This window comes from Cellvibrionales bacterium (assembly GCA_016713115.1).
Classification (GTDB): Bacteria; Pseudomonadota; Gammaproteobacteria; order Pseudomonadales; family UBA7239; genus UBA7239.
This window is the reverse complement of sequence record JADJPU010000001.1, coordinates 401,447-862,819: the sequence shown is the minus strand read 5'-3', so window position 1 is coordinate 862,819 and position 461,373 is coordinate 401,447. Positions and strand designations below refer to the sequence as shown.

The window sequence follows — 461,373 nt, the reverse complement described above, 5'->3', positions numbered from 1 at the left end:
GGTTTGGCGAGCAGCGGTTCCAGAGCCTGCCCAGAGTTCACACCATTCGCCATGATCTCCGGTCGGCGTGCCAACACAGCCGGCACATGTTCAGGTCGCGTGGCGGCGCTAACTAAGCCCGCGCCGCAGCGCGCAGCCGCTTCAGTGGCCAAGAGCACCGCGCCGCCCATGCCGCTGTCACCGCCTATCACCATCACATGCCCGAACAGACCTTTGTGTGCCGTGCGTTGGCGCGGCGGCAGTGCGTCTAGCAAGGTGCTGAGTTCCAGTCGCTCGCAGTCGTGATCGTCGGGCGCGTCTAGCTCCTCCGCACCCAAACCAGCGTATTCAATGAGGCCGGTGAAATCTGGTGCGTCGGCGGTCAATAAACCGCGTTTCAGTGCGACAAAAGTGATGGTGACATCCGCGGCCACCGCCACGCCTTCGGCACAGCCGGTGTCGGCGTCGATGCCAGAGGGCAAGTCCAGCGCCAGCACTGGCAGGCCGCTGTGGTTGATAGCATCAATCGCGGCGGCGTAAGCGTGGCGTGGTGCGCCGTAGCTGCCGGTGCCGAGTAGAGCATCAACCACGATGCCTTTGCTGGGTAAATCCATAGTGTTCTGCCACGGTGAAATCGTCACGCCGTTTTGCGTGGCGTAGGCGTGCGCTTGTAAAGTATCTGGCGTAAATTTTTCAGCCGCGCCGACCGCAATAATGTGTGCAGAAATATTTTTTTCTTGCGCGAGGGCTGCGAGCAAATAACCGTCGCCACCGTTGTTGCCGCTGCCGCAAAAAATGGTGATGCACGCAGGATTGGGCCAGTGTGCTAAGAGTGTTTCCAATGCTGCGCGCGCGGCTTTTTTCATTAGCACGATGCTGCTGATGCCGTTAGCAATGAGCGTCGCATCCAGTGCGCGCGTTTCTTCAGCGGTGTGCAAAGTGTCAGGGAGCATTTTATTTTTTCAGCCAAGGTAGAGGGTTGATCGGATTGCCGTTTTTGCGAATTTCAAAATACAAGGCGGATTCTTTTTCGCCGCCGCTGTTGCCGGCGCGTGCAATGATATCGCCTGGTTGCACCCATTCGCCGGCTTCACGCAACAGAGCATCATTGTGTGCGTACAAACTCATATAACCATCGCCGTGATCCAGCACGATTAACAAGCCTTGGCCGCGTAAAGTGTCGGCGTACATCACGCGCCCGCCGTGAATGGCGTGCACGGGCGTTCCGTTATCCGCTTGAATGCGTAAACCATCCCAAGTCACGCTGCCTTGGCGATTATCGCCAAATTGATGCAGCAGTTTTCCCTGCGTCGGCCACAGCATTTTTCCTTTGCGTTGTGTAAAAGATTGCTGGCGCAGGCGTTCGAGATCGGCAGCGCTATAGGTGGATGATGCATCATCTGTCGATGGTTCGGTTGCGGTTTTTGTTGCGAAAGTTTTCTCTTCCTGTTGCTGTATATTTTTCTGCTCCTCGCGCAAACGCTGTTCTTCCTTGGCTTTAGCAAGGGCGCGTTGCTGTTCGATGCGTGCGATTAATGTTTGTAATGCGGCGCGATCTTGGTTGAGCTTTTCCAATTCGCCGTCCTTGTTTTTTAGGTCTTGTTCGGCGTTGGTAATTAAGGTTTTTCTGGCATCGCGTTCGGCTTGCAGTTGCGTATTTTCAGTGATGAGAGTTTGTTGCAGCACTTGCAGTTCTTGAATGCTGTTAGCGAGTTCTTTTTCTATGACAACGATGCGTTGAATAGCATCGAGATACGCCTGCATTTTTTGCTGGCGAGCAGCAACCAAGTAATTATTGTATTGGAAGTTGCGGGTGAGGGTGCTGGCGTCGTCCTGTTCCAGCAGCAAGCGCAGTTGCGACTGCGCGCCTGCTGTGTACAGAGCGCGCAATTGCTGGCCGATCTGTTCCCGCTGATCGGCGATTGAACTGCTTACTGCTTTTTTTCTGCCGCTTGTGCGTTAGCAGCTTTTTGTTTCTCTGCGATTTTGGTGTTGATCTCTTCGATTTTTTTCATTTGCGCCGCAACATCTTTGTCGGACTGGTCCAGCTTGGCCTGCAATTCATTGCGTGTGGTCTGGATGGTTTGAATATCCGCTTTTAATTTGTCGATGGATTGCTGCATCTCGGCAATTTTTTGTTCAAGATTTTCTGTTGTTGCTGGTTCGGCAGCGGGTGCTTGCGCGGTGGCGGCTTCGGCAGGTGCTGCCGGTGCTGCGTCGTTAGCAAAAGCACTGCCAGCCAATGTGCCGATGAGGATAGCAGCCAATAGCGATTGATGAATTTTCATGTGTGCCTCTCCGTGCGTAGTGATAAAAAGTTTTATTTGTTGTGAATGGTGATGAGGTTGCGCCCTTGCATTTCTGCCGGTTGCGGCAAGTTCAGCAGCGCCAGCATGCTTGGGGCAACATCAGCCAGTGTACCACCATCATTGATAGTGACTGTGCGCTGACCGATATACAAAAACGGAACTTGTTCACAAGTGTGCTGTGTGTGTACTTGCTGCGCTTCGTAATCCTGCATTTGTTCGCAATTGCCGTGATCGGCGGTGATCAAACATTCACCACCGGCTGCCAATACCGCGTCGCGCACACGGCCTACACAAATATCTAGAGCCTCCACCGCTTTTACTGCGGCGCTGAAAATGCCGGTGTGCCCCACCATATCGCCGTTGGCGTAATTGCAAATAATCACATCGAACTGTTGGCTGCTTATCGCCTCCACCAATTTATCAGTGACTTCAAACGCGCTCATCTCCGGCTGCAAATCGTAAGTGGCAACCTTGGGTGAATCGACAAGAATGCGTGTTTCGCCTTCGTACAAGGCTTCGCGCCCGCCGCTGAAAAAGAAAGTGACATGCGCGTATTTTTCGGTTTCCGCAATGCGCAATTGCGTTTTGCCTAAACTGGCTAAATATTCGCCCAATGAGTTTTTCAGAGTGGATGGTGGATAGGCGCACAGCGCAGGAATATCGTCGGCGTATTCACTGGTCATCACAAAGGTGCCGAGTGTTGGAGTGCGTGCGCGCACAAAACCGTCAAACGCAGGATTGGTAAAGGCGCGCGTGATTTGCCGTGCGCGATCGGCGCGGAAATTCATAAACAACACCGCGTCGCCATCGTGTAATTGCACGGGTGCGCCGATCACGGTGGGTTTTACAAATTCGTCGTTTTCATCGCGCGCGTAAGCGTCGTGCAAACCTTCAAGAGCGGTGGCGGCGTGAAACTCGGCGCGACCATCAGTGAGTAAGTTGTAAGCTTTTTCGACGCGATCCCAGCGTTTATCGCGATCCATCGCGTAATAGCGACCGCACAGTGTGGCGATGCGGCCGGTGCCGAGTGCCTCCAGCGTGTCTTGTGTGATGCGCAGTGAATCTTCTGCACTGCGCGGCGGTGTGTCGCGCCCATCTAAAAACGCGTGCAAATAAACCTGCTCGGCACCGCGCTGCACAGCGAGTTGCAGGGCGGCGAGGATGTGATTTTCGTGGCTGTGTACGCCGCCATCGGAGAGCAAGCCCCAGATGTGTACGGCTTTGTTATTGGCGATGGCTTTATCGATGGCTGCGCAATAGGCAGGGTTTTCAAAGAAGGTGCCGTCGGCGATGTCTTTGTCGATGCGCGTCAACTGCTGCCACACCACGCGCCCTGCGCCCAGTGTCATGTGGCCGACTTCGCTGTTGCCGAACTGCCCTTCGGGCAAGCCCACATCTAAACCGGAGCCGGACACCAAGCTGCGCGGGTTGTCGCACCACAGCTGATCCCACACTGGCGTGTGCGCAGCGGCAATGGCGTTGTCTTTGGTCTCCTCGCGGTAGCCGAAGCCGTCGAGTATCAAGAGTACAAGAGGTTTGGGGGGAGTCGTCATAAAAACACAACCAGCAGAAAACAGAGCAGCTATCTTACGGAAGCTATGAGTTTTTTAGAACCTGCATCCCTGTTGTATCAATCGTCATCGCCCCACATATGCCCTAGCCAGAGCCCCATAGCAAATGGGAACATCCAATTGGCTTCTTTCTTGCGTGCGATTTTTGGTGGCGGTGGTGAAGGCATGTAATCCGTAGATGTCGTTTTATCTATGGGTAGTTGCGGCGGTGGTGCATAAGGGACTTTATCGCGAAGTCGCCACCAAATTTCTAATAAGGTGCTCGCGGTAGCCAAAAGCACTGATATTGCAACAGGGATTACATGCAGGCGCGTGATTCCGAAAATATAAAAAATCAGCAGCATCCACAGTGTGCTGCCGATAGTTAACGCAAGACTGTCGTTTGTTCCTGTTGACAGCATAATGAGTATTAAGCAGACCCACACCGTAAGAAATAGCATGACACACCAAAATGCCATGTGATCTACTAAGCGCATAGAGTAAAAGTCCTCCATTGGCATGCGCAATATTTTCTCTTGTTCGGCACGACTTTCCGCTTTTTGCCGTTGTGCGGCATCGTTTTTTTGGCGCATAGCTTCGTAGTCAACGGTTTTATTTTGTTGCTGACGAACGACAGTGCGTTTAGAAAAAAGAAAGGCGAGCCAATACACCGAGAGAATGGCGGCACCCACAATGCCTATGCCTATTGCGGTGTTGGCGCTGTCGTTAGGGAGAAATAACGCGCCGGTTACACAAAACGCGCCAAACGCTGCGCCGCTGCCAATGAATATCCCTAATAGATGAGAAACAAAGAGGTTTCCTCCTTGTTTGTTGCAGTGATCTACAACCACGAGCCACGCTAGCGCCCATGTCACGATCGTGCCGAATAACGATAAAGCAATGGCTATGTCTTCATTCATGGCGATGGCTCAATGTGGCGCAGAGTAGAGCCATGGTACAAGCAGAAAGGCTCACTGGGTGAGCCTGCCTTAAATGGCGATTTAAAAACCGAAGCCGGTTCCTGCGCCTAGCAAGGTCATCACGCCCAGCACGGCAAACACGCCAGCGGCGATGGAGTGCACCAGCTTCATCGGGATTTTGTTGGCCAACTTGTCGCCGACAAACACCGCTGGCACATCGGCAATCAACATGCCCAGCGTGGTGCCTATCACCACCAGCAGCGGTGCGGCGTAGTGCGCGGCCATGGCGATAGTGGCGACCTGCGTTTTGTCGCCCATTTCCGCCAGAAAAAAAGTCACCAAGGTGGCGCCGAACACGCCGAGTTTTTGCGCTATCAGCGATTCTTCTTCTTCAATTTTGTCGGGAATCAGCGTCCAGACTGCCATGCCGATAAAAGACAAGCCCAACACCCAGCGCAGCACTTCCGGGCTGACATTGGTGGTGATCCACGCGCCCAGCGCACCGGCCAATCCGTGGTTGACCAGAGTGGCCAGCAGAATGCCGAGAATGATGGGCAGCGGCTTTTTGAAACGCGCAGCGAGTAGGAAGGCGAGCAACTGGGTTTTGTCGCCGATTTCAGCGAGGGCGACCACGCCGGTGGACACGAGTAAAGATTCCATGCGGATACCTCCAACAGGGGGCGCGCATTGTAGTTTAAGTTGCAAAAAACTTGTCTAGACTCAATGCTTGATGCAATGAGTGTGGTAGTGTCTTCGGTATAAAGGAGAACGATATGAGTTACTTTCTCGACCGCTTGCAATTTTTTCGCCGTGTCTCAGAACCTTTTGCCAATGGGCATGGTGAGGCACGCACGGAGAACCGCGATTGGGAAGACAGCTATCGCGCGCGCTGGCAGTACGACAAGGTCGTGCGCTCAACGCACGGCGTGAATTGCACTGGCTCGTGCAGTTGGAAGATTTATGTGAAGAACGGTCTGGTGACTTGGGAAACGCAGCAGACCGACTACCCTCGCACCCGCCCCGACCTCCCCAATCACGAGCCGCGCGGCTGCCCGCGCGGGGCGAGCTACTCGTGGTATTTGTACAGTGCCAACCGTTTGAAATACCCCTTAGTACGCGGCGTGCTGTTGCGCTTGTGGCGCGAGGCGCGCAAAACGCTGAGCCCTGTGGAGGCGTGGGCGAGTATTGTTGAAGACGCAGAGCGCGCTAAATCCTACAAAAGCAAACGCGGCATGGGTGGTTTTGCGCGGGTGCAGTGGGAGGAGGCGAACGAAATGATTGCCGCCTCCAATTTGTATACTGTAAAAAAATATGGACCGGATCGCGTTATTGGTTTTTCTCCTATTCCCGCGATGTCGATGGTGTCTTATGCCGCCGGTGCGCGCTATTTATCATTATTGGGCGGCGCGTGTTTATCGTTTTACGACTGGTATTGCGATCTGCCGCCTTCCAGCCCACAGGTGTGGGGAGAGCAAACCGATGTGCCGGAATCTGCCGATTGGTACAACAGTCGCTACATCATCGCGTGGGGTTCTAATGTGCCGCAGACGCGCACACCCGACGCACATTTTTTTACCGAAGCGCGTTACAACGGCACAAAAACAGTGGCGATTACGCCCGATTATTCTGAAGTTGCCAAGCTCACCGATCACTGGCTGCACCCCAAGCAGGGCACGGATGCAGCGCTCGCGTTTGCGTTTGGTCATGTGATTTTGAAAGAGTTTCATGTCGACAAAACGGTGGATTATTTTTCCGATTACTGTCGCCAGTACACGGATATGCCGCTCTTGGTGCGTTTGGAGCAGCGCGCCGATGGGCGTTTGGTGCCAGAGCGTTTTTTACGCGCCAGTGATTTATCCGGTTTGGATGAAAGTAATAATCCTGAGTGGAAAACTTTAGCGTTTGATGAACGCAGCGATCAGCTCACGGTGCCGCGCGGTGCTATTGGATTTCGTTGGGGCGAAAAAGGCAAATGGAATATTGAAGAAAAAAACAGCGCAGGGATAGAAACGAAACTGCGTTTATCGCTGCAAGATTTTAACGATGGCGTGGCGGCGGTCAGCTATCCGTATTTTGGCGGCGTTGAACACGCACATTTTACGGCAGCAAAATTTCCTGACATTTTGGAACGCAATATTCCCGTTAAACAGCTCACGCTGGCCGATGGAAAAACTTGGGCAGTGGCAACAGTTTACGATTTGCTGCTCGCACAATACGGCGTAGATCGCGGTTTTGGCGGCGGAAATGTTGCCAAAAATTATGACGAAGATGTGCCGGGCACGCCGGCGTGGCAGGAAAAAATCACCGGTGTGCCACGCGCGGCTGTGATTGGCGTTGCGCGTGAGTTTGCAGAAACCGCCGCCAAAACACGCGGGCGTAGCATGATTATTGTTGGCGCTGGCATGAACCATTGGTTCCACAACGACATGAACTATCGCGGCTTAATCAATATGCTGGTGATGTGTGGCTGTGTAGGGCAAACCGGTGGCGGTTGGTCGCACTATGTTGGGCAGGAGAAATTGCGCCCGCAAACCGGTTGGCTGCCCTTGGCGTTTGGTTTGGATTGGAGCAAACCGCCGCGCCAAATGAATGGCACTTCGTTTTTCTATTTCAATTCCGATCAGTGGCGTTACGAAAAATTAGCGGTTGAAGAAATGTTGTCGCCACTCGCCGATGCCAGAAAATTTAGTGGTAGTCAGGCGGATTTGAATTTACAAGCGATTCGCATGGGTTGGTTGCCGAGTGCGCCACAGTTGAATCGCAATCCACTGCATATTGCGCAAGCGGCAGAAAAGGCTGGCGTATCGCCAGCTGATTTTGTTGTGCAGCAGATGAAAACAGGTGAGTTAGATTTTGCGTTTTCGGACCCAGACGCGCCGGAAAACTTTCCGCGCGCCATGTTTATTTGGCGCTCTAATTTGCTCGGTTCATCTGGCAAAGGGCACGAATACATGCTGCGCCATTTGCTCGGCACGCGTCACGGTTTGCAGGGCAAAGATTTGGGTGAGCGTGGCGCGGTGAAGCCGGAAGAAGTGCGCTGGCGCGATGAAGCACCAGAAGGAAAATTGGATTTATTGGTGACGCTGGATTTCCGCATGTGCACCACGGCCTTGTATTCCGACATCGTGTTGCCGACAGCTACTTGGTATGAAAAAGACGATCTCAATACCTCAGACATGCACCCATTTATTCATCCACTGTCAAAAGCGGTGGACCCTGCGTGGGAGTCGCGCAGTGATTGGGATATTTTCAAAGGTGTCGCAAAAACTGTCAGCGAAATGGCGGACGGTGTGTTGGGTGTAGAAAAGGATGTGGTATTAGTGCCGATATTGCACGACACGCCCAATGAATTGGCTATGCCATTTGGTGTTAGCGATTGGAAAAAAGGCGAGTGCGAACCGATACCGGGAAAAACTATGCCGACTATCGTGACCGTTGAGCGCGATTATCCCAATCTGTATAAAAAATTTACCGCGCTTGGGCCGTTGTTAGACAAACAAGGCAATGGCGGCAAAGGCATGAGCTGGAATACGCAGGATGAGGTGAAATTTTTAGGCGAACTCAATCATCGTGTGTTGGATGAAGGTGTGAGTTGCGGTCGTCCCGCTATTAACAGTGCGATTGACGCGGCAGAAGTCATTTTGCATCTCGCGCCGGAAACCAATGGCCATGTGGCGGTGAAAGCGTGGGAATCTTTGGGTGAATTTACTGGCCGCGATCACACGCATTTGGCGGTAGGTAAAGCGCATGAAGCGATTCGCTTTCGCGATATTCAAGCGCAGCCGCGCAAAATTATTTCTTCGCCGATTTGGTCTGGTTTGGAAGATGAACATGTCAGCTACAACGCCTGTTACACCAATGTGCACGAATTGATTCCGTGGCGCACACTCACCGGCAGGCAGCAGTTTTATCAAGATCACGCGTGGATGATTGCTTTTGGCGAAGGCTTTATGCAGTACCGCCCACCCGTGGATACCAAAACCATTGCGCCGCTGCTCAATAAGCGCGGCAACGGCAATAAAGAAATGGTGTTGAATTGGATTACGCCACACCAAAAATGGGGCATACACAGCACCTACAGCGATAATTTGTTGATGCAAACGCTGTCGCGCGGTGGGCCGATTGTGTGGCTCAGCGAAGATGATGCGCGCAGTGCGAATATCGAAGATAACGATTGGATTGAATTATTTAATGTCAACGGCGCGATTGCTGCGCGTGCGGTGGTGAGTCAGCGTGTGATGCCAGGCATGGCGATGATGTATCACGCACAGGAGCGCATTCTGAATACGCCAGGTTCCGAAATCACCGGCACGCGCGGCGGCATACACAATTCAGTGACGCGCATCGTGCAAAAGCCGACGCACATGATTGGCGGTTACGCGCAACTGTCTTACGGCTTTAATTACTACGGCACTTGCGGTACCAACCGTGATGAATTTGTCATCGTGCGCAAAATGAGCAAGGTGGATTGGTTGGAACAGGAGACAACACAACAGGAGGCAGCTCAATGAAAGTGCGCGCACAAATTGCCATGGTGTTGAATCTCGATAAATGTATCGGCTGCCACACCTGCTCTGTTACTTGCAAAAATGTGTGGACTAGCCGTGAAGGCGTGGAATACGCGTGGTTTAACAATGTGGAAACCAAACCAGGGATTGGTTATCCAAAAGAATGGGAAAACCAAGACAAATGGAATGGCGGATGGGTGCGTACAGCCAAAGGCAAACTGATGCCGCGCACGGGTGGACGCTGGCGTTTGTTGTCCAAGATTTTTGCCAATCCTGATTTGCCGCAGATAGACGACTACTACGAACCGTTCACTTTTGATTATCAGCATTTACATACCGCGCCAGACAGCGCGCATCAACCTACCGCGCGTCCGCGCTCACTGATTAGTGGCGAGCGTATGCAAAAAATTGAGTGGGGACCAAACTGGGAAGAGATTCTTGGTGGAGAGTTCGCCAAGCGCAGCCAAGATAAAAACTTTGACAATGTGCAAAAAGATATTTATGGACAGTTTGAAAAAACTTTCATGATGTATTTGCCGCGCTTGTGTGAGCACTGCCTCAACCCTGCCTGCGTGTCAGCCTGCCCATCGGGTGCGATTTACAAACGCGAAGAAGACGGCATTGTGTTGATCGACCAAGACAAATGTCGCGGTTGGCGTATGTGTGTGTCGGCTTGCCCGTACAAAAAAATTTATTACAACTGGAAGAGTGGCAAATCTGAAAAATGTATTTTCTGCTATCCGCGTATTGAAATGGGCGAGCCGACCGTGTGTTCGGAAACTTGCGTGGGGCGCATACGCTATTTAGGTGTGATGCTGTATGACGCCGATCGCATTGAGCAGGCGGCAGCCGTGCCGGCAGAAAAAGATTTGTATCAAGCGCATTTGGATATTTTTCTCGATCCGCATGGCCCGCAAGTGCAAGCCGCTGCGCGTGCAGAAGGTGTTCCTGAAAGCTGGTTAGAGGCGGCAAAAATATCGCCGGTTTATAAAATGGCGATTGATTGGAAATTGGCGCTGCCGCTGCATCCTGAATACCGCACGCTGCCGATGGTGTGGTATGTGCCGCCGCTATCACCGATTCAAGCCGCCGCAGAAAACGGGCAAATCGCCATGAACGGCAAATTGCCGGATGTGCATTCGCTGCGCATACCTGTGCGCTATTTAGCGAATTTATTAACAGCGGGTGATGAAGCGCCGGTGGTGCGCGCATTGGAGCGTATTTTGGCGATGCGCGCTTGGCGGCGTGCATTGAATGTGGACGGTGTGGAAGACCATGCGGCGTTGCAGCAAGTGGGTTTAACCGCCGCCCAAGCAGAAGATATGTACCGCTATTTGGCGATTGCTAATTACGAAGACCGTTTTGTGATTCCAACGGGGCATCGCGAATACGCCAACGATGCGTTTGGTGAGCGTGGCGGCTGCGGTTTTTCTTTCGGCAATGGTTGTCACGGCGATAGCGCGGCAGATTTATTTGGTCAGCGCAAAACCACCGGCTTTGTGGTGCAAGAGTATCGCCCTGCGTCACAGGAGGCGGCGCCATGAGTGTGTTAAAGCTGATCGGTGTGTTGTTGGATTATCCGCAAGACGAATTGTGGCAACACGGTGAAGAATTGTTGCTAGCCGTTGACGATGCCGGTTTGCCTACCGCGCGGCAAAAAGCCTTGACGCAATTTGTGCGTGATTTATTGACGCAGGACGCGTTGGATGCGCAGGACAATTGGTTGTCTTTGTTCGATCGCGGGCGCGCCATGAGTTTGTTGTTGTTTGAACACATACACGGTGAATCGCGCGATCGCGGACAGGCGATGGTCAATTTGCTGGAAGCCTACCGCAAGAATGGTTTTGAATTGGCAACACGCGAACTGCCCGATTATTTGCCCTTGGTGTTGGAATATCTCAGCCATCGCCCAATAGCAGAAGTAAAAGATTGGTTGCAAAACTTGCAGCGCATCATTGCGTTACTGGCAGCGCGTGCAGCGGAGCGCGAGAGTCCGTATGCCTTGTTGCTAACACTGTTAGTGGAGATGGCCGAAGGTCGTGTGAATCTTTCAGCTTTGCGGCAACAAGTGCAGCAAGAAGTGCGCGACGACACGCCGGAAGTGATGGATCGTCTGTGGGAAGAAGAAGTGGTGCGCTTCGGTGTTGACACGCCCGCGTGCGACAGCAGTACACAGACGCATCGTGCTGACGAAATAAAACCTCTCCGATTCACCAACGCGCAGCAGGTGCAACCGTGAACGCATGGAACCAATTTGCTTTTCAGATTTATCCCTATATCACTATGGCCGTTTTTTTTATCGGCAGTTGGGTGCGCTATGACAAAGCCATGTACACCTGGCGCACTGGCTCCAGCCAGATGTTGTCGGACAAAGGTATGCGCCTGGGCAGTAATTTATTTCATATCGGTGTGTTGATGGTGTTAGGCGGGCATTTAGTGGGATTGCTTACGCCGCATGCGGTGTATGAGCATGTGATTTCTACGCCGCATAAACAATTATTGGCGATGGTGGTCGGCGGCGTGTTTGGTGCGATGTGTTTGGTTGGTCTGTGCATTTTGTTATGGCGGCGTTTAACCAATCCGCGCATTCGTGCAACGGGTTCTTTTGCCGATACGCTGGTGTTGCTCTTGCTGCTTGCTCAGTTACTGCTGGGCTTATCCAGTATTTTTATTTCTGCGCAACATTTGGATGGCAGTGAAATGTTGTTGATGGCGGAATGGGCGCAACACATTGTCACATTGCGCTGGGGTGCAGCCGATTATATTTTAGGTGTGCATTGGATTTACAAAGCACACATTGTGTTGGGTATGACGCTATTTTTAGTCGCGCCCTTCACGCGTTTGGTGCATGTGTGGAGTATTCCTGTCGGCTATTTGTGGCGGCCTTATCAAGTGGTGCGTCGTCGTCAGGCATCTATTGTTAATCAACCGCCGCGCGTGTGAGATGAACACTATGTCCTCATCATCGCAGCGCATTGACGCTGTGCAAATTGAAGAAGCGCTGCAAGAAGAAAAACGCAGTTTTGGTCAACCTGCACCGTGTTTGTTGTTTGTGGGTGAAACAGCTATCAGCGAGGCGGATGTTGCGCGCGAAATGCAGTTTCATCCAGCAACAAAGCCGGAACAGTCGCGCACGGAAGCGGCGCGTGCTTTGCTAGTGCGCGAGTTACTGCGCTTGGAATGTGAACGCTTAAATCTTGCGGTAGACACTGTTTTGCAAGAAAACGAATCGCAAGAAGAGGCGTGTATTCGTGTGTTGCTGGAGCGTGAAATAAAAGCGCAAGCGCCTACGCAGGATGATTGCTTGCGTTATTTCGAGCAGAACCGCGAACGCTTTCGCATGCCGGATCAAATGCGCGTTCATCACATTCTGTTAAGTGCCGCGCCAGACGATGCCGAAAATCGTATCCGCGCCCGCACGCAAGCCGAGCAGTTGCTTGCGGAATTGCAGCAGCATCCAGAGCGCTTTACGGATTTTGCATTGCGTTACTCCGCGTGCCCGTCAAAAGAACAGGGCGGTGATTTGGGCAGCTTGCAGCGCGGGCAGACCACACCGGAGTTTGATCGCCAGTTATTTCGTTTGTCGGAAGGTTTGGCCTCTTTTCCCTTGGAATCGCGCTGGGGTTATCACATCGTGCAGGTGAACGCGGTGAGCAGGGGCGAGTCTTTGTCTTTTGAAATGGCGCAGCCACAGATTGCCGAATACTTGGAACTGCAAGGGCAGCAAATGGAAATCCAGCACTATTTGAGCGAATTGCAAACACGCTACGGCGTACGAGGATGGGAACACTACGATGCTTGATGCAACGCCGATTTCGCCCGCGCAGCGCCAGCGCGCCCTGTGGCTCGCCATTTACGCCCTGACAGTGTGTGTTGCTACTTGGGTGATTTTTGCCATTGTGGGATTAAAGCTACAAGGTGAGCTTGCACTGACTAACACGCAGTACGGTCTGCTGGTAGCCGTGCCAATTCTGACCGGCTCACTCAGCCGTTTGCCCTTGGGTATCGTGGCTGAAATCTACGGCGCCCGCCGCGTGATGGCGGTATTGATGCTGGTGGTAGCAGGGTTCGCTTTCGTGCTGCCTGTGGCGAAATCCTACGCCGTGTTGTTGTTGCTCGGTCTGGGGTTGGGCTTGGCAGGCGGTGCATTTGCCGTGGGCGTGGTGTATGTCTCGGCGTGGTTTCCACCGGAGAAGCAGGGCACAGCGCTGGGCTTGTTCGGCATGGGCAATGTCGGCACGGCGGTCACCAGTTTGGCTGCACCTTGGTTGCTGGCATCGATGGACTGGCAATCGGTGGTTGGCGTGTACGCCAAGGTGATGTTGGCTTCGGCGGTGCTGTTTTATCTGTGTACGCAGCCGGAGCCATCACCCAAAAAAACAGCGCACACGAACTGGGCGGGGCATTTGGAACCACTGCGCAGTTTTCAGGTGTGGAGCTTTTCCGTGTACTACTTCTTGGTGTTCGGTGGTTTTGTTGCCTTGGCATCGTGGCTGCCGCGTTTTTATATTGGGGTGTATGAGGTGGACATTCGCACCGCTGGTTTGTTGGCGGCGAGCTTCCTGATTCCCGCCACCTTGTTTCGCTCCGTGGGCGGTTATTTGTCCGACCGTTACGGCGCGCGTCGCATGATGTATATCTCGTTTTCTACTTGCGCGGTGGGTCTGTTCTTTTTGTCCTACCCCAACACGCATTATGTGGTGGAAGGCATCAACGGCCCTATCCCGTTCAGCATCGTGCCGCCTATGGGCGTGCGTGCCGCCGTGCTCGCCGTGATGGGTATGACCATGTCGCTCGGCATGGCGGCGGTGTTCAAACACATCCCCGAGTATTACCCCAAGCATGTCGGTGCCGTGGGTGGTGTGGTGAGTATGATCGGCAGCTTAGGTGGTTTTGTGTTGCCGATTGCCTTTGGTGTGATGAACGATTGGGTGGGTATCTGGACCAGCTGCTTCATGCTGATGTTTTTTGTCGCCGCCACCAATTTGCTGTGGATGCACTTCTCGATTCTGTACATGAACCGTCAACGCTTCCCAGAAATTCGCAAAGACAAAGATTTGCCAGAGCTGATGCGTGCTGCATTGCGGCGTGCGAAAGCTGAGTCTGACGCGGCGGAACTCTAGAACGCCGCGTGCCGATAACGACCAGCAGCGGTGCGATGCAGCAGGGTATGGGCTGTTGGCAGCACGCAGTGTGGCGTTTATGCTGACCGGATGAAATTACACACTGAAAACCTCACCGTTCTGTTTGTCGATATTGTCGGCTACACCGCAGCAACCAGCCGCCATTCGCGCACGGAAAATGCGGATTTGCTCAAGTCGTTCAATGAAACCTTGGTGCCTATCGTGCACCACTTTCGCGGCAAAAAAATCAAAAGCATCGGCGATGCCATGTTGCTTACTTTCCGCTCGCCCACCGACGCCATGTTGTGCAGCATGGCGATGCAGGATGCAATGCATCAACGCAATTTGCAGGCGCCGGGCAGCGATCCGATTCACATCCGCGTAGCGGCGAACCTCGGCGAAGTGCGCGTTACGCGCAACGATATTTTTGGCGAGCCGGTGAACATTGCCTCGCGTATTGAGGGTGTGGCACCGGCCGACGAAATCTACCTCAGTGAAGCCGTGTACATGGCGATGAACAAAGCCGAAGTGCCGGCGGCCGAGGTGGGGCAATTTGCGCTGAAGGGCATGGAACAGCCGGTGAAGCTGTACAACATTCCGCGCTTTGCCACGCACCGTTTGGTGCCACAAAACGCGCATCCCGCTGAAAGCGGCAGCGAATTGCTGTTCCCTTACGGCGGCATGCACTTGGGCAGTAACGATACTCCTGCCGCTACCCGCACGGCGTTGTTTGCCGGCGCTGCTGTGCTCGCGGCCGTGATGTTGGGGACGGGTGCTTGGTGGTGGTTGCGCCCAGCGCCTGCTGCTGTGGCCGTCAGTGCGCCAGCGGTTCCCGCAGCGGTGCCTGCGCCCGCCACACCGACTCCCGCTGAACAACCGCCAGCAGCCACCACTCCAGCAGCAACCACAACAGCAGCCGCCACTCCAGAACCACAGCCTGCTGAAAAAGCAGCGCAAGAAACGCCGGAAAAAGAACCGGAAACAACAGTGGCCAAACCAGCCGCTAAACCGGCGGCAAAACCAGCCAAGCCGCGGTCTGCGCCCATGCCTAGCAATATTGCGGCGGCCAAGCGCGCCTACCGCGACCGACGCATCAGCCGAGAACAGTATCGCGCCGTCGTCAACCGGCTGGAAAGCGATTACGACCAGCGCGTGCGTGCACTGAAGGTTGAGTACCGCGCCCGCCGCATGAGTCGTGAGCAATACGGCCTGCGGGTTGATGCGTTGAAGCGACAGTATTACGGGGAGTGAGAGATGGTATTTTGTGTCGATGTTTTTAGTTTTTATCGACACATCTCGTTGACATGTCGATATCATCTAAATAAGCTTAGGATATGTAGATAAAAGAAAACAATTTAAACATGACACCGGCGCTCGCATGGAAGCCCGATCAACCTTGGAATAACTTGCCTCCGCTGCCACCCATAGGCGAGCTGGAGACAAAAATCGTTTTAAAACAGTGTGTTATAGCAAGGACGGCATTGGCAGAGTTGAAGCAAGCTGCCGAACTGATTCCCAATCAAACAATGTTGATTAACATCATCCCCCTGTTGGAAGCGCAGGACAGCTCTGAAATTGAAAACATTGTGACCACGACGGATCACCTGTTTCAGTTTGCTCAAGCCGACCAGCACGCAGATGCCAGTACCAAAGAAGCGCTTAGGTACAGAACGGCGCTGTACAACGGTTATCAGTCGTTACGCCACCGCCCGCTCTGTACAGCGACAGCCGTCGAGGTGTGCCGTACGATCAAAGCGAGCGATATTGATATTCGCAAAATACCCGGTACGGCGTTAGCGAACGACAAAGATGGCCGCGTCATTTATACCCCGCCCGAAGGAGAGGCGGCACTGAGGGATTTACTCGCCAACTGGGAACGATTTTTACACAACGAGCGCGACCTTGATCCGCTGGTGCGTATGGCGGTCGGCCATTATCAGTTTGAGGCTATCCACCCCTTCAGTGATGGCAATGGTCGCACAGGGCGCATACTCAATATTCTGTTTCTGATTCAAGAAGAACTGCTCTCGTTGCCGATTCTTTACCTGAGTCGCTACATCATTGGCAATAAAACGGATTACTACCGTTTGTTGCTAGAAGTCACCAGTCAAGCTGCTTGGGAGCCGTGGTTGCTCTATATGCTGAAAGCGGTAGCAGAAACCGCGCGTTGGACAGTCAATAAAATTGCAGCTATTCGCGCACTAGCTGACCATACCAGTGAATATGTGCGCGAAAAATTGCCTAAAATTTACAGTCGTGAGTTGGTGGATATTATTTTCGAGCAACCGTACTGCCGCATTGGTAATTTGGTTGAGCGCGACATTGTTCAGCGGCAATCCGCTTCGCGTTATTTGAAAGAATTGGTTGCCATTGGCGTGCTGACTGAAATGAGCGCCGGCAAAGAAAAACTATTTGTTCATCCTAAATTAATGCAGTTGTTGACTCGCGATGGCAATGATTTTGCTCGATATCCTGTCAATCTACACTGACATTACTAGACATCATGAATCGCCCTGAGCTATTACGATTTCTCAAAATGCACTTCGCCCTTGACTGGCGTGGCGTTCACGGTGCACCACATTGGGCTCGGGTTCGGCACAACGGCCTCAGGCTTGCCGCTAGCACGGGCGCGAACCTGCGGGTGGTCGAGGCCTTTGCCTTCTTGCACGATAGCTGCCGACAGGACGACTACAGCGACCCAGATCACGGCTTCCGCGCTGCAGAGCTTGCAACGAAGATCAACGATACTTTTCTTTATCTCGATGAAACGGAGCTGAGTTTGTTGGTCTATGCCTGCGAGGGTCACAGCACTGGGCGGCTTGAAGGTGATGTCACCGTACAGACCTGTTGGGATGCGGATCGCTTAGATCTTGGCCGTGTCGGAATTCGTCCTGTCGCTGCGAAGCTTTGCACGGCAGCTGCACGAGATCCATCTTTTATCGCTTGGGCCTACGCGCGGAGCTTCGCAAATGAGCCTTAGCTGCTTGTGGTGCGCAGCCAGAATCCTTGTTTCAGTCGCGCTGCCGGTTGGCCCACTCAGCGAAGGAGATTCGTTCTCGCGGCTTGGGCGGTGGTATTGGTTCTCGCGGCAACAGAAAACCTGCAGCAACCAATTTTTCTCGGTTGGCTTCGCTGGCTTCTCGCTCTAGTGCTTTCTTGTGCATCAAGCCGAGAATATTGCTGCAGCCTTCCAGCCACGCAGGCGGTTCACGGCAAATGCCAGATTCTGGCTTGTTCAATTTACGATGCGCCATAGCAAACGCCTCTGCCTGTGTTCCAGCTCATCGTCACACAGTCTGGGCTCACTAGGTGAGCTCATGTCATGTGCCTCCATTTATGCCCCCTGATGGTGATAGATGCCCCCAATTCCGGCAGGCATATATGGGCAGTAATAAACAAAAAACCCAGCATTTACGCTGGGTTTTAGGTGAATTGGTGGAGCCGAGGGGAGTTGAACCCCTGTCCGTCAGTCCGCTACTGCGAGATCTACATGCTTAGTTCCGTCGATTGATTTAACTGCTCACAGCCCGGCGGGCAGGACGTGAACAGCGAGCCTGTAAGTTTTAGGGGATTGGCGCCAGGCGCACCGCTCCACGATTCTGTTCTATATGACAGTCAGTAGCGCGGTACAGACACCTTGCTAGCAACCGCTAGCTGCGATTAAGCAGCTAGAGCGTAGTTGTCGTCGTTGGCAACTAATAGTTTGCAACTTTGATTTACGAGATTGGTTGCCATCTCGGCATGCCCCCGAAGCTTTGTAACCGGCGTCGAATCCAAATCGGCCCCAATTCTTCTGCTTGAAGAGTGTTCCCAGTATATGGGGATGCTTCACGAAATCACAACATCAAAACATCTATCGTCATCATCAGAAAAATAACTTTTACAAACAATGGATTTGGGTTCACTCTGCCACAGCAGTCACTCATCACAGCATAGGAAGGGAAAAGCCATGAAAAATGACGACAGTAAAAAATGCCCCGTTACCCATCTCACTACTAATTTTGGCGCGCCGGTGCCGAATAATCGCGACAGCCTCAACGCCGGTGCGCGCGGTCCACTGCTGGCGCAAGATGTGTGGTTGAACGAAAAACTCGCCAATTTTGTGCGCGAAGTGATACCTGAGCGCCGCATGCACGCCAAAGGCTCAGGTGCGTTTGGCACCTTTACGGTGACCAAAGACATCACAAAATACACGCGCGCCAAATTGTTTGAAAAAATTGGCAAAAAAACGGAAATGTTTGCTCGCTTTACCACGGTGGCTGGCGAGCGCGGCGCGGCCGATGCCGAGCGCGATATTCGTGGTTTTGCACTCAAGTTTTATACCGAAGAAGGCAATTGGGACATGGTGGGTAACAACACGCCCGTATTTTTTATTCGCGATCCGCGCCAGTTTCCCGATTTGAACAAAGCAGTGAAGCGCGACCCGAAAACCAATCTGCGCAGCGCCACCCACAACTGGGATTACTGGACGCTGCTGCCGGAAGCCCTACATCAAATTACGATTGTGATGAGTGATCGCGGCATTCCCGCTAGCTATCGTCACATGCACGGTTTTGGTTCACACACTTACAGTTTCTGGAATGCAAAAAACGAACGGTTCTGGGTGAAATTTCATTTTAAAACGCAGCAGGGCATCAAAAACCTGAACGATGCGGAATCCGAAGCCATGATCGGCAAAGACCGTGAAAGTCATCAACGCGATTTGTATGAGGCGATTGCGCGCGGTAATTTTCCAAAGTGGACAATGTTCGTGCAGGTGATGCCAGAACAGGATGCGGAAAAAGTGCCTTATCACCCCTTCGATTTAACAAAAGTTTGGCCGCACGGTGATTACCCGCTGATCGAAGTGGGTGAGTTTGAACTGAATAAAAATCCAGAAAACTTTTTTGCCGATGTGGAGCAGAGCGCTTTCGCGCCGAGCAATTTAGTGCCGGGAATTGGTGTGAGCCCCGATCGCATGTTGCAGGCGCGTTTGTTTAATTATGCCGATGCACAGCGCTACCGCTTAGGCGTGAATCACCAACAGATTCCGGTGAATGCTGCGCGTTGCCCCGTGCATAGCAATCATCGCGATGGTACTGGGCGTGCCGATGGCAACTACGGCGGCACGCTGCACTACGAGCCGAACAGTTTTGGTCAGTGGCAGGCGCAAGCCGAGTTTGCCGAGCCGCCCTTAAAAATTAACGGCGATGCGCAGCACTGGAGTTTCCATAATGACGACAGCAATTATTTTGAGCAGCCGCGCAAACTGTTTCAGTTGATGAGCGCCGCACAAAAAGAAGTGTTGTTTGGCAACACCGCACGCGGCATGGGTGATGCAGCGGAGTTCGTGAAGTTTCGCCACATCCGCAACTGCCATGCTGCGGACCCTGCTTACGCGGCGGGCGTGGCGAAAGCCTTGGGTGTGGATTTACAAAAGCACTGGCTTCGCAAAAAGACGATCCGATGTATGGCAATCCTTTGGTCGCACTGCCGGTTTGAACAAAACCGGCGGGCAACTGCCGTACAATGACGAACCGTTTTTTTGAGCGCAAGTCATGAGTGGGCAACGAGAAAAATATCAACAACTGATTCGCCTGTGCCAGCGTTTGGAACCGCTGGCCACAGCGGTGGCGCATCCCTGTGATGAAGTCTCGCTGCAAAGCGTGGTGGAGGCAGCCAAGCTGGGACTGATTGCTCCATTTTTGGTGGGTCCGCGCGCCAAAATTACAGCAGCAGCGCAAGCGGCGCAGTTGGATATCAGTGCGTTTGAGTTGATCGACGCGCCGCACAGCCATGCCTCTGCCGAGTGTGCAGTGAGTTTGGTGCGCGCAGGCAAGGCGCAAATGTTGATGAAGGGCAGTCTGCACACTGATGAATTGATGAGCGCGGTGGTGGATAAAGAAAAAGGTTTGCGCACCGATCGCCGCGTGAGTCACGCTTTTGTGATGGATGTGCCGAGTTTGGATCATCCGATTATCGTCACCGACGGCGCGATCAATATTTTTCCCACGCTAAAAGACAAAATGCATATTTTGCAAAACGCGATTGATCTCGCGCATTCGCTGGGCATCAAAGAACCGAAAGCGGCAATTTTGTCGGCGATGGAAACAGTGAATCCCGATGTGCCCTCCACCATCGAAGCGGCGGCGCTGTGCAAAATGGCGGAGCGCGGACAAATCACCGGCGCGTTATTGGATGGCCCCTTGGCTTTAGATAACGCGATTGATTTGCAAGCAGCACAAATCAAAAAAATTCATTCGCCTGTGGCGGGCAAGGCCGATATTTTGTTAGTGCCAGATTTAGAAGCGGGCAATATGTTGGCAAAAAGTTTGACCTTTATGGCGGATGCGGAAGCGGCGGGCATTGTGCTCGGCGCGCGCGTGCCCATTGTGTTGACCAGCCGTGCGGATTCGCTCACCTCGCGTCTCGCTTCTTGTGCGGTAGCGACTTTGATGGTGGCAGAGAAAAGGAAAGCATTGCAGGCGGAACACGCCGCGTGAGTGATGCCATTCTGGTTTTGAATGCTGGATCTTCCAGCATTAAATTTTCACTGTTTGCTTTTTCTGGCGCGGTAGAGTCGCTGAGTTTTTTGTTGGGCGGGCAGGTGCAGGGTTTGCAGTCCACGCCGCAGTTCAAAGCCAAAGATGCCGCTGGAAAAATTCTTGCGGAAAAACAGTGGTCGGAAAGTGAGCCATTAGGTCACGACGGTGCCATCGCATATTTGAATGCTTTTTTGCGCGAGCATGCGGCGCAGTATTCCATTAAAGCGGTGGGGCATCGCATCGTGCACGGTGGCGCAGAATTTTTTGCGCCCATTAAAATGAGCCACGCGGTGTTGGATAAATTGGATGATTTGATCCCTTTAGCGCCGCTGCATCAACCGCACAATCTCAAGTTGGTGGAATTGTTGTTGGAAAGCCAGCCAAATTTGCCGCAAGTGGCGTGTTTTGATACCGCGTTCCATCACACGCAAACGGCTGTGGCGCGCGCCTACGCACTGCCGCCAGCTATCACTGAAAAAGGCGTGTATCGCTACGGTTTTCACGGTCTGTCTTACGAATACATTGCTTCAGTGTTGCCGCAGCTTGCACCAGAGATCGCCGAAAAAAAAGTGATCGTGCTGCACATGGGCAACGGCGTGAGTTTATGTGCGCTGCAGGCGGGAAAAAGTGTCGCTACCACCATGGGTTTTTCCGCGCTGGACGGCGTGCCGATGAGTTCGCGCTGCGGCAGTTTGGATCCGGGCGTGGTGCTGTATTTGCTAGATGAATTGAAACTGTCAGCGAAAGAGCTGGCCGATTTGTTGTACAAGAAATCGGGCTTTCTCGGTGTGTCGGGTGTGTCTAGCGATATGCGTGAGTTGTTGGAATCCGATTTGCCCGCTGCGCAATTTGCAGTGGATTTGTTCGTGTACCGCGTGGCGCGTGAAATTGGTTCGCTGGCGGCGGCGCTGGGCGGCTTGGACGCGCTGGTATTTACGGCTGGCATTGGTGAACACTCTGCAATTATTCGTGAAAAAATTTGCGCCGCGTGTGCGTGGTTGGGCGTGGAGATAAATGCAGCGGCCAATGCGGAACACGCCTTGTGTATCAGTAAAGTACAGAGTCGCGCTTCGGCATGGGTCATTCCTACGAATGAAGAATTGATGATCGCGCAGCACACTGTGCAATGTTGTCTGAATGAAATGTAAGGGAAAGTTGTGGATTTATTGTTGCTGATAAAAGCAGTCGTAATGGGTTTGGTGGAAGGGCTGACGGAATTCTTACCCGTCTCCAGCACCGGTCATTTAATTCTTGCCGGCGAAGCGCTGCATTTTCTTGATCACGATCGGCGTGCAGTCTTTGAAATTGTGATTCAACTTGGTGCGATTCTGGCGGTGTGTTGGGTGTATCGTGAACGCTTGTTGTCGGTGGTGCGCGCTTGGCGCTCGACATCATCGCAAAAGTTTGCAGTTAACCTTGTATTGGCTTTTTTGCCGGCGGCTGTTTTGGGCGTGTTGTTTATCGAGGTAATCAAACAATATTTGTTTAACGCGCAGGCGGTGGCTTGTGCGTTGCTAGTAGGTGGTGTTTTGATTTTGTGGGTGGAGAAACGCAAACACATTGTGCGCGTGCAGTCGGTTGAAGAAATGTCATGGCGCGATGCGCTGAAAATAGGGGCCGCACAGGCGTTGTCTTTGATGCCGGGGATGTCGCGATCGGGAGCAACTATTATCGGCGGCTTGTTTTTTGGGTTGTCGCGCCAAGCCGCGACGGAGTTTTCTTTTTTTCTGGCGATTCCTGTAATGTTTTTGGCAACGCTGTACGAGGTTTTAAAAAATCGAGCGCTGTTGACCGTGGACGATACAGGGATATTCGTGGTTGGCTTTGTTAGCTCTTTTGTTTTTGCGCTGCTCGCTGTGCACGGTTTGTTGCGCTTTATCCAGCAGCATACTTTTACGGTCTTTGCTTGGTACCGCATCGTGTTTGGCGTGCTGATTTTGACAGGTAGCCATTTGGGATGGCTACATTGGGGAGGCTGAAGGATATGTCGCTACCGTTTATTGTTGAAGCGGAAGAGCTGCAAAAACACTTGGCAGATAAGTCTCTGCTGCTGGTGGATTTATGCAGTGCAGAGAAATACCGCGAAGGTCATATCGCCGGTGCTGTGCATCTGGATGTGGCGCTGTTGATGGGTGGAGAAAAACCGGCAGTAGGTTTGTTGCCGACGGTTGAAAAATTATCGACAGTGTTTGCCAGTATTGGCTTAACACCAGACAAGCAAGTGGTGTGTTATGACGAAGGCGATGGCGTCAGCGCAGGGCGTTTGATCTGGACGCTGGATGTGATTGGTCACACACAAGCTTCGTTTCTCAATGGCGGAAAAACCGCGTGGCTGGCAGAAGGTTTTTCTCTGGAATTGCAGGAAAATATTCCGCTGCCTGCGACATTGCGTGCGCTCACGGTGGATGCGCGCTATTTAGCAACTGCACAGGATATTCTCACGCATCAATTTGATGCCGATTTTTTGGTGTGGGATGCGCGCTCACACGATGAATATACGGGCGCGAAGATGGTGTCGGCGCGCGGTGGACATATTCCAGGCGCGATACACTGCGAGGGTAAAGATGTTCTTGATGCGGGGAATGGTAGTCGTTTGCGTAAAGACCTTGCCGATTTTCTGCAAAGCAAAGGCATCACGCCAGACAAAAATATTGTCATGCACTGCCAAACTCATCGCCGCTCTGCACTGGCCTATGTGGCAGCAAAAAGCTTGGGCTATCCGCGCATTGCTGCTTACGCCGGCTCGTGGTCCGAGTGGGGTAATAGTGAAAACATGCCTATTCATACAGGAGAAAATCCCTAATGTCTTTGTTTCAGTTTTCTGAAGATGCCAGTTTTTCCAATAAAGTGTTTGTGGTGTTGCAATACTTGTTGCCGCAACATCTGTTGTCGCGTGCCGTTGGGTGGCTGGCAGAAAATGAAACGCCATGGTTGAAGAATTTTTTGATAGAAAAATTCATTCGTCAGTTTGGCGTAAATATGAATGAAGCAGCGGAGCCGGATTACAAGCGCTACCGCAGCTTCAATCAATTTTTTACGCGTGCACTGGCTGATGGTGCGCGCCAAATTTGTGATGACGATGTTTGCTGCCCGGCAGACGGACAAGTCAGCCAAGCGGGAATCATTGAGCACGGTCGTATTTTTCAAGCGAAAGGACACAGCTTTACTGTGCAGGAATTGTTGGGCGGCGATGAGCAATTGGCGGCTTTGTTTGACGGCGGTTTGTTCGCCACAGTCTATCTCTCGCCGCGCGATTATCACCGTGTGCACATGCCGGTGGCGGGGCGTTTGCTGCGCAGTATTTATATCCCCGGCGATTTGTTTTCCGTCAACACCACCACTGCAGAAAATGTGCCGAATTTGTTTGCGCGCAACGAAAGGTTGGTGGCGATTTTTGATACCGAGTACGGCGAAATGGCCGTGGTGTTGGTTGGCGCCATGATTGTGGCTGGCATCGAAACGGTGTGGGCAGGGCAGGTCGCGCCGCGCTTGCGCAAAATCGAAACGCAAGATTTTGTAAACGCACCTGCCCCCGTCCACCTTAAGAAAGGCGAAGAAATGGGGCGCTTTAAATTGGGATCTACGGCAATCGTTTTATTTCGTAAATCCAGCGATTTGGAATGGGAAGTAAAAGCGGGCGATGCCGTAAAAATGGGGCAGGAGTTTGCGGATTGATTGTTATAAAGATGTGGTGGGGATGCGCGGCGTGACTGGGTGTTCCGCCACCCATTGATCGGGGTCGAAGCGACCAGGACGCATGCGTTTTAGATAGCCGGAATTATCTTGATGTGTGGCGAGTGTGATTGGGTGTCGCCACTCCATATCAAAATCTTTCCAGTATTTTTTTCCGACTGTGTTGCACTCTTGAATATAAGCGCGGTTAATTTCATTCTGTGTCCATTGCTTACCCATAAATAATGATGCGCTGAAATGTGGGCGTTGTTGATCCAACACTTCTTCAAAATCATCTCCGAGTTCGATGGGCTGAAAAAAAACTTTGATGCCTTTGGGGAATAGGGATAGCAGGCGGTCGGTGTCGGTAATGCCTGGAATCCAAGGAGCCATTAGCACGCAAGCATTGATGCCCGCTGCGTGGAGTTGGTGCAGTGCTTTCATTCTTAATTCAGGAGAGGGGGCTTGCGGCTCTACTTTATTAGCAAGCTCGGTTGTCGATGCAGTAAAAGAGAGGATAATTTTGCAGCGCTCAGGTGACATGCGTTTGAAAAGATCGATATCGCGTGTAATCAGCGGGCTTTTTGTCGTGATTGAAATGCGGCGATCGCGACGGGTGAGTTCGTCAATAACCCATCGGGTGTAGCCCCACTTTTCTTCAATATCGTTGTAGGAATCCGTTGCTAGGCTGACGCCGAATAAAAAACGGTCATCAGGGAAATCCTGCAATTCGGCTAAGAATCGTTGCTGAAACTTCTCCAGATCAGGCTCAATAGGCTGTGTTTGGCCTTGGCTATCCGTGATGCAATAAAAACAGCGAAAGCCACATTTTAGGTACGGCTCTACACCGACGATCGTCAAGTTGTCGGCATAGCGTCGTTCGTGCTTGATGATCTTGTACTGCTCGCCTGTGCGATCAAGAACTTTCATGGGAAAAGTCGGTGTGTTAGAAGTCGTCTTCAATATGCCCCATCAACAGCGTTTTGCCTAGCTTTTACATGGACACCCATCCCCCCCTTCCCGTACAATACGCCCTCAGGTAGCAACCTGAAGACGAGAGGCCGCAGTGGCGCAATAACAGTTTGCAAAGAAACGGGATGAGCGAGAGTTCAGCCCGTTTTTTTTAAGCCGCTCTCCAGTTATCTTCAATAATTTCAATGAGTTACCTTGCGTGAGGGGTGGCTCGTTGCGCCTGAGAAACCGAAAGGGGAATGTGTGTGATAGGTCTCAAGAGAAAACCCGCTCTGCTGGCACTGGCTGACGGCAGCATTTTTCGCGGCACCAGTATTGGTGCGGAAGGCGTTTCCACCGGCGAGGTGGTGTTTAACACAGCGCTGACCGGCTATCAGGAAATCCTGACCGACCCCTCCTACTGCGAACAGATCGTTACCCTGACCTACCCGCACATCGGCAATGTTGGCTGTAATCCGGAAGATGAAGAGTCGGATCGTGTGTGGTGCCGCGGCCTGATCATCCGCGATCTGCCCCTGCTCGCCAGCAATTTCCGCAGCGCAGAAGATTTATCCTGCTACTTGCAGCGCCACAATGTTGTTGGCTTGGCCGACATCGACACTCGCCGCCTCACGCGCGTACTGCGTGAAAAAGGCGCGCAAAACGGCTGTTTAATGGCGGGCGACAACATCGACGAAGCCAAGGCACTGGAATTGGCGCGCGCTTGGCCCGGCATCAAGGGCATGGATTTGGCGAAAGTGGTCAGCACCAAAACCCGCTATTCGTTCAACGAAGGCGCTTGGCAGTTGGGCGCAGGCTTCAACACAACCACTGAACGCAAGTACAAAGTGGTGGCCTACGATTTCGGCGTGAAGCGCAATATTTTGCGCCTGTTGGCAGAGCGCGGCTGTGATGTGACGGTAGTGCCGGCGCAGACACCGGCCGGCGAGGTGTTGGCAATGAAGCCGGACGGCATTTTTTTATCCAACGGCCCCGGCGATCCAGAGCCTTGCGATTACGCCATCACCGCGATTCAGGCATTTTTAGCAGCTAAAACCCCAATCTTTGGCATCTGCCTTGGTCACCAACTGCTCGCGCTCGCCTCAGGTGCCAAAACACTAAAGATGAAGTTCGGTCACCACGGTGCCAACCATCCCGTGCAAGATTTGGATTCAGGGCAGGTGTTGATTACCAGCCAGAACCACGGCTTTGCCGCCGATGAGGCGACTTTGCCCGCCAACTTGCGCACCACGCACAAATCGCTGTTCGACGGCAGTTTGCAGGGTATAGAGCGCACCGATACCCCCGCGTTTAGCTTCCAAGGTCACCCAGAGGCCAGTCCAGGGCCGCACGAGGCGGCCGATTTGTTTGATCGATTCATTGCGATGATGGCGGAGAGCCGTAGCGCAGGAGAAAAAAATGCCTAAGCGTACCGATATCCAATCCATCCTGATTCTCGGCTCGGGTCCCATTATCATCGGCCAAGCCTGCGAGTTTGATTACTCCGGCGCGCAGGCGTGCAAGGCGCTGCGTGAAGAGGGCTATCGCGTCATCCTCGTCAATTCGAACCCCGCGACGATCATGACCGACCCCGCCATGGCCGATGCCACTTACATCGAGCCGGTGGAATGGCGCACGGTGGCAAAAATTATCGAGCAGGAAAAACCAGATGCCCTGCTGCCCACCATGGGCGGTCAAACCGCGCTCAATTGCGCATTGGATTTAGCGCGCGAAGGCGTGCTGAAACAATTTAATGTCGAAATGATTGGTGCGACAGCCGATGCCATCGACAAAGCGGAAGACCGCGATCGTTTTGATAAGGCGATGAAAGCGATTGGTTTGGATACTGCGCGCTCTGGCATTGCACATTCTTTAGAAGAAGCGCTACAAATTCTCGACCGTTTTGGTTTTCCGGTGGTGATTCGTCCGTCATTTACCATGGGCGGCTCCGGCGGTGGTATTGCGTACAACCGTGAAGAGTTTGTCGAAATTTGCGAGCGCGGTTTGGATCTTTCACCCACCAGCGAATTGTTGATCGACGAATCGCTGCTCGGTTGGAAAGAATACGAAATGGAAGTGGTGCGCGATAAAAAAGACAACTGCATTATCGTGTGCTCCATCGAAAACTTTGATGCGATGGGCGTACATACCGGCGACTCCATTACTGTTGCGCCCGCGCAAACCCTGACCGATCGCGAATACCAAATCATGCGCAATGCCTCGCTGGCGGTGTTGCGTGAAATTGGCGTAGAAACCGGCGGCTCCAATGTGCAGTTTGCGGTAAACCCCGATACCGGTCGCATGATTGTTATCGAAATGAATCCGCGCGTGTCGCGTTCCTCTGCGCTGGCTTCGAAAGCAACAGGATTTCCGATTGCCAAAGTGGCTGCAAAATTGGCGATTGGTTTTACACTCGATGAACTGAAAAACGAAATCACTGGCGGCAAAACACCAGCATCTTTTGAGCCATCGATTGATTATGTGGTTACGAAAATACCTCGTTTTACTTTTGAAAAATTTCCTACCGCCGATGCGCGTTTAACTACGCAGATGAAATCGGTGGGCGAAGTAATGGCGATAGGCTGCAACTTTCAAGAGTCGCTGCAAAAAGCCATGCGCGGTTTGGAAGTGGGTTCAGCGGGTTTTGAATCGCGTTTGCCACAGTTGGAAGAGGGCGAAGAAGATGCGCTGGATGTCGTGCGCCGCGAATTGAAAGTCGTTGGCGCTGAACGCCTGTGGTACATCGCCGATGCGTTTCGTCTCGGCATGAGTGTAGACGATGTGTTTGCTGCCACCAGTATCGACCGCTGGTTCTTGGTGCAAATTGAAGAATTGGTGCGTTATGAACAAGCGGTGCAGGAAGCGTCGATCGAAGATATGAACGCGGAATATTTGCGCCTGCTAAAGCGCAAAGGGTTTTCCGATGCGCGCCTCGCTACATTGTTAAATGAAAAAGAAGCGACAATTCGTGAGCTGCGCCATTCCTTAAATGTGCGTCCGGTATACAAACGCGTCGATACTTGCGCGGCAGAGTTTGCGACCGACACCGCGTACATGTATTCCACTTATCAAGAAGAGTGCGAAGCGAACCCAAGTACACGCGACAAAATCATGGTGTTGGGTGGTGGCCCCAATCGCATTGGGCAGGGCATTGAGTTTGATTACTGCTGTGTGCACGCGGCATTGGCAATGCGCGAAGATGGTTATGAAACCATCATGGTCAACTGCAACCCAGAAACCGTTTCTACCGATTACGACACTTCCGATCGCCTGTATTTCGAACCGGTGACGCTGGAAGATGTGTTGGAAATTGTGGCGAAAGAAAATCCTAAAGGCGTGATCGTGCAATTCGGTGGACAAACGCCGCTGAAATTGGCGCGCGCATTGGCGGCAGCGGGTGTGCCTATCGTTGGCACCACGCCGGAAGCGATTGATCGCGCGGAAGATCGCGAATTGTTTCAACAGATGATCGAAAAATTAAAATTGACGCAGCCGCGCAATGCCACCGTGCGTTCGGCGGAAGAAGCGGTACAGAAAGCCACAGAAATTGGTTATCCGTTGGTGGTGCGCCCTTCGTATGTGCTCGGTGGTCGCGCGATGGAAATCGTGTACAAAGAATCCGAATTGCGCACCTATATGCGCGATGCGGTACAAGTATCAAACGATGCGCCGGTATTGTTGGATAGATTTTTGAATGCGGCGATCGAAGTGGATATCGACGCAGTGTCCGATGGCAAGGAAGTGGTGATCGGCGCCATCATGCAGCACATTGAACAAGCTGGCGTGCATTCAGGTGATTCTGCCTGTTCGCTGCCGCCGTATTCGTTGCCGGCAGCCGTGCAAGACGAGATGCGTGAAATCGTCAAAAAAATGGCGCGCGAATTAAATGTTGTCGGCTTGATGAATGTGCAGTTGGCGTATCAAGATGACACAATTTATGTGATCGAAGTGAATCCACGCGCTTCGCGCACCGTGCCCTTTGTGTCGAAGTGTATCGGTGTGTCGCTAGCGAAAGTCGCGGCGCGCTGCATGGTGGGTAAATCTCTTGCAGAGCAGAAATTTACTAAAGAAATCGTGCCGACTTATTTCAGCGTGAAAGAGGCGGTATTCCCATTTAATAAGTTTCCTTCAGTTGACCCAATTCTCGGCCCTGAAATGAAATCCACCGGCGAAGTGATGGGCACGGGCATCACTTTTGCTGAAGCCTACGGTAAAGCACAGTTGGGCGCGGGCGAAAAATTGCCGCGCAACGGTGGCAATGCGTTTATCAGTGTGCGTGAAGTGGATAAAGCGGGCATTGTTTCTGTAGCAAAACGCTTGCATGAAAACGGATTTCGCTTAATTGCCACACGCGGCACGGCAAAAGAATTGCAAGCGGCGGGCTTGGAAGTGGAAATTATCAACAAAGTGACGGAAGGTCGTCCGCATATTGTCGATATGATTAAAAACGGCAAAATTCAGTTAATTATTAATACAACGGAAGGCAGACAGGCGATTGCAGATTCTTCAACAATTCGTCGTTCCGCACTGCAACACAAGGTGTACTACAACACCACGCTGGCGGGTGGCGAAGCGTCTTCTATGGCGCTTGCCATGCAAGCAGATACTGTGGTGCGGCGTTTACAGTCACTGCACGCAAACGCGCAATGATTTTTATCGTCGAATGAGGCGAGGTGTGAAATGACAAAATTTCCGATGACCGTGGAAGGCGCAGAAGCATTGCGCGCCGAACTGGATAGATTGAAAAAAGAAAAACCGTTGGTGTCGCAAGCTATTGCCGAAGCGCGCGAACACGGCGATTTGAAAGAAAATGCGGAGTACCACGCCGCGCGCGAGCAGATGGGTTTTCTCGAAGGTCGCATTCAGGATCTCGAAGGCCGTTTAGCGAATGCGCAAATTATCGATATTCGTAGTATTCCATTAAGTGTGCGAGTAATTTTTGGCGTAACGGTTACGATCATCCATTGTGAAACTGAAACAAGTGTCACCTATAAGATTGTGGGTGAGTACGAGGCAGATGTGAGTATTGGTTTGATCTCACTGACATCACCAATCGCGCGCCTTGATAGGTAAAGAGGTGGGTGATGTGGTGCTGGTAAAAACACCGGCTGGTGAAGTGGAGTACGAAATTGACAATGTGCAGCATCTCTAACAGCTAGAACGCATTGCGATGAAACCTTCGGTATGGGATCGCAGAAGGATTTTCACAGCCGTTTTTTTTGCGCTGCTGTCTTTGTTTGCACTGACGCGTCTCGAACCATTTTATCGTCAGGCCTTTAGTGGTTTTGCTTGGGATTTTGCCATCAACCGCACGGCGGCGCATGGGTTGCTGGCGGAGGTTTCGCCGTATGATCGCGCTGCATTGCATCAGCTGGCCATCGCGCAAATCCCTGATCAAAATAGTGAAAAACTGTTTAACGGGCGTTTTACCTCGTTTGTCGGCTTGCCGAGTACCGCAATGTTCCATCTGCCGTTTACGGCAATGTCTTTTGACAGCAGTGTGCTCTGGTATCGCGTCAGCGCATTGCTGGCCATGCTGCTGAGTGTTTTTTTGGTGGGATGTGCAGTGCACAAAACACAGCGCGCCGCCGCGTGGCTAACTGGCTTGTTGTGTTTGTTGTTGTGGCATGCGGTTTCTTTTTCGCTGCGCCTTGGGCAGGTGGACGCTTGGGTGCTATTGAGTTTGGCAACAACAATTTTTGCACTCAGCCGCAAACAGTGGGCGTGGGCTGGCGTGGCACTCAGTTTCGCGGTGATACTGAAAATTAGTCCCGTGTGGTTGTTGTTGTATTGCGTCCTAAAAAAACAGTGGCGGGTGCTGGGAGGATTTAGTATCGCCGCTGCACTGTTCTTGGCGCTAATTCTGCCGACTCACCGCAGCGATTTTTATCAGTTTTTTGCTACCGTGCTGCCATCCTTGGGCGATAGCCCTATCCATCCCCAAAATCAATCACTCGCCGCCGCTTTGGCGCGCTTGTCGTCTGCGGATAGCAATCTGTTGTCATTTGCTGTTGGCGTGGGCTGGTGGAAATTTGTAGGTGTAGTCTTTGCGGCTGTATTGTTGTTGCTGCGCTGTGTGTGTGAGCGCGGTAATCAGTCAATAACATTAGCGGGCAGCGGCGTGACCGTGCTCTGCGCGCTGATTGCAGGGCCACTAACATGGGATCACTATCTTGTTTGGTCAATAATTCCGGTGATGTTATTGGCCGCGCGCATACAGAGTTGGCAATATGTATTCTTGCTGCTGATATTGCTGCCACTGTATTTTGCAGTGCCGTATCCCAAGCCGGATGAAGTGGCAGCACACGCGGTGTGGCGCGTGTTGACGATGGCTCAGGTGATGTCGATAACAGGGGTGGCTGTGTGGCTGACAGCATTGTCGAGAGTAGATACTGTAATAACAGAAATAACTGAATAAATTTCAAATAAGGATATTGCATGCAAGACAGCAAAACCTCAGCAGACAATTGGCATGCCTATTGGCTGATTGTGATTCTCGCCTTGGCTGCCAGTGTGCGGTTTTATGCGTTGGGAGATAACAATCTCAGCGCAGAAGGGCTGTTTAATGCCTCCTTCTGTAACATAGAGGGCTGGTTTGCGATGACGGAACAATACACCGGAGAAACGGGCCTGCCATTTTTGTATCCCACCCTGTTGTGTCAGTTTTCTGATTTCACAGCGGCAGTTGATTTTTTTATCCGCGCCTTGTCAGTAGTGTTGGGTATTGGCGTGGTGTTCATGGTGTATTTATTTGGCGCGCGTTTTTTTTCGCCGATCACCGGCTTGCTGGCCGCTTTGCTAATGGCAGTTGATTCTCAAAGTATTTTGATTGATCGCTCGGTAACCCCATACAGCTTATTTGCCTTGCTGTGTTTAGCGCATCTGTATGTGTATTGCTGCTTGCTTTGGGATGCGGCGCGCAGGCCGGCGCCATTGGACATAGGTGCAGATCACCAGATGTTTCAGTGGAAATTGCGCTGGGCGCCGAATTGCCCCTGTCATGCCGGCGTACTACTGCTGTTTTGGTTGAGTGGTTTTCTGGTGTGCTACACCAACCCAACGGCACTCATTGTTTTTGTGGTCGAGGCAATAGGGATTGTATTCTTTGTCGATAAAGAAAATAGAAAATTAATGTTGGGTTGGTTGTTGTTGCCGATTTTAGTTTGTGCAGCGCCTTATTTGCTGACACTGACAGATAGAGTTGGCTGGGCGCTAAAGAATGACTTATTTGGATTTTTTTCTTTAAACAAAAATAGCTTTTTCAAGTTGCCATTGCTAGCGTCGTTTAGTCTTGTAGGTTTGTTTGTTTCTTTGTCGGTTGTTTCTGCACTGCTGTTCTTGAAGCGATACAGCGCAATCAGCGCACGGGTATTGGTATTGATAGCTATGTTGGTCATGGCTTCTATTTTTTCATTGTTGTTTATCAAGCTACTAGATCCGCGCTCCTTTTTGTTTTGCGCGGCATTATTATCACTGGTGATAGTGGAAGGATTTTCTAGGGGTATTGTTGCTATAAAACAGAGCGCTATAAAAAAATTCGTATTTGCGGTTATTGTCATCGTGTTGGCGGTGTTTCAGATTCAGGCCAATACACAAGGCAGTATATATAGACGCAGTGTTGATATGGGGTTTGAATGGGCCGCACAGATTATTGCCAACGATGGTGTGACGAAAGTTGATAGCGGGAAAAGAATGGTGTTGATGAATAGTAGGCTGTTTCAGTTGTATTTTGATCGCTACGGCATTACGCAAAAAAACACAGTTCGACTAAAAGAAAAGGATTATGTGTCCGGTATGTCGCCGACAAGCACAGATTTTTATTATGTAGAGTATGTGCCGAATGACGCAGGATTTACGGCGGGATACCCTGTGTATGAAGATTTTTCTAGAAGGTACAAGAAACTGTGTCAGGCCAACAAAAAGCGGTTTCGTATTACGCGCTTCTCCGTAGCATCAGGTCCTGTCGTAGTGCCGGTAGCGAATTGCAGTGACTATCTAAAAGTAGAAGGGGAAGTGCTGTGAGTGCTGCGGTTGGAAAGGAGATGTATAGACAGTGGTGGTTTTTCATTGCCGCACTGCTGTTCATCGTGGCCGTAGTTGAGCGTGTGTACGGCATTGATCGTCAGAGTTTGTGGAGTGATGAGCTGTACGCGGTCATTGCAAGTTATAAACCGTTCGCAGGCGCTTGGAAGATGATGGTGGATGATTCGCACCCGCCTGGCTATCTCAGTTTTATGTACGCAACACTGCCTATAACCGGCTATTCCGATTTCGGCGTGCGATTGCATGCGTTGTTGTTTGGTTTGCTGTGGACGCCATTGGTATTTTGGTTGACGCGTCGTTGGTTTTCTATGCAAGCAGCTCTGTTGGCGTCAGCGGTTATTGCCAGCGCGTATAACGCGGTTTATTACAGTCAGGAAGCACGCGCCTACAGCATGCTGATGGTTTTCAATATCCTGAACATTTTTTGTTTCTTGGAGATTTTATTCTCTGAGAAAGCCTGTAAATGGCATAGGGTAGGCTTTATTCTCTCTGCCGCAGCGATGCTGTATCTGCATTATTCTGGTTTTGTGTTTATTGCGGCAGAAATGCTGTTGTGCGGTTTGATGTGGCTTGCGCGCTTCCGCTTAAACATAAAAGAGCTGTGTGTTATTTTTTCTGTGCCGCTGTTGTTGTATTCGCCGTGGTTGGGCGTGATGTACAACAACTTAGTGGATGCACCGCGCAATTGGGCGACATCTGCTGTGCCGACGGCGCAAGAGACCTACTATGTTTTACAGCGGCTATTGGCGCCTGATGATGGGCATATGAAGTTTCATTGCTGTGCGTTGGCAGCGATTGTGCTGTGTGCGGCGTGGCAACATTGGCGGCAAGGCTTGTCGCAACAGTTGCGTATCGTTTATTGCTTGATTTTTTTGATGATTGTGCCGGTGCTGGCATTTTATGTGGAGTCACTCGTTGCCACGCCGCTGTTTGAAAAGCGCTATTTCTTGGTGTCAATAATGATCGAAGCAGTGTTGGTCGGTTGGGTTGGCATGCGCTTCTTCATGCTGTGCAGTGAAGCATTGGCAAACTTACTGACCATAGCGGCCGTCTTTATCTACACCGTATGGACAATCAACGCCAATGTGGCCTTTGGTTTATACAGCAATTTAGATAAAGACCCTGTGCGTGAAGCTGTGGCTATTATTAAAAATGATTTGCGCGCTAGTGCTAAGCGGCAACCGTATTCTGTAATTATGACGCACGATTGGTTTGAACATTATCTCAGACAGGATGGCATTGAATTTGATAAAGACTGGCCAGCTCGGAGTTATTATGTGGCGCAAAACTTTTGGGGTGTGTCGCAGTATTTTGAGCAACACAAAGACAAAGAAATTTTGTATTACCTTGCCTTGCGTGAGCCAAATGCGGAAACAGCACTGGTGCCTTTGAAAATGAAGTATCGATTGTTATCAAAAGCTGCAGCGAGTATTGAGGCTGGCTCGCTCGATGTTTACAAGTTTGCTTTGCATGAGAGACCCGATGCTGAGCAGTTGCAAGCGGTGGGCAGCAATCGCAGCAACGATCTTGTGCGCAGCGTGGCTGACGATATCGGCGCAAAAGATCCTACTACTTATCACATTCTGACAACGCACAACATGATTCGTCCGTACTTGGACTATAACAACATTGTTGTGCCGCAAAATTGGGATGGCAGTTATGTCATCAATGCACAGGCGGATAGCGTCTATCGCTATGTGCAACAGCATCCCAGCATAGACACACTGTATTACTTTGCGCTGCAAGAACCCAACGCAGAGGGCGCGGAGTTGATGTTGCAAATGCGTTATCGATTGCTGAGTGAAGCCTCGGTAGAGACAGCTGTGGGCAAGTTATCTGTACTGAAATACAGTGTTAAAGAACCGCCGGTTATTGATGATAGTGCCAAGCAGCGCGCACAAGCGGGGCCGACGCACCAAGCCGTCGAGTGGCTGCAGCAGGATATTGGTCAAGCGGCTGCGGGCACGGTTGCTGTCGCAACGGCCAATGATTGGGTGGAAACTTATCTCAAATTAGGCGGTATTCCGATAGACGAAGCGTGGGTGGGGCGGCGCTATACGGCAGAGAATGAAAAGTCGCGTGTCTTGGATTACATACTGCAGCATCCTGCGGTGAGCGATCTTTATTATGTGGCTCTGCGCCAACCGACCACTGAGCAGGCCGCCGCTGCATTACAAAAAACTTACGCGTTGAAGACGCAGGCAGTTATCACCGTGCCGGTGGGTGAAATTGTGATCTACAAATTCAGTACCAAAGAGAAGCCGATGGTTGAGTCGGCAGCGAGCGGCACCTGATGTCGTTATACTCGCAAGATAATGATGAATAACGCACTGGGAGTGCCGATGCCCGTATACAAGCCATACTTGTTGACCGTTCTTGCGTGCCCGCGCTGTGGGGATGGCTGCATCAAATCTGTTACCAATGAAGAATTGCAGTGCCAATCGTGCAATGAAAAATATACGGTTGTAGATGGCATTCCTCAATTGTTAAAAGATCCTTCAGCGTTTACTTTTTTGGAGGCAATAGATTACGACGATCACCACAATATTGATGATGTGCGTCGCGAAAAAGTGGCGCGTGATTGGAGGCAAGTCTTTGATCAAACGAAGCCGGTGTATGGCGATGTATTGGAGATTGGTTCCGGCACAGGGCAGTTAACTTGGGGCTTGGCGCATCGTTTTCCCTTTATGTCGGTAAGTGCCTGCGATATTTCTACCAAGTTTTTGCAAAAAGCCGCTGGCGTGGTGGGCGAGAGTAAAGTGCCTGTGCGCTATCACGCTTGCGATGCCAATTTTTTACCTTTCCGTGATGGGAGCTTTGATTTGGTGGTGGGGCATAGCGTACTCCATCATTTCATCGACTATAAAAAAATCATTCATCGATTGAGTAAATTACTTCGCCCTGGTGGGCAGGCTATTTTTTATGAGCCTGTGCTGCAGGGGAAAATGATTATTGCTTTTGTGGGTGACTTAATGCGGCGCATTGAGCGCAGAACAGAATGGGGTGTTCTGAGTGAGGCGGATGATAAGCGCATCAATCACATGACGCGCCACATTATGAAAGCCAAATGGATAGGCGGTGATCGTGAACGATTAGAGAAAATTGAAGATAAATATATTTTTGATATCCATGAAATGCGTGAGCTGGCAAGAGAGGCTGGTTTTTCAGGCATGGAACATTGCAATGTTGAAATGACAGAGAAGGGGTATCGCCACTATGTCAATCAGCATTTATTGATGGAAGGGCTCGCGCCAGAAACCATTCAGCAGTTCGCATTTATTGCCAACTCTTACATGAGTACGATAGGTGAAATGACGCCGAAAGATATGATTACCCCAATGGGTTATTTTATTTTTAAAAAATAACAAACAAAAAATATAGAGAGTTTTAAACATGAGTATCGATAAAATTAACGACCTTTCATTGCACAACAGCGCTATTGCAGAAGGTTTGCATAAGGCAGCAGCTCGCGTGATTGACAGCGGCTGGTATGCCATGGGGCCAGAAGTGGCTGCTTTTGAAAAGGCGTTTGCGGCGTACTGCGGCGTAACGGATGCTATCGGCGTGGCTAACGGCACAGAAGCTATTGAATTAGCCTTGCGCGCGCTGGATATCAATGTAGGCGATGAAGTGATCACTGTTGCCAATGCAGGTTTTTATTCCAGCACGGCGATTCGCGCTATCGGCGCTGTGCCGGTGTATGTCGATATTCAAGAAAGTAATTTGCTGATGGATGTTGCGTGTGCGGAAAAAGCCATCACGCCAAAAACCAAAGCGATCATCATTACGCATTTGTTTGGTCAGTTAGCAGATATGCAGCCTTTATGTGCCTTGGCAAAAAAACACGGTATTGCGCTGGTGGAAGATTGCGCGCAGTCACATGGCGCTACAGCCAATGGCAAACGCGCGGGAAGTTTTGGCGATATTGCAGCCTTTAGTTTTTTTCCGACTAAAAATCTCGGCGCGCTCGGCGATGGTGGCGCAGTGGCGACATCTGATGCGGCTTTGGCGGCGCGTGTGCGCAGTTTGCGTCAATACGGCTGGACAACGAAATACACGGTGGCGGATGGCGGTGCGCGCAACAGCCGTTTGGATGAAATGCAGGCAGCGCTGTTGTCAGTGAAATTGCCATTGTTGGATGGCTGGAATGAAAAACGCCGTCAAATTGCCAAGCATTATGCTGAAAAAATTACAAATTCTGCCGTGCGTGTACCCAATATTACAGGCGCAGATCATGTGGCGCATTTGTATGTCATTCGTTGCACCCAGCGCGATGCGCTGAAAAAACATTTGCACGCTCATGGCATCGCCAGTGATATTCACTACCCTGTTTTGGATACGCAGCAACCGGTCACTGGCGGCCAATACGCTGCACTTGCGCTGCCCGTGAGTGAAAAAGTGCGCGGTGAAATTCTCACCTTGCCTTGTTACCCAGAGTTGACGCTGGATGAAGTGGATGTGGTAGCAAACTGCATTAACAATTGGGTGGCTTGATGTATTCGCTCATCATTCCAGTTTACAAAAATGAAGAGTCGCTGCCCGATTTATTGGCAGTGCTGGCGGATATGAATGAGAAGCTGTCCGGCAAATTGGAAGTGGTGATTGTGGTGGACGGCAGCCCTGACAATTCCTACAGCATTTTGCGTCAGCGTTTACCGGAAATGCCTTTTGCTTCACAGCTGCTGCTGCACTCACGCAATTATGGTTCCTTTGCTGCGATTCGCGCCGGAATGCAAGTGGCGAGCGGCTCTTTTTTTGCGGTGATGGCGGCCGATTTGCAGGAACCGCCGGAGTTGGCGTTGGAGTTCTTTCGGTTGCTAGAGGCTGATGAAGCCGATGTGGTGGTTGGCACGCGCGATGCACGCAATGATCCATGGCGCAGCCGTTGGTCCTCAGAAATTTTCTGGTGGGTGTATCGCAAATTTATTATTAAAGAGGTGCCGGCGGGCGGTGTGGATATGTTTGGCTGCAACCGCCAATTTCGTAATGAATTGCTGTCGCTGGATGAATCGCACAGTTCCTTGATTGGCTTATTGTTTTGGTTGGGCTTTCGTCGCAAAACCGTGGCCTATCAGCGCCGCGAGCGACAACATGGCGTGAGTGCGTGGACGCTGAAAAAGAAAATCAATTATCTGATGGACAGTATCTTTTCATTTTCCGATCTGCCATTGAAGTTGCTGATTTCTTTTGGCGGCATTGGCGTTCTGTTTTCTATTTTATTTGGCTTGATGGTGCTGGTATTTAAGGTGACGGGTTGGGTGGAAGTGCCTGGCTATGCGGCCACTATTTTGACGGTGTTGTTTTTTGGTGCATTGAATACGGCGGGCATTGGTCTATTGGGTGCCTATGTGTGGCGAGCCTATGCCAACACGCAAGGCCGACCTGTTTCTGTGGTAATGCGCGCAGAATCATTCCTTGGAAAAACTGAAAATAAAAACCCTTAAGAGTAAAGAGAGATGGATTATTTCGTTCATGCACAAGGCATTTGTGATAGTAAAAACATAGGCAAAAATTCGCGCATTTGGGCATTTGCGCATGTGTTGCCTGGTGCCGTACTCGGCAGCGACTGCAATATTTGCGATCATGTTTTTATTGAGAACGATGTGGTGCTGGGTGATCGTGTGACGGTGAAGTGCGGCGTGCAATTGTGGGATGGCATTACCGTGGAAGATGATGTATTCATCGGCCCCAATGCCACTTTTACCAACGATCCTTTTCCGCGCAGTAAACAGTACCCAGAAAAATTTCCGCGCACGGTGATTGGGCGCGGTGCGTCCATCGGCGCTAATGCCACAATTCTCCCAGGGCTTACTATCGGCTAGCAGGCTATGATTGGTGCGGGTGCCGTGGTTACGCGTTCCGTGCCGGCCAATGCGATTGTGGTGGGCAACCCAGCGCGCATTGTCGGTTATGCCGATGAAGACAATAAGCAAAATAAAGTGAGTGTCGGTTCTGCGTTTGTAGATACCGATAAGCCTGGCGTGCGCGCTACGAATGTTAAGGGTGTCACTCTGCACACCATGCCTTTAGTGACAGATTTGCGCGGTAATTTAACCGTAGGAGAGTTTGAGCAGCATATTCCTTTCCCTGTGCGCCGTTACTTCATGGTGTTTGATGTGCCGAGTGCGGAAACGCGCGGTGAGCATGCGCATAAAGTCTGCCATCAGTTTCTGATTTGTGCGAAAGGCAGTGTCAGTGTGGTGGCAGATGATGGCAAAACGCGACAAGAGTTTTTGTTGCAACAGCCCAATCAAGGTGTTTTCTTGCCGGCCGGCACTTGGGGCATTCAGTATAAATATTCAGCGGATGCGGTGTTGTTGGTGTTTGCCTCGGAGCATTACAGCGCAGAAGACTATATTCGCAATTACGATGATTTTTTGGCGTATATACAACAGCGAAGCTAATGGCTGTGCCAGAAAAAAGAATGGAGCTAAGACATGTCTGATTTACGCACAACCATGCGTCAACTCGATCAAGATTGGTGGCGAGTCATTGGCTTGGAAAAGCTACAGCAAGTATTGAATAAGAATAGAGCGCTGCTGATCTACTTGTTGGTAGTCGGCGTGTTGGCTTTTGGTGTCGATATTTTTAGTTTTTCATTAAATATCGACTCTGAAAATCACGCGTACTATTTTGGTGCTCAAGGCGGTTGGGTGGCACAGGGGCGCTGGGGTATGTATGTACTCAGCCTGCTGTTGTTGCCAGATGTGGTGATGCCTTGGGTGCCGATACTGATTGCGGTTGTGGGAGCGGTTATCGGCGCAGCTTTTCTTGTACACACCTTATCGCCTGTGCGCAGTGCAGCTGATTATATTGCCGCGCCGATTGCAATTGCTTGCCCAGTTATTTATTTCGCTTTTTATTTCACTACACTCGGATACGGCGTCGGTGTGGCTTTTGCCGTCACAGGTTTGGGTATTTATTGCTTGTCGCGCGGTAAATGGTTGACGGCCATGGTGGCTGCACTGTGTTTTTGTTTTGGTATTGCAGTGTATCAAGCGGTACTGCCAATGATCGCTGTGTTATTTGGTTTGTATGTTGTGTCGTATGTTATCGAGCGTCCAGATTTTACATTTGCACATGTGTTGAAGCACATGGCGCTGTTTGTCGTTTCGCTATTGCTAGCGTACGCCCTGTATACGACGATCAGTAAATTGCTGCTGCATTACATGGAGATCACCTTCGACTCTGGCTACATGTCTAACTTCATGTCTTATCAACTGACGACAGATTATTTTTGGCAAACCATGAAAAAAACATGGCCGATTGCCGTGAATTATTACATGGGCGGCAAAGACTATTACCTTTATAATCTCCTCAGCCTGCGCTTGCTGTTTGCGTTCGCTTTGGCAGTTACCCTGTTTCGCATTGCGTGTGCGCCCGCTAGCGGTTGGGTGCGAGTAGTAGCGGTATTGCTGTTGCTGGCGGTATTGATAGCGCCCATGGTGATGCACTTATTGAATAGCGGCTATATGCCGCCGCGCACTGTGATGGGTGTGCCGCAAGTGCTGGCGGGTTTGGTGTTTTTTGCGATGGGTAGTCGCAGTAAGATCGTGCAGTCCATCACGGCTGTTTTGGCGATTGCGTGCCTATATAACTTCTGCGTGGCTAACAATCGGTATGCTTTTTCAAACTACATGGTATGGCAGGCGGATCGTGAGTTGTCAGTAAAAATTCAGGATCGCATCGGAGCCGTACTGCCAAAAATTGCTCCAGTGAGTAATCCTCATGAGGTGTACCCCATGGAGATTGTGGGTTGGATTGAATACCCAGAAACATCAATCTTTACACAGCGCGAAGTCATCGGCGCGTCATTTTATAAATGGGCAGCGGGTGATGTAGAGCGTGTTGAGCGTTTGTTTAGAACCATGGGAGTTTCGCGCTACCGCGCCGCCACGCGTGAAGAAAGATTGTCTGTGATTGAGAAAGCGCAAGCGATGCCCGCGTGGCCATATGAAGGTTCGGTGGATGTTATCAACGGCATCATTGTGATCAAATTCCGTGAATACAATCCAAATCAGTTGATGGTGATTTGTCAGCCGCCATTGGATGTGACGGAAACTTGTAAAAAATATGCACCACAGTAGCCATGGTAACTGCTTGGATAAAGCACTGGTGATTCTATGAAAACACTGTTTGATATTTCGCCGCAATGCTGTGATGCAGGTAGTTATATGCAGTACGGCTCTGAGTGCGCGAAGGATATTACTGCGTGCTACGGCGATTTGCGCCCTATTGGGGATTATTTGTGGTTTAGTATTCCAGAGCGTTTAGGTTTGGCGCCAGAAAATATTGTGGTGGTGAATTGCATAACGGCTTTGCTTGGCGCATTGTTTTGGGCATTTGTATTGAAAAGAATTCTCTCTGTTTGGGGAGGGGTATTTGTAAATAAAGTAGTTTTTTCACTATTGCTTTTTATTAGCCTTGCTGCCCATGCATTTTTTCTGCGCCCGACTATTTTTAATTCATTATCCGACCCCCCTGCTACAGCAATGTTATTGTTGGGCGTTGGTTGCCTAGTACTATCTAGTATTCATGGAGGTAAACCCATTGTTAAGGCGGCGCAGATTTTTTTTGCAGGTATTTTTCTCGGTTCTGCAGCATGGTTGAGGGCTTTCTATCTTTATCCTGCGTTGGCTTGTGTTTTCGTCTACTTGCTGCTTTGGGTTGCTGGAAGTAATAGGCAGTGGAAGGAGCTCTTGGTTTTAGCTGCCTTGTTGCCAATAGGAATACAATTTTCAGTGATGTATCGTGCGTATGGCACTATTGGTTATCTGCAGCAGGATATGCAGAGTTCTTGGACGCAAACGCATCTCAATGCCCCGTTCACTGGATTTGATACTGTGATGCCTCGCAATGGCCATTTTTGGTCTCCGCAGCACTGTGAGGCTAGCGTCGGCATACTGAATGGGCTCGCCCAACAAGATTACAAAAGCGTAGCGTGTGTTGTTATTGAGCGATTGCGTTTTTATTTTGGCACGTATGAAATCGAAAACTATATTTTTTCTGATGCCAAGAATTACTTGGTTAGACAAAATGCAGAGAATATTGGTGATATTAATGCAGAATGGTTCTCTCAAAATCTTAGATGGGAAAAAGACGTTGCTGCTGCACCGAGTGGACAGAAGACAGCGGACCGATTGACTGTAGTCGCTCCTGCAGTTGGAGGCACTGGTGATACGGTGCAGTGGGTAGAGTTGCCAGCAGAGACAGCGTTTACGTTTAGCGTGTGGCTGTGGTCACCGAAACCCAAGACCATTAACCTGTTGTTTGGTTCGCATAGTGATAGCACTATTGCTGCAAGACGCCAATTCACTCTGGCGGCTTTTCCCGTGCGCTATTCAATTACCGGTGAGACGCGCAAGGCAGGGCTATACGATGTAGGTATCGGCCGATTGTCCTCCTTGGATGATCCCATCTCTTTTGGCACGGAGGAAGGCGATGCGCTTTACGTTTGGGGAGCGCAATTAGAAAAAGGCAATGTGGCAACGGCGTATGACGGTGCTGTTAAAATCAGTCCGGAAAGTATAAGAGTATGGCGTCAGCCATTATTAATGCTCAATGTTTTGGCGCTGTTGCTGTTTTTTATCGCGATATACCAACAGAGGGCGTTGTGGGTAAAAAGTAGAACTGGCATAGCGATTATTTCGTTATTTACTGTTGTGTTAGCGGAATGTGTTGCCATCATTCCTGAGCAACGCTTTGCTATTGGTTTGATGGTGATTATTTGGACTATTGCCTTAGCGGGCTTGGCGGGCTTTTTCTGGCGTAAGCCAATTGGGTTGCCGCAGGTTGTTGGTTAATCTTTTGTTTTGAGTGTTGTTGATAGAAAAAGCAGTGTGGCAAGAGAAACTGCAAAATACAGGTGCAAACTTTTTCCCGCGCCAACCGCGCCGCCTTGCAGAACAACGCAAACAAGAATGACTGCCTGCACGGTAACCAGCAATAATAAATAAAGGCATTTTTCGCTGAATGTGCCGCTTCGATGGTGATTGATAACTAGTAGTGCAAAAGCGGCTAGAGTTATAACGAGTGGCAGTGAGACTAGTGCGCTGTTGGGTAGTTGTTGTAGAGGGCTATTGATCGTGCGTTGGTAGTGGCTCGCAGGCTCGTTGCGGCCGCGCTCCACTTGCCCGTACATATCAAACACCCAGTTTTTTTGCTGTAACAAGGCGTTGGATGCCATGCGTGCCAGCAGTGCAGGGTGCTTGATTAGAGCATACGCTGCCGTTGAAGTGTTTAATGTGTCTACTTCAGGGCAGGCGTGCGTTTTTTGTAGGACTGCATCATAGCCATTGCGCCCTGCTAGTACGTTACAAGATGCAGGCAACCCTAGATCCGCCAATACTTTTTCTGGGGCGTGGGAAATGCCCAGCATGGATCCCGCGAGGTTGATGTTGTCGGCGCGGATCATGGATTCATTGCGCGGCACATACCATCCTCCAAGTTGCAAAATAAACGGCAGAGCTGCACAGAACAGCATTGCTGGTACTGTTCCCCATTGTTTTTTAGTGACGATGTAAATTGAAAGCAGTGTTGCAATACAGAAGGCGAGTGGCGCGTGTTGTGGTTTGGAAAAGCTTAAGCCCACCAAGCCGATTAGCAATACCCAAGAAGATATCAATCGCCAATGGTTTTTTGCCAACACCACCACACCTATCAAGGTAAGGTATAAAAAATACACCGCAGAAAATTCAGTGTAGAAGGTGTTCATATACAGCGTGACACCTGGATCAGATAACACCAGCAGCGAGACCAGTGCATTGGCTAGTAGTGCGGAATACATCGCACGGCGATAGAAAAAAAGGCTCGCCAATAAAATAGTTATCACAAGAAAGAGCGCTTTGACTGCGCCAATCGTTTTTATTGAAATCAATTCCTCGCCGGTCACTTTGTTTTTTAATTTTCCTAATTCAATGCCGATAGTGGTGAACAATAGTTCAGAGCTGGGGAAGCAGGGCGTATCGACATGTTTTTCTAGCGTGTAGCGGCGTAACGGTGCGGTAGGCGTGCCGGTGGTGATATTGACGAACCTATCTGCCGGCCAAATTTGATGGCAGGCTTGCAGGCGAATCATGTCGTAGTTGTTGGCGTAGCCGAGTACGGGGCTGTGGGTGACTAGGCTGAATATGCGACCAATACCCATAAACAGAAACAAACACGCAATCAGTGTGAGGCAGCGTTGCGTAGTGGTGAGCGCTTTAGGCGTGTTCATTCGGTGTCCTTGCCGTGATAAGTGTAGTCGTCAAAGTCGGCGCCTTTTCCTGTTGCCCACGGGTCGCCAGTCTGCTGCATTTCTTGTAGCAAGCGCTGCTTTAACGAGGCTTTTATGGCATCAAATTCAGGATTGTTTGCAAGATTTTTGAGTTGATAAGGATCGCGGTCGATGGCGTACAGTTCTTCTGCTGGGCGTTTGTCGGCGGCTAACTTCCAAAACTTTTCAAAATGTTCTCGGTCGGCAATCGTCATTTTACTTGGCGAGCCGTCATCAATATCCGCGAGATTGGGCGGGCGACCTGCAGGCCAGCGGTCTGGTGCCAAGTTTGCGATATAAAGATATTTGTCGGCATGAATAGCGCGCGAGGGTAGCCGCGATTTTCTAAGCGTGCGCCGCCGATGTGGCGCTCAAAGCCGGAAAAAACACTGTCGCGGTTTTTGTCGATGCGTCCAGATTGTTCGGCAAATAATTGTTGGCGAAAGCTGTGCCCTGTCATGGCGGCAGGTGGTGTGATGCCTGCCAGTTCCAGAAATGTTGGTGCAATATCTGTCAGGCTGATAAAGTCAGTAATATCACGGTGTTCGCTAATCGCGTTGCCCCAGCGCACAGCAAAGGGTAGGTGGGTTCCATATTCGTAGTTGGTGCTTTTGGCGCGTGGAAACGCCATGCCATTGTCAGATGTGTAGACAATGACTGTGTTGTCCAATTCGCCGCGCGCTTCCAGTAGCTGCAAAATATCGCCCAGTTGTTTATCAAAATATTGAATTTCGTACAGATAGTCGGCGATATCATTGCGCACCGTAGGAACATCGGGCAAAAAAGGCGGCACGATAATTTTGTTGGCATCAATAGCGCCACTCGTTACACCAATATTGGTTTGAAATGCACGATGCGGTTCGGTAGGTGAAACCCAGAATGAAAAAGGTTGATTGGGTTTTTTCTCATCCAGAAATTGTTGGAAATTAGCCAACATATCAAACTGCGTGTATTCAGGAGGGGCGTTACTTTTGATCTGGTTGTAGGCAGGGCCAGCGGGGTTGCCCAATAAAGCTTTGCCTGGTCCCCAGCCTTTGCCGGTGTAACCAATTTTGTAACCATTTTTTTCTAAAATCTGCTGATAGGTGGTGAGTGAGTTGGGGAACTCTCCCCACAGCTGACCGGCAGAACCCAAGCGCCAGAAATGTTGCCCCGTCAAAATAGCGGAGCGCGATGCCGTGCAGGTAGGCGCGCTGGTATAGGCGTTGCGAAAATAGACACCTTCGCTGGCGAGGCGATCAAAGTTGGGTGTTTTAACGGCGGGATAGCCAGCAAAGGATGTGTGTTTCCAAGACTGATCGTCAGTAATCACCAATAAAAAATTGGGGCGTTCAATCGGTTTGGGTGGCGGTGTTTTACTAAAAAGCACATTGCCAGTAAGCAAACCTAGTACAGCAGTGGCAAGCAGCAAGAACCTGAATCGTGTTTGCGTGGACAAAATGCTTCTCCCTTTATACGAACGCAAGGTATTAAAAGATGCAGCAGTGTAACCACTCGCATGCGCAGCGTCAGTAGCTTCCTGTTTTGCGGTGACGAGCTGCTAGAATCGTCCCATCTTCCAAGGGAATCTTGTAATGCATCTTCATTTTTTAGGTATTTGCGGCACCTTCATGGGGAGTCTCGCGATGCTGGCGCGCGAGTTGGGCCACACCGTCACCGGTTCGGATGCCAATGTCTATCCACCGATGAGCACGCAGCTGCAGCAGCAGGGCATTGTGATCACCGAGGGTTACGATCCGGCACAGCTACAACCGGCACCGGATTTGGTGATTGTCGGCAACGCCATGAGCCGCGGCAACCCTGCGGTGGAATACCTGCTGGATGCCGGACTGCCCTACACCTCCGGCCCGCAGTGGCTGTGTGAGCATGTGCTGCAGGGGCGCTGGGTGTTGGCGGTGGCCGGCACGCACGGCAAGACCACCACTTCGAGCATGCTGGCGTGGATACTGGATTACGCAGGCATGGCGCCTGGATTTCTGATCGGCGGTGTGCCGCAATGTTTTCCAGTGTCGGCGCGTTTGGGCGGTAGCGATTTTTTTGTGATCGAAGCGGATGAATACGACTGCGCTTTTTTTGACAAACGCAGCAAGTTTGTGCATTACCGCCCGCGCACCGCAATTCTGAACAATTTGGAATTTGATCACGCGGATATTTTTGACGATCTCGCCGCGATACAAAAACAATTTCACCATTTGGTGCGTACGATTCCGCAAAACGGTTTAGTGATTTCGCCCGCCGATTGCGCGGCGCTGGATGAAGTGTTGGCGATGGGTTGTTGGACGCCTACACAAAAGATAGGCGCTGATGGCGCATGGGCTGCGCAAAAAATTACAGCAGACGGCTCGCATTTTTCTGTGCAGTTTGAGGCAGAGAAAGCTGGTGAAGTGCGGTGGGCGCACAGCGGTGATCACAATGTTAACAACGCACTAGCGGCAATAGCAGCAGCGCGCCATGTCGGTGTTGCGCCAGATATTGCTTGTGCTGCCCTGAGTGCTTTTTCTGGTGTGAAAAGACGCTTGGAATTGTTGTGCGATGTGAATGGCGTGCGCGTCTATGACGATTTTGCGCATCATCCCACCGCGATAGCCACTACCGTGAGTGGATTGCGCAAACGCATCGGCGGCGAAAAACTGATTGCGGTGCTGGAGCCGCGCTCGAACACCATGCGCATGGGTGTGTTTCGCGAACAAATTGCTCCCGCCTTGGTAGAGGCTGACGAAGTGATTTTTTATCAACCAGCGAATGTGGATTGGGCGTTGACGGATGTCGCAGCGCAATGTCGTGTGTCAGCGCGCGTGGTCAATGATATTGATCAGTTGGTGAGGGAATTGTCTACCAGCACGGGCAATACGCATATTTTAATTATGAGCAATGGCGGTTTTGGTGGGTTGCATCAGAAATTAGTGGCAGAACTGAATGCAGGGTGATGCGGCTTCTCGTATGAGATGCATTTTGCCGCAATTGTTTTTTGTGGGTGTCGTACTGTGGTTGGCGTTAGCGGGGATATACAGAGCCTGCTTTATCTGGCTGACACCCATGCGCGAAGAAGTCAGTCTTCTACATTACATTGCGTGGCTAATTGACCAAAAAAACTACATCCCGTATCAAGATATATTTGAAACGGCGTTCCCAGGTACATTTATTTTTCATCAGTTTATCGGCCGCTTCTTAGGGTATGGCGATATCGCCTTCCATGTATTTGATTGGTTGTGGTTATCAGGATTGTTGTTTGTTACTTGGCACATACTTAAAGTCTTTTCTAGACGCGTAGCATGGGTGGGGGCGACGGCTTTTTTTGCGTTGTATTTTGCGCAAGGTTCAGCCATGACATTGCAGCGCGATTATGTTGGTGTAATGCCCGTAGCCCTCTCATTATTGCTAACGATGCAGAAAGAGATTTCTTTGTATTGGCGTAGTGCAGCTGTTGGTTTTTTTATGGCAACAGCTGTCTGGATGAAGCCGCATGTATTGATTGCTGCGCCGGTGATGGCTCTGATGTTGTTGCGGTCAGATGGATCTATGCGTGCGCAAGTTGTCCGTAACAATATCGCAGTTGTTTTTGTCGGCATTGTTGGAGCGTGCGTCTGTAGTGCGTTTGTTTTTTTGTGGTTGTATAGCACAGGAGGGCTTGAGCCATTTTGGCAGATGCTGTCGAAATACTTACCTGTGTATATGGGTGATGAAGGTATACGCAGTGCCACATGGATGTACATGAGAATGATAGAGTCAATGGCTGCTTGGGTTTATCAATATATTCCCGCTGATTTGGGTGGAAAACGCCAGATCAGTGGCGGGATATATTGGCAACTGGTTAATGTAGCGGGACATTTACTGGAAAATTTTTTCGCATGGATTTTGTTGGTGTTGACTGGTGTGTGGCGTGGCTTTTCTCAGACGCAGCCGCGCACACCGCAACGCCAATTGGTGGTGGCTTTATTGGCCTTATGCTTTCTGTTTTTGCTGTATCCAGTTTTTGCTAACAAATACTGGAACTACCACTGGATGCCGTATCGTTATTTTGCATTGATGTGCGGTAGTTTATTGTTCCTACCATCAAGAAATAATAGTGCTGTATCAAATGTATTCACGGCAATTTCCTGTGTGTGGTTTGTTTGGCTTTTTTCAGGAAAGCTACCACCACCAAATGGGGAGACTATTCAGCAAACACTAACCATGTGGCGAGAGCAGGGTTTCAAGCCGCAGCGCTACCCTGAGGAGGATTTAGCTGCATATCTAATATCGCATTTGCATGAAGAAGATACAGTGCAGATCATTGATGAAGGAGGGTTTGCGCCGCGCGCACTGTTGTTAGCACAAGCACTGCCAGCAACACGGTATCTCACCTATAGGCAGTTGTTAGTGAACGCTGATCAGCCGGTGGTGCAGCAAATGCGAGAAGATTTTATTCGCGATCTGCAGTCTGCTCCCCCTCGTTTTATTGTGGATACGCATTCGGCGCCGCCTGCAACATTTTTAGGAATCCCATATCAATTTTATGAGATGGATGGTTTACTAAAACAGCGCTATCACAAGGTGATAGACCAATGTAATGAAAATCGCTGTTTTCTGACAGTATGGGAGCGCGCAGCGCTTTGAGCGTGTTTTGAAAAGTGAGTAATGTATGAAATCTATTGCATTAACTGAACGCATTCGCAACAACAGCAAACAAATGCGAAAATCCGAAGGGAAAGTGGCGGATTATGTGTTGGCGCATTTGAGTGCGGTAATCAATATGCGTATTGTCGACTTGGCAGCGCGAGCGGATGTGAGTGAGCCAACTGTGGTGCGTTTTTGTCGCGCGGTTGGCTGTGACGGTTTTCAGGAATTCAAATTGGCATTGGCACAAGAGTTGGCTGTCAGTCAGGGTTTTGGCCGTGTGGCAGTTACGGATTCTGACTCTGTGGCAGATTTTAGCCGCAAAATTTTTGATGCGACGATTGATACTTTGCTGAAAGTGCGTGACGGTTTGAATGCTACGCATTTACACAAAGCGATTGCGGCTTTAACACAAGCAAATCGGGTTGAGTTTTATGGTCACGGCGCATCAGCGGCGGTGGCAGCGGATGCACAACACCGTTTTTTTCGCTTGCAATTGGCGTCAGCAGCGTATGCGGATACGCATATCCAAACCATGTCTGCGCTGTCTTTGCAAAAAGGTGATGTGGTGGTGGCAATTTCACAAAGCGGCCGCACGCGTTCGTTGTTGGATGTCATCGAATTGGTGAAAGATGTGGGCGGCATCGTAATCGGCATGGCGCCATCGGGTACCCCGGTGGCAGAGGCGGCAACGATTCCTTTGTGTATTGATGTTGATGAAGAGTTTGAAATTTATACGCCGCTATCATCGCGCATTGCGCACTTGGCAGTGATCGATGTGTTGGCTGTGGGTGTGGCGCAGCGCAAAGGTTCGCTCTTGCAAGGTCATTTGTATCGCTTGCGTTCTGGTATGCAGTCGTTGCGCGTGCCAGATGTGGAGTAATGTGACGAAATGAAAACAGCGGATGTCATCATTCCTGTGTATAACGAGCGTGAAAATCTTCCGCTGTTATTGCGGCGTTTGCAAACATTGCCGATCTTCAAAAATCTCAATTTAATTTTTGTCGACAATGCATCCACCGATGGTAGCGTGGAATATCTTGCAGCGCTGCCAGAAGTTTTACTGATCAAACACGAGAGTAATTTTGGCTATGGCGCTTCCCTGCGCAGTGGTTTGCAGGCAGCACAGTGCGATCGTGTAATCATCATTGATGCGGACTGCGAATATCCGCCGGAATGTATTCCAGAATTGTTGCAAGCGTTGCAACAGCAGCCTGTTGTTTATGCTAGTCGTCTGCTCGAAAAAACCTTTGCAACAGCGGGTATGCCGCTGTTGAAATGGATTGGCAATACAATTATTTCCTCGCTCTATAATTTTTTGTTCCAACAGCGTGTCTCTGATCTGTATACGGGTTGTAAAGCCCTGCGGCGAGAATGTTTACGCGATGTGGTATTACAGCGCGAAGGTTTTGAGCAAGTGTTGGAATTGGCGGTTGCATTGGCGCAGTGCGGTATCAAAATTGCGGAAATCCCCATCGTATTTTCGCCTAGGCAACATGGCGCATCCAAAATGTCACATATCACAGAAACAGCAAAATATTTTTTCTGGTTGCTGCGTTATCGTTTGTGGCTGCCAAAATCCAGTTCATGCAGGGATAGTCGTCATGAGTGAAGTGCAGCAAGTTTTATGGGGCTTGATTCCTGCTGCAGGCAAGGGATCGCGCGCGGTTCCCTATACAGAGAACCAACACAAAGCCTTGTTAAATATCAACGGTGTGCCCAATATTGAACGGATCATTACCATCATGCGTGATGATTTGGCGATCACGGATATTGTGATTGTAATCGGCCATCTCGGCGAACAAATTCAGCGACAGTTGGGTGATGGCGAGAGGCTGCGCGTGCGTCTGCACTATGTTGTCAACGATGCGCTGGAGAAAGGTTGGGCGTGGTCAGTGTTACTGGCAAAAAAATATATCAGCACTTACTTTTGTGTGATGCTGTGCGATGAAAGTTACCTAAGCTCTAATCATGCGGGACTATTGCGTGTGCCGTGGTAGGATGCGCTGTTTATTTGTGTAGGGCTTAAAGTGGATGATGAAAATTTAATTAAGAGAAATTATGCCATCACAGAAAAAGATGGTTATTTGCAGTCGTTGATAGAAAAGCCCAATACTATTGTTAACGATATTATGGGCAGCGGCACTTTTCTTTGCTCGCCGAAAATTTTTGCTTTTATTGAGCTGGCATTCGAGCGACATAAGGCGGCGATTGATTTTGTCAGTCTACTCAATGATTTGTTGCAGGCGGGTGAGCGCGGGCGTTTTTTTCAACTTGCTGGTACCTATGTCAACATCAACGACCGTGATTCGCTGGCCTTGGCGCGCTATCACGATCGCGATCTGCATTTTGCAAACAACAGGAAGGCACTGTTGATTTATGCAGAGGGTGATGAAGAAAGTATCGCCTTCACCCTAGAGCGTTATCGTGAAACGGCGTTGTTTGATGAGATTTTTGTGGTGTTGCCAGACAGTAGCGTCATCCAGCGGCGCGCTAGTGATGCCGGTGCGCAGTTGATTGTTTGTCCGGCGGGTTGTGTGCTGTACGGCGAAAAATTGCGATACGCTTTGCAAAGGATTCAAGCAGACATCGTGGTGCTAACTGAAGCGGACTATTCATTTTCCGCGCGCGATGTCGCCAAGCTGTTTGCCTATCTGCGCGACGCCGATATGGTGATAGGTACGCGCACCACGCGCCAATTGATCGAACAAGGTTCTACTATGCGCGGCGCAGTGCGTATCGCACATACTGCATTGGGAAAGTTGGTGGAAATGTTGTGGTGGGATCGCGAAGCACGCTTTACAGATACTGGCTGTACCTTGCGCGCGTTTTGGCGCAGCACATGGGATGCTATTGCACCTGACCTCAATGCCAAGGGCCCCGCATTTTCTGTTGAAATGATGATTGCCTGTTTGGATACACGCTTGCGGGTACTGGAAATCCCTGTGAATTATTTCAATCGCAGTACTTCGCAAATTCGCGCCTATCGCAATCCCAAAGCGTTTTGGGAGTTTCTGCTATTGATTTTTAAAAAGCGGTTTAAGGCGTTCGACAGATAGTGCTTTGAGTTTCAGTGTGTCGGCGGTTGTATCTGCGTCAATATATCTTTGATGAAATCACCCAAAATTGGCACAAACTGAATTTGTGACAACAGATAGATAATCAACGACAACACAATCCCTGCGCCAGCCACGCTGCCCAAGCCAAATGCGGCACCTTTGAGAAATTGCAGCAACAATTCGCGCGCCGTGGTGGGCGGTTTGACGATGAGCGGGTGGCTGCTGATTTTTTGTAACTGCTGCTCGATAGCGCGAACGCTTTGTATGATTTCGCGCTCAGGTTCGGTTGGCGTGTTGTTGGGCTGGCTCATCGAAACTCCTTGTACGGTGCGGCTCTCGTTGAAGGTTACGAGAGTCTGACCTTGCGGTAAACTGTGCCGCCTTCCAGCCACGGTCATAGGCGATGAACGCGAATACTCCTCTTGTCGGTGTCATCATGGGTTCCAGTAGCGACTGGGATACGCTGCAACACACGGCAGAAACGCTCAAAGAGCTAGGCATTCCCCACGAAGTGGAAGTGGTGTCGGCGCATCGCACGCCAGACAAATTATTCAGCTACGCCGCTTCAGCCGCCGAGCGCGGTTTGGCTGTCATCATTGCCGGTGCGGGCGGTGCCGCGCATCTGCCCGGTATGGCCGCCTCAAAAACCGCGCTGCCGGTGCTGGGCGTGCCGGTGCAATCCAAAACGCTGAATGGTGTGGACTCACTGCTGTCTATCGTGCAAATGCCGGCGGGCGTGCCAGTCGGCACCATGGCCATCGGCAAAGCCGGTGCAGTGAACGCTGCGCTACTCGCCTGCGCCATGTTGGGCAATCACTATCCTGAATATCGCGCTGCTTACGAGCGCTACCGCCAACAGCAAACCGACAAAGTGTTGAGCCATCCAGATCCACGGAACCCCGCATGAAAATAGGTGTGTTGGGCGGCGGTCAGCTTGGCCGCATGTTGGGTGTGGCTGGCTTGCCCTTGGCTTTGGAGCCGGTGTTCTGGGAGCCAGAGCGCAGTGCTTGTGCAAATATCGTCGGCGAACATGTGTGTGCGCCGTACGACGATGAAACGGCGTTGGCGCAGTTTGTTAACACCGTCGATGTCTGTACATATGAATTTGAAAATGTACCCAGCGCCGCCTTGAAAAAATTGGCGGCACAGGTGCCGGTATATCCGCCACTGCGCGCCTTGGAAGTTAGCCAAGATCGCTTGATTGAAAAACAATATCTTGCTGATTTAGGTATACGCACCGCGCCGTATGCGGCGGTGGATTCTGAGCAAGATTTGCGCGCTGCAGTCACACAACTTGGCTTGCCCGCGATTTTGAAAACGCGCCGCTTTGGTTACGACGGCAAAGGGCAGTTTGTATTGCGCAGTGAAGAAGATGTTGCGACAGCGTGGAAAGCTTTGGGTGGCAGTGCGTTAATTTTGGAAGGTTTCGTGCCGTTTCAGCGCGAAGTGTCCATCATCGCTGCACGCGGGCGTGATGGCGAAGCTGTTTTTTATCCGCTGTCAGAAAATGTGCATCGTGATGGCATTTTGTTTACTTCGCGCGCTTTGCTAGATGATGAGTTGCAAAAGCCTGCCGAGGTGATAGTGAAGCGTCTGCTCGATGCTTTAGATTATGTCGGCGTGTTGTGTTTGGAGTTGTTTGATGTCAACGGCGAGTTGGTGGCGAATGAGTTTGCACCGCGCGTACACAACTCCGGTCATTGGACGATTGAAGGCTCAGAAACTTCCCAGTTTGAAAACCATTTGCGCGCCGTGGCGGGTTTGCCTTTGGGGAGTACCGCATGCGTTGGTTTTCCGGCGATGGTGAATATTGTGGGCGTACACCCTGATTTGCCATCACTGCTGAAACTGCCACAAGTGCATGTGCATTATTACGCCAAAACAGAAAAACCAGCGAGAAAATTAGGGCATATCACGGTGCGCGCCAACAGCGCCGCGCTGCGTGAAGAAAAAATTGCACAAGTGCTGCATGTGCTAGGAGAATGAACTCGTGAAACTGTTGCCAAATCTGTTTGAAAATAACCGCCAGTGGGCAGAGTCGATTAAAAAAATCCACCCCGATTTTTTTCGTGAGCTGTCAGAGCAACAGTCACCAGAATATTTGTGGATAGGCTGTTCCGATTCGCGCGTGCCGGCTAATGAAATTGTCGGTTTGATGCCTGGGGAAGTGTTTGTGCATCGCAATGTTGCCAATGTGGTGGTGCACACGGATTTGAATTGCTTATCTGTTTTGCAATACGCAGTGGAAGTGCTCAAGGTTAAACATGTGATGGTGGTGGGGCATTACGGTTGCGGCGGCGTGCGTGCGGCGATGAGCAATCAAAAATACGGTTTGATTGATAACTGGCTGCGCAATATCAAAGATATTTATCGTCAACATCATGAAAAATTGGAAGCGATTGCCGATGAAGAGCAGCGCGTGAATTTGCTGTGTGAATTGAATGTGGTGGAGCAGGTGAATAATGTGTGCTCCACCACTATCGTGCAGGATGCTTGGGATCGTGGACAGGAATTGGCGGTGCACGGCTGGATTTACTCCCTGCGCAACGGTTGGCTGAAAGACTTGAATGTGTGCATCACGGGAAAAGAACAGTTGGATGACATCTACCGCGTCGGCTCCGAACTGGGTGGTGAGCAGCCCAGTTGAGCCAGTTTGGTGCGTAAAAAAGGCTTTACATCTAAAGTCAACTGCATACACTGGAGCCACTGAAAACTAGTTACCACCAGAAATACCGATGGCCCTTTAAGTAGTACCGCTTGGTTCTTCCCGAGTAAGTGCTGGATTTTCAGATAAACCGTCCGCTCTGCGGGCAATTTCCATTTATCTGGGTTACACCCGGGAGTTAAGAAAATGTCTAACCAAGCTACTGGCAAGGTCAAATGGTTCAACGAAAGCAAAGGCTTCGGCTTTATCGAGCAAGACAATGGCAAAGATGTATTCGTACATTTCAGCGCCATCCAAGGCTCAGGCTTCAAAACACTCGCTGAAGGTCAGCGCGTTAGCTTTGAAGTGACTCAAGGTCAAAAAGGCCCACAGGCCAGCAACGTACAAGCGATCTAATCGCTCCGCCGTTGTAAAAGAGCCGCCCTCGCAGGCGGCTTTTTTTATGCCTGTATATAATGCAGCACCTGAAAAACTGTATTGGATACCGTTGTTGTGAGCACCGCGAAACCAGATGTCTCCACCTTCCAAGGGCTGATTCTCGCCCTGCAACAATACTGGGCCAGCTGTGGCTGTGTCGTGCTGCAGCCACTGGACATGGAGGTGGGCGCTGGCACTTTTCATCCTGCCACTTTTTTGCGCGCCATCGGCCCGGAAACATGGAATGCCGCGTATGTGCAGCCCTGCCGCCGTCCAGCGGATGGCCGCTACGGCGAAAACCCGAATCGCCTTCAGCACTATTATCAATTTCAAGTGGTGTTAAAGCCGTCGCCGGACAATATCCAACAGCTGTATCTCGACTCCTTAAATATGTTGGGCATCGATACCACAGTGCACGATGTGCGCTTTGTGGAGGACAACTGGGAATCACCTACGCTGGGCGCGTGGGGGCTTGGCTGGGAAGTGTGGTTGAACGGCATGGAAGTCACGCAGTTCACTTATTTTCAACAAGTGGGCGGTTTGGAATGTTTCCCTGTGACTGGCGAAATCACTTACGGCTTGGAACGCATTGCGATGTATCTGCAAGGCGTGGATTCCATTTTTGATTTGGTGTGGACGATAGATCCGCAGGGCAAGCCGGTCACTTACGGTGATGTGTTTCATCAAAATGAAGTGGAAATGTCGCACTTCAATTTTGAACAGGCCAATGTGGATTTTCTGTTTCAGTGTTTTGATGTGTACGAAGCAGAGTCGCAGCGCTTGATGGCGGAAAAACTGCCATTACCGGCGTATGAAATGGTTATGAAAGCCTCGCATGCGTTTAATTTATTGGATGCGCGCCATGCGATTTCGGTGACAGAAAGGCAGCGTTATATTTTGCGTGTGCGCACGCTCGCAAGGGCAGTCGCGCAGGCGTATTTTGATGCGCGTTTGGCGCTGCAATTTCCTTTGGCACCCAGTGCCTTGCGCGACGAAGTGTTGGCGCGCGTTGCCAGCCAGCAAAAAACAGGAGAGCAGTAATGTCCAATCATCCTCCTGTAAATGATTTTTTGGTTGAAATTGGCACGGAAGAATTGCCACCCAAAGCGTTGAAACATTTGTTGAAAAGTTTTTCCAGCACGCTGTATCGCGAGTTAGATGCCGCTGGTTTAGCGCATAACCGAGCAGAGGCGCGCATTTATGCCAGCCCGCGCCGTTTGGCGGTGCTGCTCTCAGATTTAGTGGCTGCACAAGCTGACCGCGCGGTGGAAAAGCAAGGGCCGTTTGTAGCGCAGGCATTTGCTGCGGATGGCACGCCTTCACCCGCTGCACAGGGTTTTGCCAAAAGCAATGGCGTGACGCTAGAACAATTAGAGCGCGCGCCTTCTGAGAAAGGCGAACGCTTGGTATTTCGCGCCACAGAAAAAGGTCGCAGTGCGGTGGAATTGCTGCCGGCGCTGGTAGAAAAAGCGCTGCAAGAATTGCCGATACCGAAACGCATGCGCTGGGGTGCGCGCCGCGCAGAGTTTGTGCGGCCTGTGCATTGGCTGGTGATGTTGTACGGCAGTGAAGTAGTTGATTGTGAAATCCTAGAGCAAAAAGCGGGGCGCAATACGCGCGGTCATCGCTTTCACGCGGCAGGTGAATTGACACTTGCTAAACCATCTGACTATTCCGCCGTGCTGCGCAACCATTTTGTTGAACCCTGTTTCAAAGTACGGCGCGACAAGATTGTTGCGCAAGTCGAAAAACTGGCTGAATCTTTGGGTGGCAAAGCGGTGATTGAGCGCGACTTGCTCGATGAAGTCACCGCTTTAGTGGAATGGCCTGTGGCGCTAGCTGGGAAATTCGAGCAGCGTTTTTTGCAAGTGCCGCAAGAGGCGCTGATCTCCTCCATGAGCGAACACCAAAAATATTTTCATGTGGTGGATGCGAATGGAAAATTGCTGCCGCACTTCATTACGGTGTCGAATATTGAAAGCACGGCGCCAGAAAAAGTGATAGACGGCAACGAGCGTGTGATACGCCCGCGCTTATCTGATGCCGCTTTCTTTTTTAATACCGATTTGAAAACACCGCTGGCAGGTCGCCGCGAAAAACTAAAAACGATCGTGTTTCAGGCGGAACTGGGCACGCTGTTTGATAAAAGCGAGCGCGTTGCCAAACTCGCCGCCTATATTGCGGAAAAAATTGGCGGCAATGAGGTGTGGGCGCAGCGCGCCGGTGCATTGAGCAAATGCGATTTGGTGTCCAACATGGTGCAAGAGTTCGACACCATGCAAGGCATCGCCGGTAGTTATTACGCGCAGCACGATGGCGAACCCGCCGAAGTGGCGGCCGCTATGCAAGAGCAGTATCTGCCCAAGTTTGCCGGTGATGCCGTGCCGCAAACACTGACAGGCTGCGCGCTGGCGCTGGCTGATCGCTTGGATACCTTGGTGGGTATTTTTGGCATCGGACAAATTCCCTCCGGCTCGAAAGACCCGTTTGCGCTGCGCCGCGCCAGTATCGGCGTGTTGCAAATTCTGTTGCAGCGCGGCTTAAATATTGATTTGCGCGATGTGATTGCCGCTGCGCACAGCAACTTTTCTGTGTCGCTAAAAAATGCCGATGTGCAAAATCAAGTGCTGGATTACATCATTGAGCGTATGCGCGCTCTTTGTCTCGATGACAAGATCAGTGCCGAAACTTTTAATGCAGTAGCCGCGAAACAATTATCTGTGCCGCTGGATATTCAGCAGCGCGTACTGGCCGTGCATCACTTCACCCAGTTGCCGGAAGCGGCGAGTTTGGCGGCGGCGAACAAGCGTGTATCGAATATTCTCAATAAGTCTGCAGCCGATGTAGCTGTGTCTTCTACGGTTGATACTGCGTTGTTGCAAGAAGCTGCGGAAAAAACTTTGGCCGCTGCGTTGGCAGAAAAACAGCAGCAAGTCGCCCCCCTGTTTGCGCAGCGCGATTACAGCGGCACGCTGTCCGCCTTGGCGAGTTTGCGCGAGCCAGTGGATGCATTTTTTGATGGCGTGATGGTGATGGCGGATGATGCGGCGCTGCGCAATAATCGCTTGGCTCTGCTCGCACAATTGCGCGCACTGTTTTTACAAGTGGCCGATATTTCTCAGTTGGTGCCGGATAAAAAATGAAACTGGTGATACTCGATCGCGATGGCGTAATCAACGAAGATTCCGATGCCTTTGTCAAAACACTGGATGAGTGGATTCCGATAGACGGCAGCATCGACGCAATAGCGCGCCTGTGTGAGCACGGTTTTACGGTGGCGATTGCGACCAATCAATCCGGCATCGGTCGCGGTTTGATTACAGAAGACGCGCTGGGTGCCATGCACGAGCATTTATTGGGATTGGTGCAGGAAGCGGGCGGCGATATTGCGACGATAGCTTGGTGTCCGCACAAGCCGGAAGATTTGTGCGATTGCCGCAAACCGCAGTCAGGCCTGTTCGATCAAATTGCCAACACACTCGGCTGTGATTTGGACGGTTCATTCGTGGTGGGCGATAGCTTGCGCGATTTACAAGCGGGTATGGCGCGCGGCTGTATTCCGGTGTTGGTGCGCACGGGCAAAGGCGAAAAAACAGAAAAGAAAATGCTCGACGATGACAGCGGTGAATTTGACGGCGTAGAAGTGTTCGACAATCTGAGCGAAGCGGCGAGCTATTTAATTGCGCAAACTCCGCGCGACATCGTGCAGGAGTGGCTCGATGACGAATACTAAAAGTGCAGCTTTTCGTGTGCTCTGCGCGGCGCGTTCGGTATTTTTTTATCTCGGTTACGCCGTGCTCACGCTGTTTTTTGGTATCACTACGCCGCTGTTCGTAAGGTGGTTGGGCTATCGCGCTTGCGTGTTTTATATCAATGTGTGGAATCGCAGCGTGATTGTGTGGCTGCGCCTCACTTGTGGTGTGCGCTATCGCGTGGAAGGGTTGGAAAATATTCCTGCGCGCCCTTATGTGATCGTGGCAAAACACCAAAGCGAATGGGAAACTTTTTTTCTGCAATTGCCGTTTGCGCCGGTGTGCACAATTTTAAAACAAGAGTTGTTGCAAATTCCGCTGTTCGGTTGGGGCTTGGCGACGGTGAAACCCATTGCGATTAATCGCAGCGCGCAGCGCGAAGCGTTGAAATACATTATCGAAGCAGGGCGTTCGCGTTTGGCGGAAGGTATTTGCGTGTTGATTTTCCCTGAAGGTACGCGCACCGCCGTGGGCAAAGTGGGGCGCTATGCGCGCAGCGGTGCCGATCTCGCGCTGAAAGCCGGCGTGCCACTGCTGCCGGTGGCACACAACGCCGGTGAGTGTTGGCCGAGTAAACAATTTATCAAATATCCGGGCTTGATTACCGTGGTGATCGGCGCGCCGCTGCCAGCAGAAAACACAGATAGCAAAACTCTAATGACGCGCGCCGAGCAGTGGATAGAAGCGGAAGTGCAGCGCGTATCGCAGCGCTGAGTCGGCCTTACTGCGTCAATAAACTCTCACACGCAGTTACCAGTGCGCTAAACACGCCTTCCGGCACTTTGCGTTTTGGCCACTGACCGATCAAACGATTATCGACAAAGCCGCGCATGGCAGCGAAGAAAATCTGCCGCGCCGCGGCGCTGCCGGCGTGATCGATCGGAAACTCGGGAAAAATGCTCTGCCATAAAGCGCCCACGCGCGCCGACCAGCGTTTGACATAAGGGTTGGTGTTCAGCGCGAGTTCGGGGTCGCGGTTGAGGTTAAGCAGCAGCTCCATGGTGGCGAGGTAGGCGGGATGGTTGAGCAACTGCCAGGCGCGCTTAGTCAGCAGTTGCAGGCGCTCGTGCACGCTTTTTCCGGCGCCGCTCTGAGCCAGTTGATCTAATTCGGTGATGTAGGCGGCGATGATGCTGTCCAGCACCGCGCGGTAAATGCCGGCGCGATCGCCAAAATGGTACTGAATCACCCCCCAACTCAAACCGGCTTGGCGCGCGATGCGGTTGCTGGTGGCGCGGTGGTAGCCCTCGCTGGCGAGGCAGTGGATGGCGGCGTCGAGCACCGTCTGGCGCGTTTTTTCACTGGTGCGTGAAACGGCTTTATCGGTCATTCCTCGTAGTCCTGTCGGGTGTGTGCTGCGTTGACAATAAAATTATAGCGCGTACTATAATTTTACTTCCACAGGAGAGAGCTATGACTTATTCGCGCGCAGAATTGGAAAAAACCATGGACATCTGGCTGCAAGCCAATGAGAAGGCAGAAGCCACGGGCGATTGGCGCTGCTTGGCGGATTGCTACACCGAAGATTGCTACTACGCTTGGGATATTCCCAGCGGCCTGTACGAAGCGCGCGGTCGTGAAAACATTCGCGCCACTTGCGTGGGCGACGCGATGGATCCTTACGCGGGCTGGACATATCCGTACGAGAAAATTGTCATCGACGAGAAAAAAGGCGAAGCATTTTGCTGGTGGTGGCAAACGCCGCCCAAAGATGGCAGTGGCAAGGCATTAAAAAATGCAGATGGTTCACCGATGCGCGTAATTGGTGCATCGTGGTTCAAATACGGCGGCAACCATCAATGGTGTGAGCAGCGCGATTTTTACGATTTTGGCAAAACCATGGAGTTTATTGATCAATGCGCAGACAAAGGTGCGTTGAGTGATTTGGCAATGGAGCGCAGACAAGAGCGCAACAAAATGATGATAATAATGTTGGAAGCGCGTTTGGCGTATTTGAAAAAAAGCGTTGGTGAAGCGTAATTTTTTGGAGAATGCGCGATGAGTAAACCGATTCCAAGACTCAGTGGTGCGAAACCTGAAACTGGTCACTACGACGAGTACCAAATTAATCAACCCAAATTTTTGATGCGCGTGCGGCAAGAATGCGGCGATGTCGGTGAATACAATTTGATGGGGCAGCCGCATGTGTTGATGAGCGGGCCAGATGCGCAGGAAGCTTGGTGTCGCGCGCCGGATGAAGTGTTGGGGCAATCTGCCGCTTACAAAGGCATGGTGCCGGTATTTGGCAAAGATGTGTTGTTTGATACGCCGCTGGAGCGCTTGAAGCAGCAATTAAAAATTCAAGTGGACGCGTTGCGCTATCAAAACATGAAAGCCTACGCGCAAGTGATTGCCGATGAAGTGCGCGACTTCACGAATAAGTGGGGTGAAAGCGGCGAGTTGGATATGGTGGACGAATTTGTACGCCTCACTTTGTACACCTCTACCAGTTGTTTGCTCGGCGTAGAGTTTCGCCGCGACATGACCGATGAATTCAGCGCGCTGTACCGCGATTTAGAACATGCGGTCATTGCGATTGCGTTTATTGATCCGTATTTGCCGCTGCCGGAGTTTGCCGCGCGCGATAAAGCGCGTGCGCGTTTGGGCGAAATGGTGGAAGAAATTGTCGCCAAGCGCCGCGCATCCGACAAGGAATACACCGATGCGTTACATACTTTTATGACGGCGACTTATACCGACGGCTCAACCATGTCGCCGCATGAAATTACCGGTTTGTTAATCGCCACGATGTTTGCCGGTCACCACACCAGTTCCGGCACGGCAACATGGACATTGGTCGAATTTTTACGGAATCCACAATTTATGGAGGAAGTGAAGCAGGAATTGGCCGCAGTATTTGCGGAGGGCGGCGAAGTGTCGCATCACGCCATGCGCGGCATGCCAAAAATGGAAGCCTTTATTCGCGAAGTGCTGCGCGTGCATCCGCCGCTGTCAACGCTGATTCGCGTGGTGGAGCAGGATTTCGCCTACAAAGATTTTGTGATTCCGAAAGGTTATCGCGTGGTGATGTCGCCGGGTGTGGCGCACAAAATTGCCGAAGTGTTTCCAGAGCCAGAAAAATTCGACATGCATCGCCCAGAACCGGAGCATTTGTTTGCGTGGATGGCGTTTGGTGGCGGGCGACACAAATGTGCGGGCAATGCCTTTGCGATTTTGCAGTTGAAGGCGATTTTCGCCACGCTGTTGCTGGATTTTGATTTTGAATTATCGCATTCCAAAGATTCTTATGTGGATGACCACAGCGGCATGACGGTAAAACCCTTGGCACCGATGACGGTGCGCTATAAAAGAAAAACAAAATAGGCGATTACCATGCGTGTAAAAGTTGATCTCGATTTGTGCCAAGGCCACAGCGTGTGCATGGAAGAATGCCCAGAGGTATTTTCTGTGCGCGATACCGAGAGCGGCTACCCGCAAGTGGTGGTGTTGCAGGAAGAGCCAGATGAATCGCTGCGCACAAAAGTAACGAATGCTGCGCGCGGTTGCCCGAATCGTGTGATTCGCGTAGAAGATTAAAGATAGAGGAGTAAATCATGCGCGTGCTGGTCACAGGCAGTACCGGTTTTGTCGGCTTGCACACGGTGCGCGCACTAAAACACAAAGGACATGAAGTAGTGGCCTTGGTGCGCAGCGCAGAAAAAGCGCAGCGATTATTTGCGCAATACGGCGTGGTGGTTGATCGAATTACTGTAGGTTCTATCACGGATGAAAATGCGGTGCGCGATGCACTGCAAGGCTGTAATGCGGTAGTGCATGCGGCAGCGGTAACGCCTATGCAAGTGGCGAGTGAAAAAGAATTGTTGGCAACCAATGTGGACGGTGTAAAAAATGTGCTCGGTGCCGCCTGCGATCTCGGCGCGCAAAACTGTGTGTATGTGTCCAGCATCACCGCAATTTTTAACACAAACTCCTCACGCATGAATGCAGATGCGCCAATTGCAAAATCAAAACATATTTATGGACAGAGCAAGGCGCAAGCCGAAGCCTATGTGCGCAGCCTGCAAGCACAAGGCAAGGGCGTAAAAACAGTCTACCCCGGCGGCATTATTGGGCCTGATGATCCGGGGCGCTCGGCAACCTTGCAGTCACTACTGTATCGCATGACGCAAGGTTTTCGCATTACCAGCGGCGGCACGCAACAAATTGATGTGCGCGATCTCGCAGCTTTTATGGTGGCGCTGTTAGAAAAAAATGATGGGCAGCCAGCGCGCTATCTCACGGCCGGTCATTACATGGCGTGGGAAACATTTGCCGATTTGCTCGACGACATTAGCGGAAAAAAATTACCGCGCAGTGAAATAGCAGGCTGGAAGCTGCGTTTGTTTGGTCAGATCACGGATATCAAACGCTTATTCAAACCGGATACTTCACCAATTTCTGCCGAGACCATGCGCTACGCTACGCAGTGGCCGCCTGTCAAAAATGCGGATGAAATGCAGCAGCTAGGCATTGTATTGCGCGAACCGCGTGCAACGTTTACCGATACGCTGCGCTGGCTGGGTGAAACAGGATTGTTAGATAAAGCGATATTGCCAAAACTATTTCAGGAAAAATAATCATCTCAGGAGAAAAGCGCATGAAATTTTGGCAGTCGTTAGCGTTTTGTGAATTGGATCAGGTTGTTGAGCTGGCGAAATTCTCAGAAGAACTGGGCTTTTATGGCGTATCTTTTGGCGATCATCTCATCACCACCAAAACACAGGTCGATGAATATCTGTACACGCAAAACGGGCAGGTATTTTGGCATCCAGAAACGCACTGGCCTGATCCATGGGTCATTGCAGCAGCGATAGCACAGCAAACAAAAAATCTGCAATTTTTAACTACGATTTATGTGCTGCCGATGCGTGACAGTTTTAATGCGGCAAAAGCGATTTCTACGGCGGCGTATTTATCCAATAACCGCATCATCATGGGCGTGGGTATCGGTTGGCAGAAAACAGAATTTGATCTGACCGGACACGATTTTCATACACGCGGCAAACGCACGGATGAACAACTGGAAGTGATGGCAAAACTGATGTCGGGCGCGATGGTCGAGCATCACGGTGCATTCCATGATTTCGCGCCGCTGCAAATGTCGCCTGGCACAACAAAACCAGTTCCGGTTTTTATTGGTGGTGATAGCGATGCCGCGTTTCGTCGTGCCGCGCAACATGATGGCTGGCTGGGTTTGCGCTACACCGAAGAGCAATTGCCAGCGGTGTTGCAAAAAGTGCAGGCGGCGCGTGAAGAAGCAGGAACACAGAGCAAGCCATTTGATGTCTGGACGGCGGTATTACAGCCGCAGGATGGAACCTTCAAGCGCGTGGAAGCCATGGGTGTGACCATGACTAACGGTGCTAACTTTATGGTGGATGGCAAGATTGTCCCCAGCGATATCGACTTTAAGAAAAAACGCATCGAGGCATTTGCAAAACAATTTATTCATGTATCCTAAAGGCAGATGTGTCGAGCATCAGATAAAAACAATAAGCATCGAATAACAACAAACATCTGGAGACAGGAATATGCGTAAAACCAAACTCCATTGGTTAGCAGGTTGCGGTTTGTTATTGATGGCATCACACAGTTGGAGTGTGGTCTCACAGGCAGAAGCCGATAAGTTGGGTACTACGCTTACGCCAATGGGCGCAAACCCAGCAGGTAATGCCGAAGGAACCATTCCAAAATGGACAGGGAGCATTCTCGGTGTGCCACGCGGTGTAAATTACAAAGGTACAGGTACGCATTACCCCACGCCGTATCCCGATGAAAAGCAGCCTATGTTTGTTATCACCGGAAAAAATTATACGCAGTATTTAAAAAATTTGACCGATGGCCAGATCGCTTTATTCAAAAAATATCCTGATACATTTCAGATGCCGATTTATCCTTCGCATCGCGATGTGCGTTACAGCGATCGCGTACACGAGAATACCAAGTTAAACGCGTTGTATACCGGCCTGGGCGCAGATGGCAACAGCGCCACCGATGTGTATTTTGGCGTCCCATTTCCAATTCCTAAAAATGCCGCCGAAGTGTTGTGGAATCACATGGCTTCGCCGATGTTGGGTGCAACCGAAGGCACGGTAGATGCCGCTGCTGTATACAATAACGGTGAAGTAAATATGCGGCAGTCCATTGAAAATCGCCATGTGCAGTATTACTCGAAAAATATTACGCGTGAAAAATTTAATGAATCGAATATTGCAGCGATGGTGATGGTGCAATTGATTTCTCCGCCGCGTGAAAAGGGCACAATAGTGTTGGTACACGAATACAAAAATGTGAGTGATACATCGCGCGATGCTTGGGTGTACTTACCCAGTGTGCGTCGTGTACGCCGTTCGCCAAGTATCGCTTACGATTTCCCAGACAGTGCTGGCGGTTTGCGCACCGTGGATGATGCGATGTTGTTCAACGGCGCCAACTCGCGCTACACATGGAAGTTGGAGGGCATGCGTGAAATATTTATCCCGTACAACAACAATGAATTGGACAACCCAGAAGTCACCTACAAGGAATTGTTGACAAAAAATCACCTCAACCCGAAATACATGCGCTACGAGTTGCACCGCGTACATGTGGTTGTGGCTGAGCTGCGCGAAGGCAAACGCCATATTTATGCCAAACGCAGGCTCTACACCGATGAAGATACTTGGGCAGCGGTGTTGGCTGATAACTATGACGGCCAAGGTAATTTGTGGCGCACTAACTTCCGCAGCATGGTCGATCAATACGACTTGCCTGGGATGGGTGCACGGATGGAGGTGTATCACGATCTAGAAAAAGGCGCGTACTTGGCTAATTATTTAGTGAATGAACAGAAAGGTCCGCCGCGCTATGTGGATCCGCCACTGCCAGACAGTTATTTCACACCGATCATGGTGCGGCAGATGGGTAAATAAATACGCTGTGTATTCAACTCGCTGGATCTACATCCAGCGACCAGCGCATTCCACGCGGTAATTTCTGATTCTCAGCCCACGCACAAAATTGCGCCAGTGTTTTTTGCAGTGCACTGCGCCGTGCACTTTTGAGTTGCACATCAAAACGATAAAAATTAGCGCGTTTTTCCATGGCCGCTGGCCAAGGGCCCGCCAGTTGCACGCCGAGTTCACACTGTATTTGTAGCTGTTTCATCCACGCGCGCAGTAGTTGTAATGCCGCATTGGGATCGGTGTGTTCGACGCGCAGCAGTGCTAAATAGGTATAAGGCGGCAGCGCGGCAGCTTGACGCTCCGCCAGCAATAAACGCGCTAAATGTTGATAGCCTTCTTTCAGCAGTGCTTGCAGCAGAGGATGTTGTGCGTAGCGACTTTGTATCATCACATGTCCTGATTTTTCTGCGCGTCCTGCGCGTCCTGCCACTTGTTCTAGCAACTGCCCCATTTTTTCCGGCGCGCGAAAATCAGCAGAAAATAAACCGCTGTCGATATCCAAAATTGCTACCAGCGTGACATGCGGAAAGTGATGTCCTTTGGCTAACATCTGCGTGCCGACCAGTACGCAGGGCTTGCCGTGTTGAATTTTTTCTAAGGTATCGTGCAGTGCGTTTTTGCGCGCCATGCTGTCGCGATCAATGCGCAACACCGGATACTCTGCAAACTGCTCGCAGAGATACTGCTCCGTGCGCTGTGTGCCTACGCCGATAGCATCCAAGCGCGTGCTGGCGCATTGCGGACAACTGTGCGGCAAACGCTCTACAGCATCGCAGTGATGGCAGCGCAGTTGTTGTGTTTTTTTATGCACCGTGAGTTTGGCAGAGCAGTGCGCACAAATCGCTGGCCAGTTGCAATCGGCGCAGAGTAGTGCAGGTGCGTAGCCGCGCCGATTTAAAAACACCAACACCTGATTGCCTTTGTCCAGTGTGTCGCGCATGGCTTGCAATAGCGGCACGCTGATGCCTTCCGTGAGCGTTATGCGTTGCGTATCAATAATTTCTACAGTGGGTGCTTTGGCATTGCCGGCGCGCTGCGTTAAACGCCAGTGTTGATAATTGCCTTGCATGGCGTTGTATAAAGTTTCTAGCGATGGTGTGGCGCTGCCGAGCAATACTGGAATATTTTCGCGCTGCGCGCGCAACACCGCGAGATCGCGTGCGGAGTAGCGAAACCCTTCTTGCTGTTTGAATGAGCTGTCGTGCTCTTCATCCACAATAATGATGCCGAGCTGCATCATGGGTGTGAATAATGCCGAGCGCGTGCCAATCACAATGCCCGCTTCACCGCGCTGCGCGCGCCGCCAAGCGCGATAGCGTTCGCCGTCAGCTAAACCTGAATGCAGCGCGAGTACGGGGCAGTGAAAACGGCGGCGAAACCGCGACACAGTTTGCGGCGTTAAACCAATTTCCGGCACCAACACCAAAGCCTGTTCGCCGCGCGCTAAAACTTTTTCAATCAACTGCAAATACACTTCGGTTTTGCCGCTGCCCGTTACACCTTCTAAAAGCGTGGCGGAAAACTTGCCTGCGCTGACACCCGCTACCGCAACGCGCTGTTCTTCGTTGAGTGACAAATGTTGTTCGGCTAATAAATTTGCTGCATCAAAAACGCTGGGTTCTGCCGTATAGCATTCCAACAAACTGCGCTCGTGCAGTGTTTTGATCTGTGCGCTGGAATAGCCGGCGGCAAAAATATCTTCACGCGCGGCGCTGTCTTGCAACAGCCATTGATACAGTGCAAGTAATTTGCTGTTGGCGCGCAAGGTGTGTGTTGTGGATGGAATAGCGCGCCAGTGTTGCTCGTGTGCGAGTTGATTATTTTTTCCTTCGCGCAGCGTGTGCGGCAACAAACTGTAAAACACTTCACCGAGCGGATATTGATAGTAGCGCGCCGCCCACTGTGCGATTTCAAATAACACGGGTGTTAGAGGTGGCGTATCATCCAAGATTGCTTGCGCGGGCTTTAATTTTTGCAATGGAATGTCGCTATGATCGGCCAGCGCAACCAACACGCCGATTAACTGCTGCCGCCCAAAACTGACACGCACGCGCAGGCCGAGTTGCAGTTGTTCTGCGGCGATGTTTTCTGGTGGTAAGTAATCGAACAGCCGCCGCAATGGAACCGGCAGTGCGATGCGCAAAATTACCAAGTTATTCGCAGGCAATATGTTCGACCACTTCGAGGTCGTAACCGGAGAGGGCGCGATAGCGCAGCGGCTGCCCAAGCACACGCATTTTTCCCACACCTAACTCGCGCAAAATTTGCCCGCCGACACCCACGGTTTTATGAATGTTGGGGCTGGCAGCGGTATTTTGCAGCGGTTTTTTCCCGAGCATAGTGAGTGCGCTATCGTGCAATTCTTCTACGCTTTCGCACTGGTGAATCAACACCAATACGCCTTTGCCTTCGGCGGCAATTTTTTCCATACAGCGCCGAATATTCCAGATTTTTGTATCCGGCGGTTGCGCGCAAAACAAATCGCGCATCGCGGTAGCTAAATGCACGCGCACCAAGGTTGGCTCTGCCGCGCTGATGTCGCCTTTCACCAAGGCGTAGTGATATTCCTTGTCTACTTTGTTAATAAACGAAACCAATTCAAATTCGCCGTAATCAGTTTGTATCGGCGCGCGCTGTGAAATTTCTACCGTGCGCTCGTGTACAAGGCGATGGTGAATCAAATCGGCAATCGTGCCGATTTTTAGTTGGTGTTCTTTGGCGAAAATTTCTAAATCTGGGCGGCGCGACATGGTGCCGTCGTCGTTCATGATTTCGCAAATGACACCGGCGGATTCCAAACCCGCCAAGCGCGCCAAGTCGCAAGCCGCTTCGGTGTGGCCAGTGCGCGCCAACACGCCGCCGGGTTCGGCCATCAATGGAAAAATGTGACCGGGTTGTACAATGTCAGCCGCTTGCGCATTTTTTGCCGCTGCCACTTGCACCGTGCGTGCGCGATCCGCCGCTGAAATGCCGGTGGTGACACCGGTAGCTGCTTCTATCGACAGCGTAAATTTTGTGCCAAACCCCGACGCATTTTTTTGCACCATCAAGGGCAAACCCAAGCGCTCGCAGCGTTCGCGCGACATCGGCATGCAAATCAAACCGCGCGCGTATTTCGCCATGAAGTTGATGTGTTCCGCGCCGCAATGCTCGGCGGCCATGATGATATCGCCTTCGTTTTCGCGGTCTTCGTCATCCATCAAGATAACCATTTTTCCCGCGCGAATATCGGCGATCAATTCTTCAGTGGTATTTAATTGCATGTGCCTGCCTCAGGATTTTTGTCCTAGGATTTTGTGCCGTAGCGCGCCAATTCTGTCGCGAGATCCAAACGCTCTACCGTGCCGCCGTGCTCCCATTCGCCCCAATCGTGGCGTGGAATGGTGAAAGTAATTTCAATTTCATTGCCGTCGGGATCTACACCATACACCGATTTCGTCGCGCCGTGGCTGGAAGCGCCAGTCAGCGCATTGGCTTGTTGTAGCGCATGCAAGGCGGCGGCCAAATCTTCGATCGCCGTTACTTTCCATGCGATGTGATAAAGCCCCGCCGCGCCGCGCGGTGTGCGCGTGGCATGCGTATCGGCTTGAAATAAACCGAGATCGTGGTGCTGATCGCTACTCGGTGCGCGTAGTAGGCAGGCGCCGCGCTCGTCTACAACCTCCTGCAAACCGAGCACGCGCGTATAAAAATCTTTCGATTGTTGTACATCGCGCACCCAATACACGGCGTGGTCGATACGGCTGACGGCAAAGCTCATCGCGCAGCGAGCTAAGGATTAAAACACTTCAAACAAACCGGCTGCGCCTTGTCCGCCGCCGATGCACATGGTGACAACCACATATTTCACGTTGCGGCGTTTGCCTTCCAGCAGCGCGTGGCCAACCATGCGCGCGCCGCTCATGCCGAATGGGTGGCCGATAGCAATCGCGCCGCCATTCACATTCATGATGTCGTTGGAAATGCCCAAAGTGTCGCGGCAGTAAATCACTTGCGAAGCAAAGGCTTCGTTCAATTCCCACAGGCCGATGTCACTCGACCTTGAGTCCGTGGCGTGCGAGCAATTTCGGCACAGCGAACACCGGGCCGATGCCCATTTCATCGGAATTGCAGCCTGCCACTGCCAAACCGCGATACGCGCCCAAAGGCTGCAAACCTTTTTGTGAAGCGAGTTTGCTGTCCATCAACAAACAGGCAGATGCGCCGTCAGATAACTGCGAAGAATTGCCGGCGGTGACGAACTTGCCTTCTTTCACCCACTGGCCGTCTTTCCACACCGGCTCCAATTTTGCTAAACCTTCCAGTGTGGTATCGGCACGGTTGCAATCGTCGCGATCAACTACCGTTTCTTTGAAAGTGGTCTCTTTGGTTTCTTTATTAAATACCGACATCGTGGTTTTCATTGCCACGATTTCATTGTCAAAAATACCATTTTTTTGCGCGGCTGCTGTGCGCATTTGGCTGTGGTAGGAATATTCGTCCTGCGCTTCGCGCGAGATGTTGTAACGCGCGGCGACCACTTCGCCGGTTTCCAGCATAGGAATATACGCGGCGGGATCCAGCGCTTTCACAGCATCGGATTGCGAACGAAAAGTATTTTTGTGTTTGTTTTGTGTCAGAGAAATAGATTCCACACCACCTGCAACCGCGATGTCGATTTCATTGCACATGATGGATTTTGCAGCCGTGGCAATCGTCATCAAGCCGGACGCGCACTGCCGTTCCATCGCCATGCCGGCAACCGTGGGCGGCAGACCACCGGCAATCGCTGCGAGGCGACCCAAGCAATACGCTTGCGTGCCTTGTTGTGCAGCAGCACCAAACAACACATCGTCAACCGAAGCGGGATCAATGCCGGCGCGCTTCACCACTTCGCGCACCACATGGCCGGCCATGGCCGGTGCTTCGGTTTCATTAAAACCGCCGCGAAATGATTTGGCTAAACCGGTGCGAGCGGTGGATACGATGACTGCTTCTCTCATGGCGATTACCTGTTATGCGATGTTCAATGAGTTGATATTAAAAAAAGAAAATTTATTCGGGGAAATAGCGCGAAATGGTGTCCACTACGCACGCGGGTTTATCCGAGCCTTCGATTTCAACCGTGACGCGAATTACCGCTTGCACGCCGCCTTTTTCTTCACTGGCCTCTACCAATTCACCGCTGCCGCGCACGCGAGAACCGACTTTTACCGGCATCGGGAAACGAATTTTTCCGCAACCGACATTCACGCCCATTTTGATGCCTTGCACATCCACAATTTGCGGCAGAAATAAATTCACCAGCGACAGCGTGAGATAGCCGTGCGCAATGCAGGCGCCGAAGGGGCCGTCTTTGGCTTTCACAGGATCGACATGTATCCATTGGTGATCGCCGGTGGCATCGGCAAATAAATTGATGCGATCTTGGTCGATCAACAACCATTCACTGTGACCGAGCTGCGCGCCGACCGATTGCAGTAATTCGTTGGGGTGTTTGAAAATTGTCGTCATAAAAAACCTTAAGCGCGCTGTGCAGACACGGCGAGAATTTCACCGGTCATGTAAGAAGAATAATCGGAAGCCAAGAACATCATCACATTCGCCACTTCCCACACTTCCGCGCCGCGCCCGTAAGCTTCTTTGCCTTCCAATTCTTTTAGCAATTCTTCCGGTGCGGATTTTTTCAACATCGGGTGCACGGCCAGTGACGGCGCTACCGCGTTAATGCGCACACCGATTTCCGCGCCTTCCACGGCGGCGCAGCGCGTGAGTGCCATCACGCCCGCTTTGGCTGCTGCGTAATGCGCTTGCTCTTTTTGTGCGCGCCAGCCGAGCACGGACGCGTTGTTGACGATTACGCCGCCGGTGCCGCGCGCTTTCATCACTTGCATCATGTAGCGTGTCATGCGCATGGTGCCGTTCAGCGTGACATCAATCACTTTGAACCACTCGGCATCTTCCATATCCACCAATTGTTTGGAGGTGCCAAGGCCGGCGTTGTTAATCAAAATATCAATGCCATTCAGTTCTTTTTCCGCGAAGTCAACCAATGCGCGCACTTCATCTTCTACGGCAACATTGCAGGTTTTCCCCCACACGCTTTGCAAACCGGTTTCTTCTTTTAATTTATCGACAGAGGCTTGCAAGCGGCCTTCGTGTATGTCGCTGATGACAATCGCGCGGCAACCTTCTTCCACTGCTTTTTTCGCGGCGGCAAAACCGATACCGACACCAGCCGCCGCCGTCACTAAAACTGACTTGCCTTTTAATAAACCGTGACCGGGAACATATTCGGGGTTGTTAACAAAATCCATGGTGCTGACCTCTGTAATAATCGCTAAAAAATTATCTGCCTTTGGCTTCTTTGGGCATGCCCAAGCCGCGCTCGGCGATGATGTTGCGTTGAATTTGGTTGGTGCCACCGTAAATGGTGTCGGAGCGCGTGAACAAATACATGGATTGCAAACGCGTTAAGTTGTACGGCGCGCTTTCGATCATTTCCGCTTCGGGGCCGAGTATATCCATCGCCAGCACGCCGAGGTTGCGGTGCCAGCTCGCCCAGTGCAATTTGTACACCAGCGAAGATTTATCCAGCGCGCCATCGTCACCAGCCGACAACATGCGCATGGCGTTGTAACGCATCAAACGCAAACCGGTGTGCGCTTCCGCAATGCGCTGGCGCAATATCGGATCTTTTGCCGCGCCGTTTTCTTTAGCGATGCGCACGATTTCATCCAATTCATTTTGGAACAACATTTGTTGGCCGAGTGTGGACACGCCGCGCTCAAAACCGAGCAAGCCCATGGCGACTTTCCAGCCGTCGCCCGGATTGCCGACGATGTCTTCCGCCACTGCGTCATCAAAAAACACTTCGTTGAATTCCGAGGTGCCGGTCAGTTGTTCGATGGGGCGCACGGTGACGCCAGTTTGGTGCATAGGTACGAGGAAAAAGCCCAAGCCTTTGTGCGCGACAGAATCGGGATCGGTGCGCGCAATCACAAAACACCAATCGGATTCGTGCGCCAGCGAGGTCCACACTTTTTGCCCGCTGATAATCCATTTGCCTTTGCTTTCATCAAAACGCGCTTTGGTTTTGACATTCGCCAAATCCGAACCTGCGCCCGGTTCAGAATAACCTTGGCACCACAATTCTGTGCCAGACACGATGCCTGGCAGATATTTTTTCTTTTGTTCTTCTGAGCCAAATGCAATGAGGGTAGGGCCAGCTAGCCCTTCACCGATATGCCCCACGCGGCCAGGTGCGCCTGCGCGCGCGTATTCTTCAAAATAAATTACTTGCTGTTCGATAGTTGCACCGCGACCACCGTGTTCTTTCGGCCAGCCGACGCAAGTCCAACCGCCTTCAGCGAGTTTTTGTTCCCACTGTTTTCGTTCGTGCGGGAACATGTGTTCGTCGCCGGGGCCGCCGCGAAATTTGAGTTGCTCAAAATCACCCACCAGATTGGCTTTTAACCACGCGGCAATTTCTGCGCGAAATTGTTCATCGGCTTTGCTGAAAGTTAATTTCATAATTGGCTACTCTTTATACAACCGCTTCACATCGGCAGACACGCTGTAAATACATCCGTGTACGCTCGATGCCCGTTCCTGCGGGCAACGGTCTGCTTATGTGAAGCTGCTGTAAGTTCATTTCATGCGTCCAGCAACATCTGTGCCACCAACTCGCGTTGGTAGGCGCTGTTGCCTAAAAACAATTCCGTATTTTTGGCGCGTTTGAAATACAAGTGCACATCGTATTCCCAAGTGAAACCCACGCCGCCGTACAACTGAATGGCTGAACCGGCGTTGAAAAAGAAGCTGTCGGAGCAATAGCCTTTTGCCATCGCCGCCGCTTCGTGCAATTCTGCAGCCAGCGTTTTATCTCCATCCACTTGCAGAGCTTCTTGCGCCACACAAGCGGCGTAATACACTGCGGAGCGCGACACCTCGCATTTCAGCATCATGTCGGCTGCTTTGTGTTTGATCGCTTGGAAGCTGGCAATGCTGCGCCCAAATTGCACGCGCTCTTGCATAAACGCAACGGTGCGATCGAGAATTTCTTGCGCGCCGCCCATCTGTTCTGCCGCGACAGCAATTTTTGCCAAGCTGATGATTTTGTGCAGCGACGACCACGCTGTGCCTTCGTTGTTCATCAAGGCAGAAGTTGGCACGCTGACATTATTCAAAATAACATCCGCTTGATGGCGGGTTTGATCCATGGTCGGCGTCCAACGGCACGCAACGCCCGCTGTATTCGCTGGCACGGCAAACAATGCAATGCCGTTTTCACCCTGCGAGTTTTCGGCGCGCGCCGCGATGATTAACAAATCTGCTGTGTGACCGTCGATCACATAGCGCAGCGTGCCGTTTAAAACAAAGTTGTCACCAGATTTATTGTAAGTGGCCGTGACGGCATTTGCGCCCCAATCACCGCCGTGTTTGGCAGCGGCTGCGCCGGTGTAGGCGAGTGTGGCTGTTAATGAACCTTCAACAATTTGCGGCAAGTATTCTGCTTGTTGCGCTTCTGTTCCCGCGATCAACAATGCATTCACACCAAGACAAACAGTGGAATAAAACGGAGCACACAACAACACGCGCCCCATTTGTTCCAGCACCGCCGCGAGTTCGACATAACCCAAACCCATGCCGCCGTGCTGCTCAGGAATGGTGATCGCTTGAAAGCACAATTCCGTGCAAATGCGCTGCCACAGTTCTGTGTCGTAACCCGTATCGGTCGCCATGGCTTTGCGCACGGCTTCGGAAGTGGAGACATCTTGCAAAAAACTTTCCGCCGTTTCGCGGATCATTTTTTGTTCGTCGGTGAATCGAAATTCCATTATTTAGGTTCCGTAAACTTTTTGTGCGGGCACTTCTTTCGCCAGCAATTCTTTCATCGCAGTGCCCACTTCTTTTGGCGCCCAATGCGCGCCTTTGTCTACACCGGCGGTGGTGCGCCAGCCGTCGGCGATGGAAATTTTTCCACCTTCCGCTTCAAACACGCGACCCGTGACTTGCGCCGCTTCTGCGGAAGCCAACCATGCGAGCACGGAGGACACATTTTCTGGCGCCCAGTAATCGAAGCTGCCGTCCGTGGGTGCTGCCATGCGTGTGGCCATAGCTTCCACGGCGGTGGTCATGCCGGTGCGCGCTGCGGGTGCGATGGCATTGGCGGTGATGCCGTAGCGGCCGAGTTCTGCGGCTTGGTTCAAGGTGAGTGCAGCAATGCCGGCTTTGGCCGCCGCGTAATTGGATTGACCGATAGAACCCTGCAAGCCTGCGCCGGAGGTGGTGTTGATGATGCGCGCATCGACTTTTTTTCCGGCTTTTGATTCGTCGCGCCAGTAGTGCACCGCGTGCGAAGCAATGCAGAAGTGGCCTTTCAAATGCACAGACATGATGGCGTCCCACTCCGCTTCGCTCATGGAAGCAAACATGCGATCGCGGTTGATGCCGGCGTTGTTCAATACAATGTGCAAATCACCAAAAGCGGCGATCGCTTCTTTCACAGCGTTTTCGCTGTCGGCGTAGTTGGTGATGTCGGAGGTGTTGACGATGGCTTTGCCGCCCGCTGCTTTAATCTCATCCACGACTTTTTGCGCGGCATCTTTGTTGATGTCGTTCACTACTACCGCACAACCTTCAGCGGCAAACACTTTGGCGTGCGCTGCGCCCAAACCGCCGCCGGCACCGGTGATGATGGCAACGCGATTATCTAAAATACCCATAATCAAATCCTCACAAAATATTTTAAAAAAATTACAGTCTTTCGCTATTTATAGACGCTCAATAATGGTGACATTGGCCTGACCACCGCCTTCGCACATGGTTTGCAAACCGTAGCGGCCGTTGGTGCGTTCCAGTTCGTGCAACAGCGTGGTCATCAGGCGTGTGCCAGTAGCACCCAGCGGATGACCGAGGGCAATCGCGCCGCCGTTGACATTGGTTTTGGCGTGGTCGTAACCGGTTTCTTTTAACCAAGCCATCACCACGGAAGCGAAAGCTTCGTTGATTTCAACCACATCAATATCGGACATTTTCATGCCCGCTTTTTTCAGTGCGTACTGCGTGGCAGAAATCGGCGCGGTCAACATCCAGATCGGGTCTTCCGCCCGCACACTCATGTGGTGGATGCGCGCGCGCGGCTTCAAGTTGTATCGTTTCAGTGCGGTTTCCGAAACAATCAACATCGCGGATGAGGCATCGCAAGTTTGTGATGAAACGGCGGCGGTGACTTTGTCACAACCGAACAAGAAATCCAGCTCCGCCATTTTTTCTAGTGAAGACTGACGCGGTGTTTCGTCATTTTCTACGCCGGCCAGCGGAAGAATTTCGCGTTTAAAACGACCTTCAGCGATGGCTTTTAATGCACGCGTGTGCGACTCGAGAGAAAAAATTTCCAAATCTTTGCGCGACAGATTCCATTTATCCGCAATCATCTGCGCAGATTTGAATTGTGTGGGCGGTTCTGCGCCGTAGCGCGCTACCCAGCCGGTTGAACCGCTGAACGGGTCTTTGAAACCCATCGGCTCGACGGCAGTCATCGCTGAAGAAATCGGAATTTGCGTCATGGTTTGCACGCCGCCCGCGACGATGACATCCATCGTGCCGCTCATCACCGCTTGCGCAGCAAAATGCACAGCTTGTTGCGAAGAACCGCACTGGCGATCAATCGTTGTGCCTGGCACTTCTTGCGACAAACCGGCAGCGAGCCACGCGGTGCGCGCGATGTCGCCAGCCAGCGGGCCGATGGTATCGACGCAACCAAAAATCACATCGTCGTATTCGTTATCGGGAATGCCGTTGCGCTCCACAATGGCTTTCAACACATGCGCGCCAAGATCCGCGCCGTGAATGTGTGCAAGGCCACCTTTGCGGCGGCCGGTAGGTGAACGAACTGCGTCAACAATATAGGCTTCTGGCATTGTCTCATTCCTCTTTAAAACGTATTTCCCGCGCCAATTTTTGCGCCATCTACCAACACAAAATCCGCCACGCGATTTTTATGAAACGCGACATCGCCCCAAGTGTTGTTCAGCGCCCAGGCTTTTTTCATAAAGATGTGCATGTCCACTTCCCAGGTGTAGCCCATCGCGCCGTGCACTTGGATGCCATTTTTTGCGCCGAGCAGTGACGCTTCGCTGGCGGCGAGTTTGGCGTGCGACACATGCAGTGCTGCATCGGGGTGATTGTTGGCAATGGAGTACGCCGCGCGATGCACAACTGCTTTCGCGTATTCCAGCGGCACAGCGACATTCGCCAAGCGATGTTTGACCGCTTGGAAAGAGCCGATGGCTTTGCCGAACTGCGTGCGATCCGTGGTGTATTTCACCGAAATTTCGATCATGCGTTGCGTCAAACCCAAGGCTTGCGCCGCTGCACCGAGTGCGCCGGCGTTTACCGCATCCGCAATCAATTTTTTCGCTTCGTCACCGCGTGCAACACAAGTGGCGGTGGAAGGTTCCCACTGCACGCTGAACAATTTGCGCGAAGGGTCGATGCTTTCATTGTGCGTCAGTTGCACCATGCTTTTGGTGACGGCGTGAATTTCATCGCCGTGTTGCAGTAGCAGTAAATCGGCGATGTGCGCATCCGCCACCAACAAGTTTTGCGCTAAACCCACGGCGACTTTCGCTTCGCCAGAGGCAATGCGCGGCAGCCACGCAAATTTTGCCGCGTCCACACTGAGCGCATTGATGAGCGGCACGGCGACCAACACCGTTTCCACTAATGGCTCAGGCAGCGCGACAAAACCGCAGGCTTCGGCGAGCAGCACAAAATCCACTGCGTTCATGCCCATGCCGCCGAATTCTTCCGGTACGGTCAAACCGGTTAAACCTATGCCCGCCATCGCTTGCCACAAATCATCACTGCGGCCGCTTTCTGTTTCCCACAGGGCGCGAATTTTTTCTGGCGTGACTTCGTTCACCAGAAATTTTTTCACTTCTTCTTGGAACAATAATTGGTCATCGCTAAAGGTAAAGTCCATCGTCGTCGCCTCCCTTAGCGCGGCATACCGAGCATGCGCTCGGCAATGATGTTGCGTTGAATTTCGTTGGTGCCGGCGTAGATAGGGCCGGACTGCGCGAACAGGAAGCCGTCCAACCAAGTGCCCACGCCAGCCGCAGCGGGTGCGTGCGGCAGCAATTCGGCGCGCGCCGACAAAATGCTCATCGCGGTTTCGTGCATGCGCTGATCGAGTTCTGACCAGAAGATTTTGTTGGTGGAGGATTCAGGGCCGATCTTGCCGCCTTTGTTCAAACGGCAGGCCGTTTGGTAGGTGGTCAGGGTGTAGGCTTCGGCGTCCAAGTAGGCGCGGGTCACCGCATCGCGCACGGTGGGGTCGCGGTCGGCCGACTCACGGTTGGCTTTGTACAACTCCATCAAACGGCGCGCAGTGTTCTGGAAGCGGGCGGGCGAGCGCAACATCAGGCCGCGCTCGAAACCGGCGGTAGCCATCGCCACTTGCCAGCCTTCGCCCTCTTTGCCGAGGCGGCGTTCCACCGGCACTTTCACATTGTCGAAGAAGATTTCCGCAAAACCGGGCAGGCCGTCCAACTGCGGGATAGGGCGCACGGTGATGCCAGGGAGATTGAGCGGCACGAGGATGAAGGTCAGGCCGTGGTGGCGGCTGGAGTTGGGGTCGGTGCGAAACATGCCGAAGCATTGGTCGGCCCACACCGCGCGCGTGGACCAGGTTTTTTGCCCGTTGACGATGTAGTGCTGCCCGTCTTCGGTCAGCTCGGCTTTGGAGCGGATGGCCGCCATGTCGGAGCCCGCGCCCGGCTCAGACCAGCCCTGCGCCCACACCTCGGTGCCGGTCGCCATCTTCGGCAGGAAGTCTTCTTCTGCTCGGCCGTGCCGTATTCCATCAGCGTGGGGCCGAGCAGGAAGATGCCGTTCTGGTTCACGCGCAGCGGTGCGCCCGCGCGCCAGTATTCCTCTTCAAAAATCAGCCATTCGATCAAATCGCAACCGCGCCCGCCGAGGGCTTCCGGCCAAGTCACCATGCCCCAGCGACCGCTGTTGAGCTTGGCCTCCCATGCGCGGTGTTGTTTGAAACCTTCAGCGGTATCAAAGGATTGCAGGGGTTCTTGCGGCACATTGGCGGCTAGCCACGCGCGCACTTCAGCGCGAAAGGCTTTTTGTTGGTCGGTGTAGGCTAAATCCATGGGCAATCTCGCAAAAATGGACAGCGGGCATCAGCCAAGATGGGCTGAAAAACGGGCGGCGATGATACCACGGGGCGGGTGGTCTGATACGCGCTCAGCCAGCGGGACGGCAGCGCACCAACATCTTCGGCGTGAGTTCCATCACCAGTTCATCGCGCTGGTTAAACATTAAGTTTTTACAGGTGACGATGCCGTGATCGGGGCGAGATTTCGACGGTCGCGCCTCCAGCACGCGAATCTCCAGCCGCAGCACATCGCCCGCGCAGACAGGCAGCAGCAAGTTCATGTGCTCCACGCCGAGGCCGGCGGAGTAGGCGGGGCAGCGGTCGAGGTTGTTCACCAGCCACGAGCGCGCGCAGATGATGAGCGTGCCAGGGGCGACCAACTGCCCGAACACGGAATCTTTGGCCGCGATGGGGTCGGTGTGGAAAGGCTGCGGATCAAAACGGCGACCGAATTCGAGGATTTCTGCCTCGGTGACGAGATAGCCGCCGGCGCGGGCGACGAAATCGGGTGTCATATCCTCAAAGTAGGCCAGAGGCCCCGGATGAAAGCCGGCAACAGACATAGTGGTTGCATCCACAAAAAGGGCGCTCAGTTTATCCTGAGCCGGTGCCGCCGTTACACTGCACATTTCCGCAACGCTGCCGTATTTCACACAGGAGAATTGTTATGGCTGTTACCCTCGCAAAAGAAGCGCTCGATGTCGGCATCATCACCAACAACGGCGAAAAAATGCTCGCGTTTTATCGCGATGTGTTGGGTTTAGTGCAAGAGCCGTCGATTCCGTTTCCGGGCTTAGGCACCATTCACCGCCTCGTTTGTGGCAACAGCATTTTGCGCATCGTCGCGGCAGATAACGCGATTGAACAAGTGGCAGGCGGCGCGTTTGCCTCGCGCAATGGCATTCGCTATTTGACCATCAACATCAGCAATCTCGATGAAGTGGTTGCGGATTGCAAAGCCTTCGGCAGCCCGATAGCGGTGGATATTCGCGAACTGCGCCCCGGCGTGCGTTGCTGTCAGTTGCAAGATCCCGATGGCAACTATGTTGAATTTATTTGTGCGGGTTGAGAGGAAATAGCATGGAACTTTACGGCAGTTTTACCTCACCCTATGTGCGCCACATTCGTATTGCTTTGTTGGAAAGTGGTTTGCCTTGTGCGTTTGTCGAAACGGATGCTGCCGCCAGCGCCACGCTGTCGCCCACGCAAAAAGTACCGTTTTTGAAATACACGGAAAACGAGCAGGAAAAACATCTGAGCGATTCCAGTGCTATTTTGAAATATATCCGCGAAAAATCCGGCAAAACTTTTTTCGGAGATGCAAAAAATACGCTGGCAGATTTCGATAATTTTTGCATGGCCAATACATTGTTGGATGCGTCGATCAATTTGTTTTATCTGGAAAAAGACGGCGTAACCCCACAGAGCAGTGTGTACATGGCACGCCAGCAGTCGCGCTTGCAAACGGGTTTGGCTGAGTTAAACAAGTTGCACTTTTCTTCGTCGGCACCTTTTAGTGAAGCTGAATTGCGCATCGCCTGTTTTCTCGATTGGGCACTGTACAGAAAACGCTTATCGCTGGAGGGTTTTCCAGCATTGCAGAAGTTATTGGCAGATTTGCGCGGCTATCCGCACTTTGTTGATACAGCGCCGCCTACTGCTTAAATTTTCGCGCGGAAAATTCTGTGTCTACTGCTGTTGAAAAAGCTCTGAGTGCCGCTTGGGCGCGCCGCGCGGCCTGCGCTGCTTTGCAAGATAGCAATGCGCTGCGCGTATTTCACGGCGCGGGCGAGGTATTGCATGACGGTTCCCAAGAGAGTGCTTTATTGAAAAGCCTCTCAGTTGATCGCTTTGGTGAGCACGCTTGGGTGACGCTGTGGGAAGTGCACGACACTGATCGTCAACAATTTGAAAAACTGCTGCAAAAGCCGCTGTGTGATTTTTTTCGCCAGCATTTTGCTTCGGCGGTGTTGCAGATCAGACCACGCAAAGGCACGATTCACGATCCTGTGGTTTTGTTTGGTGAGCCGCCAGCAGCGCATTGCACAGTGCATGAAGGCTCGGCGCAGTATCGCGTGCAGATGCACGGCGTAAAACATCCGGGCTTATTTTTAGATCACGCGCCGCTGCGTGCTTGGTTAATTGGCAACAGTAAAAACCTGCGCGTGCTGAATACTTTTGCCTACACCGGCAGTTTGTCGGTGGCGGCGGCACTGGGTGGTGCGGCGCATGTCACTACGCTGGATTTATCAAAAGCGACAATGCGTTGGGCGCAAGAAAATGGCGAATTAAATGGTTTGTGCGATGACAGAGCGCGCTGGATAGCTGGCGATGTATTCGAGTGGTTGCCGCGTTTGAAACGCGAGATCGCGCAGGGCAAACAGCCGGCATTTGATATGGTGATTGCGGATCCGCCTTCGTTTTCGCGCGGTGAAAAAGGCGTGTTTTCCACAGCCAAAGATTTAACAGCACTACATGTGTTGCTGTTGGGTGTGTTGGCACCGAACGGATTATTGGTGACATCCATTAACTCCGCACAAATTTCGTGGGCGCAGTATGAAAAAGATTTGCTGCAAGCTGCGCAGCAGCGTCAGTGCCATTTGCAGGTCTTACAGCGTTTGGAGCAGCCCTCCAGCTTTCCCAACTGGTTGGACGAGCAGGCCGATGAGCGTTATTTGAAAGGCTTCATTTTGCGTGCAATGAAAGTGTAAGAGTTACTCGGAAATGTATCCCGCTTCACGCTGGTGTCGGATGGAAAGAATCAACACAGCATCTTCGTTTTGTTCGTAGCTATACAGTGCTAGATAGCCGGACTTTCCGCGCGAAATGACGAGTTCTCTGAGTTCTGATTCTGCTGTGCGTCCGATGAGCGGGTGATTCTCCAGTATCTGCACTGCCTCGGTGATAAGGGCAATGGTTTCTGCGGCGGCGACCGGTTCGGCTTGCAGGAGAAAGTCGGTCAATCGGTCGAGATCAGTCAGTGCTCGCTCGGCATAAATCAGACGCGCCAAGATTTGCTCCTTGGTTTCGCGGCGGGTTTGCCTTGCGCGCGCGTTTGCAGGTAAGCATGAACCTCGTCTGCCGTGTATCCCTTGCCGGATTTAATAGCCTCTTTTCTGGATGCGATGGCATCGGCAACAAACTGCGCGCGCTTTTCAGCGTGGGTGGCCGCGGTGCGAATGGCATCTACCATAAACGCATGCGGCGTGATGCCCTGCAGCTTTGCGGCGGCGGTGGCGAGTTGTTTGATGTCTTCGGGTAGCTTGAGAGATGTTGTAGACATAGCGGCTTCACTCCCCGTGAACTGGTGACACCATGGTAACACTGAGCCAGCCGTGTATACTGCCGCTCCCTGAAAAAATGCCCCTCATCGAACCATGACCCAATTTCTTATTTTTCTTGGTCAGCAGTGGATGCTGGTCTCTCTGTTACTGGCACTGCTTGGCTTTTTCATGTGGAACGAAAACCGCCGCGCGGGGAGTAGCCTGTCCGTGCATCAGCTCACGCATCAGGTGAACAACGCCAACGCCCTCGTGGTGGATTTGCGCGAGCCGAAAGAGTTTCGCGAAGGGCATGTGGTGGATGCGCTGAACATTCCCTACGCCAAGCTCGCTGAGCGCATGGCGGATTTGGATAAAACGCGCCCGCTGGTGCTGGTGGATAAAATGGGTCAGCACAGCGCCGCGGCCGGTCGCACTCTGATGCAGGCGGGCTACCAAGTGTCGCGCTTGAACGGCGGCATGAGCGAGTGGACGGCATCCAACTTGCCCGTGGTTAAAGGCGGTTGAACATGGCTGGCGTGACGATTTATTCCTCCGATTACTGCCCTTACTGCCGCCGCGCCAAGGCGCTGCTGGCGAGCAAAGGCGTGGTGTTTGATGAAATCTGCGTCGATGGACACAGCGAGTTGCGCGCCGAGATGGCCGCCCGTGCAGGGCGCAACACCGTGCCGCAGATCTGGATAGGCGAGCGCCATATCGGCGGCTGCGACGATTTACATGCACTGGAGAATGCTGGCGAGCTAGATGGCTTGTTGGCACTCACTCACTGATAAACGCAAGCTGGGATTATTTATGGCAGACGAAGCACAACAACAGTTCGGTATTCAGCGCATCTATGTGAAGGATGTGTCTTTCGAATCACCACAGGGCGTGGCGCTGTTCAATAAACAGATCAAGCCGTCTATCGAACAAGAGCTGTCCACAGCTGTAACCACGGTGGCAGAGGATCACTACGAAGTGGTATTGACCGTCACCGTCACGGCGAAAGAGGCGGAGCAAGTTTTGTTCTTGGTGGAAGTGCAACAGGCCGGTATTTTTGGTGCACGCGGCTTCAGCGAAGAGCAGCTGCGCAAGGTCACGACGGTCAATTGCCCGACCATCCTGTTCCCGTATGCGCGCCAGTTGATCGACAGTTTGTTGCAACAAGCTTCGCTGCCGCCGCTGTTATTGCCGCCGGTCAATTTTGATGTACTGCTGCAGCAATCCGCACAGGACGCTGTCACTACCCACTGAGTTTCCACATCGCGCACGAGGCTATATCAAAAAACTTTGATATAGCTGGAGGCTCTGCTAGTATCGTCGCCCCGATCAATTCTGAACCGGCAAAACGCTACAGCCATGTTGCCTCGCTCCACTCCTCCAACTTCTGATGCCAGCAGCGAAAGCCTGCATCTGGCCAGCTACTTGAAAGCCGCCGCCGACCCGCTGCGGCTGCTGGTGTTGCGCCTGTTGAAGCAGGATTCCTTCGCCGTGCAAGAGTTATGTGCGCTGTTGGCTGTGAAGCAGTCCGGTATGAGTCACCATCTAAAAATTTTGCTGCAATCTGGTTTAGTAGTGACGCGGCGCGAAGGCAACACCATTTTTTATCGCCGCAGCACAGCAGCTGAGTGCGACAGCGCCGCGCACGAACGCGTAGACATGCAGCAGGCGCTGTTTGCCTATGTGGATAACTGGTTGCTGGATGCCGACATCGCACAACGTCTAGTGCAAGTGCAAAAAGAGCGCATCGTCAGCTCGCGACAATTTTTTGCGGAAAACGCCGCGCTGTTTCGCGAACAGCAGGAACAAATTGCAGATTACGAATTGTACGGTTCAGCCGTGGCGGCATTGTTAGATCGCCTACCTCTGCCATCGCGCAAACAGGCCTTGGAAATTGGCCCCGGCAACGGACAATTTTTGCGCGAACTCGCGGCGCGTTTTGATGCAGTGCTCGCGTTGGACAACAACCCACCGATGCTGGCGCAGGCCGCAGAGTATGTGCAGGCGCAGCAGTTAAAAAATGTGGCACTGCGCTGTGGTGAAATTGCAGAGCTGCCAGCAGATTTTCACCCCGATTGCGTGGTGCTGAATATGGTGTTGCACCACACGCCCTCGCCAGCGGAAGTGATTGCGGAAGTCAGTCGCGTATTGCCCGCGCAAGCGGTGTTGTTAGTGTGCGAGCTGTCACACCACCAACAGAGTTGGGTGCGCGAATCTTGCGGTGATATTTGGCTGGGTTTTGAGCCGAGTGAATTAACCACTTGGTTGGCGCAATCCGGTTTTGCTTGCGAGCACAGCCAATATTTGGCGTTGCGCAATGGTTTTCAAATTCAAATTCATGCGGCGCGCAAGTTGCCGGTTTCCATCCACTCCATTTAATTTTTTTGTTTCGTCACAGGAGCGTTGTTTATGTCTGAATATTCCGTTTTTACTTCTGAGTCTGTTTCCGAAGGGCATCCAGACAAAATGGCTGACCAAGTGTCTGACGCGATTCTCGATGCGATTCTCGATCAAGATCAATACGCGCGTGTGGCCTGTGAAACGCTGGTAAAAACCGGTGTGGCGATGGTGGCGGGTGAAATCACCACCACAGCAGTCGTTGATTACGAAAAAATTATTCGCGGCGTGATTAACGACATCGGCTATAACAGTTCGGATGTGTATTTCGATGGCAGCACTTGCGGTGTATTAAATTTACTCGGTCAGCAATCGCCCGATATTGCGCAAGGTGTGGATCGCGCCAAGCCAGAAGATCAAGGCGCGGGCGACCAAGGTTTGATGTTTGGTTACGCGGCGAATGAAACCGATGTGTTAATGCCAGCGCCGATTCAATACGCGCACCGTTTGATGGAGCGCCAAGCCGAAGCGCGCAAATCCGGCTTGCTGCCGTGGTTGCGCCCCGATGCGAAATCGCAAGTCACTTTCCGCTATGAAAATGGCAAACCTGTTGCGGTGGATGCGATTGTGTTGTCTACACAGCACGCAGCCGATGTCAGCGATCGCGATATTCACGACGGCGTGATGGATTTGGTGATCAAACACGTCATCCCTGCGCAGTGGATGTCGAAAGAAACCAAAATCTACATCAACCCTACCGGTCGTTTTGAAATTGGCGGGCCGATGGGCGATTGTGGTTTGACCGGCAGAAAAATTATTGTCGATTCTTACGGCGGCATGGCGCGCCATGGCGGCGGCGCCTTCTCCGGCAAAGACCCATCGAAAGTGGATCGCTCGGCGGCGTATGCCGGCCGTTATGTGGCAAAAAATATTGTCGCCGCTGGTTTGGCAGATCGCTGTGAAATTCAAGTGTCTTACGCGATTGGTGTGGCAGAACCGACATCGGTTTCCATTAACACTTTTGGCACCGGCAAAGTGTCGGATGAAAAAATTGTGCAATTAGTGCGCGAGTTTTTTGATCTGCGCCCTTACGGTTTAACCAAGCAGTTGGATTTGTTGCACCCGATTTATCGTCCTACCGCTTCTTATGGACACTTCGGTCGCGAGTCGGTGGAAATTGTGTACAACGGCAAGCAGCACACCGCGTTCACTTGGGAAAAAACCGACAAGGCGGATGCGTTGCGCGATGCGGCGGGTTTGAAATAAGTCAGTTGTTTCTTGCGGTAGCGCAACAAGACCTGCGAGGCTTCAGATCTTGTTGCGCTGTGCAGCGTGCCGATAGGGGCGAGATTATTTTCCTATCGTCATCGCTTGTGCTCCTGATATAACAGCCATTTTTCCCACATCTCTCACCATTTTGAACGTGGCAGGGTCGCGTTTATCCGCTGGGGGAGATGAGGCAATCATGTCGGCGTAACCATCGCCATCAATGTCACCAATGCTGGCCAGTGCTTGTCCGAAATAATCTTTGGGCGATTGACCGGCAATGACGAACAGTTTTTTTCCGGTTTCATCCAAGCCATAAACAGCGCCGACATCGCGCAGCCATTTGCCCGTCAAGGGATTGATTTTGTCGCGGCGATAGGCGCCAGCAATCAGATCTGCATGGCCGGAGTGATCGAGATCACCGCCCGCGGCAACGCTGTAGCCAAACATATCGCCAGCGGCTTCGCCATTAATTTTGAACAGGCGACTGCCATCAAGACCGGAGTAAGCGTAAACCGCGCCCGCATTTTTCATTTTTTTGTTGGTCAGTGCATTGGCGGGATCGTGGCGATAAGCGCCCACGGCTACGTCGGCTTTTCCATCGCCGTTGAGATCACCAGCGCCGGTGATGGCGGAGCCAAACAGATCGCCTGCCGCTTCTCCTGCCATAGAGAACAATACACTGCCATCAGCGCCGGAGTAGACGGCAGCCGTGCCCGCCGCTTTCATGGATTTGGCGGTGAGCGAATTGGGTGCGCTGTTTCTAGGCGCTCCGACGATGACATCATCGTGTCCATCCGCGTTGGTATCGCCTGCTCCCTGAACGGCGCTGCCGAGTAGGCCGCCTTTCATACTGCCGTTGATGTGAAATAACTCGCTGCCTGTGGCGCCTGAACGCACAACGGCGATGCCCGCGTGGCTGAGCCCATTGGGGCTGGCTTTGGGTGCACCGTAGATCACATCTGTATCGCCATCGGCATCCACATCGCCGGCGTTGGCCACGGCGTAGCCGAGGTTATCGCCTGCTGCTGTGCCGCTAAACGTACGGAGCAGGCTGCCGTCCAAGCCGGAATAAACATAGACAGCGCCTGTGTCTTTCATGCGTTTGTGTGTGGCGCTATCGACTAGATCAATACGGGGGGCGCCTACCACAATGTCGGCGTAACCATCGCCGTTAATATCCGCGCCCGCGACGCTGTAGCCGAACCAGTCACCAGCATTCGTGCCTTTGAAGGTGTACAGCGTGGAGCCGTCTAAACCCGAGTAGACGTACACCTTGCCCACATCTTTTAGCGTTTTTTTCTGTGTGGCTGATTTGACGATGTCCCAGCGATAAGCGCCGATCACAATATCGTCGTACCCGTCATGGTTGACATCACCGGCATTGGCGACAGCAAAGCCGTAAGTGTCGCGCTGCATTTCGCCCCATGCGCTCATGAGAACGCCGGGGGTATTGGGCATGCCGTCGCAGGCATCACCTACGCCATCGCCGTCGCTGTCCATCTGATTGGTATTGGCTACCAGCGGGCAGTTGTCGATGACATCCGGCACGATGTCGCCATCGTCATCGAGGTCACAGGCATCGCCAATGCCGTCATGGTCGGTATCGGTTTGTGATGCATTGGCGATCAGCGGGCAGTTGTCGCTGTTGTTGTCTACACCGTCATTGTCGCTGTCGGTATCGCAGGCATCGCCCGTGCCGTCGCTGTCGGTATCCAGTTGCGCCGAGTTGGCAATCAGCGGGCAGTTGTCGCTGTTATTGCCTACACCGTCGTTGTCGCTGTCTGTATCGCAGGCATCGCCCATGCCATCGCCGTCGGTATCCAGTTGATCGGCATTGCTCACCAATGGGCAGTTGTCGGTGCCGTCATCAATGCCATCGCCATCGCCGTCAGTGTTGGCATCACAGGCGTTGCCGATGCCGTCGCCGTCGGTATCCAGTTGATCGGCATTACTCACCAATGGGCAGTTGTCGGTGCCGTCATCGGTGCCATCGCCATCATCGTCGTTGTCGCAGGCATTGCCGTCGCCGTCATGGTCGGTATCCAGTTGATCGGCATTGGCGACTGCGGGGCAGTTGTCCGAAGCATCTATTACGCCGTCGCCATCGGTATCAGGAAGCAGCGTGCCGCGCAAAAATAGGCCGTGCAGGGCGGAGTCCACTGGGTCGCATTCAATATCGGCACCTTGGTTGGCGTGACCGCCTTCCCAGCAGACTGAGCCCGGCAATAACAGCGCGCCTGTGGTGTAGGCATCAATATCGTAAGCGACGGTGAATTCAATGGTGGCATCGCCGCTGCCAGAAATAACGCCGCTGTTATTTTGATCGACGTTGATCGTACCGTTTGTGCTTAAAGTGCCGGCAGTCGGCAGGGTCAAATTGCCACTGCTCAGTGTTGCGCCGCTCAGTGCAGTGGATACGCTGCCCACGGTAATTTGTGTGGTTTGGCTGGCTTGTGGAATCACTTGCATGGTGCCTTTGCGCAGCAGAGACATATTTAGCGTCCAATTTCCCGCTCCTGTAATTTTCAGTGTGACGGTGTATTTCGGATGGTAGTGCAAATAATTAGATGCCACGGTTAGCAATGCGGATAGCAGTTCTGCGCTGGAGCGCAATTGATTGGCGTAATGCGTTTCAAATTCAGTAGTGGAAAAATTTTGCGTGGTGGAGGATGCCCACTCGTTTCTGCCATTGGGGCGAGATAGCAACAGATTGTCATGGATTGTTACGTCGACGCAGAGCCCAAGAGTTTGACAGTTCAGTAAACCGTTGCTCCAAGTGCCGGCGCTGTTGTCGGTAACCGTGACACTTGTAATGGCTGGCGTTGCAAACACAGAAGCCGTCACAATCATAGAAAGCGACATAAACAGCAAATACGCCAGAAATTTCTTTGTGGATTTTTTTAAAAATGGTTTCATGATTAATCTCCTTTTACACCACTGATAACAATTTTTTAAAAAACGACTGATTTATTTGTTGATAAATATTCCTTATGCGTTTTGAGAGTGGGAATTCCCAGTGCGTAGCACAAACGTATACCTGACTTTTCTGGTTTGCTACTACCCGCCAAGGTGGTTTGTGGTTTTTTCTGTCAAAAAATTAAATTTTTTATAGATGGGAAATCCATTTCCCTTTTGTTTTTTGTAGCTATGCGGTTCGCACAACGGCAATTTCCTTGACCAATCCGAAGTCCATCGACTGCAACATCAAGTTTTTTGCTGCGCTGACAAACTGCTGATCCAGCGCCATGGTGGTGACGAGAATGTCGCCGTCGCGCTCGGTGTTGTGGCGGTGTGAAGCGGCGTATACATCGGTTTGCCGCTTGTTGAGCCAGGCTTCACTTTTGGCGGCAATCACGCGGATGAGTTGTTGAAAACCGTGTTCTTGCGCCAGTTGATGGAGTTGCAACATGAGCAGTGCGGTGGAGAGTGCACCCTCATACGTTCGGCTGCTTTTACCCACCCAACGGCTGCCTTCCACAACATCTGCTGCTTTGGGTAGCGTGAGGTTCTGGGTGAGATAGCCCCACGATGGCTGCTCTAAATCGTAATCTTCTACCGTGGGAATGAGTCGAATCGCGCTGACCAATTGTTTGGGGCGCTTGGGCTGTTTGCTGGTGACTAACACATGCAGTGTTGTGGGGCGCGTATCAAAATGATCCAACTCGGTTTTGTCTTGATGGTTCATCTGAACGTAGGGATCGTCCTGCGCGAAGCAGGCGTAGCGCAAACGGCCGAATTGTTTGAGCAGCGCGGCGGGGATTTGCGTGCCGGTGTAAGTGTCGATAGTAAAAACAGAATGGTTCAACATGGTGGTGCCTCCAAGATAAGGAAACCGTCGGAAGTGACGGCTGGCTTAGTTATGGGCGAGAGGCGTGCAGTTGACAGCTACTTAGGTGGGTAGTATTTCGAAAGGCGAAGGTGCGGAGCGGGTTCCCATTTGGCAGTAACTCGTGGATACTCGATGCAGGGAAGATAACAAGAAGCATTCACAGTGCGAGTGAAGAGGTTTGTATGCTTGAGTTAGAAAATTTTGTGACGAACCTGCCTTTGGTGTGCGAAAAACCGATGGGCGCGACAAATATGTTGCCCTGTATCGCCAAGTTGGAGCGCTCGCTTTACGATGCCGCACGCATCATGGGATTTGAATATGTGCGCTTCACCTGTTGGCACAAAGAAGTGGCCGATCACGGCGAATTTCCTCTGTCATTCAGCATCAATTTTAGTAATTTTCCTAAAGCGTGGGAGATGCTGTACGAAGCAAAGCGCTATTACCTGCATGACCCTGTAGTGAGAGTGATTGAGGAAGCGGATCAAAATAAAGTGGTGTTTGGTACTTGGCAGCAGGCTTGGCGAGAGGTAGCCGCCAGAGAGACGGCTTTTTATTTGGAGCGTATGCAAGCGCTGTCTAAAGATGCCGAGCAGCACGATATTCAAGGTGGTTTTTACATGATGTTGGTGATGGGGCTCAATCGCTTTGTTATCAGCTTGGGAACCAGCAGAAATCCAGAGACAGTAGAAGCGCAAGCCGCCAAAATTTTGCCGCAGCAAGTTTTTTCCTTGGTGGCGCTGTTAAGTCAGGCGATGAATTTGACACACGGCTGCAACAGTTGCGGCAAATCTTTTCGTATACAAGGTGGCGAATCTATCCAGCTCACCAAAAAACAAAATCAAATTTTGACGGTATTTGCAGAGCATGCAAGCGCTTCGAATGTAGACGTGGCGCGCATCAATCATGTCACGGTTGAAACCGTGGCGTTTCACTTAAAAGCGATCCGAAAGAAATTCAATCAGCCCAATGCATCGGGGCACGCTTTATCCAATATCGCCATGATGCATGGCTTGATTTGAAAAAAGCGCCGGCAATTATTGCTGACGATTCGCCACCAAACTCGCCACTACGGATGGATCCGCTAGCGTGGAGGTATCGCCCAAGTTTTCGATGTCGTTTTCAGCAATCTTGCGCAAAATACGGCGCATAATTTTTCCTGAGCGCGTTTTGGGCAGTGCGGGGGCCCACTGTATTTTGTCGGGCTTGGCTATCGCGCCAATTTCTTTCGTGCAGTACTGCGTGAGTTCAGCCGCGAGTGCGGCATCGCTGTTTTCGTCGTGCATTAAAGTCACAAAACAATAAATACCCTGACCTTTGATGTCGTGCGGGTAGCCCACCACGGCCGCTTCCGCGACTTTCGGGTGCAACACCAGTGCCGATTCAATTTCCGCTGTGCCCAAACGGTGACCGGAGACATTCAATACATCGTCCACGCGGCCGGTGATCCAGTAATAGCCATCGGCGTCGCGGCGCGCGCCATCGCCAGTGAAGTAGTAGCCGGCGTACTGCGCAAAATAATTGTCGAGCAGGCGTTGGTGGTTGCCGTACACGGTGCGAATTTGCGCAGGCCATGAGGCTTTGATCGCCAACATGCCTTCACCCGCGCCTGCGATTTCTTTTCCGGCTTGATCGAGCAAGACGGGCTGCACGCCGAACATGGGCAGGGTGGCGGAGCCGGGTTTGGTGGGGATGGCCTGCGGCAGCGGAGTAATCATGTGTACGCCGGTTTCGGTCTGCCACCAGGTATCGACGATCGGGCAGCGCCCACCGCCCACCACGCGCTGATACCACGCCCACGCTTCGGGGTTGATCGGCTCACCCACGGTGCCGAGCAGGCGCAGGCTGGCGCGAGAAGTGCGAGTGACAAACTCGTCGCCCTGCGCCATCAGTGCGCGAATGGCGGTGGGGGCGGTGTAGAGAATATTGACGCGGTGTTTGTCGCACACCTGCCAAAAGCGCGAGGCATCAGGGTAGGTGGGCACACCCTCAAACAGCAGGGTGGTGGCGCCATTGGCGAGCGGACCGTACAGGGTGTAGGAGTGTCCCGTCACCCAACCCACATCGGCCGTGCACCAGAAAATCTCGCCGTCTTGGTAATCAAAGGTGTAGCGAAAAGTCATTGCCGTCATCAACAAATAACCGGCGGTGGTGTGCAACACGCCCTTGGGTTTTCCGGTGGAGCCGGAGGTGTAGAGGATGAACAGCGGGTCTTCCGCGCCCATCCATTCCGGCGCGCAGTCGGTGGCTTGGGCGTTCACTAGCTCGTGATACCAGAAATCGCGCTCGCCCTGCCAAGCAATGTCACCACCAGTGCGTTTGACGGTCAGCACCGTGTGCACGTTCGGGCAGTGTTGCAGGGCGGCATCCACGCTGTTTTTGAGGGGGATGGCTTTGCCGCCGCGCACGCCTTCGTCGGCGGTGATGACCACGCGGCAATCGGCATCGAGGATGCGGTCTTTGAGCGCCTCGGCTGAGAAACCACCGAACACCACCGAATGCACCGCGCCGATACGGGCGCAAGCGAGCATCGCGTAAGCCGCTTCAGGAATCATCGGCAGGTAAATGCACACGCGATCGCCGCGCTGTACGCCGCGTGCTTTGAGCGCATTGGCGAGTTGGCAGACCTGGCGATGCAGTTCGCGGTAGCTGATGTGTTTGGTCGCGTTGGGTTCGTCGCCTTCCCAAATCAACGCGGTTTGATCGCCGCGCGTGGCGAGGTGGCGGTCTATGCAATTCACGCTCACATTCAACTGCGCACCTTCAAACCAGCGCGCCTGTCCTTTGGTCATATCGCAATCGCTCACGCGATCCCACAGGCGCTGAAAATCCAAAAATTCGCGGGCGCGTTCCGCCCAAAAAACATCGGGCTGTTCAAGCGATTGTTTGTACATCGCGTTGTAGCGCGCGCGGTTGATGTGCTGCGCGAACGCGAAAGTGGCGGGAGCGGGGCAGGCGTAGGCGGTGGAGGGCATGAGCAATTCCTTGCAGCGATGTCGTGCTCCTATCCTACCTGCCTCGCGTGCAACTTGAACAGTCAGCGCAAGTTGTGGTGTGATGGTCGAGTACTACACCAACCAGCAACAAGGAGCACCACATGGAACACTTCACGGCAGCGGTTCAGCAATATGTGAACTTTGAAGGGCGCAACACGCGCACGCAGTATTGGATGTTCATACTGTTTTATATGATTTTTTATATGGTGTGCGCCGTGGTCGATGGCGTATTGGGCATGCAACTACTCTCCATTCTTTTTTCACTCGCCCTGTTGTTACCTAGCATTGCAGCGGCAACGCGCCGTTTGCATGACACTGGCCGCAGCGGTTGGTGGCAGTTGATTGTGTTAATTCCTCTGTTGGGTGCGATTGTGTTGATCGTGTTTCTTGCGCAAGACACCACGCCTAGCGATAACCAGTACGGCCCCAACCCCAAAGCGGGGCAGGATGTCGCCAGCGTTTGATGCTGTAGAAAATACAGCAACAGAAAATAAAAAAAGCCGCAGTGTGAGCTGCGGCTTTTTTGTGCGTGCGGGTTGCGTTAAACATTAAAGCGAAAGTGCATCACATCGCCATCTTTCACAACATAGTCTTTGCCTTCCAAGCGCCACTTGCCTGCTTCTTTCGCGCCAGCTTCGCCGTTGTACTGCACAAAATCGTCATAGCCGATGGTTTCTGCGCGAATAAATCCTTTTTCAAAATCGGTGTGGATCACGCCAGCCGCTTGCGGTGCAGTTGCGCCAATTTTAATTGTCCATGCGCGCACTTCTTTCACGCCCGCCGTGAAATAGGTGTGCAAGTTAAGCAGTTGATAACCGGCGCGTATCACGCGGTTCAGTCCTGGCTCTTCCATGCCTAGCGTTTCCAAAAACTCGGCTTTATCGGCTTCATCCAGTTCGGCAATTTCCGCTTCAATTTTATTGCAGATGGGAACCACAACCGCATTTTCTTCTGCCGCGAGTTGTTTAACCGCGTCGAGGTGTGGGTTGTTGTCAAAACCGTCTTCCGCCACATTGGCGATGTACATGGTGGGTTTGGTGGTAATCAAACACAGTGGCTTCAGCAGCGCGAGTTCATCGGTATCCAATTTCACGATGCTGGCGCGTTTTCCTTCCGCTAACACGGGCTGAATTTTATCCAGCACAGCTTTGAGTTGTTGCGCGTCTTTGTCGCCGCTTTTGGCTTGTTTAGCGCAGCGCAATAAAGTTTTTTCTACAGTATCGAGATCGGCCAACGCCAATTCCATGTTGATGATTTCAATGTCGTCGAGCGGATTGATGCGGTTGGCGACATGAATCACATTGTCGTCTTCAAAGCAGCGCACCACATGCGCAATGGCATCGGTTTCGCGAATATTGGCGAGAAATTTATTGCCCAAGCCTTCGCCTTTGGATGCGCCAGCCACGAGGCCGGCGATATCGACAAACTCCATCGTGGTGGGCAGCACGCGCTCCGGTGTAACAATGGCGGCGAGTGCGTCGAGACGCGCATCGGGCATCGGCACAATACCGGTGTTGGGTTCGATGGTGCAGAACGGAAAGTTTTGCGCTTCGATGCCCGCCTTGGTCAGCGCATTGAACAGCGTAGATTTTCCTACATTGGGCAGGCCGACGATGCCGCAATTAAATCCCATGATGGTGTCCTCGAAAAATTAGTTATTGTCTGAATGCAGTTGCAACATGGCTTTATCCATATTGCCGCTCACAACATCGGGCAATACGCGCAGTGCGCGCGCCATGCTGTCTGCCGCTAATTCAAATTCAGTGATGGGTGCGCGTTTTAACACGAAATCCGACACCATTTTGGCGTTGCCAGGATGACCGATGCCGATACGCAGCCGCGCAAAAGTATTTTGATTGCCCAGCGCGGCAATGGTATCGCGCAAGCCGTTGTGACCGCCGTGACCGCCGCCGATTTTCAAACGCGCAACGCCCGGCGCAAGATCAAGTTCGTCGTGCGCAATGAGAATATTTTCCGGTGCAATTTTATAAAAATTGGCGATCGTGCCGACCGCTTGCCCGCTGCGATTCATAAAGGTTTGCGGCAGCAGTAAGCGCACGGTTTGAGCGCCGATCAACACTTGCGTTGTGAGGCTGGAGAATTTTTTTTCTTCCTGCCAGTTCGCACGGTATTCGTCGCCGAGCAGGCTGACAAAATCCGCACCCGCGTTGTGGCGCGTGTGTGCGTATTCGCGCCCGGGATTGCCGAGACCAACAATTAATTGAATTTTTTCGCTCATCTCAATGCTCGCGTACTAAAAAAAAGGCCAGCAACGCGCTGGCCTTTTTCTCTACAGCAGAGGATTACTCCTCGCTGCTGCCGCCTTTGATCGCGTGTACCGCGACAACCGGCAAGTCGTGATCTGCGCCGTGTGACAGTGCTACAGACTCAACGCCTTTCGGTAGTTTCAAATCAGAGATGTGTACGATTTGGTCAACCACAACGGCAGCCAAATCCACTTCGATAAACTCTGGCAAATCGGCTGCCAAGCAGCTCACTTCCAATTCGTTCATGCTGTGGTTGATGGCACCGCCTTGTTGCTTCACGCCTGCGCAAATATCTTCGTTGATGAAGTGCAAAGGTACGCGCATGTGGATTTTTTTGGTGCCTGATACGCGCTGGAAATCCGCGTGCAGAATGCGCGGTGCAGCAGGGTGGCGTTGCAAATCGCGCAGCAGCACTTTTTGCGCTTGACCGTCAACGGTGAGCGTGATGATGCTGCTGTAAAACGCCTCAGACTCTAAGCATTTCGCCAAATCTTTGTGCGGTACGCTGAGCATAGCGGGTGCTTTGTCATCGCCGTACAAAATGGCTGGCACTTCGTTGTTCAGACGACGCAGGCGGCGGCTCGCACCTTTCCCCTTGTCGGCTCGTGTTTGAGCTTGCAGAGTAAAACTGGACATGGTTATTACCTCATTTTGCGGCAGAGCCGCGTGGTTATTCGCTGCATTTGCGACCAATGCAGCGCGTGGGCCGTTGTGCTCGGTTAGTTAAACATTGCACTGACGGATTCTTCATTGTTGACGCGGCGAATTGCCTCCGCCAACAAATGCGCCATGGACAACTGGCGAATTTTGGAGCAATTTTTCATTTCTGCACTGAGAGGAATGGTGTCGGTGACGACCAATTCATCCAAGCTGGAGTTGTTCAAATTGTGCAGTGCATTGCCAGACAACACGGGGTGTGTGCAGTAGGCGATCACTTTGCCTGCGCCATGCTCTTTTAGCGCGTCGGCGGCTTTGCACAGTGTGCCGGCGGTATCGACGATGTCATCCACCAACACGCAAGTGCGGCCTTCTACTTCGCCGATGATGTTCATCACTTCACTGACATTCGCTTTGGGGCGGCGTTTGTCGATGATCGCCAAATCGCAGTGCATTTCTTTTGCCACTGCGCGGGCGCGCACCACACCGCCGATGTCGGGCGATACCACCAGCAAGTCGTCATATTTTTGGGCGCGGATATCGCTCAGCAACACGGGCGAACCGTAGACATTGTCTACTGGCACATCAAAAAAACCTTGAATCTGTTCGGCGTGCAAATCCACCGTCAGTACGCGATCGACACCGGCGCCGGTCATCATGTCGGCACACACTTTGGCGCTGATAGGCACACGGGCGGAGCGCACGCGGCGATCTTGGCGCGCGTAACCGAAATACGGAACAACGGCGGTGATGCGCGCAGCGGAGGCGCGACGCAGGGCGTCGGTGATGAACAACAATTCCATCAAATTGCGATTGGGTGGCGCGCAAGTGGGCTGCACGATGAACACATCACCGCCGCGCACATTTTCATTAATTTCTACGGAAATTTCGCCGTCGGAAAACGATTTGACATCGGCGTCGCCGAGTCGCATGCCGAGTCGTTGTGCAATGCGCTCTGCCAATTCGCGGTTGGCGTTGCCGGAAAAAACCATAAAGTTGGACATGAGCGGCACTCGAAATCTGTCAGCACAAACGGTGGATGAACGGCATCAGTCAAACAAGAAAATGGCAGGGGTAGAAGGATTCGAACCTCCGAGTGGCAGGATCAAAACCTGCTGCCTTACCGCTTGGCGATACCCCTGTAATCTGCCCCTAGATGCGACAACTGGCAGTGCGCAGGAGAAACATCGACTCCCTTTGCCACGAACCCTGATACATCGCTGGGCTTTTGTGCCAATACCGTTTCAGCGGCGGCTTGCGTGGGAAACGCAGCAAACACACTGGCACCGGTACCGGTCATTCTGCTGGGTGCAAAAATGGCAAGCCATGACAGCGCGTTTTTAACGGCTGGATAGGCTTTTTCCACTACATCTTGGCAGTCGTTGCGCGTGGCAACGGGGCTACCCCCCCGCAGAAAGGCGGCTATTGTGATGGCGGCGGTGTTGCGTGTCAATTCGGGCGCGTAGAAGATTTCTGCGGTGCTGACGCTGCAAGCGGGCGTCAATACCACGAACCATTGTGCAGGCAGGGACAGTGGTGTGAGCACATCGCCCACGCCTTCGGCCCAACTGCTGTGGCCGCGCACAAATACAGGTACATCCGCGCCCAGTTGCCCGCCCAGTTGCGCCAAGCGGTCGATATCCAACTGCAACTGCCATAGATGATTGAGGCCGAGCAGGGTGGTGGCGGCGTCCGAGCTACCGCCGCCCAAACCGCCGCCCATCGGCAGGCGCTTGTTGAGTGTGATCTCCGCGCCCAGTGCGCAAGCGCTGTGTTGTTGCAACAAACGCGCGGCGCGCACGATAAGGTTTTGCTCCGCCGGTACACCTTGCAATGTGCCGTGCAGGTGAATTTCGCCATCGTTGCGTGGCACAAATGTCAGTTCGTCGCCGACATCAAGTAATTGAAAAACCGTTTGCAGTTCGTGATAGCCGTCAGCGCGCCGCCCAGTAATGTGTAGGAATAAATTGAGTTTGGCGGGTGCGCAGAGTGTGAAGTGGCCAGTCATCAATCGAGCTGCCAAGTTTTGATGATCAGGGTGATGCGTGTGTCGTCGCGCGTGGCTTCGATGCGACTGGGCAGTGTGATATCCGAGCGCGGTTGCTGCGGCTCGCTGAAATGAATATTCCAACCGTCTTGCGACAGTGCGGCCAACCAGCCTTCCGGTGCGTAGCTTGTGCGCTGCGGCGTGCTGTCGGGCGCAGGCAGACCGCGCAGCCACCAAGTGAGTTTGTCGGCGGGCAGTGGCCATCCTATCAATTGTTGTGACAGTTCTTCGATGGAGTTGGCGTGCAGTGTTTGTTCGCCCTGCTCAAAGCGCACATCGTTGGGTGTGCCGTGTATGCGCGTGGCTTTTAAGCCAGCGGGGCCAGATAAATGAATATCAAAACGCACGCCGTTTTGCTGCCACTGTATGCGCGCGGATTCTGATGCGGCGGTTGAACGCACAGCGAGTTTGCCGTTGATATTCCAGTGCTGTAGTGCGGCCAGTTTTTGCTGCAAAGCAGTATCCGGTTTGCCCTGCGTGGTAACGGGTGCAACCGTGGCGCAACCGACCAGCGCAATGCTGACCAACAACAAACAGAATGCGCGAAAAAAGAAGCGTGATGTCTGTCCTTGCATGAAGGATTTCCGGTGGCGCACAAGGGGTGCTTACCTTACCCTACAATGCAGCGTGGGGTGAACAGTAGAGGGCTCGCGGCGTGAATAAGAAAGATGCAGTGCCGGCAAATTCCAACGGAATGATTGTGGATTGCGCAGGTTATGAAAATGGCAAACGCATTTGCACCTTGGGCATACAAGAAGTACAGGAATGGATGACACGGCCCGATCGTTTTGTTTGGGTGGGTTTGTATGAGCCAGATAATGAACTGCTGAACGAGGTGCAGAAACAATTTGGCTTGCATGATTTGGTGGTGGAAGATGCTGTCAATGCGCACCAGCGTACGAAATTAGAGTTTTACGGGGATTCGGTTTTTCTGGTGCTGCATACCGCGCAGCGAAAAAATGGCGTGATCGAATTTGGCGAAACGCATATTTTTGCCGGGCGTGGTTATGTGGTTGCTGTGCGTCACGGCGCCTCACATTCTTACAAAGAACTGCGTGCGCGCTGTGAGCGCATCCCCGCCATGCTCGCCAAAGGTGCGGATTTTGTGGTGTATTCCCTGGTGGACTTTGTGGTCGACAACTATATGCCCATCATTGATGAAATGGGCGCGGAAGCAGAGGGGATAGAAGAAAAGATTTTAGAGGGGCGCATTGATAAAAAAATGGTACAGCGCGTGCATAATTTGCGCAGGCATTTACGCATTTTACAAAACATGGCTTCGCCGTTAATTGACACTTGTGAGCGGATTTCTTTATTTGAGTCTGGATTTGTTGATGAAGACATGCGGCCGTATTTTCGCGATGTGCGTGACCATTTGATTCGCATTGATAAGCGCATCAGTGCGCTGCGCGATTTGCTCACTTCTGCGCTGGAGGCCAACATCATGCTCGCTTCGGTTGAGCAAAATGAGGTGATGAAAAAACTGGCAGCTTATGCAGCGATGTTGGCAGTGCCGACAGCTATCGCAGAAATTTACGGCATGAATTTTGAGTTTATGCCGGAATTGAAGTGGAAGTACGGCTACGCGTTTGCGCTGGGGATTATGGTGGGCGCTTGCGGTTATTTGTACCGCCGTTTTGTGAAGGCCGGCTGGTTGTAATGCTGTTGGTGGAGCCTCTGTTCGGTAACGCTGTGCATGTGTGGTTGCAGCCTATCCCTGCGGTTTTGTCTTCGCATTTATTTTTATACATCACACCAGAAGAAAAAGATTATTTAGCTGCGATGCGCAACGAGCATCGACAAAAAGAATGGTTGGCTGCACGCGCACTGTTGCGCGCTTGTTTGGCACACTACACAGGGGTTGATGCCTTGATGCTGGCATTTGAGAAAACGCCAGCAGGTAAGCCGGTATTGATCAATCCAAAATCTGCGCTGGCATTTAATGTGAGCCACGGGCCGCGCTGGGTTGCTTGTGCGGTTTCGCTAGCACAAGCCGTAGGCGTGGATGTCGATTGTGAAAGGCGCAAGAATCGTATCGATGAAATTGCTGAGAAATATTTTCACTCGCAAGAAAAGAAAGCGTTAGCGTCGATATCTGATACTGCATTGCGCCGCCGCGAATTTTTTCGCTGCTGGACGCTAAAAGAGGCGTTTATCAAGGCGCAGGGCAACACAATTGCAGGCACGGCGTTGCATGAAATCGCTTTCGCGTCTTCCGCAGCCGGAAAACAAACGGCGCTCTTTTCCTTGCCTTCTGCCGGCTGGCATTTTATGCACGGAAGGTTTGATGATGATCATCATTTGGCGCTGGCTATTGAGCAATCGGACTGCGACACTGATGCCGAGATTATTGAGCCGGCCTATCGTTTTCTGCAGTGGGAGCCTGCTTCAAATGCTTTGCAATCCGTGGCTATGCATGAGTCGTGATGTTTATGTCTGAACAAACGCTAGTGATTACACCGCAGCAAAAAAATCGTTTCGATCTTTTTGGTTATTTGGTGTTTCCGAGCTTGCTGATAGACCGTGTGCAAGAACTGCGCGCTGCGTTTGATGATGTGTTTGCTGAAGCGGCGGCAGAGATTATTCCGTGGGAGCATGTGGTGCACCACAATCGCCCGCGTCAAATCATGCCGGCGATTGTCGACAAGCATCCGCTGCTGCACGCGTTGGCGCATGACAGTGTGGTGTCATCCATTATCGGCAGTTTGCTCGGTGAGCCGTTTCGCCTATTGGGCAGCGACGGCAATATTTATGATTGCGGTACGCGCTGGCATACAGATATTACAGGCTTGCCTTACAACTGCCGCAACGCCAAAGCGATTGTGTATTTTGATGAAATGCACGCGGGTGAAGATGCATTTCGCGCTATCCCTGGCAGCCATCATCACACCGATCGTTTTGCAAAATTATTAAAGAAAAGTATTAAAACGCCAGAAGAAACGGTTGGGCTTTCTATCACAGAAATTCCTTGCGATGAGATACCTACGCGACCGGGTGATCTCATCGTGTTTGATGCGCGCATCTGGCATGCCGTGCCTTACGCGGGTAAGCGCAGGCACATGATGTCGTTTTTATACGTTGATAAAGATTACCAAGAGCAGCAAGCGCCAGTCAGCGATGACTACCGCTGAGCGGTCGTTTTTTGTGCGGCAGTTGCGCGCTGCTCCGTCAGTATTTTTCTATCGTGCTCGTTCAGTGCTTCATACGATTGGCGCGCTTTGAGTATGCCAACCCAGCGCGGTTTGGCAACAAAATCTGCACTAAAAACACTGTCAGCACTGTTGCACTCTTTGTATTGAATAGCGGCCAGCGTACACCAGCCGTTCATAAATAAAGACAAGGATGATGGGCGGTGTACGGTATTTTCCAGTGCTTTCATATCGTGTTGTGCTGCCCAGCGCGGTGCAGGCCACACAATAAAAGGCACATCGTACATGTCGATGGTGGGTTTGCTCATGTCGCGGCCATTAAAGTCACGCACATCAAACACTTCTTCGCCATGATCTGCAAAATACAGCAGAAAACCGTAAGGGTCTTTAGCGCGATAGCTGTCAATCAGTTGGCGCACGACGTTGTCGTTGTAGCGCACGGCGTTGTCATAGTCGTTGTACATCTGGACAGGTTCTTCGCCGGTTGCAAACGACGATAGCGGTTGTTGGTTGCTGAAAATATTGAACACATCTGGGTAGCGGTATTCATAAGCAAAGTGAGTGCCGATGAGGTGAACCACAATCAGTTTGCGCTTTGCGTTATCCGATAATGCATCTGCAAACGGTTTGAGTACCACTTCGTCATAGCTGTTGGCGCTTTGACGGCGGTTGTTGTTCAAAAAAGTGGGTTCGTCGGTCAGTTTGGCAAAAGCCGTCAGCATGGTGTTGCGGTGTGTCAGTGTCTGCTGGTTGGTAATCCAGAAAGTTTTGAAGCCCGCTTTTTTCATCATCGTGATGACATTCATGGCGCGGTAGGCTTCGTTGTATTTTTCTGGTGGCGTAAAAGTGAGTGTGCTGGATAGTGATTCAATGGTGTAGGGAATATTGGCGACGACATCGTTGTAGACCAATAATTCATGGCGAATTTCTTGTAGACGCGGATTGGTGTCGCGCGGATAACCGTACAGTGACAACCGGTTGCGGTTGGTGGATTCGCCAATCACCAACACATACGTTTGCGCGTCTGTGGCATCGGTGCTGTGTATCGTTGCATTTTTGGCAACGGCTTCCATGTTGGATTGCAGGCGATCCGATTCGCGCAAATTTTGTAAATAGCTGATGTAACTTTGTGTTGTAGCCCAAGGTTCAGTGGTGGAAAATTTGTCGCCTAAACGATTGCGCGTGTCTTGATTGAAACCATCGGGAATGAAAGGTTTGATGATGAGGGCGCAAGCCAATGCGATATAGATATATCGCGCGTTGGCACGGATCGGCGCAGTTTTCATGCTGCGGCGATATGCCCACCACGCGGGCGCACAAAACGCGATGCCAGCGGGGATCATCCACCAACGAAAAAATTGCAGCATGAACTCTTTGGATTCTTCCGGCGGGCTTTCTAGAATCGATACAAAGACACTTTGCGACATCTCTTGTTGAAACATCAGGAAGTAGCCCACTTTCATCAATGCACACACGCCCATTGCGATGGCGAGCGCGCCGAACACTATTCCCCAGCTGCGACGCGGCAATAGCGCGGGCAGTAGCAGCCAAGTCAGACTGTGCAGGATGGCGTCGCGCGGTCCTGCCCAACCTGTGGTGCCAGTGGCGAGTAGCAGCAACTGTGGTGCCACAGAAAACCACGCAAAAAATAAGTAAAAAGTGAGAGCGGTGTACATAAAAGACTTCGGATTCAGCATTAAAAAGAGGCGCGCACTCTAGCGGTGCATCTGTAAAAAAAGTGTTAAGGATAATGGCAGTTACGGATGACCTTGGCGCAGCCTTCGCGTGGGGGTGACGCTCACACCCTCGGCCGAGCATTCAATGCGGCTGTCAATGCCGTAAACCGTGCGCAGGTTGTCTTGCGTGAGTACGGTGGCGGGTGAGCCGCTGCAGAAAACGCTGCCGTGAGTGAGCAAATACAGGCGGTCGCAGTAGCGGGCGGCGAGGCTTAAATCGTGTAATACCACTACGCCTGCATTATTGCCATGGGCGTGGGCGCGCAGCAGTTCCATCACATGCAGTTGGTGATAGGGGTCGAGTGCGGCGACGGGCTCATCGGCAAAAATCAGCTGTGGCTGAGTGGCAAAAATGCGCGCCAGCATCACCAGTGTCTGCTCGCCACCCGACAGCGTGGTGGCGATGCGCTGGCGGTAGGCGACCACTTCCGCCATCTGTAGCGCTTGCTCAATAGCGGCTTGGTCAGCGGCGCTGTCTTTATGCCACAGGCTGCGGTGCGGTAAACGCCCCAGCGCCACCACGCGCTCCACCGATACCGGCCACTGCGCACGCGCGCCCTGTGCCAAATAGCCGATATGCCGCGCACGCGCCTCCAGTGACAGCGAGTTGAGCGTGCTGCCCTGCCAGAACACTTCGCCCTGCGTGGCGGATTCGATACCGCACAGCAGGCGCAGCAGGGTGCTTTTGCCTGCGCCGTTGGGGCCGATCAAGCCCACCAATTCGCCGCTGCGCACTTGCAGGTGGATGTCACGCACGATGTCGATGCCGTCGATGGCAAACGCCAATGACTGACCTGCCAGCAGAGGCACGCTGCTCATGACCAATAGCTCCGCGTGCGCAGAATTAAGTAGAGGAAGAAGGGGCCGCCGACCAGCGCCGTGACCACGCCCAGCTTCATCTCGCCGCCGTGGGAGAGCAGTTGTACGGTGATGTCGGCCAGCAGCAGCAAGATGGCGCCGCCCCAGAAGCTCACACCCAGCAGGCGCTTGGGTGAGTAGCCAACCAAAGGCCGCAATACATGCGGCACTACCAAACCGACGAAGCCGATATTGCCACTGACGGAAACAGCTGCACCGATACCTGCCGCCACCCCGCCGACCAAGATCCATCGCAGCCGGCGCACATTGAAACCTAGCGATTGCGCGGTGTCTTCGCCCAAGGTGAGCGCGTCGAGAAAGCTGCCGCAGCGCAGCATCATTAGCCAGCCTGTGGCCATGAAGGGCAGGGCGATGGCCACATCGTGCAGGCTGCGGTTGGTCACCGAGCCGAGCAGCCAGTAGACAATTTCCTGCATGGCGTAGGGGCTGGGGGCAAAGTTGAGCGCGAGGGCGATCAGTGCGCTGCCGATGGCGTTGATGGCGATACCGGCGAGGATCAGCGTCAACACATTGCTGTTATGCGGCACCAGCAACACCAAACACAGCACCGCGACGCAGGCGCCGAGCAGGCCGCCCAGCGGCAGTAAAAACCAGCCGAGGCTGGCAAAACCAAAATAAAACATCACCACTGCGCCCAGTGCGGCGCCGTTAGAGACGCCGATAATGCCGGGCTCTGCCAAGGGGTTGCGCAACATGCCCTGCAGTGCCGCGCCCGCCATGCCCAGTGTGCCGCCGATAAACAGCGCCAGCAGTGCGCGCGGCAGGCGCAATTCCATCACGATCAGCGACTCCATACTGGTCGCATGGTGAAGCGCATCGGCAACGCCTTTGCCCACGGACACATCCGCAGAGCCTGTGCACAGCGACAGCAAAAAACACAGCAGGGTTGCCGAGATCAGCAACAGATTTAATGTGGCGGGTGATGTGTGCAAGAGTTTCATCGGCGATCGGCCAACCAAGCAATTTCTTCTGCCACTTGTGGCCCCGCGCAGTCGCGTAGTTGCGAAGGAACGAACATGCGGTTTTCCAAGGGAATCATCTGACGCACCACCGGATGATTGATGTAACTGTAAGCGAGCGAATTGGGATTGTACGCGTAGTTGTCGATCAGAATTCTGTCCGGCTTGGTGGTAACCAAAGTTTCCAGTGATATTTGTTGAAAATGCTGTACGCCCATCTCGGCGGCGAGATTGCGATAGCCCGCTTTTTGCAAAATATCGTTCTCTACCGTGTTGCTGCCTATGGTGTAACCGTTAGGTGAATAAATAATCGCGCGTGGTGAAGGTTTGTGCTGATTGCGCGCTTGTGCGTCAGTAATTTTTTTATCCATTTCTGCAATTAAAGTTTTGGCTTTTTCTGTTTCTCCAAACCATTGCCCAACGAGCAGCAGCATCTCGCGTATACCTTCTATAGAGGTTGGCAGCGGCATCAGCTCCACGCGATAGCCCAGTTTTTTCAAAATGCGCACGGTATCCGGCGAACCGAAATTGGTGCTGATCACTAAATCAGGATGCAGTGGAATAATTTCTTCGGCGGAGCCGTAGTTGAGTGGGATATTGCCTGCGGCTTTGGCCATGTAAGAGGCAACGGGATCAATCGCTTGATGATTGATGGTTGCGATGCGCGAGGCATCTACCATCATCAATAAAATTTGATCGGTACACAGGCCGAGAGAGGCAATGCGCTGCGGTTTTTTTTCATTCTCTGTATCAGCATCAGCGCTGTGAGCAACGCCGATCATTAGCAGAAAAACAAAAAGTGAGCGCAGAAAAAACATCAGGGTTTGAATACGGCGATGCGTTGAAAGCGCTGGGTATACAGAAACTGCGCTTGCAATTGGCTCATCACCCCGCGCTCGCAGTACAGCAGATAGTGCTGTTGTGGATCCAGTTCGCTGTAGCGTTTGTGCAGCTGATAAAAAGGCAGGGTTTGCACGGTAATGCCAGTGATACACAGCGGTTTTTTCTGCTCTTCATCGGGGTGGCGAATATCTAGCACAATGCTGCCTGCCGGTGCGTCGCGCAGCACGGGGATGTCGTGAGCGATGTTATCTGTCTGCGCGATCTCATCAATATTGGCGGCAACACTGTCGGCAATAGCCTGCTGCAACACTTCAAAATTAAAAAAGTCTTCTTCGCGCGCAATGCGCTCTGCCTTGGCACGCGTGGTGGGTTTTTGCGAAATTACACCGCAGTATTCTGGAATGTTTTTAGCGAACACTTCGGTGCCAATTTTACGCGATAAATCAATGATGTCTGGTTTGTCCATCATCGCCAGTGGACGCAGCACTAGCATATCGGTAGCTTGGTCAATAACCGATAGATTGGGCAGTGTTTGGCTGGAAACTTGCGCCACCGCTTCGCCTGTCACCAGTGCTTGTATGTCCAGTTTTCTGGCAATCTCGCTGGCGGCGCGCAGCATCATGCGTTTCAAAATCACACCCATTTGTGAATGATGGATGCGTTCCTGCATTTCACGCACCACATCGACAAACGGCACGCTGATAAATTTCACGCGGTGCGAAGCGCCGTATTTCATCCACAAATACACGGCAATTTCTTTCACGGCGATTTCATGCGCATCGCCACCGAGATTAAAAAAGCAGAAATGCGTGAGCAAGCCGCGCTTCATGCTGAAATAAGTGGAAATAGTGGAATCAAAACCACCGGAGATGAGCGATAGCACGGAGTCTTGTGAAGCCATCGGGAAACCGCCCAGCCCTGCGTAATCTTGCTCGACCACATAGAAACGCTCGTCGCGAATTTCTACGGATACATCAATGTCAAAATTTTTCAGTTTGACGCCACCGGTGGCGCAGTGTTGGTGCAAGCCGCCGCCGATATAGCGTTCGACATCCGCAGAAATAAAATTGTGTTGACCGTGACGGCGGCAGCTCACGCGAAAAGTTTTCCCAGCCAGCAGCGGTTCATACAGTTGGCGCGTGTGTTGGTAGATGCCATCCCAATCGACCGTGGGCGCAGCGTTCTCATCTGCTGTAGGCAAATACAAAGGAAATTCATGCACGCGCTGAAAGTAGCTGATGCCCGGCGTGCGTTGCAGCAGGTCGACAATCTGCGCCTGCGTGGCAGCGTCGGCTTGGCTGTGAATGCTGAGATGATCCCAGTGGCGCACGATGTCGGCGTTGGGGTCGAGAGGCTTTAGCAGAGTGCGCAGGTTGTCGCGCAGCATGCGCACCAAGCGCTGACGCACCGGCCTGCTTTTGATAGTGATTTCAGCGAACAGCTTGATGGTGTACTGCATGGCAGCTATCCGAGTGGGCGGAGCGGCATTATATAGGGCAGCCGATCAGCCGGCGTTGATGTTTGTGTTGCACTAATGTGGTGCGATTTGCGTGTGGCTGCCCATTTTTGGGGCGATTTAAGAGTGTGGCGCACATTTTTGTGGCAAAACCCAACGCAATCTCGCGCTTTCTTTGTGAGGCGCAAATGGCATATATTTTGCACCCCGTTGTTTGCTTCAAATAATTAGCACCAACCACTCTGTTTTTACACCCCGTCTATCGACGGTCATTCGGAGAAAACCATGTCAGAGAAAACCCTGAAACTGATCAAAGATCATGATGTGAAGTGGATTGATTTCCGTTTCACAGACACCAAAGGCAAAGAACAGCATGTGACTTATCCTGCCAAGGGTGAGGATGCCAGCCTGTTTACCAACGGCAAAATGTTCGACGGCTCTTCTATCGCCGGCTGGAAAGGCATCAACGAATCCGACATGATTTTGATGCCAGACGACAGCACAGCGGTGCTGGACCCTTTCTTTGAAGAGCCTACCGTTATCTTGCGCTGCTCGATTGTTGAGCCAGCCACTATGCAGGGCTACAACCGCGATCCACGCTCGGTCGCGCAACGCGCTGAAGATTATTTGAAGACCATCTATGGTGCGGACTCATTCGCGACGATGGGCCCAGAGCCAGAGTTCTTTGTATTTGACGATGTGAAGTGGAAAGTCGATATGTCCGGCTGCAGCGTCAAAATCGGCTCGGAAGAAGCCGCTTGGTCTTCTGATCACAGCTTCGAAAGCGGCAACATCGGCCACCGCCCAGGTGTGAAAGGCGGTTATTTCCCCGTGCCACCGGTTGATTCTTTGCACGAAGTGCGCGGCGCCATGTGCAACGCCATGGAGCAAATGGGCTTGGTGCTGGAAGTGCATCACCACGAAGTAGCCACTGCCGGTCAGTGCGAAATCGGCGTCGGCGGCAACACGCTGGTGAAAAAAGCGGACGAAGTGCAAATCCTGAAGTACTGCGTACACAATGTGGCGCACGCTTACGGCAAAACAGCCACTTTCATGCCTAAGCCTATCGTGGGCGACAACGGTTCCGGTATGCATGTGCACCAGTCCATCACTGCCAAAGGCAAAAACATCTTTGCTGGCGATGCCTATGCCGGCTTGAGCGAAACGGCACTGTTCTATGTGGGCGGTATCATCAAGCACGCTAAAGCCTTGAATGCGTTCTGTAACCCTGGCACCAACTCGTACAAACGACTGGTTCCCGGCTTTGAAGCGCCAGTTATGTTGGCCTACTCTGCGCGCAACCGTTCTGCTTCTATCCGTATCCCCTGGGTAAACAGCGAAAAAGCGCGCCGTATCGAAACGCGCTTCCCAGACCCAACTGCCAACCCATACCTGTGCTTTGCAGCACTGTTGATGGCGGGCTTGGATGGCATCAAAAACAAAATCCATCCTGGTGATGCGGCGGACAAAGATTTGTACGACTTGGAGCCAGAAGAAGCGGCAGAAATCCCAACCGTGTGCTCTAGCCTCGAAATGGCGTTGGAGTCACTCGATAAGGATCGCGAGTTCTTGACGGCTGGCGGCGTATTCGATAACGACATGATCGACGCGTATATCGCGCTGAAAATGGAAGAAGTCACCAAGCTGCGTATGACCACGCACCCTGTTGAGTTCGAGATGTATTACAGTTGTTAAGAACGGCTGCTAAAAACAACTGCTAATCGCAGTTGGTTCAAGAAAAAAGCCCAGTCAGCGCACTGGGCTTTTTTTTGTCTCACGGATACGAGTAAAGTGTTCTCGCTGTCGCCACATAAAATTCACGGCTGGAGGCTGAAGCCATGTCGCACTCTCTATCGCACTTACTAAATAAAGGGCTGTTGTTTGGTTGCTTGTTGTTGCCGCTTGCGGCGCAAGCGCAAGATCAGCAAGTCGGTGATGCTGCTGCAACGACGGAAGTCGGCGCTGAGCAACCTGCACCACTCCCTGCTGCTGGCACACTGGTTTACAAAAGTGTCGATAAAAACGGCAAAACCGTGTTTACCGATACACCACCTGTGGATAGACCGTCAGATGTGGTGACGGTGAAACCATCGAACCGAATTTCGCTGCCCAGCGGAGAGCGGGGTGAGACGGGGGAAGGAGAAAAGGCCGGCATTAAATACACCGATGTGACCGTTACCAGCCCCCAAGCCGACGAGTATTTTGGGCAAGAGACGATGGCTGTTACTTTGAGTGCGTCGGTGCAGCCAGGTATGCAGGAAGGGCATACGGCACAGCTGTATTACGACGGCAAACTCGTGGGTGATGGCAGTTTTTTTTACACCGTGAATGAGCCTGAGCGCGGTACACATACGGTTGTAGCCAAAGTAGTTGACGAGCGCGGCAAGGTGCTCATTGAATCAAAACCGGTGCAGTTTCATGTGCGCCGTATTTCAGTTCTTGATCCTAACCATCCGAAAAGAGAGGATGTTGACAAGAAAAGAAAGGACAGCATCAGTCCCAGTGGCAATACAGGTGGAGCCAATACAACGGCGGATCCACCGCCGATAAGTGGTTTTAGCAGTTCCAAAGGTTTTGGTAACTCTGGCGGTGCCGGTGGTGGTAAAGCTGCCGGTGGTGCGGGCGGAGCAGGTGGTGCGAGCGGCACTCGCGGAGCAGGTGGCGCAGCACCTCGACCGGGGCGGTGAGTTTGTCTTCCGAGTTATCGCCGGAGTCACCGTTTGCTTCACTGATACTGGATCATCTATCTGGCGCGGTGGTGCTGCTAGACCGTGATTTGATCGTGTTGCACTGTAACCAAGCGGCAGAAGGCTTGCTGGCCGTGAGTCGGCAGCATGCTGTGGGGCAGCGGTTTTCTGATCTGACGCGCGATGCGGATGATCTCGTGACCGCTTTTCAGCAAGCATTGGATACAGCTACCCCGTTTACCCAGCGGCAAACGCACCTCACTTTGCACGCCACGCACCAAAATGTCTCGGTGGACATCACCGCCACGCCCCTGCCCGATCGCTGTTTGCTATTGGAAATACAAACCGTGGATCGCCTGTTGCGCATCAGTCGTGAAGAGGCTGTGGTGTCCTCGCAGCAAACCAGTCGCCACTTGGCGCGCGGTTTGGCGCATGAAATCAAAAATCCTTTGGGTGGCATACGCGGCGCGGCACAATTATTGGCGCGCACCTTGCCGGAGTCGGAAAAGAATACACGCGCATCATCATCGAAGAGGCGGATCGTCTGCGCGATTTGGTCGATCGCATGCTGGGCTCGCAAGAGCCGCCGGTGTTGTCGCCGATCAATGTGCATGAAGTGCTGGAGCGCGCGCTGAGTTTGTTGCGTGTGGAGTGCGGTGAAGTGGTGCGCTTTGAGCGCGATTACGACCCCAGTGTGCCGGATGTATTGGGCGATCGCGATCAGCTGTTACAAGTGGTGTTGAATGTGTTGCGCAATGCTGCGCAAGTATTGCAAGAAAGTGGTACGGATTTTGCTCGGGTTATTTTGCGCACCCGAGTCCAAAGGCAATTCACTATCGGCAAACATCAGCACAAACTGGTGTGTCGTGTGGATGTGATCGACAACGGCCCTGGTATCCCCGCGGATATTCAGGACACGATTTTCTTTCCGATGATTTCCGGGCGCGCAGAGGGGACGGGTTTGGGTTTGGCGATTGCACAATCCATCATGGCGCAACACCGCGGCATGATCGAATGTGACAGTGTGCCAGGCAGCACCCGTTTTTCGCTGTACCTACCGCTGGATGTTTAAAAAGTGACTACCGATGCTGCCGTTTGGCTTGTTGATGATGACCGTTCTATTCGTTGGGTAATTGAAAAAGCGCTGGAACAGGCGAGTATTCCTTGTCGCAGTTTTGAAACTGGCGATGCCGTGCAGCGCGAATTGGCGCGCAAACAACCTGCCGTATTGATTAGCGATATTCGTATGCCAGGCACGGACGGCCTGACGCTACTGCGCGCGATCAATCGCGATTACCCTGCGATGCAAGTCATCATCATGACTGCGCATTCGGATCTCGACAGTGCGGTAGCTTCTTATCAAGGCGGCGCATTTGAATACCTGCCAAAACCGTTTGATGTTGACGATGTGGTGGATGTGGTAAGGCGCGCGCTGTCGCAAGTACAACAAGCTGCGCCAGACGAGAAAATTATTGAACCGTTGCCGACCGAAATCATCGGTGAAGCGCCGGCGATGCAAGAAGTGTTTCGCGCTATCGGTCGTTTGTCTCACTCCAATATCACGGTGCTGATCAACGGCGAATCTGGCACGGGCAAAGAATTGGTGGCGCAGGCACTGCATCGTCACAGTCCGCGCAGTAAAAAACCGTTTATTGCTTTGAATATGGCGGCGGTGCCGAAAGATTTGATGGAATCGGAATTGTTCGGCCATGAAAAAGGCGCATTTACCGGTGCGGTGACGCAGCGGCAGGGGCGTTTTGAACAGGCCGATGGCGGCACTTTATTTTTAGATGAAATTGGCGATATGCCGCATGACACACAAACGCGCTTGTTGCGCGTGTTGGCGGATGGCATGTTTTATCGCGTCGGTGGACACACGCCGGTAAAAGTGGATGTACGCATCATTGCCGCCACGCATCAAGATCTTGCTAAGTTGGTGCAAGAACATCGCTTTCGCGAAGATTTATTTCATCGCTTGAATGTGATTCGCATTCAGTTGCCGCGATTGGCGGAACGCAGCCAAGATATTCCTGCCTTGGCGCGTTTCTTTCTTGATAAAGCAGCGCGTGAACTGGGCGTGGAAGCCAAGCGTTTATTGCCAGAAGCAGAAGCGTTCATCAGTCAATTGGATTGGCCTGGTAATGTGCGGCAATTGGAAAACACTTGCCGCTGGTTGACGGTCATGGCGCCAGGGCGTGATGTGCATACTGCCGATTTTCCACCGGATATCCTGCAGCAAGCTGAGCAGCAACAAGCGGCGGCTCTCGCACAAAGCAATAGTTGGGAACAAGTGCTGCAACAGTGGGCAGAGAAGGCGCTGGCCAGTGGGCGCGAACGCTTGTTGGAAGAGGCCACGCCAGTGTTTGAGCGCATCATGATCGAAGCAGCGTTGAAGCAAACGGCAGGTCGTCGCCGCGAAGCATCCGAGTTGCTGGGCTGGGGGCGCAATACCTTGACGCGAAAAATCAAAGAATTGGGTTTGGTGACAGAAGGCGAAGACGACGAAGAATAGGCGCGCCACTCATCGTGTCTTGCACGCAGTAGAATGGCTCTCCATTTTTGGTTTGAGAAATACTATGGCAGGCAGCAGCCTTCTTGCATTGATTGATGATATCGCCAGCGTGTTGGACGATGTGGCGCTATTAACGAAAGTTGCCGCGAAAAAAACATCCGGCGTATTGGGTGATGATTTGGCATTGAATGCCGAGCAGGTGTCTGGCGTGCGCGCCGAGCGCGAGTTGCCGGTAGTGTGGGCTGTGGCCAAAGGTTCGTTCAAAAACAAATTAATTTTAGTGCCGGCGGCGCTGCTGATCAGTGCGTTTGTACCGTGGTTGGTCACGCCGCTGTTGATGATAGGTGGAGCCTTTCTTTGTTATGAAGGCTTTGAAAAATTGGCGCACAAATTTTTGCACAGTGCTGCAGAAGATGTGGCAGAACATGAGGCAGAACATGAGGCGATCACACAGGCCTTGCTCAATCCCGATGTGGATCTGGTGGCGTTTGAGCAGGAAAAAATTAAAGGCGCGATTCGTACGGATTTTATTTTGTCGGCAGAAATTATTGTGATTTCACTCGGCACGGTGAAAGACGCCGTTTTCGCTATGCAAGTGTCGGTGGTGTGCGGCATCGCGCTGCTAATGACGGTGGGCGTTTACGGTTTGGTGGCAGGTATTGTGAAACTGGATGATGCCGGTTTGTATTTGGTCAAACACGCCGGCACCAAGGTATTGGGAAAAATAAAATATGGTTTGGGTAAGGCTCTGTTGTTGTTTGCGCCGAAGCTGATGAAGTCGCTATCTGTGATTGGCACAGCGGCCATGTTCTTGGTCGGCGGTGGCATTTTGTTGCACGGTATACCGGCGGCGCACGGCATCGTCCACGCCTTGGAGGTAGCCTTGCAAGCCGTGCCGTTGCTGGGCATCTGGCTGGCAGCCTTGGCGCCTACTCTGGCGAATCTCCTGGGTGGTATTGCGGTGGGCGGCTTGGTGTTGGCAGCGGTCAGCGTTGGCACGCGTATTTTTACCGCAGCGACACAGCGCCCGTGATGCCATTGCACTGACGCCGCCAGTCGCTACACTGCCGGCCTTTTCGCGCTAGGGTTCTGCCGTGATCGCCACCAGCAATCTCACCATCCAGTTCGGGGTCAAACCCCTGTTTGAAAATGTGTCCGTTAAGTTCGGCAATGGCAATCGCTATGGCTTGATCGGTGCTAACGGCTGCGGCAAATCGACCTTCATGAAGCTGCTCGGTGGAGATCTGGAGCCTACAGCGGGCAATGTGATGCGCCCCGCCGATGTGCGCTTGGGCAAGTTGCGGCAGGATCAGTTTGCCTACGAGCAATTCACGGTGCTGGACACCGTCATCATGGGGCATGAAGCGTTGTGGCAGGTGAAGGCAGAGCGCGACCGCATTTACAGCCTGCCGGAAATGAGCGAAGACGACGGCATGGCGGTGGCGGAACTGGAAGTGCAGTTCGCCGAATACGACGGCTACACCGCTGAATCGCGTGCCGGCGAGTTGTTGCTCGGTTTGGGTATTCCCATCGAACAACACAACGGACCGATGAGCGAAGTGGCGCCGGGTTGGAAGTTGCGCGTGCTGCTGGCGCAGGCGCTATTTTCAGATCCAGATGTGCTGCTGCTCGACGAACCGACTAACCACCTCGACATCAATACGATTCGTTGGTTGGAAGATGTGCTGAGCGCGCGCACCAGCACCATGATTATCATTTCGCACGATCGCCATTTTTTGAACAGTGTGTGCACGCATATGGCTGATTTAGATTATGGCGCGCTGAAAATATTTCCCGGCAACTACGACGAGTACATGTTAGCGGCCACACAGGCGCGTGAATTGCTGCAAAATGAAAATGCAAAAAAGAAAGCGCAGATTGCGGAATTGCAAAGTTTTGTCAGTCGCTTCTCGGCCAATGCCTCGAAAGCAAAACAGGCAACTTCGCGCGCCAAGCAGATCGAAAAAATTGAGCTGGCTGAAATCAAACCGTCCAGTCGCCAAAATCCGTATATTCGTTTTGAGCAGCAGCAGAAATTGCATCGACAGGCGCTGACTTTAATCAAAGCGACAAAAAGTTTTGATGAATTGCAGTTATTTCGCGATGTGAGCTTGCAAGTGGAGGCCGGCGAACGCATTGCTATTATCGGGCCCAATGGCGCAGGCAAAACCACGCTGTTGCGCTGCTTAATGAACGAGTTGGTATTGGATAGCGGTGAAATTAAATGGGCAGAAATGGCGAACATTGCTTATTTTGCGCAGGACCATGCCGCCGATTTTGCCGAAGATATGACGCTGTTCGATTGGATGAAACAGTGGACAAAAGGCGATGAGCAATTGGTGCGCGCTACGCTGGGGCGTTTGTTGTTTTCGCAAGATGATATTGGCAAATCGGTGAAAGTAATTTCCGGCGGTGAGCAAGGCCGCATGCTGTTCGGGCGTTTGATGTTGCAGAAGGGCAATGTGATGGTGCTGGACGAACCGACCAATCACTTGGATATGTAGTCGATCGAATCCTTGAATCTCGCGTTGGAAAACTACCCTGGCACGCTGCTGTTTGTCAGCCATGATCGCGAGTTTGTGTCTTCGCTGGCGAATCGCATTTTGGAATTTACACCCAAGGGTATTGTCGATTTCAGCGGCAGCTACGACGAGTATCTGCGCAGTCAGCAGTTGAGTCAGTGAAATAATCTAGCGAAAACCCAGTCGTCGTTTAAAAATCAACCACAACATTTTTGTGCCGGTTTTTAGTATCGCCAGCTTGCTGCCGGAGTGTTTCGATACATCGCCGATGCGCGGACGATAAGTGACAGGGATCTCGATAATTTTTCTTTCAGCGCGCAAAACTTCCACCATCATTTCGGGAGAAAAGGCGGGGCCGACAGCGGATAAATTGTCGCGAATAGTGAGATAAGTGTCGCGCCAAATTGCGCGATAAGTGCAGCCGAGATCGGTGAAGCGCGGCTCTTGGCGTATCCATAAAAATTGCAACACTTTTGCTGCCAGCACATTGCCCCAGCGCAAAAACGCATCCATGTTCGCGCCTTGCTCAATCATTTGTTTGGTGGTGCGCGTGCCTATCACCATGTCGGCATCGCGCATATACGCGAGAATTTTTGGTAAATCATCGGCGGTGAAAGAAGCGTCGCCTTCCATCAACACCAAAATATCGCCAGTAGCTGCTTGCAGTGCGCAGCGCAGTGCTTCGCCGTAACCGGCTAGTGGTTTTGAAATCACGGTCGCACCTTTGGCACGGGCGATGTCGGCGGTGCCGTCTGGTGATTGATTGTCGGCGACAATAATTTCGTCCACTTTGTCGCGGAAATCTTCAATCACATCGCCGATGGCAGCGGATTCGTTGTAGGTTGGGATCACCAAACTTACGCGGTACTGTGAAAAATTCAGCTTGCGATATAAGTTCATCGCGCTGATGTAATCTTCGGGATAATTGATGTTGCGGTAGCTGCCTTTTAAAACGGCGGCGCGCACATCAGCACCTTGCTGCGCCCAGCGATCGATCACTTCTGTTAATTCCACGCGTCCTGTTTTTGTTGATGCGGGCGTGTTTTCGATAGCGTCAAAAATAGCGGGTGAAAAAATATAAGTGCCGCAGCCGAGGTAGTGATTTTTAATGACTTCGGGTTTTTCTTCTAGGGAAGTGATGCGATCGCCTTGCAAAGTGACGGCGTAGTTTTTGCGAATTAAAGTGGTATCGCCGGTGGTTTTAATGCCGCACACCACATCGGCAGGCTCGGCGGCGTAGCGCAGCAGCTGTGCGTGGTTGCTGTCGAGGTACAACTCGTCGCCGAGTATCACAGGAAAGTGGCTGTGGATGTGGTCGCGCAATAGCAGCAGTCCGCACGCGAGGCCGGCACTGATGTCGCTGCATGCTAGGTATTCAATCTGCACGCCGAGGTTGGCGCCGTCGCCAATTGCCGCGCGAATGCGCTCGCCTTGGTGACCGATAATCAGGAAGATTTTTTTTACGCCCAGTTGATCGCGCAGAATGGCGATATTGTTCAGCAACAGCGATTGGCCGCCGACTTCCAGCAGTGTTTTGGGGGTGGATTCTGTGTAGGGGTAGAGGCGCAGCCCAGCGCCCGCTACGGGGATGACTCCAATTTCAAACATACGCAGTCTCGTTTACAGCTTTCTTATTCTATAATGTGCGGCTTGTTTTACTGCCCTCTAAACCCTTCTCAGCCTGCGTATTGCGATGAAACAGCCACTGGCGGAATTGATTCAAACAGCCTTGCTCAACTTGCAAACCGAGGGCGTGTTGCCAGCGGATAGCGCGCCGCCTAGCGTACAGATTGACAACACGCGTGACAAATCACACGGCGATCTCGCCAGCAATATTGCGATGGTGTTGGCGAAAAAAGCGGGCAAAGCCCCGCGCGATTTGGCGGCGGCAATCTTGGCGGCGCTGCCAGAAAACAGCTTGATCGCCAAAGCGGAAATTGCCGGCCCCGGCTTTATCAATTTTTTTCTGGCGAGCGATGCGCAAGCGGCCGTGGTGGCGCGCATTTTGGCGGAGCGAGAAAACTTTGGCCGCAGCAACACGGGCGCGGGTCGTAAAGTGCAAGTGGAGTTTGTGTCAGCCAACCCGACTGGGCCGCTGCATGTGGGTCACGGTCGCGGTGCAGCGATTGGTGATTGCCTGTGCCGTTTGCTGGCGGCTACCGGCTGGGATGTGACGCGCGAGTTTTATTACAACGATGCTGGCGCACAGATCAATAATCTTGCGCTGTCGGTGCAAGCGCGCGCCACTGGTTTAACGCCGGATGATGCTGCGTGGCCAGCAGACGGTTATCGCGGCGATTACATCACTGATGTGGCGGAAGCCTACTTGGCCGGTAAAAAAATTGATGCAAAAGACCCGCACAATACCGATGCGATTCGTCAATTCGCGGTAGCGTATTTGCGCCGCGAACAAGATTTGGATTTGCAAGCGTTTGATGTGCGCTTTGATGTGTTTTATCTCGAATCCTCGCTCTACAGTGAAGGCAAAGTAGAAGCTGCGGTACAGCAAATGATTGCGCAGGGGCACACTTACGAAAAAGACGGCGCGTTGTGGTTAAAGACCACGGATTTTGGCGATGACAAAGATCGCGTGATGCGCAAAACGGAAGGCGGTTACACCTATTTTGTGCCGGATGTCGCGTATCACTTGAACAAATGGCAGCGCGGTTTTACGCGTGTGATTAACGAACAGGGCGCCGATCACCATTCCACCATCACGCGTGTGCGCGCCGGTTTGCAGGCTTTGAATGTGGGGATTCCTACCGCTTGGCCTGATTATGTGCTGCACCAGATGGTGACGGTAATGCGCGGCGGCGAAGAAGTAAAAATTTCCAAGCGCGCCGGTTCTTATGTCACCTTGCGCGATTTAATCGAATGGTGTGGACGCGATGCCACGCGTTATTTCTTGGTGTCGCGCGCCGCTACCTCGCAATTGGTGTTTGATGTGGATTTGGCTGTTGCCAAAAGCAACGACAATCCCGTGTATTACATTCAGTACGCCCACGCACGCATTTGCAGCGTGTTGAAGCAAGCACAAGAAAAAAGTTTGCTTTGGGATCCAGAGCAAGGCTTGGCGCATTTGGATTGCCTTGCCGCATCTCATGAGTCCGATTTGCTGAATACCTTGGCGCGCTATCCAGATGTGGTGGCATCCGCAGCACAAGATTTGTCGCCGCACAGCATTGCGCAGTATTTGCGCGAACTGGCCGCTGGCTTGCATACTTGGTACAACGCTGCGCAGTTCTTGGTGGAAGATGCCGCGTTACGCAACGCACGCTTAACGCTGGCCGTGGCCACGCAGCAAGTATTGCGCAATGGTTTACAGCTGTTGGGTGTCAGCGCGCCGGAGTCTATGTAATGGTTTTGTTAAAACACAGTGGAGCAGTGAGCGCGCAATGAGCCACGATTTTGCCAGAAGCCAGCGCATCCGAAAGGAAGCCCCTCGCGCACCCAAACGCAAAAAAAGTAAAGGCATACCCTCTTGGTTGTGGGTATTGGTTGGCACCCTAGTCGGTTGTCTGATCATGTTTTTGGTGTATTTGTCGGGTGTGCGTCCGCCGCTGCCGGCGCCTGTTCTTGCTCCGCAGCATCCAGCCACTAGCAGTGAGACTCCTGCTGCCGAGCAGCCTCCTGCACCACCTAAACGCGTCAGCCCTGTATTTGAGTTCTACACCAAGCTGCCGGAGGGCGGTCAGCCAGTGACGGATATCGCGCCTGCCGAGCAGCCGACTATGCCGCCGCCGACTACGCCAACGACCGACACTGCAGGGCAGCCCGTTGCAGCAACAGCCACAGCGGGTGCTACTCCAGCCCCAGCTACAGTTACAGCTACCGCGCCAACAGCTGCTGTGGCCGCAACTACTACGGTGGAGCCGCCCGTCGCACCCGTGCCAGAAACTAAAACAGCAGCGGTAAAAGTCCAACCGGAAGAAGAGCTGGACCCTATGCAGCAATTGCTGGCGCAAAAAGAGCAAGAGCGGAAATTGAAGGCGCAAGAAAAAGCACCTAAAGAAAAGTCGTCTGTGGTGGCTGCAAAAACTGCAGCATCAGCAAGTACAAGCGGCGCGCGCTACCTGCAAGCCGGCGTGTTCCGCAACAAGGCGGAGGCGGAAAAACTGCGCAGTAAAATGTCGCGCTTGGGTGTTGGTGCTTCTATTCGTGCCGCCAGTGATGCGAATGGTGCGAGCTTGCAGAAGGTTTTAGCTGGACCATTTCATACCAGTGCCGAAGCGGATAACGCGCGCCTCATGCTGAATGGCAATGGTATCAATACCATTCCGATGAAATAGCCCATACCTTGAAACTGCAACCTGCAGCCCATAGATAGCCAGTTCACTCCGCTGTCAGGATATCCCCTTGGAACAGTATCACGGCACCACCATTCTCTCTGTGCGCCGCCACGGGCGCGTTGTTATCGGCGGCGATGGCCAAGTCTCCCTTGGCAACACCATCATGAAGGGCAATGCGCGCAAAGTGCGCCGCCTGTATCACGACAAAGTGCTCGCGGGTTTTGCCGGCGGCACCGCCGATGCCTTTACCTTGTTCGAGCGTTTTGAAGCGAAGTTAGAAAAATATCAAGGTCACTTGGTGCGTGCCGCCGTGGAATTGGCAAAAGATTGGCGCACCGATCGCGCGCTGCGTCGTTTGGAAGCGCTATTAATTGTGGCGGATAAAACCAGCTCGCTGATTATCACCGGCAATGGCGATGTGATTGAGCAAGAAGATGATTTGTTGGCTATCGGCTCCGGCGGCTCGTTTGCACAGGCGGCGGCCATCGCGTTGTTGCACAACTCTGAATTGTCGGCGAGAGATATTGTGGAAAAAAGTTTAGCGATTGCAGCGGATATTTGTATTTACACCAATCACAGCCGCACGATTGAAGAAATGGAGTGCGAGCATGTCTAATATGACACCGCGAGAAACTGTCAGCGAACTCGATAAATACATTATTGGCCAAAACGATGCCAAACGCGCAGTGGCGATTGCTCTGCGCAACCGCTGGCGGCGCATGCAGTTGCCTGAAGATTTGCGCGCAGAAATCACGCCAAAAAATATTTTGATGATCGGGCCTACCGGCGTTGGCAAAACAGAAATTGCGCGCCGTTTAGCAAAACTGGCCGATGCGCCGTTTATCAAAGTGGAAGCGACCAAGTTTACCGAAGTGGGCTATGTTGGGCGCGATGTGGAATCTATCGTGCGCGACCTGCTGGAAATGTCGATCAAATTATTTCGCCAGCGCGCGATGGAGTCTGTGCAGGTGCGCGCACAAGATGCGGCAGAAGATCGCGTGTTGGACGCGCTGTTGCCCGCTGCACGAGGTGTAGATGCGCAAGAAAAAGAAACCGGCACGCGGCAAGTATTTCGCAAAAAACTGCGCGAAGGCGAGCTGGATGATAAAGAGATAGAAATTGAAGTGGCGGCGGCATCCGTGGGTGTGGAAATCATGGCGCCTCCCGGCATGGAAGAAATGACCAGCCAGTTGCAAAACATGTTTTCCAACATGAACAGCGACAGAAAACGGTTGCGCAAAATGACGGTGCGCTCGGCGATGAAGCAGTTGCAAGATGAAGAAGCGGCGCGCCTAGTGAATGATGAGGAAATTAAAACGCAGGCGATCAACGCAGCCGAGCAAAATGGCATTGTGTTTATCGACGAGATCGACAAAGTGTGTCGCCGTGGAGAAACCAGCGGCGCCGATGTGTCGCGTGAAGGCGTACAGCGCGATTTGTTGCCACTCATTGAAGGCTGCACGGTATCGACCAAGTACGGCATGATCCGCACCGACCATATTTTGTTTATTGCCTCTGGCGCGTTTCATTTGGCCAAGCCATCCGATTTAATTCCAGAGCTGCAAGGGCGTTTGCCTATCCGCGTGGAATTGAATGCGCTGACCCCCGATGATTTTGCGCGTATCTTGCAGGAGCCAGATGCCTCGCTCACTGAGCAGTATCAGGCTTTGATGCAGACGGAAGGTTTGAAAATTGTCTTCAGTCCAGACGGCATTCGTCGCTTGGCAGAAATTGCTTGGCAAGTGAATGACCGTACCGAAAATATTGGTGCGCGCCGTTTGCATACCGTGATGGAGCGTCTGTTGGAAAGCGTATCGTTTTCCGCTGGCGATTTAGCGGCGGAAGGTAAAACGGTAACAATTGATGCGGCTTATGTGGATCAATCGTTGGGTGAGTTGTCGCAAGACGAAGATTTGAGTCGGTTCATCCTCTGAGCCGACTCCAGTTTTCCAAAAAATAAAAATTATTTTTTGCTGGCTGCTGCCATGGTGCTGTTGAAATCCCAGTAGGCGCGTAAGTTGGTGACTTTGCCTTCGGCGTTGACATGATAAATAAATACGCCTTTGGCTTCGATTTTCATATCGCCCATGGTGTTGAGGATGGAGCCGACATTGGCGCAGGCAATGTCGCTCACCGGATACGATTCGCGAATGTTGAAATCGACACTGCCGGTGGCGATGCACATATCCCAAAACGCCGCGATGGCCGCCTTGCCGCGATGGCCGTTGCCCGTCGCATCCAGTGGTGATTTCCCCACTGGATCTTCAATACAGGCATCGTCGGCAAAGTTTGCCACCCAAGCTTCTTTGTTTTTAGCGCGCACGGCATCAATAGAGGCGCTGTGCAGCCGCTTGCGCGGCGTTGGTGATGGTGAAATCGCTCATGGTTTTTATCTCCTGATGGTGGTGTTTATGGCTGTTCGGGTAAAGGGAGTGGTGCGCTGGCTTTGCCGCTGACTACGCGCCACCACAATTTTTTTGCTAGTGGCCAACTGAATAAGGTGTTGATGGTCATGGCGCATTCGTAACTGCATTTGCATTTTTCAGCGACGATTTTTTTGCGCAAGGCTTGCGCAGCGCTGCTGGCAACAATATTACGGAAATTGTTGGCGGGCTGGTTGCCAATAATATTGCCGACGGTGTCGGGCAGCATTTCACAGGCATTCACGCGGCCGTCTTCCCAGATCACATAGGTCAAATCGCCGGCGGTGCAGGGCGTAACAAACTCGTTAAAACGCATCACACGGTAGATCAATTCTTTTTGTACGGATTCTTTGGCGCGCACAATCATGCCGCCGAGATAACCAAAAGCGGTTAGAGTTTTGTGCTGGATGTGCCATTCGTAGCGCTCCACCGCTGCTTTATAGGTGTCCAGTAATTGTGCGGCAGCGTGTGGATTTTCTATATCGCGTATCAAATTGATACTGATCTGGTTGGGCTGAAAAGTGTCAGTGATTTCGTCAATAAAATTAGGATACTCATGCGCATTGGCTTCGTTGACCACGGTAATAATGCCCAGCGATAGCCGTGGATACACGCGTTGAATTTCTTTTAATTTCTTCCAGGTTTTGAGCAAGTGCTGCCAAGAATCTTTGCCGCGTATGGCATCGTGTATGGCTTTGGGGCCATCGACAGAGATTTGTACGGTCAGCGCACCGTGTTGCATGGCTTGCAGCATGGCGAGTGTGCTGAGGTAAGTTTTGTCAGTGTACCAGCCGTTGGTGGGAATGCTCACCATCATGGGCTGGCAGTTCTGCATGATGATGCGATGAATATCCGGCAGGTCGCTGCGAATAAACGGCTCGCCGCCACCGAGGGCGTACCACAATACCGAGCCAATTTCCTGCGTGGTTTTTTGTAATTGCCTCAAAGATTGCTCGCCCGGATCTTTGGCATCCAGCGTTTCTTTGTAGAAGCAGTGTTCACAGCGCAAATTGCAGCGCGCAGTGATGAAGTGAATGATGCTGACCGGCATGCCGCGCCGAAACAGCACGCGCTTCGCCAGCTCAAATAGTGTAGGCACTCTGCGCATGGCTTGTGTCAGCACAATATAAACATGCTGCGATTTTGCCAACATCACGCCGGCACAAATCGTCGCGCCCATGAAAGGCCACAGCAGTAGCCCTGTGAGTTTTTCTCGCCATTTGGCCGCGGTAAATACTTCATGCGCTGTGAATAGCGGAGAAAGAAATAGTGCTATCAGTAAGAGCAGTGCTATGGTGTTGGGCAGCGCGTGGGTTGCGGTGAGCAACAACAACAAAATGGGCGAAACGCAGGAGGCGATCAAGCTGACTTTGAAGCGTGTGCTGAGCTGGTTTTCAACGCGACTAAAAATAGCGGGGTGTTGGTGCAGCGTCTCCTGCGCCAAATAAGCTTTGTGTCCGTGATCCAGCATCAAATCATAAAAAGAAAAAATCTTGATGTGGTCGGCTAAAAAATCGGGATAGACGTTGATCTCGGTGCCGGCGTTGATAGCGCGTATACAAATTTCTTTGTCTTCGTGCATGCGCAAATGCGGATTAAAAAAACCAATTTTTTTGTAAATGTCGCGCCGTACGAGTAAGTGCGAAGATTGTCCGTAACGATAGTGGTTGCGTGCAAACTCACTCTCAAAGCGGTGGTGCTGTATGTTGACGATAAAACGGCTGATGCTGTTGTAGTCTGGGCAATCCAGCGTGTACAAACCAAACGCCATGTCGTGTGCATTGGCTGCCATATGGCGTCGCACAAATTGCCTGCCTTCTTCGGCTAGCACCACATCGGCATCCACAAACAACACATAGTCTCCCTGCGCTTGCTGCCAGCCGGCGTTGCGCGCTGCGCCAGGAAAAGCGCGCTGGCTCAAATGCAGTAAACGCACCGCAGAATGTGCCGGTAGAACAGTGGGTTGTGGGCTGGAATCGCACACCAGAATTTCTAGCGGTTCCAGTGGCAGCAATGCTTGCAGCACACGGTCAGCCTGCCACGCGCCGTACACCGGTATCACGATGGATAGTGTGGCGGATGAGGCGATGGTTGTAGTGGAATCCGAGGCGTCTTGCATGGTGTTGTTGTTTATTTGCAGGTGACCATTTAACCATGCGAATGCAGGGGCGTCATCTAGCTGCTTGGCGTAGCATGTCTTCTGTAGAAGAAGTGTTGAGGAAGGCAGAATGGTAATGGATACACAGCAAGCGTGGGCAATCTTCCCTGTTGCAAATGCGTTTTGCGGTATTGCGTGGTGTGAGCGAGGCGTAACGCATTTTTTGTTGCCGGAGACAACGATAGCGCGCATGCAAAAAGAATTGCAGCTTGTGACAGCGCAGCGCGAACCCGCTCAAAAAATGCCGGCATGGATTGCGCGGCTGATTCGACAAATTGCTGTGCATCTCAAAGGTAAATCACAAGATTTTTCTGCGATTCCTGTTTTTATCGAAAAAGCCTCACCGTTTATGCACGCTGTGTATGACGCGGCGCGGCGCATTCCTGCAGGCGAAGTGGTCAGCTATGCCGAGTTGGCGCGGCGCATTAAAAAACCGGGAGCCGTGCGCGCGGTGGGAACGGCGCTGGGGAAAAACCCTGTGCCGCTGATTATTCCCTGCCATCGCATCATTGCTGCATCAGGAAAATTGGGTGGTTTTTCTGCGCAAGGCGGTCTGGATGCCAAGAAAATGTTATTACATTGCGAAGGTGTGAGCGTTGAAAAACCGCAATTGATGGCGAGTGCCGCGCAGTGGCAATCTGGCGTGCGGTTTTTGTTGCAAGACAAACAATTTCGCCAGTTGCACAAACAGGTGGGAGAGTTTGCTTTTCAACCGCAGCACAATGCTGAGCCTTTGGATGTCTTTATTCAGGCAATCGTCAGTCAACAACTTTCCACCAAAGTGGCGACGACGATTTTTGAGCGCGTTAATCAACTGGTGTCTAAACGCGGAAAACCCTGCGCAAAAACATTGTTGTCTTTGCCGGATGCCACGCTGCGCGGTGCAGGTTTGTCTGGCATGAAGGTGGCGTATTTGAAAGATTTGGCACAGCACGCTCTGCGTGGAGAGCTGCCTTCGCTGGCAGAAGCGAAGGCAATGAGCGATGAACAACTGGTGCGCTGTTTTACCGCCATCAAAGGCATAGGGCGCTGGTCCGTGGAAATGTATTTGATTTTTGATTTGGGTCGCGCTGATATTTTTCCTGTCGATGACTACGGTATTCGCAAAGCAGTAGCACAGTTGTATGAATTAGATGGTTTGCCGCTGGCAAAAGCCATGGTGCAGTACGGCGAGGCGTGGCGGCCGTATCGCAGTATTGCGTCCTTGTATCTGTGGCGGCTGTTGGATAACGCTTAGAGTGCGACGATAACCATCAATACCCAGAGTTCGGCGAGCTGCTGTGCGCCGCCCAAACAATCGCCGGTGTAGCCGCCAATGCGTTTGCGGTAATACCACGCTGCCCAATAGCGCAGGGCGAGCAAGCCGAGCAGCAACGGTAGCCACGCGCGCATAGGGAGTAGCAACAGTGCGAGTGCGGCAGTGGCAACGGTAAACCACAGCGAAGTGAGGGTAAATTCAGCGGGAGGGGTTTTGGCTATACCGTCCTCTGTGTCGCGTACATAGGGGAGGTCCAGCAGTAGCGATGTCGCAGCGGTGCGACTGAGAACATGGCCTGCTATCAAGGCGCACAGAGCATTGGTCAGCGGCAAGCTACATAACAGACTGATTTTACTGGATAGCATCAGCCCCAAGCCCAGCGTGCCATAGGTGCCGAGGCGGGAGTCTTTCATGATGCGCAGCACCTGTTCCTTCTCCCAGCCGCCACCAAAGGCATCGCACATATCGGCAAAACCATCCTCGTGGAAGGCGCCGGTGAGCAAAATAGCGAGAGCGGTTGCGAGGATAGCGGCCGGCACCCAAGGCAAGAGGTTGGAGCACAGCCACAGCAGCAGGGCGGCAAGCCCGCCCACCAGCCAGCCCACGGCGGGAAACCAGCGTGCCATGCCGAGCTGAAGCGCCGCGTCGTGCTGCACCCAGCGGGCAATGGGTAGACGCGTGAGAAACATCGTCGCCATGAGAAATTGTTGCCAGTATTGTCGAGGAGTCATTGCGGTCTATCCGGTGGTTTTTTGTAAAATCTGCTGTTGATGCACTGTGCTTGTGCGGGTTTTTGCAGGAAGCACTGTGATGGTGCCTCCTCTAGCAAAATACTGCGATTTTGATCGGTAAATTTACGGAAATTTCGCCAAATAGCGGACACAAAACGCGGGCAGTTTACTGTAGAATGCCGCGCCAACTGCAGTTCTGCTGCCGGGGAGCCCGCGGTGAAATCTACCAATATCCAAGATCCAGAATATTTCCACAAAGTCGTCGATTGTCAGTACGCCTGCCCGTCGCATACGCCTGTGCCTGAGTACATCCGTCTAATCGCGCAAGAGCGCTATGCGGAAGCGTACATGGTCAACTGGGAGTCGAATGTTTTTCCAGGTGTGCTCGGTCGCACCTGTGACCGCCCTTGCGAGCCAGCGTGTCGTCGCGGTCGCGTGGAAGACAAGCCTGTTGCTATTTGCCGCTTGAAGCGCGTTGCCGCCGATAACAAAGGCGATGTGTTGGCGATGATGCCGAAAATCCCGCAGCAGAAAAATGGCAAAAAAATTGCTTTGATCGGCGGCGGTCCTGCTTCTCTGACAGTGGCGCGCGATTTAATGCCGCTGGGTTACGAGATCGATTTGTACGATAACCAATCGTCGGGCGGCGGTTTTATGCGCAGCCAGATTCCATCTTTCCGCTTGCCAGCGGAAGTGTTGGATCAAGAAGTTAATTTCATTACTGACATGGGTGTGGTGACGCACTACAACACGCATGTCGATAGTTTGAACAGCGTGCTGGCAAAAAATTATGACGCGGTGTTTGTCGGCACTGGTGCGCCGCGCGGTCGCGATTTGAAGTTGCCCGGTCGCGAAGAAGCGGATGCCAATATTCAGATTGGTATTAATTTTTTAGCCAGCGTTGCATTCGGTCATACCACTAAAGTTGGCAAGCGTGTATTGGTCATCGGCGGCGGCAACACCGCGATGGATTGCTGTCGTACGGCGCGTCGTCTCGGTGGTGAAGATGTAAGAATTGTGGTGCGCAGCCCCTTTGAAGACATGAAAGCTTCACCGTGGGAAATTGAAGACGCACAACACGAAGGTATTCCATTTTTTAACAATCATGTGCCGAAAGAATATGTCGTTAAAGACGGTAAATTGGCGGGCATGAATTTTGAAAAAGTAGAAGTTTCTCATGATGCCGATGGCAAGCGCGTGATGAAGTCTTCTGGCGAGTTCGTGTTTTTTGAATGCGACGATGTGTTGATGGCGGTCGGCCAAGAAAACGCCTTTCCGTGGATAGAAGCGGAGAGCGGTGTGGCGTTTGATAAATGGGGCATGCCAGTGTTGGATGCGGTTACCTATCAAGCAAGTAACCCGAAAGTGTTTTTCGGTGGTGATGCCGCGTTCGGTCCAAAGAATGTCATCACGGCGGTCGCACAAGGTCATCAGGCGGCGATTTCGATTGATTTGTTCTGCCAAGGCGGCGATGTGCAAAATCGCCCCGCGCCTGGCACGAATTTGATCGGTCAGAAAATGGGTATCCACGAGTGGAGCTACGACAGTGTGGTTTCGCATGAATTGCGCCACGCTGTGCCACATGCGCCGACAGAAAAAGCGCTGTCTGATCGCATGTTGGAAGTGGAGTTGGGCTTTGATCGCGCAGTCGGTTACGAAGAAACACAGCGCTGTTTGAACTGTGATGTACAGACGGTGTTTACATCGAGCAAGTGTATTGAGTGTGATGCCTGCGTCGATATTTGCCCCACGCGCTGCATCACTTTTACTCATCCGCAGGAAAATGAAGAAACCTTGCGCGAACATTTGAGTGCGCCCGCGGTGAATCACGAGCAGGCTTTATATATCGCAGACGGCTTGAGCACTGGGCGTGTGATGGTGAAGGACGAAGATGTTTGTTTGCACTGTGGTTTGTGTGCTGAACGCTGCCCAACCTCAGCATGGGATATGCAGAAATATCTTTACAGTGTCACGAAGGCTGGCCAGCGCGGTTCTGGCGAGTCGTGTGCGGCTTAAGCCGAGGTGTGGTCGTGAAAAAACTTGAAACAATCAATGACTGTGTAATCAAATTTGCCAATGTCAATGGCACGGGTTCTTCCAGTGCCAATGCCTTGTTGGTGAAAGCTGTTTTTCGCATGGGCATTCCTGTTAGCCCGCGCAATATTTTTCCATCCAATATTCAGGGCTTGCCCACTTGGTATGAAGTGCGTGTCTCGGAAAAAGGTTACACCGGTCGTCGCGGTGGTGGTTGTGATGTGATGGTGGCGGTCAATCCGCAGTCGATAGAGCGTGATTTCCACGATGTCACGCCTGGTGGTTATTTTATTTACGACTCCACCAAGCCGCTTGATAAAAAATTGGTGCGCAGTGATATTCATATTCTGCCGATTCCGCTGATGGAATTGTCCATGCGCGAGTACACCGATGCGCGTCAACGGCAGTTGTTCAAAATATTATTTATATTGGTGCATTGGCTGCGTTGCTGGATATTGAATTCAATGTGCTGACCGGTTTGATTGGCGATCAGTTCAAAGGTAAAGAAAAATTGATTGCGCCTAATGTGCGCGCCTTGGAATTGGGTTTTCAGTATGCCAACGAACATTTCACTTGCCCGTTAGGTGTGCGTTTAAAACGCTGTGACAGCGTGGGTGATCGCATCTTGGTTGATGGCAACACGGCTTGCGGTCTCGGTGCAGTTTATGGTGGTGCGACGGTAGTGGCGTGGTATCCGATTACGCCTAGCACTTCCGTTGTGGATGCCTACGAAAAATATGCCAAGCGTTTGCGTGTAGATCCTGATACCGGTGAAAAAAACTTTGCCATTATGCAGGCGGAAGATGAACTGGCCGCGATAGGGATGGTGATCGGCGCTAACTGGAATGGTGCGCGTTCGTTTACGGCAACCTCCGGCCCAGGCGTATCGTTGATGAGCGAATTCCTCGGTTTGGCCTATTTTGCCGAAATTCCGACGGTGTTGATTGATGTGCAGCGTGCAGGGCCGTCTACCGGTATGCCGACACGCACACAGCAGTCTGACATTCTTGCGGCGGCGTATGCGTCACACGGCGATACCAAGCATGTGCTGCTGTTCCCGTCGACGCCGAAAGAGTGTTTTGACATGACGGCTGATGCCTTTGATTTGGCAGAGCAGCTACAAACACCGATCATCATGTTGACCGATCTCGATTTAGGTATGAACGATTACATGTCGCCACCGTTGGTGTGGGACGATGCGCGTACTTATCAGCGCGGCAAAGTGCTCAATGCCGAGCAACTCGATAAAATTGAAAAATTTGGCCGTTATTTGGATGTGGATGGCGATGGTATTTGCTACCGCACCATTCCCGGCACGCATCCATCCAAAGGCGCGTTTTTCACGCGCGGCACTTCGCGCGATACTTACGCTGTCTATACAGAAGACGGCGATAAATATGTAGAAAACATGAATCGCCTGCTGCACAAATTTGAAACGGCAAAACAGTATGTGCCAGCGCCAGAACAGTTTTCGGAGCAAGCAAGCGCGCGTTATGGCGTGATTTTCTTCGGCACCTCTGCCGCGCCGACAATGGAAGCACTGGATTTGTTGGCAGAAGATGGCGTGCAATTGAACGCCCTGCGCATTCGTGCGTTTCCGTTTAATAAGACAGTGGATGATTTTATTGCGCGCCACGACAAAGTATTTGTTGTCGAACAGAATCGCGATGCACAGTTACGCACGCTGCTGATGGCCGAAAACGATGTGTCGCCGCAACAAATGGTTTCTGTGCTCAATTTTGATGGCATGCCTATCACTGCAGAATTTATTCGCAGCAAGATACAGAATTACTTGCAGCTAGCCCCCGTTATTCCACTTCACAAAAGCGTCTAGGTGAATTGCCATGACTTATGTGCGTAGCCGGTTTCAGCACCCATCCGCTAGCCCCAATAGCTTGGGTTACACCTTGCGCGATTACGAAGGTTCTTTGTCGACACTGTGTGCCGGTTGCGGACATGATTCTGTTTCAGCGGCGATTGTGCGCGCGTGCTACGAGTTGTCTATTGAGCCGCACCGCGTAGCAAAATTGTCAGGCATTGGTTGCTCATCGAAAACACCTACTTATTTTCTCGGTCAGTCGCACGGTTTTAACTCGGTGCACGGTCGCATGCCGTCGATTGCTACAGGCGCGAATTTGGCGAACCGCGATTTGCTGTACATCGGCGTGTCTGGCGATGGTGATACCGCATCAATTGGTATGGGGCAGTTTGCGCATGTTACGCGCCGCGCGTTGAACATGGTGTATATCGTCGAAAACAACGGCTGTTACGGTCTGACAAAAGGTCAGGATTCCGCCACAGCGGATGTCGGTTCCATGAATAAAAAAGGCAGCGCTAACCAATATCAACCGATGGATTTGGTGAGTTTGGCGCTGAAATTGGGTGCAACTTTTGTGGCGCGCAGTTTCTCCGGCGACAAAGAGCAATTGGTGCCCCTGCTGAAGGCGGCAATGTCGCACAATGGCTTTGCGTTTATTGATGTTATTTCGCCTTGCGTGACTTTCAATAACCACAAAGGTTCTACCAAAAGTTACGAGTATGTGCGTGAGCATTTGGAAGCCACGGGCGCCGTGGATTTTGTGCCTATGCACGAAGAAATTGTGACCAGCTATTTGGAAGGCACCACACAGGAAGTGACCCTGCATGATGGCTCGGTGGTTCGTTTGCAGAAAACCGGCAGCGACCACGACCCACGCGACCGCAACGCAGCTTTGGCGGCACAGATGAAAGCACTGCACGAGGGTGAAATTCTCACTGGCTTGCTGTACATCGACCCTGAAGCAGAAGAAACCCACGACTTCCTGCACACCAGCACTAGACCACTCAACACCATGGTGGAGAAAGATCTGTGTCCAGGTGGGGCGATGCTGGACCTTATTAACGCTAGCTTTCGTTAAGCGAAAGCCTTGACGGCATAAGGGTTTTCTCTCAAACTTACTCGCGAGTAAGTTTCTTTCGTGTGAGTAAGTTGCATGTTTAATCGTGTCTGGACGCGAAGCCGCCTCTATCGAGTGCTGTTCGGCTTTGAAGAATGGTTCAAAAAGCGAGTATTTGGCTGCCACAGTTGCGGGCAGTGTGTGCTGCGCTCTACTTCGTTGGTCTGCCCGCAAACTTGCCCGAAGCAAATGCGCAACGGCCCTTGTGGCGGTTCGATGTTTGGCAAATGCGAAGTTTTTCCCGATCGCGATTGCGTGTGGACAAAAATTCACGAGCGTGCGGATATGAACGCGATGCAAGTGTTCGATATGAGCGAAAAAATTGTGCGCATTCAGCCAGCCGTGGATTGGTCCTTGGTTGGCACTTCGGCTGTCGGCAGTATTTTGGAAGGGAAAACGGATAGTGATGGCGGCATTTTGTCGCCGCATCCTGTGCCAGACGCACAGCTTGTTTCTCTTGTCGCCAACAGCAAGGCGTAACTCATGACCTCACTCAACGAAACCAGCAATCTGTATAAAAAAATCAAAAACGGTGAGTTTGTGGTGACCGCAGAATTGTCGCCACCCAAAGTGCCGGATTTGTCGCGGTTGGATAAACACCTCGCGCATTATCGTCGTGGTGTGGATGCAATCAATGTGCTCGATATGCCGTCTGCTACTCTGCGCATGTCATCCATCGGCACGGCGATTTATGTGAAGCAACAAGGTTTGGAACCGGTGATGCAAATGACTTGCCGCGACCGTTCCAAATTAGGAATGCAAGCGGATTTAATTTCTGCTTACGCACATGGTATTCGCAATATTTTGTGCTTGACCGGTGATTATGTAACTTTCGGTGATCATCCGATGTCAAAGCCGGTGTATGACATGGATTCCACTAACGCGATCATGATGGTCAATCAATTGCGTAAAGTAGGCAAATCTTACGGCGGCGGTGCGATTGCCGACAGCGCAAAAGAAGATCCGTTCAAAATGCAGTGGTGTATCGGCGGCGCGGCGAATCCTGCGGGTAATAAACCGGAGCATCTCGCGCGCGTTATGGCAAAAAAAGCGGCTGCCGGTGTGGATTTTTTGCAGACACAGCCGGTGTACGATTTAGAGGCTTTTGATAAATGGTGGAAGGCGCTAGAGCGCGAAGGTGTGACAAAAAAAGTTGCTATTCTTCCTGGTATTTTGCCGCCGCGATCACACAAAGGTCTCGCGTTTATGATGCAGCATGTGCCGGGGATCTGGGTGCCGCCGCATGTTGAAAAACGCATCCGTGAGGCAGAAGATCAAAAACAAGAGGCGCTAGATTTTTCATTGGAAACCATGCGCACATTGAAAGAGCGCTATCCCATTGCAGGGTTTCATATTTACCCCTTGGCATGGACAGAAAATGTGCCGTACCTTTTGGGAGAATTGGGCCTGTTGCCGCCAGAAGGCATTGCCGCTTAACAATCAGTCAACTGTACATCACAGTGAGAGTGAGATGAGAACAGCGCGCATTGATGCTATTCAGTATTTACGCGGTATTGCGGCGCTGGCGGTTGTCATTGCTCACATCGCTAGCATGCAACACAGTGTGGCGCCAGAGTTGCCAGCCGTGTTGCCTGAGTTCAACGGTTTCTGGGGTGTGGATATATTTTTTATTATCAGTAGTTTCATCATTGTATACATCACCCGCAGCGCGGCGGCTGGCGGAAAAGAAGCAGTCATTTTCATGTTGAAGCGCATGGTGCGCATCGTTCCAGCGTATTGGTTTTTTACCGTATTGGTGTACTTCGCGGATACGCAGCATTGGTTTAGTGATCAGCAGAATTCAACCAATTTGGCCATGCTGCTAAAAAGTCTGTTATTCATCAAGCCAGGCTTTCCTCTTTTATTTGTTGGCTGGACGCTGACTTTAGAGATGTTTTTCTATGTGATATTTATGGTGGCATTGTGGCGCTGGGATGCGGCTGTGCGTGTGTGGCCTATTGTGGTGGTTTTTGTGTTTTTGGCGTTAGTCCCGGTGTGGTTTGATGTTGAAAATCGGTATGTAAAATTTTACACGCAGGCAATATTGCTAGAGTTTGTAGCAGGTATGTTGATCGCATATTTTTTTGTAGATAAAGAAAGACTGTCTCAAAGTGCGGCTGTTGCGATATTTCTGGTTGGCTGTGGGCTTTTGTTGGGGGTTACATATTATCTAGATGATGAGGTGCTAATACCGCAGAGAGCTTTTTGGTGGGGAGTCCCCGCGTTATTAATTGTTCTCGGGGCGGTTAATATAAAAAACATTGGCAATAATCAATTGCTGCATGCCGCTGGTACGATTTCCTACTCCTTGTATCTATGTCATATGCCCTGTGCTTATGCGGGCGTTGTTTTGGCAAAGTATTTTTTTGCAGGATCGCCGAATTTCTTGGGGTGGTATGTGGTGATCACGCTGATTCTGACATTGTTGGTATCTATCGCTTCTTGGCGATTGCTTGAGTATTGGCCTCAGCTTGCTCTGCGGCGGGCTATAGGGGAGGCGGCGTGAATATGGCAAGTCATTCAGCGGAGGCGCAATGCGTCAATCGCTTAGAAAATTATCGCTACAAACTGGATCGTAACAGCGTGCTCAATTTCATGGGTTACAGCGATCCAGAAAAAGCACGCAAGCCGGTGTTGAAAATTACTGACGAACAAATAGCGCGCGCACACGAATTTGCGGAGCCGTGGGCGGCAGCAATTGAGGTTCCGTTGTGTGGTATCGAAAACGATAAAATTCATCTCAAGTACGGTGTAGAGCAATTGGTGTTGCACAGTGAACAGCTGCCAAAAATTTTGCGTCACGCCGAGTCAGTAGTAATTCTGTTGGCCAGTGCGGGCAATGCCGCCACACTGGAATCCAAACGCTTGATGGATGAAGGTAAGCTGGGGCAGGCGCTGGCCATGGATGCGGTCGGTTCGGCGATGGTGGTGGAAGCCAGGAAAGCCCTCACCGATCAGGTGTCCGCTGAGGCGCAGCAACGCGGTTATGGCACGACGCTGCGTGTTGGTCCTGGCTATACCGGTTGGCATTTCGGCGATCAGGCTATTCTGTTTCGCTTTTTTGAAGGGGTGGAGGGACTGCCCATCACCATGAGCGACGGCATTATGATGCGCCCACAGAAATCTTTGCTCGGTATGGTGGGCTTAAATCCAGGAGCAAAAAATGCGCCTGAAATTGAACCCTGCCGCCTGTGTGATCTCAAGAATTGTTCCATGCGCAAAGCGCCGTTTCGCGGTGCAGATGCCTAAGTTGTATGGATAAGCGGATTGCGCATGTCGCAGCAGTCTGTCTTTGCCTAAAATCAACCCTCGACCTACGGAGAAGTTGTCGATGAACCGACCTAACACTGCCACGTTGTTACTACGCTGCCCCGATCGCAAAGGCTTGAATGCCGCTATTGCTAATTTGTTGCTGCGCAACAACATCAATATTTTGGATGCCAATCAGCACACGGACGAAGAGCACAATATTTTTTTTCACCGTGTGTATTTTGATGTGTCTGGGCTCTCCGTCAGTCGTGATGATTTTAGAGCGCAGCTTGCCGCAGAATGCGCGAAGCATGATATGGATTGGCAGTTGTTTTTTGCGGACAACAAGAAGCGCGTGGCTATTTTTGTATCGAAATACGAGCACTGTATTTACGACTTGTTGTTGCGCCATAAAGTGGGTGAGTTGAATTGTGATATCCCGCTCATTGTTTCCAATCATGAAGACCTGCGTTACTTTGCGGATGTTTTCAAGATTCCTTACTTTGTCTTTCCTATCACCAAAGAAAATAAACGCGAGCAGGAAGACAAAGAAATTGCTCTGTTAAAAGAATACGATATTGATTTGGTGGTGATGGCGCGCTACATGCAGGTGCTGTCTGATGAAATGATTGCGCAATTTCCTAATCGTATTATCAATATTCACCACTCGACATTACCGGCTTTCAAAGGTGCGAAACCCTATCATCAAGCTTTTGAGCGCGGTGTGAAGTTGGTGGGTGCTACGGCGCACTACGCCACCGCCGATTTAGATGAAGGCCCAATCATTGCGCAAGGCGTGGAAGGTAGCTCGCATGAAGATACAATCGACGATTTGGTGCGCAAAGGACGCGATATTGAGCGCGTGACTTTGGCGCAAGCGGTGCGTGCGCATTTGGATGATCGCATCATTGTGTACGGTCGCCGTACGATTGTTTTTTAATGAGCTAAACAAATTTTAATAACCAACGAGAGGTGTTTATGAGTACAAGACTGGATGGAAAAGTAGCGATTGTGACGGGTGCGGCCAGCGGTATTGGTCGCGGCACGGCGGAGTTGTTGTTGCAGCACGGCGCGAAAGTGGTTGTCGCCGATATGAATGAAGAAGGCGGCAAGGCGGTGGTGGCTGAGTTGGGCGCTAACACGCGTTTTTTTAAATGCGATGTCACCAGTGAAGACAGTGTGAAAGCGATGATCGACTTTGCCGTGGCAGAGTTTAGTCAGCTGGATATTTTGCACAACAATGCCGGTGCATTCGGCGCGCGCGGCACAGTGGAAGAAATCTCTACCAAAGATTTTGATTTTACTTTTGCGTTGCTAGTGCGCTCTGTTTTCTTGGGCTGCAAATACGCTGCGATACAAATGCGCAAGCAAGGTCACGGTGGTTCTATCATCAATACAGCGAGTATTTCGGCAACCACGCCAGGTTATGGTCCACATATTTATCAATCAGCAAAAGCGGCGGTGTTGCAGCTGTCAAAAACTTTTGCTTTGGAATTGGCGGAGCAAAATATTCGCGTCAATTGCGTGTCACCCGGTGGTGTTTATACGCCGCTGGTAGGCAATGCCATTGGCTTGGATGCGGAAACCACCAAAAAAGTGGGTGAAGGCATGGGGGCAACACTGCCGATGAACCGTCCAGGTTACCCTTTAGATATTGCGCGCGGCGTGTTGTTTTTTGCTTCGGCAGATTCTGAGTTTGTGATCGGTCAAAACATGATCATCGACGGTGGAGAATCGTTGGGCAAGAAATTCAAAGATCAAGGCATACACTGATCGAATGGCGAGAAATAAAAAAGCAGGCCTCGCGCCTGCTTTTTTGTATACATTGTTTACAGGTTAATAGTCATAACCTTCTTCCCAGTTGTTTTCCTCGGCGACTGAACTAAAAAAATCATCTTCCTCTTTTTCTTCTTCCTCGTCATCGCTCCAAAAGCTGTCTTCTTCGTCTTCCAGTAATCCATCATCAACGGCATTGCCTTCCATGTCTTCAATTTGGAAGCCGTCTGCATTTTCATAGGATTCTTCGGTGTTTTTTTTGCGTTTGGCCATGATGTCACTCCGAGATGGCTTAGGCTGCCCAATTCAACAAGCGTATTGTGGCAGAATAGCCCTTTAATCGTGAAGATCCCGTGTTGCTGTGGAGGCAAAAAATGGCTGAAGTAAAAGTGACTTATTGGCGTGAAATTCCCTGCTCCGTGCAGGTAAAAGAGGGTCGTGGTAATCGGGCGGGTGCAGAGTTGCCTAAAATTTACATGGTGACGGTGGACTCTGTTGCCACTAAGACCGGGGCGGTGAGTGCAGAGGATTATGCAGCCGGTTTTCGTATCGATAAATTTGAGCGCGAAGGCGAACCTAAAGTGTTGGCGCAACAGATAGTGGATGAGTTGGTGGCGCAATACCCGCGTGAATGGTTGTGGGAACAGCGCGATAAAGCCGGTATTGATGCAGCAGGGCAGTCGTCGGTGGAAGCTGAGGCTGGAGAATAGCCATGCACAGCATGACGGCATTTGCGCGCAAAGAGCGTGTAGAGAGTTGGGGGACGCTGGTGTGGGAGATCCGCTCCGTCAATCACCGCTATTTAGAGCCGGGGTTTCGGTTGCCGGATTCCTTTCGTTTTTTAGAGGCAGATTTGCGCGATGGTTTGCGCAAACAATTGCAGCGCGGCAAAGTGGATTGCAGCTTGCAGTTTCAAGCAACGGTCAACCGCGATGCTATTTCAGTGGATGCCGAATTAGTGCAACGCTATGTGCAAGCGGCCGACAGCATTCAAGCGCAGCTGAAGAATCCCGCGCCGATGAGCGCAGTGGATTTTTTATTTCGCCCTGGTGTGTTGTGTGAGAACAGTGTGGAGCGCGAAGTGTTGTCCGAGGTGGCGCTGTCGCTTTTTGCAGAAGCAGTAAAAGAATTGCAAGACGTGCGAGCACGCGAAGGCGCTGCCTTGGTGTTGGTGATTCGCGATCGCTTGCAAAAATTACGCGAACAGGCAGCGGTTGTGCGTATGGCGTTGCCAGAAATTTTGGCAGCACAAAAACAAAAACTACGCGATCGTTTATCTGAACTGACAGGTGAGATTAACCAAGATCGCGTTGAACAAGAGTTGGTGCACTTGGCGCAACGCTGTGATGTGGATGAGGAGCTGGATAGATTGGATACGCATATCAAAGAAGTGGAGCGTATCGTGAGTGGGAAGGAAACAGCTGGCCGCAAATTGGATTTCATGATGCAGGAACTGAATCGTGAAGCGAATACACTGTCATCTAAGTCGATCAGCACAACCACGACGCAAGCGGCGGTTGAAATGAAAGTATTAATCGAACAAATGCGCGAACAGATACAAAACATTGAGTAGCGGATGCGTAATCGTACGGTCGATGTGGCAAAAGGAATTGCTGGTGTTTTTGTGGTGCTCGGCCACACGCTGGCCTTTCGGTATCAAGAAGGCGCTCTGCTGCTCCTGACACATCTCACCACGCCGCTTTATCTTTTTCTTTCTGGTGTTTTTATAAAAGTAGATAGGCCGTGGCGGCAGGCGGTTATGCGTCTGCTGGATGCGCTGTTGAAGCCCTATTTTGTTGTGTTGTTGGCGTGGGGGGCGTGGCATGCTTTCTACGGAAACTTTGATTGGTCTTATTATTTGGCTGGGTTGCTGTACGGTACTGGGTCGACGATTGTGTTAGTGCCATTATGGTTTTTGCCGCATATATTCTTGTGTTGTATCGTTGCTAGAATTTTATTGAAAGATGTTCGCTGTGCGGAAAAGCCAAAAATTTGTGTGTTGCTAGTAATTGCTTTCCTGATGGTGGGTTTGTATACCATCGATTGGGTCTGGCGACAGCCATTGCCTGTGGGTGATGTGTGGCGATATTGGTTTGCAGCTACAACGCACTGGCCTGGGTTGCCGTTTAGTGCGGATGTGTTGCCGATTACGGTGGCGTGTTTGCTGGCTGGTTATGTGTTGTCTGAATGCGTGCAGCATTGCAGATTTTATTTGGTGCCTTGGGCTGTCGCCGTGTTGGTGGTGATAGCAATAATTTATGGCGGTGCTTTTTTTGATATCAATCGTCGTATGGTTAAGCAGCCCGTTGGCGTTGCTGTGTTGATGGCGGCGGGATTGTATGTTGCCATCGTGGGTGCGGCGGGTTTGGCGCGCTGGAAGCTCACAGCAGATTTGTTTTCTTACCTTGGACGGTATTTTTTGTTGGTGCTGTTGTTGCATTTGTTAGTGCTGCGCTGGATATATCGCGTGCTAGAGGCATGGTTGCCCAATAGTGGTGACTGGCAGACAGTGTGTATGTTTGTGATAGGAATGGTCTTTTCACTGGCGTTGGTTGAGGTGGTGCGGCGCAGTCGTATATTGTCGCTGTTGTTGCTGCCTTTGCCGCGCTAAGAAATCTTCATCATGATCCTGCTGTCAGTCATCATTCCTACATACAACGAGCGTGAAAATATTGCGCTGTTGTTGCAGCAGTTAACGCAGACCTTGTCGTTCTTGGCGGGGCGTTATGAAATTCTTGTGGTGGATGATCAGTCTCCAGACGGCACAGTAGAAGTGGTGCAAGACTGCGTGTATCCGGCGGTGCGTGTGTTGCAGCGCAGCGGAGTGCGCGATTTGTCGTGTGCATTGGCCGATGGTTTTGATGCGGCACGCGGTGAGTTTGTGTTGGCTATGGATGCAGATTTGCAGCACGATCCTAGCGCGGTGCCTGCATTGTTGCAGACGGCACAATGCAGTGCGTTGGATGTGGTGGTGGCATCGCGCTATGTAGCGGGCGGTACTGTGCAAGGTTGGAGCAAGTTGCGACTGGTTTTATCGCGGAATGCCACCCGTTATGTGCGACATTATTTGCAATCGAAAACAAGCGATCCTTTGAGTGGATTTTTTCTATTGCGGCGTGCGGTGTGGCAAGAGGTGCGTGTGCGGCTGCAGCCAGCTGGATTTAAGTTATTGCTTGATATTTTGTCTGCCAAGTCTACTTTGCAGTGTGAGGATGTTGGTTACTGTTTTGTGGCGCGTCAGCGCGGCCGCAGCAAATTTGGCATAAAACCTGTTCTTGCATTTTTACACGCACTGTGGCGATTAAGAAGGAATGCAGGATGAGACACTGGCTAGCTGAATATTGGGGAGTTTTTGCAGCGGCTGTGTTTTTATTGTTAGTGCTGCTGCCCTTTCTTGATTACTACGGCTTGTGGTTTGATGAGATCTTTAGCGTGGTGATGTCACGCAGCTTTGACAGCATTGTGCAAATGGTACGCACACAAGAAAACAATATGCTGCTGCACTATCTGTTTTTGTGGTTGTGGCAGCCGTTTGGCGATGGCAGTGAGTTTTATCTGCGCAGCTCGTCGGTGTTATTGGTGTTGCTGTCACTGATTCCTTTGCATGCAGCGGCAAAGCGGCTGACAAACAGTTCTGTTGCCAATGTCGCAGTGCTGTTTTATGTCACACACATGTTGGTGTTGGAACACGCCCGAACTTGTCGAGGCTATTCCTTGGCGTTGCTGATGTCGTGTTTGGTGCTGTGGTGTTGGGCTGTGGCATGGCAGAGTCGGCGGCAGCGCGATTGGTTGGTTGTAGGCGCGGTAGCAGGACTCGGAGTCTGGGCGCACTATTTCTCCCTATTCGTTCCGGCTGTGTTGGTATTCGCGATGTTGTGGCGAGACAGGTTAAATCAGCCATGGCGCTCTTTGAGTTACGCCTTCTTGATGTTTGTGTTTTTTCTTTGCCAATTATTTTGACGCGCCCATCGGACGGCGCAGCTCAAATTAGCTGGGCAAATATTCCATCTTGGCAGACGATTTACAGCACGCTGTGGATGTTGTCAGGATCTAGTGGCTTGAAACAAGAATTAGCTATGCGAGCCATGTTGATTTCTTGCGCGGTAGCTTGTGTGTTGCAGTGGAAAAAAGAATATTTACGGTGGCGCAGTGTGTTTGTCGGCATGGCGGCGGGTTTGGTGCTGGCGGTATTGGCGGTGCTGGCGGAAAGTTTTATCGGACAGCCTCTTTTTGTGTATCGTTTTTTTACGCCGTTAGTGCCAATTTATTGTTTGGTATTGGCTGTGGCCCTGTGTGCTGTATGGTGGTGGTTGCGTATGGTGTTATTGGCTGTGGTGTTGCTGGCGTCTACCTATGAAGCGTGGCGTGTATACGCAGACACTATGCCGATGCGGTTTTGGTGGAAACCTGTTGCGCAGCAATTGGTATGGCAGATGAATACGGATGATTTGATTTTGGTTTATCCCAGTTTTTTGCGTTTGCCAGTAGATTATTACTTAGACAAGATAGATCCATCTAGACAGCTACCGCGCCCGCAAGAATACGCTGCTGGGCCGTATCGTGCGGGTGGTGGCGTGGAGCCCGCGCCCGATTGGTCGCGCCTGCAGATGCTGACGCGCAAAGCGCCGCGTGTGTGGTTGATTCTAGATGAACAAAACAAAGCTTCCGATATTCGTTTGCAGCGCACACAAATACCGGCGATACGAAATTTGTTGTTGCAGCAAGGCGGAGTGCTTGCTTACGACTGGCATTACGGTGATAGAACTTTGCAGCGCTACGATATTAAGCCCGCATCACCGCCCGCTGAGGTGCAGCGGTAAATCATCGCAGGGTTTGGCAAACGGAAAATGCTGCAATTTTGCAGGGAAGTAATTTTTGTGTTGAAAGTTAAAACGGCAGCTGTGTATCAATTCCGCAAAGGTGGTTTTGAATAACAGTTCGGCAAAGTGCATGCCTATACATTTGTGTGCGCCGCCGCCAAACGGCGACCACATAAACGGGTGTTTTTTGTGTTCCGCAATTTGCTCGGAAAAGCGCTCTGGCCAGAATGTTTGCGCGCGCGTCCACCACTCGCTCATTTGTTGGATGTAATGCACAGGCGCAGACACCATGGTGTGCGCAGGAATGCGAACGCCATCGATAGTGCATTCGCGCACGGTGCGGCGAAAAATATTGCTCACCGGCGGATGCAGGCGCAGGGTTTCGCTAAATACCTGATCGAGTAAAGGAGTGCGCTCCATCATGTCGTCGTAGGTCAATGGATAAGGCATTTGCTGTTGTATGCGGTCCTGCAAATGCAGGTCGTTGGCGAGATAGTAGCCGGCCATGGTGATGGCGCTGGTGGTGGTGTCGTGTGCGGCCAACATCAGAAAAATCATGTGTTCGGCAATTTCTGTCTCGGAAAAATATTCGCCGTCTTCATTTTTTTCGCGGCAAAAGTGGCTGAAGATATCGTTGTCATTGCCAGCGCGTTTTTTCTGCACCAGTTTTTTGAAATACGCGGCGAGATAGCGTCTGCCGTTCATGCCGCGTCGATACAACAAGCCGGGCCAATCTTTACGGATCATGCCCATAGAACCTTCCATCAAATCAACAAAAGCTTTGTTGATGTTGTCTTCGTCGCTGTCTTCGGCGTCTACTTTGCAAAACACTTCAAAAGCGATACTGAGCAATAATTTTTTGGTTTCGATGTAGAAGTCAATGTTTTCTTATTGCTGCCAGCGTGCAACAGCCTGCTGCACAATGCGCGTGATGGTTGCGCTGTACTCGCGCATGTTTTCTGATTTGAAAGCGGTTTGCATGATGCGGCGGTGGATGCGGTGCTCTTCAAAGTCGCGCATCAAGAGGCCGCCGGCAAAAAATCGCCCATGAATAAATCCCAGCCTTTTTTGACGGAAAAGTTGCGTTCCGTGTCGAGCAAAATGGTTTGCAGGTATTGCGGGCCGAGCAGTAGCACGACTTTTTGTCCAGTGATCGACACGCGGCTTACAGCGCCGAATTTCAGGTAGTGCTGGTGAAAGGTGTTGATGGGATCGGCAAACATGGCGATAGTTTTGCCGACAAACGGCAGCCCATATTCACCTTGGATGTGATCGAGTTGCTGGTTGGTGGGCGCTTGCGTGTAATCCGTTGCGATAGGTGGTGTGGGCATGGTTTTGCTCTGTGAACGTGGCTCTGTGCTGCATGATAACTGACCGCGTTCGTTGCGCTTTGATGCAGTGCGGGGCAAGGCGCGGAAAGCCCATGTAAAATGCCCCGCCGATCACTTTGCAGAGCGCGCCATGACGGATCCGCAGAACACCACCCACTTCGGCTACCAACAAGTGCCAGTGGCTGAAAAGCAGCACAAAGTGGCTGAGGTTTTTCACTCGGTCGCCTCGCGCTATGACTTGATGAACGATTTGCTGTCGGGCGGCGTGCATCGCCTGTGGAAGCGCTTCACCATCGAAGTGTCCGGCGTGCGTGCAGGCCATAAAGTGCTGGATATTGCCGGCGGCACGGGCGATCTCGCCTACAAGTTTTCGCGCTTGGTCGGCGCGGACGGGCAGGTGGTATTGGCCGACATCAACGCCTCGATGCTGAGTGTGGGGCGCGACCGTTTGATAGATCGCGGTGCGGTGGGCAATGTGCAATTTGCGCAGGCCAATGCCGAGTGTCTGCCGTTTCCTGACAACACTTTTGATTGCATCACGATTGCTTTCGGTTTGCGCAATGTCACCGATAAAGACAAAGCCCTGCGCTCGATGTTGCGCGTGTTGAAACCGGGTGGGCGTTTATTGGTGTTGGAGTTTTCTAAGCCGGGCAATCCGCTGTTGGCAAAAGCCTACGACACTTATTCCTTTCGCGCGATGCCGCTGATTGGAAAATTAGTCACCAACGATGCCGACAGTTATCGTTATCTCGCGGAATCCATACGCATGCATCCCGATCAAGAAACCTTAAAAAGTATGATGCAGGAAGCCGGTTTTGCTGAGTGTGATTTTTACAATATGACCGGCGGCGTGGTGGCATTGCATCGCGGAGTAAAACCCTGATGGCATCTGCGTGGAGTGGCGGTGCAACCGTGAAGGCAGGCGCGTTATTGGCGCTGGAGCGCGCAGTGAATGCCAGTCTCGCTTTAGATCCCGCTACGCAAAAAGCGCTGCAAAGTTTGGATGGCTCGGTGCTGCATATTGTGTGCACGCTGCCTTCGCATTCCGTGTATGTTTTGTTTCTCGATCAGCACATTGAGTTGTGGTCTTTGTTTGAAGGTGCGGCCGATGCCACGCTGTCCGGTTCAGCGAGTGGTTTGTTTGCGCTGTGGCGCGCACGCCATCAAGCCACGGCTTTAGCGCAGAGCGGTGTGGCGTTGACGGGCGACAGCATGTTGTTGCAAAAATTGCAAAACATTGCCGCGCAATTAGAGATTGATTGGGAGGCATTGCTCGCCGAGCGCACGGGCGATGTGGTGGCGCATCAGCTGGGGCGCGCTGCGCGCAAAGCAGGCGTGTGGTTTACCGGCGCACGCCGCGAAGCCGAGCGTTTGATGAGCGAGTTTTTGCAATTTGAAAGTGCCACGGTTCCGAGTCGACATGAAGTGGCGAGTTTTTGTCGCGAGGTGGACGATGTGCAATTGCGCATGGATCGTTTGCAAGCGGGCATCGCTGTGTTGCAACAGCGCAAGCAGCGCGAGGAGTAAACATGGCGGTATTGCGACTGTGGGCTATTTTGCGGGTATTAACTTTTTATCGCTTGGACAGCGATTTACTCGCGCTGCCCTTGCCGCTGTGGTTGCGCGGTTTATTGCGATTTTCGCCGCTGCGTTGTTTGCCGCGCTGTGCAGCAGATTTATCGCGCGGCGCGCGTTTGCGCATGGCGTTAGAGGCTTTAGGCCCCGTGTTTGTGAAGTTTGGTCAGTTGTTGTCTACGCGTCCGGATTTAGTGCCAGACGATATGGTGAGCGAATTGGATCGCTTGCAAGATCGCGTGCCGCCTTTTAACAGTGATGCGTTGGTTGCTATTGTCGAAATGGCTTTTGGTAAAAAAGTTAGCGAAGTTTTTTTCTCATTTGAACGCGAACCTTTAGCTTCAGCCTCCGTAGCGCAAGTGCACAGCGCGGTGCTACCATCGGGTGAAGAAGTGGTGGTGAAGGTGATACGCCCCAGCATCGCTCGTACCATCGAAAAAGATTTGGCACTGATGGATGTGATTGCGAAACAAGTTGAGCGTTTTGTGCCGGACGGTCGCCGTCTGCGCCCCGTGGAAGTGGTGCAAGATTATCGTCACACCATACTCGACGAATTGAACTTACAGCGCGAAGCCGCCAATGCCGCGCAACTGCGCCGTAACTTTGAGCAATCGCCATTGTTGTATTTGCCCAAAGTGTATTGGGATTACTGCCGTCCGCAGGTGATGGTGATGGAGCGCATCCACGGTATCCCCGTCACCGATCTTGCGGCGCTGCAAGCGCAGGGCACAGACATGAAGTTGCTGGCGCATCGCGGCGTGGAAATCTTTTTTACGCAGGTGTTTGATCACAATTTTTTTCATGCCGATATGCATCCTGGCAATATTTTTGTGTCGCGCGAGCACCCGCTGCGCCCTCAGTACATTGCAGTGGATTGCGCAATCGTTGGCTCGCTGTCGCGCGAAGATCAGTATTATCTGGCGCGTAATTTGTTGGCAATTTTTCATCGCGATTATCAACAAGTGGCGCAGTTGCATATCGAGTGCGGCTGGGTGCCAGCGCAAACGCGCGCGGCTGATTTTGAAGCGGCAATCCGCACCGTGTGTGAGCCAATTTTTGAAAAACCGATCAGCGAAATTTCATTCGGGCAGATTTTGGTCAGCTTGTTTCAAACTGCGCGCCGCTTTGATATGACAGTGCAGCCTTCACTGGTGCTGCTGCAAAAAACCCTGCTCAATATTGAAGGTCTGGGGCGACAGCTCTACCCGCAATTGGATTTGTGGCAGACGGCCATGCCTTTTCTCGAACGCTGGATGCAGAACCGCTACCACCCCAAAAATGTGTTGGCGGAATTGCGCCGCCACGGACCGAGTTGGTTGGAAAAAATGCCGGAAGTGCCGGAATTGCTGTTTGATGCGGCCGAGCAAATTCGCCGTTTTGAGCAAGTGGTGCCGGCGATTCAATCCACCGCGCAGCAAATGGTGCAGTTGGAGCAGCGCCAGCTGCAGAGCCGCCGTCGCAACCGTGTGGCTATTGCGGGCTTGTTAGTGGCAGGCTTGCTGTGGCAGCAGAGCGGTGCAGCAGTACCTCTGTGGCAAGCGGCGCTATTGGCGCTCGCTGTGTTGTGGTGGGCAAATTAGCGCCAGCGTGCTGGCACCCAACGCTGGGCTAGTCGCTCTGCCCACCGCTTTGGCCACGGCGTGAAATAGCCGTAAGCCATGGATTGTGTGGCGATCAAAGTGCCGCCAACCACAACATCGGTCATCCAATGCGCGCCAGAGAACATGCGTGGAATAGCAAACAAGAAAAATACCAACAAAAAATACACGCTCCAGCGATTGAAGCGCTGCAATAACAAAAAGCTAGTGACGATCATTAAGACTGCGGAGTGGTCGCCAGGGAAGCTATTGCTGGAGGCATCTTTCGGGTGGAGATAGGGATACATCTCGCTCAAAAAGTATGCGGGTTGTAGGGTGCGTGTTGGGCTATAGGCGCGCCAATTCAGCGCTTCGGTGATTTCTTTGAACACAACGCGTATGACTAACATGCAGACCAGAATCAACGCCAAATGTATGCAGGTGGCCGCGCGCTGTGTGCGTGGGATGAGCACATCGGGCACCAGCAAAAAAGGCAATAGTGCAAATAGCGGTAGCAGATCCATCAGGCGAAAGTTAAGCAGTGCCCAGAACTCGCCCCACAGAGAGGGCGCAGGGTTCAAGCTGCCATTCAGCGCGTAGAAAACTGCTTTGTCGGCGGCATCCCACAAGCCGCGTGTGGCAGGAAACAACCAACTGACGAGTAGGCCGAGACCAAGTAGCTGACAAATAATAAAACCGCGCCAGTGCTGTGCTGTCATGAATCCAATTCCTTGAGAGTTGTATCTGTTAAAACTGCCAGAGGATTTTAGTGAAAACTTTGTGAAATGCTAGGCGTTTTGCGTAAGGGTAGTGAGGCGGTTGTCGTGCTAGTCTGACCGTCATTTTTTGCTAAGGCGAGTTGCGGCTGTTATGAGTAAATCGAAAAAGTGGACCGTGCTGGTTGTGGTATTGCTGGCGGGATTGGTCGCATTCAAGTTGTTGCACAAACCAGCAGAGCTGCCGGTGCCCGTGACAACCGCAGAACAAGGTCTAGTGGAGACTACCGTGGCCAACACGCGCGCGGGCACGGTGAAAGCCTGTCGCCGCTCCGAGTTGTCGATGGCACTCGGCGGTTTGGTGCAAAAACTGAATGTAAAAAAAGGCGACAAAATTACCGCGAACCAAGTGTTGGTTGAGCTGTGGAATGAGGATCGCAAAGCCAATGTGGCGCAAGCCGAGGCGAGTTTGTCGGCAGCTATCCATCAACAAAAACAAGCGTGTATCAGTGCGGATCAAAATGCACGCGACAGTCAGCGCGCGCAGTCTCTGTATGCAAAGCGCTTGATTTCCAGCGCGCAAACCGAAGCGGCTAGCACGCTGTCACGCACTACGCAGCGTGTTTGTGATGCAGCGGAAGAGCAAGTCAAAATGAATCGTGCGAATTTGGATCTGGCTAAATCACATTATGATTTAACTTTTTTACGCGCGCCGTACGATGGTGTGGTGGTGGAGGTAAACAGCGAGCTGGGTGAATATGTCACACCGTCGCCATCGGGTGTGTTGACGAAGCCGGTGATTGAAATGCTGGACAACACTTGTTTGTATGTCACGGCGCCGATAGACGAAGTGGATGCAAAGCCATTGCGTGTTGGGCAACGAGTGCGCATTACGCTGGACGCTTTTCGCGGTCAACAATTTGAAGGGCATCTCACGCGTGTTGCGCCTTATGTAGTGGAGGTAGAGAAGCAGGCGCGCACAGTGGATGTCGATGTGCGTCTCGACAATTTGCCGTCAGATATTTTGCTGCTGATTGGTTACAGTGCTGATGTGGAAATTGTGCTGGATAAAAAAGATAGCGTACTGCGCATTCCTACGGAAGCCATCGTTGATAAAAAAACGGTTTATGTGCTGGCGGAAGGTGTATTGCAAAAACGCGATATCGTGACGGGTTTATCCAACTGGACCATGACCGAAGTGCTGAGTGGTTTGAATGTCGGTGACTCGGTTGTTATGACGCCAGATCGCGCTGGCGTTAAGGATGGTGCGTCTGCGCGCGAAGAAACGGAAGAAGACAGAAAAGCCGCCGCTGCAGCGAAGAAAGCGCCGTGATCAAACTGCAAAATATTGTTCGACATTTCACCTTGGGCGATGAAGAAATTTGCGCACTGGATGGCATTAGTTTGGCAATAGCTGCCGGTGAATATGTGTCAGTAATGGGGCCATCGGGTTCTGGAAAATCTACTTTATTGAATGTGATGGGTTTGCTGGATACACCGGATAGCGGTTCGTATGTCTTGGACGATGTAGAGACTGTTGGCTTACACGAAGAAGCACGCGCTAATGTGCGTCGTGAAAAAATTGGTTTTGTGTTTCAGGCGTACCATCTCATTCCACGCTTAACGGCACGCGAAAATATTGAACTGCCAATGGTGTTGGCGGGTGTTTTGCCCGCCGAACGCCGTGTGCGTGCCGCAGAAGTGTTGCAGCGTTTAGGTTTGGAGGCGCGCGCCGATCACTTGCCGCAACAGCTCTCTGGTGGTCAACGACAGCGCGTGGCGATTGGGCGTGCGGTGGTGATGAAGCCGCAAATTATTTTGGCCGATGAACCGACGGGTAATCTCGACAGCCGCTCCGGTCACGATGTGATGGTTTTGCTAGAAGAATTAAATGCTTCTGGTATTACGCTGTTAATGGTGACGCACGACAATGTGCTGGGTGCGCGCGCACCGCGTCAAATTGTGTTTGGTGATGGTTGCATTGTCAGTGATAACCGTCATGCCGTTGTTGAGCAAAAATAATTAGATGAATACGCAAGGCATCAGTTGGCGCGATAGCATTTTGTTTGCCGGCGCTGTATTGCGGCGTTATCGTTTTCGTACCAGCATGATGTTGTTGGCGATGACATTGGCTGTCGGTTCTGTAGTGGCGTTTACTGCGTTGGGTGAAGGCGCACGCGGTTATGTGCGCAACGAATTTGCATCGATGGGAACGGATTTGTTGGTGGTGATGCCGGGGCGCAAAGAAACCACTGGTGGCGGTGGTCCACCGCCGATAGGCACAGCGACGCGTGATGTCACACTGGCGGATGTCAAAGCGTTGCACACGCGTTTGCACGGCGCGCAGCGTATAGCGCCCTTGATGGCGGGCAAAGTGGAAGTGTCGGCCAATGCGCGCACACGCGATGTGATGGTACTTGGCACCAATGCGGATTATTTTGCCATTCGTGAGTTGATGGTGATGAACGGCAATGTTTTTCCAGAAATAGATAATGATGTCGCGCAACCGGTATGTGTCATTGGCAGCAAAGTGCGCGAGGAGTTGTTTGGCAATCAGCAGGCGGTAGGCGAGTGGGTGAAAATGGGTGATCGCCGCTTCCGTGTGATCGGTGTGTTGTCAGGCAAAGCGGACGGATCTGGTTTTGATCTGAGTGATGGCGCTTTAATTCCGGTGGCGTCGGCACAAATATTATTCAATCGAGAGGGTTTGTTCCGCGTCATTGTGCAACCACGCGCGTATTACGATATCGATAAATTGCAGCAAGAGTTGCTGGCAGCGTTCCGTGAACTGCATCAGGGTGAAGACGATGTCACGGTGGTAAAACCCGATTCGATGATGAAAACCTTTGACAATATTTTTTCGGCTTTGACGCTGGGTGTGGGTGCGATTGCCGGCATCAGTTTGTTGGTAGCTGGTGTGTTAGTGATGAATTTAACGCTGATTAGTGTGTCGCAGCGCACGAAAGAAATTGGTTTGTTGAAAGCGCTAGGTGCATCCGATCATCACATTCGGCGTTTGTTTTTATTGGAATCGCTGTTGTTGTGTTTGGCAGGTGCTTTGTGTGGTGTGTTTGCAGGAGAGTTGTTGGTGCTGCTCGGTAGAATCTTGTGGCCCAGTGTGCCGTTTGCTGCACCATGGTGGGCGGTGATTACTTCAATGGGTATTGCACTCTTTTCCGGACTGGTTTTTGCTTGGCTGCCTGCATCGCGTGCTGCGCGGCAACAGCCGGTGGATGCGCTGGCAGGAAAGCTGACATGAGAACGCTGGACGCAGTGCAGTGGATTACTTGCGCTTTGCGTGCAGGGCGTTTACGCACATTGCTCACTGCAACCGGTATCGGTATCGGCATCGCGGCGGTGATTTTATTGACGGCGGTTGGCGAAGGTTTGCGTTTGTATGTGTTGGACAGCTTTTCACAATTCGGCTCACGCATCGTAAAAGTTTCGCCAGGAAAAAACCAAACCATGGGTATGGCAGGCGTGTTGAGTACGGTGCGTCCGTTGACGATTGCCGATGGCGAAGCGTTGCGAAACATTCGTGATGTGAAATTCGTCGTGCCGATTGTGATGGGCACAGGGCCGGTAGTATTTGCTGCGCGATCACGCGATACCGATATTTTTGGTGTAGGTAGCGATGCCTCCGCCGCGTGGCAAATGCCAGTGGCTGTTGGTAACTTTTTACCAGCAGACGATCCGCACAATGCACGACCGTATGTAGTGCTAGGTAGTAAATTGCGCACAGCCTTGTTTGCTGATGCCAATCCTCTAGGGCAGTTTGTGCGTATCGGTGGCGCGCGCTTTCGTGTGGTCGGTGTGATGGAAAGCAAAGGCAGTTTTTTAGGCACTGATTTGGATGAGATTGCTTACATTCCTGCCGGTCGCGCACTGCAATTGTTCAATCGTGAAAACTTGCAAGAAATGGATGTGGTGTTCACTGAAAATACTACTTCTGAAGTTATATCCGAAAAAATAAAACAACAGATTCGTGAACGGCACGGCGATGATGACATTACGCTGTTTACGCAAGACGATATGTTGTCGAGTTTGGATCGAATTTTGAGTTTGCTGACGATTGCGATTGCTGCGCTGGGTAGCATTTCGCTGTTGGTGGGCGGTGTAGGGGTGTTGACGATCATGAGCACTACTTTGCGCGAGCGCACAGCGGAGATTGGTTTATTGCGCGCCTTGGGTACGACACAACAACAATTGTTGTTATTGTTTTTGGGCGAAGCGGTGTTGTTGTCACTGGCGGGCGGTGTGTTGGGCTTGTCCGTGGTGGCTGCGCTGTTGGGGTTGTTAAAAAGTGTGGCGCCGAGTATGCCAATTGCCATCCAAGCGTTTTATTTTGTGCTGTCTTTTGGCTTGTCAGCGTTGGTTGGGTTGTTTGCCGGCATTGCACCGGCATGGCGCGCTTCGCGCTTAGACCCTATCGAGGCGTTGCGTGCAGAGTAATTAAGCTGCGCCACACTCTTGCACAATAAAATCAGCGGCGCGATGTGCCAGCATCATCGACGGTGCATTCAATGCAGAAACCGGAATAACGGGAATTGCCGAGGCATCGGCAATACGCAGGCCTGCAATGCCTTTGAGTTTTAGTTGAGTATCAACCGGTGCATCGGCTTGTTCACCCATAGAGCAAGTGCCGCAGTAGTGAAAGGTGGTCATGCTGGTGTTGATGATCCATTTTTTTAACACTTCGCGTTTGCTGGAGCGCGTTGGCGGCGCCATCAAACGATTGCCCCAGTTTTTTAATCCTTCATGTGCGCCGATTTTTTTGGCGAGTTCCACGCCGTTAATCATGGTTTCCATGTCGGTCTCATTGCTGAAATAGGCGAGATCAATCACGGCTGGGTCTTTTGCGTTGCGCGAGGCCAAGCGCAGTGTGCCGCGCGAGAGTGGCTTGCCTAAAATAATCACTACGCCGTATAAATTATTGATAAAGCGATTCACCGGTGGCAGCAGCAGTGCAATTTTTAATGCGCAGCGAATCAGACCTTTCAATACAGGGTTAAAAAACTTCTGGCCTTTTAGCAGCGTTGCCGGTGCCATGCGCGTCATGGATTGCTGCATGGTGACGGGCGCAGCGAGCCAAGCAAAACAAGTGTCCGCTTGTTGTGCGGCCAAGTCGAGTTCTGGGTTGCAGCGCGTGAAACCGTACACTTGCGGGTAGCGAAAATCGACCGGTTTTCTGCCTTGGAAAAATAGCGAAACATTGGGGTGATCTTGCAAATTGCTGCCAATGCTTTGCACATCTTTTACTACCGGAATATTGAGAGACTGCAAATGCTCTTTAGGGCCCACGCCAGACAGCATCAATAATTTTGGCGTTTCCAAAGCGCCAGCGCACAACACCACTTCGCGGCGCGCGCTGACGATTTGTGTTTTGCCGTTGATAACAACTTCCACACCCGTGGCGCGCTGCTGATCGTCAAACAGAATTTTTTGCACAAGGCTTTTGGTTTTTACGGTGAGCGCGGTAGACGAGTTTTCCGCCACAAAAGCCACATAAGAACTGCGGCGGTTATCGCCTTCGTAGTTCATGTCGTTGTAGCCCATAAAGCCGTTCAAATGGCCGTCATTCAAACCGTGTTTGCGTTGAAAGCCGGCAGCTTCGGCGGCGCTGAGCGCCAGCTCGGTAAATGCCGTGCCGGCGCGGTGACGCGGGCGCAAGCGTTCTTCCAGTTGGATAAAGGTGGGTTCTACATCTTGCCACTGCCAGCCGGCGGGCCACTGGGCGAAATCCAGTTGGTCGCCGCGTGTGTACACCATGCCGTTGACGCTGCCGCTGCCGCCCATGCCGCGCCCCGAACCGGCGTACAGCGTGCGCTGGCCACAGTGCGCTTGCTCGGCGCTCATGCGATCCAGCATCACCTTGTCATTGGCGAAGGCGTATTTGAAGCCGTCGGCACTCAAGGTTTCTGGATTGGCTTCCGCGCGGTCGGCGCCCTCTAAGAGCAACACCGAGCCGACGCCCGCTTCCGCGAGCCTGCCGGCGACGATACAGCCGGCAGAGCCGCCGCCCACCACAATGTAGTCGTAAGTGTTGCTGTCGTTGTTTTGCGCGTTGCTCATATCAATCGTTCCTTGTGAAAATGTTTTCTACTCTAGCAAGAGTAGGGGGTGAAAAAGTCGATAGTCGGTCGTGGGAAGCCGCAGTGCATCGGCTTGTGCTGTTTGTGTGGGCGCTGGTAGTGTAAGCCACTATTTTTTCGCAAGAAAAGGATTCTGTCATGCACATATTGCCATTGGATAAACCAGCAGACCGTACTCTGGGGCGCATTTTGATGCTACAAGCGCAAGCGATTCCCGATGCGCCCTGTTATCTCGTGGATGATCGCGTGTACAGCTTTACGGAAGTGAATCGCAGCGTGAATCGCTACGCGGCTGGTTTAAAAAAACTGGGTGTACAAAAAGATGATCGCGTGATTATTTTTATGCGCAGTTGTGTGGAGTTCATCATGTTGGCGTTTGCCGCCAATAAGCTCGGTGCGGTGTGGGTGCCGATCAACGGCGATTACAAAGGCGAGTGGTTGAAAGAGGCAATCGAAGAAAGTAAAGGCAAAGTATTGGTCACGGATACAGATAAATATCCACGCATTGCGGAAGCCGTTAGCAGTAAGAGTTATCAATCCTTGGTTGTTAAAGTGAATGAAGGCGGAAAATTACCCGCCGATGCAGTAAACCTTTCATCTTTTGAGCAATTATCCGATGCAGAGCCGGAAGCTGTGGAAGTTTCCTACGGTGATACCTGCGCGATTTTGTGGACATCCGGCACTACGGGAAAATCCAAAGGCGTGATGCAATCGCACAACGTATGGATCAACGCCGCTGAAAGCGCCAAAGAATATTTTGGCGTGCAAGCGGGCGATGTGATTTACAACTGCATGCCGCTGTACAACACCGGCGCGTGGATCACCAGTGTGTTTCGCGCGTTGATTGTGGGGATTCCGGTAGCCTTGGACGAACACTTCTCGGCATCCAATTTCTGGGATCGCATCAAACACTACAAAGCAACGGAAACTACAACATTAGGCGCGATGCACATGTTTTTGTGGAATGCACCAGAGACAGCAGAGGACGCTAAAACCACGCTGCGCTACGCCAATGTCATTCCTCTGCCGCCGCACATGACGAAACCGTTTATGCAGCGCTTTGGTTTAGAAAAAGTGCAAAAAGGTTTTGGTCAGAGTGAAGCGGCATTGATTTTGCGCTGCTTGGAAGACGGCGAAAAACAGTGGAAACCCAATTGCTTAGGCGCAGTGGCTACGGGTATGGATGTCTCTATTCGTGATGATGCAGGCAATGAATGCCCAGCGGGAACGCCAGGAGAGTTTTGTTTGCGTCCGCAGCGTCCCTACGCCATCTTCAATGGTTATTTTGAAAATCCAGCAGCGACAAACAATGTCTATTTTGGTGAGTGGTATCGCACGGGCGATCTCGGTGTGCGCGACGCCGATGGCGATTACTTTTTCGTCGATAGAAAAAGTGATTACATTCGCGACAAAGGCAGAAACATTTCCTCGCTGCAAGTAGAACATGCCGTGATGCAGCATCCTGCGGTGCAAGCAGTGGCGTGTTTTGGTATTCCCTCTGAGCATCTTGAAAGCGAAGCCGAATTAAAAATTGATGTGGTGTTGAAGCCCAATGCTGCGGTGAGTGCAGCGGAGCTGGCGACATTTATCAACGATACTGCACCGTATTTTTTTGTGCCGCGCTACATAGAATTTGTCAGCGAGTTGCCGATGACGCCGACGAGCAAAGTGCAAAAATACAAATTGCGCGAAAAAGGTTTGAGCGGAAATGTGTGGGATCGCAGCAAAACGGATTTCAAACTGAAGAAATAAGCTGCATAAAAGCGGATTGCCAACAGCGCGCGGTGCAATTATTCTTGCGCGCGGAGTTGGCCAGACAATCGCTGCCTCGCAAGAGGTGGAGGAAAGTCCGGGCTCCATAGGGCAGAGTGCCAGGTAACACCTGGGCGGCGCGAGCCGACGGCCAGTGCAACAGAAAGCAAACCGCCGAACGAGCCGCAAGGCTGCGTGGTAAGGGTGAAATGGTGCGGTAAGAGCGCACCGCGAGTCTGGCAACAGACCGGCACGGTAAACCCCACTCGGAGCAAGACCAAATAGGCATCTGTTGGCGCGGCCCGCGTCGGGTGCGGGTAGGTTGCTTGAGGTCTGCGGCGACGCAGATCCCAGATGAATGGTTGTCCACGACAGAACCCGGCTTATCGGCCAACTCCTTTTCTCTTTCGCGAATTCTCTCCCTCAGCGCAAGCAAACTTAAGGTTTTACTTTAGGTTTGTTTTGCATGCGTATGATTTGTATAGATTTTAACCATTAAAAGTTTGCAGCTAACATGCGGGGATCTGCCTGCACCTTGCAGCGAACTGCGTCAAACAGGTGAGTTGCCTGTCTTGACAAGGTTTTTTGCCCCCTATAGTGTGCCTCTGTGGTGAAAAGTGGGTAAAAGTGGCGAATGCAGGATTTGCCGCCCCGCACACTAGGGATAGCCCATGTTTAGAGGCATAGCGGAAATCAATCTAGACCCGAAAGGGCGATTGGCGATTCCAGCCAAGTACCGCGAGGTGCTGGCTGAGCTGTGCCGTGGCCAATTGGTGGCCACTATCGACATCCAAGATGCCTGTCTGCGCATTTATCCGCTGCCGGTGTGGCAAACCTTGGAAGCGCAATTGGAAGCGCTGCCCAGCACCGATCCCAACGTGCGCCGCATTCAGCGTTTACTGCTGGGCTATGCCAGTGAATTGGACATGGACGGCAACGGCCGCATTTTGCTGCCTGCTTCGCTGCGCAAATACGCGCAGTTGGATAAGAAGTTGGTGCTGGTGGGGCAGGGCAAAAAATTTGAACTCTGGAGTGAGAGCAACTGGCAGCAGTGTTTGGATGCTGCGGTGAGTGGGCAGTTTGAGTTGCCATCGGCCATGGCCGATATTTCATTCTAGAGGTGAGTATGAAGGAATCAGCTCACCAAACGGTTTTACTGCAAGAAGCAGTGGAAGCCATCTTCAGCGATAGCGATGGCATTTACATCGATGGCACTTACGGTCGCGGTGGTCACAGTGCGCTGTTGTTGTCGAAGTTGTCCGCACAGGGAAAATTACTGGCGCTGGATCGAGACATCTCAGCTGTCGATCACGCAAAAACTGTAAACAAAGATGATCTTCGTTTTGAAATTGCGCACAGCAATTTTGGCGATATGTTGCAGCAGGTGATTGCGCGCGGTTGGCAGGGAAAAGTGCGCGGCGTGTTGTTGGATATCGGTGTGTCTTCTCCGCAGTTGGATGATGCAGAGCGCGGCTTCAGTTTTATGCAAGACGGCCCGCTGGATATGCGCATGAACACCGCAGCAGGCATCAGTGCCGCTGAATGGATTAATACTGCGCCAGTGGCAGAAATGACGGATGTATTTCGTGAATACGGCGAAGAGCGCTACGCCAAACGCATCGCGCAAGCTATCGAAAAATCACGCAATGAAACGCCATTCGTAACCACTCTGCAGTTAGCAGAAGTGGTGTCGGCAGCCAATCCAGCTTGGGAAAAGCACAAACATCCGGCGACACGCGTTTTTCAAGCCATTCGCATTTTTATCAACAATGAATTGGGCGAATTAGAAACGGTGTTGCGCGATATTCAGGCGGTCTTGTGCAGCGGCGGTCGCATTGCTGTCATTTCTTTTCACTCTTTGGAAGATCGCATCGTCAAACAGTATTTCCGCGAACAGAGTCGCGGAAAAGTGTTGCCGCGCCATATTCCGGTGACCGGTGAGGCAGAAGGCAGAACCTTAAAGCTGGTGGGAAAAGCGATTAAAGCCAGTGAGCAGGAAGTGGCGAGCAATCCGCGCGCGCGCAGTGCGGTGATGCGCGTGGCAGAAAAATTGCCAACGGAGAAGGCGGCATGAACACAGAGCATACTGCGCCAGAAAAAGATTTTGAGATCAGCCTGTTTGGTGTGTTCTGTTTGGTGTTGCTCGTGCTGTGCGTGCTTGGCTCTGCGATGGGGGTGATAGTTTCGGCTTTTGAAAATCGTCGTTACTTGGCTGAAATTGAATCACTGCGCGCAGAGGCGCGCAGTATGCAAGTGTTGTGGGGGCAGTATCTGGTTGAAAAAAATACTTGGGCTGCTTATAGCCGCGTGCATGATATGGCGGAAAAAGAATTGGAGATGCAAGCGCCTCAAACTGACAAAATCATTGTGGTGAAGGTGCGCTAATGGCGACCAAGAAAAACACAGCGACAACAAAACGCAGCAGTGCGGTGGTGCAAGCCATTTTGCAGCGTGGCGATTGGCGTATCCGTGCTGTGTTCGGCTTTCTTGGCGCCCTCGGTCTATTGTTGGTTGTGCGAATAGCAGACCATCAGGTGCTGATGAACCACGCTTTTTTAGCGAAACAGGGCGAAGCGCGTACGGTGCGCACGGAAAAAATTCAGGCGCATCGCGGCATGATTACCGATCGCAATGGTGAGCCGTTAGCTGTCAGCACGCCCGTGGTAACGCTGTGGGCCAATCCCGCAGTGATTGGGCAGGATGTCGACAAGTGGCGCGCGATTGGGCGCGTTATGGCGTGGAGCGAGCAGGAATTGCGCGAGAAAATGGCGCAATACAGCGATAAAGAATTTGTTTATTTGCGTCGTCAAGTGTCGCCTGAAGAGGCGGAAGCTGTGTTGGCGCAAGGCATAGAAGGTGTTTACGGGCAGCGCGAATACAAACGGTTTTATCCAGCTGGCGATGTGGTCGCCAGTTTGGTGGGGTTTACCAATATCGATGATCGAGGTCAGGAAGGTGTCGAGTTGGAATTTAATGAGGCGCTGACAGGTGCAGAAGGAAAGCGTCGTGTTATTAAAGATTTAAAAGGTCGCGTAGTAAAAGATTTAGGTTTGCAGCGCCCTGAACAAAATGGTGTAGATATTGCGCTCAGTATTGATCTGCGTTTGCAGTATTTTGCACATACGATTTTGAAGAAAACCGTAGAAGATTTTAAAGCGCAAGGTGGCTCCGCCGTGGTGGTAGATGTGAAGACAGGCGAGGTGCTTGCTATCGTGAGCTGGCCGTCTTACAACCCCAATAATCGCGTCGGCATCAAGCCGGTGCAAATGCGTAATCGCGCCATCGTGGATTTGTTTGAACCGGGTTCCACCATGAAACCGATCACCATGGCGGCTGCCTTGGAAAGCGGAAAATGGAAGCCGGAAATGGTGATTGATACCAATCCTGGCAGCATTTATGTGCAAGGAAAAAAACTGGAAGATCACCGCAATTACGGTGTGATTGACTTGACGACGGTGATTGCAAAATCCAGTCAGGTGGGCACATCAAAAATTGCGCTGTCTCTGGATCCCAATTTTTTGCGCGGTGTTTTTCATCGTTTTGGTTTGGGACAGGCAACGGGTATTGGTTTTCCCGGAGAAGGTACCGGTGTGCTGCCGAGTTATCAGCGTTGGCGTGATTTGGATCGCGTCACGATGGCGTTTGGTTATGGCGTTTCCGTCACTACTTTGCAATTGGCGCACGCCTACAGCATTTTTGCCAACGAAGGCGTAAAAATGCCGTTGTCGATTCTGCGTCGCGATGCAGAATCTGTCGCTATTTCCGGTGAGCGCGTGTTAGCAGCCAATGTGGCGCGCCAAATTATTCCGATGCTGGAAGCTGTTACGCACCCTGGCGGCACGGCGACGCGCGCGCAAGTGCCAGGTTTTCGTGTGGGCGGCAAAACAGGCACCGTGCACAAGTTGGATGGTCGCGGATACAGCCCTAACCGCTATTCCGCATTATTTGCAGGCATAGCGCCGATGAGTAATCCGCGCTATGCAATGGCGGTCATGATTGATGAGCCTAGTAACGGTCAGTATTTTGGCGGCGAAGCGGCCGCTCCAGTTTTTGGTCGTTTGATGCAGGGTGTATTGCAGTTGACGGGTTCCGTGCCTGATGCGCTGCCGCCAGCGGAAGCAAAACCTAAAACGGCAGAAAAAAATAAAACAGAAACCGCTGCTCCTGTGATTAAAAAAGGTGCTGCTGCATGAGGGGTGTTGAGGCAGTGCAGCCATGGTTTGGCGACACTTTGGCACAGAGTTCTGTGGCAAATTTAAAGTTGGATAGCCGTACTGTGAGTGCCGGCGATGTGTTTTTTGCGTTGGCGAGTGGAAATGTATTGGCGGCACATATTGCGCAAGCACAGGCGCAAGGTGCGGCAGCGATAGTCATCGATCGAGAGAAAGAATTTAGCGTGTCCAGCGCAGTGCCTTTGATCGCTGTAGAAAATCTCACAGCCCATTTGGGTGCCATAGCGCATGCGTTTTATGGTGAGCCATCACAGCAATGTAAAGTGATTGGCGTGACGGGCACGAATGGAAAAACAACCTGTTCACACTGGTTGGCGCAGGCGTGGCAACAGGTGTCTGGTGATGCAGCCATTATCGGCACACTGGGATGCGGCATGATTGCACATGCGTATCGCGATGAAACTGGAATGACAACCCCTGATGTGCTGACAGTCCATCATCTGTTGGCCAATTTTGTGCAGCAGGGCGCGCAGATGGTGGCGATGGAAGTGTCGTCACACGCGTTGAGTCAGCAGCGTGTAGATCGCGTGCAATTTTCTTCCGCAATTTTTACCAATTTGACGCGCGACCATCTCGATTATCACGGCACGATGGAAAATTATGCGGCAGAAAAACAAAAACTGTTTGATATGGCGGCGTTGCAGTTTGCTGTTATCAATGCTGACGATGTGTTTGGTCAACAATTGATTCAACGCATGCATCAAGCAGGTAAAACGGTGTTTAGTTATGCGCTGGAAAGCAAAACAAGTGAACTCGGAGTGGAGCGTTATGAGGTAACTGGGCAGGGAATCGCTGCCAGTATCCGCACGCCCTGGGGGAAGGGTGAGCTACACAGCAGGTTCCCGGGGGGGTATAACCTGTTGAACGCCTTGGCGGTGGTAGCCACCCTGTGTGGTCACGGCATGCGCTTGGACGCTGTGTTGAATGCAGTTGCACAGTTACAAGCCGTGCCGGGGCGTACACACATTGTGAGTGCGCAGAGCGACGATGTTTTGGTGGTGGTGGATTACGCGCACACGCCGGATGCGCTGCAAAAAATACTGCAAGCGCTGCGTCAGCAAACAGTAGAAAAATTGTGGTGTGTATTTGGTTGTGGCGGCAATCGCGATACAGGTAAACGCCCACAAATGGCGCAAATAGCACAAGCATTTGCCGATGAGGTGATTGTCACCACCGACAACCCGCGCAATGAAGCGCCAGAAAACATTATCGCGGATATTGTGGCGGGCTTTTCTGCCAATGCCGATACATTGTCTCATCACGAGGTTGTGAGTGATCGCGCTGAAGCGATTGCCTACGCCATTAGCCATGCAGCGCGTGGTGATGTGGTGTTGTTGGCAGGAAAAGGTCACGAAAATTATCAGGAAGTGTTCGGTATACGCCGTCATTTTTCTGATGTTGAACAAGCGCAGAGTGCATTACAGCAGCGTCGTATTAAAAAAACGGAGATGCAAGCATGATGCGCGCGCAAACGCTATTTGCAGTAGCCGATGCCTGCAGGGTGGCGCGTAGTGCAGTAGATGCGATATTTACGCGCGTGGTGACAGACAGCCGCAAAGTGCAAGCCGGTGATTTGTTTGTGGCTCTCAAAGGTGAAAATTTTGACGCGCATAATTTTTTGCCGGATGTGCAGCGCGCGGGCGCTGCGGCAGCCGTGGTAGAAAAAAATCGCAGCGATAGTTCGCTGCCGCAGTTGTGTGTCAACGATACAGTGCAAGCTTTAGGTAAAATTGCTGAACTGAATCGTGCTGCTTTTCAAGGAAAAGTGATCGGCTTAACTGGCAGTGCAGGAAAAACCACCACCAAAGAAATGATTGCCGCCATTCTGGTGCAGCAGGGCAAACCCTTGGTGACGCAGGGTAATCTCAATAATCATCTTGGTGTGCCAATGACCTTGTTGGCTTTGTCGCCAGAGCATGACTGCGCTGTGATAGAAATGGGCGCGAGTGCGCTGGGTGAAATTCGCTATCTCACGCAGATGGCAAAACCCGATGTGGCCTTGGTAACCAATGTGGGTGCGGCGCATCTGGAGGGTTTTGGCTCTGTTGAAAATATTGCACAAGGAAAATGCGAAATTTTTGAAGGATTGTCGGCAAACGGTATTGCGGTTATCAATTTGGATAATGCGTGGACAGCCACTTGGCTTGATGCACTGCCTGTAAAAGCCATCACTTTTTCCGCTGAAAGTTCTGCCGATGTTTTTGCTACTGATGTCGAGCAATCGGCTAGCGGCGTGCGTTTTACGCTGCACACCAATCAGGAAAGTCGTCACATCGCCCTGCGATTTCTCGGCGTACACAATGTCAGCAATGCCTTGGCTGCGGCGGCCTGTTGTTTGGCGTTGGGGTTGTCGCTGGACATTGTTTGTGCGGGATTGCAGGCGGCACAGCCGTACAAGGGTCGCTTGCAAACGCGCAAAGGAGTGAAGGGCTGCCGAGTAATTGATGACAGTTATAACGCGAATCCTGCATCGGTGCGTGCTGCTATCGATGCGCTGATGTTATGTGGTGGTGAAAAGATTTTAGTGCTCGGCGATATGGCGGAGTTGGGTGCGGATGCACGCGCACTGCACGCTGATATTGGTGCTTATGCTAAAGAAGCTGGCGTAAAAAATTTATTGGTAACAGGTGATTTATCGCGCGCAACGGCGGAAGCGTTTGGTGCAGAGGCGCAATATTTTTCAACTTGGGAATTGCTGGCAGTACAGTGTGCTGCCATCGCAAACGAACAGTGTGTTTTTTTGGTCAAAGGGTCGCGCAGTGCTGGTATGGACAGAGTTGCAGATCAATTGGCTGTTAACGAGGAAGTTCTATGTTGATTTGGCTGGCTGACTATTTGGCGCAGTACTGGAGTGTCTTTAATGTGGTGCAGTACCAAACACTGCGCGCTGTGATGGGTGTGTTAACAGCTTTGGTTTTTTCGTTGCTGATGGGGCCGGCGGTAATTGCTTATTTGCAGCGTTTAAAGATTGGCCAATCCGTACGCACGGATGGTCCGCAATCACATTTAGGAAAATCTGGCACGCCAACGATGGGCGGCGTATTGATTTTGCTGTCTATTTGTTTGAGCACGCTGTTGTGGGCAAAGTTAGATAACCGTTATGTGTGGGTGGTGATGCTGACCACGGTATGTTTTGCCGCCATTGGTTGGGTGGATGATTGGCGCAAAGTCGTAGAAAAAACTCACGCGGCTTACCATCGCGCTGGAAATATTTTTGGCAATCTGTTTTTGGTTTGGCCGCCGCGCTATTTTTATATGAAACAGCAAAAACGCCGGTTGAATTGCAATTGTATGTGCCGTTTTTCAAAAATGTGGCGATCAATCTCGGTTGGTTTTATGTGCCTTTTGTTTATTTTGTGGTGGTTGGATCCAGCAATGCGGTCAATTTAACCGACGGTCTGGATGGCTTGGCGATTATGCCTTCGGTGATGATCGCCGGTGCGCTGGCGGTTTTTGCCTATGCGGTGGGTAATTTTAAATTTGCCGGTTATTTGAACTTGCCCTATATCGAAGGCGCGGGGGAGTTGATTGTATTTTGCGGCGCATTTGTCGGCGCTGGTCTTGGTTTTCTCTGGTTCAACACCTATCCCGCGCAAGTATTTATGGGTGATGTTGGCGCCTTGGCGTTGGGTGCGGCGCTGGGTTTGATTGCGGTCATCGTGCGCCACGAAATTGTGTTTTTTGTGATGAGCGGTGTGTTTGTGATGGAAACGGTGTCGGTGATTTTGCAGGTGGCGTCGTTCAAGTTGACGGGCAAGCAGAATTTTTCGCATGGCGCCGATACACCATCACTTTGAATTAAAAGGTTGGCCGGAGCCGCGTGTCATCGTGCGTTTTTGGATTATCACCGTCATTCTGATTCTTATCGGTTTGGCAACTTTGAAACTGCGTTAATACAAGAGGTCATCGTGAGTCTAGCTGCAACAAAACGCGCAATTATTGGGATGGGCAAAACGGGCCAATCCTGCGCACGTTTTTTGCAAAGTCGCGGCGAGGCGTTTGTGTGGTGTGATACACGCGCAGCGGTTGCCAATGTGGATACCTTGCGTGCGCAATATCCTAGTGTGGATTTTTATTGTGGCGCATTGGATCCTGCTCTGCTGTGTGAAATGAATGAAATTATTGTCAGCCCCGGCGTTTCGGTGCTGGAGCCGGCGCTGCAAGCAGCAGCAGCGGCTGGCGCGAGTTTGTTGGGTGATATTGAGTTGTTTGTGCGTACAACCACAAAGCCCATAATCGCTATCACCGGTTCCAACGCCAAAAGTACCGTAACAACTTTAGTGGGTGAAATGGCGACGGCTTGCGGCCTGCGCGCTGGTGTGGGCGGCAATTTGGGTACGCCGGTGTTGGATATGTTGCAACACGATGCGGAAACAGATTGCTATGTGTTGGAGTTGTCGAGTTTTCAGTTAGAAACCACGCACAGCCTGCAGGCACTTGTGGCAACGGTGTTGAATATCAGTGACGACCACATGGATCGCTATGACAGCGTGGCGGATTACACGCAAGCCAAACACAGAATTTATCAGCGTGCGAAAAATATTGTTTTCAACCGCGCCGATGTATTGACGCAAGCCGATGAGGCGATTTCTGCGGTGCGTTGGTCCTTCGGTGTGGATGATTCTGTAAATACTGAACAGACGGTTTGTGTTCGAGAAATTGATGGCCAAGCGTATTTAGTATTAGGGGAAACCCAAAAGCTGCTGTTGCTATCAGATATTCGTATTGCCGGTATGCACAATGTTGCCAATGTTGCTGCCGCTTTTGCCTTGGCAGCCGCCGCGGGTTGGGATTTGGAAAAATGCGCAACGGCAGTGCGAAAATTTAATGGCTTACCGCATCGTTGTCAGTGGGTGGCAGAAAAAAATTCTGTGCGTTTTTATAACGATTCCAAAGGCACGAATGTCGGTGCAACAATTGCAGCAATTGAAGGTCTCGGCACAGATAAGAATGTGGTACTGATTGCTGGCGGCGAAGGAAAAGGCGCTGATTTTTCTGTGTTGGAGCCTGTGGTCAATCGCCATGTGCGCGCTTTGGTATTAATAGGGCGTGATGCCGACATCATCGCTGCCAGTTGTCCGCGTGTGCCGCATTTTCTGGCGCTGTCTATGGTTGATGCGGTGCAGCAGGCTGCAGGCATTGCACAAAATGGCGATGTGGTTTTGTTGTCACCGGCCTGTGCCAGCTTCGATATGTTTCAAAACTATGAGGATCGCGGCCGACAATTTTGTGCGGCGGTGGGGGCGCTGACATGAAAGAGTTGATGTCAAAAACACGCACAGTGTTGGCTCGTGTAACAGACGGCGATTATCCGGTGCGCAGTAATCATCGCGGCAATTTGGTGTGGGAAATGGATACGCTACTTCTGGTGATTACGCTGGCGTTGTTGTGCATTAGTTGGGTAATGGTGAGCTCGGCATCATTGGACTATGCGACTCAAAAAATGGGTGACACTTTTTATTTTGCAAAACGCCACGGTATTTATGCCTTGATGGCTTTAATGTTGGGTGCTGTGGTATTGCGTATTCCGTTTTCATTCTGGCGAAGAGTCGATAGCTCTTTTCTGGTGATTGCTGTATTGCTGCTGCTGCTAGTTCTGGTGCCACATATCGGCAAACGCGTGAATGGCAGTCAGCGCTGGATCAGTTTGGGCTTCATGACTCTGCAAGTGTCCGAAATTGCAAAGTGTGCTGCCGTTGTTTTTTTTGCTGGTTATTTAGTGCGTCGTCGCGACGAGATGTATGCCAGTTGGTGGGGCTTCGGTAAACCATTTCTGGTGTTGATTGGCTTGGCGTTTTTGTTGTTGGCTGAACCGGATTTTGGTGCAACGGTTGTTATTGGTTTGTCGACACTGTCGCTGCTCTTCCTTGCTGGCGCGCCGCTAAAGCGCTTTTTGCCATTCTTGGTGTTGGCGTTATTCGCTGCAGGTGTGCTGGCAGTGACAGAATCTTATCGTTTCGCGCGATTGATGGCGTTTGTCGATCCATGGGACGAAGCCGTGATGTACAAAAGTGGTTATCAGCTCACGCAATCCTTGATCGCTATTGCTCGTGGTGAATGGTTGGGCGTGGGTTTAGGACATAGCGTGCAAAAACTTTTTTATCTGCCAGAGGCGCACACGGATTTTGTGTTCAGTATTTGGGCAGAGGAATCCGGTTTGGCTGGCTGTGTGGTTGTGATTGGGTTGTTCGCCGCATTGGTGTGGCGCATGTTTCGCATCGCGCGTGTGGCTGCTGATCGCGGTGAAATTTTTGGCGCTTTGGTGGCAATGGGTTTGGCATTAGTGATTGCCTATCAAGCCTTTATCAATATCGGCGTGGCGTCGGGTTTGTTGCCGACAAAAGGATTGACGCTGCCTTTTATTAGCTATGGCGGCAGCAGCTTGATGATCAGTGTGGCGATGGCTGCGATGGTGCTGCGTTTGAGTTTTGAAAATCGATTGGCGATGAAACCGCATGTGGTGAAGGGATGAGCGCGAAGCGAAAAGGCCGTGCATTAATTATGGCTGGCGGTACGGGCGGCCATGTTTTTCCTGCGCTTGCCGTGGCGAAAGTGCTGCGTCAGCGTGGTTGGCAAGTGGAGTGGTTGGGTACACAAAATGGCATTGAAGCGCGCGTAGTACCAGCGGAAAATATTCCACTGCATTGCATTACTGCTGTGGGTTTGCGCGGTAAAAATGTAAAAAAACTATTAGTGGCGCCGTGGCAATTGTTGCGCGCACAGTGGCAGTCATGGCGCGTGTTGCGGCGTTTTCGCCCAGATGTGGTGTTGGGCATGGGCGGCTTCGCTTCTGGCCCCGGCGGTTTGGCGGCGCGTTGGTTGCGCATTCCCTTAGTTGTTCATGAGCAGAATGCGGTTGCCGGCACTACTAATCGTATTTTGTCGCGCCACGCAAAAAAAATATTGTTTGCCTTCCCCAATGTTTTTCCGCAAGGCGAATTGGTTGGCAATCCTGTGCGCGATGACATTGCCGCACTGGCATTTGTACCTAAGAAAATTGCGTTGCCGCCAGTGCGCTTGCGTTTACTGGTGTTGGGTGGCAGTCAAGGCGCGCGCGCCTTGAATACTTTGCTGCCACAGGCTTTGGCGCTGTTACCGGAACATGAAAGACCAGATGTTTTTCATCAAGCCGGACGCGATTTGTTGCAGGAATCAGTGAAAAATTATGCCAAGGCGCAGGTAACAGCGCGTATAGAGCCGTTTATTGAAAATATGACGGAAAGATACCAGTGGGCAGATTTTGCTGTATGTCGCGCAGGCGCGATGACGGTGTACGAATTGGCCTGCGCGCAACTGCCGGCCTTGCTAATTCCTCTGCCTACAGCAATTGATGATCACCAAACCATCAACGCGCGCTGGTTTGAAAAAGTGAAAGCTGCGCGGGTGTTGCCGCAAGCAACCTTGGACGCCAAAACACTGGCGCAGGAAATACAAACGCTAATGAACGATCGTAAAGTGCTGCAGGCGATGTCGCACGAAATGAAAGGTTTGGCGCAACCGGATGCAGCCAGCAAAGTGGCCACCATTTGTGAAGATATTTTTGCGGAGAAAATGTCGCGTGACTGATCCTCAACGCATGAAAGAAACGAATTTTTTTATTCCTGATATGCGTCGCATTCGTCGCATCCATTTTATTGGCATTGGCGGTGCAGGCATGTGCGGCATTGCGGAAGTGCTGCTCAATCAGGGTTACATGATTTCTGGTTCAGATTTGCGTGAAGGAGCCGTGGTGTCTCGTTTGCGTGGTTTAGGCGCAGAAGTGGTCATTGGTCATTCGGCAGACAATGTGGCTGCGGTGGATGTGGTGGTGGTGTCCACGGCGATTGATCCAAAAAATCCTGAATTGGTGTCGGCGCGTGAGCGCCGCATTCCTGTGGTGCGTCGCGCAGAAATGTTGGCAGAAATTATGCGCTATCGTCACGGCATTGCTGTGGCTGGGGCGCATGGAAAAACAACGACGACCAGTTTGATTGCATCCGTTTTGGCTGAGGCGGGGCGCGATCCCACTTATGTGATTGGTGGTTTGCTCAACAGCTCGGGCAGCAATGCGCGCTTGGGTGCCAGTCGCTATTTGGTGGCGGAAGCGGATGAAAGTGATGCTTCGTTTTTGCATTTGCAGCCTATGGTATCGGTAGTGACTAATATCGATGCGGATCACATGGAAACATATGGCGGCGATTTCAAAAAACTGCAACAAACCTATGTGCAGTTTTTACATAATTTACCGTTTTATGGTGTGGCGGTTGTGTGCGTAGACGACAAACCGCTGTGCGAAATCCTGCCGGAAGTTGGCCGCCCCATGTTGACCTATGGCATGAGTGAAGCAGCAGATTTTCGCATTGTGGATGTAGTGCAGGAAAAAATGCAAAGTCGTTTTACCGTGTTGCGCCCTGAGCATCCGCCGATAACAGCTGTGATCAATTTGCCCGGTATACACAATGTGCAAAATGCAGCCGCCGCGATTGCGGTTGCAACCGATGAAGGTATCGCCGACGAGGTGATAGTGCGCGCGCTGGAAAAATTCCAGGGTGTTGGGCGGCGTTTCCAAGTTTACGGTGAGTATCCGGTAAATAACGGCACGGCTATGTTGGTAGATGATTACGGCCATCACCCGCGTGAAGTGGAATCGGTTATTCAAGCGGTGCGCAAAGGTTGGCCGGAGCGTCGCTTGGTGATGGTGTATCAACCGCATCGCTACACGCGCACGCGTGATTTGTATGACGATTTTGTGCAGGTGTTATCCAAAGTCGATGTGTTGTTGTTGTTAGATGTTTACTCAGCAGGTGAAGCATTTATTGCGGGCGCGGATAGCCGCGCACTCGCGCGCAGTATTCGTCAACGCGGACATATTGATCCGGTGTTTGTGGAATCTATTGATGCGGTGCCAGAAATCTTGGCACCACTGCTGCAAGCGGGCGATATTGTAGTGACGCAAGGTGCAGGCAATGTTGGTGCGCTGGCGGGTATTTTGGCGGAGTTTTTTGCAAAAAGCGGTGGCGAACATGAGTAACGCGCAGCAACAAAAATATGGTCATGTTGCCGTGTTGTATGGTGGTTTATCGTCGGAGCGAAAAATTTCACTGAAAAGTGGTCAGGCTGTTGCGGATGCTTTAATGCGCAGTGGTGTGTCAGTTGAATTGATTGATGTTGGCTCGGATTTTTTATCGGTGTTGACGGCACAACAAACAGGAAAGCGCCAGCAGTGGGATCGTGTTTTTATCGCCTTGCACGGCGTGGGCGGTGAAGATGGCACTATGCAAGCTGTATTGGATATGGCGAGCATTCCCTACACTGGCAGCGGTGTGTTGGCTTCCGCGCTGGGGATGGATAAGTGGCGCACGAAAATGGTGTGGCAAGCACAAGAGTTACCTACACCTGCATACGCTTTGTTGCACGAAGCTACCGATTGGGATGCGTGTATGACAGCGCTCGGCGGTTGCGCGATTGTGAAGCCTGCGTGTGAAGGTTCCAGTATCGGCATGCGCCGCGTGACCAATGCGCAAGAATTGAAAGAAGCTTTTGCGTATGCAAAAGCGTTTGCTGGCGCGGTATTGGCTGAAGCGTGGGTGACAGGCGCAGAGTTCACCGTGGCGATTTTGAATGGCAAAGCGCTACCGGCGATTCGCTTAGAAACTGATCATGCGTTTTATGATTTTGATGCGAAATATTTGAGCAACAGCACGCGCTATTTGTGTCCTTGCGGCCTGTCGGTTGAAAAAGAACGCGCACTGCAACAGCTGGCGGAAGCGGCATTTTCTGCCGTGGGCTGTACAGGCTGGGGGCGTGTGGATGTGATGCAAGACGCACAAGAAAATTTCCATTTGTTGGAAGTGAACACTGTGCCTGGCATGACTGATCACAGCTTGGTGCCAATGGCGGCCAAGGCGGCAGGCTTGTCGTTTGAGGCGCTGGTGTTGGCGCTGCTCGATGGCACGCTGTCTGAAAGAAAAATACAAGAAACAAGTGCGCAAGGTGTTGTCGATGGCGGCTGAGCGAACATTGAGCACATCAAACTTTGCACGCACAACAACGGAGTTGGGCGCGACGGCGTTTGAACGAACAAGTTTTGAACGCACAGGCTTTGATCAAACAGGCTTGGATAGGACGCTACCTGGAAAAAGTGTCGCCTACGGCATGGGTTTGCTGCTGATCCAAACAGTTTTTGTCTGTGCTTTGATTGCGGGTGGCTATTTTGCGTTGCCTTGGTTGCAGGCGACATTCAACAAACCTATAGCGCGCGTTGTGGTGCAAGGTGAGTGGCAGGCGCTGGATAAAAAAACGATCAAAAATGCAATCGCTATTTATGAGGCCGATACTTTTTTAAGTATTGATCTCAATAAATTGGTGCACGATTTGGAAGAGCAGCCGTGGATTTCTCGCGCCAGAGCGCGGCGTGAGTGGCCAGATACGGTCGTGGTTGACTTGGTGGAGCAAAAGCCAATCGCCTATTGGGGCAAACATTGGATGGTGAATGCCAAAGGACGAATTTTTGAACACCAAGGGCTGTATCAAAACCAAGCGTTGCCGCAGTTGTGGAGTGAGATTGCCATTCCTGCAGAAACCATGAATTACTACCAAGTTTTTGAGCATCAATTGCAGGTAGTCAATTTGCGCCTGCAGGGAATTAGCCAGAATTTGCAGGGCGATTGGCAGTTGAAGTTGGATAACGGCATGCGCGTGATACTTGGGCGCTCTGACCCTGCCAGCAGTATTCGCTATTTCGTTGGCATCTATCAGCAGGTGGTTTTGCCTTCGCAGCGACAAGCTGAAGTGATTGATATGCGCTATCGCCACGGTGCGGCCATTCGTTGGCAGCAGGTGGCTATTAGCCCAGAAGACACAAACAAAAAAAATGCAGGAGAGAAAACATGAATGGCGATCAAAATCGCGTGGTTGCACTGGATATTGGCACCTCTAAGGTGGTGGCCTTGGTGGGCGAAGTAAACGCCGATGGGCAGCTGGAAATTGTTGGCATCGGTAGCCATAAATCGACCGGTTTGCGCAAAGGTGTAGTGGTGGATATTGAATCCACGGTGCAGTCGATTCAGCGTGCAGTGGAAGAAGCGGAGTTGATGGCGGGTTTTCAGATTCATTCAGTCTACGCAGGCATTGCCGGTAGCCACATTCGCAGTTTGAACTCGCACGGTGTGGTGGGAATTCGTGATCGCGAAGTGCAGCAGGCAGATGTAGAGCGCGTGATTGAGGCGGCGCAAGCGGTGGCAATTCCCGCCGATCAAAAAGTGCTGCACATTCTGCCGCAGGAATACATCATCGATAGCCAAGAAGGTGTGCGCGAGCCGATTGGCATGTCGGGTGTGCGTTTGGAAGCTAAAGTGCACTTGGTAACTTGTGCAGTGAATGCGGCGCAGAATGTGGAGAAGTGTATCCGCCGCTGCGGTTTAGAAGTGGAAGACATCGTACTGGAGCAATTGGCATCCAGTTATTCCGTGCTCACTGAAGATGAAAAGGAATTGGGCGTGTGTTTGGTGGATATCGGTGGTGGCACAACCGATATTGCCGTATTCACGGAGGGATCGATTAAACACACGGCGGTGATTCCCATTGCGGGTGATCAAGTAACGAATGACATCGCGATGGCGTTGCGCACTTCGACGCAATCGGCGGAAGAAATCAAAGTCAAATATGCATGCGCATTGACACAACTGACGCGCGCAAATGAATTGATAAATGTTCCCAGTGTTGGTGAAAGAAATACTCGTGAATTATCGCGTCAAACACTAGCAGAAGTGGTAGAACCACGGTACGATGAACTGTTTACGCTGATTCGCGCAGAACTGTGTCGCAGTGGCTTAGAAGGGTTCATCGGCGCAGGGATAGTATTGACGGGCGGCACTGCAAAAATTGAAGGGGCAGTGGAGTTAGCGGAAGAAATTTTTCACATGCCGGTACGCGTGGGGGCGCCAGCAAATATCAAGGGATTGGATATCGTGAAAAATCCTATCCATGCCACGGGGGTTGGGTTGCTGCTTTACGGAATCAAGCAACTGAAAGAAGGCAAACCGAGCGCGGATGGGGAAATAGAGAGCACGGGGGTGCTCGAAAAAATAAAGCGTTGGATCAATAAAAATTTCTAACCATTTAAGGAAGTTTCACATACAGCTGTTTAACAAAAACAAGGTGGGGGAAAACCATGTTTGAATTAGTCGAAAACCTAGCACAAAACGCAGTCATCAAAGTGATTGGTGTCGGTGGCGGTGGCGGCAACGCCGTTCTTCACATGGTGGAGAATAATGTCAGCGATGTGGAGTTTATTTGTGCCAACACCGATGCACAGGCGCTGAACAAAATGAAAGACAGTACCGTGCTCAAAATTGGTGGCGGTGTGACCAAGGGTTTGGGTGCAGGTGCTAACCCTGATGTCGGTCGCCAAGCGGCGCTGGAAGACAAAGAGCGCATTGCTGAAGTGTTGCGCGGTGCCGATATGGTGTTCATCACCGCCGGTATGGGTGGTGGTACAGGTACAGGTGCCGCGCCGATCGTGGCGCAAGTCGCGCGCGACATGGGCATCTTGACGGTAGCGGTCGTCACTAAACCGTTTCCATTCGAAGGCAAAAAACGCATGGCGGTGGCACAGCAGGGCTTGGCGGAATTGTCCGAGTATGTTGATTCATTAATCACTGTGCCCAATGAAAAATTGCTGCCCGCCCTAGATAAAAACGTCACCATGTTGAGCGCGTTTAAAGCGGCAAACGATGTGTTGTTGGGCGCGGTGCAGGGCATTTCTGAATTGATTTTGAAAGAAGGCTTGATCAATGTTGATTTCGCCGATGTGCGCACCGTAATGTCAGAAATGGGCGTGGCGATGATGGGTACAGGCAAGGCGTCTGGCGAAGGCCGTGCGCGCGCAGCTGCCGAAGCGGCCATCCGCTGTCCGCTGCTGGAAAATGTCGATCTGCAAGGCGCACGCGGTATTTTGGTCAATGTCACCGCTGGCTACGATCTCGGTTTGGCCGAGTTTGAAGAAGTGGGTGCAGCCATTCACGAGTTTGCTTCGGAGAACGCCACCATCGTGGTGGGTACGGTAATCGACCCAGACATGAGCGATGAGTTGCGCGTGACCGTGGTCGCCACCGGTTTGGGTCACAAGCCTGCCGCTGAAAAACCAACGAAAGTCGTGGATAACACAGTGGGCCAGTCTCGCGCAGTGAGTGCGGGTGCAGTGCCTAACTATGACGAGCTGGATCGCCCAGCCGTGATGCGCCGTCAACAGCAGCGCGATAGCTATAGTCCGTCCTACGCAAGTGGTGGTTTGGACAGCGGTTATTCGCCGCGCGCTTCAGCCGCCATGCGCAGCGAGGCGGAGTATGCTTCGCCGGCTGTTTCTGCTGATCAGCAAGAGTATTTCGATGTGCCTGCGTTTATCCGCCGTCAAGCGGATTAATTTGCATCACTTTGTGTAAGGCTTTGAACCCTTTCTGGCACCCCCGCCAGAAAGGGTTTTTTGTGTTTGTTGGGTGGCTCGCAGCCACTGGCTATAATGCTCCGCTCAATGTCAATCCTTAGACCAACTACAACGGGAGTCCTGTTCGTGTCGGCCAATGCCTCTAAATCTCCATCCGTTATCACCATGGCTGAGTTAGATCTCGCCGGTAAGCGCGTATTAATTCGCGAAGATCTCAATGTGCCGGTAAAAAACGGCAAAATCACTTCCGATGCACGCCTCGTCGCGGCGCTGCCGACGATTCGTTTGGCGCTGCAAAAAGGCGCGGCAGTGATGGTGTGTTCACACCTCGGTCGCCCAACAGAAGGTGAGTTTTCTGCGGAAAATTCCATGCGGCCCGTAGCGGACTACCTCAGCAAGGCACTGGATTGCGAAGTAAAATTGCTGAGTAATTATTTGGATGGTGTCGCCATCAATGCCGGTGAAGTGGTGTTGTTTGAAAATGTACGCTTTAACAAAGGTGAAAAGAAAAATAGCGACGAATTGGCACAAAAATACGCAGCCCTGTGTGATGTGTTTGTGATGGATGCGTTTGGCACCGCGCACCGCGCCGAAGGTTCTACGCACGGCGTTGCCAAATTTGCCACGGTTGCCTGTGCGGGTCCTTTGTTGGCCGCTGAGTTAGATGCTTTGGGTAAAGCGTTGGGCAATCCCGCGCGCCCCATGGTGGCCATTGTTGCGGGCTCTAAAGTGTCAACCAAATTGGATGTGTTGAATTCCTTATCTACTATTTGTGATCAGTTGATCGTCGGCGGTGGCATTGCCAATACCTTTTTGGCGGCGGCTGGTTACAAAGTGGGCAAATCATTGTGCGAGCACGATTTAATTGAAACAGCAAAAAATATTGCGGCAAAAGTGAAAGTGCCGCTGCCGGTGGATGTGGTTGTCACCGATGCCTCACAAACGGGTGATGACTTTATGGCGTTCGTCGCCAACAGCAAACCCATGGTAAAAACGGTAGCAGATATTAGCGACAACGACATGATTCTCGATATCGGCCCCCAAACAGCACAGCAATTTGCGGAGATGTTAAGCGCCGCTAAAACCGTGTTGTGGAATGGTCCAGTCGGTGTGTTTGAAGTCGATGCCTACGGCAAAGGCACGGAAGTGATGTCGCGCGCAATTGCTAGCAGCAGCGCATTTTCTATTGCGGGCGGCGGCGATACTTTGGCGGCCATTGATAAATACGGTGTCGCAGAAAACATTTCTTATATTTCTACCGGCGGCGGCGCTTTCCTTGAGTTCGTGGAGGGAAAAGAATTGCCTGCTGTTGCGATTTTGCGCGAACGCGGACAACACTAAATTAACGGAGATTTTTTATGGCCTTGGTAAGTTTGCGTCAATTGCTCGATCACGCTGCGGAATACAACTACGGCGTGCCTGCTTTCAATGTGAATAACTTGGAGCAGATGCGCGCCATCATGGAAGCGGCAGATAAAACCGATTCACCCGTGATCGTGCAGGCCTCGGCCGGTGCGCGCAAATACGCCGGTGCGCCGTTTCTGCGCCATTTAATTTTAGCGGCGGTGGAGGAGTTTCCGCATATTCCTGTGGTGATGCACCAAGATCACGGCGTGAGCCCGGCTGTGTGCCAACGCTCCATCCAACTCGGCTTTTCTTCGGTGATGATGGATGGCTCACTGGGCGAAGACGGCAAAACGCCGATGGATTACGACTACAACGCGCGTGTCACCAAAACTGTGGTGGATTTTGCGCACGCTTGCGGCGTGTCGGTGGAAGGTGAAATCGGCTGCCTCGGTTCTTTAGAAACCGGCATGATGGGCGAAGAAGATGGCCACGGTGCAGAAGGTGTACTCGATCATTCACAGCTGTTAACAGATCCAGAAGAAGCCGCCAATTTTGTGCGCGACACTGGTGTGGATGCGCTGGCGATTGCGATCGGCACTTCGCACGGCGCTTACAAATTTACGCGTCCACCCACGGGCGATATTTTGGCGATAGAACAAGTCAAAGCAATTCATGCGCGCATTCCCAACACGCATTTGGTGATGCACGGTTCTTCATCTGTGCCGCAAGATTGGCTGGCGATCATCAATGAATACGGCGGCGACATCAAAGAAACTTACGGTGTGCCGGTGGAACAAATTGTAGAAGCGATTAAACACGGCGTGCGCAAAGTAAATATCGATACCGATTTGCGCTTGGCGTCCACGGGCGCGATTCGCCGTTTCATGGCGAAAAATCCTGCCGAGTTTGATCCACGCAAATATTTGAAAGAAACCGTGGGCGCAATGCGCGATGTGTGTATTCAACGCTACGAAGCGTTTGGCACCGCCGGTCAGGCGAGCAAAATCAAACCGCTTTCACTGGAAGTGATGACAGATCGCTACGCCAAAGGCGAACTCAGCCAACAGGTGAAGTGATTTTTTCCTGCAATAAAAAAAGGCCGCTGATGATGCGGCCTTTTTTTATGCTTGTTGAAAAAGAAAATTACGCGTTTTCTTTCAGGTAGGCCTCGCGCGCTTTGAGGATTTCCGCCTCGGCCGCTTTGGCATCTTGCCAGCCATCCACTTTCACCCATTTGCCAGGCTCCAGATCTTTGTAGTTCTCAAAAAAGTGTTCGATCTGTTTGATTAACAGTTGTGGCAAATCAGAAATTTCTTTCACATTGTCGTACAGCGCCGACAATTTTTTGTGCGGTACGGCGAGCAGCTTGGCATCTTTGCCCGCTTCATCTGACATGTTCAGTATGCCGATGGGGCGCGCGCGGATAACGGAACCTGGTGTTACAGGGTATGGCGTAACAACCAACACATCCAATGCATCGCCGTCTTCTGACAGTGTGCCTGGGATGTAACCGTAGTTGGTGGGATAAAACATCGGCGTAGCCATGAAGCGATCAACCATCAAGCAATCGCTGTCTTTGTCGATTTCGTATTTGATCGGCGCGTGGTTGGCCGGAATTTCGATAGCCACATAAATATCGTGCGGGAGTTCTTTGCCAGGAGGCAGGTCGTTATAGCTCATGATGTTGTCTCGTGCGGGTGGGTAAAAAAGCGGCGGAATTGTAGCAGTGGCTCACTCGTTTTTCACTTGCACCACGCCAGGGATGCTGTTGCTCACTGGCAGTCGCGACAACTGTGCCGCCATGTTCAGTGCAATCTCGCGGTAGTAGCTTGCCAGCTTGCCAGCTGGCTCTGCCGCTACAGTGGGCGTGCCGCTGCCCGCTTGCTCGCGGATATGGCGATCCAGAGGTAGAGAGCCTAGCAGGGGCACTTGATACTCCTCGGCGATGCGTTCGCCGCCACCGGCACCAAAAATATGCTCGGTGTGACCGCATTGGCTGCAAGTATGCATGCTCATATTTTCAATGATGCCGAGTACGGGCGTGTGAATTTTGCGGAAGGCTTCGATGCCTTTGCGCGCATCCAGCAGAGCAATGTCTTGCGGCGTGGTCACCACCACGGCGGCGGTCAGCGGCGCAGATTGCGACAGCGTCAGCTGAATGTCGCCCGTACCCGGCGGCATGTCGATCAACAAATAATCCAACTCATCCCACAGGGTTTGGTTGAGCAGTTGTTGCAGCGCGCCGCTGGCCATAGGGCCGCGCCACACCATGGGCGTTTGCTCGGTCACTAACACGCCCATCGACATCAGCTGCACGCCGTGCGCCTGCATAGGCACGAAGTATTTTTGATCGCGGGTGTCGGGGCGGGCATCGGGCGCAATACCCATCATCACGGGAATGCTGGGGCCATAGATATCTGCGTCCAATAAACCGACGCGCGCGCCTTCAGCAGTGAGAGCCAAAGCCAAATTGACCGCCGTGGTGGATTTGCCCACGCCGCCTTTACCGGAGGCAACGGCGATTAAATTGCTGACTCTGCGCATGGGCGCCGCTTTGCTGTGGCTTTCGTGATTGGCGACGCGCCAGCGAATATCCAGCGCAATGTGAGACAACTCAGGCAGCGCTTGTTTGATGTGTTGTTGCAAGTCAGTATCAATGTTGTCGCGTTGCTGCGCGGAAATTGGGAAGCCAAACTCTATTTCAATGGAAGCGACATTCTGATCGACTCGGATGCGGCGCAGACAACCGGCTGTGACCAAGTCGGTTTGTAGGTAAGGGGCTGTCCAATGTTGCAAGGCAGTTTCAATTTGGGGGATCAAGGCGGCCATGTGGCTATTGCTCAAAGAGGTTGTTACTATCGACAAAACTTACGAGCTCAATTCTACCATTTGCTCCAACAGGCAGAGAAACAATAATAGTTGGGGGTGGTTGTTCTTGGGTGGGGAGCTAGGCACGGAAGATGCGTAAATGTTGAGTCACTTTACCTACATACGAATGCTGAATTTGCTGCTGGGTGTTTCTCTGGCAGTGACATCGTTTGTGGTGTCTTATAAACACGAACGCCAGCAAATTTTTCAAGAATTCACTTCGCAGGTGGATGCGTTAGCCAGCTCATTGGAATTGGAGCTAGGTAGAAACATTGCGGTTCTGAATTCGTTTCGCAGCTTTCATGAAGCGTTTCCCCAAGTCGAGCAGCGAGGTTTTTCTACATTTAGCCGCAACGCACGCGAATACAACGACGGTGTATTCGGCATGAAGTGGGTGCCGCGCGTATCGAATGAAAATCGCCCCGCATTTGAGGCGGAATTAAAAAAGAAATTTGCTATTCAAGGCATCACAGATGTGGCGGAATCGCAAGAAGGCAGTGGTCACTACTCACTGTCTCCGGTTAGCGATGAATATTACCCCATCATGATGTCGGAGCCGGAAAACAGTAAAGAGTTGCCGGTTGGTTATGATTTGGCATCCACGATTGTAACGCGCACAGCGTTGGAGACGGCGACATCGAATGATCAGGCAATTGCTTCGACACCGTTAAAAATTACGGAGGATGGCAAGCAAAAATATATTTATTTTATTTCGCTACCTTTGTACTCACAAAATGCAGAGAGTGAAGAAGATCGTCAGAAAGCGATCAAAGGTTTTGTTGTTGGTCTTTACGATATTGACACTATTTTCAACGATGTCTTAGAAAATGCGTGGAACTGGAATGAAGCCAACGATATTGCCTTGGATGACAATTCCGGTCAGGTGAGCGGTGCATCCATTCGCGTATCTGAGCATGTTGGTTCAGACCTCATTGATGACGAGCGCTTCGTGTATTCGAAGCAGTTGTCTCCCATCGCAGACTTACAGTGGTTTTTGGTTGGCACGCCATCTAAAACTTATTTCAGTAGTCAGCGCACTTTGTTCCCATATATGTTGGGTGTCGGCATTTTGTTGTTTTCTCTGATGATCGAGGCGTATTTGCGTGTGCTGCGTCGTATGGATAACGAGCTGCAAGATGCGGCGTTGATGGATGGTTTAACACGCATCCCCAACCGCCGCCGTTTCTTTGAGGTTGTGCATAAAGAGTGGCCGCGCGCGCAGCGGTTTTTCCGTCCGCTTACTATCATTTTGTGCGATGTCGACAACTTTAAAAAATACAATGATGTCTATGGTCATGTGCGTGGTGATCGTTGTTTGCATGATGTGGCGCAAGCCTTACAAAAAAGCGTACATCGCCCCGGTGATGTTGTGGCGCGTTATGGTGGTGAAGAGTTCGCTGTTATTTTGCCGGAAACCACTTTGGAGGCCGCGCGTGAAGTGGCAGAAAAATGCAGGCTGTCTGTACAGGAGTTGGGTATCGAGCACGCAGCTAATGCGAACTTTGGTGTGGTGACGATCAGTGTCGGCGTTGCGTGTGTAGTGCCGGAAGATGCACTGCATTACGGTGACTTGATTGAAATGGCTGATCAAGCTTTGTATGAAAGTAAAGAGCGCGGCCGTAACTGCGTGTCTTTGTATCGCACAAAGTCTTCTTTGTTGTAACTCAGTGTAAGGTGCTTACATAGTGTTAGCGACGAAAGGGGAGGTGTCCTCAAAAGCGAAAGCGCCTACGCGTAGTAATACTGAGCGCATAGCTTTCCCACTCTTATATTTGTTAGCTTTTATTGCGATCGTTAGTGTAATTGTAAGAATTTACTTGCGGCACGATAGTTTTGGAATTTGGGATTTCCCATTCATATTTGATTTCGCTAACGAGTTTATAAAAACAGGTGTTTTATACAGTCAGGATCCCTCCCTTTATAAACCTTCTGTCCCTGTTGGATATCCGCATCCGCCGCTGTCACCTTCTCTTTTAGTTTTTGTAATAAAACTTGGATTTTCTAGAGAGGTAATATTTAACTTTTTGTCATTTGCTCATGCCGCATGTTTTCTAGGAGCTGTTTTTTGTTGCTGGCTTGGTGCCTTTGCAAGACATTCTTTGGCCTTTCTTTTTGCTGTTTTTTTTGTCGTAGCTATGATGGTTCCTACGATGGAAAATAATTTGATGCTCCTTTTACTTGAGCCATGTCTTCTATTGATTGTTTGCCTTTCTTTGGCTTGCCTTTCAAGAGGTCGTGATTTTCTGGCTGGTTCCTGTATTGGGTTTGGGGCTATGTTGAAAATCTACCCTGGAGTTTTCCTATGCTATTTTTTGTTAACGCGTAGATGGAAGTCTGTTTGGGGTGCGGTGTGTGCTAGTTTTGTTTGTTTGTTGTTTTCTATTTTTGTTATGGGTGTGAAGGAAAATGTAACATATTTTTTGGTGGCGCTTCCCCAGCAGCTTAAAGAGTTGCCCTATCTGTTTTTTTATGAAAACACATCGCTCCCTAGTTATGCATTGTATTTTGATCTTCTGTCACCCGAGAGTGCAAAGCGCGCCGGCACCATCATTTTTCTCTCGCTGTTGTTTTTGTCGCTCTACCCATCCAGTGTGAGGCCGCTAGTCACTAAGAAAAAAAATATGGTTGCAGCTATTGATTACGCTGTAATTGTTGCATTGCTGGTTTTGTGTATGCCAAATTCGTGGTGGAATTATCAGATACACCTATTGGTTCCTGCTGTTGTTGTCGCTATATTTTTGGCGAAGCAAGACCGGGTGGAATGGGGGCTGCTATCTTTATTCACCTATTCGATAATTTCTTTGTCTATTACGGTAGTCATGTCAATTGATAATGATATTCAGTATTTTATCGACATGGATAGTTCTGTGCGCATGATGTATATAGTGCTGAGAGGGTTGCCTAATGTCATTCTTTTTGGGCTGCCTTTTTTTATTCGGTGGCAGATTTTTCTTGGGAAGCAGTACAACTATTAAGCTGAATTTTCGCTTACTCTGTAGCCGCTAGCGCTTCCACTAGTTTTTTTACGCCGATCACTTCCATGCCCTCAATTTTTTCGCGCGGCGCGTTAGCAGCAGGAACAATGGCTTTGCGAAAACCGTGTTTGGCCGCTTCCTTTATCCGTTCTTGACCGCTGGGTACAGGGCGAATTTCTCCCGATAAACCCACTTCACCAAACACCACGAGATCGCGCGGCAGCGGGCGATTGCGAAAGCTGGAAACCATTGCCAATAACGACGCAAGATCCGCGCTGGTTTCATTCACTTTCACGCCGCCTACCACATTCACAAACACATCTTGATCGCCCAGCATCAATTCGCCGTGGCGGTGTAGAACAGCGAGCAACATTGCCAAACGATTTTGATCCAGCCCGACGGCGACGCGGCGCGGGTTGCCGTAGGCATTGCTGTCGACCAATGCTTGAATTTCTACCAACAGCGGGCGCGTGCCTTCCCACACCACCATCACCACCGAGCCGCTACTGACCTCATCGCTGCGCGATAAAAAAATTGCCGAAGGATTATTCACTTCGCGCAAGCCTTGTTCAGTCATGGCGAACACGCCGAGTTCATTCACCGCGCCAAAACGGTTTTTGTGGCTGCGCAGAGTGCGGTAGCGGGAATCATCGGTGCTATCCAGCATGATAGAGGCGTCGATCATGTGCTCCAGCACTTTGGGGCCGGCGAGGGAGCCGTCTTTGGTGACATGCCCCACCAAAATCAGCACCGTGCCGGTTTGTTTGGCAAAGCGCGTCAGCAGTGCTGCGCATTCACGCACTTGGCTGACAGAGCCGGGCGCGGAGGCCAATTCCGGCCAGTGCATCACTTGGATGGAGTCCACCACCATCACGGCGGGAGACAGCGATTCCGCAGCAGACAGCAGCGACTCAATGCTGGTTTCCGACAGCGTGTGCAATTTATCGACAGGCAGCCCCAAACGCCGCGCGCGCATAGCAACTTGTTGCAGTGATTCTTCACCCGTGACATACAAACAGGTTTGTGTGGCGGCAAGTTGGCACAACAGCTGTAGCAGTAAAGTGCTTTTACCTGCACCTGGGTTGCCGCCTATGAGTACGGCAGAGCCTGCCACCAAGCCGCCGCCGAGCACGCGATCCAACTCGGCACTGCCGGTTTGTAGGCGTGCTTGCTCTTGCAGCGCGATTTGATCCAGTGTTTGTATGCCGCTGCCTGCACTGCCGGCAAAACCGTCGCGGCGCGCAGGAGCACTGTTTTTTTTGCTGCTGCCGAGTCGCACCTCAGACAGCGTATTCCAGCCGCCACAAGCGGTGCATTGCCCAGCCCATTTGTTGTAGTCGGCGCCACAGTCATTGCAAACAAAAGCAGTTTTATTTTTTGTCATGGGAGCGTGTGAAAATGTTGATAGTCAGTGAGGCGCACATGGTACACCGCTGTGTCCACACTGTTTGCAGTACGGCTTTTTCGAGACTGTGTGTCGCGCTTTGTAAGAAATGGCGTACATGAATTGGAGACATTGGCGACTATGCGCACAGAGTGGTTTTGGCAACAATGGCAACACACGGACGACAGCACACACGGAGGTGCTAATCGAACGGACAGCCGGTAAAACGGCGAAAGGTAAAGATCAGTCAAGGAGCATGGAGCATTGGACTGATCTCGAAGGGCGCTCAAGGATGCGACCTGCTAGCGGCAGGTACTTATTTGAGAGCACAAGGAAGACATCTAACAGATGGACCCAGAACCCCGCAACGCTGGACGCGCTGCGGGGTTTATTTTTTCTACATATTCTGTTCGAGTCAATACTGGCAGAGTAGTGTTAGTTCTCTTCTTCAGTTTCATTGTGCAAAAGGCGTTTGTTGACACCCCATTGCGCCAGCGTGCCATTGGCGTGTTTACTGATCGTGCGCACATCATTCATAGCCAAGACTTCTGACAATAGTTTTTTTGCATCGGTCATGTGTAAATTGCGAATGACAGATTTTATTTTCGGCAAATTGTTGGCGTTCATCGACAAAGCATCGTAGCCCATCGCCATCAACAAGACAGCAGCACAGGGATCCCCCGCCATTTCACCGCAGACACTGACGGCTTTTCCTTCGGCGTGCGCTTCGTTGGCGATATGCGCCAGCGCTTGTAGAACAGCAGGATGTAAATGGCTGTAAAGCCCAGCCACGCGCGCATTGTTGCGATCAACTGCCAGCAGATATTGTGTTAAATCATTGGTGCCGACCGAGAGAAAATCCGTGCGCCGTGCCAGTTCGCGTACTTGATAAAGTGCGGCTGGTACTTCGATCATTGCGCCGATTTGTGGTGTATGAATGTCATGCTCTTCTTCAAGTAATTCTTGTCGCGCACGATGAATCAACTGCAAAGCTTGATCTAATTCTGCTGTGCTGGTGATCATTGGCAGCAGGATGCGCAAATTGTTGATGCCTTCGCTAGCTTTCAGCATGGCGCGCACTTGCACTAAGAAAATTTCAGGGTGATCTAGCGATACACGAATGCCGCGCCAACCAAGAAATGGGTTGTCTTCACGAATGGGGAAGTAGGGCAGGGATTTATCGCCACCGATATCTAGCGTGCGCATGGTGACAGGGTTCGGTGCAAAAGCGCTCAATTGCTCACGGTACAAACTGCGTTGTTCCTCTTCGCTGGGGAAGCGGTCGCGCAACAGAAAAGCGACTTCAGTGCGATAGAGACCTACGCCTTCTGCGCCGCGATCTAGCGAACGCACCACATCTGTCATCAAGCCAGTATTTGCCCACAGTGGTAAGTGTTGCCCATCTTGGGTTTCGCAAGGCAGTGGTGTCAGGAGGTGGTAGTCGCGAGACAACTGCTGTTCTTCGCGCCAAATCTCTTCAAATTGGCGGCGCAGTAATTTTGATGGGTTGGTGTATACCTTGCCGCGATAGCCGTCGAGCACAATGTGGCGGCCATTCAGCTGCTGGAAAGGTAGGTTAGTAACCCCGACCACAGTGGGAATACCCATGGCGCGCGCGAGGATGGCTGCATGCGAGGCGCTGGAGCCGCGCACGGAGATCAAGCCCGCCAGTTGACCTTCTGGCACCTCGCCCAACATGGAGGCATTGATTTCTTCAGCAACCAAAATGGTTTGCGCAGGGTATGCGGTGCGCTTCGTGTCTTGATTTTGCAGGTTCATGGCTGCCAATACACGCAAGCCTAAGTCGCGCACATCGGCGGCACGCTCGCGCAAATAAGTATCTTCCATGTCTTCAAAGGTGCGTATGTGTGAGCGGATGACACTAGCCAATGCCGATCGCGCTTGCAGTGCTTCTGTATGAATAAGCGCACTGATTTCGCCGCCCAGGGCGCTGTCGGTCAGCATGCCGAGGTAGACAGCAAACAGGGCATGCTCTTCTTCGCGCAAGCGGGATTGCAGCTGTTCCGACAGTTGCTGCATATCTTGGCGTACGCGTTGCAGCGCGGCGTTGAGCAGTGCTAACTCCGCTTCAATGTCATCCGTTTTTTCAATAGGGATACCATTGAGATCGGCAGGTGGGTACATAACCACCACTTCACCCAGCGCTACACCTTGTACCGCGGATATCCCTTTAAAGTTAGCTTCTGGCGATTTGTAACCGTGCAGGCGACTGGGTGGATCGAGCGAGCGTGTTGCCTCGGCGTGCGCGATGATCGCTGCCAATTGCGCGGAGAGGGTGACGAGGAAAGATTCCTCTGATTCGTCAAAATGGCGCTCTTCGCTTTGTTGTACAACCAACACGCCCGTTACTTTGCCGTGGTGGATGATGGGTGTGCCGAGGAAGGAGCGGTAGCGCTCTTCACCTGTTTCAGGAAAATAGCGGTATTGAGGGTGTGATTCGGCGTCATCGAGGTTGATGGGTTCTTCGCGTTTGGCCACTAAGCCGACCAAGCCTTCGCCAACCGCTAGGCTGACTTTGCCGATAGCGTCTTGGTTCAAGCCCTCGGTGGCCATCAGAATGTAGCGTTGGCTGTCGGTATCGAGCAGATAAATTGAACAGACCTGCGTGGCCATTTCCGTGCGTACGCGGCGCACAATTAGCAACAATGCCTCTTCTAAGTGAGTGGCTGCGTTGACCTCCTGTACCAGTTTTCTCAGGGCATTGAGCATCGGTATCTATCCTTAGGCATGGGATAGACGGTTGGATAGCGTCAAATGATACGGAGCTAGTTCCTTGAGCGCGCTGCGATAAACTTCCCGCTTGAAGGACACCACTTGCGTCAGTGGGTGCCAGTAGCTCACCCAGCGCCACTGGTCAAACTCAGGCGGTTCGTCGCTGTTATCAAAGTGGATGCTGGATTCTTCGCCGAGCATTTGCAGGAAAAACCACTTCTGTTTTTGACCGATGCACAGCGGATTCTGGTGTCTGCGGATCAGGCGGGGTGGGAGACGGTAACGCAGCCAGCCGCGCGTGCAGCCCATGATGCGCACATCGCTGGGCATGAGCCCCACTTCTTCGCGCAACTCGCGAAACAGCGCTGCTTCAGGATCTTCCTGCGCTTGAATGCCGCCCTGCGGAAACTGCCATGCGTCCATACCGCCAACACGGCGAGCCCACAGCAGCTCCCCTTGTGCGTTGGCCAGCATGATGCCGACATTGGGACGAAAACCTTCCGCGTCTACCACAAATACCTCCTATTTCCAGCATTGTTCCACAGAATACGGACGGGACAAAGCAACTTATGCGGTAAAACGAATATTTGTGCGAGTTAGCCGATCAAGTGGGTGAACAGGTAACACTGTGCGTCATATGCGGTAACAAAAAGTGTTACTCCGCAGCAGTTTACACAAGCGAAAACAGGTAATTGATTGATTTTAAAGCATGTAAAAAGTTGGCACGCAGTTTGCGATAACAAAAGCACAAGAACAAAAAATTACAATAAGAAGCGGCAGCGGTAACAAAAACAACGAACGCCACATGCCGATAACAAGAAGAAAAGCTGAAGAACAATAACAATAGAACAACAGCAGTAATAGTACAGAGACACTGCCAAGGATCGGTAACGGGAAGGGCAGATGAAAGTCTGAACACAAAGCCGGAATGAGAAATCGTTCCGGCTTTTTTATTGCGTGCGTTTTGCTTTAGATATTAAAAACAATGTAGCCGAGGACGCCGAGGACGCCCGCGCCTAGCAGTACAGAAACCCAGAGCAGTGAACTGTGATGCGCCTTGCGAACGGGTACTTCGTGGTAGCGGTTGCCGTGCGAAGTGGGTTTGGTGACCCATTCTTTCGGTTGGTATTCTTGCGTTTTTAGCGCTTCAATACTTTGCAAGGTGCTGTGCAGATCGATCACTTTTTTACCGTTGCTGAGCATAGGTGTTTCCACCTCAGCAGAGCCGTTGCTAGCTGGGCCTTGTACGCGAAAACTATAGACATCGAAGCGCAGTCGATCGCCTGGGCGCACCACTTGTTCGCCGTTGATGCGCACTTCGTTGATATAGCTGCCGTTGGAAGAATCCAAATCCATGACGGTGAGATAGTCGCTATGGCGCAAAATCTGTGCGTGTCTGCGTGAAAGATGGTTGCCAGGGATCGTGATATCACAATCTTTGCCGCGTCCCAGCAGGGTAGTGTCGTGCTGCAGTTCGAATACTTTGCCAGAGAGCCAGCTGCTATCGGAGATCAAACGCCAAGTAGCGGCGGTATGCACGGCGGAGCGTGCGGCTGGTGCATTGTTGGGTGTAGATACGCGAGTAGAGGTCAGATCCGTATCTTCGGATTCGACAATTTCAAAATGTACATTGCCAATGCTGATCATGTCGCCGTGGCGCAGGTCTTTGTACTTGACCTTTTTACCGTTGACGAAGCAGCCGCGCTGGCTTTTGTTGTCTTGCAGAAATAGTTTGCCGTCGTGCTGCACAATGCGCGCGTGCGACTCATCCACTGTGCTGGTGTCCAGCACAACAGTATTGCCCTGACCTCTCCCCAATGTGCAAACATTGGCGGTGATGGGAAAGAGCGGGCGGTTGGTATCCTTGAAGCGAAGCTGATACATCGACTGCAGTGGCATCCGTGAGATCAAATAGAACAGTAAAGGCAGTACCTGCCTGAACGGGCGGTCGATTATAACGCCCTAACGGTAAAGCGCGGTAGGCTGGTTGTATCCTGCAGGAGCGTTTTAATGTGAAACAAGTCTCAGAGTGAAACGATGACAGCAAATGTGAAGCCCAATAGGCGCGCCGTGTTGGCGATGCCTTGGCAGGAGATCGATTCGGTGCTGCTGGATATGGACGGCACGCTGCTCGATCTGCACTTCGACAATCATTTTTGGCAGACGCATTTGCCGCGCCGTTATGCCGAGGCGCGCGGCATGAGCGAGGCGGCGGCGCGCACGCGTTTGGCGGCGCGCTTTGCTGAGGAGCACGGCAAGCTGAACTGGTATTGCTTGGATTTTTGGCAGCGCGAATTGCAGTTGGATATTGTTGCGCTAAAGCGCGAAGTGCGTCATTTGGTTGGCTGGCGACCCCATAGCGTGGCATTTTTGGACGCGCTGGTGGCGGCGGGAAAATCGATATGGTTGGTAACCAATGCACACGCAGACAGCATTCAATTAAAAATGGAACAAGTGTCTCTGCATCCTTGGTTGGATCACATTATTAGCTCGCATGATTTAGGTGCCGCGAAAGAGTCGCCCGCGTTTTGGCAGGCGTTGCAACAACGCTATCCTTTTGATGCAACGCGTACTTTGTTTGTGGATGACACGGTGTCTGTGTTGCAAGCAGCGCAAGCATACGGTATCCGTCATTTGCTGTGTATTTTGCAGCCGGACAGCCAGTCGCCACCGCGCGCTGTTACCGGCTTTCCTGCGGTAGTAGACTTCGATCAAGTGTTGCCCGTGCAGTGATTGTTGTAAAACGGAGATTTCCATGAGAAAAATGTTTTTGCTCAGCATGCTGTTGCTTGTTGGAGTGTCTGCACAAGCTGAAGTGTATAAATGGGTGGATGAAAACGGCAAAGTGCATTTTGGTGATCGCGCACCCGCTGAAAAAAAAGTGGAAGCAATAGATGATAAATTAAATAAGGTCAATATCGATCATGGCAGCAGCAATACTGCAGTGTCTTCAGTCGTGGTCAGTACAGAAAAAACACAGGATGAAAAAGACTTAGAGGCCAAGAAAAAGAAAGAGCTAGAAAATGCAATAGGTGAGCGCTGCAAAAAGTGGGAAAAAGATATTGCGGCGATTGCGCGTGGGGATCGCGGAATTTTTCTGGATGAAAACGGTAATGAAGAAATTGTATTGGAAAGGGATCGTGGTAAGAAGTTAGAGGAGTGGCGCAGAGAATATATGCGTTCGAGTTGTCAAACTATCTATCCGTTGGAGATGTAATGAGTCATAACGATAAACAACAAGACGCACGCGTGCGTTTCTTGTTTGAGGATGCACCTGTGCGCGGTGCGTGGGTGTATTTGCAGCACAGCGTGCAGGCAATGCCGGCGTTCATCAGTGCATCACCGGCGGGAAAAATTTTGTTGGGGGAAAGTGTGGCTGCCGCTGCTCTGCTCAGTGCCAATATCAAATTGCAAGGGCGCTTAGCGATTCAAGCGCGAGGTGACGGGGCATTGCGTTTGTTGGTGGCAGAAAGCTCGCAGAACGCCGGTGTGCGCGGTGTGATCGAATTGGATGATCGCGCAGAAAATACATTGGCTCTGCGTGAGTTATTGGGTGACGGCTATCTTGCGGTGACTTTGTTGCCAGATGTGGGTGAAAGTTATCAGGGCATCGTGCCGCTGCAAGGTGCGCGCTTGCAGGATTGTTTAGCCGCTTATTTTCAGCAGTCTGAGCAATTAGAGACAGCGCTGTGGTTGGCATCAGATGGTGAAACGGCGGCGGGTTTATTGCTGCAAGCCATGCCGGGTGCGCAAGATGATCTCAAGGGTTGGCAGCATGTGCATGCCTTGGCTAGCACGATCAGTAATGAGGAATTGTTGTCGCTGTCGTGCGAGCAATTACTGCACCGTTTGTATCACCAAGAAACCGTGCGTGTGTTTGATGCAGAGCCGGTGCAATTCCAGTGTTCATGCAATACTCAGCGCTCGGCTGCTGCGCTGGCTACACTGGGGCGCGAAGATTTATTGCAGTTATTTCAAGAAACGCCCGTGGTAAAAGTTGACTGTCATTTTTGTGGAAAAATTTATCAGTATTCCGAGCGCGATATTGACAAAATCTTAGGGGAAATTTCACCCACATTGCACTGAACTTTATTGAGAGGTAAAGCGTATGTTGATCGAAGCGGGTAGTCGTTTGTTGATGATTGGTGCATCGCTGACCGATTGCGGTCGCGGGCGACCCGTGGGTGAAGCGCATGAGTTGGGCAATGGCTATGTTAGTCATATCAACGCGCTGCTCGGCGCGTTGTATCCGGCGCACGGTATTCGCGTGCTGAATGTGGGTGTGAGCGGCAACACGGTGCGCGATTTGAAAGCGCGCTGGCGGCAAGATGTGTTGGAATTGGAGCCGCACTGGTTGTCTATTTTGATCGGCGTGAATGATGTGTGGCGACAATTTGATTCACCGCTGCGCACGGAATTGCACGTGCCGATTGATGAATACGAACGCGAATTGGATGCTCTGATACGCAGCGTGAAGCCCAACTTGCAGGGCTTGGTTTTGATGACGCCGTTTTTTATTGAACCGAACCGTAACGATGCGATGCGCGAAGCGATGGATGCTTACGGCAGCGTGGTGCGCAAACTGGCGGAAAAACACAGCGCGGTATTTGTGGATACACAAGCGGTCATGGATGGCTTGTTAGAACACATGCACCCGATGACCCTGTGCTGGGATCGCATCCATCCCAGTCAAACGGGCCACATGGCATTGGCACTGGCGTTTATGCGGGCGGTGGGTGCGGCAATTTAATACCTTGTCGCGTTAGTGAGCTGACAAAATTTCCTGCGCATGCGCGCGCGATTGCTTGGTAATTTTTTCGCCGCCGATCATGCGCGCAATTTCATCCACGCGCTGTGCGTCTTTGAGTGTCGATAACGCAGTTTCCATGCGTTTATCTTTTAGTTGTTTGGAAACTTGTAAATGTTGATGCGCTTGTGCGGCGACTTGCGCCTGATGCGTAATGCACAGCACTTGCCCGCGTTCACCGAGTTGCCGCAATAACTGACCAACCACCACCGCTGTGGCACCGCCGATACCGACATCCACTTCATCAAACACCAGTGTGGGCGTGCGCGAAGTGCTGGCGGTGACCACTTGTATCGCCAGCGAGATGCGCGACAACTCACCGCCAGATGCCACGCGTGCTAAACCGCGCGCCGGTGTATCGGGCTGCGTGCTAATTAAAAACTCCACTTGCTCGCTGCCGTGGGCGTGCGGCGTGTTGTCTGCCAATGGCATGAGCGCTACTTCAAACCGGCAATGCGCCATTTTGAGTTGCGCCAGTTGTGTATTGACTTCGCGCGCCAGTTTTTCAGCAGTTTTTTTGCGCTGTTTGCTGAGTGTGCTGGCGTGTTTGTGAAACTCCGTTTCTATGGCGGTTTGCTGTTGTTGTAGGCGAGCAATCGCGCCGTCGCTGTCGCGCAGCAACAGCAGTTCTGCGTGCAGTTGTTCGTGCAGGGCAGGCAGCTCACGCGCTTGCACGCGGTGTTTGCGCGCCAATTCGTACAGCGTGTTTAAGCGCTGTTCTACTTCATGCAAACGCTCAGGGTTGATGCTGACATGATCGCGGTAGCGCGCGAGGTCTTGCGCGGCTTCTTCAATTTGAATCAAGGCGCTGTTTAACATCTCCATCACAGCAGGCAGCGCTGCACTTAATGGTGAGCGCGCTAACAGTTGTTGCGCATGGCTCAGCGATTGCTGCACATTGTGCGCATCACCTTCGCTGCACAGTTGCAACAGTTGCTCGCAGTGCGTGATGAGTTCACCGGCATTGGCCAGTTGTTTTTGCTCGGCTTCCAAGGTGAGCAATTCATCGGGCTGCGGCGCAACGCGATCCAATTCGTCCACTTGATATTCCAGCAGTTGCAAACGCGCGCCGCTGTCTTGGTTGGCGCCTTGCAGTTGTTCAATTTTCTGACGGATTTCACGCCACTGGCGGTGCGTGGCGCGCACGGTGTCCAGCGCAGTTTGGTGCTGACCGAAAGCGTCCAGCAGGCGCAGATGCGTTTCTTTTTTCAGCAGCGATTGGTGTTCGTGTTGGCTGTGGATGTCGATCAACATGTCGCCCAGTTCGCGCAGTTGCGCCAAGGTAGCGGGCTGGCCGTTGATCCACGCGCGCGCGCGCCCTTCGCGCAGCAATACGCGCCGCAACAGGCATTGCTGTTCATGTTGCGGAAAGCCCTGTGCATCCAGCCAATCGCGCGCTTCGGGGATGTGCTGCAAATCAAACAGTGCGGCTATGTCAGCGCGCTCGGCATCGCTGGCAATCGCCTCCGTGTCGGCGCGATCGCCCAGCGCCAGCCCCAAGGCATCCAGCAAAATCGACTTGCCCGCGCCAGTTTCGCCGGTGATCGCCGTCATGCCGGCGCACCACTCGACATCCAGCGCGCGCGCCACGGCGTAATCCTTGATGGTCAGTTGCAGCAGCACGGTGCAGCTTCCGAAATGAGATAGTGGTTATTTATACAGTACTCGTGCCGAACGAGCAAGGCTGGCTTCGGTGTGCTGCAACGCCCGCTGTTATTTCACGCCAATAAACGGCACGGCCGAGCTTGGCACCATGGTGGTGGGCAGCTTGCCGTCCCATTTTTCGGCTTGAATCAGCTGCACCAGCGCCGGGTTGTCGCGCAGCGCGGCGCCCTTGGCATGGATGGCGGCAGCTTCAGCTTGGCCGCGCAGTTCTATGGATTTGGCTTCGGCCGTGGCTTGCGCGAGTCTGGCATCGGCCTCTGCTTGGGCGCGGGTACGGGTGATGTCAGCGGAGACTTTTTCTTTTTCCCAGTTCTGTTTCACTTTTTGTACTTCTACTTCGGCCAGCATGCGTTGCTCAATGCTCTGCTCGTAGGCATTGGAGAAATCAATGTTTTCGATTTGGATTGACTCAATGATCATTTCGTCGCCTACCGCTTTGACGACGGCTTGATAGACATCAGTGCCAAATTTGGCGCGATCTTGGATCACGGATACAGCAGTGAATTGGCCGAAGACTTTTTTGGTGGAGTCGTTGACGCGAGGGCGCAAAATGCGGTCGACCAAGCCTTCCACCGAGCCGTAAGTGGAGTAGATGGACTGCACGCTGGATGGCAGTACATGGAAGTTGACCGACAGACGAATCTCAGCCGGTTGCTGGTCTTTGGAGTAGGAGGCCATCTCTCCAAATTCTACTTTTAGTGTTTGCACAGAAATGGGCACGGCGCGATCGATAACGGGGATTTTGAAATGCAGACCGGGCTCGGCGGTATCAATCGCCGCGCCGTTGCGCAAAATGACCATGCGCTCCCCTTCATCCACGGTGTACCACGATGACATCAAAACACTGAGCGCGATGAGTGCGATAACAGCGCTGAGTGCAGATTTCAGTGCGGGTCTTGGGGTGTCCATGTGCATCTCCTGATGAAAAGTTTTTTTGTAATAGCAGGGCGTGTTTCATGTGGGCAATCCTAATGCGCCTCATCCCAGTTGTCGCCCACGCCGGTATCCACCACCAGCGGTACGCGCAGGTTGGCGGCGCTGGTCATCAGTTCGCCGATTTTTGCGCGCAGGGTTTCCACTTGTTGATCGGCAACTTCAAACACCAATTCGTCGTGTACTTGCATAATCATGCGCGCGTCGATGCGGGCAGTTTGCAGCCAGTCATCGACAGCGATCATCGCGCGTTTGATGATGTCAGCCGCGGTGCCCTGCATGGGCGCGTTGATGGCGGTGCGCTCAGCGGCTTGGCGCAAGCCGGCGTTTTTGGCGTGAATATCGGGTAAATACAAACGGCGACCAAATAAAGTTTCGACAAAACCCTGCTCGGCGGCCTGCTGGCGCGTTTCTTCCATGTAGCGCAATACCCCAGGGTAGCGCGAGAAATACAAATCAATGTATTCCTGCGCTTGATTGCGACCGATGTGCAATTGTTTTGCCAAACCAAATGCGGACATGCCGTAAATCAAACCGAAGTTGATCGCTTTTGCGCTGCGGCGCTGTTCGGTGGTGACTTTGTCCAGTGCGGTATCAAACACTTCCGCAGCGGTGGCGCGGTGGATATCCAAGCCCTGTGCAAACGCGCTGCACAAACCATCATCCGCAGACAAATGCGCCATGATGCGCAATTCAATTTGCGAATAATCGGCGGCGAGAATTTTGTGATTTTTTTGTGCGATAAACGCTTGCCGCACGCGGCGACCTTCTTCGGTGCGTATCGGAATATTTTGCAAGTTGGGATCAGAAGACGATAAACGCCCTGTGGAAGCCACGGCTTGATGGTAAGAGGTGTGCACGCGACCGGTAGTAGCGTCCACCATTTGCGGCAATTTATCGGTGTAGGTGGATTTCAATTTGCTCAGGCCGCGATATTCCATAATCACTTTCGGCAGCGGGTAATCCAGCGCCAATTCTGCTAACACAGGTTCTGCCGTGGAAGGTTGTCCGGTCGGTGTTTTTTTTAGTGCGGGCAATTGCAATTTGCTGTACAAAATTTCACCCAATTGTTTAGGTGAACCGAGATTAAATTCTTGCCCGGCGAGTGCGTAGGCTTCTTGCGTGAGTGCGTGCATGCGCTCACCGAGTTCGACGCTGTGTTGATGCAGGCGTTTGGCATCCACCAGCACGCCATTGCGTTCAATGCGCGACAACACGGGAATCAGTGGCACTTCAATTTGCGCAAAAACCGATTGCAGCGTCGGTGTTGCACTTAACTGCGGCCACAGCGTTTCGTGCAGGCGCAGGGTGATGTCGGCATCTTCCGCGGCATAAAAAGCCGCTTTTTCTAGGTCGATTTGATTGAAGGTGAGTTGGTTGGCACCTTTGCCGGCGATGTCTTCAAACGCCACAGTGTCGTAAGCCAAATATTTTTTGGCGAGATCGTCCATGTTGTGGCGCGTGGCAACTGAATCCAACACATAAGATTCCAACATCGTGTCATACACCACGCCGCGCAAAGCAATGCCGGCGCGCGCAAACACATTCATGTCGTATTTGCCGTGTTGCATTACTTTTTTAATGCCGTCATCTTCCAGTAGTGGTTTGAGTGCGTGTAAAACCACATCGCGCGCGAGCTGTGCGGGTGCGCCGAGATAGTCGTGTGCTACGGGTACATACGCCGCTTGTCCCGCTGCGACAGCAAAAGATACGCCGACAATATTGGCCTGCATGTAATCGAGCGAGTCGGTTTCGGTGTCCAGTGCAAAATACGGCGCAGCTTGCAGGCGTGCTATCCACGCTTGCAGTTGTGAAATTTCGGTGATGGTGTCGTAGTGCGCGGTGATTTTTTCTGTGGTCGGTGTTGCAGTCGTTACCGCAGCAATCACATCGCCGCCATTGTTGATGTCGGCAATCCAACTCTTAAATTCCAGTTCAGTAAACAATTCCAGCAGCGCAGCGCGATCCGGTTCGCTCGCCTGTAAATCCTGCCAGTTCATCGGCAGTTCTACATCGGTTTTGATGGTAGCGAGCAGTTGCGATAGCGGCAAAAATTCGCAGGCGGCGCGCAAGTTTTCGCCAATCTTGCCTCTAATTTTTTCAGCATTGCTCATCACATTTTGCAGCGTGCCGTATTCCTGCAACCATTTCACGGCGGTTTTCGGACCGCATTTATCCACGCCGGGGATGTTGTCTACTTTGTCGCCCATCAACGCGAGGTAATCGACAATTTGTTCCGGCGCGATACCGAATTTTTCAATCACACCCTCGCGATTCAGTACCGTATTGGTCATGGTGTTGACCAGCGTGACATGCTCGCCCACCAACTGCGCCATGTCTTTGTCGCCGGTGGAAATCAGCACGGCTTGTTTTTGCTCGCGCGCTTGTATGGCGAGTGTGCCAATCACATCATCTGCTTCTACACCTTCGACTATCAGCAACGGCAAACCCATGGCGCGAATTACCGCGTGCAGCGGTGCAATTTGTGCGCGCAAATCATCGGGCATCGGCGGGCGATTGGCTTTGTAATCGGCATACAGCGTGTTGCGAAAAGTGTCGCCTTTCGGATCAAACACTACGGCCATCGCGCTGTGCGGATACTGTTTGCGCAAGCTGCGCAGCATGTTCACCACGCCCTTCACCGCACCCGTGGGTTGCCCCTTGCTGGTGGTCAGCGGCGGCAGGGCGTGGAAGGCGCGGTAGAGGTAGGAGGAGCCGTCGATGAGGATGCAGTCTGCGTGATTCATAGTTGGAGCGTTTTATTGACCGAGTGGCAGCATAACACCCACAGAAGCCACGGCTGGCAATGTTATGCTTGCCGGATAAATCATCCACTGTGTTTATTCGATGTCTGTTGATGTACTGCTGCAAGAAGCGCTAACGCAAGGGCGATTTTCCACCGCTGAAGTGAGCGCGGGTGATGAGCGCACCCGCGCCACGCTATTGGCGCGTTTGGTGGGTTTGCAGAATGTGGATTTGCCGCTCGATGAATCGCTGGAGCAAGCAGTGCAGCGTCCGGGTGTGCTGGTGCTGTCACAGCAGGAAGCCAATTTGCTGTATTTCTGCGATCAGGTTTTTGAGCAGGGGCAATCGCAAAACGATTTGGAACCTGAGCTGTTGCAGCCTTTTCTTGCGCTGCGACCACTGGTGGCAGGGTTGCTGTTGCGCGAGCCTGCTGTGTTGCGCGATTTGCAACACCCGCTGTTTCGTTTGTTGGATCAGCTGTGGGATGCCGGTCGCTACTGGAGTGCAGAGCTCGGCAAGCCGGGAGAAAAATATCGCCAGCGTTTGGAAGAAATGTTGCAGCGTTTGCGTCAAGCCGATCCGGCCACTGCGCCGTTTCAAACTTGGTTGGATGAATTGGCTGCGCAATTAGCGAAAGACTTTCAGCGCGCCGACACACTGGTGGATCGTATTCGTCAAACGGCGCTGGGTACGCTGGCGGGTGAAGAAGCTGATTATGCAGTGCGACAACAAATTCGCACGCTGCTGGCGCGCGCGCCGATGCCCGATGTAGTGGAAGAATTACTGAAAGGCCCTCTATTGCACTCCATGAAAGTGGTGTATCTCAGCAAGGGGAAAGCCAGCGATGACTGGAAGCTCATTGTGCGCGTGGGCGAGTTGTTGGTGGATTCTATGCTGGGTGCAGAAGATGAAGCCGGCATGCAGCAGGTGTATCAAACCATTCCCAAAGTGATTCCTCAGCTCGTCAAACAACTGGTGAGTATTTCGGATGCTGCGGAATTAGAAACTTGGGTGACACGCATTGAAAAACTGCACATGCAAATTTTGCTGGGTAATAAAGTAGAAGTGCGCCCTGCGGAGCCATTATCGGAGCTTGGAGCAGCAGCGGGTGTGGCCGCCAATGTTGGCAGTGCGTTGTTGGATCAGGTGAAACAGATCCCCGAAGGACAATGGCTAATTTATGCGCGTGACAATAATGAACGCCTGCGCTGCCGTTTGATTTTGAAATCGACGGATGGCGAACGCTTGCTATTTGCCAATGTGCTCGGCGCAAAATGTATGGAAAAAACGCTAGAGGAGTTTGCGTATTTGTTGACGGGCAGACAAATCATTTTGTTGGATGCCGACAATAATTTTTCACAAGTCTTTCGCGATACGGTCGCGCTATTTTTGCAGTTGTATCAACGGCAAACGCTGTTGCAAGCAGAGTTGGGCGAGCGGCAGCGCGTTGAGCAGGAGCGCCGTCGGCAGGCCAAAGAAAAAGCGCAGCGCGAAGCTGAGCGCATTGCACAAGAGCGTTTAGAAGCGCAGGCGCGCGCCGAAGAAGCTGCACGCAAAGCCGCAGAAGAGCAAGCAAAAATCGCAGAAGCAGCAGCCCGACAAGCTGCTGAAGAAGCGCGCAAAAAAGCTGAAGAAGCCGAGCGCGCTGCGACAGAGGCGGCGCAACATGCCAAAGCCGTAGCAGAAAAAGAAGCTAAAGTTACCGCCGAGCGCAAACGCAAAGAAGAAGAGGCGGAGCGCGATCGACAGTTGCAGGAAGAAAAGCAGGCGCGCATTGACGAATGGGAAACCGCGCAGCAGGCTGTGCGCGCACTCGGCATTGGCGCGTGGGTGGATATTGAAATCGACGGCGAACGCCAGCGCTGCAAATTGGCGGCGGTGATCAATGCTTCGGATAAATTGATTTTTGTGGGGCGCGACGGCAAGAAATTAGCCGAACCGCGTCGCGATGAATTGATCAAAATGCTGTTAGATAACAAAGCGCGCGTGGTGCAGCAGGGCGATCAATTTGAAAACTCATTAGCCAAAGTCATTCAAACACTGCGAAAAGATTAACAGGGAGTCGCTCATGGAAAATCAAGATGTTGCTTGTCAGCGTTCAGAATTGCGCATTGGTCAGGAATTGGTGGTGTTTGTAGAAACCTACTCTTCGCCCACAGGTGAGGCGCGCAAACCCAATGTGGCTGTGTCTAAAACCGTAGATTTATCGGCAAACGGTTTGCAGATTGTGATGGATAAACCCACGCCGCCCGGCAGCATCTTGCAGTTGTGCGTGGAGTTTATCGGCGAGCCGCGCCACTACCACTTAACCGGCGAAGTGAAATGGGTAGCAAAAGTCGGGCGTGAAACCGATTTTTTGGTCGGATTTTTGTTGATGGAATCGGACGGCACGGATATCGAGCCGTGGAAATATCGCATCGCGCAGATGATGGAAGACCCGCGCAATGCGGTTTATTGACAGGGCAAATCTGTCACATTCTGGCAAGGTGGGATATATCAACAATAGTAGGCGTTACTATGTAGCGGCTAACACCACAAGAAACTGGAATGTAGGGAGTTTGTACGGTGCGGTCCACTTTTGAAAAAATATTGGGAAAGTTTGGAGTAGCGATAACAGCGGTGTTGCTCTTTGCCGGAACAATGGCTCCATTTGCGCAAAATGGCGTAGCTGATACGGTAAAAGTAGTCCAGATTGCAGCAGCCCAAAATAACTCTATTGCCCTGAAATCGGATGGCACTGTTATCGCGTGGGGTAATAATATTTCTACATGGGCGAAGCCACCTGAGGGTTTGAGTGATGTGGTTGAAATACACGCCAAGAGCCAGCTTTTTCTAGCGCGCAAATCGAACGGTACGGTCGTTGCATGGGGTGTTAATTATGTGGGAGAGCTGAATATCCCGGCTGGGCTGGGCAAGGTCATCTCTATGGCTAGTGGTGGGATGCATAATTTGGTGGTGGTAGAAAGCCCTAGCACAGGAGGTTTAGGCGGTGTGGTTGCCTGGGGGCTAAATCTTGATGGGCAAGCAAATGTGCCATCTGCCGCACAAAGTTTTGTCTCGAAGGTGGCCGCTGGCAACTACTACTCTATGGCTCTCAAATTTAATGGCACGGTTGTTGACTGGGGCTCAAACGGGGCGGACGCGACACCAATGCCTGCGGGTTTGAGCAATGTTAGGGATATTCAAGGAGGATATTTATTCGCATTAGCATTGAAAAACGACGGCACGATTGCAGCTTGGGGAAGGACTATACCGGCGACGGAATTCTTGATGTGCCGACTGGGCTGCAAGGCCAAACGATGGCTATCTCGGCACAGAACGACTACGCCTTGGCTTTGAAGAATGACGGCACCGTAGTCGGTTGGGGGGGGAATTCCCAAGGAAAAGCGTCACCTCCCGCCGGATTGGCCGATGTTGTTGCCATATCAGCAGGTATCTCGCACTCGTTGGCATTAAAGAGTGACGGCACTGTTGTCAGCTGGGGGGCGCAAACCTCTGTGCCGGGTGATAACGAGTTGAGTGGCTTGACACTGGTGGAGGGCTCACCTTCCCCTGCCTTTTCCTCAGCTATTACCGCATATCAGTATGATATTGCTCCGGAAGCCACCAGTGTCCATATCAATGCCGTTTTGAAAGACCCTACTTATGCGGCGTTGTATATCAATGACCAGCGGCAAGCCAGCGGTTCGACCGTCACCGTGCCGGTTCCTGCGACTGGTGCAGTGATCAAGGTTCGTGTAGAGCCGTACATGAAAGCCCCCAAAACATACATTTTGACGGTATCACGCGATCGCATTGCGCCAGTTATCACCTTTGCCCCGAATGGCAGCGTTACGCCGCTCAGGGCAATCAGTACCCTAGTGACGGCCACGGATGTGACGAGCGGTTTGAACGCCTCCACACTTGAATATGCTTGGACGCAAACAGCCGTCACACCTGTCAGTGGCTGGGGTGGTTTTTCTCTTCTTCCCTATACAGTAGTGGCACCATTTACATACGCTGGGGCAGATGGGAACTGGTATTTGCATATCCGAGCCAAGGATTATGCTGGGAATGCAGCAAACACAACCTCGGCGGCATTCCTGATAGATAACACGCCGCCTGTGTTGAGTCTGTCGATGGAGACACAGGACAGTAACAGTTATGCAAACGATACATGGACGAACCAGAATGTTGTTGTGACGGCTGCGGCAACCGATGCGCTCAGTGGTGTGGCGGCGTTGCGGTATACGCTGGATGGCGGCAAAACATGGGCGAATTATTCAGGTCCGATCACGATATCGGATGAGGGTATCCACTCGATTGCTGTTCAGGCGATAGATGGGATGGGCAATGTGCAAACGGACAGTCGCACCGTCAAGATCAGCCGGGGCGACCTGAAACTGACGATAACCAAGGTCAAGGTGACTGGTGGCGATGATTATGCAAGCGGGGAATGGACAAACAGCAGTGTCCGAGTGTCTGCCACGGCGGAAACAGGTGCGTCACCGATTACTTCTTTTACCTGGTCGATGAACGTGGCAGATCAGGGGATATATACGCCAGGGGACGAGATATTTTTCATCAGCGATGGTATGAATTCCGGTGAGTTCACGGTCACGGATTCGCTGGGAAACAGTTTGTCTGCTCCATACGCGGTCAATATCGACAGAACAACGCCAGCAGTTCTTTTCAGCCCGAACGGCAGTGAATTGCTGGCGCGGAGTACTTCGGTAACGGCGACGATTACCGACAGCGGTGGCAGCGGACTGGTGGAGTCCACACTGGAGTATGCCTGGACACAAGACACAGCCGAGCCGACGGCTGGCTGGCTGGCCTTGAATAATGGCAGTGCGCTGACAAAAGAAGGCGTGGACGGTGACTGGTATTTACATGTTCGAGGGAAGGATACGGCAGACAATGAGGTTCGTGCGGTATCCAACCGTTTTGTACTGGACAATACGCCGCTGGACAGCATCATCAGTCCGGATACAGCCAACTTCGACAAGAAGCCGTCTAAACAGTCCATTGTTTTCACTACGATGACACTGAACGGCAACACACTCGTGGACATTAGTAATGAAGGGCAAATGCTCGTGTTTGGAACGGATTATTGGATCACAGGCAATGATGTAATTATTCAGAAAAGCTATTTGGCGACACAGCCGGAAGGCACCACAAGTCTGACATTCACATTCAGTGGTGGTGCTGCCCGAGTGTTGACTGTCACCGTGAAGCTCGATACGGATGATGATGGTCTTGGTGATGGCACTGACAACTGCCCAACAGCCGCCAATCCTGACCAACGCGACTGGGATGGCAACGGTATCGGCGATGCCTGCGATGATCCGGTACCAGTACCAGATGATATAACCGGCGAAGTGAAGGCCGACAAAACCGGTTCTTCTGTGGCGTTTGCCGGTGACTTCAACGGTGACGGTTATGGCGACTATATAATCGGCACACCAGGCTATGATTTTCCTGCTGATAAGTTATTGAAAATAAAAGTAAATAAAGACATCGGTCGCGCTGCGGTGATCTCTGGTAGAGACGGTACGGAACTGGCTTCCATCAAAGGCACAGCCGCCAAAGATGCGATGGGTTTTGCTGTGGCGGGTGGTGCGGATATTGATGGCGATGGCTGTGACGATGTTGTAGTAGGTGCTCCGAATGCTGGCACAACACGCACTGGCACCGTGACCGTGTTGTATGGGCGAGGCGAGCATTGCGGCAACAAGACGGATGAGGCGCTCAATGGTTCGCAAGCCAAATCACAGTTTGGTGCGGCGCTGGCGCTGGGTGATGTGGATGGCGACAGTGCGCCGGATATTCTGGTGGGCGCACCGAAAGCGACCGGTGATACGGGGTTGAAGCTGGCAGGCAGCGTGACCGTGTATTCCGGCAGCAGCCTCGTTCCACTCGGCACGCCGTTCTATGGCGCAAATGCCAAGGCTTATGCAGGTACTTCCGTTGCAGCGGGCAAACTGAACGATGATGGCATTGCCATCATCATCGGCGCACCAAATGACAGTGTTGATGCCGTAAAAAATAGCGGCAGCGTTAAAGCGTATTTACTGGCAAACCCAGCAGAACCGTTCTTCACAAAAAGCGGAGCGAAGGGTTCGCAGTTTGGTAAAGCAGTTACAGTTGGCGATGTGAGTGGTGACAGTTATGACGATGTGTTTGTTGGTGCGCCGCTGGCCGATGATCTCGACAACAAACGCAAAGACACAGGCAGTGTGACGGTGTTTTCTATCATCGACGACGAGCAACTGACGAAATCATTTGGTACCAACGCCAAAGCTCAACTCGGCTACAGCGTGGCAGCGGGCGATGTGAATGGTGACAGCCAAGCAGACATTATTGCCGGCGCGTGGAAAGACAACGCGCCGACCGCCAATCCGAAAAAATCGATCAAAATGGCGGGTAGTGTTTCTGTGTTCAGCGGCGATGGTTATGCGCAAATCGGTGAAACAAAATACGGCGATGTAGCGAAGGATTATTTTGGTTTTGCAGTGAGTGCTGGTGACATCAACAGTGATGGCAAAGCAGATATTATTATTGGTATTCCGAATTTTGATGATCCGGCAAACAAGAAGCTGAAAGATATTGGTAGCGTAAAAATAATTAACGCTGCGGGGCTATAAGTGCACACAGCCACTCAGTATTGAAATACTGCTCCACGGCATCCGCTAAACGATCAATATCTGCTTCTTGGCGCGCGCGATAATCAAACGCCTCTACCTCGCGCAGCCCAGCCCACGCCAATAAACTCGTCAGCGATTCCTGCTCGTCAAAGATGCCGTGTACATAGGTGCCCAAGCTGTTGCCGTCGGCAGACAGCGCGCGATCGCTGTGGTCGCCAAGATCCAAGGCAGCATTCTCCAGTGCCGAACCGCGACTCACGCCGCAGTGAATTTCATAGCCGCTCACGCGCGCGCCGTTGGCTTGCAGCTTGCCTGTCACGCGCAGCAATTGTTTTTCCGGTTCTAAAACGGTGTCGAAGTCTAAAAAACCGAAACCCTGCGCGCTGCCGGCTTCGCCTTCCAGTGCGTGCGGGTCCGCAATGCTGTTGCCGAGCATTTGAAAGCCGCCGCAAATGCCCATCAATTTTCCGCCGTAGCGCAAATGTTTCTGCAAATACGCTTCCCAGTTGTTGCTGCGTAAAAAAGCGAGATCGCCGCGTACGCTTTTGCTGCCAGGCAGTATCACCAAATCAGCAGGTGGGAGAGCTTCACCGGCACGCACAAAGCTGAGGTCCACTTGCGGGTGCAAGCGCAGAGCGTCGAAGTCCGTGTGGTTGCTGATGCGCGGCATCACCGGCACGATCACGCGCAAGCGCTCGCTGTGATTTTTTTCTGGCTGCTGATAAGCGATGGCGTCTTCTGCTTCTAAATGCAGGCCGTGCAAATAAGGCATCACTGCCAATACCGGTTTGCCAGTGCGCTGTTCCAGCCAGTCGATGCCCGGTTGCAGCAGCGATACATCACCGCGAAATTTATTGATAACAAAACCGACCACGCGCTGTTGTTCAGATGCACTCAATAAATCCAGCGTGCCGCACAAATGCGCAAACACGCCGCCGCGATCAATGTCGGCTACTAAAATCACAGGGCAATCCACGACTTCGGCAAAACCCATATTGGCGACATCGCGGTCGCGCAAATTGATTTCAGCGGGGCTGCCAGCGCCTTCCACAACAACACAGTTGTATTGCGCGGATAAACGCGCAAACGATTGCAACACGAATTGCATCGCTTCGCTTTTGTATTGGTGGTAATGCGCGGCATCCATATTGGCGAGTGCCTTGCCGTGCACAATCACTTGCGCGCCCACATCGGTATTCGGTTTTAACAAAATAGGGTTCATATCGCTGTGCGGTTCAAGAAAACAGGCTTGCGCTTGCACGGCTTGCGCGCGACCAATTTCGCCGCCGTCGATAGTCACGGCGCTGTTCAGCGCCATGTTTTGCGGTTTGAACGGCGCAACTTTTATATCGCGTCGTGCCAGTACGCGACACAAGCCTGCCACTAAAGTGCTTTTGCCTGCATCTGAGGTGCAGCCCTGCACCATCAAGCAGTGTTGTGCGCGAAAATTTTGTTGTGTGAAAAAATCAGATTTCATTTATTGGATACGCCCGCATCGTCAAACGAAGCCATGTCATTCAAAAACAACACGGCGGATTGAATGAGCGGATAAGTAACGGCGACACCGCTGCCTTCGCCCAAGCGCAAGCCCAGCGAAACCAGTGGTGTGACTTGCAGATAATCCAGAATTTTTTTGTGGCCAGACTCGTTCGATAAATGCGAGAAAATACAGTAATCACGCGCTGGTGGTTCCAGTGCAAAGGCAATGGCAGCGGCGCTACTGGCAATAAAACCGTCAATCATCACCACCATTTTTTGCTCGCAGGCGGCGAGTATTGCGCCCACCATCATGGCGATTTCAAAACCGCCGAAAGTGCACAAAATATCAAACGGATTAGGCAACGCGCCGTGTTTTTGCAATGCCGCATTGAGGATTTTGGTTTTGTGCTGCAAGCCCGCATCATCCAAACCCGTGCCGCGCCCGATGCAATCTTCTATGGCTGTGCCAGACAGTGCAGCAAATAAAGCAGTAGCCGATGAAGTGTTGCCGATGCCCATTTCACCAAAACCGATTACATTGCTGCCCGCTTCGGCAGTGGCGCGCACCAACATCGCGCCGCGTGCAATCGCCTGTTCACACTGCGCGGCAGTCATCGCCGCCTCGTGTAAAAAGTTGCGCGTGCCTTCCGCTACTTTGACGTGCTTGATGGGTAGGCCGCGCAGATCGCCGTTGACGCCGGCGTCCACCACGTTAATCGCGATATGGTGTTGGCGGCAAAAAATATTGATGGCCGCGCCGCCGTTGGCGAAATTGTGCACCATTTGCTGCGTCACCACTTGCGGAAAGGGGCTCACGCCTTCGGCGGTAATGCCGTGATCGCCGGCAAACAACAACAAGTGTGGTTTTTTAATGCCGGCGTGAGTGTTTGTTGAATCAGTGCCACTTGCAGCGCGATCGTTTCCAGCGTGCCCAGCGCACCCAGCGGTTTGGTTTTGAAATCAATTTTGTGTTGGATGTCCGCTTGCAGGGTTTTATTGACGGCGCGTACCGCGAAAAGTGCGTGTGGATCAAACATCATCAGTCTCCGTTAATGGGGCTGTGCTGAAATTTCAGGTGGCAATACAAACAATCGCTTGCGATTGGCGAGCGGGCAGAGAAAATTCCATGCTGCTCGCCGTCAATGCCAGCGTGGAAGCGTGTGTAGCTGTGCCATAACGCGCATCGCCCAGTATGGGATGACCTAATTCTGCAAGGTGGCGGCGAATTTGGTGTTTGCGTCCGGTGTCGATGTGCAGTTGTAAGTGTGTGCAAGCGTTGCCCGCATCGTAAGTGGCTTTGTCTATCCAGGTTACGGCGTGTTTACCGTCAATCGGGCTGTCAATTTTTAGCGGCAGTGCTGTGTCAGCGGCGGGTTTCCATTCACCGTGCACGCTGGCGCGATAATGTTTCGCGATGCGATTGTTTTGAAATAAAGCGGAGAGTGCGGCAGCGGCTCTTTCAGTGTGTGCCACCAACATCAAGCCGTTGGCTTCGCGATCCAAACGATGCACCAGAAATGTTTTGCGCTGCGTGAGTTGCTCGGCGATACGCAGCAGCGAACAGTGATCGCCTTGCAGCGTGCCTTGCGCCAGCAAGCCTGCGGGTTTGTACCACACGGAGTAACTGCGCTCGTCGGCAATTTTTGTGGGCATGGGTGCGGTGAGCGCAAGAATATCGACATCAAAATAAATATGCAGCGTGCTGTTGGCGGGCAATTCGCGGGTAGCGCGGCGCATGCGCTCCTGTTTCTTGTTGATTTGCAGCCACACCGCGCCGTTGGCCATCGCTTTTTTGAGTTGCATGCGCGACAGCGGCGTGTTTTCTGCCAGCCAATCAATCGCGCGTTTTCCATTCGCGGTAATGGTGATGCTGTGCTCGAATTTTTTGATGGGAGTGTCTGTCATACAAGATTCGTGAGAATGTGGCGATAACTGGCTAAACGCTCAGGAAAAATTTTTCCGCTTTGTTCGGCGGCGAGTACTGCGCAGTCTGGTTCGTGTTCGTGCTGGCAGTCGCGGAAGCGGCAGCCGTGCGCGTGCTGCTGTAAATCAGAAAAATGCGACAGCAAATCTGGCGCGGGAATGGCAGGCAAAGTTAATTCGCGTATGCCAGGGGAATCAATCAAATCGCCGCCTTCCGGCAAGTGATACAGGCGCGCAGTGGTGGTGGTGTGTTTGCCTTTTTCAACACCGGCTGATAATTCGCCGATGGCAATTTCTGTGTCTGGCAGCAGGGCGTGAATTAGAGACGATTTCCCCACACCAGATTGCCCAACAATCACCGAGGTTTTGCTTTGCAAAAACTGTCGCAGTGCGTGCAGGCTTTTTTCTTGTTGCGTAGACACAGAAAAAACGGAATAGCCAATCTGTTGATAAACATGCAGCATGCGATCAAGCACGGCGCGATTTTCGTCGTTGAGTAAATCGGTTTTGTTGCACACGATGGCAGCGGCAATACCGTAGAGATGCGCCGCGACCAAATAGCGATCCACCAAAAACGGAAACGGTTCCGGTGCGGGCGCAATCGTCACCAGCATCACATCGATATTGGCGGCAATGGGGCGCAGCAAGCCGCGGCTGTCGGGGCGCGAAAGCAGTGAACGGCGCGCGCTGCTGGCCACCACCACGCCCTGCGCAATTTCACTGTCGGGTGTTGGCAACTTGGCAATCACGCGGTCGCCCGTCACCAGCGCTTCCATATTGGTGCGCAAAAAACAGCGCAGGCTGCGCGGTGCATCATCCAAAGTTTCCACATCTACTTGTCTGCCGTAATGCGCGACGATCAACACTTCTTGCTCGCCGCCCAGTTGCGTTTCATCCGGTGCGTCTTCGCTGGCCACGGCACTGCGCCGTCGCGTTTGTTGCAGCGCAATGCGGCGGCGTTGTTGGTCGGTGAGTCGTCTGGCCATTAAGTCGGCTTCACATCGGCGGGCGTAGCGGTAAGAATGGCGCACACCTTACCAAGAGAGCGGCGAGATGCAACCGAAGCCCGTTGTGCACAAAGACCATTTAATTTGGATTGATTTGGAGATGACCGGTTTGAACCCTGATACCGATGTCATCATCGAGATCGCCACCATCGTCACCGACAGCGATCTCAAAGTCTTGGCAGAAGGCCCTGCCTTAGCGATACGCCAAACGCAGGCGACGATGGATGCCATGGACGAGTGGAACACGCGCCAGCACGGCAACAGCGGACTGACGGCGCGCGTGCTGACCAGCGATATAGATGTTGCCGAAGCCGAGCGCCAGACGCTCGCGTTTCTCGCGCAGTGGGTGCCAGCCGGCGCTTCACCGATGTGCGGCAATAGCATCTGTCAGGATCGCCGTTTTTTGTGGCGCGGCATGCCGCAACTGGAAGCGTTTTTTCACTACCGCAATTTGGATGTCAGTACCATCAAAGAATTGGCGAAACGCTGGCGACCAGAAATTACCGAAGGCGTGAAAAAAAATAGCTCACACCTCGCGCTGGATGACATCCGCGATTCGATTGCCGAGTTGCAGCATTACCGCAAATATTTTTTCATCACCTGAGAAATTAATGTTTCAGTGTCTGGCCGATGAATGCAGGGTAATCATGACTGTAGGATCCTTTCAGGTGATCGATGTCCCTGTAAATCACTTCGCCATCCGGTGTGACCGCGCTACACCACTGTGCTGCACACATAAAATCAGCTGGATCCAGAATAATTGCGCCGCTGCGTTGCGCTACATCGCGCAATAGTGGCGTGATAGCTGCGGTTCTCCTGTAGTGCTCGTCCAGTGATATGCCTCCTTCTAGATGAGCAGTAGGGTGAAAACCCAGCAACGAACGCTTTATCAGCTTGTGCGGATCAAATTCTTCTCCGCCGGGGATATTCAGTAATAGATAAACTGTTTTACCTTGATCCGTGAGGTTCTTGATGGTGTTGGTCAGTTGATCCATTGCTTTTTGTAGACCTTCAGGTGTATTCATTGGGTACAACTGATTGCCATCTTGATATTGAAAGCTGAATGTTCCGCGCCATTGCGCACCTAGTACCACAGTGTCGACATCGGGGTTACTGGTGGCCATTAAAAGCGCGCGGGAATTGGTTGGATTGCAATCCAGATCATCTCCTAGATGGCGGAGATTCAAAATGGGTAAACGACAACCCGTAAGCATGGCTTTTCTGGAGCCATTGCTGGCATGGATGAGCGTTTCTATCCCCTGCCAGTATTGATCCATATTACTGTCTCCAATGTACAGTGTGATTTTTTTTCCATTGCCGACGGAACGATATTCCTGATTGTCGATTAAAACGCCTATCGTTTGGGATGTTGGGGATCCGAAAGCTCCATCTTGCGTTGCAGCGGCAATTTTTTGTGCCAATGCATCAGCGTGTCTTGGATGAATAAAGCCAGTGAAAAATAGACTGCCTATGCCAGCGGTTAACAAGGCAGCCAGCAACAGGGCAATACTGGCGATATTGCCTTTATGGCGCAGAGGTTTCTCAACAAATTGGTAAGTCAGAGTGGCGAAGATAATCGCCATAAAGACAGCAATTACTTTTACTTCGGCTGACAGTGTTAGGCCATCTGTAATTTTTGGAAATGACAATAGCGGCCAGTGCCATAAATACAACGGATAACTGATGAGACCGATAAATACGAAGAAACAGTTCCCCAGCAAATATCGATTAATCAGGGTTGTTGGTCCTGCGGCGATGAGTATCACAGTGCCTAGCACCGGAAACAGCGCAGCCCAGCCTGGGAACTTGGTTTTTCCATTCAGCGTGAAAATAGCCACACACAACAATGTGATGCCTATTAATGAGAGTGTTTCAATCAGCGTGCGCTGTAGTCGTGGATACTTACCGGCTATGCCGTTCACTGCGTCAGGTTGGGATGGGATGAATGCCAGTAATCCGCCACATAATAATTCCCATACCCTTGTTAGTGGCATGTAAAAGTTTCCAACCTTTCCGAAAGTTTCTGATACACATAATAAAAAAGATATTGCTGTTATTGCAGCTATCAAGATCCATGGTTTCTTGTATCTAGCAAAAAACAGCAGCGTGATTGGCCACAGGGTATAAAACTGTTCTTCAATACTCAGTGACCATAAATGTAATAAAGGTTTCAGTTCTGAAGCAGTGTCGAAATATCCTGCTTCAGACCACAAAGTGAAATTCAGGACAAAAAAATTGGCACTTAATACATGTTTCCCTAATTGTTTCAATTCGTCGGGGAATAACAATATCCAGCCTGCCAGCAAACAAGTGGCAAGCATCAGTAGCAAGGCTGGAAAGATCCGTCTGATTCGCCTAGAGTAAAAGTCAAGAATGGAGAAGCTGCCAGTCGCTGATGATTTCAGAATGATGGACGAAATCAGAAATCCTGAGATAACGAAGAAAATATCAACGCCAACAAATCCACCGCTGATAAGATTGGGAAATGTGTGGAAGCCGATCACTGAAGTGACTGCGATGGCTCGCAAGCCGTCGATATCGGGGCGGTATTGAAAATCGGGCAAGGGAACCGAAAAATTGATAGGCGTATTTTGGCTGTTATTCATTTGGCATAAGGCCGAGGTTGTTATTATTCTCCGAATTGTACAGGTAAAAGCCCAATGATGCCGGTTCCTTTGTGTGTAGTAATTCCATTGCCGAGTTGCAGCATTACCGCAAGTTTTTCTTTGTTTTGTAAAATAGCTAAGCAATGCTGCGGTTGTCTATCAGTGCGAAGAGGAGAATGAAATGATGGAAAATATGCGTATCAAAAAACCCACGGTTGAACAGACTGAAACAGCGTTAGAGGCGGCAAAAACACTGCGTGTGGGTGAAGATGCCTCCGCGTTAGGGCATGTATTTTTGTACCAATTTAATCGCAATATAAGACTGGAAGAGGTGTACAAGCATATTTCCCACTACTTGCGTTCTGGGCATGACCCTCAGGAGCATGCCAAGTTGTTGAGAGCAATTGAAAGAGCAGAAAAAGAAGAGCACCCAGGCGAGGATGGGATCGCGGTATTTCCCGACTCCTGACTTACGCTTTTTGATGTTGTGTTTCGGTGTTTCAGTCCAAAGTCTGCCGCATTTCCAGCGCCGGTTGCGCGCAATCGCTTTGGCCGATTTGCTTGGCGGGTACGCCCGCCATCAATGCGCAGTCGGGCACATCTTTGAGGATCACGCTGCCTGCCGCAATTTGGGCGCAAGCACCCACTTTGATGTTGCCGAGGATTTTGCTGCCGGGGCCAATCAACACGCCTGCGCCAATTTTCGGGTGGCGGTCGCCCGTTTCTTTGCCGGTGCCGCCGAGGGTCACGTCTTGCAGAATGGACACATTATCGGCCACGGTTGCTGTCTCGCCGATCACAATGCCGGTGGCGTGATCGAGCAATACGCCTCCGCCGATGCGCGCCGCAGGATGAATATCCACCGCAAAAATCACCGAAATGCGATTTTGTAAAAAGTACGCCAGCGGTTTGCGATTTTGCTGCCACAGCCAGTGCGCCACGCGCCACGCCGTGAGCGCGTGAAAGCCTTTGTAAAATAGCAGGGCCTGCAAGGGCGATTGGCACACGGGGTCGCGGGTGGTGATGGCTTCGATGTCCTGCGCTACTACCGCCGTAATCGAGGTATCTGCACAAAAGGCTTCGGCAAACACCTCCATCAGCGTCAACGCGGGTAGAGCTTGGCAGTCCAGTTTGCCAGCGATAAGGAAACCCAGTGCAGAACAGAGGCTTTGATGGCGCAACACCGTGTTGTGTAGGTAACTGGCGAGCACGGGTTCTTGCGCGGCTTCCCGCTCGGCTGTGCTGCGAATGGTTTGCCACAGTGCTTCGATCATGGTGGTCGATCTACAATAAAGAATGGCGTGCAGTATAAGATGCGCGTTGAGAATTGAGGTAAATTCATGTCAGCAGCCAGTACCTCTCTTGCGCCGGATTTGTTTGGTCGCAAGCCATTTTGGGCGAAGCGTTTTGGCGCTGCGCCTGTGTTGCCGATGTCGCGCGCAGAAATGGATGTGTTGGGTTGGGATAGCTGCGACATCATCATCGTCACCGGCGATGCCTATATCGACCACCCCAGTTTCGGCATGGCGGTGATCGGTCGCACACTGGAAGCGCAGGGGTTTCGCGTCGGCATCATCGCGCAGCCGGATTGGCAATCCGCCGAAGCCTTCAAAGCGCTGGGCAAACCGAATTTATTTTTCGGCGTGACAGCCGGCAACATGGATTCGATGATTAACCGCTACACGGCGGATAAAAAAATTCGCTCCGACGATGCTTACTCACCGAATGGCGAAGGCGGCCGTAGACCCGATCGCTCCACACTCACTTATTGCCAGCGCTGCCGTGAAGCGTTCCCTAATGTACCGCTGGTCATCGGCGGCATTGAAGCGAGTTTGCGTCGTCTTGCGCATTTTGATTACTGGTCAGAAAAAGTGCGCCGTTCGATTTTGTTCGACAGCAAAGCCGATATGCTGATTTATGGCAACGCAGAAAGACAAGTGGTGGAACTCGCGCATCGTTTAGCAGCGGGCGAAAACATTCGTGATATTTACGATATTCGTGGCACGGCGTTTATCACGAAAAATGTGCTGGCAGATTTTCAAGAAGTTGATGCCACTGAAATCGAAGGAGCCGAGGTGGTGCGTTTGATGGCACCAGACCACGAAGAAAAATCTTCCGTGCAAAAAAAAGCAGAAGTGGTACGCATGCCTTCGTTTGAAGCAGTGAGTGGCGACACGCTGTTGTACGCCCATGCTTCGCGCGTGTTTCACAAAGAAACCAATCCTGGCAATGCGCGCGCAGTGATACAACAGCACGGCGACAGAGCTGTGTGGATGAATCCACCGCCGCTGCCGCTTTCCACTCAAGAAATGGACAGCGTTTTTGGTTTGCCGTATTCGCGCCAACCGCATCCATCGTATGGTAAAGCCAAATTTCCTGCGTATGAAATGATCCGTTTCTCAGTGAACATCATGCGCGGCTGCTTTGGCGGCTGCACTTTTTGTTCCATCACTGAACACGAAGGACGCATTATTCAGAGCCGCTCGGAAGAATCTATCCTGCAAGAAATTGAAGATATTCGCGACAAAGTGCCGGGATTTACCGGCGTGATTTCTGATCTCGGCGGCCCCACCGCCAATATGTGGCGCTTGAATTGCAAAGACGAAAAAATTGAGCAGAGTTGTCGGCGCTTGTCTTGTGTGTATCCAACGATATGCAGCAATCTCGAAACCAATCAAATGCCGCTGGTGAAGTTGTATCGCAAAGCGCGCGCGCTGCCAGGGGTAAAAAAAATTGATCGCCTCAGGTCTGCGCTATGACTTGGCGGTAGAAACACCGGAGTATGTGAAAGAGTTGGTCACGCATCATGTCGGTGGTTATTTGAAAATTGCGCCCGAGCACACGGAAGAAAGCGTGCTGACCAAGATGATGAAGCCGGGCATTGGCACTTACGACCGCTTCAAAGGCATGTTTGAAAAATATTCGCGCGCAGCGGGCAAAGAGCAGTATCTCATTCCGTATTTTGTAGCGGCTCACCCCGGCACGCGCGACGAAGATATGATGAATCTCGCGCTGTGGTTGAAGAAATACAATTTCCAAGCTGATCAAGTGCAAGCCTTTATTCCCTCGCCAATGGCGATGGCGAGCGCGATGTATCACACAGGAAAAAATCCGCTAAAACGCATTCGTGCCAACAGCGAAACCGTGGCGGTGCCGAAGGGCATCAATCAACGCAAATTGCACAAAGCGTTTTTGCGCTATCACGATCCAGACAACTGGCCGCTGCTGCGCACGGCGTTGCACAAAATGGGGCGCGCGGATTTGATCGGCAACGGCGCGCATCACCTCATTCCTAAAACGCAGCCGGTGAAAATTGACGCGCGTATCAAAAATGCCGATGCCATGTATCGTCGTCGCGCCAATAAATTATTGACGCAGCACACCGGCTTGCCGCCGCGGCGAACGCGGTAAACCACTATGCAGCAGCGCACTGTCATTCGCAGCACAACGATTTTTCTCAGTTTGTTACTGATGTCGTTGCTGCTGTTGTTTGCGGTGAATGAATACGAAAAAAGCCGAGAATTTCAATGGCAAAACATGGTGCAGCCACACTGGGAAGGCGAAGTGCCACAGGCGCCTTTGTTACTGCCATTGGCGACGGAAAAAGCAGATGCGGTTGTGATCGCGTCCGATATTGGCAAAGGTGAGGTGGATTTAGCGCAGCCGCCGCCGCCAGTAAAAGATGTAGAGCCCTCCGTTGAGGAAATCAAAAAGCCTGAAGTAGTGAAAAAACCGGAGCCGGTTAGCAATGCCGCCGTGGCGGTAGTGAAAAACAAATCACAACCGCAAGTGCCAAAAGCAACAACAACACCCAAAAAGCACTGCGTTTGCGAATGAAAGAAGACCTTTACTACGGCCACACTTCGCGATGGGAGGTGAAAAAACAAAAAGAAATCCCAGACTTTTTTGCGAAAAAAATAGATCCAAATGATGTGCGGTTAGGTGGGAACTTGATTATGGAAGGAGACGACAACAGTACGGCCACACGGAATAATCCGGACAAAAAAAATGGCAGCAACAATTACCTTGATGTCATCCAGGGCGCTGAACTCAAAATTTCGATTCCGATGCGTTGAGCGACAGTTTTACTCAACGCTGTTACGAATATTGCTCAAGCCCAATTTCGCTTGTGGATTCTTCTTGTATACCAGCGCAATGTGACCAATTTGTTGCACTAATTCGCATTCGCAGCGGGCGCACATATCCGCAATGATTTGTTGCTTTGCTACGCGATCGCCCACGGCGAATTTCACTTTGATCAGTTCGTGGTCGTGCAGAGCGCGACGCACTTCATCAAGTACGCTGTCGGCCAATCCTTTGCCAGCCACAGTGACCACCGGGTTGAGCGCATGCCCCAATGCTTTCAGTTGTTGGCGAGTGTGACTGTCGAGGCTCATGGCGGCTGTCCGAAGAGGCGAGGGCGGGCGCGCATTGTAGCGGCTTTGCGGCGGTCAACTGGTATGATGGTCACAGCAACAGGAAACCACGCATGACTCCCGACTCCCCGATCAATAAACCTGCAAAAAAAGTGGGTCGCTCGCGCAGCAGCGGGCGCTGGTTGAGGGAGCATTTCGATGATCCGTACGTCAAAGAAGCGCAGAAGCAGGGCTACCGCTCGCGTGCCAGCTTTCAGTTGCTGGAAATTCAGGAGAACGATCGCCTGATTCGCCCCGGCATGACGGTGGTTGATCTCGGTTCCGCCCCTGGCGGCTGGTCGCAAGTGGCGGTGGCGCTGGTGGGGCATCACGGCCGCGTGATCGCCAGTGATATTTTGCCGATGGATACTCTGGCCGGCGTCGATTTTATCCACGGCGATTTCACCGAAGAGACGGTGTTGGCGGAGATATTGGCCGCTCTGGGTGAACGCAAGGCGGACCTTGTGATTTCGGATATGGCCCCCAACATGAGCGGTATGGCAGGTGTGGATCAGCCGCGCGCGATGTACTTGGTGGAGCTGGCGAGCGAGATGGCGGCGCAAGTGTTGAAGCCAGACGGCGCTTTCCTCACCAAAGTATTCCACGGCGAAGGTTTTGATGAACTGCTGAAAGTCTTGAAGGGGCGCTACAAAAAAGTGAGCACCCGCAAGCCGCAGGCCTCGCGCGCGCGATCGCGTGAGGTGTATCTGCTAGCGCAAGGTTTTAAAAATTAACAATGCTGCGTGGCTATGTCACGAGCAAGAAAATGTATTGAAAGTGGTATCGAGAGGGTTTGATTTTGAACGACACAATTAAAACACTGCTGATCTGGGGTGCCATTCTTTTTGTGCTGATGTCGGCGTTCCGAAATCTCGCACCGCAACAACCGGCCAGCGCGCTCGAATACTCTGCTTTTATTCAAGAAGTACAACAGCAGCGCGTGGCCTCGGTGGTGATCGACGGTCAAAAAATCAACGGTGCAATGAAGGATGGCACTGCGTTTCAAACTGTGCGCCCGAATGTATTGGACACACATTTGATGGACGATTTGTTGAGCAACAATGTCAGAGTAGAAGGGCGTGAGCCGGAACAACCCGGCTTGTTGCAGCAATTGTTTTTGCTGTGTTGCCCGTCTTGTTGATTATCGGTGTGTTCATGTTTTCATGCGCCAAATGCAGGGCGGCATGGGCGGCAAAGGCGGGCCGATGAGCTTTGGTAAAAGCAAAGCGCGTTTGTTGTCGGAAGACCAAATCAAAACCACCTTTGCAGATGTGGCCGGTGTAGACGAAGCCAAAGAAGATGTCAGCGAACTGGTGGAGTTTTTGCGCGACCCTTCGCGCTTTCAAAAATTGGGCGGAAAAATTCCGCGCGGCGTGTTGATGTCGGGGCCTCCAGGTACCGGTAAAACTTTATTGGCTAAAGCGATTGCCGGCGAAGCCAAAGTGCCGTTTTTTTCTATCTCCGGTTCCGATTTTGTGGAAATGTTTGTCGGCGTGGGTGCGTCGCGTGTGCGCGATATGTTTGAGCAGGCAAAGAAGCAAGCGCCGTGCATTGTGTTTATCGACGAGATTGATGCCGTGGGCAGACATCGCGGCGGCGGTCATGGCGGCGGCAATGATGAACGCGAGCAAACGCTGAATCAATTGCTCGTCGAAATGGACGGCTTTGAAGGCAGCGAAGGCGTGATTGTCATCGCCGCTACCAACCGCCCCGATGTGCTGGATAAAGCGTTGTTGCGCCCCGGTCGCTTTGATCGCCAAGTGCATGTGGCGCTGCCGGATATTCGCGGCCGTGAACAAATTTTGAAAGTGCATATGCGCAAAGTGCCGCTGGATGAAGCGGTAGATGCGTCCATCATCGCACGCGGTACCCCTGGATTTTCTGGTGCGGATCTCGCTAACTTGGTAAATGAAGCGGCACTGTTTGCCGCGCGCGGCAATCGCCGTTTGGTGACGACAGAAGAATTTGAAAAAGCGCGCGACAAAATCATGATGGGTGCCGAGCGCAAATCCATGGTGATGTCGGAAAAGAAAAAAACCATGACTGCCTACCACGAGGCCGGTCACGCTATCGTCGGCTATCTCATGCCGGAGCATGATCCGATTCACAAAGTCACGATTATTCCGCGTGGTCGTGCGCTGGGCATCACATGGTTTTTGCCAACAGCAGATCGCATTAGCACTAGCAAACGCAAATTGTTGAGTGATATTGCTACGGCGTACGGCGGCCGCATTGCTGAAGAAATGATTTACGGTGCAGACGGTGTTTCCACTGGCGCGTACAGTGATATTCAGATGGCGACCAGCATTGCGCGCGCGATGGTGGTGAATTATGGTTTGTCTGAAAAACTCGGCGCCTTGGATTACGACGCCGCGATGGCGAAGGTTTTCGTGAAAAATATTTCTGCGCACACAGAAGAGCTGATTGATAGTGAAATTAAAACTATTCTGGATGCGAGTTATGCGCGCGCCACAGAAATGCTGCAAGCGAATACCGATATTTTGGAAGCGATGAAAAATGCGTTGATGGAATATGAGACGCTGGACAGCGAGCAAGTGGATGATTTGATGGCGCGTCGCGCTGTGCGTGCGCCGCGCGATTGGCACAACAGCAACACCGGCGGCAATAAGCCGAGTGGCAATACGCCAGAAGCGGCTGAAAACAACACGCCGCCGCCGAATAATGTGACGCCGATTGGTGGGCCAGCGGGCGAACATTGATCGCTCGCTGATCCAGCACGCTCCATGCAATTGCACTGCGCAAACCGTGTGTTGGATTTATCCAGCCCGGCGGTGATGGGTATCCTTAATATCACGCCCGATTCTTTTTCCGATGGCGGCGTGTTTTTTGCGCACAAGCAAGCACAACTCGATCACTGCCTGCGCGCCGCAGAAAAAATGCTGGCCAATGGTGCGCGCGTGTTGGATATAGGCGGTGAATCCACGCGCCCGCATGCGCAGCCGGTTTCTTCTCAGGAAGAAATGGCGCGCGTGTTGCCGGTTGTTGAAGCGGTAGCTGTGCGCTTGGATGTGGTTATTTCTGTTGATACCAGCAACCCGCAAGTGATGCGCGAGGCGGCTGCACTCGGCGCAGGTATGATCAACGATGTGCGCGCGCTGCAACGAGAAGGCGCGCTGCAAACTGCCGAGCAAACGGGCTTGCCGGTGTGTTTGATGCACATGCAGGGTGAGCCGGAAAACATGCAAGACCATCCGCACTATGACGATGTGGTAACGGAGGTGGCTGCGTGGTTGCAACAGCGCGCAGCCACTTGTGTACAGGCTGGTATTGCGCCGCAAAATATCTTGCTCGACCCCGGCTTCGGCTTTGGTAAACGCTAGAACACAATGTAGATTTGCTGCGCCGTTTAGATGTATTGGCGCAGTTGCCGTATCCGCTCTTGGTGGGGCTGTCGCGCAAATCCATAGCCGGTAAACTGACGGGTAAACCTGTCGAGGAACGCTTACCTGCTTCTCTGGCCTTGGCACAAATGGCTTTAGATCGCGGCGCGCGTATTCTTCGTGTGCACGATGTGGCAGAAACTGTCGATATGGTGCGCGTATGGTGCGCCATCAATGAAAAAAATTAAAAAGGATTAATCGTGTGAGTAGAGAATTTTTTGGCACCGATGGCATTCGTGGTCGTGTAGGAGAATATCCCATCACGCCGGATTTTATTTTGCGTTTGGGTTGGGCGGCAGGGAAAGTTTTGCGCGTCACGCCAGCGATGAAAATAAATTGATTTTGATAGGCAAAGACACGCGCATTTCTGGCTACATGTTTGAATCGGCTTTAGAGGCGGGTTTAATCAGTGCCGGTGTGAATGTGGGTTTGTTGGGGCCTATGCCTACACCGGCGATTGCCTATCTCACGCGCACCTTTAACGCACAAGCAGGCATTGTGATCAGCGCCTCGCACAATCCGCATGAAGACAATGGCATCAAGTTTTTTTGTGCGGACGGCAGCAAATTGCCCGATGAAGTGGAGTTGGAAATTGGAAGCGCAGTTAAAGAGCCGATGCAGATAGAAGATCCTACATTACTGGGTAAGGCCAAACGCATTGTTGATGCGGCGGGGCGTTACATTGAATTTTGCAAAAGCACCACGCCATTTAATTTTCATTTGCGCGGCATGCGTATTGTGGTGGATTGTGCTAATGGCGCTACTTATCACATCGCGCCGAATGTATTGCGCGAGCAGGGCGCAGAGGTGATTGAATTGGCGAGCAAGCCGGATGGTTTGAATATCAATCAGAACTGCGGTTCTACCCATCCGAAGTGAATTGCAGCGCGCGGTGTTGGAGCACAAAGCCGATCTCGGTATTGCGTTTGACGGTGACGGCGATCGTGTGCTGTTTGTTGATCACACGGGTGAATTGGTGGATGGCGACGAATTGCTCTTTATCATCGCCTGCGATCAACAGCAGCGCGGCATGTGCAAAGGTGGGTCGGCACACAAATGAGTAACTTGGGTTTTGAATTGGCCTTGCAGCAGCGTGACATTCCTTTTGTGCGCACCAAAGTGGGCGATCGCTATGTGATTGAAGGCATGCAAGAAAACAGTTGGAACCTCGGCGGCGAATCTTCCGGTCATATTATTTGTAATCATTTCACCACCACCGGTGATGGTGTGGTTTCTGCTCTGCAAGTGTTGTTGGCGCTGCGTAACAGCGGCAAAAAACTGGCAGAAGCGCGACGCGGTATGCACAAGTTTCCGCAGGTGATGATTAATGTGCGTGCGTGCAGAAAGTGATCTCAGTGAGCATCCAGTCATTCACCAAGCGGTGCAACAAGCCGAAGAAAAATTGGGTGGACAAGGGCGTGTCTTGTTGCGTCCGTCTGGCACGGAGCCGGTAGTGCGCGTAATGGTGGAAGGGCGCAGACATGGGCTTAGTAAAACCGTTGGCTGCTGAATTGGCAGTTGTGGTTGAAACAGCATTGACTTGAGGTTTTTATGACGCATTCATCACGCAAACCCTTGGTCATCGGCAACTGGAAAATGCACGGCACGCAGGCCAGTAACAGCGCGTTGATGCAAGCTTTGTTGCAAGGCACAAGAAACATTGTGCACCGCAAATGGCGGTGTGCGCGCCGTTTCCATACTTGGCGGCGTGTCGCGAACAATTGCAGGGCACGGCAATTCAGTGGGGCGCACAAAATGTGAGCGATCATGCGCAGGGGTGCGTATACCGGTGAAGTAGCTGCGGCCATGTTGGCGGATTTCGGCTGCCATTATGTGCTGGTGGGGCATTCAGAGCGCCGCACTTTGCTAGGTGAAATGGACGATCAGGTGGTTGCTAAAATTCGTCAGGCATTAGCCTGTGGCATTACACCGGTGCTGTGCGTGGGAGAGACGCTGGCCGAGCGTGAGCGAGATGCAACGAAGTTGGTGGTGGCTCGACAATTACACGCGGCCTTGGATCATTTGGAGCCAGTGCAACTGCAGCAATTGGTGGTGGCGTATGAACCGGTGTGGGCAATAGGCACTGGCAAAACCGCCACGCCCGAGCAGGCGCAGGCTGTGCATGCCTTTATTCGACAGCAATGGGCAGAGCGGCTACCGACTCATGCTGGCGAGTTGCGCGTGCTTTTACGGGGGCAGTGTGAAAGCGGATCATGCCGCCCTTCTTTTGCCCAACCAGATGTCGATGGCGGTTTGGTGGGCGGCGCAGCGCTAGACCCCGAACAGTTTTTGCGCCATCATTAACGCAGCGGAACAAGCATGGAACCACTGATCATTGCACTACACATTTTGGTGAGCATCGCCATCGTCGCCCTCATCCTGCTGCAGCAGGGTAAAGGCGCAAAGTCAGTGCTTCTTTCGGCAGCAGTGGCTCGCAAACGCTGTTTGGCAGCACCGGCAGCGGCAACTTCCTCAGCCACACCACAGCGATTTTGGTGGCAGTTTTTTCGTCACCAGTTTTGGTTTAGCGATGTTGGCTAAAAACAAAGCGGGCGCCGGTCTGAGCGATGAAGGCATTCCTTCCGCCGCCGTCATTGAGCAACACAACAAAGATGCAAAACAGCCTGCTAGTGATGCGGCACCTGCTGTAGAAAAAACAGCGCCAGCTGGCGATGCGCCGACCGCACCGGAAGCGACAACACCGGCAGCAGATGTGCCTGCTGCGCCTGAAACATCGAAAGGAAAATAATTTTTAGCCCGGGTGGTGGAATTGGTAGACACGCTACCTTGAGGTGGTAGTGGCGCAAGCTGTGCCGGTTCGAGTCCGGCCTCGGGTACCATTTTTTAGTTTTAGTAAGTCCCAGAAAGTCCCTCAAGCCCAGCAAATGCTGGGTTTTTTGTGCCTGATAGTCCTAGTGGGTACTAACTGATTCCATTGCAGCCACCAATAAATGTAGTACATTTGTGAGTACATTTTTACTCACACAGGATGCTGGCAGCTATGGCACTCACAGACCCCGCAATAAAAGCGCCAAGCCAAAGGGAAAAGCAATACCGGATGGCAGACGGTGGCGGCCTGTGTGTGCTGGTTCACCCTAACGGCTCAAAATACTGGCAGTTGAGATACCGGCACCCCGCCACGGGAGAGGCTGAGCTAATAGGGCTGGGTGTATACCCCGCGCTGAGCCTGTCAGTAGCTCACCTCAAAGCAAAGGCAGCCAAAGCAGAGTTGGCTGGGGTGCAGACCCTAGCGCGAACCGCAAGAACACCAAGTTAGGCAAAACAGATTGCATCGGCCAACACGTTTGAGGCGGTGGCGGTGGAGTGGCACACCAAAAAGCGGAAAGAGGGCAAATGGAGTGCAAGCCATGCGGAGCGAATCTGGCGAAGGCTGGAATTGAACGTGCTGCCATTGTTAGGGCAGCGCCCAGTGGCAGAGCTGAAAACCGTGGAATTGCTCTATCCCCTGCAAGTGGTAGAAAAAACCGGCTGCCTTACAGTCACAGAAAGGTTACGCCAATACATCACCGGCATCATGCGGCACGCTGTGCAGACAGGCCGAATAGACACTAATCCGGCGCTGGACCTACAGGGTGGAACCGCTACGCCTAAAGAAACCCACAGACCTGCATTGCCACTTGAGCGCCTACCTGAATTACGGCGGCGGTTGAATGAATACAGCGGCAGCTTCACAGGGCGGCACGCTATGCAGTTTGCGCTACTAACCGGCGCTAGGTCTTCAGAGTTTCGTTTTGCGCGTTGGGCTGAGTTTGATCTTGCGAGGGCGGAGTGGACGATACCAGCACAGCGAGAAGTGGTAGAGGGGGTTAAGTATTCAGGCCGTGGCGAAAAAATGGGTACACCACGGTTAATTCCTTTGGCGCGTCAGGCGGTGGAATTGCTGCGCGCTCTACAGGTGCTAACAGGCGATAAAACTTTTGTATTCGAGAGCCAGCAAAGGCGGGGCATGCCCATTAGTGAAAACACGCCGAATGAGGTTTGCGTAAGTTGGGGTATGACACAAAAGCGGAAATTTGTTTGCACGGTTTCCACTGATGGCCTGTAGTTCATTGAACGAATCTGGATTGTGGAACAGGGATGCCATAGAGCGGCACTTGGGGCATCAAGAGCGTGACAACGTAAGGGCTGCCTACCAGCACAAGGCGGAGTACCTGCAAGAGCGCAAGAGAATGTTGCAGTGGTGGGCAGACTATATTGATGCGCAGGCAGAAGGTCTTATACCGGCAACTGAGTTCAGGCAGGATGGCGCAGTGATTTACATGGCAGGCCGAAACAAGGCGGTATAACAGTATTTGCATTAGCCACTGTGCGTATCGCAGAACGCAGGAAGATGATGCAAACTTGGCTGCATTGCCAACCCTAGATTGCACAAGCCTGAATTACACAAGCCTGAATTACACAAGGAAGGCAAATGTCACCGCTCCAAACCCTGCTTTCCACTTTCCGCAATGCCGCCGTTACCGAACGCGAAAAAGGAACTTACTTTGAAAGTTGTGCATTCAATACCTACGCAATGAAGCCACGTATCGGGATTTATACAGCGATGTGTGGACGTATGGCGATTGGGCGCAACTGCAGGGGCTGACCAAAAAGATACCGGCATAGACTTGGTGGCAAAAAACGCACGGCACGGATGAATACCACGCCATCCAGTGCAAGTTTTACGCGGAAGATTACAAGGTGCAGAAGGCGGATATTGATAGCTTTTTCACCGCATCCGGTAAAAAGACGTTTTCGCACCGCATTATCATCACCACCACCAATAACTGGAGTGAAAACGCGGAAGCGTCATTGTCTAACCAGCACCCGCCGGTTGCCAAAATAGATTTGAATGCACTGGAAAGCAGCCAGATAGATTGGGCAAAGTACCAAGCCAAAAAAGCGGCAGTATTGAAAAAGAAAAAACAGTTACGCGACCACCAGAAAAGCGCACTGGCTGCCGTGCAAGTGGGTTTGCAAGATGCAGCACGCGGCAAATTGATTATGGCGTGCGGCACGGGTAAAACTTTCACCAGTTTGAAAATTGCCGAAACGCTGGCAGGCAAAGGCAAGCGCGTATTGTTTCTAGTGCCTAGCCTTTCCCTGTTATCACAAACCCTCACCGAATGGACGCAAGAAAGCGAAACACCCTTGCACAGTTTGCCGTGTGTTCCGATAGTGACGTAGGCAAGAAAAGGCAAAACCGATGATGACGTGGTGCAAACCTTTGCCCATGAATTGCGTTACCCAGCCACCACCGAACCCAGGCGTTTGGCGCTGGAAATGGAAAAACGCCACGATGCCCAGAGTATGAGCGTGGTGTTCAGCACCTACCATTCCATTGATGTCATTAGCAAAGCCCAAAAGATTACAAGCTGGCTGATTTTGATTTGATTGTTTGCGATGAAGCGCACCGCACCACCGGCGCAACCTTTGCCGATGAAGACGAATCCAATTTTGTAAAAGTGCATGATGCCAAGTTTCTACGGGCAGCCAAACGCATATACATGACAGCCACCCCGCGCATTTATGGTGATGGCGCAAAAGCCACGGCAGAAAAAGACAATGTTGCCCTGTGTTCAATGGATGATGAAACGCTGTACGGCAAAGAGCTGTACGTCATCACCTTTTCAGAAGCCGTGAGCCGCAAATTGTTGGTGGATTACAAGGTGCTGGTATTGGCGGTGGATGAAGCGCATATCAGCCAATGTCTGCAAAAATTGTTAGCGGATGAAAACAACCAGCTCAAAGTGGATGATGCCGCCAAAATTGTCGGGTGCTGGAAAGCCCTCAGCAAACAAGGCGCGCAAGATGATTTGCTGGATGACAAAGAAGCCATGCGCCGCGCCGTGGCCTTTTGCCAAGTGATCGAATACCGAAAAACGCCAAAACGCACAAGGTCAGCTCTAAAAATATCGCCTCGATGTTTCAGGCAGTCGTGGAGTGCCAAGCATCAGAAAGCCGAAAACGGCGATGCCCCTCTTTGGTGTGTGAAGCCGCGCACGTTGATGGCAGCATGAATGCCAGCGCCAAAGAAGAAAAGCTGGATTGGTTGAAAGCAGAAACGCCAGACAACACCTGCCGCATTCTCAGCAATGTGCGCTGTTTATCGGAAGGTGTGGATGTGCCAGCGCTGGATGCTGTGCTGTTTTTAACCCCGCGCAATTCACAGGTGGATGTGGTGCGTCCGTTGGCCGCGTGATGCGCAATGCAGCAGGAAAGAACGTGGCTATGTGATTCTGCCCGGTGGTGATTCCTGCCGGTGTAGAGCCGCATGAAGCCTTGAATGACAACAAAACCTACAAGGTGGTGTGGCAGGTATTGCAAGCGTTGCGTTCGCACGATGACCGTTTTGATGCCTTGATAAACAAGCTGGATTTGATCGGGCAAGACCGCAGCAAGATGGAAGTAATGGCCATAACCGACAAAATCAGCAAAAAGCGGATAGCAGCTGGCGCGACAAAAAAAGGAACCGGCAAGGGCGGGCGTAGCATTGGTAAAACCCAAGGTGACTACAAACCAGAACAAGCCGAATTGCAGTTTGAAGTGGGCGAAATTGAACGCGCCATTTATGCCAAGGTGGTGCAGAAGTGTGGCAACCGCCAGCATTGGGAAGATTGGGCAAAGATATTGCCAGCATTGCCAAAACGCATATCGCGCATTACTGCCATTCTGGATCGCCAGCGAATACCAAAGAGATAAAAGCCTTTACTGCGTTTTGCCGCTGAATTGCGTGATGATTTGAATGACAGTATCAGCAATGAAGAAGTGATAGAAATGCTGGCACAGCATTTTAATCACCAAGCCGGTATTTGATGCGCTATTCAGTGATTACAGTTTTGCCCAGCACAACCCCATGAGTCTTGCCATGCAAGCGGTATTGGATGTGTTGCAAGAACACCACCTTGAAAAAGAAGCGGATACGCTGGAAAAATTCTATGCCAGTGTGAAGATGCGGGCAGAGGGTATTGATAACGCGCAAGGCAAGCAAAAAATCATTGTGGAATTGTACGATAAGTTTTTCCGCAATGCTTTCCCGAAAATGACGGAACGCTTGGGCATTGTGTATACGCCAGTGGAAGTGGTGGATTTTATTATCCACAGCGTAAACGATATTTTGAAAAGTGAGTTTGGCCAGACCTTGGGCAGTGAGGGCGTGCATATTATTGACCCGTTCCTGGCACGGGTACGTTTATCACGCGCCTGGCGCAAAGTGGTTTGATTGCACCGGAACAGTTGAAACTAAGTACAAGCGCACTGAGATTCATGCGAATGAGTTGTGTTGCTGGCGTATTACATTACACCTTGATGAACGCATCCGCAGCACCTACGCCGCAAGGTCATCGGCCAACAACAAAAATGCCCTGTATGACAGCTACATTCGCGCCATTCGCTGGGCATCGGATCGCATTGGTAATGCGGGCGTCATTGGTTTTGTGACTAATGCAGGTTTTGTCGAAGCCAATACCGCTGACGGCCTTCGCAAGGCGCTGGTGGAGGAGTTTTCCAGCCTGTACGTTTTCCATCTGCGGGCAACGCACGCCTTCCTGGAGAAACAGCGCCGTAAGGAAAAAGACAACGTTTTTGGCATGAGCAGCCGTGCGCCGATTGCAGATTTCCATACTGGTCAAAATCCGGATGCCAATCAGCATGGGCAGATCTATTTGCATGACATTGGTGACTACCTGAACCGCGAAGAAAAGCTGGAAAAAATCGCCAACTTTACATCAACTTGAAAGGCATCGACCAAGTGGCAAAAAATTAAGCCAGACGATCATGGCGACTGGCTCAAAAGCAGCGTGATGAAAGCTTTGGTAAGTTCATTGTGATCGGGGATAAAAAGGCGATGGCCTCAAGATCTTCGATAACTATTCTGGCGGGGTTCAAACCAACAGAGACGCTTGGGTTTTAACTATTCAAAAACTTCGCTTTCTCAAGTTGCGCTGTTTGATTGAAAAGTATGAGTCTGAGTTGGCAAGATTTAACGAAACTTTCTCGATCACTGAAAGAAATAAAAGAAGTCGCAGCCGCCGTTTCCTTGATAAAGACCCAACTCTTATTAGTTGGTCACGCTCGCTTCGAGCTGACGTTATCAAAAGCAAGCATCTGATCTTTAATGAAGAACGCATTGCAGTTTCAACATATAGACCATTTACAAAACAATGGATGTACTTCGACAGACGCCTTAATGAGATGGTCTTGCAAATGCCGAGGCTATTCCCGAATCCAGATTCTCACAACTTAATCATCACTTTCAAGGAGCGCTGGAGCGGAAGTGGCCAGTTTGCGCTGATAACCAACGTTGTATTGGAGCAACAAACCGATGGGGGAGCACAATGCTTTCCGCTGTATTTGTACGAATCCGCAGAAGACAGCGACAAGATTGATTTTGACGGCACAGGCGATATGTTTGCCGCAAAGCGGGCAAAGCCCGCCGCTGGCAAGGCGGCTACACTCGCAAGGATGCCATCACCGATAGCGGCCTAAAGCACTTTCAAGATGCCTACCCCAAAGAAAAAATCAACAAAGAAGACCTGTTCTATTACGTTTACGGCCTACTGCATTCACCCGACTACCGCGAACGCTACGCCGACAACCTCAGCAAAGAACTGCCGCGCATTCCCGCCGTAAAAACTGCCAAAGATTTCTGGCACTTTTCAAAAGCCGGGCGCGACTTGGCAGAACTGCACTTGAATTACGAAACCGTAAAACCCTACCCGGTGAACATCGAATACGTAGGGGCAAAAATCTTGCCCCTACAGGATCAGATTACCGCGTAGAAAAAATGAAATACGCCAAAAGCGGTAAGGACAAGATTTAACCACCTTGATCTACAACCACCGCATCACCATCACCGGCATTCCACTGGAAGCCTACGACTATGTGGTGAACGGCAAACCCGCGCTGGATTGGGTAGTGGAGCGTCAGTGCGTGAAAACCGACAAAGACAGCGGCATAGTGAATGATGCCAACCTCTGGGCAATTGAAACCGTGGGTGATGCAAAATACCCGCTGGAATTGTTTATGCGCGTGATCACCGTGAGCCTGGAAACGATGAAAATTGTGAATGCTTTGCCGGTGTTGGATATTGGTGGTTAGTGAGGATGATGCAGTGAGTTCGTTATATGACTCAAAAAGCTGTAACGCATTAGAGAAGGTTTTCTATTACCCGATAGAAGTGGCTATTCGTTGGTGTAATTTAGTTGAGCGTGAAGCCGAAATTTTACATTTGATGGATGGCGCGCTTGCACCTAATGCTGGATTGTTTCCGCAATGGCCTTGTCTTCGCTTAAATACTGAGCGTATTTTTGATGCAATTGAGAATAATGATCTTCCGCACGGTAGAGATGGAAAGTTTATTCAGCCCGGTGATCATGTTGCGCCTCCCCGCAGAACAGTCCGTCATGCCGATTTGAAGGAATGGATGCAAGGCGATACCTGATCAAAAACCTATTTTTCTTTTGATGAAATTGAGCGAACAACACACACAGCAATTAACGCAGATTCTTTTCGCGCATTGCAAGTTGATCGTGACGCGCTGAAAGCTGGCATTGATAAACAACTGAGGTTTATAAGGCGTTAAAACTCGACAAGGGATACTATTGCTAGTGAGCGTGATGCGCTTCTGGCTAAAGCTGATAAGCCACTGGCAACGACAGAACGCCAAACCCTGCTAGTGTTAGTGCTGCAATGTGTAGACAGGCCAAACTTGATTGGAATGCCAAGGGTGTATCCGTTGCCATTGAATCGTCAACTGAAGAAATTGGCGCGCCTGTTACCGATGACACCATCCGCAAAATTCTAAAACAGATAGATGAAGCCGTAACATCACGCAGTAGATAAACCGAATTCGGCAAGACCAAGACCGAATTCGGCCAGATTTTTTTACCTTTCCCCAGACTTCCCCCCTGTAAGTTCAATAACGCTCTAGGGGGTACTATTGTGAACAAAACTATCTTGCGGCTCATTGCCGTCCAAACCGAATCCGGCCTTTCACGCTCCACTATTTATTTACGCATTACCCAAAGGGCTTTGGACAAAACCTATATCACTAGGCGGGCGTGCCGTGGGCTGGCCTGCTAGTGAAGTAGCAGCGCTAATGCGGCGCGTATCGCTGGCAAAACGGATGCTGAAATCCGTGTGCTAATTCAAACCTTACAAACTGGCCGCAAGACGGTTTTGTGAGCAAGCGCCACCCGAATCCCAACCTTGCAAAAAATCCACCACAGCTATGAAGTGGGTGAAATCGCCAAACTGTTTGGCATTCACAAAAACACAGTGCGAGCGTGGATACACAAGGATGGTTTTGCCCACCGTTGACATCAGCCGCCCGGCTTTGGTGCTAGGCAGTGTGTTGCGTGCCTTCCTGCAAGCCAAGCGAACCAAAAATAAACAGAAATGTGCGCTGGGTGAACTGTATTGCTGCCGCTGCCGTGTGCCAAAAAAACCGGCGTGCGATATAGCAGATTTTCAACCCATAACAGACCGGCTGGGCAAGCTGACAGCTATCTGCCCGGATTGCGAAACCATCATGCACCAGAACATCGGCACGGCGAAATTGGCACTGCTTATTGAGAAAACCAACATCACGGTTACGAAAGCATTGAAACGATTAGTTGATAGTAACCAACCCATCGTAAACAGTGACTTCAAAGAGGTGCGGTGAACCATGAAAACGAACAGTGCAAAAAACGAGAGAGATCAAACGCCAGTATTTCACTTATTTGAAAAATGCCAAGGGGCAAAGTGAGCAAACTGTAGATGCAGTGGCCAAAGCATTAGCGCGGTTTGGAAACCTACAACAAAATGCGCGAATTCAAAGCATTTCATTACCTGCAAGCGGTGGCTTTCAAGAACCATTTGGCAGAACAGAATGGCCAGCAATCGGGTGAGAAATTGAGCAAGTCCACCCTGTACGCCACGCTTGCCCCTTGCAGCGTTTTTTCATTGGCTGGCAGAACAGCCGGTTTACAAGTCAAAATTTCAGTATTCGGATGCCGACTATTTCAGTTTGTCTGATAAGGATGTGCGGGTGGCCACTGCCAAGCGGGAACAGAAAGCGCCGACTATAGAGCAAGTGAAGCACGTTATTGCCATGATGCCAGCGGATACGGACATTCAAAAACGTAACCGCGCCTTGATAGCGTTCACGCTACTGACCGGCACGCGGGATGGGGCTATGGCTTCCCTGAAGTTGAAACATATCAACCTGCAAGAAGGTTGTGTATTTCAGGATGCCCGTGAGGTGAAGACAAAATTGAGTAAGACGTTCACCACTAACTTTTTCCAGTAGGTGATGATATTCGCGCCATTGTGGAAACGTGGGTGCTGTATTTGCGTGAAGAAAAGCTACGGGGCAATGATGATGCGTTGTTTCCGGCTACATTGCTGGAATATGGCAAGGAATCACGCCAGTTTGAAAGTGGCTGGTTTGAAGCGCGAGGGCTGGAGCAATGCCAGTGCCATCCGCACCATTTTCAAGGAAGCGTTTGAAAATGCTGGCCTGCCGTATTTCAACCCGCACAGCATCCGCAATACCTTGGTTCAACTGGGGCAACAAATTTGTAAAAATCACGAAGCTTCAAAGTGTGGAGTCAGAACCTTGGGCATGACAATGTGCTGACCACGTTTAATAGTTACGGTGAAGTGCAACCGCACCGGCAAGCTGAAATCATGCGCAATTGTGGAAGCCGCAAGTGCAAGCCAGCAATGTAACGGCAGATGAAATTATGGAGGCTGCATTGCGTGGGTTAAGGGAGGGCTGGGCAGCGAGAGTGATTTGTGAGTACATTTGTGAGTATATTTCAGATAATTAAAAATAAATTCCTTTATTTGCAATGCTTTCAAGGCAATAAACGAGTCCGGCCTCGGGTACCATTTAAATAGTCCGATGTAATCGGCAAATAAAAAACCGCTGCGGCGGTTTTTGTGCCTGAAGTGGTCTAGGGGCTTCGTGGTAATTCTGCTGTAATAGGCGCGATAAAACAGATCATGGTGTTTGTTCAAGACTGATCTCGGTGGATCTCGCGAAGGTAAAGTTGTGCTTGTTCAACACCGTGAGATTCAGGATGTGGAGATGGGCGGGCACTACACGGTGAAGGTCCCATAGCGAAAAAATAATTGATAGTGCTGGTTGCTGGGAGCACTCTCGAATAGTTCTAAAACCGAAAACGAATGCGCTCGGATATAAGGACATGATGCTGCAATCTGATCAGACAAACGAGTTAAGGTGCTCGGTGAAGTATGTCACAGGGCTATAACATTCAACAGGGTTGGATTTGGCAGTGGCGTGCCAGTGCATGAAAACTGGCAAAGATATGGTCGCCCCCTTTGACCCTACACTCCTTTTGTTTTGTCGGAGTTTTGATCTGATTTGACAAGGTATATCGATATTGGTACTGTTTTACATGTATTCTATCGATACTGGTGCTTACCATGACTGCGGTTACGGTTTCTCCCAAGTTTCAAGTTGTTATTCCCAAGGATATTCAGGAATCCATGGGGATTTTTCAGGGCAAAAGTTCAGGTTTTGCTTTGCCAAAATCGGATTGAACTTATCCCTCTTAAGCCCATGAAAGACATGAAAGGTTTTTAAAAGGAATAAATACTGACGTGCAAAGAGAAAATGACCGCGTATGAATGTTGTTGATTCTTCAGCGTGGCTTTCCTATTTGCTGGCGACCAAAATGCGGCGGTCTTCGGCAAGGCGATTGAGAATCTAGAGAAATTGCTCGTTCCCAGCATAACCATCACGGAAGTGTTCAAAAATATTATGCGTCAAACGGGCGAAGAGCACGCTTTATCAGCCATTGCGCATATGAAACAGGGGAGAGTGGTGGAGCTGGATGGCAGGCTGGCCGTTGACGCTGGACATTTTAGGTGTCGTTCATAAACTCCCTCTCGCCGACAGCATTATTTTTGCAACTGCGCAAAAATTTAACGCAACCATCTGGACACAAGATAGTGATTTCAAAGGGCTGCCTCGTGTCAAATTATACGAAGGTAAAAGCACATAACAAGCACATACGCGATGTGTTTGTCGGCTTTCAAAAATACCTTTATGTTGCCGGCGGCCAGTAGTCGGCATCAGTTGTTTGACGCGCGCCAAAAATAGCCTGCCCCACACGCACCACGGTCGCGCCCTCCTCGATAGCGATTTCGTAATCGCCTGACGCATGCCATCGACAGTTCACTTAAATCAACGCCATCTGGCGCGTCTTGTCGCAATCGGTCACGCAATTCCGCGCAGCCGTACAAAACACGCGCGCCCGTTCCGCTTCAGCAGAGAACAGCGCTAGCGTCATCAAGCCTCACCACGCAGCGCTGAAAGGCCGACAATTCGCGCAGAAAAGCGGCAGCAGCATCAGGGTATGGAAGGCCGTACTTGCTGGCTTCGCCGGAGGTGTTGATCTGCACGAATACGTCAAGCTGCGCCCTTCAATTTGCAAGCGTTTGTCCAAGGCCGCCGCCACTCGCAGGCTGTCTAGCGCCTGAAATTCGCTGGCACAGCGCGCCACCAGTTGGCTTTGTTGGTTTGCAGATGACCGATCACAGACCAGCGCAGATCGCTGAGATCTGCCATAGCTTCCCATTTGTGGGTGCGCCTCCTGCGGTTTGTTTTCACCGAACATGCGACAACCGGCGGCGTAGGCGGCACGCAAACACGCTTCGGGTTTGGTCTTGCTCCCCGGCAGCAGGCGCACGCTGGAGGGGTCGCGCCCTGCGCGCTGGCGGCGGCAGTAATGCGCCCTGTACCGCTGCGATGTTGTGGCGAAAGTCGTCCACCGAGCTGGCTTGCAGCCACAGCCCGTGCTGATCGTGTTGCGTGGCTGTGTTGGAATCGTTATCAAAATTCATGGCTGTATTTCTTTGGTGAGAGGGTTCAAAACGCAAGGGCGAGTGCGAGCAGAGTGCGCGCAAACATGCTGGCTTCAAACGGGGTATCGCCACAAATAGTAAAGGAATTTTTGTGCGCGACAACGGTGTGCTGATCACAATACTGAATTTCCATGCGCGCCAATTCGCGCCGATGCAGGCATGCACGCCGTGACCAAAAGTGAGGTGTTTTTCCGTTGGTGCGGTTGAGGTCTGAATTCGTCTGGCCGCTCCCAAAAGCGACGTTCGTCGCGATTGCGGATGCCCACGTAAAAACACGCGCTGGTTTTCAGGAATGGTGACGCCGTGCAGCGTGACGGATTTTTGGTGAGGCGAAAATGCCCTTGAAAGCTGATTCCAAACGAAATACTTCTTCCGATGAAATCGTTGATTTTTCAGGCTGCTGCCGCGATTGTTTGTTCGATGTCTGGACGCAGTGCCAACATGCGCAGCGCATTGCCCATGGAGCTGGCAGAGGAATCAGAACCTGCAATCAGCAGTTGAAACAGCGTGGAAATGGCGCTGATCGGTCATTACGCTGTTGGGGTCATTGGCTTCGCGTATCAAAATACCAGTGAAGTTGTCGGGCGGATTTTTCATGCGCAGATAGTGGTGCCACAAATGAGCGCACAAACTGCGCGCTGGAGCAGCCGGTTTTCAGCGATTCTGTGCGCGTAATTACGCCGCTGAGTTGGCGGATATTGTCGCAACCTCAAGCTTTGATTTGTTCGTAATCGCTTTCTGGTAAACCGAGTAAGCGGATGATGAGGAGCGCATCCGCAAAGCGCCACGCAAATTGCTGCACCAATTCACATTCGCCTTGCGGCAAGCGGTTCATCCAACATTTCATCACTAATTTTTGCGCTTCCGGTTCCAGTGCTTTGACAAAATGCGCGTTGAAACCGCTGTGCAATTTGCGCTCGGCGCTGTGTCGGTGGGTCTTGCGCAGCAGCACATCCACCGGCACCACGCCCGCGCCTAAACACTCGGCGAGCGAAGGTGTGTTTTGTCGATAGATTTGGGTTTGCCGCTGACCAAGATTTCCGTGATGCGTGAGGAACAGGCTTCGGTGTCGCGCGCCGAATTCATAATATCTTCGTGGCGCGACACCAGCAAAAACGCGTATTCGGTGAGCGATACAGGAAACTGATCGCGCAACATCTGGTAGTAGGGAAGGGATTGGTGAGGTTGCTTCGTGCTAAGGGCGCAAAATCTTCTGGGCGTTGCGGATGCTCCAAAGGTGTTGTTGTGCGTGATTTTTTTGTGGAGATTGGCGATTCAACCAATACGCAGCCAGCGACAACACCATTTCAAATAGGTGTGAAAGCAACAGGCGGCAGGTGTGGAAAAATAGGATTGCAGGAGTGTGAGCATGGTTGTGCATCGGGTGAGGTAACGCGCTAGAGTATCGCGTGATGGCTGTGCGTGTTTCAAGCAGGCGCGCCCTAAGAAATCAGGAGGTGTGTATGCAATCAACAGAAGCTGCGGTGTCTGCACTAAAACGGTGTTAGCTGTTCACGTGCTCCCGCGCAACACTGGGTGGGTGATGGCTTTCTGTGCGCTCCTTATTTTCTTACAACGCATTTGGCGCCGGAAATTAGTCCGTTTTGTTGTTGGATCGCGCGGGACCTGTGGGTTTTTCACCCACCACGGCGCGACGTGGCGTAGAGGCCACATCCGCATCGCGGTTTGAAACGGTAACGATTGTTTATCAGGGTGAAGTGGCGCACCGCGACTCCACGGGCGAGGGCGGCGTAATTGGTCAGGTGACGTGCAGTGGATGACAGCGGCGGGCGGTATTTTTGCACGAGAGTATCACGGCGAAGCATTTGCGCGCAACGGTGGTATATTCAATATGGTGCAGTTGTGGGTGAACTTGCCGGCGGCGAACGAAATGAAGCCGCCGTGTTATCAAGCCATCACCAAAGAAAATATTCCTGTTGCCAACTTGTCGAATAGTGCAGGGCGGCAGTGCGTGTAATTGCCGGCGCGGCGCGAAAGTTTGCAAGGACCGGCACCGTGTTCGCCTATGCAAGTGTGGGATGTGAATGTACAGGCAGAGCGCCGTGGTGACGCTGCCTGCGCAACAGGGTTGGCATACGCTATTAGTGATTTTGCAAGGCGAGGTGAATGTTGATGGCAAAACCCTGCGCGGTGATGCAGAGTTGGCGGTGTTGGATACGGTTGGCAATGGTGTGAAAATCACCGCAGAAACTGACGCTCAGTTGTTGTGTGGTTGAGCAGCGCGCCGATTCAAAGCCCGTGGTGGGCTATGGGCCCTTTAACGATGAACACGCGAAGAAATTGCGCAGGCGATAGATGATTTTAACAGCGGTCATTTTGGCCAAATCCATCGCTGAATATTGGAATAATTTATGGGAAAGAATCGCTTAGAGGCATTCAGCGACGGCGTGTTGGCCATCATCATTACTATTATGGTGTTGGAATTAAAGTCCCGCACGGTGTTGATTGGAGTGTGTTGCAGTCGGTGATACCGGTCTTTGCCAGCTATGTGTTGAGTTTTGTATACGTTGGTATTTATTGGAATAACCATCACCACTTGTTGCATTCTGCCAGCGCGTGAAGGCAACGGCATCCTGTGGGCAAATTTGCATTTGCTGTTTTGGTTGTCGCTGTTCCCGTTTTCAACAGCATGGATCAGTGAAAATCGATTGCCACATTCCGGTGGTGATGTACGGCTTTCATTTTGCTGATGGCTGCGCTGGCGTACTTCATATTGCAATACACCATTATCAAACATGAAGGGGAACATTCTCCGTTGGCAGAAGCCATTGGTCGCGATGGCAAGGTAAATTGTCGGTAGTATTATATATGTCTGCTATTCCTACGGCGTTTATCGATCCGTGGATTTCAATTGGTTTTTATGTGGCTGTGGCATTGCTTGGCTAGTACCAGATAAAGAATTGAAAGTATGTTTTCTGGTAACTAATGTTTTACTTATGGCTGCTACTAATGGCGTATTTTTCTTGGATTCTGAAAGTTCTTAGCAATATTGCTGCTGTCATCATTGGTTTGGTTATGGCATTGTTGCTTGCGGAGGTGTTGGTGAGAATTTTTCTCCACCTGATTACGGCGGTGGCATTCGCCCAGCTTTACAGCCATTTGTTTGAGTACGATAAGTTGCTGGGCTGGCGTGGGTGAAAAATTTGTCCACGCCGTATTACAGTAAAGATTTTCACGTTACGGTTAGCCACGACGCAGCGGGTTATCGCGATATGTATCCAGCGTATGGGAGGCAAGAAAAATTACCTGCTGCTCGGTGATTCCTACGCTTGGGGCTGGGGTGTGGAGACAATGAAACGGCAGCCGCAGTATTTTCACGAAAAACACGGATAAAAAAATCTCTGCAGTTTGGGTATAGCGGGTTACGGTACCGACCAAAGAATGGCTCCAGTTTGCAGCAGTTTTTGGAGCAGCATCCAACATATCCGGTATCAAAGGCGTCATTCTTGAATTTTATTTCAACGATTTTGATGACAACGCAGCAACCGAAAGATATGCCTATCCCAAACCGGCCTTTGTGGCCTCAGGCGATGGTGCGTTTAACCAATGTTCCCGTTCCTTACAGGGGAGGTGGAGCAGAGCATTCCTGTCACAGAAATCCCAGAGCCCAATGATTGGTCAGTCGCGTACGGGTGTTGAGTTTTATTGCCGCACCACATGCCGGGGTGATCGCTTTTTTATTCAGAGGCGCGGTAAGCCAAGTGCTGCCGACATTGACGCCGGTAATGCATGACAAGGTATTGTTGGCAGCACAACTGTTGTCTGAAATTCGCCAGTATTGTGAAAAACGCGGCATGTTTTTTTCATGCGGTGATTTTGCAAACGCAAGACACGCAAGGAGAAAATCTTGTTTGCTATACGCGCTGGCAGAAGAATTGGACGAACGAGGGGGTGGCGCATTCTCTGTTTAAAAAGCCGCTATCTTCCCAGCACAGATTTGTGGTTGGATGCGCACCTCAATCCGTATGGACAAGCACTATTAGCAGATCACATTGAGGAGGGTTACGGAGTCTGCTGCGCTTCAAAATACTCGTATCCATCAATGATATCTAAATACACGCCGTCAAAACCGGCTTGCAATACTTTGTCGAGATAGGCGTTTTCGCTGCCGTAGATAATGGCCTGCCATTCAAGGTTCCAGTATTCCACTGCATAGTTTCCTGCCCAGCGTTTATTGAGCGTTTTTAACCATACAGGGCGAGTGTCCTTTTTAAGCCAATCTTTGTTCCAGTAATAGCGATAAGACTCTGCTTCGCCAATACTCATGTAGCTAATCACCAAACGCCGTCCACCATTATGTTTGATTTTTAATTGCGCCAAATCGTCTGCAGTGAGCGCGGTGCCGTCATTAATAAAAAACAAATCGATTACCAGCATATCGTAGTCAGTTGCGTTGATGGCGGCTAAAAAATCTGTTTTAGTTTTGAATTTGGCTGGATCGATGAGATAGAAAGTTTTTGCATCGCTCATGGCTGTGATGTCATTGTTATTGACGTTGTAAGGCTGCGCTGGGTATTTCGGAATGCGTGTCAAGCTGACTTTGGTGGCGATAGAAATATGGCCGTGCACATTGTTTTTGTGTAAGAGGCGTCCAGTTTCTTGCCGTTGCAATAATCTGTCACCATCACAGTTTTGCCGTTGGCTTTGAACACATCAGCCAATGCCAGCATGGGTTGTTGCACGGCGATTGGTGTTTTGCGCGCGTGCCTTTGGGGTAGCCGTAAAACAGCGATTCAATGCCCGTGCCGTCAATCGCGTTGGCGTAGTTGGTGGCGACTGACCTTCTGGGTTCGCCGTCGCTAGTAATGGTGGCATGCCATTTTGTGGAATCACAATGAAGTTGGGATGCGCATCGCGCGCGTAATCAAGTACCAATCACAAATTGGCGCATTTCTTCGCGGTAGTTGATGGTTTGTGCCTTGGCAATATTGGTGGCGCCAAACGCAAGGAACAGTGCCAAGATCGACAAAGAGATTTTTGTGTTTCATGGTGGTAGCCGCTCGCTATTGGCTCAAGGTCAGCATAGCAGCGGTCTGAGCCGAAAATTGTGAAAAGCATCAGAAACAAGCGTACTTAGACGCAAAGTTCACATTTTCTTCACGCTGCAAAGCAGATACTGAATCTGTTGTGGTGGTTGATGTTGCAGGTGATCCTGTGGAAAGTGCGCTGCGTTTGGGAAGTGATGTATTGGCGCTGGCGACATCCCCTCGGTGGTGATGGCTGGTGAGGATGGCGCTGAACGGCTGGCGATGGAGCGTTTGTCGCCAGCGAGTTTTTGCAACGTTACGGTGCGTGTGTGAAAACATTTATGCCGTGGCTATTAGGTTTGTATCATCACACTGAGCTTGTCGGTGTGGCGGGGTTGCGCAGCAGGCGATGAGAAATTGTTTATCGAACAATATTTGGATCAGCGCGATTGAAACAGAAATTGCGCAGCATGTCAGCGTGCCGGTGGCGCGCGCAACGGTGTTGAAATCAGCAATCTTGCCGGACAGATCCCTGGCGTAACGCGAACACTGTTTCCCGCTGCTGAGGGAGCTGATTTATCGACACGGTTATGCGTGGGTGTGTGCAACACCACGCCGGCCGTGCGCAACGCTTTGCGGCGGGTGGGAATTCCTTTTCAGGTTATTGCGCGCGCAACACCAGAAGCGTTTGGGTGCGGCGCGTTTGCGTGGGGCAGCTATTACCGCAAGAGACGGTTGTGATTGCTATTTCTCTGCCTGCCGCGCACCTGTCACTATTTGTGCCGACCAACATTGGCTGCTGCTTGCGTACAGGCATTGGCGGGTGTGTATGACAATTTACCGGCAGTGGCTTGAGCAGCGAGGCGCGCAGGCTTCACTGGTAAATGCCTTGCAGGAAGGCAGCGGCGCTGTGGCTTTGTGCGCTGAAAATAGCGCGGCGTGGTTGAGCGCGGATTTTTCCTGTCAAGAAAGTGGGCGCGTTTGTGTGCCGCTGCCACATTTTTTCAACAGGCCATCCCAAAGGTGTGTGTCTGTCGCAGGCTGCTCAGGAGGCGGTGGCAACGTCGATTGCCAGATTACTGTCAGCCGCAGGCGTAAAACGGCATTTATTCGCGCTGCCGCTACCCGTGCTGCTGGAGAATGTGGCTGGTGTGTATGCCGCTGTGATGGCGGGCGTCACTTGTGTCACACCGCCGCTGGCAGCCGTAGATTTGGGGTGGATCAAGCACATGGGATGCGTCCGTATTTTTGCGCTGTGTGAGATGGAGCAGCGGGCGGAGAGCGTTATTCTCCTGCCGCAGATGCTCAAAGCCGTGTTGCCAATTTTAAGTGCGTTTGATGTGAGTGCATTGAAGTTGGTGGCGGTGGGTGGTGCGCGCGTTGCGCTCGGATTACTGCGCGCGGCGTCGGCAAAGAGCTGCCCGTGTACGAAGGCTACGGTTTGTCGGGGTGCGGTTCCGTGGTGTGCGTTAACCATAGCGGCGCGGACAAAGTGGGAACCGTGGGCAAGCCTTTGCCGCATGCTGGCGGTGCGACTCAATGCCGCGAGTGAGCTCGAAGTGGCGGGCAGTCATTTTTTTAGGCTATCTCGATCAAGAAGATAAGCCGCACGATTCGTGGTTGCCGACGGGGATCTCGCCCGTATCGACGATGAAGGTTTTGTTGCGATTATCGGTCGTCGCAAAAACCTGATCGTCAACAGTTTCAGAAATATCAGCCGAATGGGTGGAAAGTGAATTACTGGGACAGGCGGGTGTTTTACAGGCTGCTGTTTTTGGCGAGGCAAAACCGTTCTTGGTGGCCGTGCTGTTTGCGCCCAGTTTGGCGGATACTGCGTTACAACAAGCGGTGAACGCCGCAAATGCCGCATTGCCAGATTATGCGCGGTGCGACACTAGCTGCGTGCGGCCGAACCTTTACCGCAAGCAATGGTTTGGCAACCGCTAATGGGCGCAATAAGCGCGATGACATTGCGCTGCATTTCAAATCGAACATCGACGGTTTTATGCATCCACGGAGGATAGGCATATGAACGCCGCTGGTATTTATCTGCGTTTGCAGCGGAAACGGTGCAGGAAAGAGGTATTTGCTCAGTTCGCCGCTCAATACTGCGGCCTGCAGGGTGAAATTACGCGTGATGAATATGTCGCGTTTCTTGGACAGGCGTATCACCATGTGAAGCACACGCTGCCCTTGTTGATGGCGGTGGGCGCTAGGCTGCCGGAGAACAAGGAGTGGTTGCGCGAAAAATGGCACATTACATCGAAGAAGAAGTGGGGTATCAGGAATGGATATTGAGCGACATTGCACAATGCGGCAGTGATGCTGAAATTGTGCGCCATGCCGTGCCATCGCTGCCCGTAGAGTTGATGATAAGTTTTATTTGGGATTTTGTATCCGGCGCAATCCTGTCGGTTTTGGGGATGGTTTTGTGCTGGAAGGAACCAGCGTGAATGTAGCCACTCAGGCGGCAGATAAAATTCGATTGGCATTGCAACTACCAAAAAAGCATTTAGCTATTTGTATTCTCACGGTTCATTGGATATTGAGCATATTGATTTTTCGAAAGTGTCGTGAATAAAATTGATGACAAGAGAGATCAAGATGACATTATTCATGTGGCAAAAATTATTTTTCGATTGTACGCCGACATGTTTCGCGTCATTAAATAAAGAGAGTGTTTTGTGTGAAACCTTGCAAGGAAAAAAATTTTAGTTACCGGTGCTAGCGGCGGTATTGGCAGTGCTGTTGCTGAAGAGATGGCGCGACAGGGTGCGCTGTTTTTGCTGGTTGGGCGCGATGCGTCAATGCTGGAAAAAGTGCAGGCGCGTATCGCAGCGCATGGCGGTTCTCGCAAGTGCTGGTGGCGGATTTGTTGGTGCCGGATGATAGACGGCGCGTGGTGGAAGTTTGTTTGGCGCTGCCTGGCGGTTTGTACGGCTTGGTCCACAATGCGGGAGTTAATCACTTCGCGTGGTTGGAAGATCAAACAGAAGCGCTGTTGCAATCACAACTGCACCTGAATTTAGTCGTGCCCATTTATTGGTGCGTGCGTTGTTACCGGCGCTGAGAAAAGAAAAGTGTGCGCGTATTTTTAATATTGGGTCTACCTTCGGCAATATTGGTTTACCCTGGGTGTACGGCTTATTGTGCAAGTAAATTTGGTTTGCGCGGTTTTAGTGAAGCGTTGCGGCGTGAGTTGGCGCGGACGGATACGCGTGTTTTGTCATTTTCCACCGCGCGCCACGAATACGACGCTCAACCCTGAACATGTGGTGGCGCTGAATCAAAATTGGGCAATGTTATGGATGCTCGAAACGCTGTTGCCCAGCAAGCGGTGTCTGTTTTTATCAAAGGTGCGCCGTACCAATATGTTGTAGGTTGGCCCGAATCGTTGTTCGCGCGCATCAATGCTGTATTGCCGCGCTTGGTGGATAAAGCGTTGGGTAAACAACTGGCGACGATTAAAACTACACCAAAGTTAATGGCCCGCCCGAAGAAAGTGAAACGAGCGCTAGCAAAGCACATGCTTTGCGCGGGTGAAACGCCACAACTGCGCAGCTATGTGGCTGGAAATCGCGAGGAAGGGACATCGAAGATGGCCCGCCAGAAGGATTCGAACCCCAGACCTCTGCCTCCGGAGAACAGCGCTCTATCCAGCTGAGCTACGGGCGGAAAGGCGGCTATTGTAGGGGTGATGTGTGGGTAATGCTAACGACTGGGTGCGCGTGTAATAAAAAAACGGCTGCCATGACGCACAGTGCCGCTGCAGCATAGTGCCAGCTCATTTTTCTTTCATGTAAAACAGCGCGAAGGAACGAATACGGTGAGTGCGATGGCCTCTTGATAAATTTTAAGTTGGCTCACAGAAAAATGTTGGTAGCCCACGCGATTGGCTGGCACTTGCAATAAATATTCAAATAGCGCGATGAGCCAACTGGCTAAGGCGGCGATCAACCACGGTTTTCACTCATATTTTTAGGTGTGCATACCAAGCAAATGTCATAAAAACATTGCTCAGCACTAACCCGACAAAAAACCACAGTGGGTGAGTTGCATTCATGGGCATTAGCGTATGTGCGCGAGTATGCCGTCCAACTCATCAAAACTATTGTAGCGCAACACCAGTTTGCCGCTGCCTTTGTTGCTGTGCAGCACTTGCACCGCACGCCGATTTTTCCGATAAATCGGTTTTGTAAGCGGCGAATATCCGGGTTGAGGTTCGGGCTCGACGTTTTTGCTCGCTTTATTGGCTTCAGGTTGCTGCTGGATGTTGCGCACCAAAGGCTTCGGTTTGGCGCACAGACAAACCTTTATCCGCCACGCTTTTGCCGCATCGCGCTGCGCATTTTCCGCGAGGCCGAGCAGGGCGCGCGCGTGACCCATTTCCAAATCGCCGCGCTCTAACATGCGGCGCACTTCATCGGTGAGTGACATCAAACGCAATAAATTGGTGACGGTGACGCGCGATTTGCCCACCGCATCCGCCACTTCTTGATGCGTCAACTCAAATTGATCTTTCAAGCGTTGCAGTGCGACTGCTTCTTCGATGGGGTTTAAGTTTTCGCGCTGAATATTTTCAATCAGTGCCATGGCGATAGCGGCATCGTCGCCCACTTCGCGCACCGCCGCAGAATGGTGTCCAGTCCGGCGAGTTGCGTGGCGCGCCAGCGGCGTTCGCCCGCAATAATTTCATAACGCGCGGCAGGCTTTTCGGCGTTGGAGACAGGGCGCACCACAATCGGTTGCATCACACCCTGCGCTTTGATGGAGTTGGCGAGTTCTTGCAGCGCTTCTTGATCGATGTCGCGGCGCGGTTGGTATTTGCCGCGCTGTAACCATTCCACCGGCAGTTTTACCAATTGACCGTCTTTCGGTGTTTTGTCGGCCATGGCAATCGTCGGCGCAGCGGCAATGGCGGCGGCGATGGCTTCTGTGGAGGTGTGTTCTTCAGGTTGTGTTTTTTTCAGCACACTGCCCAGCAGTGCATCCAATCCTTTTGCCTAATTTTTCTTTTTGCGTTCATGGTGATCTTCGTGTTTGTTTAGTGGTTCAGCTGGCGTTGGCAACTTCGGGAACATTGGTGGTTGCGCCGTGGCGACGCAAAATTTCGCCCGTTAATGCCAAGTACGCCAATGCGCCTTTGGATTGACGATCGTAGTGCAGCACGGGCAAACCGTAGCTCGGTGCTTCCGCCAATTTGATATTGCGCGGGATCACGCTGCGATACAGTTTGTCGCCAAAATGTTCAGCGAGTTGGTTGGAAACTTCGGTCGTCAAACTGATGCGCGGGTCATACATGGTGCGCAAAATACCTTCCACTTCCAGTTGCGGATTGACGACGGATTTAATTTGTTCGATTGACGACAACAAATCCGACAAACCTTCCAGTGCGTAGTACTCGCACTGCATGGTAATCAGCACGCTGTCGGCGGTAGCGAGCGCATTCACGGTCAAAATATTCAGCGCGGGTGGGCAGTCGATCAAAATATAATCGTAATTGCTGCGCACTTTTTTGAGCTGATGTTTCAGGCGCTGCTCTTTCATCATCAAGCTGAGCATTTCCACTTTGGCGGCGGTTAAATCGCTGTTGGAAGGCAGTAAATCGCAGCCGGAGGTTTCGCTTTTTTGTATCGCCCGTTGTATGTCAAAACTGTCGTCGGTCAGCACATCGTAGGCGCTGTGTTCCAGCTCGTGTTTGTCGATGCCCAAGCCCATGGTGGCATTGCCCTGCGGGTCGAGATCCACCAGCAGCACGCGGCGTTTGGTGGCGGCCAGTGACGCGGCGAGGTTCACAGAAGTGGTGGTCTTGCCGACCCCGCCTTTCTGATTGGCAATGGCAATGATTTTGCTCACGTTGTGGCTATTCCGTCAGAGAGTTCGCAGCGGATCAGGTGTCTTTCCGCGTCGCAATTCGGCACCTGCAAGCGCAGGCAGACGCTCACCTTAAAGGGTTTTGGCAGGGCGCTCAACTCAGCAGAATCAAGCTGCGCCTTCATCGCCCAGAAGCTGCCACCTGCCGCCAGCAAGTGCTGGCTGGACTGTACAAAATCGGCGAGCGAGGCGTAAGCGCGGGATAGGATGCCATCAAACGGCAGCTCGCTCTGGTACTCCTCCACCCGCGACTGCACCACGCTGAAATTCTGCAAGCCCAGCTCGATGCGCGCCTGATCCATAAAACGCGTCTTTTTGCCGTTGCTGTCCAAGGCCGTGAGCTGGCGCTCTGGCCACAAAATGGCCAGCGGGATAGAGGGAATACCGGCACCGGCACCGACATCCAGCAGCCGCGTGCTGTGGATGTGCTTGGCGACAGCGAGGCTGTCCAGTAAGTGACGACTCACCATCTCGCGCGGCTCGCGCACGGCGGTCAGGTTGTAGGCCTGATTCCACTTGGCGAGCAGTTGCACATAGGCCAGCCATTGCGCGCGCTGCTCGGCGCTGGCGTTGATCTCCAGCGTCGCCAGCCCCTTATCCAGCAAGGCTTGCATCGTCACGCGGGGCAGCAGGGGTGGATTTTTTCTTCAGATTGATGAGCAGCAGCGAAATGGCGGCGGGGGTAACGCCGGGCACGCGCGAGGCCTGCCCGATGGTGGCGGGCTGCGCTTGCGTGAGTTTGTGCGTGACTTCGTGCGACAGGCCTTTGACGGCGCTGTAGTCAAAACCTGCAGGAATGGCGACGGCCTCGGAGCGCTGTAGACGCTCAATGTCCTCCTGCTGGCGGTCGATGTAGCCCGCGTATTTGGCGCTGATTTCCACCTGCTCGGCCACTTGCTCGTCCTGCACGGCCGCGCCTTTTAACGCGGCGATGTCGGCATAGCCAAATTCGGGGCGTTTCAGCAAATCCATCAGGCTGGCCTCGCGTAAAAGCGGGCTGCTGAGGCGGTCAGCCAAGCTGTCAGCGGCGGCTGTGTTGGGGTGGATATAGGTGGTGCGTAAGCGTTCGCTCTCGCTAACAATGCCGTCCTGCTTGGTGCAGAAGCGAGCCCAGCGCGCATCGTCCACCAAGCCCAGCTCACGCCCTTTGGCGGTGAGGCGCAGGTCGGCGTTGTCTTCACGCAGCAGCAGGCGGTACTCGGCGCGGCTGGTGAACATGCGGTAGGGCTCGCGTGTGCCGAGGGTGATCAAGTCGTCGATCATCACGCCGATGTAGGCTTCGTCGCGGCGCGGATACCAGCCCGCTTTGCCCTGTGCTTTCAGACCAGCGTTGATGCCAGCCAGCAAGCCCTGCGCGGCCGCCTCTTCGTAGCCGGTGGTGCCGTTGATCTGACCGGCAAAAAACAGGCCTTGGATGGGCTTGGTTTCCAAGGTGTGCTGCAAATCGCGCGGATCAAAAAAGTCGTATTCGATGGCGTAGCCAGGGCGGGTGATGTGGGCGTTTTCCATGCCGCGTATCGAGCGCACCAGCGCCAGTTGCACATCAAACGGCAGCGAGGTGGAAATGCCGTTGGGGTACAACTCGTGCGTGGTCAGCCCTTCCGGCTCGATAAACACCTGGTGCGACAGTTTGTCGGCAAAGCGGTGAATTTTGTCTTCAATTGACGGGCAGTAGCGCGGGCCTATGCCTTCAATCACGCCGGTGTACATGGGCGAGCGATCCAACGCGCCGCGTATGATTTCGTGCGTGCGTTCGTTGGTGTGGGTGATGTAGCAATTCACCTGCTGCGGGTGTTCGCTCACCGAGCCCATAAACGACATCACCGGCAGCGGCGTATCGCCAGGCTGTGCCTGCATGGCGCTGAAATCGACGGAGCGTGCGTCGATGCGCGGCGGCGTACCGGTTTTCAGGCGATCAACCCGCAGCGGCAGTTCGCGCAAGCGCGCGGCCAGCGCTATTGATGGAGGGTCGCCTGCGCGACCGCCGGCATGGTTATCCAAACCAATATGGATTTTGCCGCCGAGGAAAGTGCCGGTGGTCAGCACCACGCAGGGGGCAAAGAAGCGGATGCCAGTCTGCGTGACCACGCCTTTGACGACATCGCCTTCGACGATCAAATCATCGACGGCCTGCTGAAAAATCTGCAAATTGGGCTGGTTTTCCAGTATCGAGCGAATCGCGGCTTTGTACAGCACGCGATCCGCTTGCGCGCGCGTGGCGCGTACAGCCGATCCTTTGCGCGAGTTGAGAATGCGAAATTGAATGCCAGCCTGATCCGTGGCGCGTGCCATGGCACCGCCGAGTGCATCCACTTCTTTCACTAGATGGCTTTTGCCGATGCCGCCGATGGCGGGGTTGCAAGACATCTGCCCCAGCGTTTCGACATTGTGTGTTACCAGCAGGGTGCGGCAGCCCATGCGCGCTGCCGCCAAACAGGCCTCGGTGCCGGCGTGGCCGCCGCCGATAACAATCACATCAAAGCGTTCGGGAAAATCCATGAGAGTGGCTGCGTGCGTCACTGGGGGCGCGCAGTATAGCGATTGCCTATTTTTCGAGCAATTTTGCCGCTGCTGGGTGAGTCCCATACGGTGCCGCATCAAAATAGGGTGCTTGTATTTTTCTTGCACAAAAAGGATGCGTTTTGACGCAGTTCTATCTTGCTCAGTTGCGAGCTTGCCCTATATACTGCGCGCCGCTTTCGCGGTCGCTGGTAACGGTGCCGCAGCGAGGCGTGTTTCATGGAGGTGTGTGGTGAATAAAGCGCAGCACACCAGTATTTCCAAGCCGCCCGTTTATCGCATTGCTCTGGTTCAAACAGTGGTATTGGCAGTGATGGCCGCGTTGTTGTGGCTGGTTTCGCCCGCTTGGGCTGCTGCGCTGTTTTGGGGTGGAACGATAGAAGTGTTGCCGAGGTTGTATTTCGGTGTTTACGCCTTTCGCTTTACCGGTGCGCGTCAGATGCGAAAGGTAGTGGCCTCGCTTCGGCGCGGCGAGATGGGCAAGTTTGTTTTGGTAGTAGCGATGTTTTCCGGCTTGTTTATGTTGAACAAGTCAATTGCGCCAGCAGCGGTTTTTTTTGGCTATTTTGCCTCGTGGTTGTTGGGGATGGTGTTGAGCGCGCGATGGCTCAGATGATGATTAACGGGTAGATGGTGTTTTATGTCTGAACAAGCAGGAGTAGCAGCAGGACAAGCGGCCGAAGGCGGCCTGACTGTCGTTGGCTACATTCAGCACCACCTGCAAAACCTGTGCTTTGGTCGCTTCCCTGACGGCACATGGGGTCTTGCACACACTAGCCAAGAAGCCAAAGAGATGGGTTTTTGGGCGTTTCACCTTGATTCACTCGGTTGGTCGCTGGCTCTGGGTCTTATTTTTTGCTTGTCGTTTTTTGCGGTGACGCGCAATGTGCAGCGCGGTGTGCCGCGCGGTTGGCAGAGCTTTGTTGAATTGGTTGTTGAGTTTATCGACAGCAATGTAAAGAGCACTTTCCATTTCCACAACCCCGTTATTGCGCCGTTGGCACTCACGGTGTTCATGTGGATTTTCTTGATGAACTTTATGGATTTGTTGCCGATTGATATGTTGCCAAAGGCGGCGGCGTTGGCTGCAGGCAATGATCACTTTTTCTTTAAGGTTGTGCCAAGCACGGATCCTAATATCACGCTGGGTATGAGTTTCTCGATCTTTTTCTTGATGATTTTTTTTGGCATTCAGAAAAAAGGTCTGATTGGCTTTATCAAAGAGTTAACCTTCCATCCCTTTCACCCGTCGTTTCACGGTGTTGGCTTGTTGTTTGCGCCGCTGCTTATTTTGATTAATTTCGCGCTGGAAACAGTGTCTTTGATTTCAAAGCCAATTTCCCTCGGCTTGCGACTGTTTGGAAATATGTATGCTGGCGAAATGATTTTTATCTTAATCGCTACTTTGTTTAGTGCGGGATTGTTTTTTGGTCTGTTTGCCGGCGTATTGCAGTGGGCATGGGCTGTTTTTCATATTCTCATCATCACGCTGCAGGCGTTCGTGTTCATGGTGTTGACCATTGTCTACATGGCAATGGCGCATGAAGTGCCGGATGAACAGCATCCTTGATGAGAATATAGATAGTTTTTTTAACCAGTAATTTTTTAACCAACAAGTCGGTTTTTACCGCAACAAACTGAGGAGATACACCATGGGTATGGCTCTTATTGCCGCTGCGCTGTTGATTGGTTTTGGCGCTTTGGGTACAGCAATTGGCTTCGCAATTTTGGGTGGCAAATTGCTGGAAGGTTCTGCGCGTCAGCCTGAAATTGCGCCAATGCTGCAAGGCAAAATGTTCTTGATCGCAGGTCTGTTGGATGCGGTGCCAATGATCGGCGTCGGTATCGCTATGTACATCCTGTTCGTAGTGTTTCCTGCACTGCAAGACAAAGGCATTGTCTGATTTGCGTTGAGCTGGCTTTGATGTCAGCTCAGTTGTGATTCAGTAGCTATCCACTATCCGAGAGGTGTTGGCGTGAATATCAACGCTACCATGATAGGTCAGATGATCTTCTTCCTGCTGTTCGTGGCTTTCTGCGCGAAATTTGTGTGGCCTGCCATTATTGGCGTGATGGCTGAGCGGGAAAAGCGTATTGCTGACGGTTTAGAAAACGCTGACAAAGCAGGTCGTGATCTGGAGTTGGCGAAGCAGGAAGCTGCAAATAAATTGCGCCAAGCAAAAGATGATGCCGCGGCCATTATTGAGCAAGCCAACAAGCGCGCTACGCAGATGATTGAAGAAGCGAAAGAGCAGGCGCGTGAAGAAGGCGAACGCATGAAGCAGGCTGCACAAGCAGAAATCGATCGCGAGAAAAACCGTGCGCGTGAAGAGCTGCGCAAGCAAGTGGCTGCTTTGGTGCTGACCGGCGCTGAGCGTGTGTTGGAAACTTCTATCGATGCCAATCAGCACGCCAACATGCTCGACAAACTGGCGGCGGAGCTGTAAGCAATGGCTGAGCTCGCAACACTGGCTAGGCCGTACGCAAAAGCGGTATTTGAAGTTGCGTTAGACGGTGGAAATGCGCTGGCTGAATGGCAGCGCATGCTAAATACCGTTGCGGCTGTTGTGAGTACGGGCAAGGTGCAGACATTTCTTGCATCTCCCACCGCAACCGCCGAACAACAAGCTGCGCTGATTAAAGGTGTGTGTGGCGATGAGCTCAACGCAAAGGCGCTCAACATGATTCAAGTGTTGGCGACAAATAAGCGTTTGAGTTTGCTGCCGGAGATTGCTCATCAATTTGGTGAGCTGAAGGCGCGCAGAGAGCGCGTAATCGGCGTCGAAATTGCGTCCGCATTTCCTTTGGAAGCCAAAACAGCGGATGCGTTATCTGCTGCACTATCCAAAAAATGGGAATGCAATGTTGCGTTGCAGACAACTGTTGATGCTTCGTTGTTAGGCGGCGTAGTGATTAAGGCAGAAGATGTCGTGATCGATGCTTCGGTGCGCGGTCGCATGCTGAAGTTGGCTGATGCCTTGATGGCGTAAGCGTTATAAAAGAATTGGTAAAAGCAAAGATTTTAATTGTGACATTGAAAAGAAGTGCAGCCGGCGGCGGCTTCTTACACGAGGACTGGCAAACATGCAGCAACTGAATCCTTCAGAAATCAGTGAAGTCATCAAGAGCAGAATTGAGAAACTTGATGTCTCTACACAAGCGCGCAACGAAGGCACGATTGTTTCGGTGTCCGACGGTATCGTGCGCATTCACGGTCTCGCGGATGTGATGTACGGTGAGATGATCGAATTTGCTGGCGGCGTGTTTGGGATGGCGCTGAACCTTGAGCGCGATTCGGTCGGTGCAGTTGTTCTCGGTGATTATCAGAAGTTGGCTGAAGGTCAGACTTGCCACACCACGGGTCGCATCTTGGAAGTGCCGGTGGGTCCTGAGTTGGAAGGTCGCGTGGTGGATGCCTTGGGTAATCCTATCGACGGCAAAGGTCCAATCAATGCAAAGCAATTGGATCCCATTGAAAAAGTTGCTCCTGGTGTAATCGCGCGTAAATCGGTCGATCAGCCCGTGCAGACTGGCTATAAAGCGGTTGACGCCATGGTGCCAATCGGTCGTGGTCAGCGTGAATTGATCATTGGTGATCGTCAGGTCGGTAAAACAGCGTTTGCGGTGGATGCTATCATCAACCAAAAAGGCACTGGCATTAAATGTATTTATGTGGCTATTGGTCAGAAACAATCGACCGTATCCAATGTGGTAAGAAAACTGGAAGAACACGGCGCGATGGCGCACACCACCGTAGTCGTGGCTGGCGCATCTGATCCAGCGGCTATGTTGTTTTTAGCGCCGTTTGCCGGCTGTTCTATGGGCGAGTACTACCGCGATCGCGGTCAAGATGCGTTGATCATCTATGACGATTTGACCAAACAAGCTTGGGCATACCGTCAAATCTCTCTGTTGTTGCGCCGTCCGCCAGGCCGTGAAGCGTATCCAGGCGATGTGTTTTATTTGCACTCGCGTTTGTTGGAACGCGCTGCGCGTGTTAACGAAGAATATGTTGAAAAATTTACTAACGGTGCAGTAAAAGGCAAAACTGGTTCCTTGACCGCATTGCCTATTATCGAAACACAAGCGGGCGATGTATCAGCCTTCGTTCCTACGAACGTAATTTCGATCACTGACGGTCAGATTTTCTTGGAAAGCTCGCTGTTTAATGCGGGTATTCGTCCTGCCATGAACGCCGGTATTTCGGTGTCGCGTGTAGGTGGTTCCGCTCAAACAAAAGTTATTAGAAAACTGGGTGGCGGCGTGCGTCTGGCGCTGGCTCAGTACCGTGAATTGCAAGCGTTTGCTCAGTTTGCTTCCGATTTGGATGAAGCGACGCGCGACCAGTTGCAACACGGTCAACGCGTAACAGAATTGATGAAGCAGAAGCAGTACGCGCCATTATCTGTGGCAGAAATGGGTGTGTTGCTCTATGCCGTAGACAATAAATTCTTGGACGACGTGGCCGTCAATAAAATTGGCAGCTTCGAAGCTTCGCTGTTGTCGTATCTGCACGCAGAGCACAGCGCGTTGTTGGCAAAAATCAACGAAGCTGGCGATTACAACGCGGATATTGAATCCGGTATTCGTGCGGCGCTGGAAAAATTCAAAGCCACACAAACTTGGTAAGCCCAACACGATATCGCTAAGGTAGAGAAGATATGTCAGGCGCCAAAGAGGTACGCACCAAAATTGCCAGCGTGAAAAGCACGCAAAAAATCACCAAGGCAATGGAAAAGGTGGCGTTTAGTAAAATGCGCAAAGCGCAGGAGCGTATGGCTCATGGTAAGCCGTATGCTGCGCGTATTCGCGGCGTAATTGGCCACATTGCAAACGCAACGCCAGAGTATAAACACCGCTATATGAGCGAGCGTGCTGTAAAGCGCGTGGGTTATATTGTGGTGTCAACGGATCGCGGTTTGTGCGGTGGTTTGAATGCCAACGAATTTAAAATGCTGATCAAATCCATGAAAGCGTGGACGGATCAAGGCGTGGCCGTTGATATCTGCACCGTCGGCAGTAAAGCACAGGCTTTCTTTCGTAGCTTTGGCGGCAATGTGGTTGCCTCAGTGCGCGATTTAGGCGATGAAGCCTCCGTGGTGGACTTGTTGGGTGGCGTCAAAGTGATGCTGGACGCGTTCGACGAAGAAAAATTGACCGCTTGTTTATCGCCTATAACCAGTTCGTCAACACAATGACGCAAGAACCAGTATTGGAGCAGTTGTTGCCGCTGCCCGAAGACGACGAGACCAAACGCATCCACAATTGGGATTACTTGTACGAGCCAGACTCGCAAGTCCTGTTAGATGGTTTGTTGACGCGTTATATCGAGTCACAGGTGTACCAAGGTTTTGTAGAAAACAAAGCATGTGAAATGGCCGCACGAATGGTTGCCATGAAGAATGCTACAGAAAATGCAGGTCAAATGATTAATGATTTGCAGTTGTTGTATAACAAGGCACGACAAGCGGCGATTACGCAGGAATTGTCGGAAATTGTTAGTGGCGCAGCAGCGGTTTAATCATCTCCATATTGCGAATTTGAAGAGGATCCAGAAATGAGTAGCGGTCGCATTGTTCAGATTATCGGTGCTGTTATCGATGTTGAGTTTCCACGCGATTCAGTGCCGCGTGTTTACGATGCATTGAAAGTGGATGGCAAAGGCCTGACGCTGGAAGTGCAGCAGCAGCTGGGTGACGGCGTGGTGCGTGCTATCGCGATGGGTTCATCTGAAGGCATTAGCCGTGGTTTGGCGGTGTCCAATACTGGCGCAGCTGTATCTGTACCGGTGGGCAAAGAAACACTGGGCCGCATCATGGATGTATTGGGCGAGCCTATCGACGAAAAAGGCCCTATCGGTGAACAAGAGCGTTGGGCGATCCACCGCAAAGCGCCGAGCTATGACGAGCAAGCTGCGAGCAATGAATTGCTGGAAACCGGCATCAAAGTTATCGACTTGGTTGCGCCATTTGCGAAAGGTGGCAAGGTTGGTCTGTTCGGTGGTGCCGGCGTAGGTAAAACCGTCAACATGATGGAATTGATTCGTAACATCGCGATTGAACACAGCGGCTACTCCGTGTTCGCGGGTGTTGGCGAGCGTACGCGTGAAGGTAACGACTTCTATCACGAAATGACCGACTCCAATGTAATCGACAAAGTATCCTTGGTGTACGGTCAGATGAACGAGCCACCAGGCAACCGTCTGCGCGTAGCCCTGACTGGCTTGACCATGGCAGAAAAATTCCGTGACGAAGGTCGCGATGTACTGTTCTTCGTGGACAACATCTATCGCTACACGCTGGCGGGTACCGAAGTATCGGCGCTGTTGGGTCGTATGCCTTCTGCGGTAGGTTATCAGCCTACATTGGCGGAAGAGATGGGTGTGTTGCAAGAGCGCATTACTTCAACCAAAACGGGTTCTATCACCTCTATCCAAGCGGTGTATGTACCAGCGGATGACTTGACGGATCCATCACCTGCGACGACTTTCTCGCATTTGGACGCCACCGTAGTATTGAGTCGTGATATCGCCGCTAAGGGTATTTACCCCGCGATTGACCCTCTCGACTCCACCAGCCGTCAGTTGGATCCGTTGGTGATCGGCCAAGAACACTACGATGTCGCGCGCGGTGTGCAAACTATTTTGCAGCGCTACAAAGAACTGAAAGACATCATTGCGATTCTCGGTATGGACGAGCTATCTGAAGAAGACAAACAAGCCGTTAGCCGTGCGCGTAAGATTGAGCGTTTCATGTCGCAGCCGTTCTTCGTGGCGGAAGTGTTCACCGGCTCACCTGGCAAGTATGTGTCGCTGAAAGACACCATTGCCGGTTTCAAAGGCATTTTGTCTGGTGAGTACGATCACCTGCCTGAGCAAGCGTTCTACATGGTGGGATCAATCGACGAGGCCATTGAAAAGGCTAAGACACTCAAGTAATTAGCGCCGGATATCCTCATGGTTATGACAGTACATTGCGATATTGTCAGCGCGGAAAAAGCAGTATTTTCCGGGTTGGTTGAACAGGTGGTTGCTCACGGATCCTTGGGTGATCTCGGTGTGCAGTACGGACACGCGCCGTTGCTGACTGCACTGAGTCCAGGTCCTGTGCGTGTGCGTAAGCAGGGCGGTGAAGAGGAGATTTTTTATGTCTCTGGTGGTTACTTGGAAGTGCAGCCAAATGTAGTGACCGTACTGGCCGATGTTGCAGTGCGCGCCGACGATGTAGATGAAGCTTCCGCGGAATCTGCGCGTCAGCAGGCAGCGCAGGTGTTTACGAACCAATCCAGCGAGTTGGATTATTCGCGCGCGGCTGCACAGTTGGCAGAGGCCGTTGCGCAAATTCGCACCATTCAACAACTGCGAAAAAAACTTGGCAAAGGTTAAGTTTCTATACGGAATGTATAGGAAGATGCGAAAAAAAGAGAGGCGACAGCAGTCGCCTTTTTTTATGGTTTAATGCGACGCAATTACACGGTAGCCACATAGGATATTCGCGCTATGCCCCTTGATATTGTCATCCTTGCCGCCGGTCAAGGTACGCGCATGAACTCGTCGTTGCCCAAAGTATTGCACCCCATCGCAGGCAAGCCGATGCTGCAGCATGTGATTGATGCTGCGCGCGTATTCGATGATGCAAAAATTCATGTAGTGGTGGGGCACGGTGCCGATCAAGTGCGCCAAGCCATCGTTGGTGATATCCATTGGGTAGAGCAAGCGCAACAACTGGGCACAGGGCATGCGGTGTTACAGGCATTACCTAAGTTGCGTAAAGACGCTACGGTGTTGGTGTTGTACGGCGATGTGCCTTTGGTTAACCCCGCAACCTTGAAGCAAATGGTGTTGGCAACATCCAATCGCGGCATGACACTACTCACTGTCGAATTAGAAAACCCATCGGGTTACGGGCGTATCGTGCGCAATGCACGGGATTCTGTGGAAAGTATTGTCGAACAAAAAGATGCCGACGAAGAGCAATTGCGTATTCGCGAAGTGAACACAGGCATCATGGCGGTAGCGGCTGCCGATCTTGCGCGCTGGTTGCCAACATTAAACAATCAAAACGCACAAGCAGAATTTTATTTGACCGATATTATTGCGATGGCCAATCGCGATGGAATAGAAATCAACACGCACACGGCGCAGAGCGAAGCAGAAGTGTTGGGCGTGAATGATCGCCACCAGCAGGCGCGGCTAGAGCGTATTTATCAAGACAAACAGGCGCGCGCTTTGATGGCGCAGGGCGTGACGCTGATGGATCCACAGCGCTTCGATTGTCGCGGGCAAATAACAGTTGGGCGCGATGTGGTGATTGATGTCAATGTGGTTTTTCACGGTGATGTCGAGCTTGGCAGCCATGTTGTTATTGAGCCCAACTGTGTCATTACGAATGCAAAAATTGGCAGTGGTTCGCGTATTAAAGCCAATACCGTGATTGAAAATGCCGTCGTGGGCGAGAGCGTGGATGTGGGGCCTTTTGCGCGCTTGCGTCCGGGAACGGTATTGAGTAACGGTGCGAAAGTTGGCAATTTTGTTGAAACCAAAAATGCAAAATTTGGCGAAGATAGCAAAGCCAATCATTTGGCGTATATCGGCGATGCGGAAATCGGCGCAGGGTGCAATATCGGTGCAGGCACGATTACCTGCAATTACGATGGCGTGAATAAACACAAAACCGTGATGGGCGATAATGTATTTGTCGGCTCCAACAGTACCTTGGTAGCGCCGTTGGCAATAGAGGCTGGCGGTTTTGTCGGTGCCGGTTCCACAGTAACCAAAACCGTGCCAGAAAATACGCTGGCTGTTGCGCGCGGACAGCAGCGCAACATCACGGGCTGGCAGCGTCCTAGTAAGAAAAAATAAACTGAATTTGAGAAGCAAATATGTGCGGAATCGTAGGGGCTATTGCCGAAAGAAATATCACCGATATTTTGGTGGAGGGTTTGACGCGCTTGGAATATCGCGGCTATGACTCCGCGGGTGTTGCGGTGTTGGAAAAAAATGGTGCCATTCGCGCCTGCAAGCGCGTAGGCAAAGTGGTCAATGTCAAACAGAGTTTGAAAGAAGATCCAATTTCCGGTGGTCTCGGTATTGCACATACACGGTGGGCGACGCACGGCAAACCGAGTGAAGCCAATGCGCATCCGCATTTTTCTGGCGATCACGGTATTGCCGTGGTGCATAACGGCATTATCGAAAATCATCAACAGTTGCGTGAGCAGTTGACAGCAAAGGGCTATCAGTTTTGCAGCCAAACCGACACAGAAACCATTGTGCATTTGATTGACGATTGCTGGAAAGCTGGCGGCGATTTGTTGTCAGCAGTGCGTTGCACGATTGCACAATTAGAAGGTGCGTATGCTCTGGCGGTTATTGCCGTGCGCGAGCCGCAAAAAATTGTCGTGGCGCGTGAAGGTAGTCCGTTGGTGGTGGGCATGGGTTACGGCGAAAATTTCGTTGCCTCCGATCCGTTAGCACTGCGCATGATTACGGATCAATTTATTTATCTCGCCGAAGGTGATGTGGCGGTTGTCACGCAGGATGCGGTAGCGGTGTGGGATAAAGAAGGCGTGCAGCAACAGCGCGCGGTGGAGAAAGTTGAAGAGCTGCACGATGTGGCGGATAAAGGCAGTTATCGCCATTTTATGCTGAAAGAAATTTTTGAACAGCCAACAGTTTTTGAGCAAACGCTACAGGGAAGAATTGCCAAAGATCATTTGGTGGAAGAATGTTTTGGTGCAGAGGCGCGCGAAAAATTAGACGCAACGAAAGCGGTGCAAATTGTGGCTTGTGGCACCAGTTATCACGCTGGCATGGTGGCGCGTTATTGGATAGAGCAATTTGCAGGCTTGCCTTGTCAGGTGGAAGTGGCCAGCGAGTTTCGCTATCGCCAGCGCAAGCCGTTGCCAAACACCTTGTTTGTGGCCATCTCGCAGTCGGGTGAAACGGCCGACACCTTGGCGGCGCTGAAAAATTTGGATCGCAGCAGTTATATCGGCAGCTTGGCTGTTTGCAATGTGGCGAATAGCGCGCTGGTGCGTGAGAGCGATTTTTCGTTGATGACTTTAGCTGGCCCGGAAATTGGCGTGGCTTCTACCAAAGCCTTTACCAGTCAGTTGGTGGCTTTGCAGTTGTTGGTACTGGCTTTGGCGCGTCGCAATCAACCGGATGCGCAACGGGAAAAAGCGTGGATAGATTCCTTGCATCAGCTGCCTGCTCTGTGTCGCGAAGTGTTGAAGCTGGATTCTGAAGTCAAAAAAATCGCCAAAGTGTTTGACGAAATTCACAGCACTTTATTTTTAGGGCGCGGCGAACAATTTCCGGTGGCGCTGGAAGGTGCGCTTAAACTGAAAGAAATTTCATATATTCATGCGGAAGCGTATCCGGCAGGTGAATTGAAACACGGCCCTCTGGCGCTGGTGGATAAACATATGCCCGTTGTGGCACTGCTGCCAGAGAACGAGCTGACCGACAAAATGATGTCGAATATTGAAGAGGTGCGTGCGCGCGGTGGGCAGATGATTGTGCTGCGCGAGCAAAATCATGTGCTGGATGAAACGGGAATTTGCTGTATTCGCTTGCCAGAGATGCCCGCCAACCTAGTGCCTATTTTGTATAGCATTCCTCTGCAGCTATTGGCATATCATGTGGCAGTGATGCGCGGCACGGATGTCGACCAGCCGCGTAATTTGGCTAAGAGTGTGACGGTGGAATAGTCGCCACACTCTATCGCGTTTAACGCCTATCGCCAGCGGTGTAATTGATTTTAAGCGCCCGCTCTTCAATGATTCGTCGAACTTCTTCACGGTCCATTGCTACGAGCGAGGGGTGTGAAGCGGCTTCAGGATGCTCGACGAAAAACTTTTCTAGTGCGATGAGGTCGCGGTAGACATCTTCTGGAAAACCTTGGCGATTTTCTCGGCCTTGCTCAACGAGCATTAACGAATCCATGTAGTTGAAGAAGGCGGGAAACCCCCACAGCTTTTTCACTTTTTCATAGATGTGCGGCAGTTTTTTTAGCGCTTCGCAGCTGTCGAGTACAGCGAGGCTGTCGGCGTGAGTCAGGGGTTTTAGTACGGGGATTTCATCAGTCATGTGGAGTCAGCCTTTGGTGGTGCTGTTGCGCAGAGTCTAGCACGCTTGCGAAAAAGTAAGTCATGTACGACATGTCCTAGATTTTCGCCGCGCCGTTCAAATTTGGTTTCAGGACGGTAGTCGGGTCGTGCACTGTATTGTGCGCCTCCTGCCATATTTGTTAATTGTGAATGTGCTGATGCTACTTCGAGCATCACTTCCGCATAAGGCTCCCAGTCCGTTGCCATGTGCAACACGCCATCTGTGCGCAGTTTTTGCACGACGAGATCGACGAAATCGGGCTGCACGATGCGGCGCTTGTGGTGGCGGCTCTTGTGCCACGGGTCTGGGAAGTAGAGCTGCACGCGAGACAAGCTGCCGTCTGCGATACAGTCATGCAACACATCAATCGCATCTGCGCAGAATATACGCAAGTTTTGCAGCTTGCGCTTGCGCGCTTCGCTCATCAAACGGCCGACACCCGGCACATGCACTTCGATACCGATAAAGTTTTGCGCTGGATTTTTTTCAGCCATTTCCAGCAGGGAATCGCCCATACCAAAGCCGATCTCTAACACCAGCTCGTTAGCAGGGCTGGGAAAAGCCTGTGTTAAGGCGGCGCTGCCTTGGTGCAGGTCGAGGCCGAAAACAGCCCAATCTTCCGCGAGCGCTTTTTCTTGCGCGGGCGTGATGCGCCCACTGCGAATGACATAGGAGCGTATGGATTTTTGCTTGAATTGCGGTTGCAGGGTGCGCATAAAAAACAGTGTCAGCGATGGATCAACCCGTCTAGCGGCGATGAGGCACTGGCGTACAGCTTGCGCGGCATGCGACCGGCGAGAAAGGCTTCGCGCCCTGCTTCCACTGCTTTTTTCATGGCGCTGGCCATCAACACCGGATTTTGTGCGTGAGCGATGGCGCTGTTCATCAACACGCCGTCGCAGCCCAATTCCATGGCAATGGCCGCATCGGAGGCCGTGCCAACGCCAGCGTCCACAATGATAGGCACCTTGGCGTTTTCCAAAATCATCATCAAGTTGTAAGGATTGCGGATGCCGAGGCCAGAGCCAATCGGCGCGCCCAGCGGCATCACCGCGCAGCAACCGATTTCTTCGAGGCGTTGGGCGACCAGTGGGTCATCGCTGGTGTACACCATCACATCAAAACCATCTTTCACTAATTCTTCGGCGGCGATCAGAGTTTCGGTGACATTGGGGAATAGCGTTTTTTGATCGCCCAACACTTCGAGCTTCACCAGTTTGTGGCCGTCCAACAGCTCGCGCGCCAGCTTGCAGGTGCGCACCGCTTCGGCGGCGGTGTAGCAGCCGGCGGTGTTGGGTAGGATGGTGTAGCGCGAGGGCGGCACCACATCCAGCAAGTTCGGCTCGTTGGGATTCTGGCCGATGTTGGTGCGGCGCACGGCTACCGTAATCATCTCGGCACCAGAAGCCTCGGTAGCTGCCGCCGTTTCGGTGAGGTCTTTGTATTTGCCGCTGCCGACGATCAGGCGCGAGCGATAGGTTTTACCGGCGATTACCAGTGGTTTGTCTTGCGTGCTCATGTTTAGCCTCCGCCGATGGCATGTACAATTTCCACGCAGTCACCGTTGTGTAAAACGGTGCTGGCGTGCGCGCTGCGTGGCACGATGGTTTGGTTGATTTCGATAGCGATGCGTTTGCCAGTCAAGCCCAATTGTTCGATCAACTGCGTGATAGTGGCTTGATCTGCCACGGCGGTGGTTTCACCGTTCACAACAATCTGCACGCTTACTGCCCTTTGAAATTGGCGTAAGCCAAGCAGCCCCACGCCGCCAGCCACAGCACGCCGCCGATAGGGGTGATGGCGCCCAGCCAGCGGATGCCGCTCAAACTCAGCGCGTAGAGACTGCCGCTAAATAACACAATGCCAGCGGCAAACAGCCAGCCGCTTGCGGTGAGCGCTCGGGTATTGAACCCCTGCGCCATCAAAACGCCCACGCCAAACAGCGCCAGTGTGTGCCAGAACTGGTACTGCACAGCGGTGTGCCAAACGGCGAGCAAATCCGCGGGCAGGCGGTCTTTCAAACCATGCGCGCCAAAGGCGCCGAGGGCGACGGCGAGAAAGCCACTCAGCGCAGCAAGAACCAGGAAGGGTGATGGGGGGAGCATGAAAAATCCGTGCAAATGTCAGCGCTGCGCATTGTAGCAGCTTGAAGCTATTGGACTTTGCTAGGTGCTTTATTAAGGGCGGCGCTATTCTGGTTTACATAACCACCTAAGTGTTGACATTTGTCAACACTTATCCCTATGCTGTACTCACTAGAGCAAGGAATGCGACCGTGAAGAAACATCCCAATAAATATATCAGGGAGGCATTGGAATATGCAGAAGCGAATGGCTGGAATATTGTTGAGGCTGGGAAGTCAGCGCATGCGTTTTGTCGTCTTCGCTGTCAGGCAGGGCACACGGAACACATGATGAGTGTGTGGAGTACGCCGCGTAATCCTGAAAATCACGCAAAGCAAATTTTGCGAAAAATCAATCAATGCAACGGGGAGTGAGAAAATGAACACCTATCATTTCACCATTGTTGTCCGCGACGCACGGGCAGATATGGCAGATTTGGAAGACAAGCTGTTTGAAGCAGGCTGTGATGACGCGTTGGTGTGCAGTTATAACCAGTCGGTGTATCTGGAGTTTGACCGTGAAGCCGACAGCGCGGAAGTAGCCATTAAAACAGCACTGGCAGATATTCGTGCCGCTGGTTTCAGCCAGTTGGTTGTGCAAGAGACTGGTGTGGCAAGTTTGGCGGAGATGGCTGAACGAGCAGGTATTACCCGTGCTGCTCTATCGCTGTATGCAAAAAACAAACGCGGTGATGGCAGTTTCCCGTCGCCGGTGTACGGCTTGTCGTCAGGGTCGGCACTGTACCCTTGGCCGGAAGTGGCAGCATGGCTGTACAAGCAGGGCAAGCTGCCGCAAGCGCAGTATGAAGTGGCTCGCACTACCCTTTAGCGGCGCTTTTTTAGCAATGGGATTGTTTTTTTTCAATCAGCAGGCGGCAATTCCACACCTTCAATATTGTCGATGACCGTTTCAGGTTTGCATGTCAGTGTCGCGGCATGTTTCCCAGCAATTTCGACATTGATGCCGGATGTTATTTCCTGCTCTATTTTGTCCACGGAACTGAATACTTCGTACACCGTGTTTCCGTTGGGAATTTGCACGTTGTAACTCATGTATCTGCCCATGCCGTCCCACTGGTGAGTGGATGCCGCAGCGCGGGGAATGGCCAACACCATTTCAGGCGGCGCCCCTTTTTTTCCGAAGCTGTACTTGATGGTGGAACCCGCATCACACACTTCCACGGTTTTGCCTTTTGTGGTCGTGCAGGAAAAAATGACTTTCGATGCGCAGGTAGATTCTGCAAAAGCTGAACAGGAAAGCACTGCAAACATTGCGCTGATGACTGCGATAGACGAGTTTTTCATGGGTTTTACCTCACCATGCCGTTATAAAACATGCTGGCATTTCCATCTTTTTTAATGGTCAATTTGTTGCCTTCTGCCAACATCAGTAGCGCAGCAACAAAAAATGTGCAGTTTTTTGTCTTCAGTAATAATTTCATATTTCATTTTCCTTTTTTGATTTTTTTATTGTTTTGTTTTCTTTGCTTGTGTGTGTTTCTTTTTCTCCTTTTGTTTAGTGATGTTTTTTTGTGCTATCGGATGCCCCCATTCCCCTCAACCACCACGCCAATTGCGGCGTATCGGCAACAGTGGCGGTGACTTCAAGTCTGCCATCCGGTAATTCTTTTATTACTTGATCTTTACTCAATTTTGATTCGTACAAATGCTCGCCAGCTTCTTTGCTGAAAATCACCTTCAGTTTTTTTATGCTGCCATCACCAAAACCGAGGCCGCCTTTGGTGAGGTAATCATCAAGGTTGAAGTCTTTGGGTTTGCGTGCTTTTTCATCACGCAGCCACGCTTTTTTGAAGCGGTGCATAGCAAATAAACGGATGGCATCGGTAGCCTGGCCGCTGCTTAAACTTTTGCCGACGGCGATGAGGTAAAGCACGGTGCCGCGCTGCACGATGGCGAGTGGATCAAGCTCAAGGTTGAGCGCTTTTTTCTTGGTGCGGCTGTCATACAGCGCGTCGATGCGGCGCTCTTTGAGCACGGCTTCCTGAATGGTTTGCAGGGCTTCAGCATCAACGGTGGGTGGAATGAGCGGCTGCGTGGGCGGGACGATGCGCACTTTGTCTGTCCAGCGGTGCGCTGGTGAAACGCCTTGCTTCATCTGCTGACGGGCGTTATCAAACCACGGGTGCAGTTCTTTCAGCACGCTGGTGGGCATCAACAGCTTCAGGTGTTGCTCCACCATCATAAAAGTGAGCGCTTGGCTGCTGGTCATATGCGGGAGCTGGGTGGCGGGCGCATCGCTTTTCCAGCGCCAACCCTGCGGTGAAAGACCGTTGGATTCCAGTGGGAAGAATTCGGCCATGGCAACGAGATCACGCTGAATGGTGCGCAGGTTCACATCAATGCCTTCCTGCTGCAGCACCTGCTGCAATTCGGCCGTGCCAGCCCAGCGACCACGCGGCAGGTTTTGTAGCATGAGCCATTGGCGATAGGTGGCGGAGATGGTGCTGCTGCCCAAGATGACCTCTGTGTTGGTTTGTTGTTTTTATCTGCGCTCCATTATTACCTGTCAAATCGTGCGCTGACCAGTCCTCCTAGTGTTGCGCGACAGCCTGCGTCGCCCAAAGTATTCCTCGCCGTTCCAGCACAGCAGGCACAGCTATGCTGCAAATGCGGGTGCGTTATTGATGCACTTTTACACAAGAGGGAAATACCATGAGTACATCAGATGAATTACGAAAAGAAAGAGCAAAAGAAAGAGCCAACATGCAAGCCAAAATGGCTGCCTGCCAAAGGCGTGCGCGCTTTATGGCTTGCCTAGCAAACACTAAAGTCCAGTGGGATGAATTATTGGATGAAGAAAAGGCAAATATTTTGGGTGAGCAGGTTGTTATACGAGATGCAGAAGGAAAAACTTCTCACTTTAGTGCAGCAGAGTTGCTGGATGGCTTGAAGAGTTTGGGTATTGATGTGCCGTGGGCGGATGGAGAAAACCGCCTGGAAAAACCTCGTAAAAAGGATGCCGCTGAAGATGAAAACGATGATGAAGAAATGTTGAAGCTGGCGGATGAGGCTGATCTATCAGGATCAATTCAAGAAGAAGTTATCGAAACCGATCTGGAAGAGCTGGAGAAAATCGCAGAGGCAACTGCTGCTGTTTTTGAGGAAACTGATGTTGCTTTGAAGGATGCATCTGCTCGTTTGGAAGCGCTGCTGAAACAAGAGGAACATCAAGATGAGCCATCTGTTTGGCCAAAATGGCTCGGCGTTGCTGCAGGCGTGGCGTGTGCCGGTTTGGCTGTGAACTGGATGCGCAAATAACAGTCATCGACAAAAAAGAGAAATTTCATGCCATTTCCCGGTTCAAGGCCTGTAAAAACCGTGTGTACCCAATGCCACTATTCCGGCATTGCCTGCATGGAGGGTGATGTGTTTTTTACACCGCATTGCCCGCGTTGCGGGGCGGAGATAGGTACCAAACCGCTGGATAATCCTTTATTGCGTTTGCTGGTAAAAAACATCCCTCCGCCTTTGCGGAGACGATTGAATCAGCGGTATTGGTAGCTTTTTCGTATGCAACAAACCTCGCTATTTGGTGATGACGAACACCCTGATCAAACACAGGCCAGTGCAGATGAAGTACTGCACTGGATGGAGCTGATGACCTCAAAAAAAGAATGGGAAGAAAATGACTGGAGAGAGTTTTGTTCTGTGTTTGGTAAATACATTCATATCATAAGAGCCACTCCAGCGGGTGAAGCCAGAATCAGAGAAATTTGTGACAAGCTGCAAAAACGCTTGGAAAGCGAAGATGAGTGTTTTGATAAAAGCTAAGTGTTTATTTATTCATAATTTTTTTGTAGGCAGTCACACTATTGCCTCCTGTATTTCTTCAGCTGCCCATGTGCCAACGGCTGTGGTGAGGGATGTCCAGAACACGGAAGCGGCAGCATCTGCCACTTCATCCTGCTTGCAAATCACGGCCACGACGCAGGTACACAAGCTGGCCATGGCATACCCAGCCCAACTTGCCGATAACAGCGCGTAACGGCTTATTGATGACAAGCGCGACACTGCCTGTCGCCTGAGTGCGGCTTGTCGCAATAGCGCCACCTTCGCTCTGCCTAGGGAGGCATCTGGGTACTGTGATGCTGCCGGAATGGTAGAATGCCCGCCCTTTTCCGTTTCGTTAAAGCCTTCAGAGGAGTCCGTTGTGGATCTCGATTTCAGCGAAGAACAAGTGATGCTGCGCGATACCGCGCGCGGTATTTGTGAAGAATTGTCGCCGTCCGCCGTGGTGCGCGAAATGGAGCGCGATGAGGCGGGCTACTCCGCACCGTTCTGGCAGCAGTTGGCCGAGCTGGGCATCACCAGTTTGGGGATTCCTGAGGCGCACGGCGGCATGGCGTGGGGCGCGCTGGAAATGGCGATTGTGTACGAGGAGTTTGGCCGTTCGCTCGCACCCAGCCCGCATTGGGCGAGCTGTGTGTTGTCTGCCAAGTTGTTGGAGTTGGCCGGCACGGCGCAACAACAGGAAAGCTTTTTGTCTGGCATCGCCAGCGGTGAGGCCATCATCGTGCCTGCGCATTTAGAGCCGAAAAACGGTTTTGGTGCGGAAGGTGTACAGATGCGCGCTGTGAAACAAGGCGATGGCTATGTGTTGAACGGTACAAAAATCATGGTGCCGTTTGCGGCATCCGCTACGCGCTTGCTGGTGTTGGCGCGCGCTGGTGAAGGTGTGCAGGATGTGATCGGTGTGTTGGTGGATCCGAAAGCCTCTGGTGTGACATTGACGCGCGAGCGCAATCACGCTGACGACACGCTGTTTCAAGTCGATTTCAATAATGTTGCCGTCAATGCCGCTGATGTGTTGAACGCGGCAGGTTTCTGGGCTGCGTGGGAAAACGCGATGACGCATTCCATTGTTGCATTGGCAGCGCGCTCGATTGGCGCAGCAGAAGCCATTCACGCAATGACGGTGGATTACGCCAAACAGCGCGTGCAATTTGGCAAACCTATCGGTTCTTTCCAAGCGATTGCGCATTACCTCGCGGATTTAATTGTGAAAATCGAAGGCGCAAAAGTGCTGGTGTATCAGGCAGCGTGGGCGATAGACAACGGCAAGCCGTATGAGAAATTAGCGCTGCAAGCCAAGCTGCAAGCTTGCAATGTGTTGCGCGATGCCTCGGCCACCGGCGTGCAAGTGCACGGCGGTTTTGGTTTTACTTCTGAAGGCGATCCGCAGTTGTTTTTCCGTCGCGCCAAACACTGGCAGTTGACCAACTGGGACAGCGCGTATCTCGAAAAGCGTATTGCCGCATTGATTCTCGATGCGGCGTGATGGAGTCAATGTGATGAAACTTCTCGAAGGTAAAGCGGCAGTTGTCACCGGCAGCGGTCGCGGTGTGGGTCGCGGACATTGCCTGCATTTGGCAAAAAACGGCGCGAAAGTGGTCGTCAATGACATTCTGTTAGAAGAAGCGCAAAAAGTTGCTGATGAAATCAAAGCGGCTGGTGGCGAAGCCATTGCCAGCAATGCGGATATCGGTTCGCGCGCGGGCTGTGAATCGCTCATTCAACAGTGCGTCGATGCATTTGGCAGTATCGATATTGCGATCAACAACGCAGGCATTGTGCGCGATAAAACCATGCTGAAATTGGAAGACGCGGATTTTGATATTGTGTGGCGCATTCATGTCATGGGTACATTTTGGATTGCGCAAGCGGCAGCCAAAAAAATGATTGAGCAGGGTCGCGGCGGCTCCATCATCAACACCACTTCTGGCGCGCATTTTGGCAGCTTCGGTCAAACCAATTATTCCGCCGCCAAAGGTGCGATTGCGTCCATGACTTACACTTGGTCGATGGAATTGGCAAAACACGGCATTCGCGTCAATGCGATCGGTCCTTTGGCGACGACGCATATGTCAGCGACTTTTTCTGATGCGGACAAAATGCCATTTTTCCCGCCAGAAAATAACGGTCCCATTGTGTGCTGGTTGTGCAGCGACGAAGCGAGTTATGTTTCTGGACAAATTTTTGGCACCGGCGGCGATCGCATTTCGCACATGGTGCAACCGCATTACGGCAAAACATTGATTAAACCGGGCGGTTGGGAAATCGACGATATTCGTCAACATTTCAAACAACACATGCCGCCAGAGTTTGGCGCTTTCGGCATGCTCGGCAAACCTTATCCATTTCATGCGGGCGTCAAACCGCCGGTGAAGGAGTGATGCAAATGGCTGGTATTGTTTCTTACGGCGCGTACATTCCGCGCATGCGTTTGCCGCTGTCGGTAATCGCCGGTAAAGCGCCGAAAGACGGCGGGCCTGAAAAAGCCGTGGCGTGGATGGATGAAGACAGCGTGACGATGGCTGTGGCTGCGGCACAAAATTGTTTGCAGGGTTTTGATCGCTCGCGTGTGGATGCTGTGTTGTTTGCCACGACCACTTACGCGTTTGCAGAAAAACAGGGCGCGGCGATTATTGCCAAAGCACTGAACTTGAAAGGTGATGTGCGCACGGCGGATATTTCACACAGCACGCGCGCAGGCACCATCGCACTGCAGTCAGCCATTGATGCGGTAAAAGCAGGCAGCGCGCAGCGCGTGTTGGTAATTGCTGCTGATTGTCGCATGGGCGCGCCCGGTTCTGGTTTTGAAACGAATACTGGCGATGCTGCTGCTGCGTTTTTGATTGGAGCAGAAGGCGCAATCGCCGCGTTGGATTGTGCGTGTGCGCACACCACAGAAATTATTGATATTTGGCGCAAGCAGGGCGATCGCTTTGCGCACAGTTGGGAAGATCGTTTCGTTAATGTGCACGGCTATATCGAAAATACGGTAGCCGCGATCAAAGGTTTATCGGCAAAAAGCGGCGTGGCGTTGAGTGCAATCAACAAAGCCGTGTTGTATGCGCCGGAAGCGCGCTCGCTCGGTGAAATGAGCAAAGCGGCGGGCATTGCGAAAGAGCAGATCCAAGAACCTTTGTTTGGTAAAGTTGGCAATGCAGGCGCTGCGTTTGCACCGCTGTTGTTGATTGCTGCATTGGAACAAGCGAAAGCCGGTGAAAAAATTCTCGTCGCTAATTACGGTGACGGTGCCGAAGCCTTGTTGTTCACAGTCAATGGTGCGCGCGTAAAAGCAGAAGCGTATCGCAGCGTGAATGATTTATTGGTGCGCCGCAAAGTGGTGGATGCTTACGGCAAATACATGAAAGCGCGCGGTTTGACGATCACGGAATATCCAGAAGTGGACGATCAAGGCATTTCTGCCACGGTGCATTTTCGTGAGCGCGATGAAGATTTGTCTTTGGAAGGTCAGCAGTGCACACACTGCGGCACGCATCAATTTCCGAAAGGGCGCGTGTGCGTGCGCTGTCACAGCAAAGATCAGTGGACGCCCGCTTGCTACAGCGATTTAAGCGGCAAAGTGGTGACCTACACTTTGGATGCGTTTTTCCCTCGCCAGAGCCGCCAACGGCTGTCGGTATCGTGGAAGTGGTGAATGCGGATGGCACGGCTGGTCCGCGCATTCACATGCAAATTGGTGAGATTTCTGCCAAAGAAATCGCCGTGGATTTGCCCGTGGAATTTACTTTTCGCTGTATCCATCGCGTGGGTTTGCGCCCGAATTATTTCTGGAAATGTACGCCGGTTGTTTCAGTAAGCGCTGAAGGAGTTGCCGCATGAGTATCAAAGATAAAGTGGCGATAGTCGGCGTCGGTTGCTGCAAGTTCGGTGAGAACTGGGATAAATCCGAAGAAGATATGATTGTCGAAGCGGCGTACGAAGCGTATGCCGATGCGGGTATTACCGAGCCAGCTAAACAAATCGACGCGATTTATTGCGGCTCGCTGTACACCAAAAATGGCCCGGTGGAAGTCAGTGAAGCACTCAAGTTATACAAACCCCTCACGGCGGTTTCCAACTACTGCGCCACCGGCACAGAAGCCTTCCGCGCTGGCGTGATGGCAATTGCAGCCGGCGTGTATGACACCGTGTTGGTAGTGGGTTATGACAAACCGAAGGATCGCGGCGTGTCTGGCCCTAGCGTGAATATCAAAGGCGTGCGCGATTTGCCGGCGACACCCGCGGGTTGGTTTGCCATGTGCGCCGCGCCGTATTTCAAAAAGTTTGGCGCAGGTCGTGAAGACTTAGCGAAAATTGCGGTGAAAAATCACTACAACGGCACGCTGTCACCAAAATCATTTTTGAAAAAAATCATCACCGAAGAAGATGCGCTGAACGGCCGCATGATTTCTTGGCCATTTGGTTTATATGATTGCGCCGCGCAATCCGATGGTGCGGCGGTGGCGGTGATTACTAAAGCATCACTGGCAAAAAATTTCCGCGATGATCCCGTGTATGTAAAAGCGGTGGCGAGTGGCTCGGCGGCGAATCCGCACACGGACCCCGACCACGACTTTTTGCGCTGGAAGCCGACAGAAAATGCCGCGGCGGAAGCGTATAAAATTGCCGGCATCAGTAATCCGTTCAAAGAAATCCACATTGCCCAAGTGCATGATTGCTTTACTTTAACGGAACTGCTCGCCTACGAAGATTTGGGTTTTATTCCCAAAGGTTCAGCGAAAGAACATATCGCCAACGGCACCTTTACCTTGAAAGGCGAATTGCCGGTGAATACTGACGGTGGTTTGAAAACCTTTGGTCATCCCACCGGCGCCACCGGCGTGCGCATGATTGTAGAAAATGTGTTGCAGTTGCAGGGGCGTGCGGATAAACGCCAGTTGTCTCTGCACAACGGCAAGCAACCGACGATGGCCTTGACGCACAATATCGGTGGCTTCCCGACAGGTTGTGCAGTAAGCATTATCGGCATCGACAAATAAACCCAGTGAGGTGTTGCACGATGAACGCAAGGATGTGTAAAAAACTGCTGGCAATATCGCTGATATTGCTGGCAGGTTGTGTGGCGAAAGAAAAACCACAACAGCGCGCCGCACCAGAAAAATTTGTGTTAACGCTGAATGCGCAAGAAATGCAGCACATGTGCACTTCGCCCATTTATTTAAGTGATCTCACCAAAAGTTTTAGTTTGCCTTTGGGAGGCGATGATCGCAGCGTGGCACTGGGCGAATTATTGGATCAAGCTGTGCAAAAAGTGTTTTGGAAAGAAACGCGCCCTGCGGTTGCTGGGTCTGTCCCGCCGGTAGTGACATTGGGATTTGATGGTGGAACTGGCGCGTATCGCGATAGCACACTGTATGTTCGTATCAGTCTGCAATTTCAAGTTTTTAAACCGAACGGGCAATCGTATCTGGATGTTGCTGTCGGTGAAGCCTCGTCATCTTCTGAGAGTGATGCTGTGGTGGTAAATGCGGCACTGCAACAGGCCTTGGGGCGTTTGGCGGGTGTATTGCGCAGCGCGGGTATTTGTCGCGCTATGCGTTAAAAAATAATGTGATGAAAACTAAAACAGGTTTTTGCTATGAAGTTTGAAACAGTGTCATATGAGGTTGCCGATGGCGTTGCCGTAATCACACTAAATCGCCCGCAACAACGCAATGCGGTGAATTCCGTGATGAGTTGCGAGTTGTCGCAAGTGTGGCAACATTTCAATCAAGATAAATCAGCGGTGGTTGCCATCTTGACCGGCGCCGGTGATAAGGCTTTGTGCACAGGTGCGGATTTAGCGGACTTGCCAGAAACCGATGGTGAAGTGGATGAGCAAGGTCGCAAATTTGGCACGCTCGCTTCCATCAAATGGACATCGCTGCAAAATCGCATTTGGAAGCCGGTAATTTGCGCTGTGAATGGCATGGTGGTTGGCGGTGGTTTACATTTTGTTGCAGATTCCGATATTGTGATTGCAGCAGATACTGCAACATTTTTTGATACGCATGTGAAAGTCGGTTTGGTTGCCGGTTTGGAGCCGGTGAGCTTGGTGCGCAAAATGCCGTTTGATGCGGTGATGCGCATGGCTTTGACCGGTGGTAACGAGCGCATGAATGCACAGCGCGCGTATGAGTTGGGCATGATCAGTGAAGTGGTACCCGCTGCAGAATTGATGCAGCGCGCACACGCACTGGCAGATTTAATTAAAACCAATTCTCCTGTTGCTTTAGCGCGCAGCAAAAAAGCGATTTGGGAAGCGAAAGAAATGGGGCTGCACGCGGCATTGGAAAATGCGTGGAGCTACATCATGACGCAAAACACGCACCCTGATATTGCGGAAGGCGGTAAAGCATTTATGGAGCGTAGAAATCCGCAGTGGCTGCCGTATGCAGGCGAATGTGACGATTGATCTGTAATGACAGAGCGCGCGTTGTCTGATGATGCTTTTTGTGTGGTGTTGGCAACAGCCAGCAATCACGAAGAAGCCCAGCGTTTAGCGCGAGCGTTGGTCGAAAGTCGTTTGGCTGCGTGCGTGCAGCTGTCGCCCATCAACAGTGTTTATCGTTGGGAAGGTGAAGTGCAGCAGGCGAGTGAAGTGTTGATGTTGATCAAAACATCACGCGCCCATTTTGCCAGCATGGAGCGCTTGATTACGGCATTGCACAGTTACAGTGTGCCGGAAATTATTCAGTTACCTATTGAGCGGGGCGCTGAGAATTATTTGCAGTGGTTGGCAAGCGAACTGCTTGATAAAGAATCATTAACTTGAGGTAAGAGAAATGTCAGATCCAATCATCATCATCGGCACGGGTTTATCGGGTTACACCTTGGGTAAGGAGTTTCGTCGTCATGATAAAGAAACCCCGTTAATGTTTATTACCGCCGATGACGGTCGCAATTACTCCAAGCCGATGATTTCCACGGGCTTTGCCAAGAAAAAAACTGCGGATGAGTTGGCGGTGGCAGATGCGGGTGCGATGGCAGAGCAGCTGCAGGCATCAATTCGCACTTTTGCGAAAGTGACAGCGATTGATCCGGCTAATCACGAAATCAGTTTGGGTGATGAAAAATTGCGTTACAGCAAATTGGTGATTGCCTGGGGCGCTGAGTGCATTAGCGCACCCTTGCAAGGCGATGGTTTGGATTTGGTGTATTCCGTTAATGACTTGCTGGATTACGCTGCTTTTCAAAAAGCAGTCGCTGGCAAGAAAAAAGTATTGATCATTGGCGCGGGCTTAATCGGCAGTGAATACGCAAATGATTTGGCTGTGGGTGGTTTTGAAGTGGAGGCTGTGGATCCGTTATCTGGTCCACTCGGTGCTTTGATGCCGCCGAAAGCCTCTGCTGCTGTGCAGCGCGCGTTGGAGCGTGAATGCAAAGTGAACTATCACTTTGGTACGGTGGTAGAAACCATCGACAAAAAAGAGGGCGGCATTGTTGCTACGCTGGCAAACGGCAACAAAATAGAAGCAGATGTGGTGTTGTCGGCGGTGGGTATGCGTCCGCGCATTGGTTTGGCGCGTCAGTCCGGCATTGCGGTGAATCGCGGCATCACCGTGAATCGGTATTTGGAAACTTCTGTGCCGGATGTATACGCGATGGGTGATTGCGCAGAGGTGGAAGGTCATGTGCGTTTTTATGTGTTGCCGTTGATGGCTTGCGCGCGCACCTTGGCAAAGACCTTGGCAGGCGAGCGCACCGCCGTGGTGTATGGCCCTATGCCTGTTGGTGTAAAAGTCACGGTCTGCCCGATTCAGTTGTCGCCGCCATTGCACGGTGCTGTGGGTGAATGGCATGAAGAAGTGGATGGCGACAATGTGTGTTCATTGTTCCGCAGTCCTGAGGGTGATTTGTTGGGTTTTGCATTAACTGGAAAATGCACCGAGCAAAAAACGGAATTGGCAAAACAGTTGCCGGCCATACTCGCCTAGCGCGTATTTTCTTGCAGTAAACACAAGGCAGTCTTGTATTCAAGACTGCCTTTTTTATGGCTGTCTGTCGATAATGTAGCCTGTTTTGCAGGGTGGCTACATGAATACAATCGAACAACAAATTGCACAAAAAATTGCTAAAGAATTATTGGTGCGTGCGGAGCAAGTGGTAGCAGCCGTGCAGTTGCTGAATGAAGGTGCAACAGTGCCTTTTATTGCGCGCTATCGCAAAGAAATTACCGGCGCTCTGGATGACACACAGTTGCGCACACTGGAAGAGCGTCTGGTGTATTTGCGTGAACTGGAAGATCGTCGCAAGACCGTGCTTGCCAGTATTGCAGAGCAGGGCAAGCTCACGCCGGAATTGGAAAAAGATATTGTTGCTGCCGATACTAAAAATCGTTTGGAAGATTTGTATTTGCCCTACAAACCCAAACGGCGCACCAAAGCGCAAATGGCGCGTGAAGCGGGCTTGGAACCACTGGCGCTGGTGTTGTTAGAAAACCCAACGCTGAATCCCTCTGCAGAGGCGGAGAAATATATCAACGCTGAACATGCTGTGAATGATGCACAAGCGGCGTTAGATGGCGCTAAACAAATTCTGATGGAGCGTTTCAGCGAAGACGCAAAACTGGTAGGCGATTTGCGTGAATATCTCACTGAACACGGCTTGGTGAAATCGCAAGTGGTGGATGGCAAACAAGCAGAAGGTGAAAAGTTTCGCGATTATTTTGATTTCAGCGAGAAAGTGAGTGTGATGCCATCGCATCGCGCACTGGCGGTATTTCGCGGGCGCAAAGAAGGTGTGTTAACGGCGGCACTGACGCTGCCAGAAGAGCTGACAACGCCTGATCATGTGTGTGAACGCCGTATTGCGGCACACGCCGGTATACGCAATGAAGGTCGCGCTGCTGATACCTGGTTGGCAGAAGTGGTGCGTTGGACTTGGCGCATCAAATTGCTGACGCATTTGGAAACCGATTTGCTTGGTCAGTTGCGCGAGCGCGCTGAGGAAGAGGCTATTCGCGTATTTGCCAGCAATCTCAAAGACTTATTGCTGGCAGCGCCCGCTGGGCAAAAAGTCACCCTAGGTCTGGATCCAGGTTTGCGCACGGGTGTGAAAGTGGCATTGGTGGATAACACCGGCAAAGTGTTGCAGCACGGTGCGATTTTTCCGCATCCACCACAAAATAAAATTGCAGAAGCCGAGAAAATTCTGCTGGCTTTGTGCAAGCAGTACAGCGTGGATTTAATCAGCATAGGCAATGGCACAGCCTCGCGTGAAACAGAAAAATTTGTCGGCGATGTGTTAAAAAAACACGAGGAGCTGACAGCCAAAAAAGTGGTGGTGAGTGAAGCGGGGGCTTCGGTGTACTCCGCTTCAGAATTGGCAGCCAAAGAATTTCCGGATTTGGATGTCACGATTCGTGGTGCGGTGTCGATTGCACGCCGCTTGCAAGACCCACTCGCAGAGTTGGTAAAAATTGATCCTAAGTCCATCGGTGTTGGTCAGTATCAACATGATGTGAACCAAATGCAGTTGGCGCGCACACTGGATGCCGTGGTGGAAGACTGCGTGAATGGTGTGGGTGTGGATGTGAATACCGCATCGGTGGCGCTGCTGAAACGCGTGTCTGGCCTCAACCAAACACTGGCGACAAATATTGTGGAGTTTCGCGACAAAAATGGTGTCTTTCGTAGCCGCGAAGCTTTAAAAGCTGTACCGCGCATGGGCGATAAAACCTTTGAGCAGTCCGCCGGTTTTTTACGCATTAACGATGGTGAAAATCCGCTGGATAAATCGGCGGTGCATCCAGAGTCTTACGCTGTAGTGCAGCGCATCGCAGAGAAAAACAATCGCAGCGTGGGAAGTTTGATCGGTGACAGTGCGTTTTTGCGCGGCTTACAGGCAAAAGATTATAGCTGTGAACATTTTGGTTTGCTGACGGTGCAAGACATTATTCGTGAATTGGATAAGCCGGGTCGCGATCCACGCCCTGAATTTAAAACAGCTAGCTTTCGCGATGGCATCGAAAAAATATCAGATTTACAAACGGGCATGGTGTTGGAAGGTGTGGTCACTAATGTTGCGAATTTTGGTGCGTTTGTGGATGTGGGTGTGCATCAAGACGGTTTAGTGCATATCTCTGCCATCACCAATAAATTTATTAAAGACCCGCGCGAAGTGGTGAAAGCCGGCGATATCGTAAAAGTAAAAGTGTTAGAAGTTGATGCCGCCAGAAAACGCATCGCGCTCACCATGCGCTTGGATGATGAAATTGCTGCCAAAGCCGATGGCGGAAAAACGCCCAAGGTGGATCGCAAAACCAGCGAGCGTTACATGGGGGGCGGTCAGCCCAAACAGGCGACTGCTACCGGTTCCATGGGCGACTTACTGCGCAAAGCCATGGAGCAAAAAAACGCGCGTTAAAAAATATTTTTCTAGCCATCTTGTAGCCCTGCCACACACACTGCTAGTGTAAAGGCGCGTATTCATTGCATGCTCCAGGAGGGCATTATGCGCACACTCATTGGTATGGCACTGGCAGTATTTTTTTTGGCAAGTTGTTCTTTTTACGAAACGGATTATCGGCATGGCCGAGGCTATTCCAGCAATAGTGGCTATGTCGTAGGCGGAAGTTATGGCGGCAATAGTGGCGGCGGCCATTATTCTGCAGGCGGTAGTTATTATTCCAACAGCGGAAACGGCGGTTACTCCGATGGCGGTAGTTACTACGATGGTGGTGGCACAACGGTTTACGCCACCAACAATTACAACTACTACTATCCGTTTGGAAATATGTATTACCCGCGCGATCGTATCTGGGTTATTTACAACTACGGCGGCTGTGATTACTACAGCTATCGCGGTTACTGCTATCGCTACCGCGATGATTACGACCGTGTGATCATTTGGGATCGTCAGCACGGCTACAACGATCATTGGTATAGCAAGCGCCAAGATTGGTGTCGCAGAAATAACTGCTACCACGACGATATTGTGCGCGATGGCAAGGGGCGTCCTATCAAGCCAGAGCATGTCGAACGCGATGGCATGCAGCGTGCGACACCACAAGCAACGCCACGCACCGCCTATCCTGTCTATAACACCAATAGCGATCGTGCGTCGCGCGGCGATCGGTATGACCGAAACAGCGACGGCAGCCGTGATCGCGGTGGTCACAGCCGTGACACCTCGTCCAGTGAGCGTCAGCCCGTAGAGCGTTATGCTCCCGCGCCGGTATACCGCAGTAACGAACGCGACACGCAAAGTAATACCCGCGTTGATCGTTCGCGAAACGAATCGCAGCCGCCGGTGATTCGACAGCAGCAGCGTCCGGTGTTTATGCCGCGCAATGAGAACAGTGGTTGGGGCGGCTCGACAGGTGGTCGAGCCAGTGAAACACCTAGCCGCAGTGGTCAGATGCCGCGCGGCGAGCCGTCCAGCTCACGCAGCGGCGGCTACGAGCAAGCCGTGCCGTCTCGCTCTAGCGGTGGTATTAGAAGCCATGATGGTGGAGGCAGTGAGCGCGCACGCGATGGTGGTGGTCGGCAGCGCCAAGGGAATGCTCGCGGTGGCGTGGTAGAAGAGCGGTAAGCGCTATTGGCACTGTAAAAAAACACAGGTCAAGCTGGAACAGTGCAAGATTCCCCGTAGAATAGCCACCTTCTACGGGGGATCGCATGAGTTCTGCACCATCAAACAACAGCTATAACGCCGATGCTATTGAGGTTTTGACCGGCCTTGATCCGGTGCGCAAACGTCCAGGTATGTACACCGACACCACGCGCCCGAACCACCTCGCGCAAGAAATTATCGATAACTCGGTGGATGAAGCTCTCGCCGGTCACGCCAAGCAAATCGATGTGATTCTGCACAAGGACGGCTCGCTGTCTTGCGCGGATGACGGTCGCGGCATGCCGGTGGATTTGCACCCCGAGCAGAAAAAGCCAGGCGTGGAAGTCATCCTCACTACGCTGCACGCCGGCGGTAAGTTCTCTAACAAAAACTACCAATTTTCTGGCGGCTTACACGGCGTGGGTGTGTCGGTGGTGAACGCGCTATCGACCGACTTGGAAGTGTTGATCAAACGCGACGGCCAGAAATACCGCATGACCTTCAAAGACGGCAACCGCGCCAGCGATTTAGAAGTGCTCGACGCTGTGCCGAAAAAACAAACCGGCACTACAGTGCGCTTTTATCCCGATGCACAGTATTTTGATTCTGTGAACTTTTCTGTGCCGCGCTTGCGCCATGTATTGCGCGCCAAAGCAGTGCTTTGCCCCGGTTTGCGCGTGACGTTTTTGGAAGAAAAAACCGGTGAGCGCGATGAGTGGTTTTATGAAGACGGCCTGAAAGATTATCTCGCCTCCGCTTGTGCGGGTTGGGAATTGCTGCCCGCCGAGCCGTTTGTCGGCAGTTTTACCGGCACCACCGAGGCGGTGGATTGGGCGGTATTGTGGCTGCCGGAAGGCGGTGAATTGTTGGCGGAATCTTATGTCAATTTAATTCCTACGCCGCAGGGCGGTACGCATGTGAACGGCTTGCGCACCGGTTTGCTGGAAGCCTTGCGCGAGTTCTGTGAGTTCCGCAATTTATTGCCGCGTGGCATCAAACTCGCGCCGGAAGATTTGTGGGATCGCTGCGCGTATGTGCTGTCATCGAAGTTGGCGGACCCACAATTTTCTGGTCAAACCAAAGAGCGTTTGTCTTCGCGTGAAGCGGCGGCGTTTGTTTCTGGTGTGGCAAAAGATGCGTTCAGTTTGTGGTTGAATCAACACATAGAAGATGCAGAAAAACTTGCGCAATTTTGTATCAGCAATGCCGGTAAACGCTTACGCGCCGGCAAAAAGATCGAGCGCAAGAAAATCACATCCGGCCCCGCGCTGCCAGGGAAATTGGCGGATTGTTCCGGCAGTGATGTCACACGCGGTGAATTGTTTTTGGTGGAAGGGGATTCAGCCGGCGGCTCGGCTAAACAGGCGCGCGATCGCGAGTATCAGGCCATCATGCCGCTGCGCGGAAAAATTTTGAACGCGTGGGAAGTGGATGTGAATGAAGTGCTGGGCAGTGCGGAAATTCACGATATTTCTGTGGCAGTCGGCGTTGATCCCGGCTCGGAAGATGTGAGCGGTTTGCGCTATCACAAAATTTGTATTTTGGCGGATGCGGATTCCGACGGTGCGCACATCGCCACCTTGCTGTGTGCTTTATTTTTGCGCCATTTTCGTCCGCTGGTGAAAGCGGGGCATGTGTATGTGGCGATGCCGCCGCTGTATCGCATCGACATCGGCAAAGATGTGTATTACGCATTGGATGAAAGTGAAAAGCAGGGCGTGCTGGATCGCATTGCCGCCGAAAACAAACGCGGCAAACCCAATGTGCAGCGCTTCAAAGGTTTGGGCGAAATGAACCCGATGCAGTTGCGCGAAACGGTGATGAACCCCGACACGCGCCGCTTGGTGCAATTAACGATAGAAGCCGCAGATAACGCCGACGAAATGATGGACATGCTGCTCGCCAAAAAGCGCGCCAGCGATCGCAAAGAGTGGCTGGAAAGCAAAGGAAATTTGGCGGAAGTGGGTTAAAGAAGGCGTGCTTTGAAGAAGATGTACCGTGAAAAAATGGATGTATGGTGGTTGAGTGTTGGCTCATTGCGCCTCGGCTGCCATTGTTGCTGTCAAAGGTAAATTCAGTTAGGGAGTTATCGGCATGGCCGACGATCAAAACCGCATCGATGAATTCTTACTTGCCGCGCAGGAGAATCCGCCGTTGGCAGCTGTTCCTAAAAAAACTGTTAGAAAAAAAAGCAACGACCCAACCGGCTGTGCGCGCCAACCCTAACGAAGCCACACAGGTGATTTCCTACCGCCATTCAGACCGGCGCAAGAACAACCCGGAAGTGGGCATGGTCAACGAGAGTACCGACCCCTACCAGCCCAAAACCGAGTGGAAGTACGACCCGCACCTCGACCCTGAATTGCAGTTCGACAGCCAGCGCGCGCACGTCGAGAACCTGATCGACGATGCGCTGGCCAGTGGCGATGAAGCCACAATGCGCGCAGCGCTGGAAGAACTGAAACGCCTGCAGTCGCCCTCCCTGAACTGGGCCGGCAAGGCCGAGCGCACCTCGTTTGAGGTGGATACGGTGTCGCTGCATGTACACGAGCGGATTGATCCGGCCAGCATTCTGGCGGCGGTGCGCAAGGTGATGAAAGAGGAGAAAGGCAAGGCGGCACCGACGGGGCAGATGGGCTTGTTCAATGCCTCGTTTGAAAACCTGCCGCTGCGGGATGCGATTGATTTCTACAAGCATGACAAGGGCTGGAGTAACCGATTGGTGGCGGGTGATTCACTGCTGGTGATGAATTCGCTATTGCAGAAAGAAAGCATGGCCGGGCAGGTGCAGATGATCTATATCGATCCGCCCTATGGCATCAAGTACGGCTCGAACTTCCAGCCGTTTGTGAACAAGCGCGATGTGAAGGACAGAAAGGACGAGGATCTCACGCAAGAGCCGGAGATGATCAAGGCGTTTCGCGATACCTGGGAGCTGGGGATTCACTCTTATCTCACTTATTTGCGTGACCGCCTGCTGCTGGCGCGTGAGTTGTTGCATGAGAGTGGCAGCGTGTTTGTGCAGATTTCTGATGAAAATGTACACCATGTCAGAGAAATTCTAGATGATATTTTCGGGTTGGAAAATTTCTGTGCGGATATTGTATTTGTCAAAACTACCGGGTTGGCTAGCCAAAAACTGGGTGATAGATTTGACTATATTATCTGGTATGGAAAAAATTCTAAAAAAACAAAATATAATCAGTTGTTTTTAGATAAAAATAAAGAAAGCGGCACGGCAGATAATTACTCATGGGTTAAATTTCCAACTGGATTCTATCGTGGTATAAATTCTGCCGAAAAAAGGAATCTCGACCTTATTCCTAATGATGTAAAGATATATCAGCCAGCCGATATATCATCACAAGGCAATCCGCTGTTTACGTTCAATTTTCAAAATGTTAGTTACGCTACAACGTGGAAAACAACAACGGCCGGCCTTGAAAGGCTGGGCAAAGCAGGTAGATTTCATGTTGCGGCGAATAGCCTGCGCTACATCAGATATTTGGATGATTATCCAGCAACCCCAATTACTAAACTTTGGGAAGACACGGCCACCGGAAGTTTTACTGAAGACAAAATTTATGTAGTACAAACAGGTCAGAAAGCGATTGAACGCTGCATACTCATGACTACCGATCCAGGTGACTTGGTTTTCGATCCAACGTGTGGTTCTGGAACCTCTGCCTTTGTTGCGGAAAAATGGGGCAGGCGCTGGATTACCTGTGATACTTCGCGGGTGGCGGTGACGCTGGCGAAGCAGCGGTTGATGACGGCGAGCTACGATTATTTTGAATTGAAGTACCCGCACGAAGGCTTGCGCGGGGGGTTTATCTACAAAACCGTGCCGCATGTCACGCTCAAATCCATCGCCAACAACCCCGAGATCGACACCATTTACGAGGCCATGCATCCAGCCATTGAGTCTGCATTGGCTGATTTGAATAAAGCCGCCAAGCAAAAAATGCAGGAATGGGAAGTGCCGTTCGATTTCCCGGAAGATGCGGAGCCTGCGGCTAGGGAGCCGTTCGAGCGTTTCCATGCCGCGCGGCAAGCTATGCAGAAGAAAATGGATGCCTCCATTGCCGCGCATGCCGATCAGGAAACCTTGTACGATCAGCCTGCTATTTCAAAGAACAAACTGCGCATCACCGGCCCGTTTTCCGTCGAGGCCGTGCCATTCCCCACCGTGCTGTCGCTGGACGAAGCGCAACAGCCGACCGAAGCGGATGTGTCCATCGCCCGCTCCGGTGAATCACAACGCCAGCATTCCTGGCGCGACGAGTTGCTGAAAACTGGTGTGCGCGGTATCAAGCGTAAGGATGAACCTTTGCAATACATCAAGTTTTCATCCTTGGAAACCCTGCCAGGCACCACCTGCCTGCACTGCACCGGCACGGTGGCCGAGACGGGTGAGCGCGTTGTCGTCAGTTTCGGCCCTGAACACGGCGCACTGGAACAGCGGCAGGTGGAACACGCCCTGCGCGAAGCGGGCGAACTGTTCCCGCTGCCGAAGATGATCGTGTTCTGCGCCTTCACCTTCGACCCGGAAGCCGCCAAGGACATCGACAACCTCAAGGGCATCACCGCGCTCAAGGCGCAGATGAACACCGACCTGCTGACCGATGACCTGAAGAAAAACCGCGCCAGCAACCAGAGCTTCTGGCTCATGGGCCAGCCGGATGTGGATGTGCGCCAGCGTAAGGACGGCCTGTTTGAAGTGGAAGTGAACGGTTTCGACTACTTCAACACCAAGACCGGCGAGCTGGAAGGCGGCGGCAAGAGCAAGATCGCCGTGTGGCTGCTGGATACCGACTACGACGAGCGCTCCCTGTTACCCCGCCAGGTGTTCTTCCCGATGGCCGGCAAGGGCGAGGGCTGGGAAAAACTCAAGAAGAACATCCGTGCCGAGCTGGACGAGAGCAAACTGGCGCAATTCCACGGCACCGTTTCCCTGCCGTTCGAAGCTGGCGAGAACCGCAAGATTGCGGTGAAGATTGTCGATGACCGGGGAATTGAGTCCTTGAAAGTTATCGGTTTGCCGCATTGACGCCAGGGAGGCAGCTAACCATAATGGTTACACAGCAGGAAGAAAGGCGGCAGCGAAAGGAGTTCTCTCTGGATCGCATCAGGGAGCTGGCCGCAGCGGGAAAAGTGGATTATTGGTCTCGTGATGTGTCAAAAGATATCGAGAATCTCAGTTACTCGCCGGATGATGTTCATGCTTGTCTGGCAAGTCTTGCTGAGAATCACTACAGGGAGTCTGTTAATTATGGTGACCGTAAGGGTTGGCTCGATGTATACCACATTACCTATCAAAGCCCGACAGGGCACCAAGATGAGCTGTATATCAAATTAAAACTGAATCGCGATTGCGTGACGATTTTACTCATGTCCTTTCATCGAGAAGGTTCTTTATGACGAATGAAAAAATGATGTGTCCAGTTTGTGACGAAGGTGAGCTAGTGGCCGGTACTTACGCCGATGACTTCAAGCACAACAATGGCACAGTTCATGTGGAAGGGCTGGAATACTGCTTGTGCGCTCTCTGTGGTGCGGATCCGGTGTTGTCGGATCAAGTGCGGCGCAACCATCTGAAAGTGGCTGATGCCAAGCGTGCCAAAGAGGGGTTGCTGACAGGCCAAGAGATTCTGGCCATTCGTGAGGCGCTGGGCTTGACGCAGCAGGCCGCTTCAGAATTGTTCGGTGGCGGAGCCAATGCATTTTCAAAATACGAGCGCGGCGATGTTATACAGAGTGCAGCAATGGATAAGCTTCTTAGATTGGTTGCGATGCAGTCAGAAATTCTTGATCTTCTGAAAATTGCTGCTGGCATAGAAGTTCATCATGAAGTGGCGGGTTACAGAACAGCTAGCCCTGTCAAACTCATAGCCTCGGCTCGCAATTATTTTCCAAAAGCGCAGGGGACTAAATTTTTCTATCACAATTGGTCGAGGATGAATGTAGCGGCAGCATGAGCAATGAAAGTGCCCAGTTGATTGCCCATGCAACCAAGAACCTCAAGCTAAGGGATATTGTTCTTGAGAATTGCAAATTCGAAAAACCGAGTGCAATGCCTGAAAATCAGGCTGGCTTGAATATTGTCCAGCAGGATATGCGAGGCGGTGAATTTCTGGTGGGGGAAGCATATGACGAAAAGGGTTCGCCAAAAACCTTGCGCGTAAAAGTTACTCTGGGTGTCAGAATTGCTACAGAAGAAGAAAATCCGAAAGTTTTCGTTGTTATCGAAGCCAGTTATGTTGCTGTTTATGACATAACCGGCGATTTGGATGGCGAACATCTGAAAGCTTTTGCGGAATACAATGTATTCCATAATGTCTGGCCATTCTGGCGTCAGCATGTGTTTGATGTTGCTCAGCGTGGCAAGTTGCCACCCATCGAGATTCCGTTATTTGCCGGAATTTCGTTGTGAGCTCACCCCAATCCCTCATCATTAACTCCCCCTACCAATGCCCGCGCCAGTATTGGGCCGATGACCGTGGCAATCTGGTGCTAACGGAGGGCCGCCGTCCGGCTGGTTACGAAATCTTTGACACACGCAACAACACGCGCCGCACGGTGGAGCTGGAGCAGGTCAACAGTATTCGCGAGCGGGTGGATGCGTGGCGGGCGGCGGAATACCACGGCATTACCAGCGTCACCCGACAGTTGCTAGAGCATTGGCATGATGATTCTGCGCGCCAGTTGTCGTTTTATTTTTGCCAGCTGGAGGCGATTGAAACGTTGATCTGGTGGGTAGAGGCGCCTGCTGAATACAAGCAAGGCATTTTTGTGCAGGGTGATGGCGGCGCATGGGAACGGCTGTGCAACAAGATGGCGACCGGCTCCGGCAAAACCACGGTGATGGCGATGATCATCACCTGGCAGGTGCTGAACGCGCTGATGTACCCGAAACGCCACAAGGATTTTTCCCGTGCAGTGTTTATCGTTGCGCCAGGCCTTACAGTAAAAGAGCGCTTGCAGGTTTTACTGCCGGGGCATCCATCCAATTACTACGATGAATACGGTTTGTGTCCGTCGGAAGCCTTGCGGCAGAAACTGAATCAGGCGGAATTGCTGATCGAGAATTGGCATACGCTGATGCCGCTGAAAGAGCAGGAGCGTTCCGTCGTCAAGAAAGGCAAGGAAAGTGACAAGGCATTCGTGCAGCGTGTGTTGGGTAAATTGTCAGCCTGTAAAGATATTGTGATCATCAATGATGAGGCGCATCACGCTTACCGCATTCCTGCGGAATTCAAAGGCAAGAAGGCTGCCGAAGAATTGGGACTGGATCTGGAAGAAGCCACACGCTGGGTCGAAGGGCTGGATCGCATCCACGGCCAGCTGCGCATCCAGCGCTGCTTTGATTTGTCGGCTACCCCGTTTGCCCCCACCGGCAAGACCAATACCGAGCAAGGACTGTTTGATTGGGTGATTTCGGATTTTGGCCTGAACGATGCGATTGAAGGCGGCTTGGTGAAGACGCCGCGCGTAGTGATTCGAGACGGCGTTGTGCCCGACACACAAACCATGAAGCCAAAGCTGTATCACCTCTATCGCGAGCCCGAAGTGGGCGAAGACCTGAATCGCAAAGGTGCGGAACCGCATGAAAGTTTGCCGCTGCTGGTGCAACAGGCTTACACGTTGCTTGCAGCAGACTGGCGCGAAACACACCGGCAATGGCACGAGGCGGGGCATACCTCGCCGCCCGTTATGCTCACAGTCTGCAACCGCACCGAAACCGCTGCGCGACTGGAGCACTACTTCAACAGCGGTGATGCGCACTGGCCGGAATTGAAGGCGCCTGACAAAACTTTGCGAGTAGATTCGCGAGTGCTGAAATCCGCTGAAGTGGGCGAAACATCCGGCACAGACAAGGATTACGAGAAAAAACTAAAAGCTATTGTGGCTGCTACATCAATACCGGATGAGCAAAAGGAAAAATTATCTGGACTGAAAAAAGAGGAACTGCTGCGCGCGATCATCGACAACGTCGGCAAACGCAATACCGCTGGGCAGGATCTGCAGAATGTCATTTCCGTGGCAATGCTGTCGGAAGGTTGGGACGCCAAGAATGTCACCCACATCATGGGGCTGCGCGCGTTTACTAGTCAGTTATTGTGTGAACAGGTCATCGGGCGTGGTTTGCGCCGCGTGTCGTATGACCGCGACGAAAACGGCTTGTTCAGGCCGGAATATGTCAATATTTTTGGCGTGCCGCTGAGCATCTTTCAGGATGTCGGTGCCGGTGGTGAACCGCCACCGCCACCCAAGCCAAGTACAGCCATTGAATCGCTGGTTGATCGCAACGAGCTCGAAATCCGCTGGCCCAATGTGTTGCGGGTGGATGCCGTTGTACAAACTCGCCTCGCGGTGGATTGGGAGAAAGTTGAACCGTTGAAGATTAATCCCGCCAAGGTGCCGATTGCCGTCGAAATCGCGCCGGCGCTGGGCGGTGCCACCGACTGGAACCAGATCCAGCTGATTGACCTCGAACAGTTGCCCGATGAATTCCGCCTGCAGAAATTGGTATTCAAGGCGGCGCGCAAGGCTTTTGACCAGTTGCAAGGAAAGTTTGAGGGTGGCCGGGATTTGCTGGTGTTCCAGTTGATCCAGCTCGTTGAACAATTCCTGCAATCGGATCGCATCGAGATTCCTTCGCTATTTCATCAGGAACCGCTGCGCAAGCGTATCCTGCTGTCATTGAGTCTGGATCTGGTGGTGCAGCATTTGTTGCGCTATGTGGTGGAGCAGAATCAGGAGCGTTTCGAGCCTGTGTTCGACGAGGATTTTCCAATAGGCTCCACTCGCAACATGCGTACCTGGTACACCACTAAGCCCTGTGTGCCGACGCAGAAATCCCAGATCAGTCACATGGTGTCGGACAGCGCTTGGGAGCAGCACGCCGCCAATGTGCTGGAACGCAGCACTTCGGTGGAAGCTTATGCCAAGAACGATCATCTCGGTTTACAGATTTACTACCTGTGGAACGGTTCGCGGCGGCGCTATGTGCCGGACTTCCTGATCCGGCTCACCAACGGAAAAACGCTGGTGCTGGAAATCAAGGGCGAGGATTCACCGCAGGACAAGGCCAAGCGTTCTGCGCTGGATGCTTGGGTAAAAGCAGTCAATGCCAAAGGCGGGTTTGGCCAGTGGTGTTGGGGTGTGGTGTTTGAGCCGGCACAGATACAGGATGTTATTCGTATGCACGCCCAAGACAAATCTTGATACATTTTTTTCATCACGAGTACAAATTCTAACATCATGACAACCGAACTCAATTTTTTTGGCGATATTGAACAACGCCCACTCGCGCACTTCACCGAGCAGGCGTATTTGAATTATTCCATGTATGTCATTCTTGATCGTGCGCTGCCGCACATCGGTGACGGTTTGAAGCCGGTACAGCGCCGCATTGTGTATGCGATGAGCGAGCTGGGTTTAAAAGCCGGCGCGAAATACAAAAAATCTGCGCGCACTGTGGGTGATGTGATCGGTAAGTTTCACCCGCACGGCGACAGCGCCGCCTATGAAGCGATGGTGTTGATGGCGCAGCCGTTTTCCTTTCGCTATCCGCTGGTGGATGGTCAGGGCAACTGGGGTTCGCCGGATGATCCAAAATCCTTTGCGGCAATGCGTTACACCGAATCCAAACTCACCGCCTTTTCAGATTTGCTGTTGTCGGAATTGGAGCAAGGCACGGTGGATTGGACGCCGAATTTTGACGGTACCTTAGAAGAGCCGACAGTGTTGCCGGCGCGTGTGCCGGCGCTGTTATTGAATGGCACCACGGGCATCGCGGTGGGTATGGCCACCGATATTCCGCCGCATAATTTGCGCGAAGTGATCGCCGCGACGGTGCATTTATTGGATAACCCAACGGCAAGCATTGCCGAGTTGTGCGAACACTTGCCTGCGCCAGATTTTCCGACAGAAGCGGAAATCATCACCTCGCGCAATGATTTGTTGGCAATGTATGCCACGGGTCGCGGCACGCTAAAAATGCGCGCAGTGTGGAAAAAAGAAGACGGCGATATTGTGATCACCGCGCTGCCGCATCAGGTGTCCGGCAACAAAGTGATGGAGCAGATTGCCGCACAGATGCAAGCCAAGAAACTGCCGATGGTGGAGGATTTGCGCGACGAATCCGATCACGAAAATCCCACGCGTATTGTGATTATTCCGCGCTCAAATCGCATTGATGTCGATGCGTTGATGAATCACTTGTTTGCTACCACCGATTTGGAGAAAAACTATCGCGTCAATATGAATGTGATCGGTTTGGACGGCAAGCCGGCGGTGAAAAACTTGCAGCAAGTGTTGAGTGAGTGGTTGGTGTTCCGACAAGAAACCTTGCGTCGCCGTTTGCAATATCGCTTAGATAAAGTAGAGCAGCGCTTGCATTTGTTGGAAGGTTTGTTGATCGCCTTCCTCAATTTGGATGAAGTGATACACATCATCCGCACCGAAGAAGATCCCAAAGCCGTATTGATGGCGCGCTTTGGTTTGAGTGAAGCGCAGACCGATTACATCCTCGACACCAAATTGCGCCAGTTGGCGCGTTTGGAGGAAATGAAGATTCGCGGTGAGCAGGATGCGTTGGCGAAAGAACGCGCGGAGTTGCAAGCACTGTTGGAATCACCGCGCAAATTGAAAAACTTGCTGCGCAAAGAATTGCAGGAAGTGGCGCTGCAACACGGCGATGCGCGCCGCTCACCCTTGGTGGCGCGCGAGGAAGCGCAAGCGTTTTCAGAAGCGGATTTGTTGAGTGTGGATCCAATAACCGTTGTGTTGTCTGAAAAAGGTTGGATACGCCAAGCCAAAGGGCATGAGATTGATCCGGCGACGCTGAGTTACAAATCCGGCGACAGTTTTTTGCAAGCGGCGCGTGGACGCAGCAATCAGCCAGTGTTGTTGTTGGATACAACCGGGCGCAGCTATTCGTTGGCGGCGCACACACTGCCTTCAGCGCGCGGGCAAGGTGAACCACTGACCGGAAAATTGTCGCCGCCGCCTGGTGCAACATTTATTTCCATGTTGATGGGCAATGATGAAGAGCGCGTGTTGTTAGCTACCGATGCTGGTTACGGTTTTGTGGCAAAACTCGCAGATTTGCAGAGTAAAAATCGCACGGGCAAGGCGCTATTGAGCGTGCCAGAAAAAGCCAATGTGCTGCCGCCCTGCGTGGTGCGCGATGCGACCAATGATTTGCTGATTGCCATCAGCAATGAAGGTCGTCTGCTGGTGTTTCCGCTCAGTGAATTGCCGGAATTGGCAAAAGGTAAGGGCAATAAAATCATGAATATTCCTTCGTCGCGTTTGGAAGCGCGTGAAGAGTTTCTGCAATTTGTTGCCGTGGTGAGCAAAGGACAACAGTTGATGGTGTATGCCGGCAAACGCCACACCGTGTTGAAAGGCAGTGACTTCGATGAATACCGCGGGGAGCGCGGCCGTCGTGGTAATAAGCTGCCGCGCGGCTTCCAAAGCGTTGATCGCATTGAAGTGGCAGATCGTTAACTGCGTCACATTTTTGTAGGCGGTTTATGGAAAAACCGCTAGTGTGCGCTGTCGCTTCTATCCGTTATAGTCCACAGGCAATATAAAAAAGTTCTACCAACAATAACTAGGGCTACGATCATGCGACTGTTTTTCTCCCGAATGCTGGGCAGGCGTACTGCTGTCTTGCTGATGCTGGCGGCAACTTCTGTGGGTGCGGCGACGCTCGACGATAATGTCAAAGCGATGCAGGAAACCAATGCCGAAGCCGGTGCGGTGCAGAAAAATATTTCTAACTTGCAATCGCAAACGCAGGCCATGGTTGAGGAATACAAGCGTTTAACCGCCACCGTGGATTATCAAGATCAATACACGCAGGAAATTCAGGATCGCTTAGCCGCGCAGGAAAAAGAATTAGCGAGCTTGCGCGAGCAAGTGGCCAGTCGCCAAACCACGCAGCAGCGCATTGTGCCTTTGATGCGCAGCATGAGTGATGCGCTGGAGCAATTTGTGGCGCTGGATTTGCCGTTTCACCAAGAAGAGCGTTTGGCGCGCACAGTAAAAGTGAAACAGCAGTTGGCGAGTTCTACGCTGGCTTTGCAAGATAAATACCGCGTTTTATTGGAAGCTTTTCAACAGGAATTAGAGTTTGGTCGCGGCATTGAAGCCTGGCGTGGCGATTTGAAGCTGGGTGAAGAAACACTGACGGTTGAGTTTCTGCGTTTGGGACGCACGGCGTTTTATTTTCAATCCATGGATGGGCAGCGCAGCGGCTACTGGGATCGCGCCTACAAACAATGGGTAGAAGTGCCGCGTGAATACAACGAAGACATCAAACACGGCTTGCGTATTGCGCGCAACCAGCTCGCGCCGCAATTGCTGGCGCTGCCGATGAAACGCTGAGGAGCCGTTGAGATGATTAAAGTATTGGTCAGTTTTCTTTTGTCGGTGTTTCTCGTGTCCAGCGTGGGCGCACAAACCACGGGTCAGCAAATTACCGATCTCGATCAGTTGTTGGCGAAAGTGCGCGCGGAGCATGAAAAAGAGCGTGCGTTGAATCGTCAACGCGAAGCGGAATTTTTGCAAGAGCGCAATGCGCAGCAGGCATTGTTGGAAAAAGCGCGTACTGCATATTACTTGGCGCAGGCAAAAAATAATCCTGCAAAAATGCAAATTGAAGCTAACGATGCCGAGATTGCCAAACTGCGCAAGGAATTGCAGCAGAGCGTGACTGATATGGGCGATGTGTTCAGTGTGTATCGCCAGTTTGCCGGAGATTTTTCGGCGACGCTGGATGATTCGCAGGTGAGTGCGCAATTTCCAGAGCGTTCAGCGGAATTAAAAACACTGAACAATCAAGATGCGTTGCCGACCATCGATAATATGGAGCGTCTGTGGTATCTCGTGCAACAAGAGATGACAGAAGCGGGGAAAGTCGCTGCCTATAAAGGCAAAATTGTTGAAGCGAGTGGTGCTGCGCGTGATGCTGATATCGTGCGTGTAGGAACTTTCTCCGCGTTTTCTGCCGGCGATTTTTTGCGCTATGTACCAGAAACCAGTGAATTTGTGGTGCCAGACAAGCAGCCAGAGAAACGCTTTTTGCACATGGCGGAAAAGTTTTCTGTAAGTAGTGGTGAAATTGGTGCCGTTCCTTTGGATCCCACGCGCGGCAGTTTGCTCGGCATGTTGGCGCGCACACCGGATCTGCGTGAGCGTGTGGATCAAGGTGGCATGGTGGGGTATTTGACGATCGTGGTCGGCATTATCGGTTTAATCGTCACGCTGTACCGCACACTGTATTTGCTGTTAATGCGTCGCAGCGTGTTGAACCAAATTGCTGACAGCGAAAATCCATCGCCTAAAAATCCCTTGGGTCGCATCATGTTAAGTGTGAAAAATACCAATGCGGATGATGAAGAAACTATTCAATACAGGTTGGATGAAGCGATTTTGAAAGAAGTGCCACCGATGGAATACGGCCACAACATTATCAAGTTATTTGCAGCCATTGCGCCGATGCTTGGTTTGTTGGGTACGGTAACCGGCATGATCAAAACCTTTGAGGCGATCAGTTTGTTTGGCGGTGGTGATCCTAAATTGATGGCGGCCGGTATTTCGGAAGCCTTGGTGTGTACGGTGCTGGGTTTGTTAGTGGCGGTGCCGCTGTTGTTTGGTCACAACATCGTGACGGTGTTGGCGAAATCATTGATTCAACGCTTGGACGAACAGAGCGCCGGTATTTTGGCGCGCAATATGGAAAAAAGCAGTTTTGCTAGACACAAATAATTCAGGCGCGCACGCTGTATGAGCTGGTACACATTCACCTCCAATATTGCACATATTTTTGCGCTCGGTGGGCCAATGATGTGGGCGCTGTTATTGGTGTGTTTGGTGCTGTGGTTGTTGATGGTAGAGCGTTTTTTGTTTTTGCGTTTTTCTTATCCGGCATTGCGTGAAAGTTTGTTGCAGCGCTGGAATGCTCGCGCTGACCGCGATTCTTGGCGCGCAAAATCCATTCGTCGTGAGACAGTGTGTGAGGTGCAATTGCAGTTGCAGGCGTGGCTATCCACGATTCGCACGCTGATTGCTGTCTGTCCGCTGTTGGGTTTGATGGGAACCGTGACGGGCATGATCGGCGTGTTTGAAATTATTACGCTCACGGGTGGCGACAGTCAGGCGATTGCGGCTGGTGTGTATCGCGCTACGGTGCCAACCATGTCTGGCTTGGTGATCTCACTGAGCGCACAGTATTTCTCGGCGCGCTTGCGTCATTTGGCGGCGCGGGAACAACAAATGTTTGCAGATGCCATGACCAGCGATGAGCAACAGCAAGCAAAAAATAACCAAAAGTTGAAACCCAAAATAAAATAAACGATAGGGCTATTCAGATGCGTACACGCAGACATGATGTAGACGAAGCGGAAGTGTATATCGATATGACGCCGATGCTGGACTTTGTGTTGAATATGCTGATTTTCTTTATCGTCACAACCACCTTTGTGAAAGCGACTGGTGTGACGGTAAACATTCCCAATGCACAGAGTGCCAGCAGTGAACAGAGCGCCAATATTTTTGTAGCCATTACGGCGAAAGGTGAAATCTGGATTGATAAGCGTGAAGTGGACTTGCATTCGGTGCGTGCCATCATGGCGCGTATGCATGCGGAAAATCCTGAAGGTGCCGCCATCGTACAATCAGACAGCGCTGCCAATACCGGCACACTGGTGCGTGTGATGGATCAAATTCGGTTGGCGGGCATTGAAAAAATCGCCGTTGCTGCCAACGCGCCGCAGTAAAAGGTTTGGTGTTCTGCGGTCGTGAAAAATTTCTCACAAAATAAACAACTCCTGCTTGCGGCGACGGCTAGCGTGCTAGTTACCACGGCAATTTTTTTGTTTATGCATCGCTTAATCAGCGGTAATCCGTTAAAAATTGATACGGATAATTTGGTTGTTTCGGTTGATATTTATCAGCCGCCACCTGAAAGCAAGCCGAAGGAAACGCCGCCGGAAGAAGCGCCGCCACCGCCAACCAATCAGCCGGTAGCAGAGCCGACGATGGCACCGCTCGCCGTGAGCGCGCCGGTGGCGACGCCTAAATTGAAAGTGGGTGGACCGCCCATCGCTTCTTTCGCGCCGTCGTTTGATGATGTCACACTGGAAAGTGGCAGCGGTGGTGTATTTGGCAGCGGTTTTGGTGATGGCGATGGCGGCTCTACTTGGTCAGGACCGAGTGGCAACAATCGTGAGTTGGCCAAAAAAATTGCGGAAGCGGATAGAAAAGGCGCTGAAGGATATCGCGAGATTGTGCCTTTCGGCACCCGCCAGCCCAATATTCCAGAATCTGCATGGCGCAACAAAACCGACGGTTGGGTGTTGGTGACTTTCACCGTCAATATGCGTGGAAAGGTTGAAAATGTGCGCGTGTTGGATAGCCAGCCCGCTGGATTGTTTGATGCCAATGTCGTTGCGGCGGTTTCTGACTGGATTTACGACCCCGAAGATCTCAAGGCTAGAAAAGCCAAAGTGCAACTGACACAGCGCATAGAACTGCGCTGGAAAGATTATCCCAATAATAATCAACAGCTACGATGAGCCGCTTTGTTATGCGCGTAATCACTTTACGATTGTCGATTGCTTTTTTTCTACTGATGGGCTGTGGCTCGCTGTGGGCACAAGAACAATATCGCAGTCGTATGTATATCGATCTCGATGTTGCGCCGACAGAAAATGTGTCGATGTCGGTGGGCGAGCTGGAAAAAAATCTTGGAACCTTCCAAGATGCGGCGACGCGCGCCAGTGCAGAAAAATTTTTGGCGCAACATTTTGCTGGCTCCAAGGATTACGACAAGGCAGCGCAGTACATTGAGAAAGCGTTGCAGAATCCGGCGATTACGCCAGAAAACAAACGCGACATGCTAGGGCAGTTGGCGCGTATTTCCCTGCTGCAAAAAAATTACGACAAGGCGGCAATGGCGATACAGAGTTTTTTGGCAGTCAGGCAGCCTACCGGTGGTAGTGCTGACGCGGAAATTTATTTGCTACTGGCGCAAGTGCAGTACAAACGCCGCAACTATGTGGCGAGCGCCGATGCCATGGATAAAGCGCTAGCATTGCAAAAAAATCCCACGCAGGAACAACTAAAAAATGCACTGGCGATTTTCTATAGCACCGGTAGTTTTGATCGTGCAGGGCAGATCATGCAGCGACTGGTGGCGGCAGATTTGAACAATGCTGAACTGTGGCAGCAGTGGGTGTCGCTGTATTTAAAAGCGGGCAAAAACGCGCAGGCCTTGGATGTGATGGCGCTGGCGTGGGAGAAAGGCATACCGTTTCGTGAGCAGGATATTTTGTTGCTGACGGACCTTTACACCATCAACAAAATTCCCGGTCGCGGTGCGCGCGTGTTGGAAGAGGCAATTGCCAGTGGGCGCATTAGCAATAACAGCAAAATCAATGACCGTTTATTCCGTTTGTGGATGCAAGCGGGTGAGCGCGATAAAGCGCAGGTGGCTTTGGCGCAGGCAGCCAGTGGTAGCAATAATGTCGAGTTGCAATTGCATTTGGCGCAAATGGCGATGGAAAAAGAGCAGTGGCCCGCAATGCAGCAGCAAGTGTTGAAAGCTTGTGATGGCAATTTGTCCGATCGCTTGGTGGCGCGCGCCAACTTGCTGTTGGGCATTAGCCAATTGAAGTTGGGTGATACCGAATTGGCGCGGCGTTCTTTTATCAACGCTACCTTGGTGGGCGGTGCAGCAGATGCCGCACAGTGGTTGGCATTCATGAAAGCTGCGCCCGCAACGGATAGCGAAAAAGCAGGCATTGCCGGCCCTTGCTCCACCAGCAGCACGGATTCTATTTTCGCGGCGAGCATGCCGGAAAGTAAATTCAGCTCTGCAACATCACCTGCCACGACGGAAAGCGCAGCGGCGGCACTGGAAACAGGAACTGTCGATGATGCAGTGCTGACTGAAACTGCAGCAGCGGAATCGTCCACTACAACTACAGCTACAACTACAGCGCCAGCAGTACAGACCACCACGGATTATTCGGCATTGGCGAATATCAAAGGTGACCCTGCGGCGGCTCTCGCTGTAAAAGTAACGGAGCCCGTGCGTTTGTATTTGGGGGATTACGCACTGACAGCGGAAGAAATGGCCGAGCAAATTGTGCCGCTGGCTACCAAATTGGGTATCACCATTGTTAAAGAAGGCTCGAAAATTGCGGGGCCGATGTACATGATTTTTCCCGAGATGCCGTCAGCCTCGGGCGGGAAAATCAAAGTGCGTTTTGGTTTTCCAGTGACGGGCAATCCGCGTCCGCAAGGCCGTTATCAATATGTGCGTGACCCTGGTTTCAAATGCGTGTCGCGCGATTACAACGGCGCGCCGGAAGGAGTGGCACAAGCCTTTGCGCAGTTGTATGCCGATGCAGCAGCAAAAGGTCTTAAGTTGAGCGGTGAAAGCCGGCAGCTCGCCAGCAAAGATAATGTGATGGGTGGAAAAACAGTCAAATTAGAGTTGCAGGTTGGTGTGCAATAAGACGGTCGATATTTATTCTGCACGAATCGATTTCACCGGTAGTTGCACGGTGAATGTGCTTTGGTCATCAAACACAAATAGTAGTGGGATGTGCGTGTCTGCACGCAGCGGCATTTTGATATCAAACAACATGATGTGATAACCGCCTGGTACAAAAGCGAGCGTGCCATTGGCGGGAATGGTGAGTGGTGCGCGCACTTGCTGCATGCGCATACCACCACTCTCCGTTTTGATGTGTTCGTGTAGCTCGCAGCGCGCGGCTACCGCAGCGCATTGAATTGCAGAAATACTTTTGCTGGCAGTTCCGCTGTTGTGCAGCGAGAGAAAAGCGGCGGCGTTTTGAACGCCGGGTGGTGTTTCTCGTATCCAGCCATCGCGTAGCGTAATGGTGTTGTCAGTTTTTGCGAAAAGTGGCGTGCTGCTAAAGAGTGTGAGCAAAAATAACGCGAGTAGTTTTCTGTGGTATTTGTTCATGGGCTGTCTGCTCTTGTTTTTTTACCGAATTTTGCTATCGGGTTTTCCCAATAAATAGCCCTGCCCGCCGTTGATGCCCAGCTGACACAGGCAGTCCCATTCCTGCAAAGTTTCTACGCCTTCAGCGAGCACGATGATGTCGTGACAGTGTGCAATTTGCACCAGTGAGCGCACATAAAACTGATTATCTTGATTGAGATGGATGTCGCGGATAAAGCAGCGATCAATTTTGATGTAGTCCAAGGGGAGGCTATTGATGTAGCCAAAAGCGCCGCTGTAGATGCCGAAATGATCCAGTGATAATTTGGCGCCGTGACGATGCAGGACTTCGCACAAATAACGCACATGTTCGTGACCAGAACACATCAAATATTCAGATGTTTCAATGATCAGTTGTTTGGCAAATAGAGAATGCTCGCGCAGATAGTTGTCCAGCCAATCTACAAAGGAGCGTGTGATAACACTGCGTGTGGACAAGTTGATACATAGGGGAACTTTGCAGCTCGCTGCCTCGCTGCTAGTGCGCGCAGCATCGATAATCAGGCGATCAAATGATTCCGCCATATCAAAGCGTTCGGCCATGGGCATAAAAATGCCAGCGTGAATCACGCCTTCACGCACATTGATTCTAGAAAAAATTTCCACCGCCATCAGATCGCGGTTTGCACTCAAAAACATGGGCTGGAAGTGAAAAAAGATGTTGCGGTTTTGCAATACACGATTCAGGGTGGCATACCATTGCTGCGCTTCCTGCACAATTTGTGCGGTTTCTCCGTTTTGATACAGGCTCCAGCCGCTGCGACCTTGTGATTGCGCCTGTCGTAAAGCGGTATCGGCTTTGGAGAGCAATTGTGATTCGGTGCGTAGGCTACTGCAACACGCTATGCCGATATGCACTTGATGTTGGAAAAGTGTAGATAAATTGGCAGTGTTGATGGTTAACTTGTCTGCAATTTCTGTTGCAGCGCCTGCATCCATATTGGGTAGATAAAAGGCAAAGTCTGCGCCGGCGCGGCGGCTGATGATGCTGTCTGGAATATGCTTGGAAATTGCTTGCAGTTGGGTTGCAATGGCGCGTAGGCATTCGTCGCCAGCGTCGTGTCCATGTTGCAAGTTGTACTGTGCAAAATCATTGATTTGTAAAATCATCAAGCAACCGCTGCCATCAACTTCTGCTTCTGTTAGTGATTTTAGGCGTGCATTAAAGCTGCGGCGATTGGATAAGCCTGTGACAAAATCCAGAAAAATTTGCGCGCGTAAATTTTCAATATGCGCCAGTTGTTCGTCAAACATGGTTTTGAGACGGCGGCTCATGCGGTTGATGGCATCAACCACTTGGCGCAATTCTTTGGTCTTGGGTAGCGGTTGCTGTTCAATAAACTGTCGCTCGCAAATGGCAGCGGCTTGTTGTTGCACGCGGCGCAGTGGGCTCAGGAAAAATTGCAGTGACAAATAGCACAGCACTCCCAATGCCAAACTGACGACACCAAACAATACCAATTGTTTGTAGAAAACATGCCATAGCTCAAAATACGAAGCGTCTAAATTGGCGGTTATTTGGATGCTGCCTTGCGGTGAGTTGTTGACTAGTACCGTGGCGTACGCAACAGGCGCGGTGAGCGACATGCCGCTTATGAACCAAGTGGGAATGGATAGTTTGCGCACGGGTTTGTACTGCTCAAACAGCGTATTGCCTTGTGCGCTGCGATACACGATCGCGTCGTAGGGGCCTTGCACAAACGCCGTGCTGAGTAGAGGGCTTGTTGCGGTGAGGGGCGCGTCGGAGCTTGATAGGGTGTAGGCCAGTAGATCGGCAGTTTCTTGCGCGTGTTTGCCTACATGGGTTAGTAAATGTTTGCGTGTGTTGTGCAGGTCGATAGCAACACTCACTGTTAGCAATACGATCATGGTGAGTATCAAGCTGATACAAATTTGCCGATGCAGGCTCATGTTGCGCACCTTTGTTTTTATTCCTTATCTTCTGCTGCGGTGGATAAGGTGTTTTTGAGCAGTTCCTTGTCTTGCAGCAGCGGGTTGTCTTTCAGTTCTGCTTTTTTTGCTTTAATTTTTTGCTTTAATTCTTTGTCTAATTCCCGCGAGTTTCTTCCGGCGGGTTTCTCGCGCAGCTCGGCACGCAGTCGAATGTTTTTGGGGTCGCTCGCGCCAGTAATCATTTCTGCTTGCTGTAAATACTGCCGCGTCTGTTTGTCATTGCCGTTATCGTGTGCTGTGCGCGCAAGGCTGCGAAAGCGATCAGCAGTCTTGCGCAAGCCGCGCAGTGCGTCTTTGTTGCCTGGCTCAACTTTTAATGCCGTGTAGTAGTAGAGCAGAGCGTTGTCGTGTTGCGGCGCGTTCAAGCGGTCTTTGCTGAACGCAAGATCGCCGCGTTCCAGCAAAACAACGAGTTTGTGTTGTTTGCGCATTTCTTTGATGTTGTCTTTGCGCTCGTTGGAGCCCCAAGGCCAAAAGGAAGAAGTGGTGCTTGGGTCGTTATCATCCTGCGGCGTGTTTTGGCAGGCGCAGGCCAGTAAGAGCAGCGTTATTACACTTAGGCTGCGTAGTGTTTTTGCAGAAAAAGAAGTCAACATGTGTTGCGTGTGCGACAGTGGGGAAGTTGTGCGCTAGCCTAGCAGAAATGCTGCAGTATGGCTGGTAGTGGATTGCACTACTGGTACCATAGCGCAATTCAATTTGATGGAACCCCGTTGCAACGGTGTGGTCGTAGACGGCGTTGCTTGGAGTGTTGTATGCAAAGTATTACTGCGTTGCTGAAATCGTTTGTCGTGAGCATGATGTTGTTGCTAACGGGCTTGCCCTTGCATGCGCAACTAAATGGCGAACAGACTTTCGCTGGTTCTGGCGTATCGTCCAGTGCAGAGTTTTTGCCCGTAGAGCAGGCCTATCAACTGGTGGCGAGCATTACTGGGCGGCAGATACAGCTGAATTGGACTGTTGCTCCGCAATACTATTTGTACCGTGAGCGCATGCAGGTAACCGCGCAAGGCTCTGCAGCGATTCCTTTGCAAACCACTTGGAGCAAGGGCGAAAACAAGTACGACGAATTGTACGAACGCGAAACAGAGGTCTACCGCGATTCGGCGCAGGCTACGGTTGTGGTGCCGGATACCCAAACCGACAATTTTGTGTTGAGTGCGGAGTCACAGGGCTGCGCGGATGCTGGGCTGTGTTATCCGCCACAGACGCAGTATTTCAGTGTGGATTTGCAGGCGGGAACCATTACATCAACCACCGCGCCCGCTGCTGTTTCTTTGCCGCAAGCCAGCGTTGCGCCCATCGCGCCCGTTACGGAGCCAACGCCGCTGCTGTCATGGGGGGTGACGGGTGTGCTGCTGATGGCGTTGTTGGGCGGCATCATCCTCAATCTTATGCCTTGCGTGTTTCCGGTGTTGTCGCTGAAGGTATTTGCGATGGCCGCGCAACGCGAACGCGACGATGAAGCGCATTGGCACAGTTGGGTATACACCGCTGGCGTAATCACGACCTTTGTGCTGATGGCTGGCGTGATGCTGCTGTTGCGTGCCGGCGGCGCGGCAGTGGGCTGGGGGTTCCAGCTGCAGGAGCCGCTGTTTGTCAGTCTATTGATCTACCTATTTTTTGTGGTGGCGTTGTCCTTCTCGGGTGTGATCCATATTGGTGGCAGCTTGATGGGCATCGGTCAGCGCTTGGTGGTAGGCAGCCCCGTGCGCTCTACATTCTTCACCGGTGTGTTGGCTGTGGTGGTGGCCAGCCCTTGTTCGGCGCCTTTTATGGGGGTAGCTTTGGGCTATGCCGTCATGCAATCGGCACCGATAGCGCTGTTGATCTTTGCCGCCTTAGGCTTTGGTATGGCGCTGCCGTTCATTGTGTTGGCGTACTGCCCGCAACTGTTGCATCGCTTGCCGGCGCCAGGCCCGTGGATGGATAGATTGCGCCAATTTTTGGCCTTCCCGCTGTATGCCACCGCTGTGTGGCTGTTGTGGGTATTGGGACAGCAGGGCGGTGAGTTGGCCATGGTCACGGTGCTGTGCGGCTTAATTTTGCTGGTCATGGCCGGCTGGTTGTGGCGCGACGCCTCCGTGCGCATCTGGGAAAAAGTCTTGGCGGTACTGGTGTTAGCGATAGCCTTGATCGCGCCGCATTTTTTGGTGGCAGAGTTGTGTCAATTGCCGCAGCAGGAGCAATTTGAAACTGGCGATTCTGAACCATACAGCCCTGCGCGCTTGGAAACCCTGCGCACTGAGGGTAAGCCGGTGTTGATCAATATGACGGCCTCTTGGTGTCTCACCTGTTTAGTAAATGAAAAAATGGTGTTGAGTCGACAAAGTGTCAACCAGCGCTTGCATGAAAAAAATATTGCGTACTTGGTGGGCGATTGGACCAATCGCGATCCAGACATCACACAATTCTTACAGCAGTACGATCGCAGCGGTGTGCCACTGTATGTGTACTTTCCGGCAGGCGCAGATAGCAAGCCGGTCGTGTTGCCGCAAGTGCTCACAGAAAACATTGTGTTGGACGCGCTGCGCTGAATGAAACGCTGTTTGTTGTGGCTGGTTTGTGCACTGTTACCGTTGTGCGCATGGGCTGCTGACACACAACCGAATATTGTTGTTTTTTTGCTGGATGATGTCGGTCAGCGCGATGTTGGCGCGTTTGGTAACAGTGTGGTGCGCACGCCGAATATTGATCAACTGGCACGCGAAGGCACGCGCTTTACAAACGCTTTTCTCACCACCAGCTCTTGTTCACCCAGCCGCGCCAGTTTGTTGACGGGTTTGTATCCTACGGCTACGGGAGCGCCCAAACTGCACGATCCACTTCCTGCCTCCGTAACCAGTTTGCCCCAGCTATTACGCAAGGCAGGTTATTACACAGCCAGCGTAGGTAAGTGGCATTTGGGCGAGCCGTTCAAAACGCATTTTGATCGCGTGGTGGAGCCGCACGAAGAAAGCGGCGCTGCGGATTGGCTGCCAGAATTGGCGCGTCGCCCTAAAAACAAACCGTTCTTTTTTTGGTTGGCGAGTAAAGATGCGCACGCGCCTTACGAGGCTTGGCATCCACCGTTATTGCATCACAATCCACAAACTGTTCCGCTGTCTAAACGCGATGATGACAATGCGTTTATGCGCGAAGAAATGGCCGGTTATTACGATGAGATTGCGCGCGCTGATCGCCATATTGGCTTGGTGATTGCAGCACTGCGCGAAGAGAGCGTGTTGGAAAATACGCTGGTGATTGTGCTATCAGATAACGGATCGCAATTTGGCGGTGCTAAAACCACCCTGTACGACGATGGCATTAAAACGCCTTTGATGATGCGGTTTCCTCGTCTTATTCCTGCGCATATTGCCAATCAACAATTGGTTAGCGCGGTAGATTTAATGCCCACACTTTTGGCACTGGTAGGTTTGCCTGCAGTGCCAAACACGCCTGGTGTTTCTTTACTGCCCACGCTGCATAACTCTGCGGTGCCGGTGCGCGACTATATTTATGCCGAGCGCAATCAACACGGTGCGCCACTGTTTGAGCGCGCGGTGCGCACAAAAAATATGTTGTACAAACACAATTATCAGGGCGCGCGTTTGTGTGACCCTTACTGGGATGCGGTGTGGGATCCGGATGCGCTGCATGGTGGTGTGCATGAAGAGTTTTATGATTTAACAGCCGATCCACAGGCGGAAAAAAACTTGCGGTTGCACGAGCAGTATCAAGTACCGTTGGCTGCCGCCAGAAATATTATGAACAGCATCATGGCGCAAACGCCGCAAACACCTCCGCCGTTGATTTTAGAAGCTTGTCTGCCTAGGCCGTGGTTTGAGCGAGTGCGTTTTGCATGCTCGGAGCAGAGGACGAATAACCAAGCGCATTACTTAGCCGGTTGCTGATACGGGTGTTTCCACACCACTTGCGGTGCGGGCAGTGCATCGCGCGCGGCAGAAAAATTTTCTCCCTGCTTTTTCCACGCGGCAATAAACGCATCTTCGTAAGCGTAATCAAACGGGTCACCTAAATTTTGTGCGGCTTCACTGTCATCAGCGAGTGGATTGTCCCAGTAGTGTTTCACCACGCGCTCTAGTGCTTCTTCAACGGACACCACATCGCGATAACCGAGCTGCGTTTTTATTTTTTCGATGCTGAGCACGCAGTGGTGGCGGTACAGCAGTTGCGGCGGCGTGGCGCGAAAGCCGCTGGGCAGAGCAGAAAACGGTATATCCACTGTGTCGAAACGGTGCTGCATGATTTCGCTCAGTAAAGACACCCACTGCTGATTGAATAACAGTTGTTCATCGCAGATGTTGTAGATTTGTGCGGCGGAAGCTGAGGGATTTTCCAGCGCGAGCATGATTGCGTGCGCAATGTTTTCTGCAAAACCGCGTGAGATCAGCGTGAGGCCATTGGCGGGCAAAATTAGCGTATGGCGTTTGTCGTGCGCGCGGCGTATCAAGCCCCATTCGGCGGGACAAATGTTGTTCGTGCCGTACACCAGCGGATAGCGAAAATGTGTGCAATTGAAATGACCGTCGCGCTGAAATTGCACAATATCGTGTTCCGTTTTGCGCACGGCCATTGAAAAAGGATCAGTTGTTTCGGCACTGGCGAGTGGATGGTCTTCCGTTAAAAACAGCGGCGTTGGCTGCGTGGTTTCCCACGGGTTGGGTGCCATCATCTCGCCCCAGCCTTTGTACACGGGCGCAGCTCCACCTACAGAAATGAGGCGCTCCGTTATGCCGATCAATTGTTGTGCGACGAAACGCAGGCGACCGTAAGTGGCGATCACGGCATCAAAGCGTTTGCCGGTAAGTACTGCACTCAAGCCGTCTTTGGCGTAGGGGTCGGCTTGTATGCGTGCCACGCTATCGGGTGCGGCTGCATGATGCACACCGCGATGCAGGATGCTGACATCGCAGCCGCGTGCCAACAGTTGCCGCACGATAGCGGTACCGGTAACCCCCGCTCCGCCAATGACTAAAACTTTCATTGCTCTCTCCCGTTAGTCTTTTGTCACAGTGCTGGTACCATGAAACTATCTCACCTTGCAGTTGAAGCCGTGTCGAAGGACAACCCTCCAGCGCCAGCCGCTAAGTCGCGTACCCGCCGCAATTTTTTTCGCCAGTTTATGGAACTGTGCGGTCCGTATTGGCGTTGTCAGCATTATGTGCGCGTGCGCAGCTTCACGCTATTGTTTGGTTTGTTGACGCTGGCACAAGTGGGCTTGGCGATTTGGACCAACTATTGGAATCGCGAATTATTTGATTCTTTAGAGCAGCGATCACTGTCGCAATTCGTCTTACAAATTGGCGAGTTTGCCGTCATTTTTTTCTTGACGATGGCAGTGACTGGCGCACATTTGTATGTGAAGCGTTGGCTGCAATTGGATTGGCGCGCGTGGATGTCGTCGCGTTTGCTCGATCGCTGGATGAACAAAGGCCAGCATTACCAATTGCTGTACACCGAAGGCGAGCACGACAATCCTGATGGTCGTATTGCAGAGGACATTCGTGTTGTTACCGAGATGACGATTTCTCTGGGCCACACATTGTTTTATTCCGTTTTGGTTCTATTTAGTTTCATCGATATTTTGTTGGATGTTTCTGGTTCGTTCACCGTGCCAGGCACCAATATTGGTGTGCAGGGCTACATGGTGTGGATGGCCTTTTTTTATGCTGGCGTGGGAGCTGCTGTTGGTTCGCTGTTGGGAAAGCCACTGATCAAATCCACTGACAGCTTGCAAACCACCGAAGCTGATTTTCGGTTTGGGCTGTCGCGTGCGCGAGAGCATGCTGAGGCCATTGTGCTAATGCAAGGTGAACGCGCAGAACGAAAATTATTTTCACAATTGTTTGCCAGCCTCACGCAAAGTTGGAACAAACAAACCATAGCCTACGCATGGATAGTCTCTTATTCCACAGGCTATGGTGCTTTGCTGCCAGTGTTTCCTTTGTTAATCGCTGCGCCGCAATATATTGCGGGCGCAATGACGCTAGGTGTATTGATGCAGGCTGCACAGGCGTTCCAAAAATTAACCTCGGCATTGTCGTGGCCTGTCGATAATTTGGGTGATATTGCACGCTGCCGCGCCTCTGCGGATCGCGTGTTGTCCTTGTACGAAGATTTGCGTGTGTTGGAAGAAAAATCAGCACAGCCGGATGCTTGTCGCATTGAACGCGAGCGCGGTGATACCAATGCGCTGGTGTTTAAATACCTCACCGTGGCCGATCACAGTGGTTTGGTATTGCTAGAAAATTTTAGTGCAACAATAGCTGCCGGTGAACGCGTACTGATCGCTGGTGATCAGGCGGTGACTGACGGTTTATTCAAAGCGGTAGCCGGTTTGTGGCACTGGGGGCAGGGTTTTGTAACTTTGCCGTATCAACATTCCATCGTTTTTATGCCGCAGCGACCGTATTTACCCACTGCCACGCTGCGTGATGTGTTGGCGTATCCTGCACCGGCAGATATTTATGCGGATACTGCTATGCGCGAAGCGTTAAAAGCAGCGGGGCTTGACTGGTTGATTCCGCGGTTACAAGACCGCGATATGTGGGATCGCGTACTCGCTACGCGCGCGCAGCAGCGCTTGAGTTTTGCGCGCGTGTTTTTGCAACGGCCGGATTGGGTAGTGATTCAAGCCGCCACCGATGATTTTGATGAAGCGGGTGAAAGCTTTCTGATGAATGCACTGCGAAATAATTTGCCGGCGGCAGGTGTAGTGACGCTCAGCAAACGCGATAGTTTAGAAAAACACCATCAACGAAAAATCACCTTGAATCGATTGCCAGAAGCAAAATATCTTTTTGGCGCAGACGATGTGTGCCTACTGCCAGCCGTGCGCGAAGCAGCGAAAGAAGACGAAGTGTTGCTGGTGCCCGCTATGCGCCGCAAAACCGATCCGAAACATCTCAAACCGCGGCGGTAGCTGTCCAGTAAAGCCTTTTCCGCGTTGTGGTTGTGGAAGGGGGGGGGCCCCCCCCCCCCCCCCCCCCCCCCCGGGGGTGCGCTTTTCAGTCGCGCCAAGGTGGCGCTCCTACGGGGTTGTGTGTTGATTTGTAGGAGCGGCATTTTGCCGCGATCAGTCGTCCCTACTCGCCATCTCGTGTCACGCGCTCGCCGTTGAAATGGCTGGGTAACCAGCCGTTTTCCACGCTGGCGCGGAAGCTCCACGCGGCGGTGGTTTCGGTTTTGTAATTCCAGAAAAACCAGCCGCGATATTTTTCAAACGCCATTAACTGCGCGGCGGCGTAAGCGCGAAACGCGGTGTGTTCCTGGAAGCCGTCCATGTGTTGTAACGCGTGGTTGTACGGCCCTTCTGCCCACAGCGACACCACTTTCAAATCCAGCCCCAAACTCCATTCGCCGCAAATCGTGGGCAGCTTGAGTTCGCTGTTGATGGCATCGGCTTCGTTTTTCCATTCAATCGCCGCTTTTTGAATATGGCCGTAAATATCCATGTCGATATCTTCGCGCGCAAAACACTGGTAACGGTGAATATCAAAAATAACATTTTGATATTCGGGTGCTTGCATAAAACTTAAGTATTCGCGGAAGTCGCGAAAGCCGTCATGAAACACCACGGCAATTTTTTCTGGGTCGCAATTTTTTCGTATCGCGTGATAGGCCGCTTCGTTGTAACGCTTGAGGTAATCGGTCGGCACATCCCAGCGCGGCTCGTTCAATACTTCAATCGCAATCAAGGCTTTGCGGTTGTGGTAGCGCGCGCCTAAGCGTTCCAGCACGCTGAGGGAATGGTCGAAGTATTCTGGCTTGGTGCGCCATTCGCACACGCCGTGCATACCGCCGTTATCGAAACCGTTTTGACAGCCGGCGGCGGCGTGTAAATCGAGCATGATGTCGATGTTGTGCGCTTCCGCCCAATCAAACGCGCGATCCAGCACATTGATGCCGCCCGTAACAAACGGGTGCAGATAGGGTTCGTATTTGGGGTGGTAGGGATAATCCGCGCCGAAAATCCAGTGACCGAGAGGAATGCGCACGGTGTTGATGCCGCGTGCCGCGAGCCAAGCGAAATCTTGCTCAGTAATCCATGTGTCCCAGTGTGCGCGCAATTTTTCAGTGGCAGCAGAGCCGAGTTCCGCGCACCAAGTGGTTTCATCGGTGGCGGCCATACCTTCAAACAAACTCGGCACCATCCATTTTTCCAATACCAACCAGCTGCCAAGATTTACACCGCGCATTTTTTTGATCGGTCTCATGCTGTGCTCCTTGATGAAAAAGGGATGACTTCGAGCATACACCCGTTGGTGAATACTTACACGGGGTCTAACACCACCACCGGAATGGTACGCGCGGTTTTTTGTTGGTATTCAAGATAGGTGGGGAAGATTTTTGTCATCATGTCCCACAGTTGTGCGCGTTCTGCGCCTTCCGCTACGCGCATTTTTACATCGATTTTTTCCGCTTTGACTTGAATATGCCCTGTACCGCTGGCTGCCAAATTTACAAACCAAGCTGGCGGTGTATTGCTGCCGCCTTTAGAGGCAACGATGACATGGCTCGCGCCGTGTTTGCCGTAGATCACCGCGGCTTGTCTTTTTTCGCCGGATTTTTTTCCCACCGTGGTGAGCACCAAACAGGGAAAACCGTTCATCAAATGCCCGTCTTCGCCATCGGTGGCGAGATAGCGACAAATATGATCTTGCATAAAGCCGAGAATATTTTCTGGGTCATTGGTGCTGTTGTCGTTGCTCATAGCCCGCTCCTGTTTACGGTTCAAAAATAATACGCCCCGATGATAGTGCTTGTTCGTCGAGTGTGTAACTAAATTGCACCTGCCCTTGGCCTAGGTGTTGCAGGGAGAGGGTGACGGTATCGTTGGGCACAATGGGTTCAGAAAATTTTAATTTTTCGATGCCGCGAAATTGTGTGAGTGCATACCAAGTGCAGCATTCGCGTACAGCGATATCAAACTGCACCACACCAGGCAAAATCGGCAATTCAGGAAAGTGGCCGGCGAAGTGCGAAGAATTCGGTGCAAAATGTATTTGCAATACGCGCTGATCGGCACTGTTGCTGAGTATGCGAATGTTTTCGTTTTGTTCAAAAAAAAGAGCTGCCAGTGCCGTGTGTGAAACTTTTCCTTGCGCGTCCGTAGGCAGTTCATCAGTAAAACGCCATTTGCGCGGCAGCAGCACGCGTTCGAAATGCGCGTGTAACTGTTCACGCAATTGCTGCACTACGGCTTGTTTGCCGTGCTGGTTGAGAATTGTTTTTCCCGCGTTGCGCAAACGAATAACCACGCCCAAACGGTTTGGTGTCTGCGGTAAGGCTAATACGCAGGCTTCATCTACCAGTGGCGATGCTTGTAGGCATTGCTCCATCGCGGTTAAGGACAAGCGTTTTTCTTCCAGTTTAATGATGCGGTCAGCGCGGCCGAGCAAATGAAAATGTTGTGTGTCGATCAGCGTGGCGCAATCTCCCATTGCAATCGCATTTTGTTCGCCAGTAAAAGGTGATTGCACCAATAATTGCTGCGAACTATCTATAGAAATGTTCACCTCGGGCAGTGTTTGCCACGGGGTCTCAGTGGTGGTTTGCTGTCGCCATGCCACGCCGCCGGTTTCGGTGCTGCCTAAAACTTCGATTGGCGTTTTTCCTAAACGCTGCTGCCAATCTTGTGCGGCTGTAGTAGGCAAAAGACCGCCAGAAGAAAAAACGGCACACAGTGATTGCTTGAGCGTGAACAAATCAATGGTTGTAGGAAAGCGTTTCAGTTGCGAAGGGCTGGAGATCAATACCGTGCGTGTCTGTTGTTGCAGTTCTGCGACTAACTGTTCGGGGTAACTGTGTGCTGTAGCGGCAAAAGGGCGTTCCGCACACAGCGGCCACAGCAGGCGAAACAGCAGACCGTAAATATGTTGATGCGAAACCGTGGTAAACACTGCAGCATTCTCCAGCGTTTTGCCCCACAACATTTCCAGTGTTTGAATTTCTGCATCCAAACAGCGCAGGGTTTTCGTGATCGCTTTTGCGGTGCCGGTACTGCCGGAAGTGAGTAGCGTGACGGTGAGTGCATCGACATCCAAGGTGATGTTGTGCAGTGTCGTTGCATCGGTGTTCGTTATGTCTGTTGTTGCAAGCGTAGTGAAGTCGGCATCAAAAAAATTGCTGAGTGCAGCCAGCGTGCCGGCTTGCGCATTGGGTGGCAGCACGATGTGCTTGCCGGCTGCGAGTAAAGCAAAAAAATTCACAGCAAAGTGATAACTGTTGTCATTGTGCAATAGCCAGCGTTTTTCGTGGCGCGACAACAGAGCTTGGTGTTTTTGCGCAACCCCGTGCAAAAAATCGGCGCGGGTGTATTGGCAACTGCCCTCCCACGCGACACGCGTATGGTCTGCGGGTGTGGTGAGTAAGTGGGCGAGGCTGTGCAGTGTCATGCAAAAATTATTGCTGTTGTTCGCGCGCTTTTACGCGCAGGCGCACGAGGTATTCGACGGCAAACAGTGCACCCATCAAGACATAGGCGATCAAGCCGTTGTACAGCGCCCAAGTTTTCATTTCGCAAAACAACGCGGTGTACAGCGCGATGCTGCCATTAAAAATAAAAAACACGCACCACACGGCCGTGACCTGTCGTGTGTAACGAATGGCTGTCTCGCTTAAGTGCGGTTCATGTAGGCGCGCAAAGCGTTCAATCATGGAAGGTGGATAGCGCAGCGTGCTGGCAAAGCCAATGCAGCATGCTAAGTTGATAACAACGGGGATGAGTTTCAGCGCGCCTGCGTGGTTGAGTAGAGCAGAAATCAACGCGCAGACGATAGCGAGTAGCAGGGCAGGCAATAGCGAGGTTTGTAATTGCCCCCCTAGTTTTTTGCGCAGTAGCAAAAAACGTAGCACGAGTATAGCCGCCAGAGCCAAGCTCACCCGTTGCGCTGAAAAATGCAGCAGGCCGTAGTAGACCAGCAGTGGGTAAATCAGTGCCAGTACAGCCAGCAGCGCAGTAGGCATGGGTCAGGTTTGTGGTGCGGCCAGCAATTTTTCTACCACATCGAGCACATCATTGACGGTGCGCGCCGCTTTGAATTCATCGGGACCTATTTTTTTGCCGATGAGTTCCTGCACTTGAATCACCAAATCCACAGCATCAATGCTGTCGAGTTCCAATTCGGCATAGAGGTTAGATTCTGGGGTGATTCTTTCTGGTGCAATTTCAAAATTATCAAACAGAATTTGTTGCAGTTTTTGAAACAAGTCGTCGCGCGTCATAAAAAATTCTCTGCGGTTTTTTGTGGTGTTATGGCTGTTGGCTTTCAATCAAGGCTTTGAGTGCATTGACGGAAGCAAAATGTTTGCGCGTATCTTCAGAGTTAGAATCCAGCTTGATGTGATATTTTTTCTGGATATGCAGGCCAAGTTCCAGCGCATCAATAGAGTCTAGACCTAGACCGTCAACAAACAGCGGCGCGTCGCTGTCGATGTCGGCAGGAGTAATGTCTTCCAAATCCAAGCAGTCAATAATGAGTTGTTTGATTTCAAGCGTTAAATCCGACATGCGAATGCTGTTCCGTTAGTGTTGTGGTTTCAGTGTTGTAGTTGCTGTTGAAAAAAGTCGAGCAAAAATCGGTTGAATTGTCGTGTGGCTAAAGCTGGAGAAACCGCTTTATCTGCGTAATCTTGTGTGGTGATCGCTGGAAAAAAAGTGATTGTGAACACGGGGCGACGCGGAGGTATTTTATACCACGGCTCTCCTTTGAGCAGGGTAGGCGGATCTGCAGTGATCAGCGCCGGCAAAACATCTGCATTGCAGCGGATGGCGATATTGGCTGCTCCGCGCTGAAACACGAGCGGCTCCCCAGGTATGCTGCGTGTGCCTTCGGGAAAAACGATCAAAGGGAAACCCGCTGCCAAACTGCGCGAGCTGCGCGCGAGCATCAGATCGCCGTTGCTGTTATCGGTGTAGCCGGTGGCGCGTATCACGCCGCTGACCAAGCTGCGGCGCAAGCTGCCTTTGACGATGCAATCACAGTCTGGCAGCAGCGAAATCAAAATCACCACATCCAGTAGAGACGGGTGATTGGCCACCACCAATTTGCCGCGCGCCTGCGCCAAATGTTCACGACCGCGTATCACCAGTGTCATCAAGCCCAGTGCCTGCATCTGCCAGAGATAAAAACGAAAAGTGTGATGGATGAGACGGCGAGCACGCTCGTCTTTTTCTTCTGGCGTGCGACCGAACCAGCGCGTAACAGGCAGTGCGCTAATCGCCAGCAAAAAACCGCCACCGAATAACAAGGCAAAGCAGTGGCCGGTGGCGAGTACGCGCCAGAGCCAGTCGAGCCGAGCGCTGAGGGTGTGCATCAGGGTTTTTGCCATGTCCACTGCCATGTAAAGCGTTCGCCGCTGGTGTGGAGTTCGCCTGTGCTGGCGACAAGCCAACGCAACCAAGGCAGTGTGTTGTGTTCGACGACTGTGTTGCTCGCCGTAGGCTCCATACTGAGGTGAAGTTGTGGTGCGTGTGCTGTGCCAGAGCGACCGAGCAGCAGCGCCAAACCTAGCGGCACGCAGTCTGTGGCGAAGGTGCGGTAATCCTCCGGCAGCGGCTCTTCGGCGTACACCAGCAGCACGCGCTCGTGATATTGCAGTTGACCCATGGCTTCGATGAGCGCCATGGGCAGGGTGTCTGCGCCCGCAGCAATAGCGGTTGAAGGCGCGGTATTGCCCGTGACAATGGAGTGCAGGCCAGAGGCAGTGTTGTGCACGGATAAACTGAATGCCATCGGCGACAGCGGTTCCTGTCGTGCCAAGTCCTTGAGCAAGCCGACGGTGCGGTGAATTTCGCCGTGACGCGAGGCAAACACGGTAGGCAGATCGCGAGGCTCGTCCACGCAGGCGTGCGCGGCGGCCAAGGCAAAGCGCGACAGCCGCGACAACCGACGGCGCTGCATGGCGGGGATGAAATCGACCGCAGGACTTTCGCCGTAATCGGCGGAGCGCAGTGTCCCCGCTGCCCACGCCTGCCAATCGGCAGCAGATACCACACCTGGCATCCAGCTCGCCCAGTGCAGCAGTGAGCAAGACACAGCGCTGCTCACGCGGCGCTCTCCACGGTTTGCAGCGCAATAATCATTTCACCCGATAACAATTCTTGTTGTTCAGCGTGCAGGACAAAGCGGTACTGCAAGCCTTGTGGCAGCTCGGCCAAACGCTCTGCGCTGATGGTGAGGTCGTCGCTCACTGTGTCCAGTCGTTCAACCTGCCAGCGCACATCGGTCAAGACGGCAATCATGCCGCCGCGCGGTGCAGCCTGTGGGTTCTGTTGGCGCATGAGTAAGCTGCCGTGTGCCGCCACGGCTTGTGCGGCGTATTCGATACCGGCCTGTACCGACAACTGATCCGCGTGACGCAGTGGGTTGTGTGTGGCGCGATGACTGCTGGCGCTGCACACAATGCGCTGCTGATCGTAAGTATCAACAGCATCGAGCAGACACATACTGCCGGCGTGGGGAATCAAGGAGGCGATGTCGATATCATGCAGTGGCACAAAAATTCCTGTTCAGCTTGCAGTGAGTGGGTTGATACAAGACTCGTATTATAATTCAGCGATAACTTTTCTGATGATTTCCGATGTTGTTTCGTATTACTGCCGATCATCCTTCACTCGCCGGACATTTTCCTGGCAACCCTGTTGTGCCGGGGGTGGTGTTGTTGGATCACATTCTTACCAGTGCAAAATCGACACTGCCAACTTTTCGTGTGTGTGGTATTCGTAAATTGAAATGCTTGCAGCCGGTATTGCCAGAGCAAACCTGCGAAGTGCAATGGGCGGCGGTGAAAGAAGCGCAAGCGCGGTTTGTGTGTCTGTGTGATGGGCGGCGCGTTGCGGAAGGCAATGTGTTGTTGGCGGCGCGATGAAAAAACGCGTGCTGGTGGTGGCTTATTCACAGGCGGGGCAGCTTGCCGATGTGGTGCGCGCAGTCACCGCACCTTTGCAAACATCAAACAGTATTGAAGTGGTATTTGAATGGCTACAACCGCAAACGCCGTATCCTTTTCCGTGGCCTTTCCTGCAATTTTTTTAATACTTTTCCTGAAACAGTGCATGAGCGCCCCGCGCCTTTGCATCCACTACAAGTCAGCACAAAAGAAAACTTTGATTTGGTGATTTTGGCGTATTCGGTTTGGTTTTTGTCACCCGCGCAACCGATGATGGCGTTTTTGCAAAGCGAGCAAGCGGCAAATTTATTGCGCGATAAACCGGTTATCACGCTCATTGCCTGTCGCAATATGTGGCTGATGGCGCAAGAAGTGATGAAAGAAAAACTCGCCAACTTGGGCGCGCGTTTGATCGACAATATTGCTTTGGTGGATCGTGCGCATCCAGCCGCGACATTTATTTCTACACCGCTGTGGATGTTGACCGGCAAGCGAGGCCCGTTTCTCGACGGCCGTGTGCCGGCAGCGGGTATTCCTTCGGCTGACATTGCAGCCACCGCGCGTTTTGGCGCAGCGATTGCCGCACAACTGCCTGTGCGAGCCACAGAAGATAATGCGCCTATGCTGAAAGGTTTGGGTGCGGTGACCATCAACGAACGATTAATTGCCTCGGAAAAAATTGCGCGCCGCAGTTTTGTAATTTGGGGAAAATTATTGCGAGCCTTGGGTGATGCAACATCGCCGCTGCGCCAAACCGTTTTGTGCTTGTACATTATTTTTTTGGTGGCGATGATTTTAACCGTAGTGCCTATCTCAGCAGTGATTAAGCGCTTGTTAGCGCCTTTCACGCGCGCACGCATTGCGCAGCAGCGCCAGTATTTTGCGCAGCCGTCTGGTGAGGAGTGGTTGCCATGACGCACACGGCTTACATCACTGCTACTGCTGCTTTTTTGCCGCATGCGCCAGTGGGCAATGACGAGATGGAGCGCCTACTCGGTCAAGTGGGTGCAAAACCTTCGCGCGCGCGGCGCACGATTTTGCGCAGCAATGGCATTGTGAGTCGTCATTACGCCATTGACCCTAATACTTTGCAGTTCACGCACAGCAATGCGCAATTGGCGGCGGAAGCCGTGCGCGCGTTGTCGCTACAGCAAAAAAAGATTGATTGTTTGGCCTGCGGCACTTCAATTGCTGATCAGTTGATGCCAGGGCACGCCAGCATGGTGCAGGGTGAATTGCGTTTGTCGGCCTGTGATGTGGCGAGTACCAGCGGTGTTTGTGTGGCGGGGATGTCGGCGTTGCGCTACGCACTGAATGCTGTGCGCAGTGGTGACAGTGTGTGCGCTGTGGCAACGGGTTCGGAATTGTCGTCAGCGAGTATGCGTGCAGAAAATTTTGCAGCAGAAATAGACAGCCAAGTAGAGGCTTTAGAGAAGCAGCCGGAATTGGCGTTTGAAAAAGATTTTTTGCGCTGGATGTTGTCTGACGGTGCCGGTGCCGTGCTGTTAGAAAATAAGCCAGCCGCGCAAGGGTTTTCGCTGCGTGTGGATTGGTTGGAGGTGCTTTCCTACGCCGGTGACATGGAAACTTGCTGTATGCTGGCGCTGTGAAAATGCCGACGGCACGCTGCAAGGTTGGCAGCACATTTTCTGCCGCGCAGCGCGAGCAAGATTCTGTGATGGCCGTTAAGCAAGATGTGAAGTTGCTAAATGAGCAGGTGATTAACTACACAGTAGAAAAGCCATTGCAAACCTTGATTGCCAAGCACGGTTTGGTAGCAGAAAACATTGACTATTTTCTTGCGCATTACTCGTCGCAATTTTTTCGCGACAAAGTGCAGGCTGGTTTGCAGCGTGTGGGTTTAGATATTCCACAGTCGCGCTGGTTTACCAATCTCAGCACTTGCGGCAATACCGGTTCGGCTTCTATCTACATCATGTTGAATGCCTTATTTCGCAGTGAGCGTTTACAAAAAGGTGAGCGCCTGTTGTGTTATGTGCCGGAGAGCGGGCGTTTTTCCACCGCGTTTATGCATTTGACGGTGGTGTGAGCGTGGATCACTCGCAGGTGCCGCAAGATAACAGCCACACTTACGGTGGTCATCGCAAGTTGCTGTATGCCACTAATGAGAGTGGTGATTATGTGGGTGTGACATCGACGGGCTGGGAAGCGGAAACACTGGCTACTGATTCCGCCTTGGATTTATTGGCGCAGCAACAAGAAGCCGCGTGGCAGCGCGCGCAGTGCGGAGAAACTTCGCCACTGGAGTATTACATGGTGTACCGCCGCATGGATCTCGCGCTGCTTTCGCAAACCAGCGGCGTATTTCGCTGGCGCATTCGTCGCCATTTTCGCCCTGCGATTTATGCGCGGCTGTCAGAAAAGCTATTGCAGCGTTATGCCGAGGCGCTCGGCATCGAAACACGCGTGTTAAAAACGCTGGAGCGACAGCCGTGACCGCGTTTACGCATCAACAGTCGGCCCATTGTGAAAGCGGTGTGATGTCATCCCTGCTTACGCATCACGGCTTACCGATGAGTGAGCCGATGGCCTTCGGTTTGGCGGCAGCAGCGAGTTTTGCGTTGATCCCATTAGTAAAAATTTCCGGCTTGCCCTTGGTGGCGTATCGCATGCCGCCGCGTTCAATTATTCGCGGTGTGCAAAAAAGTACCGGCGCGCGCATGGCATTTTCAACTTTTAGCAGCGCTGAACGCGGTATGGATGCGTTGGATGCTGCGCTGGATGCAGGAAAGATTGTCGGTTTACAAACTTCCGTTTTTTGGTTGCCGTATTTTCCCGAAGGCATGCGTTTTCATTTCAATGCCCACAATATTGTGGTGTACGGTAGAGAAGGTAATGAGTATTTAATCAGCGATCCGGTGTTTGAAACGCCGGTGCGTTGTGATCGCGCCGCGCTGATGAAAGCGCGCTTTGCTAAAGGCGCGCTGGCGGCAAAGGGTTTGCAGTATTTTCCCACGCACTTGCCGTCATCCGTGGATTATGAAAAAGCCATTCCCGCTGCGATTAAACGCAATGTACGGGTGATGACGGGCGCGCCGCTACCGTTTGTCGGTGTGCGCGGTATTCGTTATATGGGTAAGCAATTGCTGAAGTTGGAGTGCGATGCAGAAAAACGCGCGCAATACCTGCCGCTGTATCTCGGTCATATTGTGCGTATGCAGGAAGAGATCGGCACGGGCGGCGCAGGTTTTCGTTTTATTTACGCGGCATTTTTGCGTGAAGCTTCGCGTTTATTAAATAGCCTTTCGTTAAAAGAAGCGGCAACAGCAATGACGGAAGCGGGTGACCACTGGCGTTTGTTTGCGCTGCGCGCCAGCAAGATGTGCAAAGGGCGCGAGCCGATGGATGTGCGTTTGTTAAATGAGTTGCTGAACGGATGCGCCGATCGTGAAGCAGCGGCGTGGAATTTGTTGGCGCAATACAGTCGTTAATTTTTATCTGCAGATTGTTTTGTAAAGCGATGGTGTTGCGCCAGCGGTGAAAACAACAGCGAGCAAACTAAGCCAATGCTAATCACGCTGCCGAAAGAACTGATCGCGGCGGTTTGGCTGAGAGCAAGCAAACCAAAAGATAACAAAGTGGTGGCTGTAGATAGCAGCACAGCCAGCATGGTGGTGTCGCGCTGCGTATCACTTTCGGCGAAGAAAATGCTGTAGTCGATACCAACGCCCAATACCAATAACAGCGCGAGCACATGAAATAAATTCAGCGCCACGCCTGCGTAACCGAGTAAACCCAGCGTGAACCACGCAGCGAGCGCAGGAGCCAGCATTACGCGCCACGCCTGCGCAAAGCGGTAGCGCCAGCACAACAACACAGCGATCACGGCGTAGGCAATCAACATCATCCAGCCAGTTTGTTCGCGGTAGTGATGAAACAATTGCGAGATATCGCTGACAGGATCCATCCAATGCACGCCAGTGTGTTCGGTGGCGTATTGTTTGAGCGCGATGATGTCTGCGCTGTTGTGCACGAAAGCGGTGGCAATCCAACCTCGCTCCGTTTGGGTGAGTTGAAATCGCTCCAGCGTGATGGTGAGCGGAGAGTTTTTGATGTCATCCATGCCAAGCCAGCGTGTGGGTGTTTGCTGAAACAATGCAGCTGCTGGCGTGATGGTGCTCTCGGATAAGCCGAGTGTGTCGCGCCAGTGCGGGGCGAAATTTTTATACAGTTTTTGTTGTGCGGAAAAGTTTTCTTGTTGTGTTTTTTGTGAGGGCAGATACCCCGTCAAACTATCGAGTGTGGCGTTGGGTTGTGCTTGTGTTAACCAAGTCTGCAATTGTTCACTGCGCTGTAGTAGTTGCTCTGGCGTATTGCCTTCGAGTAGAAAAAACTGTGTGCTGGGCTGCAAGCCCGTGAGTGCTTGCACGCGCTTTTCCATGGCAGTGATGTTGGGGTCCGGCGTTTGCAGGAGATGCAAATCGTCATTGGCGCGTATTTGTAAAACGCTAGGAAGCATTGCCAATGCCGCAATGATTAACAAGGCGCGGCGCCAACGACCATCAAATAAATGACGCAAAAAATGATCGGTTTTTTCGCTCCACTGCAAATAGCGCGGATGGCTAAATTGAACAGGCGCTAACAGGCTGGGATAAAAACTCACCACAGTGAGCCACGCCATAAACAAACCCGCACAAGAAAAAACAGCAATTTGTCGCAACACAGGAAACGGCGCAAAACCGATAGCGGCATAGGCGATGACGCTGGTAATCATCGCCATGGTGATGCCGGGGAAAACGCGGCGCAGGCACTGCGTATTGCTGAGTTTGCTGCTGTCTTTGTAGTGTTCGGTGAGGTAGTGCAGGCTGTAATCCATCGCCACACCAATCACGCTGCTGCCAAACACCAAGGTGATGATATGCACTTCACGAAAGCACAGCAGGGTGGCAACGAGTCCTGCAAAAACACCGGCACCCAACGGCAAGAGCGATGCAAAGAGGGCGCGTGTACCGCGAAACACGATCACCATCAGCAAAATAATACCGAGTAGCGAGCCATTGCCAACAATGGCGACTTCGCGCTTGGCGCTATTCGCTCCCCATACGGCGTGTTGCACGGCACCCATCAATAACAATTCCGATTGCGGAAATTGTTGTTGTAGTGATTGTTGCAGTGTGTCGCGCCATGCGCTGAAACGCGGGTGCAGGGCCATATCAAACACATCGGGTTTGATGTCGACAATCATCACACGAAAAATTTTGTTGTCGCCGCGCACTTGCAAATGCCCGTTTACGCTCTGGATGTTGCCCTGTGCGGCGGGCAGGCTGCGCATGAAGTGGTAAAAAGTTAGCAGCGGATCATTGCCGAGGATGGCGGTGTTGATGCCGCTCACGGGGCTGTAAAGCGTTTCTGTTAATTGTTTTTCTAAGGCAGAAAAATTGCCGCTAGTCATCCATTGTTGTTGCTGTGTGCTGAGTAAGCCGGCGCGCCATGGGTAATAAAATTGCCCGATTTGTTTGGCTTGCTCCAGTGGGATGCCCGTCATTGGCGATGAAAAAAAATCTTGCTGTTGAATGCTGGCGATGACTTTTTCTGCTGCCGCTACGGTATTTTTCTCGTCGCTATCGCCTACCAAAATCAACAGTTTTTGGCTGAAAGCGCGATTGCTGCGTTGCAATGCGTCGCGCAAAACGGCGTCATCACGCAAGGAAGGCAGTAACTCCATGATATTGCTGCGCACGGGTATGCCGGGCCAAATATCGCTCACCATGCCAAAAAAAGCGGCGCTACCTAATGCCGTGAGCACGACCAACCACAGGCGCAGCCACCATGATTTCACGCGGTTGTTGATGTTGTGGTTTGTGCGAATCATTGTGAAAGTGTGCGCAAGTGAATTACCGCGCGATCACCGTTGCTTTCTACAATGGTGACAGTGTTGATGGTTTGCTGCGTGCCATCCACCGTCATGGTTTGAATCAGTGTTTGCAATTCGCTGGCGCGCGGTGTGATGTGTAATTGCCACTGTTGTTTATTGCCGGTAGCGGTAATAGTAGCGAGTGTGCTGTCTTCTTTCCACTGGCCGCTGAAAGTGGCGGTCATCGCTTGGGTGAGAGCTGCTGCCAGTGGGTTTTGTCCGGTTTGCAGGGTGCGTTCACCTTGTGCGTCAATTTCGCGAATGCTGGTGGTCGTGAGTACATAGCGCAGTGCAAACGGTTTTTTTATATCCCAAGTCACGGTTTGCTGCTCATCCAGCAACAGCTCGCCTTCGGTAATCAACGGCTTGTCGAGCATCGCCAGTTTTTTTTCTTGCACAAAATGGAAGTGGCGATTTTTCTGTTTAGCTAATGCACTCAGAACCGTGTTGCGCAAGGCGGTGTCATCGGCGTGGGCGGCGTGGGCGGCGTGGGCGGCGTGGTAGGGCGCGACAAGTAAGACTAAAAAAAACGCGCAACCGGCAAGAAAATGTGAGGAGAGCTTCATGCCAGTGTTCCTGATTTGGGTTCTTGGTTGATGGCGTGTTTGGCCTGCTGATAGGCCGCCAGTTTTTCGCACAATATCGGTGGTGAGACAAAACACATTTCCTGCGTTTTCATGTCGACGGCTACTTGTATGCTGTAGGCCTTGCACAGTTTTTCACCGCTAGTGGCATCGGTAATAAGGAAATCAATTTTTAAACGGTTTTCGTATTCTTTGATTTCACTGCGTACACGGATGCGTTGTTTGAAATGCAGGGGCTTGATGTACTTGATGCGCATATCAATCACGGGCCAGGTGTAGCCGGAATCGCGCATCGCAGGGTAGTCGTAATGGATGCAATCCAGCAGTGCGCAGCGGGCAATTTCTAAATAGCGCGGGTAGTTACCGTGCCAGACAATTTCCATCGCATCGATATCTTGAAAAGGAATGTCGATATCGGTGCTGGTGCTGACGGGTAAGAGTGGATCACTCATGGCGCACTCCTCAGGGTAAGTTTTCAATCAGCAAACAGTAGTGGCGTTCGCGGTGGCAGTATTCTGTTTGGGTGGCGCGGTATTCAATGTGGATAATCGTTTCGCCATTGCGTCGCTGCAATTCGCGCTTCCGCACGCCGTTTTTTACGGTATCAATCAGCAGTGCGTCCGGCGACAGTGCGCGTTGCAGCGCGTTGTGCTCGAATGCAGTTAGTTCAAAATCAGCCAGTGCGTAGCGCGCATCGAAAGTGTTGCTATTGATTTGTTGCAGAGAGAACAGCGGCGATTTCCAAACTTCCGTTGTGTTGCCATCAAACTGCAAGCTAAACAAGCGCGTGCCACTGGGCGCTAACCCTGCCAGCACAATGTTTTGCGGTGAGGCTTGCACTTGCATCAACAGCGTGTGTTGCGTTTCTTGTGTAGATGATGAGTCGCGCTGCGGGTTGCGATAGCGCGCGGTAATTTTTTGGGTGGCAGTAAAGTTTTTTTCTGGCAGCGTGAGCTGCAGGGTGATGCCATCTGCAATGGCAATCATGTTGGATGGCAACGGCTCAGGCGCGTGTTGGCAGGCGCTCAGTAACAACATCCATACTGCCGTGAGACATGCGGCAAAACGCCTCATAGCGACACCTGTAAAACATTGAAGCGACCATCGGCATCGCTATCGATATGCAACAAAGTTTGCGCAGGTTTTTGTTGTAAAAACTGGCCTAGCGTGTTGCCGCAATGGCTGTCGTACCACGGCGTGTTGTCTGTTGTGAAAAAATGTTGATGTGCAATGTGCGTTTGCAACCAGTGTGCTGTCTCGGCGTCGGTATGTTGCCCGCAAGCCAGTGCACGTGTTGCTGTTGCGGTGCTGTGTTGTTGTAACCAGTGCGTGAGTGCGTTGCGATCGATGAACGAGGTGATGTGATCTATCTGCGCCAAAGCGGCGTTGGCTTCATTAGTTTGTGCCAACAAAAACCAGTGGCTGCCTTCACCTACGCGTGTGTCGGCGGCGACCCCGATGCGCTGTCGGTGATCAGCGAGTGGTGCCGTGCAAATATCCACCGAGCCGACCAAAGCTGTTTGCACAGCGTGAGTTTGTAAATCCAGCGCGGCGAGTTGTAGTGCGCTTTCCAGCGGTGCGTAGCAGCGCGTGACAAATTGGCTGCGCCCGTGCAGTGCAAATTGTTTGGCAACATAAAAACACGCGGAATTGCTCACGGTGTTGATAAAAGTGAGCGGTTTCGGTGGCAGGCCGTGCTCTATCATTTGTGAGAGCACTTCCAGCGTGGTTTCTAAATCGCCGCGACCGGAAGTGAGATACACCGCGGTATCTGCCGGCGCACTTTGCTGCTGCAAGCAACGACCTGCGCCAATCAACGCGAGCTGAATAAAACGCCCCACGCGCCGCACGGCTTCGCCGGTCGTGTCTTTCACCAGTGTTTTGAGCGGCGGCAGCGCATCGTCGTGAACCGCGGCGCTGTAATGACCGTGGGCAAGGATTTTCATGCGGTCTTGCCTCTCGGTCTGCCGCGCCCCATCACCAAGGCGGTGTTATTGCCGCCGAAGCCGAAGTAGTTGAGCAGGCAAGTATCATTGCTCGGCGTGATGTGGGTTTGATTGAGTGTTAGTCCCAACTCGCTCGCATCGTTGCCGATACCGGGCGTAGCGGGCAGAAAAGGTGTTTCAGCCGCAAGCGCCTGCCACATCAGAATCAACTCGCTCAGACCGCAAGCACCGAGGGTGTGACCGAGAAAAGGCTTGAGCGCGCACACCGGCGGCATCTGCTTAAACACTTGCAGTAAACCAGCAGCCTCAGCTTCGTCATTCAGCAAGCTCGCTGTGCCGTGGACTTTGATGCTGCCGATGTCTGTGGGGGTGATACCCGCTTCGGACAATGCTTGGCGAATCACGGTTGCCACCGTAGAGCCATCGGCATTGGCGGCCGACATACTGTTGGTGTCGCACAAATTCGCGCCTCCCCATAAACGGAAGTCGCTCGCGTCGCCCGCACCCAGTATTAATGCGCTCACGGCTTCGCCGAGCACCAAGCCGTTGCGCGCTCTATCGAAGGGGCGCATAACGGACGGTGTGAGCAATCCCAAACCGTGAAAGCCGAGCGCAGTGACATCATTGATCAATTCCACGCCGATGATCAGTGCATGGCGAATCGTGCCGGTGGCGAGCAAGCGCGAGGCGTACCACAGCGCGTTGGCGCTGCTGGTGCAGGCGGTGTTGAAGCTGAATTCTGGACTGAACAGTCCGTAGCGTTTGCGCACCGTGTCGGCGAGCTTGCCAAACGAAGGCGAACCGTCGAGCGGAATTGCCGCACCGCGCACCAGTCGTGCTTGTTGATAGCAGTGCTCGGACACAGAGATATCGAACGATGATGAACCGACAAACAGCCCCATTTCGCGCCGTTCGCGTGTGCTCAAATTGGCACCGTCCAGCGCTTGTTGTATGGCGAGATCAAGGCTGCGTGAGAGTCGTGTTTCGATGTCTGTCAGCGCCACATCTGCCAATAATTTATAAGGCACTGTTTCTTGCGCGCTGCCCAGTGTGCGCGGCAGTAATTGTGGCGGTGTGGGCGCATTCTGTAAGGCGGCTAGGTTGGCCGTTATGCCGATGCCGAGCGCGCTGACGATGCCGGCGGCGAGAAAACAGGCGGAATCGGTGGCAGCCAGCGACATAAAACAGCGTGTGCTCAGTCGGCTTGATAGTTCAAGATGGTGTCGGCGAGTGCATTGATCGATTGCATCGCGCGCCGCGCCGAGGGGCCGTCTTCAATGCGCACGCCGTACTGTGTTTTAATCGCCATTGCAATTTGCAGTGCGTCGAGAGAATCCAACGCCAAGTCGCCGCCGATCAACACGGCATCATCAGCAATCGTTTCCGGTGCGATGTCTTTGTCGCACTCCACCACAATCAGTTGTTTCAATGCTTTTTTTAGTGTGTCGCGATCAATCATGGCGTTGGTTTTTTCTGTAAGTGCATGGCGAGTGCTATGGTGACACAGCCAAAGAGCAGGAGCGAACCGGCTTCAGGCAATACATCGTAGGCAGAGCCGTTGCGTAAAAAAATATCGAGAAAACCTTCCAAGCCCCACGCCATCGGTGACCAATCGGCGATGCGTTGCATGGTTTCTGGCATCACAAAACGCGGCACCATAATGCCGCCCAAGGCCGCGAGCAAAATATTGCCCACGCCGCCCAGTGTGGTGGCTTGATCGGTAGTGCGCGCCAGCGCCGCAATCAAAATGCCGTAACCGAGTGCAGCGGCGCTGAGTGCAATTGACATCAACAGCAATCCCAATAAAGAGTTGCCCAAAGTGAGCGCATCGGCACCGAATAGCGGCATGGCATACACACCCACCGCCAACATCAACAGCACTTGGATTTGATTGATAAAAAAATACGGTATCAGTTTTCCGATGATGGGCAATGTTGGGGATATTGGCAGTGTGCGCAAGCGGCGCAGCGTGCCTTGCTGTCTTTCTGTTATTAAGGTGTTGGATAGCGGCACCACAGAAAAAAACATCGCAAACACTAACCACGCGGGAACATTTTGTTGCACAGCAGAAGGGCGCACAGTGTTTTGTGCAGTTTGATAGTTGTAGTGCAGCGTGAGCGCATTGTTCGGCGGCGTGTTGTTATCGACAGCAGTTTCCCCACGCAAGGCTTGCTGCATGTTGAGTGTGATCAGCAAAGATTCCATGCGCTGCCGTGACAGCGCTTCGTTGACAGCGGCAGTGAACAACGCTTCGGTTTGCGCATTGGTATCGGGCGCAACCAAGACATCCGCGTGTACACCATCGTCTTGCTGCGTGAGCGTCAATACAAAGGCAGTGTGCTTTTCCGGTGTGGCTTGCCATGCAAAAACGGTTTTTTCTTGCAGCAGGACAGCGACGCGATCAACGGCTGCGCCGGGCGTGGGTTTGTTGAGTTGCACAAGAATTTTTTTGGCGCCGCTGTTAGAGAATTGTTCTTGCAGAGCCAGTGACATGATCAGAATAAATGCCATCGGCATCACAAACAGCAATAGCAAACCGTGGATGTCGCGACCAAGCAACAGTAATTCTTTTTTGATGATAGCGAGTAGGGCTGTCATCTCAATCACGCAGCGCGGTGTGGGTGAGTGACAGATAAAAATCTTCCAGTCGCTGCGCGTTTTTTTTCTCTGTTGTCACAGGGAGTGCTTCTGCGCGTTGCAAGATATTAGCCAGCGTATCCTGTAGCAATAATTTTCCGTGATCGATAATCGCCAACACATCGCAAATGCTTTGAATTTCTTCCATGTAGTGTGAGGTGTAAATAATCGTCATGCCGTCTTGTTGCAGCTGGCGAATGGTGTTGAGGATGAAGTGGCGCGATTGGGCGTCAATGCCGACCGTGGGTTCGTCGAGAAACAAAATCTTTGGCTGGTTCAGTAGGCTGATCGCGAGATTTAAACGGCGGCGCACACCGCCAGAACATTGCGCGGCGCATTTGTGCAAGTGCTCTTCTAGACCACAGGCGTGCACGGCGAAATCGATATGTGTTTGTTTTTGTGCGCCAGTTAAACCGTACAAGCCGGCAAAGCAGGTGAGGTTTTCTTGCAGGGTTAAGCTGGGATAGAAAGCGTAGTCTTGTGGCGTGAGCGCGATGTGATGGCGTGCGGCATCACTGAAAAGAATTTCACCTTGTTGCAACGGTAGGATGCCAGTCAGCAATCCCAGCAAAGTGCTTTTGCCCGCGCCATTTGGCCCGAGTAATCCAAAACAACTGCCGGTGGCCACAGTGATGGAGACATCATGCAACACCGTTTGTGCGGCGTTGGGATAAGTAAAGCCAACTTGCATGGCAGTGATGGCATTCACGCAATTTTTCGCGCCAAGACATGGCGCATGGGTACACCGATTTCATGGCTGACCACTTCAAAGCCGTGTTGTTTGAGTAAGGCGGGAATGTCTTGCTTGTGCCAAGCCAACAAAAAAGGCTCGTGCAGTTTTTTTGCTAGCACATAAAAGTACAAACCGCGCCAGCCGTATTTGCGCAGCAGCGTGAGTGGTTTTTGTTGAATTTGAAGGGGTGATGGTTCACAAAACGCCAACCAACCTTTGGGTTTTAAAATGCGCGCCCATTCCTGCAAACATTGTTCAATGTAGCGCGGTGGAATTTCATGCAGCAAAAAGCAAGCGGTGATGGCATTGAAACGCGCATCAGGAAAGCCGGTATTTTCAGCAATACCGTGTACAAAATTAACCGATGGCCAATCCTGTGCAGCGTGTTTTAACAAATAGGGAGAAGGGTCCAAGCCCCACACTTCGCTTACACCCGCTTGGTGTAATGCGCCGGCCAAGCCGCCACCGCCGCAGCCCGCATCTAACGCGCTACCTGCGCGCACCGCTGAGTCTTGGATGAGTTGTGCGGCAATTTTGGCGTGGCTTTTCCCAATTTCACCGAGCATCACTTTATTAAAGCCGGTGATATAGCCGCGTGTAAAACGGCGTGAATAATTGCCGTTAGGTAAGTTGTGAAACTCTTGCAGAATGTATTTGGGAATTTTTTCTGCAAACGGTAAATCGTGCGGCAGTTGGATGGGCTGGATATTCCAGCCCAGCAAGTTTTGTATAAAACGCCACAGATCACGCGGATGGCGTAGGTTGAGCTTGTCCGGCCATGTGTCCGGCAGCTCTATGTTGCGCCAATCGGGTACGACAGGGTCAGTGGTCATCATGCGCATGCAATGTTGAAAATCGGCTCAAGGGTAGCCAGGTTCGCTGGTATCAATTTGCACTTCGTATACTTGCCAAGAGCGATCGTAGTGCGAGCGATTGGTGAAAATAATGCGTCCCTTACCTTTGTACAGCGAGTATTGGCGCAAAGTATCTGAGCCTTTGAAATTGAACGGAATCCACGCTTTGCCCGTGACATGACCGGTGCTGGATGTAGGTTCACCCGCTAAAGCATAAGCCTCTGCCATGCTCATGCCGATTTTGACGGCGCTGAGTCCTGCGCCGGTGGTGGTCGCGCTGCGACTTTGTGCGGAGGAGGTAGACGCACGGCCACCTGAACTTTTTACCGGAGCAACACTGCCGCGTTTGTATTGCGGCACGCCGCTACTGCTCAAGTTTTCTAACGCTTGGCTGGCGTATTTGCGCAGTTTTTTATTGGCGTTGCTGCTGGCAATCGTGTTCAGTGTGTCGCGATAGCGCGGGTTGCGCGATTTGCCCAAGGCTTTTGCGGCCCATGACAGTGCATCAATATGACCGTTTGGTGCGTTGGCATAGTTTTGCAGCAGCACTTCGGCTAAATGATCAAGTACCGCAGGGTTGTCTTCGCCGGTGTTGAAAATATCTTGTGATGCGGCTTTTACACTGCCCATACTGCCGCTGCTGAGCATCTCAACATAGCGCTGTTCGGATGCATCCAGTGCAAAGGCTGCGCTAGATAGCCCAACGATTATTGTTGCGCATAAAGTTTTCAAAAATTTTCTCATCGTGAAACCTCGTGTCATGTGGTTTTATTTACTGAGGGATAAAGTTGCCCGCACGCAGTATGCCTACCACGCCTACTGCAATCCAGAAAGTGTTCAGCAGTGAATAGGCGGCATCTTTGCGCAATACGGAACACCAAGAAAGAATGGCTGCATCAATGGTGTTGACGACCCACACAAACATAAACGGGCTGGCAGGCCCCATCCAACTCACCAAGCTGAAACTAAAAATACGCATCAGCACACCGAGCATTTCAAAAAAACGAATGTAACGCAGAATAAAGTTGTTCAGGATTTGCATAACAAAAATCAGTTCCAGCGTTTAAAAATCAGGGAAGTGTTGATGCCGCCAAAAGCAAAATTGTTGCTCATGATGTATTCGTTATCCAGCGTGCGGCCGCCACCCGTGATGTAATCCAACTCGCCACAGCGCGGATCCAGATTGTTTAAATTGGCGGTGGGGGCGTACCAGTTGCTGTTGAGCATTTCGATACTGTGCCACGCCTCTAAGGCACCGCAAGCGCCTAGCGTGTGACCGAAGTTGCCTTTCAGCGAGCTGATTGGCAGGCGCGAGCCAAATACGGCGTGCGTGGCCGTGGTTTCGGCAATGTCGCCGTGCTCGGTGGCGGTGCCGTGTGCGTTGACATAGCCAATGGCGGAAGGTGGCAAACCGGCATCGGCCAGCGCCTGTTCCATCACCACTTGCATGGTGGCAGCGGTGGGCTGGGTGATATGCGCGCCGTCGGAGTTGGTGGCGTAACCGACAATTTCCGCGAGGATGGTGGCACCGCGCGCTTGCGCGTGTTCCAAGTCTTCCAAGATTAGGGTGCCGGCTCCTTCGCCGATGACTAGGCCGTCGCGGTCGCGGTCGAATGGGCGCGGTGTTTTGCTCGGTGTGTCATTTTTCAGGCTGGCGGCGAACAGGGTGTCGAATACGGCGGAGTGCGCTGCGCACAATTCTTCCGCGCCACCGGCCACCATTGCATCTTGCATGCCGTAGCGGATGGCTTCATAGGCGTAGCCGATACCTTGGCTGCCGGAAGTGCAAGCGCTGGCGGTGGGAATCACGCGACCTTTCAGCCCAAAGAACAGGCCAATATTGACAGCGCAGGTGTGGCTCATCATTTCAATATAGGTGGTGGCCGTCATCGCGCGCGTGGAGTTTTCTGAGTACAAACGCCCGAAGTCGATGGTGGCGTCGGTGCTGCCATTGCAGGAGCCGTAGGCTACGCCCATGCGTCCATCTTGGATGCTGGCGTCGCCCAGTAAGCCCGCTTGTTCCAATGCGACCTCCGTGCAGCGGGTGGCCATCAACGCTACGCGCCCCATGCCGCGGGTTTGTTTGCGCGAGTAGTGCGCGGGACGGGCGAAATCGGGGACGGGGCCGGCCAGTTGCGTCATCAAGCCATCAATCTTGGCGTAGTCGTCCATGCGCTGAATGCCGGTGCGTCCCGCGCGCAGTGCCGCTTCGATGCTTGCCCAATCCTGCCCCAGCGAGGTGATGCCACTCATGCCAGTGACAACCACGCGGCGCGGCAAAGTATTGGAAGTGTGCGGGGTGCTCATGCGGGTATCCGGTGTCGCATTCGAGATTGGCAAAGGATGCTTATTGTAACCAGTGAAACTCGGTGTAGCAGTTCTACCACAGCGCTGGCAGAAAACGCTTGCTGCGCGTCATGTAATCGCCATAAGCCGCGCCAAAATAGGCGAGATTTTCTTGCTCTTCTTGTCCCGCAGTCAGTGCCAACAACACCGTGGCGGCGAGCGCGAGCGCGATGTTCAACACCGAGAACGGCTGCTTGAACAACAATCCCCAGTTCAGCAACAACAGCGAGCTATACATGGGGTGGCGAATGTGGCGATAAATACCGTGCGTGATGAGTTGCGCCGTTTTTTCAAACGCCAGCAGGGTGGTATCGGTACGCGCTTGTTGATCGGTGCCTGCCTGCTTTAAACCGCGCACAGCCAACACCAGCACGGGAATAGAGGTAAACAACAGCAGCCAAGAAAGGCACTGATACCACGCAAAGCGATCGACAAACCAAAACGGATATTGCCGCAGCAACAGTAGCAACATGCACTCCCACGCAAGCAGGCGATAAAAACCGTGTGAGCGAACCGCATGCAAATTGCGGCGTGAAATAAAAATCAGCAGCGCGCTGCCGAGGATAAACAGCATCAGTTGCATCGCATTAACCTGTCATGCCGCCGTTGACGGAAATCACTTGCCGCGTGATGTAGGCAGCGGCATCCGAAAACAAATACGCCACTAAGCTCGCCACTTCATCGGCGGTTCCCATGCGTGCGGCAGGAATGATTTTCAGTGCGTGCTCTAACACTTGTGCGTCCATCGCCATTTCTGTTTCTATCAAACCAGGCGCAACGCAGTTGACGGTAATTTTTCGCGATGCCAATTCCACTGCTAAGGCTTTACACGCGCCGATCAAGCCGGCTTTGGAGGCGCTGTAATTTACCTGTCCACGATTGCCCATCACGCCAGACACCGACGACATCGCCACAATGCGTCCGCCTTTTTTCGCGCGAATCATTGGCATCACCAGCGGGTTCAAGACATTGTAAAAACCGTCTAGGTTAGTGTGAATCACTGCATCCCAATCTTCACCGCTGATAGCGGGAAAAGCGTTGTCGCGCGTGATGCCGGCGTTGCACACCACGCCGTAGTAAGCGCCGTGTTTTTCGACATCATCTAATAAAACGCTTTGTGTTTGTTCGCGGTTGGCAATGTCAAATTGTAAACAGCGCACTTGGCGACCGAGTGCTGCGATGGCATCGCGCACGGCGTGTAATTCTTCCATGCGCGTGCGGCAGTGCAACACAATGTCAAAACCACTGTGCGCGAGAGCGAGCGCCACAGCGCGACCGATGCCGCGACTGGAGCCGGTGACGAGTACGCTGCGTGTCATGGCGAAATTCCTGTAGGTTGTTGCAGTGAAAAAGGTCGCACAAAATTGCGCGGTTGTTCTGGGCGAAACGCTTTAATTTGCGCGGTGGCAAGAATGTTATCGCCGCGAATCTCACAATCAAATGCGCCTAGACCTGTGTCATCGGTGTAAACGGGTTTAGCGGATAATTGCAGTGTGCTGTTAATTGGGAAAACGGCGCTGTTGCAGCTGTAGCTGCGGCAGCCGAGCAGAAATCCCGCTTGCACGGGTTTGTTGTTGGATAGCTGTTGATGCCCCGCCCAAACGCCGATGGTTTGCGCCATGTATTCCATGCCCACCCAAGTGGGTACGCCGCCGAGCGCGGCATCAAAAAAAGCGGATTGCTCGGTGATGAGTACTTCCGCTTGCGCGAAGTCATCGCTGTAATCCACGGCGCGCGAGAGCAAAATCATCGGTGCGCGATGTGGTAGCAATATTTCCAAATCAAAAGTATTTTCTGTCATGCCTGCCTCGACAAAATAACCGCCGCATTACTGCCACCAAAGGCAAAGGAGTTGCTCAACATGGACAGGTTTTTTGTATGCGGCAGTGCTTGCGTGCTGCGCACAATGGCAATCGGTGGCAGAGAAGCATCTGGCGGTTTTTGATTGCACTGCGCAGGTAAGATTTTTTTTGTATTTAAATCCGAAAGCAAAAGCCAACACAGCGCCGCTTCGGTGGCGCCGGCTGCCCCCAGTGTGTGGCCGGTGAGCGGTTTGGTAGAGCTGCACGGCGTGTTATTGCCAAACACACGCGTCACGGCTGCACTTTCCATCGCATCGTTGAGCGGTGTCGCGGTGCCGTGCAAATTGATGTAGGCAATATCGGCTGACTGCATCTTGGCATCGGCTAACGCAGCGCGCATAGCAGCCTCTGCGCCTATGCCATCTGGATGTGGTGCAGAAATATGGTGCGCATCGGCGGATTCACCAATTCCAGAAAAAATAATGGCGTTGGCGTTATCGGATTTTTTTTGCATTAAAAATAATGCAGCGCCTTCGCCGATGGTGATGCCATCGCGTCCTTCGGCAAACGGTTCGCACACTTGCGGCGAAACGGACTCCAACGCAGAAAAGCCTTGCAAGGTTAATTGGCACAGCGAGTCACTGCCGCCACAAATCACCGCGTCGCATAAATCCATTTCCAATAAACTGCGCGCGCTGCCCAACGCTTTGGCACTGGAGGAGCAGGCGGTAGAAACCGTCATCGCCACGCCAGTGAGATCAAGAAAACGCGCCACAAACTCGGCTGCCGTGCCAATTTCTTGCTGGCGATAATCGAAATCTAGTGACCAAGTCCCGTTGCAGAGTTTTTCAGCCAGCGCCGCTTCACCTTCGGCAATGCCGGAAGTGCTGGAGCCGATCACAACCGCCACGCGCGGCGCGCCGTACTGTGTAATCGCCGTGTCAATTTCTGTTTGTATTTGCGCGAGCGCAGCCAGCAATAAACGGTTGTTGCGGCAGTTAAATTGTGCCAATGCTTCAGGTATGGCAGGCAGTGCTGCCGTAACTTTGCCTGTCCACATCGCTTCATTTTTCTGCATGCCGTTTGCTGTGCCAGATAAAAAATTATCCAGCACAGTTTGTTTGCTGTCGCCTAGGGCGTTGAGTATGCCCAGCGCCGATAAAACCGGCTTCATGTTGTGCGACAAATTTCCGCCAACACATTCATGCGGCGTTCGCTGTCTTTGACATAGGGGTTATTTTCATCCCACGCATAACCGGCAAGCACAGAACTAATCATGGCTTTGATGTCGTCGTTGTGTTTGTCGTGATAAACAACGTCTTGAAAACGGCCGTCGTACCATGCGCTGACAAAGGTGTGAAATGTTTTGACGCCTTTTTTCAGCGGTGTAGCAAAATCAGCTTCCCAATCCACGGTTTCGCCGCGCAACTGCCTATCTAATAATGCAGCTGCCAAGCTGGCTGACTTCATGGCGATGGTAACGCCAGAAGAAAATACAGGATCCAAAAATTCGCCTGCATTTCCGAGCAGGGCGAAGCCCTTGCCGTGTAGTGATTTAACATTGCAGGAGTAGCCGGTGATTTGCATGGCATTTCGTACAATTTCTGAATTTTTCAATAATTCTTTTAGATAAGCGTCTTCATTGAAGATTTGCATCACGCGCTCATCCAGATTTTCTGAGTAAGCAGAGAAAAACTCTTGGCGCGCGATAACGCCCATGGAGCATTGGCCGTTAGAAAACGGAATTGTCCAGTACCATATGTCACGGTGTACAGGGTGTGTGGTAATTAAAATTTTATTGCGATCAAATTTCTCGTCGGTAATGTTGTCGCGTACGGTGGTAAAGCAGGCTTGGCGCACAGGGAAATCGGAGGGATATTCGAGATCAAGCAGGCGCGGCAACACGCGCCCAAAGCCACTGGCATCTAACAAAAACTTTGCCGTGGCTTCGCGCACTTCACCTTCGGGTGTGCGGTAGGTGACGCGCGGTTGTTCGCTGTTGATATCTACAGCAGTAATTTCATGGCGATAGCGCAAGTCAACGCCAAAGCGTTCTGCTTCATCGGCCAGAATTTTGTCAAAGTGAGCGCGCTGTACTTGAAAAGTGGTGCCGTGCCCTGGCGAGAATTTTTTAGTGAAATCAAAGTGCGTGTGCTTGTCATTGTGATAAAACGCAGCACCATTTTTGAATTGAAACCCACCTGCCCGCACGGCGGGCAACATGCCGGCTTCTTCAATAAAAGCCATGCACTGCGGCAGTAAACTTTCGCCGATGGAAAATCGCGGAAATTGTTCGCGTTCCAACATTAAAACGGAATAACCTTTTTGTGCCAACAGCGCAGATGAAATAGCACCGGATGGACCCGCGCCGATCACAATGACATCGAAACTTTCAGGTTGAGACATTATTAGTTGCTCCTTGTTGGTCGGGTTCGTTAGCAAAATAGCGTCCATTCTCGCTGTTGTATGCGTGCAATGGTGTGACGCAGATCAGCTTCTAATGGACGGTCTTCTTCTACAAATGAAAAGTGAGCGAAGATGTTGTCTTGCATGGTGCGCAGGGGTGGCGTGAGTTGCGCAGCGTTCAATTCTCCCTGCTTTTGGCGCAATGCCAGCGCTTGTGCTGCGGCGAGTAGGCTAGCGGCAGCGACTTGTTCGGTGAGTTGCAACACGCGTAAACAATCGCGCGCGGCGATAGTGCCCATGCTCACTTTGTCTTGGTTGTGGCATTCGGTGGAGCGCGAAAAAACAGAAGCCGGCATCGTCAGTTTCAGCGCTTCGGCAGTCCACGCGGAGCAGCCAATTTGCACGGCTTTGAAACCGTGGTTAATCATTGCGCGTTCAGGGCTGGAACCGGAAACATTAGCCGGCAGGCCGTGATTGAATTTGGGATCCATCAGCAGCGCCATTTGTCGATCCAATAAATCAGCAATATTCGCGACTGCGTTTTTCATTGCGTCCATCGCAAACGCGATATGACCGCCGTAAAAATGACCGCCGTGCAACACATGCTCGCCGATGCCGTCGATAATGGGATTGTCATTCGCGCTATTGAGTTCTGTTTCAATAAATTGCCGCAGCCACGGCAGGCTATCCACCAACACACCGATGATGTGCGGTGCGCAGCGTATGGAGTAGCGATCTTGCAAGCGATTGGAGTTGCGCGCTATTTCATTGCTGGGCAAATCACTGCGTATCCATGCAGCGACGCGATTTTGCCCCGGATGCGGTTTTACCGAAAATAATTTTTCATCAAAGTGATTGGCGTTGCCTTGCAGTGCTATCGACATCATCGATGTGATGCGCGCTGCGAGTTGCGCCAAATAATCGGCGCGCACAAAGCGAGACAAGCGAGCGCTGTCATCACCGCCGTGCCATTCATCAGCGCCAAACCTTCTTTAGGGCGCAGTGTGAGTGGGGCGAGTGCCAATTCATTCAAGACATGCAGCGCGGGTCGGCGTTCGCCGCCGTACCACACATCGCGTTCACCCATTAGCGTGGCGGCGATGTAGGACAGTGGTGTGAGATCGCCGCTCGCGCCCACGGAGCCTTCTTGTGGAATCACTGGCACGATGTTGTCGTTAATGAATAACACCAAGCGTTCGAGCAGCGCGGGTGTGACGCCGGAAAAACCTTGCGTTAATGATGCAAGACGCACGGCGAGAATGGCGCGCCCCTGTTCGGCGCTGAACACATCACCCAAACCGCAGCCATGAAAACGCGCCAAATGTAGCGGCAATTCTTCCACGCGATGCGCAGGAACTTGCACGGTGCAGGAGTCGCCGTAGCCTGTGGTCACGCCGTAAATTACACCGTCGTCGCGCAGCAGAGTTTCCAAGAATGCGACACCTTTATCGATGCGTTCACGAAAAGCGCTGTCGTGCGATAAGGCAACGGCTTGCCGCCCTTCGGCAATGGCGACGATATTTTCGATGGTGATGTGAGCCTCACCAAATAGCAGGGAGAAGAGTTAGTCATGGCGCTGCCAGAAATTGAAAAAATTAAACCATTGTAAAGGAGCGAGGCGGCAGTAGTGTTCCAAGCGCTCGGCGTAGCGTGTGATCGCCACCTTTAGCAGTGCGTCGCGTTGGCGGCGCGGAAAAGTGAGCTGGCCGGCAAAAAGGCTCCAGAAAATTTCGTAATGCGTTTTCATGCGCAGGGCGAACAATAAGTACACGGACATTCCATCAACGCGGCGAGAATAAATGGGCCTTGTGGAAAGGCTGCTTCTCCGCCGAGAAATGGTACGCGGGTGGTGCGATGCAAGCTGGTGGGAGATGTGCGATCGGCGGCGATCACAATCAGTTCTCCGCGTTGTATTTTGTCATGCAGCAGCAGCGCTGTTTCGGGGCCGATGTCGCCGACTTGGATAATTTCAAATCCTGACGAAGGATTGGCTTGTTGTAGCAGCTTGTTGATCTGTTCAGAATTTTTTGTAAATAGCAGAACATTCAAGTGTATGTCAGGGGCGCTGTGTACCAGTGCGCGACACATATCGGCATTGCCCAAATGCGAAGTTAAAATCATCGCGCCGCGTTGGCTGGCAATTTGCTGAACGAGCAATTCTCGATTGGGGAAGATCACATCCGTGCGCTGTATATCGCCACTCCACGCGGAAAATTTATCGACCACCGCGCGGCCAAACGCCATGAAGTGCTGAAACACATCCTTGTGTGTAGGGGGATGTGACAGTGCGCGTTGCAAATAGCGGCGTGATTCACGGCGCGCCGTTGTTGCGAAGAGAAAAAACCACGCGATGATAGGGTAGAGCAGTGCGTAAAGGGTGTTTTTCCCCAGTGTGCGATAACTCCACAAACAAAAGCGCATCCCCCATTCACTGCCTCGTTCGCTTTGCTGCGACCAATGACTGCCGTTGCTGTTTTTTGGAAAGAGTTTTAGCCACAGTTGTTGCAGCAATGCGTACAACATTGTGCTGACCAAACGCGTATGCATCCAACTGATTTCAAGATTGTCACGCAGTGGTCTGAAATGAGAAATACCATTTTCCGGATAGATAACACGCGTGGGAAGAAAATGTACTTTTGTGCCTGCGCGATACAAGCGCACCATGATGTCGGTATCAAAAGCCATGCGCGATTCGATAGCTGTACATTGCGCTAATGCCTGTGTGCTGGCTACGGGATAGACACGAAAACCGCACATGGAATCCACAATATCGAATGACAGCGTTTCCACCCACACCCAAAAATGCGTGATGTAGCGCCCGTACAAACGCGCTTTCGGAATGTCGTCGCCGTATTGCGGCGCACCGCTGATTAATGCGTCGGGATTTTTTTCTGCCAAGGCGAGTAGGGCGGGAATGTCGTCGGTGTTGTGTTGGCCGTCCGCATCAATTTGCAGCGCGTGTGTGTAGCTTTGTTTGTGTGCTTCTGCGATGCCGTGCAGTACAGCTGCACCTTTGCCGCTGTTGTGCGGTAAACGCAGCAGCGTGATGAGCGGTTCCGCGCGCGCAAGATTTTCTAGTGTGCTTGCAGTAGCGGCATCACTGCCGTCATCCACCAAAATGCACGGCAGATTAAACGCACGCAGTCGTTGCCAAGTCGCGCCTATCAACGCGCCGTGGTTGTAAACAGGAATTAGCAAACAGGGGTGAAAGTTCTGCATGGGTATTGTTCGTATCCACTCGTGCGAATGATACAAAAAAGGCACCCGCAGGTGCCTTTTCGATTTTATCCGCCGTGACGGTTTACTTGCCGATAATCATGCCGCCCGTCGGCACGCCGACACCGGAAGTGACCACCACATTGTTCACCGCTTTTTTCGGTTGATTCAGCGATTCACCCCGCACCAAGCGCACGCCTTCCACAATGCCGTTCATGCCGTGGATATACGCTTCGCTCAACTGACCGCCGTGGGTGTTGGTCGGCAAACGACCGTCTGGGCGCAGCGCACCAGAGTTGATAAAGTCTGCCGATTTTCCCTGCGCGGCAAAGCCCCAGCTCTCTAACTGCCACATCACGATGGCCGTGAAGGCGTCGTAAATGATCGCGGCGTCGATGTCATCCGGCTTCATGCCCGCTTGCGCGTAAGCCTGCTTCGCAGCCAAATCCATCGCCGGAATTTGTGCAATTTCATCGGCGTAAAAATTGGTCATCGCTTCGGTGTTTTTATCCGCATACGCGCCCACGCCTTTCACGAACACCGGCATTTTATTCAAATGCTTGGCGCGCTCGGGTGTGGTGAGAATCACTGCGCTGCCGCCGTCAGATTCTTGGCAGCAGTCATACAACTTGAACGGCAGTGAAATGGCTTTTGCGTTGTCGTATTCCGCGCGCGTGAGCGGACGGTTGTGAAAAAATGCGTTGGGATTGGTGGTGGCGTATTGGCGCGTGGTGATGGCAATTTCCGCCAGCGCATCGCGTGTGCAACCGAACAAATGTTCGTAGCGTTTGTGATACATAGACACCCACGAAGCGGGTGTGAGCAAGCCGTAAGGAATGTACCAACCGTAGTGAATCATGTCGCCGGTGACGATGTCGCCCGACACGCCGCCGGAGTAGCGGTGACCGGAACGGCCGTTCAGTGCGCGCCAGCACACCACCACTTCCGCCGCGCCCGTGGCAATCGCCATCGCCGCTTGTTGAATGGTGCCGGTGCCCGCGCCGCCGCCGTGTGGCACACGCGAGTAGTACGACAAATCGTTGCAGCCAATCGCGCGCGACTTTCACATCCACAATGCCGCTGGCATCGTCTTTGGCAGCCACTTCACCGGTGAATTTCAACACTTCGCCCGGTTGCACCGGCGCGCCGAGTTTGATGTTGACGCGTTTCAGCGTGCTGTCTGGGCCAGCCCAATCGGTGACAAAACGCCCCACCAAACCGTTGTCGGTGAGAATGTTGGGGAACACATTCGCCAAGCCGGACGCATTGGCCGCGCCTTTGTTGTGATGCACGGGTGTGAAATCGCGCGAAGCGACCGCGCCAGCGACGATAAAGCTCACATTGATGTCGATGTCCATGTTGGGCAATTTGTCGCCCACATTGACGCTGGAAAATTTCAAAGTAGTCATGGTTTCACCTCACACCAAACGGAATTGCGGCAGCACATTGTCTGCATCCACTTGCATCACTTCGCCTTTCACGCGCTTGCCGATTTGCACGGCTTCCGGTTTGCAATCAATGATGTTGGACAGGATGCGCGTGCCTTCATCGAGCGTGATCACCGCGCACATCAGTGGGTAGGTGTAGCCGGGAATTTCTGGGTAGTGCAATTCCACAAAGCTGAAAATTTCGCCGTCGAGTTTGGAGCTGACGAAATCCCATTCGCCACTCTGGCACTGGTTGCAGAACGGGCGCGGCGGATGGCGCAGTGTTGAACACGATTTGCAGCGTTGAATCGCCACCACTTTATTTTTTTCTAATTGCTCCCACCACCACGCGTTGTCGTGACCGCGCACAGACTTCGCACGCGTCGGCGCTTTGTTTTCTTCCTGCGCATTTTCAGCAACGGGTTTCGCGGCTTGTGCGGGTTTGAATTTCAGCACGCGGAACAACATGGTGCCGATCAATTCTTTATTCTGGTCAGTGAATTCGGTGCGCGTCTCGATGAAATAGCCCGTGCCCATGCCGGTGGCTTTTTCTTCCGAAATGGAATGGATTTTGGTGTGCGCGATTACGGTATCGCCCGGTTTCAGATCGCGGAAATATTCCTGATCGCAGTTGGTGCCCAGCACACCGGTAAAGCCGTGGTCTTCCATGTAACGGTGCAACTTGCGCTGGCCGTCCATCGTGGATGGGTCTTGCGACTCCGCAAACGCCATCGGGTAGCCTTCCATGCTCCACGCTTGCAGCATGGTGGGCGGAGCAATCAATCCACCTTTGGCAGTTTTCACGGCGGCCGCTGCATCGGTGTAAACGGGGTTGGTATCGCCCATCACTTCACACCAGTGGCGAATCATCGCTTCGTTGACCAAATCCAGCCCTGGGGTGGGCGGCGCAATTTCTTTACCGACCCAAGTGTAGAGTTCGGCTTCAAAGGCTTTTTTTTGTTCATCGGGCGTCATGGTTCATCACCTCGCAGGCGGGCTGGCCGTGTGGAAAAGAGGCGGAATGATACCGGAAAGGTTTGGGCAGCGGCAGCGCAAAAAGGGCTTGCGCTGCGGTGCAAACTAGGTTTCTCGCTGGGAATTTAACGCCGTTACTTCACCCAGTTTTCCAGCCGCAAACCGGGCACGCGTTTGCAGCCTCTCTGGCTGTGGATGCCTGCCCTCTTGAGCTTTTAATCAAAACTGTCGCGCGTTTGTGCTGTTGTGCCCTGTTCGCGGTCGGTCATGAAATCGTCTGTTGCGCTGGTGCCTTCAAACCAGCTGTCCCACACTTGGTCAGCGGGCGCGCTCGGCGCTCGGCTTTTGGCTGTATTGAGGCGGGTTTTTAGGGAATGCATAACATCATCCTTTGATGCGTACTGTCCGGTGGCTTTTGCCGCATCGCGCGCCGCCAAGCCGCGCGCAATAAATTCCTTTTGTATTTTGCGGCGTTCAATTTGTTCACGCAGCGATGTTTCTACAAAGGCGCTAAGAGTTTCGCCTTCGCGCAACACGCTCTCTGCGTCATGGCGGAACTCGGGTGTGACGCGCAGTGGAGGAATGGTGGTGGTTTTCATTACACTACTCGTTGCATTGCATTGCATTGCATTGCATTGCATGTGCGATGCAGTGTATGGCGGTTGTGGGTGAGCGGCAAGCGAGCTGCCTGCTCAAACCTTACGCACAAACTCCGACTTGAGTTTCATCGCACCGATGCCGTCGATCTTGCAGTCGATGTCGTGATCGCCGTCCACCAAGCGGATGTTTTTCACCTTGGTGCCGACTTTCACCACTAGCGAAGAGCCTTTCACTTTCAGGTCTTTGATGACGGTGATGGTGTCACCATCCGCCAACACATTGCCGTTGGCATCTTTGATGACTCGTTCGCTGTCTGAAGATGTGACTTCCCCCGCTTGCCACTCGTGTGCGCATTCGGGGCAGACCAACAGGCCGCGATCTTCGTAAGTAAAACTGGATTGGCAGTTGGGGCAGGGGGGAAGTGTGCTCATTTTTTACGCCATGTTTTCCAAAATGCGTTTGTAGTTTTGCAACCAGCGTTTAAAGAAGAAATTCATAAAGAAGCGCGACACGGGGATAAATAGCGCGCCGATGCCCGTTACTTGAATGGCAACGGTCCATGTGAGGTGCGTGGTTTGGCCGTTGTTGGACACACGAATGTCGTAGTTCTCTGCAAAAGCCTCAATGCCGGCAATCGTGCCTTCTTCTACATAAAACGCCACTTGTTGGTTGGGCTTCCAGATAAAAAAGTTTTCTTTCACCGCTTGCCCACCAGCGAGGGTAACGGTGCGTTTAGAAAACTGCCCGTGTGGCGCAGGGGTGGTCCACTCCACTTTTTTTAGTGGCGGTGCCCACTGTGTCCACACCACATCACCGGCCAATGTTTCCATTAGGCGCTCTGGTGGGCAATTTGCTTCCATGCTGGCGCTGGCAATTAAGTTGGCGCTACGAAAAAAACTTTCGTCGATGGCTTTCATCGGATGAAAAGTAGTCATCAGTCTCTCCAGAAATAAAAATTAGGCTTCGATATCAAAAGCGATTTTCATCGATTTGATCGCGGGTATGAAGTTGGACACCAAGTAGTGCGGCTCGCTGACCAAGCGCGGATTGCGGATGCGCGGGATCATCTCTTCAAACATCACCAATAATTCTTTGCGCGCTAAATGCGAGCCGATGCAGAAATGCTGCCCCACGCCGAAAGTGCGGTGTTCGTTGCGCAGGTTTGGCATGCGGCGGGCGCGGGTGACATCAAACACTTCAGCGTCTTCACCAAAAATATCGTCTTGATGGTTTGCAGAAGGGTAGTACATGCGCAGAATATCGCCTTTCTTCACATCCATCTCGCCCACTTTGACATCTTGCTTGGCAGTGCGCTGCATAAAATTAAATGAAGGATAGAATCGCAAAATTTCTTCGATGGCATCGGGAATCAGCGTTGGGTCATCGACCAGTTTTTGCAGTTGCTCCGGATGTTTCATCAACAGGCGCATGCCTTGGCTGGTGGCTGTGCGCGTGGTTTCTACACCGCCGGCAATCAAAATTAAGAAGAAAGTGCAGAATTCAAATTCATTCAAACTTTCGCCATCAACGGCACCGTTAAGTAGCGCATCCAGCACCGAGCCGGGCGTGGGGTTGATTTTGTGTTGCACGGCCAGGGTCATCGCAATTTCAAAGAGTTGTGCAGCAGCGGCTTGTCCCATTTCGGGTGTTTGGCCGATTTCTGGATCGTCCATGCCGATCATGATGTCCACCAAATCTGAAAACTTCTGCCTATCTTCTGACGGCATTTCCATCAAAGCGCAGATAACAAACAACGGCATCTCAGCGGCGACTTCACTGACGAATTCGCATTCACCTTTTTTAGCAATTTTGTCGATGATTTCTTTAGCATTTTTGCGCATCATCGGTTCCAGTGCATCCACGGCTTTGGCTGTGAAAGCGTTGCGCACTACGCGGCGGTATTTGATGTGATCCGGTGGATCCATATTGATGATGAGCTGACGCATGATTTCCATCGCTTCTGGATCATCGCCACCCGGCTGAGGGTGGGCGAGATTTTCGCTGGAAGAAAACAGCTCGGGATTTTTGGAAACAAAATCAAGATCGTCGCGCTTGGTCACTGCCCAAAAATTTGCGTTGCGAATCGTGTCTTCTTGCCAAGACACGGGGCATTTTTCGCGCAGGGTTTTGAAATCTTCGAACGGCACGCCTTTCGCCATGCGCTCGGCATTCATCAAATCAAACTGGAAGGGACATTTCTCAGTCATGGTGGCGCTCTCCTTAAATAGTGTTGCCGGTACGCTAAAGGGCGCGTCACCGGCAAACAAGTTAGCTATTGCGCTGACTGACCGGTAGTGACAGCTATTTCACTGCTGTTTTCTGTTGGCAGTGTTTGCAGTAGGTAGTGGCGTGCGGCGCTGCGTGCGGGTGCATCCTCAGCAAACACGCTCTCCAAAAAGCTGTAGGCCGCTAGCGTGGTAAACATGTGTTGCCTGGCGGCTTGCATGGTGCGAGGTGGAATCTCGCCTGTGCAGGGCAGGGTGTGGTCACTGAGGTCGATGCCATCTGCCGCTGCATCCAGCCCGGGCAGGAATTCAATTTCCTTTTCATTGGCTGGTTTGTTTTTCAAACCTTTGATGACTTGTCGGCAGCCGAGCGTATCCGGGTTTGCCATGAAGCGCATGAAGGTAGAGGCCGGTTGTGCAAAACCGGCGTGCGAGGCATTTTTCAGATTGACGAGAATACTTCCCGGGTCTTTTTGCGAAATGGGTGCGGCATTTTTATCGAAGGGAATAATGGCATCGCCGTCACCGGCAATCATCATAAATGGTGTGTTCGTGCTGGTGAAAAAATCGGCGGTAAACATATTGGCCGGCCCTGCAATCGAGATTGCAGCCGTGATGCGTGGGTCGCGCACCTTGCGATGGAACGTGACGAGGGTGGATGTCATGCCGCCGAGCGATACACCGGCCACGGCAATTTTTTTTGCATCAATCGTATTGTGTAAAACATCGTTGGCATCCGCGTTGCGTTGCAACAGCGTGCTGATCAGAAAACTCACATCCCCTGGTTGATTCACCACATCACTGATAAAGGGTTTGCCCGGCGCAAAAAAATTGGTCAGCGGAAAATTGACGGCAACAACGGTGTAACCGTGACTCGCCAAAAAACGCACGAGGTACAAACCTTCCTGATGGAAAGACATAAAACCGTGGCTGTAAACCAACAGTGGCCCTGGATTTTGCAAACCTTGCGGCCGCCAGATTTTCCCTTTCAATACGCGCACATCGCGCCCTGCAAAATCGTTGTTGGCTTGTGTTTTGCGCGTTTCATCCACCGCTTTGAACGCTTCGGTGATGACGGGATATTTTCCTTGCGTAAACCAACGCTGGCTTTCGCTGCCTTGCGGTAAAGCGGTGGCGGGAATAGCTGCGAGCCAATAGATCGCGCCGCTGAGCAGTAGTAAGACCAGTAAAGTGATTTGCCATTTGTTCATTTGTTTTTCCCTGAAGTGTAATTAAAAAGATCGCCTGCGAATCTGCATGCGAAACCGATTGGGCAAGCTGGGCCCCGGATTAAAAATCATCGGGTAGCGTTTATTGGGTTCCACGGCGCCGAATTCATAATCGCGCAGCAGACAGGCAGTGGTGGAGAGAAAAATACTCTCTGCCAAGGCCGCGCCCAAACAAATATGCGGGCCGCGACCGTAAGGTGAAAACGCGTAGCGAGCGCGCTGCTCCATGCGCGGTTCAAGAAAACGGTCGATGTCGAATTGATCCGCGCCGCGAAAATAGCGTTCATCAAAATGCGGCGCGGCGGTGAAAAACATAATCTGCTGACCTTTTTGTACCTGCTTTCCTTGATAGGAAAAATCGCAAGCGGCGTGACGCAGTGTGCCAAAGGCCACGGGGTAGTAGCGCAACACTTCTTGGCACAAACCAAACAGCGCTGGAATGGCGCGCATATTTTCTGGCAGTGGCAATTGTCCGCTGTTGGCGGCGCAGGCGGCATCAATTTCATCGCGCACGCGTTTTAACAAAGTGGGGTTGTTGAGCAGTTCTTGCAACAAAAAAGTGAGTGAGCTGGCGAGAGTGTCAAGGCCGGCGATAAACGGTGTCAGCAAAATCGGCAGCAGTTCGGCTTCGCTGAGCGACGGGTCGGCATCCACGCGCTTGATCGCCATGGAAAATAAGCTGTCCTCATCCAGTTTTGTGCGCGCACGCCAAAATAATTCTGCGCCAAAGGCTTGCACGCGTTTTTCGTGGCGACGAAAAAATGGCAAGCGCAAAACAAAGGCAGGCAGGCTTTTGTTTAGCTTCACCACCAGCAACATTTTTAAGTATTCGCCGATGGAATCTGCTAAATCGGGCGGTAGTTGAAAAATCTCACCGGTAAATAAATAAGACAGTTCGCGTGTAATTAACGAGCGGCAAAATGGGTTGACGGAAACCGAGTTTTCTTGGCTGTGTTCATCCATAAATTGACGAATCACATCAAACAATTTGTCTTGCTCGCCGTGCGCCACCTCGCGGGAAATGTAGCGTTTCCATTGGCGACGCTCTTCGATGTGCGGCTGACCGTCCATGGCGATCAGCATGTGTGGACACTGCCAGTAAGCGCGCAGATCCTTCCACTGCTCCTCAGAGATGATGCAGTCCTTGCCCTCCTCGCTGAGGAAGCGGTTCACATCCACACCGCCCATCACCAATAATTTTTTATGCAAAATCTTGACGAAAAACATGGAGTCGTTTTCTTGCGTCATTACCATGAGAGCTGTCAGAGGGTTGCGCATCAGCTGCAGCAGCGAACCGATCAAGGGCAGGCCTTTGGCGGTAGGGATGGTGTCGCTCACAGCGCGTCTCCGGTGGGATTCAGTTGTTCTTGTTGTGTGAGAGCCTGAACTATACGCGGCGCTATGTTCTGCGTCAGCACTGTCAATATATACTTGCGTTGCAACAAGTCAGGGTTTTAGTAGATGCGATTGAGCCGTTTTTCCGACTATGCCGTGCGCGTGCTGATCTACAGCGCCATGCAGCCTGAGCGTTTGGTCACGCTACAGGAGATGTCGGATTTTTACGGCATTTCACTCGCGCACCTGCGCAAAGTTGTCCACAAGCTCGGCAAACTCGGCTATCTCAAAACCGCGCGCGGCAAGGGAGGCGGTTTGCGTTTGCAGCGTGATGCTAGTGAGATCAACATCGGCGAAGTAGTGGCCGCGTTTGAAGGCAAGGAATCGCTGATTGATTGCGCTGGCCTAGATTGCGTGGTGTTACCGGCCTGCGGCTTGCCGCGAGTGTTGCGGCGCGCACAAGCGGCTTTCTACAGCGAATTGGACAGCCACACCTTGCAGGATGTCATCAAGCAGGACAAGTTTCCTCGCGTGCTGGAGGCGGTAGACAAGCGTAGGCATGCTCATCCAATCATCGCATTCTCCTAAAAAGATAATCCAAATCAATTTCCTAAAAATACTTTCCAGATACATTTTCTCCTGCGTACCCAACCCCGTGGAGAAAGTTATATGTATTGCATCCAATGCGAACAAACCCTCGTTAACGACAAAGTCACCGGCTGCCAGTTCAAGAAAGGTAAATGCGGTAAAGAAGCAGAAACCGCTGACTTACAGGACATCCTGAACTACCTGTTGCAGGGGATCGGTCAGTACGCGCACCGCGCACGGCAACTGGGGGCGATTGATCTGACGGTTGACCGGTTTACTCCTCCGGCATTTTTTTCCACGCTCACCAATGTGAACTTTGACAGCGACCGCTTTATCAAGTTGATCGCCGAAGCCGAGCACATTCGCGATCAAGCGCGTGCCATGTACCTCGCGGCATGCGAGCGCAAAGGCATCCAGCCAGAAACATTGACGGGCCCGGCGGTGTTTCAGCCAGCCAAAACACTAGAGGGTTTGTTGGCGCAAGCGCCGGAAGCCAGCATCAAGCGCGATGATCCAGATGTATTCGGTTTGAACTGCTTGGTGTTGTACGGTTTGAAAGGCTGTGCCGCGTATTGCGATCACGCCATGGTGCTGGGCAAAGAAAGCGAAGAAGTGTTTGGCCTGTTCCACAAATACATGGATTTTCTGGCCAGCAAACCCGATGACATCGGCGTGCTGCTCGACACCAGCCTCAAAATCGGTGAGATGAATCTGAAAGTGATGGAGTTGCTGGATGCTGGGCATCGCGACAATTTTGGCACGCCAGAACCAACCCAAGTGCGCGTCACGCCCGTGAAAGGCAAAGCCATCTTGGTCAGTGGTCACGACATCGTCGACTTGTTCAACCTGCTGAAGCAGACCGAAGGCAAAGGCGTGAATGTTTACACGCACGGTGAAATGTTGCCTGCACACAGCTATCCGCAACTGAAACAGTTCAAACATTTGGCGGGTAATTACGGCACCGCGTGGCAAAATCAACAAACTGAATTTGCGGCGTTTCCTGGCGCGATTTTGATGACTTCCAACTGCTTGATCGACCCGAATGTGAACGGCTACGGCGATCGCATTTTCACGACGGGCCCAGTCGGCTGGCATGGCTTGCCGCACATCGAAGGCGTTATCGGCGGGCAAAAAGATTATTCTCCGGTGATCGAGTGTGCGTTGCAGCAATCTGGCTTTACCGAAGACCAGATTGAACAGTGCATCACCGTGGGCTTTGGTCGCGAAACCATTCTCAGTGTGGCTGATAAAGTGGTGGAAGGCGTGAAGAGCGGCGCCATTGAACACTTCTTCATGATCGGTGGTTGTGACGGCGCCGCGCCCGGCCGCAATTACTACGCTGACTTTGCCACCAATGCACCGGACAGTAGCGTCATCCTGACCTTGGGCTGTGGCAAATACCGTTTCAATCGCAATCATTTTGGCGATATCGGCGGCGTGCCGCGTCTGTTGGATTTGGGGCAGTGCAATGACAGTTACTCGGCAATACAAGTGGCCATCGCATTGTCGAAAGCCTTTGATTGTGGTGTGAATGATTTGCCGCTGACGCTGATCGTATCGTGGTTTGAGAAAAACGCCGCGGCAGTGTTGTTGACGACACTGGCACTAGGCATTCGCAACATTCACCTCGGCCCGACGCTACCACATTTCCTCACGCCCAATTTGTTGAATGTGCTGGTAGAGAAGTTTGCACTGCGGCCCATCGGTGATGCGCGTGAAGACATTGCGCGCATCATGAACAAAGCGGCGTGATGCATCGCACAAAGAAGGGGCAGCGCAAGCTGCCTTTTTTTTGCGTGGACTTTGCAGGCGATAGATTGCGCGACGGAAATGGCTCAGTGACAATGCAAAATTGCCAACTCGCCTAGGAGCAGCATCATGCCCGACACCATTTTTGGAAAAATCATTCGCGGTGAAATTCCTGCTACTAAGCTGTACGAAGATGAGCATTGCATTGCAATCAATGACATTCATCCGCGTGCGCCTGTGCATATTCTCGTCATTCCCAAAAAAGCGATTGCGCGTTTGGTAGATGCCCAACCGGATGACCAAGCCCTGCTCGGCCATTTGATGTTGGTGGCTGGCAAATTGGCCGAGCAGCACGGTGTGGGCAATTCTTTTCGCCTGCTGGTCAATAACGGCGAAGGTGCGGGGCAGACGGTATTTCACTTGCACCTGCACATTCTGGGCAACGATAAATTCAGCGAAGCGGATATGGCGCAGGCTTAATCTATAATTCGCCTCCTTTCGCACACTCAAATGCTTGCCGCCATGACCACTGTTCGCACTCGTATTGCTCCTTCTCCTACCGGTGATCCGCATGTCGGCACCGCCTACATCGCACTGTTTAATTTGTGTTTTGCGCGCCAGCACGGCGGACAATTTATTTTGCGTATTGAAGACACCGATCAAGCGCGCAGCACGCCAGAATCTGAACAGGCGATTTTTGAGGCGTTGCACTGGTTGGGTTTGCATTGGGACGAAGGCCCTGATGTCGGCGGCCCGCACGGCCCGTACCGCCAAAGCGAGCGCATGGCGATTTACAAAGAGTACGCGTTGCAACTGATCGAAAAAGGCCACGCGTTTTATTGTTTCGCCACGCCGGAAGAGTTGGATCAGATGCGCGCCGAGCAGCAAGCGCGCGGTGAAACGCCGAAGTATGACGGTCGCGGGTTACTGTTATCGCAAGAAGAAGTTGCCCAGCGTTTAGCAGCGGGCGAGCCTTATGTGATTCGCATGAAAATTCCGTCGGAAGGCCAATGCGAAATTGACGATTTGCTGCGCGGAAAAATTCTGATTGATTGGCAACAAGTCGACATGCAAGTGTTGATGAAAGCCGATGGCATGCCCACCTATCACTTGGCAAATGTGGTGGATGACCACTTGATGCAAATTACGCATGTGATACGCGGTGAAGAATGGATTAACTCAGCGCCGAAACATTTGCTGCTCTATGAATATTTCGGCTGGCAGGCGCCGGTGTTGTGCCATTTGCCGCTGTTGCGCAACCCCGATAAATCCAAACTCAGCAAACGCAAAAATCCCACCAGCATCAATTATTACCGCCGCATGGGTTATCTGCCGGAAGCGCTGCTGAATTATTTGGCGCGCATGGGTTGGTCTATGCCCAATGAAGCGGAAAAATTTACCTTGGATGAAATGTTGCAGCATTTTGATTTGCAAAACATCACGCTTGGCGGCCCTGTGTTTGATGTGGAAAAATTGAATTGGCTGAACGGTTGTTGGATACGCGAAAACTTGGATGTGGATGCCTTTGCCGAGCGCGTGCAACAGTGGGCGCTGAATCCTGAGTATCTGAAAGCGATGATTCCGTTGATTCAAACCCGCATCGAACATTTCTCACAACTGCCTGATTTATTGAGTTTCTTTTTTTCTGGCGCACCCGCGATCAACAAAACAGATTTTGATGCTTTGAAAATGGATGACGAACAATTGCGCCGCGTGTTGCAGTACAGCAGCTGGATGCTGGATGCACAGCGCAGTTGGCAGCGCGATGATTTGTACGCCGCGCTCAAAGGTTTGGCAGATGCGATGGGTTTGAAGATCAAGTTTTTTTTGCCGCCGCTGTTTATCGCCCTGACCGGCTCTACCTCCGCGCCGCCGTTGTTTGACTCGATGGCGCTGCTGGGAGCGGATCTCGTGCGTGCGCGTCTGCGTGAGGCGCTACAGCTCACCGGTGGTGTGTCCAAGAAAGAGGGCAAGCAGTGGGAGAAAGATTACCGCGCGCTGGGGCTGGTTGAGCGTTGATTGCAAGGCAGTTGCTCAGTAGAATGCCGCCTCCTAGATTTTGGGGGTATAGCTCAGCTGGGAGAGCGCTTGCATGGCATGCAAGAGGTCAGCGGTTCGATCCCGCTTACCCCACCAAAATAAAAAAGCGACCATTAATGGTCGCTTTTTTATTGCCTATCAGTTGCCAATGACTCGATGCGACAATATGTCACATTCCGGCCGTCGTTCCGCTTGCCTAGAATCCGCGCCCGACATTTGCCATCGCGTTGCGCGGATACAAAACACCATGACATGCCGATTGAAAAACTGGGTTCTTGCGGGAATTGCCGCCCTTTGTACAACTGTTACACACGCCGAAAATGGCAAAGAGACGACACAAGACAGCACACAGCTGAACACGGTGGTAGTTACAGCCGAGAAAACCACCGAGCCGCTGACGGTAGTGACCGATCCCAAAGCACCGCGCCAACCGCTGCCAGCGCACGATGGTGCCGATTATCTAAAAGCGATTCCAGGTTTCAGTGTCATTCGTAAGGGGGGTACGGATGGCGATCCGGTATTTCGCGGTATGGCTGGGTCACGGTTGAATATTCTGCTGGATGGAGAAATGTTGTTTGGTGGCTGCGGCTCGCGCATGGATCCGCCAACAGCGTATGTATTTCCCGAGAGCTATGACCGCATCAGCATCATCAAAGGACCGCAGACCGTATTGAGCGGCCCAGGCAATTCAGCCGGCGCTGTGCGGTTTGAACGCGACCACGATCGTTTGCCGAATGCCGATGTCAAAGTACATGCCAGTGCGTTGGTCGGCAGTTTTGATCGCAATGATGCCATGCTCGATGTGTTGGCTGGCACGCCAGATTTTTATGTGCGCGGCACTGCCACCAATGCACACCAAGGCGACTACCGCGATGGCGATGGCAAGAAAGTGCATTCGCAATACCATCGTTGGAGTGCCAATGCTGCCGTAGGTTGGACACCAGACGATGACACCACCATTGAACTGTCCGCCGGTCACAGCGATGGCGAAGCAGCCTACGCTGATCGTGGTGTCGACGGCTCACTGTTCAAACGCGAGAACATGGGCCTGCGTTTGATGAAGGAGAATCTCACCGAGCGCTGGAAAAAACTGGAAGCGCAGGCGTACTACAACTATGTGGATCATGTCATGGATAACTACAGTCTGCGCACACCAACCGGCATGATGGCGACACGCATGGCGATGAATCCGGATCGCGAAACAGTCGGCGCGCGCGTGGCCAATACCGTATTGCTCGGTGAACGCACCGAGCTGGTGATCGGTGCTGACACACAGCAAAACCAGCACAGCAATCGCATGAGCATGAACCAGAACATGATGCGTTTTCAGGACAGGGATCGGGTCGATGACGCGGATTTCGAACAAGTAGGCGTATTCGGTGAAGTGACCCATTCCTACAGCGATAGCCAGCGTCTCATCGGTGGGCTGCGCCATGATCACTGGCATGCAGAAGATGACCGCCAGACGGTGGCGCTGAACATGATGATGCGTGCGCCGAATCCAACAGCCGGTGACGAGCGTGTGGAAGAGCTGACCAGTGGCTTTATGCGCTATGAGCACGACATTGCCGACGGCACGGCTTATGTTGGCTTGGGTCGCAGTGAACGCTTTCCCGATTACTGGGAGCTGATTGCGAAGGAGTCAGCCAATTCGGTCAGCGCATTCGATGCGGATCCAGAAAAAACCACCCAGCTTGATCTCGGCTATTTGTTTACCCGAGGGCAGTGGCAAGGCAGCGTCTCAGCGTTTTATAACCAGATCGACGATTACCTGCTGATCCAGTCCGGTGTCGTGAAACCGATGGGGATGATGGGCTCTCGCACCACCACCATCACGCGCAACATCGAAGCACACAGCTGGGGCGGCGAAGCGGAGCTTAGCTACGCAATCAATAATTACTGGACTGTGGATGCGAGTCTCGCCTATGTGCGTGGCGAGAACGATACCGACAACAAATCCTTGGCACAGCTGCCGCCGCTCGAAACGCGCTTCGGTGTGCGCTATGACGATGGCACTTGGTCCTATGGAGCCTTGTGGCGCGTGGTGGCAGAGCAGACACATGTCAGCGTGAATCAAGGCAACATTGCTGGGCAAGATATCGGCAACAGCAATGGCTTCGGCGTGTTCTCGTTGAACGCAGGCTGGAAGGCCATGCCGGATCTGCAGCTCACAGCCGGCATCGATAACCTATTCGACAAAACCTACGCCGAACACATCAGTCGCAGCGGTGACATGGTCGCGGGTTTTGATCAGTTGGATCGCGTCAATGAGCCGGGTCGCACCGTGTGGTTGAAAGCGCAATTCGCTCTGGATTGAATCGACACAGACAGCATTTGTCTGTGCTGGTCGGTTAGTGGTACAAAAGCAGTTTGTTTTTTGGAGAGTCCACATGCTGCTCAAAGTCGCCAACCGCTGGCAAGCTTTCGGTATTCACATTCTGATCAGCCTGCTGATATTTATTGTGTTGGCTGCGGTGATCTATTTCTGGTGGTATCCCGGTTTTTTGTTTCGTTATGACGGCGGATTGGAAGGTATCAAACTTATTGCTGGTGTGGATTTCATTATCGGCCCCGTGTTGACCTTATGCGTTTATAAACTGGGTAAAAAAAGTTTGCCATTTGATCTTGCTGCAATTGGATTATTGCAGGCCGCCTGTTTGGTTGGCGGGATGTGGACGGTGTGGCAAACAAGGCCGATTGCAGTGGTTTATGCTGCCACGCAGGTGTTGTCGATCCCGTACAGCGTTTATCGTGACTATGATGTCAATCCAGCAAATGTTCCTTTGTTACAGGGAAAGTGGCCGGTGTGGATTGCGGTGGATTTGTCACCCGAAGAAGTTGCGAAAGCGCTACATCCTGTTTACAAACATGTACTGCGTGATCACTCCGTTTTTTTCCAAACAGATCGCTACCGTCCGTTGTCTTCGCGGTTAGATCAGCTATCAAGTGCAGGCATGTCTTTAGAAGAAATTCGTAAATTGCCGGATGTTGTAACCGCTCCCGATGCAACTTACGCACCTTCCGTACATTTCTATGCCGCTGGTCTCGGTTCGGGTTCCGGTTACATGGCAATTGATACGACTAATGGAGAAGTGGTGGATTTTGTAAGCGCAATGCGACGCGAAAAACCACTGTTAGACAGAGTGCGTCAAACTCAAGTAATGCTGATGCAGTTTATCAATAGCTTGATGAAGTGAAGCCAGATCGCCATCGTTGTTAACAATGTCATCTGCTTTAGCATTTCGTTGTTGGCGTGTGGCTTGCGCAGCCATGATGGCTTTAACTTGCTCAATGGAATTATTGTCGCGCGCGGTGGCGCGAGCGAGTTGCGTTTCTTCGGCTGCATCAATGACCAGCACGCGCTGACAAATGGCTTTTTGCCCCGCTTCAATGAGCAGCGGTGATTCCAAAACTGCGTAAGGGCTTTGTGCTAATTGCAACTGCGACCACATTTCTTCAAAAATCAGCGGATGCAGCAGAGCTTCCAGCCATTTGCGTTCGGCTTCATCAGCGAAAATTTTTTGGCGTAATGCAGCGCGATCCAAAGTGCCGTCTGCTTGAATAATTTCAGAACCAAAATGTTCAGCAATGGTTTTGAGTGCGGGCTTATTAGGTTCGACCACAATGCGCGCACACACATCCGCATCGACCACTGTAATGCCCAGTGCGCGAAAGCGTTCAGCGGCGGCCGATTTTCCACTGCCGATGCCGCCAGTGAGCCCGACGATATAGGTCACGGTGCAATGCCGCTGAGCTGTAAATACCAGCGCGTGAGATCATCGCCCCACAGAAGGCTGATCCACCCCGCCGTGGCGAGATAGGGGCCAAACGGGATAGGGATTTGTCGATCGCGGCCGCGAAACAGCATCATCGCAATGCCAAAAGCCGCGCCAGAAACAGCGGATAGCAAAATAATTGCGGCAGCGCCTGCCAGCCTAGCCACGCACCGAGTGCAGCGAGCAATTTGAAATCACCGTAGCCCATGCCCTCTTTGCCGGTGGCAAACTTGAACAGCCAGTACACCGTCCACAGCGATAAATACCCCGCAGCGGCGCCGATGATGGCGGATTCGACAGATACGAACACATTGCCCAACGATAGCAGCAACCCAGCCCATAACAGCGGCAGCGTGATGTCGTCGGGTAGTAGTTGGGTGTCAAAGTCGATGATAGCGAGCGTCAGCAATGCCCAAGTGAATACCAGCGCAGCAGCGCACTGCCAGGTCGCGTCGAAATGCCAAGTCACCACTGCGCTCAACAAGCCGCAAGTCGCTTCAACCACCGGATAGCGCGCAGAAATTTTTACTTGGCAACCAGAACAACGACCTTTCAAGAATAGGTAGCTGATGACGGGGATGTTTTCCCACGCACGAATTACATGCCCGCACTGCGGGCAGCGCGAAGGCGGAAAGGCGAGGTTGAGCGGTTCTTCGTCTGCCGTTGGTGTACCGGCGATTTCCGCACACTGCGCACGCCATTCGCGCTCCATCATGCGCGGCAAACGCAGGCAAACGACATTTAAAAAACTGCCCACCACACAGCCGAGCAGTGCGGCGAGAGCAGTCAGTACAAGCAGATCCTCGGCGGCAAAGTTCGCAGCTTCCACTGCTTAAACAACAGAGCCGAGCTGGAAGATAGGCAGGTACATGGCAATCATTAGACCGCCGACCAGAATACCGAGCACCGACATAATCATCGGCTCCAGCAGCGAGGTGAGGTTGTCTACTTTGTTGTCGACTTCTGCTTCGTAGTGTGTAGCTACTTTTTCCAACATGGTGTCCAGTGCGCCGGATTCCTCACCGATGGCCGTCATCTGAATCAATAACGTGGGAAATACGCCAGCGCTACGAAAAGCAACATTGATCATGGTACCGCCCGTAACCTCGTCGCGAACACGCCGGATAGCATCGCGATAGAGTGCATTGCCTGCTGCGCCAGAGACAGAATCCAATGCTTCTACTAGCGGCACGCCAGCAGAAAACGTAGTAGACAGGGTGCGCGCCATCCGCGCTACAACGGCCTCATTGATAATCATGCCGACAATGGGAATTTTTAGTGAGAAACGATCCACTGCATCAGAAAAAGCAGGGCTAGTTTCTTTGGCTTTGGAGAAAGCCATAAAACCTGCAATGGCTCCAGCCAATATGGGAAACCAGTACTTTTGTGCAAGGTTGGATAAGTTAAGCACAAACAAAGTAAAGGCGGGTAATTCAGCGCCGAAAGAGGAAAAGGTGTTTGCAAATACGGGCACTACTTTTACCAGCAAAATACCGGTAACAATAAAAGCAACGCAGAGTACGGCTATGGGGTACGTCATAGCCTTTTTAATTTTCTTTTTCAGCGCTTCTGTTTTTTCTTTGTAAGTAGCCACGCGGTCGAGCATGGTTTCCAGCGAGCCGGATTGCTCGCCTGACTCAACTAAGCTACAGAACAAGTCATCAAAATATTTGGGATATTTGCGCAGCGCACCGCCAAAACTGCCGCCGCCCGAGACTTCATCGCGCACGCCGAGAACAATTTTTTTCATGTTGGCATTTTCTGGGCCGTCGGCCACCAGCTCGAAAGATTGCACCAGCAGCACACCGGCTTTCATCATGGTTGCCAATTGGCGCGTAAAGACAGCAATATCGGCCGGTTTAATGGCTTTGCCTGAGCCACCAAACAGGGGCGTAGGTTTTTTCTTGATTTTAGGGTTGCTGTAACCCAGTTTGCGTACTTGGGCTTTGGCATCGGTCAGGGTTTGCGCTTTGACTTCACCGCGCACCATCTGTCCCTTCGGATTTTTGAATTCCCAGAGAAAAATATCCGGTTCTTTAACTTTCGGTTTTTTAACAGCGGGCTTGGGTTTGGCTGCTGGTTTTTTGGTTGTCGTTGTAGTGGCCATGTGTTAGTCCTTAAATTAGTCCTTGGTAACACGGTTAATTTCTTCGAGGCTGGTTAGCCCCCAAGCGCATTTGCGCAAGCCGGAGCGGCGCAAGTCAAAAAAACCTTCTTCTTTAGCGGCTTTGGCAATCTGTAAAGAGTTGCCTTCTTCCATAATAATCTGAGAAATTTTCGGTGTGATGCGCACCACTTCATAAATGCCCAGTCGCCCTTTGTAGCCGCCGTTGCACAATTCACAACCCACGGGTTTGAATACAGTGACTTCGCTGCGCTCTAGCCCGCAATCGAATAAACCTTCTTCCTCAAGCACGGATTCGGGTATTTCAGTGGCCGGTTGTTTGCAGGAAGGGCACAAACGCCGCGCCAAACGCTGCGCGATGATCAGGTTAACAGAAGTGGCCAGGTTGAACGACGGCACTCCCATATTGAGCATCCGCGTCAATGTTTCTGGCGCTGAGTTGGTGTGCAACGTAGACATCACCATGTGGCCAGTTTGCGCGGCTTTGATAGCAATATTGGCGGTGTCTAAGTCACGAATCTCACCGACCATGATGATGTCTGGATCTTGTCGCAAGAAAGCGCGCAAAGCCGATGAGAAGTCGAGCCCGATTCTGGCGTTGACGTTAACTTGGTTGATACCTTCGAGGTTAATTTCTACAGGATCTTCCGCCGTAGAAATATTGCGCTCCTCGGTATTCAAAATATTGAGTCCGGTGTACAGCGATACCGTTTTGCCCGAACCGGTGGGACCTGTTACCAAAATCATGCCCTGTGGCTGCATCAGCGCCTTCATGTACATGTCTTTTTGGTAATCCTCGTAACCGAGTGCGTCGATACCCATTTGTGCGCTAGTAGGATCGAGAATACGCATAACCACCTTTTCGCCCCACAGCGTAGGCAGCGTGTTGACGCGGAAATCGATGGCTTTGGTTTTGGATAGCTTCATCTTGATCCGGCCATCCTGCGGGACACGGCGTTCGGAGATATCCATGCGCGACATAACTTTCAGACGTGCCGACAGCTTCGGACCCAGTGCCAGCGGCGGGCGCGCCACTTCATGCAACACGCCATCGGTACGGAAGCGGATACGGTAGGCCTTTTCATACGGCTCAAAGTGCAAATCGGATGAGCCGCCTTTGATGGCATCCAGCAAAATTTTATTCACAAAACGCACAATCGGTGCGTCATCTACGCCAGATTCACCGCTATCACCTTTTGGCGCATCTTCATCGACGGCTTCAACATCGAGATCAAAATCTTCATCCAGTCCTTTGAATGCTTCGTTAGCATCTTCTTCGGTATCGGTGAGAAATTTTTCGATGGCTTTTGCCAGCTGGTCTTGCTGTACCAGTACCGCTTCTGTGGTGAGGCCGGTTTGAAATTTGATGTCATCCAGTGCGCGCAAATCAGCGGGATCTGTCATCCCTAAAAACAGGCGATTGCCGCGTTTGAACAGCGGAAGAACATGGTGTTTGCTGATCAATTCACGCTTTACCACATCCTTGGGCATTTGTGCGGTGTTGTGGCTGCTGATGTCGTATAACGGCACACCAAATTCTTCCATTGCCGCCAGTGCGATGGGGCGCGCGGTAGCCACTTTGTTTTCTACCAGCCATTGCGTCAATGGTATTTTGGCTTTGCGCGATTCCAGCAGCGCGTTTTGCGCCTGCTCCATGTTGATAAGGCCGTCGTTGACGAGGCGTCTGGCAAGACCGTTGACTGAAACTGTATTCATGGGCGCGTTGTGACGGATGGGGAAACGCCCTGAGTCTATCGGCAAAGTATTACCGGCGCAATAATTCAGGTTTTACAATGTGATAGCGGTCGCAGTTGAAGTGAAATCACGCTAGCACTGTAGGAGCGCCGCCTCGGCGCGATGTTTTGTCGCGGCAATAGGTCGCGGCAAGGTGCCGCTCCTACAGGAACAACACCTAAAGCGGCAACAACTGACCATTTTTGTCACCCGTTGGCATACAAGTTTGGGGGTGATGGTGTGCTGTTTATATGTAACTGCTTGAATTTTAATAGAGTTGCCAAAGTTGGCACGGCATTTGTATTCTAGTACGCAGAGGCGATGGCTCCCGCTGGGTAGCTAAAGTTTCTGCCCACTCGGGCAACCAAACTAAACTTTTCGAGGTATACACCATGAAAAAGCAACTACAAAAAGGCTTTACCCTGATCGAACTGATGATCGTCGTAGCGATTATCGGTATTTTGGCTGCCATCGCGCTGCCTGCCTATCAAGACTACACCGTGCGTACCAAAATCTCTGAAGGTTTGATCGCGGGTTCTGCTTGGAAAAATGCTTACTCTGAAGCTTTCCAATCTGGCGGTATCACTGGTTTGGACGCCGCTGCAGCAGCATTAATCGCTACTGCGCAGGTTGAGAAGCAAACCAAGTATGTGAGTAACATTACAGGCGCTGCCGCCTCGCCGTGGAACATTGACATTGTGATCGCGGGTAACGCCAACAACGGTATTCCTACTACTATAAACGGTCAGATCATCAGACTGAGCCCCAATGTACAAGGCGTAGTGCCTACTGCCACTTCTGTGGGTGCTATTGACTGGGCTTGTACTAGTGCTACTGCCACTACTGCCACTGCGCGCGGTTTAGGCAATGCTGTAGTCGGCACACTGCTGGCTAAGTATGCACCTACCGAGTGCAAATAAGCTAAGCTGTTATTTAGCTTAACGGTGTAACACCGGAAACCCCGCCTCATGGCGGGGTTTTTTGTTTCTGTTATGTTTAGTGACCACTGTTTTTTATAACCCGTAGTGATATTCACCATGTACATCACCATTACTGCAATTGCAGCTTTTTTTTCCATGTTATGGGGCTGGCGCGCCGGCCTGTTCCGGATGCTGCTGCGCCTGTTGGCGCTGTGCTTGGCCTACGGTTTGGCGATACGCGGCACACCGCCCACCGCCGAGTTCTTGGTACAAAAGGGCTGGTTGAATGGTGTGCTGGCGATGCCCTTGGTGGCCGTGGCATTGCTGTTGCTGGGGTCTTTGTTGTTTGGTATAGCAGCCAAGCAGATAGCGCTGGCTGCGCCCGAAGAGTGGCGCCAAGGCGGGAAGAAAACCGGTGCGCTGGTGGGCGCTGTGCTGGGTTGTGGTGTAGGGCTGCTATTGGCCTGGGGTGCTGGTACGCTGCAAGAGGCTTGGCAGTGGCGCACTGCGCAGCAGGCGGCAGCGCATGTGGTGCCAGAGCAATCGCCGCTGGATGCCGCATTGCGGCGGGCAGCGGGCAATTTGATGGCGGATGGGGTGGAGGCCGTGTTGGGCAACAGCGCGGCAGCGCCGATTGCCGCGCAATGGGTGCGCGAGCCGTTGTCGGTGGGTTTGGCACTTAAACATATTGCGGAGCTGCCGGGACTGCGCAGCTTGGTTACTGATCCCAAACAATACGCGGTATTGCTACAAGGCGATGCGCGTGCTGTGCAGCGTTTGCCCGGTTTTCAGGCTTTGGCGGCTGATCCACAGGCCATGCAGTTATTGCAAACGCTAGGTTTGCAAGGAAGTTCATCCCAAGAGCAGTCTGCAGCGTTGGCGACCATGCTGTCGAAATACACACAGCGCGCCGAATTACTGCGCTCAACGCCTGAGTTTCAGACGCTGGCGGCGGATCCTGTGCTGGCGCAGCGCGTGCAGAACGGCGAATGGCTGGGTTTGTTGGCAGACCCTCGCGTGCGCCGTTTGGTGGCTGCGGTAAACAATGGCGGTGCTGATCCCGTCGCCGCACTTTCCGCTACACCCTCTGCACCGCATGGGGAGCAGGGCAGCGAACCGGCGAGCACAGCGCAAGCTAAACAGCCGTCCGCCCAAGACCCGTTAAAGCTTTTGTACCGCTGGAAAGATGAAAAAGGTCGCCTGCATATCACAGAAGAAAAACCGCCCGCAGGGATAAAAGCCGATGTCATCCAAGCAGAATGATTTTTTGCATAGGCGCGGTCCTTGGCGGCAGCTTGATACCACCACGGTGTACGACAACCCGTGGATTACGGTAACGCACGAGAATGTGCTCACGCCTGCCGGTACACAAGGTATTTACGGCGTGGTGCATTTCAAAAGTCGCGCCGTGGGCGTGGTGCCGCTGGATGAGCGCGGCAATGTGTGGCTGGTGAAACAGTTTCGCTACACGCTGAATCAATACAGCATTGAGATACCGGAAGGCGGCTCGCCACAGAGCGAAGAGATGCTCGCCACCGCCCAGCGCGAGTTGCAAGAAGAAACCGGCTTAACGGCAGGTTCTTGGCAGCATTTGCTGGATTTGCATACCTCCAATTCCGTCACCGATGAAAGCGGCGCCATTTTTCTGGCGCGTGATTTGACGCGCGGCGAGATGACGCCAGAAGCCACCGAAGATATTGAAGTGCTGTGCGTGCCGTTGGCAGAAGCTATCGACTGGATTTTCACAGGAAAAATCACCGATTCTTTGACCGTGATGGGCTTGTTGGCGGCGGAGCGCCGGTTGCGTATTCAGTAGATTGTTCCGTAGGAGCGGCACTTTGCCGCGAATAAACGCTGCTAGGGATTGTCGCGGCAAGGTGCCGCTCCTGCGGTGTTTTGTGTGCATTGACAGAAATCGAGCCATACATACAATGTACATATGATTACATTTGAGTGGGACTCAGCCAAGGCGGCTTCCAATCGAAAGAAGCATGGCGTTTCTTTTGAGGAGGCGCAGTCGGTCTTCTATGACGAATTTGCCGTCCAGTTCTTTGACGACGAGAGTTCAGAAATGGAAGACCGCTTCCTTATGCTTGGGCTAAGCAGTGACGCTCAATTGTTGATGGTTTGCCATTGCGAGCGACATGAAGGTAATGTCATTCGCATCATTTCTGCTCGCAGAGCCACAAAGAACGAAAGCCAGTTTTACCAAGGTGCCGTGCCATGAAAGCTGAATATGACCTCTCAAAAATGAAGTCCCGCAAGAACCCTTATGCAGCGAAGCTCAAGCAACCTGTCACCATGCGCCTGAGTGGAGATGTCATTGGTTACTTTAAAGAAATGGCAAACGAAGCTGGCGTGCCTTATCAGAGTCTCATCAATCTGTATTTGCGAGATTGCGTTGCAAACCACAGAAAAATAGACATTTCATGGCAGGCAGCACCCTAATCGCTTGCTCAAGGCTGTGTGAATGCCCCTTAGCTCGGGTGTTTTGTAAAAAATTTACATATACTGTTGCTCTTACGAAAACTGACTGATTGAGGGGTGCTGGCAGTGGACGATATTGATGTGCAGGAAACCCGTGAATGGCTGGATGCCATGGAATCTTTGGTGCGGCACGGTGGCAAAGAGCGCGCGGCGTTTATTCTCTACACCTTGGCTGCCAAAGCGTATGAACAGGGCTTGAAACTGCCTTCGGCCATCACCACGCCTTATCGCAACACCATTCATTTCACCGATGAAAAACGCATGCCGGGCGATGTGTTTATCGAACGCCGCATCCGTTCGTTAATTCGCTGGAATGCGATGGCGATGGTGATGCGCGCCAATAAACGCGAACACGGTTTGGGTGGGCATATCGCCACTTTTTCTTCAGCGGCGATGTTGTACGACATCGGTTTCAATTATTTTTTTCGCGGCGGTGAAAAAGCCGATCTCATTTATTACCAAGGCCACAGCGCCCCCGGTATTTATGCACGTTCATTTTTAGAGCGCCGTTTAACCGAAGAGCAGTTGGATAATTTTCGTCGTGAAGTGGGCGGCAACGGACTTTCCTCTTATCCGCATCCACGCTTGATGCCGGATTACTGGCAGTTTCCCACGGTGTCTATGGGCTTGGGTCCCATACAAGCGATCTATCAAGCGCATGTCATGAAATATCAACATTTGCGCGGCTTGGTTGATCAAGGTGATCGCAGGGTGTGGGCGTTTTTGGGCGATGGTGAGTGTGACGAGCCGGAATCGCTGGGTTCCATTTCGTTAGCTGGCCGTGAAAAACTTGATAACTTAATTTTTGTTATCAATTGTAATTTGCAACGCCTCGACGGGCCTGTGCGTGGCAACGGCAAAATTGTGCAAGAGCTGGAAGGTGTATTTCGCGGTGCCGGTTGGAATGTAATCAAAGTGTTGTGGGGCAGGCATTGGGATCCGCTTTTGGAAAAAGACAAAACCGGTTTGCTGCAAAAACGCATGGACGAAGTGTGCGATGGCGAATTGCAAAACTACAAAAACATGGGCGGTGCTTACACGCGCGAACATTTCTTTGGCAAATATCCTGAATTGTTAAAACTGGTAGAAGATCTGTCGGATAACGATATCGCTGAGCTGAATCGCGGCGGTCACGATCCTTACAAAGTGTATGCCGCCTATTGGGAAGCAGTGAACAATAACGGCGGTAAGCCCACGGTAATTCTCGCGCAAACTGTAAAAGGTTATGGCATGGGAACATCGGGTGAAGCAACAAACGATACGCATTCGGTGAAAGAACTGGATGAGAAAAATCTGCATTTATTTCGGGATCGTTTTGATATTCCGCTGTCCGATGATGAGCTGGATTCCATTCCATTTTATTTGCCGCCGGAAGACAGCCCGGAAATGGAATACATGCGTGAACGGCGCTCTGCGTTGGGTGGAAATTTGCCGGCGCGCCGTGTGCAATCGGATGAAACATTGCAAGTTCCTGCGCTGGCAGATTTTGAGCCGATTTTAGCGGGCAGTGGTGGGCGTGAAATTTCCACCACTATGGCGTTTGTGCGTCTGCTTTCTATTTTGGTAAAAGATAAAAACATTGGGCAGCGTGTGGTGCCAATCGTGCCGGATGAAGCGCGCACCTTTGGTATGGAAGGCATGTTTCGTCAGTTGGGTATTTTTTCACCGGTCGGTCAAAAATATACGCCGGTGGATGCCAATCAAATGCTGTATTACAAGGAATCTGAGCAAGGACAAATTTTAGAAGAAGGCATCAATGAAGCCGGTTCAATGGCGGCGTGGATGGCGTGTGCTACTTCATACAGCACACACAATTATCCAATGATTCCGTTTTTTATTTATTACTCGATGTTTGGTTTTCAGCGGTTTGGTGATTTGGCGTGGGCGGCTGGCGATAGCAGTTGTCGCGGCTTTTTAATCGGCGGCACAGCGGGCAGAACCACGCTCGCGGGCGAAGGTTTGCAACACCAAGACGGTCACAGTTTGTTGCTGGCGGCGAGTATTCCCAATTGTGTGACTTACGATCCGTGCTACGGCTATGAGATGGCGGTAATTATTCAGCGCGGTTTGCAGGAAATGTTGGTGGAGCAAAAAAATTGCTACTACTACATCACCGCGATGAATGAAAACTACGCGCAACTGGCAATGCCGGAGGGCGTAGAAGAGGGCATAGTGCGCGGTATGTACTGCTTGCAGCGTGCTGAAAGTGCGCAAGTGCAGTGATTAGGCTCAGGTACGATTTTGCGCGAAGTGGAAGCGGCTGCGGTGATGTTGCGTGAGCAATTTAATCTGCCAGCGAATGTGTGGAGCGTCACCAGTTTTAATGAGTTGCGCCGCGATGGTTTTGATGTGGAGCGCTGGAACCGTTTGCATCCAACAGAAAAACCGCAAGTGTCTTATGTCGAATCGTTGTTGGCAGATACGCAAGGCCCCGTTATTGCAGCGACGGATTATGTGAAAATGATTGCCAGCCAAATCAGCCCGTGGGTGCCGCGCCGCTACGAAGTATTGGGCACAGACGGTTTTGGTCGCAGTGATACGCGCGCACAATTGCGTCAGCATTTTGAAGTAGATCGTTTTCATATTGTGTTAGCTGCATTGCACGCCCTGCAAAAAGACGGTGTGCTGCTTGCAGATGTAGTGGAAAAAGCGCGCGTGCAATTCAATATTCCGGCGGACAATTTGCCGCCCATTTATAGCTGATAGGTGATGTGGTGGCGAAGGAATCTGTAGTTATTCCCGATCTTGGCAATGCCGATGATGTGGATGTGATTGAGTTGAGCGTGAAGCCCGGCGATGTGGTGGTGGTTGATCAATCTTTAATCGTGTTAGAAAGCGCAAAAGCAACCATGGAAGTGCCGAGTTCAGTTGCCGGCACGGTGTTGGCATTGACGGTAAAAGTGGGCGATAAAGTCAGGAGTGGTGCAGTCATTGCGGAAATTGAAACGACTGCTGTTAGTGCTGCCGTAGAAAAAAATCCGCCACCACAAAAAGCAGAGCAAGCACCGGTGGCTGCGCCGTCACAAAAGCCAGAAGAAGCCACTGCATCACCAGTTAAAAATGTGCCGTCAGCAGTAAGTGAAACTGCGCAAAATTTTTCAGCAGCAAAAACCACAGCAGAGATTTATGCCGGCCCTGCTGTGCGCCAGTTGGCGCGCGAATTGGGTGTGGAGTTGTGGGATGTGCAGGCGAGCGGGCCGCGCGGACGCATGACGCAAGATGATGTGCGCCGCTATGTAAAACATTTAGTGGGCAAAATGGCGACTGTCGGTAGTGCGCTGCAAGGCAGTGGTATACCGCCGATTCCTGCGGTGGATTTCAGTAAGTTTGGCAGTATTGAATTGCTGCCGATGACGCGCATCGACAAAATCACGCGCGACAATATGCATCGCTCGTGGGTGAATTTGCCGCATGTGACGCAGTGGGATGAAGCGGATGTCACCGATTTAGAAGAATTCCGCGCAGACATGAAAGCGGATATGGAGAAACGCAAAATTAAACTCACGCCGGTGGCGTTTTTGTTGAAAGCGGCAGCCAATGCGCTGCGCGAGTATCCAAAATTTAATCGCTCGCTGCATGAAGATGGTGAGCATTTTGTGCAAAAAAGTTATGTGCATATCGGCATTGCTGTCGATACGCCGATGGGTTTGATGGTGCCAGTGATTCGTGATGTGGATAAAAAAGGGCTGTGGGATCTCGGCGCAGAAGTGGCGCAGTTGTCTGACAAAGCGCGCAACGGAAAATTGATGCCGGCCGATATGCAGGGCGGCTGCTTTACTATTTCCAGCTTGGGTTCTATCGGCGGCAATGGTTTTACGCCGATCATCAATGCGCCGGAAGTGGCGATACTCGGGGTGTCCAAAACGCAGATGAAGCCGGTGTGGAATGGCAAAGATTTTTCACCGCGTAAAATGCTGCCGCTGACTTTGTCTTACGATCACCGCGTCATCAACGGCGCAGATGCTGGGCGTTTCTTCACTTTTTTAGTGGAAGAAATTTCTGATATTCGGCGTTTGGTGTTGTAAAGCCAGCTTACTGCCCGAGAGAGCCAAACACTTTCTGCAAAATAGCACTCGATTGTTTAACGGGATTTTGGCGAATGGCTTTTTCTTCATCTGCCACCATCAAAAACAAGCCATCGAGTGCTTTTTGTGTGACATAACCATCAAGACTTGCCTGTTTTGGATCAATCAAACCAAATTGTGCTGCTGGTTTGGCGAGCTGGCTGTATTGTTGGGTTACGCCCAAGCTGTCGGTGTGTTTTTTGACAATTGGCAGAAAGCGTGTAGTCAAATCGGCTGAAGTGGTGCGACGAAAATATTCTGTGGCGGAAGTATTTCCTCCGGTGAGAATTTGCTTGGCATCACTCACAGACATCTGTTTTATCGCATTAACAAGAACGGGTTTTGCTTCCACCACTGCGGCTTCTGCTGCTTTGTTCATCGTTACTTCCAGTTGATCGAGTTGAGATCCCATGCCCATTCTGCTCAACATGCTGGCGCCTTTTTCAAGCGAGCTAGGCAGTGGAATGCGCACTTTGGGGTTGCCGTAGTAACCGTTGCTTTTGCCTAGCTGCGCCACCGCTACTTCAGCGCCTTGTGACAGCGCTTGGCGTAAGCCGGCTGTTGCGTCTTGACTTGAAAGTGCAGCAAAGCCGCCTGCAGCCCATGCTGTGGATATCGCAAAAAACATGAGCCAACTGTAAGCGGCTATTTTTATTGACAGTGGGTATTGATGCTGGGGAATAACGCGAGTACGCATGGAAATTTCTCCTGGAAAATGGGAAGTAAACCAATATTTTTTACGCCAGCAGTTGCGCCGCTTCTTTGGCGAAATAAGTCAAAATGGCATCCGCGCCGGCGCGTTTGAAGGCGAGCAGTGATTCTAAAATTACCGCTTCGCGCGCCAGCCAGCCTTGTTCAAACGCACCGCAATGCATAGCGTATTCGCCGCTCACTTGATACACAAAGGTTGGCGCTTTTAATTCATCTTTTACGCGACGTACTACGTCCAAATACGGCATCCCTGGCTTGACCATGATGATGTCGGCACCTTCGGCGAGATCCAGCGCGCATTCGTGCAGCGCTTCGTCGCTGTTGGCGGAATCCATCTGATAACTGTATTTATTGCCTTTACCTAAATTGCCCGCCGAACCGACCGCATCGCGAAATGGTCCGTAATAACTGGACGCATATTTGGCGGAGTAGGCGAGGATGGCGGTGTTTGCAAAACCGTTACTTTCTAGCACGCGGCGCACAGCACCGATGCGACCGTCCATCATGTCAGACGGTGCAACCACATCAGCACCGGCAACGGCGTGTGACAGCGCTTGTTTCACCAGTGCTTCCACGGTGGCGTCGTTCAACACATAACCGTTCTTGTCGATCAAACCGTCTTGTCCGTGCGTGGTGAAAGGGTCGAGCGCAACATCCGTGATAACGCCCAATTCCGGTACAGCATTTTTTATGGCTTTGACGGCGCACTGTGCGAGGCCGTCCGGATTCCACGCTTCTTTGGCATCCAATGATTTAGCAGACGCGGGCGTTACTGGAAATAAAGCAATGGCAGGAATGCCGAGTTTGTGCAGTTGTTTCGCTTCTTTCACTAATAAATCAATCGACAAGCGTTCGATGCCTGGCATGGAGGCAATCGCTTCGCGCTGATTTTTCCTTCCAGCACAAACATGGGATAGATCAAATCTTTCACGCTCAAGGTGTTTTCACGCACCAAATCGCGCGCAAAAGTATTAGCGCGCAAGCGGCGCAAACGCGTGTGGGGAAAGGGTGAGCGAGTGAGATGAAAAGTCATGATTTACTCCTTCAAGCACGCAAAAACTTTTTCGGCGGCGGTGATGGTGTTTTCGATGTCTGCTTCTGTGTGTGCGCTGGACATAAAGGCCGCTTCGTAACTGGCCGGAGCCAGATAAACGCCTTCTTGCAACATGCCGTGAAAGAAGCGGTTAAAGCGCTGTGTGTTGCAAGCCATCACTTGTTGATAGTTGGTGACGGATTTTTCTTCGGTAAAAAATAGCCCCCACATGCTGCCCACATGGTTACTGGTGAGAGGGATGCCAGTTTTTTCTGCGGCAGCGCGTAAACCGTTGACCAAGGTTTCTGTTTTTTCAAACAGAGGCGCATAGAAATTGGGTTGCGAAATAATGTCGAGTGTTGCTAAGCCGGCCGTCATCGCCACCGGATTGCCCGATAAAGTGCCCGCTTGGTACACAGGCCCCAGCGGCGCAATTTTTTCCATAATTTCACGCTTGCCGCCGAAAGCACCGACTGGCATGCCGCCGCCGATCACTTTGCCCAAGCAGGTAATATCCGCTTCGATGCCATAAAAACCTTGTGCACCTTGCAAGCCAAGGCGAAAGCCGGTCATCACTTCATCAATAATAAAAACACTGCCGTATTTTGTGCACTGTTCGCGCAGTGTTTCTAAAAAACCAGCAACAGGTGGAATACAGTTCATATTGCCTGCCACGGGTTCTACAATCACACAGGCAATTTGTTCGCCATATTTTGAAAATGCTTCGCGTACACCGTCGATATCGTTGTAAGTGAGTGTCAGTGTGTGATCGGCGAGCGCGGCGGGTACGCCAGGGGAGCTGGGAACACCGAGCGTCAAAGCGCCACTGCCCGCTTTCACTAACAGTGAATCAGAGTGGCCGTGATAGCAGCCTTCAAATTTGATGATTTTGTCGCGACCGGTATAGCCGCGTGCAAGGCGAATGGCGCTCATGGTGGCTTCGGTGCCGGAACTCACCATACGCACCAAATCCATATTGGGCATGATGGAACAAATTTTTTCAGCGAGTGTGATTTCAATTTCAGTCGGCGCGCCAAAACTTAAGCCATTGCGCATTTTTTTCTCGACTGCAGCGAGCACTTGTGGATGCGCGTGACCGGCAATCATCGGCCCCCAACTTAAAACATAATCAATATATTGTTTTCCATCAGCATCCCATAAATAGGCGCCGTTGGCGCGTTCCACAAAAATAGGCGAACCGCCGACGGCGCGAAAGGCGCGCACAGGAGAATTCACGCCACCTGGAATGCTTTTCGCTGCGCGAGAAAATAAATCTTCTGAATGTGTCATGGCTTTGCTCGTCAAGTAAACAACGCGGCATAGGCTTGCGCGCGCGCGGTTATGTTTTGTGCAGAAAATAAATCACCGACAACAGCGAGCAGGTCGGCACCTTCCTGTAAAACAGAGGGCGCATTATCCAGCGTAATACCCCCTATCGCTACCACAGGGATAGCGAGTTGCGCTTTGGCGGCACGCAATACAGAGAGATCAGCCGGCGGTGCGGATTGCTTAGTGCTCGAAGAAAAAAAACGCCCAAAGGCAACATAGTTTGCGCCGTCTTGCTGCGCGGTTTGTGCGAGCGCCAAGCTGTTGTGGCAGGTGATGCCGATAATCGCGTGGCTGCCCAGTACGCGCCGCGCTTCTGTCAGTGGCATGTCTTCTTGGCCGAGATGTACGCCGTCAGCACCTACGGCTTTTGCCAGCGCCACATCGTCATTAATCAGCAGAGAGGCGTTGTGTGTGCGGCAGAGTTCGACCAATTGTGCAGCCTCGCGGTGCCGTTGCTGTGCGTCGGTGCATTTGCTGCGGTATTGCACCCAGCGGCAGCCGCCTGACAGTGCGGCTTGCACGGCAGGCAAGAGGCGATGTGCAAGCAGTGCATCATCGGTAATGGCGTACAGGCCGCGCCAATGCGTTGTCATGGCGTGTTTCTCGTTCGGGCTATAATTCGTGCTTCATTCATTCTCGGCATTATCCTTCATGCAGAAAATTGTTACAGCCAGCCCAGAGAGCAATGCGCAGGTGTATTGGCGCTTGCTGCGCTATACCAAACCGATGTTGGGCGTGTTTGCCATCAGTATCGTGGGGTTTGTCGCATTTGGTTTATTGCAGCCGCTTCTACCAGAGCTGTTGAAACAAATGGTGAAAGCAATCGAAATGAAAGATGTTTCACATCGTTGGCAGTTGCCGCTGATGGCGGTAGGAATTTTTGCTGCGCAAGGTGTTGCGTCATTTATTGGTAATTATTTTATGGCGCAGGTAACTGGCACGATTGTGCGTAATATCCAAAAAGATATTTTTAATAAATTGACGGTTTTGCCTTCGCGTTATTTTGACACTACGCCAACTGGACAGAGTATTTCTCGCATTACCAGCAGTGTGGGGATGGTCACAGGTGCAATAACTAGTGCCGTCATTATCGTGATTCGTGAAGGCACGGTTGTGATCGGCATGATTGGCTATGTTTTTTACCAGAACTGGCAGTTGTCGATGGCATTTGTGGTGATTGCTCCCGTTATTGGGTTGATCGTGCGTTATGTCGGTGGGCGTTTTCATAAAATCAGCCACAAAATGCAAGATGTTGCTGGCGATACTTTGCAAGTGGCGGGGGAAATGATTCGTGGTTATCGCGTGATGCGTAGTTTTGGTGGTGAGGCGTATGAAAAGTCGCGCTTTGTCGATGCAACCCATCGCAGTTTTTTGTTGTACATGAAAATGCAAAAAATTTCTGCCTTGAATACACCTGTGTTGCAGGTAATTGTTTCGCTGGCAATTGCGGTTATTTTATATATGGTGTTGAGCCCAGCGATGCTGGCGAAATACAGCACAGCGGATTTGGTGGCGTATATCACAGCGGTAGCAATGTTGCCCAAGCCGATACGCCAATTAAGCAGTACCAATGGGGCTATTCAAAAAGGTATTGCCGGTGCGCAAAAGATTTTTGAAATTCTGGATATGCAACCAGAGCGTGATGATGGCGAGTTGGTGTGTCAGCGTGCGAAAGGAGATGTTGCCATTCGTGAGTTAAGTTTTACTTACGAAGGCTCGCAAGAGGTTGTGCTGAAAAATATTCAGGTGGAAATTGCAGCGGGAAAAACCGTGGCTTTGGTCGGTCGTTCTGGCAGCGGCAAATCCACCTTGGCCAGTTTGTTGCCGCGTTTTTATGATTATGAACAGGGCGATATTTTGTTGGATGGTGTTCCCATCAAACAGTACACCTTGGCCAGCTTGCGTCAGCAGATGGCGCTGGTGACGCAGCATGTCGTACTGTTTAACGACACCGTGGCCAACAACATTGCTTACGGTGATTTGGCGAGCGCTACACGCGAACAGATTTTAGCGGCGGCGGAAGCGGCGAACGCTATGGAATTTATCAGCCTACTGCCCAATGGTTTGGATACGGAAATTGGTGAAAACGGTTTGCAGTTGTCCGGTGGGCAGCGGCAGCGTTTGGCGATTGCGCGTGCGCTGTTAAAAGATGCGCCGGTGTTGATTTTGGATGAAGCTACCTCGGCGCTGGATAATGAATCGGAAGCAAAAATTCAGCAGGCCTTGGAGCGCGTGATGGAAAACCGCACCACACTGGTGATCGCACACCGTTTGTCCACTATCGAAAACGCGGATCTTATTTTGGTAATGGATCACGGTGAAATTGTTGAGCGCGGCACGCACGCTGAGCTGTTGGCGCAAGATGGCTACTACGCGCGGCTTTATCGTTCAGGATTTGATGAGGTGGGTTGAGTGTCGTGTGTGCTGTGCTTTGCAGTGCGCACAATTTCTCTGATAACAAAAATCCACAATACTATTGGAACGAGAAATTTGAGTTGTTCCAAGAGATACAGTGCTGTAGTGATAGGGTAATGGCGTAGAAATAGCCAATAGGCCAAGGATGCATTCCCTTGCTGGTGTATGGCATTAATTTCCGAACCAATAGCGTCGAGACGCGAAGTGTCGTTGAGCCACACAGGGGCGTGGAAGTGCATCCAGCTTTGACTTTCAATGATTGTTACCAGTACGCATAAAAACAGTAAGGATGCCTCCGTTGTTTGGGGGCGCGTGATAACGCGTTGGATAGCGATACAGAAAGCAGGAAACAAAAAAATCCAATAGCTGATCCAATAGTTTGGCATGCAGATCAGCATCAGTGTGATGAGCAAGGCAAAAAAACTCACTCCCTGCTGTGCATTTCTATATTTGATTAGCGTGTAGAAACTGATCCCAACAAGTGTCAATCGTAAAGCTTGAAAAACAATGCGTGAAAATTCTAAGTTTTGAGTAAACCGGAACAGCTCACTGCCAAAACTTAAACTAAATTGCATGGGGGCTACTTTTTCTGACAGCAGCGTGGGAAGTATGCGGGTGGCGTAGTAGAGGCTTTCCTGTAGTCCGAATGCCCAAAGCGTGAACGCTAAGATAAGTAAAGCTGATGCGATGAATGACGCAGTAAATGGTTTTTTTCTTGGCGTCATGAATAGCATGCTCGCCATAAAGATAGGATATATTTTGGTGAGAGCTAAGTAGCTGATAATGGCGGCAGACAGTTTTGCATGCTTGTCGAGTAAAAAGAAGCTAATAGTTAGTAGCAAGAAAATGGGGATTTCATAGTTGGTATTCAGGATGCAATCCCAGAAAGCAGGATTTAATAGAGCGATAACGCCGCTGAATGCAAGAAACAAAAATATTTTTGTGTGCGAGTTTTTCTGTTGTTGCATGGTTGTGCTGCATTTCGCCATCAACATGAAGCATGCAGAAAAATAGCCAATAATCATGGTGAGCCGTAGCCATTTAAGTGTTTCAGGCGTTCAGTTGTTTATGAAAGGAAGAATTTGCAGCTGAAAGGCAGGGGGGAATTTGAATACAGGTGCCATCGGGTAGTAGCGAGATGCGATGGTTTCTCCTTCTGCGGGGCGTTCGTATAGCTGCCCTGTCGTCTGGTAGCGTTGCCCTGCATTGATGTAGAACACAAAGTCTGTGTTCAGTTGAGGGCTTGTAGATGTTTGTGCAAGAGCATGGATGAAGGCGAGTTTTTTTATGCTGTGAGTGGCAGATAAGGCCAAGGCGATTGCGGCAGTTATGCAGAGAAAAGCTATGAAATATGGTTTAAGTGACAATCTCATGTGAATGCTTTGGTTTTTTGGTGGCGCAAACCGCTTAAGTTGTGAGATTGGTATTTTCCGTCCCGCCATCCACTTGTAAATCTTTGCCAGTCACCCAGCGTGCGGCGGGTGAAGCTAAATACAGCGCGGCCATGGCGATGTCTTGCGGTTTGCCCAATTCTTGCAGTGGCGTGAGTTTACGCATTTTTTCGCGGTTGTCCGCGTCGATAAAGTGTTCCAATGCTTCGGTCATGATAGAGCCGGGGCTGATGACATTCACACGCACGCTTGGCGCTAATTCTGCCGCCATCATTTTTGTCATGTGAATCAACGCAGCTTTGACTGTGCCGTAAGATGTAAACAGTGGTTGCACCAAACGCCCTGCGGCTGAAGCGATATTGATGATATTGCCGTGACTGGCGCGCAAATGCGGTAGTGCATATTGTGAAAGTAAAAACACGCTGGTGAGGTTGAAATCGAGCGCGCGACGAAAAGAGTCGGCGCTGATTTTTTCCATCGGCTTAGGCATAGTGCCGCCGGCATTGTTAACCAAAATATCGAGGCGACCGAAGTGTTTGATGGTGGTGTCTACCAAGTGCTGTAACTGCGCATCTACCAACACGTCGCAGTTCACGCCCAAGGCATCGCCGCCGAAAGTTTTTGCTTGCGCGACAACAGCATCCAAATCCGCCTGTGTGCGCGCCGCAAATACCACGGTCGCTCCCGCTTTGGCAAACGCTAGACCAATCGCTTTGCCGATACCTTTCCCGCCACCGGTGACGATGGCGACTTTCCCCTGCAGCGAAAAGTGTTCGGCTAGCATGGCAGCTCCTTTTTTATAGCACCATTTCTGCAAATTGACGGATGCGTTGCATGTCTTGGTTCGGGTCATCCGTGCGGCTAATCATGATGCTGGTGACCTGCGATTTTTTCCAATCGGCAATGCGTTCTTTGATGCGGTCGATGGGGCCGGAGAGCGAGATTTCATCGGCCAGTGCATCGGGTACGGCTTCAAACGCGCCCATGTGATCGCCGGCGAGGTATTTGTCCTGCACTTCCTGCACATCAAAACCCATGCGTTCCATCAAATTTTTATGGAAGTTTTCATCTTTCGCACCCATGCCGCCAACGTACAGCGCCAACATCATTTTGGTGGGAAATAAAGCGTCTTTGAGATTGTCGTTGACATTCACTTGCACCATCGCGGCAATTTCAAAATTATCCGGTTTGTTTTTCAGTGATTCATCAAAAATATTCATGCGATACGGCGAGACAAAAATCGGAAACCAGCCGTCAGCAATTTGCGTGGCGAGTTCGATGTTTTTAGGGCCTTCCGCACCCATAAATACAGGAATGTGCTGGCGCAGTGGATGCGTGATGGATTTCAGCGGCTTGCCCAAGCCGAGTGCGTTGGGACCGTTGTAGGGTAGTTGATATTGATTGCCCTGAAACTCCAGCGCCTGTTCGCGGCGCGTGACTTGGCGAAAAATATTCATCCACTCTTTGGTGCGCTCCAGCGGTTTTTTGAAACCTTGGCCGTACCAACCTTCCACCACTTGTGGGCCGGAAACGCCGATACCGAGTTGAAAGCGGCCATTGGATAGATGATCCATCGTCAACGCGGTCATTGCGGCACAAGTAGGCGTGCGCGCAGAAATTTGCATCACCGAGGTGCCGAGTTTGATTTTGCTGGTGTGCGAGCCGAGCCACGCGAGTGGCGAAACGCAATCGGAGCCGTAGGCTTCGGCTGTCCAGATAGAGTCGTAGCCGAGGTTTTCCGCTTCTTTGGCGATTTCAATGCCAGGGTAAGGGTTGCGGTTCCAGTAGCCGAGATGTAAACCAAGTTTCATGAGGTGCCTCTAATAGTAAAGTTAAAAATTTAAAAGTAACAAATGAACGCTGCTGCTTATCGCGTCGGACGCTCTTCGTGGTTGATTGCCAAATTATCGAAGCGCGTGAAATGTTTTTGAAACGCTAATTTGACAGTTCCAATAGGGCCGTTGCGCTGTTTGCCGATGATGATTTCGGCAATGCCTTTGTCGGGGCTATCTTCTTTGTGATAAACCTCGTCGCGGTAGATAAACATGATGACATCGGCATCTTGCTCAATGGCGCCGGAATCGCGCAGGTCTGAGTTGTTGGGGCGTTTGTCGGTGCGACCGTCAACCGAGCGATTCAGTTGTGATAGTGCCACCAAAGGGCAATTAAATTCGCGTGCGATAGATTTCAGTGAGCGCGAGATTTCCGACACTTCTGCCGTGCGGCCTTCTTTCGCGCCGGGAATGTGCATGAGCTGTAAATAATCCACCACGATTAGCGCAATTTCACCATGTTCGCGCTGTATGCGGCGCACGCGCGCGCGCATTTCAGCGGGGGAGAGCCCGGTGGTGTCGTCGATGTATAGCGGGCGATCTTTTAGCCGTCCTGCGGCAGCGGTTAGTTTGTCCCACTCGTCGCCTACCAGCTTGCCTTTGCGTATGCGCTGTTGGTCAATACGGCCAACGGACGACAACATTCTCAAAATAATTGAGGATGCCGGCATTTCTAGACTGAAAACCAGTACCGGTTTGTCTTGATGCAACACCGCGTGCTCAACGAGGTTCATTGCAAATGCGGTTTTACCCATCGAAGGGCGTGCCGCAAGAATGATTAAATCCGATTTTTGTAAACCGCTAGTTTCTTCATTGAGCTTGATATAACCGGTATCCAAGCCAGTGACATCACTGTCCAGTTGGCTTAGTTCATCAATTTGCAGCACCGTGCTTTTCAGCAGCGGATTCATAAATTCAAAACCGCTTTCTTTGGGGCGGCCTTCAGCAATGTCAGCAATGATTTTTTCTGCGCTGGCGAGCAATTCATTGCTATCGCGCCCGTCAGGTGTGTGCGCGTGATCGGCAATATTGCTGGCGGCGCGTATCAATTGGCGCAGAGTGGCGCGTTCGCGCACGATGTTGGCGTAAGTCAGCAGGTTGCTGGTGCCAGGTGTGTGGCGCGCGAGTTCAGCGAGGTGGGCAATGCCGCCAATGGCGTGCAGTTCGCCGTCTTGGTCTAGCAATTCAGAAACGGTGATGATGTCCAGCGGTTTGGCGAGTTCCGACAAACGCAGCATGGCGCTGAAAATCAGGCGGTTTTCCGGGTTGTAGAAATCGCGTACCTGCAACACTTCCAACACCTGATCCAGGGCTTGGTGATCCAGCAGTAGGCCGCCCAGCACTGCTTGTTCCGCTTCCAGCGAATGCGGTGGCACGCGCAGGCGTGCGTCAGTGTTGTTGCTGACCATAGAGAGAGAAGCTGTGTCGCTGGCGGTAGTCATTCAGGTCAATCCCGCGAAAAAGTGCATCCCAGAAAACAAAACAGGCACCCGAGAGTGCCTGTCTTTATACCTTAAATTGCCGGCGGCGATCACTCCGCAATCACGACAACCTTAACGGCTTGAGTGACATCGCTGTGCAACTGAATGTCGATCTCGAACTCACCAATTTCACGAATCGCGCCGTTAGGCATGCGCACTTCGGTTTTGGTGGTGGCGTGACCGGCATTGGTCAGTGCATCGGCAATATCGCGTGTGCCGATAGAGCCGAACAGCTTGCCTTCGTCACCGGCATTGGCGGCGATGGTGATGCTGACAGTGGCCAGTGCAGCAGCGCGTTTTTCCGCTTCTGCCAATTTGGCAGCGGCAGCAGCTTCTAACTCAGCGCGGCGTGTGTTGAATTCGGCAATGTTGCTTGCAGTAGCGGGTACAGCTTTGCCGAAAGGGAACAAAAAGTTGCGAGCGAAACCAGGCTTGACGTTGACTTGTGTGCCAACGCCACCGAGGCGACCCACTTTATCCAGCAGAATAACTTGCATGTGTGTCTCCTTATTTGAAGTGCTGATCGGTGTAAGGCAACAGTGCCAAGTAGCGCGCGCGCTTGATGGCAGTGGCCAACTGGCGCTGGTATTTCGCGCTGGTGCCGGTGATGCGGCTAGGAACGATTTTGCCGGTTTCGGTGATGTAGGCTTTGAGTACGTCCAGATCTTTGTAATCGATCTCAACGGTTTTCTCAGCGGTAAAACGGCAGAACTTACGGCGACGGAATTGCTGTTGTTGACGTGACATGATTCAACTCTCCCTTATTCAGCGTCGTCGCTGCTGTCATCAGCAGCATCGTCTTGGCTAGCTTCTTCGGCGCGCGGTGCGCGAGCAGGCTGCTCGGCCTTGCGGCGGCGATCTTCGTTTTCCGCTTTCATGATCAGAGATTCGTCAGTGACGGCTTCGTCACGACGCATCACCATGTTGCGCAACACGGCATCGTTGTAGCGGAAGTTGGTGGTCAGCTCATCCAGTGCTTGTTGACCGCACTCAATGTTCAGCAGGATGTAGTGCGCTTTATGGATGTCTTCGATCGGGTAGGCCAGTTGGCGGCGGCCCCAGTCTTCTAAGCGATGAATTTTTCCGCCGCTGGCTTCGATGGCGCTTTTGTAGCGTTCCACCATGCCTGGCACTTGTTCGGATTGATCTGGATGAACCAGAAATACGACTTCGTAATGTCTCATGGATGACTCCTTGTGGGTTAAGCCCCCCAGCGGTGCCGGTGGAGCAAGGGATCCGTTATGGCCTTGGTGGCTATAAACGGGGCGGCAATTCTAGGGGATGCCTATTGCCATTACAACGGTCTATCATGCCAACCTCGTTTTTGCGGCTGTTTTTCCTATGTGTGCCATGCGTGTTCTGGGCATAGAAACCTCTTGTGATGAGACCGGCGTGGCTGTCTACGACAGTGAGCGCGGCCTGCTTGCGGAAGCTCTACACAGCCAAATCGCTATTCACAATGAATACGGCGGTGTGGTGCCGGAGCTGGCCTCGCGCGACCATGTGCGCAAGCTGTTGCCGATGGTGGAGGAAGTGCTGGCGAAGTCGCACTCCAGTCGCGCCGACATCCACGGCATAGCCTACACCGCAGGCCCCGGCCTGCTGGGCGCGCTGCTGGTGGGCGCGACATTTGGGCGCACGCTGGCGTGGAGCTGGGGCGTGCCTGCCGTGGGTGTGCATCACATGGAAGGGCATTTGTTGGCGCCGATGCTGGAGTCCCCCGCGCCGGCGTTTCCTTTCGTGGCGCTCTTGGTGTCGGGCGGGCACACGCAGTTGGTAGAAGTTCTGGGCATAGGTCGCTATCGGTTGTTGGGTGAATCGCTGGACGACGCCGCAGGTGAAGCCTTTGATAAGACCGCCAAGCTGCTCGATCTCGATTACCCCGGCGGGCCGCAAATCAGCAAGCTGGCTGAACAAGGATCGCCGGAGCGTTTTGTGTTTCCACGCCCGATGACCGATCGCCCCGGCTTGGATTTTAGTTTTAGCGGCTTAAAAACTTTTGCATTGACGACGATACGCCAACACGCCGGTGACAACGGCCTGCCGGATGCACAAACTTCTGCAGACATTGCTTGGGCCTTTCAAGAAGCGGTGGTGGATACGCTGGTAATTAAATGTCGCCGTGCAATTGAACAAACCGGTTTGCAGCGTTTGGTGATTGCCGGCGGCGTGAGTGCCAATCGCCGCCTGCGTGAGAAATTGCAGCAAGTATTAGCGGGCAAAGCAGAAGTATTTTATCCACGCCCAGCGTTCTGTACCGATAACGGCGCGATGATTGCTTTTGCCGGTTGTCAGCGCTTGTTGGCAGGGCAAAGCGAGCCGCTGACGATCAACGCTTTCCCGCGTTGGTCACTCGAAACTTTGCCAGCTATTTGAAGAGAGTTTGCGATGGACATTGTTTACATCCGCGATTTGCGCATAGAAACCATCATCGGCATTTTTGCATGGGAGCGCGAAGTGCAGCAGGTGGTGAGTTTGGATTTGGAAATGGCGACGGATATTCGTGCAGCGGCAGCGAGCGACGATATTGTGGATGCGCTGGATTACAAAACCATTTCCAAACGCTTGATTCAATTTATCAGTGAAAGCCGCTATCAATTGATTGAGGCGTTAGCAGAAGCGGTGGCCGACATTGTGCGCGATGAATTTGGCGTGGCATGGCTGCGTTTGCGCATCAGCAAACCCGGCGCATTGCGCGGCGCACAAGATGTGGGTTTGGTGATTGAGCGCGGAGAAAAACCGGCGTGAACAGGGTATATCTCGGCATAGGCAGCAATGTAGAGCGTGAACGGCATATCACGGCGGCTTTGGATGCGCTAAAAAATGCCTTCGATAACTTGCAGGTTTCTTCCGTGTACGAAAGCGAAGCCGTGGGTTTTGACGGCGACCATTTTTTTAATTTGGTGATTGGCTGTGATACGAATTTGTCGGTGGGCGAGTTGTCGCAATGTTTGCGCAAAATTGAAAATGACAATGGTCGTTTGCGCGGTGGCGAGCGTTTTTCAGCACGAACGCTCGATATTGACATCCTGACTTACGGCAACGCGGTGGGGCAGATAGATGGCATCAGCCTGCCGCGCGCAGAAGTTTTGCAAAATGCGTTTGTGTTGCTGCCGCTGGCAGAAATAGCGGGTGAGGAACTGCATCCTGTCGAAAACAAAACCTATGCCGATTTATGGCGAGCGTATGATCGCCCACAAAAATTATGGCCGGTGGATTTTGTGTGGCGCGGTCAGAAAATTAGCCGTGGGCAAACGGCGTGAGCGAGGTTGTCTCGCTACAGCAATTCAAAAAAGCGGCGCTGCAGAAAAAAGGCAAGCAATCCACCTTGTGTGGCAACGGATTTCACAGTTGGGCTGTGGTGAAAGACAGCGTGTTTGATGTGAAGCAGGGTAAGCTGGTGACGCAATACCGCTGCAAGCGCTGCGGCGCAGAAAAAACGAAGCGAAATAATTCAGGTGTGTGAATGTCGATAGTGGACTGGCAGGTATTAACAGGGCAATCGCGCGTGCCTCTCGTGGCTGTTGCTGCCTCTGCTGCACACTATCTGCATCACGATGCACTACCGCATTGGATGCAGTTGGTAAACGACGCAGCTGAGGTAGGTTTTGATTTGCAAATAGCGAGCGCATGGCGCGGTTTTGAACGCCAATCACTGATTTGGAATAGCAAAGCAACGGGACTGCGACCGGTATTGGATGCACAGGGTCAGCCCATCGACATTAGTCGGTTATCTGAAGATGAATTGTTATTCGCCATTTTGCGTTGGTCAGCGATTCCAGGTTGTTCGCGCCACCATTGGGGAACGGATCTCGATGTGTTTGATGCGGCTGCGGTGCCGGTTGATTATCGCGTGCAGCTCACTACGGAAGAGTGTGTGGGCAATGGCGTGTTTGCCAATTTACATTGCTGGTTGGATGAAAAATTGCAGGAGCCGGACGCGGTTTTTTTTCGACCCTATTGCAGAGATAATGGCGGCATTGCTCCTGAGCGTTGGCATTTGTCCTGTAAGCCCATCGCGGATTGTTACGAGCGCCTACTGCGCGAAGAAAAAATGTTGGATTGGCTGATGACACAAGATATCGCCTTAAAAGATCGCATTGCTGTGCATTGGCACGACATTTTTCAACGCTTTGTGCGCGTTGCTATGGCGAGAGCTTGATTATGCAGCCAGAAACCCTGTGGCAGACTTTGCGCAGCGAAGCGCAGACTATTGCGTCTAACGAGCCAGTGCTGGCAAGTTATATTCACAGCGTGGTTTTGCGCCACAACAATTTGCCGGAAGTGATGAGTTTTCATTTGGCGCGTTTGTTGGACAGCTCCGCTGCCCCCGCGTTGCTGTTGCGGGAGGTGTGCGCGGAAGCGTTTCAAGCTGCACCGAGCATCATTCAACAAGTGGGTCGTGACATCGTTGCCTGCTACGAGCGCGATGCCGCTTGCGATCACTATTTGATGCCGCTGCTGTATTTCAAAGGCTTTCATGCGCTGCAGAGTTATCGTGTGGCGCATTGGTTGTGGCAGCAAGGGCGGCGCATGTTGGCGCTGCATATCCAGAGTCGCATGAGTGAAGTGTTTGCGGTGGATATTCATCCGGCCGCGGTGATTGGTTGCGGTATTTTGATTGATCACGCCACCGGCGTGGTCATTGGCGAAACCGCTGTGGTTGAAGACGATGTGTCGATGCTGCACGAAGTCACCTTGGGTGGTAGTGGCCGTGCACGCGGCTGTCGCCGTCATCCCTTGATACGGCGCGGCGTGTTGCTGGCAACGGGCGCTAAAATCTTGGGGCCGGTGGAAATTGGCGAAGGTGCCAAAATTGGCGGCGGCAGTGTGGTGCTGACCGATATTCCCCCGCACAGCACGGCGGCCGGTGTGCCGGCGAAAATTGTTGGCAAGCCAACCGAAGAGCAGCCGGCTTTGGCTATGAACAAAAAATAAATGAAGTTACAGACGAGATAGCTAGAAATGACTGATTTACTGACCGAAAACGGCCAAGGTTCATGCAAGCCCGGCCGCACAGGAATTGCGCGCATCATCGCTGCAACAGGGTATTCGTGGAAGGGCTTTAAGCAGGCATGGCAGAACGAGGCGGCGTTTCGTCAGGAGTTGGTGCTGGCGGTACTGCTGTTGCCGGCCGCTTGCTGGCTGGGGCAAGATGCAAAAGAGATTGCGTTGCTGATCGGCGTTTGTTTGATTGTACTTATTACCGAACTGTTGAACTCTGCGGTGGAGGCTGTAGTAGATCTGGCTAGCCCTGTGCAGCACCCATTGGCGGGCATGGCGAAAGACATGGGTTCGGCTGCGGTATTTGTTTCATTGGCACTGGTCGCGCTAGTATGGGGCTCGGTCATCTGGTGTCGTTTTGTTGTCTGAACAGGAACACGAAAGGAGACGGATATGCCATCCACTACTGCGTTAACGATTGCTGATTGGTGCATTTTGCTGGCCGGTCTGGTTGTGCCATTTATCTTCACCATCTACGCGAAAGCCACAAAAACTTTTGATAACGCCAAGCCACGCGAATATATGGAGCGTCTTGATGGCGCTCGCAAACGCGCGCATTGGGCTGTGCAAAACAGTTACGAAACTTTCCCTCTGTTTGTGGCGGCTGTTTTGTTGGCAGAGCGTGCCAGTGTTGCGCAATCAACAGTCAATATGCTGGCGGTCGCTTTTGTTGTCGCGCGCCTTGTGTACGGTGTGATGTATGTGTGTGACAAGGCGACGCTGCGCAGTTTGGTGTGGGTCGCTTCGATGGCGTGCGTGGTCAGTCTATTTGTGTTGTCAGCTTGATAATGCGCGTTGTTTTTTTTGAATGTTTTTTTGAAAGAGATTGTTGATTATGGATGCGGCTAACGGCGCTAAACACATCACGCCTTTGCAAAATATGACGCTGCAATTTGGCGACAAAGTGCATGAGATTTTTTTTCATGCGGCAGAGGCGCGTTTGCTGGAAATGATGGATGCTGCAAGGAATAGCGATGAGCAGTGGCAGTTGATGCAGCTGTCTAGAGAGTTGAGAAAGCATAAAGCCTCCATGCTGGCACGATTCAAGCTAAGCCTTTCCGAAGGGTTTACTTTGTTTAGAAAAGGCGAGCTAGGCGGTAAAGATACCAGTAAGGAAGATATGTCGCGCGATCTTTCGCTGTTGGCGGATGATGATTTGGAACAAGACATCGCTATCTCGTCAATTGCCCGTCGAGCCGATACGCGATTCTCAGAAGAATTATTCGGGTTGTTACAGCGTTTAGCTGTGTTGCGCGGTGGGAAAAAATTGCCGGATGATGGCAATCCCTTGGGCGCCAATCAATTTGCAGCAGCGCTGCAAGCGGAGTTGCAACTGTTGAAGTTGAATATTCGCTTCACAGTATTGTTTTTCCGTGTTTTCGAAAAGGCGCTGTTGGAGAATTTGGGGGATTTGTATAAGCAAGCCAATGATTATTTAAAGCAGCAAGGCGTTCTTCCCAATTTGCGATTTGGCGTTGGTTTGTCGAAGCCGAAGCCAGCGTCTAGCACGGTAAAAAAAGATACAGCAGACGCAGGAGTGCCAGCCGAAGAAGCGGCTAAGGGTGAACAGGCTGAGGCTGATATCGTGCCGCATCCTGCACGCATTGAATTGACCAAGCGCGTCGAAATGGAAACGCTGCAAAATCCAGCGTTTCAACAATCGTTGGCGGCGGAGCGCCAGTTGTACGCGGATATCAGTAAATTGCAGCAGGGCGCAGCGGATACTTCTGTGTCGCCATCGTCAGATTCTCGTTCGCCAGCGATGCGCCCGCAGTATTTCAGTCAGCCAGCATTTTCAGGGCAGTCTAACGCGGCTGCCGTGTGTTCGCCGAGCGAGGTAGTTAAGGCGCTGTCACAGGTTTCTACGCAAGAGCATGCCGAAGCATTGGATTACATTGCTGTGCCTTCTGCAATGACGGTAGAGCAGTATCAAAATGTTACGCAACAGATGAAGCAACATTTGGGTGACGATAAAAGTATTGCTGAAGATGATGCGCGTATTATTGATTTGGTCGGCATGATTTTTGAGTACATGCTGGGTGATGAGCAACTGCCTGATGCAGTAAAGGCTGTGTTGAGTTATTTGCATACGCCGTATTTAAAAGTCGCATTTCTTGAGCGAAAACTGTTTGAGAAGCCCGAGCATTCTTCGCGGCAGCTGTTGGACTGTTTGGCAGATGCCGGTATGCGTTGGGTAAATACTGACGGAGACAGTCAGTTCAAAGTATTTCCAAAAATTAAATCCGTTATTCGCCGTGTGTTGACTGATTTCCACAACGACACCAGTTTGTTTGACGAACTGTTGTTGGAAATGCGTGAGTTTAACCAAAAGGTTTCTCATAGCGTCGAGGTAATGGAGCGACGAGCGCGTGAAAAAGCGGAAGGCGAAGAGCGCCTGCGTGAGGTAAAGCGACGCGTGTTGCGAGAAGTGCGCCGCAGTATGGATGGACATGAATTGCCAGCGCATATCATTGTGTTGTTACTGCACCCGTGGTCCGACTATCTGACTTTTACTTTGCTGCGCTATGGTGATGATTCGAACCAATGGCATGAGGGTGTTGATACTATCGGTGAAATCATTTGGAGTGTGCAGGAAAAAGCGGATCTCAACGAGCGCAATCGTTTGGCGTTTGTGCAAGAGTCGCTGTTGCAGCGCGTACAAGCGGGATTGGAGACTATTGCGCACGATCAGGTGAAAAGTAACCGGTTATTGGAGGCTTTGTCGAAGTCGCAAATGCTGGTATTGCAGAACTTAATTGCAGAGCCAGCCTCGCAAGAGCAGCGCGCGCAAATGGAAGCAGAAGTTAGTGCTGATCTGGAAGAGGTTGTGATCGATGCCTCTTCGCTCAGCATGGAAGAGATAAATATTCTGGATACGCTTAGTCATATACCGGTGGGAACATGGCTGGAGTTTGATCACTTGCAAGACAGCGATAAAGTTCGTTTGCGGATTGCGTGGTTTAATCAGCAGACATCTAATTTTATGCTGGTGGATCGCGGTGGAAAAAAAGTTGCGATGAAAAGCAGTTTGGAAATTGCACAAATGATTCTGGGGAGTCAAGCAAGAATCTTAGTGGAATCAGGAAAGCCATTTTTTGAAAGAGCGTTGGAAAGTATTCTTTCTCGTTTAAAAACCATCATGGCGCATTAATATGGAACAAGACAACGATTATGCAAATCGCCGCAAGCATCCGCGCCATAATTTGCGCGATGTTGTGCGTGTTGTTGACAAAGCAACGGGGCGATCGATTGGCACGGTGGCTAATTTATCGCTAGATGGTCTGATGCTCATCAATAGTGAGCCCTTGCATGTTGACTGTATTTATCAGTTGAGTGTTTGTGTGGATGGTAGTGTTTTGGGTGAAGCCGAAAACAAAACTATCGAGCTGCATTTGGGTGTGGATTGTTTATGGAACAGCCCCACTGCGTCGGTGACGGCTGCCGCTTATTGGTCTGGTTGTCAGATTATTGATGTGGCTGAAGAGGATTTTCCGACAATACAGCGCTTAATTGATGTGTTGGCTTTGGATTAATTGCACTGCTTTTGTAGTTGCCAGTAGATTTCTTGAATGCCATTTTTTTGTAGGTATTGATTGGTTTTTGAAAAATGTGCGCAGCCGATAAAGCCTCGATAAGCGGAAAGCGGCGATGGATGTGGCGCGGTTAACACCAAGTGTTTTTTGCAATCAATCAACCCTCCTTTTTTTTGTGCGTAACTTCCCCATAATAAAAAAACTAATTTCTCGCGTTGCTCATTCAGCAGCGCAATGATTTTGTCGGTAAATAACTCCCAGCCTTTTCCTTGATGTGCGCCAGCTTTGCCATTCTCAACCGTAAGTACAGCATTGAGCAGCAACACGCCTTGATCTGCCCAGTCGGTGAGGTTGCCATGTGGTGGTGGATCAATGCCGAGGTCGCGTTTTAATTCGGCAAAAATATTCACCAGTGATGGTGGCGGCGCGATGCCTTTTTGTACAGAAAAACACAGGCCGTGTGCTTGATTGGGGCCGTGGTATGGGTCTTGGCCGATGACAACCACTTTTACTTTTGAGAAAGGTGTGTGATTTAGCGCGTTAAACCACAGCGCTCCTGCTGGATAAATTGTTTTTCCTGCGGCTTTTTCTGCGGCAAGAAAGGAGCGTAATTGCTGCATGTAAGGCGCATCAAACTCTGGCTGTAATTTTTCCAGCCATTCTGTATTGAGTTTGATGTCGCTCACTGCGTATTCGCATCAATGTTGTGGGCGCATGTGCGGAAAGAGCACCACATCACGAATAGATGGCGAATCCGTCAACAGCATCACCAAGCGGTCAATGCCGATGCCTTCACCTGCTGTGGGAGGCAAACCGTATTCCAATGCAGTGATGTAATCAGCATCGTAATGCATAGCTTCTTCATCGCCAGCATCTTTTTCTTCTACCTGTTTGCGGAAGCGCTCGGCTTGATCTTCGGCGTCATTTAACTCGGAAAAGCCGTTGGCAATTTCGCGCCCGCCGACAAAAAACTCAAAGCGATCGGTGATGAAAGGATTGTTGTCGTTGCGGCGCGCGAGTGGCGATACTTCCGTGGGGTACTCGGTAATAAAAGTAGGTTGAATCAAACGGTGTTCAACGGTTTTTTCAAAAATCTCGATTTGTACTTTGCCGAGGCCATAAGATTTTTTCAGTGGGATGCCGAGTTTCTCTGCAATAGCGCGTGCGCCTTCCAGCGTGGATAGTTGCTCGGCGGAAATGTCGGCATTGAAATGCAAAATGGAATCAAAAACGCTGAGGCGTGCAAACGGTTGGTCGAAATCAAAGTCGATTTGTTCGACAACTTCTCCCGCTTCGTTGCGTACCGTATTGCAAAACTGTGCGCTGCCCAGTGCACGATGCGCGACATAGCGCAGCATGTCTTCCGTGCGATCCATTAAATCGCGGTAGTCCGCATAGGCTTCGTAAAACTCCAGCATGGTGAACTCAGGGTTGTGGCGCGTGGAGAGTCCTTCGTTGCGGAAGTTGCGATTAATTTCAAACACTTTATCAAAGCCACCCACCACTAAACGCTTGAGGTACAGCTCCGGTGCGATGCGCAGATACATGCGCTGATCCAGTGCATTGTGATGCGTGACAAAAGGTTTCGCCGTTGCGCCGCCGGGGATGACTTGCATCATCGGTGTTTCCACTTCGAGGAAGTCGCGGTCGGTTAGAAAATCGCGAATCGCATCAATCACCACTGAGCGCGTGCGAAACGCGCGCTTCACATCGTCGTTGACGATGAGGTCGACATAGCGCTGGCGGTAGCGCATTTCAGTGTCGGACAGACCGTGCCATTTGTCCGGCAGTGGGCGCAGCGATTTGGTGAGCAGTTGCGCGCTTTCAATCAATACATACAAATCGCCTTTGCCCGATTTGTGTACAGGGCCTGTGGCGCCGACGATGTCACCGATGTCCCAAGTTTTAATTTCTTCTGCCTGTGCGTGGATTTTGTCGATATACAACTGCATGCGGCCAGCCACATCTTGCAGCACGAGAAAAGGGCCGCGCTTGGCCATGATGCGGCCTGCGACAGAGGCGATGCGATGCAGGACTTCCAATTCTTCTTTGGTCTTTTCGCCGAGTTCTGTTTGCAATGCATCGGTGAGGCTGTCTGGGCGAAAATTATTTGGGAAGGCATTGCCGCGTTGACGAATGGCAGAAAGTTTTGCGCGCCGTTCAGCGATCAGATGGTTTTCTTCTGGCTGAATGATTTTTTCGTCGGTCATGTCGTCATTTCCGTGATGAAATTGTGAATGTTTTTACAGTCCGCTTTTTAGACTGGCTTCGATAAATTTATCTAAATCGCCATCCAGTACCGCTTGCGTATTGCGTGTTTCCACGCCAGTGCGCAAATCTTTGATGCGCGCATCATCCAGCACATAAGAGCGGATTTGGCTGCCCCAGCTCACATCGGCTTTGCTGTCTTCCAATTTCTGCTGTTCGGCTTGTTGTTTTTTGATTTCCATTTCGTACAACTTTGCTTTCAATTGCTTCATCGCAAAGTCGCGGTTGGCGTGCTGCGAGCGTTGTGACTGACATTGCACCACAATGCCGCTGGGCATGTGAGTGATGCGCACGGCAGATTCCGTTTTGTTGACATGCTGACCGCCCGCACCGGAGGCGCGATAAACATCGGTTTTCAGATCGGCAGGATTGATGTCGATTTCGATATTGTCATCAATTTCCGGCGAGACAAAGACAGAAGAAAAAGAAGTGTGACGACGATTGCCTGAATCAAACGGCGATTTGCGCACGAGGCGATGCACGCCGGTTTCTGTGCGCAACCAACCGTAAGCGTATTCACCTTGAAAGCTGATAGTGGCAGATTTGATACCGGCGACATCGCCTGCGGAGGCTTCCACTAATTCAGTTTTGAAGCCTTTGGCATCGCCCCAGCGCAAATACATGCGCAGCAACATTTCTGCCCAGTCTTGTGCTTCGGTGCCACCGGAGCCGGCTTGAATATCCAAGAAGCAACTGTTGGCATCCATCTCGCCAGAAAACATGCGGCGGAATTCGAGCAGCTCCAATTTTTTGCGCAGTGCGTCTAAATCCGTTTCAACGGCAGAGACAGTATCGACATCGTCTTCTGCTGCCGCCATTTCCAATAAATCGGCGACATCGTTGAGACCGCTTTCCATGTCATCCAGTGTGCTGACAACAGCAGAGAGCGCGGCGCGTTCGCGTCCTAATTCTTGCGCGCGTTCGGGTTTGTCCCAAACACCGGCATCTCCCAGTTCCAGTTCAACTTCGGTTAAGCGATCTTTCTTGTTGGCGTAGTCAAAGATACCCCCTGAGTGCGTTGGAGCGCTCGCGCAAATCTTTGATAGTGTTCAGCAGGGGATTGATTTCTAGCATGTTCGGTTCTCAAAAAACGGTCGTGGCAGAAACACAAAAGCCGACCCAAAGGCCGGCTTTTGGCTAAACAAGCGTGTCAGGCAGCTTGCACGGGAATGGTGTTCGCTGTGCGAATGACTTTGTTTTCTTCGTTCAGATAAACCAATTTTGGCGCGTGGTTCAGCAGCTCTTGTTCGCTGTAGCTGGCGTAAGCGCAAATGATAACGCGATCGCCAGGCTTGGCGCGATGCGCCGCAGAGCCGTTGACCGAGATGATGCCTGAGCCAGCGCCACCGGAAATAACATAAGTGGTGAAACGCTCGCCGTTGGTGATGTTGTAGATCTGAATTTGTTCGAATTCACGCATCCCAGCGAGTTTGACCAAGTCGCTATCAATTGCGCAGGAACCGTCGTAATCCAACACAGAGTGCGTAACGCAGGCTTGGTGAAGTTTGCCTTTCAGCATTAGGGTTTGCATGGAGAGTCTCCGTTAAAGCTAGGAGTGAAAAATACGCCGTATATCGTACCGTTAAATGGTTAGCGTTACATTATCTATCAGCCGCGTTTTTCCGAGATACACCGCGCCCAGCAGCACGAGATCGGTATCAGTGGCAGTGGCAGGCTCCAGTGTTTTGGCTTGTCGAATAGAAAAATAATCAGGGCGCATGCCAGCCTGTGCTAATTGTTGCTGTGCTGAGGCTTCGATGGTTGCGTAGTCGCGGATGCCAGCTTGTACGGTATCGCGTGCGCGGCATAGGGTCTGATAGAGCGCGACAGCGCGCGGTCGCTCCTCTGCGGTGAGATAGCTGTTGCGCGAGCTGAGAGCTAGACCATCATCAGCGCGTGCAATAGGTGCTGCGACGATTTGCACCGGTATACACAAGTCTTCCACCATGCGGTTGATCACGGTGAGCTGTTGATAATCTTTGATACCGAAGATAGCCGTATCCGGCTGCACCATATTGAGCAGCTTGGCGACCACGGTGGTTACTCCCAAAAAGTGACCGGGACGGGAGGCGCCGCACAGAATATTGGTCATGGTGGGGACTTCGACCTTGGTTTGCGTCTCCATGCCATTGGGGTACATTTCCGTTTCGGTGGGGCAGAACAGCAGATCACAGCCTTCCGCGCTGAGCATGGCGCTGTCGCGCTCCAGTGTGCGTGGGTATTGCTCCCAGTCTTCATTGAGGCCGAATTGCAGCGGGTTAACAAAGATGCTGGCAACCACAACATCGGCCAATGTCTTGGCCAGACGAATTAGCTGCAGATGCCCTTCGTGCAGATTGCCCATGGTGGCGACCAGTGCAATTCGTTTGCCGGCGCTGCGCGCTTGGGTGAGCTGTGCGCGTAGATCGCTGACGCGTTGGCATGTCTGCATGGAAGGTGCTCCGGTCAATGCGAAGGTGGGGTTAATAAATGCCCCAACTTTTGAGTCTTGGTAGCGAGGTATTGGCGGTTATGTGGGTTCTCGCCTACCTGCAGGGGAAGGCGTTCTTCGATGTGAATGCCGGCAGATTCCAATGCAGCCAGTTTGCGCGGGTTGTTGGTCATCAGGCGCAACTTGCTGATATTTAAGTGTTTGAGCATGGTGGTCAACATGTCGTATTGGCGCAAATCGGCGTCAAAGCCAAGTTGTTGATTGGCTTCAACGGTATCAGCCCCTTGGTCTTGCAAGTGGTAGGCGCGGATCTTGTTCATTAAGCCGATGCCGCGCCCTTCTTGGCGCAAATACAGCAGCAGACCGCGTCCTTCATCGGCAATGGCTTGCATTGCTGCGTGCAGTTGAGCACCGCAATCGCAACGCAGGCTGTGCAGTACATCGCCGGTCAGGCACTCGGAGTGGATGCGCGCCAGCACAGGCTCACCATTGGCGACATCGCCCATGGTCAATGCAATGTGTTCTTGCTGAGTATCCGCATCTTCAAAGCCGTGGAGCGTGAATTCACCCCAAGTGGTCGGCAGGTTGGAGGATGCGACGAAATGAAACGGCACGGAAGGAACCCTCGATAAGGGCGCGCATTTTACGCATATTTGCGGTCTGCGCGCAGTGCTAGAGGCGGTGTTGCAGCTAGTACTTCTTGCGCAGCACGAGGGTGTTGTCTTCCTCGCGCATTTCGGTTTTCTCCAGAAAACTCATGCCCAGCAGAATTTCGCCGGTGGAGTCGGCGACGATAACCGCTGCGGTGATGTTGTGCAGGGTGATGCCGCCCACACTGACGCTGTCGAGCATGACTTTATAGCTAGGGGTGCCGCCGCCGGCAGTGTTGGCAACGAAGCGTTCGCCCTGCCGCCAGTTCAGGCGCAGGCGATCCGCTTCGACTGGTGTCATGGCGATGGCGAATGCGCCGGTATCCACCATGAATCTAACGGGTTGACCGTTGATGTTCCCAGTGGTGAAAAAATGATTGTCTCGTCCGCGCGGAATGCGTGCTTCTTCTTCGGTGCGTTCGGTGTAGTTGGCGCTGATTTCGCGCGTCAGTGTGCGCTCTATGCGTTCACCTTGCCATTCCAGCACGGCTTTCTGGCTGTCGGCAGCGATCAGGCTGACACCTTCTGGGCTCGGCGTTCCCATTTTGAGAATGCGCTGCTTGCCGTCGATGGTGACCACGGCTTGATTGGGCATCAGGCCGTTGACGCGTATATCGGGTGCCGCTGCTGCCGCTGTGCAGACGAACAGCAGCAGTGCGGCGATGAAATTATTGCGCTTTGCCATCAGGGTTTTTTAAGTAGCTGAAAAAGCTGTCGTTGGGATCCAGCACCAGCATATCTTTGCCACTGTTGAAACTGTCGCGATAGGCTTGCAGGCTGCGCGTGAAATTGAACAGCTCGGCGTTTTTGCCGTAAGCCGCTGCATAAATAGCAGTCGCTTTGGCATCGCCTTCACCGCGAATTTTTTCTGCTTCGCCGTAGGCTTCGGCTTCCAAGACGATTTTTTGTCTGTCGGCATCGGCGCGTATACCTTCGGCGACTTCTTTGCCTTCGGAGCGGTGTTTACGCGCTTCGCGTGCGCGTTCGGAGTTCATGCGGTTGTAAACATCCACGCTCACTTCGTCGGGCAGTTCGATGCGCTTCACACGCACATCGACAACATCAATGCCCAATTCTTTGCTGGTGATTTCGGTGAGTTTTTTCGTCATGTTGACCATTAGTGCATCGCGCTCACCAGACACTACTTCGTGCAGTGTGCGCACGCCAAACTGGTTGCGCAAACCTTCATTGATACGCTGTGAAATCAATAATTCTGCGCGTGTGGCATCGCCGCCTGTAGCGGTGTAGTAGCGGGCCACATCGGTGATTTTCCAGTGTGCGTACAAATCCACCATCACCGATTTTTTCTCCACGGTGGGGTAGCGTTCGGCGCGTGTGTCCAATGTTTGAATACGGCCGTCGAAGCGGCGCACTTCATCCACAAACGGAATACGAACATGCAAGCCAGGCTTGATGTCGGATTTCACGAGCTTGCCAAATTTCAGCATTACCGCTTTGTCAAATTCAAATACGACAAAAACAAATTGCCCCGCCAGCCAAATGACGGCCAAGATGGCTAACAATATATTTCCAATGCGGTTCATGGGCGAGCCTCCCGGCGACTGCTCTCAAGGCGATTGTCGCTATTGGTTTTGCTGCGAGTATTTTCTGCGTGCACAGTGCTACTGATGTCGTCGCTGGTAGCCGGTGCTGCGCGCACGGTGTTGGTATTGTTCGCGCTGTTTTGTGCGCCAAGCTTATCCAGCGGTAGATAAAAAACATTGTTGCCGTTGGTTTGTGTGTTGAGCAGCACTTTGCTGTTGTCAGCGTAGATTGCCTGCATGGTTTCCAAGTACAAACGCTTGCGCGTGATTTCCGGCGCTTTGTTGTACTCGGTGAGCAGGGCTTCAAAACGCGCGGCTTCACCTTGTGCGCGTGCGACTACGCGATCGCGATACGCCAATGCTTCTTCGTGTACGCGTTTCACTTGACCGCGTGCTTCGGGAACAACGGTATTGGCATAAGTTTGTGCTTCATTTTGCACGCGCTGTTCGTCTTCGCGCGCTTTAATCACATCGTCGAACGCTGCTTGGACTGCAGTAGGTGGTTGTGTTTTTTCAATGTTGACCGTGCTGACGATAATGCCGGTTTGATAAGCGTCGAGATATTTTTGCAAACGCGTTTGCACATCGACGGCAATTTTGTCGCGTCCGGTGGTCAACACATCATCCATTTTTGAACTGCCAATGGCGTGACGCACTGCACTGTCTGTGGCTTCTTCTAATGCGTGTTGTGGATCGCGAATGCCGAGCGTAAATTTTTGCAAATCACCGATGTTGTATTGCACAGATACTTGCACTTCGACGATGTTTTCATCTTCCGTCAACATCGCGCCTTGCGTGGTGTACGAGCGCTGTTGTGTGACATTTTCTTTGATCACGGTATCAATCAATGGTGGATTCCAGTGTATGCCGGGGCCGACAATTGAATGAAAAGCGCCCAAACGCAACACAACCGCGCGTTTCTGTTCATCCAACTGATAAATGCCTAGCGCACCCCAAATGATGGCAAGTACAGCGACAATCACTAGGGCTAATTTACCTATCGGTTGATCGTTGCCGGGGCTGCCATTACCAAACACGCCATTCAGTTTTTTGAACAGCGCTTCCAGTTCATTTTTACTGTTGGGTGGGCCTCCCCAAGGGTTGCCGCCACCTTTGTTATTGCCGGGTTCATTCCAGGCCATCAGAGTCTCCGAGTATGGGATTTTTTTGCGCGAGCTGTGCGTGAAATAGCGGGTGGTGATTCTAGCAGTTCTTCTGCTTTGAGCTTTTCTGTGGCTAATAGACGCTGCCAATCTTTTTGTGCGAGACGAATGGCGAGTGTTTGGCTGCCATCTTCATTGAACTGCTCGTGTGTAATGGCGCGCAAGGCAAATAGCTGCGCGCGCAGTTTTGCCTGTTCTGGTTTCAGATGTAGCGTGCCGACGAATTGTTCTTCCGCTAAGTGTTCGTCCATGGCTTGTTTAAGCAAGTCGAGGCCTATGCCTTCGCGCGCTGAGAGCCACACACGAATGGCGCAACCGCTGTCATCGCGGTCAATGCGCGGTTCAATTTCTAACAGATCAATTTTGTTGAATACTTCCAAGCGTGGCACATCGGCAGCGCCAATTTCAGTCAATACTTCTTCAACTTGATAAATTTGCTCGATGCGTTCGTCGCTGGCGGCGTCGATCACATGCAGCAATAAATCGGCGCGCGCCACTTCTTCCAGTGTGCTGCGAAAGGCTTCGACCAATTGGTGCGGCAAGTGGCGCACAAAACCCACGGTATCCGCCAACACGGTGACGCCGGTGTCGGGCAGTGTGATGCGGCGCATGGTGGGGTCTAGCGTGGCAAATAATTGATTGGCGGCGTACACATCCGCCTCAGTCAGTGCATTAAATAAGGTGGATTTGCCGGCGTTGGTGTAACCAGCGAGTGAAACGGTGGGTGTGGCACTGCGTGTGCGACTGCGTCGCCCCTGTTCGCGCTGGCTGCGCACTTTTTCCAAGCGCGCTTCGATAAATTTGATGCGTGCGCGCAGCAAACGACGGTCCGTTTCCAGCTGCGTTTCACCGGGGCCGCGCATGCCTATACCGCCTTTTTGCCGCTCCAAGTGCGTCCAGCCGCGCACCAAGCGCGTGGACATGTGCTGTAACTGCGCGAGCTCCACTTGCAACTTGCCTTCGTGGGTGCGGGCGCGCTGGGCAAAAATATCGAGGATTAAACCGGTGCGATCCAGCACGCGGCATTGCAACGCTTTTTCCAAATTGCGTTCTTGGCTGGGCGACAATTCATGATCAAAAATCACCAGCTGCGCGCAATGTTCCTGCACAGCAGCTTGGATTTCTTCCAACTTGCCTTGGCCGACAAAATAGCGCGCATTGGGAGAGGTGCGGGAGCCGCCGATCAGAGTGACAGGGTCGCCACCGGCTGACAGCACGAGCTCTTCAAACTCGCGCAAATCGTCGCGGGTGTGCGGGCGGTGCAAATCCAAGTGAACCAGCACAGCCAGTTCACCGGATGCAGGGCGATCAAAAAACAAACGCGATCTTTTCCGTTAGTAATGATGTGGAGATGATGCGCGATCAGCTGTCCAAATCGGTGTAGCCGTCATCGTCGTCGTAGTTGTCCTGGTAGCCGCCTTGCCCGCTGCCAGCTTGTCCACCGGTGGGGTTCGTTATTGGCAAACGCACAGGGCGCGATGGCACTACGGTGGAGATAGCGTGTTTGTACACCATCTGACTGACGGTGTTTTTCAGCAGCACGACAAACTGGTCAAACGAGTCGATCTGGCCTTGCAGCTTGATGCCATTGACCAAGTAAATGGACACAGGAACGCGCTCTTTGCGTAGAACATTCAAATAAGGGTCTTGTAGACTTTGCCCTCTGGACATGGGATATCTCCTCAAAAACAAACAATGGATGTGAGCCCGAAAACCGGGAAAAACAGAAACGGCAACCGCCAAGCACTATATGCCGTTAGCAGACAGAATTTTCAAGGTCGCCTGTGTGACTTTTTCTACATCGAAAGGTTCCTGCGTGGAGATTGTGTGCAGTTGCGACCAGCCGCGCAGCCAAGTGAGCTGGCGTTTGGCGAGTTGGCGGGTGGCGGCAATGCCCGCGTCCCGCATTTCGACGGCAGTTGTAGCGCCGGCTAAATAATCCCACGCCTGCCGATAACCCACGGCACGGATGGCGGGCAGATCGGGGTGCAAATCGCCGCGTTGGTAGAGCTGCCGCACTTCATCCATGAAACCCTCCTCTAGCATGCGATCAAAACGCCGTTCAATGCGGCGGTGCAGTGCTTCGCGGTCGTCTGGCAGCAGTGCCAGTTGCACAGGATGAAAGGGCAGTGGTTCGGCTTGTTGCTGTTGCTGTTGTTGTTGCAGAGTAGAGAGGGCGGTTCCGGTCAGTGTGTGTACCTCTAGGGCGCGAAGGATACGCTGTGAATGATTGGGGTGCAGTTGCGCAGCGGCGGCAGGGTCAACAGCGGCCAGCTTTTGGTGCATGGCAGGCCAGCCGATGCGCGTTGCCTCAGCGGTTAAAACCGCGCGCAGTGTGGGGTCGGCGACGGGCAAATCCGCAATACCTTCCAATAACACTTTGAAATACAGCATCGTGCCACCCACCAAAAGTGGAATGCGTCCCGCTTGCACAATGTTTTGAATTTCACGCAAGGCATCGCGCCGAAATTGTGCGGCGGAGTACGGCTCTGAGGGATCAAGAAAACTGATCAGGCGATGCGGAGCTTGCATCAAAATGTGGCTGTCGGGTTTTGCGCTGCCGATATCCATGCCGCGATACACCAGTGCAGAATCCACACTGATGATGTCGCAGGGCAATTTTTTTGTCAGTTCAACCGCAACATCCGTTTTACCGGAGGCTGTGGGGCCCATCAAAAAATTGCGCGAGGGAGGGTTGGGGTGTTTGCTGTTACCATATCGCTAGTTTACAGGAGTGACGACCATGAAAAGAGTTGTATTTAATCAAAAAGGCGGCGTGGGTAAGACCAGCATCAGTTGCAATTTAGCAGCCATCAGCGCGCAGCAAGGGCATAAAACGCTGCTGATTGATTTGGATACGCAGTGCAATAGCTCAGAATATTTGCTCGGCTCTAATTACGCAGAAAAAAACAAAACAGCCGTAGATTTTTTTAAATCATTTTTAGGTATTTTTAGCGGAAAGCCCTATCTGCCTAATTTCTGCCACCCTACGCATTTTAAAAATCTGTCGGTAATGCCTGCCAGCCCAGATTTGACGAGTATTGAGCGTGAGTTGGAGAGTAAACATAAAATTTACAAGTTTCGTGATGCGCTAAAAGAAGCAGAAAAACATTACGACCGCATTTATATTGACACGCCGCCCGCCTTGAATTTTTACAGCATGGCAGCCCTGATTGCGGCAGACAGCTTGTTGATTCCTTTTGACTGCGACAGTTTTTCACGACAAGCGCTGTATAGCTTGGTGAATACCGTGGCAGAGATTCGCGAAGATCACAACGAAGGCTTGAAAATTGAAGGCGTGGTGGTGAATCAATTCAATCCACAAGCTAAGTTTCCGCAGGAGTTGATCGACCAACTGATTGCCGATGGCATGCCGGTGTTGGACACTTATCTCAACACATCCATCAAAGTAAAAGAATCGCGCGAGGAGCATGCGCCACTGGTGCATTTTGCACCGGGGCATAAAGCCACGCAGCAATTTATCAATTTGTATCAGAAACTGGAGAGTATTGAAGTATGAAGATTTTGCAGGAATTTAAAGATTTTGCCGTTAAAGGCAATGTGGTCGACATGGCAGTGGGCGTCATCAGCGGCGCGGCATTTGGAAAAATTGTCACAGCACTGGTCAGCCAAGTGGTGATGCCGCCGATTGGCTTGCTGTTGGGTAATGTCGATTTTTCCAGCCTCGCCATCGTGCTGAAAGAAAAAACCGATACAGCGGCAGCAGTCAGCATCAACTACGGTGTGTTTATCAACACCGTGTTGGATTTTACGATAGTTGCATTCGTGATTTTTATGCTGGTGAAACAAATCAATCGTCTGAAAAAAGAAGCAGAGGTGACAACAAAAGAATGCCCTAAATGTATTTCGAGTATTTCCATTAAGGCGACACGCTGCCCTTGTTGTACCTCTGAGCTTTAATCCAGCAAACTCAAATCGCGCACCGCGCCGACATCCGCGCTCATCACAAATTTAGCGTAGGCTTTCAGCGCAGCAGACACTTTGCGCGGACGCGGTTGTGCTGGTTTCCAGCCCAGTTTGTACTGCTCAATGCGGCGTTGTGCTAGTTCTTCATCGCTTACCAGCACATTGATGCTGCGCTGCGGAATATCAATGTGGATGCGATCGCCGTTGCGCACCAAACCAATTGTGCCGCCTGCGGCTGCCTCGGGTGAAACATGGCCGATGGACAAGCCAGAAGTGCCGCCAGAAAAACGACCATCGGTGAGCAGGGCGCAGGCTTTGCCCAAACCTTTGGATTTGATGTAGCTGGTGGGGTAGAGCATTTCTTGCATGCCGGGGCCGCCGCGCGGGCCTTCGTAACGCACGATCACCACATCGCCCGATTTCACTTTATCTTCCAAAATGGCGTGCACGGCTTCGTCTTGGCTTTCGCACACAAACGCGGTGCCTTCAAACACAAAATTGCTTTCATCCACGCCAGATGTTTTTACCACGCAGCCTTTTTCTGCAATGTTGCCGTGTAGCACGGCGAGGCCGCCTTCGGTGGAGTAGGCGTGCTCGAGTGAGCGGATGCAGCCTTCGGCGCGATCATCGTCCAGCGTGTCCCAGCGCGTGCTTTGGCTGAAGGCTTCCTGCGTGGGAATGCCGGCGGGACCGGCGCGATAAAACTCTTTCACCACGGAATTGTGTGTTTGTGTGATGTCCCATTTCGCCAGCGCCGCTTTCATGTTTTTGCTGTGCACGGTGTGCGTATCACTGTGCAGCAAACCGGCGCGATCCAATTCGCCGAGTATGCCCATGATGCCGCCGGCGCGGTGCACATCTTCCATGTGATATTTCGGTGTGTTGGGCGCGACTTTGCACAACTGCGGCACGCGCAGTGAAAGGCGGTCGATGTCTTTCATGGTGAACGGCACTTGCGCTTCTTGTGCGGCGGCCAGCAAATGCAAAATAGTGTTGGTGGAGCCGCCCATGGCAATATCGAGGCTCATCGCATTTTCAAAGGCGTTGAATGAGGCAATCGAACGCGGCAAAACGGTGCTGTCATCTTCTTCGTAATAGCGTTTTGTGATCTCGACAATTACACGACCCGCCTCTAAAAATAAATGTTTGCGATCGGCGTGCGTAGCTAACAGCGAGCCGTTGCCCGGCAGCGATAAGCCGAGAGCTTCGGTTAAACAGTTCATGGAGTTGGCGGTGAACATGCCGGAGCAAGAGCCGCAAGTGGGGCAGGCAGAGCGTTCGTATTCGGCCACTTGTTCATCGGAGGCGGCGCTGTCTACCGCGATCACCATCGCATCCACTAAATCCAATTTATGTTCAGATAATTTTGTTTTTCCCGCCTCCATCGGGCCGCCGGAAACAAACACTACCGGAATATTTAAGCGCATAGCCGCCATCAACATCCCTGGTGTGATTTTGTCGCAGTTGGAGATGCACACCATGGCGTCTGCACAATGCGCGTTGACCATGTATTCCACAGAATCTGCAATGATGTCGCGCGAGGGCAGCGAATACAGCATGCCGTCGTGACCCATCGCGATGCCGTCATCTACTGCGATGGTGTTGAACTCTTTCGCCACGCCGCCGTGCTTTTCAATTTCGCGCGCAACCAATTGTCCTAGGTCTTTTAAATGCACATGGCCTGGCACAAATTGTGTGAAAGAGTTGACGACCGCAATAATGGGTTTTTTGAAATCATCATCTTTCATGCCGGTGGCACGCCACAATGCGCGTGCGCCTGCCATGTTGCGGCCGGCGGTGGAGGTTTTTGAGCGGTAAGTGGGCATAACGGTGTCCTACTAAATATTTTTAATAAAGATTTTTGAATTGCGTTGATAGTTATACAGCTGCTGTTTTTTGGCGGGCAGTTGATCAATTTTTGCTGCGGCAAAACCCTTTTCTAAAAACCAATGTGCGGTTTGTGTGGTGAGTACAAATAATTTTTTGATGCCGGTTTTTTTGGCGTGCTTCTCAATATGTGCCAGCAGCAGTGAGGCACGGCCGCTGTCGCGATACTGCGTGTGGGTGGCGACGCAGGCCACTTCTGCCATGTTTGCTTTTTTAGCTACGCCTTCGCTGTAGGGATAGAGCGCGATACAGGCGGCGATCAGTCCTTCGTGTTCAATCACGGTGAAATTGTGAATTTCGGCTTCCAATACTTCACGCGAGCGCCGCACTAAGGTGCCAGCTTCTTCCAGTGGTTGAATGAGATTGAGGATGCCGCTGACATCATCCAGTGTGGCGGCGCGCACAATTTCGCCGCTGTCGTGCGCGATCAAAGTGCCGCTGCCTTCGCGGGTAAATAATTCACGCAGCAGACTGCCGTTTTCTTGAAAACTGATGAGATGCGCGCGCTCCACGCCAGCTTCCACCGCTTGGCAGCAGGTGAGCAGGGCGGTGTTGGCAGTGACGCCTTTTTTCTTGTGCAGCTGCAAGGCTTGCGCAGGTTTTAATTCGCGCAGCAGAGTGCCTTTGGTATCACAAACACCTTTGTCGGCAACAAATGCAATCAATTTATCGGCGTGCAGTGCTTGTGCCACTGTGGCGGCAACATGTTCGATGCTGAGATTAAAAATTTCACCGCTGGCGGAATAACCCAAGCAGGGCAGCACCACGATAGCGTCGCTGTCCAAGGCATCGTCAAGCGCATCCACATCAATGCGCCGCACTTCGCCCGTGTGATGAAAATCCACGCCGTCGCGTACACCGATGGGTTTGGCGGTGATGAAGTTGCCTCCTATTACGCGAATCTGTGCACCGTACATGGGTGAATTGACTAACCCAGTGGAGAGCAGAGCCTCAACTTGTGAGCGCACGCTGCTGGCTGCTTCTATCACCAGAGGCAGTGATTCAGCATCGGTGATGCGTATGCCTTGATGAAAGTGCGGTGAGATTTTTTGGCGCGCCAGTGCGGTTTCAATTTGCGCGCGCGCGCCAACGGCTAACACCAAACGCACACCGAGGCTGTTGAGCAGGGCGATATCGTGAATGGTGTGAGTGAATTGGGCGTCGAGCAGTGCATCACCTGGCAACATCAGCACGAAGGTTTTGTCGCGATGCGCATGAATATACGGCGCGGAATGCCGGAACCAATCCACCATGCTTTTAGCTGTATCTGTAGAGTTCTGCATGTGTCAGGTTCCGTGCGGCTTGGGCTTTATTGTATGGCTTTAGGCATCCAACTTGCAGATCTCCAAGCCCAGTTTGTTGGCCTCTGCTGTGTTGCCTGCGCCGCTCAAAATGGCGGTATTGGCTTTTTCTGGTGTGAGATACAAAGCACCGACGCGCTGTAAATCTTGCGCACTGACGGCGAGGATTTGTGCGCGAAACGCGCGCCGTACGGCATCGCTGCGACCAAACAAACGATTGTGGAAGGCGGCTTTGGCTTCGCCCGCCGGTGAGCCGGGTTTGTCGAGCGAGGCGATGACGCCGAGGATGGCCTCTTCCACTTTTTGTGCGTCAGGTGTGGTGGTGGCTAACCAATCAAGCGCTTTGTCGAAATCGTGCAGGGTGTCAGACAGGCGCGGGTCGCGGTAGGAGTACATGCGAAACGCGCCGAGGGTGCTGTCTTGGCTGGCACCACCGCCGTAGGCACCGCCCTGCTCGCGAATGGCGCGGTGCAAGAAGCCGTTGCGCAAATAGCCACCCAGCACGCTCAGCGCAGCGGCATCGGGATGACCAACGGCCACCGTAGGCCAAGCGCGCGCGCAGAAATTCACTTGCGTGCTGGTCTGCCACAGTTGTTGCACACGCTGTGCGGCAAACGGCACCGCAAAATTTGTGGGAGTTGCGCCAGTATTTTTTTGCCACAACTGCTGCAAGTGTGCTGTGCAATCGGCATCGCGCTCTTGCTCAGACACTAATAATAATTGTGTGGGTTGTTGCAACATTTTTTGATGCAGTTGTTGCAATTGTTGTGCAAAGTTTTTCAGTGCTGCAGCGTCATCCAATGCGCGATCTAATTGCTTCATGGTCGGCAAACCTGCCAAACCATTCACAACATGTTGATGTTGCGCGAGTGGTGACATGCCGGCGCAGGCCGCTGCCATGGCCAAGCTGTGCCCGTTGCCGGTCAAGCTGCGTTCGCGGCGCGTGCGCATTTGCGCTATCAATTCGCGCAGGCGTTGGTATTCGTCGAAGCGGGCGCTGTGCCAAGTATCAAACAGCAATTGTGCGGCGGCGTGTTGATTGCGCACCAGTGCACGCGTGGATAACACCAAAAATCCTTGCGTAATTTGCACATCGTCAATGGCACTGCGCATGGAAGGATAGGCGCTGATACCGCCGCACAATGCAGCCTGTTGTTGCTGCACTTGCAAATAATCCAGCGCACCGTGTCCTACTTCGGTTAAGCAGGCGCTGTATAGCGGCAGCAATTGCGCTTCTTCAGCGTTCAGTGCTGGCAGGCTCACAATCAGTTGGTGATACACCAAGCCATTGGTGCCAGCGTTGTAGCGCGTAATCGGCGTGGCTTGTGTTTCCACGCCCGCAGCTTGCGGCGTGTGTGTGTCAGCCGGCACATCGGCCAATGTGACGCAAGGCAAAATGCTTTCATCCAACACCGCTTCTTGTCGCGCTTGCAGTGCCACACTTTGCTCAATAATTTGTTGGCATTGTTCTGACGATAATTGCGCGCGAATGTTGGCCAGTTGCGCGGCTTCTGCTGCGTCGCGCTGCTGCGACAGCGAGGTGTCCGGTTTTAGCGTCAGCGTGACGCGGTGCGGATTATTGAGCAGCAAATCTTTGACGAGCTGTTTGATGAAGTTGGGGTCGCGCGAAGCTGTGTGCAGCGCCGCGAGAGCCGGTTCTAAATCCAGCAGTGCAACCGGGTCGCCGCGATGCGTGGCGCTGTTCAATGCTTGCAAAATCAGTTGCAGGCCGTAAGGGTAGCTGCCGCTGCTGAGTTCGCGCTGTTGCAATTCCAGTTGATGTAAACAGGCGTCGATTTGTTCTTGCGGCACGCCGTTTTCAGCAACATTTTTCAGCGTATCCAAAATCAAAGTTTCTACCGCTTTAGCGTGTTCTGGATCCGAACCTTCTAAGCCAGCGGCAAACAGCATTTCTTTTTGTGAATCTTCCAAGCCGCACAGTGGCGAAGGCGAAGTGCCGAGCGTGGAGGTTTCTAAAACTTGTTGCAGCGGCGAGGCGGCGTTGTCTAGTAATACAGCCGTGAGCAACTGCGCTTGCAAATTGGCTTCTAAGTTGGCGCTGTTGCCCAGCAGCCATCCCGTCACGATGTGTGTTTTTCCTTGCGTATCGGTTTCATCGAGAGCATAGGCTTCTTCCACCGTCAGCGGCGTGAAATAGCGTTTTTCGTTGGGTACGCTGATGGTGTGATCGAGAAAATCAAAACGCGACAGCGCCTGCACTTCAAATTTTTCTTGATGCTCACGCGCAGGAATATCACCGAAGGTCATAAAAATGGCATTCGATGGATGGTAGTGCGTGCGATAAAACGCCACCAGTTGCTCGTAAGTTAAATCGGGAATGCAAGCGGGTTCACCGCCGCTGTTGTAGTGGTAAGTGGTGGTGGGGAAAAGATGGCTGGACAGCGCTTGCCAGAGCGTAGATGTCACTGAGCTCATCGCACCTTTCATTTCGTTAAACACCACGCCTTTGTATGTCAAAGGTGTGGTGGCATCGGTCATGGTTTCAAATTCGAGGCGATGACCTTCTTGCGCGAAGTCGAGTGGATCGAGACGCGAAAAAAATACCGCATCGAGATACACATCCATCAAATTGTTAAAGTCTTTTTTGTTTTGGCTGGCGAAAGGGTAAGCAGTCCAGTCTGAGCTGGTGAACGCATTCATAAAGGTATTGAGCGAGCGGCGCGTCATCAAAAAGAAAGGGTCGCGCACAGGATATTTTTCGCTGCCGCACAGTGCCGTGTGCTCCAAAATATGCGCTACTCCGGTGGAATCATGCGGCACTGTGCGCAATGCCACCAAAAAAACATTTTCGTCATTGTTGGCAGCAATATGGATGTGCTGCGCGCCCGTTTTTTTATGGCGATATTCTTCCACGCGAATATTGAGTGCAGGGATTTCTTGGCTGCGTAGCCATTCAAAACTGGCGGCAGGGGCAGATGCGGCGGGAAGGGTCGACATAGCAAATACTCAGGTACAAAACAGGATTGGTCATTGTAGGTGTTGCCTAGGTATTTGTCGCCCGCAGCTCGCGCCGAGGAAGGATATGGTTGAAAATGACGCACTGTTGAGGAGATCACTCCATGTCTGTATTGCGAAAATCTATTGCTGCGTTTTTGCTCTTGCTGTTGATTGCACCACTATTGGTGTGGGCATATCGCATAGGTATGCACCACCAAATCCGCCTACATTTTTTGCATGAAAGCGGTTCTGGCACACCTCACGAGAGAGCTATTCAGCTTGATACTTTTCATGTGGTGGTTGAGGAAAAACGCATTGAAGGTTTGGATGATGAGGTCTCGGCGCTGACCTTTGATCCTGATCGCCGCACGCTATTTGCGGTAACCAATAAGAATCCCAGTATCGTCGAGTTGTCTTTGGATGGGCAATTACTGCGTCGCGTATACCTCAGTGGCTTTTCTGATCCAGAGGCCATCGAATATTTTGCCAAAGATCAGTATGTGGTATCGGATGAGCGCGATCAGCGTTTGGTGAAAGTGCGTTTGAAAGATGGGGTAAAAAAAGTTGATGCGGCTGATTTTCAGCAGTTGGCATTGGGGTTGGATTTGAATGGCAATAAAGGATTTGAAGGTTTGGCGTATGACCATCGCAACAAACGCTTGTTTGTAGCCAAAGAACGCGACCCTGTGCGGATTTATGAAATCAAGGGCTTTCCACAGGTGGATGTCAGCAAGCCGATGGCTGTGCAAATTACTGATGATTCTGAGCGCAATGCTGGATTGTTTGTTAATGATTTGTCTAGCTTGCAATACGATGATTACAGTGAGCACTTGTTGGCGCTTTCCGATCAGTCACACTTGATTTTGGAGTTGGATATTACTGGCTGGCCGGTTAGCAAATTATCACTGCGTGCAGGGCAGCACGGTTTACTTAAAACAGTGCCGCAAGCAGAAGGTGTGGCGATGGACGATCAAGGTGTACTGTATTTGGTCAGTGAGCCAGATTTGTTTTATGCGTTTAAGAGAAAAGAGTGAGCTATAAATTTTTAGGGAATTGTATCTTTACCGCAAACCATTGCGGCCAGTTTTTTCCCGTTACCAATAGCGTTTGCGTGACGGGGTTCCATGCTAAACCGTTCAGCACATCATCTGTTTGTTTGTTGCTCACTGCCGCGCTGAGTGTGCTGAAATCGTAATAACCTGCAACATCCCCCGTTGTTCCGTCAATCACCAGCACAGTGTTACTAAACCAGATGTTGGCGAAAATATAGCCATTTATCCATTCCAGCTCGTTAATCTGCGTCCATATTTTTTCAGGATCTTTGATGCGCAAGATGCGTTGTACTTTTCCAGTTTTTGGATCAAGAAATTGCAGGGTGTTGGAACCGTTGCTCAAAATTAACGAAGTGCCATCGGTGGTGAGCCCCCAGCCTTCGCCCTGTATCGGCAGTGTTTGTAGTTGTTGTAGCTCGGTGTCGTAGATAAATATTTTTTGCGCTTTCCAGCTTGCTTGATACAGTTTGCCATGCAGAAATGTTAATCCTTCGCCAAAAATATCAGCAGGGAGTGCGTGTTTTTTTTGTTGTGTGAGCGTTGTGGCATCGTAAGTAATAACAGCGGATTGCCCGTAGCGTCCGGTGCTTTCAAACAATTGTTGATTGGCGTACACCAAACCCTGTGTGAAATGATTCGGCGCGCGCGGCGTGGTTTGCACGAGCGACCAAGACTGTTGTTTCGCTGCGTGTGTGGGAGCGCTAGTCGTTATTAGCGTGAGCAGTAATAGTGAAAATAATGCACTACGCATGATCAGCGTGAGCAAGATAATCAGTCAGCGTTTCAAATAGCGCGCCGGTGGATGGCATGCAGTGTACGCTGATATTTTCGCCGTGCCAATCGAAAGCGAGTTGCAGTGCATGTAAATAACCGCGATCCGCTGGCGCGCCACCGTAGCGTGCATCGCCGATGATAGGGCTGCCCAGTGCTTTCATCATCACGCGCAATTGATGCGTGCGCCCTGTCTGTGGCTTCAGGATAAATAAACGCAAATTGGGCGCAATGGCACGCGAAGAAAATCGTGTGCTGGCCGGGTTTTCGCGACTGCGCAGCAGTTTCCAGTTGCCGTCGCGCGTGCGCTGCATATCGCCCGTTACCGTGCCTTGTTTTTTGGACGGTGTTTTGTCAGAGAGTGCGACATAAGTTTTTTGAATCTGACGCGATTCAAACATCTGCCCCAGTTCCGTGGCGGTCGTTTTATTTCTGGCGGCGATCACTAGGCCAGAGGTAATGCGATCCAGACGATGAACGGGGAACAGTGTTTCTGCTGGGTGGCAGATTTGCAGTTGAGCAAAAAAACCGGTGCCGTTTTCGCTGTGAAAACTCACGCCGGCGGGTTTGTCGAACACGAAAAAATCTTCATGTTCAAAAAAAGGTTTCATTCGCGCCGCCATGTGGTGCCGCTGCGCGCATCTTCCAAAATAATACCCTGCGCTTTGAGTTCGTCGCGGATTTGATCGGCGCGCGCAAACTGTTTGTCTTTTTTGGCTTGCACGCGCTCAGCGATCAGTCGCTCTATGTTTTCTGCACTCAGGCCATCGCTGCTGCCCGCCTGCAAAAATACATCGGCGTCCGCTTGCAAAATACCCAACACTGCACCGAGCGATTTCAAAATGGTGGCGAGTTCAATCGTTTGCTGTACATCGCCAGTGGCGCGCACCGTATTCAGTTGTCGCGCCAGTTCAAACAGCGCGGCTATAGCTTCTGGCGTGCCGAAATCGTCATCCATTTCGGCGATAAAACGCGCAACGGTTGGATGCGTGGCATTCAGTTGTGCGAGTGGCAATACGGGGACATCGCTCAAACCGCGCAGTGCGGTGTAAAAACGCTCTAACGCGCCGCGCGCGGTCTGCAAATTTTCTTCCGAGTAGTTGATGGCGCTGCTGTAGTGGCTGGCGAGTAATAAATAGCGCACCACTTCTGGGTGGTATTGGTTGAGAATTTCACGAATAGTGAAAAAATTGCCGAGCGATTTTGACATTTTTTCATTGTTTACGCGCACTGCACCGGCGTGCATCCAGTAGTTTGCGTAATGCTTGCCAGTGGCTGCTTCCGATTGTGCAATTTCGTTTTCGTGATGCGGAAACGGCAAGTCGGGGCCGCCGCCGTGAATGTCAAACGATTCGCCGAGGCAGCAGGTGGACATCGCCGAGCATTCGATATGCCAGCCAGGGCGACCGTCTCCCCAAGGCGAAGGCCAAGAAACTTCGCCAGTTTTGGCGGCTTTCCACAGCGCGAAGTCGCGCGGGTCTTCTTTGGCTTCATCCACTTCAATGCGTGCACCAGCCAATAATTCTTCTGGATTTTTGCCAGACAATTTGCCGTAGCCATCAAACTTTGCCACGCGGTAATACACATCGTTATTGCTGGCGTGATACGCGTAGCCTTTGTCGATGAGTTGCTGCGTCATCGCAATAATTTGCGCGATGTGTGCGGTGGCGGTGGGTTCGATATCCGGTCTGGCTACGCCGAGGCGCGCTTCGTCTTCGTGCATGGCTTGAATAAAGCGCGTGGTGAGTGCGGTGTAGGGCTCACCATTTTCATCGGCGCGTTTCAAAATTTTGTCGTCGATGTCGGTGATGTTGCGTACATAAGTGACATTCCAGCCGCGCGCGCGCAAATAGCGCGTGATGGCATCAAAGGCCACCAACACGCGCGCATGGCCGAGGTGGCAGTAGTCGTACACCGTCATGCCGCACACATACATGCGAATTTCGTTCGGCACTAGCGGTACAAAATCTTGTTTTTGGCGCGTGAGCGTGTTGTAAATTTTCATAGATTGCTCACTTGCCGAAAGAATCTTTTAAGCCAATGGTGCGGTTGAATACGAGTTTTTCAGTGGTGCAATCGTAGCGGTCACTGCAAAAATAACCTTCGCGTTCAAATTGAAAGCGTGTTTCTGGCGCAACGCCGCGCAGGCTCGGCTCGGCTTTGGCTTGCACCACAGCGAGTGAATGCGGGTTGATGAAATCGAGAAAGGTTTTGTCTTTGTCGGCTTCTGGGTTTTCTGCGGTGAATAAACGCTCGTACAAACGCAATTCCACATCCACGCACTGGGTGGCAGAGACCCAGTGAATCACGCCTTTCACTTTGCGCCCATCCGCAGGGTTTTTGCCGTGGGTGTCTGGGTCATAGCTGCAACGCAATTCGATGATTTCACCGCTGGCATCTTTAATAACTTCATCGGCGCGAATCACATAGGCATTGCGCAAACGCACTTCCTGCCCTAGCACTAGGCGTTTGAAATCTTTTTCGGCGACTTCGCGGAAATCGTTGCGATCAATAAACAATTCGCGCGTAAAAGGTAGCTCGCGTGTGCCGAGGTCTTCTCGCTGTGGGTGCTTGGGTGCAGACAGTTGTTCAACGCGCGTTGCATCGAAGTTGCTGATTACCACTTTGAGTGGATTGATGACACACATCGCGCGCGCGGCGTTTTTGTCGAGGTCATCGCGGATAGCAAACTCCAACATGCTGACATCCACAATGCCATCGCTGCGTGTCACGCCGATCATCTCGCAAAACTGGCGCAGGGCTTGCGGTGTCACACCGCGACGGCGCAAACCAGCAATCGTCGGCATGCGCGGATCATCCCAACCCTGCACATGTTTTTCATCCACCAGCTGTTTTAATTTGCGTTTGCTGGTGACGGTGTAATTCAGATTCAAACGCGCAAATTCGTACTGACGCGGACGCGCTGGCACCGGCAAGTTAGCCAAATACCAGTCGTACAGTGGTTTGTGATCTTCAAACTCCAGTGTGCAAATGGAATGCGTGATGCCTTCGATGGCATCGGATTGACCGTGGGTGTAATCGTAAGTGGGATAAATGCACCACGCATCGCCGGTTTGGTGGTGATGCGCGCGACGAATGCGGTACATGATTGGGTCGCGCAAATTCATGTTGGGGCTGGCCATATCAATTTTGGCGCGCAGCACGCAAGCGCCGTCGGCAAACTCGCCGTTTTTCATGCGCGTAAATAAATCGAGATTTTCTGCCACGCTGCGTTCGCGAAACGGACTGTTTTTGCCTGCCTCGGTGAGCGTGCCGCGATGCGCGCGCGCTTCGTCTGGTGTGAGATGGCAGACATAGGCTTTGCCTTGCTCAATCAAATACACGGCCCAGTCGTGCAGTTGTTGGAAATAGCCAGAGGCGTGGCGCACTTCGCCATTCCATTGAAAGCCGAGCCAGCGCACATCTTCCTGTATGGATTGGATATATTCGTCGTTTTCTTTTTCAGGATTGGTATCGTCAAAACGCAAATTGCATTGCCCGCCAAACTCCTCGGCCATGCCGAAGTTGAGGCAAATGGATTTCGCGTGACCGATGTGCAGATAGCCGTTGGGCTCCGGCGGAAAGCGGGTTTGCACTCGCTGGGCAGGCAGACCGGCCGCTACATCGGCGGCGATGATCTGGCGAATAAAGTGGGCGGGCTTAACGGTTTCAGTGGGTTTGCTGGGCTGTGCGCTCATGATGTCCGGCAAAAAATAGGGAATTGAGGGTTTGGCGAGGGTAGCGGTGAGCGCGTATTATAGCCACCCCCTAGATATAGCTTAAACATAGGAAATCACATGTCTGTAGTTACCCTGCACACCACCCACGGCGACATCACTCTCGAATTGGACGCGGCGAAAGCGCCGGCCACGGTTGCCAGCTTTCTCGGATACGCGAGCAGCGGCTTTTATGCAGGCACCATTTTCCATCGCGTTATCGACGGTTTCATGATCCAAGGCGGCGGCATGGATGAAAACATGAGCCAGAAAAAAACCAATGCACCGGTCAAAAACGAAGCCAACAACGGTTTGAAAAATGACACCGGCACGATTGCGATGGCGCGCACCATGGATCCACATTCCGCTACGGCGCAGTTTTTTATCAATGTGAAAGATAACGACTTCCTCAACTTCAAAAGCGAAACTTCGCAAGGTTGGGGCTACTGCGTGTTTGGCAAAGTGACCGACGGCATGGATGTGGTAAATAAAATCAAAGGCGTGAAAACTGGCTCTAAAGGCGGTCACCAAGATGTGCCAGTCGAATCCATCACCATTACCTCTGTTACTGTGAAGTGATAGGGCGGCTGGATGAACGCGCTGTTCATCTCTGATCTGCATTTGTCCGAAGAAAGGCCGCACATCACTGCGGCCTTTTTTGCTTTTCTGGCAGAGAAAACGCAGGGCGTTGAGCGCCTGTATATCTTGGGTGATTTTTTTGATGCGTGGATAGGCGATGACGATGATCGCCCACTCGCCGAAACAGTTGCCAGTGCCTTGCAGCGCGTTGCTGCGCGCGGTGTGAACATATTTTTTCAACACGGCAACCGCGATTTTTTATTGGGTGAACAGTACGCAGCGTGCTGCGGTATGCAGTTGTTGCCCGAGTTGTATGCGATAGAGATAAACCAGCAGCGTGTTTTGTTAGCGCACGGTGATCAATTCTGTACGCAAGATGTGGCGTATCAACAATTCCGCGCTTTGGTGCGCAATCCTGATTGGCAGCGTGAATTTTTAGCGAAATCTCTCGTCGAGCGCCGTGCAATCGCTGCGCAACTGCGCGCCAAAAGCAAAGAGGCCAATAGCATCAAAGCGGAAGACATCATGGATGTTACGCCCGCTGAAGTGGATGCGGCCTTGGAAAAGTATCAATGCAGTGTATTAATTCACGGCCACACGCACCGTCCCGCAGTCCATGCGCTAACTGTAGGAAATGCTGTGCAGGCTGAGAGAATTGTGCTGGGCGACTGGGAAGAGCAGTACTGCTATTTGCAGTGGGAAAATGGCGCGCACGAATTGCGGTGGGAGCGTGCGCCAGCTCAAAGCTGACACACACCACAGCGATCAGATTTTTTCTAAACCTTCCATCGCCAGTGCTTTTTGTACGCCGCTATCGGCTTGCATACGATCGGTAAAACGCGCCAGTGCAGATAAAGTGCTGATGTCAATTTTTAATGATTTCACCCAGCGCAAAACTACATATAGATACGCATCCGCCATGGAGCGTACGCCTGCTAGGTAGTCCTGTTTTTCCAGCTGTTGGTTAGTGAGTGTCAGCATGCGCACGATAGCTTGCGTGGCATTATTTTTGGTTTTTTCGATCACAGCATCATCGCCGAGATACATCGTGCCGCCAAATAAAGGTTTGAATGCGGTGTGTAAATCAGCATTTAAAAATGCCAACCAGCGATTGATTTCTGCGCGGCATTTGGCGCTGTTGTCGCCGCACAATTTTGCATCGGCAGCGGTGTCGGCCAAGTAATTCATGATGGCTAAGTTTTGCGTCAAAACCCAACCGCCATCTTCTAAAACAGGTACGGCGCCTTGTGGGTTTATGTTTAATAGCTCGGGGGATTTTTGTCCGTGTATGCTGACTTTTTGTAAGTCATACGGCTTGCCCGTCCACTCCAGTACGATGTGGCAGGCGAGTGCACAGGTTCCGGGTGAGTAGTACAGTTTCATGGCGACCTCCGAGGCGATGAATAGGCATTCATGGTAGATCCACTCGGAGCTATCGTCCAGAACGGTATCAATTTGCACGACAGGCTATTCGCTGTAGCAACTGCGCTATGATTCATGCGCTTATACCGGCAAATTTCAAAAGGTTATTTTTTGTTGTGAATATGCTCGATCGATGCGAACAAACGGCTCTACGCACTGCGCGTTACTGGGGGGCGTTATACGGCGCACTGGTGATCGTGTTTGTTGTAGCTGCGATTTACACCATTGCAGTGAGTATGTGGCGCGGCCCGTGGCGCGACATGTGGGAAGTGATGCCCTTTTTGCAAAAAGCATGGCAAGGCGAAGCAGGTTGGGCTGATTATTGGGAGCAGTATGGCTACTCACACAGGCCGTTGTTATCGCGCTGGTTGTGGGTGCAAGACATGCAGTGGGTAGATGGCAGTAATGCCTTGCTGTTGTCTGTATCTGTGCTGATGCAGGTGGTTGTTTTTCTTTCTGTGTTTGCGGTGTTGCGGCGCGATGGTCGTCTCGTCAACGGACAGCGTACGATTATTTTGTTTGGAGTATTGTTCTGTCTGTTTAATGTCACGCAGATATTTAATTTTTTGCACACTTTTGATGTGCAATGGTTTTTGGTGACAGGGTTTGTGGTGTTGGCGTTTGAGCGCTTATTGGCGGGTGAGCAAGGGCGACACTTGGTAAACGGGACAATTGCTTGTTGTGCACTGATGATTGCAGGCCTCAATAATTTTTCAGCACTCATCGCATGGCCAGTGGCGCTCTTATTGATGATGGCATTGCGCTATTCTCGAATATCTATCGCCACTTTTTTGGTGACTGCGGTTATTTATTTGGGATTTTATTTCTATGGATTGCCTTCTAATTCGGGTGACATATTGTCGGAAGTGAAAAACTTATCTTTTGTGCAGTTGATGTCAGTGGCGCAGTTTTTTGCAGTGTTCTCGCTTTGGTATCTCGGCAATCCATTGTCATTTCAGTTGGCACAGGAAGGTCCTTGGCAGCTGCCACAGGTCATGAGTTGGATCGCACCTTCCTTAGTGGCGGTGCTGCTGTGTGGTGTGGCGCGAGCATGGTGGCAGGGTTTGTTTCGGCGCAGGCAGTTCAGCGCGGTGGCGTGGTTGGGTTTGGCGTTAGCGTTGTTCGGGTTTGGTGTGGCTTTGGTTACTGCGATTGGGCGCGGCCTATTCTGGGACAATGTGTACGCCTTGCGTTACCAAAATATCGTGCTGTTATTTTGGATAGGCATCGTGTTGTGGTTGGCGAGCAGTGAACGCTGGCGTTATCTTGGCCTGTTGCTGGGTGCGTTGCTCTTGCTGATGGTTTTTGCAATGCGCGCCAACTGGTATCACGAAATGATGCTGAAAACCGGCAACCGCACGCGCGATGCACACTTGGCGTTGGTGGTGGGATTGGAGCGCGAGCTGTCGGCAATAAAGCCCACGGTGTCGCGCGCGCATTTGGTGCCAGATTCACAGTACACCTTGGCACAGGAGGCGGCATTTTTGCGCAGTATTCGCGTGGGGCCTTATGCAGACCCTAACTGGCAAGTGCCACCGTTTAGTGAGCTGGCTGGTGTTGAAGCGTGTGTCGTGTCGCCAGTGCGGGTGGATGTGCGTGGTGAGAATTACGCGCGGCTATCGCTGGATTTCGCGCAGCCTACGGACTTTGCGTTGATTGCTTGGTTTGATCGCGATCTTGCTGCACCTGGCCTGTTGCTGGCTGCCAGCGCGGATACCTTTACCGCGCGCCTCCAACAAAGCCTGCAGGGCGCGACCAGCTATGCAGGCTTTGCCCGCAGTCTGCCGCAGAGCAAGCCAGAACAACTCTTTGCGCGCACGGAAGGGCGCTGGTGTCGTTTGCAGGTACGGTGATCTTAACGGTGAAGCGCACCATCGCGTTCTGGCTGATAGGTCACTTCCGTGACTTGGATCGTGGTCATCCCGCCGGCAGGGTTTGGCCATTCGATCTCATCGCCTTGTGTAAGTCCTAAAAGTGCACTGCCCACGGGGGCGAGAATGGAAACCGTCTTGCCGCTGCTGTCGGCATCTTTAGGGTAGACCAGTGTCATTTCAAACGCCTCGCCGGAGGATTGCATAACAAACTTCACCGTCGAATTCATGGTTACTACATTGGCAGGCATTTGTTGTGGCTCTACCACAGAGGCGCGCGCCAACTCAGCTTCCAGCTCTGCACGGCCCGTGGCATCGGGCTTTAATGCTTCCAGCAGCAGCTCCAAGCGCTCGGCGTCCAAGCTGGAAATCGTAATGTCAGGTTTCTTGCTCATGGTTTGCCTCGAGTGTTGTTAGTAACGACAAAATGTACACGCAAAAAAAGACTTAGCGCGCTAACACTAAGCCTTTGATAATAATGGCGCGCCCGGAGAGATTCGAACTCCCGACCACCTGGTTCGTAGCCAGGTACTCTATCCAGCTGAGCTACGGGCGCGCAGCGGGTGCGTACTATAGGTGTGACGCACAGAAGCGTCAACCGTTAAACGCAGGTGTGGGCTATTGTTTTTTGTAGGAGATAGGGTGATGGGTATGTATCAAGCTGTGCGCGGCTGTCTGGTGAAAGCGCCATTTGCCGAGAAGCAAGATTTGCGTGGAAAAACAGCGATTGTCACTGGTTGTGCACGAGGTTCTATCGGTTTTGAAACTGCAAAAATATTGGCGTTATGGGGCGCAAAAGTGATTGTCACCACGCGATCAAACGCTGAAAAACTAGCAGATGTTTTGCGTGCAGCAGCTAACGGCGCGGAAATTGATGCGCATGTGTTGGAAGCGACTTCAGCTGAATCGGTGGCAGCATTTGCGGCGTGGTTTGTAAAAAATCACGGCGAGCGTTTAGATATTTTGGTGAACAATGCCGGCGTGCATTTTGATTTGCTGTCGCAGTGGAAAGAGCCGCATCTCACCGCCGATGGTTTTGAAATTCAGTGGCGCACAAACTACCTAGGCGTGATGCATCTCACGCATTTATTGCTGCCGCTGTTGCGAGAAACCGGCAGAAAAACGGGTGATGCGCGCATCGTGAATGTGGCCTCGCAAATGCACAGCAAAGGCTACAACGCGGGTTTGCTGGGCGATTATCCGTATAACTCATGGACGGCTTACGGCATGTCCAAATTGGCGATTGTGCATGCGACCTTTGAAATACAGCGCCGTTTTGCAGAGAGCGATCACTTGCAGGCGTACTGTCTGCATCCGGGGGCGGTGTACACCAATATTGCGGACAAAGGTTTGGCGGGAAATAACGCGCTGCAAACCGTGCGCCACGCACTCGCGCCGCTGGAAAAGTTTATGTTGCTCACGCCAGAAGAAGGCGCGCAAACCAGCGTGCATTGCGCCACAAATCCTGCCGCAGTCGGCGGGCAGTATTACCAACAGTGCAAACCGCACGCCGCGAGTGCGGATAGCAAAGACAGCGCCGTTGCCGCGCAGTTGTGGGATAAAACAGAGCAGTGGGTAAAGAGTTTGTGAAGGCCCTACAGCTATTGCGGTAGTTATGGCAATCTTTGCCAAAAATTACCACAATGCAGGCGGAGGTATTCGCTATGGCAACTATGAATATATCGCTACCTGACCCGATGAAAACTTGGGTTGAGGATCAGATCAGCACAGGGCATTACAGCAATGCCAGTGACTATATGCGAGATTTAATTCGGCGAGATCAAACAATGCAGCGCGATAGAGAGGCATTGATTCAAGCGCTCATTGCGGGTGAAAACAGCGGCATTTCTGAGCGAACCGTTGATAGTGTTTGGCAGGCAGCCAAATCACGGCGAGGAATAGATGTATAGGCTGTCTGAAGCGGCAGCCACCGATATAGAACGCATTTTTGATTGGTCACTGGCTGAGTTTGGTTTTGCTCAAACAGAGGCGTACTACAAATCAATTTCTGCATGCATGGATGCGTTGGCCGCTAACCCCGCTATGGGCGTGAGTATTGAAAATATCCGTGCAGGCTACAGGCGGTTTTCTCATCAAAGCCATATGATTTTTTATACGCAGATGCGAGACGGAATTTTAATTGCCCGTGTTCTGCACAAGCGCATGGATGTAACGAAGCGGTTGCTGTAGTGATTAAAAAAGCCCAGCGTTTACTGGGCTTTGCGGACTTCTTGAGATTTTGTGGGATGTATAAATGGCGGAGAGAGAGGGATTCGAACCCTCGATCAGGCTTTTGACCCGATACTCCCTTAGCAGGGGAGCGCCTTCGGCCTCTCGGCCATCTCTCCAGAGGGGCGGCATGATAGCAACAAGTCCATGCCAATCAAAGCAAAAGCAGGGGTTTTACTGGAAGAAAATGAGCGTCCCTGCTCCGACAGCACACACAAAACGCCGACTATTTTTTTACAGCAAAACAGCCAGCGCAGTGTTGGGTGGAATGATTAACGGTTGCCGTGATCGTCGTGGCCGTAATCGTCATCATCATAGGAAGGCTTGCTGTAGCTGCTTGCGCCGCCACCTTGTTTTTCCTGCTGGATGCGCTGATAAATTTCTTCGCGGTGTACGGAAACATTTTTCGGTGCGTTGATGCCGATGCGCACTTGGTTGCCTTTAACGCCCAGCACAGTGACGGTGACATCGTCACCAACCATCAGGGTTTCACCAATACGACGAGTAAGAATAAGCATAGCCTTATCTCCTTTTTCCATGTGACGAGCCAATCACTCGTCGAAAGTTTAAGCAGACAGGGTGTCAAAACTCCGTAGACGCCCACCTGCCCGTTTTAGCTCGGGGAGAGCAAAGCCCGAGGTCGTGCTTAAAACGACTAGCACAAGCCATTGTAGTGCCAAAAAATGCTGCTGGATAAGCGGCAATAACCGAAGGCTTACTTCGCTTTATCCAGTTCGAAGGCTTCATGCAGACCGCGCACCGCCAATTCCATGAACTTGTCTTCAATCACCACCGAGATTTTGATTTCCGAGGTGGTGATCATCTGGATGTTGATGTTGTGCGCCGCCAGTGCTTGGAACATCTTGGCGGCTACACCTGCGTGTGAGCGCATGCCCACGCCGACGATAGACACTTTGGCTACCTTGTCGTCTTGGACGACTTCACGCGCGCCGAGTTCCTTCGCCACGGTGTCGAGGATAGCGGCGGTTTTCGCCATTTCACCCTTGGCGACGGTGAAGGTGAAGTCGGTGGTGTTGTCGGCGGCCACATTCTGCACGATCACATCCACTTCGATATTGGCGGCGCTGACGGGACCGAGGATGCGTGAGGCGATGCCCGGTTTGTCGGGTACACCGCGCACGGTGAGCTTGGCTTCGTCGCGAGTGAAAGCGATACCGGAAATGATGGGTTGTTCCATAGTGGACTCATCCTCAAGGGTAATCAGCGTGCCGGGGCCTTCTTGGAAGCTGTGCAGCACGCGCAGGGGGACATTGTATTTGCCGGCAAATTCCACCGAACGAATTTGCAACACCTTGGAGCCGAGGCTGGCCATTTCCAGCATTTCTTCAAAGGTGATGCGGCTCAGGCGACGCGCTTCCGGTACCACGCGCGGGTCGGTGGTGTAAACGCCATCGACATCGGTATAGATCTGGCATTCGTCGGCTTTCAGTGCAGCGGCGAGGGCAACGCCGGTGGTGTCGGAACCGCCGCGACCGAGGGTGGTGATGTTGCCGTTCTCGTCGACGCCTTGGAAACCCGCTACCACTACGATGCGACCGGCGGCTAGATCCGCACGAATGTTTTGATCGTCGATGTGTTCGATACGCGCTTTGTTAAAGGAGCTATCGGTGAGGATGCGCACTTGGCTGCCGGTGTAAGAACGCGCATCCACACCGCGTTTTTTCAGCGCCATCGCCAACAGGCCGATGGTGACTTGCTCACCGGTGGATACCAGCACATCTAATTCGCGCTGATCGGGGTGATCGGTAATGGCTTTAGCCAGCGCGATCAGGCGGTTGGTTTCGCCACTCATGGCGGAAACCACCACCACCAGTTGATGACCTTGCTGATGAAACTTCACCAGTTTGTCGGCGACGGCTTCGATGCGCTCTACCGAGCCCACCGAGGTGCCGCCAAATTTTTGAACCAGCAGACTCATGTCGAATCCAATGCGCAGGAGAAAAAAGAAGGGTGCGCATTAAACAATATGGACGCTGGTTTTTACAGTGCTTTTCCCGTGGCGTGATGACCGGCTTTGTAACCGATGGTCATGGATGGCCCCAGTGTGCAGCCTGCGCCTGGGTATTTGCTGCCCATGATGGAGGCGGTGATATTGCCGGTGGCGTACAGCCCCGCAATCGGCTGACCGCTTTCGTGCAGCACTTGGCCGTGCTCGTTGATGACCAAGCCGCCCTTGGTGCCTAAATCACCCAACAGCAATTTGGCTGCGTAGTAGGGGCCTTGCGTCATCGCGCCCCAGCAGGGGTTGGGTTTCACTTCTGGGTCGCCGTACAGGGTGTCGTGTGAATCGCTGCCGCGGCCAAAATCCGCATCCACGCCGGAGGTGGCGTACTGCTTCACTTTTGCCATGGTGTCTTGCAGGCCGGTGTAATCCACGCCGATTTTTTGTGCCAGTGCTTGCAGGGTGTCAGCTTTCACCAACATTTTGTCGTCGCCGATCATGGCTTTGCAGAAGGCGTCGGGCATGGCTTCGCCCTGCACCACGCCGCCGAACATGTATTTGGTGCGGTAGTGCGAATCCAGAATGCAGTAGGCGGGGAAGATGTCGTGACCTTTTTGCACAGCTTGATAAAAACAATCGCCGTAAGAGTTATAGGTGATGGATTCATTCATAAAACGCTGACCTTTTTTATCCACGATAATCAAGCCAGGTTTGGATTTTTCTGAGAACAATACCGTCGGTCCCCAAGGTGTCATCACCGTGGGCGCCCACCACGCTTCGCCCATCAGAGCGGTAGCTGCGCCGAGTTTTTGTGCGGCCAACAGCAAATCGCCGGTGTTGGTTTTTACGCCAGAGGAGTTGTCGGCATTGGTGGGGTTGGGTAAATATTTTTCGCGCAGTTGTTGGTTGTGATCAAAACCGCCTGCCGCGAGGATGACCGCTTGTTTTGCGCTAAATGTTTTGCCATTTTTTAACACCACACCGCTGACGCGATCACCGTCTTGTTGCAGCTCCGCCACCGCAGAATCCAGTAATAATTTCACGCCCTGTTGTTGGCAGGCGTAGTACAAGCCGCCGATGATGGCGTTGCCCTGCGTTAAGCGGCGATCGCGCGCGCCTTTGAAGCGGCCGGGAATATCTTTGATGTAACTCCAGATAATACCCATGAAGATTTTTTGCCAGCCTGGCGTTTTCGCCAGAATTTGTACGCCTTCCAGAATGCTCATGGAGAAGCGACCAAAGGCTTTCGAGGCGCGCGGCGATTCCACTAAGTTGGACAGCATGCTGTAGTCCATGCTGCGGCCATCGACCGGCGATGGATCCATGGTGCGGCCGCCCGCTTTCCAGCCGGCGATGTCGGGGTAGTAATCGGCGTAGCCTGGCACCGGCGTGAAGCTCAGGCAGGTATTGGCTTCCAAAAAGTCCATCATTTTTGGCGCGTAGGCGATGTAATTTTTGATGGTGGCATCCGGCACTTCGCTGGCGGGAATCACGGCGCGCATATAAGTGAAGGCATCTTCTGGCGAATCGCTCACACCGGCTTGTGCGATGTTGCGGTTGTTGGGCACCCACACACCGCCGCCCGATTTAGAACTGGTGCCGCCCCATTGTGTGCCCTTTTCCAGCATCAACACCGAAGCGCCCTGTTTGGCGGCAGCCAGTGCGGAAATAAATGCACCAGCGCCTGAACCGACCACGATCACATCATAATTGTCTTGCATGCGAGTCCCCGCTCATTGTTGTGGATTTCGTGTGACGGCCAACTATACCGCCACGCTTTTGGCCTCACAATGCACGCTGCGCAGTATCATGCGTGCCTTCGATTTTTTTACAGTAAGGATTTCACCATGAGCGAAACGCGTTACACACCGGCACGCCCCGTTTTATTGAAAGATGTACCGCAGTGGGATTTTGAAACCGATGTTGCCATCGTCGGCTTTGGCGGCGCGGGTGCCTGCGCTGCGTTGGAAGCGGCAAATGCTGGCGCACAGGTGATGATTTTTGAATTGGCGAGTGCGAGCGGCGGCTCGACGGCGATGTCGTCCGGCGAGGTGTATCTCGGCGGCAACGGTGGCACGCGCGTGCAAAAAGCCAGCGGTTTTGAAGATTCCACCGACAATATGTTTAATTTTTTGATGGCCTGCCACGGCCCGCAAGCCGACGAAAACAAAGTGCGCGCCTATGCCGAAGGTGCAGTGGAGCATTTCGATTGGTTGGTGGCGCAGGGCGTGCCGTTTAAAGATTCTTTTCTCGATAAACGCGCGATCGTGGCGCTGACCGACGACGGCCTGCTCTACACCGGCAATGAAAAAGCGTGGCCGTTTCGCGATATTGCCAAGCCGGTGGCGCGTGGCCACAACTTGCAAGTGGAAGGTGACAACGGCGGCCCGCTGTTGATGAAAATACTCACGGAAAATGTCGAAAAACAAAAAAATATTTGCGTGCATTACGATACGCGCACTCTGTGTTTGATCGCTGATGAAAACGGCGGTGTGCATGGCGTGGTGGTGCGCATTGATATGCAAGAGCGGTTTGTAAAAGCGCGCAAGGGCGTGGTGTTGTGTGCGGGCGGTTTCATTATGAACCGCGAGATGCTGCAGAAATACGCGCCGAAATTACTGCGCGGCAATATTCCGATCGGCAACCCGGGCGACACCGGTACCGGCATCCAAATGGGCATCAGCGTGGGCGGCGCAGCCATCAATATGCACGAAGGTTTTATGACGATTCCTTTTTATCCGCCGGGCAATATGACTTACGGCATTTTTGTAAATGCGATGGGACAGCGTTTTATCAATGAAGACGCCTACCACGGTCGCGTGGGCACTTACGCGGCGCAGCAACCGGGCGAGCGTTTGTACATGATTGTGTCGGTGGAAGATTACGGCAATGTTGATCGAAAACCGTTTTTCAACGGCGATATTGTCGGCACCGGAGAAACGCCAGAAGAGTTGGAACAGGAATTGGGTTTTGCGCCCAATTCGCTCGCGCACACGATTAACTTTTACAACGAACACGCTGCAAAAAGCGCAGACCCGCTGTTTCACAAATCCGCGCAGTGGTTGAAGCCTATGCGGCCGCCACTGGTGGCGCTTGATGCCACGCCGGAACGCGGCGCGATTTTCCCCTGCTTCACGCTGGGCGGTTTGGACACCTTGCCTTCCGGTGAGGTGTTGCGCACAGATGGCTCAGTAATTAAAGGCTTGTACGCCGCCGGTAGAACTGCCGCCGGCGTGCCGCGCCGAGGCGATGGTTACGGTTCGGGTATGTCAGTGGGTGATGCCACTTTTTCAGGGCGCATGGCAGGCAAAGCGGTGGCTAACCGTTAAGAAAAAAATTAAGGCTGTAAGCGATAACCCACGGCGGTTTCGGTGAGAATGTGTTTCGGTTGTGCGGGATCATCCTCCAGTTTTTGGCGCAAATGCCCCATGTGGATGCGCAAATAATGCGTGCGTTCGCTGTGCGCCGGTCCCCACACTTCTTGCAGTAGTTGCCGTTGCGTGATGACGCGACCCGGATGCGTGGCGAGTATTGCCAGCAGGCGGTATTCAATGGGAGTGAGGTGAACCTCTGCCTTGTTGCGTGTGACCACGCGGCGTGAAAAATCTAGCGTATTTCCACCAAAAGAAAAAAAGGCTGATTCTGCGTCCTGTTTGTGCAAATTGCGCCGCAAGTTTGCGCGGATGCGCGCCAATAATTCCGCTACGCCAAAAGGTTTGGTGAGATAGTCGTCAGCGCCAGCATCCAACGCTTTTACTTTTTCTGCCTCGTCGGTGCGCGCGGAGAGTACGATTACCGGTGTACTAGACCAGCCGCGAAACTCGCGCAGAAAATCGATGCCGTTGCCATCGGGTAGACCAAGATCCAAGATCACCAAGTCTGGGCGGCGTGTACCAGCTTCAATCAAGCCCTGTTTTAATGTGCCTGCGGCGAAAATTTGCCAGCCCTCTGTGCTGAGCGCAGTGTGAATAAAATGCCGAATTTGTGCATCGTCTTCGATAACTACAATATTCGGCGCTGAAGCATTAGACAGTGTTGCAGACATTTCAGCTCGCCTTGCCGTCTGGTTCTGAGTCGAAAGAAGGTTGGTTTGATAGTGGCAGTGTAAATTCAAAGACAGCACCGCTGCCGTTTTCGCGATTGCGCGCCGTGATGTCGCCGCCGTGTGCTTCCACAATGGCTTTGCAGATGGCCAAGCCCAGCCCGACACCATTGATAGTGGACTCTATTTTCCCGCGCGTAAATTTTTCAAACAGGTATTGTTCTTGCCCTGCAGGGAGGCCGGAGCCGTTATCCGAAACAGTAACCATCAAGCTGTTATTGGGCGCAGTTTGTGCGCTGATCTCGATAGTGGATTGCGGCGGCGTGTATTTGCTCGCATTTTCTAACAAGTTGGCTAACACGCGCTCAATTAAAACGGCGTCGCAGGCTATCAGTGGTAAATCAAGAGGAATGTCCGTGCGCACTTGATATGGATTCAGTATCGGTTGCAGTGAGCGAATAGCGCTGCCCACGATTTCCTCCAGTGAATACCAATCTTTGTTCAGGCGAATTTCGCCACTTTCGATGCGCGCCATGTCGAGCAAATTATTGACCAGCGTGTGCATGCGCGTGGCGGATTCATGAATCGCTTGAATCATGTCTTGTTGTTGTTTTTCCGGCAGCCCTTTGAGTGTTAGCGCGTCGGCGAAACCAACCACAGCGGTCAGCGGCGTGCGCAAGTCGTGTGAAATAGCGGCGAGCAGCGAATTGCGCAGGCGTTCAGATTCCATACGCACCAGCATGTCTTGCGCAATCTCAACAAAATGCACGCGCTCTAGTGCAATGGCAATCAAACTCGCCAGTGTCTCCAGTTGGCGCTGTTGTTCGGGTATCAGTAGCCATTGTTTGTTTTCCGGTTTGATGGCGAGTATGCCGCGTATGCGCACCGGTGCGCGCAGTGGAATGTAGCGATATTCACTGGCGGGTAGGGTGTCTGTGGCAAAACCGGCTTGCTCGTTTTTATCAAAAGCACATTGTGCGATAGCGCGGTCAACATCAAGGCAGTGACCGGCGGGCTGCGGCACTTGCAGTTGTTCATCGAGATTAGGCAGCAGCAGTGCGGCGCTGCCACCAAATATGCGCTGCAGCGTATTCACGCCGATATCCACGATTTGCTCTGTTTGCAAAGCGCCAGAAAGATCGCGCGCAAATTCAAACAGCATGTGTGCGCGTTCTTCGCGTTGCGCGGAAATTCTGGCTTGAAAGCGCAAGCGTGCCGTGAGCTGCCCCGTAATTAAACCAACAGCCAACATCACGCCAAAGGTGAAAAGATACTGCACATCGCTGACGGAAAAACTCAGCTTAGGTTGTACAAAAAAGAAATCAAATAGAAATACATTGAGGATGGATGCATACACAGACGGTCCTCGACCGAAGCGCATTGACACCATTAATACAGTTAACAGAAAAAGCATCACAATATTGGCAAGATCAAAAATGTTTGCCAGTGGTGTTGCTAGTAAAGTTGCCAGCAAACAAAGACCGGTTGTCCATACGTAGCGCGTCCAACCTGTTGATTGCGTGATGTTGGTAGTGACGGCGCTATGAGTTTTGCGTTGTGCGTTGTCTTTTTCTGCTTTGCCAATGCGCAGTACATCTAAATCGGGGGCAATGGCGGCGATAGCGTCGCCCACGCGCTGTTGCCACGGCCAGCGGCGCGAGCTGGTGTCGCAGCCGACAACAATGCAAGACAAATTGTGTAGCCGTGCGTAGCGCACCAGAGTTTGCGCAATGTTTTCTCCGGTGAGTACAGCGGTTTTCGCTTGCAGTTGTTCGGCCAGTTTTAAAACATTGAGCATGCTTTCTCGTTGCTGCGCGATGATGTGTTGTCGCGCAGGTGTTTCCACATACACGGCGTGCCAACTGGTATTGATTTGTCTGGCCAATTGCGCGGCACTGCGCACTACGCGCTCTGCACCCTCACTGCTACTAATGCACGCGAGTATGGCGTTGTCAGTTTTCCAAACGCTGTTAATGGATTTTTCGATGCGGTAGGCCAGCACATCGCCTTCTACGCGATCGGCCGTGCCCCGCAGAGCAATTTCGCGCAGTGCAATTAAATTGCCTTTGCGAAAAAAACTGCTGGCAGCGCGTTCAGCTTGCTGCGGCAGATAAATTTTCCCCGCTTTTAAACGCAGCAGCAGTTCATCGGCGGGCAGGTCCACCAGTACCACTTCATCGGCCGCATCAAAAACGCGATCGGGTACGGTTTCGCTTACCAGAATGCCGGCAATACCACCAACGACATCGTTGAGGCTTTCCAAATGTTGCACATTCAGTGTGGTCCAGACATCAATGCCCGCTGCCAACAATTCTTCTACATCTTGCCAGCGTTTGGGGTGGCGCGAACCTTCAATATTGGAATGTGCCAGCTCATCCACTAACAACAAATTGGGGCAACGAGCTAATGCGGCGTCAATATCAAACTCCTGAAATACGCGCTCGCGGTAGGTCAGTTGACGCAGTGGCAGGTGTTCCAGGTTGTCTGTTAGCGCCGCCGTTTCTTCGCGGCCGTGCGTTTCCACCAAACCGACCACTACATCGCGCCCTTCTGCCACGGCGCGATGAGCGGCACTCAACATGGCGTAGGTTTTGCCAACGCCCGCTGAAGAGCCGAAGTAGATTTTCAGCTTGCCGCGCACCGCTGCCGTTTCCTGCTGTTGTACGCGGGCGAGCAGCGCATCTGGGTCTGGCCGTTCAGGGGGTTGTGGCATGTGTTCTCTAATCTCTTATGCAATGCAGTTGTTGTGCGTCGTATAGATCATGCCTGAAACGCGATTCATAAAATATCTTTACAAATTTGTATGCGTTATTTGAAAGTTTTCACAGCAGACAACACCAAGGCGGCGCCGCAGTAGCTGTCACCGCCGGCAAACACGCTGCAGTTGCTTTCGTCGATGTTGGTGTCGGTGTATGCCAAACCAACATTGATGCCGTAAAACTCTTTCGCTACGCCGATGTTGTAGTACGAATATTGAGAATCGGTACCGCCGACCCAGCCAGCGTCTTTGAAGTCGTAGCGGCCAAGGGTGGCGGTCAAACCGATTTCCATCGGCAACGAATAGGTGTACGAGCCGTAGTAGTGTAGGGCGCTGTCGGAGTTGGCAATTGGCGTGTCACTGGAGTAGTCCGCGCCGATAGCAAAAGTTCCGAGATCGTCCGTTGCATAGCTCACTTGCGCGTGGGTTTCGCCAAAGTCGAGCGCGTTGGCATTGTCATAAATGTATTGCGTGCGTTTGAAGTCAAATGCGAAATCGCCAACGGCAAAGCCGTAACCTACATAAATGTCTTGCTCGGTATGCGCTTTGGGCGCAAGTTTGAAATTCACATTAGACATCCAAGTGCCGGCGTAGAAACCGGAGGAGTGCGTGATGTCCACGCCACCTTGTAGTGCTACGCCGTTGCGCGTTTGGCTTACGCCGCGCCACATGTAGTTGCTGAACAGGCCGATATTGGCGCTGCCTTCAAAGCCTGCGCCCAATTCCAGCGACATGACTTGTGAACCGGTCAGCATGAGCGCGCTAGCGGCGACTGCTTTGACTGCGTTAATGATTTTCATGGAAGAACTCCGAAGTGTATGCAGAAACAGAATGGGGCGGAAACGGCGCTAGTCGGCGAGATCGTCTAGCGCACGATTGAGCAACAGCACATTGACAACCGGTTCGCCAAACACGCCGAGGGCGCGCGGTGTGGTGTGTTGCGCGACGAGTGCTTGCACGGAGGCCGCCGGTATTTTGCGCGCAGCGGCTACGCGCGCGACTTGGTATTGTGCAGCGGTCACGCTGATGTGCGGATCCAAGCCACTGCCGGAGGCTGTGACCAAATCTGCCGGTACGGCGGCGGTGTTGCCGGGATCTGCCGCGCGCAGTGCGGCAATGCGTGCTGTCACTGCTTCAGCCAGTGCAGGGTTCAGCGGCCCTTGGTTGGAACCGCCAGAGGCCGTTGCGTTATAGGGCGCTGAGCCGGTGGCGGAGGGGCGGCTCCAGAAGTAGCCAGCTTGGGTGAAGCTTTGCCCGATCAGGCGCGAGCCGACTAGGTGATCGCCGTCTTGTACGAGGCTGCCAGCGGCCTGCTGCGGAAACAGCGTCTGCCCCAACGCTGTGACCAACAGCGGATACAGCACGCCGGTGATCAGACTCAGGGCGAGAAAAAGGCTGAGCGCAGGCCGCAGCGGCGGGGCGGCGGGTGCAGTGGTGGCTGGAATATGGGTTTGCGTAGTCATAAAGAGTCTCCCAACGCGTTATACGAGGCCGACCGCAGTCAGCAACAGATCAATCACTTTGATGCCGATAAACGGCACCAGCACGCCACCCAAGCCGTACACCAGCAGATTGCGGCGCAATAACAGGGCGGCGCCCAGTGCGCGATAGGGCACACCTTTCAAGGCCAGCGGAATCAAAAACACGATGACGAGGGCATTGAAGATAACGGCCGACAAAATGGCCGATTGCGGGCTGTGGAGCCTCATCACATTCAGTGCGCCCAGTTGCGGGTAGGTGCTGACAAACGCCGCCGGAATGATGGCGAAGTATTTGGCGATGTCATTGGCAATGCTGAAGGTGGTGAGCGAACCGCGTGTCATCAGCATCTGCTTGCCGGTTTCGACAATCTCGATCAGCTTGGTGGGGTTGGAATCCAGGTCCACCATGTTGCCCGCTTCTTTTGCCGCCTGTGTGCCGCTGTTCATGGCCACGGCGACATCAGCCTGCCCCAGCGCGGGCGCGTCATTGGTGCCGTCGCCGGTCATCGCCACCAACATGCCCTGCTCTTGATAGCTGCGTATCAGTTTCAGTTTGTCTTCCGGTGTGGCTTCCGCCAGAAAATCGTCCACGCCCGCTTCAGCGGCGATAGCGGCGGCCGTCAAGCGGTTGTCGCCGGTGATCATCACGGTTTTGATGCCCATACGGCGCAGCTCGGCAAAACGCTCTTTGATACCGCCTTTCACGATGTCTTTCAGTTCGATAACGCCCAGCACCTTGGCGAGATCACACACCACCAGCGGTGTGCTGCCGCGCCGTGCCACATCGTCCACGATGGCTTGCACTTCAGCGGGCATTTGCCCACCCAGTTGCACAACATGCTGGCGCACGGTTTCAGCGGCACCTTTGCGGATGCTGCGGCCGTCCATATCAACACCACTCATGCGTGTTTGCGCGGAAAAATGCACGAAGTGCGCGCCCATTGCGTGAATGTCGCGCTCGCGCAGATTAAAACGCTGTTTAGCCAGCACCACCACACTGCGACCTTCGGGTGTTTCGTCGGCCAGTGAGGCGAGTTGTGCTGCATCGGCCAGCGTTTGTTCGCTGACACCGGCTGCGGGCAGAAAGGCAGAAGCTTGGCGATTGCCCAGCGTGATGGTGCCGGTTTTATCGAGCAGCAACACATCGACATCGCACGCCGCTTCCACTGCGCGCCCCGAAGTGGCAATGACATTGGCTTGCAGCAAGCGGCTCATGCCCGCCACGCCAATCGCTGAGAGCAGGCCCGCGATGGTGGTGGGGATCAAACAGACCAAGAGCGCAATCAGCACGGTGAGACTGGCGGCACTGCCTGCGCCAGCCGCCGCTACGCTGAATTGCGAGAAGGGCAGCAGGGTGACGGTGACCACAAGAAACACGATGGTGAGCGCCACCAACAAAATAGTCAGCGCAATTTCGTTGGGCGTTTTTTGGCGCGCCGCGTTTTCCACCATCGCGATCATGCGATCGACAAAGGTTTCGCCGGGGTTGACGGTAACGCGCACCACGATCCAATCCGACAACACGCGCGTGCCGCCGGTGACAGAAGAAAAATCGCCGCCGGATTCGCGAATCACCGGCGCGGATTCGCCGGTGATGGCGCTTTCATCCACCGAGGCAACGCCTTCTATCACTTCACCGTCTGCAGGAATCAAGTCATCGGCGGTGACAATCACCACATCGCCTTTGCGCAATTCTGCTGTGGGTACGGTGTAAATCGGCGAGCCTTTGGTGAAAGGTGCTTGCAGTTTTTTTGCCCAAGTTTTTTGCTTGAGTGTGCGCAGCGATGCCGCCTGTGCTTTGCTGCGTCCTTCCGCCAGTGATTCGGCAAAGTTGGCAAACAGCACGGTGAACCACAACCACAGTGCGATGGCGAGAATAAAACCTGCTGGTGCATCAGCTTGGCCGCGCAGGGCATCCATCCACAACAAAGTCGTGAACAAACTGCCGACATAGACGACAAACATCACCGGGTTGCGCCATTGAATACGCGGATCCAATTTGCGAAACGATTCAATAATGGCTGGCTTCACCAGCGCGGGATCAAACAAAGTAAAAGTATTAATCGACATGACGATGCTCCTCGGTTCAGTGGCTGCTAAACAGCATCAAATGTTCAACAATCGGACCCAGTGCCAAAGCCGGCACATAGTTGAGTAGACCTACCAGCAACACCACGCCGATCAACAGGCCGCTGAAGAGCGCGCCGTGTGTTGGTAGCGTGCCCAAGCCAGTAGACAAACGTTTTTTGCGTGCCAGTGATCCGGCAATGGCCAATACCGGCACGATGACGCCGAAGCGACCAAACCACATGGCAAACGCCAGCAATAAATTGTAAAAAACGGTGTTAGCAGAGAGGCCGGCAAACGCACTGCCGTTGTTGTTGGCGGCGGATGTCAGCGCGTACAAAATTTCTGAAAAACCGTGCGCGCCAGGATTGGCAACGCCAACGCGTCCCGCTTCCGTCATCACAGCTAAAGCCGTGCCAAACAGTACCAACATTGGTGTGACAAGAATGACGATAGACACCATCTGCATTTCAAATTTTTCAATTTTTTTGCCGAGGTATTCAGGTGTGCGGCCGATCATCAAACCAGAAATAAACACCGCGAGTATGGCGAAGATCAGCATGCCGTACAGACCAGAACCGACGCCGCCAAATACCACTTCACCCAGCTGCATCAAAACGGTCGGTACGGCACCGCCCAGCGGTGTGAGCGAATCGTGCATATTGTTCACCGCACCGCAGGAAGCGCCGGTAGTGACGGCTGTAAACAGCGCAGAATCAGCAATGCCAAAGCGCACTTCTTTGCCTTCCATATTGCCGCTGCTGCTCTCCATGCCCAAGGCGGTGAGCACAGGATTGGCTTGCTGTTCGGCATAGATAGCCGTGATGGCAAATACCACAAACAAAATGGCCATGGCGGCGTAAACCGTCCAGCCTTGGCGCATGTCTTTCACCATTTTGCCAAACGCAAAACACAGTGCAGCGGGAATAATAAAAATGGCCAGCATTTGTAAAAAGTTGGCAAATGCTGTTGGGTTTTCAAACGGGTGCGCAGAGTTGGCGTTGAAAAAACCGCCGCCGTTGGTGCCGAGCAATTTGATGGCTTCTTGTGAAGCGACCGGACCCATCGCCAGTGTTTGTTTTGCGCCTTCCAGTGTGGTGACATCCACATAGGCGCTGAAATTTTGTATCACACCTTGGCTGATAAACAGCAGCGCCCACAACACTGAAAGCGGCAATAATAAATACACCGTGCTGCGCGTGAGATCCACCCATGCGTTGCCCAGCGTGGTGGCGTTGTGACGCACCAGCCCGCGGATCAGCGCAATCACTACCGCAATGCCGGTGGCAGCAGACAGAAAGTTTTGTACGGCCAAGCCCAACATCTGTGTGAGATAGCTCATCGTGCTCTCACCGGCGTAACCCTGCCAGTTGGTGTTGGCGACAAAACTCACCGCAGTATTCAGTGCAGAGTGCCAAGTGACAGCGCCCATGTTGGCGGGGTTCAATGGCAATGCGCCCTGCGCAAATTGCAACAACATCAGCGCGAGTAAGCCAGCAATGTTGAACAGCAAAATAGCGCCGCAGTAGTGCAGCCAGCTCATTTCTTGCTCTGGGCGCACGCCGCAACAGCGGTACAGCCATTGCTCAGCGCGGTTGAAATATGGGAGTGGTGCGTTGTCAGCCAGCTTTGCGATATACAAACCCAGCGGTATGGCGCAGGCCAACAGCACCAACATAAATAGCGTGAGCAATAGCCAGCCGTGACCGCTCAAGAGGGCGATATTCATGAGAATTTCTCCGGATTGAGTAGCACTGCAATGAGGTAAATCAGCAGCCCGACGGCCAGTATTCCGGCCAGAAACATCAGGTAATTCATGGAAATTGTCTCCTGCGATGAAGTGTTTTCATCATAGGCAGAGAGATATAAAGCTTCCGTAAAGCTAGTGCGGCGGCGCGTAAATTTTCCGTAAAGATAAGCGCTTTTTTACCGTTTTGTTATGTGAGGCCGATTACTGCCCGTGCTAGCGCAATTTTATCGGCATCCGTTTGCATCAGAGTTTTGCCAGTTTGCACGCGAATATTTTGTTGGCGTAAAGCGTCTGCTTCGTGGGCGTCGCTGTCATCAATCAGCAGCGTGCCGAGTAAATCTTGATAAAAATGGGCGATGCTGAGCGAGTCGGTGGCGATGTCCATTTCCGCCATCATTTTTGCCGTGGGGCCTTTCACCGCTTGCCCGCCGATCAGCGGTGAAACCACGGTAATTTTTTCGCGCTGTGTTTGCAGCAGTTCACGCATACCGGAAACGGCGAGTATGGGCGCGATACTGAGCAGCGGATTGGATGGGCAGATGATGATATGTGTGAGCGCCTCGTCTTGCAGTGCCGCGCGCACTTCGTGCGACAGTGTGGATTTTTCTGCGCCGAGGTGCTGCACGCCGCGCACCACTGGTTTGCACTGCTCGCGCACAAAATAGTGCTGAAAAGCGAGTGTGCCTTGCTCGGTATCCACCAGCGTGGGCAGTGCTTCGTTGCACATCGGCAGTATGCGATGTTGAATGTTTAATGCAGTACACAGTTCGGCGGTGACTTGTGTGAGGGTTTTGCCGTTGGCTAATTGCTGCGTGCGAAAAAAATGTGTGGCGAGATCTTTGTCGCCCAAGCGAAACCAGGTTTCACCGCCAAAGTTTTCCAGCGCGTTCATGCACTGCCAGGTTTCGCCCTGCAAACCCCAGCCGAGTTCACGGTTGTTGCGGTTGGCGAGGGTGTACGACACCGTGTCGAGATCGGGTGAGATGTGTAAACCTGTTTTTCCAAAACCTAAGTGTGAAAAATCATCGCCGGTGTTGACGATGAGTGTGAGTTGCTCCGGTGATAAAACTTGCGCCAAACCCCAAGCGAGTTTGGCGCCGCCGACACCGCCGCACAGTGCGACAACTTTTTTTTCTGCGGTGTTGCCGCCAGTTTTCACCGAAACATATCCTCTTGCGGTTTGCGCAGTAGCGTTTGCACGGAAGCGTTTTCTTTTGCTGGCCAGTGCAGGCCGCGCACAATCACCACTGGTGAGCCTTCGCCCGCTTGCCCCATCAGCAGCGATGCAGCAGCGGCAATTTCATCGGCAATGCCCACTTGCGTAATTTCCAGCCTGCGACCGAATAAATCGGGCGCGCCGCGCAAATCTAGCAGCGGTTCAAAACCGGCCACGCCGATGGCGATGCCGCAAGTGCCTAAGCGCCACGCGCGACCAAAGCTGTCGTTAATCAGTACGGCAATTTTTGCACCGCATTGTTGCTGCAATGCTGCGCGCAGTTGTTGTGCGCTGGCATCGGGATTTTCTGGCAACAGTAACGCGGTTTCAGAATCTTTGTTGTCAGGCAAATTGGATTGATCGATACCCGCATTGGCGTGCACAAAACCGAGTTTGTGTTCGACGACAATCGAGCCAAAACGGTGGCGCAGCACGCGATTGGATTCCTGCAACACCAGATCGATCATGCGCGGGTCTTTGCCGGTTTCAGCGGCGTATTTTTCTGCTTCCGCTGTGGGAGTAATGCTATTTAGTGCGCGGTAGCGATTTTCTGCTTTTGACACAATTTTTTGCGCGAGTACGAGAATATCGCCATCGCACAAAGTCTGTGCATTGTGTTGCAGTGCTTGCTGAATGAGCGCGGCGAGATCATCGCCGGGGTTCACCAGCGGAAAATCGCGCAGCGCAAACAGTTGCAGTGAACTCATGGCGATAAACTCATGCGCGCTTAAACGCCCACTTCGCCGGTGATGGTAATGCCGGCGCCGCCCGCAATTTTGTAGCGTTTGTTCATAAAAATTAAAACGGAAGTTAAGGCTTCGGTGGCGGCGGAGTTGGCGAGTGGGCCTGCGTGCCAAGCTTTCATGCCGGCGGCTTGTGCGAGTTGCACCACAGTTTCGCGCGCGTCTACATCATCACCTGTCACCAAGACATCGCAGTGAATTGCGTGATCGTCATTCAAATGCGCAGCGGCAATGTTTTGAAAGGCAGATACCACGCGCACATTTTCGCCCAGTGTTTTTTGCGCAATCACACCGGCAGAACCTTCAGCGGGCAGTTGCACCGTGGCCACTTTCGGCGGCTTCAAAGACACGGTGACATCGATAAAAATTTTGCCTTGCACCGCAGCGTGTATCGCAGCGAGCGTGTCTTGTTGATGAGAAAAAGGGACGGTCATGCACACGATGTCGGCTTTGGCAGCGGCTACGCTGTTTTCCATACCTTCAATCTGCGCACTGGGCACGCGCGTTTTCATTGCAGCCGCCGCTTCGGTGGCGCTCTCGGCTTTGCGCGAGCCGACAATGACATGGTAGCCTGCTCTGCACCAGCGAAAAACAAGGCCGGAACCCAAATCACCCGTGCCGCCTACCACTGCAATTACCGGTTTTTGCTCGCTCATGTCGCGTTCTCCATTGATGAATCAAACAGCCTCGCATCATACCGGCGCAGCCGCTGGCGTCACCAGTGGGCTTCCCCACTTGGCAGTCGCGCCGGTTTTATGGCTCCACGCGAGAGGTGCGGCGGCGTGAGCTTTTCGATCAGCACATTTAATCTCTGTAATTTGCAGTTGCCCAATAAGCAAATGTTTGGTGAATTTGCGTGGACGCCTGCGCAATACCAACGCAAAGTGGGCTGGATAGCTGAGCAATTAAAAGCGCAGCCCGTGGCGGTGATGGCTCTGCAAGAAGTGTGGAGCAAAACGGCCTTACAAGATGTATTAAAAACCGCCGGTTTGGATGCGCAGTATCAAATTGTGTGTGTCGATGATGAAAGCGAGATGCAAGTCGCGGCTGTGGTGCAGCGCGATTGGGAGATTGTCAGCGTCGATTGGATTACACAATTTCCTACTGCGTTAGATTGGCGCACGGACGATGCGCGCTATCGCATGGCGGTGGACATTCAACATTTTTCACGCCCAATTTTAAAATTGCGTTTGCGCGGAACGGATGCGCGCACGCTCACGGTTTTCAACACGCATTTGAAATCGCGCAGACAAACTTCCCCCGGCAATGATCGCTATTACGGCACCAGCGCCGATGATTGGTCCGATATTGGACGCGCACTGTCTGGCATGCGGCGTTTAGCCGAAGCGGCTGTGTTGCGTTTGTTGGTGAATCAGCAGTTGCAGCAATCGACTGATGCCGTGGTGGTGGCGGGGGATTGCAATGATCGTCACCCCAGTGGCGTAAGCGATTTGATTCGCGGTGATGCGCGCTTTCGTAGCAGTGCCAATAATCGCAGCGGTCGCCGCGCCGATTGGGGTTTGTATCATCTGTTGGATTTGGAAAAAGACGCGCAGCGTGCAGATATAAAAAACTACATCACTTTTCACGGCGACGATGAATTGCTCGCTTTAGATCATTTGTTTTTTTCTTGGCATTTTCATCCGCGCGCCGCAGGGCATCGCTGGCAGTTGCGCGAGTGGGAGGTGTGCAGCAAGCATCTGGCCAGCAATAAGCCGTATGTGAGCGATCATGCTATAGTGGTGGCGAGGTTTATGGGTGCCATCAGCGCGAGGGGATAACACAATGAGAATACCCGTGTTGCGATATGGTTTGTGTGGCTTGTTGCTGTGGTGTCTGGCGCCAGTGGTCAGTGCTGAAAGCTCAATACTGGTCGATGTTTTTGGTGCAAATTGGCGTTATTTGGATGATGGTAGCGATCAAGGCGCGTCTTGGCGTGCAACTTCCTTTAACGATCAAAGCTGGCGCAATGGTGCGGGTTATATGGGCTATGGTTTTGGTGTCGAAACCACGGTGATTGACAGTGGTCCACCGGATGCCCATTACATCACAAGCTATTTTCGGCACGCGTTTACTGTTCCTAAAGCAAAAGCCTTTGATGATTTAACATTATTGTTAGCAAGGGATGATGGCGTTGTGGTTTACCTCAATGGCCAGGAAATATTGCGCAACAATATGCCTGCCGGAAAGATTTTTTATAGCATGCAAGCATCTAAAGCTAAAAATCCTGAGGACTTATCGGTCACCAAAAAAATTCCTGCCCGGTTTTTGCGTGATGGCGTGAACACAATTGCTGTCGAATTGCATCAGTCGAGCCAGCAGAGTCCGACTGCTATTTTTGCGCTGCACCTAGAAGGCAATTATCGCAAGCCTGCCGATAATGCGTTTGTGCGCGATGCGTATTTACAACTTATTACGCCAGATTCTGCCGTGGTGCGTTGGGGGACATCAGCGTTACGCAATAGTGAGGTGCGTTTTGGCACAGATCCCAATAATCTGAATCGCACCGTTAAAAATAGCACCAAGGTTTATCAGCATGAAGTGAAGTTGACTGGGCTCACACCGGCAACCACTTATTACTACAGCGTGGGTTATCACAACAGCGCAGGCTCTCATGTGCTGAGTGCCGGCGACAATTATTTTTTCAAAACCCAGCCGCCGGTGGGCAGTGCAACGCCAACGCGTATTTGGGTTATTGGCGATTCGGGTCGCGGCAGTCTGGATCAAGTGAAAGTGTATGAGGGCTACCAGAAATTTGTTGGCGATAGTTACACCGATTTGTGGCTGATGTTGGGCGATAACGCTTATGGCTCTGGGACATACCAAGAATATCAGGACAAATTTTTCAATATGTATACGCCGTTGTTGCGCCAAACCGTGGTGTGGCCAACGCTGGGTAATCATGATGCCTATAGCGCCAATACGGCGCTGCAAACAGGCGCGTATTACGAAAATTTTACTTTGCCCGCAGCTGCTGAAGCGGGTGGCGTGGCTTCAGGTACGGAGGCGTATTACTCGTATAACTACGGCAATATTCATTTTGTGGTGCTAGACGCGCACGATGTAGATCGCAGTGCAACCGGCGCAATGGCGCAATGGTTGGAGGCGGATTTAGCAGCCAATCAGTCGGATTGGCTGATTGCTTATTGGCATCATCCTCCCTACACCAAAGGCACACACGATTCTGATAATCCAGATGGATGGGATTTTGAGTTGGTAGAAATGCGAGAAAATATTTTGCCAATACTGGAACAGTACGGCGTGGATGTGGTGTTAAGTGGACATAGCCACAATTACGAACGCAGTAAATTTATTGATGGTCATTACGGTTATTCAGGTAGTTACAGTGATGCGCTGTATGCCAAAAATACCGGCAGCGGTGATGTGTATTCCGGTGCATCGGCTTACAGCAAAACGCAGCCGGCAGTGGCGCACAGTGGCACGGTGTATGTAGTGGCGGGTGCATCATCAGCGGCTTACGGCGGAACTTTGAATCATCCAGTGATGTATCGTTCGTTTAATAAGATTGGCTCCTTGGTTATTGATGTGAACAACCTTGTGTTGAACGCACAGTACATCGACGAAGATGGCTTGACGCAGGACGCATTCACTTTACAAAAACTGGCGACAGCAAGCAGTGATCGCGACGGTGACGGTATTGCTGATGTTTCTGATAACTGCCCTGATAATGCCAACAACGATCAGGGCGACAACAATAACAACGGAATGGGTGATGTTTGCGATGGCGGTTTGGATACTGATGGCGATGGCACGCCAGATGCAATAGATAGCGATGACGACAACGATGGCGTTGATGATGCAACGGACAACTGTTCGTTAGTGGTAAATACTGATCAGGTGGATGCCGACAATAACAATATTGGTGATGCGTGTGATGTTGCGCGTTCTGTCATTTTATCTGGCATACAGGGCGGCACAAAAAATGATAAAGCAGGGCATGCAGTGACCTTTGTCGGCGATGTTGATGCGGATGGCTACGGTGATTATGCCGTCGGTATTCCCGGCTACGATGTGTTGTCGCCATCAGGCCACAGTGTCTTGCGCAATGTGGGGCGTGTTGAAGTAATTTCCGGCAGAACGGGGGCGAGACTTTTTTCTGTCAACGGCACGAATGCCAACAGCGCGTTTGGCACGGTGCTGGCCGGCAATGCGGATGTGGATGGCGATGGTTATGCCGATATTATGGTTGGCGCTCCTAAAGCAGATAGCTCTGCGTTTGGTTTGGTGGATAACGGTGCGGTGACGGTTTTGTACGGACCGGATGGCGTACGGCGCAACACGCTATACGGCAGCCAAGCGCACGGTCTTTTTGGCGCTGCATTGGCGTTGGGAGATGTGAATGGTGACGGCTATGCTGATGTGTATATAGGTGCGCCTGGCGACAACACAGAACATTTGCGTGCGGGCAGTGTCAGTGTGTATTCAGGTGCGAATCTCTCTATAAAACTGGCGCAGTTTTCTGGTGCGAAAAGAAAATCTTATGCGGGCACCAGCGTGGCATCTGGCGATATCGATCACGATGGTAATCAAGACATTATTGTCGGTGCACCTGGCGACACAAATCCTGTAGGCAATTTAAAAAATGCAGGCTCTGTCGCGGCGTACAAAATGGATGGCACTGAGTTAATGAAAAAATACGGCGCTATGCCGCAGGCGCGACTGGGAAAAGCAGTGGCCAGTGGCGACATCAACCAAGACGATTACGACGATGTGATTGCAGGTTCGATAGGTGACGACGATGGCCCACTGAAAAGCTCAGGTAGTGTGACGGTTTTTTCAGGAGTTGATAGCGAACCCTTGATGAAAAAATACGGCACGGTTGCAAAAGCTGCATTGGGCAATAGCGTGGTGGCTGCGGATGTTAATGGTGACGGTTTTGATGATGTGGTTGTGGGTGCGTGGAAAGATCGTTCGTCTGCGCTGCTGAAATATGCAGGCAGCGTTACAGTGTTGAACGGCGGTGATGGTACTCAGTTGGATAAAATATACGGTGCGGCAACGCGCGATTTCCTCGGGTTTTCTGTAGGTGCGGGAGATATTGATACCGACAGCAAAGCAGAGGTTTTGATCGGTGTGCCCGGCGCTAATGTTCGCATGGGCAGTGCCTCTCCGTTGTTGAAAAACACGGGTGCTGTGCAGGTTAGAAAAATAGCAGAGTGACATTAAAAACACATGACGATTGTTGCAGCTATCCAAATGACTTCCACCCCAGTAGTGGAAGAAAACATTACCACGGTGCAGCGTTTGGTGGGCGATGCGGTTGCCGCTGGCGCGGAGCTGGCGTTGCTGCCGGAGTACTGGGCCATCATCGGCATGCACGAAAAAGATAAATTGGCGCAGGCGGAACAATTTGGTGAAGGCGCGATGCAAAACTGCCTGCGTGAATTGGCAAAGCAGCATGGCATTTGCTTGATCGGCGGCACGATTCCTTTGCAATCGCCAGAGGCGAGCAAGGTGTTGAATACCACACTGGTGTTTGATCCGCAGGGCGCGTGCGTGGCGCGTTACGACAAAATGCATTTGTTCGGCTTTCAAAAAGGCAGCGAGAGTTATGACGAATCGCGCACCATTTTGCACGGTGATCGCGTCGGTTATTTTGCTGCTCCGTTTGGTCGCGTGGGTTTGTCCGTGTGTTATGACTTGCGCTTTCCTGAGTTGTACCGCGCGTTGGGTGATTGCGCGCTGATTGTGGTGCCGTCTGCATTTACAGACACCACAGGGCAGGCACACTGGGAAGTGTTGCTGCGTGCGCGCGCTATTGAAAACCAGTGCTATGTGTTGGCGGCGGCGCAGGGTGGCGTGCATCGCAATGGTCGCCGCACTTGGGGTCACAGTATGCTGATTGATCCGTGGGGCGAAGTGTTATCTGTTTTACCGGCAGGCGAGGGCGTGGTGAGCGGTGTGTTGGATACCGCGCGTTTGGCAGCCGTGCGCGCCAGCTTGCCTGCGCTGCAACATCGCCGCCTGTAATTTTTTATTTCTTAAATATTTTTTTGCGAGTTTTATATGTTTGCTGAATTGTTATTGCACGAACGCTTGTTGAAAGCGCTGGAAACTTTGGGTTTTTCCGAGCCGACACCGGTGCAAAAAGAAGCCGTGCCGCTGGCCGTGCAGGGGGAAGATTTGCGCGTGATTGCGCAAACCGGTAGCGGCAAAACCGCTGCCTTTGTGCTGCCGGTTCTGCATCGCCTGCTGCAAGACGCGAAGCCGCGCACCGCCACGCGCGCTTTGATTTTGCTGCGCACGCGCGAGTTGGCGCAGCAAACTTTAAAACAAGTGGAGTTGCTGGCGCAGTTCACCTTTATTAAGGCGGCCTTGATTACCGGCGGTGAAGATTTCAAAAAACAAATGGCGGCGCTGCGCAAAAACCCCGACATCGTGATCGGCACGCCTGGGCGTTTGTTAGAGCAGCTCAATGCCAAAAATTTGGAGCTGCAAGATTTGGAGGTGTTGGTGTTGGATGAAGCCGATCGCATGCTGGACATGGGCTTTAGCGAAGATGTGATGCAGTTGGTGCATGCCTGCCACACAGAGCGGCAGACGCTGCTGTTTTCTGCCACCAGCAACAGTGCCTTATTTGAATTGGCTGCCAGCGTGATGCGCGAGCCGCAAGTGCTGCGTTTGAATCCGGTGAGCCAGATGAACAGCGCCACCGTGCAGCAAATTGTTCCTGCGGATGACGCCAAGCACAAAGAAAAAATGGTGCTGTGGTTGTTGGCGAATGAAACTTATGAAAAAGCGATTGTGTTTACCAATACGCGCACGCAGGCCGATCGCTTGGGCAGTGTGCTGATTGCAGCGCACAAAGCCGGTAGCAGTCATGCCAAGGTGTATGTGTTGCACGGCGAAAAAGATCACAAAGACAGAAAACAGGCCGTGTCGCGTCTCAATCAAGGTCATATCAATGTGTTGATCGCCACCGATGTGGCCGCGCGCGGTTTGGATATTGAAGGCATGGATTTGGTAATTAATTTTGATATGCCGCGCAAGGGTGATGATTATGTGCATCGCGCTGGACGCACGGGGCGCGCAGGCAATGCGGGTTTGGTGATTTCACTCATCACTGCGCAGGAATGGAATTTGATGGCGAGTATCGAGCGCTATCTCAAGCAACAGTTCGAGCGGCGCATTATCAAAGAAATCAAAGGCAGTTTTCTCGGACCAAAAAACTCAAAGCGTCTGGTAAAGCAGCGGGCAGTAAAAAGAAAAAAACCGATAAAAAAACGGCTGAGAAAAAATCTACTGACAAGAAAGCGAGCAGCGCGAAAAAGACTGCGGCTAAAAAGCCCAATGCAGCAAAGTCTAAGCCCGCTGCTGCGGCGAGTTCGCCACGCGACGGCTCTGCGCCGCTGCGCCGCCAGCCAGCCGTTTGATCGCGCCAAGGTGGCGCTCCTACAAGAGAGTCGGCGTTGAATGTGTGGAGATCGCGCCAAGGTGGCGCTCCTACAAGAGAGTCAGCGTTGTATGTGTAGGAGCGGCTCTTAGCCGCGACTATAATGCCTCCCTTCTTATTAGCTGCTATCCCATCCCGCCATGAGCCTGCAAGACGACATCAACCTGCGCCGCACCTTTGCAATTATTTCGCACCCAGATGCGGGTAAAACCACCATTACGGAAAAATTGTTGCTGTTCGGGCAGGCGATACAAATTGCCGGTTCGGTAAAGGGTAAAAAAGGCGATCGCCACGCCACCTCCGACTGGATGACGATGGAGCAAGAGCGCGGCATTTCCGTGACTTCGTCGGTGATGCAATTTCCTTACAAAGGCAAAACCGTCAACTTGTTGGATACGCCAGGGCACGAAGATTTTTCTGAAGACACTTACCGCACTTTAACGGCGGTAGATTCGGTGTTGATGGTGATAGATGGCGCGAAGGGCGTGGAAGATCGCACCATTAAATTGATGGATGTGTGTCGTTTGCGCGATACGCCTATCCTCACTTTCGTCAACAAAATGGATCGCGATATTCGCGACCCGATGGAAGTGTTGGATGAAATTGAAAGCATCCTGCATATCAAAGTCGCGCCTATCAATTGGCCGCTGGGCATGGGCAAAGAATTTAAAGGTGTGTACAACTTGTACACCGATACCGTGCATGTGTTTCAGCAGGGTTTTGGTCACACCATTCAAGATGATGTGCAAATTCAAGGCATCGACAGCGAAGAGTTTTCTAAACTGCTCGGCCCTTATGCTGACGATGTGCGCGCAGAAATTGAATTGGTGCGCGGCGCGGCGCATCCATTTGATCTGGAAGAATATTTAGCGGGTGTATTAACGCCAGCTTTTTTTGGTACGGCGTTAGGTAACTTCGGCGTGCGCGAAATGTTGGATGGTTTTGTAGAGTGGGCGCCAGCACCGCAAGCGCGCGCTACTGAAACGCGGGTGATTGATCCGCACGAAGAAAAGTTTTCGGGTTTTGTGTTCAAAATCCAAGCGAATATGGATCCGAAACACCGCGACCGCATCGCGTTTATGCGCATCTGTTCCGGCAGTTACACGCAGGGCATGAAAATGCAGCATGTGCGTATCGGCAAAGATATTCGTATTGCCGATGCGGTGACCTTTATGGCCGGCGAGCGCGTACTGGTGGAAGAGGCACTGGCGGGCGACATCATCGGCTTGCACAACCACGGTACCATCCAGATTGGCGACACCTTTACCAGCGGTGAAAACCTGCGTTTCACGGGTATTCCGCATTTTGCGCCGGAATTGTTTCGCCGCATTCGCTTGAAAGACCCGCTGAAAGCCAAGCAGTTGCAGAAGGGTTTGCGCCAGCTCTCGGAAGAGGGTTCGGTGCAAGTGTTTATGCCGTTGAATAACAACGATTTAATCGTGGGCGCGGTGGGTGTGCTGCAGTTTGAAGTGGTCGCCTACCGCCTGAAAGACGAGTACAAAGTGGAGTGCTTGTACGAAAATATCAATATCTACACGGCGCGTTGGTTGTCGGCCAAAGACCCGAAAAAACTGGAAGAGTTCCGCTCTAAAACGAATGAAAACCTAGCTTTAGATGGCGGCGATCATCTCACCTATCTCGCGCCCACGCGAGTGAATTTGGCTTTAACCGAGGAACGCTGGCCTGATCTTTGCTTCCGCGCTACGCGTGAGCATTAAAAGCGTTTTTTGGGTTGACTGTTTTTTTTCCTGTCGTACAGTGGAGGTGCAACACACAGGAAACCCGAGGAGCGTTTTATGCAGTTGAATATCAGTGGGCACCATGTTGAAGTCACTCTTCCTCTCAAAGACTATGTAACCAGCAAATTGGAGAAGTTGGATCGTCATCACGACAAAATCACCCGTGCAGATGTCACGCTTACTGTTGATAAATTGATACAAAAAGCCGATGCGCGCGTGTTTCTGAGCGGCGCAGATTTATTTGCCGATGCGGTAGCGGAAGACATGTACGCCGCCATCGACGATCTGGTCGGCAAGCTGGATCGCCAGTTGATTCGCCACAAAGAAAAAGTCAAAGCACATCGTTGATTGATGCTGTAACACAGCGCATTCCCAACCGAGAGCTGTTGGGAATGCTTCTCCCTCCCTTGTATTGCCCACATGAGCGCCAGCGCCCACTCACCTGCACCGGATACCAGTGATTATTTGCAGCAGCTGCAAGTGCTGCGCGCTTGGGTGTGGCTGGTGCAATTACTCACGCTGTTGCTGGGGCGGCAGTGGCTCAGCGCCGCGCAGTTTTACGCGCTGCTGGGTTTGTTATCGGTGGCGCTGTTGATGCTGTTGCTGGGGCATTACCGTCTGCAATGGTTTCGCCGCCAAAGCCGTGCGCCGGATGAGCGCGAGTTTTTATTCCAGTTGTTGTTGGATTGTTTTGTGCTGACGGGGCTGTTGTATGTGGCAGGCGGCGCTACCAACCCCTTCGTGTCTTACTACTTGGTGCCGATTGCTTTAGCGGCGGCCTGTTTGTCGCGCACTTACACCGCCTTGCTCACGGCGTTTTGCCTGCTGGCCTCAGGCCTGCTGATGTTTTACTACTGGCCGCTGCCCGTGCTGTCGCCTATGGATATGTCGCACCACGCGATGCACGGCTCGCGTAGCATGAGCTGGCATGTGGCGGGCATGTGGCTCAATGTGGGCATCAGCGCGGCGCTAATCACTTACTTTGTTACGTCCATTGCCGCCACCGTGCGCCGTCAGCGCGAGGCCATCAATCGCTTGCGCGAACAGCAGTTGATGGATGAAAACATTCTCACCGTGGCCACGCTGGCCGCCAGCACCGCGCATGAAATGGGCACGCCGCTGTCTAGCCTCGCCGTGTTGCTCGGTGATTTGCAGCGTGAACACAATAAAGGCGCGGAGTTGCAGGCCGATTTGCAGTTGATGGCGAGCCAAGTGGCGCGCTGCCAGCAGTCCTTGCGCCAGTTGGCAGATACCGCGCGCGCGCACCAACAGGGCGGCGAGCGCAGCCAGCCGCTGGCCGAGTGGGTGCAGCGTTTGATCGGCCACTGGCAGGTGTTGCGCCCAGAGGCGCAGGCCAAGTTTGTGGTGCAGGCGGGCGCGCCTTGCACAGTGGCGTGGCCGCTGGTGGTGGAGCAGGCCGTTATCAATGTGCTGAACAATGCCGCCGATGCTGGCAGCCATTTGTGGGTGCGCATGCAATGGGATGTGCAGACGCTGCAAATCAATATTGAAGACGACGGCCCCGGCATCGAACAGCATGTACTGCGCAAGCACGCGCAAGTGAAAACCAGCGAGAAGGGCATGGGGCTGGGGTTGTTGCTGTCTCACGCCAGTTTGGAGCGCGCTGGCGGCAGGCTCTCGCTAGAGCCGCGCGCGGGCGGTGGCACCTTAACGCGCATCGAGTTGCCCCTGCACGGTGCTGAGCTGGCATGAACAGCGCGCTAGATATTCTGCTGGTGGAGGATGACGAAGTATTCGCCAGTGTGCTGCAACGCTCCCTGCTGCGGCGCGGGCATCGCGTGCAGTGGGCGCTGGATGCAGCGGCAGCGCGCACTTGCCTTACGCAGCAGCGGTTTTCGCACGCGATTCTGGATTTGAAACTGGCGCAGGAATCCAGCCTGCCGCTCATTCCCGTGCTGCTCGCCGCCAATACAGATATGCAGATTTTGATACTCACAGGCTACGCCAGCATCCAAACCGCCGTGCAGGCGGTGAAGCTCGGTGCCGTCAACTACCTGTGCAAACCGGCCGATACCGACAGCATTCTCCACGCCCTGCTGCACCCCACCGCCAGCGAGGAGGTGGTCGTGGCCGAGAACCCGCTCTCGGTGGACAGATTGGAATGGGAGCACATCCAGCGCGTGTTGGCCGAGCACGAGCAGAATATTTCCGCCACCGCGCGGGCACTGGGCATGCACCGCCGCACCTTGCAACGCAAACTCGCCAAGCGGCCAGTGGCGCGATAATATCAACGCACAGTTCAAAACAAACCAAGGAAATCATCATGCTAACAACAGGGCGCGCACCATTTTTTCAATCCTTACTTGTTGTCCTTTTGCTGTTGGGCAGCAGCACTCTCTGGGCAGTGGATACTGACGGTGATGGTGTGGCTGACACCCCTATGCCGTCGCAACTCAGTGTGGGCGGCATTCATGCCTGTGTGTTGGATGACAATGGGGTGCACTGTTGGGGTTACAACAATGCCGGTCAGACATCAGTGCCGGTTCTGGCTAACCCTACCGCAGTGAGTGCAGGCGATTCGCATACCTGCGCGCTGGATGATGCGGGTGTGCATTGCTGGGGGTCTAACAGTAGTGGTCAAACAACTGTGCCCGCGTTAAGTAACCCCACAGCGGTGAGTGCCGGTGGAACTCATACCTGTGCAATAGACGATAATGGCTTGCAGTGCTGGGGAAATAATTCCAATGGACAAACCACCGTGCCGCCACTGGTGCATCCAACCCAAGTGAGTACTGGCATGTTTAGCACCTGTGCGTTGGATGACAACGGCGTGCAGTGCTGGGGAAACAATTTCCAAAGCCAGACAGTGCCATCGTTGACGAACCCAGTGGCGGTGAGTATGGGCGGTTACCACGCTTGTGCGTTGGATGATACAGGGGTGCACTGTTGGGGTGCCGGTACCACCAATACAGGTTCAGGTGTTGAGTATGGTCAATCCATGGTGCCTGCGTTGTCCCACCCTATAGCGGTGAGTGCTGGCTTCGAGCACACCTGTGCCGTTGATGATAACGGTGTGCATTGCTGGGGTAATAATGATGGCGGGCAGACAACTGTACCTGTATTAATGAATCCCGTGGCTGTGAGTACTTCCGGTCAAAACTCTCCAGCGAATAACGCCACCTGCGCACGAGATGATATGGGTGTGCATTGCTGGGGCGGTGTAGACAAAATAAACAGTGATATACCTAGCAGTTTAGCGTTTACACGGCAGGCCGATAACTGCCCTCACACGGCTAATCCAGACCAAGCTGATGGCGATGGCGATCACTTTGGCAACGCCTGTGACCCTTTACCTGCCGATGGCGAAAACCTGAATATTTTCAATGGCAATACAAAAACCGACAAAACCGGTGCATCAGTCGTTTTTGCTGGTGATTTCAATGGCGATGGTTTTGGTGATTATGTGGTGGGCATGCCGGGTTATGACGTGCCTCCATCACCTCCCATCAAGGCCATCAAAAATGCGGGCAAGGTAGAGATTATTTCTGGCAATGATGGTAGCCCGTTGTACTCTCAAGACGGCATTACGGTCAACGGTGCGTTAGGTTCGGCGGTAGCAGGTAATGCAGATATCAACAAAGATGGTCTTGCTGATGTGGTAGTTGGCGCACCACTAGGTGATGCGCAAGATGGCAGAAAAGCCATTGGTGTTGTTTATATTATTTACGGTAAGGCTAGTGGTACGCCGCTGGTTGATTCTTTAAACAACGATATATTTGCTGCCAAGGCGATGTTTGGTGCTTCGCTGGCGCTGGGTGATGTAGATAATGATGGACAGGCGGATGTTGTTGTTGGAGCCCCCTATGCCACAAACACCCAAGTTGCGAAGCCGTTAAAGCAAGCGGGCTGCGTGGCGGTGTATTCCGGTGCTGCTTTGCATTCCATGCCTATCATGGGGGACTGCGGTAAGGTAGCCAAAGCTCATGCGGGGGCGGCTGTAGCTGCTGGTAATTTTGATAATTTGCCTGGTGCAGAAGTGGTTGTTGGTGCACCTAACGACAGAGACGAAAGTGGCAAGAACACCGGAAGCACTGTTATTTATGGTTTTGGTCAGCCATTCTCTCTGAGCACTCAGTACGGCAATTTTGCCAAAGATGGTTTTGGCAGCGCTCTGGCGGTTGGTACGCACTATGCCGACAATGTTGTGCTGATTGGTGCGCCCGGTGCTGACAATAACAAGGTTAAAGATGCTGGAGCCATATACCGACTATCGTCAAGCGACCAGCTCAGTCTGATGCGTATTGGTAGTGAGGCTGGTGCCAAACTAGGTTCTGCAGTGGCGTTGACCGATGTGAACGGTGACGGAACCACTGACTTCATCATAGGTGCCCCGAAAGGTGACAGCCCGACTATACCCAAAATTACCAAGGACACTGGTAGTGTCCTTGTGCTGAATGGCATCAATGGCAGCACCCTTTCCACGCAGTACGGCACAGCCAAAGGCGATGCCTTCGGCACCAGCATCAGCGCTGGCGACATCAATGCCGATGGCAAAGCAGACATCCTCATTGGCATTCCAGGCAAAGATGTCACGGTCACCATCGACGGCAAAGCCAAAGTGCAAAAAAATGCAGGCGGCGTCACCATCCTTAACGCCACGGAGTTGTAACCCGTAGGGGCGCGTGCAACGCGCCCCTGTTTAAATCCACGAGTCTCTTTGAATCGGCGTATATCAGGGCGCATGCAATGCGCCCCTACAATGTTGTGCCAAGGCGGTATTTCTCCCCCTGACAAGGGGGAGTCCTGCGCAGCAGGGAGGGGGTTAAACCCCTCCGATTCGCTACGCGAACCACCTCCCCTTATCAGGGGAGGTTTTGCCGTCCACTCTCCGAGCCTGCGCTACAATGCGCGGCTTGTTTGAGAGGGTTTGTCGTGAAAAAAGTCACTGTGGGTCTGTGCGGCCTAGGAACGGTTGGTAGTGGTGTTTTTAATGTGATGGCGCGCAATGCGGCTTTGATCAACGCGCGCGCCGGTTGCGATGTGAAAATTGTGCATGTGGGTGCGCGCCGCGATCGCGAAGATTGCGATACATCCGATGTCACTTTGAGCCGCGATATTTTTGCGGTGTTGGAAGACCCAGCAGTGGACATCGTGGTCGAGTTGATCGGCGGCACGGATGCAGCGCGTGACTTGGTGCTGAAAGCCATCGAAAACGACAAGCATGTTGTCACGGCTAACAAAGCTTTAATTGCACATCACGGTGCAGAAATTTTTGCCGCCGCTGCCAAAAAACAAGTGGCGGTGGCGTATGAAGCGGCGGTGGCTGGCGGCATTCCCATCATCAAAGCCCTGCGCGATGGTTTGGTTGCGAACCGCATCGAATGGGTGGCGGGCATTATCAACGGCACCACCAATTTCATCCTCACCGAAATGAGTCAAAAAGGCAGTGCCTTTGCCGATGTGCTGAAAGAAGCGCAGCGTTTGGGTTACGCCGAAGCGGATCCCACTTTTGATGTGGAAGGCATCGACGCGGCGCACAAATTGGTGATTCTGGCTTCCATTGCTTTCGGTATGCCGCTAGAAATTAAAAAAATTTATACCGAAGGCATTACCACTATCACGCAAGAAGATATTCGCTACGCCGCCGAGTTGGGTTATTGCATTAAACATTTAGGCATTGCGCGCGAAAGTGCAGCCGGTGTGGAGTTGCGCGTGAACCCCACGCTGGTGCCGAGTGACAGTTTGCTCGCCAAAGTCGATGGCGCAAAAAATGCGGTGATGGTGATGGGCGATGCCGTAGGGCCTACGCTGTACAGCGGTGCCGGCGCGGGCAGTGAGCCAACGGCTTCCGCCGTGATTGCGGATATTGTGGATGTGGCGCGCGCCGTGTCGCACGACAAAACCAAATACGAACACCACTTGCCCGTGCCGTACATGGGCTTTGTGCCAGCGGCAATTCGTACGCGCGAAATTTTACCGATCACGCAAATTCACTCGGCGTATTACTTGCGTTTAGTGGTGACCGATAAACCGGGTGTGATGTCGGCGGTGACGCAATTGCTCAGCAATGTCGGCGTGAGCATCGAGGCGATTATTCAAAAAGAACCGCAACGCGGCAGCGCGCAAGTGAGCATCGTGTTGATTACTAATGTGGTGCAAGAATCTGCTATCGACGGCGTGATGGCGGATCTCGCGCAAAAAGATTTTGTGGTGGCACCAGCAATTAAATTGCGCGTTGAAGCGCTAGGCACTTGATTGGAAAAAATGCAATGAAATACATCAGTACACGCGGTAAAGCCCCTGCGCTCAATTTTGAACAAGTGTTGTTGACCGGCTTGGCCTCTGACGGCGGCCTGTATGTGCCGGAAACCTATCCGCAATTTTCTGCACAAGAGATCGCTTCGTGGTCTGGCTTGCCGTACAGCGAAGTGGCGATCAAAGTGATTTCGCCGTTTGTAGCGGGCTGCATTCCACAAGCAGAGTTAGAAAACATTATTCGCGAAACCTACACCACCTTTCGCCATCCCGCCGTCACTCCGCTGGTGCAACTCGGTAGCAATGAGTGGGTGTTGGAGTTGTTTCACGGCCCTACGCTGGCGTTCAAAGATGTGGCGCTGCAACTGCTCGGCCGTTTATTAGATGCCGTGTTAGCCAAGCGCCAAGAGCGCGTGGTGATTATGGGCGCCACGTCGGGTGATACTGGATCGGCCGCCATTGAAGGCTGCCGCCGCTGCGAAAATATCGACATTTTTATTTTGCATCCGCATCAGCGTGTGTCAGATGTGCAGCGCAAACAGATGACGACTGTGCTTGCGCCGAATATTCACAATATCGCCGTGCAAGGCAATTTTGATGATTGTCAGCAGATGGTGAAAGATTCTTTTGCTGATCAATCGTTTTTAAAAGGCAAACCGCTGGTGGCGGTGAATTCCATCAACTGGGCGCGCATCATGGCGCAAGTGGTGTACTACTTTTACGCGGCTGTGCAGTTGGGTGCGCCGCAGCGCGCCATGCAGTTTTCTGTGCCAACCGGCAACTTTGGCGATATTTTTGCCGGCTATGTGGCCAAGCGCATGGGTTTGCCAATTGCGCAATTAATCATTGCTACCAACCGCAACGATATTTTGCACCGCTTTATGAGCGGCAATCGTTTAGAAAAAACAGAATTGGCGCACACGCTGTCGCCCAGCATGGACATCATGATCTCCAGCAACTTCGAGCGCATGTTGTTTGAATTGCACGAGCGCGACGGCGCGGCGATTGCTAAATTGATGGAAGATTTCAAAAGCGGCGCGGTGTCGATTGCTGCCGCGCGTTTTGCGCAAGCGCGCGCATTGTTTGCCAGCTTGGCCGTGGACGACGAGCAAACTTGTAACACCATTGCACAGGTATTGGCAGAGAGCGAGTACCTGCTCGACCCACATTCCGCAATCGGTGTAGAAGCTGCGCGTCAGTGTCGCGCATCAAAAGATTTACCCGTGATTACCTTGGCTACCGCGCATCCCGCCAAATTTCCAGAAGCCGTGCGCAAAGCGGGTTATTCGCAAGATCCGCCGCTGCCCGCGCACATGAGTGATTTATTCGCGCGTGAAGAACGCTGCACGGTGTTGCCCAAAGATTTGCAGGCTGTGCAGCAGTTTATGACGGCCAACATTCGAGCCTAAGACAAGATGCTGCGCAGTGAGACAGGGATGTTTCTGCGCAACTTGCCCGCTGGGTTAAAAGTTTTTGCTGTCTTTTGGTTGGCGCTGGCGGTTTATTGGCAGTGGTTAGCGCACAGCGATGGCATCTTCGGTGAAATGTGGGACACGCTGCCTGCGTTTCGTCAGCTCGGTGCATTGAGTGCAGTAGAAATCGCACAAGAGCTGCTGCGCAAATACGCATTGGTGCATATTCTCGCCGTTCCCAAATTAGGTTTTTGGATCGATTTTTCCTGGTTTGGTGCATCCGGCCGCTTTATTCGCGCCGCATCTTTTTTGGTGTCATTTGCTTGCACTTGGTGCATGTGGCGCATTGCGCTGCGCGATTTCCAGCGGCCTGTAGCCTGCACAGTATTGGCGCTACTGCTGTTTTTTAATCCGCTGCAAACTTATGTGATCAATTGGGAAGTGTTGATACAGCATTATTTGGCTGTGTTGTTTGCATTGTTGGCGTATCTTTTGTATTGGCAAACTCCACGCCGTGTGTGGTTGCCCTGTATGTTGCTATTTTTGTCGGCGTTTTCTTGTGGTTCCGGTATTGCTGCCATTGCCGGTTTTTCTTTGTTGTTACTCGTGCAATGGCGAGAAGGCAAAAAGCTGCCCATTGCAGTGGTAGTGGGTTATGCCGTGTTTGTATTGCTGATGGCGTGCTTGCTCATGCCAGAGAAAAACAACAGCGCTTTGTTGCAACAGCCTAATCCGTTTTTTTGGCAAGCGCCGAATTTGTTGCTGCAATATTTGGCGTTCCCGTTCAGCGCCTGGGGTGATTGCCGCTGGCTGGGTGTGCTGATGCTGCTGTCTGTGGCGCACAGCGTATGGCGCTGCTGGGTTTTGCGAGTGGGAAACTTATCCGATCATATAGTGATTTTATTTTTTGGTATCGCCTGCATTATTGCTATCGGTCGCTATCAGTGGATGGGCTTGGATGCGGATGTCTCGCGCTACTATGTGTATATCGCGCCGCTGTGGTTTTTCTCGGCATTAAAGCTGCTGCAAATCAGAAATATTTTTTCTAATGGAATTGTGGTTTTTGTAGTGGGCGGCGTGTTGTCTGCCAGCATAGCGGCGTGGGCTGTACTGGGCGATTATTCCAACAAAATGGAGTTGGCCAAAGTGGTGGCCTTGAATGGCAATTTTCGCCATCTCGCTGGCTTGCGTGAAGATGCACTGCAGGGCTTGCCAGCAACCTTAGAGAATAGTCATGCGTATTTGCGTGAGCAAAATATGGATATTTACTACCAGCTTAAGCAATCCGTGGTTCCTACAGATGTGATTTGTAATGCTCGTCTTGAACGCAAAACACCTGTCAGCAAGAAAGCGTTTGTTGATTACATTCTGCAAGAAACCGATGGCGCTGCTCGAATTAAAAAGATTTATTTAACGGAGGGTAATAACGCCGTGCGCTATTACGGCACAGCTTTTGTGGCGGCGACGCATGTTTCTGGCTGGAGCATGCCCTTGCGTGCGGTGCGTTGGCGAGATTGGCCTCTGTTGTTGCCTGTGCAATGGCTGCCATTAGCGCAGCGCCGTTTGTTTGTGCATCTGCCTGCGTCAGTTAATCCAGATGCTTTGCAGTGGTGGGGTGAGGATGGGCGAGGCGAAATGTGTCGCTTGGTGCTTGCGCCGTAAGCTAGCGCGGCTCTAACACAAACAGCGGAATGTGACGCACGCCTTCTGTACGCGCGCGATATTCATCAAAGTCTGCGTAGATGGCTGTCAGTTTTGGCCACAAGACTTTTTCTTCTTCGGTGCTGGCAATGCGAGCACACATTGGTCGATTCACCGCGCCAATTTGAATTTCGCAGGCAGGTTTTTTCTGTAAGTTGAGCATCCACACCGGTGGTTTTGACATGCCACCTTTGGATGCTGCAATCACCACTGTTTCCCCTTGCTCTAAAAACAATAAAGGCGTGCGGCGAATCTCACCCGATTTATGTCCTGTGCTGGTGAGGATGGCAACCGGCGCACCGAGAAAGCGATTCCACACGCGACCGCCGGTGGCGCGATACACCGCCACTTGCCATTTGCCGATGTTGCGTATCAACCAACTGCCAAATTTTTCTTGGCGTTCGCTGTAGGGTTGAATGTTCTTGGTCATGGCGGCGTTTCCTTTTTTATTTATGCATCAGCGAGCGCAGCGCGCATGGCATCGATCACAGCTTTGTAGTCGGGTTTGTTAAAAATCGCGGAGCCGGCGACAAATGTATCCGCGCCCGCTTGTGCAATTTCAGCGATATTTTTTTCACTTACACCGCCATCCACTTCCAAGCGGATGTTGTAGCCGCTGGTATCAATCAGTGTGCGCACGGTGCGTAATTTGTCGAGAGTGGAAGGAATAAAGGATTGCCCGCCGAAGCCAGGGTTAACTGACATCAGCAAAATCATGTCGAGTTTATCCATCACATATTTCAAGCAGTCGGGAGAGGTGGCAGGGTTCAACACCAAACCGGCTTTGCAGCCACCGCTGTGGATGAGTTGCAGGGAGCGGTCGATGTGTTCGGAAGCTTCGGGGTGGAAAGTGATGTAGCTCGCACCGGCCTCAATAAAATCGCCGATGATGCGATCCACCGGTTTCACCATCAAATGCACATCGATGGGTGCCGTCACGCCGTACTTGCGCAGCGCTTTGCACACCATCGGCCCGATGGTGAGGTTGGGCACATAGTGGTTGTCCATCACATCAAAATGCACCACATCGGCACCAGCGACTAACACTTTGTCGACTTCCTCGCCGAGGCGTGCAAAATCGGCCGAGAGTATGGAGGGTGCTATCCAGAAATCGCGCATGGCGTCATCCGTTGGGGTGATGGAGCCTGTATTCTACTCGCAGAAGCGGGCAGTGCTGAACGTAAAAAAAGAGAGGTGTGACGATTGATTACCGCACAAGTCATTCGCAGCTTGCCGCTCAGTGCGGCGAGTGGTTTGGTGATACAGGGGCAGTATTTTTATGTGGTGGCGGATGACGCGCTGCATCTTGGTGTATTTCGTTTGGATGATGCAGATTATTTTCAGCCGCTGCGTTTGCTAGCTGGTGAATTGCCCGCTGAGAAAAAAGCGCGCAAAGCAGCAAAGCCAGATTTCGAAACTCTGTTGTTGTGGCCTGCATGCAGTGATTACCCTTTCGGCGCTTTGTTGGTCTTGGGTTCGGGTTCAACGGCACAGCGCCAGCAGGCTGTGTTGCTGCCGTTTGATGAACAGGGTGAGTTGTCGAATACAGTCATTACTTTGAATTTGGCGCCGCTGTATACGGCCTTGGCGCTGGCAGATTGCAATATCGAAGGCGCGGTAATTTGCGGTGAGCAGTTGGTGTTGTTGCAGCGCGGCAATCGACAACAAACCAGTGCATTGGTCATCACCAATACAAAAACATTTCCTGCGTCGAGTGATGTAAAAATGATTCCCGTGGCGCTGCCTGTGATAGATGGCATTCCCTGCGCGTTTACGGATGGTCTGTGTTTGCCCAACGGCAATATTTTATTTTCTGCGGTGGCGGAAGCGACCGATGACAGCTACAACGACGGTGCCTGCCTCGGCGCCATCATCGGCGAAGTTTCCCTGCAAGGAGATGTATTGCGTTATCAGCGCGTGTCTGGCACATGCAAAATCGAAGGCATCGCTCTAGCGCAAGATATGCAGCGCTTGTATGCGGTGACGGATGCGGATGATCCAGCCGTGGCGGCACAGTTGTTGTTTTTAGATGGGTGGCGTTAGTGGTGTTTGTGGCAATTATTTCTTTTCATGCTCAACTTTATGTCCACCAAACCCCTCGCGCATTTTGGCGAGCATTTTGTCGCTAAAATCATTTTTGCCTTGGCTGGCAAAACGCATCATTAGAGCGAGGCTCATCACGGGTGCGGGAATACCTTGTTCAATGGCTTCGAGTGCGGTCCATCGGCCTTCACCGGAGTCGGCAACGAATGGCGCAATATTGTCGAGTTGTTGATCCTGCTGTAAAAAATCGCCGCACAAATCGAGCAGCCAACTGCGCACCACGCTGCTGTGTCGCCACAATTCAGCAATCGCGGCGAGGTCGAGTTGAAAATCTTCGCGCGCTTTCAATAATGAAAAGCCTTCCGAGAGCGCTTGCATCATGCCGTACTCAATGCCGTTGTGAACCATTTTGGTGAAATGGCCGCTGCCTGTTGGCCCTGTATGCAACCAGCCGCGATCGGCGGCTGGTGCTAAAGTTTGCAACAAGGGTGTGATGGTTTTTATCGCTGCTGCGCTGCCACCGGCCATGATGCAGTAACCGTTCTGCAAGCCCCAGATGCCGCCGGAAACGCCGGCGTCCACATACTGCACGCTGGTGTTTTGATGAATTTTTTCAGCGCGCGCTAAGGAGTCTTTGAAATAAGAATTGGCGCCATCCACCAACACATCGCCGGCGGATAACAGTGGCAATACCGCGTCGATATGTTGTTGCGTGACAGCGCCTGCGGGCAACATCAACCACACCACGCGCGGCGCAGGTAATTGCTGTACCAATTGTTCGATAGAAGTAGCAGCGACAAGCCCGCATTCTGTGGCCAAAGATTTCGTTACATCGTGATTGCGATTAAAAGCGATCACATTGACGCCGTGTTGTTGCCAGCGGCGCGCCATATTGCCGCCCATGCGTCCTAAGCCGATCAAGCCAACAGTCGCCATGATGTCTCTCCTACAGTGTGTAAGGTAGTGTCAGAACAGTAATGCCCGATGTGTTTTCAAGATGCAAGGCGTGCTCTATCGCGTCGTGATTGATGACGGCTAATGCTTCCCAGTTTTTTTCGTCGATATTTTCTGCGTTGACAATATGTCCCACTGCTTGCGTGTTATTTTCTTGGAAAACAGCTGTATTGGGTAATGGCGCTGTGCCACTGCCGCTAATACGATACATCGCTTTTTTCAAAATACCGCGATACTGCATGCGCGCCACAATTTCTTGTCCGGTGTAGCAGCCTTTCGTGAAACTGATGCCTTCTTGTAATTGCAGGTTCAGCATTTGCGGAATAAATTCTTCGGTTGTCTCAGCATGCACAGAGCCGATGCCGTCGCGAATATCTAACCAGTGCCAGTAGTGGCTGTCGGCAATTTGTGCAGAGGCAGACAGCGCGCTGTCCACTGCAGCAGCCGATGCTTGTGGTATGACGCAGAGATAGCGCGGCGTTTGTGCGTTGATGCAAATCACACTGCCATTTTCGTTGCTGTGTTGAGCGTTCGATGCGTTGGGCGCGGCGCCAAACACTTCCGCTACGCGCTGTTGTGCTTGTGTGCCGCTGATGCCGCGCAACACATAGTCGCCGGATGCGTCACTGAGTTTTGCTTTGGAAAATACGATGTATTTAGCGAGTGATTTTTGCAGTGCTGCCAGTGTTGTTTTTGGCAGTACAAATAAATAACTGTGTTCGGCGTTTTGTAGCAGGCGGAAGCTCGCCACCATGCGGCCTTTGTGGGTGCAGTGCGCGCCGAGGCGCGATTGTTGTGGTGTAATGTCTTGCAGATTGCAGGTGATTTGTCCTTGCAGAAATTTCGCGCTGTCGATGCCGTTGATGGCGAGAAGCCCGAGGCTGTCATCCAGCGTACTGACAACGGTGGCATCTGATAAAGCGGCAAACTGACGCATGTGACAAAATCCGAAAGGTATAATGGCGACATTAAAGAACTTTCAGAGGCGTGCCGCAATGTCAGAAAAACATAATTTTCAGCGCGTGCGTTGGCACAGCAGGCGTGGGATGCTGGAGTTAGATTTGGCACTGGTGCCGTTTGCCGACAAACATTTCCAAGCGTTGCCGGAAGCGGATCAAGACGCGTATGTGAAACTGCTAGAGGCGGAAGACCAAGATTTGCTGGCGTGGCGTTTAGGTCACTCTGCACCAGAAAATCCTGATCTGGTGCGTATTCTGCAAATCATTAAAAACAGTCAGTGAATGATGCCGGTTTAATCGAGCCGCACATCTTGGCCGGCAAAATTGGTCGGCACTAAAATGGTATCGCGTGCGATGGGGCTGGTAGTCGGGTAATCGATGTTGTAGTGCAGGCCGCGACTTTCACGGCGCGACATCGCCGAGCGAATAATCAATTTGGCAACGATGGCGAGATTGCGCAGTTCGAGAAAATCACTGCTCACGCGGTAGTTGCTGTAGTACTCCAAAATTTCGCGCTGCAATACTTCCACGCGATTCAGTGCGCGCTGCAATCGTTTGCAACTGCGCACAATGCCGACGTAATCCCACATGAAGCGGCGCAACTCGTCCCAGTTGTGAGAAATCACTACCGCTTCATCGGAATCAATCACGCGCGAGGCATCCCAATCCGGTGCGGTGGTCGGCGCAGTCACTTGCTCCCAGCGCTGCGCAATATCGTGCGCGGCAGAACGCGCATACACAAAACATTCCAGCAGCGAATTGCTCGCCATGCGGTTGGCGCCGTGCAAACCGGTGCAAGAAGTTTCACCGATGGCGTACAAATTGCTGAGGTCGGTGCGACCGCGTTTGTCCACTACCACGCCGCCGCAGGTGTAATGTGCAGCGGGAACGACGGGGATAGCTTCTTTTGTGATGTCAATGCCGTATTGCAAACAGTTTTCATACACAGTGGGAAAATGTTCGCGAATAAAATCCGCGGCTTTGTGACTGATATCGAGCAGCACAAAATCGATGCCGAGGCGTTTCATTTCATGATCGATGGCGCGCGCCACAATATCGCGCGGCGCCAATTCCATGCGCTCATCAAAACGCGCCATAAAACGCTCGCCAGACGGCAATTTGAGATGTGCGCCTTCACCGCGCAGCGCTTCGGTCATCAACAGTGATTTGGCTTTTGGGTGAAACAAACAAGTGGGATGGAATTGATTAAATTCCATATTCGCCACGCGACAGCCGGCGCGCCACGCCATCGCAATGCCGTCGCCAGATGCGCTATCGGGATTGCTGGTGTACAAATACACCTTGCTCGCGCCGCCGGTGGCGAGCACCACAAAGCGCGCATGAAACACTTTCACTTCATTTTTTTCGCTATCAAATACATACGCGCCAGTGCAGCGCATTTTCCCGCTGTCAGCGTCGGCTTGCACGATCAAATCAATCGCCAAATGATTTTCAAACACGGCGATATTTTTTTGTGCGAGCGCTTGTTCACTTAATGTGCTAGATACGGCGCGCCCAGTGGCGTCCGCGCTGTGAATAATGCGGCGTGTGCTGTGACCGCCTTCGCGCGTGAGGTGAAACTCGGTGCCGCCCGGTTCGCGCGTGAAATCCACACCGATATCGATCAACCATTGAATGCTGTCGCGCCCGTTTTCCACGGTAAAACGCACCGCATCTTCATTGCATAAACCAGCACCAGCGACGAGGGTGTCGGCGATATGCGCTTCCGTAGAATCGTTGCTGTCCAACACCGCCGCAATGCCGCCCTGCGCGTAGCGCGTGGAGCCATCTTGCACATGGCCTTTGCTGATGACGGCAATGCTGCCTTTGTCAGCGAGATTTAGCGCGAGCGTTAAACCCGCAGTGTCGCTGCCGATCACGAGGACATCGTGGTGTAAATGTGTCGAGGTGTGCATGGGGAGGTGGTTGATGATGTGGAAATTAGGTGGTGGAAATGATATCAGGCTGCCGGATAGTCTGCTGTCGGTAGTGACGGTAAATTCTATATAAGATTAATCACACTATACATATACCTATTTGTGTTGAGATGGGTGTCTGTTTAGTTGAATTAGACTTCTTCTGAGTCAAAGAAGTCGTTATCGAGAGCTTTTATTTCGTATTGCTCTTTTATTTGAACGCCCACATTAAATTTATGCATTAAATCTACAAGTTTCGAGCCTTCAATAAGAATGATGGTGTGGTGTGCGTCTTTTGCTTTCGTTTTTGCTTTGTCGTCGAAGCTGGAAGTTGTAACAAATATTCCTTTTCGCGTATCGCCACTCATCGCCCCAATAAAGTTGCGAATGTCGGTTTCTCTTACTTTATTTTCGTTATAACGCTTCGCTTGTATGTATATTTTTTCAAGCCCTAGCTGGTCTTCATTGATGATTCCGTCAATACCGCCATCTCCAGATTTGCTGGTTTCTATGAAATCTCCGTATCCCATTTTATTTAGAAGGATAAGAATGATTCTTTCAAAGGTATAAGGGTCAATTTCTTTTAACTTTGCAAGCAACTCTTCTTTGACTTTTCTCTCTATTTCTTCAAATCCGGCATCTATTAAGTCTTGTGGGCTTGCTGAGTTTTCAATGCCTATTTTTCCTTTTGAGGAATTCTCTGGTTCATAAAATGAAATAACATTTTGCTGTAGTGCATCAAGGGTGCAGGTCTCGCTGCTCGCGGCTTTGCCTTTTTCTGTGATTTGTACAAGGCCTCTTTGAGGGAAATGCACCATCCCTCCTTTTTTTAGATACGATTTTCCCCAGGCGATTCTGTTCTCTATTAGCCTGCCGCCGCTTTTCATTGTCTGTTCTAGGATGTGCTTCGGAAGGTTGGAGTAGTATTTTTCTTCTACTCTTCGCAAGAGTTCTCTTCCGCTGATGATTTCTCCGCTTCTGAGAGTTTCTAAAATTGGCAGAAATGTGTCGTTGAACTTTGGAAGATCAGCACTCATTTTTTGTCCTTGGGGTTTTTGGTGTCATCTGTACATCTAAAAATAAACCACCTGTGGTTTGGGTAAATCGCGCTGCATCAACAGCTCGCTGATGTTGCGAATTTCGGCGGGGTCTAAAGGCCCAATACGCACTTTGTAGAAGCCACCGATGCTGTCGACATTCACGGCTTGGCCGGTCAAGGTTTTCAACTGATCGCGCAGCGCAAAGGCAGAATCTTGATTACGAAATGCGCCGGCTTGCAGATAAGCGCTGCCGGTTGCGGTAGGTGTTTTTTGTGGCAAATCGTGACTGTTCGTTGTGCGTGCTGACGCTGCAGCAGATTTTGTTTTTGTGCTGTGAAGGCGATCTCTGGCGGCCTCTCCTGCGGCGTAGTCGTAGTTACTGGGGTCTATGGCTTCAAGGCGTACGGTGGCGGTGCCGCTGCGCACGATGTCGAGTTTCACCGCGGCGGCGTAGGAGAGATCCATGATGCGTTCGGAGTGGAAGGGGCCGCGATCGTTTACGCGCACGATGGCCGTGCGGTCATTGCTCAAGTTGGTGACGCGCACATAACTGGGGATGGGCAGGTTGCGGTGCGCGGCGCTCATTTTGTACATGTCGTAGATTTCGCCGTTAGAGGTTTTGTAGCCGTGGAATTTTTTGCCATACCACGACACTTTGCCGGTGGCGGTGTAGCCGTTGCTCTGGGGCATCACTTGATAGGTTTCGCCGAGCACGGTGTAAGGCGATTTATTGCCACCGGCGGAGCGCGGTTCCAGTTTTGGCACGGCATCGGGGATGTTGTCTGGGTCGAGGATACGGCCGTCATCCGGCAGGCTGTCTTGATCTTGCGCGTAGCGGCCACCGCTGCTGCCGCCGCTAGTGCAGGCAGTAAGCGTTAAGACAGACATAGACACCAGCACCGCGCCGAGGAGTCTAGGCAGAGTGGGAGTGTGGTTGCAGGGGAAATGGCGTTGCCAGTTCAGGTTGCTCATCACGATGGGCTCCGTAAGCGTGCGGGGCTTGCTGTGCGATCGCCTGTTGCGATTGCGGTTAGAGGGCGGCAGCGGCTTGTTTCTTACGCGATGCGTGCTCGGCTTTGATGACATCGGCCAGTTGAAATGCGGCCATGGCGTACATGCTGCTGTTGTTGTAGCGCGTGATGGTATAGAAGTTGTCGAACCCTAACCAGTATTCCGTGCCGTAGTCGCCCTCTTGGCTGATTAGCACGGCTTTGCGTGCATTGCCCAAGCCGCCAACCACAGGTGATGCGCCGCGTTCGGCAATTTCTTGCAAGGATAGCTTGGGCTTGAAGCCGCCAGTAGTCGCTAGCAGGCTGGTATCAAAACCAGCGATGGTGTTGGCGCGCGCCAGCACCGGCTCACCCGCTTGCCAGCCGTGTTTTTTGAAATAGTTGGCGACGCTGGCGATGGCATCGGCAGTGTTGCCCCAGATGTCGGCAAAACCGTCTTTGTCAAAATCGGCGGCGTAGTTGCGATAACTGGAGGGCATGAATTGACCGTAGCCCATGGCGCCGGCATAAGAGCCTTTCAGTATGAGCGGATCTTTTTTCTGTTCGCGTGCCAGCAGCAAAAAGTTTTGCAGCTCTTGGCGGAAAAAAGCAGAGCGCGGTGGGTAGTCAAAGGCGAGTGTGGCCAGTGCGTCGATGACGCGATAGCTGCCGGTGTTTTTGCCGTAACTGGTTTCGATGCCGATGATGGCAACGATCATTTCAGGTTCAACCTGCAGGCTGCTGGAAACTGCTTGCAGGGTTTGCTCATGTGCTAACCAAAAATTGACGCCGCCATCCACGCGCGCGTCGGTCAAAAAAATCTTGCGGTAATCTTTCCACGGCTTGGCTTTTTCTGCAGGACGCGCAATGGCATCCAATATGGCTTGCTTCTTTTCAGCGTGCGACAAAATTTCCAGCGCATCTTCTTTCTTGAAGTTGTAGCGCGTTTGCATTTCGTCGGCAAACGCCTGCACATCGCTGCGCTGCTCGTATTCACCGGCGTACACATTGCTCGCAGCCAGTAGGCTGCCGAATAGGACAACGGTGCAGAAACGAGAGAGTGTAACCATGCGCGCTAGTATCGTTTTCATCAGTAAACGGGCCTTTTTTTCTCGGTGCTGATGGACATCAATAAACCAAAGCCGATCATCAGGATGATGATAGCCGTACCGCCTTGGCTCACCAAGGGTAACGGCACGCCAACGATAGGCAACAAACCGGCCACCATTCCCATGTTAACAAAAGCGTATAGAAAAAAAGTAATGCTGATGGTGCTGCCGAGCAGGCGACCAAAAGTTTCCTGTGCGTGCCAGCTAATCCACAGTCCACGCGCGACAATGAGAAGATAGATAAACAACAGTACCATCACGCCGCGATAACCAAGCTCTTCAGACAGCACGGCGATGATGAAGTCGGTGTGGCTTTCTGGTAAGAAATTCAGTTGCGATTGCGTGCCTTGCTGCCAACCTTTGCCAGCCCAGCCGCCAGAGCCGATGGCGGTTTGCGATTGGATGATGTTCCAGCCGGCGCCGAGTTTGTCGGATTCGGGATCAAATAACATCAGCACGCGTTTGTGTTGGTAATCGTGCATCACAAAAAACCACATGATGGGGGCGGCGGCGGCGGCGACAGCCATCGCTGCGGCGATGTATCCCCAGTGAATACCGGCCATAAACAGCACCATCAAACCCGAAGACAGCACGAGCAGACCGGTGCCGAGGTCTGGTTGGCGCACGATCAATGCCACTGGCACCATAATCATCACCAGAGACCAGAACACATGTTTGAAACGCGGCGGTGTCCCGCGCTCGTGGAAGTAGGTGGCCAGCATCACGGGGAGGCCAATTTTGAGCATTTCTGAGGGTTGAAAGCGTGGCAGGCCTGGGATGTCCAACCAGCGCCGCGCGCCCATGGATATCTCACCAAACAATGCAACGGCGATCACCAGTAGCACGCCCAGACCGTACAGTACCGGCGCCACCAGTCGCCAAGTGCTCTGACTAACTTGGGCGACGGTGATCATGATGCACACGCCCAACACAAAGAAGCCGCCTTGTTTTTCCATCGCGATCAGGTGGTCGTCGGCGGCGCTGTACAACACAAACAGGCCGTAGCCGGCGAGAGCACTGAGCAGCAGGAGCAGCACAGGGTCGATATGCAGGCGCTGCCACAGCGTGCGCTGGATCGCACCGGTGGCGGGTAGTTGGCGGATGAAGTCGGGGCTGGTTTTCACTCTTCCGCTCCGTTGTTAAGGGGTTCGGGTGCGGCCGATTCTGAAGAATGCCCGAGCAGCCAAGCATCTAACACTTTGCGCGCCACAGGAGCGGCGGCACCGGAGCCGCTATTACCGTTTTCCACGATCACCGCGATGGCAATTTTGGGTTTGTCCACGGGGGCGAAGGCGACAAACAGACCGTGGTCGCGTTGGCGTTCTGCCAGTTTGGCGGCATCGTATTTTTCGTTTTGGGCGATGCCTACCACCTGTGCGGTACCGGTCTTACCGGCTACGGTGTACGGTGCATCGGCAAAGGCTTTTTTTGCAGTGCCGCGCGGGCCTTGCGCAACTTCGTGCATGCCGCCGATGGCTGTATCCCAATGGCGTGGGTCGCGCAGCAGAATGGGCGTGTCGTAGGCGGGTGTGATATCCACACCGTCAATGGCTTTTACTAGGTGAGGCTGGATGCGAATGCCGCGTCTGGCCAGTGTTGCAGTGGCGGCGGCCAGCTGCATGGGGGTAGCTAGGTGGTAGCCCTGCCCGATACCGGCGTTGATAGAGTCACCTGGATACCACGGCTGCTTGAAGCGTTTGCGCTTCCACTCGCGCGAGGGCAGTACGCCTTTGCGCTCGCCGCTGAGGTCTACACCGGTCGGCTGCCCCAAGCTGAACGGCGCCAGAAAGTCGTGCATGCGGTCTATGCCCATGCGTTGGGCGAGTTGATAAAAGTAGATGTCGCAGGACTGCGCAATCGCCAAATAGGCATTGATCCCGCCACCGTGACCGCCTTTTTTCCAATCGCGGAATTTGCGTGTTTGTCCGGGTAACTGGAAGAAACCGGGGTCGTAGATTTGATATTCAGGTGTGATGAAACCGCCGTCCAAACCGGCGAGCACCAGCAGCGGTTTGATGGTGGAGCCGGGTGGGTATTCGCCGGCGATGATGCGGTTGAGCAGAGGCAGATCGGGCGAGTCGCGCAGTGCGCTGTAATCTTTGCCGCTGATACCGGCGACAAATAAATTCGGGTCAAACGACGGGTTGCTCACGGCGGTGACCACGCCACCGGTGTTCACATCAATTGCCACCACAGCACCGCGCCTGCCTGCCAAGGCTTCCACGGCTGCCTGCTGCATGCGCACATTGAGGTAGAGCGTGAGCGTGGCGCCGCGCACAGGGTCTTTGCGGTCCAGTGTGCGCAGAATGCGGCCGCGCACATCGGTTTCAACATTTTGTGCGCCCGGAATGCCGAGCAATTTTTTTTCGTAGGATTTTTCGATGCCGACTTTGCCCATCGAAAAAACGCCGTAGTAATTGTCGGTCTCGCCGGCCTCTTCAATTTTTTGCATTTCTTTTTCGCTGATGCGGCCGACATAGCCGATGCTGTGCGCAAACAATTCCGCGAAAGGGTAGTCGCGCACCAATTCTGCCGTCACTTCTACACCGGGAAGTCGATAGCGATTGACGGCGATGCGCGCAATTTGTTCGTCGTCGAGATTGCCGCGCAACATCACACCCTCGTAGGGGCGCTGGCGGCGTTTTAGGCGATCGTGAAAGCGCACAATTTCACTGTCATCCAATTGCAAAATGTTTTGCAATTCGCGCAGTGTGTAATCCATGTCTTGCACACGCTCTTTAATAAGTTCCAGTGTGAAACTGGGTTTGCTCTGTGCGAGTACAGTGCCTTCTAAGTCTTGAATCACGCCGCGCGCAGGAGGAATCGCCATGGCGTGAATGCGATTGGCATCAGATTGCGTAGAAAAATGTTCGTTGTTCACAATCTGCAAAAAATAATAACGCCCCAGTACCACCAGTGATAACAAAACAATGAGAGCAAGACTGATCATCAATCGCCGCGCAAAAATTCTGCGTTCACCACCCGTGCTTTGCGACAGCAGCGTAGACGAGTAATGCGAGGGGTTGATAGCCACGGTGTGTTAATCAGCGGTGGTAAGGGTGATTGTTGAGCAGCGACCACGCGCGGTACAGCTGTTCAGCCAACACAATGCGCACCAGCGGGTGTGGCAGCGTCAGTTGCGATAGCGACCAACTTTCCTGCGCGCGCGCCAAGCAAGCGGCAGACAGCCCGTCTGGGCCACCGATCAAAAAACTGGTGTTGCCGCCTTGCATTTGCCACTGACGCAAAGCGTCTGCCATTGATGAAGTGCTTTGCGGTTTGCCCGGAATGTCCAGCGCAATCACGCGTTCTTGTGCGGGAATGGCGGCCAACATCGCTTCGCTTTCTTTTTCGATGGCGCGTGCGGTGTCGCTGTTTTTGCTGCGTGTCGCCAATGGAATTTCACGCAGCGCGAGCGCACAATCGCGCAGCAGGCGTTTGGCATATTCGTCGTAACCGGCTTGCACCCATGCAGGCATGCGCGTGCCAACGGCAATCAAAGTGAGTTTCATGCCAAGTCAGTCGATCAACCTTTACGCGGTGCGCGCGGTTTGCTGGGCACTGGTTTTTTTACAGCGGGTTTGCTGGCGGCAGATTTTGTAGCGCTCGTTTTGGCAGCAGCAGGTTTGCGCGTGCCGGTTTTGGCATAGATGCCGGCTTTCGCTGGCGTGGCAGCAGCAGCGGGTTTGGCGGCTGCTTTTTTACGCACGTTGGCGGCAGTTTTTCTTTGGCGCGCTTTGCTGGCATCCGATTGGTTGACCATCACATCGTCCGACACTTTTTTACGCGCCGGCGCTTTTTTGGCGGGCGCTGTCTTACCAGGTTTTTTGGCAGCAGGTTTTTTGTCGGCGGAAGCTTTTTTCTCCGCTGCAGGTTTTTTCTCTGCGGTGGTTTTTGCGCGCTTGGCCGTTTTGGTAGGCGCCGCTTGGGTATCAATCACTTCACTGTGGCCGGGAATCAACCACAGTTTTTCCAGTTCATAAAACTCGCGCACTTCCGGTTGCATCACATGCAACACTAAATCACCAAAATCTACCAAGGCCCATTCGCCGTCGTCCAAGCCTTCGGAACCTATTGCGGGCATGCCGTTTTTCTTGGATTCTTCCGCTGCGTGTTGCGCCAAGCCGCGCACTTGACGATTGGAAGAACCGCTGGCGATAACGAGTGTGTCCATCACATCGGATAAACGCGAGACATCAATAGCAACAATGTTTTGCGCTTTGAGATCGTCCAATGCGTTGAGAATGATGGCGAGTTGTGAAGGCTTGGTGGCAGATTTCTTTTTCATGGGTTGTCTGTTGACTCGTCAGATGCGTAAAGCTGGTGATCCACAATGTATTGCCAAACGGGTGTCGGCAAGCCTTCAGGTTTAGGCGTGGTGGAACTGCGTTGCGCAAGTTGTTGGCGTATTGCGGTGGAAGAAAACGGTTGCGGCGGTAATGCAATCCGCAGCCACAAACCGCTGGCTTGGCATTGTAGCTGATCGCTGTTTGCGGCGAGTGTTTGTGTGCGTAGCCACGCATCGACTGCCGTTGTGCTGGGAGTGCAATAGCCGGGGCGTTCAATCACCAATAGATGCGCGAGTTGCGTGAGCGCCTGCCAGTCCTTCCATTGCGCTAATCTGCACAAGGTGTCGGCACCGATCACCCACACCAGAGGCAGCTCACTGCCTAATTCGAGGCGCAGCTCACGCAGTGTGTCCACCGTGTAGGAGGGCGGCGGGCGGCGCAGTTCGCGCTCGTCGATCGCCAGCGCGGGGTAGTCCACCAGAGCGGCGCGCAACATCGCCAAGCGGTGATGGTTGGCGGTGACTTCGGGCTTTAACGGCGAGCGCGCCGTGGGCAGCAGTGTCACGCAGCTCGCCTGCAGCAGTTGGCGCACGGCTTCTGCGCTGGCGAGATGGCCGCTGTGTACGGGGTCGAATGAGCCGCCGAAAAGAATATGCATCGTCAAAAATAGCTGTTGGTTTGCGCGATTATAACGGCGTGACCGCTCGCCTTTTAGCCGAGTATTAGGTTTCTAGACAGCAGTTGTTAACAGGTGCTATAAAGTGGTCGTCAACGACAATAGGGCGGCTGTCATGCAAACAAAATTCTCCGAAGATGTCATTCCTCTGACTGACCTCAAGATTAATCCTGGTCGGGTTGTCAATCAGGTTAAGGAAACACACCGACCTGTTTTGCTGACCAGTCGCGGTCGAGGTATAGCGGTGGTGCAAGGTTTAGAGGAATACGAAAAGAGTCGCGAAGAACTGGCTTTCGTAAAAGCGGTTGCTCAAGGGCTGATGGATATAAAGCAGGGCAACACAATGAGCATAGCCGAAGTAAAAAAACGCTTGGGCATCAAATAAATGAAAATTAGTTTTTCAACTTCAGCTGTTGAAGATCTTGAAAACATTATCGGTTACTACAATGAGCAGGGTGTTCCTGATATTGGCAACAATTTTACGCAAGCCATCATTGAGCACATCCAAGTGCTGTCTAAGCATCCAGATATAGGCAGGGTTGTGCCAGAATTTGAGCAAGAGCACATCAGGGAAATCATTCACAAACCGTTTCGTGTTATTTATCAACGAAATGCAAATTCAGTAGAAATTATCAGAGTTTGGAGAAGTGAGCGGTTGCTTGTATTGCCATGAGCCAACGGCTCTACTACTCCAAATAAGTGCGGATGCAAGCCTGCATTGTGTTGTTGTGAATATCGAGAACTTTTTGTAACGGCGTTTGATAGCCGCCAGCTAAATCCCACGCAACAGGCATTCCCATATTTTTTGCGGTGCGAAACACGATGCTATCCCGTTCCGCTAATTGTTCGTTTGTCATCCAGCCGCCGAGGGGATCGTTGATGTGGGGGTCTGCGCCAGCTTGATACAGCAAAATATCACAACCCTCGAACACAGAAGCCATCAGTGTAGGCCGTTCTTGGAGAAAGGATTCGGCTTGGTTGCGCTTGCCGCCAGCGGTGTAGTGGCGCAGCGTATTTTCATTGAGGCCGAGCGTGCGAATAATGTCATCGGTGCCGTTGCCGTAATGTTGGTCGAGATCAAGAATGCCGACGCGCGCTACATTTTTATCTTCGTTCAACAAGCTCATGGCTGTGACCATCAAGCCGTTGAATGTGCAGAAGCCGCCACCAAACGCATGACAAGCATGAGGAAAACCCGATACAGGTGCCACCGCCACTTTGCCGTTTATCAACACTTGTCTCGCAGCGCCGAGCATTGCGCCCGAAGTAAAAGGAAATGATTCCGCGACAGCTGGGCTGGTATTGCCGAAGCCATTTTCTGTCAGGCAATTCAAAACATTGCGCACATAGTTTTCATCATGCGCCAACGACAACTCGGATACCGAAACGGGCGCTGACAAAATTTCTTCGATGCTGTTAGGAAATAACTTGCGCCATTCCTGCATAACTTCCGCAGGTTTGTGCGCCGATGGCGATGACACGCAGCCAGAACTGCACACCATTTTTTCATTGAATAGCACAGGAATTTTTAGCATGAGGCACGCCTCGTCTAGCGGTTTTATTTAGCGAACATAGACGATGGGTAAAACTTCTAGTGCGTCGCCTGCCTTGAGCCCCATCATTCTCAGCGTGCGGTGGTCGCGTTCTAAATTGTTGGCTTGAGCGTACGGCGTGCCGGTGTCAAAGACGCGCCCAGTGTTGGCATCCCGCAAGAACCAATGTTTGCCGTAGGTGTGGGCGGGTACAAAAGCTTGGATTTGTCCATAAACGAAATCCAGCACGGCGGATATCGAGCTGATGGCGGTGCAGTCCAGTCTTGTCACTGTGCCGGAAGCGCCCAAGAAGGGGCGTGTATCGATGGTGAAAGTTTCAATTTCAGCTTTCATAGCGCGCATCCTCTGGTGATGGGTATAAAGATCAATTGACCTATGATCGCAGTATAAGTAAAATATCAATAAGTGTCAACAATCTATCAATAATGCATATTTGTTTATGATTGAAATCCAGCTGAGTGAAGAAACATTCAATGCCATATGCCAACGCTACGGGCGCTTTGGTGAAACGGAGGCAGATTTTGAAACCATATTGCTCAGGGCGTTAGCGCTTGGTAGTGAGAAAGATTTAGAGATGTTGCCTGCGCGCGGCATCGTGAAATACACCGAGGAGCTGATTCTCAATCATCCAGATCTGGGCAATGTAGAAATTGCTGCACTCGTGCGGCGCCAGTTTCCTCACGCTCAGAGTAACAACCGTTCTGTCGCCTCTATTCGCTACAACATGAAGCGGGATATGAGTGAGTAAACAACATGAGGTCAGGGCAGTTTGTTTTTGTTTCTGGCGGAGAAAGTTGTGTGGACTTCCCATGGTTTGTTCAGCACATAACAAGTCGTAATATTGGCAGCCCTTTGATATAGGTCTGGAGAAAATCGCTTATGCAGCAATACCGTTTTGATGATGTAACCGCTTTGCAAACTTTGGTATCCGATCAATGGGGGGAATGGAGCAACCCGTTCACGGTGACGCAGACCGTGATTCAGCAGTTTGCTGATCTCACCAATGACCACAACTGGATACATTTGGATGTGGAGCGTTGCAAAAAAGAAAGCCCGTTCGGCGCGCCGATTGCGCACGGGTTTCTCACGCTGGTGTTGATGGCGCAGATGCGTATTCCTGCGTCGTATGAAATTACCGGCTATCGCAACGCGGTGAATTACGGTGTGAACAAAGTGCGTTTCACGGGCAATGTGCCAGTCGGTTCTACCATTCATCAACACATGCGCGTTGCCAGTGTGGAAGGTGGGCCAAAAGGCACGCAGATGACTTTGGCCGGTGCCATTCATATCGTCGGCCAAGACAGGCCAGCCGTGGTGTATGAAATGGTGATGCTGTACATGTAATTTTATTTTTTAAGTCAATTTTTTTACGGAAATAAAAACGGTATGTCTAGCGATAAACAGTGGGTTGCACAGCCGCAGTTCAGCGGCGCACAAGTGTTGGTGGTGGGTGATGTGATGTTGGATCGCTACTGGCACGGCGCCACAGCGCGTATTTCGCCAGAGGCGCCGGTGCCGGTGGTGCAGGTACAGCAGCGCGAAGATCGCGCTGGTGGTGCGGGCAATGTGGCGCTCAATATTGCGGCGCTGGGCGGTGGTGTATCGCTGTTGGGTTTGGTGGGTGCCGATGAAGAAGCGCGTGTGTTGGAGCAGCGTTTGCAAGCAGCGCAAGTGCATTGCAATTTTGAGAAAATTGCTACGGGTACAACTATTACGAAATTGCGGGTGATCAGTCGTCATCAACAATTGCTGCGCATGGATTTTGAAGAAAGTTTTTCCGCGCAAGACAGTGCGGCACTCGCCGCGCGTGCCACACCGCTGTTTCAACATGTGGGTGTGATCGTATTGTCCGATTACAACAAAGGTGCATTGCAAGAAGCGCCGGCGATGATTGCCGCAGCGAAAGCGGCAAAAAAAATGGTGTTGGTGGATCCAAAAGGCACGGATTTTTCGCGCTATCGCGGTGCGACTTTGCTCACACCTAACCTGCATGAATTTGAAGCAGTGGTGGGTGTGTGCAAAGACGAGCAGACGCTGGTGCAAAAAGGCATAGCGCTGATTGAATCGCTGGACTTGCAAGCACTGCTGGTCACACGCGGCGAACACGGCATGACCTTGTTGCAGCGCGGCGAACAGCAACATCCGCTGCATCTGCCAGCGCAAGCGCGCGAAGTATTTGATGTCACCGGCGCGGGCGACACGGTGATTGCTACCTTGGCCGCTGCACTGGCGGCGAGCATTGCACTGCCGCAGGCAGTGGTGCTGGCCAATATTGCGGCGGGCATCGTCGTGGGCAAACTGGGTACGGCGACCATCAGCGGCCCCGAATTACGCCAAGCATTGCGCCAAGCGCACGGCGTGGGTCGCGGCGTGATGACAGAAGAACAGTTGTTAATTGCGATGGAAGATGCACGCAACAACGGCGAAAAAATTGTGTTCACCAACGGCTGTTTTGATTTGCTGCATCCAGGGCATGTCACCTATTTGGAAGATGCCAAAAAACTCGGCCAGCGCTTAGTTGTGGCGGTGAATTCGGATGCGTCTGTAAAAAGACTCAAAGGTGAAGGCAGGCCGATTCAATCCGCCGAGAGTCGCATGGCAGTGTTGGCAGGTTTAGAAGCCGTGGATTGGGTGGTGGTGTTTGGAGACGACACACCAGAGCGTTTACTGGAAATATTAAAGCCAGATGTGTTGGTGAAAGGCGGCGATTACACGCCTGCACAAGTGGTCGGCGCGCCTATTGTGCAAGCCTATGGCGGCGAAGTGGCCGTGCTGTCATTTGTTGATCAGTGTTCAACCACATCCATCGTCAAAACGATTTTGTCGCGTCACGCTTCGTAGGCGAAGCAGGTTTTGTCGGCGTGTTTTCTGCTGGTTTTTCTTGCTGCGGCGCAATGCGCTCGAAGCTCATGACTGGGTCACTCATCGGGCCGGTAATGCGATAACTCAAACTGCTCAAACTGCTAATTTGTTTATCAAAAATTTTGCTGGCGACATACACACCTGCCGCCGCCGGCAGACCGCCGGCAATCGCGGCTACCCAGGTGGCATTGTTGCTAACGGGTAGGGTGGCGATTAGGCGCAAATCCAAAGTGTCACTTTCTAATAAGGCTTTTCCGCTTAACTTGAATTTGCTGGACGGGCTCTCAATTTCCAGTGGCTCGACAAATTGCATCATGCCTTTGCCAAATAGCAATTTGCCTTTGTATTCATCAAAACTGATGCCGTTGTTGTTTAAATCAGAAAAATCCAATTGCAAACGCCGCAACCAAGTGGTGATGTTAATGACACTCAATGCGTGCATGGCGATATTGGGCTGCGCTTGCAAGTATTTGCCGTCTTTCCCTTCGGTGTAAACACTGCCGGCGATGTTATTTAAGCTGATATCTTGCGGTGTGCTCGGCCATGCTAAATCTGCAAACAATGAGACGCGCTTACCAATGATGAATGGGTCAATGCCGAGATGTTTTAACACCGGCTGCTCGCCAGACATGTGCAACGCGCCGTGAAATTCGCTGTGGTAACTGCCATCCAATTTTTGCTGCCACAGCAGTGTGCTGCCGCCGAGGCCGCTGCCGTCGCGCAGAAGATAGCCACTGCCTGTCGCCATCAATTTTTCAAAACGCAAGCTGTTTGCGGTGCTGCGCAATGCTGTGCTGAAGTTTCCTATATCCATACCGTCAACAAACAGGTGTTGAATCGTGATATCCAGCGCGGGAATAGCAGAGAAATCTATACGGTCAGCCGGCGGTTTTTTTGCTTGTGCGTTAGTTTTATCGCGCTGAATCTTTAGGGTGTCGATAATAATGTCGGGTGTTTTTCCTGAATCATAAAATACAGCTTTGCCTTGTGCTTCTTGTGTGTTGAAAGCCAGTGTCCATGCGTCGTTATTGTGATTGGCATTAATAGCTAGATTGGAAAATGAAAAATCTTTCCAAGTAGCCTGTTGTGTATTGATGGAAACGGATGGAAACAGGGTGTTTGGGTTGTCGTTGTTGCTGTTGTTTGTGCTTAGTTTGTTATGGCTGGTGATTAAATCAATCCATTGCTGAATGTCAGCGCTTGGCAAGCTTCCGTGGATGAAAAGCTTTCCATCAACATTGGGTGTTATTGTTGGTGAACCCAATAGCTGAATATCACCGCCCGTTAGTGCGCCATTGTGCGCTGCCAGTGTGCCGAAAATTTGTTGGTTGTAATTGAAACGGTAGGTTTGTTGATTGTTGCGCAGCAAATCCACCGTCAGAGTAAACGGCGTTTTGCTGCCGCGTTGTTTGGTAAAAGGTGCGGGCAGAGGTGCTTCTACATTTTGGAGTGTGCTGCTGACTTGCAGTTGCCCGATGCTCGCGGTTTGTGCGGCATTGCTAGGGTTGAGCTGCAGTTGCAAGCTGTAATCTGCGCTGCCGCTCAGCATTTTTAGTGGTGTGATCGCGGACCAAGTGGCGATATCACTGATGTTGGCGCTGCTGTTGGCGGTCACTTGAACGACGGTGCCCTGTGCTGATTTTTTGCTAACTATATTTGCGGTAACAGGCTTATTAAATAGAGATGCTTTGATGCTGGGCGCTTGCAAGCCGTTGTCACTGTCATAGCTGAGTTGACTGTTGATTTGGCGAAACGGCAAACGCAAATCGTGCATATCCAGCTGCGCGTTATTGAGCGTGAGCAATACATTTTCTGTTTGTGGCAGCGGCGCACCAGAGAGCGGAATTTGCAGTTGCAGTGCAGTTTCCAAGTTGCCCTGCGGTATTTTCCATGCATCCATGCCGTTGCCAATAGCGTGATGTAACGGCGATTCACGCAACAAACGCAAGCCATCATCGGGCGAGCCGTGCGCGCGGCCGTTGATGTTGATGGTTAATCCTTTGGGTTGTTCCAGCACGGCGATGTGTGCGGCATCAATGGCAGTGTCATACAGCGTGGCGCGGCTGGCGCGTATGTAAGCGTTGTGGTTGTCCACCAATAAACGCGCGTCAATGTTTTTTAACGGCGGCCAATCGGGATGAAATTTCAAATCGCCGTTGCGGATATCGCCAAAAAATTGAATAGCACTTTCCTTCGCTTCTGTACCGGTTAAGCCGCCGCGATATAAGAAGCCGGCGGCAGGCAAATCGGCATCACCGATACTGTTATTCAGCCATGCCAGTAAATCCTTGGGCAAAATGTAAGGAATAAACATATTGCGGTATTGTGCGGCGCTGTTGCGCAAACCAATGGACAGATACAACTCGCTGTGAAAATCAGCGCCAGCGAGTGGCAAATGCAACCAAAAACTGCCGCGTGCTTCGCCAGGATCGCCTGACAAACTCGCGTAATCGCTACCGACAAAAACGGTTTGTTGTTCTGGCGCCCACTGCCATTGCACACGCCCTGCGGCGTGTTGAAAAACAATCGGTTTGTGATACACCTCGGGGTAGTGCATGGAAAAACCGTTGTTGCTATTTAAGTCGATAAAACCGTAACCAATACCGCTGCGAACATAGCCGCTCACGCCAGTGAAAGCGGGTACACCTTCCCAGTGACCGCTGCTGATGTTGTCGGCATTAGCTTGCAGCTGCATGCGTTCAGTGAGAGGCTTGTTGTTGTCCCAAGTGAGCTCAAAATTTCGCAAGTAGCCGTGCAAGTTCAGAGAAGAAAAGAGATTTTTTACTTCGCCTTCAGGCAGAAACGGTAGCAGTATTTTCGTGTTGTCCAATCGCAGTTCTGGCGTGGATATTTGCCACTGCTGTGTTTGTGCTGTGTTGAATGAAAAACGCAAATCGTTGATTACAGGTTTGTCGGCTATCGCAAGCGCATGTACATCAATGTGACTGGATTGTTCTTTGCGCCATTGACCGCTGAAGGTGCCAGATATAGCTGGTGGCAGGGCGATCTCGCCCTCTGCGCGGTTGTTTGCTGGCGTCAGCAGAGCTAATTGGCTGGTAAAGTCGATTTGCTGCAAGCCTTGCCATTGCAGCCATGTTTCGCCATTAATGGTGCTGTTTTTTACGGCGGGATGATCCCAGTCGTCCAGCGCTAGATTCTCTGTTTTTAGATAAAGGGTGCCTTTGCTGTCACGCAGTGAGTCGCCAGAAAATTTCCCAATGGCAGATAGCTTCTGCGTGTTTCCGCTTAATAGTTTGAGTGAAAACTTTTTATGAGTGAGGTTTTTTTCTACACGAAAATCATCAATCTCTAAGGTTTTTTTCCAGTCGCCGCGCTGCAGTGTGACGAGAATGTTTTGGATTTGCGTGTCGTTGTTGAATAGACGATTGATAAAACGCCAGTCGCGCTCAAGGTCCAGTGGTGTTGCGGAATCTTGCGGCAAGGTATGGTTAATGGTCGCGCGCGCTAGTTGCATGTGGTCTATGACAGGCGTGCGCTGCCACAAGCTGTAAAATAAATTAACGGTGAAAAATACTTGATGGAGCTCTACATGCGCATCGGCAGTATCAATAACAAACTGTTGTGCGCGTATTTCTGGATAAATGGATGTCCAGCGCACTTCCAGTTGCGAGGCTTGGATGCGTGCACCAGTTAGATCGTTTATGTATTGCAGAAATCTGTCGTTGGCTAAATTCACGCGCGGCAACACTTCACGGCCAATAGACACCAGCATGGCGAAGCCAATGATCACAGCTGCTGTGCTGTACCACAGCAAGTTGATGAGTCGAAGCGCAATGCGTTTGCTCATGCGTATACAACTCGCTTACATGGGAACAATGTCATATTGCTCTCGGTTGTATACGCTTTCGACGCGAAAGCGAATGGATTTTTGTGTGAGATCTTCGATGTCGGCCACGCTGGCGGAATCTTCATCCAACAAGCGATCAATGACTTCTTGTGAAGCCATCACCAAAAGCTGCTTGCTGTCGTAAGTGCGCGCGCCGCGCAAAATTTCGCGCATGATTTCGTAGCAAACGGATTCAGCGGATTTCAAAATGCCGCGCCCTTGGCAAACAGGGCAGCTCTCGCACAGCGTGCGACTTAAACTTTCGCGCGTGCGTTTGCGCGTCATCTGCACCAAACCCAATTCGGAAATGCAGGTGACGGCAATTTTGGCCGGATCTTTTTCGATGGCTTTTTCCAGTACGCGCACCACTTGTCGTTGATGCTCTGGGTCTTGCATGTCGATGAAATCGACAATGATGATGCCGCCCAAATTGCGCAAACGCAGTTGGCGCGCCAGTGTTGTTGCTGCCTCTAAATTGGTTTTAAACAGTGTTTCTTCTTGGTTGGTGTGGCCGATAAATGCACCGGTATTCACATCAATGGTAGTCATGGCTTCAGTTTGGTCGATGATCAAATAGCCGCCAGATTTCAAATTGACGCGCCGCTCCAGTGCTTTCTGAATTTCTTCTTCTACGCTGTAGAGATCAAAAATGGGGCGCTCGCCATCGTAATGTTCAATCACATTGCGTGTGCCTGATTCATAATCAGAGGCAAAACGCAGCAGGCGTTCATATTCTTCGCGTGAGTCGATGCGCACTTTTTCCACGCTGGGTTTTACGGCATCGCGCATGGTGCGCAGAAACAGCGGTAGGTCGTTGTAGATCACACTCGGCACAGACAACGAAGCCAATTCTGGCTTCAAGTCACTCCACAATTTTTGCAAAAATACAGCGTCGGTTTGAATTTCTTCCGCCAAAGCATTTTCCGCGACTGTGCGCACAATAAAGCCGCCTGCATGTTCGCGGCCATCGGTTGGCAAGCAGGATTCCACAATGCCGAGCAGGCGTTCGCGCTCCGCTTCGTTCTCAATTTTTTGCGACATGCCAATGTGATTGGTATAGGGCATGTACACCAAAAAGCGCGAAGACACAGAAAGGTGGGTGGTGAGCCGCGCACCTTTGGTTCCTATGGGTTCTTTAATGACTTGCACGATGAGCGTTTTCCCTTCGTGCACGAGTGTGCGGATATCCGGCACGGTTAATTTGCGATGTTCCATGCCGTTTGCATCAAGCGTCACAATATCAGCGGCGTGAATAAATGCGGCGCGTTCTAAGCCGATATCGACAAACGCGGCTTGCATGCCGGGCATCACGCGCGCCACCTTGCCTTTGTAGATGTTGCCAACTAAGCCGCGTTTTTCGGCGCGCTCAATGTAGACTTCTTGCAGTACGCCGTTGTCGACGACGGCAACGCGTGTCTCCATTGGCGCAACATTGATCAGTATTTCTTCACTCATAGGAATGTGTCATATGTTGTTAGAGGCTTAGAATCCAGTAACCAAAAAGTCGAGTGCCGCTACAATTTCATTTCTGGCGCTAGAAAGATCTGCAACAGGATTGCCAAGTTCTTTCTTGTTTATGCCGGCAAGTTGTGGAGTAAGCATCAAATAGCTTTTGCCCTCAATTTCAAGCAGCGGTGTCAGTCGGGACATTTGTTTTGCTGCGCTCTGTTCAACCGCAGTCAAAGGCACAACAACGCGCGTTTGCAGTTCGCCGAGTAATTCGGTTTGCACATCCAACAGCAAAGGAATCAGTTTTTTTGTTTGGGGGTTTTTGTTTTGGTACGCAGTAAATTGCGGCATCAAAAGCTCCTAATGTTGTCACTAAAGGAGCCATGTTTTTCTACCAAGGCGTTATAAGCAGTAATGGCGGCACGATTCTCTGCTAGCCAGCCAGCGCGCTGTTTGGCGCGTACTTGTTCAACGAGCGTTTGTTCCAGAGAGGCGGAAAGGTTGATGTCCAGTTCCTTGGCTTTTTTAAGTAAGTCACTGTTTACACTGAGGTTGGTTGGTTTTTTCAGGGCATCAAGGTCATAAATGGCAAGCATGGCGACAATCCAGATGGAATTTATGCGCATAAGTTATGCGTATTTACTTTGTGGGTCAATTTAGCGCCCAGCAAGCATGTCAATTACAAAAATGGGCAGGTGTGGCTCACGAGCGGTTTGGGCGGCGCGAATAGCCATGTTCCAGTAGGTTGAGTACGAGGTAGCAGACGGGCCAGCACAATCCAGTTGCAATGGCGGCTGGCAGCAACAAAGTTGTGTCAGTTTGATAGAACAGCATCCAAACGCCGTTGCCGATTAGCTGATAAATCGCACATAGCACGCCAACTGCGATGGTTTGTTGCCAAATAGCGAGGCTGCGCAGTTGTTCATCCAACATTTGTGCGAGAAAAGTGATCAGTACCAGTGCCAGTGCGTGCGTGCCTAAAGGTGAGCCAGCGATGCTATCGCGTGCCAAGCCTATTATCAGAGTCCAGCCGCCGCTGACGCGTGGTGGGCGACGCGTAGCCCAGTACAGCGTGGCAACGACAATGGCATCGGGTGCAAACACTCTGACAGAGAGAGGCAGTGGCCAGAACTGCCATAAAAACG

Annotated in this window: 415 protein-coding genes, 5 tRNA genes, 2 other RNA genes and 35 pseudogenes (2 of these 457 only partly in view); 255 read left to right on the top strand and 202 right to left on the bottom strand. The window is 52.1% G+C overall.

Annotated elements, in window-relative coordinates; genetic code table 11:
* From IPK30_04200 to IPK30_04175, 6 genes are all read right to left on the bottom strand, one after another.
* Positions 1 to 932, bottom strand: the 5' portion of a protein-coding gene (locus IPK30_04200) for an NAD(P)H-hydrate dehydratase (GenBank protein MBK8102492.1). 553 nt of this gene lie to the left of the window's left edge; the window shows 932 of its 1,485 coding nt (coding positions 1-932); it begins with the start codon at positions 930 to 932; the stop codon falls past the left edge of the window.
* A 1-nt stretch (position 933) separates the two neighbouring features.
* A complete protein-coding gene (locus IPK30_04195; GenBank protein MBK8102491.1) occupies positions 934 to 1,869 on the bottom strand; it encodes a peptidoglycan DD-metalloendopeptidase family protein in 936 nt (311 codons plus the stop codon).
* Positions 1,870 to 1,910: 41 nt separating this feature from the next.
* A complete protein-coding gene (locus IPK30_04190; GenBank protein MBK8102490.1) occupies positions 1,911 to 2,267 on the bottom strand; it encodes a hypothetical protein in 357 nt (118 codons plus the stop codon).
* Between the two features lie 32 nt (positions 2,268 to 2,299).
* Positions 2,300 to 3,841, bottom strand: a complete 1,542-nt coding sequence (locus IPK30_04185; protein ID MBK8102489.1) for a 2,3-bisphosphoglycerate-independent phosphoglycerate mutase — start codon at positions 3,839 to 3,841, stop codon at positions 2,300 to 2,302.
* Between the two features lie 77 nt (positions 3,842 to 3,918).
* Positions 3,919 to 4,758, bottom strand: a complete 840-nt coding sequence (locus IPK30_04180) for a hypothetical protein (GenBank protein MBK8102488.1) — start codon at positions 4,756 to 4,758, stop codon at positions 3,919 to 3,921.
* 81 nt (positions 4,759 to 4,839) lie between these two features.
* Complete coding sequence (locus tag IPK30_04175) at positions 4,840 to 5,418, bottom strand: TMEM165/GDT1 family protein (protein ID MBK8102487.1); 579 nt, start codon at positions 5,416 to 5,418, stop codon at positions 4,840 to 4,842.
* A gap of 113 nt (positions 5,419 to 5,531) precedes the next feature.
* Between IPK30_04175 and IPK30_04170 the strand changes: the two genes are divergently transcribed.
* The 8 genes from IPK30_04170 (at position 5,532) to IPK30_04135 (ending at position 16,878) form a co-directional block, all read left to right on the top strand.
* The gene (locus IPK30_04170) at positions 5,532 to 9,269 is read left to right on the top strand and encodes a nitrate reductase subunit alpha (protein MBK8102486.1); all 3,738 of its coding nucleotides are present in this window, start codon (positions 5,532 to 5,534) and stop codon (positions 9,267 to 9,269) included.
* Positions 9,266 to 10,810, top strand: a complete 1,545-nt coding sequence (gene narH, locus IPK30_04165) for a nitrate reductase subunit beta (GenBank protein ID MBK8102485.1) — start codon at positions 9,266 to 9,268, stop codon at positions 10,808 to 10,810. Before IPK30_04170 ends, narH begins: the two co-directional genes overlap by 4 nt.
* Positions 10,807 to 11,505, top strand: a complete 699-nt coding sequence (narJ, locus tag IPK30_04160; protein ID MBK8102484.1) for a nitrate reductase molybdenum cofactor assembly chaperone — start codon at positions 10,807 to 10,809, stop codon at positions 11,503 to 11,505. Before narH ends, narJ begins: the two co-directional genes overlap by 4 nt.
* Positions 11,502 to 12,209 (top strand): respiratory nitrate reductase subunit gamma, encoded by a 708-nt coding sequence (gene narI / locus IPK30_04155; GenBank protein ID MBK8102483.1) that lies wholly within the window; start codon positions 11,502 to 11,504, stop codon positions 12,207 to 12,209. Before narJ ends, narI begins: the two co-directional genes overlap by 4 nt.
* A gap of 1 nt (position 12,210) precedes the next feature.
* Entirely contained in the window at positions 12,211 to 13,068 is an 858-nt protein-coding gene (locus IPK30_04150) for a peptidyl-prolyl cis-trans isomerase (protein MBK8102482.1), read from the top strand.
* A complete protein-coding gene (locus tag IPK30_04145; GenBank protein MBK8102481.1) occupies positions 13,061 to 14,389 on the top strand; it encodes a NarK/NasA family nitrate transporter in 1,329 nt (442 codons plus the stop codon). The genes IPK30_04150 and IPK30_04145 overlap by 8 nt, the downstream gene beginning before the upstream one ends.
* 90 nt (positions 14,390 to 14,479) lie before the next feature.
* Positions 14,480 to 15,640: a hypothetical protein gene (locus tag IPK30_04140; protein ID MBK8102480.1), complete on the top strand. Its 1,161-nt coding sequence runs from the start codon at positions 14,480 to 14,482 to the stop codon at positions 15,638 to 15,640.
* Positions 15,641 to 15,750: 110 nt separating this feature from the next.
* Positions 15,751 to 16,878 carry a Fic family protein gene (locus tag IPK30_04135; GenBank protein ID MBK8102479.1) on the top strand — a complete coding sequence of 376 codons (1,128 nt, stop codon included), beginning with the start codon at positions 15,751 to 15,753 and terminating at the stop codon, positions 16,876 to 16,878.
* Between the two features lie 32 nt (positions 16,879 to 16,910).
* Here IPK30_04135 and IPK30_04130 read toward each other — a convergent pair whose 3' ends face one another.
* From IPK30_04130 to ssrA, 3 genes are all read right to left on the bottom strand, one after another.
* A complete protein-coding gene (locus IPK30_04130; GenBank protein ID MBK8102478.1) occupies positions 16,911 to 17,195 on the bottom strand; it encodes a hypothetical protein in 285 nt (94 codons plus the stop codon).
* Positions 17,196 to 17,400: 205 nt separating this feature from the next.
* A complete protein-coding gene (locus tag IPK30_04125) occupies positions 17,401 to 17,643 on the bottom strand; it encodes a hypothetical protein (GenBank protein ID MBK8102477.1) in 243 nt (80 codons plus the stop codon).
* Positions 17,644 to 17,822: 179 nt separating this feature from the next.
* Positions 17,823 to 18,175: a transfer-messenger RNA gene (gene ssrA / locus IPK30_04120) on the bottom strand.
* A 163-nt stretch (positions 18,176 to 18,338) separates the two neighbouring features.
* Here ssrA and IPK30_04115 point away from each other — a divergent pair.
* Genes IPK30_04115 through psd form a run of 6 tightly spaced genes read left to right on the top strand, consistent with a single transcriptional unit; the run spans position 18,339 to position 24,588 of the window.
* A complete protein-coding gene (locus tag IPK30_04115; protein MBK8102476.1) occupies positions 18,339 to 19,901 on the top strand; it encodes a catalase in 1,563 nt (520 codons plus the stop codon).
* Positions 19,902 to 19,926: 25 nt separating this feature from the next.
* Positions 19,927 to 20,871, top strand: a complete 945-nt coding sequence (locus IPK30_04110) for a phosphate acetyltransferase (GenBank protein ID MBK8102475.1) — start codon at positions 19,927 to 19,929, stop codon at positions 20,869 to 20,871.
* Positions 20,868 to 22,061 carry an acetate/propionate family kinase gene (locus IPK30_04105; GenBank protein ID MBK8102474.1) on the top strand — a complete coding sequence of 398 codons (1,194 nt, stop codon included), beginning with the start codon at positions 20,868 to 20,870 and terminating at the stop codon, positions 22,059 to 22,061. Before IPK30_04110 ends, IPK30_04105 begins: the two co-directional genes overlap by 4 nt.
* Positions 22,062 to 22,070: 9 nt before the next feature.
* Complete coding sequence (locus tag IPK30_04100) at positions 22,071 to 22,892, top strand: undecaprenyl-diphosphate phosphatase (protein ID MBK8102473.1); 822 nt, start codon at positions 22,071 to 22,073, stop codon at positions 22,890 to 22,892.
* Between the two features lie 5 nt (positions 22,893 to 22,897).
* The gene (locus IPK30_04095) at positions 22,898 to 23,716 is read left to right on the top strand and encodes a sulfurtransferase (protein ID MBK8102472.1); all 819 of its coding nucleotides are present in this window, start codon (positions 22,898 to 22,900) and stop codon (positions 23,714 to 23,716) included.
* Positions 23,716 to 24,588 carry a phosphatidylserine decarboxylase gene (gene psd, locus IPK30_04090; GenBank protein MBK8102471.1) on the top strand — a complete coding sequence of 291 codons (873 nt, stop codon included), beginning with the start codon at positions 23,716 to 23,718 and terminating at the stop codon, positions 24,586 to 24,588. Before IPK30_04095 ends, psd begins: the two co-directional genes overlap by 1 nt.
* Positions 24,589 to 24,591: 3 nt before the next feature.
* Here the strand turns inward: psd and IPK30_04085 are convergent, their stop codons facing one another.
* Positions 24,592 to 25,515, bottom strand: a complete 924-nt coding sequence (locus tag IPK30_04085; GenBank protein ID MBK8102470.1) for a hypothetical protein — start codon at positions 25,513 to 25,515, stop codon at positions 24,592 to 24,594.
* Between the two features lie 281 nt (positions 25,516 to 25,796).
* On the opposite strand from IPK30_04085, the gene carA reads away from it, so the two are divergent.
* The 12 genes and pseudogenes from carA (at position 25,797) to IPK30_04025 (ending at position 43,382) form a co-directional block, all read left to right on the top strand.
* Positions 25,797 to 26,963 (top strand): glutamine-hydrolyzing carbamoyl-phosphate synthase small subunit, encoded by a 1,167-nt coding sequence (gene carA / locus IPK30_04080; GenBank protein ID MBK8102469.1) that lies wholly within the window; start codon positions 25,797 to 25,799, stop codon positions 26,961 to 26,963.
* Positions 26,956 to 30,186 carry a carbamoyl-phosphate synthase large subunit gene (carB, locus tag IPK30_04075; GenBank protein MBK8102468.1) on the top strand — a complete coding sequence of 1,077 codons (3,231 nt, stop codon included), beginning with the start codon at positions 26,956 to 26,958 and terminating at the stop codon, positions 30,184 to 30,186. The genes carA and carB overlap by 8 nt, the downstream gene beginning before the upstream one ends.
* A gap of 30 nt (positions 30,187 to 30,216) precedes the next feature.
* Positions 30,217 to 30,688 (top strand): annotated as a pseudogene (greA, locus tag IPK30_04070) (transcription elongation factor GreA).
* A gap of 18 nt (positions 30,689 to 30,706) precedes the next feature.
* On the top strand, positions 30,707 to 31,954 hold the full coding sequence (locus IPK30_04065) for a DUF2029 domain-containing protein (protein ID MBK8102467.1): 1,248 nt from the start codon (positions 30,707 to 30,709) through the stop codon (positions 31,952 to 31,954).
* 20 nt (positions 31,955 to 31,974) lie between these two features.
* Complete coding sequence (locus IPK30_04060; protein ID MBK8102466.1) at positions 31,975 to 33,558, top strand: hypothetical protein; 1,584 nt, start codon at positions 31,975 to 31,977, stop codon at positions 33,556 to 33,558.
* Positions 33,559 to 33,578: 20 nt separating this feature from the next.
* Entirely contained in the window at positions 33,579 to 35,873 is a 2,295-nt protein-coding gene (locus IPK30_04055) for a glycosyltransferase family 39 protein (GenBank protein MBK8102465.1), read from the top strand.
* A 48-nt stretch (positions 35,874 to 35,921) separates the two neighbouring features.
* Positions 35,922 to 36,944, top strand: a complete 1,023-nt coding sequence (locus tag IPK30_04050) for a methyltransferase domain-containing protein (protein MBK8102464.1) — start codon at positions 35,922 to 35,924, stop codon at positions 36,942 to 36,944.
* Between the two features lie 28 nt (positions 36,945 to 36,972).
* On the top strand, positions 36,973 to 38,073 hold the full coding sequence (locus IPK30_04045; protein ID MBK8102463.1) for a DegT/DnrJ/EryC1/StrS family aminotransferase: 1,101 nt from the start codon (positions 36,973 to 36,975) through the stop codon (positions 38,071 to 38,073).
* Positions 38,073 to 39,023 (top strand): glycosyltransferase family 2 protein, encoded by a 951-nt coding sequence (locus tag IPK30_04040; protein MBK8102462.1) that lies wholly within the window; start codon positions 38,073 to 38,075, stop codon positions 39,021 to 39,023. Before IPK30_04045 ends, IPK30_04040 begins: the two co-directional genes overlap by 1 nt.
* A 12-nt stretch (positions 39,024 to 39,035) precedes the next feature.
* Positions 39,036 to 39,983 (top strand): annotated as a pseudogene (locus IPK30_04035) (WxcM-like domain-containing protein).
* A 33-nt stretch (positions 39,984 to 40,016) separates the two neighbouring features.
* Positions 40,017 to 41,666, top strand: a complete 1,650-nt coding sequence (locus tag IPK30_04030) for a glucosyltransferase domain-containing protein (protein ID MBK8102461.1) — start codon at positions 40,017 to 40,019, stop codon at positions 41,664 to 41,666.
* A gap of 36 nt (positions 41,667 to 41,702) precedes the next feature.
* A complete protein-coding gene (locus IPK30_04025; GenBank protein ID MBK8102460.1) occupies positions 41,703 to 43,382 on the top strand; it encodes a hypothetical protein in 1,680 nt (559 codons plus the stop codon).
* On the opposite strand, the gene IPK30_04020 is transcribed toward IPK30_04025, so the two are convergent.
* From IPK30_04020 to IPK30_04010, 3 genes are read right to left on the bottom strand one after another with little or no spacing between them, the layout of a single operon-like run.
* Positions 43,379 to 44,794, bottom strand: coding sequence for a hypothetical protein (locus tag IPK30_04020; protein ID MBK8102459.1), 1,416 nt, complete (start codon positions 44,792 to 44,794; stop codon positions 43,379 to 43,381). The genes IPK30_04025 and IPK30_04020 overlap by 4 nt on opposite strands.
* Positions 44,791 to 45,048 (bottom strand): hypothetical protein, encoded by a 258-nt coding sequence (locus IPK30_04015; GenBank protein MBK8102458.1) that lies wholly within the window; start codon positions 45,046 to 45,048, stop codon positions 44,791 to 44,793. The genes IPK30_04020 and IPK30_04015 overlap by 4 nt, the downstream gene beginning before the upstream one ends.
* Positions 45,045 to 46,271 carry a sulfatase gene (locus tag IPK30_04010; GenBank protein ID MBK8102457.1) on the bottom strand — a complete coding sequence of 409 codons (1,227 nt, stop codon included), beginning with the start codon at positions 46,269 to 46,271 and terminating at the stop codon, positions 45,045 to 45,047. Before IPK30_04010 ends, IPK30_04015 begins: the two co-directional genes overlap by 4 nt.
* Positions 46,272 to 46,407: 136 nt before the next feature.
* Here IPK30_04010 and mpl point away from each other — a divergent pair, with 136 nt between their 5' ends.
* Genes mpl through IPK30_03980 form a run of 6 tightly spaced genes read left to right on the top strand, consistent with a single transcriptional unit; the run spans position 46,408 to position 52,488 of the window.
* Positions 46,408 to 47,760, top strand: a complete 1,353-nt coding sequence (gene mpl / locus IPK30_04005) for a UDP-N-acetylmuramate:L-alanyl-gamma-D-glutamyl-meso-diaminopimelate ligase (GenBank protein MBK8102456.1) — start codon at positions 46,408 to 46,410, stop codon at positions 47,758 to 47,760.
* Between the two features lie 13 nt (positions 47,761 to 47,773).
* Positions 47,774 to 49,429, top strand: coding sequence for a hypothetical protein (locus IPK30_04000; GenBank protein ID MBK8102455.1), 1,656 nt, complete (start codon positions 47,774 to 47,776; stop codon positions 49,427 to 49,429).
* A 25-nt stretch (positions 49,430 to 49,454) separates the two neighbouring features.
* The gene (locus IPK30_03995; GenBank protein ID MBK8102454.1) at positions 49,455 to 50,312 is read left to right on the top strand and encodes an SIS domain-containing protein; all 858 of its coding nucleotides are present in this window, start codon (positions 49,455 to 49,457) and stop codon (positions 50,310 to 50,312) included.
* Between the two features lie 9 nt (positions 50,313 to 50,321).
* Positions 50,322 to 51,041 (top strand): glycosyltransferase family 2 protein, encoded by a 720-nt coding sequence (locus IPK30_03990; protein MBK8102453.1) that lies wholly within the window; start codon positions 50,322 to 50,324, stop codon positions 51,039 to 51,041.
* A complete protein-coding gene (locus IPK30_03985) occupies positions 51,034 to 51,429 on the top strand; it encodes an NTP transferase domain-containing protein (protein ID MBK8102452.1) in 396 nt (131 codons plus the stop codon). The genes IPK30_03990 and IPK30_03985 overlap by 8 nt, the downstream gene beginning before the upstream one ends.
* Positions 51,430 to 51,459: 30 nt before the next feature.
* Complete coding sequence (locus IPK30_03980; GenBank protein ID MBK8102451.1) at positions 51,460 to 52,488, top strand: hypothetical protein; 1,029 nt, start codon at positions 51,460 to 51,462, stop codon at positions 52,486 to 52,488.
* A gap of 11 nt (positions 52,489 to 52,499) precedes the next feature.
* Here IPK30_03980 and IPK30_03975 read toward each other — a convergent pair whose 3' ends face one another.
* Positions 52,500 to 52,799, bottom strand: a complete 300-nt coding sequence (locus tag IPK30_03975; GenBank protein MBK8102450.1) for a hypothetical protein — start codon at positions 52,797 to 52,799, stop codon at positions 52,500 to 52,502.
* A 92-nt stretch (positions 52,800 to 52,891) separates the two neighbouring features.
* Here IPK30_03975 and purE point away from each other — a divergent pair, with 92 nt between their 5' ends.
* The 8 genes from purE to IPK30_03935 all read left to right on the top strand — a co-directional run bounded on the left by purE (position 52,892) and on the right by IPK30_03935 (position 60,036).
* Positions 52,892 to 53,395, top strand: coding sequence for a 5-(carboxyamino)imidazole ribonucleotide mutase (gene purE, locus IPK30_03970; protein MBK8102449.1), 504 nt, complete (start codon positions 52,892 to 52,894; stop codon positions 53,393 to 53,395).
* Entirely contained in the window at positions 53,392 to 54,474 is a 1,083-nt protein-coding gene (locus IPK30_03965; GenBank protein ID MBK8102448.1) for a 5-(carboxyamino)imidazole ribonucleotide synthase, read from the top strand. The genes purE and IPK30_03965 overlap by 4 nt, the downstream gene beginning before the upstream one ends.
* Before the next feature lie 4 nt (positions 54,475 to 54,478).
* Positions 54,479 to 55,135: a carbonate dehydratase gene (can, locus tag IPK30_03960; GenBank protein MBK8102447.1), complete on the top strand. Its 657-nt coding sequence runs from the start codon at positions 54,479 to 54,481 to the stop codon at positions 55,133 to 55,135.
* 204 nt (positions 55,136 to 55,339) lie between these two features.
* Positions 55,340 to 55,549: a cold-shock protein gene (locus tag IPK30_03955; GenBank protein MBK8102446.1), complete on the top strand. Its 210-nt coding sequence runs from the start codon at positions 55,340 to 55,342 to the stop codon at positions 55,547 to 55,549.
* 96 nt (positions 55,550 to 55,645) lie between these two features.
* Positions 55,646 to 56,611, top strand: coding sequence for a glycine--tRNA ligase subunit alpha (glyQ, locus tag IPK30_03950; GenBank protein MBK8102445.1), 966 nt, complete (start codon positions 55,646 to 55,648; stop codon positions 56,609 to 56,611).
* Positions 56,611 to 58,713 (top strand): glycine--tRNA ligase subunit beta, encoded by a 2,103-nt coding sequence (locus IPK30_03945; protein ID MBK8102444.1) that lies wholly within the window; start codon positions 56,611 to 56,613, stop codon positions 58,711 to 58,713. Before glyQ ends, IPK30_03945 begins: the two co-directional genes overlap by 1 nt.
* Positions 58,710 to 59,303, top strand: a complete 594-nt coding sequence (gmhB, locus tag IPK30_03940; GenBank protein MBK8102443.1) for a D-glycero-beta-D-manno-heptose 1,7-bisphosphate 7-phosphatase — start codon at positions 58,710 to 58,712, stop codon at positions 59,301 to 59,303. The genes IPK30_03945 and gmhB overlap by 4 nt, the downstream gene beginning before the upstream one ends.
* Positions 59,290 to 60,036 (top strand): 1-acyl-sn-glycerol-3-phosphate acyltransferase, encoded by a 747-nt coding sequence (locus IPK30_03935; protein ID MBK8102442.1) that lies wholly within the window; start codon positions 59,290 to 59,292, stop codon positions 60,034 to 60,036. Before gmhB ends, IPK30_03935 begins: the two co-directional genes overlap by 14 nt.
* 7 nt (positions 60,037 to 60,043) lie before the next feature.
* Here IPK30_03935 and IPK30_03930 read toward each other — a convergent pair whose 3' ends face one another.
* Complete coding sequence (locus IPK30_03930) at positions 60,044 to 60,652, bottom strand: TetR/AcrR family transcriptional regulator (protein MBK8102441.1); 609 nt, start codon at positions 60,650 to 60,652, stop codon at positions 60,044 to 60,046.
* Between the two features lie 83 nt (positions 60,653 to 60,735).
* Between IPK30_03930 and IPK30_03925 the strand changes: the two genes are divergently transcribed.
* The 6 genes from IPK30_03925 to IPK30_03900 all read left to right on the top strand — a co-directional run bounded on the left by IPK30_03925 (position 60,736) and on the right by IPK30_03900 (position 66,233).
* Entirely contained in the window at positions 60,736 to 61,302 is a 567-nt protein-coding gene (locus tag IPK30_03925) for a nuclear transport factor 2 family protein (GenBank protein ID MBK8102440.1), read from the top strand.
* Positions 61,303 to 61,320: 18 nt separating this feature from the next.
* Positions 61,321 to 62,646 carry a cytochrome P450 gene (locus IPK30_03920; GenBank protein ID MBK8102439.1) on the top strand — a complete coding sequence of 442 codons (1,326 nt, stop codon included), beginning with the start codon at positions 61,321 to 61,323 and terminating at the stop codon, positions 62,644 to 62,646.
* Between the two features lie 9 nt (positions 62,647 to 62,655).
* Positions 62,656 to 62,859, top strand: a complete 204-nt coding sequence (locus IPK30_03915; protein MBK8102438.1) for a ferredoxin — start codon at positions 62,656 to 62,658, stop codon at positions 62,857 to 62,859.
* A gap of 17 nt (positions 62,860 to 62,876) precedes the next feature.
* Positions 62,877 to 63,899, top strand: coding sequence for an NAD-dependent epimerase/dehydratase family protein (locus tag IPK30_03910; protein MBK8102437.1), 1,023 nt, complete (start codon positions 62,877 to 62,879; stop codon positions 63,897 to 63,899).
* A 20-nt stretch (positions 63,900 to 63,919) separates the two neighbouring features.
* Positions 63,920 to 64,783, top strand: coding sequence for a TIGR03619 family F420-dependent LLM class oxidoreductase (locus tag IPK30_03905; protein ID MBK8102436.1), 864 nt, complete (start codon positions 63,920 to 63,922; stop codon positions 64,781 to 64,783).
* 70 nt (positions 64,784 to 64,853) lie between these two features.
* On the top strand, positions 64,854 to 66,233 hold the full coding sequence (locus IPK30_03900; GenBank protein ID MBK8102435.1) for a DUF1329 domain-containing protein: 1,380 nt from the start codon (positions 64,854 to 64,856) through the stop codon (positions 66,231 to 66,233).
* Between the two features lie 13 nt (positions 66,234 to 66,246).
* Here the strand turns inward: IPK30_03900 and IPK30_03895 are convergent, their stop codons facing one another.
* The 13 genes and pseudogenes from IPK30_03895 to IPK30_03835 form a co-directional block, all read right to left on the bottom strand.
* Positions 66,247 to 68,418 (bottom strand): primosomal protein N', encoded by a 2,172-nt coding sequence (locus IPK30_03895; protein ID MBK8102434.1) that lies wholly within the window; start codon positions 68,416 to 68,418, stop codon positions 66,247 to 66,249.
* A 1-nt stretch (position 68,419) separates the two neighbouring features.
* A complete protein-coding gene (gene ribB, locus IPK30_03890) occupies positions 68,420 to 69,529 on the bottom strand; it encodes a 3,4-dihydroxy-2-butanone-4-phosphate synthase (GenBank protein MBK8102433.1) in 1,110 nt (369 codons plus the stop codon).
* Between the two features lie 23 nt (positions 69,530 to 69,552).
* The gene (locus IPK30_03885; GenBank protein ID MBK8102432.1) at positions 69,553 to 70,026 is read right to left on the bottom strand and encodes a VOC family protein; all 474 of its coding nucleotides are present in this window, start codon (positions 70,024 to 70,026) and stop codon (positions 69,553 to 69,555) included.
* Between the two features lie 18 nt (positions 70,027 to 70,044).
* A pseudogene (locus IPK30_03880) lies at positions 70,045 to 71,248 on the bottom strand (acetyl-CoA C-acyltransferase).
* 52 nt (positions 71,249 to 71,300) lie between these two features.
* Positions 71,301 to 71,759, bottom strand: a complete 459-nt coding sequence (locus IPK30_03875; protein MBK8102431.1) for a MaoC family dehydratase — start codon at positions 71,757 to 71,759, stop codon at positions 71,301 to 71,303.
* An 8-nt stretch (positions 71,760 to 71,767) separates the two neighbouring features.
* A complete protein-coding gene (locus IPK30_03870) occupies positions 71,768 to 72,562 on the bottom strand; it encodes an SDR family oxidoreductase (protein ID MBK8102430.1) in 795 nt (264 codons plus the stop codon).
* Positions 72,563 to 72,593: 31 nt separating this feature from the next.
* Positions 72,594 to 73,778: an acyl-CoA dehydrogenase family protein gene (locus IPK30_03865; GenBank protein ID MBK8102429.1), complete on the bottom strand. Its 1,185-nt coding sequence runs from the start codon at positions 73,776 to 73,778 to the stop codon at positions 72,594 to 72,596.
* Between the two features lie 122 nt (positions 73,779 to 73,900).
* Positions 73,901 to 75,085 (bottom strand): acyl-CoA/acyl-ACP dehydrogenase, encoded by a 1,185-nt coding sequence (locus IPK30_03860; protein MBK8102428.1) that lies wholly within the window; start codon positions 75,083 to 75,085, stop codon positions 73,901 to 73,903.
* A 3-nt stretch (positions 75,086 to 75,088) separates the two neighbouring features.
* Positions 75,089 to 75,973, bottom strand: coding sequence for an SDR family NAD(P)-dependent oxidoreductase (locus IPK30_03855; protein MBK8102427.1), 885 nt, complete (start codon positions 75,971 to 75,973; stop codon positions 75,089 to 75,091).
* Between the two features lie 48 nt (positions 75,974 to 76,021).
* Complete coding sequence (locus tag IPK30_03850; protein ID MBK8102426.1) at positions 76,022 to 77,170, bottom strand: acetyl-CoA C-acetyltransferase; 1,149 nt, start codon at positions 77,168 to 77,170, stop codon at positions 76,022 to 76,024.
* 14 nt (positions 77,171 to 77,184) lie between these two features.
* Complete coding sequence (locus tag IPK30_03845; protein ID MBK8102425.1) at positions 77,185 to 78,234, bottom strand: acyl-CoA/acyl-ACP dehydrogenase; 1,050 nt, start codon at positions 78,232 to 78,234, stop codon at positions 77,185 to 77,187.
* Between the two features lie 14 nt (positions 78,235 to 78,248).
* A pseudogene (locus IPK30_03840) lies at positions 78,249 to 79,417 on the bottom strand (acyl-CoA dehydrogenase family protein).
* 94 nt (positions 79,418 to 79,511) lie between these two features.
* On the bottom strand, positions 79,512 to 79,985 hold the full coding sequence (locus IPK30_03835) for a MaoC family dehydratase N-terminal domain-containing protein (GenBank protein ID MBK8102424.1): 474 nt from the start codon (positions 79,983 to 79,985) through the stop codon (positions 79,512 to 79,514).
* Between the two features lie 104 nt (positions 79,986 to 80,089).
* Here IPK30_03835 and IPK30_03830 point away from each other — a divergent pair, with 104 nt between their 5' ends.
* Genes IPK30_03830 through IPK30_03820 form a run of 3 tightly spaced genes read left to right on the top strand, consistent with a single transcriptional unit; the run spans position 80,090 to position 82,133 of the window.
* Positions 80,090 to 80,491, top strand: coding sequence for a VOC family protein (locus IPK30_03830; GenBank protein MBK8102423.1), 402 nt, complete (start codon positions 80,090 to 80,092; stop codon positions 80,489 to 80,491).
* 11 nt (positions 80,492 to 80,502) lie between these two features.
* On the top strand, positions 80,503 to 81,087 hold the full coding sequence (locus IPK30_03825; protein MBK8102422.1) for a glutathione S-transferase family protein: 585 nt from the start codon (positions 80,503 to 80,505) through the stop codon (positions 81,085 to 81,087).
* Between the two features lie 20 nt (positions 81,088 to 81,107).
* Positions 81,108 to 82,133: a class I SAM-dependent rRNA methyltransferase gene (locus IPK30_03820; protein ID MBK8102421.1), complete on the top strand. Its 1,026-nt coding sequence runs from the start codon at positions 81,108 to 81,110 to the stop codon at positions 82,131 to 82,133.
* 3 nt (positions 82,134 to 82,136) lie between these two features.
* Here the strand turns inward: IPK30_03820 and IPK30_03815 are convergent, their stop codons facing one another.
* Positions 82,137 to 82,433: a type II toxin-antitoxin system RelE/ParE family toxin gene (locus IPK30_03815; GenBank protein MBK8102420.1), complete on the bottom strand. Its 297-nt coding sequence runs from the start codon at positions 82,431 to 82,433 to the stop codon at positions 82,137 to 82,139.
* Positions 82,421 to 82,705, bottom strand: a complete 285-nt coding sequence (locus IPK30_03810) for a DUF1778 domain-containing protein (GenBank protein ID MBK8102419.1) — start codon at positions 82,703 to 82,705, stop codon at positions 82,421 to 82,423. Before IPK30_03810 ends, IPK30_03815 begins: the two co-directional genes overlap by 13 nt.
* Positions 82,706 to 82,799: 94 nt before the next feature.
* Between IPK30_03810 and IPK30_03805 the strand changes: the two genes are divergently transcribed.
* The 5 genes from IPK30_03805 (at position 82,800) to IPK30_03785 (ending at position 86,285) form a co-directional block, all read left to right on the top strand.
* A complete protein-coding gene (locus IPK30_03805; GenBank protein MBK8102418.1) occupies positions 82,800 to 83,210 on the top strand; it encodes a rhodanese-like domain-containing protein in 411 nt (136 codons plus the stop codon).
* A gap of 2 nt (positions 83,211 to 83,212) precedes the next feature.
* Positions 83,213 to 83,473 carry a glutaredoxin 3 gene (grxC, locus tag IPK30_03800; protein ID MBK8102417.1) on the top strand — a complete coding sequence of 87 codons (261 nt, stop codon included), beginning with the start codon at positions 83,213 to 83,215 and terminating at the stop codon, positions 83,471 to 83,473.
* Between the two features lie 22 nt (positions 83,474 to 83,495).
* Positions 83,496 to 83,936: a protein-export chaperone SecB gene (gene secB / locus IPK30_03795; GenBank protein MBK8102416.1), complete on the top strand. Its 441-nt coding sequence runs from the start codon at positions 83,496 to 83,498 to the stop codon at positions 83,934 to 83,936.
* Between the two features lie 105 nt (positions 83,937 to 84,041).
* Entirely contained in the window at positions 84,042 to 85,061 is a 1,020-nt protein-coding gene (locus IPK30_03790; protein ID MBK8102415.1) for a metalloregulator ArsR/SmtB family transcription factor, read from the top strand.
* A gap of 30 nt (positions 85,062 to 85,091) precedes the next feature.
* The gene (locus IPK30_03785) at positions 85,092 to 86,285 is read left to right on the top strand and encodes a methionine adenosyltransferase (GenBank protein MBK8102414.1); all 1,194 of its coding nucleotides are present in this window, start codon (positions 85,092 to 85,094) and stop codon (positions 86,283 to 86,285) included.
* Positions 86,286 to 86,369: 84 nt separating this feature from the next.
* Here IPK30_03785 and IPK30_03780 read toward each other — a convergent pair whose 3' ends face one another.
* Entirely contained in the window at positions 86,370 to 89,204 is a 2,835-nt protein-coding gene (locus IPK30_03780; protein ID MBK8102413.1) for a thrombospondin type 3 repeat-containing protein, read from the bottom strand.
* A gap of 229 nt (positions 89,205 to 89,433) precedes the next feature.
* On the bottom strand, positions 89,434 to 90,096 hold the full coding sequence (locus IPK30_03775; GenBank protein ID MBK8102412.1) for a hypothetical protein: 663 nt from the start codon (positions 90,094 to 90,096) through the stop codon (positions 89,434 to 89,436).
* Positions 90,097 to 90,299: 203 nt separating this feature from the next.
* Between IPK30_03775 and IPK30_03770 the strand changes: the two genes are divergently transcribed.
* Complete coding sequence (locus IPK30_03770) at positions 90,300 to 91,136, top strand: autoinducer binding domain-containing protein (protein MBK8102411.1); 837 nt, start codon at positions 90,300 to 90,302, stop codon at positions 91,134 to 91,136.
* 15 nt (positions 91,137 to 91,151) lie between these two features.
* Here the strand turns inward: IPK30_03770 and acs are convergent, their stop codons facing one another.
* On the bottom strand, positions 91,152 to 93,089 hold the full coding sequence (gene acs / locus IPK30_03765) for an acetate--CoA ligase (protein MBK8102410.1): 1,938 nt from the start codon (positions 93,087 to 93,089) through the stop codon (positions 91,152 to 91,154).
* A gap of 122 nt (positions 93,090 to 93,211) precedes the next feature.
* On the opposite strand from acs, the gene IPK30_03760 reads away from it, so the two are divergent.
* Positions 93,212 to 93,574, top strand: coding sequence for a DUF805 domain-containing protein (locus IPK30_03760; protein ID MBK8102409.1), 363 nt, complete (start codon positions 93,212 to 93,214; stop codon positions 93,572 to 93,574).
* Positions 93,575 to 93,651: 77 nt separating this feature from the next.
* On the opposite strand, the gene ychF is transcribed toward IPK30_03760, so the two are convergent.
* The 7 genes from ychF to lolB form a co-directional block, all read right to left on the bottom strand.
* Complete coding sequence (gene ychF / locus IPK30_03755; protein MBK8102408.1) at positions 93,652 to 94,743, bottom strand: redox-regulated ATPase YchF; 1,092 nt, start codon at positions 94,741 to 94,743, stop codon at positions 93,652 to 93,654.
* An 18-nt stretch (positions 94,744 to 94,761) separates the two neighbouring features.
* The gene (gene pth / locus IPK30_03750; protein ID MBK8102407.1) at positions 94,762 to 95,349 is read right to left on the bottom strand and encodes an aminoacyl-tRNA hydrolase; all 588 of its coding nucleotides are present in this window, start codon (positions 95,347 to 95,349) and stop codon (positions 94,762 to 94,764) included.
* A 64-nt stretch (positions 95,350 to 95,413) separates the two neighbouring features.
* Positions 95,414 to 96,019, bottom strand: coding sequence for a 50S ribosomal protein L25/general stress protein Ctc (locus tag IPK30_03745; protein MBK8102406.1), 606 nt, complete (start codon positions 96,017 to 96,019; stop codon positions 95,414 to 95,416).
* A gap of 77 nt (positions 96,020 to 96,096) precedes the next feature.
* Positions 96,097 to 97,038, bottom strand: a complete 942-nt coding sequence (locus tag IPK30_03740; protein ID MBK8102405.1) for a ribose-phosphate pyrophosphokinase — start codon at positions 97,036 to 97,038, stop codon at positions 96,097 to 96,099.
* Positions 97,039 to 97,100: 62 nt separating this feature from the next.
* Positions 97,101 to 97,175: transfer RNA gene (locus IPK30_03735), tRNA-Gln, on the bottom strand.
* Positions 97,155 to 98,042, bottom strand: coding sequence for a 4-(cytidine 5'-diphospho)-2-C-methyl-D-erythritol kinase (ispE, locus tag IPK30_03730; GenBank protein ID MBK8102404.1), 888 nt, complete (start codon positions 98,040 to 98,042; stop codon positions 97,155 to 97,157). The genes IPK30_03735 and ispE overlap by 21 nt, the downstream gene beginning before the upstream one ends.
* Positions 98,042 to 98,656: an outer membrane lipoprotein LolB gene (gene lolB, locus IPK30_03725; protein MBK8102403.1), complete on the bottom strand. Its 615-nt coding sequence runs from the start codon at positions 98,654 to 98,656 to the stop codon at positions 98,042 to 98,044. The genes ispE and lolB overlap by 1 nt, the downstream gene beginning before the upstream one ends.
* Positions 98,657 to 98,736: 80 nt before the next feature.
* On the opposite strand from lolB, the gene corA reads away from it, so the two are divergent.
* Genes corA through IPK30_03710 form a run of 3 tightly spaced genes read left to right on the top strand, consistent with a single transcriptional unit; the run spans position 98,737 to position 101,212 of the window.
* Complete coding sequence (gene corA, locus IPK30_03720; GenBank protein MBK8102402.1) at positions 98,737 to 99,741, top strand: magnesium/cobalt transporter CorA; 1,005 nt, start codon at positions 98,737 to 98,739, stop codon at positions 99,739 to 99,741.
* Positions 99,741 to 100,508 (top strand): 4'-phosphopantetheinyl transferase superfamily protein, encoded by a 768-nt coding sequence (locus IPK30_03715; GenBank protein MBK8102401.1) that lies wholly within the window; start codon positions 99,741 to 99,743, stop codon positions 100,506 to 100,508. Before corA ends, IPK30_03715 begins: the two co-directional genes overlap by 1 nt.
* 5 nt (positions 100,509 to 100,513) lie before the next feature.
* The gene (locus tag IPK30_03710) at positions 100,514 to 101,212 is read left to right on the top strand and encodes a phytanoyl-CoA dioxygenase family protein (protein MBK8102400.1); all 699 of its coding nucleotides are present in this window, start codon (positions 100,514 to 100,516) and stop codon (positions 101,210 to 101,212) included.
* On the opposite strand, the gene cptA is transcribed toward IPK30_03710, so the two are convergent.
* From cptA to thiI, 5 genes are all read right to left on the bottom strand, one after another.
* Positions 101,203 to 102,906, bottom strand: coding sequence for a phosphoethanolamine transferase CptA (gene cptA / locus IPK30_03705; GenBank protein ID MBK8102399.1), 1,704 nt, complete (start codon positions 102,904 to 102,906; stop codon positions 101,203 to 101,205). The two genes, IPK30_03710 and cptA, sit on opposite strands and share 10 nt — an antisense overlap.
* An 81-nt stretch (positions 102,907 to 102,987) precedes the next feature.
* Entirely contained in the window at positions 102,988 to 103,785 is a 798-nt protein-coding gene (locus IPK30_03700; GenBank protein MBK8102398.1) for an ABC transporter ATP-binding protein, read from the bottom strand.
* On the bottom strand, positions 103,782 to 104,786 hold the full coding sequence (locus tag IPK30_03695) for an iron ABC transporter permease (protein ID MBK8102397.1): 1,005 nt from the start codon (positions 104,784 to 104,786) through the stop codon (positions 103,782 to 103,784). Before IPK30_03695 ends, IPK30_03700 begins: the two co-directional genes overlap by 4 nt.
* The gene (locus IPK30_03690; protein MBK8102396.1) at positions 104,783 to 105,622 is read right to left on the bottom strand and encodes an ABC transporter substrate-binding protein; all 840 of its coding nucleotides are present in this window, start codon (positions 105,620 to 105,622) and stop codon (positions 104,783 to 104,785) included. Before IPK30_03690 ends, IPK30_03695 begins: the two co-directional genes overlap by 4 nt.
* On the bottom strand, positions 105,622 to 107,106 hold the full coding sequence (gene thiI, locus IPK30_03685) for a tRNA 4-thiouridine(8) synthase ThiI (GenBank protein MBK8102395.1): 1,485 nt from the start codon (positions 107,104 to 107,106) through the stop codon (positions 105,622 to 105,624). Before thiI ends, IPK30_03690 begins: the two co-directional genes overlap by 1 nt.
* A gap of 282 nt (positions 107,107 to 107,388) precedes the next feature.
* On the opposite strand from thiI, the gene glnA reads away from it, so the two are divergent.
* The 6 genes and pseudogenes from glnA to IPK30_03655 all read left to right on the top strand — a co-directional run bounded on the left by glnA (position 107,389) and on the right by IPK30_03655 (position 114,986).
* The gene (glnA, locus tag IPK30_03680; GenBank protein MBK8102394.1) at positions 107,389 to 108,798 is read left to right on the top strand and encodes a glutamate--ammonia ligase; all 1,410 of its coding nucleotides are present in this window, start codon (positions 107,389 to 107,391) and stop codon (positions 108,796 to 108,798) included.
* 143 nt (positions 108,799 to 108,941) lie between these two features.
* Positions 108,942 to 109,790, top strand: a complete 849-nt coding sequence (locus IPK30_03675) for a DUF4124 domain-containing protein (protein MBK8102393.1) — start codon at positions 108,942 to 108,944, stop codon at positions 109,788 to 109,790.
* Between the two features lie 41 nt (positions 109,791 to 109,831).
* Positions 109,832 to 110,862, top strand: a pseudogene (gene glnL, locus IPK30_03670) (nitrogen regulation protein NR(II)).
* A 3-nt stretch (positions 110,863 to 110,865) separates the two neighbouring features.
* Positions 110,866 to 112,302, top strand: coding sequence for a nitrogen regulation protein NR(I) (glnG, locus tag IPK30_03665; protein ID MBK8102392.1), 1,437 nt, complete (start codon positions 110,866 to 110,868; stop codon positions 112,300 to 112,302).
* Between the two features lie 64 nt (positions 112,303 to 112,366).
* Positions 112,367 to 113,335 carry a DUF808 domain-containing protein gene (locus IPK30_03660; GenBank protein ID MBK8102391.1) on the top strand — a complete coding sequence of 323 codons (969 nt, stop codon included), beginning with the start codon at positions 112,367 to 112,369 and terminating at the stop codon, positions 113,333 to 113,335.
* Between the two features lie 61 nt (positions 113,336 to 113,396).
* Positions 113,397 to 114,986 (top strand): annotated as a pseudogene (locus tag IPK30_03655) (ABC-F family ATPase).
* Positions 114,987 to 114,992: 6 nt separating this feature from the next.
* Here IPK30_03655 and IPK30_03650 read toward each other — a convergent pair.
* Complete coding sequence (locus tag IPK30_03650; GenBank protein ID MBK8102390.1) at positions 114,993 to 116,432, bottom strand: glycosyltransferase; 1,440 nt, start codon at positions 116,430 to 116,432, stop codon at positions 114,993 to 114,995.
* Between the two features lie 85 nt (positions 116,433 to 116,517).
* Between IPK30_03650 and IPK30_03645 the strand changes: the two genes are divergently transcribed.
* The 4 genes from IPK30_03645 (at position 116,518) to hslU (ending at position 121,047) form a co-directional block, all read left to right on the top strand.
* On the top strand, positions 116,518 to 118,182 hold the full coding sequence (locus tag IPK30_03645; GenBank protein MBK8102389.1) for an arginine--tRNA ligase: 1,665 nt from the start codon (positions 116,518 to 116,520) through the stop codon (positions 118,180 to 118,182).
* 37 nt (positions 118,183 to 118,219) lie between these two features.
* The gene (locus IPK30_03640) at positions 118,220 to 119,113 is read left to right on the top strand and encodes an SPOR domain-containing protein (GenBank protein ID MBK8102388.1); all 894 of its coding nucleotides are present in this window, start codon (positions 118,220 to 118,222) and stop codon (positions 119,111 to 119,113) included.
* A gap of 67 nt (positions 119,114 to 119,180) precedes the next feature.
* Complete coding sequence (gene hslV, locus IPK30_03635; GenBank protein ID MBK8102387.1) at positions 119,181 to 119,729, top strand: ATP-dependent protease subunit HslV; 549 nt, start codon at positions 119,181 to 119,183, stop codon at positions 119,727 to 119,729.
* The gene (gene hslU / locus IPK30_03630; protein MBK8102386.1) at positions 119,722 to 121,047 is read left to right on the top strand and encodes an ATP-dependent protease ATPase subunit HslU; all 1,326 of its coding nucleotides are present in this window, start codon (positions 119,722 to 119,724) and stop codon (positions 121,045 to 121,047) included. Before hslV ends, hslU begins: the two co-directional genes overlap by 8 nt.
* 29 nt (positions 121,048 to 121,076) lie before the next feature.
* On the opposite strand, the gene IPK30_03625 is transcribed toward hslU, so the two are convergent.
* Positions 121,077 to 121,460 carry a nuclear transport factor 2 family protein gene (locus IPK30_03625; GenBank protein ID MBK8102385.1) on the bottom strand — a complete coding sequence of 128 codons (384 nt, stop codon included), beginning with the start codon at positions 121,458 to 121,460 and terminating at the stop codon, positions 121,077 to 121,079.
* A gap of 62 nt (positions 121,461 to 121,522) precedes the next feature.
* Complete coding sequence (locus IPK30_03620; GenBank protein ID MBK8102384.1) at positions 121,523 to 123,655, bottom strand: radical SAM protein; 2,133 nt, start codon at positions 123,653 to 123,655, stop codon at positions 121,523 to 121,525.
* A gap of 115 nt (positions 123,656 to 123,770) precedes the next feature.
* Between IPK30_03620 and IPK30_03615 the strand changes: the two genes are divergently transcribed.
* Positions 123,771 to 124,931 carry a methylated-DNA--[protein]-cysteine S-methyltransferase gene (locus tag IPK30_03615; protein MBK8102383.1) on the top strand — a complete coding sequence of 387 codons (1,161 nt, stop codon included), beginning with the start codon at positions 123,771 to 123,773 and terminating at the stop codon, positions 124,929 to 124,931.
* Here the strand turns inward: IPK30_03615 and IPK30_03610 are convergent.
* Positions 124,928 to 125,683, bottom strand: coding sequence for an adenosylcobinamide-GDP ribazoletransferase (locus tag IPK30_03610; protein MBK8102382.1), 756 nt, complete (start codon positions 125,681 to 125,683; stop codon positions 124,928 to 124,930). The two genes, IPK30_03615 and IPK30_03610, sit on opposite strands and share 4 nt — an antisense overlap.
* Positions 125,684 to 125,899: 216 nt before the next feature.
* On the opposite strand from IPK30_03610, the gene IPK30_03605 reads away from it, so the two are divergent.
* The 9 genes and pseudogenes from IPK30_03605 to IPK30_03565 all read left to right on the top strand — a co-directional run bounded on the left by IPK30_03605 (position 125,900) and on the right by IPK30_03565 (position 135,675).
* Positions 125,900 to 127,699, top strand: coding sequence for an FAD-dependent oxidoreductase (locus tag IPK30_03605; protein ID MBK8102381.1), 1,800 nt, complete (start codon positions 125,900 to 125,902; stop codon positions 127,697 to 127,699).
* Positions 127,624 to 129,551 (top strand): annotated as a pseudogene (locus tag IPK30_03600) (2-oxoacid:acceptor oxidoreductase subunit alpha). The gene IPK30_03605 and the pseudogene IPK30_03600 overlap by 76 nt, the downstream one beginning before the upstream one ends.
* Positions 129,552 to 129,561: 10 nt before the next feature.
* On the top strand, positions 129,562 to 130,614 hold the full coding sequence (locus IPK30_03595) for a 2-oxoacid:ferredoxin oxidoreductase subunit beta (GenBank protein MBK8102380.1): 1,053 nt from the start codon (positions 129,562 to 129,564) through the stop codon (positions 130,612 to 130,614).
* Positions 130,615 to 130,689: 75 nt separating this feature from the next.
* The gene (locus tag IPK30_03590) at positions 130,690 to 131,133 is read left to right on the top strand and encodes a methylenetetrahydrofolate reductase C-terminal domain-containing protein (GenBank protein ID MBK8102379.1); all 444 of its coding nucleotides are present in this window, start codon (positions 130,690 to 130,692) and stop codon (positions 131,131 to 131,133) included.
* 3 nt (positions 131,134 to 131,136) lie between these two features.
* Entirely contained in the window at positions 131,137 to 132,090 is a 954-nt protein-coding gene (locus IPK30_03585; protein ID MBK8102378.1) for a methylenetetrahydrofolate reductase, read from the top strand.
* Between the two features lie 34 nt (positions 132,091 to 132,124).
* Positions 132,125 to 133,159 carry an acyltransferase gene (locus IPK30_03580; protein ID MBK8102377.1) on the top strand — a complete coding sequence of 345 codons (1,035 nt, stop codon included), beginning with the start codon at positions 132,125 to 132,127 and terminating at the stop codon, positions 133,157 to 133,159.
* A 2-nt stretch (positions 133,160 to 133,161) separates the two neighbouring features.
* Positions 133,162 to 133,902, top strand: coding sequence for a hypothetical protein (locus tag IPK30_03575; GenBank protein MBK8102376.1), 741 nt, complete (start codon positions 133,162 to 133,164; stop codon positions 133,900 to 133,902).
* 82 nt (positions 133,903 to 133,984) lie between these two features.
* On the top strand, positions 133,985 to 134,842 hold the full coding sequence (gene purU / locus IPK30_03570) for a formyltetrahydrofolate deformylase (GenBank protein ID MBK8102375.1): 858 nt from the start codon (positions 133,985 to 133,987) through the stop codon (positions 134,840 to 134,842).
* Between the two features lie 38 nt (positions 134,843 to 134,880).
* Positions 134,881 to 135,675, top strand: a complete 795-nt coding sequence (locus IPK30_03565; protein MBK8102374.1) for a glucose 1-dehydrogenase — start codon at positions 134,881 to 134,883, stop codon at positions 135,673 to 135,675.
* Between the two features lie 63 nt (positions 135,676 to 135,738).
* Here IPK30_03565 and IPK30_03560 read toward each other — a convergent pair whose 3' ends face one another.
* Positions 135,739 to 135,951, bottom strand: coding sequence for a hypothetical protein (locus tag IPK30_03560; protein ID MBK8102373.1), 213 nt, complete (start codon positions 135,949 to 135,951; stop codon positions 135,739 to 135,741).
* Positions 135,952 to 136,052: 101 nt separating this feature from the next.
* On the opposite strand from IPK30_03560, the gene IPK30_03555 reads away from it, so the two are divergent.
* The 6 genes from IPK30_03555 to IPK30_03530 are packed head-to-tail and all read left to right on the top strand — an operon-like array spanning position 136,053 to position 140,498.
* Complete coding sequence (locus IPK30_03555) at positions 136,053 to 136,388, top strand: virulence factor (GenBank protein ID MBK8102372.1); 336 nt, start codon at positions 136,053 to 136,055, stop codon at positions 136,386 to 136,388.
* 2 nt (positions 136,389 to 136,390) lie between these two features.
* Entirely contained in the window at positions 136,391 to 137,251 is an 861-nt protein-coding gene (locus tag IPK30_03550; protein ID MBK8102371.1) for a YicC family protein, read from the top strand.
* 3 nt (positions 137,252 to 137,254) lie between these two features.
* Positions 137,255 to 138,289, top strand: coding sequence for an acyltransferase family protein (locus IPK30_03545; GenBank protein ID MBK8102370.1), 1,035 nt, complete (start codon positions 137,255 to 137,257; stop codon positions 138,287 to 138,289).
* Between the two features lie 12 nt (positions 138,290 to 138,301).
* Positions 138,302 to 139,000, top strand: a complete 699-nt coding sequence (locus tag IPK30_03540; protein MBK8102369.1) for a polyprenol monophosphomannose synthase — start codon at positions 138,302 to 138,304, stop codon at positions 138,998 to 139,000.
* Complete coding sequence (locus tag IPK30_03535) at positions 138,997 to 139,638, top strand: glycosyltransferase family 39 protein (GenBank protein ID MBK8102368.1); 642 nt, start codon at positions 138,997 to 138,999, stop codon at positions 139,636 to 139,638. Before IPK30_03540 ends, IPK30_03535 begins: the two co-directional genes overlap by 4 nt.
* The gene (locus IPK30_03530) at positions 139,578 to 140,498 is read left to right on the top strand and encodes a hypothetical protein (protein MBK8102367.1); all 921 of its coding nucleotides are present in this window, start codon (positions 139,578 to 139,580) and stop codon (positions 140,496 to 140,498) included. Before IPK30_03535 ends, IPK30_03530 begins: the two co-directional genes overlap by 61 nt.
* Here IPK30_03530 and IPK30_03525 read toward each other — a convergent pair.
* A complete protein-coding gene (locus IPK30_03525) occupies positions 140,472 to 141,350 on the bottom strand; it encodes a cytochrome P450 (GenBank protein MBK8102366.1) in 879 nt (292 codons plus the stop codon). The genes IPK30_03530 and IPK30_03525 overlap by 27 nt on opposite strands.
* Before the next feature lie 167 nt (positions 141,351 to 141,517).
* Positions 141,518 to 141,829, bottom strand: coding sequence for a hypothetical protein (locus IPK30_03520; GenBank protein MBK8102365.1), 312 nt, complete (start codon positions 141,827 to 141,829; stop codon positions 141,518 to 141,520).
* 130 nt (positions 141,830 to 141,959) lie between these two features.
* On the opposite strand from IPK30_03520, the gene ubiE reads away from it, so the two are divergent.
* From ubiE to ubiB, 3 genes are read left to right on the top strand one after another with little or no spacing between them, the layout of a single operon-like run.
* Positions 141,960 to 142,712: a bifunctional demethylmenaquinone methyltransferase/2-methoxy-6-polyprenyl-1,4-benzoquinol methylase UbiE gene (ubiE, locus tag IPK30_03515; GenBank protein MBK8102364.1), complete on the top strand. Its 753-nt coding sequence runs from the start codon at positions 141,960 to 141,962 to the stop codon at positions 142,710 to 142,712.
* Positions 142,712 to 143,356, top strand: coding sequence for an SCP2 sterol-binding domain-containing protein (locus IPK30_03510; GenBank protein MBK8102363.1), 645 nt, complete (start codon positions 142,712 to 142,714; stop codon positions 143,354 to 143,356). Before ubiE ends, IPK30_03510 begins: the two co-directional genes overlap by 1 nt.
* A gap of 2 nt (positions 143,357 to 143,358) precedes the next feature.
* The gene (gene ubiB, locus IPK30_03505; GenBank protein MBK8102362.1) at positions 143,359 to 144,984 is read left to right on the top strand and encodes a ubiquinone biosynthesis regulatory protein kinase UbiB; all 1,626 of its coding nucleotides are present in this window, start codon (positions 143,359 to 143,361) and stop codon (positions 144,982 to 144,984) included.
* Here the strand turns inward: ubiB and IPK30_03500 are convergent.
* Positions 144,981 to 145,700, bottom strand: coding sequence for a phosphatase PAP2 family protein (locus IPK30_03500; protein MBK8102361.1), 720 nt, complete (start codon positions 145,698 to 145,700; stop codon positions 144,981 to 144,983). The two genes, ubiB and IPK30_03500, sit on opposite strands and share 4 nt — an antisense overlap.
* 151 nt (positions 145,701 to 145,851) lie before the next feature.
* Here IPK30_03500 and IPK30_03495 point away from each other — a divergent pair, with 151 nt between their 5' ends.
* From IPK30_03495 to IPK30_03480, 4 genes are read left to right on the top strand one after another with little or no spacing between them, the layout of a single operon-like run.
* Positions 145,852 to 147,030 (top strand): efflux RND transporter periplasmic adaptor subunit, encoded by a 1,179-nt coding sequence (locus IPK30_03495; GenBank protein ID MBK8102360.1) that lies wholly within the window; start codon positions 145,852 to 145,854, stop codon positions 147,028 to 147,030.
* Positions 147,027 to 147,719 carry an ABC transporter ATP-binding protein gene (locus IPK30_03490; GenBank protein MBK8102359.1) on the top strand — a complete coding sequence of 231 codons (693 nt, stop codon included), beginning with the start codon at positions 147,027 to 147,029 and terminating at the stop codon, positions 147,717 to 147,719. The genes IPK30_03495 and IPK30_03490 overlap by 4 nt, the downstream gene beginning before the upstream one ends.
* Positions 147,720 to 147,723: 4 nt before the next feature.
* A complete protein-coding gene (locus tag IPK30_03485; protein MBK8102358.1) occupies positions 147,724 to 148,956 on the top strand; it encodes an ABC transporter permease in 1,233 nt (410 codons plus the stop codon).
* A complete protein-coding gene (locus IPK30_03480) occupies positions 148,953 to 150,149 on the top strand; it encodes an ABC transporter permease (GenBank protein MBK8102357.1) in 1,197 nt (398 codons plus the stop codon). Before IPK30_03485 ends, IPK30_03480 begins: the two co-directional genes overlap by 4 nt.
* Here IPK30_03480 and IPK30_03475 read toward each other — a convergent pair whose 3' ends face one another.
* Positions 150,150 to 151,769: a GMC family oxidoreductase gene (locus IPK30_03475; GenBank protein MBK8102356.1), complete on the bottom strand. Its 1,620-nt coding sequence runs from the start codon at positions 151,767 to 151,769 to the stop codon at positions 150,150 to 150,152.
* A gap of 158 nt (positions 151,770 to 151,927) precedes the next feature.
* Here IPK30_03475 and IPK30_03470 point away from each other — a divergent pair, with 158 nt between their 5' ends.
* The 19 genes and pseudogenes from IPK30_03470 (at position 151,928) to IPK30_03380 (ending at position 173,619) form a co-directional block, all read left to right on the top strand.
* Positions 151,928 to 153,541, top strand: coding sequence for an AMP-binding protein (locus tag IPK30_03470; GenBank protein ID MBK8102355.1), 1,614 nt, complete (start codon positions 151,928 to 151,930; stop codon positions 153,539 to 153,541).
* Between the two features lie 52 nt (positions 153,542 to 153,593).
* An RNA gene (gene rnpB / locus IPK30_03465) (RNase P RNA component class A) lies at positions 153,594 to 153,943 on the top strand.
* A gap of 269 nt (positions 153,944 to 154,212) precedes the next feature.
* Positions 154,213 to 154,659 carry a division/cell wall cluster transcriptional repressor MraZ gene (mraZ, locus tag IPK30_03460; protein ID MBK8102354.1) on the top strand — a complete coding sequence of 149 codons (447 nt, stop codon included), beginning with the start codon at positions 154,213 to 154,215 and terminating at the stop codon, positions 154,657 to 154,659.
* 8 nt (positions 154,660 to 154,667) lie between these two features.
* Entirely contained in the window at positions 154,668 to 155,615 is a 948-nt protein-coding gene (rsmH, locus tag IPK30_03455) for a 16S rRNA (cytosine(1402)-N(4))-methyltransferase RsmH (GenBank protein MBK8102353.1), read from the top strand.
* Positions 155,612 to 155,926 carry a cell division protein FtsL gene (ftsL, locus tag IPK30_03450; GenBank protein ID MBK8102352.1) on the top strand — a complete coding sequence of 105 codons (315 nt, stop codon included), beginning with the start codon at positions 155,612 to 155,614 and terminating at the stop codon, positions 155,924 to 155,926. Before rsmH ends, ftsL begins: the two co-directional genes overlap by 4 nt.
* Complete coding sequence (locus IPK30_03445) at positions 155,926 to 157,734, top strand: penicillin-binding protein 2 (protein ID MBK8102351.1); 1,809 nt, start codon at positions 155,926 to 155,928, stop codon at positions 157,732 to 157,734. Before ftsL ends, IPK30_03445 begins: the two co-directional genes overlap by 1 nt.
* Positions 157,731 to 159,233 (top strand): UDP-N-acetylmuramoyl-L-alanyl-D-glutamate--2,6-diaminopimelate ligase, encoded by a 1,503-nt coding sequence (locus tag IPK30_03440; protein ID MBK8102350.1) that lies wholly within the window; start codon positions 157,731 to 157,733, stop codon positions 159,231 to 159,233. Before IPK30_03445 ends, IPK30_03440 begins: the two co-directional genes overlap by 4 nt.
* Positions 159,230 to 160,591, top strand: a complete 1,362-nt coding sequence (locus IPK30_03435) for a UDP-N-acetylmuramoyl-tripeptide--D-alanyl-D-alanine ligase (GenBank protein ID MBK8102349.1) — start codon at positions 159,230 to 159,232, stop codon at positions 160,589 to 160,591. The genes IPK30_03440 and IPK30_03435 overlap by 4 nt, the downstream gene beginning before the upstream one ends.
* A pseudogene (locus tag IPK30_03430) lies at positions 160,585 to 161,667 on the top strand (phospho-N-acetylmuramoyl-pentapeptide-transferase). Before IPK30_03435 ends, IPK30_03430 begins: the two are co-directional and overlap by 7 nt.
* 14 nt (positions 161,668 to 161,681) lie before the next feature.
* On the top strand, positions 161,682 to 163,028 hold the full coding sequence (locus IPK30_03425) for a UDP-N-acetylmuramoyl-L-alanine--D-glutamate ligase (GenBank protein MBK8102348.1): 1,347 nt from the start codon (positions 161,682 to 161,684) through the stop codon (positions 163,026 to 163,028).
* 95 nt (positions 163,029 to 163,123) lie between these two features.
* Positions 163,124 to 164,245 (top strand): putative lipid II flippase FtsW, encoded by a 1,122-nt coding sequence (ftsW, locus tag IPK30_03420; GenBank protein ID MBK8102347.1) that lies wholly within the window; start codon positions 163,124 to 163,126, stop codon positions 164,243 to 164,245.
* Complete coding sequence (gene murG / locus IPK30_03415; protein ID MBK8102346.1) at positions 164,242 to 165,339, top strand: undecaprenyldiphospho-muramoylpentapeptide beta-N-acetylglucosaminyltransferase; 1,098 nt, start codon at positions 164,242 to 164,244, stop codon at positions 165,337 to 165,339. Before ftsW ends, murG begins: the two co-directional genes overlap by 4 nt.
* A gap of 10 nt (positions 165,340 to 165,349) precedes the next feature.
* On the top strand, positions 165,350 to 166,783 hold the full coding sequence (murC, locus tag IPK30_03410) for a UDP-N-acetylmuramate--L-alanine ligase (protein ID MBK8102345.1): 1,434 nt from the start codon (positions 165,350 to 165,352) through the stop codon (positions 166,781 to 166,783).
* On the top strand, positions 166,776 to 167,765 hold the full coding sequence (locus IPK30_03405; GenBank protein MBK8102344.1) for a D-alanine--D-alanine ligase: 990 nt from the start codon (positions 166,776 to 166,778) through the stop codon (positions 167,763 to 167,765). The genes murC and IPK30_03405 overlap by 8 nt, the downstream gene beginning before the upstream one ends.
* The gene (locus IPK30_03400) at positions 167,701 to 168,645 is read left to right on the top strand and encodes a cell division protein FtsQ/DivIB (protein MBK8102343.1); all 945 of its coding nucleotides are present in this window, start codon (positions 167,701 to 167,703) and stop codon (positions 168,643 to 168,645) included. The genes IPK30_03405 and IPK30_03400 overlap by 65 nt, the downstream gene beginning before the upstream one ends.
* Entirely contained in the window at positions 168,642 to 169,868 is a 1,227-nt protein-coding gene (ftsA, locus tag IPK30_03395) for a cell division protein FtsA (GenBank protein MBK8102342.1), read from the top strand. The genes IPK30_03400 and ftsA overlap by 4 nt, the downstream gene beginning before the upstream one ends.
* A 56-nt stretch (positions 169,869 to 169,924) precedes the next feature.
* Positions 169,925 to 171,175: a cell division protein FtsZ gene (gene ftsZ, locus IPK30_03390; GenBank protein ID MBK8102341.1), complete on the top strand. Its 1,251-nt coding sequence runs from the start codon at positions 169,925 to 169,927 to the stop codon at positions 171,173 to 171,175.
* Between the two features lie 108 nt (positions 171,176 to 171,283).
* A complete protein-coding gene (locus IPK30_03385) occupies positions 171,284 to 172,537 on the top strand; it encodes a phosphoglycerate kinase (protein MBK8102340.1) in 1,254 nt (417 codons plus the stop codon).
* 17 nt (positions 172,538 to 172,554) lie between these two features.
* Positions 172,555 to 173,619: a fructose-bisphosphate aldolase class II gene (locus IPK30_03380; GenBank protein MBK8102339.1), complete on the top strand. Its 1,065-nt coding sequence runs from the start codon at positions 172,555 to 172,557 to the stop codon at positions 173,617 to 173,619.
* A 67-nt stretch (positions 173,620 to 173,686) separates the two neighbouring features.
* On the opposite strand, the gene ppa is transcribed toward IPK30_03380, so the two are convergent.
* Complete coding sequence (gene ppa, locus IPK30_03375) at positions 173,687 to 174,223, bottom strand: inorganic diphosphatase (GenBank protein MBK8102338.1); 537 nt, start codon at positions 174,221 to 174,223, stop codon at positions 173,687 to 173,689.
* A gap of 51 nt (positions 174,224 to 174,274) precedes the next feature.
* On the bottom strand, positions 174,275 to 175,372 hold the full coding sequence (apbC, locus tag IPK30_03370) for an iron-sulfur cluster carrier protein ApbC (protein ID MBK8102337.1): 1,098 nt from the start codon (positions 175,370 to 175,372) through the stop codon (positions 174,275 to 174,277).
* A gap of 139 nt (positions 175,373 to 175,511) precedes the next feature.
* Between apbC and IPK30_03365 the strand changes: the two genes are divergently transcribed.
* Together IPK30_03365 and IPK30_03360 are read left to right on the top strand one after the other, a co-directional pair.
* On the top strand, positions 175,512 to 177,074 hold the full coding sequence (locus tag IPK30_03365) for a diguanylate cyclase (GenBank protein ID MBK8102336.1): 1,563 nt from the start codon (positions 175,512 to 175,514) through the stop codon (positions 177,072 to 177,074).
* A 22-nt stretch (positions 177,075 to 177,096) separates the two neighbouring features.
* Positions 177,097 to 178,386, top strand: coding sequence for a DUF2029 domain-containing protein (locus IPK30_03360; protein ID MBK8102335.1), 1,290 nt, complete (start codon positions 177,097 to 177,099; stop codon positions 178,384 to 178,386).
* Positions 178,387 to 178,399: 13 nt separating this feature from the next.
* Here the strand turns inward: IPK30_03360 and radA are convergent, their stop codons facing one another.
* From radA to IPK30_03340, 4 genes are all read right to left on the bottom strand, one after another.
* Positions 178,400 to 179,770, bottom strand: coding sequence for a DNA repair protein RadA (radA, locus tag IPK30_03355; GenBank protein MBK8102334.1), 1,371 nt, complete (start codon positions 179,768 to 179,770; stop codon positions 178,400 to 178,402).
* Positions 179,771 to 180,205: 435 nt separating this feature from the next.
* A complete protein-coding gene (gene ptsP / locus IPK30_03350; protein ID MBK8102333.1) occupies positions 180,206 to 182,500 on the bottom strand; it encodes a phosphoenolpyruvate--protein phosphotransferase in 2,295 nt (764 codons plus the stop codon).
* Between the two features lie 12 nt (positions 182,501 to 182,512).
* A complete protein-coding gene (locus tag IPK30_03345) occupies positions 182,513 to 183,016 on the bottom strand; it encodes an RNA pyrophosphohydrolase (protein ID MBK8102332.1) in 504 nt (167 codons plus the stop codon).
* A gap of 456 nt (positions 183,017 to 183,472) precedes the next feature.
* The gene (locus IPK30_03340; protein ID MBK8102331.1) at positions 183,473 to 184,387 is read right to left on the bottom strand and encodes an FHA domain-containing protein; all 915 of its coding nucleotides are present in this window, start codon (positions 184,385 to 184,387) and stop codon (positions 183,473 to 183,475) included.
* 153 nt (positions 184,388 to 184,540) lie between these two features.
* Between IPK30_03340 and yrfG the strand changes: the two genes are divergently transcribed.
* The 4 genes from yrfG to IPK30_03320 are packed head-to-tail and all read left to right on the top strand — an operon-like array spanning position 184,541 to position 187,253.
* On the top strand, positions 184,541 to 185,236 hold the full coding sequence (gene yrfG / locus IPK30_03335) for a GMP/IMP nucleotidase (GenBank protein ID MBK8102330.1): 696 nt from the start codon (positions 184,541 to 184,543) through the stop codon (positions 185,234 to 185,236).
* A gap of 22 nt (positions 185,237 to 185,258) precedes the next feature.
* A complete protein-coding gene (locus IPK30_03330; protein MBK8102329.1) occupies positions 185,259 to 185,720 on the top strand; it encodes a DUF4124 domain-containing protein in 462 nt (153 codons plus the stop codon).
* On the top strand, positions 185,720 to 186,589 hold the full coding sequence (hslO, locus tag IPK30_03325; protein ID MBK8102328.1) for an Hsp33 family molecular chaperone HslO: 870 nt from the start codon (positions 185,720 to 185,722) through the stop codon (positions 186,587 to 186,589). The genes IPK30_03330 and hslO overlap by 1 nt, the downstream gene beginning before the upstream one ends.
* Before the next feature lie 22 nt (positions 186,590 to 186,611).
* Complete coding sequence (locus tag IPK30_03320; GenBank protein ID MBK8102327.1) at positions 186,612 to 187,253, top strand: SGNH/GDSL hydrolase family protein; 642 nt, start codon at positions 186,612 to 186,614, stop codon at positions 187,251 to 187,253.
* A 12-nt stretch (positions 187,254 to 187,265) separates the two neighbouring features.
* On the opposite strand, the gene recN is transcribed toward IPK30_03320, so the two are convergent.
* The 3 genes from recN to polA all read right to left on the bottom strand — a co-directional run bounded on the left by recN (position 187,266) and on the right by polA (position 192,655).
* On the bottom strand, positions 187,266 to 188,933 hold the full coding sequence (gene recN / locus IPK30_03315; GenBank protein MBK8102326.1) for a DNA repair protein RecN: 1,668 nt from the start codon (positions 188,931 to 188,933) through the stop codon (positions 187,266 to 187,268).
* A gap of 90 nt (positions 188,934 to 189,023) precedes the next feature.
* Positions 189,024 to 189,884 carry a prohibitin family protein gene (locus tag IPK30_03310; protein ID MBK8102325.1) on the bottom strand — a complete coding sequence of 287 codons (861 nt, stop codon included), beginning with the start codon at positions 189,882 to 189,884 and terminating at the stop codon, positions 189,024 to 189,026.
* Positions 189,885 to 189,943: 59 nt separating this feature from the next.
* The gene (gene polA, locus IPK30_03305) at positions 189,944 to 192,655 is read right to left on the bottom strand and encodes a DNA polymerase I (GenBank protein ID MBK8102324.1); all 2,712 of its coding nucleotides are present in this window, start codon (positions 192,653 to 192,655) and stop codon (positions 189,944 to 189,946) included.
* A 100-nt stretch (positions 192,656 to 192,755) separates the two neighbouring features.
* On the opposite strand from polA, the gene IPK30_03300 reads away from it, so the two are divergent.
* The 4 genes from IPK30_03300 to IPK30_03285 all read left to right on the top strand — a co-directional run bounded on the left by IPK30_03300 (position 192,756) and on the right by IPK30_03285 (position 199,279).
* On the top strand, positions 192,756 to 194,708 hold the full coding sequence (locus IPK30_03300) for a DUF1631 family protein (GenBank protein MBK8102323.1): 1,953 nt from the start codon (positions 192,756 to 192,758) through the stop codon (positions 194,706 to 194,708).
* 13 nt (positions 194,709 to 194,721) lie between these two features.
* A complete protein-coding gene (locus tag IPK30_03295) occupies positions 194,722 to 195,111 on the top strand; it encodes a PilZ domain-containing protein (protein MBK8102322.1) in 390 nt (129 codons plus the stop codon).
* 107 nt (positions 195,112 to 195,218) lie between these two features.
* Positions 195,219 to 195,992 (top strand): hypothetical protein, encoded by a 774-nt coding sequence (locus IPK30_03290; protein MBK8102321.1) that lies wholly within the window; start codon positions 195,219 to 195,221, stop codon positions 195,990 to 195,992.
* Positions 195,953 to 199,279 carry an FG-GAP repeat protein gene (locus IPK30_03285; GenBank protein MBK8102320.1) on the top strand — a complete coding sequence of 1,109 codons (3,327 nt, stop codon included), beginning with the start codon at positions 195,953 to 195,955 and terminating at the stop codon, positions 199,277 to 199,279. The genes IPK30_03290 and IPK30_03285 overlap by 40 nt, the downstream gene beginning before the upstream one ends.
* Here the strand turns inward: IPK30_03285 and IPK30_03280 are convergent.
* From IPK30_03280 to rsgA, 4 genes and pseudogenes are all read right to left on the bottom strand, one after another.
* On the bottom strand, positions 199,260 to 200,756 hold the full coding sequence (locus IPK30_03280; GenBank protein ID MBK8102319.1) for a cobyric acid synthase: 1,497 nt from the start codon (positions 200,754 to 200,756) through the stop codon (positions 199,260 to 199,262). The genes IPK30_03285 and IPK30_03280 overlap by 20 nt on opposite strands.
* Positions 200,753 to 201,795: pseudogene (cobT, locus tag IPK30_03275) on the bottom strand (nicotinate-nucleotide--dimethylbenzimidazole phosphoribosyltransferase). The gene IPK30_03280 and the pseudogene cobT overlap by 4 nt, the downstream one beginning before the upstream one ends.
* Positions 201,796 to 201,829: 34 nt before the next feature.
* The gene (locus IPK30_03270) at positions 201,830 to 202,663 is read right to left on the bottom strand and encodes an RluA family pseudouridine synthase (GenBank protein MBK8102318.1); all 834 of its coding nucleotides are present in this window, start codon (positions 202,661 to 202,663) and stop codon (positions 201,830 to 201,832) included.
* Positions 202,660 to 203,667, bottom strand: coding sequence for a small ribosomal subunit biogenesis GTPase RsgA (gene rsgA / locus IPK30_03265; GenBank protein ID MBK8102317.1), 1,008 nt, complete (start codon positions 203,665 to 203,667; stop codon positions 202,660 to 202,662). Before rsgA ends, IPK30_03270 begins: the two co-directional genes overlap by 4 nt.
* A gap of 67 nt (positions 203,668 to 203,734) precedes the next feature.
* Between rsgA and orn the strand changes: the two genes are divergently transcribed.
* Entirely contained in the window at positions 203,735 to 204,292 is a 558-nt protein-coding gene (gene orn / locus IPK30_03260; protein MBK8102316.1) for an oligoribonuclease, read from the top strand.
* Between the two features lie 4 nt (positions 204,293 to 204,296).
* Here the strand turns inward: orn and IPK30_03255 are convergent, their stop codons facing one another.
* Positions 204,297 to 206,294 (bottom strand): acyltransferase, encoded by a 1,998-nt coding sequence (locus IPK30_03255; GenBank protein ID MBK8102315.1) that lies wholly within the window; start codon positions 206,292 to 206,294, stop codon positions 204,297 to 204,299.
* A 181-nt stretch (positions 206,295 to 206,475) separates the two neighbouring features.
* Here IPK30_03255 and IPK30_03250 point away from each other — a divergent pair, with 181 nt between their 5' ends.
* Positions 206,476 to 206,763 carry a hypothetical protein gene (locus IPK30_03250; GenBank protein ID MBK8102314.1) on the top strand — a complete coding sequence of 96 codons (288 nt, stop codon included), beginning with the start codon at positions 206,476 to 206,478 and terminating at the stop codon, positions 206,761 to 206,763.
* Positions 206,764 to 206,794: 31 nt separating this feature from the next.
* On the opposite strand, the gene cysE (IPK30_03245) is transcribed toward IPK30_03250, so the two are convergent.
* Positions 206,795 to 207,568, bottom strand: coding sequence for a serine O-acetyltransferase (cysE, locus tag IPK30_03245; protein ID MBK8102313.1), 774 nt, complete (start codon positions 207,566 to 207,568; stop codon positions 206,795 to 206,797).
* Positions 207,569 to 207,634: 66 nt separating this feature from the next.
* Here cysE (IPK30_03245) and IPK30_03240 point away from each other — a divergent pair.
* The 3 genes and pseudogenes from IPK30_03240 (at position 207,635) to IPK30_03230 (ending at position 210,370) form a co-directional block, all read left to right on the top strand.
* Positions 207,635 to 209,705: pseudogene (locus IPK30_03240) on the top strand (YgiQ family radical SAM protein).
* Between the two features lie 6 nt (positions 209,706 to 209,711).
* Positions 209,712 to 210,131, top strand: a complete 420-nt coding sequence (locus IPK30_03235; protein ID MBK8102312.1) for a hypothetical protein — start codon at positions 209,712 to 209,714, stop codon at positions 210,129 to 210,131.
* Positions 210,128 to 210,370, top strand: coding sequence for a hypothetical protein (locus tag IPK30_03230; GenBank protein ID MBK8102311.1), 243 nt, complete (start codon positions 210,128 to 210,130; stop codon positions 210,368 to 210,370). Before IPK30_03235 ends, IPK30_03230 begins: the two co-directional genes overlap by 4 nt.
* 9 nt (positions 210,371 to 210,379) lie before the next feature.
* Here IPK30_03230 and IPK30_03225 read toward each other — a convergent pair whose 3' ends face one another.
* On the bottom strand, positions 210,380 to 210,691 hold the full coding sequence (locus tag IPK30_03225) for a YhbY family RNA-binding protein (GenBank protein ID MBK8102310.1): 312 nt from the start codon (positions 210,689 to 210,691) through the stop codon (positions 210,380 to 210,382).
* 131 nt (positions 210,692 to 210,822) lie between these two features.
* Between IPK30_03225 and rlmE the strand changes: the two genes are divergently transcribed.
* The 17 genes and pseudogenes from rlmE to IPK30_03140 all read left to right on the top strand — a co-directional run bounded on the left by rlmE (position 210,823) and on the right by IPK30_03140 (position 227,126).
* Positions 210,823 to 211,443, top strand: coding sequence for a 23S rRNA (uridine(2552)-2'-O)-methyltransferase RlmE (gene rlmE / locus IPK30_03220; GenBank protein MBK8102309.1), 621 nt, complete (start codon positions 210,823 to 210,825; stop codon positions 211,441 to 211,443).
* Between the two features lie 65 nt (positions 211,444 to 211,508).
* Positions 211,509 to 211,850: an ATP-dependent metallopeptidase FtsH/Yme1/Tma family protein gene (locus IPK30_03215; GenBank protein MBK8102308.1), complete on the top strand. Its 342-nt coding sequence runs from the start codon at positions 211,509 to 211,511 to the stop codon at positions 211,848 to 211,850.
* Positions 211,829 to 213,429 (top strand): annotated as a pseudogene (gene ftsH / locus IPK30_03210) (ATP-dependent zinc metalloprotease FtsH). The gene IPK30_03215 and the pseudogene ftsH overlap by 22 nt, the downstream one beginning before the upstream one ends.
* A 75-nt stretch (positions 213,430 to 213,504) precedes the next feature.
* Positions 213,505 to 214,298 (top strand): annotated as a pseudogene (gene folP, locus IPK30_03205) (dihydropteroate synthase).
* Between the two features lie 14 nt (positions 214,299 to 214,312).
* Positions 214,313 to 215,620 (top strand): annotated as a pseudogene (glmM, locus tag IPK30_03200) (phosphoglucosamine mutase).
* A gap of 86 nt (positions 215,621 to 215,706) precedes the next feature.
* Positions 215,707 to 216,414, top strand: a pseudogene (locus IPK30_03195) (triose-phosphate isomerase).
* 15 nt (positions 216,415 to 216,429) lie between these two features.
* Positions 216,430 to 216,859, top strand: a pseudogene (gene secG, locus IPK30_03190) (preprotein translocase subunit SecG).
* A gap of 6 nt (positions 216,860 to 216,865) precedes the next feature.
* Positions 216,866 to 216,950, top strand: a tRNA-Leu gene (locus IPK30_03185).
* 161 nt (positions 216,951 to 217,111) lie between these two features.
* A pseudogene (locus IPK30_03180) lies at positions 217,112 to 218,417 on the top strand (tyrosine-type recombinase/integrase).
* Between the two features lie 125 nt (positions 218,418 to 218,542).
* A pseudogene (locus IPK30_03175) lies at positions 218,543 to 223,209 on the top strand (DEAD/DEAH box helicase).
* Positions 223,210 to 223,222: 13 nt separating this feature from the next.
* Positions 223,223 to 223,552 carry a hypothetical protein gene (locus IPK30_03170; GenBank protein MBK8102307.1) on the top strand — a complete coding sequence of 110 codons (330 nt, stop codon included), beginning with the start codon at positions 223,223 to 223,225 and terminating at the stop codon, positions 223,550 to 223,552.
* Positions 223,553 to 223,800: 248 nt separating this feature from the next.
* A complete protein-coding gene (locus IPK30_03165; GenBank protein MBK8102306.1) occupies positions 223,801 to 223,953 on the top strand; it encodes a hypothetical protein in 153 nt (50 codons plus the stop codon).
* A 366-nt stretch (positions 223,954 to 224,319) separates the two neighbouring features.
* Positions 224,320 to 224,430: a hypothetical protein gene (locus IPK30_03160; GenBank protein MBK8102305.1), complete on the top strand. Its 111-nt coding sequence runs from the start codon at positions 224,320 to 224,322 to the stop codon at positions 224,428 to 224,430.
* Positions 224,411 to 224,776, top strand: a complete 366-nt coding sequence (locus IPK30_03155) for a DNA-binding protein (GenBank protein ID MBK8102304.1) — start codon at positions 224,411 to 224,413, stop codon at positions 224,774 to 224,776. The genes IPK30_03160 and IPK30_03155 overlap by 20 nt, the downstream gene beginning before the upstream one ends.
* A 3-nt stretch (positions 224,777 to 224,779) precedes the next feature.
* A pseudogene (locus IPK30_03150) lies at positions 224,780 to 225,926 on the top strand (site-specific integrase).
* A 619-nt stretch (positions 225,927 to 226,545) separates the two neighbouring features.
* Positions 226,546 to 226,749, top strand: a pseudogene (locus tag IPK30_03145) (AbrB/MazE/SpoVT family DNA-binding domain-containing protein).
* Positions 226,746 to 227,126, top strand: a pseudogene (locus IPK30_03140) (type II toxin-antitoxin system VapC family toxin). Before IPK30_03145 ends, IPK30_03140 begins: the two co-directional pseudogenes overlap by 4 nt.
* Positions 227,127 to 227,168: 42 nt before the next feature.
* Here the strand turns inward: IPK30_03140 and IPK30_03135 are convergent.
* From IPK30_03135 to IPK30_03125, 3 genes and pseudogenes are all read right to left on the bottom strand, one after another.
* Positions 227,169 to 227,967, bottom strand: a pseudogene (locus IPK30_03135) (YggS family pyridoxal phosphate-dependent enzyme).
* A 730-nt stretch (positions 227,968 to 228,697) separates the two neighbouring features.
* Positions 228,698 to 228,955 carry a hypothetical protein gene (locus tag IPK30_03130; protein ID MBK8102303.1) on the bottom strand — a complete coding sequence of 86 codons (258 nt, stop codon included), beginning with the start codon at positions 228,953 to 228,955 and terminating at the stop codon, positions 228,698 to 228,700.
* Positions 228,956 to 228,963: 8 nt separating this feature from the next.
* Complete coding sequence (locus tag IPK30_03125) at positions 228,964 to 229,146, bottom strand: hypothetical protein (GenBank protein ID MBK8102302.1); 183 nt, start codon at positions 229,144 to 229,146, stop codon at positions 228,964 to 228,966.
* Between the two features lie 446 nt (positions 229,147 to 229,592).
* Here IPK30_03125 and IPK30_03120 point away from each other — a divergent pair.
* From IPK30_03120 to IPK30_03110, 3 genes and pseudogenes are all read left to right on the top strand, one after another.
* Positions 229,593 to 230,345: pseudogene (locus IPK30_03120) on the top strand (pirin family protein).
* A gap of 15 nt (positions 230,346 to 230,360) precedes the next feature.
* Positions 230,361 to 230,993: pseudogene (locus tag IPK30_03115) on the top strand (DUF1211 domain-containing protein).
* The gene (locus IPK30_03110) at positions 230,935 to 231,147 is read left to right on the top strand and encodes a hypothetical protein (protein ID MBK8102301.1); all 213 of its coding nucleotides are present in this window, start codon (positions 230,935 to 230,937) and stop codon (positions 231,145 to 231,147) included. Before IPK30_03115 ends, IPK30_03110 begins: the two are co-directional and overlap by 59 nt.
* Before the next feature lie 45 nt (positions 231,148 to 231,192).
* On the opposite strand, the gene IPK30_03105 is transcribed toward IPK30_03110, so the two are convergent.
* A complete protein-coding gene (locus tag IPK30_03105; protein MBK8102300.1) occupies positions 231,193 to 231,432 on the bottom strand; it encodes a hypothetical protein in 240 nt (79 codons plus the stop codon).
* Between the two features lie 191 nt (positions 231,433 to 231,623).
* Between IPK30_03105 and IPK30_03100 the strand changes: the two genes are divergently transcribed.
* Positions 231,624 to 231,920: a hypothetical protein gene (locus IPK30_03100; GenBank protein MBK8102299.1), complete on the top strand. Its 297-nt coding sequence runs from the start codon at positions 231,624 to 231,626 to the stop codon at positions 231,918 to 231,920.
* Between the two features lie 91 nt (positions 231,921 to 232,011).
* Here the strand turns inward: IPK30_03100 and IPK30_03095 are convergent, their stop codons facing one another.
* The gene (locus tag IPK30_03095; protein ID MBK8102298.1) at positions 232,012 to 232,620 is read right to left on the bottom strand and encodes an endo alpha-1,4 polygalactosaminidase; all 609 of its coding nucleotides are present in this window, start codon (positions 232,618 to 232,620) and stop codon (positions 232,012 to 232,014) included.
* Between the two features lie 664 nt (positions 232,621 to 233,284).
* Here IPK30_03095 and IPK30_03090 point away from each other — a divergent pair.
* The 8 genes and pseudogenes from IPK30_03090 to IPK30_03055 all read left to right on the top strand — a co-directional run bounded on the left by IPK30_03090 (position 233,285) and on the right by IPK30_03055 (position 236,640).
* Positions 233,285 to 233,389, top strand: a complete 105-nt coding sequence (locus tag IPK30_03090) for a thermostable hemolysin (protein ID MBK8102297.1) — start codon at positions 233,285 to 233,287, stop codon at positions 233,387 to 233,389.
* A 94-nt stretch (positions 233,390 to 233,483) separates the two neighbouring features.
* The gene (locus tag IPK30_03085; GenBank protein MBK8102296.1) at positions 233,484 to 233,717 is read left to right on the top strand and encodes a thermostable hemolysin; all 234 of its coding nucleotides are present in this window, start codon (positions 233,484 to 233,486) and stop codon (positions 233,715 to 233,717) included.
* A gap of 314 nt (positions 233,718 to 234,031) precedes the next feature.
* On the top strand, positions 234,032 to 234,580 hold the full coding sequence (locus IPK30_03080) for a hypothetical protein (GenBank protein ID MBK8102295.1): 549 nt from the start codon (positions 234,032 to 234,034) through the stop codon (positions 234,578 to 234,580).
* A gap of 121 nt (positions 234,581 to 234,701) precedes the next feature.
* Positions 234,702 to 234,923, top strand: a complete 222-nt coding sequence (locus tag IPK30_03075) for a hypothetical protein (GenBank protein MBK8102294.1) — start codon at positions 234,702 to 234,704, stop codon at positions 234,921 to 234,923.
* Between the two features lie 81 nt (positions 234,924 to 235,004).
* Positions 235,005 to 235,648 (top strand): annotated as a pseudogene (locus tag IPK30_03070) (iron-containing redox enzyme family protein).
* A gap of 36 nt (positions 235,649 to 235,684) precedes the next feature.
* Positions 235,685 to 235,999, top strand: a complete 315-nt coding sequence (locus IPK30_03065; protein MBK8102293.1) for an SDR family NAD(P)-dependent oxidoreductase — start codon at positions 235,685 to 235,687, stop codon at positions 235,997 to 235,999.
* 59 nt (positions 236,000 to 236,058) lie between these two features.
* Positions 236,059 to 236,244, top strand: coding sequence for an SDR family NAD(P)-dependent oxidoreductase (locus IPK30_03060; GenBank protein MBK8102292.1), 186 nt, complete (start codon positions 236,059 to 236,061; stop codon positions 236,242 to 236,244).
* 36 nt (positions 236,245 to 236,280) lie between these two features.
* On the top strand, positions 236,281 to 236,640 hold the full coding sequence (locus tag IPK30_03055; protein MBK8102291.1) for a hypothetical protein: 360 nt from the start codon (positions 236,281 to 236,283) through the stop codon (positions 236,638 to 236,640).
* Positions 236,641 to 236,771: 131 nt separating this feature from the next.
* On the opposite strand, the pseudogene IPK30_03050 reads toward IPK30_03055, so the two are convergent.
* The 5 genes and pseudogenes from IPK30_03050 to mnmG form a co-directional block, all read right to left on the bottom strand.
* Positions 236,772 to 237,039, bottom strand: a pseudogene (locus IPK30_03050) (DMT family protein).
* A gap of 5 nt (positions 237,040 to 237,044) precedes the next feature.
* Positions 237,045 to 237,868 (bottom strand): annotated as a pseudogene (locus IPK30_03045) (ParB/RepB/Spo0J family partition protein).
* Positions 237,869 to 238,028: 160 nt separating this feature from the next.
* Entirely contained in the window at positions 238,029 to 238,832 is an 804-nt protein-coding gene (locus IPK30_03040) for a ParA family protein (GenBank protein MBK8102290.1), read from the bottom strand.
* The gene (rsmG, locus tag IPK30_03035; GenBank protein MBK8102289.1) at positions 238,829 to 239,464 is read right to left on the bottom strand and encodes a 16S rRNA (guanine(527)-N(7))-methyltransferase RsmG; all 636 of its coding nucleotides are present in this window, start codon (positions 239,462 to 239,464) and stop codon (positions 238,829 to 238,831) included. The genes IPK30_03040 and rsmG overlap by 4 nt, the downstream gene beginning before the upstream one ends.
* Entirely contained in the window at positions 239,445 to 241,349 is a 1,905-nt protein-coding gene (mnmG, locus tag IPK30_03030; protein ID MBK8102288.1) for a tRNA uridine-5-carboxymethylaminomethyl(34) synthesis enzyme MnmG, read from the bottom strand. The genes rsmG and mnmG overlap by 20 nt, the downstream gene beginning before the upstream one ends.
* 253 nt (positions 241,350 to 241,602) lie before the next feature.
* Between mnmG and IPK30_03025 the strand changes: the two genes are divergently transcribed.
* The 11 genes and pseudogenes from IPK30_03025 (at position 241,603) to glmS (ending at position 252,083) form a co-directional block, all read left to right on the top strand.
* Positions 241,603 to 241,986: an ATP synthase subunit I gene (locus IPK30_03025; protein ID MBK8102287.1), complete on the top strand. Its 384-nt coding sequence runs from the start codon at positions 241,603 to 241,605 to the stop codon at positions 241,984 to 241,986.
* A gap of 24 nt (positions 241,987 to 242,010) precedes the next feature.
* Complete coding sequence (gene atpB, locus IPK30_03020) at positions 242,011 to 242,940, top strand: F0F1 ATP synthase subunit A (GenBank protein MBK8102286.1); 930 nt, start codon at positions 242,011 to 242,013, stop codon at positions 242,938 to 242,940.
* Between the two features lie 82 nt (positions 242,941 to 243,022).
* Positions 243,023 to 243,274, top strand: a complete 252-nt coding sequence (atpE, locus tag IPK30_03015) for a F0F1 ATP synthase subunit C (protein MBK8102285.1) — start codon at positions 243,023 to 243,025, stop codon at positions 243,272 to 243,274.
* Between the two features lie 72 nt (positions 243,275 to 243,346).
* A complete protein-coding gene (locus tag IPK30_03010) occupies positions 243,347 to 243,817 on the top strand; it encodes a F0F1 ATP synthase subunit B (protein MBK8102284.1) in 471 nt (156 codons plus the stop codon).
* Positions 243,818 to 243,820: 3 nt separating this feature from the next.
* Positions 243,821 to 244,360, top strand: a complete 540-nt coding sequence (locus tag IPK30_03005) for a F0F1 ATP synthase subunit delta (protein ID MBK8102283.1) — start codon at positions 243,821 to 243,823, stop codon at positions 244,358 to 244,360.
* Positions 244,361 to 244,454: 94 nt separating this feature from the next.
* Positions 244,455 to 245,999, top strand: a complete 1,545-nt coding sequence (locus tag IPK30_03000) for a F0F1 ATP synthase subunit alpha (GenBank protein MBK8102282.1) — start codon at positions 244,455 to 244,457, stop codon at positions 245,997 to 245,999.
* A 32-nt stretch (positions 246,000 to 246,031) separates the two neighbouring features.
* Positions 246,032 to 246,891, top strand: a pseudogene (gene atpG / locus IPK30_02995) (F0F1 ATP synthase subunit gamma).
* A 36-nt stretch (positions 246,892 to 246,927) separates the two neighbouring features.
* On the top strand, positions 246,928 to 248,307 hold the full coding sequence (gene atpD, locus IPK30_02990; GenBank protein ID MBK8102281.1) for a F0F1 ATP synthase subunit beta: 1,380 nt from the start codon (positions 246,928 to 246,930) through the stop codon (positions 248,305 to 248,307).
* A gap of 18 nt (positions 248,308 to 248,325) precedes the next feature.
* Positions 248,326 to 248,754, top strand: a complete 429-nt coding sequence (locus IPK30_02985; GenBank protein MBK8102280.1) for a F0F1 ATP synthase subunit epsilon — start codon at positions 248,326 to 248,328, stop codon at positions 248,752 to 248,754.
* A 114-nt stretch (positions 248,755 to 248,868) separates the two neighbouring features.
* Positions 248,869 to 250,230, top strand: a complete 1,362-nt coding sequence (gene glmU / locus IPK30_02980) for a bifunctional UDP-N-acetylglucosamine diphosphorylase/glucosamine-1-phosphate N-acetyltransferase GlmU (GenBank protein MBK8102279.1) — start codon at positions 248,869 to 248,871, stop codon at positions 250,228 to 250,230.
* Between the two features lie 20 nt (positions 250,231 to 250,250).
* On the top strand, positions 250,251 to 252,083 hold the full coding sequence (glmS, locus tag IPK30_02975; GenBank protein MBK8102278.1) for a glutamine--fructose-6-phosphate transaminase (isomerizing): 1,833 nt from the start codon (positions 250,251 to 250,253) through the stop codon (positions 252,081 to 252,083).
* A 19-nt stretch (positions 252,084 to 252,102) separates the two neighbouring features.
* Here the strand turns inward: glmS and IPK30_02970 are convergent, their stop codons facing one another.
* The 5 genes from IPK30_02970 to IPK30_02950 are packed head-to-tail and all read right to left on the bottom strand — an operon-like array spanning position 252,103 to position 254,588.
* Positions 252,103 to 252,462, bottom strand: a complete 360-nt coding sequence (locus tag IPK30_02970; protein MBK8102277.1) for a hypothetical protein — start codon at positions 252,460 to 252,462, stop codon at positions 252,103 to 252,105.
* The gene (gene trmB / locus IPK30_02965) at positions 252,459 to 253,199 is read right to left on the bottom strand and encodes a tRNA (guanosine(46)-N7)-methyltransferase TrmB (protein MBK8102276.1); all 741 of its coding nucleotides are present in this window, start codon (positions 253,197 to 253,199) and stop codon (positions 252,459 to 252,461) included. Before trmB ends, IPK30_02970 begins: the two co-directional genes overlap by 4 nt.
* Positions 253,200 to 253,210: 11 nt before the next feature.
* Positions 253,211 to 254,002 carry a thiazole synthase gene (locus IPK30_02960; GenBank protein ID MBK8102275.1) on the bottom strand — a complete coding sequence of 264 codons (792 nt, stop codon included), beginning with the start codon at positions 254,000 to 254,002 and terminating at the stop codon, positions 253,211 to 253,213.
* A gap of 2 nt (positions 254,003 to 254,004) precedes the next feature.
* Complete coding sequence (gene thiS, locus IPK30_02955) at positions 254,005 to 254,205, bottom strand: sulfur carrier protein ThiS (GenBank protein MBK8102274.1); 201 nt, start codon at positions 254,203 to 254,205, stop codon at positions 254,005 to 254,007.
* A gap of 2 nt (positions 254,206 to 254,207) precedes the next feature.
* Positions 254,208 to 254,588, bottom strand: coding sequence for a DUF423 domain-containing protein (locus tag IPK30_02950; protein MBK8102273.1), 381 nt, complete (start codon positions 254,586 to 254,588; stop codon positions 254,208 to 254,210).
* A gap of 396 nt (positions 254,589 to 254,984) precedes the next feature.
* On the opposite strand from IPK30_02950, the gene IPK30_02945 reads away from it, so the two are divergent.
* Positions 254,985 to 255,434, top strand: a complete 450-nt coding sequence (locus tag IPK30_02945) for an XRE family transcriptional regulator (GenBank protein MBK8102272.1) — start codon at positions 254,985 to 254,987, stop codon at positions 255,432 to 255,434.
* A 32-nt stretch (positions 255,435 to 255,466) separates the two neighbouring features.
* Here the strand turns inward: IPK30_02945 and IPK30_02940 are convergent, their stop codons facing one another.
* Together IPK30_02940 and IPK30_02935 are read right to left on the bottom strand one after the other, a co-directional pair.
* Positions 255,467 to 255,910, bottom strand: a complete 444-nt coding sequence (locus IPK30_02940; protein ID MBK8102271.1) for a hypothetical protein — start codon at positions 255,908 to 255,910, stop codon at positions 255,467 to 255,469.
* A 211-nt stretch (positions 255,911 to 256,121) separates the two neighbouring features.
* On the bottom strand, positions 256,122 to 257,081 hold the full coding sequence (locus IPK30_02935) for a WYL domain-containing protein (GenBank protein ID MBK8102270.1): 960 nt from the start codon (positions 257,079 to 257,081) through the stop codon (positions 256,122 to 256,124).
* Positions 257,082 to 257,278: 197 nt separating this feature from the next.
* Here IPK30_02935 and IPK30_02930 point away from each other — a divergent pair, with 197 nt between their 5' ends.
* Both IPK30_02930 and IPK30_02925 read left to right on the top strand, forming a co-directional pair.
* Positions 257,279 to 257,884 (top strand): hypothetical protein, encoded by a 606-nt coding sequence (locus IPK30_02930; protein ID MBK8102269.1) that lies wholly within the window; start codon positions 257,279 to 257,281, stop codon positions 257,882 to 257,884.
* Positions 257,885 to 258,136: 252 nt separating this feature from the next.
* Entirely contained in the window at positions 258,137 to 258,397 is a 261-nt protein-coding gene (locus tag IPK30_02925; protein ID MBK8102268.1) for a hypothetical protein, read from the top strand.
* Between the two features lie 33 nt (positions 258,398 to 258,430).
* Here the strand turns inward: IPK30_02925 and IPK30_02920 are convergent, their stop codons facing one another.
* Complete coding sequence (locus IPK30_02920) at positions 258,431 to 258,676, bottom strand: hypothetical protein (GenBank protein ID MBK8102267.1); 246 nt, start codon at positions 258,674 to 258,676, stop codon at positions 258,431 to 258,433.
* A 100-nt stretch (positions 258,677 to 258,776) separates the two neighbouring features.
* Between IPK30_02920 and IPK30_02915 the strand changes: the two genes are divergently transcribed.
* From IPK30_02915 to IPK30_02800, 24 genes are all read left to right on the top strand, one after another.
* The gene (locus IPK30_02915) at positions 258,777 to 259,904 is read left to right on the top strand and encodes an acyl-CoA/acyl-ACP dehydrogenase (GenBank protein MBK8102266.1); all 1,128 of its coding nucleotides are present in this window, start codon (positions 258,777 to 258,779) and stop codon (positions 259,902 to 259,904) included.
* A 13-nt stretch (positions 259,905 to 259,917) separates the two neighbouring features.
* A complete protein-coding gene (locus IPK30_02910) occupies positions 259,918 to 260,799 on the top strand; it encodes an SDR family NAD(P)-dependent oxidoreductase (GenBank protein MBK8102265.1) in 882 nt (293 codons plus the stop codon).
* A 5-nt stretch (positions 260,800 to 260,804) separates the two neighbouring features.
* Positions 260,805 to 262,070 carry a 3-hydroxy-3-methylglutaryl CoA synthase gene (locus tag IPK30_02905; protein MBK8102264.1) on the top strand — a complete coding sequence of 422 codons (1,266 nt, stop codon included), beginning with the start codon at positions 260,805 to 260,807 and terminating at the stop codon, positions 262,068 to 262,070.
* On the top strand, positions 262,058 to 262,255 hold the full coding sequence (locus tag IPK30_02900) for a hypothetical protein (protein ID MBK8102263.1): 198 nt from the start codon (positions 262,058 to 262,060) through the stop codon (positions 262,253 to 262,255). The genes IPK30_02905 and IPK30_02900 overlap by 13 nt, the downstream gene beginning before the upstream one ends.
* Positions 262,252 to 263,415, top strand: coding sequence for an acetyl-CoA acetyltransferase (locus IPK30_02895; protein MBK8102262.1), 1,164 nt, complete (start codon positions 262,252 to 262,254; stop codon positions 263,413 to 263,415). Before IPK30_02900 ends, IPK30_02895 begins: the two co-directional genes overlap by 4 nt.
* Positions 263,416 to 263,435: 20 nt before the next feature.
* Positions 263,436 to 263,978: a hypothetical protein gene (locus IPK30_02890; protein MBK8102261.1), complete on the top strand. Its 543-nt coding sequence runs from the start codon at positions 263,436 to 263,438 to the stop codon at positions 263,976 to 263,978.
* A gap of 36 nt (positions 263,979 to 264,014) precedes the next feature.
* Complete coding sequence (locus IPK30_02885; protein ID MBK8102260.1) at positions 264,015 to 264,830, top strand: enoyl-CoA hydratase/isomerase family protein; 816 nt, start codon at positions 264,015 to 264,017, stop codon at positions 264,828 to 264,830.
* A gap of 6 nt (positions 264,831 to 264,836) precedes the next feature.
* The gene (locus tag IPK30_02880) at positions 264,837 to 265,190 is read left to right on the top strand and encodes a divalent-cation tolerance protein CutA (protein ID MBK8102259.1); all 354 of its coding nucleotides are present in this window, start codon (positions 264,837 to 264,839) and stop codon (positions 265,188 to 265,190) included.
* A gap of 10 nt (positions 265,191 to 265,200) precedes the next feature.
* Complete coding sequence (locus tag IPK30_02875; GenBank protein MBK8102258.1) at positions 265,201 to 266,352, top strand: FAD-dependent oxidoreductase; 1,152 nt, start codon at positions 265,201 to 265,203, stop codon at positions 266,350 to 266,352.
* Positions 266,353 to 266,452: 100 nt separating this feature from the next.
* Positions 266,453 to 268,783: an RNA-binding transcriptional accessory protein gene (locus IPK30_02870; protein MBK8102257.1), complete on the top strand. Its 2,331-nt coding sequence runs from the start codon at positions 266,453 to 266,455 to the stop codon at positions 268,781 to 268,783.
* Between the two features lie 87 nt (positions 268,784 to 268,870).
* Positions 268,871 to 269,950, top strand: coding sequence for a hypothetical protein (locus tag IPK30_02865; GenBank protein MBK8102256.1), 1,080 nt, complete (start codon positions 268,871 to 268,873; stop codon positions 269,948 to 269,950).
* Positions 269,951 to 270,036: 86 nt separating this feature from the next.
* The gene (gene parE, locus IPK30_02860) at positions 270,037 to 271,941 is read left to right on the top strand and encodes a DNA topoisomerase IV subunit B (GenBank protein MBK8102255.1); all 1,905 of its coding nucleotides are present in this window, start codon (positions 270,037 to 270,039) and stop codon (positions 271,939 to 271,941) included.
* Positions 271,942 to 271,985: 44 nt separating this feature from the next.
* Positions 271,986 to 275,021: a site-specific DNA-methyltransferase gene (locus tag IPK30_02855; GenBank protein ID MBK8102254.1), complete on the top strand. Its 3,036-nt coding sequence runs from the start codon at positions 271,986 to 271,988 to the stop codon at positions 275,019 to 275,021.
* 23 nt (positions 275,022 to 275,044) lie between these two features.
* Positions 275,045 to 275,392: a type II toxin-antitoxin system MqsR family toxin gene (locus tag IPK30_02850; protein MBK8102253.1), complete on the top strand. Its 348-nt coding sequence runs from the start codon at positions 275,045 to 275,047 to the stop codon at positions 275,390 to 275,392.
* Complete coding sequence (locus IPK30_02845; GenBank protein ID MBK8102252.1) at positions 275,344 to 275,949, top strand: type II toxin-antitoxin system MqsA family antitoxin; 606 nt, start codon at positions 275,344 to 275,346, stop codon at positions 275,947 to 275,949. Before IPK30_02850 ends, IPK30_02845 begins: the two co-directional genes overlap by 49 nt.
* Positions 275,946 to 276,404 carry a protein-export chaperone SecB gene (locus tag IPK30_02840; protein MBK8102251.1) on the top strand — a complete coding sequence of 153 codons (459 nt, stop codon included), beginning with the start codon at positions 275,946 to 275,948 and terminating at the stop codon, positions 276,402 to 276,404. The genes IPK30_02845 and IPK30_02840 overlap by 4 nt, the downstream gene beginning before the upstream one ends.
* Complete coding sequence (locus IPK30_02835) at positions 276,401 to 279,199, top strand: DEAD/DEAH box helicase family protein (protein ID MBK8102250.1); 2,799 nt, start codon at positions 276,401 to 276,403, stop codon at positions 279,197 to 279,199. The genes IPK30_02840 and IPK30_02835 overlap by 4 nt, the downstream gene beginning before the upstream one ends.
* Before the next feature lie 36 nt (positions 279,200 to 279,235).
* Entirely contained in the window at positions 279,236 to 281,488 is a 2,253-nt protein-coding gene (gene parC, locus IPK30_02830) for a DNA topoisomerase IV subunit A (GenBank protein ID MBK8102249.1), read from the top strand.
* Between the two features lie 171 nt (positions 281,489 to 281,659).
* Positions 281,660 to 282,370 (top strand): DUF3450 domain-containing protein, encoded by a 711-nt coding sequence (locus IPK30_02825; GenBank protein MBK8102248.1) that lies wholly within the window; start codon positions 281,660 to 281,662, stop codon positions 282,368 to 282,370.
* Between the two features lie 12 nt (positions 282,371 to 282,382).
* Positions 282,383 to 283,753 (top strand): MotA/TolQ/ExbB proton channel family protein, encoded by a 1,371-nt coding sequence (locus tag IPK30_02820; protein MBK8102247.1) that lies wholly within the window; start codon positions 282,383 to 282,385, stop codon positions 283,751 to 283,753.
* A gap of 18 nt (positions 283,754 to 283,771) precedes the next feature.
* Positions 283,772 to 284,338, top strand: a complete 567-nt coding sequence (locus tag IPK30_02815) for a MotA/TolQ/ExbB proton channel family protein (GenBank protein ID MBK8102246.1) — start codon at positions 283,772 to 283,774, stop codon at positions 284,336 to 284,338.
* Positions 284,339 to 284,355: 17 nt separating this feature from the next.
* Positions 284,356 to 284,763, top strand: a complete 408-nt coding sequence (locus IPK30_02810; protein ID MBK8102245.1) for a biopolymer transporter ExbD — start codon at positions 284,356 to 284,358, stop codon at positions 284,761 to 284,763.
* A gap of 21 nt (positions 284,764 to 284,784) precedes the next feature.
* The gene (locus IPK30_02805; GenBank protein ID MBK8102244.1) at positions 284,785 to 285,561 is read left to right on the top strand and encodes a TonB family protein; all 777 of its coding nucleotides are present in this window, start codon (positions 284,785 to 284,787) and stop codon (positions 285,559 to 285,561) included.
* Positions 285,558 to 287,507 (top strand): hypothetical protein, encoded by a 1,950-nt coding sequence (locus IPK30_02800; protein ID MBK8102243.1) that lies wholly within the window; start codon positions 285,558 to 285,560, stop codon positions 287,505 to 287,507. Before IPK30_02805 ends, IPK30_02800 begins: the two co-directional genes overlap by 4 nt.
* A 12-nt stretch (positions 287,508 to 287,519) precedes the next feature.
* Here the strand turns inward: IPK30_02800 and IPK30_02795 are convergent, their stop codons facing one another.
* Genes IPK30_02795 through IPK30_02785 form a run of 3 tightly spaced genes read right to left on the bottom strand, consistent with a single transcriptional unit; the run spans position 287,520 to position 290,569 of the window.
* Positions 287,520 to 287,981, bottom strand: coding sequence for a copper chaperone PCu(A)C (locus IPK30_02795; protein MBK8102242.1), 462 nt, complete (start codon positions 287,979 to 287,981; stop codon positions 287,520 to 287,522).
* Between the two features lie 21 nt (positions 287,982 to 288,002).
* Positions 288,003 to 289,931 (bottom strand): EAL domain-containing protein, encoded by a 1,929-nt coding sequence (locus IPK30_02790; GenBank protein ID MBK8102241.1) that lies wholly within the window; start codon positions 289,929 to 289,931, stop codon positions 288,003 to 288,005.
* A gap of 17 nt (positions 289,932 to 289,948) precedes the next feature.
* Entirely contained in the window at positions 289,949 to 290,569 is a 621-nt protein-coding gene (locus IPK30_02785; protein ID MBK8102240.1) for a hypothetical protein, read from the bottom strand.
* Positions 290,570 to 290,728: 159 nt separating this feature from the next.
* On the opposite strand from IPK30_02785, the gene IPK30_02780 reads away from it, so the two are divergent.
* Together IPK30_02780 and IPK30_02775 are read left to right on the top strand one after the other, a co-directional pair.
* Positions 290,729 to 292,510 carry a protein-disulfide reductase DsbD gene (locus IPK30_02780; protein MBK8102239.1) on the top strand — a complete coding sequence of 594 codons (1,782 nt, stop codon included), beginning with the start codon at positions 290,729 to 290,731 and terminating at the stop codon, positions 292,508 to 292,510.
* Complete coding sequence (locus tag IPK30_02775) at positions 292,511 to 293,866, top strand: sulfatase (protein MBK8102238.1); 1,356 nt, start codon at positions 292,511 to 292,513, stop codon at positions 293,864 to 293,866.
* Here IPK30_02775 and IPK30_02770 read toward each other — a convergent pair.
* A complete protein-coding gene (locus tag IPK30_02770; GenBank protein ID MBK8102237.1) occupies positions 293,848 to 294,960 on the bottom strand; it encodes an NAD-dependent epimerase/dehydratase family protein in 1,113 nt (370 codons plus the stop codon). The two genes, IPK30_02775 and IPK30_02770, sit on opposite strands and share 19 nt — an antisense overlap.
* A 39-nt stretch (positions 294,961 to 294,999) precedes the next feature.
* Between IPK30_02770 and IPK30_02765 the strand changes: the two genes are divergently transcribed.
* Positions 295,000 to 296,898 (top strand): ABC transporter ATP-binding protein/permease, encoded by a 1,899-nt coding sequence (locus IPK30_02765; protein MBK8102236.1) that lies wholly within the window; start codon positions 295,000 to 295,002, stop codon positions 296,896 to 296,898.
* Between the two features lie 163 nt (positions 296,899 to 297,061).
* Here IPK30_02765 and IPK30_02760 read toward each other — a convergent pair whose 3' ends face one another.
* The 9 genes from IPK30_02760 to IPK30_02720 are packed head-to-tail and all read right to left on the bottom strand — an operon-like array spanning position 297,062 to position 303,477.
* The gene (locus IPK30_02760) at positions 297,062 to 298,192 is read right to left on the bottom strand and encodes a glycoside hydrolase family 5 protein (protein MBK8102235.1); all 1,131 of its coding nucleotides are present in this window, start codon (positions 298,190 to 298,192) and stop codon (positions 297,062 to 297,064) included.
* A 56-nt stretch (positions 298,193 to 298,248) separates the two neighbouring features.
* On the bottom strand, positions 298,249 to 298,689 hold the full coding sequence (locus tag IPK30_02755; protein MBK8102234.1) for a nitroreductase family deazaflavin-dependent oxidoreductase: 441 nt from the start codon (positions 298,687 to 298,689) through the stop codon (positions 298,249 to 298,251).
* A 13-nt stretch (positions 298,690 to 298,702) separates the two neighbouring features.
* A complete protein-coding gene (locus IPK30_02750) occupies positions 298,703 to 300,373 on the bottom strand; it encodes an acyl-CoA synthetase (GenBank protein ID MBK8102233.1) in 1,671 nt (556 codons plus the stop codon).
* A 7-nt stretch (positions 300,374 to 300,380) separates the two neighbouring features.
* Complete coding sequence (locus IPK30_02745; protein MBK8102232.1) at positions 300,381 to 300,944, bottom strand: hypothetical protein; 564 nt, start codon at positions 300,942 to 300,944, stop codon at positions 300,381 to 300,383.
* A 3-nt stretch (positions 300,945 to 300,947) separates the two neighbouring features.
* Positions 300,948 to 301,202, bottom strand: a complete 255-nt coding sequence (locus tag IPK30_02740) for an acyl carrier protein (protein ID MBK8102231.1) — start codon at positions 301,200 to 301,202, stop codon at positions 300,948 to 300,950.
* 28 nt (positions 301,203 to 301,230) lie between these two features.
* Positions 301,231 to 301,488, bottom strand: a complete 258-nt coding sequence (locus tag IPK30_02735; GenBank protein MBK8102230.1) for an acyl carrier protein — start codon at positions 301,486 to 301,488, stop codon at positions 301,231 to 301,233.
* A 29-nt stretch (positions 301,489 to 301,517) separates the two neighbouring features.
* The gene (locus IPK30_02730; protein ID MBK8102229.1) at positions 301,518 to 302,309 is read right to left on the bottom strand and encodes a 1-acyl-sn-glycerol-3-phosphate acyltransferase; all 792 of its coding nucleotides are present in this window, start codon (positions 302,307 to 302,309) and stop codon (positions 301,518 to 301,520) included.
* Positions 302,294 to 303,028: a beta-ketoacyl synthase chain length factor gene (locus IPK30_02725; GenBank protein MBK8102228.1), complete on the bottom strand. Its 735-nt coding sequence runs from the start codon at positions 303,026 to 303,028 to the stop codon at positions 302,294 to 302,296. Before IPK30_02725 ends, IPK30_02730 begins: the two co-directional genes overlap by 16 nt.
* Positions 303,025 to 303,477 carry a hydroxymyristoyl-ACP dehydratase gene (locus IPK30_02720; protein MBK8102227.1) on the bottom strand — a complete coding sequence of 151 codons (453 nt, stop codon included), beginning with the start codon at positions 303,475 to 303,477 and terminating at the stop codon, positions 303,025 to 303,027. Before IPK30_02720 ends, IPK30_02725 begins: the two co-directional genes overlap by 4 nt.
* 83 nt (positions 303,478 to 303,560) lie before the next feature.
* Between IPK30_02720 and IPK30_02715 the strand changes: the two genes are divergently transcribed.
* From IPK30_02715 to IPK30_02695, 5 genes and pseudogenes are all read left to right on the top strand, one after another.
* Complete coding sequence (locus tag IPK30_02715) at positions 303,561 to 303,848, top strand: 3-hydroxyacyl-ACP dehydratase (GenBank protein MBK8102226.1); 288 nt, start codon at positions 303,561 to 303,563, stop codon at positions 303,846 to 303,848.
* Positions 303,845 to 304,784: pseudogene (locus tag IPK30_02710) on the top strand (dialkylresorcinol condensing enzyme). The gene IPK30_02715 and the pseudogene IPK30_02710 overlap by 4 nt, the downstream one beginning before the upstream one ends.
* Positions 304,781 to 305,919: pseudogene (locus IPK30_02705) on the top strand (beta-ketoacyl-ACP synthase III). The pseudogenes IPK30_02710 and IPK30_02705 overlap by 4 nt, the downstream one beginning before the upstream one ends.
* Positions 305,920 to 305,921: 2 nt before the next feature.
* Positions 305,922 to 306,326, top strand: a complete 405-nt coding sequence (locus IPK30_02700) for a hypothetical protein (protein MBK8102225.1) — start codon at positions 305,922 to 305,924, stop codon at positions 306,324 to 306,326.
* Complete coding sequence (locus IPK30_02695) at positions 306,323 to 307,321, top strand: BtrH N-terminal domain-containing protein (protein MBK8102224.1); 999 nt, start codon at positions 306,323 to 306,325, stop codon at positions 307,319 to 307,321. Before IPK30_02700 ends, IPK30_02695 begins: the two co-directional genes overlap by 4 nt.
* Here the strand turns inward: IPK30_02695 and IPK30_02690 are convergent.
* The 29 genes and pseudogenes from IPK30_02690 to IPK30_02550 all read right to left on the bottom strand — a co-directional run bounded on the left by IPK30_02690 (position 307,318) and on the right by IPK30_02550 (position 334,062).
* Entirely contained in the window at positions 307,318 to 309,702 is a 2,385-nt protein-coding gene (locus IPK30_02690; protein MBK8102223.1) for an MMPL family transporter, read from the bottom strand. The genes IPK30_02695 and IPK30_02690 overlap by 4 nt on opposite strands.
* Positions 309,699 to 310,310 carry an outer membrane lipoprotein carrier protein LolA gene (locus tag IPK30_02685; GenBank protein MBK8102222.1) on the bottom strand — a complete coding sequence of 204 codons (612 nt, stop codon included), beginning with the start codon at positions 310,308 to 310,310 and terminating at the stop codon, positions 309,699 to 309,701. The genes IPK30_02690 and IPK30_02685 overlap by 4 nt, the downstream gene beginning before the upstream one ends.
* The gene (locus IPK30_02680; GenBank protein MBK8102221.1) at positions 310,307 to 310,780 is read right to left on the bottom strand and encodes an acyl-CoA thioesterase; all 474 of its coding nucleotides are present in this window, start codon (positions 310,778 to 310,780) and stop codon (positions 310,307 to 310,309) included. The genes IPK30_02685 and IPK30_02680 overlap by 4 nt, the downstream gene beginning before the upstream one ends.
* Positions 310,781 to 310,790: 10 nt before the next feature.
* Entirely contained in the window at positions 310,791 to 311,366 is a 576-nt protein-coding gene (locus IPK30_02675; protein MBK8102220.1) for a DUF3261 domain-containing protein, read from the bottom strand.
* Between the two features lie 32 nt (positions 311,367 to 311,398).
* Complete coding sequence (locus tag IPK30_02670) at positions 311,399 to 312,274, bottom strand: hypothetical protein (protein MBK8102219.1); 876 nt, start codon at positions 312,272 to 312,274, stop codon at positions 311,399 to 311,401.
* Entirely contained in the window at positions 312,271 to 313,455 is a 1,185-nt protein-coding gene (locus tag IPK30_02665; GenBank protein ID MBK8102218.1) for a beta-ketoacyl synthase, read from the bottom strand. The genes IPK30_02670 and IPK30_02665 overlap by 4 nt, the downstream gene beginning before the upstream one ends.
* Before the next feature lie 14 nt (positions 313,456 to 313,469).
* A complete protein-coding gene (locus tag IPK30_02660; GenBank protein ID MBK8102217.1) occupies positions 313,470 to 313,733 on the bottom strand; it encodes an acyl carrier protein in 264 nt (87 codons plus the stop codon).
* Complete coding sequence (locus IPK30_02655; protein MBK8102216.1) at positions 313,730 to 314,872, bottom strand: ABC transporter permease; 1,143 nt, start codon at positions 314,870 to 314,872, stop codon at positions 313,730 to 313,732. The genes IPK30_02660 and IPK30_02655 overlap by 4 nt, the downstream gene beginning before the upstream one ends.
* A gap of 1 nt (position 314,873) precedes the next feature.
* Positions 314,874 to 315,602, bottom strand: a complete 729-nt coding sequence (locus IPK30_02650; GenBank protein ID MBK8102215.1) for an ABC transporter ATP-binding protein — start codon at positions 315,600 to 315,602, stop codon at positions 314,874 to 314,876.
* A 14-nt stretch (positions 315,603 to 315,616) separates the two neighbouring features.
* Complete coding sequence (locus tag IPK30_02645; GenBank protein MBK8102214.1) at positions 315,617 to 316,480, bottom strand: class I SAM-dependent methyltransferase; 864 nt, start codon at positions 316,478 to 316,480, stop codon at positions 315,617 to 315,619.
* Positions 316,481 to 316,504: 24 nt separating this feature from the next.
* The gene (locus IPK30_02640) at positions 316,505 to 317,230 is read right to left on the bottom strand and encodes a hypothetical protein (protein ID MBK8102213.1); all 726 of its coding nucleotides are present in this window, start codon (positions 317,228 to 317,230) and stop codon (positions 316,505 to 316,507) included.
* A 40-nt stretch (positions 317,231 to 317,270) separates the two neighbouring features.
* Positions 317,271 to 317,477, bottom strand: a complete 207-nt coding sequence (locus tag IPK30_02635; GenBank protein MBK8102212.1) for a hypothetical protein — start codon at positions 317,475 to 317,477, stop codon at positions 317,271 to 317,273.
* Positions 317,478 to 317,548: 71 nt separating this feature from the next.
* Positions 317,549 to 318,805, bottom strand: a complete 1,257-nt coding sequence (locus IPK30_02630; GenBank protein ID MBK8102211.1) for a beta-ketoacyl-ACP synthase — start codon at positions 318,803 to 318,805, stop codon at positions 317,549 to 317,551.
* 73 nt (positions 318,806 to 318,878) lie between these two features.
* On the bottom strand, positions 318,879 to 319,427 hold the full coding sequence (locus IPK30_02625; GenBank protein ID MBK8102210.1) for an isoprenylcysteine carboxylmethyltransferase family protein: 549 nt from the start codon (positions 319,425 to 319,427) through the stop codon (positions 318,879 to 318,881).
* A gap of 4 nt (positions 319,428 to 319,431) precedes the next feature.
* Complete coding sequence (gene fabG / locus IPK30_02620; GenBank protein ID MBK8102209.1) at positions 319,432 to 320,163, bottom strand: 3-oxoacyl-ACP reductase FabG; 732 nt, start codon at positions 320,161 to 320,163, stop codon at positions 319,432 to 319,434.
* Positions 320,160 to 320,645, bottom strand: a complete 486-nt coding sequence (locus tag IPK30_02615; GenBank protein MBK8102208.1) for a hotdog family protein — start codon at positions 320,643 to 320,645, stop codon at positions 320,160 to 320,162. Before IPK30_02615 ends, fabG begins: the two co-directional genes overlap by 4 nt.
* Positions 320,642 to 321,820, bottom strand: coding sequence for a beta-ketoacyl-[acyl-carrier-protein] synthase family protein (locus tag IPK30_02610; protein MBK8102207.1), 1,179 nt, complete (start codon positions 321,818 to 321,820; stop codon positions 320,642 to 320,644). Before IPK30_02610 ends, IPK30_02615 begins: the two co-directional genes overlap by 4 nt.
* Positions 321,817 to 323,052, bottom strand: coding sequence for an NAD(P)/FAD-dependent oxidoreductase (locus IPK30_02605; protein ID MBK8102206.1), 1,236 nt, complete (start codon positions 323,050 to 323,052; stop codon positions 321,817 to 321,819). Before IPK30_02605 ends, IPK30_02610 begins: the two co-directional genes overlap by 4 nt.
* A gap of 29 nt (positions 323,053 to 323,081) precedes the next feature.
* A pseudogene (locus tag IPK30_02600) lies at positions 323,082 to 324,607 on the bottom strand (aromatic amino acid lyase).
* Between the two features lie 9 nt (positions 324,608 to 324,616).
* On the bottom strand, positions 324,617 to 324,823 hold the full coding sequence (locus tag IPK30_02595; GenBank protein ID MBK8102205.1) for a hypothetical protein: 207 nt from the start codon (positions 324,821 to 324,823) through the stop codon (positions 324,617 to 324,619).
* Positions 324,796 to 326,271, bottom strand: a complete 1,476-nt coding sequence (locus IPK30_02590; GenBank protein ID MBK8102204.1) for a glycosyltransferase family 2 protein — start codon at positions 326,269 to 326,271, stop codon at positions 324,796 to 324,798. The genes IPK30_02595 and IPK30_02590 overlap by 28 nt, the downstream gene beginning before the upstream one ends.
* Before the next feature lie 617 nt (positions 326,272 to 326,888).
* Positions 326,889 to 327,677, bottom strand: a complete 789-nt coding sequence (locus tag IPK30_02585; protein MBK8102203.1) for a hypothetical protein — start codon at positions 327,675 to 327,677, stop codon at positions 326,889 to 326,891.
* Between the two features lie 9 nt (positions 327,678 to 327,686).
* Positions 327,687 to 328,670: a MaoC family dehydratase N-terminal domain-containing protein gene (locus IPK30_02580; GenBank protein ID MBK8102202.1), complete on the bottom strand. Its 984-nt coding sequence runs from the start codon at positions 328,668 to 328,670 to the stop codon at positions 327,687 to 327,689.
* Positions 328,671 to 329,011: 341 nt separating this feature from the next.
* A pseudogene (locus tag IPK30_02575) lies at positions 329,012 to 329,269 on the bottom strand (prevent-host-death protein).
* Between the two features lie 93 nt (positions 329,270 to 329,362).
* Positions 329,363 to 329,701 carry an alkylphosphonate utilization protein gene (locus IPK30_02570; protein ID MBK8102201.1) on the bottom strand — a complete coding sequence of 113 codons (339 nt, stop codon included), beginning with the start codon at positions 329,699 to 329,701 and terminating at the stop codon, positions 329,363 to 329,365.
* Positions 329,702 to 329,704: 3 nt separating this feature from the next.
* Positions 329,705 to 330,205 carry an SRPBCC family protein gene (locus tag IPK30_02565; GenBank protein MBK8102200.1) on the bottom strand — a complete coding sequence of 167 codons (501 nt, stop codon included), beginning with the start codon at positions 330,203 to 330,205 and terminating at the stop codon, positions 329,705 to 329,707.
* Positions 330,206 to 330,226: 21 nt separating this feature from the next.
* Positions 330,227 to 331,477: a cytochrome P450 gene (locus IPK30_02560; GenBank protein MBK8102199.1), complete on the bottom strand. Its 1,251-nt coding sequence runs from the start codon at positions 331,475 to 331,477 to the stop codon at positions 330,227 to 330,229.
* A gap of 65 nt (positions 331,478 to 331,542) precedes the next feature.
* A complete protein-coding gene (locus IPK30_02555; GenBank protein MBK8102198.1) occupies positions 331,543 to 332,706 on the bottom strand; it encodes a hypothetical protein in 1,164 nt (387 codons plus the stop codon).
* A gap of 21 nt (positions 332,707 to 332,727) precedes the next feature.
* Positions 332,728 to 334,062, bottom strand: a complete 1,335-nt coding sequence (locus tag IPK30_02550) for a cytochrome P450 (GenBank protein MBK8102197.1) — start codon at positions 334,060 to 334,062, stop codon at positions 332,728 to 332,730.
* A 123-nt stretch (positions 334,063 to 334,185) separates the two neighbouring features.
* Here IPK30_02550 and IPK30_02545 point away from each other — a divergent pair, with 123 nt between their 5' ends.
* The 7 genes from IPK30_02545 (at position 334,186) to IPK30_02515 (ending at position 341,633) form a co-directional block, all read left to right on the top strand.
* Positions 334,186 to 334,647, top strand: a complete 462-nt coding sequence (locus IPK30_02545) for an Rrf2 family transcriptional regulator (protein ID MBK8102196.1) — start codon at positions 334,186 to 334,188, stop codon at positions 334,645 to 334,647.
* A gap of 81 nt (positions 334,648 to 334,728) precedes the next feature.
* Positions 334,729 to 336,399 carry a hydroxylamine reductase gene (hcp, locus tag IPK30_02540; GenBank protein MBK8102195.1) on the top strand — a complete coding sequence of 557 codons (1,671 nt, stop codon included), beginning with the start codon at positions 334,729 to 334,731 and terminating at the stop codon, positions 336,397 to 336,399.
* Between the two features lie 126 nt (positions 336,400 to 336,525).
* The gene (locus IPK30_02535) at positions 336,526 to 336,876 is read left to right on the top strand and encodes a histidine triad nucleotide-binding protein (GenBank protein MBK8102194.1); all 351 of its coding nucleotides are present in this window, start codon (positions 336,526 to 336,528) and stop codon (positions 336,874 to 336,876) included.
* A 42-nt stretch (positions 336,877 to 336,918) separates the two neighbouring features.
* Positions 336,919 to 338,415 carry a glutamate--tRNA ligase gene (locus IPK30_02530; GenBank protein MBK8102193.1) on the top strand — a complete coding sequence of 499 codons (1,497 nt, stop codon included), beginning with the start codon at positions 336,919 to 336,921 and terminating at the stop codon, positions 338,413 to 338,415.
* A 42-nt stretch (positions 338,416 to 338,457) separates the two neighbouring features.
* Positions 338,458 to 338,532: transfer RNA gene (locus IPK30_02525), tRNA-Ala, on the top strand.
* Between the two features lie 151 nt (positions 338,533 to 338,683).
* The gene (locus tag IPK30_02520) at positions 338,684 to 340,753 is read left to right on the top strand and encodes a TonB-dependent copper receptor (GenBank protein MBK8102192.1); all 2,070 of its coding nucleotides are present in this window, start codon (positions 338,684 to 338,686) and stop codon (positions 340,751 to 340,753) included.
* A gap of 73 nt (positions 340,754 to 340,826) precedes the next feature.
* Entirely contained in the window at positions 340,827 to 341,633 is an 807-nt protein-coding gene (locus tag IPK30_02515) for a hypothetical protein (protein ID MBK8102191.1), read from the top strand.
* Here the strand turns inward: IPK30_02515 and IPK30_02510 are convergent.
* The 4 genes and pseudogenes from IPK30_02510 to pilB all read right to left on the bottom strand — a co-directional run bounded on the left by IPK30_02510 (position 341,571) and on the right by pilB (position 346,053).
* A complete protein-coding gene (locus IPK30_02510) occupies positions 341,571 to 342,173 on the bottom strand; it encodes a dephospho-CoA kinase (protein ID MBK8102190.1) in 603 nt (200 codons plus the stop codon). The genes IPK30_02515 and IPK30_02510 overlap by 63 nt on opposite strands.
* Positions 342,170 to 343,041: pseudogene (locus tag IPK30_02505) on the bottom strand (prepilin peptidase). Before IPK30_02505 ends, IPK30_02510 begins: the two are co-directional and overlap by 4 nt.
* A 3-nt stretch (positions 343,042 to 343,044) precedes the next feature.
* On the bottom strand, positions 343,045 to 344,319 hold the full coding sequence (locus tag IPK30_02500) for a type II secretion system F family protein (protein MBK8102189.1): 1,275 nt from the start codon (positions 344,317 to 344,319) through the stop codon (positions 343,045 to 343,047).
* A gap of 15 nt (positions 344,320 to 344,334) precedes the next feature.
* The gene (gene pilB / locus IPK30_02495; protein MBK8102188.1) at positions 344,335 to 346,053 is read right to left on the bottom strand and encodes a type IV-A pilus assembly ATPase PilB; all 1,719 of its coding nucleotides are present in this window, start codon (positions 346,051 to 346,053) and stop codon (positions 344,335 to 344,337) included.
* Between the two features lie 410 nt (positions 346,054 to 346,463).
* Between pilB and IPK30_02490 the strand changes: the two genes are divergently transcribed.
* The 7 genes and pseudogenes from IPK30_02490 (at position 346,464) to aceF (ending at position 353,503) form a co-directional block, all read left to right on the top strand.
* Entirely contained in the window at positions 346,464 to 346,991 is a 528-nt protein-coding gene (locus IPK30_02490) for a pilin (GenBank protein MBK8102187.1), read from the top strand.
* A 117-nt stretch (positions 346,992 to 347,108) separates the two neighbouring features.
* Entirely contained in the window at positions 347,109 to 348,254 is a 1,146-nt protein-coding gene (locus tag IPK30_02485) for a CvpA family protein (GenBank protein ID MBK8102186.1), read from the top strand.
* Positions 348,235 to 348,807, top strand: a complete 573-nt coding sequence (locus IPK30_02480) for an NUDIX hydrolase (GenBank protein MBK8102185.1) — start codon at positions 348,235 to 348,237, stop codon at positions 348,805 to 348,807. Before IPK30_02485 ends, IPK30_02480 begins: the two co-directional genes overlap by 20 nt.
* Positions 348,808 to 348,930: 123 nt before the next feature.
* Positions 348,931 to 349,218 carry a BrnT family toxin gene (locus IPK30_02475; protein ID MBK8102184.1) on the top strand — a complete coding sequence of 96 codons (288 nt, stop codon included), beginning with the start codon at positions 348,931 to 348,933 and terminating at the stop codon, positions 349,216 to 349,218.
* Positions 349,215 to 349,439, top strand: a complete 225-nt coding sequence (locus tag IPK30_02470) for a BrnA antitoxin family protein (protein MBK8102183.1) — start codon at positions 349,215 to 349,217, stop codon at positions 349,437 to 349,439. The genes IPK30_02475 and IPK30_02470 overlap by 4 nt, the downstream gene beginning before the upstream one ends.
* A 96-nt stretch (positions 349,440 to 349,535) precedes the next feature.
* Positions 349,536 to 352,181: pseudogene (aceE, locus tag IPK30_02465) on the top strand (pyruvate dehydrogenase (acetyl-transferring), homodimeric type).
* On the top strand, positions 352,178 to 353,503 hold the full coding sequence (gene aceF, locus IPK30_02460) for a dihydrolipoyllysine-residue acetyltransferase (GenBank protein ID MBK8102182.1): 1,326 nt from the start codon (positions 352,178 to 352,180) through the stop codon (positions 353,501 to 353,503). Before aceE ends, aceF begins: the two are co-directional and overlap by 4 nt.
* 7 nt (positions 353,504 to 353,510) lie before the next feature.
* On the opposite strand, the gene IPK30_02455 is transcribed toward aceF, so the two are convergent.
* The 4 genes and pseudogenes from IPK30_02455 to IPK30_02440 form a co-directional block, all read right to left on the bottom strand.
* The gene (locus tag IPK30_02455; protein MBK8102181.1) at positions 353,511 to 354,239 is read right to left on the bottom strand and encodes a DUF4197 domain-containing protein; all 729 of its coding nucleotides are present in this window, start codon (positions 354,237 to 354,239) and stop codon (positions 353,511 to 353,513) included.
* A gap of 40 nt (positions 354,240 to 354,279) precedes the next feature.
* A pseudogene (hemB, locus tag IPK30_02450) lies at positions 354,280 to 355,286 on the bottom strand (porphobilinogen synthase).
* Between the two features lie 3 nt (positions 355,287 to 355,289).
* Complete coding sequence (gene hemL, locus IPK30_02445) at positions 355,290 to 356,576, bottom strand: glutamate-1-semialdehyde 2,1-aminomutase (protein MBK8102180.1); 1,287 nt, start codon at positions 356,574 to 356,576, stop codon at positions 355,290 to 355,292.
* A gap of 11 nt (positions 356,577 to 356,587) precedes the next feature.
* Complete coding sequence (locus IPK30_02440) at positions 356,588 to 357,208, bottom strand: thiamine phosphate synthase (protein MBK8102179.1); 621 nt, start codon at positions 357,206 to 357,208, stop codon at positions 356,588 to 356,590.
* 58 nt (positions 357,209 to 357,266) lie between these two features.
* Between IPK30_02440 and msbA the strand changes: the two genes are divergently transcribed.
* On the top strand, positions 357,267 to 359,027 hold the full coding sequence (msbA, locus tag IPK30_02435; protein MBK8102178.1) for a lipid A export permease/ATP-binding protein MsbA: 1,761 nt from the start codon (positions 357,267 to 357,269) through the stop codon (positions 359,025 to 359,027).
* Here msbA and IPK30_02430 read toward each other — a convergent pair.
* The 8 genes from IPK30_02430 to rpsF form a co-directional block, all read right to left on the bottom strand.
* A complete protein-coding gene (locus tag IPK30_02430; GenBank protein ID MBK8102177.1) occupies positions 358,997 to 360,055 on the bottom strand; it encodes a DUF2029 domain-containing protein in 1,059 nt (352 codons plus the stop codon). The genes msbA and IPK30_02430 overlap by 31 nt on opposite strands.
* Before the next feature lie 33 nt (positions 360,056 to 360,088).
* On the bottom strand, positions 360,089 to 360,403 hold the full coding sequence (locus IPK30_02425) for a hypothetical protein (GenBank protein MBK8102176.1): 315 nt from the start codon (positions 360,401 to 360,403) through the stop codon (positions 360,089 to 360,091).
* 34 nt (positions 360,404 to 360,437) lie between these two features.
* A complete protein-coding gene (locus IPK30_02420; GenBank protein MBK8102175.1) occupies positions 360,438 to 361,205 on the bottom strand; it encodes a glucose 1-dehydrogenase in 768 nt (255 codons plus the stop codon).
* A 13-nt stretch (positions 361,206 to 361,218) separates the two neighbouring features.
* Complete coding sequence (locus IPK30_02415) at positions 361,219 to 362,232, bottom strand: LLM class F420-dependent oxidoreductase (GenBank protein MBK8102174.1); 1,014 nt, start codon at positions 362,230 to 362,232, stop codon at positions 361,219 to 361,221.
* Positions 362,233 to 362,288: 56 nt separating this feature from the next.
* Positions 362,289 to 363,662 carry a replicative DNA helicase gene (gene dnaB, locus IPK30_02410; GenBank protein MBK8102173.1) on the bottom strand — a complete coding sequence of 458 codons (1,374 nt, stop codon included), beginning with the start codon at positions 363,660 to 363,662 and terminating at the stop codon, positions 362,289 to 362,291.
* 122 nt (positions 363,663 to 363,784) lie between these two features.
* Complete coding sequence (rplI, locus tag IPK30_02405; GenBank protein MBK8102172.1) at positions 363,785 to 364,231, bottom strand: 50S ribosomal protein L9; 447 nt, start codon at positions 364,229 to 364,231, stop codon at positions 363,785 to 363,787.
* 10 nt (positions 364,232 to 364,241) lie between these two features.
* Positions 364,242 to 364,481, bottom strand: a complete 240-nt coding sequence (gene rpsR / locus IPK30_02400; protein ID MBK8102171.1) for a 30S ribosomal protein S18 — start codon at positions 364,479 to 364,481, stop codon at positions 364,242 to 364,244.
* Between the two features lie 14 nt (positions 364,482 to 364,495).
* The gene (gene rpsF / locus IPK30_02395; protein ID MBK8102170.1) at positions 364,496 to 364,918 is read right to left on the bottom strand and encodes a 30S ribosomal protein S6; all 423 of its coding nucleotides are present in this window, start codon (positions 364,916 to 364,918) and stop codon (positions 364,496 to 364,498) included.
* Between the two features lie 166 nt (positions 364,919 to 365,084).
* Between rpsF and tsaD the strand changes: the two genes are divergently transcribed.
* Genes tsaD through IPK30_02345 form a run of 10 tightly spaced genes read left to right on the top strand, consistent with a single transcriptional unit; the run spans position 365,085 to position 372,271 of the window.
* Complete coding sequence (gene tsaD / locus IPK30_02390; GenBank protein ID MBK8102169.1) at positions 365,085 to 366,110, top strand: tRNA (adenosine(37)-N6)-threonylcarbamoyltransferase complex transferase subunit TsaD; 1,026 nt, start codon at positions 365,085 to 365,087, stop codon at positions 366,108 to 366,110.
* 12 nt (positions 366,111 to 366,122) lie between these two features.
* Positions 366,123 to 366,482: a dihydroneopterin aldolase gene (gene folB / locus IPK30_02385; protein MBK8102168.1), complete on the top strand. Its 360-nt coding sequence runs from the start codon at positions 366,123 to 366,125 to the stop codon at positions 366,480 to 366,482.
* Positions 366,479 to 366,997, top strand: coding sequence for a 2-amino-4-hydroxy-6-hydroxymethyldihydropteridine diphosphokinase (gene folK / locus IPK30_02380; GenBank protein ID MBK8102167.1), 519 nt, complete (start codon positions 366,479 to 366,481; stop codon positions 366,995 to 366,997). The genes folB and folK overlap by 4 nt, the downstream gene beginning before the upstream one ends.
* Positions 366,994 to 367,200 carry a hypothetical protein gene (locus IPK30_02375; protein ID MBK8102166.1) on the top strand — a complete coding sequence of 69 codons (207 nt, stop codon included), beginning with the start codon at positions 366,994 to 366,996 and terminating at the stop codon, positions 367,198 to 367,200. The genes folK and IPK30_02375 overlap by 4 nt, the downstream gene beginning before the upstream one ends.
* Positions 367,201 to 367,896: a M15 family metallopeptidase gene (locus IPK30_02370; GenBank protein ID MBK8102165.1), complete on the top strand. Its 696-nt coding sequence runs from the start codon at positions 367,201 to 367,203 to the stop codon at positions 367,894 to 367,896.
* Positions 367,897 to 367,898: 2 nt separating this feature from the next.
* Entirely contained in the window at positions 367,899 to 368,672 is a 774-nt protein-coding gene (gene cysE / locus IPK30_02365) for a serine O-acetyltransferase (protein ID MBK8102164.1), read from the top strand.
* 27 nt (positions 368,673 to 368,699) lie between these two features.
* Positions 368,700 to 369,107 carry a diacylglycerol kinase gene (locus tag IPK30_02360; GenBank protein ID MBK8102163.1) on the top strand — a complete coding sequence of 136 codons (408 nt, stop codon included), beginning with the start codon at positions 368,700 to 368,702 and terminating at the stop codon, positions 369,105 to 369,107.
* A gap of 24 nt (positions 369,108 to 369,131) precedes the next feature.
* Entirely contained in the window at positions 369,132 to 369,524 is a 393-nt protein-coding gene (locus tag IPK30_02355) for an MAPEG family protein (GenBank protein ID MBK8102162.1), read from the top strand.
* Between the two features lie 49 nt (positions 369,525 to 369,573).
* Positions 369,574 to 371,889, top strand: coding sequence for a DUF1631 domain-containing protein (locus IPK30_02350; GenBank protein MBK8102161.1), 2,316 nt, complete (start codon positions 369,574 to 369,576; stop codon positions 371,887 to 371,889).
* A 1-nt stretch (position 371,890) separates the two neighbouring features.
* Positions 371,891 to 372,271, top strand: a complete 381-nt coding sequence (locus tag IPK30_02345) for a PilZ domain-containing protein (protein MBK8102160.1) — start codon at positions 371,891 to 371,893, stop codon at positions 372,269 to 372,271.
* Here IPK30_02345 and ung read toward each other — a convergent pair.
* The 12 genes from ung to miaA form a co-directional block, all read right to left on the bottom strand.
* On the bottom strand, positions 372,268 to 372,957 hold the full coding sequence (gene ung / locus IPK30_02340; GenBank protein MBK8102159.1) for a uracil-DNA glycosylase: 690 nt from the start codon (positions 372,955 to 372,957) through the stop codon (positions 372,268 to 372,270). The two genes, IPK30_02345 and ung, sit on opposite strands and share 4 nt — an antisense overlap.
* Positions 372,958 to 372,969: 12 nt before the next feature.
* On the bottom strand, positions 372,970 to 374,481 hold the full coding sequence (gene lysS / locus IPK30_02335; protein MBK8102158.1) for a lysine--tRNA ligase: 1,512 nt from the start codon (positions 374,479 to 374,481) through the stop codon (positions 372,970 to 372,972).
* 33 nt (positions 374,482 to 374,514) lie between these two features.
* A protein-coding gene (gene prfB / locus IPK30_02330) for a peptide chain release factor 2 (GenBank protein ID MBK8102157.1) occupies positions 374,515 to 375,613 on the bottom strand; the annotation gives its coding sequence in 2 pieces (ribosomal slippage) (positions 374,515 to 375,537 and positions 375,539 to 375,613; 1,098 coding nt in all).
* Between the two features lie 76 nt (positions 375,614 to 375,689).
* On the bottom strand, positions 375,690 to 376,070 hold the full coding sequence (locus tag IPK30_02325) for an aspartate 1-decarboxylase (GenBank protein ID MBK8102156.1): 381 nt from the start codon (positions 376,068 to 376,070) through the stop codon (positions 375,690 to 375,692).
* A gap of 51 nt (positions 376,071 to 376,121) precedes the next feature.
* A complete protein-coding gene (locus tag IPK30_02320; protein MBK8102155.1) occupies positions 376,122 to 376,970 on the bottom strand; it encodes a pantoate--beta-alanine ligase in 849 nt (282 codons plus the stop codon).
* A 14-nt stretch (positions 376,971 to 376,984) separates the two neighbouring features.
* Positions 376,985 to 377,584, bottom strand: a complete 600-nt coding sequence (ribA, locus tag IPK30_02315; GenBank protein ID MBK8102154.1) for a GTP cyclohydrolase II — start codon at positions 377,582 to 377,584, stop codon at positions 376,985 to 376,987.
* Positions 377,585 to 377,660: 76 nt separating this feature from the next.
* Complete coding sequence (locus IPK30_02310) at positions 377,661 to 378,305, bottom strand: TIGR02281 family clan AA aspartic protease (protein ID MBK8102153.1); 645 nt, start codon at positions 378,303 to 378,305, stop codon at positions 377,661 to 377,663.
* The gene (hflC, locus tag IPK30_02305) at positions 378,289 to 379,164 is read right to left on the bottom strand and encodes a protease modulator HflC (GenBank protein ID MBK8102152.1); all 876 of its coding nucleotides are present in this window, start codon (positions 379,162 to 379,164) and stop codon (positions 378,289 to 378,291) included. The genes IPK30_02310 and hflC overlap by 17 nt, the downstream gene beginning before the upstream one ends.
* Positions 379,161 to 380,306 carry an FtsH protease activity modulator HflK gene (gene hflK / locus IPK30_02300; protein MBK8102151.1) on the bottom strand — a complete coding sequence of 382 codons (1,146 nt, stop codon included), beginning with the start codon at positions 380,304 to 380,306 and terminating at the stop codon, positions 379,161 to 379,163. The genes hflC and hflK overlap by 4 nt, the downstream gene beginning before the upstream one ends.
* Positions 380,306 to 381,646, bottom strand: a complete 1,341-nt coding sequence (gene hflX / locus IPK30_02295; GenBank protein MBK8102150.1) for a GTPase HflX — start codon at positions 381,644 to 381,646, stop codon at positions 380,306 to 380,308. The genes hflK and hflX overlap by 1 nt, the downstream gene beginning before the upstream one ends.
* A gap of 43 nt (positions 381,647 to 381,689) precedes the next feature.
* Entirely contained in the window at positions 381,690 to 381,998 is a 309-nt protein-coding gene (gene hfq, locus IPK30_02290; protein ID MBK8102149.1) for an RNA chaperone Hfq, read from the bottom strand.
* A 75-nt stretch (positions 381,999 to 382,073) separates the two neighbouring features.
* Complete coding sequence (miaA, locus tag IPK30_02285) at positions 382,074 to 383,000, bottom strand: tRNA (adenosine(37)-N6)-dimethylallyltransferase MiaA (GenBank protein ID MBK8102148.1); 927 nt, start codon at positions 382,998 to 383,000, stop codon at positions 382,074 to 382,076.
* 70 nt (positions 383,001 to 383,070) lie between these two features.
* On the opposite strand from miaA, the gene IPK30_02280 reads away from it, so the two are divergent.
* Together IPK30_02280 and mscL are read left to right on the top strand one after the other, a co-directional pair.
* Positions 383,071 to 383,847, top strand: a complete 777-nt coding sequence (locus IPK30_02280; protein ID MBK8102147.1) for a ParA family protein — start codon at positions 383,071 to 383,073, stop codon at positions 383,845 to 383,847.
* A complete protein-coding gene (mscL, locus tag IPK30_02275; protein ID MBK8102146.1) occupies positions 383,844 to 384,248 on the top strand; it encodes a large-conductance mechanosensitive channel protein MscL in 405 nt (134 codons plus the stop codon). Before IPK30_02280 ends, mscL begins: the two co-directional genes overlap by 4 nt.
* On the opposite strand, the gene ilvD is transcribed toward mscL, so the two are convergent.
* The 3 genes from ilvD to IPK30_02260 form a co-directional block, all read right to left on the bottom strand.
* On the bottom strand, positions 384,245 to 386,080 hold the full coding sequence (gene ilvD / locus IPK30_02270) for a dihydroxy-acid dehydratase (GenBank protein MBK8102145.1): 1,836 nt from the start codon (positions 386,078 to 386,080) through the stop codon (positions 384,245 to 384,247). The genes mscL and ilvD overlap by 4 nt on opposite strands.
* A gap of 12 nt (positions 386,081 to 386,092) precedes the next feature.
* Positions 386,093 to 387,394 (bottom strand): amino-acid N-acetyltransferase, encoded by a 1,302-nt coding sequence (gene argA / locus IPK30_02265; protein ID MBK8102144.1) that lies wholly within the window; start codon positions 387,392 to 387,394, stop codon positions 386,093 to 386,095.
* A 69-nt stretch (positions 387,395 to 387,463) separates the two neighbouring features.
* Positions 387,464 to 390,400 carry an insulinase family protein gene (locus IPK30_02260; protein ID MBK8102143.1) on the bottom strand — a complete coding sequence of 979 codons (2,937 nt, stop codon included), beginning with the start codon at positions 390,398 to 390,400 and terminating at the stop codon, positions 387,464 to 387,466.
* 122 nt (positions 390,401 to 390,522) lie between these two features.
* On the opposite strand from IPK30_02260, the gene IPK30_02255 reads away from it, so the two are divergent.
* Positions 390,523 to 391,434: an SdiA-regulated domain-containing protein gene (locus IPK30_02255; GenBank protein MBK8102142.1), complete on the top strand. Its 912-nt coding sequence runs from the start codon at positions 390,523 to 390,525 to the stop codon at positions 391,432 to 391,434.
* 1 nt (position 391,435) lies between these two features.
* Here IPK30_02255 and IPK30_02250 read toward each other — a convergent pair whose 3' ends face one another.
* Genes IPK30_02250 through IPK30_02235 form a run of 4 tightly spaced genes read right to left on the bottom strand, consistent with a single transcriptional unit; the run spans position 391,436 to position 395,921 of the window.
* The gene (locus tag IPK30_02250) at positions 391,436 to 392,203 is read right to left on the bottom strand and encodes a glutaminyl-peptide cyclotransferase (protein MBK8102141.1); all 768 of its coding nucleotides are present in this window, start codon (positions 392,201 to 392,203) and stop codon (positions 391,436 to 391,438) included.
* Positions 392,196 to 392,846: a TIGR01621 family pseudouridine synthase gene (locus tag IPK30_02245; GenBank protein MBK8102140.1), complete on the bottom strand. Its 651-nt coding sequence runs from the start codon at positions 392,844 to 392,846 to the stop codon at positions 392,196 to 392,198. Before IPK30_02245 ends, IPK30_02250 begins: the two co-directional genes overlap by 8 nt.
* The gene (locus IPK30_02240; GenBank protein ID MBK8102139.1) at positions 392,831 to 394,228 is read right to left on the bottom strand and encodes a cysteine--tRNA ligase; all 1,398 of its coding nucleotides are present in this window, start codon (positions 394,226 to 394,228) and stop codon (positions 392,831 to 392,833) included. Before IPK30_02240 ends, IPK30_02245 begins: the two co-directional genes overlap by 16 nt.
* A gap of 7 nt (positions 394,229 to 394,235) precedes the next feature.
* Positions 394,236 to 395,921: a glutamine--tRNA ligase/YqeY domain fusion protein gene (locus tag IPK30_02235; GenBank protein MBK8102138.1), complete on the bottom strand. Its 1,686-nt coding sequence runs from the start codon at positions 395,919 to 395,921 to the stop codon at positions 394,236 to 394,238.
* Positions 395,922 to 396,020: 99 nt separating this feature from the next.
* On the opposite strand from IPK30_02235, the gene IPK30_02230 reads away from it, so the two are divergent.
* Positions 396,021 to 396,518 (top strand): peptidylprolyl isomerase, encoded by a 498-nt coding sequence (locus tag IPK30_02230; protein ID MBK8102137.1) that lies wholly within the window; start codon positions 396,021 to 396,023, stop codon positions 396,516 to 396,518.
* Positions 396,519 to 396,530: 12 nt separating this feature from the next.
* Positions 396,531 to 397,268: a UDP-2,3-diacylglucosamine diphosphatase gene (locus tag IPK30_02225; GenBank protein ID MBK8102136.1), complete on the top strand. Its 738-nt coding sequence runs from the start codon at positions 396,531 to 396,533 to the stop codon at positions 397,266 to 397,268.
* A 15-nt stretch (positions 397,269 to 397,283) separates the two neighbouring features.
* Here IPK30_02225 and IPK30_02220 read toward each other — a convergent pair whose 3' ends face one another.
* Entirely contained in the window at positions 397,284 to 397,901 is a 618-nt protein-coding gene (locus IPK30_02220; protein ID MBK8102135.1) for a glutathione S-transferase N-terminal domain-containing protein, read from the bottom strand.
* Positions 397,902 to 398,062: 161 nt separating this feature from the next.
* Between IPK30_02220 and IPK30_02215 the strand changes: the two genes are divergently transcribed.
* Positions 398,063 to 399,793: a hypothetical protein gene (locus IPK30_02215; GenBank protein MBK8102134.1), complete on the top strand. Its 1,731-nt coding sequence runs from the start codon at positions 398,063 to 398,065 to the stop codon at positions 399,791 to 399,793.
* 2 nt (positions 399,794 to 399,795) lie between these two features.
* On the opposite strand, the gene rnk is transcribed toward IPK30_02215, so the two are convergent.
* Positions 399,796 to 400,206 (bottom strand): nucleoside diphosphate kinase regulator, encoded by a 411-nt coding sequence (gene rnk / locus IPK30_02210; GenBank protein MBK8102133.1) that lies wholly within the window; start codon positions 400,204 to 400,206, stop codon positions 399,796 to 399,798.
* 84 nt (positions 400,207 to 400,290) lie between these two features.
* Positions 400,291 to 400,367, bottom strand: a tRNA-Arg gene (locus IPK30_02205).
* An 89-nt stretch (positions 400,368 to 400,456) separates the two neighbouring features.
* Here IPK30_02205 and IPK30_02200 point away from each other — a divergent pair.
* The 3 genes from IPK30_02200 (at position 400,457) to IPK30_02190 (ending at position 402,001) form a co-directional block, all read left to right on the top strand.
* The gene (locus IPK30_02200; GenBank protein ID MBK8102132.1) at positions 400,457 to 401,401 is read left to right on the top strand and encodes an SDR family NAD(P)-dependent oxidoreductase; all 945 of its coding nucleotides are present in this window, start codon (positions 400,457 to 400,459) and stop codon (positions 401,399 to 401,401) included.
* A gap of 74 nt (positions 401,402 to 401,475) precedes the next feature.
* A complete protein-coding gene (locus IPK30_02195) occupies positions 401,476 to 401,721 on the top strand; it encodes a type II toxin-antitoxin system ParD family antitoxin (protein ID MBK8102131.1) in 246 nt (81 codons plus the stop codon).
* Entirely contained in the window at positions 401,714 to 402,001 is a 288-nt protein-coding gene (locus IPK30_02190; GenBank protein ID MBK8102130.1) for a type II toxin-antitoxin system RelE/ParE family toxin, read from the top strand. Before IPK30_02195 ends, IPK30_02190 begins: the two co-directional genes overlap by 8 nt.
* A 65-nt stretch (positions 402,002 to 402,066) precedes the next feature.
* On the opposite strand, the gene IPK30_02185 is transcribed toward IPK30_02190, so the two are convergent.
* The 4 genes from IPK30_02185 to IPK30_02170 all read right to left on the bottom strand — a co-directional run bounded on the left by IPK30_02185 (position 402,067) and on the right by IPK30_02170 (position 405,724).
* A tRNA-Ser gene (locus IPK30_02185) sits at positions 402,067 to 402,159 on the bottom strand.
* Positions 402,160 to 402,312: 153 nt separating this feature from the next.
* On the bottom strand, positions 402,313 to 402,558 hold the full coding sequence (gene csrA / locus IPK30_02180) for a carbon storage regulator CsrA (protein ID MBK8102129.1): 246 nt from the start codon (positions 402,556 to 402,558) through the stop codon (positions 402,313 to 402,315).
* 197 nt (positions 402,559 to 402,755) lie between these two features.
* On the bottom strand, positions 402,756 to 403,979 hold the full coding sequence (locus tag IPK30_02175; protein ID MBK8102128.1) for an aspartate kinase: 1,224 nt from the start codon (positions 403,977 to 403,979) through the stop codon (positions 402,756 to 402,758).
* Positions 403,980 to 404,041: 62 nt separating this feature from the next.
* A complete protein-coding gene (locus IPK30_02170) occupies positions 404,042 to 405,724 on the bottom strand; it encodes an FAD-dependent oxidoreductase (GenBank protein ID MBK8102127.1) in 1,683 nt (560 codons plus the stop codon).
* Positions 405,725 to 405,850: 126 nt separating this feature from the next.
* On the opposite strand from IPK30_02170, the gene IPK30_02165 reads away from it, so the two are divergent.
* On the top strand, positions 405,851 to 407,332 hold the full coding sequence (locus tag IPK30_02165) for an FAD-dependent oxidoreductase (GenBank protein MBK8102126.1): 1,482 nt from the start codon (positions 405,851 to 405,853) through the stop codon (positions 407,330 to 407,332).
* 8 nt (positions 407,333 to 407,340) lie between these two features.
* Here IPK30_02165 and kdpE read toward each other — a convergent pair whose 3' ends face one another.
* The 10 genes from kdpE to npdG form a co-directional block, all read right to left on the bottom strand.
* A complete protein-coding gene (kdpE, locus tag IPK30_02160; protein ID MBK8102125.1) occupies positions 407,341 to 408,048 on the bottom strand; it encodes a two-component system response regulator KdpE in 708 nt (235 codons plus the stop codon).
* Position 408,049: 1 nt separating this feature from the next.
* On the bottom strand, positions 408,050 to 410,758 hold the full coding sequence (locus tag IPK30_02155) for a DUF4118 domain-containing protein (GenBank protein MBK8102124.1): 2,709 nt from the start codon (positions 410,756 to 410,758) through the stop codon (positions 408,050 to 408,052).
* Between the two features lie 95 nt (positions 410,759 to 410,853).
* Entirely contained in the window at positions 410,854 to 411,603 is a 750-nt protein-coding gene (locus IPK30_02150; protein ID MBK8102123.1) for a hypothetical protein, read from the bottom strand.
* Positions 411,604 to 411,651: 48 nt separating this feature from the next.
* Positions 411,652 to 412,266 carry a potassium-transporting ATPase subunit KdpC gene (gene kdpC, locus IPK30_02145; GenBank protein MBK8102122.1) on the bottom strand — a complete coding sequence of 205 codons (615 nt, stop codon included), beginning with the start codon at positions 412,264 to 412,266 and terminating at the stop codon, positions 411,652 to 411,654.
* Positions 412,267 to 412,284: 18 nt separating this feature from the next.
* Positions 412,285 to 414,354 carry a potassium-transporting ATPase subunit KdpB gene (kdpB, locus tag IPK30_02140; protein MBK8102121.1) on the bottom strand — a complete coding sequence of 690 codons (2,070 nt, stop codon included), beginning with the start codon at positions 414,352 to 414,354 and terminating at the stop codon, positions 412,285 to 412,287.
* 16 nt (positions 414,355 to 414,370) lie between these two features.
* Positions 414,371 to 416,065, bottom strand: coding sequence for a potassium-transporting ATPase subunit KdpA (gene kdpA, locus IPK30_02135; protein MBK8102120.1), 1,695 nt, complete (start codon positions 416,063 to 416,065; stop codon positions 414,371 to 414,373).
* Between the two features lie 11 nt (positions 416,066 to 416,076).
* Positions 416,077 to 416,169 carry a K(+)-transporting ATPase subunit F gene (gene kdpF / locus IPK30_02130; protein MBK8102119.1) on the bottom strand — a complete coding sequence of 31 codons (93 nt, stop codon included), beginning with the start codon at positions 416,167 to 416,169 and terminating at the stop codon, positions 416,077 to 416,079.
* Between the two features lie 119 nt (positions 416,170 to 416,288).
* Entirely contained in the window at positions 416,289 to 417,260 is a 972-nt protein-coding gene (locus tag IPK30_02125; GenBank protein MBK8102118.1) for a 2-phospho-L-lactate transferase, read from the bottom strand.
* Positions 417,257 to 418,024: a coenzyme F420-0:L-glutamate ligase gene (cofE, locus tag IPK30_02120; GenBank protein ID MBK8102117.1), complete on the bottom strand. Its 768-nt coding sequence runs from the start codon at positions 418,022 to 418,024 to the stop codon at positions 417,257 to 417,259. The genes IPK30_02125 and cofE overlap by 4 nt, the downstream gene beginning before the upstream one ends.
* Before the next feature lie 20 nt (positions 418,025 to 418,044).
* A complete protein-coding gene (gene npdG, locus IPK30_02115) occupies positions 418,045 to 418,716 on the bottom strand; it encodes an NADPH-dependent F420 reductase (GenBank protein ID MBK8102116.1) in 672 nt (223 codons plus the stop codon).
* A 126-nt stretch (positions 418,717 to 418,842) separates the two neighbouring features.
* Here npdG and IPK30_02110 point away from each other — a divergent pair, with 126 nt between their 5' ends.
* The 12 genes and pseudogenes from IPK30_02110 (at position 418,843) to IPK30_02055 (ending at position 436,503) form a co-directional block, all read left to right on the top strand.
* Positions 418,843 to 419,841 carry a hypothetical protein gene (locus IPK30_02110; GenBank protein ID MBK8102115.1) on the top strand — a complete coding sequence of 333 codons (999 nt, stop codon included), beginning with the start codon at positions 418,843 to 418,845 and terminating at the stop codon, positions 419,839 to 419,841.
* Between the two features lie 4 nt (positions 419,842 to 419,845).
* Positions 419,846 to 423,241, top strand: a complete 3,396-nt coding sequence (locus IPK30_02105) for an FG-GAP repeat protein (protein ID MBK8102114.1) — start codon at positions 419,846 to 419,848, stop codon at positions 423,239 to 423,241.
* A gap of 12 nt (positions 423,242 to 423,253) precedes the next feature.
* Positions 423,254 to 424,051, top strand: a complete 798-nt coding sequence (locus tag IPK30_02100) for a carbon-nitrogen hydrolase family protein (GenBank protein MBK8102113.1) — start codon at positions 423,254 to 423,256, stop codon at positions 424,049 to 424,051.
* 36 nt (positions 424,052 to 424,087) lie between these two features.
* Positions 424,088 to 425,454 (top strand): annotated as a pseudogene (locus IPK30_02095) (DEAD/DEAH box helicase).
* A 160-nt stretch (positions 425,455 to 425,614) separates the two neighbouring features.
* Positions 425,615 to 427,192, top strand: a complete 1,578-nt coding sequence (locus IPK30_02090) for a peptide chain release factor 3 (GenBank protein MBK8102112.1) — start codon at positions 425,615 to 425,617, stop codon at positions 427,190 to 427,192.
* Positions 427,193 to 427,270: 78 nt separating this feature from the next.
* Positions 427,271 to 427,561 carry a ribosome-associated translation inhibitor RaiA gene (gene raiA / locus IPK30_02085; GenBank protein ID MBK8102111.1) on the top strand — a complete coding sequence of 97 codons (291 nt, stop codon included), beginning with the start codon at positions 427,271 to 427,273 and terminating at the stop codon, positions 427,559 to 427,561.
* A 72-nt stretch (positions 427,562 to 427,633) separates the two neighbouring features.
* Entirely contained in the window at positions 427,634 to 428,926 is a 1,293-nt protein-coding gene (locus IPK30_02080; GenBank protein MBK8102110.1) for a HAMP domain-containing histidine kinase, read from the top strand.
* The gene (locus IPK30_02075) at positions 428,923 to 429,459 is read left to right on the top strand and encodes a response regulator transcription factor (protein ID MBK8102109.1); all 537 of its coding nucleotides are present in this window, start codon (positions 428,923 to 428,925) and stop codon (positions 429,457 to 429,459) included. Before IPK30_02080 ends, IPK30_02075 begins: the two co-directional genes overlap by 4 nt.
* A 38-nt stretch (positions 429,460 to 429,497) precedes the next feature.
* Complete coding sequence (locus tag IPK30_02070) at positions 429,498 to 431,843, top strand: FG-GAP repeat protein (protein MBK8102108.1); 2,346 nt, start codon at positions 429,498 to 429,500, stop codon at positions 431,841 to 431,843.
* 263 nt (positions 431,844 to 432,106) lie between these two features.
* Positions 432,107 to 433,429: a homoserine dehydrogenase gene (locus IPK30_02065; GenBank protein ID MBK8102107.1), complete on the top strand. Its 1,323-nt coding sequence runs from the start codon at positions 432,107 to 432,109 to the stop codon at positions 433,427 to 433,429.
* 14 nt (positions 433,430 to 433,443) lie between these two features.
* Positions 433,444 to 434,838: a threonine synthase gene (locus IPK30_02060; GenBank protein MBK8102106.1), complete on the top strand. Its 1,395-nt coding sequence runs from the start codon at positions 433,444 to 433,446 to the stop codon at positions 434,836 to 434,838.
* A 27-nt stretch (positions 434,839 to 434,865) separates the two neighbouring features.
* Entirely contained in the window at positions 434,866 to 436,503 is a 1,638-nt protein-coding gene (locus IPK30_02055) for a hypothetical protein (protein MBK8102105.1), read from the top strand.
* A gap of 1 nt (position 436,504) precedes the next feature.
* Here the strand turns inward: IPK30_02055 and IPK30_02050 are convergent, their stop codons facing one another.
* The gene (locus IPK30_02050) at positions 436,505 to 436,972 is read right to left on the bottom strand and encodes a nitroreductase family deazaflavin-dependent oxidoreductase (GenBank protein MBK8102104.1); all 468 of its coding nucleotides are present in this window, start codon (positions 436,970 to 436,972) and stop codon (positions 436,505 to 436,507) included.
* A 20-nt stretch (positions 436,973 to 436,992) separates the two neighbouring features.
* The gene (gene rpe, locus IPK30_02045) at positions 436,993 to 437,661 is read right to left on the bottom strand and encodes a ribulose-phosphate 3-epimerase (protein MBK8102103.1); all 669 of its coding nucleotides are present in this window, start codon (positions 437,659 to 437,661) and stop codon (positions 436,993 to 436,995) included.
* Between the two features lie 84 nt (positions 437,662 to 437,745).
* Here rpe and IPK30_02040 point away from each other — a divergent pair, with 84 nt between their 5' ends.
* On the top strand, positions 437,746 to 438,585 hold the full coding sequence (locus tag IPK30_02040) for a hypothetical protein (protein MBK8102102.1): 840 nt from the start codon (positions 437,746 to 437,748) through the stop codon (positions 438,583 to 438,585).
* A 15-nt stretch (positions 438,586 to 438,600) separates the two neighbouring features.
* On the opposite strand, the gene gnd is transcribed toward IPK30_02040, so the two are convergent.
* On the bottom strand, positions 438,601 to 439,521 hold the full coding sequence (gnd, locus tag IPK30_02035) for a decarboxylating 6-phosphogluconate dehydrogenase (GenBank protein MBK8102101.1): 921 nt from the start codon (positions 439,519 to 439,521) through the stop codon (positions 438,601 to 438,603).
* 10 nt (positions 439,522 to 439,531) lie between these two features.
* A complete protein-coding gene (locus IPK30_02030) occupies positions 439,532 to 440,476 on the bottom strand; it encodes a folate-binding protein YgfZ (GenBank protein ID MBK8102100.1) in 945 nt (314 codons plus the stop codon).
* 58 nt (positions 440,477 to 440,534) lie between these two features.
* Between IPK30_02030 and IPK30_02025 the strand changes: the two genes are divergently transcribed.
* Positions 440,535 to 440,780, top strand: coding sequence for a succinate dehydrogenase assembly factor 2 (locus IPK30_02025; protein ID MBK8102099.1), 246 nt, complete (start codon positions 440,535 to 440,537; stop codon positions 440,778 to 440,780).
* 11 nt (positions 440,781 to 440,791) lie between these two features.
* On the opposite strand, the gene nadB is transcribed toward IPK30_02025, so the two are convergent.
* The 9 genes from nadB to nadD all read right to left on the bottom strand — a co-directional run bounded on the left by nadB (position 440,792) and on the right by nadD (position 450,505).
* Positions 440,792 to 442,414, bottom strand: a complete 1,623-nt coding sequence (gene nadB / locus IPK30_02020; protein MBK8102098.1) for an L-aspartate oxidase — start codon at positions 442,412 to 442,414, stop codon at positions 440,792 to 440,794.
* Positions 442,415 to 442,566: 152 nt separating this feature from the next.
* Positions 442,567 to 443,451, bottom strand: a complete 885-nt coding sequence (locus IPK30_02015) for a restriction endonuclease (GenBank protein MBK8102097.1) — start codon at positions 443,449 to 443,451, stop codon at positions 442,567 to 442,569.
* 36 nt (positions 443,452 to 443,487) lie between these two features.
* Complete coding sequence (locus IPK30_02010; GenBank protein MBK8102096.1) at positions 443,488 to 444,426, bottom strand: septal ring lytic transglycosylase RlpA family protein; 939 nt, start codon at positions 444,424 to 444,426, stop codon at positions 443,488 to 443,490.
* Positions 444,427 to 444,484: 58 nt separating this feature from the next.
* The gene (mltB, locus tag IPK30_02005) at positions 444,485 to 445,534 is read right to left on the bottom strand and encodes a lytic murein transglycosylase B (protein ID MBK8102095.1); all 1,050 of its coding nucleotides are present in this window, start codon (positions 445,532 to 445,534) and stop codon (positions 444,485 to 444,487) included.
* A complete protein-coding gene (gene rodA, locus IPK30_02000; protein ID MBK8102094.1) occupies positions 445,534 to 446,676 on the bottom strand; it encodes a rod shape-determining protein RodA in 1,143 nt (380 codons plus the stop codon). The genes mltB and rodA overlap by 1 nt, the downstream gene beginning before the upstream one ends.
* Positions 446,673 to 448,502 (bottom strand): penicillin-binding protein 2, encoded by a 1,830-nt coding sequence (gene mrdA, locus IPK30_01995; GenBank protein MBK8102093.1) that lies wholly within the window; start codon positions 448,500 to 448,502, stop codon positions 446,673 to 446,675. The genes rodA and mrdA overlap by 4 nt, the downstream gene beginning before the upstream one ends.
* 94 nt (positions 448,503 to 448,596) lie before the next feature.
* The gene (gene rlmH, locus IPK30_01990; GenBank protein MBK8102092.1) at positions 448,597 to 449,064 is read right to left on the bottom strand and encodes a 23S rRNA (pseudouridine(1915)-N(3))-methyltransferase RlmH; all 468 of its coding nucleotides are present in this window, start codon (positions 449,062 to 449,064) and stop codon (positions 448,597 to 448,599) included.
* A gap of 14 nt (positions 449,065 to 449,078) precedes the next feature.
* Positions 449,079 to 449,840 carry a ribosome silencing factor gene (gene rsfS / locus IPK30_01985; protein MBK8102091.1) on the bottom strand — a complete coding sequence of 254 codons (762 nt, stop codon included), beginning with the start codon at positions 449,838 to 449,840 and terminating at the stop codon, positions 449,079 to 449,081.
* Positions 449,837 to 450,505 carry a nicotinate-nucleotide adenylyltransferase gene (gene nadD / locus IPK30_01980; GenBank protein MBK8102090.1) on the bottom strand — a complete coding sequence of 223 codons (669 nt, stop codon included), beginning with the start codon at positions 450,503 to 450,505 and terminating at the stop codon, positions 449,837 to 449,839. The genes rsfS and nadD overlap by 4 nt, the downstream gene beginning before the upstream one ends.
* Positions 450,506 to 450,632: 127 nt before the next feature.
* Here nadD and IPK30_01975 point away from each other — a divergent pair, with 127 nt between their 5' ends.
* Together IPK30_01975 and IPK30_01970 are read left to right on the top strand one after the other, a co-directional pair.
* On the top strand, positions 450,633 to 450,902 hold the full coding sequence (locus IPK30_01975; protein MBK8102089.1) for a type II toxin-antitoxin system Phd/YefM family antitoxin: 270 nt from the start codon (positions 450,633 to 450,635) through the stop codon (positions 450,900 to 450,902).
* A complete protein-coding gene (locus IPK30_01970) occupies positions 450,903 to 451,190 on the top strand; it encodes a type II toxin-antitoxin system RelE/ParE family toxin (protein MBK8102088.1) in 288 nt (95 codons plus the stop codon). It begins immediately after the preceding gene.
* Between the two features lie 13 nt (positions 451,191 to 451,203).
* Here IPK30_01970 and IPK30_01965 read toward each other — a convergent pair whose 3' ends face one another.
* Together IPK30_01965 and IPK30_01960 are read right to left on the bottom strand one after the other, a co-directional pair.
* Positions 451,204 to 452,052 carry a histone deacetylase gene (locus IPK30_01965; GenBank protein ID MBK8102087.1) on the bottom strand — a complete coding sequence of 283 codons (849 nt, stop codon included), beginning with the start codon at positions 452,050 to 452,052 and terminating at the stop codon, positions 451,204 to 451,206.
* A 27-nt stretch (positions 452,053 to 452,079) separates the two neighbouring features.
* Entirely contained in the window at positions 452,080 to 452,403 is a 324-nt protein-coding gene (locus tag IPK30_01960; GenBank protein MBK8102086.1) for a hypothetical protein, read from the bottom strand.
* Positions 452,404 to 452,509: 106 nt separating this feature from the next.
* Here IPK30_01960 and IPK30_01955 point away from each other — a divergent pair, with 106 nt between their 5' ends.
* The 3 genes from IPK30_01955 (at position 452,510) to hldE (ending at position 454,911) form a co-directional block, all read left to right on the top strand.
* Positions 452,510 to 452,818 carry a hypothetical protein gene (locus tag IPK30_01955; GenBank protein MBK8102085.1) on the top strand — a complete coding sequence of 103 codons (309 nt, stop codon included), beginning with the start codon at positions 452,510 to 452,512 and terminating at the stop codon, positions 452,816 to 452,818.
* Positions 452,819 to 452,949: 131 nt separating this feature from the next.
* Positions 452,950 to 453,414: a MaoC family dehydratase gene (locus tag IPK30_01950; GenBank protein MBK8102084.1), complete on the top strand. Its 465-nt coding sequence runs from the start codon at positions 452,950 to 452,952 to the stop codon at positions 453,412 to 453,414.
* Between the two features lie 42 nt (positions 453,415 to 453,456).
* Complete coding sequence (hldE, locus tag IPK30_01945; GenBank protein ID MBK8102083.1) at positions 453,457 to 454,911, top strand: bifunctional D-glycero-beta-D-manno-heptose-7-phosphate kinase/D-glycero-beta-D-manno-heptose 1-phosphate adenylyltransferase HldE; 1,455 nt, start codon at positions 453,457 to 453,459, stop codon at positions 454,909 to 454,911.
* On the opposite strand, the gene IPK30_01940 is transcribed toward hldE, so the two are convergent.
* From IPK30_01940 to mreD, 5 genes are all read right to left on the bottom strand, one after another.
* Complete coding sequence (locus IPK30_01940) at positions 454,880 to 458,740, bottom strand: hypothetical protein (GenBank protein MBK8102082.1); 3,861 nt, start codon at positions 458,738 to 458,740, stop codon at positions 454,880 to 454,882. The two genes, hldE and IPK30_01940, sit on opposite strands and share 32 nt — an antisense overlap.
* A 15-nt stretch (positions 458,741 to 458,755) precedes the next feature.
* Positions 458,756 to 460,234 carry a ribonuclease G gene (gene rng, locus IPK30_01935; GenBank protein ID MBK8102081.1) on the bottom strand — a complete coding sequence of 493 codons (1,479 nt, stop codon included), beginning with the start codon at positions 460,232 to 460,234 and terminating at the stop codon, positions 458,756 to 458,758.
* A gap of 27 nt (positions 460,235 to 460,261) precedes the next feature.
* Positions 460,262 to 460,579: a CcdB family protein gene (locus IPK30_01930; GenBank protein MBK8102080.1), complete on the bottom strand. Its 318-nt coding sequence runs from the start codon at positions 460,577 to 460,579 to the stop codon at positions 460,262 to 460,264.
* Positions 460,579 to 460,824: a type II toxin-antitoxin system CcdA family antitoxin gene (locus tag IPK30_01925; protein MBK8102079.1), complete on the bottom strand. Its 246-nt coding sequence runs from the start codon at positions 460,822 to 460,824 to the stop codon at positions 460,579 to 460,581. The genes IPK30_01930 and IPK30_01925 overlap by 1 nt, the downstream gene beginning before the upstream one ends.
* Before the next feature lie 106 nt (positions 460,825 to 460,930).
* Positions 460,931 to 461,373 carry the 3' portion of a rod shape-determining protein MreD gene (gene mreD, locus IPK30_01920; GenBank protein ID MBK8102078.1) on the bottom strand. 55 nt of this gene lie beyond the right edge of the window, so 443 of the gene's 498 nt are visible here — the last part of the coding sequence; its start codon lies beyond the right edge, outside the window; the stop codon is at positions 460,931 to 460,933.

Coding starts and splice junctions, on each gene's coding strand:
- IPK30_02670 (MBK8102219.1), bottom strand. CDS start 312,274: ATGAAAATCCTTGCCCACGGTCATTACAGCGCCGCGGTTCACGACGAT.
- IPK30_03690 (MBK8102396.1), bottom strand. CDS start 105,622: ATGTTTTTTCTGCGCTCACTTTTTGTTTTTCTGCTAATGATCGGCGTT.
- IPK30_03340 (MBK8102331.1), bottom strand. CDS start 184,387: ATGTATCAGCTTCGCTTCAAGGATACCAACCGCCCGCTCTTTCCCATC.
- IPK30_02810 (MBK8102245.1), top strand. CDS start 284,356: ATGCGTACACGCAGACATGATGTAGACGAAGCGGAAGTGTATATCGAT.
- IPK30_03660 (MBK8102391.1), top strand. CDS start 112,367: ATGGCAGGCAGCAGCCTTCTTGCATTGATTGATGATATCGCCAGCGTG.
- IPK30_02840 (MBK8102251.1), top strand. CDS start 275,946: ATGAGCAATGAAAGTGCCCAGTTGATTGCCCATGCAACCAAGAACCTC.
- IPK30_03740 (MBK8102405.1), bottom strand. CDS start 97,038: ATGTCCAACTTTATGGTTTTTTCCGGCAACGCCAACCGCGAATTGGCA.
- IPK30_02255 (MBK8102142.1), top strand. CDS start 390,523: ATGTCTGTATTGCGAAAATCTATTGCTGCGTTTTTGCTCTTGCTGTTG.
- IPK30_02870 (MBK8102257.1), top strand. CDS start 266,453: ATGAATACAATCGAACAACAAATTGCACAAAAAATTGCTAAAGAATTA.
- cysE (MBK8102164.1), top strand. CDS start 367,899: ATGCAGCCAGAAACCCTGTGGCAGACTTTGCGCAGCGAAGCGCAGACT.
- IPK30_02850 (MBK8102253.1), top strand. CDS start 275,045: ATGGTTACACAGCAGGAAGAAAGGCGGCAGCGAAAGGAGTTCTCTCTG.
- IPK30_03620 (MBK8102384.1), bottom strand. CDS start 123,655: ATGCAAGACGCCTCGGATTCCACTACAACCATCGCCTCATCCGCCACA.
- atpB (MBK8102286.1), top strand. CDS start 242,011: ATGTCTGAACAAGCAGGAGTAGCAGCAGGACAAGCGGCCGAAGGCGGC.
- IPK30_03975 (MBK8102450.1), bottom strand. CDS start 52,799: ATGAGCCAGCCCAACAACACGCCAACCGAACCTGAGCGCGAAATCATA.
- IPK30_03865 (MBK8102429.1), bottom strand. CDS start 73,778: ATGAAATTAACTTTCAGCAAAGCCGATGAACAATTTCGCGCAGAAATT.
- IPK30_02355 (MBK8102162.1), top strand. CDS start 369,132: ATGCCATCCACTACTGCGTTAACGATTGCTGATTGGTGCATTTTGCTG.
- IPK30_03300 (MBK8102323.1), top strand. CDS start 192,756: ATGTCTGTTGATGTACTGCTGCAAGAAGCGCTAACGCAAGGGCGATTT.
- IPK30_03805 (MBK8102418.1), top strand. CDS start 82,800: ATGACCCAATTTCTTATTTTTCTTGGTCAGCAGTGGATGCTGGTCTCT.
- IPK30_02175 (MBK8102128.1), bottom strand. CDS start 403,979: ATGAGTCTGCTGGTTCAAAAATTTGGCGGCACCTCGGTGGGCTCGGTA.
- acs (MBK8102410.1), bottom strand. CDS start 93,089: ATGCCCTCCACCGCCTACGCCTGCCCCGCTCCCGCCACTTTCGCGTTC.
- IPK30_03920 (MBK8102439.1), top strand. CDS start 61,321: ATGAGTAAACCGATTCCAAGACTCAGTGGTGCGAAACCTGAAACTGGT.
- IPK30_02560 (MBK8102199.1), bottom strand. CDS start 331,477: ATGACTGAGAAATGTCCCTTCCAGTTTGATTTGATGAATGCCGAGCGC.
- IPK30_03775 (MBK8102412.1), bottom strand. CDS start 90,096: ATGTTGAACCATTCTGTTTTTACTATCGACACTTACACCGGCACGCAA.
- ubiE (MBK8102364.1), top strand. CDS start 141,960: ATGACGGATCCGCAGAACACCACCCACTTCGGCTACCAACAAGTGCCA.
- hemL (MBK8102180.1), bottom strand. CDS start 356,576: ATGACACATTCAGAAGATTTATTTTCTCGCGCAGCGAAAAGCATTCCA.
- IPK30_01950 (MBK8102084.1), top strand. CDS start 452,950: ATGCAGCAATACCGTTTTGATGATGTAACCGCTTTGCAAACTTTGGTA.
- IPK30_03530 (MBK8102367.1), top strand. CDS start 139,578: ATGGCGCTCTTTGAGTTACGCCTTCTTGATGTTTGTGTTTTTTCTTTG.
- IPK30_02715 (MBK8102226.1), top strand. CDS start 303,561: ATGTTGTTTCGTATTACTGCCGATCATCCTTCACTCGCCGGACATTTT.
- csrA (MBK8102129.1), bottom strand. CDS start 402,558: ATGCTTATTCTTACTCGTCGTATTGGTGAAACCCTGATGGTTGGTGAC.
- IPK30_03510 (MBK8102363.1), top strand. CDS start 142,712: ATGGCATCTGCGTGGAGTGGCGGTGCAACCGTGAAGGCAGGCGCGTTA.
- IPK30_02060 (MBK8102106.1), top strand. CDS start 433,444: ATGAAATACATCAGTACACGCGGTAAAGCCCCTGCGCTCAATTTTGAA.
- IPK30_03875 (MBK8102431.1), bottom strand. CDS start 71,759: ATGACGACAATTTTCAAACACCCCAACGAATTACTGCAATCGGTCGGC.
- IPK30_02150 (MBK8102123.1), bottom strand. CDS start 411,603: ATGAAAATCATTAACGCAGTCAAAGCAGTCGCCGCTAGCGCGCTCATG.
- IPK30_03855 (MBK8102427.1), bottom strand. CDS start 75,973: ATGGGTATTTTAGATAATCGCGTTGCCATCATCACCGGTGCCGGCGGC.
- hldE (MBK8102083.1), top strand. CDS start 453,457: ATGTCTAGCGATAAACAGTGGGTTGCACAGCCGCAGTTCAGCGGCGCA.
- IPK30_02195 (MBK8102131.1), top strand. CDS start 401,476: ATGGCAACTATGAATATATCGCTACCTGACCCGATGAAAACTTGGGTT.
- IPK30_02800 (MBK8102243.1), top strand. CDS start 285,558: ATGAGCCGCTTTGTTATGCGCGTAATCACTTTACGATTGTCGATTGCT.
- IPK30_02455 (MBK8102181.1), bottom strand. CDS start 354,239: ATGCGTACTCGCGTTATTCCCCAGCATCAATACCCACTGTCAATAAAA.
- IPK30_03885 (MBK8102432.1), bottom strand. CDS start 70,026: ATGAGCTTTGCCGTCAGCCGTATCGACCACGCCGTGTATTGGGTGCGC.
- IPK30_02190 (MBK8102130.1), top strand. CDS start 401,714: ATGTATAGGCTGTCTGAAGCGGCAGCCACCGATATAGAACGCATTTTT.
- ppa (MBK8102338.1), bottom strand. CDS start 174,223: ATGAGCTATAACGACCTGCCTCCTGGCAAAGAACTCCCGCACGATATT.
- IPK30_03785 (MBK8102414.1), top strand. CDS start 85,092: ATGTCTGAATATTCCGTTTTTACTTCTGAGTCTGTTTCCGAAGGGCAT.
- IPK30_03675 (MBK8102393.1), top strand. CDS start 108,942: ATGTCGCACTCTCTATCGCACTTACTAAATAAAGGGCTGTTGTTTGGT.
- murC (MBK8102345.1), top strand. CDS start 165,350: ATGAAAGAAACGAATTTTTTTATTCCTGATATGCGTCGCATTCGTCGC.
- IPK30_02475 (MBK8102184.1), top strand. CDS start 348,931: ATGATTACATTTGAGTGGGACTCAGCCAAGGCGGCTTCCAATCGAAAG.
- yrfG (MBK8102330.1), top strand. CDS start 184,541: ATGACAGCAAATGTGAAGCCCAATAGGCGCGCCGTGTTGGCGATGCCT.
- cysE (MBK8102313.1), bottom strand. CDS start 207,568: ATGATCGAAGCACTGTGGCAAACCATTCGCAGCACAGCCGAGCGGGAA.
- lolB (MBK8102403.1), bottom strand. CDS start 98,656: ATGCAAGGACAGACATCACGCTTCTTTTTTCGCGCATTCTGTTTGTTG.
- IPK30_02755 (MBK8102234.1), bottom strand. CDS start 298,689: ATGAGCAACGACAACAGCACCAATGACCCAGAAAATATTCTCGGCTTT.
- IPK30_02675 (MBK8102220.1), bottom strand. CDS start 311,366: ATGTTGTTACTGAGCGCCTGCCAACACGCGCCTGAGCCGTTGCCATCC.
- IPK30_04110 (MBK8102475.1), top strand. CDS start 19,927: ATGAGTGGGCAACGAGAAAAATATCAACAACTGATTCGCCTGTGCCAG.
- IPK30_02930 (MBK8102269.1), top strand. CDS start 257,279: ATGAGTACATCAGATGAATTACGAAAAGAAAGAGCAAAAGAAAGAGCC.
- IPK30_03580 (MBK8102377.1), top strand. CDS start 132,125: ATGAGAACAGCGCGCATTGATGCTATTCAGTATTTACGCGGTATTGCG.
- IPK30_02570 (MBK8102201.1), bottom strand. CDS start 329,701: ATGAGCACACTTCCCCCCTGCCCCAACTGCCAATCCAGTTTTACTTAC.
- IPK30_02665 (MBK8102218.1), bottom strand. CDS start 313,455: ATGTCGCTGGCTGCCACCGATTCCGCCTGTTTTCTCGCCGCCGGCATC.
- hslU (MBK8102386.1), top strand. CDS start 119,722: ATGTCTAATATGACACCGCGAGAAACTGTCAGCGAACTCGATAAATAC.
- IPK30_03575 (MBK8102376.1), top strand. CDS start 133,162: ATGGCAAGTCATTCAGCGGAGGCGCAATGCGTCAATCGCTTAGAAAAT.
- glmS (MBK8102278.1), top strand. CDS start 250,251: ATGTGCGGAATCGTAGGGGCTATTGCCGAAAGAAATATCACCGATATT.
- IPK30_04185 (MBK8102489.1), bottom strand. CDS start 3,841: ATGACGACTCCCCCCAAACCTCTTGTACTCTTGATACTCGACGGCTTC.
- IPK30_02960 (MBK8102275.1), bottom strand. CDS start 254,002: ATGAGCACGCAAGACAAACCACTGGTAATCGCCGGTAAAACCTATCGC.
- pth (MBK8102407.1), bottom strand. CDS start 95,349: ATGAGCGAAAAAATTCAATTAATTGTTGGTCTCGGCAATCCCGGGCGC.
- narJ (MBK8102484.1), top strand. CDS start 10,807: ATGAGTGTGTTAAAGCTGATCGGTGTGTTGTTGGATTATCCGCAAGAC.
- IPK30_04050 (MBK8102464.1), top strand. CDS start 35,922: ATGCCCGTATACAAGCCATACTTGTTGACCGTTCTTGCGTGCCCGCGC.
- IPK30_02585 (MBK8102203.1), bottom strand. CDS start 327,677: ATGACTACTTTGAAATTTTCCAGCGTCAATGTGGGCGACAAATTGCCC.
- IPK30_04140 (MBK8102480.1), top strand. CDS start 14,480: ATGAAATTACACACTGAAAACCTCACCGTTCTGTTTGTCGATATTGTC.
- IPK30_03005 (MBK8102283.1), top strand. CDS start 243,821: ATGGCTGAGCTCGCAACACTGGCTAGGCCGTACGCAAAAGCGGTATTT.
- IPK30_03230 (MBK8102311.1), top strand. CDS start 210,128: ATGAAAGAAGACCTTTACTACGGCCACACTTCGCGATGGGAGGTGAAA.
- IPK30_04095 (MBK8102472.1), top strand. CDS start 22,898: ATGTCGCTACCGTTTATTGTTGAAGCGGAAGAGCTGCAAAAACACTTG.
- IPK30_02345 (MBK8102160.1), top strand. CDS start 371,891: ATGGAACAAGACAACGATTATGCAAATCGCCGCAAGCATCCGCGCCAT.
- rsgA (MBK8102317.1), bottom strand. CDS start 203,667: ATGGCCAGACGACTCACCGACCAACAACGCCGCCGCATTGCGCTGCAA.
- IPK30_02535 (MBK8102194.1), top strand. CDS start 336,526: ATGCCCGACACCATTTTTGGAAAAATCATTCGCGGTGAAATTCCTGCT.
- ilvD (MBK8102145.1), bottom strand. CDS start 386,080: ATGCCCACTTACCGCTCAAAAACCTCCACCGCCGGCCGCAACATGGCA.
- IPK30_02910 (MBK8102265.1), top strand. CDS start 259,918: ATGAAACTTCTCGAAGGTAAAGCGGCAGTTGTCACCGGCAGCGGTCGC.
- IPK30_03380 (MBK8102339.1), top strand. CDS start 172,555: ATGGCCTTGGTAAGTTTGCGTCAATTGCTCGATCACGCTGCGGAATAC.
- npdG (MBK8102116.1), bottom strand. CDS start 418,716: ATGAGCGAGCAAAAACCGGTAATTGCAGTGGTAGGCGGCACGGGTGAT.
- IPK30_03280 (MBK8102319.1), bottom strand. CDS start 200,756: ATGAAATCTGATTTTTTCACACAACAAAATTTTCGCGCACAACACTGC.
- ptsP (MBK8102333.1), bottom strand. CDS start 182,500: ATGCTCAATGCCCTGAGAAAACTGGTACAGGAGGTCAACGCAGCCACT.
- IPK30_02090 (MBK8102112.1), top strand. CDS start 425,615: ATGAGCCTGCAAGACGACATCAACCTGCGCCGCACCTTTGCAATTATT.
- polA (MBK8102324.1), bottom strand. CDS start 192,655: ATGAATCACGCAGACTGCATCCTCATCGACGGCTCCTCCTACCTCTAC.
- IPK30_03000 (MBK8102282.1), top strand. CDS start 244,455: ATGCAGCAACTGAATCCTTCAGAAATCAGTGAAGTCATCAAGAGCAGA.
- IPK30_04145 (MBK8102481.1), top strand. CDS start 13,061: ATGCTTGATGCAACGCCGATTTCGCCCGCGCAGCGCCAGCGCGCCCTG.
- glnA (MBK8102394.1), top strand. CDS start 107,389: ATGTCAGAGAAAACCCTGAAACTGATCAAAGATCATGATGTGAAGTGG.
- IPK30_02010 (MBK8102096.1), bottom strand. CDS start 444,426: ATGAGCAACCTGAACTGGCAACGCCATTTCCCCTGCAACCACACTCCC.
- IPK30_02155 (MBK8102124.1), bottom strand. CDS start 410,758: ATGCCACAACCCCCTGAACGGCCAGACCCAGATGCGCTGCTCGCCCGC.
- carB (MBK8102468.1), top strand. CDS start 26,956: ATGCCTAAGCGTACCGATATCCAATCCATCCTGATTCTCGGCTCGGGT.
- IPK30_03985 (MBK8102452.1), top strand. CDS start 51,034: ATGAGTGAAGTGCAGCAAGTTTTATGGGGCTTGATTCCTGCTGCAGGC.
- dnaB (MBK8102173.1), bottom strand. CDS start 363,662: ATGGTCAGCAACAACACTGACGCACGCCTGCGCGTGCCACCGCATTCG.
- kdpE (MBK8102125.1), bottom strand. CDS start 408,048: ATGTCTGCAACACTGTCTAATGCTTCAGCGCCGAATATTGTAGTTATC.
- orn (MBK8102316.1), top strand. CDS start 203,735: ATGCAACCGAAGCCCGTTGTGCACAAAGACCATTTAATTTGGATTGAT.
- IPK30_04060 (MBK8102466.1), top strand. CDS start 31,975: ATGCAAGACAGCAAAACCTCAGCAGACAATTGGCATGCCTATTGGCTG.
- IPK30_02430 (MBK8102177.1), bottom strand. CDS start 360,055: ATGATTATTGGCTATTTTTCTGCATGCTTCATGTTGATGGCGAAATGC.
- IPK30_02555 (MBK8102198.1), bottom strand. CDS start 332,706: ATGAACAAATGGCAAATCACTTTACTGGTCTTACTACTGCTCAGCGGC.
- murG (MBK8102346.1), top strand. CDS start 164,242: ATGAGCGCGAAGCGAAAAGGCCGTGCATTAATTATGGCTGGCGGTACG.
- grxC (MBK8102417.1), top strand. CDS start 83,213: ATGGCTGGCGTGACGATTTATTCCTCCGATTACTGCCCTTACTGCCGC.
- IPK30_01930 (MBK8102080.1), bottom strand. CDS start 460,579: ATGCCGCAATTTACTGCGTACCAAAACAAAAACCCCCAAACAAAAAAA.
- IPK30_02785 (MBK8102240.1), bottom strand. CDS start 290,569: ATGTTGACTTCTTTTTCTGCAAAAACACTACGCAGCCTAAGTGTAATA.
- IPK30_02925 (MBK8102268.1), top strand. CDS start 258,137: ATGCAACAAACCTCGCTATTTGGTGATGACGAACACCCTGATCAAACA.
- IPK30_04055 (MBK8102465.1), top strand. CDS start 33,579: ATGTATAGACAGTGGTGGTTTTTCATTGCCGCACTGCTGTTCATCGTG.
- IPK30_03365 (MBK8102336.1), top strand. CDS start 175,512: ATGTTGAGTCACTTTACCTACATACGAATGCTGAATTTGCTGCTGGGT.
- IPK30_02425 (MBK8102176.1), bottom strand. CDS start 360,403: ATGAGATTGTCACTTAAACCATATTTCATAGCTTTTCTCTGCATAACT.
- IPK30_03495 (MBK8102360.1), top strand. CDS start 145,852: ATGAGTAAATCGAAAAAGTGGACCGTGCTGGTTGTGGTATTGCTGGCG.
- IPK30_02820 (MBK8102247.1), top strand. CDS start 282,383: ATGATTAAAGTATTGGTCAGTTTTCTTTTGTCGGTGTTTCTCGTGTCC.
- hflC (MBK8102152.1), bottom strand. CDS start 379,164: ATGAACCGCATTGGAAATATATTGTTAGCCATCTTGGCCGTCATTTGG.
- secB (MBK8102416.1), top strand. CDS start 83,496: ATGGCAGACGAAGCACAACAACAGTTCGGTATTCAGCGCATCTATGTG.
- IPK30_02360 (MBK8102163.1), top strand. CDS start 368,700: ATGACTGATTTACTGACCGAAAACGGCCAAGGTTCATGCAAGCCCGGC.
- rpsF (MBK8102170.1), bottom strand. CDS start 364,918: ATGAGACATTACGAAGTCGTATTTCTGGTTCATCCAGATCAATCCGAA.
- IPK30_02660 (MBK8102217.1), bottom strand. CDS start 313,733: ATGATTGATCGCGACACACTAAAAAAAGCATTGAAACAACTGATTGTG.
- IPK30_03285 (MBK8102320.1), top strand. CDS start 195,953: ATGGCTATCTCGGCACAGAACGACTACGCCTTGGCTTTGAAGAATGAC.
- IPK30_04135 (MBK8102479.1), top strand. CDS start 15,751: ATGACACCGGCGCTCGCATGGAAGCCCGATCAACCTTGGAATAACTTG.
- IPK30_03780 (MBK8102413.1), bottom strand. CDS start 89,204: ATGAAACCATTTTTAAAAAAATCCACAAAGAAATTTCTGGCGTATTTG.
- gmhB (MBK8102443.1), top strand. CDS start 58,710: ATGAAACTGGTGATACTCGATCGCGATGGCGTAATCAACGAAGATTCC.
- IPK30_02970 (MBK8102277.1), bottom strand. CDS start 252,462: ATGACTGATGAAATCCCCGTACTAAAACCCCTGACTCACGCCGACAGC.
- IPK30_04065 (MBK8102467.1), top strand. CDS start 30,707: ATGAAACCTTCGGTATGGGATCGCAGAAGGATTTTCACAGCCGTTTTT.
- IPK30_01955 (MBK8102085.1), top strand. CDS start 452,510: ATGATTGAAATCCAGCTGAGTGAAGAAACATTCAATGCCATATGCCAA.
- IPK30_02200 (MBK8102132.1), top strand. CDS start 400,457: ATGGGTATGTATCAAGCTGTGCGCGGCTGTCTGGTGAAAGCGCCATTT.
- IPK30_01925 (MBK8102079.1), bottom strand. CDS start 460,824: ATGCTTGCCATTTATGACCTTGATGCCCTGAAAAAACCAACCAACCTC.
- IPK30_04020 (MBK8102459.1), bottom strand. CDS start 44,794: ATGAACACGCCTAAAGCGCTCACCACTACGCAACGCTGCCTCACACTG.
- IPK30_03470 (MBK8102355.1), top strand. CDS start 151,928: ATGCACATATTGCCATTGGATAAACCAGCAGACCGTACTCTGGGGCGC.
- IPK30_03825 (MBK8102422.1), top strand. CDS start 80,503: ATGGAACTTTACGGCAGTTTTACCTCACCCTATGTGCGCCACATTCGT.
- IPK30_03165 (MBK8102306.1), top strand. CDS start 223,801: ATGTGTAGACAGGCCAAACTTGATTGGAATGCCAAGGGTGTATCCGTT.
- IPK30_02815 (MBK8102246.1), top strand. CDS start 283,772: ATGAGCTGGTACACATTCACCTCCAATATTGCACATATTTTTGCGCTC.
- kdpF (MBK8102119.1), bottom strand. CDS start 416,169: ATGAATTACCTGATGTTTCTGGCCGGAATACTGGCCGTCGGGCTGCTG.
- IPK30_02625 (MBK8102210.1), bottom strand. CDS start 319,427: ATGCAACTGATGCTGTTTATCCTCGGCAGCGCGCTGCTGATTTTTATT.
- carA (MBK8102469.1), top strand. CDS start 25,797: ATGTGTGTGATAGGTCTCAAGAGAAAACCCGCTCTGCTGGCACTGGCT.
- IPK30_02940 (MBK8102271.1), bottom strand. CDS start 255,910: ATGAAAAACTCGTCTATCGCAGTCATCAGCGCAATGTTTGCAGTGCTT.
- IPK30_02520 (MBK8102192.1), top strand. CDS start 338,684: ATGACATGCCGATTGAAAAACTGGGTTCTTGCGGGAATTGCCGCCCTT.
- IPK30_03155 (MBK8102304.1), top strand. CDS start 224,411: ATGGTTTTGCCCACCGTTGACATCAGCCGCCCGGCTTTGGTGCTAGGC.
- IPK30_03930 (MBK8102441.1), bottom strand. CDS start 60,652: ATGACCGATAAAGCCGTTTCACGCACCAGTGAAAAAACGCGCCAGACG.
- pilB (MBK8102188.1), bottom strand. CDS start 346,053: ATGAATACAGTTTCAGTCAACGGTCTTGCCAGACGCCTCGTCAACGAC.
- glmU (MBK8102279.1), top strand. CDS start 248,869: ATGCCCCTTGATATTGTCATCCTTGCCGCCGGTCAAGGTACGCGCATG.
- IPK30_04025 (MBK8102460.1), top strand. CDS start 41,703: ATGAAAACACTGTTTGATATTTCGCCGCAATGCTGTGATGCAGGTAGT.
- IPK30_03440 (MBK8102350.1), top strand. CDS start 157,731: ATGAGGGGTGTTGAGGCAGTGCAGCCATGGTTTGGCGACACTTTGGCA.
- IPK30_02325 (MBK8102156.1), bottom strand. CDS start 376,070: ATGCAAACCCTAATGCTGAAAGGCAAACTTCACCAAGCCTGCGTTACG.
- IPK30_02260 (MBK8102143.1), bottom strand. CDS start 390,400: ATGTCGACCCTTCCCGCCGCATCTGCCCCTGCCGCCAGTTTTGAATGG.
- rng (MBK8102081.1), bottom strand. CDS start 460,234: ATGAGTGAAGAAATACTGATCAATGTTGCGCCAATGGAGACACGCGTT.
- IPK30_02750 (MBK8102233.1), bottom strand. CDS start 300,373: ATGACACTGCACAGCCTCGCCCACTTACTCACCACACCCGCAGACCAT.
- IPK30_03640 (MBK8102388.1), top strand. CDS start 118,220: ATGAGCCACGATTTTGCCAGAAGCCAGCGCATCCGAAAGGAAGCCCCT.
- radA (MBK8102334.1), bottom strand. CDS start 179,770: ATGACAAAAAATAAAACTGCTTTTGTTTGCAATGACTGTGGCGCCGAC.
- IPK30_02875 (MBK8102258.1), top strand. CDS start 265,201: ATGTCAGATCCAATCATCATCATCGGCACGGGTTTATCGGGTTACACC.
- IPK30_02615 (MBK8102208.1), bottom strand. CDS start 320,645: ATGACAGAAAATACTTTTGATTTGGAAATATTGCTACCACATCGCGCA.
- IPK30_03110 (MBK8102301.1), top strand. CDS start 230,935: ATGTTTTACTTATGGCTGCTACTAATGGCGTATTTTTCTTGGATTCTG.
- IPK30_03105 (MBK8102300.1), bottom strand. CDS start 231,432: ATGTTGGATGCTGCTCCAAAAACTGCTGCAAACTGGAGCCATTCTTTG.
- ispE (MBK8102404.1), bottom strand. CDS start 98,042: ATGACTGGCCACTTCACACTCTGCGCACCCGCCAAACTCAATTTATTC.
- IPK30_02030 (MBK8102100.1), bottom strand. CDS start 440,476: ATGCGTCAGTTTGCCGCTTTATCAGATGCCACCGTTGTCAGTACGCTG.
- thiI (MBK8102395.1), bottom strand. CDS start 107,106: ATGCAGTACACCATCAAGCTGTTCGCTGAAATCACTATCAAAAGCAGG.
- IPK30_02280 (MBK8102147.1), top strand. CDS start 383,071: ATGAAAAGAGTTGTATTTAATCAAAAAGGCGGCGTGGGTAAGACCAGC.
- IPK30_03645 (MBK8102389.1), top strand. CDS start 116,518: ATGAAACAGCCACTGGCGGAATTGATTCAAACAGCCTTGCTCAACTTG.
- IPK30_03615 (MBK8102383.1), top strand. CDS start 123,771: ATGGATACACAGCAAGCGTGGGCAATCTTCCCTGTTGCAAATGCGTTT.
- IPK30_03995 (MBK8102454.1), top strand. CDS start 49,455: ATGAAATCTATTGCATTAACTGAACGCATTCGCAACAACAGCAAACAA.
- IPK30_02590 (MBK8102204.1), bottom strand. CDS start 326,271: ATGCAGAACTTTCACCCCTGTTTGCTAATTCCTGTTTACAACCACGGC.
- IPK30_02865 (MBK8102256.1), top strand. CDS start 268,871: ATGCGCACACTCATTGGTATGGCACTGGCAGTATTTTTTTTGGCAAGT.
- IPK30_02765 (MBK8102236.1), top strand. CDS start 295,000: ATGAAACTATCTCACCTTGCAGTTGAAGCCGTGTCGAAGGACAACCCT.
- raiA (MBK8102111.1), top strand. CDS start 427,271: ATGCAGTTGAATATCAGTGGGCACCATGTTGAAGTCACTCTTCCTCTC.
- IPK30_02025 (MBK8102099.1), top strand. CDS start 440,535: ATGTCAGAAAAACATAATTTTCAGCGCGTGCGTTGGCACAGCAGGCGT.
- IPK30_02070 (MBK8102108.1), top strand. CDS start 429,498: ATGCTAACAACAGGGCGCGCACCATTTTTTCAATCCTTACTTGTTGTC.
- IPK30_03935 (MBK8102442.1), top strand. CDS start 59,290: ATGACGAATACTAAAAGTGCAGCTTTTCGTGTGCTCTGCGCGGCGCGT.
- IPK30_03770 (MBK8102411.1), top strand. CDS start 90,300: ATGCTTGAGTTAGAAAATTTTGTGACGAACCTGCCTTTGGTGTGCGAA.
- IPK30_03990 (MBK8102453.1), top strand. CDS start 50,322: ATGAAAACAGCGGATGTCATCATTCCTGTGTATAACGAGCGTGAAAAT.
- rpsR (MBK8102171.1), bottom strand. CDS start 364,481: ATGTCACGTCAACAACAGCAATTCCGTCGCCGTAAGTTCTGCCGTTTT.
- IPK30_03235 (MBK8102312.1), top strand. CDS start 209,712: ATGCAGCAGCGCACTGTCATTCGCAGCACAACGATTTTTCTCAGTTTG.
- IPK30_02890 (MBK8102261.1), top strand. CDS start 263,436: ATGAACGCAAGGATGTGTAAAAAACTGCTGGCAATATCGCTGATATTG.
- IPK30_02050 (MBK8102104.1), bottom strand. CDS start 436,972: ATGACCAAGAACATTCAACCCTACAGCGAACGCCAAGAAAAATTTGGC.
- rlmH (MBK8102092.1), bottom strand. CDS start 449,064: ATGAAACTCACTTTGATTGCCGTTGGCACGCGCATGCCTGCATGGGTG.
- IPK30_03405 (MBK8102344.1), top strand. CDS start 166,776: ATGAGTAACGCGCAGCAACAAAAATATGGTCATGTTGCCGTGTTGTAT.
- IPK30_02235 (MBK8102138.1), bottom strand. CDS start 395,921: ATGAGCGCACAGCCCAGCAAACCCACTGAAACCGTTAAGCCCGCCCAC.
- mrdA (MBK8102093.1), bottom strand. CDS start 448,502: ATGATCAGTCTTGCTCTCATTGTTTTGTTATCACTGGTGGTACTGGGG.
- IPK30_03485 (MBK8102358.1), top strand. CDS start 147,724: ATGAATACGCAAGGCATCAGTTGGCGCGATAGCATTTTGTTTGCCGGC.
- IPK30_03125 (MBK8102302.1), bottom strand. CDS start 229,146: ATGTTGCGCGATCAGTTTCCTGTATCGCTCACCGAATACGCGTTTTTG.
- IPK30_02545 (MBK8102196.1), top strand. CDS start 334,186: ATGCGATTGAGCCGTTTTTCCGACTATGCCGTGCGCGTGCTGATCTAC.
- IPK30_02245 (MBK8102140.1), bottom strand. CDS start 392,846: ATGGCGGCGCGAATGAAACCTTTTTTTGAACATGAAGATTTTTTCGTG.
- IPK30_03435 (MBK8102349.1), top strand. CDS start 159,230: ATGATGCGCGCGCAAACGCTATTTGCAGTAGCCGATGCCTGCAGGGTG.
- IPK30_02470 (MBK8102183.1), top strand. CDS start 349,215: ATGAAAGCTGAATATGACCTCTCAAAAATGAAGTCCCGCAAGAACCCT.
- IPK30_02320 (MBK8102155.1), bottom strand. CDS start 376,970: ATGCAGACATGCCAACGCGTCAGCGATCTACGCGCACAGCTCACCCAA.
- IPK30_03330 (MBK8102329.1), top strand. CDS start 185,259: ATGAGAAAAATGTTTTTGCTCAGCATGCTGTTGCTTGTTGGAGTGTCT.
- tsaD (MBK8102169.1), top strand. CDS start 365,085: ATGCGTGTTCTGGGCATAGAAACCTCTTGTGATGAGACCGGCGTGGCT.
- IPK30_02250 (MBK8102141.1), bottom strand. CDS start 392,203: ATGCGTAGTGCATTATTTTCACTATTACTGCTCACGCTAATAACGACT.
- IPK30_02855 (MBK8102254.1), top strand. CDS start 271,986: ATGGTGGTTGAGTGTTGGCTCATTGCGCCTCGGCTGCCATTGTTGCTG.
- IPK30_02215 (MBK8102134.1), top strand. CDS start 398,063: ATGCTCGATCGATGCGAACAAACGGCTCTACGCACTGCGCGTTACTGG.
- mnmG (MBK8102288.1), bottom strand. CDS start 241,349: ATGGATTTTCCCGAACGCTTTGATGTGATTGTTATCGGCGGCGGCCAC.
- IPK30_02895 (MBK8102262.1), top strand. CDS start 262,252: ATGAGTATCAAAGATAAAGTGGCGATAGTCGGCGTCGGTTGCTGCAAG.
- gnd (MBK8102101.1), bottom strand. CDS start 439,521: ATGGCGACTGTTGGCTTGATCGGCTTAGGACGCATGGGCGGCAATATG.
- IPK30_01975 (MBK8102089.1), top strand. CDS start 450,633: ATGCAAACAAAATTCTCCGAAGATGTCATTCCTCTGACTGACCTCAAG.
- IPK30_03595 (MBK8102380.1), top strand. CDS start 129,562: ATGACTTATGTGCGTAGCCGGTTTCAGCACCCATCCGCTAGCCCCAAT.
- IPK30_02780 (MBK8102239.1), top strand. CDS start 290,729: ATGCAAAGTATTACTGCGTTGCTGAAATCGTTTGTCGTGAGCATGATG.
- IPK30_02885 (MBK8102260.1), top strand. CDS start 264,015: ATGAAGTTTGAAACAGTGTCATATGAGGTTGCCGATGGCGTTGCCGTA.
- rpe (MBK8102103.1), bottom strand. CDS start 437,661: ATGCGCGATTTCTGGATAGCACCCTCCATACTCTCGGCCGATTTTGCA.
- IPK30_03310 (MBK8102325.1), bottom strand. CDS start 189,884: ATGGACACCCCAAGACCCGCACTGAAATCTGCACTCAGCGCTGTTATC.
- IPK30_01970 (MBK8102088.1), top strand. CDS start 450,903: ATGAAAATTAGTTTTTCAACTTCAGCTGTTGAAGATCTTGAAAACATT.
- IPK30_03910 (MBK8102437.1), top strand. CDS start 62,877: ATGCGCGTGCTGGTCACAGGCAGTACCGGTTTTGTCGGCTTGCACACG.
- IPK30_03250 (MBK8102314.1), top strand. CDS start 206,476: ATGATGGAAAATATGCGTATCAAAAAACCCACGGTTGAACAGACTGAA.
- IPK30_02650 (MBK8102215.1), bottom strand. CDS start 315,602: ATGCAAGTTGGCTTTACTTATCCCAACGCCGCACAAACGGTGTTGCAT.
- atpE (MBK8102285.1), top strand. CDS start 243,023: ATGGGTATGGCTCTTATTGCCGCTGCGCTGTTGATTGGTTTTGGCGCT.
- IPK30_02945 (MBK8102272.1), top strand. CDS start 254,985: ATGAACACCTATCATTTCACCATTGTTGTCCGCGACGCACGGGCAGAT.
- IPK30_03925 (MBK8102440.1), top strand. CDS start 60,736: ATGACTTATTCGCGCGCAGAATTGGAAAAAACCATGGACATCTGGCTG.
- IPK30_02165 (MBK8102126.1), top strand. CDS start 405,851: ATGAGCGAAACGCGTTACACACCGGCACGCCCCGTTTTATTGAAAGAT.
- IPK30_03700 (MBK8102398.1), bottom strand. CDS start 103,785: ATGAGCAGCGTGCCTCTGCTGGCAGGTCAGTCATTGGCGTTTGCCATC.
- IPK30_03915 (MBK8102438.1), top strand. CDS start 62,656: ATGCGTGTAAAAGTTGATCTCGATTTGTGCCAAGGCCACAGCGTGTGC.
- lysS (MBK8102158.1), bottom strand. CDS start 374,481: ATGACCGACGAAAAAATCATTCAGCCAGAAGAAAACCATCTGATCGCT.
- argA (MBK8102144.1), bottom strand. CDS start 387,394: ATGGTGGATTGGTTCCGGCATTCCGCGCCGTATATTCATGCGCATCGC.
- IPK30_02735 (MBK8102230.1), bottom strand. CDS start 301,488: ATGTCGGATTTAACGCTTGAAATCAAACAACTCATTATTGACTGCTTG.
- IPK30_03445 (MBK8102351.1), top strand. CDS start 155,926: ATGGCGACCAAGAAAAACACAGCGACAACAAAACGCAGCAGTGCGGTG.
- IPK30_03790 (MBK8102415.1), top strand. CDS start 84,042: ATGTTGCCTCGCTCCACTCCTCCAACTTCTGATGCCAGCAGCGAAAGC.
- IPK30_03850 (MBK8102426.1), bottom strand. CDS start 77,170: ATGCCAGAAGCCTATATTGTTGACGCAGTTCGTTCACCTACCGGCCGC.
- purU (MBK8102375.1), top strand. CDS start 133,985: ATGAACCGACCTAACACTGCCACGTTGTTACTACGCTGCCCCGATCGC.
- IPK30_02770 (MBK8102237.1), bottom strand. CDS start 294,960: ATGAAAGTTTTAGTCATTGGCGGAGCGGGGGTTACCGGTACCGCTATC.
- folB (MBK8102168.1), top strand. CDS start 366,123: ATGGACATTGTTTACATCCGCGATTTGCGCATAGAAACCATCATCGGC.
- fabG (MBK8102209.1), bottom strand. CDS start 320,163: ATGACACGCAGCGTACTCGTCACCGGCTCCAGTCGCGGCATCGGTCGC.
- IPK30_02075 (MBK8102109.1), top strand. CDS start 428,923: ATGAACAGCGCGCTAGATATTCTGCTGGTGGAGGATGACGAAGTATTC.
- IPK30_03520 (MBK8102365.1), bottom strand. CDS start 141,829: ATGCCCACACCACCTATCGCAACGGATTACACGCAAGCGCCCACCAAC.
- IPK30_03225 (MBK8102310.1), bottom strand. CDS start 210,691: ATGAGCCTCGACAGTCACACTCGCCAACAACTGAAAGCATTGGGGCAT.
- IPK30_02480 (MBK8102185.1), top strand. CDS start 348,235: ATGTCATCCAAGCAGAATGATTTTTTGCATAGGCGCGGTCCTTGGCGG.
- IPK30_03540 (MBK8102369.1), top strand. CDS start 138,302: ATGATCCTGCTGTCAGTCATCATTCCTACATACAACGAGCGTGAAAAT.
- IPK30_02730 (MBK8102229.1), bottom strand. CDS start 302,309: ATGGCAAAAACCCTGATGCACACCCTCAGCGCTCGGCTCGACTGGCTC.
- mltB (MBK8102095.1), bottom strand. CDS start 445,534: ATGAAAACGATACTAGCGCGCATGGTTACACTCTCTCGTTTCTGCACC.
- IPK30_02950 (MBK8102273.1), bottom strand. CDS start 254,588: ATGCTCCCCCCATCACCCTTCCTGGTTCTTGCTGCGCTGAGTGGCTTT.
- IPK30_02515 (MBK8102191.1), top strand. CDS start 340,827: ATGCTGCTCAAAGTCGCCAACCGCTGGCAAGCTTTCGGTATTCACATT.
- rnk (MBK8102133.1), bottom strand. CDS start 400,206: ATGAGCAAGAAACCTGACATTACGATTTCCAGCTTGGACGCCGAGCGC.
- IPK30_02760 (MBK8102235.1), bottom strand. CDS start 298,192: ATGAGACCGATCAAAAAAATGCGCGGTGTAAATCTTGGCAGCTGGTTG.
- psd (MBK8102471.1), top strand. CDS start 23,716: ATGTCTTTGTTTCAGTTTTCTGAAGATGCCAGTTTTTCCAATAAAGTG.
- IPK30_02645 (MBK8102214.1), bottom strand. CDS start 316,480: ATGATGACCACTGACCCTGTCGTACCCGATTGGCGCAACATAGAGCTG.
- IPK30_03295 (MBK8102322.1), top strand. CDS start 194,722: ATGGAAAATCAAGATGTTGCTTGTCAGCGTTCAGAATTGCGCATTGGT.
- IPK30_02490 (MBK8102187.1), top strand. CDS start 346,464: ATGAAAAAGCAACTACAAAAAGGCTTTACCCTGATCGAACTGATGATC.
- IPK30_03555 (MBK8102372.1), top strand. CDS start 136,053: ATGGCTGAAGTAAAAGTGACTTATTGGCGTGAAATTCCCTGCTCCGTG.
- IPK30_02350 (MBK8102161.1), top strand. CDS start 369,574: ATGGATGCGGCTAACGGCGCTAAACACATCACGCCTTTGCAAAATATG.
- kdpB (MBK8102121.1), bottom strand. CDS start 414,354: ATGTCGATTAATACTTTTACTTTGTTTGATCCCGCGCTGGTGAAGCCA.
- IPK30_03650 (MBK8102390.1), bottom strand. CDS start 116,432: ATGTTTGAAATTGGAGTCATCCCCGTAGCGGGCGCTGGGCTGCGCCTC.
- IPK30_03270 (MBK8102318.1), bottom strand. CDS start 202,663: ATGACAGACACTCCCATCAAAAAATTCGAGCACAGCATCACCATTACC.
- IPK30_04000 (MBK8102455.1), top strand. CDS start 47,774: ATGAGATGCATTTTGCCGCAATTGTTTTTTGTGGGTGTCGTACTGTGG.
- IPK30_02485 (MBK8102186.1), top strand. CDS start 347,109: ATGTACATCACCATTACTGCAATTGCAGCTTTTTTTTCCATGTTATGG.
- IPK30_02440 (MBK8102179.1), bottom strand. CDS start 357,208: ATGACAACGCATTGGCGCGGCCTGTACGCCATTACCGATGATGCACTG.
- IPK30_03695 (MBK8102397.1), bottom strand. CDS start 104,786: ATGAAACTCTTGCACACATCACCCGCCACATTAAATCTGTTGCTGATC.
- nadB (MBK8102098.1), bottom strand. CDS start 442,414: ATGCACACCTCGACACATTTACACCACGATGTCCTCGTGATCGGCAGC.
- IPK30_03320 (MBK8102327.1), top strand. CDS start 186,612: ATGTTGATCGAAGCGGGTAGTCGTTTGTTGATGATTGGTGCATCGCTG.
- IPK30_03585 (MBK8102378.1), top strand. CDS start 131,137: ATGACCTCACTCAACGAAACCAGCAATCTGTATAAAAAAATCAAAAAC.
- IPK30_02690 (MBK8102223.1), bottom strand. CDS start 309,702: ATGATTCGCACAAACCACAACATCAACAACCGCGTGAAATCATGGTGG.
- IPK30_02825 (MBK8102248.1), top strand. CDS start 281,660: ATGCTGGCGGCAACTTCTGTGGGTGCGGCGACGCTCGACGATAATGTC.
- IPK30_04085 (MBK8102470.1), bottom strand. CDS start 25,515: ATGAAAGTTCTTGATCGCACAGGCGAGCAGTACAAGATCATCAAGCAC.
- hcp (MBK8102195.1), top strand. CDS start 334,729: ATGTATTGCATCCAATGCGAACAAACCCTCGTTAACGACAAAGTCACC.
- IPK30_03900 (MBK8102435.1), top strand. CDS start 64,854: ATGCGTAAAACCAAACTCCATTGGTTAGCAGGTTGCGGTTTGTTATTG.
- ftsL (MBK8102352.1), top strand. CDS start 155,612: ATGAACACAGAGCATACTGCGCCAGAAAAAGATTTTGAGATCAGCCTG.
- IPK30_03845 (MBK8102425.1), bottom strand. CDS start 78,234: ATGGACTTTACCTTTAGCGATGACCAATTATTGTTCCAAGAAGAAGTG.
- IPK30_03560 (MBK8102373.1), bottom strand. CDS start 135,951: ATGGCCAAACGCAAAAAAAACACCGAAGAATCCTATGAAAATGCAGAC.
- IPK30_03835 (MBK8102424.1), bottom strand. CDS start 79,985: ATGTCTGTTGCCGGCTTTCATCCGGGGCCTCTGGCCTACTTTGAGGAT.
- rsmG (MBK8102289.1), bottom strand. CDS start 239,464: ATGCAAGCCTTGCTGGATAAGGGGCTGGCGACGCTGGAGATCAACGCC.
- IPK30_02635 (MBK8102212.1), bottom strand. CDS start 317,477: ATGCGTATTTTTAGTTTCAGCTTGGTGAGTTGGATGGGGCCTGCCAGC.
- IPK30_02055 (MBK8102105.1), top strand. CDS start 434,866: ATGTTTCTGCGCAACTTGCCCGCTGGGTTAAAAGTTTTTGCTGTCTTT.
- mraZ (MBK8102354.1), top strand. CDS start 154,213: ATGTTTAGAGGCATAGCGGAAATCAATCTAGACCCGAAAGGGCGATTG.
- cofE (MBK8102117.1), bottom strand. CDS start 418,024: ATGAGTTCACTGCAACTGTTTGCGCTGCGCGATTTTCCGCTGGTGAAC.
- IPK30_04125 (MBK8102477.1), bottom strand. CDS start 17,643: ATGGCGCATCGTAAATTGAACAAGCCAGAATCTGGCATTTGCCGTGAA.
- IPK30_03480 (MBK8102357.1), top strand. CDS start 148,953: ATGAGAACGCTGGACGCAGTGCAGTGGATTACTTGCGCTTTGCGTGCA.
- IPK30_02240 (MBK8102139.1), bottom strand. CDS start 394,228: ATGAAAATTTACAACACGCTCACGCGCCAAAAACAAGATTTTGTACCG.
- cptA (MBK8102399.1), bottom strand. CDS start 102,906: ATGTACACCGCTCTCACTTTTTACTTATTTTTTGCGTGGTTTTCTGTG.
- parC (MBK8102249.1), top strand. CDS start 279,236: ATGACAACCGAACTCAATTTTTTTGGCGATATTGAACAACGCCCACTC.
- IPK30_02745 (MBK8102232.1), bottom strand. CDS start 300,944: ATGCCTACTGCGCTGCTGGCTGTACTGGCACTGATTTACCCACTGCTG.
- atpD (MBK8102281.1), top strand. CDS start 246,928: ATGAGTAGCGGTCGCATTGTTCAGATTATCGGTGCTGTTATCGATGTT.
- IPK30_03870 (MBK8102430.1), bottom strand. CDS start 72,562: ATGGATTTTGTTAACAACCCCGAATATGTTCCCGGTCACGGTTTATTA.
- IPK30_02170 (MBK8102127.1), bottom strand. CDS start 405,724: ATGCAAGACAATTATGATGTGATCGTGGTCGGTTCAGGCGCTGGTGCA.
- IPK30_03500 (MBK8102361.1), bottom strand. CDS start 145,700: ATGACAGCACAGCACTGGCGCGGTTTTATTATTTGTCAGCTACTTGGT.
- IPK30_03905 (MBK8102436.1), top strand. CDS start 63,920: ATGAAATTTTGGCAGTCGTTAGCGTTTTGTGAATTGGATCAGGTTGTT.
- apbC (MBK8102337.1), bottom strand. CDS start 175,372: ATGGCCGCCTTGATCCCCCAAATTGAAACTGCCTTGCAACATTGGACA.
- IPK30_02880 (MBK8102259.1), top strand. CDS start 264,837: ATGACAGAGCGCGCGTTGTCTGATGATGCTTTTTGTGTGGTGTTGGCA.
- IPK30_03810 (MBK8102419.1), bottom strand. CDS start 82,705: ATGTCTACAACATCTCTCAAGCTACCCGAAGACATCAAACAACTCGCC.
- IPK30_01940 (MBK8102082.1), bottom strand. CDS start 458,740: ATGAGCAAACGCATTGCGCTTCGACTCATCAACTTGCTGTGGTACAGC.
- ribB (MBK8102433.1), bottom strand. CDS start 69,529: ATGCAATTAAATACCACTGAAGAATTGATCGCCGATATTCGCGCGGGA.
- IPK30_01960 (MBK8102086.1), bottom strand. CDS start 452,403: ATGAAAGCTGAAATTGAAACTTTCACCATCGATACACGCCCCTTCTTG.
- IPK30_02790 (MBK8102241.1), bottom strand. CDS start 289,931: ATGAGCCTGCATCGGCAAATTTGTATCAGCTTGATACTCACCATGATC.
- IPK30_03715 (MBK8102401.1), top strand. CDS start 99,741: ATGCTGTTGGTGGAGCCTCTGTTCGGTAACGCTGTGCATGTGTGGTTG.
- IPK30_03255 (MBK8102315.1), bottom strand. CDS start 206,294: ATGAATAACAGCCAAAATACGCCTATCAATTTTTCGGTTCCCTTGCCC.
- IPK30_04180 (MBK8102488.1), bottom strand. CDS start 4,758: ATGAATGAAGACATAGCCATTGCTTTATCGTTATTCGGCACGATCGTG.
- ychF (MBK8102408.1), bottom strand. CDS start 94,743: ATGGGATTTAATTGCGGCATCGTCGGCCTGCCCAATGTAGGAAAATCT.
- trmB (MBK8102276.1), bottom strand. CDS start 253,199: ATGCGCACCCTGCAACCGCAATTCAAGCAAAAATCCATACGCTCCTAT.
- IPK30_02740 (MBK8102231.1), bottom strand. CDS start 301,202: ATGACGCGCGACGACTTGTTTCAAAAACTGCAACAAATTCTGTTTGAT.
- IPK30_03545 (MBK8102370.1), top strand. CDS start 137,255: ATGCGTAATCGTACGGTCGATGTGGCAAAAGGAATTGCTGGTGTTTTT.
- IPK30_02565 (MBK8102200.1), bottom strand. CDS start 330,205: ATGACTACTTTTCATCCGATGAAAGCCATCGACGAAAGTTTTTTTCGT.
- IPK30_01965 (MBK8102087.1), bottom strand. CDS start 452,052: ATGCTAAAAATTCCTGTGCTATTCAATGAAAAAATGGTGTGCAGTTCT.
- IPK30_02985 (MBK8102280.1), top strand. CDS start 248,326: ATGGTTATGACAGTACATTGCGATATTGTCAGCGCGGAAAAAGCAGTA.
- hflK (MBK8102151.1), bottom strand. CDS start 380,306: ATGGCCTGGAATGAACCCGGCAATAACAAAGGTGGCGGCAACCCTTGG.
- IPK30_02530 (MBK8102193.1), top strand. CDS start 336,919: ATGACCACTGTTCGCACTCGTATTGCTCCTTCTCCTACCGGTGATCCG.
- msbA (MBK8102178.1), top strand. CDS start 357,267: ATGCAGAAAATTGTTACAGCCAGCCCAGAGAGCAATGCGCAGGTGTAT.
- miaA (MBK8102148.1), bottom strand. CDS start 383,000: ATGGGCCCCACAGCCTCCGGTAAAACGGATGTTGCGGTTGAACTGACA.
- IPK30_02500 (MBK8102189.1), bottom strand. CDS start 344,319: ATGGCCACTACAACGACAACCAAAAAACCAGCAGCCAAACCCAAGCCC.
- ftsW (MBK8102347.1), top strand. CDS start 163,124: ATGGATACGCTACTTCTGGTGATTACGCTGGCGTTGTTGTGCATTAGT.
- IPK30_03385 (MBK8102340.1), top strand. CDS start 171,284: ATGTCAATCCTTAGACCAACTACAACGGGAGTCCTGTTCGTGTCGGCC.
- IPK30_02630 (MBK8102211.1), bottom strand. CDS start 318,805: ATGAGCACCCCGCACACTTCCAATACTTTGCCGCGCCGCGTGGTTGTC.
- IPK30_02795 (MBK8102242.1), bottom strand. CDS start 287,981: ATGAACAAATACCACAGAAAACTACTCGCGTTATTTTTGCTCACACTC.
- ubiB (MBK8102362.1), top strand. CDS start 143,359: ATGGCGGTATTGCGACTGTGGGCTATTTTGCGGGTATTAACTTTTTAT.
- IPK30_04115 (MBK8102476.1), top strand. CDS start 18,339: ATGAAAAATGACGACAGTAAAAAATGCCCCGTTACCCATCTCACTACT.
- IPK30_03965 (MBK8102448.1), top strand. CDS start 53,392: ATGAAAATAGGTGTGTTGGGCGGCGGTCAGCTTGGCCGCATGTTGGGT.
- ftsZ (MBK8102341.1), top strand. CDS start 169,925: ATGTTTGAATTAGTCGAAAACCTAGCACAAAACGCAGTCATCAAAGTG.
- ftsA (MBK8102342.1), top strand. CDS start 168,642: ATGAATGGCGATCAAAATCGCGTGGTTGCACTGGATATTGGCACCTCT.
- IPK30_04175 (MBK8102487.1), bottom strand. CDS start 5,418: ATGGAATCTTTACTCGTGTCCACCGGCGTGGTCGCCCTCGCTGAAATC.
- IPK30_02655 (MBK8102216.1), bottom strand. CDS start 314,872: ATGACAGCCCTACTCGCTATCATCAAAAAAGAATTACTGTTGCTTGGT.
- mpl (MBK8102456.1), top strand. CDS start 46,408: ATGCATCTTCATTTTTTAGGTATTTGCGGCACCTTCATGGGGAGTCTC.
- IPK30_02015 (MBK8102097.1), bottom strand. CDS start 443,451: ATGAGTGCTGATCTTCCAAAGTTCAACGACACATTTCTGCCAATTTTA.
- rsfS (MBK8102091.1), bottom strand. CDS start 449,840: ATGAAAAAGAAATCTGCCACCAAGCCTTCACAACTCGCCATCATTCTC.
- IPK30_02080 (MBK8102110.1), top strand. CDS start 427,634: ATGAGCGCCAGCGCCCACTCACCTGCACCGGATACCAGTGATTATTTG.
- IPK30_02420 (MBK8102175.1), bottom strand. CDS start 361,205: ATGCTAGCCGAACACTTTTCGCTGCAGGGGAAAGTCGCCATCGTCACC.
- kdpC (MBK8102122.1), bottom strand. CDS start 412,266: ATGACTACGCAAACCCATATTCCAGCCACCACTGCACCCGCCGCCCCG.
- IPK30_02230 (MBK8102137.1), top strand. CDS start 396,021: ATGTCTGTAGTTACCCTGCACACCACCCACGGCGACATCACTCTCGAA.
- IPK30_02610 (MBK8102207.1), bottom strand. CDS start 321,820: ATGAAGCCGGTTTTATCGGCGCTGGGCATACTCAACGCCCTAGGCGAC.
- IPK30_03590 (MBK8102379.1), top strand. CDS start 130,690: ATGTTTAATCGTGTCTGGACGCGAAGCCGCCTCTATCGAGTGCTGTTC.
- IPK30_04150 (MBK8102482.1), top strand. CDS start 12,211: ATGAACACTATGTCCTCATCATCGCAGCGCATTGACGCTGTGCAAATT.
- IPK30_03475 (MBK8102356.1), bottom strand. CDS start 151,769: ATGAGCAACGCGCAAAACAACGACAGCAACACTTACGACTACATTGTG.
- hfq (MBK8102149.1), bottom strand. CDS start 381,998: ATGTCCAGAGGGCAAAGTCTACAAGACCCTTATTTGAATGTTCTACGC.
- IPK30_02905 (MBK8102264.1), top strand. CDS start 260,805: ATGGCTGGTATTGTTTCTTACGGCGCGTACATTCCGCGCATGCGTTTG.
- IPK30_02685 (MBK8102222.1), bottom strand. CDS start 310,310: ATGAAGCTCTCCTCACATTTTCTTGCCGGTTGCGCGTTTTTTTTAGTC.
- IPK30_03550 (MBK8102371.1), top strand. CDS start 136,391: ATGCACAGCATGACGGCATTTGCGCGCAAAGAGCGTGTAGAGAGTTGG.
- parE (MBK8102255.1), top strand. CDS start 270,037: ATGAGTTCTGCACCATCAAACAACAGCTATAACGCCGATGCTATTGAG.
- IPK30_02370 (MBK8102165.1), top strand. CDS start 367,201: ATGTCGATAGTGGACTGGCAGGTATTAACAGGGCAATCGCGCGTGCCT.
- IPK30_03535 (MBK8102368.1), top strand. CDS start 138,997: ATGAGACACTGGCTAGCTGAATATTGGGGAGTTTTTGCAGCGGCTGTG.
- IPK30_02105 (MBK8102114.1), top strand. CDS start 419,846: ATGAGAATACCCGTGTTGCGATATGGTTTGTGTGGCTTGTTGCTGTGG.
- rplI (MBK8102172.1), bottom strand. CDS start 364,231: ATGCAAGTTATTCTGCTGGATAAAGTGGGTCGCCTCGGTGGCGTTGGC.
- IPK30_03400 (MBK8102343.1), top strand. CDS start 167,701: ATGGCACGCTGTCTGAAAGAAAAATACAAGAAACAAGTGCGCAAGGTG.
- IPK30_04015 (MBK8102458.1), bottom strand. CDS start 45,048: ATGACGATTGCCGACCGAGAACATTTTGAAAAGTTTTGGAAGTTAGCC.
- narH (MBK8102485.1), top strand. CDS start 9,266: ATGAAAGTGCGCGCACAAATTGCCATGGTGTTGAATCTCGATAAATGT.
- IPK30_02580 (MBK8102202.1), bottom strand. CDS start 328,670: ATGACGCCCGATGAACAAAAAAAAGCCTTTGAAGCCGAACTCTACACT.
- mscL (MBK8102146.1), top strand. CDS start 383,844: ATGAAGATTTTGCAGGAATTTAAAGATTTTGCCGTTAAAGGCAATGTG.
- IPK30_03760 (MBK8102409.1), top strand. CDS start 93,212: ATGGAACACTTCACGGCAGCGGTTCAGCAATATGTGAACTTTGAAGGG.
- IPK30_02220 (MBK8102135.1), bottom strand. CDS start 397,901: ATGAAACTGTACTACTCACCCGGAACCTGTGCACTCGCCTGCCACATC.
- purE (MBK8102449.1), top strand. CDS start 52,892: ATGAACGCGAATACTCCTCTTGTCGGTGTCATCATGGGTTCCAGTAGC.
- hslO (MBK8102328.1), top strand. CDS start 185,720: ATGAGTCATAACGATAAACAACAAGACGCACGCGTGCGTTTCTTGTTT.
- IPK30_04170 (MBK8102486.1), top strand. CDS start 5,532: ATGAGTTACTTTCTCGACCGCTTGCAATTTTTTCGCCGTGTCTCAGAA.
- IPK30_03955 (MBK8102446.1), top strand. CDS start 55,340: ATGTCTAACCAAGCTACTGGCAAGGTCAAATGGTTCAACGAAAGCAAA.
- IPK30_02100 (MBK8102113.1), top strand. CDS start 423,254: ATGACGATTGTTGCAGCTATCCAAATGACTTCCACCCCAGTAGTGGAA.
- IPK30_03830 (MBK8102423.1), top strand. CDS start 80,090: ATGGCTGTTACCCTCGCAAAAGAAGCGCTCGATGTCGGCATCATCACC.
- IPK30_04030 (MBK8102461.1), top strand. CDS start 40,017: ATGTCTGATTTACGCACAACCATGCGTCAACTCGATCAAGATTGGTGG.
- IPK30_03055 (MBK8102291.1), top strand. CDS start 236,281: ATGGATGCTCGAAACGCTGTTGCCCAGCAAGCGGTGTCTGTTTTTATC.
- IPK30_03945 (MBK8102444.1), top strand. CDS start 56,611: ATGTCCAATCATCCTCCTGTAAATGATTTTTTGGTTGAAATTGGCACG.
- IPK30_02680 (MBK8102221.1), bottom strand. CDS start 310,780: ATGAGTGATCCACTCTTACCCGTCAGCACCAGCACCGATATCGACATT.
- IPK30_04190 (MBK8102490.1), bottom strand. CDS start 2,267: ATGAAAATTCATCAATCGCTATTGGCTGCTATCCTCATCGGCACATTG.
- rsmH (MBK8102353.1), top strand. CDS start 154,668: ATGAAGGAATCAGCTCACCAAACGGTTTTACTGCAAGAAGCAGTGGAA.
- IPK30_03860 (MBK8102428.1), bottom strand. CDS start 75,085: ATGGAATTTCGATTCACCGACGAACAAAAAATGATCCGCGAAACGGCG.
- IPK30_02415 (MBK8102174.1), bottom strand. CDS start 362,232: ATGAAACTTGGTTTACATCTCGGCTACTGGAACCGCAACCCTTACCCT.
- IPK30_04040 (MBK8102462.1), top strand. CDS start 38,073: ATGTATTCGCTCATCATTCCAGTTTACAAAAATGAAGAGTCGCTGCCC.
- IPK30_03710 (MBK8102400.1), top strand. CDS start 100,514: ATGTCTGAACAAACGCTAGTGATTACACCGCAGCAAAAAAATCGTTTC.
- IPK30_02775 (MBK8102238.1), top strand. CDS start 292,511: ATGAAACGCTGTTTGTTGTGGCTGGTTTGTGCACTGTTACCGTTGTGC.
- IPK30_02225 (MBK8102136.1), top strand. CDS start 396,531: ATGAACGCGCTGTTCATCTCTGATCTGCATTTGTCCGAAGAAAGGCCG.
- IPK30_04045 (MBK8102463.1), top strand. CDS start 36,973: ATGAGTATCGATAAAATTAACGACCTTTCATTGCACAACAGCGCTATT.
- IPK30_02605 (MBK8102206.1), bottom strand. CDS start 323,052: ATGTCTCAACCTGAAAGTTTCGATGTCATTGTGATCGGCGCGGGTCCA.
- IPK30_03565 (MBK8102374.1), top strand. CDS start 134,881: ATGAGTACAAGACTGGATGGAAAAGTAGCGATTGTGACGGGTGCGGCC.
- IPK30_03610 (MBK8102382.1), bottom strand. CDS start 125,683: ATGACTCCTCGACAATACTGGCAACAATTTCTCATGGCGACGATGTTT.
- IPK30_02310 (MBK8102153.1), bottom strand. CDS start 378,305: ATGGCAAAGCGCAATAATTTCATCGCCGCACTGCTGCTGTTCGTCTGC.